Source organism: Variovorax paradoxus NBRC 15149 (assembly GCF_001591365.1).
GTDB lineage: Bacteria > Pseudomonadota > Gammaproteobacteria > Burkholderiales > Burkholderiaceae_C > Variovorax > Variovorax paradoxus.
In genome coordinates this window covers 333,843-782,287 of record NZ_BCUT01000001.1, presented here as the reverse complement: position 1 = coordinate 782,287, position 448,445 = coordinate 333,843, and the positions used below count along the sequence as shown (strand labels likewise).

Genomic DNA, 448,445 nt, shown 5'->3' with positions numbered 1-448,445 from the left:
GCCTGATCGGCGAGCACCTCGGACAGATCGTGACCGGCCAGAGTCTCACGGCCGATTGCGAGCCTGTCGGCCCCTCGGGCGTGCCGTATATGCGCATCCCTGCGGCCGGCTTCGGTTCGGGCGGCTGGCCCGCCGGCTCCGTCATCCGCTTCAACACCGTGGCGGCCACTTTCCCCTTTGTCGTCATTCGCACCGTGCAGATGGGCGCCGAGACCGTGCTCGATGACTCGTTCGAGCTGCTCGTGCGCATCGGTGTGGACCGTCCCTGAATCCAGCAAGGAAATTTCCCATGACTTCCGTCGTAGACACCTCTGTCAAACCGTTCACCAGCGCCATGGTCGGCGCGCCCCCCGTCAGCGGCGTGGCCGGCTCGGGCATCGCCTGGCTGGACGCGCTGTTGGTGACCGGCTTCGATACCAAGAACCTGACTTCGCTCGTCGTTGCCGGGGGCGTGGCGACCGGTTCTTTCACTGGCACGCACAGCGCGTTCGTTGACTCGGTGGTCACCATCGCAGGCAGCAGCATCGCGGCGCTCAATGGAGAGCAGAAGGTCACGGCGACCGCGGCGGGCGTGGTGAAGTTCGCCACAACTGCTGCAGATGGCGTGGCCTCGGGCGCCATCACCATGAAGATGGCACCGGCGGGTTGGAGCAAGGTTTTCGCCGGCACCAACAAGGCGGTCTACAAGAGCAACGACCCGGCCGGAAGCGGCATGTTCCTTCGCGTGGACGATACGGCTGCCCAGGTGATGCGGATGGTCGGCTACGAAGCGATGTCGGACATCGACACCGGCGTCGGGCCTTTTCCGACCAGCGCGCAGATGAACGGCGGCGGCTATTGGGCCAAGAGCGTCCTCGCATCCTCGGCTGCCGTGGCATGGGCTTTGGTGGCGGACAGCCGCACCCTCTATCACGCGATCCAGGCGGGCACCAGTCAGGGCGCCACGCAGACGATCTCACCGGTGCGAGGCTTCGGCGATCCGATTGCGCTGCGCCCCTCGGGAGACGCGTATTCCACCTTCCTAAGCTACAGCGCCAACTCGACACCAGCCGCCAGCGTTGACGGGTGCCTGGGCAACAACCTGTTTGTGCAGGCCGCGAGCCCGCGCTCTTACGGAGGCCTCGGCAGCGGGGTGATCCATGCCGCACAAAACTGGGGTGGGGGCGGCATCGTCAACTACTACAGCGGAATGACCGATATCCATGGCGCGTTCCCCAATCCGGTGGACGGTGCGTTGTACCTCTGCAAGAAGATTCTTGTCCAGAACGGCACCACGAATCCGCGATCTGAACTGCCGGGCTTCTACGCGCTGACGCAAAGCGGGACGTGGAACACGTTCAAGCTCGGCGACAGGACGCCGGGAACTGGCGTCCTCGCGGGTCGCACGCTCATGGCGATGACCAGTGTCGGCTCGACCGCCAGCATGAACACGGTGCCGAGTGCCTTGACGGCCGGCATCGTCATGGTCGACGTGACGGGTCCGTGGCGCTGACATGGCCGCACACCGGTACTGGCGCATTCGCGGCTTGGAGCCCTACGCGGCCGGGGCGCTCGCCCTTAGCGAGTTGCAGCTCTTCAGCGAGACCACGCGCGTAGATGGCGCGGCTGCGCTGAGCAGCAACATCGCGCCGTCGTCAGGGGCGCTGGCGGACTTGAAAGACAACAGCCTGGCGACCGAGGCCGCTTGGACCGATGCGCGAGCGTTGGTGTTGTCGTGGGACTTCGGCGCGGGAGGCGATGTGGATGTGACCAACATCCTCTTGGGTTCGGCTGACAGCAGTCTCGTCTTTCCGGCGGTGGCGCAATTGCAGTGGTCGGACGATGGTACGACGTGGTCCGACCGCTATCCCACCGCATTCATCGGCATCAGCTGGCCAGGGCCACGGGCCAAGACGGCCAGCACCACGCGCGCTGTCACGGGCAAGCTGCGGTTCGACAAGAGCTGGAGCGATCAGAGCATGGCGGGCGAAACGGTGTATTCGACCGGCGGCGGCGTCGTCCACGGCATCGCGAACGGATACCGGCTCCAACTGTCCACCAGCTCAGTCACCGACGTGAAGGTGCGTTTCGATTCGATGCCCAGCATGGCGGACGTGGACATCACCGCGGTTGTGAACTTGCTGGGCGAGCCCTCTGTCGTTTTTCGCACGTCGTATTGGGCGGCGGCGAACGACACGTTCGGCTACGTGGCCGGCGTGGGCGGGGGCAATGTTTACATCGGAAAGGGCACCAACAGTTCAACGCCCGGCTACACGGCCATCGCAACGGTGGCACATGGGTTGACCGGAAGCGGGGATGTGAAACTGAGGGTGACCATGGTGGGCTCGGCTTACAAGGTCTATGTGAACGACGTGCTGCGGCTCTCGGGCACGGACACTACACACGCCGCTGCAGGAGAGGTTGGCGTGCGTGTCTACAACGGCACGTCCTACTTCAACCAGTTGCAGGTCCGCGAGCCCGAAGAGACGCACCCTCTGATCGTGCTTGAGCCGGCCTTCGCGCGCCTGCAGAAGCCGGTGGCCATTGCGTCGCTCGGCATGACGCCCGCCTACCCGGGCGCCAGTCTGCGTACCTACCGTCAGCGCGCGCGGCCCGACTACGTCACGGGAATACTGGGTCAGGGCATCGGCCGTGTGCGAGGCTTCACGCTCGACTATGTGAGCCCGCTCAACAAGCCCTATTCATGCCGCGTACGCCTGATGCGGGATGTCGACGGTTTGGTGGTGCGCGAGCTGTGGAGCGGTGCCGATGGAAGCTATGACTTCCAGTACATCGATGAGCTGCAGAGCTACACCGTGCTGGCGTACTACCTGGCGCACGGAAAGCTCGCAGTTGTCACCGATGGCCTGACCCTTGCCAATGGCAAGGTGGAGCTGATGCCATGAACGTGCTCGCTATCAACGCGATGTTGGCCGGGCCGGGCCTCCTGGCCTACCTCGGCGAGGGCGCGCGTTTCCTCGTATTCGGCGGTGCGCAGCCGGCCGAAGGCGGCGCCGGCACCACCTTGCTGGCCGCGGCCGTGCTCGCATTGCCTGCGGGCGTCGTGGAGAACGGTCGGCTCTCGCTCGCGCAGGCCGACACGGCGGGCGACCTGGCCGTCGCGACGGGCATCGCAACATGGGGGCGGCTCGAAGTGGCCGGCGGCACATGGGTGGCCGACTTCAGCATGAGCGGGCCGAGCGGAGCGGGGCAGGTCAAGCTCGTGGTGCAGAACCCGCCGGAAGGCGATCCCGAGGCGAAGCTGTATCAGGGCGGAACGTTCTTCATCGGCGAGGTGGTCATCGGTGGCTAATGACCTCATCTTTCGCCGGCCGCCGCCCGGCGGCCCGCCGAACGTTCTCGTGTTCGGCGAGCCGGAGGCGGCAAGTAGCGCGGCCTATGCGCTCGGGCGCATTCCGCTGCCGGGCTTCTTCGTGTCCGGCGCGGCCATGGTCACCATGCCGCCCGTGGCGACAGCCACCGGCGGCATCCCATTGCCCCCGTTCATGCTGAGCGGCACCGTGCGTTATGACAGCGCCACGCAGCGGCCGCTCGTGGGCAAGGTCTCGTCCGGGTGGCAAGTCGCGGTGCCCACCAGTACCGCGATCATGACACGGCACCAGAACGCAGCGCGCGGGAATGCTGGCCGTGTTTCGCGGTGGCAGCGCGCCGAGATCCGGGCGGGCGTCGCGGCCTCGGTGTGGCAAGAGGCCGGCCGGGCGCGCAATGGGGTAGCGGTGCGGCACCAGGCGGCGGGCTCGATCTCGACCTCGGCCGCGCTGCGCTGGCAGGAAGCGGGTCGCGTCCGCAATGCCGCGCGCGTGCGGTGGCAGGCGGCGCAGCAGCTCACGCCGGCGGCGCTGGCTGTCCGGTATCAAGAGGCCGGCCGCCTGCGGCGCGCCGTGCGTTCCAGCTGGCAGGAAGCCGAAGGCCTTGTGCATCGGCATGGCGAGGGCTTCGGCGTGGCGCAGCTCATCGAGCGCGGATGGCTCGCGCGCTGGCAGGCCGCCATGGCGCCGCTGCCGGGCCGCTCGGTCGTCGTGCCGCCCGAGGTCGATCCCTGCCACGTGCCCGACACCACGCTCGTGTTTCGCGGGAAGCAAACGCACAGCACGACGCTCATTTTCTTTTGCGAGCGGCACGGGCCGCCGCCCGGCACCGGACAGACCGTCGTGGTGCCAGTCTTGGAGGTCTATTCCGTGGAAAACAGCATCGCGCTGACGCGCGTGGATGGCGGCGAAGCCATCGAGGCCCGAGGCTTCTCGATGTCGCTCGATGCCGACTCGTGGACTTGGCAATGGAGCGCCACGCTGCCGGGTTCGGCACTGCCGCTCGTGCAAGAGGACAGCAACGGCGACCCGGCCGAGCTGCTGGCAATGGTCAACGGCGTGCCTTATCGGCTCGTGGCGGACAACCCTGCGCGTGATCGACGCTTTGCGCGCGCGGAGGTGCGCGTGCGGGGCAAGGGGCGCGCCGCGCTGCTCGACCAGCCCTTTGTGTCGGAGCAAAACTTCGCGTCTGCCTCGGGGCGGACGGCGGCGCAGCTCATGGCGCTCGCCATGACGATCAACGGCGTTAACAACGGCTGGGCCATCGACTACCGCATCGGTGATTGGTTCGTGCCTGGCGGGACGTGGGCCTTTCAGGGCACGCCGATTGCGGCGGTGCTGGACATCGCGACGGCCGCCGGTGCCATCGTGCAGCCGCACAACACCGAGCCGACGCTGCGCATCCTTCCGCGCTACCCGGCCGCGCCGTGGACGTGGCACACGCTCACGCCCGACTACGTGCTGCCGGCCGATGTGGTCTCGGTCGAAGGCATCGAATGGGTTCGGCGGCCGGCCTACAACCGCGCCTTCATCTATGGCACCACGAGCGGCGGCGTGCGAGGCGACATCACCCGCAGCGGGACGGCCGGCGACTATGACGCGCCCATGGTCACCCATTCGCTGATGACGCACGCCGATGCGGTCATGCAGCGCGGCCTGGCCGAGCTGAGCAACACGGGGCGGCAGGCGCATGTGAGCCTGCGCATGCCGGTGCTGCAGGAAACGGGCTTGATCCTGCCTGGCTCGTTGGTCAGCTACGACGGCGGCGACGCCGTGCGCCTCGGCCTTGTGCGCAGCATCGCGCTCGATGAGGCATGGCCGACGTTGCGTCAGACGCTCACCGTCGAAACCCATGTGGAGGCCTGAGCATGGCACGCAACCTCTACAGCGCATTCCTTGAGCTGCTGCCGGCCAAGCCGCTGCAGATCGCGACCGTGACGGCCGTCGATGGCGACATCGCGCGGCTCGTGCTTCCTGGCGGCGGCGTGCTCACGGCGCGCGGCGCCGGCGGGCGCGCCATCGGTGCCGAGGTGTTCGTCCGCGATGGCGTGATCGAAGGCGACGCGCCCGCCGACATGCCGCTCGTGCAATTCCAAATCTGAAGAGAGAAGAGGTCATTCATGGACATGGGCGACATCGCCGGCAATCCGATTGCACAGCTTGCATTCCTCATTCTCTCGGCCGCCGGCGGCTATCAGGTGTGGCGCAAGCAGCAGCCGACCGACGCAAAGGAACGGGCCGACAGCGAGGGCCAGATTGCGGCCCTGGGGACGTGGAAGGAACTGCTCGAAGGCGAGCGCGCCGCGCGCGTGAAGGCCGAAGAGCGGGCCGACAAGTTCGCGGCCGAGCGCAACGAAGCATTGAAAGAGTTGTGGGAAATGAAGGGGCAGATCAAGGCCATGAACGACACGCTTGCCGCGCAGACGGCCGAGCTGAGTTCTTTGCGCGATCAGGTCCGCCAACTGAAGGAGCAACTGCATGCACAGTGATTCGCACATTGATTCGGATCGCGCGGCGCTCGAAGTCTTGCCGCGCGTGCGCCCGCCGCGCCAGTGGCGCCGGTTCTTCGAAACCGTGGGCGTCGTCGGAAGCCTGTTCCTCGGCGGCTTCGGCTCGGGCTACTTCTGGGCCGCCCGGACGGCCGAAGTGCAGATGACGCGCCAGCGGGAGGACCACCTCGCGGAGATTGCCCGGCTGCGCGAGGCCTTCGGCGACCGCCTCTCTTCGCTGACGGGCCGCGTCAACCGCGCCGCCGACACCGCGGCGAGCGCTGCGCAGACCGCGGGCGAGGCCGCGACCACGGCGCAGACCGCTGCACAAACCGCCAACCAGGCCGCGAAGACCGCGGCGAAGGAACTGAAGAAACCATGATCGACACGCAAACCCTCATCGACTGCACCGGCGCCGCGCGCGCCGACGCCGAGCGCTACACCCTGCACCTGGCGGACGGAATGAACCGATTCGGCATTCACTCCGTCAACGCAATGGCGGTTTTCTTCGGGCAGCTCGCCATCGAATCCGACGCGCTGCAGAAGGTCGAAGAGAACCTCAACTACACGACGCCGGCGCGGCTGCGCGAGATCTTCCCGAGCCTGTTCGTCAAGGGCGGCTACCGGGCTGAAGAGTACGTGCGCAACCCCCGAGGGCTGAGCATGCTTCGCTACAAGGGCTTCCATGGGCGCGGCCTCATCCAGCTCACCTGGGAAGATGCTTATATCGCCGCCGGCCATGCGCTCGGCGCTGACTTCCGCCGCAATCCCGAACTGCTGCTGCAGCCGCAATATGCGGCGCAGTCGGCGTGCTGGTTTTTCGCGGTGTTCAAGGACTGTTTGCCGGCGGCCGAGCGGGGCGATGTCTACGACGTGACCGGTCCCGTAAATGGTCCCGCACGTCTGAAGCTCGCAGAGCGCAAGGCGATCACCGCGCGTGCGTACAGGGTGCTGAGCCAATGAAGTTCCTCGACATCGTGCCTTCGTGGCTCTGGGCGCTGTTGCTCGCGCTTGCGCTCGGCGTGACAGGCATCGAGCGCACACAGGTGCTGAAGGCGAAGGCCGACGTGTCCAGGGTACAAAAAGCCGTCTCCGACGAAAAGCTCGACCGTCAGGCCGAGAACACCCGCCGCGCGCTTGCCGCGCTCGAAGACTTGCAGCGCGTGCTCGCGATGCAAGCCGCCCATGCCAAAGCTCAACAGGAAAACGTCGATGCCTACGAAAAGAATATGGCCGTGCTCGATGGCCACCGCCGCGCTGCTGCTGGCGATGCTGAGCGGATGCGCAAGCAATTCGCCGCCTACGCCTCCCGTGATCGGGACCAAGCCGCAAGCGACCCCGCTGCCTGCCAGCGTGTCGAGGATCGATCCGCGGTCCTCGGCGACCTGGCTGCGCGAGGTGCAGAGCTACTTCGAAACGGTCGACTCATTGTTGAACAGCGAGACGCCGAACTAGGGGTGCTGCTGGGCATCGTAGGCAACGATCGTGCACTCATAGCGCCGGCGCCGCGGTAAACTGCGGCGTGTTCGGGGCCTGAGAATCCCGACAGCGCCGATGCGATGTCGGCGCATCGCCAGTCGGTCGAGCCGCTGGCGCCCGAGCTGCGCCAAGCGTCAACGGGGGATCACTTCAACGTGGAACCCTATGACGGATTCAATCGCTCTTCGCACTTTCAGAAAGTGGGCCTTCAGCGCGCAAGGCCGCCTGTGCTTCTATTGCAAGCACCCCATGTGGCTGCGTAAGCCAGCAGCCTTCGGAAAGCGGCACGGAATTTCGGCGCACCACCTGGGCCTTTTCCAACTGACCGCCGAGCATCTCCATGCTCAGTGTGATGGTGGTCAGGACACCCCGGCTAATATCGTTGCGGCCTGCGCGTTCTGCAACAACCAGCGTCATGCCATGTTCCCCAAGGCCCCTGATGCGCAGACCTACGAGACCTTCGTGCTTTTGTGCGTGGCCGCTGGTCTATGGCACCAGCACGCTGGGAGCTAGGCGCTTGTCTGCGAGTTGCTAAAAGCCCCTCTGAGGCGGACGCTGCGAACATCATCCGAAGCGCGCCCAGCCTTCGAGTTCGGGATTTTCGTTTGTGGTTGCCTAGAAGTAGCCCGGGGAACGGCCCGATGCTGTTCGTGGGTCGTAAGGGACTCGGCGCATCGGCCGCCGGGTGATGATCTCCGCAATCTTCTGGGCCTCAAGCGATGTGGTCAACTCGCGCTCTCTGGCTTGGCGGCGCGACTCTGCAGGATCGGCATGGCCGATAGGATCGTCCTCGAAGACGCTGTGCGTGATCACGACGGGCCGGCACCACCAGGTCTGCGGATAGTTGTCGGACCGGATGTTCTTCATGCCGCGGCCGCGCGGCACCACCTCGATGCCGCTGATCAAGATGCCGCCGTTGATCTTGCGTAGGCGCGCCCGATCCAGTACCGGGATGATGTACGTCTCTTCGTCAGCGCGCAGCAGCATGGCCGTCCAGATGCCGGCGCCATGCCGAGGGGAGGGCACGCGCTCGATGTAGACCAAGTCGCCGACGGCGCGCGTGTGCCGCACCGCTTCCTTGGAGGGCAGAGTGTTGCCCTCGAAGCGCGTGCGGAACACCTCGTACAGTACTTTGGTTGACACTGTTTAAATATACAGTAGTATTCAACCCATGGAAAACGTGCCGGACAACTTGTGGATCGCTGCGTGCGCCCACCGGCTGCAGCGGCAGTGGCATACGGTGGACCCCGAGCAGCTCGAGGAAGTCGCGCGCGACCTGGCGCAGGTTCCGCGCCTGCGCGCGATGGATCCTGGGTCGGCGGCGCTCGATTGGCTACGCCCGATCAACGATCTCGAGTAGACCGAGCGACCTCGCTGTTTTTCAAGTTGCGTCGCAGAATCCGCTCCATGTGCACCCGTTACATCTCCCCGGAAGAGCGCGAGATCGAGGCCGTCTGGCGCATCGACCGAAGGTCCAACCAGCGCAAGGACTGGGAGCACCTGCTAACGGTATTTCCGCTGTCGCTGGCCAGCTTCATCCGCCGGGCCGATGAGGTGGAGTACGCGCGCGAGCTCGTCGTGGGGCAGTGGGGCATGATTCCGCCCTGGTCCAAAACCCATGTGCCGACCACGGCACGCGGCACGCGCTTGAGCACGGTCAACGCGCGCACTGAAGGCATGGAGAAGTCGCCGACCTACAAGGACGCCTGGGCCCGCGGCAAGCGCTGCATCATCCCGGCCGCGAGCTTCGATGAGCCGAATTGGGAAACCGGAAAGAACGTCTGGTGGAGGTTCCGCCGCGCCGATGGTGCGCCGTGGGGCCTGGCGGGCCTGTGGAACACCTGGATCGACAAGGAGACGGGAGAGGTCTGGGACAACTACACCATGCTCACGCTCAACGCTGACGGCCACCCGCTGATGGGCCGGATGCACAAGCCCGATCCGAAGCTGCCGGTTGATCAGCAGGACAAGCGAAGCCTGATCCCGCTCGAGGTGCACGACTTCGACCGCTGGCTGACCTGCACGGTCGAGGAGGCGAGGGCAATGCTGAAGGTGCCGCCGGTCGAACTGTTCGACGCGGGTCCGGTGCCGGCATCAGCCGCCGCCGAACTTGGGAAGCCCGAACCCGAAGCCGAAAGCAGCTGAGGCCTTCTTCTTCGGCTCGGGAGGCTCCTCGCGCGGCCCTTGGTCGAGATCATCGATCATCTCCTGCAGCGCGAGCAGGCCTTCGGCCATGGCTTCCCTGTACGTGGGCTGCCATTCATCGGCGGCATTCAGGTCGTGCCAGATCGAGAGGCCTTCGGCAGCTTCGGCAAGCACCCATTGAAACCAGCCTGCCTCTGGCTCTTCGACGTAGACCGAGATGCGGCGCAGCGGAGTGGTCGCCTTCGCGCGTTTCGTGGCCATGCCTATCCCTCGCCTGGCATCTCGAACGTCACTGCGAAGCTCGCCAGCTCGGCAACCTTGCGTGGGTCGATGCTCACGCCGATCGGCATCAGGCGTTCGGCAAGCGCATAGATGAACTCGTGATCCGCGCGTCCTTCGCACAGCTCGTAGTAGGCGCGGCTAAACTCATTGATCCACGCCACATCAAGGGGGAGACCGACGTCGAACTTCGTCGCTGGTTTGGGCTTCCACATGGGCCCTATCCTACTGGGCTGGTGTCTTCGTCGTCGCCCGGGGCGCGCGGACCGATGCGCTCGTCTGGCGCGTAGCGCACCAATGCCTGCACGCCATCGTTGAGTGCATCGAGCCACATTTCATAAGGTTCCTCTGCCGCGTCGAGCTCAAGCCAATGCGAGGCGTCGTCGCCTTCCTCCATGAGCACCCAGTAGTAGTGCCCCGGATCCGGTTCGTCTACGTGAACTGAGATCCGGCGAACGTGGGACATCACCTGTCCCCGGCTAGGTACTTTCGGACGGCCTCGGCGGAGTTGCCAACAGCTTTCACGGCGTCGCGCAGCTGAGTTTCGCTGCAGCCGAGCGACTCGGTCCATGAGCGCAATTCGTGCGGCTCCTCGAGCGAGATGAGCTTGCGGTCCAGCCCGGTCTTTTTGGTGTCATCGGTCATCTGATTCTCCGGTCAACGCGCGGAAGGCCCGTCGCAAAGCCACGATGACGCCGGCACCGGATGACGGCTATGCTCATTTGCCGTCTTTTGCTGACGGCGGCTCTCCTACGGAGGCTGGCTATGCAGCGGGTGCTTCTGCCTTCTGCAAAGCCTTATTGACAAGAGTTCGTTGTCCAGCTGAAAGCGCCTGCATCAGGTACTCTTGTACATTGACGTGCAAACCCAAAAATATCTCTTTTTCCGAAAAGATGCACAGAGCCAAACAGACTTTCTGAACCGCAAGAAGGTCCTTGAAAATCGCTGCCCCTTGGTCATTTAAAAGGCGGATGTCGTTGAGGGTTTCTCGTAAGACCAATGTTCTAGATGAAGTGCTATGTACGGCTGTTGACAGCTCAGCATACCGCTGCGGGAGACTGGTCATCAGAGATTTTAAATCTCCTTGAAAACACGTGAGCCAGCTACAGTGCTCTCGTAGGTTTTTCATTTCCTGATGGTACTTGTCTCGCGTGTGTAGCCATTCGTATTCGACCGGATGGTCTCGGAAGTAGTGATGTCTCCAGAAATTTTCTATGACACTGCGCAGGTAGAATCTTGCTCCGCGTGCGTCGCCGCCGACTAAGACGTGGACCAAATGAATGGCATCAGAAGAGAGCTCTTGAAAGAATATGCGCTGATGTGGCTCCAGGGCGCCCATTGCGCGCGCAAAATACAGAAAGCACATCGCGTATTTGTGGGCAGAGGCGATAACTGCTCGCTGTCGCGCGGGATCATGAAGGCGGCTTTTTTCTGCAGCATCCCAATAAGCTTTGAAGTCGCTTTTGATTTGCGTGCCGGTAGTTGACGGAGTCGGCGCAAGCCTGCTCACTACATTTCCTTAATGAGTTTTTTCCATTGGCCGATGAAGTTGTTTGGGCTTCCATTCAACTTTTCGGCGAGGCGGAGTTGAAACGCTTCAAGCTCCTTCTCCGGAAGAATCGTAGCAAGATCAACCACCCGGCCGATATATCGATCCCGCGATTCCTTGGGGCGTGGCTGCAATGCCGCAGGCGCAACCGAAGAAATGTCACTGATGCTCGGGAACATCGCCTTGTTGGCGAAGATCTCGTGAAGTGACCTTAGGAAGTTGCCGCGGTTTCTGAGCTGTGCCGTGGACAACTTGGGCCGATCAGGCTCGAGGTGTATGACCGGCTCTGCTGCGACCGCCTTGCCCGAGGCCTGACGGCGTCCTCCGTTCGACTGGTGCAGCTGCATCAACGCATCGATTGCCATTCGAATACCCCGCTCATTCGCTGACGAGAGGCCGTCTCTCATCGCTAATAGATCAGCGTCCGTGAACTCGGCTGCCAATTCATATAGTTTGGCAACGAGGTAGAGGTATTTCTGGCGAGGGCTTAAATTGTTCAAAGCTGTTCCTTGACGCGCTTTACAAACTCCGCGCAGATGTTAGTGAGAGCGAGCTTGACCTCTGGAAACTTCCCCCCCTTTTCAAAGTACTGCAAAGGCATATTGGCCTCCACTGCCTCTGCGACACCTGTAGTCTGGTGAATCGTATTTTGGAAAACTTCCCCCGGGTAACTATCTCGGACTTGCTGCATTGTTGCGGTCATGGACTCGGTCGGCCTAACCTGCGTAAACACAAGGCCTAAACGCGGAAGCTCTTGTCCTGATCGCTCTTCGTAGTCGAGCATTGCGCGCTCAAGAAGCGGGAGTCCCAGCACCGATAGCGGGTCGGGCTTGACGGGGACGAGATAAGCATCCGACGCTAAAAAGGCGCTGTAGCTAAAAAGGGATGCGGTCGGAGGGCAATCGATCAGTATGTAGTCGAAATTTCCTCGGACCTTTTCGAGAAAAACTCGCAGTCGATTTTCTGTGCCGCGCGGCGCAGCATCCAGTTTCATCAAATCCAGAATGGACGGGAGGATGTGTAGGGTCGTACCATTCTTTTTAACGGGAATGAGAGTGGTCTTGTCCGTTGGTTTGCTGGCTGCAGGTTGATTCCCTGTGCTGGCTCCTGATGCTGACATAGATGTCGGCATGAAAACATTCAGGATGGTATGTTTTTGCCTCACCCAAGTGAGATAGGTGGGCGCATCAACGATCCATTGAGTGGCGTTAAATTGCGGGTCAATGTCGACCAGTAAGACCCGATTTCTTTTTGCCAGCTCCCATGCGAGCCCTACCGCAAGAGTCGTCTTTCCGACGCCGCCCTTCATGTTGATCAACGAGACAATTTTGGCGGCGGACATCGGGAACTCCTTCTTAGCGGGCGATCCTAACGCAAGTAAAGCGGCGCCCTGACGATGTTGCGTGCGTGTCTGCGACGCCCAGTCCCCCGTTGCGGTCCCTTGCCAAGCGGCAGATAGGGGCAACGCGATCCGCAGCGGCGGTTCAGGTGTTTCATGAAGCGGGGCACATGCCCCGAGTAGAATCGCTCGTCGCTAAGCGCTACAGTTGGTAGCTAGCGGTTGGTGTAACTGCTATGTCGTTGATCCATAAGGGAAATAGATTCCCTTACAAGGCGTAGGTCGGGGGTTCGAGCCCCTCAGCACCCACCACCACCCGATGCAAAGGCGAACACAGGTTCGCCTTTTTTATTGCCGTCCCGACATCCGTCGCAAAAGAGTGTTCAAGCATGTTTGATTTCTTCCGCAAGTACAACAAGATCGTCATGATTTTCTTGTTCTTGCTGATCATTCCCTCGTTCGTCCTCTTTGGCGTGGAGCGCTATCAGGGCTCCGGCGGCGAAGTGAAGGTTGCGCGGGTCGATGGCCAGAACATCACCCGGCCCGAGTGGGATGCGCAGCATCGCCTCGAGACCGACCGCATCCGCCAGCAGTCGCCCAACGTCGATCCAACGCTGCTCGAATCCGACGTGATGCGCTATGCCACGCTGGAGCGCATGGTGCGCGACCGCGTGCTCGCCGCGGCAGCGGCCAAGTCGAACGTGACCATCTCCGAAGAGCGGCTGTCGCGCATCTTCGCGCAGGACACGGGCCTTGCGGCCTTCCGCACGCCGGACGGCAAGTTCGACCGCGAGAGCTTCCAGCGCGTCACCGGCCGCACGCCGGAGCAGTACGAGGCGTCGATGCGCGCCGAACTGGCCACGCAGCAGATGCTGCTGGGCATCACGGGCACGGCCTTCGCGCCGCCCGCGCTGGCTGCGGCAACCATCAACGCCTTCTACGACCGGCGCGAGATCCAGGTCGCGCGCTTCAGCCCCGAGAGCTTCGCGTCCAAGGTGACCGTGAGCGATGCCGACGTGGAGGCCTACTACAAGGCCCACACCGCGCAGTTCCAGGCGCCCGAGCAGGCCAGCATCGAGTACCTGGTGCTCGACCTCGAAGCCGCCAAGAAGAACATCTCGGTGAACGAGGCCGACCTCAAGACCTACTACGAGCAGAACACGGCGCGCTTCGGCACCAAGGAAGAGCGCCGCGCAAGCCACATCCTGATCACCGCGCCGGCCAGCGCACCGGCAGCCGACCGCGCCAAGGCCAAGGCCAAGGCGGAGCAATTGCTTGCCGAAGTGAAGAAGGCGCCCGCCACCTTCGCCGACGTCGCGCGCAAGAATTCGCAGGATCCCGGATCGGCGGAGAAGGGCGGCGACCTCGACTTCGTGACGCGCGGCGCAATGGTCAAGCCTTTCGAGGATGCGCTGTTCGCACTCAAGAAGGGCGACATCAGCGACGTGGTCGAAACCGAGTTCGGCTACCACATCATCCGCCTCGCCGACATCAAGCCGGCCGTGGTGCCGCCGTTCGAGCAGGTGCGCGCCACCATCGAGAACGAAGTCCGTTCGCAGCAGGCGACGCAGGAATTCGCGAAGGCCGCCGAAACCTTCACCGATGCGGTCTACCAGCAGCCCGACAGCCTCAAGCCCGCGGCGGAAAAGCTGAAGCTCACGATCCAGACGGCCAGCAACGTCTCGCGCACGCCGCCGCCGGGCGCCGCCGGCGTGCTCGCGAACCGCAATTTCCTGAACGCGCTGTTCGCGGCCGATTCGCTGGACCGCAAGCAGAACACCGAAGCCATCGAAGTCGGCTCCAACCAGCTCGCGGCGGGCCGCGTGACGCAGTACACGCCCGCGCATCCGATGCCGCTGGCCGAGGTCAAGGACAAGATCCGTGCGCAGCTCATCACCGAGCGCGCCGCGGTCATGGCCAAGGCCGAGGGCGAAGCCAAGCTCGCCGCCTGGACCGCCAAGGCCGACGGCGCCACCTTCGGCGCACCGGTCACGGTGTCGCGCCGCGAAGCGCAGGCCCAGCCCCTTGCCGTCATCGATGCCGCATTGCGCGCCGATGCGTCCAAGCTGCCCGCGCTGGTGGGCGTGGACCTGGGCACGCAAGGCTACGCAGTGGTCCGCGTGACCAAGGTGGTTCCGCGCACGCCGTCGGCGCCCGAACAAACGCAGCAGGAGAACGCGCAGGTCGGCCAGTCGGTGGCTGCGGCGGAAGAAGTTGCGTACTACAACCTGCTGAAGGAACGCTTCAAGGCCGAGATCCTCGTGCCGAAGCCGGCGGAGACGCTGCCGATGGCCCGCTGACCCGGGCTTGTTGCGCGCCGTGTCGCCTCCGGCTCAGTTGCCGGGACGCGACCACGTATTTCGTCGCACGTGGGACAAGCGCAAGGTGCGCTTGTCGCCAGAATCCCGTGCATGGGAACCCTCTATCTCGTGCGCCACGGCCAAGCCAGTTTCGGCGCCGCCGACTATGACAAGCTGAGCGAGCTCGGACACAGGCAGTCCGTGCGCCTTGGCGAATACTGGCGGGAGCGCGGCATGCATTTCGATGCCGTGATCACCGGCACCCTGAAGCGCCATCGCCAGACGTGGGAAGGCATTGCCGAGGGGCTCGGGCTGAAGCGCGACGATGTGCTGGCGTGGCCCGGGCTCAACGAGTACGACAGCGAGGCGGTCATCGCCACCATCCACGAAGGCAAGCTCGAGAAGCCCGACTCGCCCGAGATGTACCGCCACCACTTCCGCCTCTTGCGCGACGGCCTCGGCGCCTGGATGCAGGGCCGGACCCAGCCCGCCGGCATGCCGAGCTATGTCGACTTCCTGGCGGGCGTGACGACGGCGCTCGACCATGTGCGCGGCCGCCACCACGGCGCCAAGGTGCTGGTGGTGTCGAGCGGCGGACCGATCAGCACGGCCGTGGGCCATGTGCTGGGCACGAGCGCCGAGACGACGATCGAACTGAACCTGCGCATCCGGAACACCGCGGTGACGGAGTTTGCCTTCACGCCCAAGCGGCACATGCTCGTCACCTACAACACGCTGCCGCACCTGGACGCTCCGGCCTACGAAGGCTGGGTGACCTACGCCTGAGCGTCTGCAGCAGCGGCTGCATCAGGCCTGCCAGACGCCGTAGCCGCTCTTGCGCAGCGCGATGCCGAGCTCGACCTCCATCGAGCGCGCGTCCTCGTAGCTCATCGGGTTGTAGCGTTCGTAGAGCGCGGGCAGCAGCCTGAGGCCGAAGGCCTGGACGAAGCTGTTGGCCTGGATGCCGGCCTTGTGCTTGTCGAAGCGGATGTCGGGGTCGAGCCCCGTCATTCCGACGTAGACGAAGGGCTTGCCGAGCTGGTAGTCGGGATTGGCGCGCCTGAACCGGCCATGGTTCCAGACGCGGTCATCGAGTTCGACCACGTAGACGTGGTGCTTCGCCCGTGGTTTGCGCGGCATCGATCCGCACTGCCGGCCGGATCAGCTCTTGCGCTTGATCAGGCCGTACAGGATCAGCAGCACGATCGCGCCGAGCACCGAGGCAATGAAGCCCGCCCCCTGGCCCGCGGTGTACCAGCCGAGTGCCTGGCCGACATAGGTCACGATCAGGGAACCCGCCACGCCGATCAGCGTGGTCACGATGAAGCCCGCGGAATCGTCGCCCGGCTTGACGGCCCGCGCCACGAGACCCACGATGAACCCGATCAGGATGGTCCAGACGATGCTCATGAAGAAATTCCTTTGGCGGTGAATTGGAAAGTGGCGGTCACGGCGAAAAGCGCGAACCGTCGAAGCAAGCGGCGCTCATGATAGCGGAGCAGCGCGATCGCCGAAGCCGGCTCGATCACATCGGGCTCGAGTCCGAGAACTTTGGCGCAGACGGCCATGTCGTGGTTGCTGCTGCGTCCTACAGGGTGCTTCGCGGCGCAGCGCTATACCGGGACCATGCTGGAAAAACTGCCTGAAGTCATCGGCCACGCGCTGCAGGGAATGCGCGCGGGGCTGGACAAGATCGTCTTCAATACGCTCGGCATGCGGCAGGGGATGGCGTCGATCGCCTTGAGCAGCGTTGCTTTCGCGGACCACGCGCCCTTGCCGTCGCGCTATACGGCCGATGGCGAGGGCTTGTCGCCGCCGCTGCAGTGGACCGGGCTTCCGGCGGGCACCGAATCGCTGGTGCTGGTGGTCGAGGATGCCGATTCACCCACGCCGAATCCGCTCGTGCATGCGATCGTCGTCGGGCTGCAGCCGGCCGAGGGCAAGCTCGACGAGGCGGCCATTCCGAGCCGGGACAACGCCGGCGCCGCCGGTTTGCGCGTCGGGCGCAATTCCGGGCTGCAGGCCGCCTGGCTGCCTCCCGATCCGCCTCCGGGGCACGGCGCGCACCGCTACGCCTTTCAACTGTTTGCGCTCGACGACACGCCCGCGTTTTCCGCGGCGCCAGGGCGGGACGAGGTGTTCGACGCGCTGCGCGAGCACGCGCTCGCGAGCGGCCTGCTGATCGGCACCTGCGAAAGGCCGGACGGCTCGATCAAGATCAAGAAGACGGCCCCGGCCGGGCCCCTCGCCACGGGTTGAGAAGAATTTCGGGCCCGTTCGCATGCCCCCGTGGCGAAAACCGGGGTTTTTGCCGCTACAATTGAAGGCTCTGCGGTGGCTGTAGCTCAGCTGGTAGAGTCCCAGATTGTGATTCTGGTCGTCGTGGGTTCGAGTCCCATCAGCCACCCCAAAATACCTTTCCCGACTGCTATTGCGCAATAGCGTCCGCGGGAACACAGCGCCGGGCCAGCCCCGGCGTTGTCATTTCCGGCTCCTGCGGCCGGCGCAGCACTCTTCCTTTGGCTTGATAAAAAGCGTCCAAACCGGTGCGTGCTGCATTGTGCGCTGCCGCAGACCCGGCGCGGGGTCCTCAATTTTCACGCGACGGCCTGCTTGTAATAAATTGGAATTGAATTAAAATCCGCCCCGTTTCCAATTTTCAGGAGTCCAACAATGGCTTCGACCCTTGCCGATATCAATTCCCAGATCAAGAAGTACGACGAGCAGATTGCGCAATTGCGCAAGCAGGCCGAAGACCTTCGCAACCAAGAGCGCGCGGGCGTGATTGAAGATGTGCGCCGGAAGATCGCTGAATACGGCCTGACTGCGTCGGACCTGAAACTCAGTGCACGCGGCGGTTCGGTCAAGCGCAGCGCGGGGGTTCCCGCGGTCAAGGCAGCAGCCAAATACCGTGGTCCGACCGGAGAAACCTGGTCTGGCGGCCGCGGCCGCAAGCCGCGTTGGGTCACCGAGGCACTGGCCGCGGGCAAGTCGCTTTCCGAGTTCGAGATCAAGTAAGCGCCGAAGCAGGCCACCCGCCAATAAAAAAGCCCGCATCTGCGGGCTTTTTTATTGGGTGCGAATCCGGGCAAACCCGCAGCGCTCAGTTCACCATCACGAGTTTTCCTTTGACGCCGCGCGATCCCATGTGGGCATAGGCAGCTTTCAATTGTGACATCTGCATCGTGCTGTCGATCACGGGCTTGATCTTTCCCTGTCCGTACCAGTGCGCCAATTCGGCCATCATTTGTGCATTGGCCTTGGGCTCGCGCTTGGCGAAATCGCCCCAGAACACGCCGACCAGGGAAGCGCCTTTCAACAGCGTGAGGTTCAATGGCAGCGACGGAATCGGCCCGGAGGCAAAGCCGACCACCAAATAGCGTCCGCGCCATGCAATCGAGCGAAATGCAGGCTCGGCGAAATCACCGCCCACCGGGTCGTAAATGACGTCGGGGCCTTTGCCGTCGGTCGCGGCCTTGATGGCATCGCGAAAGCCGCCTGGAAGCGCATGCGTGGTGTAGTTGATGGTGGCGTCGGCGCCAATGGAGCGGCAGAGTTCGCATTTCTCGTCGGTAGAAGCCGCCGCAATCACTTTGGCGCCTGCCGCCTTTGCGATTTGAATGGCGGCGGTGCCCACGCCGCCTGCCGCGCCGAGCACGAGCACGGTTTCACCGGCCTTGAGCTGCGCGCGGTCCATCAGCGCATGCCACGAGGTGGCATAGATCATGATGAACGCCGCCGCGTCGACATGGCCGAAGCCTTCGGGCAGCGGCATGCACAGCGCCGCCGGTGCCAGCGTGTGGGTTGCGAACCCGCCCGTGCCCGAAAGGCAGGCCACGTTCTGGCCGACCTTCAGATGGGTGACGCCTTCGCCCACCGCCTGGACGACGCCGGCGTATTCCGAACCGGGCACGAAGGGCAGCGGCGGCTTGATCTGGTATTTGTTCTGCACGATCAGCAGATCGGGGAAGTTGAGGCTGGCGGCCCTGATCTCGATCAGCACCTGGCCCGGACCCGGCGCCGGCGTCGGCAGTTCCTTCCAGGTCAGCGCATCGACGCCGGTGGGGTTTTCGCAAAGCCATGCGTGCATGCTCGGGTCTCCTTTGAATCAGTCGTGTATGGGCAATGATGCGAGGCGATGATAGGGGGCGCGGCAGGGCGCCGTTGTCCCTGCTGCGACGCACGCGGCGCCTACAATCCGGGCACTGAAAAGCACCATGAAGATACTTATTTCCAACGACGATGGTTTTCAGGCGCCGGGCATCGGCGCATTGCACGACGCATTGAAAGACATCGCGGACGTCGAGGTGGTTGCACCCGAGCACAACAACAGCGCCAAGTCCAATGCCCTCACGCTGGCGGCGCCGCTCTACGTGCACAAGGCGCACAACGGTTTTCGCTACGTGACGGGCACGCCGGCCGATTGCGTTCACATCGCGCTCAAGGGGCTGCTCGGCTACCGGCCCGACCTGGTGGTCTCCGGCATCAACAACGGTGCCAACATGGGCGACGACACCATCTACTCCGGCACCGTGGGTGCGGCCATGGAGGCCTATCTGTTCGGCATCCCGGCCATCGCGTTCTCGCAGATCGAGAAGGGCTGGGCGCATGTCGACGCGGCTGCGCAGGTGGCCCGGCGCCTGGTGCAGCAGATCGAGCGCGAGCGCATGCTGGACGGCGGCGCCTTCTTGCTCAATGTGAACGTTCCGAACCGGCCGCTCGAGGAGCTCAAGCCGGTCCAGGTCTGCCGGCTGGGCCGGCGCCATTCCGCGGAGAAGGTCATCACGCAGGAAAGCCCGCGGGGCGAGACGATGTACTGGATTGCAGGTGCCGGAGGCGCCAAGGACAGCGGCGAGGGCACCGACTTCCATGCCACCGCCGCCGGCCACATCGCGCTGACGCCGCTGCAGATCGACCTGACCGACCATGCCAACCTGGGCCAATGGCGCGAGACGGTTGCCCGTCTCGGTAACTGAGCATGGCCACGCAACGGCCTGGATTCCCGGTTCGCCTGACACCCACCGCCTCGGCCGCCACGCGCGGGCGCCTGCCCGCCGTGCCTGCCAAGCCGATGGTGCCGTCCACGCCTTCGATGGCCTCCGACGCCGTGCGCGCGCGCATGGTGCAGAAGCTCGCCGCCCAGGGCATTGCCGATGCGCGCGTGCTGCGCGCGCTGAGCGCGGTCGAGCGGCATCGCTTCGTCGACAGCGCGCTGGTCAACCAGGCCTATGAAGACACGAGCCTGCCGATCGGGCTGGGCCAGACCATCTCCAAGCCGAGCGTGGTGGCCCGCATGATCGAGCTCCTGCTGGGCGCGCCCGCACTGGCCGGCAAGCCGCAGGACCGTCTCGGCCGCGTGCTGGAAATCGGCACTGGCTGCGGCTACCAGGCCGCAGTGCTGAACCACGTGGCCACGGAGGTCTACAGCATCGAGCGCCTGCGCGGACTGCACGAGCGCGCGCGCGCCAACCTGCGGCATTTCCGGCTGGCCACGGTTCACCTGATGCTGGGCGACGGCATGGTCGGCTATGCCAAGGGTGCGCCCTATGCCGGCATCATCGCCGCGGCAGGCGGCGAGGCGGTGCCGCAGGCCTGGATCGAACAACTCGCCGTCGGCGGACGCATCGTGGCGCCCACGCACTCGGCAGGCGGCGGGCAGGCGCTCGTCGTCATCGATAAAACCGCCCGTGGACTCGAGCGCCGCATTCTTGAGGCGGTTCACTTTGTCCCCCTAAAATCGGGCATCGCTTGAAGGAACAACAAATGCAGGGTTTTGGCAATCGGAGTTGGTGCGCTGGTATCACGTTGGCCGTTGTGCTCGTGATCGCGGGCTGCGCCGCACCGCGAGGGCCGGCACCGGTCGAAGACCGGGGCACGATGACGCGTGCGCCCAATGCGGCACCCGGTGGCCCGCTCATCACCACCGACGCGTCGGGCAAGCCGCTTCCAGGCATCGAGAACTATGGCAAGCCGGGCTATTACGCCGTGCGGCCCGGCGACACGATCCGCCGCATCGGCAACGAAACCGGCCAGAGCTGGCAGAACATCGTCCGCTGGAACAATCTTGAAAATCCCGACCTGATCGAAGTCGGACAGGTGCTGCGCGTGGTGCCGCCGGTGGGACCGGGCACCGCCGTTGCAACCGCGCCAGCGTCTTCCTCTTCCGAGGGCGTGGTGACCAAGCCCGTCGCGCCGCCGTCGGCGGTGGTGCCCGCGGCGCCCGCCAGCGCTGCGGTCGGCAAGCCGCCAGTGACGGCGTCGCCGTCGGCGCCCGCAGCAAGCTCGGGCGACGAAGACCTCGGCTGGATCTGGCCGGCGCACGGCACGCTGCTCGCGGGCTTCGACGACGCCAAGAACAAGGGCTTCGACATCGGCGGCAAGGCGGGCGACGCCGTCCTTGCAGCGGCCGATGGCCGCGTGGTCTATGCCGGCGCCGGTTTGCGCGGCTATGGCAACCTGATCATCCTGAAGCACAACAACACCTACCTCACGGCCTACGCGCACAACCAGACGCTGCTCGTGAAGGAAGACCAGTCGGTGCAAAAGGGCCAGAAGATCGCCGAGATGGGCAACAGCGACGCCGACCGCGTCAAGCTGCATTTCGAAATCCGCCGCCAGGGCAAGCCCGTCGACCCGGCGCGCTACTTGCCGAGCCGGTGATGCCATGGCCGCTTCCAGCCCCCGTCGCGCACTGCCCGTGCGTCGGCCGGTGGGCCGGGGCAGGGCCGTAGAGAGCGGCTCGCAGGGCTCGCCTGCGGCACCTGCTGCAGACCTGATTGCCGCAACAACCGATTTGCCCGGCGGCGAGGGCGCCGATGCCCTGACGATCTACCTGCGCCAGGTGCGGCGTACCGAACTGTTCACGCCCGAAGAGGAATACCAGGCCGCATGCGCCGCGCGCGCCGGCGACTTTGCCGCGCGGCAATCGATGATCGAGCACAACCTGAGGCTGGTTGTGAACATCGCCAAGGCCTATCTGGGCCGGGGCGTACCGCTTTCCGATCTCATCGAGGAAGGCAATCTCGGCCTGATGCACGCCATCACCAAGTTCGAACCCGAACGGGGCTTTCGCTTTTCCACCTATGCAACCTGGTGGATCCGCCAGTCGGTCGAGCGCGCCGTACTGACCCAGGCGCGTGCGATCCGCCTGCCGGTGCATGTGGTGCGCGAGCTGCAGCAGGTGCTGCGGGCCCGCCGCACGCTCGAAGGCGATGCCGAGTTCCTGGCGCATCGGCCCGACGGCGTGCGCGTGGAGGACGTCGCCGCATTTCTGGGCCTGGAGGTGCAGGCGGTCGCGGAACTGCTGGCGCTGGCCGAGGCGCCGCGCTCGCTCGATGCCGGCGACGCACACGGAGACGAAGGCTTCACCCTGGCCGACACCGTGGCATCGGAGGACGAGCAGGGCGACCCGACCGACGTCACGCACACCCACGAGGTCGCGCGCCTGCTCGATCAATGGGTCCACGCACTGGATGCGCGCGAGCGCGAGGTGCTGGAGGGCCGCTACGGCCTGCACGACCGCGAGCCCGAGACGCTCGAGGTGCTGAGCGTGCGCCTCGGGCTGACGCGCGAGCGCGTGAGGCAGATCCAGAACGAGGCGCTGGCCAAGATGCGGCGCCAGCTGATCCGCTCGGGCGTGGGGCGCGACGCCTTGTTCTAGCGGCGGCTTGCCGCGGCTGCGGAGGGGCAGGGCCGGCGCTGAGACAATCGGGGGATGACGGAATCCATCGAAGAAAAGAAAGTCCCCGCGAAAACCCCGGCCACCGCAGCGGGCGAATGGCTCAAGGTCGAGTCGCTCGACCTCGACGCCCAAGGCGTGGCGCACAACGCCGAAGGCATGGTCGTGTTCATCGAAGGGGCCCTGCCTTTCGAGGAAGTGCAGTTCAACGTTCATCGCCGCAAGAACAACTGGGAGCAGGGCACGGTCACGGCCATCCGGCGCGAATCGTCGCAGCGGGTGCGGCCCGGCTGCCCGCATTTCGGCTTGCACACCGGTGCCTGCGGCGGCTGCAAGATGCAGCACCTGGACGAGGCGGCGCAGGTTGCGGTGAAGCAGCGCGCCCTCGAGGACAACCTGTGGCACCTCGGCAAGGTGCGGCCCGACAACGTGCTGCGGCCGCTGGAAGGGCCGGCCTGGCACTACCGCTACCGCGCCCGGCTCTCGGTGCGCCATGTGGTCAAGAAGGGCACGGTGCTGATCGGCTTCCACGAGCGCAAGAGCCGGTACCTCGCCGACATGCAGGTATGCCCTGTGCTGCCCAAGCAGGTCAGCGACATGCTGATGCCGTTGCGCGCATTGATCGGCTCGCTGGACGCCCGCGAGACCTGCCCGCAGATCGAGCTCGCCTGCGGCGATGCGCCCGGCACCACCTCGCTCGGCACGATCGCCTTGGTGCTGAGGCACCTGGAGCCGCTCTCCAATGCGGACATCGGCCGCCTGAAGGCTTTTGCGGCGCAGAACGCCGGCGTCCAGTGGTGGCTGCAGGCCAAGGGGCCGGACACCGTGAAGCTGCTCGAAGAAGGCGGCATGCCGCTGTCCTACGAGCTGCCCCAGTTCGGTGTGACGATGCCGTTCAAGCCCACCGATTTCACGCAGGTCAATCCCCACATCAACCGCGCCCTCGTAGGAAAGGCGCTGCGCCTGCTCGACGTGCAGCCGCACGAGCGCGTGATCGACTGGTTCTGCGGCCTGGGCAACTTCACCCTGCCGCTGGCCAGCCGTGCGCGCGAGGTCCTGGGCATCGAGGGCAGCGACACCCTGGTCGCGCGCGCAAGCGACAACTTCAGCAAGAACCAGCCCGCCACCTCCGCCAGGCGGGCGCTGTCGGCGACGCGGTTCGTGGCCCGCAACCTCTTCGAAATGACCCCCGCCATGCTGGTGGCCGATGGCAGCGCCGACAAGTGGCTGGTCGACCCGCCGCGCGAAGGCGCCTTCGCGCTGGCCAAGGCCATGGCCGACCTGCACCTGCAGCCCGAGCTTCGAACCGATGGCTGGACACCGCCCAAGCGCATCGTCTACGTGAGCTGCAACCCGTCCACCCTGGCGCGGGACGCCGGCCTGCTGGTGCACCAGGCCGGCTACCGCTGCACGTTCGCGGGGGTGATCAACATGTTCCCGCACACGGCGCACGTCGAGTCGATTGCGGTGTTCGACCTGGCATGAAAAAAGGCCCCTCGGGGCCCTTTTTCATTGGCGCACACGGCGCCTTGTTCGCTGTTCGCTCAGTCGCGTTCGCCGCCGGCGATGCCCAGCAGGGCCAGCAGGCTCTGGAACACGTTGAACAGGTCAAGGTAGAGCGCGAGCGTGGCGCTGATGTAGTTGGTTTCGCCGCCATCCATGATCTGCTTCAGGTCATAGAGCATGAAGGCCGAGAAGATGCCAATGGCCGCCACCGAGATGGCCATCATGCCGGCGCTCGAGCCGACGAAGACGTTGATGATGGCACCCACCATCAGCACCATGGCGCCGACGAAGAGCCACTTGCCCATGCCGGACAGGTCGCGCTTGATCACCGTGGCCAGCGATGCCATCACGAAGAAAACGCCGGCGGTGCCGCCGAACGCCGTCATGATGAGCTCGGAACCGTTCTTGAAACCCAGCACCATCGCGATCAGCCGCGACAGCATCAGGCCCATGAAGAAGGTGAAGCCCAGCAGCACCGGCACGCCGGCGGCCGAGTTCTTGGTTTTCTCGATCGCGAACATGAAGCCGAAGGCGCCGCCGAGGAAAACCATGAGGCCCAGGCCGCCCGTGAGCGAGCTTGTGATGCCGGTGGCAACGCCGATCCAGGCGCCCAGCACGGTGGGCAGCATGCTCAGCGCCAGCAGCCAGTAGGTATTGCGCAGGACGCGTTGGCGCTCAGCCTGCGGCAGCGCCTGGCCGTAGCCGGCGGAAGTGTCGAGGGTGGTAACGCGGTCGTTCATGGCCGTAGCTCCTTTGGTTGCTGCAATCACGCAGTTGGGCGCATTCTAGGGGGCTGCAAGAGGGGGGCGGCACAAAGACCGTATGGACGATGGTCCTAAGCGCAAGGGTGCCCAGGGCACTGTTGGCCGTTATGCTGTCGGGTTTTACGCAACCTGATTCTCACCATGAAGACCAAGTCCTTCCTCGAACTCGCCGATGTCAAGGCCATTGCCGCCGCTGCCGAAGCCGAGGCCCTCAAGAACAACTGGGCCGTGACCATCGCCATCTCCGACGATGCCGGCAACCTGCTGTGGCTCCAGCGCCTGGATGGCGCAGCGGCACTGTCGTCCCACATCGCGCCCGCCAAGGCGCACACCGCAGCCATGGGCCGCCGCGAGAGCAAGGTCTACGAAGACATCATCAACGGCGGCCGCAGCGCGTTCCTCACGGCGCCCGCGGTTCAGGGCCTGCTCGAGGGCGGCGTGCCCATCGTGAAGGACGGCCAGGTGATCGGCGCCGTCGGCGTGAGCGGCGTGAAGTCGAACGAGGACGCCCAGATTGCCAAGGCAGGCATTGCAGCCCTCGGTCTTTGAGCTTTCGATAGCGCCAAAGCAAAACGCCGACTTCGAGTCGGCGTTTTTGTTGGATATCCAGCGTGAAAAAAAGCTTGGCTAGTCGGCGAACCGTTGGCTAGCAAAAAACGACCCTCGGAGATGAATCTCCTCAAGTCGCCCCACGATGAAACTTGCGCGAAGGGCGGGCTGAGGTCTTACTTGGTAAGAATCAGCTTGCCGAGTTTGGTGGCCTGTAGCCTGTAGAGGGAACCGTTGTGCATGATGCCCACGGTCTTGCTTCCTTTCAGAAGCTCCGTGCTTTCGACCATCGGCGCCGGGCGCGCTGCCTGGATGGACGCATGTCCGCCACCCGATTGGTCGAGCGAAGGATGGCTCAGAACAGAAAAGGCGTTCGGTTTGGCTTGCATCTGAAATTCCCTTATCGAAGCGATGAGTGAATGATAATGATTCGCAATAAAAAGTCAATCGCCGCGATCAACTTTTTTTAAAGCCGGTCAGTGACTTATTTCGCGTCGGGCTCGGTAACGAAGCCGATCTTGCGCACGCCGGCTTCCCGCGCCTTGGACATCGCCTTGGCCACGCGCTCGTAGCGCACTTCCTTGTCGCCGCGGATGTGCAGTTCGGGCTGCGGATCCTTGGCGGCCTCGGCGGCGAGGCGGGCGGGCAGTTCGGCGTCGTCGATCTTCTGCTCGTTCCAGTAGTAGCTGCCGTCGGCCGTGATGCTGAACAGGATGTTCTGCGGCTTGGGCTGCTCGGGTTCGCTGGTGGCGCGGGGCAGGTCGATGTTGACTGCGTGCTTCATCACCGGCACCGTGATGATGAAGATGATCAGCAGCACCAGCATGACGTCGACCAGCGGCGTCATGTTGATCTCGTTCATCACCTCATCGGGCTCGTCCTGGGTTCCGAAAGCCATGATCTCAGCCCTTCTTGAGCGGAACCACGATGGCGTCGCCGCCACCGCTTTGCACGCGCGCGCCCGTCACGAAGTAGGCGTGCAGGTCATGGGCGAAGCTGTTGAGCTTGGTGAGAACAAACTTGTTGCCGCGCACCAGCGCGTTGTAGCCCAGCACCGCCGGAATGGCCACCGCAAGGCCCAGCGCCGTCATGATCAGTGCTTCGCCGATCGGGCCCGCCACCTTGTCGATGGTGGCCTGGCCGGCCGTACTGATGCTCATGAGCGCGTGGTAGATGCCCCAGACGGTGCCGAACAGGCCGATGAACGGTGCCGTCGAACCGACCGACGCCAGGATGGCGAGGCCCGTCTGAAGGCGCGCGGTGAACGCATCGATGCCGTTGCGCAGCGCGCGCGTGATCCAGTCGCTGACATCCAGTGCATCGTGAAGGTGGGCCTTGGTGTTGCGATGGTGCGCGGCCGCTTCGCGGCCTTCGAGTGCCAGGGCGCGGAACGGGTTGCTGTCGTCCTTGCCGAGCTTGTTGAGCGCGGTGGCGAAGTCTTCGCTATGCCAGAAGTCCTGCGAATGCTTGGCAAGGCGCTTGTATTTGATGACGTCGAGCGCCTTGATGATGATCACGATCCACGACGCAAGCGACATGCCGATCAGCAGCAGCGCGACGGCCTTGGTGACGAAATCGCCCTGGTTCCAGACGTTCATCAAGCCGAATTGGGAATCCATACGAAGTTGCTCCAGAGAAAGATTAGTTCAGTTTGAATGAGAAGGGAGCCCGCAGCAGGTAGGTGGTCTGTGCGTTGCCTCCTGTTTGCCTGAAGGGCGTGACCTGGGCGGTGCGGGCGGCGCTGAGCGCCGCTTCGTCGAGCCGCTCGAATCCGCTGGACTTGAAGAGCTCGACGCGCTTGGCAAAGCCTTCGCTGTCGAAATAGATCGAGACCACAGTGGTGCCCGACTCGCCCAGGCGCCTGCTCATGCTGGGATACACGAGCTTGGGTTCGCGGACGTAGCGCGTCTGCCCTTCCGAGATTTCGATCGTCCGTGGTGCAGGCGGCGCCGGCGGCGGAGCGGGGGGCGCGGGCGGCGTGGGAGCGGGAGCTTCCGCAACGGGCGCGGGCGGCGGAGGCTCGGGCACGCCGACCGGCGCGCTGGGCGCGGGTGTGGGCTTCGGCTCGCGGATGGCCACCGGCCGCGGCGGCGGCTTGACCGCTTCGGGCTTGCGCTGCGGAGGCGGCGGCGGTGGAGGAGGAGGCGGCGGTTCGGCCGGCTTGGGCGGCTCGACGAACTGGCTCAGGATTTCAACGGGGATCACCACTTCGGCAGCGCGGCGCAGCAGGCCGCTTTGCAGCGCCCACAGCGCGGCTGCATGAAACAGGATCACGCCCCCGGCAATGAGTGCATTGCGCGAGAGGCCCAGTACGGAGGGGGGAGGGGCAAAGCGGTCAGACACGATCAACCAATTCGAATGCGGGCACCCACGGAGCGTGCCTCGATTGCAGCAAAACCGCTACGACTACTGTTTACTTACGAAAGATCCACCAGACCGAGCCTGCAACGAGGATCAGGCTGCCGCCGAGTGCCGAGAAGAGTTCCATGCCTTGCTTTCCGAGATGGAGGTGGCAAGCTGGATCGCACTCGTTCCCGATTCGCGGTTCAACGCGGCGACCGGGTGGGAGGCGCTGCACTGCGCGACGATATCGCGCGCACAGCCTTCACACTGGCCACACTGGGTGGCCACGCCAAGTTCGAATTGGACTTCGTCGAAAGTCATGCCCGCCCGCACGTGACGTGCGATTTCGCGGTCGGAGACTCGGCGGCAGACGCAAACGATCATGGTGGTGAAAGCGGCAGTGGCTGGCTGGTTAGGGTTCGGCCGATTATAAATACGAATCCCTCGCATTTTCAATAACTATCCCTCAAAGAAGTCTTCGGTATTCGTTGGGAAAAAGTAGCATTTTCGCAACACGAGAATCTAAGTGCGAATGATTCAGACTACCTTCGCCCTACACTCCAGCCAAATTTCGGCAAGCCACCACCGGTGAAGCACCGGCCCAGCCAGCCATTCAAACCAGCCGTTTGGCTTTTCGGGAGGTTCTCTTGTCCAATGCTGCCCGTCGGCGCGCTCGTGCGCCGCATCCCATGTCTTGCACGCCTGCGGCGACCGGCGTGCCGCGCGAAGCAGCGATGCTGCCTTTCGGCGCATTGATGCTGGCCGCCTCTGTCAGCAGTTGGGCGCAGACGCCTGAAGCCCCGGTGCAGGGCGGCACGCTTGGAACCGTGACGGTGACCGAGCAGGCCGAGGTCCAGGGCAAGGACCAGGTCCAGACCAGGAAAACCAACATCGGCAAGGGAACGCAGGACATCCGCGACATTCCGCAATCGATCAACGTCATCACCGAAAAGCTGATCGACGACGTCAAGCTCGACACGCTGAAGGACGCCTTGCACTATTCGGCGGGCATCACCTTTGCCGCGACCGAGAACGGCACCGACCAGGACATCCGGCTGCGCGGCTTCCCGATCGCCAGCACCGGCGACCTGATGATCGACGGCATGCGCGACCCCTCGCAGTACGACCGCGACACCTTCAACCTCGACCGCGTCGAAGTGATGCGCGGCTCGGCCTCCATGCTCTTCGGCCGCGGCTCCACGGGCGGCGTCGTGAACCAGGTGAGCAAGAGGCCGCTGCTGGCCGACCAGACCGACGTCGTGGGTACGCTGGGCAGTGGCGGCTACTTTCGCACCACCGCCGATTTCAACGTGCGCACCGGCGAGACCTCGGCACTGCGCATCAACGCGATGTACAACAAGGCCGGCAACGGCGGCGCGAAGATCGACAAGTACGGCATCGCACCCTCGTACAGCTGGGGCCTGGGGACCGCGGACGAATTCACCGTGGGCCTGTTCCACCTGAAGAACAACAACGTGCCGATGTCGGCCGTGCGCTACGTCAACGGCAGCCTGGCGCCGGTCAAGCCCGGCAACTTCTACGGCACCTCGGCGGACTTCGTCGACGGCGAGGCGAACTACGTGCACGGCGCATGGAAGCACAGGTTCGCCAACGGCGGCGAACTGCGCACGCAAGTGCGCAGCGGCGTGTTCGAGCGGGCGCAATGGAGCACGGCGGTGGGCGCCTGCGGCGCGCTTCCCACGGCGGCTGGAACCTGCCCGGCCGGCACCCGGGCGGTCATGGCGCTCGATCCGTCGACATTCCTCACGCGCAGCAGCCTCACGCCGCGCAAGGACCGCTACAAGGGCACCTATGCGCAGAGCGACTACAGCCTGGCCTTCGATGCGCTCGGCGTGAAGCATGAGCTGCTGGCCGGCATCGATGCCTCGAAGGAGGAGGCCGTTCGCTTCCAGAACAACGGCAGCACGCTCGGCATCCGTCCGCCCACGCGCGTCGGTACGCCCGACGACGGAGCCGGCCTGGTCGGCACCGGCCTGTCGCCGCAATGGCGCAATTCGAGCAACTACGACGCGAAGGCCTACGGCCTTTACGTGCAGGACCTGGTCCAGGTCGCGCCGCACTGGAAGGTGCTCGGCGGCATTCGCTACGACAGCTTCAAGGGCGACTTCGAGCAGCTGAACTACCGCACTGGCGCAGTGAGCAGCACGCCGCTGAGCGTCACCAGCACGCATTTGTCGAACTCGCCGTGGAGCTACCGCGGCGGCGTGATGTACCAGCCCTCCGATTCCCAGTCGTACTACGTGTCGTACGGCACCTCGTTCAACACCTCGGCCGACACCTACCAGTACGTCACGCCGCAGAACGCCAACACGCCGCCCGAGAAGAGCCGCAACCTCGAAGTGGGTGCCAAGCTCGACTGGCTGGACGGCGCGCTCTCCACGCGCGGCGCGATTTTCCGCACCGAGAAGTACAACGAGCGCACCACCGATGCCGACTTTGCCGGCTCGGCCTACACGCTCTCGGGCAAGCGGCATACCGCAGGCGTCGAGCTCGACGTGGTCGGCCGCCTGGGCCGGCAGTGGGAGGTCTACGCTTCGTACACCTGGATGCCGGTCGCCAAGATCGACCAGGCCGGCAGCGCGGCTGCGGCGCAGGCCTCGGTCGGCCAGCGCGTGGGTCTCACGCCCAAGCAGTCGGGTGCGGTCTGGGTCAGCTACCAGGCAACGCCGAAGCTGCGCGTCGCACTGGGCGCGCATGGCGCGACCGAGAACCGGCCGCTGACGGGCACCACCGGCGCCGCGTCGGCGACCGCCCGCGTGCCGGGCTATGTCGTGGCCGATGCAATGCTCGAATACAAGTTCACGCCGGACGTGTACGCGCAGATCAACATCAACAACCTCAGCAACAAGGCCTACGGCGATCAGCTGTATCCGGGCTTTGCCATCCTGGGCGCCAAGCGCCAGGTGCTCGGCACGGTCGGCGTGCGCTTCTGATCGGACTATCCTCGGGGCCATGCTGCTGCACATCAAACAGGTGCTCACCTCCGAGGAGCTGCGCGAGGCCCGCGGGATCCTCGCCGACGCCCCCTGGGGCGACGGCCGGATCACCGCCGGCAGCCAGTCGGCGCATGCGAAGAACAACGAACAGTTGAGGGAAGACTGCGAAGAAACCCGCGCGCTGCAGCAACTGCTGCTGCGCGGCCTGGAGCGGCACCAGCTTTTCTTCTCGGCCGCGCTGCCCAAGCAGATTTCGCCGCCGCTGTTCAACCGCTACGGCGGTGCGTCCAACAGCTTCGGCAACCATGTGGACAGTGCCGTCCGTTTCCTGCGCGACGGCTCGGGCCGGGTGCGCACCGACATCTCGTGCACCCTGTTCCTGGCCGGGCCCGACGAATACGACGGCGGCGAACTCGTGATCGAGGACACCTTCGGCGTGCAGCGCGTCAAGCTGCCGGCCGGAGACATGGTGCTGTATCCAGGCACCAGTGTTCACCGGGTGCTGCCGGTGACGCGGGGCTACCGCACCGCGAGCTATTTCTGGATCCAGAGCATGGTGCGCAGCGACGAGCAGCGCCGCCTGCTGTTCGAGATGGACAACCACCTGCGCCATCTTCGCAGCCAATATGGCGAGACCGATTCCGGCGTGATCGGCCTCACGAGCACGTACCACAACCTGCTGCGCATGTGGCTCGACGTCTGAGCCGCGGCGCGGCGCCTGCAACGCCAGGAGATCATTCATGAACAAGTCGCTTCTTTTCACCGTCGCCGCCGCCGCCGCGGTCCTCTGGGCTGCGCCGGCCTCCGCCCAGTTCGTCGATCACGACGCGGTCAAGTGTGCGCCGGTTCCCAAGGCGGAGATGCGCCCGCAGATGGAGCTGCAACGCAAGCTGACCAGCGAAGGCTGGAAGGTTCGCCAGGTCAAGGACTTCAATGGCTGCTACGAGGTCTACGGCTTCGACGAGAAGGGCCAGCGCACCGAGGCCTTCTTCGATCCCAAGACCTTCGAGAAGGTCGGGCAGGTGAAGCAGCCGTCCTGAGGAGGCGCGCGGTGCGTGCGGTTCCCGGACGTCCGCCGGTGCAGGTCTGGGGGCTTTGGCTGCGCGCAATGCACTGGGCCCTGGTCGCGGCCATTGCCGTGGCATGGTTCAGCGGCGAGGCATTGCTGCGGCTGCATGAACTGGCGGGCTACGCAGCGCTGGCCCTGATCGCCGGCCGCTGCATCGGGGGCTGGTGGGGCGGGCGCCATGCGAGGTTCCGGCAGTTCGTCCGGTCTCCCGCGCAGGTGCGGCGCTACGCGGCCGAGGTGCTGGCCCGGCGCGAAAGGCGCTATCTGGGCCACAACCCGCTGGGCGGCTGGATGGCCGTCGCCCTGCTTGCCACGGTGGCGGCGGTGGGCGTCACGGGCTGGATGTACTCGCTCGACATGTTCTGGGGATTGGCCTGGGTGGAATGGCTCCACCGCAGCCTGGCCTGGACGCTGGTGGCACTGATTGCCCTGCATCTGGCCGGTGTTGCCTTCACGAGCTGGCGGCACCGGGAAAACCTGGCGGCCGCCATGCTCAGCGGGCACAAGCGCCCGCCGGAGCCGGGCGACGTCGATTGAGAACTACGTCGCTCCGGCCTTGCCGGATCAGCTGATCTCGCCCATCTGCGATTGCAGATAGTTCTGCACGCCGACCTTGTCGATCAGGTCGATCTGGGTTTCGAGGAAGTCGATGTGTTCTTCCGTGTCGTCCAGGATCTCCTGCAGCAGGTCGCGCGAAACGTAGTCGCGCACCGTCTCGCAGTAGGCGATGCCGTCCTTGATGGTGGCTTGCGCACCGGTTTCGGCGCCCAGGTCGCAGCTCAGCAGTTCGGGCACGTCCTCGCCGATGTTCAGCTTGCCCAGGTCCTGCAGGTTCGGCAGGCCGTCGAGCATGAAGATGCGGTCCATCAGCTTGTCGGCGTGCTTCATTTCGCCGATCGATTCCTCGTATTCCTTCTTGGCCAGCTTGTCCAGGCCCCAGTGCTTGAGCATGCGGTAGTGCAGGAAGTACTGGTTGATGGCAGTGAGCTCGTTCTTGAGCTGCGCCTGCAGATGTTCGATGACCTTGGGGTCGCCCTTCATGTTCTTTTCCTTGTTCTGAAAGCACCGATTGTGAGAGGGGCTGGCGAGCCCTTGCAAGCAATCCCATGCTGCACCGGTCTGCATGCGTGTGATGGTGATACACGTTCGTATTGCGGCCTGCCGAACAACAGCGCGGAGCCGATCGCAAACATAGCAAGCTCCAATACTTTCAATAGCCCATAACTATTGAAAATATGAGATTGGTAGTTATACTCATGGCTCGCACTTATTTTTGTCCACCTGCAGCATCCAAGGAATCACCATGTCCCTGATCAACACCCAAGTCCAACCCTTCAAGACCCAGGCCTACCTCAACGGCAAGTTCATCGATGTGTCCGACGAGACGCTCAAGGGCAAATGGTCCGTGCTGATCTTCATGCCCGCAGCCTTCACCTTCAACTGCCCGACCGAAGTCGAAGACGCGGCCGACAACTACCCCGAGTTCCAGAAGCTGGGTGCCGAGGTCTACATCGTGACCACCGACACGCACTTCTCGCACAAGGTCTGGCACGACACGTCGCCGGCCGTCGGCAAGGCCAAGTTCCCCCTGGTGGGCGACCCCACCCACACGCTGACCAACGCTTTCGGTGTGCACATCCCTGAAGAAGGCCTGGCACTGCGCGGCACCTTCGTGATCAATCCGGAAGGCATCATCAAGACCGCCGAAGTTCACTCCAACGAGATCGCCCGCGACGTCAAGGAAACCCTGCGCAAGCTGAAGGCAGCGGTCTACACCGCCGCCCACCCGAACGAAGTCTGCCCGGCCAAGTGGAACGAAGGCGACAAGACCATCGCGCCGTCGTTCGACCTCGTCGGCAAGATCTAAGCGCCCCGCGCGAAAGCCCGGGCGCTCACGCGGCCCCGGGCTTTTTTGTCCCCAGTTGATAGTTTTCAGTTATCGAAAGAGAGTCCGTCATGCTCGACGCCAGCACCAAAGCCCAATTGAAGAGTTACCTCGAACGCGCCACGCAGCCGATCGAGATCGTCGCCTCGCTCGACGACAGCAAGGCCTCGGGCGAAATGCTGTCGCTGCTGAAGGACGTCGCCGAAGCGTCGCCGCTGGTCAAGCTGACCGAAAGCCGCGACGACAACCATCGCAAGCCCTCTTTCTCGGTCAACCGTCCGAGCGAGAACCACGGCCCGCGTTTTGCCGGCCTGCCGATGGGCCATGAATTCACCTCGCTGATCCTTGCACTGCTGCAGATCGGCGGCTATCCCCCGAAGGTCGAGCAGGCGGTGCTCGACCAGATCCGCGCGCTCGACGGCGACTTCGAGTTCGAGATCTACGTTTCGCTCACCTGCCACAACTGCCCCGATGTGGTCCAGGCCCTGAACCTGATGGCCATCCAGAACCCGCGCATCCGCACCACCATGATCGAGGGCGGCACCTTCCAGGAAGAGGTCAAGGAACGCCAGGTGATGGCCGTGCCCACCGTGTTCCTGAACGGCACCGAGTTCGGCCAGGGCCGCATGAGCCTGGAAGAGATCCTCGCGAAGATCGACACCAGCGGTGTCGAGCGCGAAGCGAAGAAGATCGCCGCCAAGGACCCGTTCGACGTGCTGATCGTCGGCGGCGGCCCGGCCGGCGCGGCGGCGGCCGTGTATGCGGCGCGCAAGGGCATCCGCACCGGCGTGGCCTCGGAGCGCTTTGGCGGCCAGGTGCTCGACACGCTGGGCATCGAGAACTTCATCTCGATCAAGGAAACCGAAGGACCGAAGTTCGCCCACGCCCTCGAAGAGCATGTGCGCGACTACGACGTCGACATCATGAACCTGCAGCGCGCCAAGGCGCTGGTTCCGGGCAAGGACCTGATCGAGGTGCAACTGGAGAGCGGCGCTTCGCTCAAGAGCAAATCGATCATCATCTCGACCGGCGCGCGCTGGCGCAACATCAACGTGCCGGGCGAGCACGAGTTCAAGAACAAGGGCGTGGCCTACTGCCCGCACTGCGACGGCCCGCTGTTCAAGGGCAAGCGCGTGGCGGTGATCGGTGGCGGCAATTCGGGCGTCGAAGCGGCCATCGACCTGGCCGGCATCGTCGGCCATGTCACGCTGATCGAGTTCGACACGCAGCTGCGCGCCGACGCCGTGCTGCAGCGCAAGCTCAAGAGCCTGAAGAACGTCGACGTGTTCACCAACGCGCAGACCACCGAGATCACCGGCGACCAGAAGGTCAACGGCCTGGTCTACAAGGACCGCGCGACGGGCGAGCTGAAGAAGGTCGAACTCGAAGGCGTGTTCATCCAGATCGGCCTGGTGCCCAACACCGACTGGCTCAAGGGCGTGGTCGAGCTGACAAAGCACGGCGAGATCGTGGTCGACGCCAGGGGCCAGACCTCGGTACCGGGCGTGTTTGCCGCGGGCGACGTGACGACCGTGCCGTTCAAGCAGATCATCATCGCGGCCGGCGACGGGGCGAAGGCGGCGCTCGGCGCCTTCGATCACCTGATCCGGACCTCGGCCCCGGCCGAGCAGGCGGCTCAGTAAACCAGCCGCTCCGGCTTCAGCTCCTGCAGGATGGTGGTGGCGATCTCCTCGATCGACTTGGTGGTCGTGGAGAGCCACCGGATGCCGGCGCGGCGCATCATGGCCTCGGCTTCGCTCACCTCGTTGCGGCAGTTCTCGAGGCTGGCGTAGCGCGAATCCGGCCGGCGCTCGTTGCGGATCTGGCTCAGGCGCTCGGGCTGGATCGTGAGGCCGAAGATCTTCTTGCGGTGCGGCATCAGCGCCGGCGGCAATTGCTTGCGCTCGAAGTCTTCCGGAATCAGCGGATAGTTGGCCGCCTTCAGGCCGTGCTGCATTGCCAGGTAGAGCGAAGTCGGCGTCTTGCCGCTGCGGCTCACGCCCACCAGGATCACGTCGGCGCCTTCGAGGTCCCGGTTGCTCTGGCCGTCGTCGTGGGCCAGGCTGAAATCGATGGCCGCAATGCGGGCGTCGTATTCCTTGCTCTTGCTGACGTCGCTGAAGCGGCCAATGCGGTGGTTCGACTTCACCGCCAGCTCGATCTCCAGCGGCCGCACGAAGGTGCCGAACATGTCGAGCAGCATGCCCTTGCAGCCGGTTTCGATCACCTCCAGCACTTCCATGTTTGCGAGCGTCGTGAAGACGATGGGGCGCACACCTTCCAGTTCGGCCGTGTGGTTGATCTGCCGCACCGCCTGGTGCGCCTTGTCGACCGTGTCGGTGAACGGCAGCCGCACATGGCGCGGCTTCATCTCGAATTGGGCCAGCACGGCGTTACCGAATGTTTCAGCGGTGATGCCGGTGCCGTCGGAAATGAAGAAAACGGTGCGTGTGTGCATGGTGTTGCTCTTGCGGCCTTGTCCTGCGGCGCGTGCAATCTCGCCACGCCTACAATCCGGGCCATTATCGGGAATCCGCCTTCCCACCCCCAATTCTTTCCATGCACACCGCGCCCGCACCCAAAGCAACGACAACGATCGTGCCGCGCCGTCTGCATGCAGCACCGGTTTCAACTTCTGGAGCTTTCCCATGTCTGCACTTTTCGACGCGACCGCCCTGGTCGTACCGTTTGAAAACCTGAGGATGACCGACGTCGAGTCGGTCGGCGGCAAGAACGCCAGCCTCGGCGAAATGATCTCGCAATTGCCGCAGGGCGTGCGGGTGCCCACGGGCTTCGCGACCACGGCGCATGCGTTCCGCCAGTTCCTGGCCCACGACGGCCTGGCCGACAAGATCAGCAAGCGGCTCGCCGCCCTGGACACCGAAGACGTGCGGGCGCTGGCCGTGGCCGGCGCCGAGATCCGCGCGATGGTCGAGGCCCAGCCCTTTCCGGCCGACCTGCAGAAAGCCATTGCCGAGGCGTTCGCGAAGCTGAGCGAAGGCAACCCCGCGGCCTCGTTCGCCGTGCGCTCCTCGGCCACGGCCGAAGACCTGCCCGACGCCTCCTTCGCGGGCCAGCAGGAAACCTTCCTGAACGTGGTCGGCATCGACGACGTGCTGCACAAGATGAAGGAAGTCTTTGCTTCCCTCTACAACGACCGCGCCATCAGCTACCGCGTGCACAAGGGCTTCGCGCACGACGTGGTGGCGCTCTCGGCGGGCGTGCAGCGCATGGTCCGCTCGGACCTTGGCGCGGCCGGCGTGATGTTCACCATCGACACCGAGTCGGGCTTCGAGGACGTGGTGTTCATCACCTCGAGCTACGGCCTCGGTGAAACGGTGGTGCAGGGCGCCGTGAACCCCGACGAGTTCTACGTTCACAAGCCCACGCTGCGCGCCGGCAAGAAGGCCGTGATCCGCCGCAACCTGGGCTCCAAGCTGATCCAGATGGAGTTCGCCACGCCCGAGGAGAAAAAGGCCACCGGCAAGCTGGTGAAGACCACCGACGTCAAGACCGAGCAGCGCAACCGCTATTCGCTGAGCGACGCGGACGTCGAGCAGCTCGCCAGGTACGCGCTCGTGATCGAAGAACACTATGGCCGCCCGATGGACATCGAGTGGGGCAAGGACGGCACCGACGGCCAGCTCTACATCCTGCAGGCGCGCCCTGAAACCGTGAAGAGCCAGCAGCAGGGCAAGGCCGAGCAGCGCTACAAGCTGCTGGGCAAGGGGGCGGTGCTCGCCGAAGGCCGTGCCATCGGGCAGAAGATCGGTACCGGCCCCGTGCGGCTCGTGCACAACATCAGCGAAATGGACAAGGTCCAGGCCGGCGACGTGCTCGTCACCGACATGACCGACCCCAACTGGGAACCGGTGATGAAGCGCGCCGCCGCCATCGTCACCAACCGCGGCGGGCGCACCTGCCACGCGGCCATCATTGCGCGCGAGCTCGGCATTCCAGCCGTGGTCGGCTGCGGCGACGCCACCGACCTGCTGAAGGACGGCACGCTCGTGACCGTGAGCTGCGCCGAGGGCGACACCGGCTTCATCTACGACGGCCTGCTCGAAACCGAGGTGACCGAAGTGCAGCGCGGCGTGATGCCCGAGATCGACATCCAGCTGATGATGAACGTCGGCAACCCGCAGCTGGCCTTCGACTTCGCGCAGCTGCCGAACCACGGCGTGGGCCTGGCCCGCCTCGAGTTCATCATCAACAACAACATCGGCGTGCATCCGAAGGCGATCCTCGACTATCCGAACGTCGACAACGACCTGAAGAAGGCCGTTGAATCCGTGGCCCGCGGCCATGCCTCGCCGCGCGCCTTCTATGTATGTCGACAAGGTGGCCGAAGGCATCGCGACCATCGCTGCGGCCTTCTGGCCCAAGAAGGTGATCGTCCGCCTGTCGGACTTCAAGTCGAACGAATACCGCAAGCTGATCGGCGGCAGCCGCTACGAGCCGGAAGAAGAAAACCCGATGCTCGGCTTCCGCGGCGCCGCGCGCTACCTGAGCAAGGATTTCGGCGAGGCCTTTGCCATGGAATGCGAGGCACTCAAGCGCGTGCGCAACGACATGGGCCTCGTCAACGTGCAGATCATGGTGCCCTTCGTGCGCACGCTGGGCCAGGCCGAACGCGTCACCACGCTGCTTGGCGAACATGGCCTCAAGCGCGGCGAGAACGAGCTCAAGCTGATCATGATGTGCGAGGTGCCGAGCAACGCCATCCTGCCGGAAGAGTTCCTGAAGTACTTCGACGGCTTCTCGATCGGCTCGAACGACCTGACCCAGCTCACGCTCGGCCTGGACCGCGATTCGGGGCTCGAACTGCTGGCCGCCGACTTCGACGAGCGCGACCCGGCCATCAAGGCGCTGCTGAGCCGCGTCATCAAGGCCTGCAAGGCCGAGGGCAAGTACGTCGGCATCTGCGGCCAGGGCCCCAGCGACCACCCGGACTTCGCGCTCTGGCTGGCGGAGCAGGGCATCGAGTCGATTTCGCTCAATCCGGACAGCGTCATCGACACCTGGCAGCAGCTCGCCAAGCGCTGACAGGGAGGAGGGCGGCGGACCTGCCCGCCGCACGGCAGGCCTGCGGGATTCCCATCGGGAAATTCCCGCTTTGCGGCCTGCCGGAATGAATCACAATGTGTTACTCGTGTCAGACTCGTGACATCCGGCGGCGAGTGGGTTCGCAAGGCGAACCGCTCGTTGCCGCACACGCCGGTATTTCGCGAAAGAAACCATCATGATTCTTGTCAAGACAGAAGCCGGACAGCAGGTTCTCAAGGATCGCTCGGTGCCGCTTTCGCCGCGCCAGCGCACCGCGTTCATCCTGTTCGACGGCAAGCGCTCGGTCGACGAGGTGCTTGCCTCCGGAACGGGCATCGGGCGAGAAGAAATCGACCAGATGGTCGAATTGGGGCTGCTCGGACCCGTGGCGGCAAGCAAGCCGGCTGCGCCGGCGCCAGCCAGGGCGCCCGTATCCGAGGCACCTGCGGCACCGGCAGCCGCAAGCAAGGCGCCGGCGGCGCCAAAACCGGCCGAACCCGCGCCGCCCTCCGGGCGCAGCAGGCAGCAGCGCTACAAGGATGCCTATCCCATTGCCACCCAATTGACCGGCTCGCTCGGCCTGATGGGCTTCAGGCTCAACCTGCAGGTCGAAGGCACCACCAGCTACGAAGACCTGGTCGCCCTGGCGCCCAAGATCCGCGCCGCAGTGGGCGCAGAGAAGGCCGCGGCGCTGGACAGGGCCCTGAAAGACTGACGCTGGACACGCGTGGCCGCAAGCAGTGCTACAATAGCCGGCTTTGCCTTGCCACACTGCGCCCGACGCTGCAGGTGGCTTTTCCTCTTCCACGGAAGAATCCACAAGGAGTGCCATGCGTCACTACGAAATCATTTTGCTGATCCACCCGGATCAGAGCGAACAAGTTCCGGCCATGCTGGAGCGCTACAAGGGCCTCATCACGGCCGGCGGCGGCAAGGTCCACCGCGTTGAGGACTGGGGCCGCCGCCAGCTGGCCTACCAGATCAACAAGCTCAGCAAGGCGCACTACCTGTGCGTCAACATCGAAGCCGAGCAAACCGTGATGGGCGAACTGGAACACGCGTTCAAGTTCAACGATGCCGTGCTGCGCCACCTCACCGTCCAGAAGAAGAAGGCCGAAACCGGTCCTTCGTCGATGATGAAGACGGTCGAGCGCGAAGAAGCCCGCAAGGCTCAGCAGGCCGAATACGCCGCCAACAACAGCTGATGGCGTGACCGCTGCCGCTGCTGCGGCAACCGGTGTCAATCAGCTGGTGCTGACCGCCTCGGTTGCCGAACTCGGAGCCTTGCGATACACGCCGGCCGGCCTTCCCGCCATCGATCTGAAGCTCGAACACGAGTCGACGCTCCAGGAGGCAGGAAAAGCCAGGCAGGTGAAAACGGCCCTCAGGGCCGTTGCCTTCGGCGCCATCGCCGAACGGCTCGCAACGCAGTCGATGGGAAGTCTCTGGCGTTTTCAGGGCTTCCTCGCGACACCGGGCAATGGCAAGCATCCGGTCCTGCACATCCAGGATTTTCAGCAAGATTAATTTTCGACAAGAGGTCCCCAAATGGCCACGTTCAAGAAATTCAACAAAGACAAGCGCCCGAAGCGCAACACCCAGTCGCTGCTGTTCAAGCGCAAGCGCTTCTGCCGCTTCACCGTCGCTGGCGTCGAGGAAATCGACTACAAGGACATCGACACGCTGCGTGACTTCATCAGCGAAAACGGCAAGATCATCCCCGCCCGCCTGACCGGTACGCGCGCGATCTACCAGCGCCAGCTGAACACCGCCATCAAGCGCGCGCGCTTCCTGGCCATGGTGCCGTACAGCGACCAGCACCGCGTCTAAGAAGGAGCACACACCATGCAAATCATTCTTCTGGACAAGGTTCTGAACGTCGGCGGCCTGGGCGACATCGTCAAGGTCAAGGACGGCTACGCACGCAACTTCCTGATCCCGACGGGCCGCGCCCGCCGCGCCACCGCTGCCAACAAGGCCGAATTCGAAGCCAAGCGCGTCGAACTCGAAAAGGCTGCGGCCGCCAAGCTGGCCGAGTCGCAAGCCCAGGGCGAGAAGCTCGGCGGCACCACTGTCAAGCTGACCCAAAAGGCCGGCGTCGACGGCCGCCTGTTCGGCTCGGTCACCAACGGCGACATCGCCGAAGAACTGGGCAAGCAAGGCTACAAGGTTGCCAAGTCGCAAGTGCGCCTGCCCAACGGCCCAATCAAGGTCGTCGGCGACAGCACCGTGAGCGTTGCGCTGCACACCGACGTGGTGGTCGACATCACCGTCACGGTCTACGGCGAAACCGCCTGATCGTCCACAGCGCCTTGTGCGCTGCCGCAAAAGCCGCCTCCGGGCGGCTTTTGTCTTTCTGCGCACCGGTTTTCCAGCGCGATGCACTGAAAGATCACTGTTTATTCACAACTTTGTCCACACACGCCAGCGCGTGCGCGGCTTAGCATGCAGGGTTGCAAGGGAAGTCCATGTCCGCCGTTTTTTCCTATGCCGACAATGACCCGTCGGCCGATCGTCAAGTTGCCCAGCTTCGCATTCCGCCTCATTCGATCGAGGCCGAGTCGAGCGTGCTCGGCGGCCTGCTGCTCGACAACGGTGCCTGGGACCGCATGGGCGACCTGCTGGTGGATGGCGACTTCTACCGCCACGAGCACAAGCTGATCTACGCCGCGATCGGCGGATTGATCAACGCCAGCAAGCCGGCTGACGTCATCACGGTCTACGAGCAGCTGCAGGGCCTGGGCAAGGCCGATGAAATCGGCGGCCTGGTCTACCTCAACTCGCTCGCGCAGTACGTGCCGAGCGCGAGCAACATCCGCCGCTACGCGGAGATCGTGCGCGAACGCTCGATCCTGCGGAAACTCGTCTCCGCAAGCGACGAGATCGCGACCAACGCGTTCAACACGCAGGGCAAGTCGGTCGACAAGATCCTGGACGAGGCCGAGCAGAAGATCTTCAACATCGGCGAAGAAGGCACGCGGATGAAGCAGGGCTTCCAGAGCATGGATGCCCTGGTGGTCGAACTGCTCGACCGCGTGACCGAGATGGCGGAGAACCCGAACGACATCACGGGCGTGCGCACCGGCTTCTACGAGTTCGACAAGATGACCTCGGGCCTGCAGCCGGGCGACATGATCGTGCTGGCCGCGCGTCCTTCCATGGGCAAGACCTCGCTGGCCATCAACATCGCCGAGCACGTGGCGCTCAACGAAGGGCTGCCGGTGGCGGTCTTCTCGATGGAAATGGGTGCGTCGCAGCTGGCGGTGCGCATCGTGGGTTCGATCGGGCGCATCGACCAGGGACACCTGCGCACCGGCAAGCTCAGCGACGAAGAATGGCCGCGCCTCACGGAAGCGATCGAGAAGCTGCGCAACGTGTCGCTGCACATCGACGAGACCCCTGGCCTGACCACCAGCGAGCTGCGTGCCAATGCGCGCCGCCTGGCGCGCCAGTACGGGCGCCTCGGCCTGATCGTGGTCGACTACCTCCAGCTCATGAGCGTGTCGACCAGCATGAACGACGAGAACCGCGCCACGGCCGTGGGCGAAATCTCGCGTGGCCTGAAGATGCTCGCCAAGGAGCTCAAGTGCCCGGTGATCGCGCTGTCGCAGTTGAGCCGCGGCGTCGAAAGCCGCACCGACAAGCGTCCCATGATGAGCGACCTGCGCGAATCCGGCGCCATCGAGCAGGACGCGGACATCATCATGTTCATCTACCGCGACGACTACTACGACAAGAACAGCAAGGAGCCGGGCGTGGCCGAGGTGATCATCAGCAAGCACCGCAACGGGCCCACGGGCACCGTCAAGCTGACCTTCCTCAAGCCGCTCACCAAGTTCGAGAACCTGGCCAGCTACGGCAGCAGCGACGACTACTGACCCTGCCTCATCTTCATTTCTGCGGCTGCGGCAGCTTCGCTTCGGCCGCCCGCGCCTTCACCTGGCGCAGCATGTCGGCCAGCGTCTTGCCTGCTTCGTCGCGAAAGCGTTCGGGCAGCACGTCGACCGCGTCCATGCGGTCGATGCGAAAACCGCGGAAGTCGTTGCGCAGCTCGCACCAGGTCGAGAGCGTCCAGACCTTGCCCCAGTAGAAGCAGCCGAGCGGACGCACGATGCGTTCACTGGCATCGCCCGATACGTCGCGATAGTGAAGGCGCAGTTTCTGGCGCGCCTGCACGGCTTCGCGCAGGGTCTGCAGCCGCGTGCGCAGCGCGTTGCCCAGGCCCAGTGCGGGCGCGTAGAGCGCCAGCGCCTCGGCCGAGACGCGCGCCGCCGGCGGCAGCACCGAGAGGATCTTGCCGAGCCCGGTCTCGATGTCGCGCGCGAGCGCCGGATCGACCCAGCTCTGCGCCAGGCGGGCCGCGGCCACGAGCGCCGAAGCTTCGTCCTGCGTGAACATCAGCGGCGGCAGCTCGAAGCCCGCACCCAGCCTGTAGCCCACGCCGGCCTCGCCTTCGATGGGGACGCCCTGGTGCTGCAGGTCGGCCACGTCGCGGTAGACCGTCCGCTCCGAGACCTCGAGGCGCTGCGCCAGGAAGGCCGCCGTGGTGAGCCGGCGCCCGCGGATGATCTGCACCAGCTGGAACAGGCGGTCGGCACGCCGCATCAGCAGGCTCCCCGGGATGGTCCGGCAGGCACCTCGCGCCGGCCCTGGCGTGTGTTCATGAAACTCCGATGTGGATCGCCACCTTGTCCGGCCCCTCGTAGGCTTCGAAATCGCTGCGGTAGCGGCGCACGATTTCCGGGTGTGTTTCGAAATACTGCCAGATGCGCTGCCAGGCGGCGATCACCATCTGCGGCATCTCGCCCTGGCCCGTGAAGACGAGATAGTTGCCGGCCTCGATGGCCACGCTGCCCGCTGTGTCCGCGACGGCCACGCCCACGGTCAGGTCGAAGGCGCCGTGCGCGTCGGATTCGTAGCCGGAGTAGACGCCGTAGATGCGGGCGTCGCCGGTGCGGCCGGGCGTCGACCGGTAGGTCTCCTCGCCGAAGAAGCGATTCCACAGCGCGCCGATGCGGGCGGTTGCGGGGTCGTTCTCTTCGCGGTTGGTGGTGCGGACCGTGAGGCCTGCGACCCGGAAGGCGCCGTGGTGCCGGCGGATGGGTTCCATCGGGGGATTCTTCTGCATGGATGATCGATCTCGGGATTGTGGCGCTCAGAGCGCGAGCGCCTTCAGGTCGGCTTCCATGGCGCGTGCGATCAGCACCATGTCGGCGTCGGAGACATCGAACAGGCCGAAGCGGAACTTGTAGCCCCACTGCTTCGGGTTCTCGATGAAGGCCAGCTGTTCCAGCAGGGGCGCGATCGGCGTTTCGCGGGAGGCCGCGTAGGCCACGTCGAGCCGGCACGGAACAAAGCCGTTGCCCATGTCCGCTTCGTACGGCGCGCCCGGCTGCACGATGCCGATCGAGACGAAGCTCTGCAGCTTGTCGGTACCGCCGAAGACGGTGGCCGGCGCGTAGTACGCGACGCGGTCGCCCGCCGCAACCCGCTTGAGCGGGCCGAGCTTGCCGTGGCCGACCTGCATGAAGCCGAGCGGCTGGTGGTCGCGGCCCCGCCGGGCGTGCTCGGCGCTGGCAACGGCGATCCAGTTGCGCTGTGCCATGGTGCGGCTCAGGCGAGCGCGTGGAGGCCGACTTCGTTGCCTTCGGTGTCGCGCAGGTGGGCGATGAAGCCCATGCCGGGCGGCAGCGCCGACTTGGGCGCGACGATCTGGCCGCCTGCCGTTTCGATGCGTGCCAGCACGGCATCGATGCTCGGCATGCAGTCCAGGTAGATGCGGATGCCGCTGCCCGCGCGTGCGCTGGCGTTCGCGCCGGCCTGCAGGGCGCCGCCGGTGGCGGGCTTGTCGTAGGGGAACACGGCGAGCGTCTGGTCGCCGAAGTCTTCGCGGCGCAGCTTGCGGCCGAGCACGGTTTCGTAGAAGGCCTGGGCGCGGTCGATGTCGGTGACGGGAATCTCGAACCAGCTGATGGCGTTTTGCATGGAGGACTCGCTTTCGTTGTGTTGTTGAAGGAGCCCTGATGGTGCGGGCCGCCTCCTGACAGCGTGTTGTCAGGAGCCTGTCATCGCGGACGAAAAAAGGCCCGCGATGCTCCGGGGAGCATGCACGGGCCTTTTTGAAAGCCGTGGACCGGCGGCTCTTAGAGCACGTCGCTCGCGAAGTCGGCCAGCCGGGAGCGCTCGCCGCGCGCCAGCGTGATGTGCCCGCCGTGCGGCCAGCCCTTGAACTTGTCGACCGCGAAGGTGAGGCCCGAGGAGCCTTCCGTCAGGTAGGGCGTATCGATCTGCGCAAGGTTGCCCATGCAGATGATCTTGGTGCCCGGACCGGCGCGGGTGATCAGCGTCTTCATCTGCTTGGGCGTCAGGTTCTGCGCCTCGTCGATGATCACGTACTTGTTCAGGAAGGTGCGCCCGCGCATGAAGTTCATGCTCTTGACCTTGATACGGCTTCGGATCAGCTCGTTGGTGGCCGCGCGGCCCCATTCGCCGGCGCCGCCGCCGTCGCCCTTGGCAAGGAACTCGAGGTTGTCGTCGAGCGCGCCCATCCACGGGCCCATTTTTTCTTCCTCGGTGCCGGGCAGGAAGCCGATGTCCTCGCCCACGCTCACCGTGGCGCGGGTCATGATGATCTCGGTGTAGCGACGGTCGTCGAGCACCTGCGTGAGGCCCGAGGCGAGCGCCATCAGCGTCTTGCCGGTGCCGGCAGTGCCGGTGAGCGTGACGAAGTCGACTTCCGGGTCCATGAGCAGGTTCATCGCGAAGTTCTGCTCGCGGTTGCGGGTGTTCACGCCCCAGACCGCGTTCTTGCCCGAGCTGTAGTCCTTGAGGGTCTTGAACACAGCGGTCTTGTCGCGGATCTCGGTGACGCGCGCGTACATGCTCGGCTCGCCCGGGGCCTCGAAGTAGACGAACTGGTTGATGTACAGGTTGGGCACCAGCGGTCCGCTGACCCGGTAGAAGGTGTTGCTGCCGCTTTGCCAGCTTTCGACCGTCTTGCTCTGGCGCGTCCAGAAGTCGGGCGGCAGCGCGAGCGAGCCCGCGTAGAGCAGGTCGCCGTCTTCCAGCGTCTTGTCGTTCTGGTAGTCGTCGGCAGCCAGGCCCAGGGCGCGCGCCTTGACGCGCATGTTGATGTCTTTGGACACCAGCACCACTTCCTGCTTCGGCCGGCCGGGCTGGTCGTTGGCGTAGAGGTCGCGCAAGGCCTGCACCACGCCGAGGATCTGGTTGTCGGCCTTGCCCTGGGGCAGGCTGATCGGCAGCGAGTAGTCGAGCGGCGCGGTCTGGAAGAACAGCTTGCCGCCGGCCTCGCGATGGCCGGTGGTGTCGAGCTTCAGGCCCTTGGCGATGTCGGCGTCCTGGGCGGCCGCCAGCGCATCGAGCGTGCGGCTGGTCTGGCGGCCGTTGCGGGCCACTTCCGTGGTGCCCTTCTTGTGGCCGTCCAGTTCCTCGAGCACGATCATCGGCAGGAAGATGTCGTGCTCCTCGAAGCGGAACAGGCACATCGGGTCGTGCAGCAGCACGTTGGTGTCGAGCACGAACAGCTTGGCCGGACCGTTGGATTTGCTGCGCTTGGGCCGCGCCGGGGCCTGCGTTGCCGCGATCTGCTGCTGCTGTGGCGCGGGTGCATGCACGGCGGGCGCCGGCGCCTCAGGCTCCCGTCGCGCGGTGGGCTGCTGCCGCTGGCCGCGGGAAGGCGCGGGTTTGGCTTTCGCGCGGATCGGCGGTGCAGCCTCGCTGCCGCCGCCTACCGCGTCGGCGGCGTGTCGGTCGAACAATTCCAGCGGCTGGGAAGAGCCGCTCGACGACGCCGAATCGGTACGCGATTCGCCCGAGCGGCGCGATCCCCTGTGCGAGGAACGGGCGGGTGCATCGTGCGCATCCGGCGAGAGCAATGCGGCGCGTTTCGTGGGGGCGGGAGGCAATGGCATGTGTCAGGTCGCTCGCAGGAAGTGGAAACCAGAAAACGAAAAAGCCGCCTGTAGACCAAGGCGGCTTTGTTCGGGGGATGCGGTCGTGGAGCTCAACGGCATGAGGCCATTATGCACACCGGCGGTGACGCGTCTCGCGCTCTTTGCAAAGTCCGTTGGGCATTTCCCACGGCCGGATGCAAAAGCGCACAGACGGCGCTTCTTGTAACGCTCAGGCGGCCTTCTTGAGGGCCTTGACGGCCTTGAGCACGTCGTCGACATGGCCCGGGACCTTGAGGCCGCGCCATTCGGCCTTGAGGATGCCGTCCGCGCCGATCAGGAAGGTGCTGCGCTCGATGCCCTTGACCTTCTTGCCGTACATGATCTTGTTCTTGACCACGCCGAACATGTGGCACATTTTTTCTTCGGTGTCGGCGATGAGTTCGAACGGGAGTTCGAGCTTGGCCTTGAACTCGTCGTGCGACTTCATGTTGTCGCGGGACACGCCGAACACCGTGGCGCCGGCCTTTTCGAAGTCCTTGTAGCGGTCGCGAAACTGCATGGCTTCGGTCGTGCAACCCGGAGTGTTATCTTTCGGGTAAAAATACATGACCAGCACGTGGCCGAGGTGAGAGGTATTCGAGACTTTCAGTCCGCCCGTGGCGTTGGCGTCGAATTCAGGAATGGGTTTGTTGACAACGATCGCCATGAAACTTGTTTTCTCCGTTGGTTTCCATTGATCGGGCGCTTTGCAGCACACTCGACGAATGGAGGATTGGTCGTTGCTAACTGGAGCAGCAGGCCTGTTCGCAACCCGGTATTTTACCCCGAAAAGCCTTCTCTCACCGCTCGGGCGGTTCCACGAGGAGGGCGGCGATCACGTGGCGGCCTTCGCCGGCCAGGATGTTGTAGGTGCGGCAGGCGGCGGGGGTGTCCATGGTCTCCACGCCGGTGCGCCTGGCCATCAGGGGCTGGAGCCAGGCAGGCTGCGGGAACCGGATGCGTGATCCGCTTCCGAAAATGACCAATTCCGCGCCCAGCGACGCAAGCTGGGCGAAATGCTCGGGGCCGAGCTGGTCGAAACGGGAGCAGTTCCATTCGAAGCGCTCGCCGCGGGAGCCCACCACCACGCTGCCCTCGACCTTTTCGTTGTTGATTGCGACCCACCCGGGGCCGTGCGCGGTAAGGGACTGGGCGTCGGATTTGTCGGGCTGGAGCTTCATCGGGGCACTGGGAACTGTGGTCAAATTATAGGTTTTCCCAGTGACACGAGGCCCTTCAGGGCCTTTCGACCTCGAGTAAGTAACCCGCGCCCGGGAGGGCCCTTTGAAGCAGTTCAAGAAATCGGCCAAGCTGGCCAACGTGCTCTACGACATCCGCGGCCCCATCATGGACGCCGCGAAGCAGATGGAGGAAGAGGGCCAGAAGATCATCAGGCTCAACATCGGCAACCTGGCCGTGTTCGGCTTCGATGCGCCGGAAGAGGTCCAGCAGGACATGATCCGCAACCTGCCGGGGTCGGCCGGCTATTCGGACAGCAAGGGCATCTTTGCGGCCCGCAAGGCCGTGATGCACGAAACCCAGAAGCAGGGTGTTGCGGGCGTCACGCTCGAGGACATCTACCTGGGCAACGGCGCGAGCGAGCTGATCGCCATGGCCACCAACGCGCTGCTGAACGACGGCGACGAAATGCTGCTTCCGGCCCCTGACTATCCGCTGTGGACGGCCGCTTCGAGCCTCTCGGGCGGCAAGCCGGTGCACTACCTCTGCGACGAAGCCAACGGCTGGATGCCCGACCTGGACGACATCCGCGCCAAGATCACGCCCCGCACCAAGGGCATCGTGGTCATCAACCCCAACAACCCGACCGGTGCGCTCTATTCCGACGAACTGCTCAAGAGCATCGTCGACATTGCGCGCGAGCACCACCTGGTGATCTTCGCCGACGAGGTCTACGACAAGGTGCTGTACGACGGCGTGCGGCACACCGCGATCGCGAGCCTGTCGACCGACGTGCTCACGCTGACCTTCAACTCGCTGTCCAAGAGCTACCGCTCGTGCGGCTACCGCGCGGGCTGGATGGTGGTTTCGGGCGACAAGGCGCGGGCGCAGGACTACATCGAGGGCCTGAACATGCTCTCGAACATGCGCCTGTGCGCCAACGTGCCGGGGCAATGGGCCATCCAGACCGCACTCGGCGGCTACCAGAGCATCAACGACCTGGTCGGCGACGGCGGCCGCCTGCGGCGCCAGCGCGACCTGGCCTACGAGCTCATCACGGCCATTCCGGGCGTGAGCTGCGTCAAGCCGAGCGCCGCGCTCTACATGTTCCCCAAGCTCGATCCCAAGGTCTACCCGATCACCGACGACCGCCAGTTCTTCCTCCAACTGCTGAGGGAGACCAAGGTGATGCTGGTGCAGGGCACGGGCTTCAACTGGGCCACGCCGGACCACTTCCGCATCGTGTTCCTGCCCCACGAGGACGACCTGCGCGAAGCGATCAACCGCATTGCCAGGTTCCTGGAGCTGTACCGCCTGCGCAGCAAGACGGATTGACGGCGCGTCCGCTCGCCGCGCGGTTGGCCGCGGCGGCCGGCGGTGTCTCCCTCACCACCCCTTACGAACCATCCACGCGAATCTCCCAATGAAACCCATCCAAGTAGGCCTGCTCGGCGCAGGCACGGTCGGCAGCGGCACCTTCAAGGTGCTGCTGCGCAATCAGGAAGAAATCAAGCGCCGCGCCGGCCGGGGCATCGAGATCACGATGGTGGCCGACCTGGACGCGGCGCGTGCGCGCGAAGTGGCTGGCGAAGGCGTGAAGGTGGTAGCCGATGCGCGCGAAGTCATCGCCAACCCGGACATCGACATCGTCATCGAGCTCATCGGTGGCTACGGCATTGCGAGGCAACTGGTGCTCGAGGCGATTGCGGCCGGCAAGCACGTGGTCACGGCCAACAAGGCGCTGCTTGCGGTGCATGGCACCGAGATCTTCGCGGCCGCGCATGCCAAGGGCGTGATGGTGGCCTTCGAGGCCGCGGTGGCCGGTGGCATCCCGATCATCAAGGCGCTGCGCGAGGGCCTCACGGCCAACAGCATCCAGTGGCTGGCCGGCATCATCAACGGCACCACCAACTTCATCCTCTCCGAGATGCGCGACAAGGGGCTCGACTTCGCCACCGTGCTCAAGGAGGCGCAGCGCCTGGGCTACGCCGAAGCCGACCCCACCTTCGACATCGAAGGCGTGGACGCCGGCCACAAGGTCACGCTGATGAGCGCCATTGCCTTCGGCATTCCGGTGCAGTTCGACAAGGCGCACATCGAGGGCATCACCAAGCTCGCGGCGCAGGACATCAAGTACGCCGAACAGCTCGGCTACCGCATCAAGCTGCTCGGCATCACCAAGCGCACCGCGCAGGGCATCGAGCTGCGCGTGCACCCCTCGCTCGTGCCGTCGAAGCGGCTGCTTGCGAACGTCGAAGGCGCGATGAACGCGGTGGTGGTGCATGGCGACGCCGTCGGCACCACGCTGTACTACGGCAAGGGCGCGGGCAGCGAGCCGACCGCCAGCGCGGTGATCGCCGACCTCGTCGACATCACGCGCCTGCACACGGCCGATGCCGCACACCGCGTGCCGCACCTGGCCTTCCACCCTGATGCCATGAGCGACCTGAAGGTGCTGCCGATGGCCGAGGTGGTTACCAGCTACTACCTGCGCCTGCGCGTGGCCGACCAGGCCGGCGTGCTTGCCAAGGTCACGGGCCTCCTGGCCACCGCGGGCATCAGCATCGACGCGGTGCTGCAGCGCGAAGCCGACGAAGTGGGCGGCGAGGGCTCGACCCAGACCGACCTGATCATCCTCACGCACGATGCGCGCGAAGGCACGGTGAACGACGTGCTCGCCGAACTGCAGGCCCTGCCCACCGTGCTGCAGCCGATCGTGCGCATCCGCAAGGAAGAGCTGTCCTGAGGACGGCGCAAGAGACCTACCGTGAACTACCTGAGCACCCGCGGCCACCCCGACCGCAAGCGTTTCTGCGAAATCCTGCTTGAAGGCCTCGCGCCCGATGGCGGCCTGTACCTGCCCGAGCACTACCCGCAGGTCGACACCGCCACGCTCGCCAAATGGCGCGAGCTGCCGTATGCGGAACTGGCGTTCGAGATCCTCTCGCTCTACATCGACGACATTCCGCCGGCCGACCTGAAGGCGATCTGCGCCAGGACCTACACGGCCGAAGTGTTCGGCAGCGACGAGATCGTGCCGCTGCGCGAGCTGGAAGACGGCGTGTACCTCGAGGCCCTGTCGAACGGCCCCACGCTGGCCTTCAAGGACATGGCGATGCAGCTGCTGGGCAACCTGTTCGAGTACGAACTGGCCCGCCGCGGCGCCGAGCTCAACATCCTGGGCGCCACCAGCGGCGACACCGGCAGCGCGGCCGAGTACGCCATGCGCGGCAAGAAGGGCGTGCGCGTCTTCATGACCTCGCCCGACGGCCGCATGAGCCCGTTCCAGCAGGCGCAGATGTTCAGCCTGCAGGACCAGAACATCCACAACATCGCCATCAGCGGCGTGTTCGACGACTGCCAGGACATCGTCAAGGCGGTGTCGAACGACCTGGGCTTCAAGCGCAAGTACCGCATCGGCACGGTCAACTCGATCAACTGGGCGCGGCTGCTCGCGCAGGTCGTCTACTACTTCGCAGGCTACTTCCAGGCCACGGCGAGCAACGACAAGCCCGTGAGCTTCACGGTGCCCTCGGGCAACTTCGGCAACGTCTGCGCGGGCCACGTGGCGCGCATGATGGGCCTGCCGATCCAGACGCTGGTGGTTGCCACCAACGAGAACGACGTGCTCGACGAGTTCTTCCGCACCGGCATCTACCGCGTTCGCGCGGCGGCCGACACGCACGAAACCTCGAGCCCCTCGATGGACATCAGCAAGGCCAGCAACTTCGAGCGCTTCGTGTTCGACCTCGTGGGTCGCGATGCCGGCAGGCTGCGCTCGCTGTTCGTGGACGATCTGGGCCGCCAGGGCCGTTTCGACCTGAGCGCCGATCCCGCGTTCAGGCAGGCCGCGGAGCGCTTCGGCTTCAAGAGCAGCCGCAGCACCCATGCCGACCGCCTGGCCACCATCCGCGAGACCGACAAGCGCTTTGCCACGCTGGTCGATCCGCACACGGCCGACGGCCTCAAGGCTGCGCGCGAACACCTCGCGCCCGGCGTGCCGATGGTGGTGCTGGAGACCGCGCTGCCGATCAAGTTTGCCGCCACGCTGGTGGAGGCGCTGGGCCACGAGCCCGCACGCCCGGCCAGGTTCGAAGGCATCGAGGCGCTGCCCAAGCGGGTCGTCAAGCTGCCGGCCGATGCCGAGGCCGTGAAGGCCTACATCGCGCAGAACTGTGACTGACCCTTGCCGCAAGCCGCGCCCTGCAGCGGCTGCCCCGCACATGCATTCGGCGGCCGCATAGACGGCCGCCACAGGAACTCGACATGAAGGTGATCGGCTTTTCCGGGTATTCGGGTTCGGGCAAGACCACGCTGGTCGAGCGCCTGATTCCCGTGCTCAAGCTCCATGGCCAGCGCGTGTCGGTGGTCAAGCATGCGCACCACAAGTTCGACATCGACCATCCCGGCAAGGACACCTACCGCCATCGCGAGGCGGGGGCCTTCGAGGTGGTGGTGGCGTCGGACAGGCGGCTCGCGCTGATCCGCGAATTCGAGCAGCCCGCGCAGCTGTCGGTGCACGACCTCATCGCCGAGCTCCATGACGGCGTCGACTGGGTGCTGGTCGAGGGCTTCAAGCACAGCGACCTGCTCAAGATCGAAGTCTGGCGCGCCCCCGAGGACGGCAAGCCGCCCCGGCCCTCGCAGTACATCGAGGACGCCTTCGTGACCGCCATTGCCACCGATGCGCCCGCGAGCCTGCCGGTGCCCACCAGCCTGCCGCTGTTCGACCTCGACGACATCGAGGGCATCGCGCAGTGGTTGATCGACAGCGCAAGCCGCTTCGAATACAACCCCGAACACCATGGCTGATTCCACCGCTCCCTCGCGCCCGCCGCTGATGGCGCTCGACGAAGCGCTTGCGAGCCTGCTCGCCAAGGCGCTGCCCAGGTTGCCCGCCGAAAGCGTGACCACCTTCGATGCGGACGGCCGCGTGCTCGCGCAGGACATCGTCTCGGCGCTCACCGTGCCGCCGCGCGACAACAGCTCGATGGACGGCTATGCGGTGCGCGTGGCCGACTGCGCCGCGCCGGGCGCCGTACTGCAGGTCGCGCAGCGCATTCCTGCCGGCACCGTGGGCACGCCGCTCGCGGCCGGCACCGCGGCGCGCATCTTCACCGGCGCCCAGATTCCCGAGGGCGCCGACGCCATCGTGATGCAGGAAGACACCCAGCACGTGCCGCAGGAGGGCACGCTCGGCGCGGTGCGCATCGACATCGTTCCCGCGGCCGGCCAGTGGATTCGCCGCGCCGGAGAAGACGTGGCCGCCGGCGACGTGGTGCTGCGCCAGGGCGAGCGCCTGACGCCCGCCGCGCTCGGGCTCGCCGCCAGCGTGGGTTTCGACCGGCTCCAGGTCGCCCGGCGGCCGCGCGTCGCGCTGCTGTCCACCGGCGACGAACTGGTGATGCCCGGCGAGGTCGCGCCCGAGGCCATGAAGCCCGGCGCGATCTACAACTCCAACCGCTTCTTCATGCGCGCCTTGCTGCGCCGGCTCGGCTGCGAGGTGAACGACCTGGGCATCGTGCCCGACAAGCGCGAGGCCACCATCGAGGCGCTGCGCGGTGCTGCGGAAAGCAGCGACCTGATCATCACCACCGGCGGCGTGTCGGTGGGCGAGGAAGACCACATCAAGGCCGCGGTGCAGGCGCTCGGCGAGCTGCAGCTGTGGTCGCTCTCGATGAAGCCCGGCAAGCCCTTCGCCTATGGCTCGATCGCAAGGGCCGGTGGCGAGGCGCAGGGGCGCTGCCACGTCACGGGGCTGCCCGGCAACCCCGTGTCCAGCTTCCTGACCTTCCTGCTGCTCGTGCGTCCGTTCCTGCTGACGCTGCAGGGCGCCACGCGCGTGGCGCCCGAGCCCGTGCAGATGCGCGCCGACTTCGACTGGCCGCGCGCCGATCGCCGCCGCGAGTTCCTGCGCGCCCGGCGCAATGCCACGGGCGGGCTCGACCTGTTCGCCAACCAGAGCTCGGGCGTGCTGACCTCGATGGTCTGGGGCGACGGCGTCGTCGACAACCCGCCCGGCCAGACCATCCGGGCCGGCGACACGGTGAATTTCATCCCCCTGGCCTCGCTGCTGGCCTGACCGAAGCTGTCCATGAAGGTCCAGATCCGTTACTTCGCCTCCGTGCGCGAGGCGCTCGACACCAGCGGCGAAACCGTCGACACCGGTGCCGCCACCCTGGCCGCGCTGCGCGACGAACTCATCGCGCGCGGCGGGGCGTACGCCGCGGCGCTGGCGCGCGGCAAGGCCGTGCGCATGGCGCTCGACCAGGCCATGAGCGACGAGGCGGCCGCGCTGCGCGAAGGCTGCGAGGTCGCCTTCTTCCCGCCCGTTACGGGCGGCTGAGCCGGGCGTCCAGCACCACCAGGCGCTCGCGCAAGGCATCGGAGGCGCGGGTCATCGGCGAGCGCAGCTCGTCGCGCATCGATCCGCCGTGCGCCAGCAGCGCCTTGAGCGGCGCGGGGTTCGGCTCCGCAAACAGCATTTCGATCAGCGGCTGCAGCGGCTGCCATTCGGCGCGCGCTTCTGCCAGCCGGTTCTCGGCCAGGAGGCGCAGCACCTGCACGAAGCGCCGCGTCTGCACATGCGCGCTCGCCGCAATGGCGCCCACGCCGCCTTCGGCCACGGTGCCGAAGATCTGGTGGTCTTCGCCCGACAGCACCTGGAGCCTGCCGTCGGCAATCAGGGCGCGCGTCTTGGCCATGTCGCCGCCGCAGTCCTTGATGCCGCGGATGCGCGGGTGTTCGGCCAGCGCCAGCAGCGTTTCGCGCGTGAGGGTCGCGCCGGTGCGGTAGGGAATGTCGTAGACCAGCAGCGGCACCGCGCTGGCGTCGGCGATGGCGCGGAACCATTCGAGCAGGCCGGCCTGCGAGGGCCGGATGTAGTGCGGCGCGGACACCTGCAGCCCCGCCAGCGGCCGTTCGGCGAGCCGCCGTACCCAGGCCGTGGTCTTGCCCAGGTGGTAGCCCGACAGGCCCATGATGATCGGCAGCCCGCCGGCGGCAGCCTGGACCGCGTCGAGCGCGGCGAGCTGTTCTGCTTCATCGAGCGCGGCGGCTTCACCCGTCGAGGCGCAGACCACGAAGCCGGTCACGCCGTCATCGGCGAGCCGGCGGGTCAGCGCCGACAGCGCGGCGTGGTCGACGGCGCCGTGCTGGAACGGCGTGACAAGGGGAATCCAGAGGCCCGAGAAATCAGGGCTGGAGGAGGGAATGGACGATGACGGCACGCGGGTTTCCTCGAGGGAATCGACCGATGGAAGGAACCGTCGTTCGATGCGCGCGCAACCCAATCGGGGCCAAGGCCTTGGCAGGTTCCGTCGCTCATCCGACGACGGAACCGCAGCTCCGGTCAGACGAGCTTTGGTTTTTTGGCTTTGCTGCCCTGGCGCGCACGGCTGCCTTCGGTGTGCGAGGGCACTGAAGAAAGCATGGCGAGGCGGGGCATTGCCGAAGTCTAGCGCGATGCCACAATCCCGGCATGAGTGGTGCACGCGTTTCGATCCAGACAGCCGATTTCGACCTGGGGCAGGAGGTCGCCGCGTTGCGCGCCGGCGACAAACGCGTGGGTGCGGTCTGCAGCTTTGTCGGCGCCGTGCGGGATCGCAACGACGGCAGCAGCGTGGCCTCGATGGAGCTCGAGCATTACCCGGGCATGACCGAAAAGGCCATTGAAGCCATGATCGATGAGGCGCACAAGCGCTTCGATATTTTGGGTGCGCGCGTGATCCACCGCGTGGGCCTGTTGCAGCCGCTCGACCAGATCATGATGGTGGCGGTGGTCTCGGCCCACCGCGGCCAGAGCTTCGAGGCCTGCGAGTTCCTGATGGACTACCTGAAGACCCAGGCCCCGTTCTGGAAAAAAGAACAGACGCCCGAAGGCGCCCGCTGGGTCGATGCGCGCGTCAGCGACGACGCCGCATTGGCGCGCTGGGGCATCACGGCCCCCAACGCTTAGTCAGAGAGGCTTGAAGCCGCTCGACTGGATGATGCGTTCCCAGGTCTGCGTGTAGCTGCGCACGCGGCCCGCGAACTGGCCCTGCGGCTCGTAGCCGACCGTGAGCCCCATGGTCGTGAGCTTCTGCTTCACGTCGGGCATGGCCAGCACCTTCTGCAGCGCGTCGCCGTATTTGTCGATGATCGGCTGCGGCGTGCCCACGGGCGCGAAGATGCCGTAGTAGGGCAGGTCTTCCAGGTTGGAGAAGCCCAGCTCGGTGAAGGTGGGCACGTTCGGCAGCACGGCCTGGCGCTTGGCGCCGATGGAGGCCACGATGCGCACCTTGCCGGCCTTGTGGTTCTCGATGAAGTCGGGCACCGAGGCGATGCCGGCCGTGATCTGGTTGCCCAGCATGTCCGCCGTCATCGGCGCGCTGCCGCGGTAGGGCGCGGGCTGCACGTCGATCTTGTATTTTTCCGAGATCATCTTCACCAGGAACTCGGGGATCGAGGCCGGTGCCGGAATGCCGATGGTTTCCTTGCCGCCGCGCTGGGTGCGAACCCACTTCACATATTCGTCGATGCTCTTGGCGGGCGTGCCGCCCGAGACGGCCAGCACATTGGCGAAGGTGGCGAATCCGGCCACCGGCACGAAGTCGGTCGCAGGGTTGAAGCCGGGGTTCTTCACCACCTGCGGCAGGATGGAGATCGAATGGTCGTGCGAGAGGAACAGCGTGTGGCCATCGGCCGGCGCTGCCTTGAGCGCCTGCGCCGCGATCTGTCCGCCGGCGCCGGCGCGGTTCTCGACCACCACCGGCACGCCCAGCACGTCCTTGAGTTTTTCGCCCAGCGTGCGTGCGATGGCGTCGGTGCCCGCGCCCGCGGGAAAGCCCACCAGGATGCGGATGGGCGTGCCTTGCGCCTGCGCAAGGCCGGCGAGGCCCATGGCCGCTAGAAAGAGACCGGCGCCGAGCGCCCGGCGAACCGGCTGGACGCGCTGCATTGAAAAAACCATGATCGACTCCATTCGAGAGAGAGAAATGCCTACGGCAGGAAGGTGCCCGGCACCGTGCAATAGCCGTGCCCATTCCGCCAGCGCGATTCAAAACTTGAATCCCGGCGGAACAGCCCTATTTTGGATGCAGGAATACCACCATGCGACAAGACAAACTCACCACCAAATTCCAGGAAGCGCTGAGCGATGCCCAGACGCTCGCGCTCGGCAACGACAACGCCTACATCGAACCGGCCCACCTGCTGGTCGCGATGCTGCGCCAGGAAGACGGCCCGCGCGCCCTGCTGGAGCGCGCCGGCGTCAACGTGCAGGGGCTCGCGAACGCTGCCGAGGCGGCCATCAAGAAGCTGCCGCAGGTGCAGGGCCACGACATCGTGCAGGTCGGCCCCGAGCTCGGCAAGCTGCTGCAGGCCACCGAGAAGGAAGCCATCAAGCGCAATGACCAGTTCATTGCGGGCGAGCTCTTCTTGCTGGCCGTGGCCGACAGCAAGTCCGACATCGGCCGCATCGCCAAGGAAAACGGCCTCGGCCGCAAGTCGCTCGAGTCCGCCATCGACGCTGTGCGCGGCGGCCAGGGCGTGAACAGCGCCGATGCCGAGGGCCAGCGCGAAGCCCTCAAGAAATACTGCCTCGACCTGACCGAGCGCGCGCGCCTGGGCAAGCTCGATCCGGTGATCGGCCGCGACGAGGAAATCCGCCGCGCCATCCAGGTGCTGCAGCGCCGCACCAAGAACAACCCCGTGCTCATCGGCGAGCCCGGCGTGGGCAAGACCGCCATCGTCGAAGGCCTGGCGCAACGCATCGTCGCGGGCGAGGTGCCCGAGTCGCTCAAGGGCAAGCGCGTGCTGTCGCTCGACATGGCCGCACTGCTGGCCGGTGCCAAGTTCCGCGGCGAGTTCGAGGAACGCCTGAAGACCGTGCTCAACGAGCTTGCCAAGGACGAAGGCCAGACCATCGTCTTCATCGACGAGCTTCACACCATGGTGGGCGCCGGCAAGGCCGAGGGCGCGATGGACGCGGGCAACATGCTCAAGCCCGCGCTCGCGCGCGGCGAGCTGCACTGCGTGGGCGCCACCACGCTCGACGAATACCGCAAGTACATCGAGAAGGACGCCGCGCTGGAGCGCCGCTTCCAGAAGATCATCGTGGGCGAGCCCAGCGTGGAGGCCACCATCGCCATCCTGCGCGGCCTGCAGGAAAAGTACGAAGTGCACCATGGCGTGCAGATCACCGACCCGGCCATCGTGGCCGCGGCCGAACTCTCCGACCGCTACATCACCGACCGCTTCCTGCCCGACAAGGCCATCGACCTGATCGACGAGGCCGCGGCCAAGATCAAGATCGAGATGGACTCCAAGCCCGAGGTCATGGACCGGCTCGACCGCCGACTGATCCAGCTGCAGATCGAGCGCGAGGCCGTGCGCCGCGAAAAGGACGAAGCCTCGCAGAAGCGCTTCGGCCTGATCGAGGACGAGATCGCGCGCCTGCAGAAGGAGATCGCCGACTACGACGAGATCTGGCAGGCCGAGAAGGCGCAGGCCCAGGGCAGCGCGAAGATCCGCGAGGACATCGACAAGATCAAGTTCGAGATCGAGGAGTGGAAGCGCAAGGGCGACTTCAACAAGCTCGCCGAGCTGCAATACGGCCAGCTGCCGGCGCTGGAGAAGCGCCTGCGCGAGGCCGAGGAAAGCGAGGCGAGCAAGGGCAAGTCCAGCGCGCCGACGCTGCTGCGCACGCAGGTGGGCTCCGAAGAAATCGCCGAGGTCGTGGCGCGCGCCACCGGCATTCCGGTCGCCAAGCTGATGCAGGGCGAACGCGACAAGCTGCTCGTGATGGAAGACAAGCTGCATGAGCGCGTGGTGGGGCAGGACGAGGCCATCGGCGCGGTCGCCAATGCGATCCGCCGCTCGCGCTCGGGCCTCTCCGATCCGAACCGCCCGACCGGCTCGTTCCTGTTCCTCGGCCCCACGGGCGTGGGCAAGACCGAGCTGTGCAAGGCGCTCGCGGGCTTCCTGTTCGACAGCGAAGACCACCTGATCCGCATCGACATGAGCGAGTTCATGGAGAAGCACTCGGTCGCCCGCCTGATCGGCGCGCCGCCGGGCTACGTGGGCTACGAGGAGGGCGGCTACCTGACCGAGGCCGTGCGCCGCAAGCCCTACAGCGTGGTGCTGCTCGACGAGGTCGAGAAGGCCCACCCCGACGTGTTCAACGTGCTGCTTCAGGTGCTCGACGATGGCCGCCTCACGGACGGCCAGGGCCGTACCGTGGACTTCAAGAACACCGTGATCGTGATGACCAGCAACATCGGCTCGCCGATCATCCAGTCGATGGTGGGCCAGCCCGCCGAGGAGATCAAGGAAGCGGTGTGGGACGAGCTCAAGAACTACTTCCGCCCCGAGTTCCTGAACCGCATCGACGAGACCGTGGTGTTCCATGCGCTCGACGCGAAGAACATCGAATCGATTGCCGCGATCCAGCTCAAGGTGCTGCAGGCGCGGCTCGCGAAGATGGACCTGGGCCTGGAGGTGTCGCCCGCGGCGCTGGCCGAGATTGCCAAGGTCGGCTTCGACCCGGTGTTCGGCGCGCGGCCGCTCAAGCGCGCGATCCAGCAGCGCATCGAGAATCCGCTCTCCAAGCTGCTGCTCGACGGCAGCTTCGGACCGAAGGACACGATCGAAGTGAATACCGACCCGATCCGCACCCCCGGCCAGTTCTCGTTCACGAAGGCCGGGGAACCATCGGAGGCCGTTGCGGCCTAAAGTCGGATGATGAACTTCATTTTTCGCGTCATTCTTCTGCTCCTGGGGCTGGTCTTTGCGGCCAGCCTGGCGGTCGCCGTCATGTTGCTGGCGGCCGTGTGGGGCGTCCGCTACGCCTGGGGACGGATCACGGGCAAACCCGTGACGCCCTGGATGGCTTCGATGGGCGGGCGCTTCAACCCGCGTTCAGGCTTCGAGCGTTTTCGCAATGCGGCACGGCCGGGCGAACCGAGCGCGGCCGACACCGCCAACGCACGCGCGCGCGGCGAATCCGTGGTGCGCCCGGAACGCATTCGCGGCAGCGCCCGCGACGTGACCGACGTTTCTCCGAAATCGGTTTCGCGCGGCTGATCCGCTGCCCGGGCGGCGAATATGCCGCCCGCGACAGCCGGTTGCGCGGTTCGCCGTCAAAATCGTCCTCCTGCGACCGCCGCCCAGGCGGATATTGCTTTCATCCAGGAGAGACATTCCCATGACAACACGCGACATCTTCGTGGTCGGCACCGCCCGCACTGCCATCGGCACCTTCGGCGGCGCGCTGAAGGATGTGCCCAACACGCAACTGGCCACCACCGCCGTCAAGGCCGCCATCGAACGCAGCGGCGTGGCGGCCGATGCCATCGGCCATGTGGTCATGGGCAACGTGATTCCCACCGACGTGAAGGACGCCTACCTGAGCCGCGTGGCCGCCATCGATGCGGGCTGCCCGATCGAGACGCCGGCCTTCAACGTCAACCGCCTCTGCGGCTCGGGCCTGCAGGCGATCGTGTCGGCCGCGCAGGCCATTGCGCTGGGCGACTGCGACATCGCCATCGGCGGCGGCTCGGAATCGATGAGCCGCGGGCCTTACTTCGACACATCCGCGCGCTACGGCGCACGCATGGGCGATGCGGTGCTGGTCGACTACATGCTGGGCATCCTGCACGACCCGTGGGAGAAGATCCACATGGGCATCACCGCCGAGAACGTGGCGGCGCGCTACGGCATCACGCGCGAGCAGATGGACGAGCTGGCCGCCACCAGCCAGCAGCGCGCGGCGGCGGCCATTGCGGCGGGCCGCTTCAAGGCGCAGATCGTTCCGGTCGAGGTGAAGACGCGCAAGGGCGTCGTGCTGTTCGACACCGACGAGCATGTGCGCGCCGACACCACCGCCGAGACGCTCTCGAAGATGAAGCCCGCGTTCAAGAAGGACGGCCTCGTGACGGCCGGCAATGCCTCGGGCATCAACGATGGTGCGGCCGCCGTGGTGCTGGCCAGCGGCGAGAGCGTCAAGGCGCGGGGCCTGAGGCCGCTGGCGCGCCTGGTCGGCTATGCGCACGCCGGCGTGGAGCCCGCGTACATGGGCATCGGCCCGGTGCCGGCCACGCGCAAGGTGCTGGAGCGCACCGGGCTGAAGGTCGCCGACTTCGACGTGATCGAGTCGAACGAGGCCTTTGCGGCGCAGGCCTGCGCGGTCATCAAGGAACTGGGCTTCGATCCGGCCAAGGTCAACCCGAACGGCTCGGGCATTTCGCTGGGCCACCCGGTGGGCGCGACCGGCGCGATCATCACCACGAAGGCGATTGCCGAGCTGCACCGCACCGGCGGGCGTTATGCGCTGGTCACGATGTGCATCGGCGGCGGGCAGGGCATCGCCGCCGTGTTCGAACGCGTTTGAAGGCACACTTGCGGGCATGCTCCGCCCACCCATCCTGATCGACCCCGACGAGGTCGAGTTCAGCGCCATCCGCGCGCAGGGCGCGGGCGGCCAGAACGTCAACAAGGTGTCGAGCGCGGTGCACCTGCGCTACGACATCCATGCGAGCTCGCTGCCCGCCGACGTGAAGGAGCGGATGCTCGCGCTGCGCGACAGCCGCATCACGCAGGAGGGCGTCTTCGTGCTGAAGGCGCAGCAGCACCGCACGCAGGAAATGAACCGCGCCGATGCGCTCGCGCGGCTGCAGGAGGTGGTCGACAGCGTGGCCACGCCGCCGCGCGTGCGGCGCGCCACCAAGCCCACCTACGGTTCGAAGCAGCGCCGGCTCGAAGGCAAGAGCCAGCGCTCGCAGATCAAGAACCTGCGCGGGCCGGTGCGGGACTGACCGGCTGGCTGGCCGGCGCTTAAGGCCCCGCTAAGGCGGCGGACACCGGCCGCAAGCACAATGGACAGCATGAGAGCCTTCTTCCGCCGCGCTTTGCCGGCCTTCCTGCTGGCGCTGGGGGCCGCTGCCCTGGCGGGCTGCGGGCCGGCCGCGGGCAGCGGCGCAGCGCCGGCGGGTGCCGTGCAGGAACTCAAGTGGGAAGCGCTCGTTCCCAAGGATTGGGACCCGACCAAGCGCTACCGCAACCTGAGCCTGGAGTCGCTGCGCGACAACGACCCGCGCGCGATCCAGATGCTGGACGAGATGCGCGCCGTCTGGGACAACGCGCCGGTCAACGTGGCGCTCGACGGCACGGCGGCGCGCCTGTCGGGTTTTGTCGTTCCGCTGGACAACACGCAGGGCGGCATCCGCGAGTTCCTGCTGGTGCCTTACTTCGGCGCCTGCATCCACACCCCGCCGCCGCCCGCCAACCAGATCGTGCACGTGGTCGCGGCCGATACCGTGAAGGGCCTGCATGCGATGGACACGGTGCACGTGAGCGGCCTGCTGAAGGCGGCGCGCTATTCCTCCGTGGACATGGGCGTGAGCGGCTACGAGATCAAGTCGGCCTCGGTGGAGCCTTTCGTCACGGCGCGCTGACGTGTTCAGCCGCCGTCGTCGCCCTCCGGCACCGGCAGCGGCGGAACTTCGGCCTGCTGCTGCGTCAGCGCCGCCAGCGCCTCGCCGTCGGTGCGGTAGCTGAACAGCATCGGCCCCGGCGCGAGCAGGCCAGCGCGCTCCAGCACCTGCATGGCCGGCAGCTTCAGGCCGCTCAGGTGCAGGCGTACGCCCTTGGCTTCCATCATCCGGCGGATCGAGCCGAACACTTCGGCGCCCGTGATGTCGATGCGGTTGATGGGCTGCGCAAAAAGGCACACGTCGGTGAGTTCGGGGCGCTCGGCCAGCGCGGTCGTGAGCGCGCGTTCGAGCGTGGAGGCCGAGGCGAAGTCGAGCTCGGCATCCATGCGCAGCGCATAGAGCTGTGGTGCCAGCGGCGGCAGCTTCCATAGCTTGCGGTCGCGCAGGCTGCCGTCGGGATGCAGGCCCACCTCGATGATGCGCGGATGCAGGTGGCGGTACATGTAATGCGCCAGGCTCGCGAGCAGGCCGCCCAGCACGCCCCAGTAGATGCTCGGCGCCGTGGCAATGGTCAGCACGAAGGTGCCGAACGAAATGCCCGCCTCGATGCGCGACACGCGCCAGAGCGCGACGAAGCTCGCCGGCTTGACCAGCCCCAGGATGGCCGTGACCACCACCGCCGCCAGCACCGCCTGCGGCACGTGATAGAGCAGCGGCATCAGCCACAGCAGCGCGCCGGCCACCACCACCACGCTGAACAATGTGGCCCACCCGGTCTGGGCGCCCGCATACAGCGTGATGGCCGAGCGCGAGAACGAGGAACTGGTGGGAAAGGCGCCCGTGAAGCCCGAGGCCAGCTTGGCCAGGCCCTGGCCGATCAGGTCCTGGTTTTCGTTCCAGAGCGTGCCGGCGCGGGCATTGTCGACCTTGGCGCTCGACGCGGTTTCGAGAAAGCTCACGAGCGTGATCATCAGCGCGGGCAGCACCAGCGCGCTGAATGTGCTCAGCGGCAGCAGGCCTGGCCAGTAGAAGGACGGCAGGCCCGAGGGCAGGCTGCCCACCACGGCCCCGCCGCGCAGTGCGTAGTCGATGCTCCAGCTGATGGCCGCGGCGCCCGCCACCAGCGCCATGGTGGTCGGGAAGCGCGGCGCGAGCCGCTTGCCGAGCCACAGCACGGCGATGCTGCCGAGCCCGAAGGCGATGGCGATCAGGTCCGGCGGCGGCCCGCCCTGCAGCACCTGGGGAAGGGTGCGCCCCGTGAAGCCGAGCAGCGCCGGCAGCTGCGAGATGGCGATCAGCACCGCCGCGCCCTGCGTGAAGCCGATCAGCACCGGCGAGTTGACCAGCCGCAGCAGCCAGCCGAAGCGCCCGATGCCCAGCACGATCTGGATCGCGCCCGACATCAGCGTGAGCCACACCGCCATTTCCACCCATTCGGCGCTGCCGGGCACCGCCAGCGGCGCGAGCGATGCGCCCACCAGCAGGCTGGTGAGCGCCGTGGGCCCGACCGACAGCCGCTGCGACGAGCTGAAGATCACCGCGATGAGCGCCGGGAACAGCGCCGCATACACGCCGGTGACCAGCGGCATGCCCGCCAGCGCGGCATAGGCCACGCCCTGCGGAAGCACCATCAGCGCCACCGTGATGCCCGCCATGGCCTCGTTGCGCAGCAGCGCCGCGGACGGACGGGGCCAGGCCAGGCAGGGAACCCAGCGCGCGATGCGCTGGCGCAGGGAGGAAGAAGCGGAGGAGGGGGTGGCTGCCGGATTCATGGATGGTGGGTGGCTTGCTGGCGATTGTCCTGCGCCACCGCAGAGGGAAACCTGCGCGGCCATTCGGGCCGCGCGCATGGGAGAACGGCTAGACCAGCGAGCTCGCGTTCTTGAGCACGTAGTCGCAGGCTTTTTCCTTCACCTTCGAGGAGAGCATCTTCAAGTTGAGCGTCTTGCCGTCGCCGCCCTTGAGCAGCCCCTTGGCGCCGCTCGCGAAGCCGGTTTCCTGCTGCTTCTGGCCGGTGATCCTGGCCAGCAGCTTGTCCTTCACCGAGGCCGCGTCGCCGCCCAGGTAGTTGTTCTTGACGCAGTACTGCAGCACGCCGGCCGCATTGCCCATGGTGCTGGAGCCGATCGCGGGCATCTTGAAGCCGAGGTTCTCGCCGAGGGCAGCGCCGCCGCCCGAGGAGCCCATCTGGTCCTTGAGCTTGCCGAGCAGGTCCGACTGGGCCGAGGCCGAGACACTGGCCGCAACCAGCGCGATGGAAATCAGTGCGGTGCGAAAACGCATGATGACGAACTCCCGTTTGTCGAGGTGATTGAATGAAGATTCCATCGTCAGCATACCCCCGACGGAACCCCGGTTTCACGCGCGGCGGAAGAGCAGCACGGAATTCGTGCCGCCGAATGCGAAGGAGTTGCTCATGGCCGCCTCGATGTTGGGCGCGCTGGTGTCGTGCTGCGTGACGAGGTTCAGGCTGCAGGCCGGATCGACCTCGCTGCAGTTCGCGTTCGGCGGCAGCTGGCGGCGGTGCAATGCCAGCACCGTGATGAGCGCCTCGATGGCACCCGCGGCGCCGAGCATGTGGCCGTGCAGCGCCTTGGTGGAGCTGACGCGCAGGCTGTCCAGGTCGTCGCCCCACACATCGGCCAATGCGTTGCGCTCGACCACGTCGCCGATGCGCGTGGCCGTGCCGTGCGCATTGCAGTAGCCCACGTCGCGCGGCTGGAGGCCGGCCTGGCGCAGCGCCTGGCGCAGCGCGCGCGCCTGGCCGGGTGCGTCGGGCTTGGTGAGATGGGTGGCGTCGCTGCCGAGGCCCCAGCCGGCCAGCGTGGCGTAGCTGCGGGCGCCACGGCTGCGTGCGCGTTCGGCGGATTCGAGCACCAGGAAGGCCGCGCCTTCGCCCAGCGCAAAGCCGCTGCGGTCGCTCGCAAAGGGCCGCACCGCGCCGGCCGCTTCGCCGGGCTGGAAGCTGGCCAGGGTTTGCATGGCCTGCCAGGCCAGCACCACGCCCGGCACGATCAGCGCTTCGCTGCCGCCGGCAATGGCCATGTCGACTTCACCGCGCTCGATGGCCTTGGCCGCTTCGGCAATGGCCACCGACGACGAGGCGCAGGCGACCGAGTAGGTCAGCACCGGCCCCTGCACGCCCTGGCGCATGGCGACGTGGGCGGCGGGCGCGTTGGGCATGAAGGCGGGAATGGTGAGCGGCGAGACCCGCCCGTTGCCGCGGTAGGCGGCTTCGAGCGCCGCGGCGCCGCCCATGCCGCAGCCGGCATAGATGCCGATGCGTTCAGGATCGGCGTCGTTGTGGGCGGCAAGGCCTGCATCGCGCAGCGCGAGGTCGGCGGCGGCCACCGCGAGCTGGCTCACGCGGTCGACGCCGGCGAGCTGCAGCTTGGTGAACCAGCGTGTTTCGTCGAAGTCCACCGTGGCGGCGGCGGCGGGCTTGGGCAGTTCGGGGAAGACCGGCCGGATGGCCGACTGGCCGTCGAGCAGGGCCTGGAACAGCGCGCCGGGCTCGTCGCCGTGCGGCGCCACGACGCCCAGGCCGGTGACGCAGACCTCGTGCTTCACGCTGTCTTCGCGGCCCTGACCTTGTCGACCAGCACCGCGAGTTCGTTCAGCGTGTCGATGTTGGCGTCTTCATCGGGCATGGTGATGCCGAAGTGGTCTTCGATGGCAAACAGGAACTCGGCCAATGCCAGCGAGTCGAGCCCGCCGGTTTCGCGCATCGATGCGTTGGGGTCGAGCTTGGACGGTTCGATACCGTACTTCTCGTGGATCAGGTCCTGCAATTCCTTCAGCGAACTCATCGTGCGATGCCTGTTGTCGTGTGCCGGCCGCTGATCGATCGCCGCCCTCGGGGCGCGCCATGGGATCGACCCCTTCCTCGCTCGGCTTGTGGGTCAGTGATGGCCAATGATATCCGCTCCCACCAGGGTATTGCTCCGGCGCATGCCCTCCGGCCGCCAGCGCAGCGAAGGAAGCGCGAAGGCCATTCCCAGCAGCGCGCCGGCCAGCGCGTCGAGCACCACGTGCTGCTTGACGGCCAATGTCGAATACGCAATGGCGGCAAACCACAGCCAGTTGGAAAGGCGCAGGAAGACCGGCGTGCGCGCCTCGCGCAGCACGTGGTCCAGCCGGATGGCCGTGAAGATGGCCACCGCCACGTGCATCGAGGGGCAGGCGTTGCCCGCTGCGTCCACGCCCTGCAGCATCGCAAAGCCGGGATAGCCCGACACGTCGATGGCCAGCGGCGGTATCTGCGTCGGCCAGAAGTAGAAGAAGCCCAGCCCCGTCAGGCACAGCGCGCCGATCCACAGCCCGTACACCACCAGCTCGCGGAAGTTGGGCTGCAGGCCGGGCGCGATGCCCACGTAGAACCACAGCGAGAGGTAGGCGCCCAGCGTGTAGGGCTGGAACGGAATCAGGTGGTCCAGCGCCGTGAGCGGCATCACCACGACCGGGTAGGCCGGGTTGCGCAGCATGTGGAAGTAGCCGATGAAGAAGAGCCAGGTGAAGATCGTGGTGCCGATCGCCTTGAGCCAGAAGAGGCGGCGAATGCGCGCGCCGATGTCTGCGGTCCAGGTCTGGGGGCTGTGCGTTCGCGGAAGGGGCGCCATGGGCAGGTGGGTCGGAGGTCCGTGGTTTTCGTCGGCCGGCCGATCTTGCCAGAGCGCCGTGACGGCGTGGCGGCATCGAGGCGAGCTTCAGGCGAGCGCGGCGGATCGCTTCTTGTGCTGGAAGGAAGTGGGCGAGCGTCCGGTGGCGGCCTTGAACATGGCGCAGAACGCGCTGTCGGTGGCATAGCCGCTGGCCGCCGCCACCTGGCTCACGGCCATGCCGCGCGCCAGCAGCGGCAGCGCATGCGCCATCACGGCCTGCTGCCGCCATTGCTGCCAGCTCATGCCGAGCTGGTCGCGGAACAGCCGCGCCACGGTGCGCTCGCTGGCGCCGATGGCAGCGGCACGCTCGGCCAGCGTGGCGCGGTCGGCCGGGTTGCGCAGCAGCGTCTCGCACAGCTGGCGCAGCCGCTTGTCGGAGGGCAGCGGCACGTCGATGCGGATCTGCGTGGCGCGCTCGAGCTCGTCCACCAGCAGCGGCGCGATCATGCGTTCGCGCTGCGGCGCGTGCGGGTCGGCCGGCGGCAGGCCGTCGGGCGTGGTGTCGAGTGCGAGCATCAGCGCGCGCAGCAGCGGGCTGATCTCGAGCACCTCGCACTTCTCCCACGGCGGGCCGAGCCAGGCATGCAGGTACACGGTGCGCAGCTCGGCGTCCTCGATCAGCATGATGCTGTGCGGCATGTTGGCCGGCACCCAGACCGCGCGCGAGGGCGGCACGATGTAGCTGCCGTCCTGCGTGCTGAGCCGGATCACGCCGCGGGTCGAGAAAGTGAGCTGCGGCCACGGGTGCTGGTGCAGCTCGACGAAGGTGTCGGCGCTCAGGAAATGTTCCTTGGCGCGCAACGGCCTGACCGCGTCGGGTGCGTAGAGATGCGGCGTGAGCGAGGCGACGCTGGTGACCGGGGAAGGGAGTGAAACGGCGCTTGGCATAGTTTCGACAAATGTTGTCGCTGTATCGCCATTCTGCCGCGGCCAGCGGGCATAGCATCGGTGCCTGCCCGGTTTTTTGTAGCAATCCATGTCTTCCACTTCCTCCCCGACAGCCACTCCCTCCACCAGCTTGCGCGGCGACGCACAGCTCATCGGCCTGGTCGGCCTGGCCCATGCCATCAGCCACTTCAGCCAGCTGATCCTGGCGCCGCTGTTCCCCTGGCTGAAAGACGCGTTCAACGTGAGCTACACCGAGCTGGGCGCGGTGCTGACGGTGTTCTTCGTGGTCTCGTGCATCGTGCAGGCGGCCTCGGGCTTCATCGTCGACAAGCTGGGTCCGCGGCCGGTGCTGTTCGTGGGGCTGGGCGCGCTGGCCCTGGCGGCCTTCGGCTATGCGCTGGCCCAGAGCTACTGGATGCTGCTGCTGTGCGCCGTCGTGGGCGGCATCGGCAATGGCGTGTTCCACCCGGTCGACTACACGCTCTTCAACCGCAAGGTGGCGCCGACCCGCCTGGGCCACGCCTACAGCGTGCACGGCATCACCGGCAGCCTGGGCTGGGCGCTGGCGCCGGCCTTCGTGGTGCCGATCGCCATCGCTTTTTCATGGCGCGTGGCGCTGGCTTCGGCCGGTGCGCTGGCCATCGTGGTGCTGCTGGTGCTCTGGGCCTACCGCGGCGTGCTGGCGCTGGACGTGAAGGCGGTGCACAAGGCCACCGGGCATGGCGAGCCGGCACCCGTCGGCGGCGAGTTCGACTTCCTGCGCATTCCGGCCGTGTGGATGTGCTTCGGCTTCTTTTTCTTCTACGCCGTCGTGATCAGCGTGGTGCAGACCTTCGCGCCGGCGGCGGCGGGCCACCTGCACGCGGTGCCGGTGGCGCTGGTGGCGGTGTGCCTCACGGTCTACATGGTGGCAAGCGCGGCCGGCATGGTGGCGGGCGGCTTCCTGGCCTCGGATCCGTCGCGCTGCGAACGCATCGTGGGCATCGGCTTCGGGGTGGCGGCCGCGCTGGCGCTGGTGCTGGCCTTTGCGCAGTTTCCGCCGGTGATGGTGCCGGTGCTGTTCGGCGCCATGGGCTTCGTCTCGGGCGTTGCCGGCCCTTCGCGCGACCTGCTGGTCAAGCGCTCGACGCCGCCCAATGCCACCGGCCGCGTCTACGGCGTGGTGTATGCGGGCCTGGACATCGGCCAGGCGCTCGCGCCGCTGGTGTTCGGCCGCTTGATGGACCATGGCCAGTACGCGAGCGTGATCGCCGGCCTGGCGCTGGTGCAGGCCGTGCTGATTGCCAGTGCCTTCAACGTGACGCGGGTGCGCCGCACGGCGCTGGTGCCGGCCTCGGCGTAACAGCCGCGGCTGTGCGCTGCATGCGGCCGATATCATCGACCGCATGCAGGCCCTGTATTTCGACCGGCATGTGCTGTGGCCGTTCGTGCTTGGTGGGCTGGTCGGCGTGCCCTTCGGCGTCTGGCTGCTGCCGCACCTCGACCTCGTGCTCTTCAAGGTCTGCCTCGGTGTGCCGCTGGTGCTGTGGTGCCCTGCGATGCTGATGTCGCAGCACCTGCCGAAGATCGCCTTCGGCGGACGCTTCGCGGATGGCATCGCCGGCACCATCGGCGGGGCCATGGCCGGCATCGGCGGCTTCTCCGGCACCATTCCCACGCTCTGGTGCACGCTGCGCGGCTTCCAGCGCGACACGCAGCGCGCGGTGATCCAGAACTTCAACCTCTCGATGCTGGCAGTGGCGTTCGCGCTGCACCTGGGCCTGCTGATCGCCTCGGGCGTGGCGATGCTGGCCTCGGGGGTGCCGGCGCTGCTGCAGCGCGGCTGAGCCGCGGCAGCTGCTGCGTTCAGGCCGTGGGCAGGATCTCGCGCACGCGCTCCCAGGGCCGGCACATCAGCGTGCCGCGCGGCGAGACGACGATCGGGCGCTGCAGCAGGATCGGGTTCGCGGCGATGAAGTCGAACAGCTGGTCGTCGCTCCACTTCGGATCGGCCAGCTTCAGTTCTTCGTAGGGCGCTTCCTTGGTGCGCAGCAGGTCGCGCGCGCCCAGGCCCATGGCCTTGGCCAGCTCGCGCAGCTTCTTCTTCGAGGGCGGCGTTTCCAGGTACAGGACGATCTCGGGTTCCACGCCGCTCTCGCGGATCAGGCCCAGCACGTTGCGCGAGGTGCTGCAGTTGGGCTTGTGGAAGATGGTCATCGGGTAGTCGGTGGTCGGGGTGCGTGCGGCCATGGTGTCGTCGTCAGTCTTTCTGTGTTTCCTGGTCCATCGTGAAGGGAAAGCGCGCCGCCCAGAAATCGGCCAGGCGCGGATCGGCATCCACGCGCCGCACCACCTGCGCCATGCGCGGCGCCACGCGGTAGAAACGCCTGCGCCGCGGCGTCCAGCGCGACAGCACGGTCACGTAGAGGTCGAGCATGCTGATCTTCTCGCCGAGCAGATAGGGCGAGGGCTCGTCGATCTGCGTGTCCATCAGGTGCCAGCAGTGCGCAATGCGCTCGGCCGTGCGTTCGAGCATCACGGCCTGCGCGGCCGGGTCGGGCGTGAGGCGCGTGGGTTCGTCGCGCACCCAGAACAGCGAGTAGATGGCCGCCGGCAGGTAGACCATCCAGCGCAGGTAGCGCGCACGCAGCGGATCGCCGGGCGCGGGGCAGAGCCCGGCTTCCGGATAGCGGTCGCCAAGCCAGATCAGCATGGCCGCGCTCTCGGTCATCAACTCGCCCGACGGCAGCACGAGCGCGGGCACCTGCTGCATCGGGTTGACGCCCGACATGCGCTCGCGCTCGGAGTCGCTCTCCCAGGGCGAGACATCGACGGTCTCGACCTGCGCGCCGATCAGCGTCAGCGCCGCATGGACCGGCGTCGCGCCCGAGCCGGGCGCGCCGTAGAGGGTGTAGCGGTCGTTCGAGGCGGATGAAGAAGTCATCCGCCCAGATTACTGCAGCAGCGTACCGCTTGTCACGCAGTGGCCAGCAAGGCGTCGACCTTCTTCAGGCCTTCGAGCGTCTTCACGCAGGCCTCGGCCACTTCGGTGCCCTTGACGGCGAAGTGGCGGTGGAAGTACTTGCGGTGCTCCACGTGCTCGTGGAAGTGGTGCGGCGTGAGCACGGCCGAAAAAATCGGCACGTCGGTCTCGAGCTGCAGCGACATCAGCGTGCTGACCACGGTGCCGGCCACGAACTCGTGGCGGTAGATGCCGCCGTCCACAACCAGCGCGCAGCCCACGATGGCCGCGTACTTGCCCGAGTTGGCAAGCCGCTTGGCATGCAGCGGAATCTCGAAGGCGCCGGGCACGTCGAAGATGTCGATCAGCTCGCGCGCCACGCCGAGCCGCTCCATCTCGGCAAGGAAGGCGTCGCGCGCCTGGTGGACGATGTCGGAATGCCATTGCGCCTCGACAAAGGCAATGCGCTCGCCGCGCGGCTGGCCCGGCGCGTTGACGGCGGAAAGGGGAAGGTCGTTGATCTGACTCATGGTGTGCCTCTTGAAAGCAGGTTTCCTGAATCAGGGCGCACGAAACCGCAGGGCAGCATGCGCGCCATTGCAAGGCGCGCGGGCCGGCCCGCATTTCGCGCTCTCTTTCATCCGGACTGTGACCGTCGGCTTCGGAATTGCACCGAAATCTGCTGACCCCGCAGCCCATTGCAGGCCTTGGGCGCTCGCGGGCTCGTGCGGCCCCTCTTTCGAAGAAGCCGCCATTACCGCCGGTGGGGAGTTTCGCCCCGCCCTGAGAACGCTTGCCGTCCGGCATGCCGGACGACGGTGCGATTCTAGGAGCGGACGGCGGCGCTGGTTGTCGCCCGCGCGCCAGACCTTCGGCGGCGCGGGGATTTTCGCCGTGCGCGGGTGCGTACGGCTCAGCGCTTCGCGAGGAACTGCGTCATACGATGGAGTTCGTCGTCGAGTGCCGCGCGGAACAGCGCATCGCGAGGTGGCTTGCCGGCGGCGTAGCCGAACGCGGGCTGCAGCCGGCCTTCGGGCGCCGTGACGTTGGCCCAGCCGATCACGCGCTCGTGCCAGAGCAGGGGCAGCGCGTAGTAGCCGAACTGTCGCTTCGGCGCCGGCATGTAGGCCTCGAACTTGTACGTCCAGCCCCACAGCAGCTCGAAGCGGCGGCGGTCCCACACCACGGGGTCGAAGGGCGCGAGCAGGCGCACTTCTTCATCGGGTGCATGGCGCCGCGAGGCGGGGTTCTCGTCGCCGGGCCAGTACCAGGTGGTGCCGTCGATGCGGCAGCTTGCGAGCCGTTCGTCGCGTGCGAGGCGCAGCGCGGCCTGCGTCTGCGCCGACAGATGCGGCGCGCCGTAGCCGAGCAGCCGCACGAGGTACGTCAGGCTCGCGGCCGGCAGCGGCGCGTACTTGCGCACCACCAGGTCGATCAGCGCGGCGGCGCGCTGCGCGCGGCCGGCGGGGCTGTCGTCGGCGGGCACATGTGTCACGGCCTCGTAGACGCGCGTGCCGCTGTCGCGCCGCACCACGCGCAGCATGCCGCGGTAGTGCAGGCCATCGAGCAGCCGCGTCGTCGCATTGCTCGAGCCGCCCCAGTAGTTCTTGACGCTGCCGTGTGCAAAGTGCTGTTCGACTTCACGCGGATGCACGGGCCCGCGCTCGCGCACGAAGGCCAGCACGTCGGCGGCCTTGCGGCGGGTGTCCGCGTCCCAGGGCTGCCTGGCTTCGCGCGGATGCATCAGCGCCAGGTGCTCGCGCGGCAGAAAGCCGTAGTTGACGAGGCAGTCTTCCTCAATGGCAAGTCGGGTGTAGCGGCTTTCGAGATCGCCCGCGCGGTAGTCCTTCACGCGGTGGCGCAAGGTCAGGTCTTGTGCGCGCGCAGGGGCGCGGATCGGGTCGGCCTGAACGAAGCCGAGCCGGCGGATCGCGCCCGGCAGCGTGGTCGGCTTGAAGAGGGTGCGCGCGATGGCGTAGCGGCGCAGGTCGTCGAGGGTCGGGGTGGCCATGGGGCGGATTGCAGCACAAGTGGGCGCTGCTGTTTTAGGGGCCTTGTTGTTCAGGGCGCGCTCCCGCCGACGGGGTACCTTGCTCCGCGAATGTCCTCCGGCCTTCGGCCTCCCCCTTGATTTATTTCGCTGCGCAAGGCACCCCATCGGCGGGAGCGTTATACGAAGCAGTTGTTGATCAGCTGTGCACCCAGAGCGTGCCTTGTGCCCAGGGCATCGGGTGCTCCCCGCAGCGAAATAAAGGAGGAGCCGAAGGCGGGGGACATTCGCGGAGGGGAGTACCCGGTGGCCTGGGCACGAGCCCCGAACAAAAGCTCCGAATACTTTTGCTAGACGGCTTGCCTGTGCCGTTCGATACACACGTCGAGCGTTTCGCTGCCGGCCCGCTGCCACCAGTCGAGATTCGAAAAGATCTCGACTTCGCTGAACCCCGCGAAGCCCGCGTCCTCGACCCAGCCGCGGATCTTCTTGAGCTCGACCACGCCGTCGCCCATCATCCCGCGGTCCGAGAGCAGGTCGCGCGTGGGCGTGAGCCAGTCGCAGACGTGGTACGCCAGCAGCCGCGCGCGGCCGGCGCGCGCGATCTGCTGCTGCAGCTTCGGATCCCACCACACGTGATAGATGTCCAGCGCCACACCCAGCATGCCGCTCTTGCCCGCATCGAGCTCGTCGCAGATGTCGAGCGCGTGTTCGAGCGTGTTGATGCAGGCGCGGTCGGCCGCCTGCATGGGATGCAGCGGCTCGATGGCCAGCGGCATGCCGACTTCGCGTGCGTATTCGAGCGATGCGGCAATGCCGTCGCGCACCTCGCCGCGCGCGCGGGCGATGTCCTTGTAGGCGGGCTTGCCTTCGAGCGCGCCGGGCAGGGCGCCGACCACCAGCACGAGGCAAGGCGCATCGAGCGTCTTGGCCTCGTCGATAGCGCGGCGGTTGTCGTCGAGCGCGGCCTGGAGGCCCGCCGCATTCGCCGCCGGAAAGAAGCCGCCGCGGCAGTAGCCCGAAAGGCCGATGCCATGCGCCTTCAGCTGCTTTGCGATCTTGTCGAGCCCGACGGCCGCCACCTGGTCGCGCCAGGGGCTGATCGCGCGGATGCCGCGTTCGGCGCACTGGTCGATGATGCGGTCGAGCGGCACCTCGGCGCCCAGTTGCTTGCGGATGGTGGCGGTGTTGATCGACAGCCAGTCGTGGTTCTGCGAGAAGTTGCGCATGGCTTCGATCAATTGTCCACGCCGTGCAGCGCAAGCAGCGTCTTCATGCGCCGCATCGCCAGCTCCGGTTGCTCCAGCAGGTTGGCCGCATCGGCCAGCCGGAACAGCTCGGCGAAGTGCTGCAGCGAACGCGTGCTCTGCTGGCCGCCCACCATCGTGAGGTGCTTCTGGTGGCCGTTGAGCCAGGCCATGAACACCACGCCGGTCTTGTAGAAGCGCGTGGGCGCCGCAAAGATGTGGCGCGACAGCGGCACCGTCGGGCCGAGGATCGCGTGGAATTTTTCCGTATTGCCTTGGGCCAGCGCACCCAGCGCCGCGCTCGCAGCCGGCGCGATGGCGTCGAAGATGCCCAGCAGCGCGTCGCTCTTGCCGTGCGTGGGCTCGCGGCCGAAGCCGTCGCCGGCGATCAGCTCGGCATAGTTGAAGTCGTCGCCCGTGTACATGCGCACGCCCTTTGGCAAGCGGCGGCGCATCGCGATTTCCTTGTCCTTGTCAAGCAGCGAGATCTTGATACCGTCGACCTTGTCGGGATGCGCCGCGATGATGCCGATCGCGGTGTCCATCGCGGCGTCGGTGTCCTTCGTGCCCCAGTAGCCGGCCAGCGCCGGATCGAACATCTCGCCCAGCCAGTGCAGCACCACCGGCTGCCTGGCCTGCGACAGGATGCGGTCGTACACGCGCTCGTAGTCGGCAGGGCTCCTGGCCACGCGCGCGAGCGCACGGCTCGCCATCACGATCAGCTTGCCGCCGAGCGCCTCGATCGCCGCCATCTGCTCTTCGTAGCCGCGGATCACGTCGTCCACGCTCTTGACCTCGTCGAGGTTCAGGTGGTCGGTGCCGCAGCCCGAGGCGACCAGCGCGCCGGGCACGTCCTTCGCGGCATCGAGCGAGCGGCGGATCAGCTCGAGCGAGGTCGGCCAGTCCAGGCCCATGCCGCGCTGCGCGGTGTCCATGGCTTCGGCCACGCCCAGGCCCAGCGAGAACAGGTGGCGACGGTAGGCGATGGTCGCGTCCCAGTCGACGGCGGCCTGCAGCCAGGGGTCGACCGCGGCCAGCGGGTCGGCCACCACGTGCGCGGCCGAGTAGGCGATGCGGTTGAACTTGATGCCCGCATCGGGCTTCACCGGCGCGATGCCGCGCAGGGCGTAGGGCGCGAGCGCGCCGCTCGCGGTGGGAAGGGTCAGCGTCAATGCCATGGCTTGTGCTTCTTCTTCAGACCTTCAGCGCAGGCACGTCGACCCAGCGGCGGTCCTTCCACGATTCGAGCGCAGCCTCGACCAATTGCACGCCCTTGGCGCCTTCGGGCAAGGTCCACTTGTAGGGCTCGTTCTCCACCACGTGGCGGATGAAGTGCTCCCACTGGATCTTGAAGCCGTTGTCGTAGACCTGCGAATCCGGAATCTCCTGCCACTGGTCGAAGAAATTCATCATCTGCTTCTCGTCCGGGTTCCACACCGGCCGCGGCGTGGCCACGCGCGACTGGGCGCGGCAACTCGACAGGCCCGCCACGGCCGAACCGTCGGTGCCGTCGACGTGGAAGGTCACGAGGTCGTCGCGGCGCACGCGCGTGGCCCAGCTCATGTTGATCTGCGCGATCACCGGCTCGCCGTTGTGGCCCGTGAGCTCGCAGGTGGCGTAGGCCGCGTCGTCGGCGGTGGCTTCATACGGCTTGCCGGCTTCGTCCCAGCGCCTGGGGATGTGCGTGGCGCCGATGCACGACACAGACTTCACTTCGCCGAACAGGTTGTCCAGCACGTAGCGCCAGTGGCACATCATGTCCAGGATCATGCCGCCGCCGTCTTCCTTGCGGTAGTTCCAGCTCGGACGCTGGATCGGCTGCAGGTCGCCCTCGAACACCCAGTAGCCGAACTCCAGGCGCACGCTGAGCATGCGGCCGAAGAAGCCCGCGCGGCGCAGCATGTCGAGCTTGCGCAGGCCCGGGAGGAACAGCTTGTCCTGCACCGCGCCGTGCTTCAGGCCCGAGCCTTCGGCCAGGCGCGCGATCTCGACGGCCTCATTGAGATTGGTGGCGATGGGCTTTTCGCAGTACACATGCTTGCCGGCGCGGATCGCCTTGGCCAGCAGCGTCGGGCGCATCTGCGTGGTGCCGGCGTCGAAGAAGATCGTGTCGTCGTTGTTGGCGAGCGCCGCGTCCAGGTCGGTGCCCCAGCGCGCGATGTTGTGGGCCTTGGCGAGCGCTTCCATCTTCTCGGCGTTGCGGCCGATGAGGATCGGGTCGGGCATCACCTTGTCGCCGTTCGACAGCGTGACGCCGCCTTGGGCGCGGATCGCGCAGATGGAGCGGATCAAATGCTGGTTCATGCCCATGCGGCCGGTGACGCCGTGCATGATGATTCCGAGTCGTTGGGTGGCCATCGTTTTCTTCCTTGGGATGCGAGAGAGGTGCTTCAATAGACGGAACGCATGGCGTCCCACGAGATGCCGGCGCCGGGCTTGCCGGTGGCAAAGCCGGGCGCGGTGGCGAGCGGCGACAGGGCTAGCTGTCCGCCGCAGATGGCGAGGCGCACGGCGCCGTCGCTCGGTTCGTAGAGGCCGGGATGCAGCTTCAGCAAGGCCTGCTGCTCCGCCTCGGGCACGGCCGCAAGGCCGTTGACGTAATGGTGTCCGTTGCGCTCGACATGCGAGAGGCCGAGCCAGCCGACCAGCGCGAGGTCCTGCTGCACGCCGATGCCGGCCTGCATGGTCAGGTCTTCGCCGGACAGGAAATAGCGGTCCGCTTTCTCAGAAGCATTCCAGTGCACGCAGCGCGCCGCATTGACCACCGACTTGTAGAAGCCCTTGCAGCTCTTGCTCGACACGCCGGTGTAGCCCAGCGCACGGGCCTGCACGAAGGCATCGAGCATGGCGTCGGATTCATCGATGAGCAGGGGAATGCGCTTGCCCAGCGCCGCCACGTCGCGCCGCAGGGCGGCGTCGCGGCGGATCGGCTGTTCGACGAAGGCCGTCTTCTGCGCGAGCCTCCACAGCACGGGCGTCGACAGCATGCGGTCGAGGAAGACGGCGAAGTCGCCGGCATCGGCGTACTGCTCGTTGCCGTCGAGCGTCACGAGCTGCGCGTGGCCGTCGATCACGCGGGCGATGCGTTCCAGGCGCGCGATGTCCTGCGCCGTGTGGCCGCAGAGCTTGAGCTTGAAATGCGTGAGCCCGTAGCGTTGCACCGCCGCGGCCAGCGTGGTGGGCAGGCCGTCGGCCGGCGCATCGGGCAGCGGGTCGCTGTCGTCGATGGCATCGGCCAGGCCGACCGTGTGGCGCGCCGCGATGCTCTTGCGCGGCGATCGGCCGGCCAGGAAGCCGGACATGCCGAAGCCCGCGAGATCGTCGGCCAGCCCGCTGCCGGCAACATCAATGCCGCACAGGTTGGCGCTCATCGCCGCGGCAAAGCTCTGGCCCGTGTGCAGGCACAGCGCATCCATCAGCGCGCGGTCGATCAGCGCGGGGCCGTAGCTCGCCACCAGCGCCTGCAGGCCCTTGGCTTTCGCGCGGGCCTGCAGCGCGGCGTAGTTCGATGCGAAGTGCGTCCAGGCGGTCTGCGCTTCGTCCTCGGCCAGATAGGCTTCGCGCGCATCGCGCAGCGCAAAGCGAAGCTGCTCGAAGTTCTGCTCGTTGGTGAGCGCCGGGTTCTTGTCGAACCACTTGGGCACCATCATCTCGGCTGCGCAACCCTCGGCCGTTCGGCCGTTCTCGAAGCGGATGCGCGCCCGCACGTAGACCTGCGGGCAGGCCGTGACGGTGGCGGCGCCAAAGCGGAACGGCAGCCTGAGCGCGACGTCGCGCTCGGCAAACCGGATCTCCTCGACGTGGAAACGGGGCGCGTCCATGGGTGCGGCTCAGTGGTCCAGGATGCCCTGCGAGAAAAAGTGCGCGCGCACCTCTTTGGTGTAGGCGCCGAACTCGGCCGAGGCCATGACGTCGAGCGTGCGCGGGCGCGGCAGGTCGATGTCGTAGACCGCGGCGATCGAGCCGGGGCGCTCGCTCATCACGATCACGCGGTCCGAGAGAAAGATCGCCTCGGGGATGCTGTGCGTGATCAGCATCACGGTTTTCCTGGAGGCCATCCAGATGCGCTGCAGCTCCAGGTTCATCTTCTCGCGCGTCATCGCGTCGAGCGCGCCGAAGGGTTCGTCCATCAGCAGCACCGAGGGGTCGTGCAGCAGCGCGCGGCAGATCGACGCGCGCTGCTGCATGCCGCCCGAAAGCTGCCAGGGGTACTTGCCCTCGAAGCCCTTGAGGCCCGCCATCTCCATCAGCTCGCGCGCCCGGGCCTCGGAGGCGGCCTTGGGCAGGTGGCGCATCTCGGCCTGCAGCAGGATGTTGTCCTGCACACTGCGCCAGGGCAGCAGCACCGCGCTCTGGAACACGATGCCCACGTCCTTCTGCGGCCCCTTGATCGGCTTGCCCGCCAGCGTGAGCTCGCCGCCGCTGATCGGCAGCAGGCCGGCCACCATCTTGAGCAGCGTGCTCTTGCCGCAGCCCGAAGGGCCGACGACCGAGACGAACTCGCCTTCACGGATGGCAAAGTCGAGCGGCTTCAGCGACTCGACCGGGCCGTCCTTGCTCTGGTAGGTTTTGGCGACGCCGCGCGCTTCGATCAGGTTGGCTTGGGACATGGAGTGCGTGAGGGGTGGCAACAGCGAGCGGGCGCGCGGACGAAAGATCAGTTCGGGAGAAAGTCGAGGGTGACGTAGTCTTCCGGCTTGCCGCGCGTCGAGGCGTCCATGCCGCCGTACTGCACCAGCAGGTCGAGCGAGTCGTTCACGTTCTTCATCGCCACGCGGAACGGGCGCTGGTTGGCCGTTTCCTTCGTGTGGTAGAGCGCCACGCTCTGCTTCATGCCCACGATCAGCGTGTCGCGCACGCCGGCCTTCGGGTTGGCCTTGAGCATGGCGTCGACCGCGGCTTCGGGGCTCTTCTCGGCGGCTTCGGCGGCCTTGGTCGATGCGCGCATGAAGCGCTTCACGAGGTCGGGGTTCTCGGCCAGCAGGTTCTTGTTGGCGATGATGCCGGAGCTGATCTGGTTCACGCCCGAGTCGGCAAAGCGGATCGGCGTCACGGGCTTGCCGGTGGCGTCCTGCAGCTTGATGGCCTGGTCCATCACGTAGCCCAGCAGCAGGTCGGCCTGGCCGTTGATCACCGCATTGAGCTTGGTCTGGCCATCGCCCGAGACGATCTTCACCTGCTCGGGCTTGATGTTGTTGACCTTGAGGAAAAGAGGCCACATCTGCGACATCGAGTCGCCCGGCGTGACGGCCACGGTCTTGCCGATGATGTCCTTGGGCGCCTTGATGTTCTTCTCGCTGAAGCCCATGACCGACATCGGGCTCACCTGGAACAGCACGCCGGTCGACTTCAGCGGCGCGCCCTTGGCGGCGGCCTTGATCATGGTCGTGACGTCGATGTAGCCGAAGGTCGCCGACTTCGCGGCCACCGCCTGCGCCGTGACGGCGGAGCCGCGGCCTTCCTGGATCTCCAGCTCGATGCCCTCGTCGGCGTAGAAGCCCTTTTCCCTGCCGAGGAAGAAGGGCGCATGCTCGCTGTACAGGTACCAGTTGAGCATCAGCGTGACCTTGTCCTTGGGCTTGTCGGCCTGCGCATGTGCGGGAGCGATGGCAAAGCTGGCGAGCGCGGCAAGGACCGAGATGGCGAGCAGCGAGGGAAGCAGTTTCTTCATGACGTTGTCTCCTGGAGTTTTCTGGGTATGACGAAGAAAGGAACTCAGTTCGCGTGGCGCTGCGAGGCATGCCACGGAATCATCACGCGCTCGACGATGTCGACCGCGACGAAAAGAATCACGCCGATGCTCGACAGCACCACGAGCGCGGCAAACATCAGGGGCAGGTCGAAGTTGCCGTTGGCCACCTGCAGCACGTAGCCGATGCCCGAGTTGGAGCCGACGAACTCGCCGACCACCGCACCCACCACGGCCAGCGTCACCGACACCTTCAGGCCGCTGAAGATCGCGGGCATGGCCTGCGGCAGGCTGATCTTGAAGAAGGTCTGCAGCCGGCTCGCGCCCATCGAGCGGGCCAGGTCGAGCATGTCGGGCTCGACCGACTTGAAGCCCATCACCGTCGACACCACCACCGGAAAGAAACCCAGCAGGAACGCACTGATCACCTTCGGAAAGATGCCGAAGCCGAACCACACCACGAAGAGAGGCGCAATCGCCACCTTGGGAATGCTCTGCGAGAACACCAGCAGCGGGTACACGTACGACTCGACCAGCCGCGAGTAGGCGATGACCATCGCAATCGGTATGCCGATCAAGATCGTCAGGCCGAAGCCGCCGAGCGTGGCGAGCGTGGTCTTCCAGCTCTCGGCCAACAGGCGCGGCCATTCGGCCACGAGCTGCTTCACCACTTCCCACGGCGGTGGAATCAGGTAGGCCGGAATCCTGAAGAGCCGGATCGCCACGTCCCACAGCACCAGCAGCAGCAGGATCAAGAGGAACGGGCGCAGGGCCGGAGAAAGCAGGAGCTTGCGGAGCATGAAGACGACCCGGGGCTTGTCGACGGAGGCTTGCTACTGCTGGACCGACAGGCCCGCGGCCTTCACGAGCTGGGCATTGCTCGCGATCTCGTCCTTGATGTAGGCGTCGAACTGCTCGGGCTTGAGCGTCCAGGCATCGGCGCCCAGCTTGAGAAAGCGCTCCTTCACCTCGGGCGTGGCCAGCGCCTTTGCCACTTCGTCGTGCAGGCGGTGGACGATGTCGCGCGGCGTCTTGGCCGGCGCCATCATCCCGATCCAGAAATTGAACTCCGAGCCGGGCACGCCGGCCTCGCTGGTGGTGGGCACGTCGGGCAGGGCGGCGGCGCGCTTGGGCGAGCCGACGGCGAGCGCGAGCAGCTGGCCCTCCTTGATCTGGCCGATCACCGGCGCGATGGGCGAGAAGTAGTAGTCGACGCGGCCCGAGAGCACCTCGGTGACGGCCTCGCCCGATCCCTTGAAGGGAATGTTGGTTGCGTCTATCTTCGCGGCCATCTTGAACTTCTCGGCGTTCAGGTGCGTGGCGCTGCCCTGGCCGGCCGATGCGAAGTTCATGCTCCCGGGCTTGGCGCGTGCGGCGGCCAGAAGCTGCGGCAGCGTCTTGATGTTCTTCGCCGGCGAGATCACCAGCGCGTTGGGCAGCGACGAGATCGGCGTGATGCCGGCGAAGTCGCCCACCGTGTCGAACGGCAGCTTGGCGAAGGTGGAGGGGCTCACCGTGTGCGACGACGAGTGGATCATGACCGTGTAGCCGTCCGGCGCGGCCGTGGCCACTGCCTGCTGGCCGATGGTGCCGCTCGCGCCGCCGCGGTTGTCGATGACCAGCGTCTGGCCCATGCTCTGGCTCATCTTGTCGGCAATGGCGCGGGCAATGATGTCGGTGGTGCTGCCGGCCGCAAACGGCACGATCACGCGGATCGGCTTGCTGGGATAGCCGTTCTGCGCGGATGCGAGGCCGGGCAGCAGTGCGCCCAGGCAGGTGAGCGCCGCAAGGGCGGTGGTGCGTGCGAGTTGCTTCATGGTCGGTTGTCTCCGCGCGGTGGGGCCGCTGTCTTGAATCGATCAATTCACCAATAAGTGAATTAGCGATTTTAGGAAGGGCTGCGCCGCAGCGTCAACCGCCGCTGCCTAGTGAATACCCGAAGGAGGTCTGGAGAGGCCGCAGGGGCCCGCGGGCTCAGTGCAGCACGTAGCCCAGCACGAGGTCGGTCATGTGCGACAGGCGCTGGGCCATGGCCTTGGGCGCGCGCAGGTCACGGCCGAAGATCGCCGAGAGCGTGTGGTTGTTCGAGAGATAGAAGTAGCACAGCGACGCGATCGAGATGTACAGCTGCACCGGGTCCACGCCGGCGCGGAACAGCTTGTCGCGCCGGCCGCGCTCGAGCACCGTGTCCAGCAGCTGCACCAGCGGCGAGTTCATCTCCTGGATGCGTTCGGAGCGCTTGAGGTGCGCCGCGCAATGCAGGTTCTCGCTGTTCAGCAGCGTGATGAACTCGGGGTGCTCCAGGTAGTAGTGCCAGGTGAAGGAGACCAGCTGGCGGATCGCCTCGACCGGGTCGATCTCGTCCAGGTGCAGCCGCTGCTCGGCCTCGCGGATGTCGGCGTAGGTGCGCTCGAGCACCGCCAGGAACAGGTCGTCCTTGCTGCCGAAGTAGTAGTAGATGAGGCGCTTGTTCAGGCCTGCGCGCTCGGCGATGCTGTCCATGCGTGCGCCGGCGAGTCCCCGCTGGGCAAACTCGTCGCGCGCCGACGCAAGGATGGCGAGTTGCGAGCGGTCGGCATCGCGCGAACGCGGCTCGGCCGTTTCGGGCGAGGAATCCTTGGGGGCCTTCATGGCGCGAATTTAACCAATTGGTGAATTAACGCAAGGCGTTGGAGGCGGGCGCACATAATTGCCGGAGACATTGCAGCTGAGGTTCGACTTCCCATGAGTACATCACAACCCGCCGGCCACCTGATCGTCGAATGCCTGGTCGAGCAGGACATGGAGATCGCGTTCGGCGTACCCGGCGAGAGCTTCCTGGCGGTGCTGGACGGCTTTCATGCCTACCGCGAGCGGGCCCGCTTCATCGTCAACCGGCAGGAGGGCGGCGCGGCCTTCATGGCCGAGGCGCACGGCAAGCTCACGGGGCGCCCGGGCGTGTGCTTCGTGACGCGCGGGCCGGGCGCCACCAACGCATCGATCGGCGTGCACACAGCGTTCCAGGATTCGACGCCGATGGTGCTGTTCGTCGGCGACGTCGGCAGCGACTTCCGCGACCGCGAGGCTTTCCAGGAGGTCGACTACGGCAGCTTCTTCGGACCCTGCACCAAGGGCTTTGCCAAGCGCGTGGAGCGCATCGACGACGCCGACCGCATTCCCGAATACGTGGCGCGCGCCTTCGCCACCGCGATGAACGGCCGTCCGGGGCCGGTGGTGCTGGTGCTGCCCGAGGACATGCTGCGCACACAGACCACCGCGCGGCCGCTCAGGCGCGTGGAGGCGGTGCAGCCCTGGAGCGACCCGGGCGCGCTGCGCACGCTGCGCGAGCTGCTGCTGAAGTCCGAGCGGCCGCTGGTGATTGCGGGCGGCGGCGGCTGGACGGCGCAGGCCGCGCAGGCGCTGCAGCGCTTTGCCGAGAACTGGCGGCTGCCGGTGGCCAATGCCTTCCGCTTCCAGGACACTTTCGACAACCACCATCCGCTGTATGCGGGCGACGTCGGCATCGCCATCAATCCGAAGCTCGCACAGCGCGTGAAGGACGCGGACCTGATCCTCGCCATCGGCCCGCGCCTTGGCGAGATGACCACCGGCGGCTACACGCTGCTCGAGGCGCCGAAGGCCCAACAAAAGCTGGTGCACATCCACGCCAGTGCCGAGGAACTCAACCGCGTCTACCAGGCCGACCTGGCCATCAACGCCGGCATGAGCGCCGCCGCGCGCAGCCTCGAGGTGCTGAGCGCACCGCCCACGCTGCCGTGGGAAGAATGGACGTTGCAGGCCCATGCGGACTACGAGGCGAACCTCGAGCCGCAGCCGCTCGCCGGCATGCCGGCCGAAACGCCGCGCGGCCCCATCGACATGGCCGCAGTGGTCGCGCTGTTGCAAAAGCACCTGCCGCCGGACGCGGCCATCACCAACGGCGCCGGCAACTTCGCGAGCTGGGTGCACCGCTACTTCCGCTACCACGGCCTCGCAAAGGGCCACAAGACGCAGCTGGCACCCACCAGCGGCGCGATGGGCTACGGCGTGCCGGCGGGCATTGCGGCCAACCTGACAACGGGGCGCGTGGCCTTCACGATCGCGGGCGACGGCGATTTCCTGATGACCGGGCAAGAGCTCGCGAGCGCTGCGCAGCACGGAGGCAAGAGCATCATCGTGCTGCTGAACAACGGCATGTTCGGCACCATCCGCATGCACCAGGAGCGCGAGTACCCCGAGCGCGAAAGCGGCACCGCGCTGCGCAACCCCGACTTCTGCGGCCTCGCGCGGGCCTACGGCTACGCGGCCGAGCGCGTGACCGAAACCGCGCAGTTCGAGGCCGCGCTGCTGCGCGCGCTGGCGGCCGATACGGGCACGCTGATCGAGATCCCGCTGGACCCGGAGGTGATCACCACGCGCGGCACGCTCGCGTCGATCACTCGGGCGGCGCAGGCGCGGGGCTGAAGAGAGCCGCGGCGCGCGCTTGCCACAGGCGAAAAAAAAGCCGGCATGAGCCGGCTTTCTGATGCGGGAGCGCGGGGCCCCCGGGTGCTTACTTGACGTGCTTGCCGATCAGCGCGGCCAGTTCGAACATCGACACTTGCGGCTTGCCGAAGATTTCCTTCAGCTTGGCGTCGGCGTTGATGTTGCGCTTGTTGGCCTTGTCCTGCAGGTTGTTCTTCTTGATGTAGTCCCACAGCTTGCTCACGACTGCGGTGCGTGGCAGAGGCGTCGAGCCCACAACGGCGGCGAGTGCCGGGCTGGGGGTCAGGGCCTTCATGAACGCAGCGTTGGGCGTGCGCTTCTTGGCGGGAGCGGCCTTCTTTGCAGGAGCCTTCTTCGCGGGTGCAGCCTTCTTCGCAGGAGCAGCAGCCTTCTTTGCGGGAGCCGCCTTCTTGGCCGGTGCGGCCTTCTTCGCAGGAGCCGCAGCCTTCTTTGCGGGAGCGGCCTTCTTTGCCGGAGCTTTCTTGGCCGGAGCCTTCTTTGCAGTTGCCATGGTTGATTTCCTTTTTTGGTTAAACAGTCACCAATGAAAAACTTGCGTCTCCAGTGGCATTGCGGATGCTAAAGGAGAAAAAACGCGTTTCCAAGGGAAAAAGCGGTTTTTTCATTGGGAGTTGTTGTTTTTTCAGAGGGGAGAACCCGTGGTTTTCAGCTTCGGCGCGCGGGCCAGGTCGCCAGCACCACGCCAACGAGTGCAAGAGCGAACGCAAGCAGCTGCGCCGCGGAGAGGCTTTCGCCGAGCACCAGCACGCCCACGAGGGCCGCGCTCACGGGCAGCATCACGGCAAACACGCCCGCTTGCGCAGCGGGCACATGGCGCAATCCGGTCATCCAGAGCCACACGGTCCAGATGCTCGCGGCCAGCGCATAGACCACGAGCAGTGCCCAGGTTCCGAGGCGCACCGCCGTGAAGTCGAACTGCAGCGCAAACCAGATGCCGAAGGGCATCGACAGCACGAAGCCCCAGAGGTTGATGAGCGAGGAGATCCGCTTGGGGCCGAGCCGGCCGGTGAGCGACTTGCCGATCACCGCATAGGCGGTTTCGCACAGCACCGCGCAGAACACGAGCAGATTGCCGAGCCAAGGCATCGAAGGCGCGGCGGCGCCGTTGTCGCCCGCTGCCGGTGCATGCGCGGGCGTCAGGGCCAGCAGGCCGATGCCGATCGCAGCGCAGCCTATGGCCAGGCCGATGCGCACCGTGATGCGCTCGCGCAGGAAGAGCCAGCTCGCCACCGCCACGGCCGCCGGGATCGAAGCCATGATCACGCCGGCGGACACCGCGCTGGTCAGGCTCACGCCGAACAGCATGCAGATCGAGAACAGGAAGTTGCCGAGGAACGATTCGAGAAAGACCAGCCCGCGCGTGCGTGCACTCATCGGCGGTTCGCCCGGAGCGCGCCGCAGCCAGTGCGGCATGGCGAGCGCCGCGATGCCGAAGCGCAGCCAGGCGAGCAACAGCACCGGGAAGGCCGCCACCAGCGGCTTGGAGAGGGCGACGTAGCCGCCGACGAGCGACATGCTCAGGGCCAGGCAACCATAGGCCAGCAGGCGGCTGGCGGGAGCAGCGGTGTTCAATAGACTGGACGGCTTGTTGTTGGAACGATGGATTCGATGATGCCCCAATCTCCCGGGCCCGATGTCGCGCCGGACGCAGGCGCGCAGCGCCACGTCTTCGTCTACGGCACCCTGCGCCGCGGCGGGCGCAACGACATCGCGCGCTATCGGCCCGTGCCGGTCCACGTGGCCGACGCAAGCATTGCCGCCACGCTGTACGACCTCGGCGCCTACCCCGGCGCGGTGCTCGGCGGGCAGCGGCGCGTCTTCGGCGAGATCTACCGCGTCGCGCCCCAGGTGGAGGCCGAGCTCGACCGGCTCGAGGGCGTCGCCGACGACGGCTCCGGCGAATACATCCGCCGCCACCTGATCGTGGCAGCAGGTGCGCAGCGTTTCGAATGCCTGGTCTACGAGATCCATCCATCGCGCATCGAGGGGCGCGCGGTGATCGACAGCGGCGACTGGATGGCCCATGCCGCTGCCAGCTGAGGCGTGCGCGGCGCTTCGTTTTCACGCCTGAAAGGTCGATTGCACATTGCGAAAAGAGCGGCTGCTGCGGCGCAATATTTTTTCTCAATATGAGAAAAATAATTTTGCATGGAGAAATGTCTTTGTAAGTGATTGATTTTGCTGGACTAAAAATATGTCTTCTATAAGACATAAGAGTCTGGCTTCGGTTTAGAGTAGCTCCACGGCCGCAGCGCCCGATCCTTTCAACCAACCTCACGGAGTGACCATGCCCCAGACCCTCACCGAACAATTGAGCCGCGAACAGCAAATTGCCGCCCTCGAGAAAGAATGGGCCACCAATCCCCGCTGGAAGGGCATCAAGCGCGGCTACAGCGCCGCCGACGTGGTTCGCCTTCGCGGCTCCTTCCCCATCGAGCACACGCTTGCGCGCCGCGGCGCCGAGAAGCTCTGGGAGCTGGTGAACAACGAGCCCTACGTCAATTGCCTCGGCGCGCTCACGGGCGGCCAGGCCATGCAGCAGGTGAAGGCCGGCGTGAAGGCCATCTACCTGTCGGGCTGGCAGGTTGCCGCGGACGCCAACACCTACTCGTCGATGTACCCCGACCAGTCGCTGTACCCGGTGGACTCGGTGCCGACCGTGGTGGAGCGCATCAACAACACCTTCCGCCGCGCGGACGAAATCCAGTGGTCCAAGAACGTGAACCCGGGCGACAAGGGCTATGTCGACTACTTCGCGCCCATCGTCGCTGACGCCGAAGCCGGCTTTGGCGGCGTGCTGAACGGCTTCGAGCTGATGAAGGCCATGATCAAGGCCGGCGCCGGCGGCGTGCACTTCGAAGACCAGCTCGCCTCGGTCAAGAAGTGCGGCCACATGGGCGGCAAGGTGCTCGTGCCCACCACCGAGGCCGTGCAGAAGCTCATCGCCGCGCGCATGGCCGCCGACGTCTGCGGCACGCCGACGCTCGTGATTGCCCGCACCGACGCCGAAGCCGCCGACCTCATCACCAGCGACTACGACGAGAACGACAAGCCCTTCCTCACCGGCGAACGCACCGCCGAAGGCTTCTACAAGACCAAGAAGGGCATTGACCAGGCCATCAGCCGCGCCATTGCCTACGCCCACTACGCTGACCTGGTGTGGTGCGAAACCGGCACGCCCGACCTCGAGTTTGCCAAGCGGTTTGCCGACGCGGTCCACAAGGTGCACCCCGGCAAGATGCTGGCCTACAACTGCTCGCCGTCCTTCAACTGGAAGAAGAACCTCGACGACGCCACCATTGCCAAGTTCCAGAAGGAGCTCGGCGCCATGGGCTACAAGTACCAGTTCATCACGCTGGCCGGCATCCACTCGATGTGGTTCAACATGTTCGATCTGGCGCAAGACTACGTGCAGCGCGGCATGTCGGCCTACGTCGAGAAGGTGCAGGAGCCCGAATTCGCGGCGCGCGATCGCGGTTACACCTTCGTGTCGCACCAGCAGGAAGTCGGCACCGGCTACTTCGACGAGGTGACCACGGTCATCCAGGGCGGCAAGTCCAGCGTCACGGCGCTGACCGGCTCGACCGAGGAAGAGCAGTTCCACTGATCCGCTGAATCCGCCAGCACAACGATTTCGCTGTCACCTTCGAGCCCGGCCGAGCGCCGGGCTTTTTTTTGGGCTCGGCGGCCAGCGGATAGAATTGCGCCCTCTGCACCCAACAAGAGCGAGAAAGGCACCTTGGTTATGACACCGCGAACTACTCCGCAAGGATTCAGCGGCTTTTTCTTCGTCTCCGAAGAAAAGGGCCGGTAGCCCGCGCTCGCTGGTTTCTGCCAGCTCTCATCCCAAGCAAAGCGCGGCCAGTCACCGCGCTTTTTGTTTTTTCGCCCGAGGTTTTCCATGATCCAGATCACGCTTCCCGACAACTCGCGCCGCGAGTTCCCCGGCCCGGTTTCAGTGGCCGAAGTTGCCCAGTCCATCGGACCCGGGCTCGCCAAGATGACGGTGGCCGGCAAGGTCGACGGCAAGCTCGTCGATGCCAGCGACGTCATCGACCATGACGCCAGGCTCCAGATCATCACGCCCAGGGACGACGAGGGCCTGGAGATCATCCGCCACTCGACGGCCCACCTGGTCGGCCACGCCGTGAAGCAGCTCTACCCGACGGCCAAGATGGTCATCGGCCCGGTGATCGAGGAGGGCTTCTACTACGACATCTCCTACGAGCGCCCCTTCACGCCCGAGGACATGGCCGCCATCGAGGCGCGCATGCGCGAGCTCATTGCGCAGGACTACGACGTGGTCAAGAAGATGACGCCGCGCGCCGAGGTCATCGAGGTCTTCAAGTCGCGCGGCGAGGACTACAAGCTGCGCCTGGTCGAGGACATGCCCGACGAGCAGGCCATGGGCCTGTACTACCACCAGGAATACGTCGACATGTGCCGCGGCCCGCACGTGCCGAACACGCGCTTCCTGAAGGTCTTCAAGCTCACGAAGCTCGCCGGCGCCTACTGGCGCGGCGACGCCAAGAACGAGCAGCTGCAGCGCATCTACGGCACGGCCTGGGCCGACAAGAAGCAGCTCGACCAGTACATCCAGCGCATCGAGGAAGCCGAGAAGCGCGACCACCGCAAGCTGGGCAAGGAGCTGGACCTGTTCCACATCGACGAAGTGGCGCCCGGCGTGGTGTTCTGGCACCCCAAGGGCTGGGCCCTGTGGCAGGCGGTGGAGCAGTACATGCGCGGCATCTACCGCGACACAGGCTACTGGGAAGTGAAGGGCCCGCAGATCCTCGACAAGAGCCTGTGGGAGAAAACGGGCCACTGGCAGAACTACCGCGACAACATGTTCACGACGGAGTCGGAAAAGCGCGAATACGCGCTCAAGCCGATGAACTGCCCGGGCCACGTGCTCATCTTCAAGAGCGACCTGCGCAGCTACCGCGACCTGCCGCTGCGCTACGGCGAGTTCGGCCAGTGCCACCGCAACGAGCCCAGCGGCGCGCTGCACGGCATCATGCGCGTGCGCGGCTTCACGCAGGACGACGGCCACATCTTCTGCACGGAGGACCAGATCCTCGAAGAATGCGTGGCCTACACGGCGCAGCTGCAGAAGGTCTACGCCGACTTCGGCTTCACGGAAATCCTCTACAAGGTGGCCACGCGCCCCGACAACCGCGTGGGCTCCGACGAGCTCTGGGACAAGGCCGAGCACGCGGTGATGGAGGCGCTGCGCCGTTCGGGCGTCGACTTCATCATCTCGCCCGGCGACGGTGCCTTCTACGGCCCCAAGATCGAATACACGCTGAAGGACGCGCTGGGCCGCCAGTGGCAGTGCGGCACGATGCAGGTCGACTTCAACACGGCCGAGCGCCTGGGCGGCGAGTACGTCACGGAAACGAGCGGCCGCGCGCACCCCGTCATGCTGCACCGCGCCATCGTCGGCAGCCTGGAGCGCTTCATCGGCATGCTGATCGAACACCATGCCGGCGCGCTGCCCGCATGGCTCGCTCCGGTGCAGGTGGCGGTGCTCAACATCAGCGAAGGCCAGGCCGACTACGCCGCTTCAGTGGCGAAAACGCTGCAGAATCAAGGGCTTAGGGTCCAGCTGGATCTGCACAACGAGAAGATTACGTATAAAATACGCAAGCATTCGTTGCAAAAGCTTCCCTACATCCTTGTCGTAGGCGACAAAGAGAGAGAAGCTGGTGCCGTCGCAGTGCGCGCCCGGGGCAATCAAGACCTCGGTGCAATGTCCCTCGAATCGTTCGTGCAACGGCTCGTCCAGGATGTTGCTGACAAGCGTTGATTTGTCCCGGAAGCACCCTCATATGTGCTTCTCGTCCAAATCATGCCGCTTGTCCGCGAGGACTGACCGGCGTCCGCTACAGATTTTGTAGCAATTTTTGAAGGATTCTGACCATCGCTACTGCATTTCGCGACCGCCGCCACCGCGAGGAACGCCAACACCGCCTGAACCGGGAAATCATGGCCCCGGAAGTCCGCCTTGTAGGCCCGGAAAACGAGCCATTGGGTGTTATGAGTCTCTCCGAGGCCTTGCGCCTCGCCGGTGAGGCTGACGTGGATCTGGTAGAGGTCGTTGCCGCGGCCAATCCGCCCGTGTGCCGTCTGATCGAGTACGGCAAGTTCAAGTACCACGAGCAGAAGAAGGCGGCCGAGGCCAAGTCGAAGCAGAAGGTCATCGAGGTCAAGGAAATCAAGTTCCGCCCCGGTACCGACGACGGCGACTACAACATCAAGATGCGCAACATCAAGCGCTTTCTTGAAGAGGGCGACAAATGCAAGATCACGCTGCGCTTCCGCGGCCGCGAGATCACGCACCAGGAACTCGGCCTGGCGCTGCTGCAGCGGATCCGCGATGAGCTGGGCGACCTGATCGTCGTGGAGCAGTTTCCGAAGCTCGAAGGCCGGCAGATGATCATGATGATCGCGCCGGGCCGCAAGAAGCCGGGCGGCGGCGGTGGTGCCGCAAAGCCGGCTTCTTCGGAGGCTTCGGCGCCCGCGGCGGCCTGAAAAGGCTGCCACGGCAGCGGGTAGAGATAGCAGGGTTTGATGAAGAATTTCGCCGCTGCCGGCGCTTCGCAAGAAGGGCAGGCAGTGGCGGGATAAAGAAGTGTCTCGGGGCCAACAAGTCCGTGGAGTATCCGCGGCGCCTCACGAGCACAAACTAAAGGAGCATTCACATGCCCAAAATGAAGACCAAGAGCAGCGCGAAAAAACGTTTCCGCGTTCGTCCCGGTGGCACCGTCAAGCGCGGTCAAGCCTTCAAGCGTCACATCTTGACGAAGAAGACCACCAAGAACAAGCGTCACCTGCGTGGTGCAGTCGCAGTGCATGAGACCAACATGGTTTCTGTCGCCGCCATGCTGCCCGGCCGTGGCATTTAACTCAGACGAACAAGGAGTACACACATGCCTCGCGTCAAACGTGGTGTAACGGCTCGCGCCCGCCACAAGAAAGTTCTCGCACTCGCCAAGGGTTTCCGCGGTCGCCGCGGCAATGTCTTCCGCATCGCCAAACAGGCGGTGATGAAGGCTGGGCAATACGCCTACCGTGACCGCCGCACCAAGAAGCGCGTTTTCCGTCAACTGTGGATCGCGCGTATCAACGCCGCCTCGCGCGAACTGGGCCTGACCTACAGCCAGTTCGCCAACGGCATCCGCAAGGCCGGGATCGAGATCGACCGCAAGATGCTTGCGGACATCGCAGTGCACGACAAGGCCGCTTTTGCCGGCATCGTGGAGCAGGTCAAGGCCAAGCTGGCTGCTTGATTCTGCACAGCAGGAGTGCCGCCTTCGGGCGGCTTCCTGCGCCCACGGCACAAGGGCTGGCGCTTGAAAAGGCTCCAGCTCTTTTTTTATTTCCCCGCCTAATTTTTGTTGCTATGAACGAGTTGGACTCCCTTGTCGCCACCGCCCGCGCCGCCTTCGCCGAAGCGAAAACGCCCGCCGAGCTCGAAAACGCCAAGGCCCAGTTCCTCGGCAAGTCGGGCCGCATCACCGAGCTCATGAAGGGCATGGCCGCGCTCAGCGTCGACGAGAAGAAGTCGCGCGGCGCCGCCATCAACGTGGCCAAGCAGGCCATCGAAGCCGCGCTGACTGATCGACGCCAGCAGCTCGCCGACGAAGAGCTTTCGCTGCAGCTGCGCGCCGAGGCGCTCGACGTGAGCCTGCCCGGCCGGCGCCGCATTCCGGGCGGCCTGCATCCCGTGAGCCGCACGCTGGAGCGCATCGAGGAGATCTTCTCGAGCATGGGCTTCGACGTGGCCGACGGCCCCGAGATCGAGAGCGACTGGCACAGCTTCACCTCGCTCAACAACCCGCCGAACCACCCGGCGCGCTCGATGCAGGACACCTTCTACGTCGACCTCAACGGCGACGACGGCATTCCCTACAACCTGCGTCCGCACACCAGCCCGATGCAGGTGCGCTATGCGCATCAGCACATCAAGAAGTACGCGGCCGAATTCGCGGCCGCCGCGGCCGACGCCACCGGCACCGTCAAGGCGCCCGAGATCCGCGTGATTGCGCCGGGCCGCACCTACCGCGTCGACAGCGACGCCACGCACTCGCCGATGTTCCACCAGTGCGAAGGCCTGTGGCTCGGCGAGAACGTGAGCTTCAAGGACCTGAAGGTGGTGTTCACCGACTTCTGCCGCACCTTCTTCGAGAGCGACGACCTCGTGCTGCGTTTCCGCCCGAGCTTCTTCCCGTTCACCGAGCCCAGTGCCGAGATCGACATCCAGTTTGCGAGCGGCCCGCTGGCCGGCCGCTGGCTCGAAGTGGCGGGCTCGGGCCAGGTGCATCCGAACGTGGTGCGCAACATGGGGCTGGACCCCGAGCGCTACATCGGCTTTGCCTTTGGCATGGGCCCCGACCGGCTCACCATGCTGCGCTACGGCGTGAACGACCTGCGGCTGTTCTTCGACGGCGACTTGCGCTTTCTCTCGCAGTTCCAGTAAGCACCCGTCCATAGAAATAAATACGAATACGAGATCGAAGAGATGCAATTCCCGGAATCCTGGCTGCGCGAGTTCTGCAATCCGCCCCTTGGCAGCGCCGAGCTGGCCGAAACGCTCACCATGGGCGGCTTCGAGGTCGAAGAGCGCCGCCCCGTGGCGCCGCCCTTCAGCCGCATCGTGGTCGGCGAAATCAAGGAAGCCGTGCAGCATCCCAATGCCGACCGCCTGCGTGTGTGCCAGGTCGACGCGGGGCAGGGCGCCTTGCTCAACATCGTGTGCGGTGCGCCCAATGCGCGCGTCGGCATCAAAGTGCCCTGCGCGCTGGTCGGCGCCGAACTGCCGCCCGGTGAAGACGGCAAGCCCTTTCTCATCAAGCTCGGCAAGCTGCGCGGCGTCGAAAGCCAGGGCATGCTGTGCTCGGCGCGCGAGCTCAAGCTCAGCGAAGACCACGGCGGCCTGCTCGAGCTCGATGCCGACGCACCCATTGGCGCCGATGTGCGCGACGTGCTCAAGCTCGACGACGCGCTGCTCACGCTCAAGCTCACGCCCAACCTCGCGCACGGCCTGAGCGTGTACGGCGTGGCGCGCGAGCTCGCGGCACTCACCGGTGCACCGCTCAAGACGCCCGCCATCGCGCCGGTGGCCGCATCGTTTGCCGACGTGCTGCCGGTCAAGGTGGAAGCGCCCGAGCTCTGCGGCCGTTTTTCGGGCCGCATCGTGCGCGGCGTGAACACCCAGGTGGCCACGCCGGCCTGGATGGTCGATCGGCTCGCGCGCTGCGGCCAGCGCAGCGTGACGCCGCTGGTCGACATCTCGAACTACGTCATGTTCGAGTACGGCCAGCCCAGCCACATCTTCGACCTCGACAAGATCCACGGCGGCCTCACGGTGCGCTGGGGCAAGGCGGGCGAGCAGCTCAAGCTGCTGAACGGCAACACCATCAGCGTGGACGAGAAGGTCGGCGTGATTGCCGACGACGAGGCCGTCGAATCGCTCGCCGGCATCATGGGCGGCGATGCCACCTCGGTGTCCGACGACACGCGCAACATCTACGTGGAGGCCGCGTTCTGGTGGCCCGAGGCCGTCCAGGGCCGCTCGCGCCGCTTCAACTTCTCGACCGATGCGGGCCACCGCTACGAGCGCGGTGTCGATCCGAGCCGCACGGTGGAAATCATCGAGCGCATCACGCAGCTCATCGTCGAGATCTGCGGCGGCCAGGCCGGCGCCATGGACGACAAGATCCTGAACGTGCCCGAGGCCATGCCCGTCACGCTGCGCGTGGCGCGTGCCGCGCGCGTCATCGGCATGCCGCTCACGCAGGCGCAATGCGCCGACGCGCTGCGCCGCCTCGGCTTTGCGCTGCGCGAAGGCGAGGGCACCTTGACCGTCACGCCGCCGCCGCACCGCTTCGACCTCTTGATCGAGGAAGACCTGATCGAAGAGGTGGCGCGCCTGATCGGCTTCAACAACCTGCCGACCAACGCACCGCTCGCGCCCATCACCGCGCGCGTGCGGCCCGAGGCCCGGCGCAGCCGCTTCGCGGTGCGCCGCAGCCTGGCAGCGCTCGGCTACCAGGAAACCATCAACTTCAGTTTTGTCGAGGCGCACTGGGAACAGGACCTGGCCGGCAATGCCAATCCGGTGAGGCTCCTCAACCCCATTGCCAGCCAGATGAGCGTGATGCGCTCGTCCCTGCTGGGCTCGCTGCTGCAGGTGCTCAAGTTCAACCTCGACCGCAAGGCGCCGCGCGTGCGCGTGTTCGAGGTGGGCCGCGTGTTCATGCGCGACGACAGCGTGGCGACCACCGACAGCACCGTGCGCGGCGTCGACCAGCCCATGCGCGTGGCCGGCCTCGCCTGGGGCGATGCGGAAGAAGCGCGCTGGGACGGCAAGCCGCAGCGCGTCGACTTCTACGATGCCAAGGGCGACGTCGAAGCGCTGCTCGCACCGCGGGTGGCCAGCTTCGAGCCGGCCGAGCATCCGGCCCTGCACCCCGGCCGCTCGGCGCGCGTGCTGGTCGACGGCAAGGCCATCGGCTTCGTCGGCGAGTTGCATCCGCGCTGGCGCCAGAAGTGGGACTTCGCGCTGGCGCCGGTGCTGTTCGAACTCGACCTCGACGCCGTCGCCGCGCGCCCCGTGCCCGTGGCCCGGCCAGTGCCCAAGCACCAGGCCGTGGAGCGCGACATTGCGGTGGTGGTGGCCGAAGCCGTCACGCACAATGCGTTGATGCAGGCCATCCAATCGGCGGCAGCGGGGCAGGGGCTGCTGCGCGACGCCACGCTGTTCGACATCTACCGTCCGCAACCCGCGCGCGACGGCGCGGCGCCGGCATCTGGCGGCCTGGCGCAAGGGGAGAAAAGCATGGCGGTCCGCCTGAGCTTCCAGGACGACAGCGCCACGCTGACCGACGAGCAGGTGGAACCCGCCGTGCGCGCCGTCGTCGAACAACTGAGCGCCAGACTCGGCGCACGCCTGAGAGGTTGATGAGAATGAACGCTGCGGAATTCACGCTCGAAGCCCTCGAAACGCCCGCACTCACCAAGGCGCACCTGGCCGACCTGCTGTTCGAGCAGATCGGCCTCAACAAGCGCGAATCCAAGGACATGGTCGAGGCGTTTTTCGACCTCATCGCCAACAGCCTGATCGAGGGCACCGACGTCAAGATCTCGGGTTTCGGCAACTTCCAGATCCGCGTGAAGGCGCCGCGGCCGGGCCGCAACCCGCGCACCGGCGAGGCCATTCCCATCGGCGAGCGCCGCGTCGCCACCTTCCATGCGAGCGCCAAGCTCAAGGAACAAATCCACGGAAGCATCGAGCAGAGCGGCACTTCCGAGGTCGAGTGGAGCCTGGGCGCCGAATAAGTGCTTGGTGCCCGGCGCGTGCGTAGAGTAATCTCTAAGGTTTCCCGCGCACGGTCTTGATTTCAATGGAGAAAACGCTCCCGCCCATTCCCGTCAAACGCTACTTCACCATCGGTGAGGTGGGCGAGCTTTGCGGCGTCAAGCCGCACGTGCTGCGCTATTGGGAGCAGGAGTTCACGCAGCTGCGGCCCATGAAGCGGCGCGGCAACCGGCGCTACTACCAGCACCACGAGGTGCTCATGATCCGCCGCATCCGCGACCTGCTCTACGACCAGGGCTTCACCATCAGCGGCGCGCGCAACAAACTGCAAGAACTCGTGCAGGGTGAACGCGACCGGCGCAAGGCCGGCGTGGTGCCGCTCGAAGGCATGGAGGCCGTCGAGATCGACCAGGAAGAATTCGACGCGGCCATCATCCACCAGGAAGAAGACAAGACCGGCCCCGAGGCCGAGCCCAAGACAGCCCCTCGCACGGTCGATCCGTCGCAGTTGCTGCACCTGCGGCGCGAGCTTTTTGAAATTCGTGAGCTGCTGACCGTCGGACGGTGATTTCAGCCGGCTATAATTGAGAGCTTCGGTGTGTGGCGCAGCCTGGTAGCGCACTTGCATGGGGTGCAAGGGGTCGAAGGTTCGAATCCTTTCACACCGACCAGTATTGACGGGGGTTAGCAGGTAAGTATCTGCTAACCCCTTTGTCATTTCTGCGTTCCCTTGTCCTAGATTTGTCCTAAAACGCTGCGTTTCGACGGCGCCTCAACATTTCGAACAACCCGGAGACGTTATGCGCGCCAGTGAAGTTTTCACGCCGAACAAGTTGCCAGAGGTGACGTTTATCGATGATCACCTGAAAGAGGCCACCAAGACCCTCCGACAGGCGCTGGAAACGGGCGCTGCGGTGGTTTCGCTGTCCGGGCCTTCGAAATCGGGCAAGACGGTCTTCATTGAAAAGACCCTCGGCAAAGAGAACCTCATTCAGGTGACAGGCGCTGGCGCCGACAGTCCCGCAAAACTATGGGACCGGGTGTTCGGAATCATCGGCACACCCACAAGGGGGTCGACTACGGGCGGGAGCGGGTTCACGGGGACGATCGGAGCCAAGGGGGCGACCGGGGTTCCGCTGGTGGTATCCGGGGAGGCCTCTGCATCCGGGGCGTGGACTAAGACCGAAGGGACTTCGACGGACTACGCACCGGACTACCTTCAATTGCTGATCAAGGAACTTGGCGGCACGGACTTCGTTGTGTTCATCGACGACTTCCACTACATCCCCGCCGCCGTGCAGCAGCAGGTCGCGAATGAGATCAAGGAGGCGATCCGTGGCGGCGTCCGGTTCATATGCGCGGCGGTGCCTTATCACTCCGATGACGTGCTGCGCGCGAACTCCGATTTGCGCGGACGGATATTCAAGCTCGATTTTGATTATTGGGCGGTGCCCAACCTCAAGAAGATCGCCACGTTGGGTTTTGAGGCGCTGAATGCAACGGCATCGGATGCGCTCAGTGAAGCCTTCGCGCGTGAGGCGGCGGGATCGCCTCAATTGATGCAGTCGCTGTGCCTCAGTGCGTGCTTCGAACTGGGCTTGGAAGAACGGACGACCGAGCCCGTCACCATTCAGGCGGACCTCGACCTAATCTCGCGAAGCTGCCGCCGAACGATGATGACCACGGACTACTCGTCCACAGTCGAGAAATTGAAAGAGGGGCCCAAGACACGCGGCACGATCCGCAATTCGTATCGAATGCTCGATGGCACCGTGAAGGATGTGTACCCGATCATCCTCGGCGCGGTAGCCGCCGACCCGCCCGAACTCACGATTCGATACCAAAATCTTCAAGGCCGCATCGCAAGCCTCTGCGAGGGTGACCCGCCCAGCGGATCGAGCGTGACCGGAGCCTGCGTTCATATCTCTGATATCGCCAACGACGCAGAAAACAGGCAGGTCATCGAGTGGGACGCGGCGAACGACGTGCTCGACATTCGCGATCCGTACCTTCTATTTTTTCTGCGCTGGGCCGACTGGAAATAATCCAAGCTGTATGCGTAGCGCTCGCCCGGAACGGGAGCGGTTGCGGGGGTGATCGTCTGTGTTTGCATCCAGCGAATCTGATACGATATGTGCAACGACTGAGCGCATTCGCATAGGGGTCGCCCGTCCATGCTGGAGGCGGCGCTGCCGGTAAAGCTCAGAAGTCGAGCCCTCTGAAAGGAGGGCTTCGTCAATGGAGGGGGTCGGTGCGCCTAGATTCGTTGCCTTAACCACTCCCGGATCGCACAAGCTGCTGAGCTTGTCGCCCCACACTCTTCTGCGCTTAATTTGCGGCGCTTCCATACACCTAGCCCTGCGATACAGCTTCTACACGGGCGGGTTGATCTGCCCTAGACGGCGGCGCTCATTGCCGAACAACTTGCCCGAGGTGTTGTTCAGCGCGCCTGCGCCATTGGCGTCCAGCGCGCCGACGGCAGAGACGGTGCCGTTGCTGTTGCCTACGGCGCCGCCGACGGAGAGATCCACCGAGCTATCACCCGCCAGCGTGCCGACATTCGCGGTGAAGGTGTTGCTCGTATCAAGCTTGCCACCTGCGTTGCTGAACGTGGTGCCACTCGGCCATGGAAGAGGGCGGCTGGTTCAACTGCGCTGAGCGCGCCGTCAGTCCCGCATCGTGAACACCACCGACAGGTAGCTCACGGGCCCATCTTCGATGGCCTCGATCCCATGCAGCGCCGTCGCGTCGAACTGCAGGGAATCTCCCGCGGCCAGCTTCACCACCCTGCCACCGTAGCGGTAGGACACCCGTCCCATCAACAGGTGCAGGAACTTGATGCCCGGATGCTGAAAGGTGACGTAGGGCTCCGCTTCCGGCAGCAAGGTGACCAGGTACGGCTCAACGAATAGGTTGCCCGACAGTTGATGGCCCAGCAGTTCGTAGCGATAGCCCGCGACGGCGCCTACGCGGTCGACCCGGATGCCCTTCCCAGCCGGAACGAATGAGAAGTCGGTACGGCTGGTCTGGTCGCTGAAGAAGCGGGAGACGGGCACGCCCAGGCCGTTGGCGATCCGGTCCAGGGTTTCGACAGAGGGAGAGACAAGCCCGCGCTCGATGCGGGAGAGCATGGAGCGGGAGACGCCCGAGCTGGCGGCCAGCTCTCCGCCAGAGGCGCCAGCAGCAATCCGCAAGGCGCGGACCTGATGACCGATGCGGTGGGCAGGGTCGCTGCGCAAGGTCACCACCGATGCGGGAATCCGAGGGCGCAGGACCGATGCCGGCAGCCGAATGGGCCGTGGGGTGGGGAATGGCGAAGCGACAGACGGACGGGACATTTGGATGGTAACTATATACCGGCATTTTATATCCCGTGGTGTTTTATGCGGGCGAGTTTGACCATTGCAACATGGTTAAAGAAAGCGGCTCCAGCAAGACGAAGGTGCCAGAGCTTGTTCGCTTCGGAGAGAACGTCCGGAGACTGCGCAAGGAGCGTGGATATTCACAAGAGGCATTCGGCGATGCCTGTGGAATCGATAGGAGCTACATGGGTGGGATTGAGCGCGGCGAGCACAATCTGGCCCTCGTCAACATCCTCAAGATCGTGGAGGCCCTCTCCCTGCAACCGTCCGAGTTCTTTAGGGGTATGGACGCGCCCCCAAAAAAGGCTCGGCAACCCAAGTGACTGTTTGGATTTGACCGCGCCCCAACTTCTTACTGGTCTCAGGTCACAGACGGTACTTGGGCATGGGCAGGCGGTTGCCGACTACATACGCTGCTGCGCCTGCGCTGACGATTTCACACCGACAAAAAGTCCCAGGGCGTCCGATTTCATCGCCGGACGCCCTTTTTCATTGGGGAAACTGGCGAATCGAGTCCGGGGCCATGCATCGAAATCCGGTGACTGCCGGCGCCAGGTGGGGGGACAAAGCCTCCTGTCCGCCTGACCGCAAGCAGGCAGGCAGGTTGCCAAGGCCAACGCCGGTGTTGTCAGCGCAGCGTGATGCCGGCCGTCTGGATGGTCTTCGCGTAGCGCAATCGTTCGGCGGACAGCGTGCGCACCATGTCGGAAGGTGTGCCGCCTGCGACCTTGAAGCCCATGTCCTCCAGCTTCGCCTGGGTTTCGGGCGCGGAGATCACGGCCTGGATGTCGCGGTTGATCTTTGCCACCACCGCGGCGGGCGTGCCGGCCGGCGCGAAGTAGCCCTGCCAGCTCTCCACGGCAAAGCCGGGCAGGCCGGCCTCGGCCATGGTCGGCACGTCCGGCAGGGCGCTCGACCGATAGCCGGTGGTCACGGCCAGTGCACGCAGCTTGCCGGCGCGCACATGGTCGGTCACCGCCGCCAGCGTGATCAGCGTGGCGTCCACATGGCCGGCGAGCACGTCGAGGGTGGCCGGTCCGCCGCCCGAATAGGGGATGTAGTTCACCTGTGCCCCGGTGTCCTGCGCAATCATCTCGTGTGCCACGTGGGCGATGCCGCCGTTGCCCGGCAGGCCGAGGCTGATCGACTGCGGCTGCGCCTTGGCGCGGGCCAGGTAGCCGCGGAAGTCGTTGATGCCGGTCTTCGGGTTGACCACGAGGATCTGCGGATTGACCACCGCCTTGATCACCGGCGTGAAGGCCTTCTGCCCGTCGTAGGGCAGGCGCTCGAAAAGAATGGCGTTGAGCGTCAGGCCCTCGCCCTGCTGCAGCAGCGTGTGGCCGTCGGCCGTGGCCTTGGCCACGCGCGCGGCGCCGATGGTGCCGCTGGCGCCCGCGACGTTCTCGACCACCACGTTCTGGCCCCAGCGTTCGGTCAGGCGTTCGGCGATGAGGCGCGTGAGCTTGTCGGCGCTGCCGCCTGCGGCCACGGGCACCACGATGTGCACCGGCTTCGATGGGAATCCGGCCGCTTCGTCGGCAGCGGCGGCGGTGAATGGGTGAAGGGCTGCAAGTGCCAGCGCGCTCAGCAGCATGGCGCGGCGTGGGACGTGGGGTAGGAGGAATGTTTGCATCAGGCGGCGCAATCTAGAGGCGCGCCCGGTTCCGGCCAACGAAGCAAACCGGATATGCGTAGAAGAAAAACTTCGTTGGGAGCGCGCGGCCTGCTGCGTAGGCTGTCCGCAGCCCTGTTGTCTTCTCTTGCCTGAAAGCCCCCCATGAGCCTGAGCGAACTGTCCGTCGAAACCGCGGGAAACGATGTTGCCAGTGAACGCGTGCGCGCCGTCGAAGCCTTCCTCGCGCAGGTCCGAAGCCTGCTGCTTCCCGGCGCAGCCGCCTCCCACGACACGCTGCAGCCGGTGGCCGATGCGCTGGTCCGGCTGGGGCAGCGCCGCGCACTGTTTCCGGCCGCTCACTTCCCGGTCGATGCCGAGCACCCCGCGCAAGTCTACCGGCTGGCCGAGGACGCCGACGGCGGCTTCGCGCTGTACCTGTCGGCCGGGCTGGCAGGCAAGGCCCAGCCGCCGCACGACCACACGACCTGGGCGGTGATCGCCGGCGTGGAGGGCAACGAACGCAACGAGCTCTACCGCCGCGAGAAGACGGGCGACCCCGCGCGCGATGCGCTGGTACACCAGCGCACCGTCGACGTCGCTGCCGGACGCGCCGTCGTGCTGCTGCCCGACGATGTGCACACCATCGAGCTGGTCGGCGGCCAGGACGGCCGCCACCTGCACTTCTACGGCCGCGCGCTCGAGCTGCTCGACAAGCGCGTGGTGTTCGAAGGCGCGGCGGGCGGCAGCTATCGCCAATTCGCGGCGCCGAAGAACATCCGCCATCCGGCGATCACGCCGCAGGCACTGAAGGCCGCGCTGGCCGATGGCGAGGAGATCGCGCTGCTCGACGTGCGCGAAGCCGGCGTCTTCGTGCGCAGCCACATCCTGCTTGCGGCCTCGGCGCCGCTGTGGCGGCTGGAAGTGCTGGTCGACCGCCTCGTGCCGCGCCGCAGCACCCGCATCGTGCTGGCCGATGCCGACGAATCGCTCGCGCACCAGGCGGCCGCCAAGCTCGTGCGCCTGGGCTGGCGCAACGTGTCGGTGCTGGCCGGCGGCACGCAAGGCTGGGCCGCCGCGGGCTACGAGCTCTTCAGCGGCAGCAACGTGCCGAGCAAGGCCTTCGGCGAAGTCATTGAGCACCGGAAGCACACGCCGTGGATCTCGGTCGACGAACTGCACGAGCGCGTGGAGCGCGGCGACGACATCGTGGTGGTCGACAGCCGCACGCCCGAGGAGTTTGCCGACTTCAGCCTGCCGTTCGCCCACAGCCTGCCGGGCGCCGAGCTGGTCTACCGCATCCAGGCGCTCGCGCCCCGGCCCGAGACGCTGGTGGTGGTCAACTGCGCCGGCCGCACGCGCAGCATCGTGGGTGCGCAGACGCTCATCGACGCGGGCATTCCCAACCCGGTGGTCTCGCTCAAGGACGGCACCATGGCCTGGCTGCTGGCGGGCCGCAAGCTCAGCCACGGCCGCGCGGCGCCGCTGCCCGAGCCGGACGCGCACGCGCGGCAGCAAGCCCGCGCCCGAGCCGAGAGCGTGGCGGCGCGCGCAGGCGTGCGCCGCATCGACACAGCCACCTTGGCGCGCTTCGAAGCCGAGGCCGGCGAGCGCTCGCTCTACCGCTTCGACGTGCGCATGCGCCAGGAATACGAGGCCGGCCATCTCGAAGGCTGGCGCTGGGCGCCCGGCGGCCAGCTGGTGCAGGCCACCGACGAATACGTGGGCACCCGCCGCGCACGCATCGTGCTGGCCGACTGGGACGGCGTGCGCGCGCTGACCACCGGTGCATGGCTCGCGCAACTGGGCGGGCACGAAGTGTTCGTGCTTTCACCGCCAGCCTTGCCGGTGCTGGTGCTCGGCCCCGAAGCCGTGCGCGTGCTGCAGCTGCGCGCGGGCGCACCGGAGATCGCGCCGCGCGAAGCTGCTGCTGCCCTCGAGGTCGGCACGGCGGTGGTCTTCGACGTGGAGCGCCGCTCGGCCTACGAGCGCCGGCATGTCGCGGGCGCACGCTTCTCGGTGCCCGACCGGCTGCAGGAGTTCATCGCCGACCTGCCCGCATCGCAGCGCATCGTGCTCACCTCGTCGGACGGCGTCCTCGCGCGCATCGTTGCGGCGGAGCTGAGCGCGCGCATCGGCCGCGAGGTCCACGCGCTGGCGGGCGGCACACAGGCCTGGGCCGCCGCGCGCCTGCCCACGGGCAGCGGGCCCGAGGGTGTGCTGACGGGCGACGACGACCATGGGTACAGCCCCTACGCACACGCCGACCTTGCCAGGCGCGACGCCGGCTTCAAGCAGTACCTGGACTGGGAGGTGGGCCTGGTGGCGCAGCTCGAGCGCGAGGGAGACGTGGGCATCCGCCTCGTCGAGCCGGCCTCGGCCTGAACGGGGCCGGGCAGCGCTTACTGGTTCCCGACGATGGCGAACAATTCGGCTCGGGTGGCCGGGTCGGTCATGTACTTGGTGTAGAGCGGCGACATCTTCCGGATGTAGGGAGAAAAGTCCTGCACGTTGGCAAACTGGACGCCGTCCTTGGCCACCGCGGCACGCGCCGCGATGCTTCGCTTCTCCCACAGCTCGCGCATCAGGACCGCCGATTTTTTTCCGGCCTTCTGGAACACGTCCCGCTCCTCGGCGCTGAGCCGGTTCCACAGCTTGCTGGAGACAACCAGCGCCTCGGGAGAAATCATGTGGCTGTCCAGCAGCATGTACTTGGCCACCTTGTAGTGTCCGGTGGCCTCGTACGAGGCCATGTTGCCTTCGGCGCAGTCGATCGTTCCCTTCTGGAATCCATCGAGCACTTCCTTGTAGGGCACGACCACCGGGGTGGCACCCAGCAGCTTGACCATCTCGATGTACACCTCCGATTGCTGCACCCGGATTCTTTGCCCCACCAGATCCTCGCGCTTCGTCACCGGCTTGTTGGCGCAGTAGAACGAACGCGCACCGCCGTCGTACCAGCCCAGCACCACGTAGCCCGAAGCCTTCAGCGTCTCCGCCAGGCGCGTGCCCATCTCGCCATCCAGATACCGGAACATGTGCGCAGAGTCGTGGAACAGGAACGGGAGATTGAATGCCTTGAGCCCCGGCGCGGCCTCGGACAGCGGCGCCGAATTGAACTCGGCCACATCGATCTCGCCGGCCTTGAGCATGGCGACGGCCTTGCCCTGGTCGCCCAGCACGGCATTGGAGAAAAGCTCGATCTTGTATTTGCCCTTGGTGGCCACGTCCACTTCCTGGATGAAGCTCTTCATGGCCTCCGTGACCGGGTAGCCGTCGGGGTGGGTGTTCCACGCGCGCAATGGTGTTTGAGCTTCGGCAGCAAGGCTTGCCAAGCAGAGGAGGGTCAATGCAAAACTCCAGGATCCAGCGCGCATGAATACTTTCGCTAACAAATATGTTGCGCAGAATAACAGCGGGTGGCCTGGAAAACCTGAACATCCGGTCAGGTTGAACACTACTTTTTGCCTGTGTTCCTGACTGGTGCATCGGGAGGCGGGGCTTCTTCGCGCGGCCCACGCAGGGAGGGGCTGCGCGGCGCAGCAGGCACCGTTCTCAGTGGCCAGCTGGGGCGCGCAGCCAGTTATCGAGCACGAGGCCCGGCACACGCGCAAAGTGTCGCGTGTTGTCAGTGACGACGACGGCACCGACCGCCAGCGCATGCGCCGCAATCATTTCGTCGAAATCGCCGATGGGTGTGCCGCTCGCCTTCAAGTGGGCGCGCAGATCGCCGTGCCTCGTTGCCGCCTGTGCGTCCCAAGGTAGGATGGGTGAGATGCGCAGGAACTCCTGCACGATCCGGTGCAGCCGCACGGCTTCGGGACGCCTGGCGATGCCGAACCGAAGTTCGGAGCAGGTCACTGCGGAAATGCACCATTGGCCCGGAGCCATGGCTTGCAAACGGCCGTCGAAGGCCGGATTGCCGCGGATCGCCTCGCTTGCCGCATTGGTGTCGAGCATGTACAGCGTCATTCCTTCCAGCCTTCGAAGGGGTCGCGCTGTTGTTCGCCTTGTTCGCGGTCGGACATGAAGTCGGCAGGAATGGCGCCCAGTTGCTTGTTGCGCAGCTGCATGAATACGTGCCAGTCCGCTGGCGCGCGGGTAGAGAGGATGACGTCGCCGGTGGCCTCATCGCGTCGGATATAGACCTCGGTGGTGTCGTCGAACCGAAATTCGGCCGGCAGGCGCACGGCTTGGCTGCCGCCGGTGGCAAAGAGTTTGGCGATGGATTGCGGCATGACCGGCTCCCCGGATCGTGAATGTAGATACTATTGTATATACATCGCCCCAAGCAATCAAGAAGCCATGCGGCAAGCACACGGCCCCGCACCCGAAAAGGTATTCGCCGGGGGGAATCAAAGTGCCCGTGCGCCGGCGGCGAAGGCTTGCGACAGATCGGCGATCAGGTCCTGCGGATCCTCGAGCCCGACATGCAGCCGCACCACGGGCGCATCGCCGGTCCACTGCCGGTGCTCGCGCAGCCTTTCGGGCTGGGCGGCCAGCGCCAGGCTTTCGTAGCCGCCCCACGAGGCGCCGATGCCGAACAGCCTGAGCGCATCGACGAAGGCATTGGCAGCGGCCGGCGTGGCATGGCGGAATTCGAAGGAGACCAGCCCGCTCGCACCGCTGAAATCGCGCTTCCACAGTGTATGGCCGGGGTCGGTGGGCAGCGCCGGGTAGAAGACGCGCGACACCTGCGGCTGCTGCTGCAGAAACTCGGCCACTGCCGTGGCATTGCGCTGGTGCTGCGCGAGGCGCACAGGCAGCGTGCGCAGGCCGCGCAGCGCGAGGTAGGCGTCGTCGGCGCCGATGGTCAGGCCCAGCGCCTCGTAGGCGGTCGAGAGTTTGGCGGCCAGTGCGGGGCTGTCGACCACCACGATGCCCTGCATCAGGTCGGAATGGCCAGAGATGTACTTGGTGGCCGCCTGGATCGAGATGTTGGCGCCCAGCGCCAGCGGCTGATGGAACCAGCCGCCGCTCCAGGTGTTGTCGGTGGCCACGGTCACGCCGCGGTCGCGTGCGACGGCGCTCAGCGCGGGCAGGTCCAGCACCTCATAGAGCAGCGAGCTCGGCGATTCGAGGTACAGCAGGCGCGTGTTCGGCCGCAGCCGGCTGGCGAGGTCGTCGTGCGTGGGCGAGAAATACTCGACCGTGATGCCCAGGCGCTGCAGCAGCGTGCTGTCGACCCGGCGCAGCGGCGCATACACGCCATCGGCCACCAGCGCGTGGTCGCCGGGCGAGAGCAGCGCGAGCAGCACCAGCGTGATCGCCGACAGGCCCGAGGGCGTGAGGAAGGCGCGGTGCCCGCCCTCGAGGCCGACCACCGCGTCTTCGAGTGCGCGGTGGGTGTCCAGGCCGTGGCGGCCGTAGGAGGCCACGCGTTCGCCCGCCGTGCGGCGGTGGTGATGGTCGGCCTGGGCGGCCGTGTTCTCGAAGCGCACGGTGCTTGTGCGCACCACCGGCACGTTCACCGGCCCCGCGCCTTCGCGCAGCGCGGGCGCGCCCGCATGCAGCAGCCGGGTGGCGGAGTGCAGGCGCTTTCCTGGAAATGACGTGGTCATGCCACCGCCTTGCTCGGCTTGAGCTGCGTGGCGTTGTAGTTGACGACCGCGCCAGTCTCCAGGTTCACGCCGATGCGCTGCGAGAGCGTTTCGAGCGGCCGGCCGTACAGGTGGAAGTGCAGCGTGGGCTCGTCGCCGATCACGTGGATGCTGTGCAGGTCGTCGGGCAGGAAGGCGATCGGCGTGCCGGGCTGCACCGTCACTTCGCGCTCGAGCTCCAGCCGGGCCACGGCCGGATCGCTGCCGTCGTCGGTGCGGCGGTAGATGCGGTTCTCCTCCTGCCCTTCGACGGCCACGATGGCGGCCCAGGTCGTGTGGTTGTGCGGAATCGAGGTCTTGCCCGGGTTGATGGAGTTCAGGTAGAGCGCCACGTCGTCGTCACCGTCCTCGGGGTTCAGGCGGTAGCGCGTGGAGGCGCCCACGCCTTCCGTGGCGGCCGGCGGCGGAAAGTCGGTGCGGGTGAAAAGCTCGGTCTGCTGCGCGAGCTTTTCGAGGCGCGCCGTGATGCGCGCAAGAACGGTGCGGTCGAAGGGCTGCGTGTTTGCGATGCCGCGGATGTCGGTCAGCGCCTGGTCGACCGCAACGCGGCGGCGAGCGGCCAGGGCGGTGCCCGGGATGCTGGGAGTGATGGTCATGGCTTGAAGGGGAGGCGGTGGGTTCAGAGCGCAAAGCGCAGCCGCTCGAAGGGCAGCGCTTCGGGAATGGGAGCGGGCCGTGCAGGCGCCGTGCGGGCGCCTTCGCCCAGCGCGCGGCGCAGGAAGGCGCGGGTGCGTTCGCTTTCGGGCTGCCCGAAGATGCGCGGCGCAGGACCGTGCTCGACGATGACCCCGGCCTCCGTGAAATACACCTGGTCGCTGATCTCCTCGGCAAAGCGCATCTCGTGCGTCACCAGCACGCAGGTCAGCCCTTCCTGCACCAGGTCGCGGATCACGGTCAGCACCTCGCCGACGGTCTCGGGGTCGAGGGCCGAGGTCACTTCGTCGAACAGCATCAGTTCGGGCCGCATCGCCAGCGCCCGCGCAATGGCGACGCGCTGCTGCTGCCCGCCGGAAAGCTCGCCGGGATAGGCTGCCTCCTTGTGCGACAGCCTCACCTTGTCGAGCAGCGCACGCGCTTCGCGCTGCGCCGCGGCGCGGTCGCGGCCCGCCACGCGCGTGGGTGCGATCACCAGGTTTTCCAGCACGGTGAGATGCGGGAACAGGTTGTACTGCTGGAACACGAAGCCCACGCGCTTGCGCAGCGCGATCAGTTCGGCCTCGGAGCGCAGCGCGTCCACCTGCGTGTCGCCCACGCGGATCGCGCCGCGCTGCGGCCGCAGCAAGCCCGTGATGCAGCGCAGGATGGTCGACTTGCCCGAGCCCGAGGGTCCGATGATGGACACGGCCTCGCCGCGCCGCACCACCAGGTCGATGCCCTTGAGCACCTCGTTGGCGCCGAAGCGCAGGTGCACATCGCGCAGCGCCACCAGCGGCGCTTCGTGTGCGGCAGCCGTGGTGGCGGAGGATCTATCAGCGGCGGTCATGGCGACGTTCCAGCGCGCGGGTGGCGCGCGCGATCGGATAGCAGCAGGCGAAGAACAGGCCCAGCAGCGTGAAATAGACGAGGATGGTGAAGTCGGTGCGCGCCACCGTGTTGCTCGCGATCTGCGCCGTGTCGACCACGTCGTGCACGCCCACCAGCGAGGCCAGCGCGGTGCTCATGGTGATGCTGGCATAGAGGTTCATCCATGGCGGCAGCATGCGGCGCAGGCACTGCGGCAGCACGATCAGGCGGAAGATCTCGCTGCGCCTGAAGGCCAGCGATTGCGCGGCCTCCCACTGCGCGCTCGGGATCGACTGGATCGCGCCGCGGAAGATCTCCGCCACGTTCGCGCTGGCCGGCAGTGCCAGGCCCAGCACCACCTTGATCCAGTCGGGGAACGGGAAGGTCCACGACACCAGGTGCAGCTCGAACGGAAACACATAGGTCGTGAAATAGACCAGCACCAGCACGGGCGCATTGCGAAAGACCTGCACATACCAGCGCGCGGCGACGCGCAGCACCCGCAGCGGCGAGAGCGACAGCGCCCCGATCAAGAGCCCGGCCAGCGTGCCCAGCGCCATCGCGAGCACGCTGATCTCGATGTTGGCCAGGAGGCCGCGCAGCAGTGCGGGCAGCCATGTCCAGAGATGGACGAAGGCCGTGGGCGTGGTGCCGGTGGCGGCCCAGAAGGCGACGAGCGCCAAGGCGGCCCACGCGGCCAGGGCCCACGGCCTGCGCCACGCGGGCGTGCCGGCGTCCGCGGCGATGGCCGGGGCGCTGCCTTGAGGAAGCGCGATCTCACTGGCCATAGCCGGGCATCCTCAGTCGTTCCTCGAGCCAGCGGCCCGCCAGGCTCACGAGCCAGGTCAAGAGGCCGAAGAAGACCAGGATCAGCAACAGCAGTTCGAGCACGTTGTCGCGCTGCGTCCAGATCATGATGGATTCGTAGGTCACGTCGCCCACCGCGATGGCCGAGGCCACGGCGGTCATCTTGACCAGGTCGACCAGGTTGTTCACCAGCGAGGGCAGCGCGAAGCGCAGCGCCAGCGGCAGCTCCACGCGCCACAGCAGCTGGCGCTGCGAGAAGCCGAGCGAGCGCGCGGCCTCCAGCGTGACGCGCGGCACGGCCCCGATGCCCGCGCGCAGCGCCTCGGCATGGAACACGCCCTTGTGCAGCGACACCACGATCACCACCCACACGAAGGGCGTGAGCGGATTGCCGCCAGGCATCTTCACGTGCTGCGTGATCAGCATGTTGAGCACGAGGAACGCGCAATACAGCTGCACCAGCGTGGGCGTGTTGCGCGTGACCTCGACGAAGGCGCGCGCCGGCTGCACCAGCCAGGCACGGCCCGACGTCAGCGCCGCTGCGATCAGCACGCCGGCCGCGAGGCTTGCGGGAATGGTCAGCAGGCACAGCTGCAGCGTGACGCCGAGTCCGCGCAGGAAGGCAGTGCGCTCCCCCAGGTCGAGCACGAAGGCGTAGTTCAGCCCCACCGTCTTGAGGGCGGTGACGGCCTGCGCGAGCAGTGCTTCGCTCATCCGACGCTCAGGGCGCTTTGAACCTGGCCTGCAGTTCGGTCAGCAGCGGTTGCGGCGGCTCGATGCCGTTGCGCTTTTCGGTGGCAATCAGCCAGCCGCTGCGGTGCCATTGCTGCACCGCCTTGTCGACGGCGGCAATGGTGTCGGCCTCGCCCTTGCGGGTCCACACCACCGAGGGCGCGGGCAGGATCTCGTCGCGGATCGGCGCCGCATAGGCGGCCCATTCGGCGTTGCTGCGAAGAAGCGGCTGGATCAGCGTGGCATCGTGCACGGCGGCCACGCAGTTGCCGCCGCGCAGCGCGAGCAGCGATTCCGAAGAGGTCTTGAAGCCGCGCACCTGCGCGCCGTACTGCTCCTGCAGCGGCTTCACGTAGCTGCTGCCCTGGGAGGCGCAGACGACCTTGCCGCGCAGGTCTTCCCACTTGGCGATGCCGCTGCTCTTGAGCACCGCAGCGGTGCCGCCCACGCGGTAGAAGGGCGTGGGCGCGTGGCCGAGGATCTCGCCGCGATCGGCGTTGTATTCCATCGAGGCAATCAGCAGGTCGACCTTGCCCGATTGCAGGAACTGCACGCGGTTCGAAGGCTGCACCTGCACCAGCTCGGCCTCGGCGCCGAGCTGCTTTGCAAGATCGCGCGCCAGGTCGGGGTTCCAGCCCACCGGCTGCTGCGTGGCCGGATCGATCGAGCCGAAGGGGCCGCCGCCCACCACGACACCGATGGCCACCTTGCCGCGCTGCTTGATGCGATCGAGCGTGGCGTCGGCGTGCGCCGCAGCTGCGCCCAGGCCCAGAACCGCCAGTGCCATGGCCGTGCGGGAAGAGAAGAGGGAGGTGGGTCGGAGGCGGGAGGTCATCGACTGGGAAGAGCGAAGGAATCGGGCAGGAAGAGAGAGCCGGCGATCTTGCGAGGCCGCGTCCGCCGCCGCAACGAATGCCTTCGACTATCGATATGCGTTTTTTCGTGCGAAGACGGATCGTGTCGTTAGACCATTTGGTTGTTTGGAATCGACTTTTCGGTTGTTTGAACTTCATTGCCCCGCTCCTAGAGTGATGGCCATCGCCACCAAGCCGGGTGGCGATGAAGAAGCAACGCACAGGAGCTCAAGCGCATGTCAGTGGAAGTTGAAGAAGATCTCGCCCTCTTGCCACCCGCCCTGGAGGAAGCGCGCATTCGTGCGGCCGATGCGGGATGGCCCTATGCCGGCGGCGTGACGCCGCCCGTCGCGTGGGCGCTGGTGCAGGGCGGCCAGGCCGTGCTGGTGGATGTGCGCTCGGGCGAAGAGCGCAAGTTCGTGGGCCATGTGCCCGAAAGCCTGCACGTGGCCTGGGCGACCGGCACGGCGCTCACGCGCAATCCGCGCTTCGTGCGCGAGCTGGAGGCCAGGCTGGCGAAGCACGGCGGCAAGGACGCGGTGGCGCTGCTGCTGTGCCGCAGCGGCAAGCGCTCGGCGCTCGCGGCGGAAGCGGCCGCCAAGGCCGGCTTCACGCACGTGTTCAACGTGCTCGAAGGCTTCGAGGGCGAGATCGACGCGCGCCAGCACCGCGGTGCCTCCGACGGCTGGCGCTTCCACGGCCTGCCGTGGGTGCAGGACTGACGGCAGCGTTCCAGCGTTCCTTTCCAGGGAGAACAACCACATGGCTCATTTCGAGGTGGGCGGCATCGTGCGCGCGCTGCATGGCGTGCGCGACGAATGGCGCGATTCACAGCGGCGCTCGCGCGAGCCCGGCGCACGCGAGTTTCCATCGCGCGATGCGCTCGCGCAGATCGTCGAATCGCTCAAGGGCGCGCTGTTTCCGATGCGGCTCGGCCCGCCCGACCTGCGCCACGAGAGCGAAGATTTCTACGTTGGCCACTCGCTCGATTCCGCTTTGCAGGCCCTGCTGGTGCAGGCCCGCCTCGAGCTCGAATTCAACGCCCGCCACGAGCCGCGTTCCCCGGGCGAGATCGACGATGCCGCAACCGATGCGGTGCGCCGTTTCGCGGGTGCACTGCCGCAGCTGCGCCGCCTGCTCGACACCGACGTGCTCGCGGCCTACCAGGGCGACCCGGCGGCGCGCAGCGTGGACGAGGTGCTGCTGTGCTATCCGGGCGTGCTCGCGATGATCCACCACCGGCTGGCGCACGAGCTCTACACACTCGGGCTGCCGCTGCTGGCGCGCATCGTGGCCGAGCTCGCGCATGCGCAGACCGGCATCGACATCCACCCCGGCGCGCAGATCGATGCGGGCTTCTTCATCGATCACGGCACGGGCGTGGTGATCGGCGAGACGGCGGTCATCGGCAAGCGCGTGCGCCTGTACCAGGCCGTCACGCTCGGTGCCAAGCGCTTTCCGACCGATGCCGAAGGCAACCTGCAGAAGGGCCTGCCGCGCCACCCGGTGGTGGAGGACGACGTCGTGATCTATGCCGGCGCCACCATCCTCGGGCGCGTGACGCTCGGCAAGGGTGCGGTCATTGGCGGCAATGTGTGGATCACCGACGACGTGCCCGCGGGCGCGAGCGTGACGCAGGCCAGCCTGCAGAACGCGCCGCAGGGAGCGGGCGCATGAAGGATTTCGTCGAAGACTTCGGCGTGACCATCCGCCAGCTGCGCGAGGGCAAGGGCTGGTCGCAGGAGGCGCTGGCCGAGCGCGCCGACCTGAACCGCTCCTATGTCGGCGAGGTGGAGCGCGGACGCGTCATTCCGTCGATCGTCACGGCGCACAAGCTGGCGGTGGCGCTGGACATCAACATGGTCGGCCTGCTGCTGCGCTGCGAGCAGCTGGAGCAATCGCGCCTGGTGCGCAGGATCAACTTGGCGGCTATAGCCTGTTGAGGGAAAACCCCAGGCCGCCTGACACTTGCGGCCACCTTCCCAATACGGAGCCTTGATTCATGAGCGCAACAGTCGGTGGTATCACCGCCCTTGGCGACAACGCCGCCCGCCAGCTGGCCAACGCCACCAAGACAGTCCCCCAGCTGGAGACCATCAGCCCGCGCTGGCTGACGCACCTCCTGCAATGGGTGCCGGTGGAGGCGGGCATCTACCGCGTCAACAAGGTCAGGAACCCCGAATCGATCAAGGTCACCTGCACCTCGCGCGAAGAAGAGAACCAGCTGCCGCGCACCTTCGTCGACTACGAAGAGAACCCGCGCGAGCACTACCTCAATGCCGTGAGCACCGTGCTCGACGTGCACACGCGCATCTCCGACCTCTACAGCAGCCCGCACGACCAGATCAAGGAGCAGCTGCGCCTCACGATCGAGACGATCAAGGAGAACCAGGAAAGCGAGCTCATCAACAACCCCGACTACGGCCTGCTGGCCCAGGTGAGCGAAGAGCAGCGCATCTTCCCGCTGACCGGCGCGCCCACGCCCGACGATCTCGACGAGCTGCTGACCAAGGTGTGGAAGGAGCCCGCCTTCTTCCTCACCCATCCCCTGGCCATTGCCGCCTTCGGCCGCGAGGCCACGCGGCGCGGCACGCCGCCGCCGACGGTGAGCCTGTTCGGTTCGCAGTTCATCACCTGGCGCGGCATTCCGCTGATTCCGTCGAACAAGGTGCCCGTGGCCGACGGCAAGAGCAAGATCCTGCTGCTGCGCGTGGGCGACAAGCGCCAGGGCGTGGTGGGCCTGTTCCAGCCGGGGCTGTCGGGCGAGCAGGGCCCGGGCCTGTCGGTGCGGTTCATGGGCATCAACAACCGTGCGATCGCGTCGTACCTGATCTCGCTGTACTGCTCGCTCGCGGTGCTGACCACCGACGCGCTGGCCGTGCTCGACGACGTCGAGATCGGCAAGTACCACGACTATCCCGACACCTACAAGTAAGCCGCGGTGAGCAGCACCCCCTCGATTCCAGGCGAGGCGCCATTCGATCCGGCCGTTCTCGCACGCATGGCGAGCGCCATGTTCTCTGCCCCGCCGGGCGCGCAGTTTCCCGCCAACATCGCGCCCCCGGGGTCGCCGCTGGCGAGCCCTGCGGGCTTCGGGCCCAGCGTGCCCGGCACGCTGATCCCGCAGGGGCAGATTCCCGGCGCCAACCTGCTGCCGGCATCGCCCACGCAGCTGCCTTCGCTCGCAAACCGCGCGCCGGCCCTGGCGCCGCACGCGGTGGCGGGCAATGGCGTGCCCGACAGCGTGCTGTCGGTGGCGCCGGCTTTCGAGCCGCGTTCGGGCGGCGTGGTACAGGGCGTGCCGCAGCAAATCGGCGCACCCGTGGCGCCGCAGGCCGCGACCTCGCCGTTCTACTTCTTGAGCGACGGTTATGGCCATCCATCGGCTGGCACGACCCCCGCCATCTCACCCCCTGGGCAGGTCTTGCCCCCTCTCCCGCTTGCGGGAGAGGGCTGGGGTGAGGGCGGGAGCGTTCAATCATATGCTGGCGTTCCATCGCCGCAGCCCCTCACCCCAACCCTCTCCCCGGAGGGGCGAGGGAGCCAGCCGCAGTTCTACTTCGTCGATGCGGTGCCTCTCGCCGGCGGCGGCCAGCATCCGCCGTTCGACGTCCACGCCGTGCGCCGCGACTTCCCGATCCTGCAGGAGCGCGTGAATGGCCGGCAGCTCGTGTGGTTCGACAACGCCGCCACCACGCACAAGCCGCAATCGGTCATCGACCGCATCGCGTACTTCTACGAACACGAGAACTCCAACATCCACCGCGCGGCGCATGAACTGGCCGCACGCGCCACCGATGCCTACGAAGGCGCGCGTGAGCGCGTGCGAAAGTTCATCAACGCACCCGAGGTCGAAGAAGTGATCTTCGTGCGCGGCACCACCGAGGCCATCAACCTCGTGGCCAAGAGCTGGGGCGGGCAGCACGTGGGCGAGGGCGACGAGATCATCGTCTCCAATCTCGAGCACCACGCCAACATCGTGCCGTGGCAGCAGCTCGCCGCCGCCAAGGGCGCGAAGCTGCGCGTCATCCCGGTGGACGATTCGGGCCAGGTGCTGCTCGATGAATACCGCAAGCTGCTGAACGACCGCACGAAGATCGTCGCCGTCACGCAGGTCTCGAACGCGCTGGGCACCGTGGCGCCGGTGAAGGAGATCGTCGAGCTGGCGCACCGCGCGGGCGCCAAGGCGCTGGTCGACGGTGCGCAGTCGGTCTCGCACATGCGCGTGGACGTGCAGGACATCGGTGCCGACTTCTTCGTGTTCTCCGGCCACAAGGTCTTCGGCCCGACCGGCATCGGCGTGGTGTGGGGCAAGCGCGAAGTGCTCGAGGACATGCCGCCCTGGCAGGGCGGCGGCAACATGATTGCCGACGTGACCTTCGAGAAGACCGTGTTCCAGCCGATCCCGAACAAGTTCGAGGCCGGCACCGGCAACATCGCCGATGCCGTGGGGCTGGGCGCGGCCATCGACTACGTGAACAAGGTAGGCATCGAGAACATCGCGCGCTACGAGCACGACCTGCTCGTGTACGGCATGGCGCAGCTCGGCGCGATTCCGGGCGTGCGGCTGATCGGCACGGCGGCCGACAAGGCGAGCGTGATGTCCTTCGTGCTCGACGGCTACACCACCGAAGAGGTGGGCCACGCGCTCAACGACGAAGGCATTGCCGTGCGCACGGGCCACCATTGCGCGCAGCCGATCCTGCGCCGCTTCGGCGTCGAGACCACCGTGCGGCCGTCGCTGGCCTTCTACAACACCTTCGACGAGATCGACCGGCTGGTGTCGGTGGTGCGGCGGTTGGCAGGGCGGCGGCGCGGCTGAACGCCGGGGTGCCGGGCCGGCGCGGCGGCTTCGTGCACCGGGCGCATATCGATCCCTGCTTTTCTTCGTTGTGCACGCAGGCGGCCGTTGATACGGTCGCCTTCTTTGCATTGCGAGGCAACCAACCATGGGCGCGAGAGATTTCGAGCGGCAGCTTCTTTCGGGGAGCGACGGCTCCGGCAGGCATCAGGCCGATGTCCTGGTGATCGGCGGCGGCCCGGCGGGCGCATGGGCCGCGGTGAGCGCGGCCGCGCAGGGCGCGCGCGTGCTGCTGGCCGACAAGGGCTTCTGCGGTACCTCGGGCGCCACCGCGCCCTCGGGCACCGGCCTGTGGCATGTGCCGCCGGACGGCTCGGCGCGCGAAGAGGCCAAGGCCAGCCGGCTTGCCATGGGCGGCCATCTCGCCGAGCATGCCTGGATGGACCGGGTGCTCGAGCAGACCTGGGCCAACGTCGAGCGGCTCAAGGACTGGGGCTATCCGTTCCCCGCCGACGACCAGGGCGCGCTGCGCTGCACTTCGCTGCAAGGGCCCGAATACATGCGGCTGATGCGCAAGCGGGTGAAGGAAGCGGGCGCGCGCATCCTCGACCACAGCCCGGCGCTGGAATTGCTGGTGGACGAGCACGGCACTGTCTGCGGCGCCACCGGCGTGAACCGCCAAAGCGGCAGCACCTGGGTGGTGCGTGCCGGCGCGGTCGTCATCGCCACCGGCGGTTGTGCCTTCCTGAGCCGGGCGCTCGGCTGCAATGTGCTCACCGGCGACGGCCAGCTGATGGCGGCCGAGGTCGGCGCGGCGCTGTCGGGCATGGAGTTCTCGAACGCCTACGGACTGGGGCCGGCCTTCTCGTCGGTCACCAAGTCGCTGTTCTACAACTGGGCGACTTTCTACACGGCCGACGGCACGGCCATCGAAGGTGCGGGCTCCTCCAAAGGGCGCGGCGTCATCGCGCAGACGCTGCAATCGCAACCGGTGTTCGCCTGCCTCGACCGCGCCGACGCGCAGATCCGCGCATGGATGCGCACGGCGCAGCCCAACTTCTTCGTCTCCTTCGACCGCCAGGGCATCGATCCGTTCACGCAGCACTTTCCGGTGACGCTGCGGCTCGAAGGCACGGTGCGCGGCACGGGCGGCCTGCACCTGGTGGACGACAGCTGCGCCACCTCCGTGCCCGGCCTCTACGCCGCGGGGGATGCGGCAACGCGCGAACTGATCTGCGGTGGCTTCACGGGCGGCGGCAGCCACAACGCGGCCTGGGCCCTGTCCTCCGGCTTCTGGGCCGGCGCAGGCGCGGCGGCCTTCGGACGCGACGCGCGCGCCGTGGGTTCCAACCGCACGGCCTTGCGCGCCGGCGGCGTGGCGCTTTCCTCGCGCGGCGCCGTGGCCTTCGACAGCCAGGAAGTGATTCGTGCCGTCCAGGCGGAAGTCTTCCCCTACGAGCGCAACTGGTTCCGCGAAGGCGATGCGCTGCGCGATTCACTCGCACGGCTCGATGCCCTCTGGACCCGCCTGCGCACCAGCGCGCCGGCTGCCACGGCGACAGAGGCTGTTCGCGCACGCGAAGCCGCCGCCATGCTGGCCACCTCGCGCTGGATGTATCGCAGCGCCTTGCAGCGCACCGAAACGCGCGGCATGCACCGCCGGCGCGAACACGGTGCGGTCGACCCGGCGCAGCGCCACCGGCTGCTCAGCGGCGGGCTCGACGAGGTCTGGGTGCAGCGCCATGCCGTGCAGGACGAGGTGGCCGCATGATCGAAGTCATCAGCGCCGAGCGCTGCACCGGCTGCAACATCTGCGTGAACGCCTGCCCGACCAACGTGTTCGAGGCGGTGCCGGGCGGCCCGCCGCGCATCGGCCGGCAGGACGACTGCCAGACCTGCTTCATGTGCGAGCTGTACTGCCCCGAGGACGCGCTCTACGTCGCGCCCATTGCCGATCGCAGTGCCACCGCCGAGGAGCGCGATGCCGCGGCCTCGGCCCTGATGGGCAGCTATCGCAGCGCCATCGGCTGGGGCCGAGGCCGGCAGTCGACCGCTTCGGCCGATGCGAGCTTCGAGCTCCTGCGGCGGGCGCACTGAGCCCGTTTTTTTCTTCCTTCCTGCTGCGAGTCCTCCCGATGTCCGATCTCTCCAGCCGCCGCCGGTTGCTGCGCGGCGCCGTTGCCGCAACCGCCGCGAGCGCATTGCCCCGTTTCTCCGTTGCGCAGGGCAGCGGCCAGGTGCTGCGTCTCGGCTACATCGGCCCCGGCAAGAAGCCCGCGGCCGCCACCGGCTGGGCGCTGCGCCAGGGTCACCTGCTGCGCGAGCTGGCCCCGCTCGGGTTCAAGGAAGTGACGACGCGCAATTTTCCGAACGGGCCCGATCTCAACGAGGCTTTTCTTTCGGGCGTGCTCGATGTCGGCATCTACGGCGACACGCCCGCCGTGGTGGCCCGCTCGCGCGGACTCGAAGGCCAGCTCATCGGTTTCGACGCGGTGGGCATGAACGTCTGGCTGCTCACGCCGCGCAACGGCGTGCGCAGCGTGAAGGCGCTCGAAGGCCAGTCCATCGGCGTGGCGCGCGGCTCCTACATGCACCGCTACGTGCTGGGCCTGCTCAAGGAAAACGGATTGCAGAAATCCGTCAAGGTGATCCACATGTTCCCGCGCGACGGCGAGGCGGCGCTCGACCAGGGCTCGATCGCGGCCTTCGCAGCGCAGGTCGACGTGGGACCGCTGCTCGCTTCGCGCGGCTATCCGGTCATCGACGAGGCCGAGAAGCACCCGACGCTGCGCGGCACCTCGGTGATCGTTGCGTCGAGCAAGCTGCTGGCGGCCGCGCCCGGACTGCCTGCGGCCTGGACCCGCGCACGCCGCACGGCGCTGCAGGAGATCCGGCGCAACAGCGCGGACTACTACGCCTTTCACTCGGAGGTGAGCGGCTTTCCGCTCGAGATCGTGAAGATCTCGCACCCGCTCTCCCACTTCCCCGAGGCCGCGTATCCGCCCGAAGGCCTGGCGCTGCTGGACGAGGTCAAGAAGTTCCTGCTCGCCGAGAACCTCGTGAGCCGCGATTTCGCGCTCGCGCAATGGCGCGCCCAGGAAGACTGACGCGCATCGTGCTCAGGAATGGCAGACGAAGCCGTCCTTGAGCAGCGTGATCTCGAACTGCAAGTTGCCCGCACGCGCGCCGCGCGCCTTGTCCAGCGTACCGTCGGCACGCCATTGGCGCAGTGCGGCGGCCAGGTAATCGCGCGACATGGCGTCGCCTTCGGGCAGGCGGATGGCGGCATCCGAGGGTGGACGCAGGTCGCCGGCCAGGGGTTTGTAGAAGCGCCATTCCTCGCTCCGCATGAGCCGTTCCAGCACCTGGGCGTCCTCGGCGAGCGCCGCGCATTCGCCGGCCATGAAGGCCGATGCCGCATGCACCGAAGAGGGATAGCTGCGCGGCTGCGCGCCATAGCGCTGCGACACCGCGGCGGCGTAGCCCGAACCTTCGCCTACGCAGACCGATGCGCCGCGCAGCGCAGATGGCTCCTGAACCTTGCCGCGCCTGAGCGAGACCAGCAGGCCGCGGCCGATGTCGTAGCTGCCGGGGGCGGCGGCGATACCGTGTGTCGATCGGGCGGGCACACCCGCCACCAGCAGGTCGACGCGGCCTTCGCGCAGCGCGGCCTCTTGCGCCGCAGGGTCGAGGCCGACCAGCTCCAGCGGCACGCCGAGCGAAGCCGCCAGTTGCCGTGCGAGCGTGGCGTCGAAACCGTCGGGTTCCGGCGGCGTTGGCGCCTCGGGCGGGGCAGGGCGCGGATAGCGGCGCACGCCGACGACCAGCTTGCCGCGCTCGATCGCATGGGCGAGCACCGGTCCCTTGGGCAGGCCCGACAGCGGGGGCGTCGTGAAAGCCCGGGCGCCGCCAAGGCCCGCGACCGCCATGGCCAGCACGAGCGCCGTGCCCGCCAGCACCAGCCCGCGCTTGGGCAACCTGTGCTCAGCCATCGAGGCTCAGCCCCTTGCGCCAGCGCAGCAGCCGACGCTCCAGCAGGGCCAGCAGGTAGTTGAGCAGCAGGCCGAGCACGGCCAGCAGCAGGATGCCGGCGTACATCGTCGGGATCTGGAAGGTCTCCTGCGAATTGAGCGTGAGAAAGCCCAGGCCCGAATGCGCGCCAATCATCTCGGCCGCCACCAGCGCCGTGATGCTGTAGGCGCCCGCCAGCCGCACGCCGGTGAAGATCGACGGCAGCGACGCCGGCAGTACCACCTTGAAGAAGACGAAGCGCTGCGAGGCGCCCATCGACAGCGCCGAGTTGACGAGCAGCCGGTCGACCTGCTTCACGCCGCTCACCGTGCTCAGCAGCACGGGCCAGAACGAGGCCCAGAAGATGATCGCCACCTTCGACAGCTCGCCGATGCCCAGGAACAGGATGAACACCGGGAACAGCGCGAAGGCCGAGGTCTGGCGAAACAGCTGCAGTACCGGATCGACAATGGCCGCCAGCCGCTTCGAGCTGCCGATCAGGAGGCCCAGCACCACGCCCGAGAAACTCGCGAGCAGCAGGCCCCACAGCGAGCGCTGCAGGCTCGCCGCCACATGCTTCCAGAGCTGGCCGGTGTCGACGAGCTGGGCGATGCTCGCGAGCACCGCGGACGGTGGGCTCAGGTAGGCATCGCTCACGACGCCCAGGCGCGGCAGCGCCTCCCACAGCGCCAGGAAGATCACGATGCCGATGCCGCGTTCGGCCACGCGGCCAAGGCTGCGCGCGAATCTGAACAAGCGTCCGGGAGCGCGCACCGCCGGCGCATCGAGCACTGCGCTCATGACACCACTCCCTCGAGCGATCGCGGCTTCAGCCCGAGCTGCACTTCATCCTTCAGCACCTCCCACGCGCGCTGGCGCAGCGCCGCGAACTCGGCCGTATGGCGCACCTGCGCCAAGCGCGGGCGCGCGAGCGGAATGTCGATGATGTCCTTGACGCGCCCGGGCCGCTGCGTCATCACCGCCACGCGGTCGGAGAGGTACACCGCTTCCTCCAGGCTGTGCGTGATGAAGACGATGGTCTTGCAGTACTGCTCCCAGATGCGCAGCAGCTCGCCCTGCAGCACCTCGCGCGTCTGCGCATCGAGCGCCGCAAAGGGCTCGTCCATCAGCAGCACGTCGGGCCTGTAGGCCAGCGAGCGCGCAATGGCCACGCGCTGCTTCATGCCGCCCGAGATCTCGTGCGGATAGCGGTCTGCAAAGCCATGCAGGCCCACCAGTTCGAGGTATTCATGCGCGGTGCGGCGGCGCTCGGATTTGCCGATGCCGCGAATCTCCAGCCCCACGGCGATGTTGTCGAGCACCGAGAGCCACGGAAACAGCGCATAGCCCTGGAACACCACGCCCTGGTTGCGGTTGATGCCCGCAAGCGGTTGGCCGTTGATGGCAATGCGCCCGCCGGTGCGCTCCGTCAGCCCGGCCAGGATGCCGAGGAAGGTCGACTTGCCGCAGCCCGACGGACCGAGCACCGAGAGGAATTCGCCGTCGCGCACGTCCAGGTCGAAGCCCTCGAGCACGCGCACGCGCTCGCTCGCACCGCGCGCCGCATAGTCCATCCGCAGGTCGCGGGCCGAGATCTTGAAGCTCATGGCAGGCATTGGGTCAGGACTTCGCGGCCTGCTGCTGCGCGAAGGGATTGAACTCGTTCGTGTAGACGTCCTTCACCGCCACCTTGCCGGCGGCGAGCTTGCCCTCGGACTGCAGGATGTCGATGTAGTACTGGATCGGCGGCTCGGTCACCACCAGGTCGTCGACATAGGCGTAGCGGTCGACGTTCTTCAGGTCCATGTTGATGCGCTTGGCCACCAGCTTGCGCGCTTCCTCGGTGTTGGCGTTGACCCAGTTGCCGGCCTTGGCGAGCGCCGCCACCACATCGCGCACCGCCTCGGGGTGCTGGCGGATGAACTGGCCATGCGCGCTGTACGGCGCCATGCCGCCCAGGCCGCCGTCCAGGTCGTAGTCGCTCCACAGCCGCACCAGGGGCTCGGCGTTGTCGGCCCGGCCCGAGAAGGGCGCGTGGATGATCGCGAGGTCGGTGTTGCCGGTCACCAGCGTCTGCTCGGCCTGCTCGTCGGGCACCACGACGAAGTTGATCTTCGCCACGTCCACGCCGTGCTGGCGCAGGTACTTCTTGGTCACGAACTCGGCGCAGGCGCCGAAGCTGTTGAAGCCGATGGTCTTGCCCTCCAGGTCCTTCGGATTGCGGATGCCCGAGTCCTTGCGGACGAAGTACTTCATGTGCGGCGCCTCCTGCAGCGTCTTGCCGCCCGCGGCCACCACCTTGAGGTCCGCGCCCGACGCAATGGCCGAGATCACCAGCGGCACCATGCGGCTGCCGAAGTCGATCTCGCCCGTGCCCACCAGCGGAATGATCTGCGGCGCGGCGATCTTGCCGACGTACTCGGGGCGGGTGTTGGTGCCTTCGAAGTAGCCGAGCTCGTCGGCCAGGTAGATCAGGTCGAACGACGGGTTGTTCGGGTACTTGAAGGCCACCTTGTCGCCGGTCTTCTTCACCACGGCCGGGCCGCCGGCCTCGCGCGAGCAGCCCGAAAGCCCGAGGCTGCCGATGGCCGCCACGGAGGCGAGCGAAGCGAAGGTCTTGAGCGCCAGGCGCCTCGAAGGCGGGGCGCTGGCATGGGAAGAGGAGGGCGTCTCGATGGGCATGGCGGCGCGCTCCGGCGCGGGAGCGGTCTGGCTGGTTGCGAAGCGCCGATCCTAGGAAGCCACGCCTGCTTCCTCAACGAAGAAAACCGCGCATCCATAGCTGAAATGCTTCTAGCAGCCATGCGCCAAAAGCGCCGCGCGGCCGGCACATTCATGGCCTGGCCTTTTTCTTCTTCTGCTCTTCCACCATGACTCACAAATTCAAGATCGTCGCTGTCTCCGGCGGCCTGCAACGCCCTTCGCGCACGCTCGCGCTGGTCGAGGAACTGCTGGAGGGCCTGACCGACGCCTGGCCCGCCGAGACGCGCCTCGTCGAACTGGGCCAGTTGGTGCCGAAGTTCGGCGGCGTGCTGCAGCGCGGCCAGCTTCCAGCCGAGGTCGAGCAGTCGCTCAAGGACGTGGAATCCGCCGACCTGCTGCTGGTGGCGAGCCCGATCTATCGCGGTTCGTACACCGGGCTTTTCAAGCACTTCTTCGACTTCGTTCATCACGAAGCGTTGATCGACGTGCCGGTGCTGCTTGCGGCCACCGGCGGCAGCGACCGCCACGCACTGGCCATCGACCACCAGCTGCGCCCGCTGTTCAGCTTCTTCCAGGCCCACACGCTGCCAGTCGGCGTCTATGCGACCGACAAGGAATTCGACAACTACCGCGTGAGCGGCGATGCACTGCGCGCACGCATCGCATTGGCCGTCGAGCGCGCATTGCCCGTGCTGCGCCAGCGCGCGGGCAGGCCGCTCGAAGTGCCTTCGCTGGCGCTGGCCTGAGCGATTCGCCGATGTCCTCCCCGCTTGAACTTCTTCCCGACGGATTCGCCGTGCCGCGCAAACCGCGCAAACCGCGCAAACCGCGCGACCCCGATCCCGCGCGCGTGCGGCGCATCCGCAGCGACGGCGAAGCGCTGGAGGCCGCCCACCGCCTTGCCGCGCTGTTCGCCCCCGGTGCTTCTGCGCGCGACCGCGAGCGGCGCTTGCCGTGGGATGAGCTCGACCTTTGGTCCGAGAGCGGGCTCGGCGGCATCACCGTGCCGCGCGCGCATGGCGGTGCCGACGTGTCCTACGCCACGCTGGCCGAGGTCTTCGTGATCCTGTCGGCCGCCGACGCCTCGCTCGGCCAGATCCCGCAGAACCACTTCGGCGTGCTGGGCGTGCTCCGCGAGATCGGCACCGAGCCGCAGAAGACCCGCTTCTACGCCGAGGTGCTCGCGGGCCAGCGCCTGGGCAATGCGGGGCCGGAGCGGCGATCGAAGACCATCGCGGAGGGCGCGACACGGCTGCGCCGCACGCCCCAGGGACTGCGCCTGGACGGCGAGCGCTTCTATTCGACCGGTGCGCTGTTCGCCCACCGCGTGCCGGCACGCGCGCTCGACGACCAGGGCCGCGCCGTGCAGGTGTGGTTGCCGCGCGATGCGCCCGGGCTCACGGTGGTCGACGACTGGTCCTCCTTCGGCCAGCGCACCACGGCCAGCGGCACGGTGCGCTTCGAGGCCGTGCCGGTCGACGAGGCGGACGTGCTGCCGCTGTGGCAGCTGGCCGACCGGCCCGGCCTGTTCGGCCCCGGCTCGCAGCTCCTGCAGGCGGCCATCGACCAGGGCATTGCGCAGGCCGCGCTCGCCGAGGCAATCGCCTTCGTGCGCGAGTATGCGCGGCCCTGGACCGATGCCGGCGTGGCCCGCGCGGCGGACGACCCTTACATCATCCAGGACGTGGGCCGCCTCGAGGTGGACTTGCATGCCGCGCACGAGGTGCTGCTGGAAAGTGGCCGCACGCTCGATGCCATGGCGGCCCGGCCCGTCACCGCCGAATCCAGCGCGCGCGCCTCGGTTGCCGTGGCCGAGGCCAAGGTGCTGACGACGCGCATCGCGCTCGATGCCAGCGAGAAGCTGTTCGAGCTCGCCGGCTCCTCGGCCACGCGCGAAGCCCACAACCTCGGCCGCCACTGGCGCAACGCCCGCACCCACACCCTGCACGACCCGGTGCGCTGGAAGGCGCACCTGATCGGCAACTACCTGCTCAACCACGTGCCACCGCCGCGGCATTCCTGGAACTGATCGATGACGCTCACCGCTCTTCTTCCCGATCGCACATCCGAGGCGCCCGCGATGCGAGCTCCCGCCCGCGCCGATGCACAGCCCGCACCCGTCCCTGCGCAGAGGCCGCTGCGCATCCGCGACGATGCCCAGGCGCTGCAGATCGCGCGCGAGCTCGCCGCCGACTTCGCGCGCGATGCCGCGGTGCGCGACCGCGAGCGGCGCCTGCCCTGGGACGAGCTGGAGCGCTTCACCGCCAGCGGGCTCTGGGCCATCACGGTGCCGCGCGAGCATGGCGGCGCCGGCGTGTCGGCACGCACGCTGGCGGAGGTGATCGCCATCATCTCGGCCGCCGACGGCTCGCTCGGGCAGATTCCGCAGAACCACTACTACGCGCTGGAGGTGCTGCGCGTCGGCGGCACCGAGGCCCAGAAAAGCTTTTTCTACCGCCGCGTGCTCGAAGGCGAGCGCTTCGGCAATGCGCTCGCGGAGATCGGCCACAAGGACTTCAAGCGCCGAACGCGCCTGCACGAGGAGGGCGGCAGCCTGCAGGTCGACGGGCAGAAGTTCTACTGCACCGGCGCACTGTTCGCGCACTGGATTCCCACGCTGGTCGTGGCACAGGAGGGCGAACGCGAAGTGACCAAGCTCGCCTTCGTGCCGCGCCGCGCCGAGGGCGTGAGCATCGTGGACGACTGGGACGGCTTCGGCCAGCGCGTGACGGGCAGCGGCTCGGTGCGCTTCGAGGGGGTGCAGATCGACCCGGCCTGGGTCGTTCCCTTCCTGGCCTCCTTCGAACGGCCCACCACCATCGGCCCGTTCGCGCAGCTGCTGCATGCCGCCATCGACCTTGGCATCGGGCGCGGCGCCTTCGAGGCCACGCTGCCCTTCGTGCGCGAGCGAGCGCGGCCGTGGATCGATGCCGGCGTGGAACGCGCCAGCGAAGACCCGCTCGCGATCCAGCTGACCGGCGAGGTGGCGGTGCGCCTGCGCGCGGCCGAGGCCCTGCTGCGCCGCGCCGCGCGCTTCGTCGAAGCGGCCCAGCGCGCGCCCGGCGAGCACAGCGTGGCCGCGGCATCGATCGCAGTGGCCGAGGCCCGCGTGCTGAGCACCACCGCCTCGCTCGACGCCGGCAACCGCCTGTTCGAGCTGGCCGGCACCGGCGCCACGCTCGACGGCCTGGGGCTGGACCGCTTCTGGCGCAACGCGCGCACCCACACGCTGCACGACCCGGTGCGCTGGAAGTACCACCACATCGGCAACTACCACCTCAACGACCGGTTCCCGCCGCGGCACGGCGCGCTGTGAGCACCGATTCTTTTTCTTCTTTTCCCGTTCTTCTTCGGAGTCTTGCTTGAGCCGCTTCCCATCGCTTTCCGCCGCGCTGTCGCGCCGCCGCCTGCTGCAATTCGCCTCGGCCGCCGCCACCGCCGCCGGCGCGGGCCTGCCCGCCTTCGCGGCCCTCAAGGAGCCGCCCGGCACCACCAAGGTCCTGAAGGTAGGCGTCACGACCGGGCCGCACGAGCAGACCTTCGAGGTCGCCAAGCGCGTGGCCGAGCGCGACTACGGCCTGAAGATCCAGATCGTGCCCTTCACCGACTACAGCCGGCCCAACGCCGCGCTCGATGCCGGCGACCTGGACGCCAACAGCTTCCAGCACCGGCCCTTCCTCGCGGCGCAGGTGCGTTCGCGCGGCTACAGGATCGTCGGCTTCGGCCGCACCTGGATCGGCCCCATCGCGATCTATTCGCGCAAGTTCAAATCGTTCAAGGACCTGCCCGAGGGCGCCAGCATCGCCATTCCCAACGACCCGTCGAACGAAAGCCGGGTGCTGTTGCTGCTGCAGAAGGCCGGCGCCATCAAGCTCAAGAGCGGCATCGACCCGATCGCGGGCATCAACGCCACGCCGCGCGACATCACCGAGAACCCGCGGAAGTTCCGCTTCGTCGAGATCGAGGCCGCGCAGCTGCCGCGCACGCTCGACGACACCGATGCCTCGGCCGTCAACGCCGACTATGCCAACAAGGCCGGCCTCAATCCGGCGCGCGACGGCATCCTGGTCGAGGACAAGGAAGGCCCCTATGCCTGCCTGATCGCGGTGCGCGAACAGGACAAGGAACAGCCCTGGGTGCAGCAGCTGGTCAAGGCCTACCAGACCGACGAGGTGCGCGACTTCATCGTCAAGACCTTCGCGGGCGGCGTGCTGCCGGCGTTCTGACATGGCGCAGAAGAAGAAAGAGATCCTGCTCAACGCGTTCAACATGAACTGCGTGGGCCACATCAACCATGGCCTGTGGACCCATCCGCGCGACCACTCGCTCGAATACAACACGCTCGAACACTGGACCGGCATCGCGCGCACGCTGGAGCGCGGCCTGTTCGACGGCCTGTTCATTGCCGACATCGTGGGCGTCTACGACGTCTACCAGCACAACGTAGACGTGACGCTGCGCGAGTCGATCCAGTTGCCGGTGAACGACCCGCTGATGCTGGTATCGGCCATGGCGGCGGCGACCCGGCACCTGGGCTTCGGCGTGACGGTCAATCTGACCTACGAGCAGCCCTACCTGCTGGCGCGGCGCTTCTCGACGCTGGACCATCTCACGCGCGGACGCATCGGCTGGAACATCGTCACCGGCTATCTCGACAGCGCCGCGCGCGCGATGGGCCTGGCCGAGCAGATCGCGCACGACGAGCGCTACGAACGGGCCGACGAGTACCTGGAAGTGCTCTACAAGCTGTGGGAAGGGAGCTGGGAAGACGCGGCGGTGCGGCGCGACAAGGCCGCGCGCGTCTTCGCGGACCCGGCCAGGGTGCACAAGGTGCGGCACGACGGCCGCTACCACCAGGTCGAGGGCTACCACCTGGCCGAGCCCTCGCCGCAGCGCACGCCGGTGTTGTTCCAGGCCGGCAGCTCCGGCCGCGGCCAGCGCTTTGCCGCGCGGCACGCGGAGTGCGTCTTCATCTCGCCGCCCAGCAAGGAAGCAGCGCGCCAGACCGTGCAGGCACTGCGCGAACAGCTGGTGCAGGCCGGCCGGCGTCCCGACGACGTCAAGGTGTTCGTCGGCGCGGCGGTGGTGCCGGGCGCGAGCGCGAAGGAGGCGCAGGAAAAGTACGCGGACTACCGGGACTACGCGAGCCGCGAGGCGGGCCTGGCGCACTTCTCGGCCAGCACGGGCATCGACTACGCGCGCTACGGCCTGGACGAGCCGATCGACTACGGAAAGACCAACGCCATCGAATCGGCCACCCGCACCGCCGAGCAGCAGGGCTGGACGCGCCGCAAGCTGCTGGACCTGTTCGAGCTCGGCGGGCGCTACCCGGCCATCGTCGGAGATGCGGCGCAGGTGGCGGACGAACTGCAGTCGTGGATCGACGAGACCGGCGCGGACGGCTTCAACCTGAGCCGCACCGTGGTGCCCGAGAGCTACGAGGATTTCGTCGACCTGGTCGTGCCCGAGCTGCAGGACCGCGGCGTCTACAAGACCGCCTATGCCGAGGGCAGCCTGCGCCGCAAACTGTTCGATGCCGGCGACCGGCTGCCTGCGCGCCATGCGGCGGCGCAGTTCCGCCATCGCGCCGGCGAGGCCTGATCAACTTTCGGCCCGGCTTCCCACTGCCCAATAGAAGGTCGGCCGGGTTCCGTTGATCGCGTGGTCGCCGACCGCGCGCGCCTTGTAGATCACCGGGTTGTGCGAGGCCAGCGTGCGCGCGTTGCGCCAGTGGCGATCCAGCCGCCGGTCTTCCTGCAGCGCCGAGGCGCCGCCGACATCGAACAGGCGCGTCGCGGCGTTCAGCACGGTGTCGACGATGCCGACCTGCGCCTTGGCGGTGCGCAGCTCCACGTCGACGAGCAGGCTTTCGGGAACGGGCTCGCCGCGCTGGTGCATGCGGTCGATGTCGCCCAGCCCGCGGGCCACTGCAGCCACCGTTGCGGCGGCCGTGAAGGCCGCGCTGGAAAGCTGCCCCACCACCTGCTGGACCAACGGATCTTCCCGCGGCGTGGTGCCGCTGCCGTGGCTGTATACGCGCTTGCGCGGCTGCACGAAGGCGACCGCGTCGCGCTCGATCGCGCGCGCGATGCCGGCCAGCGTGGCCAGGTGGGTGAGCTGGAAATGGGCCGTGAGCGGCGTCGGCCGGTCGCGGTCGTAGGTCAGCACATTGCCGGCCTCGACAGCGACACGGCGAAAGCGCGTGGTACCCGACCCGGTCAGGCGTTGGCCGAAGCCGCGCCAGTCGTCGATGCGTTCCACGCCGCTCGCTTCCGCGGGCACAAGCACCAGCACCCGGCCTTGCTTGCTCGGATCGTCCGCGCGCTGGGCGGTCACGGGAATCCAGTCGGCATAGAGCGTGCCTGTGCTGTAGTACTTGTCGCCATCGAGCAGCCAGCCCTTGCCGTCGCGCGTGAGCGTGGTTTGCAGCGTGCCCAGCTCGGCCTCGCCCAACTCGGTGGTGGCATTGCCGAAGATCGCGCCGTCGGCCGCGCGCCGCAGCCAGGGTGCATGCAGCTCGGGATCGATCTCGGCATAGAGCCGTTCGATGAAGCCGAAGTGCGCGCGCAGGATCTGCGGCAGGTTCGAATCGGCGGCGCCAAGCTCGATGAGCAGGTCGAACAACTGCTCGACCGAAGCGCCAAGGCCACCGTGGACCCGCGGCACGCGCAGCGCGCCGAAGTTCGCTTCGCGCAGCCAGGTGACGGCGTCGTAGGCCAGTGCGCGCTCGTTCTCGCGTTGGGCGGCATGTTCGGCGATGCGGGCGAAGACGGGGCGGAAGCGCTCGGCGAGCTGTTCGTAGGCAGGGGGTGGTGGGGGCATGAACGATGAGGTACCAGGAAAGGTGGAGAAGGCGGTCACGCGATGGCGGCCGGATGCGCCTCGCGCGCCGAATGCGCCGGATGCGCCGGATGCGCGGGTCGCCGCAGCCCGAGGTGCTCGCGCAGCGTGCGGCCTTCGTACTCGGTGCGGAACAGGCCGCGCCGCCGCAGCTCGGGCAGCACCAGTTCGATGAAATCGTCCAGGCCGCCCGGGAACCACGGCGCCATGATGTTGAAGCCGTCCGCGCCGCGTTCCTCGAACCACTGCTGCAGCTGGTCGGCAACGCGGGCGGGCGTACCCACCACCTGCTGGTGGCCGCGCGCGCCGGCAATGCGCAGGTAGAGATCGCGGATGCTGAGGTTTTCGCGCCGCGCCAGGTCCAGCAGCAGCCGCTGGCGGCTCTTGGGGCCGTTGGTTTCCGGCAGTTCGGGCAGCGGGCCGTCGACCGGCAGCCTGGAGAAATCGAAGCCTCCGATCACGTTCGACAGCAGCGACACGCCGACCACCGGGTGCACCAGTTGCTGCAGCTGCTCGAACTTCTCCTCGGCCTCTGCCTGCGTGCGGCCGACCACGGGGAAGATGCCGGGCATGATCTTCACGTCATCGGGGTGGCGGCCATGGCGCGGCAGCCGGCCCTTGATGTCGGCGTAGAAGGCCTTCGCCTCGTCGAAGGTCTGGTGCGCGACGAAGATCACTTCGGCCGTCCGCGCGGCCAGGTCGCGGCCCGCTTCGGAGGCGCCGGCCTGCACCACCACCGGCCGCCCCTGCGGCGAGCGCGCCACGTTGAGCGGGCCGCGCACCGAGAAGTGCGTGCCCTTGTGGCCCAGCACGTGCAGCTTGTGCTCGTCGAAGTAGCGGCCGCTTGGCTTGTCGCGCACGAAGCTGTCGTCCTCCCAGCTGTCCCACAGGCCCGTGACCACGTCGTGGAACTCGGCCGCGCGCTCGTAGCGCAGCGCGTGCTCGAAATGTTCGTCGCGGTTGAAGTTCTGCGCCTCGCCGGTGCCGCTGGAGGTCACGAGGTTCCAGCCCGAGCGCCCGCCGCTGATCTGGTCGAGCGAGGCAAACTTGCGCGCCACGTTGAAGGGCTCGTTGAAGCTCGTCGACACCGTGGCGATGAGCCCGATGCGCTCGGTCAGCGCCGCAATGGCGGCAAGCAGCGTGAGCGGCTCGAAGTGGTCGGCGCGCGCCGTGCGCGAGAGCGACGCCAGGTCGCTGTTGCGAACGCCGACCGAATCGGCCAGGAAGATGGCGTCGAACTTGGCCGCTTCCGCCTTCTGCGCCAGTTCGACGTAGTGGCGGAAGTTGCTCCCGGCATCGGCCTGCGCGCCCGGATGGCGCCAGGCCGCGATATGGTGGCCGGTCTGCATGAGGAAGGCGCCGAGCTTGAACTGGCGCGTGGATGAAGCCATGGGTCGAATGCCTTGGAAAAAGAGAGAAGGAGCGCGATCACCACGCCAGCTGCAGCCGCTGCGGCAGGCCGGTGCCGACAGTTTCGGGTGGCGGTGCGGCGGCCGGCGTGCGATCGGTATCGGCATCGAGGAAGTCGCTGAGCACGTCGTCGCGCAAGGCAATGAATGCCGGGTCGCTGCGGTTGCGCGGGTGCGGCAGATCGACCTCGACGGTGCGCCGGATGCGGCCGGGCGAGGGCTGCATCACCACCACACGATCGCCCAGGAAGACGGCTTCCTCGACATCGTGGGTCACCAGCAGCATGGTGATGCGCTCTTTCTGCCAGATGCGCTGAAGCTCGTTCTGCAGCCGCGAGCGTGTGAGTGCATCGAGCGCGCCGAAGGGCTCGTCGAGCAGCAGCACGCGCGGCCGGTTCACCAGGCCGCGCGCAATCGCCACGCGCTGCGCCATGCCGCCGGAGATCTGGTGCGGCCACGATTTTTCGAAGCCCTCGAGCCCGACCAGCGCGACATGCTCGGCCACCAGGTCGCGCTTTTCCTTGGCGCTGAAGGGTGCGTTGCGCAGGCCCACCGCGATGTTCTGCTCCACCGTGAGCCAGGGAAAGAGGCGGTGGTCCTGGAACACGATGCCGCGCTCGCGGCCGGGGCCCGAGATCGGTTCACCGTCGAGCAGGATCCGGCCCTCGTACTGCGCGTCCAAGCCGAGGATGAGCCGCAGCAGCGTGGACTTGCCGCAGCCGCTGGTGCCGACGATGCTCACGAAGCGGCCGGCCGGAATGTGCAGGTCGATGCCTTCGAGCACCTGCAGTTCGCCGCCGCTGGCCTGCGTGCTGGCATAGCGCTTGCCGAGGCCGCGGATGTCGAGTTCGTTGGAGGGGTTCGCAAGGAGGGAGGTCATGGAAGGTGAGTTCTTTCTGCGTGCGTGGTTCATGCGCGCCCGGTCCAGCGCGCCAGCCGGCGCTCCAGCGTGCGGGCCGAGGCGTTCATGAGCCAGCCGACGAGGCCGATCACGAACATGCCGAAGATGACCAGGTCCATCTGGAAATGCTCGCTGCCCTCGATCAACGTGTTGCCGATGCCGCGGCCGGCCACCAGCAGGTACTCGGCGCCGATGGTCGCAAGCCAGGAATAGATGAGCGCCAGGTAGACGCCCGTGAAGATCGAGGGCAGGGCGGCCGGCAGCACCACCTGCGTGACGGTCTGCCAGCGCGTGTAGCCATAGACGCGCGCCACCTCGAGCAGGCCGGCCGGCGCGGTGCGGATGCCGTCGCAGGTGTTGACCACCACCGGCACCAGCGCGGCCAGCGAGAGGAACACCACCTTGGCAACGTCGCCAAGGCCGAACCACACCGAGATCAGCGGAATCCACGCGAACAGCGAGATCTGCTTGAAGGTGTTGAAGCTCGGACCGGCGATGCGGTTGAAGAGCGCCGACAGCCCCAGCAGCGCGCCGAGCACGAGGCCCGACGCGGTGCCGATCGCAAAGCCCGTCGCTTCGCGCGCCAGGCTCGCGCCGAGCGCACGCCAGAGGCGTCCGCTTGCCACCTGGTCGATCGCGGTATCGAGCACCTTGGCCGGCGAGACCAGCAGCGCCGAGTTCACGACGTCGAGCGACGACAGCAGCCACCACAGCAAGACAGCCGCCACGGGCAGCACGAAGCCGCGCCAGCGGCTGCGCTGCTCAGGCTGCAGCGGTTGCACGGCAGCCAGTTCGGCGGCTTCCCGCGTGACGGTGTTCATGGCGCGGCTCCGCCCGGCTGGCGCCGGTGCATCGAGGTTTCGAGCCGATCGAGCAGGCGGTCGATGGCATAGCCGATCGCACCCACCACGATCACGGCCGCCATCACCAGGTCGAGCTGGAACAGCTGCCGGCCATAGACGATGAGGTAGCCCAGCCCTTCGCTCGACGCCACCAGTTCCACCACCACCAGCGAGAGCCAGGCCTTGGTGAAGCCCAGCCGCACGCCGGTGAAGAGCGTGGGCACGGCGTGCGGCAGCACGATTTCCAGCACCTGCTGGCGCCGCGTATAGCCATAGACCTGGCCGACTTCGCGCAGCGCGGACGGGGTCTGGCGGAAGCCCTGCAGCGTGTTGAGCGCCACCGGCACCAGTGCCGCCTTGGCGATGAGGATGTACTTCAGCGGCTCGCCAATGCCCACGATCAGCAGCACGAAAGGCAGCCAGGCCAGCACCGGGATCTGCACCAGCGCATTGAAGCTGGGCAGCACATAGGTCTCGAAGCTGCGCGACAGGCCCATGGCCGAGCCCAGCGCGAGGCCGAGCAGGGTGCCCACTGCAAAGCCGACACCCACGCGCGTGAAACTGGTGCTCACGTGTAGCCAGAGATCACCGCTCATGGCCAGGTCGCGCAATGTTTCCCACACGAACTGCGGCGGCGGCAGCACCTGCGGCGAGATCCAGCCCTGCTCGGCGCCCGTGAACCACAGCGCGAGCAGGGCGATGGGCAGCAGCCAGGGGAGCGTGCTGTCGCCGATGCGCCGCCAGGGCATCCGCGCCAGCAACGGCGCGATCGTTCGCGCCGCGGACGCGGGCGCGTCGTCGCGAGGCCGCAGGACGGCTGCCAATTCGACTTCGGCGCTCATCGGTTTTTCCCCCTCTCCCTCTGGGAGAGGGCTGGGGTGAGGGCCAGCGGCGCTTGCAGATGCGGTGCTCGTGCGAAGGCCGATGCCCTCACCCTAGCCCTCTCCCGCCAGCGGGAGAGGGGATAAGACAACGCCCTCATCGCGAAGCGACCGATGGACTCGCCTTCGGCTGTCCCTTGGCGTCGTAGGCCGTCCAGTAGTTCTCCAGCCCCTGCTTCTTCAGCGCGTTCTTCAGGTAGCGCGTGTCGAACCAATCGTCGACCGACACCTCGCGGCGGATCAGCTTGAGCTTGAGCGCGTCGGCCACCACGGCCTTGTAGCGCCCGATGATGAAGTCGTCGGCCAGCGGCGAGTTGCGCACCGCGAGCTGCTGCTGGTCGAACTCCGCCGCCCACGAAGCCACCGGTGTGCCGCTGCGCGCCCAGATGCGGAAGAGCTCATCGCGGTTCTTCTCGTCCGACGACCAGCGCGCCGCCCGCACGAACACGTCGACCACGCGCTGCACCTCGGCCGGGTTGGCCTGCTCGAAGTCCGCGCGCACCAGCAGCGAGGCCTGGCGCGTGAAGGCCGGGTCCTGCCCCTGCGTGGAATACACCACCTTGGCAAGGCCCTGGTCGCGCACCTTGAACCACTCGTAGCCGCCGAAGGCCGCATCCACGCCGCTCGACACCAGCGCGGCCTGCGCACTGCCGGTGTCGAGGTTCACGCCCTTGATGTCGCGCTCGGCCAGGCCGTTGGCTGCCAGCACGTTGATGGCCACGAGGTGGCCGTTGGTACCGCGGAAGATCGAGACCGTGCGGTCCTTCAGGTCCTTGATCGAGCGGATGTCCGACTTGGGCGGCGCCACCAGGTACAGGTTGTTGCGCGCGCCGCTCGCCAGCAGCAGCTTGGTCTTCAGGCCGTTGGAGCGCCCGACGATCGACGGCAGGTCGCCCTGGTAGGCGAAATCGATCTGCCTGTTCGACAGCGCCTCGTTCACCGCCGGTCCGGCACCCTTGAAGAACAGCCATTCGACCTTGATGCCCGTGGCCTTGAACTCCTCCTCCAGCCAGTTGTTGACGCGCGCAACGCCGCCGGGCGAACCGCCCCAGGTAACGGGATCGCCGCCGCCCGCGGTGGCCACGCCGATGCGGATGGTGTCGGGCGCCGCCTGCGCGGGCAGCGCGGCCACGGCCACCAGCGCAAGCGTGCCCAGTGGCGCGGCCCAACGGCGCAGGCGGGTGAACAGGGAGCGTGCCGCGCCGTTCACTTCGCGCCTTTCAGGCCGAGCTTGCGCCCGACCTCGGTGCCTTCGAAGAAGCGCGGATTGGCCTCGGTGTAGAAGCGGTGCGGGTTGTCGAAGACAAAGGCCTTGAAGTCCGCGGCCGAGATCACGCCTTGCTGCACCAGGTCCCAGGTTTCGGCCAGCGGCTCGGTGAACTCGGGCACGTCCCAGTGGCCCACGTCGGACGACCAGATCGCGTTGATCCTGGTGCCCAGCGGATTGACCTTGGTGTTGAACGCCGCGGCCACCGTGCGGTCGTCGGCCTCGGAGCCGAAGTAGAAGTTGTTCACCCAGCGGTCGCGGATGTCCTCCACCTTCTCGATGCCGGCGAGCGCGAAATCGTCGATCTCCGATTCGTTCGGCTCTCGGCTGTGCGGCAGCGCCGAGAGGCCGAGGCTGTCGCGCAGCAGCGTCGACTTGTCGATCGTACGGCCCTTGAGCAGGTCGCCGCCGTAGCGCTCGAACAGCGAGGCAAGCAGTTCGACGTCGGCCTCTGCGGGGTCGTAGTTGCGCACGGCGTTCCTGTTGCGCTTTTCCCAGCGGTCCACCAGGTGCGTGTAGACATGCGAGCCCCAGTCGGCACCGCCTTCGAGCAAGCCCACGCGCAGGCCGGGAAAGCGCCGCGTCACGCCGCCGAAGAACAGTGCCTTGGCAAAGGCTTGCGAGCCATCGGCAAAGTGGCCGATGTGGTTGTTCATGTAGTTGCTGATCGACTGCCGGCCGGTCCAACCCTGGCTGCCGTAGTGCGTGGTGACGGGCACGCCCAGTTCCACCACCTTGGCCCAGAAGGGGTCGTAGTCGTGCTCGCTGTCGATGCCGTAGAAGTCGATGTACCCGGTCTGCTTCGCAATCTCCGGGTGTTCCTTCGCCGGATATTTTTCGGCGATGGCGCGGATCGGCCGGCGCACCCCGCCTGCGATGTTGATCACCTTCAGGCCGAGCGTCTTGACCGCGAACTCCAGCTCTTCGATGCCTTCCTGCGGCGTGTGCAGCGGAATGCCCGCCACCGGCGTCAGGCGGTCGGCATACGGCCGGTACTGGTCGGCGTGGAAGTGGTTGATGGCGCGATGCAGCGGCTGGCGGTATTCGCTGCCGGCCGCGGCGGGCGAGAGCACGTCGTTGGGGAACAGGATCGAATAGTCCGAGCCCTGCTCGCCCAGGCGCTCGTAGAGCAGCGCGGGCAGCGTGTAGGTGGCCAGGTCGTAGGTGTTGCGCGTCACGCGGGCCCACCAGGGCGCGCGCAGCGTGCGGTGGAACTGGCGCTCCTCGGCCGTCTGCTGGTACCAGTCCTTGCCGCCGCCATTGCGCGTGACGAAGCGTCCGCCCAGCGCCTTGCGCAGCGCGTCGACCAGCTTGCTGCCGCCGTACTGCGCCACGTAATCCTCGAGTACGGGCGCGTAGTCGTTGACGTGGACATCCGTGTCGATCACGGGATGGTCGAGGCCGGCCTTCACGGCGGCGGAGCGCGAGGCATGCACGCGGTTCAAACGATCGTTCATCTGCGGGTTCCTTGGAAGGGAAAGGAACGCCGCAGGCTACGCGCGGCTCACGCGCTTGCCAAAGAAGGCTTTCGGTATTGCTTAGCCGGTGCGTGCATAAGGAGCACAGCTCGGCGCGGATGTTGCGGGGCGGTACTTCGGTTTCGGGCGGCGCATCGAGGTACTCATGTTTCCACCGGAAGCTCCAGCGTGAACGCCGCGCCGGTGCCCGGCCCGTCGCTGTGGGCCGTGAGGGTTCCGCCCATTTCATGCGCGGCGATCACGGCGCTGTGCAGGCCGAATCCATGGCCGGTCTTTTTCGTGGTGAACCCGTGCACGAACACCTGGGACAGGGCCTGCGTCGCAATGCCCACGCCGTTGTCCGCCACGCAGATGCGCAGCCGCTGGCCCGCCACCAGCTCCACGCGCACCGTGAGCCGGGGCTCGCGGTCGGTCACGCCGTCCATGGCCTGCTCGGCGTTGCTGATCAGGTTCACCAGGATCTGCAAGATCCGCCCCTGGTCCAGCAGCAGTTCGGGAAGAGGCGCAATCTCTTTTTCCACCACCATCCGGCGCTGCGCCAGCGCCTCGGCGTTGATGCGCAATGCATCGTCCACCAGTTCGCGGACCTGCACCTTTTCCAGCAGCCTCGATGCGCCGGCGTAGGCCTGCTGCGCGGCAATGATCTCCTTGATGTGTTCCACGTTCTTGCCCAGTGCCGCCAGCTCCTTGATGGCGTCGTTCTGCTCTGCCACCAGCGCCGAGGCCAGCTGGCGCAGATAGCCCGGAAGCACCTTGCCCTTGGGGTCCGAAGCGAGGAACGCGCCCAGGTCGTCCGCGTGCTCTTCCATCAGCTGGACGGCCCGCGCAAGCCCCGGGGCCTTGGAGGCGCGAACGCGCGAAAGAATGAGCGCCGCGGACACGTTCACGCTGTTGAGCACATTGCCGACGTTGTGCAGCACGTTGGTGGCGATGCGGGCCATGCCGGCCAGGTGCGAGGCCTCGACCAGCTGCTTGTTCACCTCGGCAACCTGGCGCTCCGCCTCCTTCAGGTCGGAGATGTTCTTGGTGATGCCGAAGGTTCCGACGATCCGGCCCGCACGGTTTCGCAGGGGCATCTTCGTCGTCAAGGCCCAGGTGTCGGGCCGCCCGTCGATCCAGGTTTCCTTTTCGATCTTGCCGATCATCGGCACACCCGTGCGGATGATCTCCTGCTCGTCCTCGAACGCCGGACGCGCATGCTCTTCGGAAAAGACATCGAAGTCCGACTTTCCCACCAGCCCTTCGGGTGTGGCCATTCCAAACTCCAGCGCCTGCGCCGTGCTGGTCTTGATGAAGCGGGACTGCGCGTCCTTGAAGTAGATGTGGTCCGGAGAGTTGTCCAGCAGCGCGCGAAGCAGCTCGCGCTCGTTGGCCAGCATGGCGTCGTCCTCTTCCTGGTTGCGCGGGGCCGCGTCGAGCAAGACTCCCTGGCTGCCGATGGCCGTGCCGTCAGGCCCCCGCACCGCAGACTCGATCACCTGCCAGGAAGCCGCCTCGTCGGAGTCGATCTCCGCAGGCGTGCGGCCCAGGATGCGTTCTGCAGGCATGCCCTTGAGTTCGCAGAACCTGGCATTGACGAAGGTGAAGCGCCCCTCGGTGTCCTTGCGAAAAATGCCGACCGGCAACTGCTCGACGATCGGTGCCGTGCTGTCCTCCAGGAGGGTTGCGCTTGCAGGGGAGGCGGGTTGGCTTTGCATGGCGATGTGCTGCAGGTTCCCAAAAGTGCTTTATAGCTCCCTGCCGAGGGCAAGCACTGTTCGGCCAACGCACCCCATCAAACCGCGGCGGCTCCCACAGGATGCGCAGGCCGGTCGCAATACTCGATCAGCAGTTCGGTGAGGACGCGAATCTTCCGTGCGGGATGCTGGCCGGGCGGCCGGACGACATAGGCACCTGCCGGCGGTGGCGGATGGCGCGTCATGACCGGCACCAGCGCCCCGGAGGCCACGTGTTCATGGGTGAGCCAATCGGGCAGGTAGGCGATGCCCAGTCCTGCCGTGGCAGCGGCGACCAGCGCCGTGCCGTTGTCGGCCTTGAAGCGCCCTTGCGGGCGAACCGTGATGGTCTTGTCGCCATCCGTGAGGTGCCAGGCTTCGGTTCCCTGCATGAGGGCCTCGTGGGCGAGGAGCTCCTCCGGTGTCTCGGGCGATCCATGCGCCTTGACATAGGCCGGACTCGCAACGAGCTTTCCATGCACCGGGCCGATGCGTCTTGCAATCAGGTTGGAGTCCGGGAGATAGCCGACCCGTATCGCACAGTCGTAGCCCTCCGCGATGAGATCGACGAAGCGGTCGCTGTAGCAGGTCTGGATGTGAAGCCCGGGGTGGCGTCGTGCCATCTCCGCAAGGATGGGCGCGAAGTGGGTCGGGCCCAGTGAAAACGGCGCAGCAATGCGCAAGCGCCCACGAAGGTCGCCGGCGGGCAGGATCGCTTCCCTGGCCACGTCGATCTCGGCGCAGACCCTGGCTGCATGGTCCCGGAACGTGGCCCCGGCTTCGGTGAGCGCGGCCCCGCGGGTGGACCGCGCAAGCAGCTGCACGCCAAGCTCCTCTTCAAGCCTGAAGAGGCGGCGGCTGACGATCGACTTGGACACCCCAAGCCGCAGCGCCGCGGACGAAACCCCGCCGGCATCGGCAACTTCCACGAAGGTCCGCAGCTCTTCGATGTCCAATTTGGTGTTCCTCATTGCGCGACACAGCTCGCCGCGAAATGGTACTACCGCATCAAAAAGAGGAACAACAGAATCCTGCTTCGGGGCAAGCAATGTCCCGCTCACAACCGAAACAAAGGATTCATCAATGACTTTTCGCAACGGCCTGGCTTCGCTTCTTCGCCCCGAAGACTCGGTACTCGTTCTCATCGACCACCAGCCCTACCAGCTCTCCAACCTGAACAGCCATGACCCGCAGGCCGTGGTGAACAACACGACCGCGCTGGCGAAGCTGGCAAAAGCCTTCAACGTTCCGACCATTCTCACCAGCGTGATCGCGGCGCGCGGTGGACTTCTCTTCAAGCAGATCACCGACGTATTTCCAGACCAGGAAGTCATCGATCGCACCTGGGTGAACACCTGGCAGGACGAGAACGTGGTGAGCGTCGTCAAGGCGACTGGCCGCAAGCAGCTGATCATCGCCGGCCTGTGGACCGAGGTCTGCGTCGCAATGCCTGTCATCCAGGCCGCCGGCGAAGGCTGGGATGTGACCGTGATCACCGACGCATCGGGCGGGATTTCGAAGGAGTCCCATGAAGTTGCCATCCAGCGAATGATCGCGGCCGGCGCGAACGTGATGACCGTGATGGCGCTCTGTGGCGAATGGCAACGCGATTGGGCGCGCACCGAGCACGTCGAGGAACTGACCGAGATTCTCATCCAGCACTTCGCCGGCAGCGGCATCGCGTATCTTTGGGAGCAGCAGTTGCTCAACACGCCTGTGCCTGCCAAGGCAGGATGATCTGAGGGGGGACCGCTCATCCCGCTTCATGCCTCATTCGCCTTCTCTTGAATGGCTTGGCATTGTTGGAGGAGGGCGTCGAAGGATTCGATCTCCTCGAGAAACAGGCCGTCGTCGACCATGTGCTGGTAGTCGGCGGCCAACTTGGCCAAGGCGCCGTCGTCGGGAACCAGGCGAAGACCACCCGAGACGGCGGCGTGATAGTCGATCGGTTCGCCATTGGGGCTCCTCTCCGTGAAGAAGATGCTCTTGTGATCGGCCACTGCCTTCGCCAGCGCCTTATCCCTCAGCGCTGAATCGGCGAAGCCGGCGGCATCCAGCCGAGTGACATCGTGCCAGTGACGAGCGAACCGGTCGCCACCGCGGAAGGCGCCCTGCGCGCAGAAGACATGGATTGCGGTGGCCTTCTCCCAGAAGGTCCGCTCGGCGCGCATGACTTGCGGCATTGCTTCGGGGAACTCCACTACTCCCGACAGATGCGCGGCGGCATCGCACTGAACGGAGCGCAACTCCGCAGGTTCGCCGGTAGACCGAGCTCCGAATTCGAGCATGACCACCGACGGGACAAGGCGCTCGTCGGCAGAGAGCTCGAAGAATTCAGCCATGCGGCACCAGCGCACTGACTTCCTGGGCCATCCAGGTGGGCAGGCGCGCGCGTGCCGAAGCCACTTCCTTCAACTCGGCCGGCGGCAGTTTGGCGCGCAGCGCACGCAACGCCTTGCCGGCCTTCTCCGGCCCGAGCCATGCCAGCGCCCGCACCACATCGCCCGCGGCGCGGCCTGGAAGGATCAACTGCCACACCGGCGCATGCCGCAACTCCACCGTTTGTGCTCCCAGCTTCAAGCGACGGCTTGGGCCCGACGTCAGATAAACCGCCCGCATAGGTACCTGCGTGGTGAGACCCAGCGCGTTGGCGGCAGACGCACCATGCGGCACGATGGTTTCTCCGCGCTGGCTCGCCAATGCCTCGACCATCCTGGCAGCCGAAGGCGCCCGGGAGCCGAAGCGGCTTTCAACTGGCAGCACATAGATGCCGCGGCCCGCGCGCAGCAGCGCGCCGCGCTGCACGAGGCGGGACAGAACCTGGTCCACGGCGGCGCGATTCCCCAGGTGCAGCAGTTCTTTCGCGATCAAGGGCGTGCCTTCCGGCAACCCGGCGGCGTGCTCCATAACTTGTTTGGCGAGGGTCTGCATGGCGGTGAATCCTGAGTGTCAGAAGTATGATGGAATTTCTGACAGTTTTCAAGACGGCGTCGCGAATGCGCGGGGCGCCAGGTCGACTACGTCATTGCTTCACACGTGGCGGGGGGCGGCAAACGCCCGGCCAGCGGAGTTTTGAACGCGCCCTGAATGCCGCCCGCGGCGAACTGAAGATGCACCAAGCATCGAAATCGTGGCGCCTCACCGCGCCGCTGCGTGCGTTGCGGCGAACGCTTGAATAAGCGCTCAGTAGATCACCGTCACCCGCATCGAATTGCTCCCGTCGCCCTCCGCAGCAGCACCGGCCGTTCGCGGCGCGGCGCGGGCCGTGATGGCAGCCATGGCGCCGATGGCGCTGCGCCAGGTGGGGTCGAGGGTGTCGAGGCCGTCGGCGGTGGTGCCGGCGACCGTGAAGGTCGTCTCGCCGATCTTGTCGAACTGGTATTCGCGGCCCTTGATGAGCACCGACTTCATGTTGGTCCAGACGCGGTATTCGTGCCCGCCATTGACCGGCGTGACCTGGAGCACCTTGAAGGTCGGGAGCACGATCATCGTCACGTTGAACCGCGCCGCAGCGCTGTGCGGGCCGTGCGTCGGCTCCGCGGAGCCGAGCCGCAGCGGCAACAGCAGCATCATGCCGACGGCGGCCGCCGTGCGGGCCGCACGCGGTGGAAGCGGCGGGCCGGCAGAACCCGCACGGGACAACATGTTTCCGGACATGGGACCTCCTCTCCTCGCAACCTCGGTGGAGGGCATCGCATCGATGCCCCAACTTGGGTTATCGGCAGAGTAGCCGGAAAATTAAGGCCGCCCGTGCTTTTTTTGGAAGGGCTTTCCCGCTGGCCTTGGCCGTTCAGTAGGTCACGGTGACCGTCACGGTGTCCAGGTAGCTGTCCGGCCGCACGTTCACGTTGCTGCCAAGGACGCGGCCGTACACGGTCAGTGACTGGGCTGCACCCGTGCCCGTGCCTGCGACGGTGTTGGTGCCTATGACGCTGCCCCATGAGACCGAGCGGCCCGCATTGCTGTAGAGACGGTAGGGCACCGCGTCTGTGTTGCCGGGCACACCGCCTGTCGGCGTCATCGACCCCGCGCCGGTCGTCGAATTGTTGGAGGGCGTCAGCGCCACCGTGTAGCTGGTGGGCGTGGTGCAGGTGACGTTGATCGTGCTGAACCGGTCCCGGTCGGCCATGCCCGGCAGGCCGTCGATGGTGCCGAAATTCAGTGGGTCGGCCGTGACCAGGCAGCTTTTGGCGACGTTGGCGGTCACCACGAACGGAAAGTTGTCTGCCGCCGTGCCGCCGCACGCTGCCGGCGTGGCGCCCGTGCTCGACGAGAACGTGATCGAGGTGTGAACGGTACCGAAGTTGTCCTGGTAGGCGCCCGGAGGTACGGCGCCCTGGAGGGCGATCAGATCCCCTCGCATGGTCGTGCTTCCCGAGAAGACCCCCGGAATGGTGCCCGAAGTCCGGCGAGGAACGGTGAACGTGGTGACGAAGGGGTTCGGCACCGTCCCGTTGCCGCTCGAACCCCAGATGACGTTGCTCGTTCCCTGGTAGAGCTGGAACTTCAAGCTGTTCGTACCGCTCTTCATGACGCGCGGGTTGAAGTTGGTCAGGCCTTCGTCGCCGTCGCCAATGTTGAAGCAGATCCTGACCTGTTCGGCGGTGGTGCTGTTGTTGGTGCAGTTGTAGCTCAGCGTGGCGGTGGGAGAGGAGGGGGTGCTCCCGTCGACCAGGTCGACCGAACCGAAGGCCAGGTTCGTCATGTCTGCCGTGCAAGTGATCGTGGCCTGCGCACTCCCCGCACCCACCCACCAAAGCAACGCACAAAACAGCGGCAAACGCAGCGCCCGCAAGGTGCGGCTCAAAGAAAAGCTCATGGCGTCTTCCCCTCCCTGATGCAGCGCAGCGGCCCGATCTGCGGAATGCCTGCGCCTTCCTTGCGATAGTCGAAGCTCACGCGGCAGCGGCCGCCGCCCGGCGTCTGCACCTCGAGCGTGTTGCGCGCCTGCAGCGACTCTAGGTACACCGCGCCGTCAAAGCCCACCAGCGCGGGCTCGCCGGTGCCGCCATTCACGCGCACCCGGCTGCCCAGCGGCAGCGGCTTGCCCGCCTCGTCCGCCAGCAGCAGCGCCGCCGCATTCACGGGCGTGATGCCAAAGCGCACCAAGGTGCCGGCGCGGTCGCTTGGCGTGGCCACCGTCTTCACGCGCTCGATGCGCACGTCGGCCGGCAGCTGCATCGGGTCGATCGACAGCTGGTTGTTCTGATAGGCGCGCAGCGGTGCCACCAGCAACATGCCGTGGCTGTCCGTGGTGCCGATGTCGCGGTTCTCCAGCCTCACCGGCACGCCTGCGATGCCGTCGGTGGAAACCACCGCAAAGGCGTCGTCGATGCGCCGCGCCGCAAAGGGCTGGCCGCCCATGAAAGCGATCGAGCCGGTGGCACCCGCGTAGGCATAGCGGCTGTCGCCCAGCACGCTGATGCCGGCCATTGCGCGGCCGTAGCGGCCCAGGTAGTCGACTTCGGCCTGGCCGCCGTTCTGGCCGCCGCCCTGGCGCAGGCCCGCGCGCCAGCCGATGCCGCCTTCGCCCGGAATCGAGCTTTGCGCGTCGGCCGAGAAGGTGGTGCGGTCGCCATCGCGCTGCACGCCCGTGCTGGCCGTGATCTTGCCGTCCAGCGCCCAGGTAAAGCCCACGTACAGGCTGCGCTCGCGCCGGTTGTCCAGGTTCTGGTTGAGGCTCACGTTCACCGAGGCGCTGCGGCCAATCGCGCTGAACCAGTAGACGCTGGCCAGCCGCGTTGCCGCCTGTGCGGGATAGCGCAGGTACAGGTAGCTCAGGCCAAAGCTGCCAAAGCTCCCCGTGGTGTAGCCGACCGATGCGCGGCCCGATCCGCGCGGCGGCGCGCTGCCGTACAGCGACGCCACGTCGCGGTACTCGCCGTAGGTGCGCGTGCCCTCGACCGCAAAGTTGAAGTGGTTGTCGCGCCAGCTGTAGCCCAGGTTGACCAGCGAGCCTTGCTCCGAGCGGTAGCTGCTGTGCGCCACTGCGCCCGCCAGCACGCCGCTCTGGCCGAGCAGCCAGGCGCCGCCCACGCCGGCCTTCACCAGCCCCTTGGTGGCTTCGCCGTGCGCTTCCATCGTGAAGCTGTTGTTCACGCCATAGCGCCAGGTGCCGCTGGCCGCCGGATCGCTGCCGTATTGGAACGAGCGCAGGCCGTAGTCCTTGCGCACCATGCCCAGGTCCACCGACCAGTCCGACAGGCCCGCTTCCAGCAGCCGCTGCGTGTCGTACAAGGAAAAGTCGAGCGTCGTCGCGCGCCCGAAGGCATCGGTCAACACCACCTGCGCATTGCCCGCGCCGTTGATGCTCGGCACCGTCTTCAGCTGGAACGGCCCCGCGGGCACCTGGCCCGTGTACTGCCGCATCCCGTTGATGTACAGCTCCACCTGCGAAGGCAGCGCAGCCGCTCCCAGGAAGGCTGGCAGCGGCGTGGTCGTGCGATAGGGCTGCAGCGCAAAGTTGCGCGACAGCTGGACGCCGCCGATGCGGGTGGAGCGCGACCATGGCAGCGAGGCCGTGGTCGTGTCGCCCACGCGCAGCGTCAGCATGTCTTCAGGGAACGAGGTGCTCAGCGTGGTGTCCAGCCGCACCGAATCGTGCGTCCAGCCTTCGCTCGGGAGGCGGGTCGAGCGCGACATCATCGTGTTGCTGAGCACCGTGCTTCCGGTGAACGCGCGCAGCTCGGTCAGCGCGTTCAGGCTCGACGTGTTGCCGCGCCCCTGCGTGCCGTACAGGTCGTAGTTGAGCAGCAGGCCGGGCGAAGCACTGGCCTTGGGCACGATGGTGGTCGATGTGTCCACCACCGTGGTGGGCAGGCGCAGCACCTCGGCCGAGGCATTGATTTCAACGCTCTGGGTTGCAGCGTCGTACTTGATCTGCAACCCCGGAAGGCTCTTGAGCCGCACCGGGTCTGACACGCCCGCCGGCAGCACAAAGCCCAGCTGCCGCAGCGTGGCGGCACTGGCCCACAGTTCCTGCCCGCGCAGGCCAAAGTGCACCAGCCCCTGCGGGTTGCCGTTGAGGCTCAGGTCCAGATAAAGATCGCTGCCGGTGGGACCGGCCAGCTCGCCCTCCGCGGGCGCGACCAAAGATGCGCTCGAGCCGGCTGCGGCATTCTCAGCCTGGGCGGCAAAAGACATCAGGCCGGAAAGAAGCAGCAGTGGCAGCAGGCGCTCAGCGGGCGCGTGGGAGCGGCGGGATTTTTTCCTGCGTCGCGTTGCCATTGATCTTCGTTTCCAGGATGCCGCCGAGGGCAAAAGCCTCAGCGGAAGTCTTCAGTGGCCAGCGCATGCGCGCACCCGGCAAAACGTAGCCCAGCAGGCCGGCATGCACCGGCGTGCGGCGGCCCACCGTGTCGAGAAATTCCACATCGGCAAGCTGCGCATGCATGCCGCCGGTGTTGGCCACTTCGAGCACGGCCTGGCCTTCTTCGCGGCGCAGCGACCATGCGAGCTGCGGCTCGGACGACTGCGCGCCCGCCGCTGCAATGAAGATCGGAACCGAGTAGCGCAGCACCAGCTGCAGGCCCTTCTTTTCCTTCATCTCCACCGGCAGCTCGTCGATCACCACCCGGTAAGAGCCTTCGACCGTGCCGGCCGGAACGCCCGTGCGAATCACGCGGATCAGCTGCCTGTCCGACGCGGCCAGTTGCACCATCGGCGGACTGACCAGCAGTTCGCGCGAGGGCGTCAGCTTTTCTGCGCCGTTCTCCTGCGCCCAGTGGTAGACGCGCACCTGCGCATGCACCACCGTGTCGCCCGTGTTGCTGAGCCAAAGGCCTTCCGCGTTTTGCGTGGCCTGCAGCGTCAGCGTGACCGGCGACACCTGCAGCCCGCTCGCCGATGCAACCGCCTGCACCAGGGCAAGCGCGAGAACGGCGGTATGGCGGAGCAGGCGGCGCATGGGCGGCAATCGATCGATCAATCGATCAGTAGTTGACCTGGACCGTCACCGTGTCCGAGTAGGCGCCAGGCGTCACGTTGGCGCTGGCGACCGTGGCATACACGGGAATCGTCTGTGCCGCGCCGGTGCCGGTGCCGGCCACGCCGTTGCCCACGGCAACGGAGGTTGCTGTGCTGCCCCAGACCGAGCCCGTAGCGCTCACCGAACGGAGCTGGTAGGCCACCGTGTCCGAACCGCTTGCGGGGCTCATCACGCCGGCGCCGGTGGTGTTGTTGTTCGAAGGCAGCAGGCCAATGTTGTAAGGCGTGGTCTTGGAGCAGGTCACGCTGATGTTGCTGTTGCCGCTCAGGTTGGTGGCCGACGAATCGACCGTGCCGAAGTCGATCTTCGAGCCGGCGCCCGCCACGACCGAGCAGGCCTTGGCGACAGTGATCAGGACCTGGAACGTGGCCGTGGCCGGGCTCGTGGCTGCCAAGACAGCGCTGGTGGTGACTGCAAGGGTGGCTGCAACGATGAGGGAGAGTTTTTTCATGGTGAACGCCGACTGGTTAAAAAAAGAGTTGTGAAGACGGGGTTGAGGACCACGGGGCTTGCTGTAGCAAAGTAACCTTATAGTTCTCAATGTGAGATTATTGGAACTTTAGTTTCAAAAAGTCAACAGACGCGCTCCAAGTCGTCGCGCGGTGGTGACACGCTCTGAGGTTTCCCGTGGGTACCCAATCTGCCGGGGCAGGGGGTACCCCGCCGCCTGGCAAATGGATGTTTTTGGCTCGAAGGCGCCCCTGTACGGGGGCAAGAGCTCCGGTACGTGCCGGATTCCTTCTGGCTGTACAAACCCGCCAAAAGGCGGGGTGTGCAGAAGCAATCGGCACGGCAAGCGCGGCAGTCGTTTTTCGAGTGCCGATGCCCGTTTTGCTGCGACCTAAGTCACTTCTGACTTACAAAATGTAGCTTGAAGTACCAGTTGTCACAGGAGCGCGCTCACATTTTAAAAGTGATTTTGCCAACTCCATCACGGATTTCCGTGGCGGGCAGGGGTGTGTAGGGCGCCTGAACCGGCCTCGCCAGGGCTTCAGCCGGTGATGCGTGGCAACAACAGTTAACTGACCCCGGCCCGATCCGGAGCCGGAGTGGTTTCAGTCGTCCGACCGCGAGGCGAAGAGCAGGCACATGAGCACCACGCCCAGAAAGGCGCCAGCTACAAAGATTCCGGTGTCGATTGCGAAGGTGTGCATGGTGTTTGGCGGCAAATTCCCTCCCAAAGGCTTCTTTTTGAAGCATTGGACCGAGCGCACCTGACCATCTCCTGAGTGCAATAGGAATGCAGCGGCGGCGCTGAATAAAAGCGCCGGCCTCCCCAATACGTGGGATGACAAGTTGTTCGTTTCTCCCTACTACCTCGTGCATCCCACGGTTAACGGTTATCAACTTTGCCCAGCAAGGGCATCCATCACATTTTGATAGACTAATGGGTAGCAAAACGTAAAAGCCGTTAGCTTTTCGTGGAAAAGTGATCCGCATCACTTTCTTAATACAAACGTTTAGCTACAAAAGATAAAATATAGGTACAGGGAGGAGCATTCAGCAACAGCTGACCCCTGTTTGGGCCGTGGTCGGCCTCGCTGCAACAACCAGGGGACTGTTTTGAGACGAGAAGTGAACGCGGCGGCATGGATTGCCGCTGCAATGTTGGGTGCGGCCGTGCTTCAGGGCTGCGCCGTGGCTCCGGGCATGGGTACCGTCGAGCCGTACCAGGTTGCCGAAGAACTGCCCCCCAAGTTCCAGTACCTGCCCGACGCCGCACCGGAAGACCGGATCACCCCCATCACGCCAGCCCTTGTGCGCACGCTGGCCAAAACCTCGCCCAAGAACGTGCCGCCCGAAGTGCAGGCCCTGTTCGGCAAGCCGCAGCGCTACACCATCGGCCCCGGGGACGTGGTTGGCGTCATCGTGTATGACCACCCCGAACTGCTGCCCAATGCTGGCGCCGTCATCTCCCAGCAGGCCGACCCCACGGGCGTGAGCGTGGCGCCCGGCTTCATCGTCGATTCGTCCGGGGAAATCGCCTTTCCGTACGTTGGCCGCGTCAGGGTTGCGGGCCTCACCGAGGCCGAGGCTGGCGACCTGATCTCCAAGCTCATCGTCACCCAGGTGCGCGAGCCCGAAGTGACCGTGCGCATCCAGTCGTTCCGCAGCCGCCGCGCCTATATAGAAGGCGAAGTGCGCGTACCGGGCTCGCAGATCTTCACCGACGTGCCCATGACGCTGAGCGAGGCCATTAACCGCGCCGGCGGCATCACCGTCAACGGCAATCGCGCGGATGTCACCCTGGTGCGCGACGGCAAGTCCGTCGACATCGACCTTACGCGCCTGCGCCAGGCTGGCCGCGACGGCAATGACATTCCCCTGAGAAACGGCGACACCATCCGCGTGGGCGCCCGCGAAGACGCCAAGGTGTACGTGATGGGCGAAGTCCTCGTTCCGTCTGCACTCACGATGCGCAGCAACGGCCGCCTCAACTTGAATGAAGCGCTGGGCGAAGCGGGCGGCCCGGTGCTCACCACCGCCAACCCCGGCCAGATCTACGTGATCCGCCAAGGTGCCACCGGCTTGCCCGCAATCTTCCACCTGGACGCCAAGAACCCCGCCGCCATGGTGCTGGCCAGGCAGTTCAGCCTGGAGCCGCAAGACGTGGTCTACATCGACCCCGTACCGCTCGTGAAGTGGAACCGCGTGGTCAGTTTGATTCTTCCGTCTGCGCAGGTGGTGAACAGCGCCAGCGAGACCTACGTCAGGCACCGCTAGTCGAAGCCTGAAAGTCCCGCGCCGCCTTTAGCGGTTAGCGGCGCAGGGACTTGCCTCAAGAAAAAGAACAACCGCAAGCGCGGCGTGGCGGCAGGGGCCGTGCCGTCTTTTTTTGTGCCGGTAGTCAATATGCAAGCCATTCATTCAAATCAACCGATTGCCATCATTGGCTTGGGCTACGTGGGCCTGCCCCTTGCCGTGGAGTTTGGCAAGAAGCGCCAGGTGATCGGCTTCGACATCAATGCCAAGCGCATTGCTGAATTGCAGAGCGGACGTGACCACACCCTGGAAACCACACCGGAAGAACTGAAGGCTGCCGCTCAACTGGCGTTTACGTCGCACCCCGATGACTTGCGAGATTGCGCTGTTTTCATCGTGACGGTTCCCACGCCCATCGACAACGCCAATCGGCCTGACCTGACGCCTCTCATCAAGGCCAGCGAAACCGTCGGTAAGGTGATGCCGGCTGGCGCGATCGTGATCTTCGAATCGACGGTGTATCCCGGAGCAACCGAAGAGGTCTGCGTGCCCGTGCTGGAAAAATTCAGCGACAAGAAGTTCAACGTCGACTTCTTTTGCGGCTACAGCCCGGAGCGGATCAACCCCGGCGACAAAGAACACCGCCTGCCAACCATCAAGAAAGTGACCAGCGGCAGCACGCCCGAAGTCGCCGAAGCCGTTGACCAGCTGTACAGCCAGATCATCACCGCCGGCACTCACAAGGCCAGCAGCATCAAAGTGGCGGAAGCCGCAAAGGTGATTGAAAACACCCAGCGCGACGTGAACATTGCGCTCATGAACGAACTGAGCCTGATCTTCCACAGGCTCGGTATCGACACAGGGGAGGTCTTGCAGGCTGCAGGCACAAAGTGGAACTTTCTGCCTTTTCGTCCGGGACTGGTGGGCGGTCACTGCATCGGCGTGGACCCGTACTACCTGACCCATAAGGCGGTTGAAGTCGGCTACCACCCAGAAGTGATCCTGGCGGGCCGCCGCATCAACGACAACATGGCCATCCACGTAGCCGACGAAGTCATCAAGTTGATGCTGCGAAAGAGCTTGCCGGTGCTGGGCAGCAAGGTCTTGGTGCTGGGTTTGACCTTCAAGGAAAACTGCCCCGACGTGCGCAACACCAAGGTGGTGGACATCGTGCGTACTCTCCAGAGCTACAACGTTCAAGTGGACGTGTTCGACCCGTGGATCAACGTGGCCGATGCCGAGCATGAATACGGCTTGCAATGCCTGGTCGAAGTGCCCCCACCCGGTCAATACGCTGCCGTGGTGTTGGCAGTGGGGCACCACCAGTTTGTTGCCTTGGGCGAATCCGGCATCAAGGCCTTGGGCCAAGCAGGCGCCGTGCTTTTTGACGTCAAGGGCATCTTGCCGCTGGGCGCCGCGGACGGAAGGCTATGACGGCTTCCATCCCAAATTCGACTGCTTACGAGCAGTTGCTCGAACGTTTGGCCAGAGAACGCCATACCTGGCTGGTCACGGGGGTGGCCGGCTTCATCGGCAGCAACCTTCTCGAGACGCTTCTCAAGCTCGACCAGCAAGTCGTGGGCTTGGATAACTTTGCCACTGGCCACCAGCGCAACCTTGACGAGGTGCGAACTTTGGTCACCACAGATCAATGGGCGCAGTTCACTTTCATCGAAGGCGATATCCGCAAACTGGAGGATTGTCGCCGTGCATGCGAGGGCGTGGAGTATGTCTTGCATGAAGCCGCATTGGGTTCGGTGCCGCGCAGCCTTGCGGACCCGATCACCACCAACTCCACCAATATCGATGGCTTTCTCAACATGTTGGTGGCGGCGCGCGACGCTGAAGTGAAGAGTTTCACCTATGCCGCGAGCAGTTCGACATATGGCGACCACCCGGCGCTGCCAAAGGTCGAAGACGTGATCGGCAAACCCTTGTCGCCCTATGCGGTAACCAAGTTCGTCAATGAACTCTATGCAGATGTCTTTGCGCGGAGCTATGGATTTAAGTCGATCGGGCTTCGCTACTTTAATGTCTTTGGTTCCCGTCAAGCTCCCGCAGGCCCCTATGCGGCCGTAATTCCGAAGTGGACGGCTGCAATGATCGCCGGTGAAGAAATATTCATCAACGGCGATGGAGAGACGAGTAGAGATTTTTGTTTTATCGCGAATGCGATACAAGCGAACCTGCTGGCGGCCACTACAACAAGGGTCGAGGCAAAAAATCAAATATATAACGTTGCTGTCGGTGATCGTACGACTCTTAATGAGCTCTTTCAAGCACTTGTAGTCGAGCTCGCGAATAACGGAATTTCCTATGGCAAGAGACCGCTGTATCGTGAATTCCGTGACGGAGATGTTCGACATTCACTCGCAAATATTAATAAAGCCAGTTCTCTGCTTGGATATGAGCCCCTATTTAAAATCCGAGAAGGAATTAATGCGGCCATGCCCTGGTATGTTCTTCTGGGCAATAGAAAATGACGCAAACGCGCCATCTTCTTGAATCGAGGCGCGAACTCGTCCACGGTTCTAAATGGGTGGAAAGCTCGGATGCCCTCCGGTCAAGTTATGTCTAGCGATGTAGCTGTAGCACCTCGCGTGCGAAATCATCGCGTCGTCTCTGGCATGCTGAGCGGACTGCTTGGGCGAGGAGTGGCATTAATCGCGCCATTTATAGTTATGCCAGCCATGCTTCGCTACCTCGGTGATATCGAGTTCGGCGTATGGATGACCACCGTCTCCATTACCAGTATGGCCCTTTTCCTAGATTTTGGAATTGGAAATGGCCTTCTAACCCATTTGTCTCAAGCGCACGCAAATGGTGACATTTCAAGAATGCGCTCCTACATCACGAGCGCTTATGCTGCCTTGGCGACGATAGCTTTGTTCGTCGTAGTAATCATATTAATTGGCTCCCTCATAACCGCTACTTGGATCCCACTGCGAGCTACGCAAAATAATGAGAACTCGAGATATATCGTAATCGTGACTCTGATGGCGTTCGCGGGCGGGGTGCCATTATCAATCATTCAGCGGGTGTTGTATGCCTGCCAAAAGAGTGCACTTGGCAACATGTGGCAATTGCTAGGTAGCATCGCATCGGTAGCCTTTTGTTTTTTGGCGATTCATCTCCGCTCCCCGACTTGGGTGGCAGTCTCTGTTTATGCTGGTGCCCCTTTAGCTGTTCTTATTGTTGCAACACTGCTCTTCTTTCGGACTCATCCTCAACTGGTCCCGAGCGTTCTCTTTCTATCAAAGGCACGAGTTTTCGAGCTGATGAGACTGGGTTCGGAGTTTTTCGTATTGTCAATAATCACCTCTATTGCTCTAAATCTGGATAACTTAGTCATCACATCACGCCTGGGCGCTATGGCCGTCGCGGAGTACGTTGTCGCTGCCAAGCTCGCTTCGATTCTTGCGCTAATCGTTACCACGGCGTTTGTACCGCTCTGGGCGGCAAATGCCGAGGCATTTGCGAAGAAGGATTTTTATTGGATCAAAAAAACCTCTTTGCAAATGAGCTTGATTGGAGGAGGTGGGGTGGCCCTTCTTGGCTTGCTTCTCGTCATCTCTTGCGATTTCATAATCTTTCACTGGATGGGTCGAAGATTTGAAGACCTTCAAAAATTGATGACGGTTTGGGCGATCTTCTATACGCTTCTTGGGGTTACCTCTCCATTTAACATGGTTCTTAATAGCATTGGATTGGTGCGGGTGCAGATCAAAGCTTGGATATTTTTTCTTGTTGCCACGTTAATCGCCAAATATTTGATACTGGAATCATTTCCGAGTTTGTGGATTGTTCCGCTGGTGAGTGCAATTGGATATTTGACTTTTATTGCTCCAATGGCAATCGCAGCCGCGAGCAACGTCTATAGCAAAAAGCTAGCGAGCGAAGATTTTTCCAATCGCCTAAGTGATTAAAGATGAGAATCGCTTACGTCGGCCCTTTTTCCTTTCCTGCGTCTCAAGCAAACTCATTGCGAGTTCGCGGCATGGTGGAGGCAATAACTCTTGCAGGACACGAAGTCGTTGTTTGTCCGGGTATAGTTTCCTCGGAAAGAGAGGCGAAATTGCCGAACGCCACTCGTGTCGAAGGTGTGAACGAATATGCGCGCCGATCCGGCTTATCAAAAATTCGCGGAGCGAGAGGAATTTTCATCGGCGACGCAACCATCGAATGGTTGTACTCGCAAGAGAAAAAACCAGACATCGTTATTTTGTATGGGACTCACTTGAGTTATTTGCTGCGGCTCCAAAAATACGCTGCACGCACCAAAGTACGTTTATTTCTGGATGTTGTGGAGTGGTATGACCCCCGCCACTTGCCCGGCGGGTTATTTGGTCCATTCTCTGCAATGAACGAGTGGTCGATGCGATATGCGGCCAAGAATGTGGATGGCCTTTTCGTCATCAGCACGTACCTAGATTCCCATTTTTCTAAAGCAGGCTGCCGAACGTTGAGAGTTCCTCCTCTGTTTTTGCCAAATGAAATCAATCATTCCAAACCCTTTCGGGATGAGAATTTTTCATTAAATGTCTGCTACGTCGGAACTCCTGGAAGAAAAGAGGAGTTTTCCATATTGTTCTCCGGTTTAAAAATGGCCCGAGATCGTGGCGTCAAGATCTATACGCACATGGTTGGATTGACAGAAGCCGACTTCTGCAGAAATTATCCAGCTGCAGTCGGCCGAATGCAAATTTCTGAATCGACCAAATTTTACGGTCAGATTCCTAATCAGGCAGCGAAAGAGATCATCTCTTCGTGCGACTTCATGGTAGTTGCTCGTCAAATATCGCGCGTTACGCAAGCAGGGTTTCCATCGAAAGTGCCAGAAAGCCTATCTCTTGGGACACCGGTCATTGTTAACAAATTCAGTGATTTGGGAAATTACGTTCGCGAAGGAAATGCGGGATTGACGATCGACACCTTGTCGGCTGAAGGCGTTTGCGCCGCGATATCGGCGGCGGCAGCTATGAGTAAGAATGAGCTGGAGCGGCTTAAAGCCAGCGCTCGAGATATTGCAGAGAAAGAATTCTCCCCGCTGAGTCATGCAAAAAGAATTGATCAATTTTTGCGGGAGCCTTCTTAAATGAATCCGGTTGCAAGCAAAGCTACGCAATATATGCCGATTCGCGTATCTATGTGCTATCTGCTGGGAACATTTATTCTTTTCTTGACTAGCAACATCTTCGCGGACACTCCGAACCCCGTTTATCTCACGGCGTTTGTTCTTTTGGCTTTTGCGGCGCTCTGGGGCGGCTATGTTTTAGGCGTGCGAACATGCGCAAAAAGATGGATCTGTGTCAAAGATATGACGCCAAGAGAGAGGCGTCGAATAAATTTGTTTGTGTTGATTGGCTCGTGCTATGCAATAGTTTGGGGCGTAAATCAAATTATTGACTATGGCGGCACCGATCCAATTCAGGTTCTCGACGCCATTATTAATCCGGGGACTGCTTACAGTGCAAAGTTTGAAGTTTTTGAGCGAAGAGAATTAAATCAAGAGGTTAACAGAATCACGCAAATTCTTATCTTGCTGAGCGTCATTTATGCAATGTTTTTTCCTGGGATTGTTTTGCATTGGAGGAGACTGGGGAGAAGGGTGAAGGTCTTTTCTTTGATTGCTACCGCTGTGTACATTTTGAGCTACCTATTTATCGGAACTCAAAAAGGGCTCGGTGACGTGTTGATTTTTGCGTTAGCGGGTTGGAGTGTAAAACGCGCACTCAGCCAAGGAACTTCGCCGCAACGTCTCAACGGAAGGAATATTCTCGCCATCGCACTGGTCGGCTCAATTGCCTTTATCTACATGGCTGCGAATCAAGCATCGCGTGCTGCAGAGTTTGGCTTGACTACGACGTTACTAGCTGGGGACGTGTCGAAAACTTATCTCGCTGAAATATTTGGCTCGTCATTCGCGCTTGGGATTTATAGCCTAATCGGATACCCTAGCCATGGCTATTTCGGCCTTTCACAAAGTCTGACCGCAGATTTCGTTTTTTCCTACGGTGCGGGCCTCTCGCAGGCGTTCGAATCATATAGATATCAGTATTTTGGCGGACCCCAGAATCTTTTATTGACATATCCTTTTCGAGCGGAATTGCTAACGGGATGGCCCGCTGGAATGTATTGGTCAACTGCATTCCCATGGTTCGCCTCTGATTTGACATTCCCCGGCGTGTTGGTGCTGATGCTCCTTCTCGGGTTCGTATTTGCACGTGTTTGGCTAAGCTCTTTGCGACATATGGACTTGGCTTCCTTGGCAGCTTTGGGACAATTTTTTCTATTTATTGCGTTTTTGCCTGCGAATAACCAGGTGTTGATGCAGCGGCAAGGATTTTGGGTGGTGCTGACTCTTTTGGCGTTGTTTATGCTGAGAAGAGTGCGTCCGAGATAGATATGAAGGCCGAAATCGTACAGCACTCATTCGGGCTTCCGGGTTCTGGTGGGCCGGTGGTCGCTCTAGAGCGCCTGCTCGCTAATTCAACCACAGAATTTGGAGTTATTCGGCAACTCGAGCCAGCCCGCGGCATCAATCTCGGATTGATAAAAAGATTTATCGCCGAACTGAAAGCGTATCAGCCGTCGCTAGTGCATGTGCGCGGCCTTGGCAACGAGGGATTTCATGCGGCCCTTGCGGCTAGATTAGCTAAAGTTCCTAATATCCTCGTCTCGGTCCATGGCACATATCAAGATTTAAAATTTTCGCCGAATCAATGGAAAACGGAGATCGTTAGATCACTTCTGGAGCCCGCGACGCTGAGGTTTGCGACCCATATCGCCACTGTATGTGAATTCGCTGCCGAGCGCGCCTTCTTGCTGCCATTTAGAAGCAAACTCGTGGGAGTTGTTCCAAATGGAGTCGAATCTCCGTCGATCATGAATTGTCGAGAAGCTGTTAGAGAGCGGTTGAAAGTTCCTCAGGATTTGCTATTGGCCGTGTGCGTGTCGCGTATCACTGTTGAGAAAGGGTATGCGACTTTGGCTGAAGGGCTCCATTTGTTGGACAAAGGAGGTTCCAGATTTGCGATTGTGATTGTTGGAGGAGGAGACGAATCGGGTGCAATTCGCGCGATGTTTAAAGGGTTGCAAAATATCGCGGTGACCTTTTTGGGGCATCAATCCAATGTCAGCCAATTTCTAGAAGCGAGCGACCTCTTTATTTTTCCGTCCTTGCATGAAAATCTTTCAAATGCATTGATCGAAGCGCTTTCTTTTGGCCTGCCCGTTGTCGCAACTGACGTGGGTGGTAATTCCGAGGTCGTTCAGAAAGGTGGTGGCCTTCTTGTGCCTCCATCAGATCCCTCAAAGCTCGCTGCGGCGATCGAGCAGCTAATCACGGATTTTGTACTTCGAACTGAGCTTTCAAGGCGAGGCCGAGAAAATGTCGCGCGAAACTATACGGTTCAAAAAATGGTTTCGGGATGGCACGACGTGTATAAAAAAATCCTCGGGAGCGCGCAGTGAATAGCAAGGCGCGTGTGTTGCTTTTGGGTTTCACAATTCCCGATGAATTGGCGGAACAACTCTTCGAGTTGGATCCACTACCAGCAGTGCAAACTCACAAATTTGCGCGAAGTCTTGCGCGTGCACTAAAGCTAGGATTTGGTACGTTAGCGCTTGCGTCAACCTGTCCTGTACAAAGTTATCCGTTGGTGTCAAAAGTTTTCTTTGGCGGTCGGAAATTCCGGGTAGAAGGTTGCGAGGGTATTTATCTTGGATTTGTAAATATTATTGCTATAAAGCACTTCACCCGGTTTGCAAGTTGCCTGATTCGAATATTGCCGTTGATCTGGCGCAGGAGAAATTCCTGGATTTTCGTCCACGGTGTTCATTCCCCATTTCTTTTGTTCGGAAATATTGCACGGATTTTTGGGTGTAAGTTTGCTGTGGTATTGACTGATCCTCCAGGTGTAATCCTTGGGACTGATGGGTTGGTCGCGCGCTACTTGAAGCATTTGGATGCTTGGTTATTGAGGCGACTGCTGCAAGGCGTCGATGCCGTTCTCGCGCTTGCTCCGGATTTGGCAAATGCTCTGGCTCCTGGCAAGCCGTCGCTGGTTTTTCCGGGAATTTTTAATTCTGACTTGCATAAGAGCAACGCCTTTCCGCAAAATGAGGAGGTGCGTTTGTCTGATGCTGACTCAAGGCCATTCACCATCCTTTACGCTGGGGGACTTTCGGCCGCCTATGGAGTTGATCGATTAATTGACGCGGTGGAAGGAATTCATGATCACTCGTTTGAGATTCGTTTTTTTGGTCGCGGAGACCAAGAGGAGCGTATCCGCAAATTGGCATGCCGTGATCCTCGTTTCTTTTACGGAGGGTTTGTAGGAGGCGAAAGACTGATGCCAGAGTTCGCGGGAGCCGATTTACTCGTTAATCCCAGGCCAAGCACTGAGGATTTTTCTCGGCTGTCGTTTCCATCTAAGCTTATCGAGTATCTTGCGACCGGTAGGCCTGTACTTACGACGCGAATAAAGAGTATTCCGCAAGAACTGAATAGCTGCTTCTTTTTCATTGAAGATGAGTCGCCGGAAGGTATACGATCGGCAATTTTTCATCTTATGCGTACGACAGTGTCTGAGCGTGAAAGGATCTCCCTCTGTGGGAAAAAAATTGTCGAGCGGGAGCTTTCCGAGGGAGCAATCGGAAAGAAGATTTTTGATCTGGTGCAGCGAATTGATTCTTCCTTCTAATTATGAATCCATATATTTTTTCCAATAAGATTCTTTTAATCACCGGTGGCACCGGCTCGTTTGGAAATGCGGTACTCAAGCGCTTTCTGTCGACTGATATTAAGGAGATCCGAATCTTCAGCCGAGACGAGAAGAAGCAAGATGACATGCGTAAGCACTACAACAGCACTAAATTGAAGTTCTACATTGGTGACGTGCGAAATGTTCGTAGTGTTGAGCAGGCAATGCGAGGGGTGGACTATGTCTTCCATGCGGCCGCGTTGAAGCAAGTGCCGTCATGTGAATTTCATCCGATGCAGGCGGTACATACGAACGTACTTGGGACGGAGAACGTGCTAGAGGCGGCGATTGCTGCAAATGTGAAGCGTGTCGTGTGTCTCAGCACCGACAAGGCTGTCTATCCCATCAATGCCATGGGCATAAGCAAAGCCATGATGGAAAAGGTGATGGTCGCTGCCAGTCGAAATCTGGAGAGCACGAGCACTGTCATTTGCGGTACCCGCTATGGCAACGTGATGGCTTCCCGCGGCTCCGTGATTCCCCTGTTTGTGGAGCAAGTGCTGGCGGGCAAGCCCATCACCGTGACCGATCCGTCCATGACCCGCTTCATGATGACGCTGGAAGATGCAGTCGAACTCGTGCTGCATGCCTTCGAGCACGGAAGTAACGGCGACATCTTTGTGCAGAAGGCCCCTGCGGCCACCGTGCGAGTGTTGACGCAAGCCATCTTGGAACTGATGCGCAAGCCCGATCACGAGGTGCGAGAGATTGGCACCCGCCACGGAGAAAAGCTCTACGAAGCCCTGCTGAGCCGAGAAGAAATGGCCTGCGCTGAAGACCAGGGCGATTACTACCGTGTGCCACCCGATGGGCGCGACCTGAACTACGCCAAGTATGTGGAAGAGGGCGAAGAACGCATCACCCGCAGCACGCATGGTGAGGACTACAACTCGCACAACACCACTCGGCTCGATGTGGAAGGCATGAAGAAGCTTTTGCTCAAGCTCGACTTCATGCAGCGCATTGCCCGCGGTGAACCCGCCTTGGTGCAGGAGTAAGCACATGAAGGTGTTGATCACAGGCTCGGGCGGCTTTGTCGGCAAGAACCTGCAGTTGCATTTGGCCGAGCGCAAGGATGTGCAGGTGGTCTGCTTTACCCGTGACGACGGGGTGGAACAGTTGCCTGCACTTCTGCAGGGGGTGGACTTCGTATTCCATCTTGCGGGGGTCAATCGTCCTCAAGATCCCAAGGAGTTCGCTAGCGGCAACGCAGGGCTCACGCAAAGCCTGTGCAGCGCCATCTGCGCCGTGGCTGAAGCCACGGGCAAGAAGGTGCCCGTCGTCTACACCTCGTCCGCACAGGCCGGTTTCGACAACCCCTACGGCCGCAGCAAACGCAGTGCGGAAGAAGCGCTGGAGGCCGCCGCCCGGAGCCACGGCATTCCGGTACACATCTTCCGGCTGCCCAATGTGTTCGGCAAATGGTGCCGACCCAACTACAACTCGGCCGTGGCCACCTTCTGCCACAACATTTCGCGCAGCCTCCCTATCCAGGTCAATGATCCATCGGCGCCCGTCACCCTGGTGTACGTGGATGACGTCATCGAACGTTTTATTCAGTTGATGGATGGCGCAGATGCCGCGGTAAACGCGGATGGTTTTGCTGCGGTGGCGCCGCAGTACACCACCACGGTGGGCGAACTGGCTAGGCAGATTCAGTCGTTCAGGGACAGCCGCAACACGCTCATGACCGATCGCGTGGGAACCGGGCTGGTGCGGGCGCTCTATTCAACCTATGTGAGCTACCTTCCGCCCGAGTCATTTGCATACCCAGTGCCGCAGTACGGGGACGCGCGCGGCGTGTTCGTCGAGATGCTGAAGACGCCGGACGCCGGCCAGTTTTCTTTCTTTACCGCTCACCCCGGCATCACGCGAGGCGGCCACTATCACCACAGCAAGACCGAGAAGTTCCTGGTCATCAAGGGGCAGGCGCGCTTCAAGTTTCGGCACATGCAAACCGGTGAGGCGCATGAGCTGGTCACTGCTGGCGACAAGCCTGAAATCGTCGAAACCGTGCCCGGCTGGACGCATGACATCACCAACATCGGCACCGATGAAATGGTGGTGATGCTCTGGGCCAACGAGGTGTTCGACCGCGCGCGACCGGACACCTTCGCTTGCCCGCTGTAAGCCTCTTCGACCTTTGATCTTTCCCATGAAAAAACTCAAAGTCTTGACCGTGGTCGGCACCCGGCCCGAAATCATCCGCCTTTCAAGAGTGCTGGCCCGGCTGGACGAGCATTGCGACCACGTGCTGGTGCATACCGGCCAGAACTACGACTACGAACTCAATCAGGTTTTCTTCGACGACCTGGGCGTTCGCAAGCCCGATCATTTCTTGAACAGTGCGGCAGATTCGACGGGTGCGGCGCACACCATCGGCAACCTCATCATTGCGGTGGACAAGGTGCTTGGACAGGAGCAGCCAGAGGCGATGCTGGTGCTGGGCGACACCAACAGCTGCCTGTCGGTCATTCCTGCCAAACGCCGCAAGATTCCGATCTTTCACATGGAGGCCGGCAACCGCTGCTTCGACCAGCGCGTGCCTGAAGAGACCAACCGGCGCATCGTCGACCACACGGCCGATGTGAATCTGACCTACAGCACCATTGCCCGCGACTACCTGCTGCGCGAAGGCCTGCCGCCAGACCTGGTCATCAAGACTGGCAGTCCGATGTTCGAAGTGCTTTCTCATTACCGCCCGAACATCGATGCGTCCGATGTGCTCACGCGGCTGAACCTTGGGGCAAGCCAGTACTTTGTGGTGAGCGCCCATCGCGAGGAAAACATCGAGTCTTCCCAGTCTTTCGCAAAGCTGGTCGACGTGCTCAATGCCGTTGCTGAAGATCATGGATTGCCGGTAATCGTCTCGACGCACCCGCGTACCCAAAAGCGCATTGATGCCACCGGCGCGCGCTTTCATGCCAACGTTCGCTTGCTCAAGCCTTTGGGCTTTCACGACTACGTCAAGCTGCAGATGTCTGCCCGTGCGGTTCTCTCCGACAGCGGCACCATCAACGAAGAGTCGTCGATCCTGAACTTTCCAGCGCTCAACCTGCGCGAGGCCCACGAGCGGCCTGAAGGAATGGAAGAGGGCGCGGTAATGATGGTGGGCCTTGAGGTTGCTCGTGTGCGTCAAGGGTTGGCCATTCTCCAGACCCAGCCCCGCGGTGATCAGCGCGGCTTGCGCCAGGTTGCGGACTACAGCATGCCGAATGTCTCGGACAAGGTGCTGCGCATCATCCACAGCTACACGGACTACGTGAATCGCGTCGTCTGGAAGAAGTATTGACTCCGTCATGGCCGTTCGTGTACTTCTGCTGACCCAATGGTTCGATCCCGAACCAACCTTCAAGGGCATCGTGTTCGCGCGCGAGCTCGTTCGCCAGGGGTTCGAGGTGGAGGTGGTCACGGGCTTTCCGAACTACCCGGGTGGAAAGGTGTATCCGGGCTATCGCATCAAGTGGCTGCAGCGTGAGCTGATAGATGGCGTGCAGGTCACTCGTTTGCCGCTGTACCCCGACCATGGCCAGTCCGCCATCAAGCGGGTGTTGAACTACGCAAGCTTCGCGGCATCTGCGTCCATCTACGGCTTGTTCTTTGCCAAGCGGCCTGCGGTGATGTACGCCTACCATCCTCCGCTGACCGTGGGCGTGGCGGCCGGATTGATCCGCCTTCTTCGCCGCATTCCTGTTGTCTATGACATCCAGGACATGTGGCCGGACACCCTGCGGGCAACCGGCATGCTCAACAACGAGCGGGCGTTGGGCGTTGTGGCCGCGGTCTGTAAATGGGTCTACAGGCGCGTGGATCACATTGCCGTGCTTTCGCCGGGCTTCAAGAAACTGCTGGTGCAGCGCGGTGTCGCTGAGGCAAAGATAGACGTGATCTACAACTGGGCCGATGAGGCCTCGCTGACCGCGCCTCAGGGACAACTGCCAGCCGCGTTCCCTAGCGCCGAAAAATTCCGGATCTTGTTTGCCGGAAATATAGGCAAGGCGCAGGCTTTGGATGCCGTGCTGGACGCGGCGCTGCTGCTGCAACGACGCGAATCTCGAGTTTGCTTTGTGTTGCTCGGCGGCGGGGTTGAGGTGAGTCGCCTCGTTGAGCGGGCTGAAGAACTGCGTCTTGGCAACGTCGTATTCCTGCCGCCCGTTCCCATGGCCGAAGTGGGCACTTTGCTGAAAGCGGCCGACGCATTGCTCGTGCATCTGCGCAAAGATCCGCTGTTCGAAATCACCATTCCATCCAAGACGCAGGCCTATATGGCCGCGGGCAAGCCTTTATTGATGGCGGTGGATGGCGATGCCGCCGATCTGGTGAGGGAGTCTGGCGGCGGAGTCGTTGCCGCATCCGAAGATCCGCAGGCGTTGGTGGCCTCCACCGAAGCATTGGCTGCTATGGCCCCTGAAGCCTTGGCGGAGATGGGCGCGAAGGCGCAGCGCCACTATCGAGAGCAACTGTCGCTGCGAATTGGCGTGGAACGCTTCGGCGCGATCTTCAAGAGGCTGGGCCCCAGAAAGGCATTCGACTTGAAGCGCGTATTCGATGTCTTCTTGGCTGCGACGGCGTTGCTGCTGTTTGCTGTTCCTCTTGCGCTCCTGGCCTGGCAAGTGAGCCGCAAGCTTGGCAAGCCCGCGTTCTTTCGGCAGGTCCGGCCAGGGCGGGAAGGGCGCCCCTTCGAACTGATCAAGTTCCGCACCATGACCAATGCGCGCGACGCCAGCGGGCAGCTGCTGCCGGATGCCGAGCGGCTCACGCCTTTTGGCCGGTTTCTACGTTCGAGCAGCCTCGATGAACTGCCCGAACTCTGGAATGTGCTCAAGGGCGACATGAGCCTGGTGGGGCCACGCCCTCTATTGATGGAGTACCTGCCGTTGTACTCAGCCGAGCAGGCGCGCCGCCATGAAGTGCGCCCCGGCATCACCGGCTGGGCGCAGGTCAATGGCCGCAACACACTGAGCTGGGAAGAAAAATTCAAGCTCGACGTCTGGTACGTCGACAACCGCACGCTGTGGCTCGACATCAAGATCTTGTGGCTCACGGTGCGCAAGGTGCTGGTGCGCGACGGGATCTCTGCGGCGGGCGAGGCGACCATGCCGCGTTTCACTGGCTCTTCTGTCGCTGCTTCGCGCGGAGGCGAGTCATGACGCAGCCCTTGTTCGCGGTCTACGGCGCCAGCGGCTGCGGCCGGGGCGTGATGCCGCTGGCGCGTGCGCAGCTGGCAGGGCAATGTATTGCGGGTACGCGGCTTGTTTTCATAGATGACCAGTCCGCTGAACCCGTGGTCAATGGTCAGCGGGTGCTGCGCTATGCGGAATTCCTGCAGCAAGAGGCGAGCGAGCGCCATGTAGTTCTGGCCATTGCCAACAGCAAAGTGCGCGAGCAGTTGGCTGCGCGCTGCAAGGCGGACGGCGTGCGCGCCTGGACGGTGAGCGCGAGCAATGTGGTGCGCATGGACGATGTTGAGCTTGGGGAGGGGGCGGCCTTGAGCCCTTTCGTCACCCTCACCTCCAACATCCGTATCGGCCGGCATTTCCACGCCAACCTTTACAGCTACGTCGAGCACGACTGCGTGATCGGCGATTTCGTCACCTTTGCGCCGGCCGCCAAGTGCAACGGCAATGTGGTCATCGAAGACCACGCTTATATCGGCTCGGGTGCGGTCATCAAGCAGGGCCGGCCCGGAAAGCCGCTTGTCATTGGACGCGGCGCAGTGGTCGGAATGGGCGCTGTGGTCACGCGAGATGTGCCGGCTGGCACGACGGTGGTGGGCAACCCTGCCCATCTCTTTTCTCCCAAAGGCTGATTGTGCTGAATACCCCCTTCTCCCCCTGGCCCAGCTTCACCACCGAAGAGGCCGAAGCCGTACAGCGCGTGCTGCTCTCCAACAAGGTCAACTATTGGACCGGGCAGGAATGCCGCGAGTTCGAGAAGGAATTCGCTTCGTGGACCGGCACCAAGCATGCGGTGGCGCTGGCCAATGGCACGCTGGCGCTCGATGTTGCGCTGAAGGCGTTGGATATCGGCCCGGGCGACGAGGTGGTGGTTACACCGCGCACCTTCATGGCAAGCGTTTCTTGCGTGGTCAACGCAGGTGCCAAGCCGGTATTCGCGGAAGTCGAGGCCGACAGCGGCAACCTTTCGGCGGCCACCATTGCGCGGGTGCTCACGCCGCGCACCCGCGCAGTGATCTGCGTGCACCTGGGCGGTTGGCCTTGCGACATGGATCCGATCATGGCGCTGGCCGAGCAGCATGGCTTCAAGGTCATTGAAGATTGCGCCCAGGCGCACGGCTCGCATTACAAGGGGCGGGCGGTCGGCTCCATCGGACATGTGGGCGCCTGGTCTTTCTGCCAGGACAAGATCATGACCACGGGCGGCGAGGGTGGCATGGTCACCACCAATGACGAATCGCTCTGGCGCGCCATGTGGGAATTCAAGGACCACGGCAAGAGCCACGATGCGGTGTTCAAGCGCGAGCATCCGCCCGGCTTCCGCTGGGTGCATGAAAGCTTCGGTACCAATTGGCGCATGTTGGAGATGCAGGCCGTGATCGGCCGCATCCAGTTGCGCCACATGGCCGACTGGACCGCGCTGCGCACGCGGCATGCAGAAGCGCTGTGGGCGGCCTGCCGCCCGCACGCGGCAGTGCGTGTGCCAGTCTTGCCCGAAGGCAGCGTGCATGCGCACTACAAGTGCTATGCCTACGTTCAGCCCGAGCGGCTGGCCCCCGGCTGGAACCGTGACCGTATCGTGAATGCCATCCAGGCGCTGGGCGTGCCCTGCTACCAAGGTTCCTGCTCCGAGGTGTACTTGGAGAAGGCTTTCGATGGCACCGGGTGGCGGCCGGCGGAGCGCTTGCCCGTGGCGCGCGGGCTGGGTGAAACCAGCGTCATGTTCCTGGTGCATCCCACGCTCACAGCGGCAGAAATGGACGCCAGCTGCGTGGCCATTGGGCAAGTGCTGCAAGAAGCGAGCGCCACATGAACTTCCATGCAGCGCCCAGTTGGTGGCCCCGGCCCGGTGCCGCGGTGTGGAGCTGGCTGCTGGCTCTGGCAATGCTCGCGCTGCTGGTCTTGAGCCTGGCCCCGTCCTCGGTGGCCTCTGCCTTGCCTTCGACCGGCTGGGACAAAAGCAATCACGCCTTGGGTTTTGCGGTGCTGGGGCTGCTGGGCCAGTTGGCTTGGCCGGGGCGCACGGCCATCGTCTTGACCACATTGCTGGCCTATGGCGGGCTCATCGAGCTGCTGCAATCGTTGACGCCTGATCGTGTTGCCGAGGCTACCGACCTGCTGGCAGATTGGGTGGGGCTGCTGCTGGGCGCGGGCCTGGCGTTCTTGCTGGAGCGTCGGCGCAGCGATAAGAATTTGTCGAGGGAGTCCACATGATCGATCGTCTGGCCCAGCCTGTGTTGGCAATGCCACGGCCCTTGAAGCGGGTGTTGGCCCTGTCAGTGGACGCTGGCCTGTGTGTGCTGTGCGTGTGGATGGCACTCAGCCTGCGCTACGACAGGTGGGTAGAGCTGGCGGGCGTGCACTGGTTGGCGGTAGCGGGCGCGATCATGTTGGCGCTGCCGCTATTCGTGATCACGGGCCTTTACCGAGCAATTTTCCGGTACGCCGGCAGTGCGGCGTTGATGGCGATCGGCCGCGCCTGCTCCTTGTTCAGCGTGGGCTACGTCATGATGTTCACCTTGGTCGGCGTGGAGGGTATTCCGCGCACTGTGGGCCTGTTGGTGCCTGCGCTGCTGTTGTTCACCGTGGGCGCTTCGCGCCTGGCTGCACGCTACTGGCTGGGCGGCCTGTATTCGCAGCTGTTGCGCAGCAAGACGCTGCCGCAGGTGGTGATCTACGGTGCCGGCAAGGCCGGGCGCCAGTTGGCTGCGGCGCTGGCGCACAGCCCTGAGATGGTGGTGCATAGCTTTGTCGACGATTCGCCCCATCTGCAGGGCCGTACCCTGAACGGGCTGCCGATCTACGCGCCATCGTGGCTCAAGGCCAACGCCGTCGCGCAGGGCATTACAGATGTGCTGCTGGCGTTGCCGTCGGTCTCACAAGGGCGGCGGGCGCAAATTCTGAACGAGCTCTTGTCGCTGCACCTGCACGTGCGCACGCTCCCGGGCATGGCCGATCTGGCGCAGGGCCGAGTACAGATCAAGGACCTGATGGAGGTCGACATCGAAGACCTGCTGGGCCGCGACCCGGTCGCGCCGGTCGACGATCTGCTGCATCGCCATGTGCGCGGCAAGGTGGTGCTGGTGACGGGTGCGGGCGGCTCCATCGGTAGCGAGCTGTGCCGCCAGATTGCACAGTTGAAGCCGTCGGTGCTGCTGCTGGTCGAATGGAGCGAATACGCGCTCTATGCCATCCACCGTGAGCTGGAGCAAAAGGCGCCTGCGCTGAATGTGGTGCCGCTGCTGGCCTCTGTGTGCGACGGAGCGCGCATGCGCCAGATCATGGGCGTGTGGCGGCCCAATACCGTTTACCACGCAGCAGCCTACAAGCATGTGCCGCTTGTGGAGCACAACCCTGTGGAAGGCTTGATCAACAACACGCTGGGCACGCTCACCGCAGCCTTGGCGGCGCGTGACCATGGCGTGGGCCAGTTTGTGCTGGTGAGCACCGACAAGGCCGTGCGGCCGACCAACATCATGGGCGCGAGCAAGCGCCTGGCGGAAATGACGCTGCAGGGCCTGGCCCAGCAGAAGCCGAGCACCTGCTTTTCGATGGTGCGCTTTGGCAATGTGCTGGGCTCCAGCGGCTCGGTGGTGCCGCTGTTCCGCCAGCAGATCGAAGCGGGTGGGCCGATCACGCTCACGCACGAAGACATCACGCGCTACTTCATGACCATTCCTGAAGCGGCACAACTGGTGATTCAGGCCGGCGCCATGGCTGAGGGCGGGGACGTGTTTGTGCTGGAGATGGGCGAGCCCGTGCGCATCATCGACCTGGCGCGCCGTCTGGTGGAGCTGTCGGGCCGCACGGTGTGCGATGCGCAAAACCCTGAAGGCGATATCGAGCTGCTGATCACCGGGCTGCGGCCCGGTGAAAAGCTTTATGAAGAACTGCTGATTGGCGACAACGCCATGCCTACCTCCCATCCGCGCGTGATGAAGGCGCACGAGGCATGCCCGCCTTGGCAAGAGCTGACCCAGCAGATCGATGAACTGGGTGCGCTGCTGGAGCGCAACGACGTGCCTGCAATCAAGTGCAAGCTGCAGCAGCTTCTGGGTGGCTACCGCCCGCATGCGGAGGTGGTGGACTGGGTGTATATGGAGCTTGAACGCCAGAATGACCTGCTGCCCGCCCCGGTATCGGTTGCACCTGATTCCGTCGCCTCCGGCGTTGCGGTGCCCCCGCCGGTGCTCGCTTCCGTCTGATCTCTTGTTGCGGCGCCGGGGCATGCCCCAGCGCCGCGCCCGCCCGAAGCGCAGGCCTATTCGTTGTACTTGTACGTGGTGTACCTGTAGCCACCGTAGCGGTAGCCATGGCTGCCGTAGTGACGCCGCGTCAGGTCGATGCCATTGAAGATCACGCCGCTCACAGCCCTACCTGCATGTGCAAGGCGCTTGGCGCTTTCATTGAGTTCACCAAGTTGAGTTTGATCGGCGCGGGCCACCAGCAGTACCGCGCCCATATATGGCGCGACAGCAGCGGTGTCAGCGGCAACCAGCACTGGCGGCGTATCAATGATGACAAGTTCATATTGCGCGGACAACATATCGAGCATTCGAACGAAGCTCTCTGACATCAGCATGTCGGCCGGATTAACCGGCAGTTTGCCGGTGGTCAGTACGTCGAGGTTGGGTAGCACTTGTGCGCGGATCGCTTGCGCGGGCGAAAGCTCACCAGCCAGCAGCTCCGACAGGCCGCCGTCGCGTGCCAGCCCGAATTGCTTGTTCAGGTGGCCTTTGCGCATGTCGGCATCAATCAGCAGCACGCGCTTGCCGGCATGGGCCATGATGGCCGCGAAGTTGCCCGAAACAAAGCTCTTGCCAATGCCTGGCGTCGCGCCCGTGATCAGCACGCGGTTGTTGCCAGCTTCGAGCGTCGCGAACTGCAGCGCGATACGCAGGCTGCGCAGCGCCTCGATCGGTGGGCTGTCCGGATGGGTCACTGCCAGTAGCTGGATGCCCTTGGCGCCGGAAGCCACGCTTTGGTCGAGCGTCGTCTGGTCGGGCGTATAGGGCACCACCGAATAGACCGACAGGCCTGTGTGGGCCTCGATCTCCTGCGGATCCCGGATGCCTGCCAAAAAGCTGCTGCGCATGATGGCCAGCGCCGCGCCGGCCAGCAAACCCACTAGCAACGCGATGACGAGGATCTGCGTCTTCTGTGGCTTGATTGGCTCCTTAGTCTTCACTGCCTTGTCAAGCAAGCGCACGTTGCCGGTCTTACCTTCCTTTACCAAGCGAAGTTGGAGCGCGTTGTTCTGGAGTGATTGGTAAAGGCCGCTGTTCACCCGCACGTCGCGCTCAAGGCGAAGCGCGTCTTGCTGCAGGGTGGGCATGCGGCTCACGCGCGTGTTCAGACCACCAATCTCCTTTTCAATGGCGGCAATCTGCCCATCAATGATCTTTACTCGCGAGTTTGCGTCGGTGAAGCGAGCTGCCACCTCGCGGCGCTTTTGCTGAGTTTCGAGCAGTTTGGTTTGCAGCTCGATGGTTTGGCCCAGCACGCCCTTGGCTTCTTCATCGAAGGCCACGGTACCGTTCTTGTTTCGAAAGCGTGTGTAGGCATCCTCAGAGGTCTCGAGTTGGCGCTTGAACTCAGGCAGTTGCTCATCGAGGAATTGCAGCGTTTTCTGTGCCTCGGCCGCTTTGCGTTCGACGTTCTGTTGCACATATTGTTCGCCCACCGCATTCAGAATGCGGGAGAGCCGGTCACGGTCGCTATCTTCCAGCGTCACGCTTATAACGTTCGATTGCTTGCCCTGTTCACCGAGCTGAAGGCGCTTCTGCAAATCCTCGATGGTGCGCAGCTGTGAGGCCCGCGAAACTATAAATTCGGCACCGGGCTTTCCATCTAGCTTGTCGATCAGCAGATCGATAGTTCCATCCTCGAGCACGTGATGCAGCGGCTGGCCAACGGTGCCGCTCAGCGGCCGGTTCAGCTCCGCGTGGTTCAGTGTGTACTTGCCTTCGCCCTGAGCGGTCACTAGGAAAGGCGCTTCGTCCTCGAGCTCTGCCGGGACATCGAAGCGTGCGATACCGATGCGTTCTTTGCCGTTGACATAGCCACCAATGCCGAGAAAACCGGGGTCAGAAAGACCTTCGGCCCGCCGCGCCAGCCAAGGGCCTAATACGGGCAGGTAGCGGGGTTTCGCGTGGATATAGAAGCGAGTTCGGTCTACCGCCGCGCCTAGCACCATCCGGGAGCGGATGACCTGAATCTCGCCGGTGGCAGGCGTCTTCACATCGAAGAGGTTAGAGGCATCACCGAGGAAGCCTTTGGCGTCTGGGGCTGCATCCTCAACCTGGATCAGGAGATTGGACTGGTAGATGGGCGTAGACAGTAACGCGTAGGCAACGCCGAGCACCAGCGATAGCACAGTGACGGCCGCAACCAGCCATTTACGGTCGATCAGAATGTCGATCCATTCCGAAAGGTTGATCACATCATCATCTTCTTGCCTCGCGACCGAGGGCGCAGCAGTCTGCCCGACACGCGCAGCATTGGAAGTAGTCACAGCAGGAGTGTTCATTTGAATTGCCGAATCCGTTCGGCCCATGTCTTGACGCCGGCGTCGATGAGTTGAAGTGCGTGCTCGAAGGCTTCCTGGCCCATGCGGTAGGGGTCGGGGATATTTAGCTTGGCGGTTTCGGCAAGGCGAAAGACCCTGCCGCGCGTGAGCGGGTAGTTGTTTTCGATGTGGCGGCGCTGCCCGTCGTCCATGGTGAGGATCAGGTCGGCCTGAACGCACATCGGCTGGGTGATCTGGCGCGCGCGGTGGGCGCTCAGGTCAAGGCCGCGCGCGGCCATCAATTCTTGGGCAATGGGATCCGCGGGGTGGCCTATCAACGCACCCGTGCCGGCCGACGACACGGTGATTTCTGGCAGCGCATCGGCCAGCAGGACATGCGCCATCGGGCTTCGGCAGATGTTGCCGATGCAAACGACAAGAACGGATTTCAACGGGTCCGCCTTTCTTTGAAGGAAAAAGCGCTCATGGGCTGCGATCGAAATTCAAGAGGTTGTCTCCGGCGCGCGGCTTGTTGTCTGGCGGGGCCGCAAAGTTGAATGCGCCCCGGTCGCGCACGGAGGTCAGTTCATAAAGGGTGTTGCTGCGGGCCAGGCGCGCGCCGCCGTCGCGCGTGAGCGGCGACCACGCAAAGCCCAGCGCAAACTTGCTGGACCGCGGCAGCAGCGCATCGAGCGGAATCGAAAGGTAGATGCCCTTGTCGAAGTCGCCTTCGCCAAACTGCTTTGACGAGACATTGGTCTTGGTGGCGTAGGCTCCCAGCACAAAGCCGTTGTCGAAGCGGCGGATGACTTCGAGCGTCACGCCGCGGTCGCCCGCAAGGTACTGGCCCGCGCTGATCTTGGCCATGACGCCGTTCCAGCCGGTGTCCCAGTAAAGGGTGGCGTGGCCGGTGGTCACTTTGTAGTCGCGCAGGCCAAAGTCCTGCTTGAAGTCGCGCTGGCGCACGCGGTTGATGTCCACGCCAAAGGCCACCGGCGAGCGCGCGGGCCGGTACAGCCATTCGGCGCCCACGCCCGCAAACATGGATTCGAGCAGGCCGCCGTACACGCTGTAGTAGTGGTTGCTCGACAGTTGCCCCACATGCGTGAGCTGCAGCGACGGAATGGTGAAGCGGCTGGAGGTGACGTACTCGCGCTGGTAGGTGCGCACGCGCGGCAGCTCGCTGGGCGCGGTGTAGGTGAACTTGTCGTAGTTGTCGGCCAGCCGCAGGTTGACTGCGCCGCTGAGCCAGGTGCGCTGGGTAAAGCGGTATTCGGCGGTGGCCTGGATGCCAAGCTGGTAGAGCAGGAAGGCGTCGGGCCCGCCGACGATCTGGCCATAGCTGGGCGCAATGCCAAAGGTGAACTTGTCGCGCGGGCGCACCCAGGGGGCGTTCGTTTCAGGGGCGGCGGCTTCGGTGGCGGCGGTGTTCTGGGCGGGACTGCTGCGCGTGTCGTCGGGGCGTGCCAGCTCGGGTTCGTAGTCGCGCTTGGACACGGCCCGCGCGGCGTGCGGCGGCAAGGCCTCGATGCGCGCGGCCACCCATTCGGCACGGTCGATGGCCTGTGCATGCACCGCGAGCCCGCGCTCCGAGTAGTGAAAGACAAAGCTCTTGATGGCGTCGGGCGCATCGTGGTGAAGCACCGCAATGGCTTTTTCGACGCGCGCGGTGCGGTAGACGGTGTTGCTGTCGGTCACCCACACATGCAGCACATCGTCCTTGGGCGCAATGCGCTCGACGATCCATTCGGTCTGCGCCTCGATCTCGGCCGCGGTGGTTGCCCAGCCGGGGGAGCGCGCCGCCGCCTCGGGCCTGAATTCCGGCAACGGGCGGTCGGCGGGCTTGGGCGACTGCGACGCGGCCAGGTTGCTCGACAGCGTGAGGCCAATCATGAACTTGTCGCCGCGCTCGAAGCCGGCAGACAGCGTGACCTTGGGTGACACGCGGTAAGCCAGGCCGATGTTGATGGGCGAGCGCTGGCGCTGGTTGTTGTTCTGCGGCTCGCTCTGGTAGTCGTTGCCTTCGTATTCGAGCTTGAGCGTGAGCGGGTCCCACGGCGTGCGCCACTGCACGCCGCCAAAGAGGGCGGCCGGGCCACGAAAGTAGGAGCCGAACCTGCCTGGGCTGGTGCTCGAGTTGCCGCGGGTGTCGAAGCGGCTGCCCAGCAGCTTGAAGGGGTTGCTGATGTTGCCGCTCGCGCCCAGGTAGCCCCAGCCGATGCCAAGGCTGAAGTCGAGGTCGTACCAGCGCTTGCTTGCCACCAGGTACTCGCCGGAGAACAGGCCGGTACCGCCCAGGTCGCGAAAGCCCAGCGCAAGCTCGGGCACGAAGGTGGTTTCCTTGAGCAGCCGCAGCTTGATGTCGATGCTCTTGTCCTTGTTCGACTGGCCGGTGGTGCTGGCTTCGTACGCGCGGTTGGAAATGGAGGTGTAGCGAAAGCCCGCCTCCATCCAGTCAAGGGGCTGGAACATGACGTTCAGCCGCGTGTAGGGCCAGATCGACGTGAGCGATGCGCGCGTGTCGCCGGCCACGCCCATGCGGGCCGATGGCGTTTGCAGCAGGCCGGTTTCACCCCAGTCGTTGCCGCTGATCTCGAGCGGGCGCGGCTGCGAGGCCACGGCCTCAGGGAGCGTGGCGGCGACGGTGGGCGCGGCGAACACGGGCGCGTTGGCGGCCGGGGGAGCGGTGGTGGTGGGTTCCTGCGGCGACGGGCCTTGCACGGCAAGGAACTTGATGAGGCCTTCCGACAGGTCCGCCAGGGCGGCCATGCGGCGCGGCGGGGCCCAGATCCAGGCGCCGGGTGCGGGCTCGTCGGCGGGCTCGGCATTCCAGGCGCCGATGCCTGCGCGCGCGGTGCGGCCGTCGGGCTGCGCGATCCAGGCCCAGTCGGCGCCGCTGCCCAGGCCGCAGGCGCTCAGGTAGTCGAGCACCGAGCGGCCGCCCTCGTGCGCCACCTGGCAAAAGCTGCCGTCGGGCTGCACCACGGTGACCGAGCGCAGCGGGGCGGGCGGCACCGCGAGCCGCTGCCCTTCGCGCAGCACCGGGTCTTGCCCGGGATTCGCCTGCAGCCAGCGCGGATCGACAATGCCCAGCGCCACGCGGCCGGTGGCCGGCAGGCTCTGCAGCACGGACAAGAGCTGCTCGCGCGCAGCCCGCTCTTCGGGCGAGGCCGATCGAACGGCCGCTTCCACCCGCACCAGCAGCGACTCCTTCAGGTACTGCTGTGCGAGCAGCTCCTGCGGCACCTGCCATGCAAGGCCGGGGCCGGCCGCATCTTCGGGTTGGCGCAAGAGCCAGTCGCTGAGCCGCTCGCCCGGGCGCACTTGTGCAGCGCCGCCAACAGGGCGGTCGGTGGCTGCGGCATGGGCGGAGGGAGTCATCAACACGATCGCGGCGGCCAGCAGGCTGAGGCGGAAGGGGTTGGTGATGGGGCCGGGCGGGGGCGGGGGGCTCATGAACCAGCTGTGCTTGTCGAGGCAACGTTGGCTGGCACAGAGGGATTCCACCGCTCGAAGCTCAAGCACAGATCACGGGAAAGGCACTGCTCGGAATACACCGCCTCGAGCTTGTCGCCCACCTGGGCGAGGCCGAAGCGGGCCGGCGGCAAAGAGGCTGAGGCCGGGCGCGTGCTGCTGCGCTCCTCAATCCAGCGCAGCGAGCTTGCGGGCCGGCCGGCGAGCATGCTGTCGGTGGGCGGCGCGATTTGCCGCTGCTCGATGTCGTCGCGGATGCCGGAGCGGTAGCCGGGCATCAGGTCGCGCTCGCGCTGGAAGCGTGTTGTTGCAGTCGTCGTGCTTTCGGCGGCGGTGGCGGAGGGCCAGGCGGGCGCGTTGACAAGGCGCACGGCGCGCCAGTCGGTCGTGAGGCCGGCGGTGGCCACCAGGCGCCCGTGGCGCAGGCGCACCGTTTCACCCGAGGCGCTGTACCAGACCTCTGTAGGACCTTCGGGATGGGGGTCGACGTATCCGAGCACAAGAAACACGGTGCGGCCTTCGAAGGTGGCACGCAAATAGCTGAATTCCGGACGGAATGTGTGGGAGTCCGACGGCGAGGCGTTGTTGTTATAGAGGTGCCGGGCCGTGGCAAGCATTGCCGAGGAGCCCGAGGAGCATCCGCCCAAAAAAAAGGATGATGCGAGTACGCAACATCCTAGTTTTTGCACCGCGCTGGCGGTGCTTTGGAATCTCGCTGGGAACCCCCCCTTGCGGAGGGCTCCGATCATTACCTGGTGCCGGTGGTACCGGTGGTGCCAGTGCCGCCAGGGCCACCGGGGATGATGAAACCGCCACCACCGCCGCCGCCGCCACCGCCGAGAGCCGCTGCCAACAGCACGCCGCCGCCAGCTGCCGCACCGATTTGCTGGGTGGTCAGGCCGCCACCGCCGGCTGCGCGAACGGCATCAGCCGCGGTTGTCGGGGGCACAGGCAGTTGTTGTGCAAGGGCCGGCGCAGAGGCCAGGGCTGCAAGAGCCATGGCTGCGATCAGGTGACTATGTTTCATTGAGTTTTTCCCCGTTCGGATGAAGCTTGGAAGTGAGCGACAGCGTCGACAACCGATAGTAACCGGCGATTGCGCATTGTTACCCTAGTCAACGGGCCGATCTTACCACTGCACAGAGGGAAACAGGTACCTAAAACAGGGGAGGCGGGGCAGGCGGCGGGCAGCTGTACCGAGGCTGTTTTGGCGTTACAGGCAGAAACTTAGCCCGGAATTAGAACTTTTGCTCTGCAATTTCAAAATGTTTGACAATTGCAACTTGGTTGCTGTAAATCGGTTATTACCATTGAATTGTTTTGTTTCAACAATTGCGTGACGAGACGGCGCTGCCCGCATCGCCATGCACCAGTCGCTCGAACACGTCATCGGAGCCCATCTGGCCCCCCTTGAGCATGATCTCCATGCCATCCAGCGCGGCATCGTCGCTGTGCACGCGGCACAGCGACGCGCCGGCGCCCATGTCGGCCACATAGGAAAGCCCCCAGGCATCGAGCGCCTGCACGGCGTGGCTCGAGGTGTCGCCGCCGGCAATGCCGACGCGCTGGAGCGGCGCCATGGCCAGCACCCTTGCGAGCAGGTCGCCGCCGGCGCGTGAGAGGGCCTGGGCATCGACCTTGTTCTCGCCCCCGGTGGGCGCCTCTTCGGCGGGCCGGGTGCAGGCCAGCATGTTGCGGCCGCGGGCGAGGCCCTGCGCGATCTCGCGCGCATGCCGCTCCAGCGTGGCCGCGTCGCGCTGCGCAAGGCGCGGCGCGTCGAGCCACACGGTGTCGAATGAGTGCGCCGCCGCCACCTGGCGCGCGGTGACGGGCGAGAGGCTGCCGGCAAGCACCAGCACGGGGCCGCGCGCTGGGCCCGTACGGCGTGGGTCCGCTTGCGCATCGGCTCGCGTGCCGAGTGTGCCGGCCAGTGCATCGACCACGCTGCTCGGGCCCACGGCCAGCAGCGTGGCGCGCCGGGCTTCGGCCCACAGCACCTGGCCGATGGCGGCGAGCTGCGGGGTATCGGCCACATCGAACAGCACGGCTTCGGCGGTGTTGCCGGCGTCCGTGCGCAGCGCGCGTTGGAGTGCCTCGCCGAGCGCCACCGGTCCCTGCGACGCGGCCGTGAAAGGAATGGAGCGCACGCCGGCCAGGCCCTGCTTGGCCAGGTGCAGCCTCAGGTCCGCCTCATGCATCGGCGTGACCGGATGCCGGCTCATCGTCGGGTGGCGGTCGATGCGGAACACCTCGCCGCCCGCGCCGGCCGCGGCGAACAGGTTGCCGAACAGGCAGTGCCGGCCGATGTTGGGCTGGCCGCCGACGATCGCGGTCCAGGGCTGTTCGACGGCGCCGCGCAGCGTGCGCACGGCCCCGCCGATGGAGCCGATGTGCGGTGCGCTGTCGAAGGTGGAGCAGGTCTTGTAGTGCAGCACGCGTGCGCCCAGCGAGCGGAACAGCGCGGCGACCGGGGCCAGTTCGGCCTGCATGGCTTCGGGCGCCATGGCGCGCGCGGCGCCTGCGATGCCCAGTACGTCGAGCGGCCCGGCCTGCGCGAGCCGCGCGGCGTCGGGCGTTTTCAGGAACAGCAGGGCACGCAGGCCGGCGCGCGCGGCGGTGCCGAGGGTGTCGGTGGCGCCGGTGAAGTCGTCGCCGTAGTAGACGATGGCCGGCGCTTGCGTGGCCGGCATCACGGCTTGCCGAAGAAGGCCAGCGCGCGAGCCAGCTCGGGCGCGCTGCGGGCGGCTTCTTGCAGCGCGGTGCCGGCGCGCGCGGCCGACCAGGCCTGGCGGATGCTGGTGACGCCGGCCGCCGCGCCATCGGGATGCGCGAGGATGCCGCCGCCGGCCATGAAGAGCAGATCGTCGCTGCCGATGGCGGCCCAGGTGGCGGGCACGGTGCCGGCCCACTGGCCTGACGAAAAGGCCGGCATCACGCGGTCGTCAGTGGCATCGGTCAGGGGCGTGAAGCAGTCGCGCGCCGATTCGATGACTTCGCTGTCGGGCTGCGAGAACTTGCCCTGCAGGCCGTGCACGTGCATGTGGTCGACGCCTGCCAACCGCCAGAGCGTCTGGTAGGCCTGGAACGAGATGCCCAGGAGCGGATGGCGCGACAGCGCGCCGTAGCCGTTGCGGTGGCCGTGCAGCGCCAGGCCGGTGTGGCGGCGCAGCGTCTGCATGCCCGAATGGCCGCACCAGTTGAGGCTGGCCATCACGCACGATCCGCCTTCGCGCTCGACGAGGTCGGCATGCCGCTTCATCGCATCGGTTTCGTCGGTGATGTTGAAGGCCACCATCACGTGCTTGCCGGTGCGCTCCTGGTGCGCGCGCACCACGGCCATCACGGCGGGCACGCGCTCGGCGAGCGGGGCGTGCGCGGGGTTGGCGCAGACCTCGTCGTCCTTGATGAAGTCGACGCCCGCGGCGCAGAGCCTGGCGACCAGCTCGGCGGTCTCGCCGGCGGACAGTCCCACGTTGGGCTTGATGATGGTGCCGACCAGCGCGCCGCTTGCCACGCCGGTGATGCGCCGCGTGCCCGCGATGCCGGCACGGGGCATTTCGAACTGCGCGCGGTAGGCGGCAGGCAGCTGCAGCGATTCGAGCCGCAGGCCCGTGACTTCGCCCAGGTCGTAGAGGTTGCCCGACACGGTGGCCGCGAGCGTCGGCAGGTTGGCGCCGATGTTCGCCACGGGAAACGAGATGTCGATGTGCGCACGGCGCCACGGGCCGTGCGTGCCTTTGCGCTCCAGCAGTGCATTGGGCAGGCTCGGCGCCTCGGCCGGCGCGAGCTCGGTGATCGCTTCGACCGTGGCACGCGCACGTTCGCGCAGCGCGTCGGTCTCGCCCTCGACGCGCGTGAAGGTGCCGCACGATTGTTCGCCGGCCATCACCTCGGCCACCGCGGCCGGGTCGAGCGGCGTTTCGATGAGGTAGCGCGCGCGGATGCGTTCGGCCACGGTCACAGCTTGCTCAGGTCAGGAAAGGGCCGCACCGGCTCGCTGCCGTCCCAGCCTTCGGAGGCGCTGCGGATCAGGTCGAACATCTTGCCCTTGGGCCCCGCCACTTCGGACAGCTCGATCACCGTGCCCGGGTGGTACTCGGTGTCGAAGTAGATGAAGCGGCCGCGCTCGCCCACTTCGCCGCTCATCACGGGCTTGAAGCCCTGCGCGGTGAGGCGCGCCAGGTCGGCGTCGTAGTCGGCCGTCCAGTAGGCGACGTGCTGCAGCCCGGTGCGGCCGGCCTGGAGGAAGTCGCGGTACATCGAGGGCACGTCGTTGCGCGTCTGGATCAGCTCGACCTGCACGTAGCCCGAATTGGCCAGCGCCACCGAGTTGTGGGGCTCGTGCGCCTGGCCGTGGTAGCGGTAGTTCTTGATCGGCACCTTGGGGTTGTAGAACCACGGGCCCACGCCCAGCGTGGTGCTCCAGTAGTCCATGGCGGCCTCGATGTCGTGCACGACATAGCCCAGCTGGCGAATCTCGCCGAGGAATCGACTCATTGCGGTTGGCTCCGTTGATGTGAGTGTGTTGTTGTGGTCAGAACTTGAGAAAACCGGTCGAGAACCACGGGAACGCGGCCACGATCACCAGGCCCGCCAGCATCGCGGCGATGTAGCCCCAGATGTGCTTGATGCCTTCGTCGGGGCTGACCTTGCTGACGGCGCAGGCGCCGTAGTAGCCCACGCCGAAGGGCGGCGCGAAGAGGCCGATGCCCATCGCAAAGATCACCACCATGGCGTAGTGCACTTCATGCACGCCCGCGGCCTTGGCAATGGGAAAGAGCAGCGGCCCGAACAGCACGATGGCCGGAATGCCTTCGAGCACGCTGCCCAGCACGATGAAGGCGACGATCGACACCGCCAGGAAGCCGTAGGCGCCGCCCGGCAGCGCGCCCATGACGCGTGCCAGGTCCTGCGAGAAGCCCGACTGCGTGAGGCCCCAGGCCATGGCCGTGGCGCATCCGACAATGAAGATGATCGCGCCCGAGAGCGAGGCCGTGTCGACCAGCATCGGCTTGAGCCGCTTCCAGTCGAACTGCCGGTACACGAAGAGGCCGACGATGGCCGAATAGACGATGCCGATGGTCGACACCTCCGTGGCCGTGGCCACGCCCTCGACCACCGCGGCGCGGATCACGAAGGGCAGCAGCACCGCGGGCAGCGCGACCAGCAGCAGCTTGCCGATCTCGCGCTTGCTGTGGCGCTGCACACCGCTCAGGTCTTCGCGCCGGTAGCGCCACCACACCACCACGCACAGCGCGGCGCCCAGCACCACGGCCGGCAGCAGGCCGCCCGTGAACAGCGCCGCGATGGAGATGCCGGTGACCGAGCCGATGGTGATGAGCACGATCGATGGCGGAATGGTCTCGGTCTGCGCGCCCGTGGCCGACAGCAGCGCCACCAGGTCGCCGGGCTTGGCGCCGCGCTTGACCATCTCGGGGAACAGCACGGGCGCAATGGCCGCCATGTCGGCGATCTTGGAGCCCGAGATGCCCGACACCAGGTACATCGCGCCAATCAGCACATACGAGAGGCCGCCGCGCACGTGGCCCAGCAGGCTCGCAAGAAACTGGATCATGGCGCGCGCCATGCCCGTCATCTCGATCAGCGCGCCCAGGAAGATGAAGAGCGGCACCGCAAGCAGGATCAGGTGCGACATGCCTTCGTCCAGCCGCCCCACCATCACCAGCAGCGGCGTGCGCGTGGTGAGCGCCAGGTAGCCAAAAGTGGCCAGCGCAAAAGAGAACGCGATGGGCACGCCCGAGAGCACGGTGGCCGCCACCACCACCACGAAGAAGATCACGAGGTTGAACTTGCCGAGCGTGGCAAAGAGCGGCGCCGCCAGCCAGAAGGCCGCCACCAGCGCCGCCATGCCGAGCACCGCGACGGCAATCTGCCGCCCGGTGCACACGCGCACGAGCCGCAGCAGCGCCATCGCCAGCATGATGGCGATGCCGGCCGGAATGGCCGCGGCGCGCCAGGCGTTGCTGATCTCCAGCGCGGGCGTGACGATGAAAGACTCTTCGTGCGCATAGTCGACCGAGGGCCAGACGATCAGCACCAGGAACGCGATCGACGCCGCGATGGCAAAGGCGTCGAGCATCGCGCGGGTTGAGGGCTGCACCTTCTGCAGCAGCGCCGTCATGCGCATGTGCTCGCCGCGGCGCAGCGCCACCACCGCACCCAGCATCGAGAGCCATAGAAAGAGGATGGACGCGAGCTCGTCCGACCACACCAGCGGCGCGTGGAACACATAGCGCGACACCACGCCCGCGAACAGCACGCAGATCTCGGCCAGCACCAGCAGCGCGGCCACGGCCTCGACCAGGCCGCCCAGCACGCGGTCGGCGCGCCCGGCCATGCCGCTCAGCGCGTTGGCGGACGGCCCGGCGCCCACGTCCCCGTGCAGGAGGGGCGCCGCCTCGAAAGTGGATTCATGCACCATGGCCGCTCAGGCCAGCTTGCCGACGGCGCCTTCGAGCAGCGCCCACGCCTCGGGGCCGAAGCGGCCCTTCCACTCGCCATAGAAGCCCGATTCGCGCAGCTTGGCGCGAAAGCTCTCGGCCACCGGACGGTTGATGCTGAGGCCCTTGGCCTGCAGGTCGCCCACCACCGATTCGTTGAGCTTCTTGATGTCTTCACGCTGCTGCATGCCGGCGTCGTTGATGGCGCGCGCCACGATGGTCTTGAGGTCGTCGGGCAGGGCGTCCCATGCGCGGCCGTTGGCAATGAACCAGTAGCCGTCCCAGATGTGGTTGGTGAGCGAGCAGAACTTCTGCACCTCGAACAGCTTGGCCACCTGGATGATGGGGAGCGGGTTTTCCTGCGCATCGACGATCTTGGTCTGCAGGGCCGAGTACACCTCGCTGAACTGCAGGCTCGCGGGCGCGGCGCCCAGGCCCTTGAACATCGAGATCGACAGCGGGCTCACGGGCACGCGGATCTTCAGGCCGTCCATGTCCTTGGCGCTGGTGACCGGCGCCTTGCTGCTGGTGGTCTGGCGAAAGCCGTTGTCCCACATCTTCTCGAAGGCGTAGAGGCGCGACTTGGCAATGGCGCCGCGCACATGGGCGCCGAGCTTGCCGTCCATGGCGCCCCACACCTGGCCGTAGTCGTTGAACGCAAAGCCCACCGCGTTGATGGCGGCCACCGGCACCAGCGTGGCAATCACCAGCGCGGAGGGCGTGAAGAAGTCGATGCCGCCCGAGCGCACCTGCGCCAGCATGTCGGTGTCGCCGCCGAGCTGGTTGTTGGGAAAGATCTTGATCTCGACCCGGCCCTTGCTTTCCTTGGCGATGCGGTCGGCCGCCTCTTGCGCGCGGATGTTCAGCGGATGGCTAAGCGGCAGGTTGTTGCCGTACTTGTACGAGAACTCCGCGGCGCGCGCGATGCGCGGCACGGCCGACACGATGCCGGCGGCGGGGAGGGCGGAAAGCGTGCGCAAGGCACCGCGGCGGTTCAGGCGAGTGAGCGAGGTCATGTCTTTTGTCTCCAGGATCTTCGGAATGCGGTTGATGCAATCTGATGCACCATGGGATTCGAGCCACAGCGAAGATAAAAGCATGCATGATCCGGGTCAAACTCGATCTTGATGGTTTTTGATGTATGCGGGATAACCCTTCACCTCCTGCCGATGCGCGGCGTGCCCGCGTGGTCGACATCGCGCGGGCCGCGCAGGTGTCGACCGCCACAGTCGACCGCGTGCTCAACCGCCGCCCCGGCGTGCGCGACGCCACGGTGCAGCGCGTGCTCAAGGCCGCGGGCGAGCTCGACTACCTGCCGGGCCCCGAGCTCTATGCCGCGCTCACGCCGCCGCCGCTCAGGCTGGTGTTCCTGCTGCCGGCCGGCACCAACCGCTTCATCCGCATGCTGGGCGACATGGTGGGCTATTCGCAGGAGCACTGGGCGCCGTTCAACGTGCAGTGCCGCACGGTGTTCATCGAGAGCTTCAATCCGCACGAGCTGGCGGACGCGCTGCGGCGCCATGGCCAGCGCTGCGACGGCATCGCGATGATGGCGCTGGAGCATCCCGCGGTGCGCGAGGCGGTGGCGGCGCTGGCGGCGCGCGGGCTGCCGGTGGTCACGCTGATCTCGGACCTGTCGAACTCCGAGCGCGCCGCCTTCGTGGGGCTGGACAACCGCGCGGCCGGCCGCACCGCGGGCTACCTCATCGGCCGCTTCATCGGCGCGCGTGCGGCAAAGGTCGCGCTCATCGCGGGCAGCCTGAGCTACAAGGCGCATGAAGAGCGCGAGGCCGGCTTCCTGCACGTGATCGACGAGATGTTCCCGCGGCTCGAGGTGGTGGGCCTGCGCGAAGGGCAGGACGATGCCGGCAAGAACTACCGGCAGACACGCGCGCTGCTGGAGCAATACCCCGACATGGGCGGCATCTACAACATCGGCGGCGCGTCCGACGGCGTGGCGCGCGCGCTGAAGGAGGCGGGGCGCGAGCAGAAGGTGGTGTTCATCGGGCACGGGCTCACGCCCGACACGCGCACGCTGCTGATCGACGGCAGCATGGACGCGGTGATCACGCAGAGCCCGCACACCACGCTGATGAGCTGCGTGCGCATCTTTGCCAACCTGCGCGACGGGCGCGAGGCGCTCAGCGGCGTGGAAACCACGCGCAGCCAGGTGATCTTCCGCGAGAACCTGCCCTAGCTTTTTCTCGCGCCGAGGCCTTCGATCAGTAGGCCGCGCGCGGCGCGGGCTCTTCGGCCGGCGGCGCGCCGCTGAAGTCGGCCGCGAGCTTGCGGGCGGCGCCCGCGAACAGCAGCACGTCGACACCCACCGCAACAAAGCTGCAGCCCAGCTCCAGGTAGCGCCGGGCCAGCTTCGGATCGGAGGTCAGCGTGCCCGCGGCCTTGCCTGAGGCCACGATGGTGCGCATGGCGGCCTCGATGGCAGCCTGCACCTCCGGATGCCCGGGCCGGCCCCGGTGGCCCATCGACGCCGCCAGGTCGGCCGGGCCGATGAAGACGCCGTCGATGCCGTCCACCGCGCAGATCTGCGGCAGGTTGGAGAGCGCCGCCACGGTTTCGGCCTGCACCAGCAGGCAGACCTCCGCATCGGCGATGTCGAGGTAGTCGGTGCGTGCGCTCCACTGCGAGGCGCGGCCCACCGCGCTGCCGACGCCGCGGATGCCCAGCGGCGGATAGCGCGTGGCCGACACCAGCGCGCGCGCCTGTTCAGCCGTGTCGACCATGGGCACCAGCAGGTTCTTGGCGCCGATGTCGAGCAGCTGCTTGATGAGCGCCGTGTCGCCCTGCACCGCGCGCACCACCGGCTGGGCGCGGTGGGGCGCGACGGCCTGCAATGCGGCCAGCGTGGAGCGCAGGTCGTTGGGCGCGTGCTCGCCGTCGATCAGCAGCCAGTCGAAGCCGGCGGTGGCGCTCACCTCGGCCATGTAGGAGTCGGCCATCGAGAGCCAGAGGCCGATCTGCGGCTGTCTGGCGGCCAGTGCTGTCTTGAAGGCGTTGAGGGCGGGCATGTTTTTTTCCGTTGGATGTGTGGGGTGTGCGCGCGGCGTCAGTCCAGCTGGCCCTGGCAGACATATTTGGTATGCAGGTAGTCGTCCAGGCCGTGGACCGAGCCTTCGCGGCCGTAGCCTGAATCCTTCACGCCGCCGAAGGGCGCGGCCTCTGCCGCCAGCGCGCCTTCGTTGATGCCGACGATGCCGGCCTCGAGCGCATCCGCCACGCGCCAGATGCGGCGCACGTCGCGCGAGTAGAAATACGCGGCCAGTCCGAAGGGCGTGTCGTTGGCCTGGGCCACCACCTCGGCTTCGTTTGCGAAGCGCGTCAGCGGAACGACGGGGCCGAAGGTTTCTTCGCAGGCGCAGGCCATGGTGGCGTCGGCGTTGACCAGCACGGTAGGCGCGAAGTAGTTCGGCCCGAGCGCGGGCAGCCGCGCGCCGCCCGCAAGCACGCGTGCGCCGCGCGAAACGGCGTCCTGCACATGGCGCTCGATCTTCTCGATGGCGCGTGCATTGATCATCGGGCCGATCTGCGAAGCCGGGTCGCTGGCCGGACCGACGCGCAGCGATCCGACACGTGCCGCGAGCAGCCCCGCAAACTCGTCATGCACGGCCTCGTGCACGAACACGCGGTTCGGGCAGACACAGGTCTGGCCGCCGTTGCGGAACTTGGCGGCCATGAGGCCGTCGACCGCGGCGTGCAGGTCGGCATCCTCGAACACGATGAAGGGCGCATTGCCGCCCAGTTCGAGCGACAGCTTCTTGAGCGTGTCGGCCGAGCGGCGCGCCAGGTGCTTGCCGACCGGCGTCGATCCGGTGAAGGTGATCTTGCGCACCCGCGCATCGTCGAGCCACACGTCGACCACCTCGGGCGTGCGCTCGCGCGAGGCCGTCACGATGTTGAGCACGCCCGCGGGCACGCCGGCCTGCGCGGCCAATGCCACCAGCGCGAGCGAGGTGAGCGGCGTGTCCTCGGCCGGCTTGCAGACCACGGTGCAGCCCGCAGCCAGCGCCGGCGCGATCTTGCGCGCGATCATCGCGGCCGGAAAATTCCACGGCGTGATCGCGGCGACCACACCGACCGGCTCCTTGATGGCGAACATGCGCCGGCCCGGAACGGGCGCGGGAATCACGTCGCCATTGGCGCGCGTGGCCTCTTCGGCAAACCACTCGATGTAGCTCGCGGCGTAGGCGACCTCGCCGATGCCTTCGGCCAGCGGCTTGCCCTGTTCGCGCGAGATCAGGCGGCCGAGGTCTTCCTGATGCGCGAGCACCAGGTCGTTCCAGCGCTTGAGGATCTGCGCACGCTGCTTGGCCGGCGTGCGGCGCCACGCGGGGAAGGCGGCGTGCGCGGCATCGGCGGCGGCGCGGGCGGCATCGGCGCCGGAGTCGGGCACCTGCGCGATGAGCGCGCCGGTGGCGGGGTCGGTCACGTCGAGCGTGCGGCCGGCGGCGGCGCACCATTCGCCGCCGATGAAGTTGGCGGTGCGCTGCAGGTCGGGGCGGGTGAGGGTCAGGGGCATGTTCGTCGGTATCAAAAGAAAGTCAGCTGACGATGCCCAGGTGCCACGGCACGAATTCATGGTCGCCCAGGCCCAGCGCTTCGCTGCGTGTCCGCTCGCCGGAGGCATGGCGCAATATCTGCTCGAAGATCTGCTGGCCGAGTTCGGGCACCGAGAGTTCGCCGTCCATCACCACGCCGCAGTTGATGTCCATGTCCTCCTCGAGGCGCTTGAACATCGGCGTGTTGCTGGCCAGCTTGATGGTCGGCGCGGGCTTGCTGCCGAACATCGAGCCGCGCCCGGTGGTGAAGCAGATCAGCTGCGCGCCGCTCGCGATCTGCCCGGTCACGGCCACCGGGTCGTAGCCCGGCGAATCCATGAAGACGAAGCCGGCCTGGTCGATCGGCTCCGCGTATTCGTACACGGCCTGCAGCGGCGTGGTGCCGCCCTTCATGGCCGAGCCCAGCGATTTCTCGAAGATGTTGGCCAGCCCGCCGGCCTGGTTGCCGTGCCCCACCACGCCGTTGAACTGCGCGTTCTGGCCGGCCGCATAGCGCTCCCACCAGGCCAGCCGGTCGAGCAGCTTCTGGCCGACCTCGGGCGTGGCGGCGCGCCGCGTGAGCATGAATTCGACGCCGTGGATCTCGGGCGTTTCCGAAAGAATGGCGGTGCCGCCGTGGCGCACCAGCACGTCCATGGCGGCACCCAGTGCGGGGTTGGCCGTGATGCCCGAGAAGCCGTCGGAGCCGCCGCACTCCAGGCCGATCTTCAGGTGGTTGGCGCCCACGCGGGTGCGCTCGGCCGCGTTGGCCTCGGGCAGCATTTCTTCCACGGCGCGGATGCCGGCCTCGATGGTCTGGCGCGTGCCGCCCACCTCCTGCATGACCATCGTGCGCATCAGGCGGCCCTGCTTCAGGCCCTGAGAGTCGACCAGCGCATCGACCTGGTTGCGCTCGCAGCCCAGGCCCACGATCAGCACGCCGGCCAGGTTGGGATGGCGCGCATAGCCGGCCAAGGTGCGCCGCAGCACGTCGAAGTGCTCGCTCGGCGACGACATGCCGCAGCCGCTGGTCTGCGCAAACGCGGCCACGCCGTCCACGTTGGGAAAGGCCGCCAGGCGCTCGGGCGTGAAGTGCGCGGCAATGCGCTTGATGACGGTGGCCGAGCAGTTGACCGACGACAAAATGCCGATGAAGTTGCGCGTGCCCACGCGGCCGTCGGCCCGCACAAAGCCCATGAAGGTGGCGCGCTCGGCCTCGGGCACATAGGCCACCGGTCGCAGGTCCTGGCAGAAGGCCGGGTCGCGGTAGGAGTCGACCAGCGTGAGGTTGTGGCTGTGCACGTAGTCGCCCGCCTCCAGGTCGCGCGAGGCCACGCCAATGACGGTGTCGTACTTCTTCACCTGCTCGCCGGCCGCAATGGCGCGCGACGCAATCTTGTGCCCCGCGGGAATCTGCGCGCGCGCCCGCACGCCAAACTCGGCAATCGTTTCGCCGAGGGCGATGGGCGTCTTGGCAACCAGCACGTTGTCGTGCGGGTGCAGGCGAAGCAGGGGGCTGTCGGCCATCAACCTTTCTCCATCAGTTCCTTGAGATTGAGCTTGCGGATCAGCTCGGTCTCCTGGCGGTAGACGGCTTCGACGTACTTGCGGTACTCGGGGCCGTCCTGGTACATGACCGGCGCATCGATGCTGTCGGCCACCTTCTTGAATTCCTCGCTGGCAACGGCCACGCGGAACGCATCGCGCAGCTTCTTTTCCACCGCGGGCGGCAGGCCGCGCGGCGCGCCGATGCCGTTGGGTGCTTCCACCACCACGTCGTAGCCCAGCTCCTTGAGCGTGGGCGTGTCCTTGAAGCGCGGCGTGCGCGCCTCGCCCCAGGTCGCGAGCAGCCGCAGCTTGCCGCTTTCGACGTGCGGCGCCCAGGAGCTGCTGTCGGCCAGCATGTCGACCTGTTCGCCCAGCACATCCTGCAGCGCGGCCGAGCCGCCCTTGTAGGCAATGGCGTTGAACTTGACGCCGGCCGCCTGCGCGAACTGCTCCATGCCCACGTGGGTGGCGCCGCCCACGCCCGCATGCGCGTAGCTGACGACGCCCGGCTTGGCCTTGGCCTGCGCCACCATGTCGCGCAGCGACTTGAAGGGCGAACTGGCCGGCACCGCGATGCCGAAGGTCTGGCCCGAGGTGCGCGCGAGGTAGCTCAGGTCCTTGAGCGGATCGATCTGCACGGTGCCGATCTGCGCGAAGCGCGTCACCGAGATGGGGATCTGCCCGATGGTGTAGCCGTCCGGCCGGGCCGAGGCCAGTGCCTTGGTGCCGATCATTCCCGAGGCGCCGGCGCGGTTCTCCAGCGCAATGGGCTGGCCGAGCTCGCGCGCTGCAATCTGGCAGATGGCGCGCATCGAGCGGTCGGCCGTGCCGCCGGCGGGCCACGGGCAGATGAAGGTAATGGGGCGCTCCGGGTAGTCGGCCGCGAAGGCGCGGCCGGTGGCGGTGGCGAGCGCGGCGGCGCCAAGGCCGCCCAGCACCAGTTGGCGCCGCTGCAGGGTGCGATGCAAGGTCATGCGTGTGTCTCCGACGATTGTTGTTCGAGAAAGCTGGGCGCATTCTTCAGTAGACAATCATTGCAATCCAATGAAATAGCGGACTCTCTTCATAGCCCGGAGGTTATGAAGAGGAAACAGCCGCACACACCACGATGAGCCAGATCGACCGCGTCCTGCGTTCCAACCTCAAGTTGCGCCACCTGCAGATGCTGGTGGCGCTCGACCAGTTCCGCCACCTGGGCCGCGCGGCCGAGTTCCTGTCGGTCACGCAGCCGGCGGTGTCCAAGTCGCTGGTGGAAATCGAGCGCATGTTCGGCCTGGCGCTGTTCGAGCGCTCCACGCGCGGCACCGAGCCCACGCCCTATGGCGAGAGCGTGGTGCGCTTCGCGCGCTCGGTGCTGGCCGACTACGACCGCACGCGCGACGAGATCGCCGCCGTGGCCAGCGGCGCCGCGGGCCGCACCAGCGTGGGCGCCATGGTGGTGGCCATGCCGGTGCTGCTGGCGCGCGCGGTCGAGATGCTCAAGGCCAACTCCTCGCAGACCACGGTGCTGGTGGAAGAGGGCGACCTCACGCGCCTGTTGCCCAAGCTGCGCCTGGGCGAGCTCGACCTGTTCGTCGGGCGGCTGGAACCCGGCTACGCCGCGCCCGACCTCGAGACCGAGGCGCTGCTTGCCGAGCCCATGCAGGCGGTGGTGCGCCCGGGGCACCCGCTGGCCGCAAAGCGCCGCCTGGGCTGGGCCGACCTGGCCAGGGAGCACTGCGTGATGCCGCCGCCCTGGGCCTCGCTGCGCGTGAAGCTCGACCAGATGTTCTTTCGCGACGGCGTGCATCCGCCGGCGGACATCATCGAATCGGCCTCGTTCCTCGCGCAGATCAGCTTTTTGCAGCAGCGCGATGCGGTGGCCTTCATGGCGCGCTCGGTGGCGCGGCATTTCCAGCAGCAGGGCATGCTCAAGGTGCTGGCGCTCAAGGTGCCGATCGAGCTGCCGCCGGTGGGCCTCATCACCATGCGCGGGCGCCGGCGCACGCCCAGCACGCAGCAGCTGATCGAATGCCTGCGGCGCGCGGCCAGGGTGAAGTCCGCGGCTTGAGGCGGCGCCGTGGCTTTCCTGCACCGGATACCCAATTCATGGGAATGCACTCTGCAGTGGCTTCGGCGACCATTCGGTCATGTACTTGCATACCCTGGTCGCCGATCTGCCGCATGCGGACCGCACGGCATTGGACGAGGCCAGCGAACTGCGCGCCTACCAGTGCGATGAAACCGTTCTTGCCTCTGGCGAGTGGACCGACCGGGTCTATTGCGTGGCGAGCGGGCTGCTCCAGGTGGTGAGCCACGGACGCGCGAGCGGCGCCGACGTCGTCACCGACCTGATCTGCCAGCACGACTTCTTCCTTGGCCCTTCGCTCGGCGAAAACCGCTACCAGGCAAAGCACACGCTGGTGGCGGCCGAGGCTTCGTCGGTCTACCTGATTCCCGTGGCGGCCATGCGCGGGCTTTGCGAGCAGCACCCGCAGGTGGCGCTGAAGCTGCTGGGCATGGCCATCGAGCGCACGAGGGCCATGCGCGGGCAGCTCGGGCTGGGGTAGGCACCGGGCCGGCCGCGGCCGATGCGCTATTTGCCCGGCGGTGGGTTAGCCGGCGCCGTCTGCGGCGCGCTCTGGGTCTGCGTCGGCGTCGACGGCTTGACCGGCCCTTCCTCGCGCGTCTGCGTCAGGAAGTTGTAGGCCAGCGCCAGGATGAAAACGAAGATGGCCGCGCCGATGCCCCAGCGGAACACGCGCGCGTTGTCGCGTTCGTCGGACTTGACTTGTCTGGAGGGCTTCATGCCGGCAACGCTGCGCCGGTGCGGCGGCGCGAACTGTCGGACGGCGGCTCGGCTTCCTGTCGCGAAAAGACAGGCGCGGGCGAGCGGTGCTCAGGCCTCGGCCTTGGCCCGCTCGATGATGCCGCGCACCATGGCCGACAGCGTGCAGAGGTAGCGCGCGTCGGCCGAGAGCGAACGGCTCATGGCGCGGGTGAGCTCGCCGAAGTCCTCGTCCGCCGGGAGGCTGCCGGCAGCGAGCCGATGGCGCGACATCGCGTCGCGGATGCGGCTCTGCACGTGCATGTAGTCGGCGCGCAGCAGCACGCTGCGCGCGAGCAGTACATCCAGGTTCAACAGGTCCAATGCGGTCATGGATGTTCCTTCACTTTTTCGCGGAACGACCTCGGCCCAATGTGGTGTCGAAGAAGATTCGGACGGAGGCCGGGCGCGCCGCGTAGGAAGCTTTCTCGTGTGCTGCGACAGCACAGACTACATGGGCGGACGGGTGCCCTTGCGGGGATGCCGGGCAATGCCAGAAAGCCTGCGTCAGAGCTGACCCTGGCCATCGCCGGTGCGGTCGTGCACCCAGCGCATCGCCTGCTGCTCCGCATGCCGCAGCGCCTCCGCCTCGGTGGCATAGGCGATCTCGTCGGTGTCGTTGGGCAGCGTTTCTTTTTGCTCCGCGCCGTGTCTCCGGCCGAGGCACACGACCACGGGGCGGTATACGCCCGGGCCGGTGCGCTGCGCACCGTACTTGAAGTGCCAGCCCCTGTAGTTCAAGTCGATGCCCGGTTCCTCGGTGCCGCTCCCGGCGGCTGCGTCCTGCGTGTTCATTGCGAATGCTCCTTGGGCGTGAAGGCGTAGAGTGCTCGAGTTGAATCGCGCCAAAGCTAGGCGGCGGGCGCGATGCAAGGCGTCGGACGACGTGCCGTCGGGCAGTCCGCCGGCCCCGGCAAGATGCGCCGCTGCCATTTGTAGGAGCAGTGGCAAAATTTGAGGATCGAACGCCGCGCACCGCAGGACCGGAGGCTCCGGTCCGCAAAGATTCCAATGCCCCAATCGAATCCGCCACCGTCTTCTGCCACCGACAAAGGCGAGCTTGCGCCAAGTGCGCTGGGATTCCCGGTCGTTGGCATCGGCGCGTCCGCGGGCGGGCTGGAAGCGCTGATCCGCTTTTTCGAGAACATGCCCTCCGATGCGGGCATGGCCTTTGTCGTCATCCTGCATCTCTCGCCCGAACACGAGAGCAGCGCCGCCGACATCCTGCAGCGCGCCACCCGGATGCCGGTCGCGCAGGTCGACCAGCCGACGCCGGTCGAGGCCAACCACGTCTACGTGATTCCGCCGGGTGTGGCGCTGACGATGAACGACGGCCACCTGCAGGTGGCCGCCAGCCGCCGCGTCGCGGGGCCGCACATGGAGATCGACCTGTTCTTTCGCACCATGGCCGAGGTCCACAGGGAGCGGGCCGTCTGCATCGTGATGTCGGGCATGGGCAGCGATGGGGCGGTCGGCCTCACCCGCGTAAAGGAGCACGGCGGCATTGCCTTGGCGCAGGCGCCCGGCGATGCGGCGCACGACGCCATGCCGCACGCAGCCATCGCCACCGGCATGGTCGACATCGTGCTGCCGGTGGCCGACATGGGGCGATGGCTGGTCGAACTGTGGCGCAATGCGCAGCACATCCGCCTGCCTTACGACGAGCCGGCGGGCCGGGCTGCGCCGGCACCCGACAGCGGCACGGAAGCCAGCCTGGCAGAGCAGGCGCTGCAGGAGGTCATGGGCCTCCTGCGCACCTACACGCGGCACGATTTCCGCCATTACAAGCGGGCCACGGTGCTGCGCCGGCTGGAGCGCCGGCTGCAGGTGAACCGGCTGGCCGACCTGCCGGCCTATCGCGACTTCCTGCGCAATCACCCCGAGGAAGCGGCGCCGCTGCTGCAGGACATGCTCATCAGCGTGACCAACTTCTTTCGCGATCCCGACGCCTTCGAAGCCCTCGAGCGCGAGGCGCTTCCCGCGCTGATCGAGAGCAAGCAGCCCGGCGAGCAGGTGCGCGCCTGGGTGGCGGGCTGCGCCACCGGCGAGGAGGCCTATTCGCTGAGCATGCTGCTGCGCGAACAGGTCGACCGGCAGTCCAAGCCGCTGGACATCCAGGTCTTTGCCACCGACATCGACGAGCGTGCGATTGCCGTGGCGCGCCGGGGCCTCTACGCCCGCGGCATCGCGGAGGACATCTCGCCTTCGCGGCTGCGGCAGTTCTTCGTGGCCGACCAGGACCAGTACCGCGTGGCCACTTCGGTGCGCGAGCCGGTGCTGTTTGCAGTGCACAACCTGCTGCGCGATCCGCCGTTCTCTCGGCTGGACGTCATCTGCTGCCGCAATCTCCTGATCTATCTCGACCGCGCGGCCCAGGGGCATGTGCTGGAGATGTTCCGCATTGCGCTCAGGCCCGGCGGCTACCTGTTCCTGGGCACTTCGGAATCGATCGACGTGGCGGGCAGCCTGTTCACTTCCGTCGACAAGAAGAACCGCATCTACCGCGTCAATCCCGAACTCTCGCCGGGGCGCCACGTGCCCCTCATCAGCGATGCGCCGGCCAAGCCCGGGGCCACGGGCTCGATGCAGGCGCTGCGTGCGCAAAAGCGCAGCGAGCGCCTGAGCTTTGCCGAGCTGCACCAGCGCGCGCTGGAGCAGTTCTCGCCGCCCAGCGTGCTCATCAACGCCGACCACGACGTGCTGCACCTGTCCACCGGCGTGGGCCGCTTCCTCGAGCGGCCCGGCGGCGAACCGTCGAACAACCTGCTGAACAACGTGCGGCCCGACCTGCGGCTGGAGCTGCGGACCGCGCTCTTCAAGGCCGCGCAGACCAACCGCAGCGTGGAGACGCGGCTCATGCAGAAGCGCGGCGACGGCCGGCAGGTGTTTCTCAACATCACCGTGCGGCCGCTGCAGCAGACCGACGACGAGAAGAAGGCAGGCGCCCAGCAGCTCACGCTGGTGGTGTTCGACGAGATCGAGGAGAGCATGCGCCCCGAAGGCGGCGAGCCGGCCCATGCGGCGCGCGAGCAGCTCATCGGCAAGATGGAAGACGAGATCCGCCAGCTCAAGCTGCATCTGCAGGACACCATCGAGACCTCCGAAACCTCGACCGAGGAGCTCAAGGCCTCCAACGAGGAACTGCAGGCCATCAACGAGGAACTGCGCTCGGCCACGGAAGAACTGGAAACCAGCAAGGAAGAGCTGCAGTCGATGAACGAGGAGCTCGTGACCGTCAACTTCGAGCTCAAGCTGAAGGTGGAAGAGCGCGGCCACATCAACGACGACCTGCAGAACCTGATTGCCTCGTCCGAGATCGCCACGGTTTTCGTGGACCGCGGCATGCACGTCAAGCGCTTCACGCCGCATGCGAGCAGCCTGTTCAACCTGATCTCGTCGGACCTCGGGCGTTCGCTGTTCGACATCACGAGCCGGCTCGACTATCCCCAACTGGCGGACGACACGGCGGCTGCCTTCAAGGAGCTGCGCGCCAGCGAACGGCACGTGACCAGCGTGGACGGGCGGCACTTCCTGGCCCGGATACTTCCGTACCGCACGGCGGAAGACAGGATCGAAGGCGCGATCCTCAACTTCTTCGACATCACCGACCTGCGCGCCGCCGAGGAGCGGGTGCGCGCGGGGGAAGAGCGGCTGCGGCTGGTGGCGGCCACCACGCGCGACTTCGCCATCATCACGGCCGACGAGCAGGGCCTGATCACCAGCTGGAACGCGGGCGCGCAGCGCATCTTCGGCTACGCGGAAGACGAAATGCTGCGCAAGCCGCTCGCGATCATCTTCACCGCCGAGGACCGCGCAAACGGCGTGCCCGAGGGCGAGATGCGCCGCGCGCTCGAACTGGGCCGCGCCGAGGACGAGCGCTGGCACCAGCGCAAGGACGGCAGCCGCTTCTTCTGCAGCGGCGTCACCACTTCGCTGGAGGCGGCCGCGGGCGGCGGCTTTGCCAAGATCGCGCGCGACATGACGGGCACCAAGCAGCATGAACTCGCGCAGGAGCACCGCCTGTTCAAGGAAAAGAAGGCCAGCCTCAGCGCGCAGATGGCCAACGAGCTCAAGGACAGGTTCCTGGCCGTGATGTCGCACGAACTGAAGCAGCCGCTCAACCTGATCCAGATGAATGCCGAGCTGCTGATGCACGCGCCGGGCACCGCCGAGAACCCGGCCGTGCGGCGCGTGGGCGAGACCATCAAGCGCGCCGTGGCGAGCCAGACGCGCATCATCAACGACCTGCTCGATCTCTCGCGCATCCGCACCGGCAAGCTGCGGCTCAATCGCGTGGCGGTCGAGCTGGGCGAACTGGTGCAGGCGGTGGCGCAAGCCGCCGTGAGCGGCGCGGCGGGCAAGAACCTGGCGCTCGATCTGGACTGCGAGGCTGGCGTGGTCTGCGACGGCGATCGCGTGCGCATCGAGCAGATCGCCTGGAACCTGCTGAGCAATGCGGTCAAGTTCACGCCCGAGGGCGGGCGCATCGCGGTGCGTGTTGCCGCGGCCGGCGAGGGCTTCGGCCGGCTCACGGTCAGCGACACGGGCTGCGGCATTGCACCGGAATTCCTGCCGCACGTGTTCGGCATGTTCAACCAGGCCGACACCGAGGTGACGCCGCCCAACGGCGGCCTGGGCATTGGCCTGGCGCTGGTCCAGGAGCTGTCGCGGGCGCACGGCGGCCGCGTCGAGGTGCATTCGGCGGGGCTGGGGCAGGGCGCCGAGTTCAGCGTGTGGCTGCCGCGCGTGGGAACGGTGGCCGAGCCGCTGGCGGACCAGAAGGCCCAGGCCGAAGTCAGCCTCAGCGGCTGGCGCGTGCTCGCCGTGGACGACTACGCCGATGCGCTGGCCCCGTTCGCCGAGGTGCTGCGGCTCGAAGGCGCCATCGTCGACGTCGCCCAGAGCGCGAAGAAGGGGCTGGAGCTGCTCGAGGCGAACAGCTACGACCTGCTGGTGTCGGACCTCGGCATGCCCGAGATGGACGGCTACCAGTTCATTGCCGAGGTGCGGCGGCGTCCGGCCACGCGCGAGCTGCCTTCGATCGCGATGTCCGGCTTCGGCCGCCGCGCCGATGCACGCCGGGCGCTGGAGGCGGGCTTCAACGCGCACCTGCCCAAGCCCGCTTCGCTCGAGGAACTCAAGGCCGCCATCGGCCGGCTGTGAGAGCTTGCGCTAGCGCGGCACGCGGAAGATGAAGCCGCTGGCCGGCGCGATCCATTCGGCGTCGCCGGTGGCGTGCGCGGCGGACACCGCGGCGCGGCCGGTGAACAGCATGCGGTCCTCGGCCAGCAGGAACTGGCGCGCGGGCTCGCCCTGACCGGCCGCTTGACTGACGTGCAGCGTGGCGCCCGCAAGGCGCAGCGTGTCCCCGGGCTGCGGCCGCAGCACGGCGGCATCGGGCCAGGCCGATCGAAGCGCATCGAGCGCCGCGGCCGAGGGCTGCATGCCCGCCGCGGTCCAGAGCAGCCACTTCACCTGCCCCGGCGCCGCGTCCCGCGCCAGGCCGTGCGGCGGAGGATCGATCCATGCCCAGTGGCCGCCTTCGCCGCCGACGAAATAGCCGTGCTGCGAATCGGCCGCGCCCGCCACGCGCACCACGCGCGCCGACAGCCGCGTGACCAGGCCGGGCTCGAGCGCGTAGTGCGCATGGCCCTTGCCTTCAGGGTCGAGGTGGCCGATCTCGTCGTAGGCGGCTTCGTCGATGTTCACCGCGCGGCGGCCCGCGGGCCCGTCGGCCAGGCGCGGCATGTTCAGCACGATCCGCGTCAGCGCCCGCGCATGGGCCATGCAGTCGGCGGCGCTGCCGAAGCCTGCGAGCTCTTCGAGCGTGCGCCGCGTCACGTTCATCAGCTTGAGGCCGCTGCGCGGGTGCGCCGCCTCCGCGGGCTTGAGCCACATGTGCGCCACGGTCTCGCGGCCATCGGGCTTCACGGACTGGGCCGGCGGCATCTGCGCAATGAAGAAGCGGGTGTCGAAGCGGCGCGGCATGCCGGGCGGCGTGAGCCAATGGCTGAAATAGGCGAGCCGGTCCATCGCAAGGCGCCAGCCCTGTGCCTCGCACATGGCAAGCAGCGCATCGGTGCCTTGCTCGGCGGCATGGCGCATGGCTTCGAGCCGGCTCGGCGGCAGCCCGTCGAGTTCGACCAGGCGGCCTTCGGCATCGCTTGCGAACAGGACGCCCGCTTCCTCGAAGCATTCGCGCACCGCGGCGGCGTAGTAGTCGAGGCCGCCTTCAGGCAGGCCCAGGCGCGCGCTGGCCGCGGCGTCGTCCAGGCCCCTGCACATCAGGTGCAGGCGGCGGTCGTGCGCATCGACCACGCCGCCCGGAAACACGCTGGCGCCGCTGTTCTGGTCGTCGGCCTTCTCGGCGCGGCGCAGCAGCAGCACTTCCATGCCGCCCGCGCCGTCGCGCAGGAGGATCAGGGAGGCCGCGACACGGATGGGGCGCGGCAGGGACGGCGCTGGACCGGGCGGGGTCGCTGCCGTCGTCGAAGGCTTGGCATTCATGGGCGCCGATTGTCGGGCCAAGCAGGACCCGGCCGCGGCGCCTCAGTCCTTGGGCGTCAATTGCCCCGCGGCGCCGCCGGCGCTGGAGTTGGCGGACTTGCCAAGCGATGCGCCCTCGTTGACCTTGGGCGTGGCCACGGGGCCTTCGGATTTTTGGGTTGCCGGTACGCGCCGGCTCGATGCGGGCCGCACCAGCCGCGGGGCGCGATCCTCTTTCGACTTCGATGGGCTCATGCAAACCTCCTTGCGTGAACCCAGGTTAGCGCGGCCGCGGCGCGGCGGTGTCGGACGGCCTGCATGCGGGCGTAGGACGCCGCGCGGCAAGGCTTCAGATCGCGCGCTGGTTCACGCGCCTGGAAAGCTGCTCGGCGCTTTCCCTGCGCTCGCTGTAGCGGTCGACAAGGTAGGCGGCCGCATCGCGCGTGAGCAGGGTGAACTTCATCAGTTCCTCCATCACGTCGACCACCCGCTCGTAGTAGGCGGAGGGCTTCATCCGCCCGGCCTCGTCGAACTCCAGGAAGGCCTTGGCGACCGACGACTGGTTGGGGATGGTCAGCATGCGCATCCAGCGCCCGAGCACGCGCAGCTGGTTCACCGCGTTGAACGACTGCGATCCGCCCGACACCTGCATGACGGCCAGCGTCTTGCCCTGCGTGGGCCGCACGGCGCCCATGCTCAGCGGAATCCAGTCGATCTGCGCCTTCATGATGCCGGTCATGGCGCCGTGTCGCTCGGGCGAGCACCACACCATGCCTTCGGCCCATTGCGCGAGCTCGCGCAGCTCCTGCACCTTGGGATGGTCGTCGGGCGCGCTGTCGGGCAGCGGCAGGCCGGCCGGATCGAAGATGCGCGTTTCGCCGCCCATGGCCCGCAGCAGCCGCGCGGCCTCTTCGGTCAGCAGCCGGCTGTAGGAGCGCTCGCGCAGCGAGCCGTACAGCAGCAGGAAGCGCGGTGCGTGGCGTGCCGGTGCCGCATGGGAGAAGCGTTCGGGCGAAGGCCGGTCGAACAGCCCGGCGTCGATGTTCGGAAGCTCAGGCAGCGCGTTCGACACGGCGGCCCTCCGCATCGATGACCAGCTCGCCGTCTTCCTTGGTGAACGGGCCTTTTTGCGGCGAGGGCAGGATGTCGAGCACCGCTTCCGAAGGCCGGCACAGGCGCGTGCCGATCGGCGTGACCACGATGGGGCGGTTGATGAGGATCGGATGCGCGAGCATGAAGTCGAGCAGTTGTTCGTCCGACCATTTGGGATCGTCGAGCCCGAGTTCGTCGTACGGCGTGCCCTTGCGGCGCAGCAGCGCGCGCGGGGCCATGGCCATGGCGGCGAGCAGTTCGCGCAGCGTTTCCCGGGTGGGCGGGGTCTTCAGGTATTCGATGACGCGGGGCTCTTCGCCGCTGTTGCGGATCATCGCCAGCGTGTTGCGCGAAGTGCCGCACGCAGGGTTGTGAAAGATGGTGATGGAGGGGCGGGTCGATTGCATTCTTGCAATTATGCAACTATTATTGAAATATGGAAGAACAAGACATCGTGAGATCCCTGGCCGCGCTGGCCCAGCCGGTGCGCCTGCAGGTGTTCCGCGCGCTGGTGGTGGCGGGCCCTGCGGGGCTCACGCCCGGCGCGCTGGTCGAGGCGCTCGACGTGCCGGCCACCAGCCTCTCGTTCCACCTGAAGGAGCTGGCCCATTCGGGGCTGGTGACGCAGGAGCGCAGCGGCCGCAACCTGATCTACCGCGCGGCCTTCGGGCAGATGAACGCACTCATCGGCTACCTCACCGAAAACTGCTGCCAGGGCGAGGCTTGCCTGCCGCAGGCTTGCGCGTCGTGCTGAATCCCGCCGCCACTCCCGCCGCTGCTGCACCGCCCGCAGCGCCGCCCGCCGTCGGCTTCTTCGAGCGCTACCTCACGGTGTGGGTCGCGCTGTGCATCGTGGCGGGCATTGCGCTGGGCCAGTGGCTGCCGGGCGTGTTCCGCGGCATTGCGTCGCTCGAGGTGGCCAAGGTCAACGTGCCGGTGGGCGTGCTGATCTGGGTGATGATCATCCCGATGCTGCTGAAGATCGACTTCGCGGCGCTCGGGCAGGTGAAGGCGCATTGGCGCGGCATCGGCGTCACGCTCTTCATCAACTGGGCCGTGAAGCCGTTCTCGATGGCGCTGCTGGGCTGGATCTTCATCCGCCACGTGTTCGCGCCGCTGCTTCCGCCCACGCAGCTCGACAGCTACATCGCGGGCCTGATCCTGCTGGCGGCGGCGCCCTGCACGGCGATGGTGTTCGTGTGGAGCCAGCTGTGCAGGGGCGACCCGTACTTCACGCTGTCGCAGGTGGCGCTCAACGACGCGATCATGGTGGTGGCCTTCGCGCCGGTGGTTGCGCTCTTGCTCGGGTTGTCGTCGATCACGGTGCCCTGGGACACGCTCTTGACCTCGGTGGGCCTGTACATCGTGGTGCCGGTGGTCATTGCGCAGCTGCTGCGCAAGCACTTGCTCAAGAAGGGCACGGCCCGCTTCCAGGCGGTGGCGGCGCGGCTCGGGCCGTGGTCGATCTCGGCGCTGCTGCTCACGCTGGTGCTGCTGTTCGCCTTCCAGGGCGAAGCCATCCTCCGGCAGCCGCTGGTGATTGCGCTGCTCGCGGTGCCGATTCTGATCCAGGTGTTCCTGAACTCGGGGCTGGCCTACGTGCTCAACCGCAGGCTGGGCGTGGCGCACTGCGTGGCCGGCCCGTCGGCGCTGATCGGCGCGAGCAATTTCTTCGAGCTCGCGGTGGCCACGGCGATCAGCCTGTTCGGCTTCCAGTCGGGCGCTGCGCTGGCCACGGTGGTGGGCGTGCTGATCGAGGTGCCGGTGATGCTGCTGGTGGTTTCGGTGGTCAACCGGTCGCAGGGCTGGTACGAAAAAGGCGTGCGGGCCGCCTGAGGGTCCGCAGGGCGTGTTCTCCGACATGGGCCGGTGGGCTTTGGGGCCATGATCGGCCACGCATGAAGATCGCGACCTTCAACGTCAATGGCATCAACAGCCGGCTTGCGCTTGTGCTGTCCTGGCTGGCCGAAGCCCGCCCGGACGTGGCCTGCCTGCAGGAGCTGAAATCCCCGGACGAGAATTTTCCGGCTGCGGCCATCCGCGAAGCGGGCTATGGCGTGCTGTTCCATGGCCAGCGCGCATGGAACGGCGTGGCCATTCTTGCGCGAGGCAGGGAGCCGATCGAAACCGGCCGCGGACTCGACGGCAACTCCGAGGACAGCCAGAGCCGCTATCTCGAAGCGGTGGTGAACGGCGTGATCGTCGGCTGCCTGTACCTGCCCAACGGCAATCCGCAGCCCGGCCCCAAGTTCGACTACAAGCTCGAATGGTTCGAGCGGCTCAACGCCCATGCGCGCCTTCTCTACGGCTGCGGCATGCCGGCGGTGCTGGCCGGCGACTTCAACGTGGTGCCCACCGATGCGGACATCTACAACCCGGCTTCATGGCAGGACGATGCGCTGCTGCAGCCGGAAAGCCGCGCGGCCTTCGCCCGCCTGCTGAAGCAGGGATGGACCGACGCGATCCGCACGCGCCACCCCCGCGAGGCGATCTACACCTACTGGGACTACTGGCGCAACCGCTGGCCGCGCAATGCGGGCCTGCGCATCGACCACCTGCTGCTCAACCGCGAGCTCGCACCCTTTCTGGCCGATGCGAACGTGGACCGCGAGGTGCGCGGGCGCCCTGGAGCGAGCGACCACGCGCCGGCCTGGGCCCTGCTCGACCTGCCCGCCGGTTGATCAAAGGAGGCGGTTGTGAACAAAGGGGTTACATTTACGTACTTATCAAGCCGCCTGAACGACGCGTCCCCTTTCCCGCGAGATCCACTCCAGTGACCATCGGAACAACGGCGGATGCCTGCTTTCCCGGCTTCGACAGCGGGTTCGTCATGGCTTTCCAGCCGATCGTGGATTTCCAGCGGCGCGAAGTGTTCGCGCACGAAGCCCTGGTGCGCGGCACCTCGGGAGAGGGCGCCTTCGAGGTGCTCTCGCGCGTGAACCCGCGGCTGCGCTTCGCCTTCCACGAGGCCTGCCGCGTGAAGGCCATCGAAACCGCTTCGGCGCTGGGCATGGAGTCGCGGCTGAGCCTCAACATCCTGCCCAACGACGTGGCGGGGCATCAGGACGAGTGCTTCCACACCGCCATGCTGGCCGCGCAGCGCTGCAACTTTCCGGTGGACCACCTGATGTTCGAGATCACCGAAGGCGAACGCGTGGCGGACCTGCCCGCGCTGGCGTCGGTGTTCCGCACCTACAAGGACTACGGCTTCACCTCCGCCATCGACGACTTCGGCGCCGCCTATGCGGGCTTCGAGCTGCTGGCGGGCTTCCAGCCCGACGTGGTGAAGATCGACATGGGCCTGGTGCGCAACATCCACAACGACGCGGTCCGGCTCAGCATCGTGAAGGGCTTCGTGGGCACCTGCGGCGAACTCGGCATCCGCGTGGTGGCCGAAGGCGTCGAGGCCTCGGAAGAGGTCCATGCGCTCCGGGCGCTGGGCGTGGACCTGTTCCAGGGCTTCCTGTTTGCCAGGCCCGGCATCGCCATGCTGCCGGCCGTGGCGTGGGACGCGGCCTGAGACTGCAGCAGCTCAGGCGTTGCTGGTTGCGCGGACTTCCTCGATGGTGGTCTGCCCCGACAGGACCTTGCCGATGCCGTCCTGGCGCAGCGTGCGCATGCCCTCGCGCAGGGCGGCTTCCTGCAGTTCCTCGGCGCGCGCGCCGCTTTGCACCAGGCGCCGCAGCGTCCTGGAGATCACCATCAGCTCGTGGATGCCGACGCGGCCGCTGAAGCCGGTGTTGTCGCAATGCGTGCATCCGGGGCTCGAAAAGGCCTGCAGCCGGCCGTCGCGGCCGTGCTGGCCGAGCCAGCCGCTGCGCACGGCCTCGCGTTCGGCCGGCGTCTCCTGACCCGCGAACGCGTGCATGTAGTCGGCCAGCAGCTCCTCGACTTCCTCGGGGCGCATGGGGCGGCTCTGCAGGCAGTGGCTGCACAGGCGCCGCACCAGGCGCTGCGCCAGCACCGCGAGCAGCGAGTCCGCGAAGTTGAAGGGGTCCATGCCCATGTCCAGCAGCCGCGTCACGGTTTCGGGCGCGCTGTTGGTGTGCAGCGTGGAAAGCACCAGGTGGCCCGTGAGCGAGGCCTCGATCGCCGTCTTGGCCGTTTCCTCGTCGCGGATCTCGCCGACCATGATCACGTCGGGATCGGCGCGCACGAAGGCCCGCAGCGCCTTGGCAAAGGTCCAGTCGATGCGCGGATTCACCTGCACCTGGCGCAGGCCGGGCTGGGTGATCTCGATCGGGTCTTCGGCGGTCCAGATCTTCCGCTCCGGCGTGTTGATGTGCATCAGGGCCGAATGCAGCGTGGTGGTCTTGCCCGAGCCCGTGGGCCCGACGCACAGCACCATGCCGTAGGGGCGCTCCACCGCCTTGGTGAGCTCCGAGAGATTGCGCGGCGAGAGCCCGAGCTTGTCCAGCGCAATCGGCTTGGCCGAGGCCAGGATGCGCATCACCACGTCTTCCAGCCCGTTGGCCGTGGGGATGGTGGCCACGCGCAGCTCGATGCGGTGCTGCGGCGAGTACTTGGCGAAGTTGATCTTGCCGTCCTGGGGCTTGCGCTTTTCGCTGATGTCCAGGTCGCACATGATCTTCACGCGCGCGACCACCGCGTTGCGGTAGCTGGCCGGCAGCTCCAGGTGGGTGTGCAGCCGCCCGTCGCGGCGAAACCGGATGCGGGTCTTTTCCTTGCCCGGATAGCTCTCGATGTGGATGTCCGACACGCCTTCGCGGTGCGCATCCACGATCATGCTGTTGATCATCCGCACCAGCGAGTTGTCCGACTGCTCGATGGCCGTCTCCTCGATGGCCGGTGCAGGGCGCTCTTTCTCGAGCGTGACCAGCAGGTCGCTGGTGCCCAGGCTGGTGCCCGGGCCGGGGCTGCTGCCGAGGCCCGCGCCGCCCAAGTCGAAGTCCAGCGGCCGCGAGGGATCGTGCACGACGGTCGGGTCGGCCGATTCGGTGCCGATCTTGCCGTAGGCCTTGTAGAGCACGGTGTCCAGCACCAGGCATTCGCCGATCACCGGCACCACCTTCCTCTGGGAGATGAACTCCACTTCGTCGATGGCCGCGTGGCGGCTGGCCGGATCGTCGAGCGCAAGGATGAGGCGCCCGTCGTGGATCATGAGCGGCATCACCTGCAGGCGGCGGGCCACGGCATGGCTGATGGTGCGCAGCGCGTCCACGGCCACCGGGAACTCGTGCAGGTTCACGAGCGGGTAGCCCATCTTGCGCACCAGTGCCGCCTGCAACTGGGCCCGAGTCACCACGCCCATGCGCACCAGCGTCTCGCCCAGCGGCACGCTGCGGTCCAGCTGCTGCTGCTCGAGGCCGGCGCGCAGCTGCTCTTCCGTGAGCATGCCCAGCGCCATCAGGGCCTGGCCGATGCGCAGGATGGGCATGCGGCTCTGGACTTCCAGTGCGTGCAGCAATTGCTCGGGCGTGACGACTTCGGTGGGGGACATGAAATGGTTTCTCCTGTGAAGGGGATTCTGAGGCCGCCAGGGCGCGCTTGTCAGCAGGAATGCGTGCCTCGCCACCTGCATTGGCGATGGGCAACCACTACCAAAGTTCTCAATCGGAGAAGCCGAAGGTGTTGCGCCCCGCGGCCTTGGCGCGATAGAGCGCGGCATCGGCGCGTGCCAGCAGGTCGGCGGCGCCGGCCGAGGCGTCCGCGGCCTGGTGGAAGGCAATGCCGATGCTGGTCGTCACGTTCAGGCTGCGGCCGTCCAGCTCGAAGGGGACGGTGCCCACCCGTTCCACGATCTTCCGCGCGACGGCCACGGCGGCTTCCCGCGTGTGCACGTTCTCCAGCACGACCACGAACTCGTCGCCCGCCAGCCGCGCCACGGTGTCGGTGCTTCGCACGCTGGCCAGCAGGCGCTGCGCATATTCCACCAGCACGCCGTCGCCTGTGGCATGGCCGAGCGTGTCGTTGATGGTCTTGAAGTAGTCGATGTCGAGGAACAGCACCGCCAGCGCATTGCCCGAACGCTGCGCGCGGGCGATGGCGCCAGGCAGGAACTCGTTGAAGGCGAGCCGGTTCGCGAGGCCGGTGAGGGTGTCGATGCGCGCCAGGTCGATCAGCTTGCGCTCCACCGCCTTCAGGGCGCTGATGTCCAGGCTCAGCGAGAAGATGCCGCGCGTGCTGCCGTCGGGGCCGATGTCGGGCACGTAGCTCACGCGGGTGGTGCGGTCGGCGCCCTTGGTCCTGGTCTGCGCCTCGAACTCCACGCGCTCGCCGGCCAGTGCGCGCGCGATCATGGCCTTGCGCGAGAGATACAGCTCGGGGCCCGCGACGTCGCCGACGTGGCGGCCCAGGATCTCGGCCGGCTCCACGCCGAGCCATTCGCGGTAGGTGGCATTGGCGAAGGTGATGTTCTCGTCGCGGTCGATGTAGGTGATGAGTGCCGGCAGGTTGTCGGTGATGGTGCGCAGGCGCCTTTCGCTTTCGGCCTGCCGCAGCTCCGCGCGCTTGAGCGCGGTGATGTTGAAGGTCATGAGATAGAAACCCACGAGCCCGCCCTGCGGGTCCATGTCGGCCACCAGGTTGACCTGGAAGAAGCCATCCTTTCCATGCAGCGGTGCATGCACCGGAAAGCGCACCGACTTGCCCTCGCGCACCAGCGGAAGATAGGGCCGGATCTGACGGTGCACTGCCTTGCCCAGCGCCGAGCGCAGCGTGACGTTCTCGAGCGGGCCGCTGCCCAGCCCCGCCATCTGCCGCGCGCGGCTGTTGGCGAAGAGGCAGTTCTCTTTGCTGTCGAAATAGCCCACCAGCGCGGGGATGCTGTCGGTCACGTCGCGCAGCCGCTTCTCCTGCTCGGTCAGGGCCTTGCGTATGTTCACCTCGTCGGTGATGTCGAAGGTCATGGCGAACACGCCCTGCACCACGCCGTTGGCGTCGCGGTCGGGAATGTAGTGGGCCTTGAAGGTGCGCTCGCCGATGCCCAGCGCCGGATCGCCGGATTTCTCGACCACCACCGTCTCGCCGGCCAGCGCGCGCGCGTAGGCCTGCGCCACGATGGCAAAGTCCGACGGGCCGCGAACCTCCGGCATCAATTGCCCCACCATGGCCCGGTCCTTGTGCAGTGCCTTCACCTGGGCATTGACGAAGGTGTATCTCAGCGAGGAATCGACGTGCGAGACCAGCGCCGGGATGTTGTCTGCAATGACGCGAACCTGCGCTTCGCTGTGGGCCAGGCTGAATTCGATGCGCTTGCGCTCGGTCACGTCGGAGGTCATTGCGTAGTAGCCGCGGACCTGCCCGGCCTGGTCGCGGTCGGGGATGAGTTCGGTCTGGAAGTAGCGGTCTTCCTCGCCGCGCCTGGCTTCGCCGCGGCTCTCGAAGCTCACGGCCTCGCCGGCCAGCACGCGCCGCACGGCGGCGTCCACCGTCTCGTCCTCGCCGATGTCCTGCACCGTGCGCCCGATCAGCTGGGCTGCGCCGCGGTCGAGCTTCCTGCACAGCGGGGCGTTCACGAAGGTGTAGCGGCCCTGCGCATCGACGTGCGACACCAGCGCGGGCAGGTTGTCGGTGATGTCGCGCAGGAACTTCTCGCTCGACTTGCGCTGCTGCATCAGCGTGTCGAAGGTGCGCGCGAGATCGCCGATCTCGTCGTGCCGGTAGGTGCGCGGCACGGCCGTCTGCAGGGCCGGGTTGTCCACGTCCAGCATGTGCCGGTGCAGGTGCCGAAGCGGCGTGAGCTGCTGGCGCACGAAGCCCAGCACCGCGGCCCCCGCGAGCATGGCGAGCACCACCGTGCCGATCCATGCCGAGCGCTCGATCGCGTCGACCCGGGCGAAGGCTTCCGTGCTCGGGTACATGGACCCCAGCACCCAGTTGGTCTGCGGGATGCGCTTGAAGGCGTACAGGCCGTGCACGCCCGCATGGTTGAAGCCTTCGGTCGCGCCTTCGTAGCCTTCGATCGGGCGTTCGATCTCGGGATTGCCGACCCCCTTCAGGCCCGTCTGGTTGATGATGCGCTCGGTGCGCGGATGGTCGATCACCACGCCTTCCGTGCTGGTGATGAACAGGTAGCCCGTCTCGCCGAATTTCAGGTCGGCGAGCTCGCCCAGGATGTTCCGGTCCTTCAGGTTGATGGCGCCCGAGATCACGTACCGCACGTTGCCGGCGGCGTCCAGCACCGGCTCGGTCATGGCGATCTGCGCCAGGCCGGTGAGCCGGTTGAGGTAGGGCTCGGAGATCACGCCGGCGCGGGCCGCGAGCGTTTGCTGGAAGTACGCACGGTCCTTGATGTTGACCTTGCCGGGCTGCTGCGCGCCGCTCAGGCTCGCGACCAGGTCGCCCTCGGCCGTGAAGAAGGCGACGTTGCTGAAAGCCTTGCGCAGCGATGGGTGCTTTTCGAGAAAGGCCTGCAGCGCCGGCGTGTCGGGAAACTCGTTGAGCGCCGTGCTGTCGGCGAAGGTCTCCAGCAGCGTGCGGCGGCTGACGAACTTCTGGTCGATGGTGTTCGCAATGGCCGACAGGCGGGCGAAGGCCTCGCTTCCGATGGAGGCCTTCATGCTGGTCTTGACCAGCTGCAGGGCGACCGTCGCAATGGCCAGGGTGGCCGCCAGGACGACCGCGGCGATGCCCAGGCCGAGGCGTGTGTTCAGGCTGATGCGGATGTTCCGAAGACCGGGCAATTTCATTGGCATGGACGTGCACCGCGACGAGATCCGCGCTGCGCCTGCACGTAGTGTGTCACGTAGTGTGTCAGAAGCGGGGAACGGGCCGCTTCGCGCAATCCCGCATGCGCCGCCGGCCCATGGCGCACCCTCACATCTCCTCGCGCTTGAGAAGATAGTCGAGCGGGCCGACGCGGAACCACCGGTAGCCGTAGGGCTCCAGCAGCATGCAGTGCTTTCCCTTCGAGTTGGCGCGGCTGTGCGCGTTGGAGAGCAGGTTGATCAGCTGCCCGCCGTGCCTGCCGAGCGCCTTGGCGCCGAGCTTTATTTCCAGCGGGCTGTCGCCCAGGTTGTGCACGAAGACCGCCGCGTTGCCGCGCCATTCGTAGCGCATGACGAGCGCCGCGCGCTCCTCGTTGGGAACCACCTCGAAGTCGCCCCAGCCGATCTCCGGCACTTCCTTTCGCATGCGGAACACGCGTTCCATCCAGTTGAGCAGCGACTCGGGGTCGCGCCGCTGCGCCGCCACGTTCACATGCTCGAAGCCGTAGGCACCGCCCGTGATCACCGGCAGCACCGGCTTGGAAGAGGTGGTGAACCCGCCCTGGCGCTCGGTGGACCACTGCATCGGCGTGCGCGCGCAGTTGCGCTCCGGCAGGCTCAGGTCGTCGCCCATGCCGATCTCGTCGCCGTAGCGGACCACCGGCGTGCCGGGCAGGGTGAGCATCAGGCTGTAGGCCAGCTCGAGGCGCCGCCGGTTGCCGCCGAGCATCGGTGCCAGCCTGCGGCGTATGCCGCGGTCGTACAGCTGCATGTCCTTTTCGGGGCCGAAGGCGGCGAACACGCGCTGGCGCTGCGCGGGCCGCAGGCGGCCCAGGTCGAGCTCGTCGTGGTTGCGCAGGAAGATGCCCCACTGCGAGGTCGCGGGGCGCGCCCGGGTCGCCTCCAGCGCCTTGGCCAGCGGCCGCGCGTCGGCCACGGCCATCGCATAGAAGAGGTGCTGGTTGACCTGGAAGTTGAACATCATGTGCAGCCGCTCGCCCTCGTCGCCGAAGTAGGCCATGTTGGTGCTGGGCAGCACGTTGGCCTCGGCAAGGATGATCGCGTCGCCCCGGCGCCACTGGAGCAGTTCGCGGAACTGCCGCAGCATGTCGAACTTCTCGGTCGGGCGCACCACCCTCGGGCCCTTGGCGCCGATCACGAAGGGCACGGCGTCCATGCGGAAACCCGAGACGCCCATCTGGGTCCAGAAGCCCATGATCTTCAGGATCTCCGCCTGCACGTCGGGGTTGGCGGTGTTCAGGTCGGGCTGGAATTCGTAGAAGCGGTGGAAGTACCAGCGCCTTGCGAGCTTGTCGAAGGTCCAGGTCGATTTCTGCACGCCCGGGAAGACCACACCATCGGTGTAGCGGGCCGGCTTCCTGTCGGACCACACATACCAGTTGTGATACTTTGACTTGCGGTCCCTGCGTGCCTGCTGGAACCACGGGTGCTGGTCCGAGGTGTGGTTCACCACCAGGTCCATCAGCACGCGCATGCCAAGGCGCGAAGCCGAGTGCGTGAATTCGACGAAATCGCCGAGCGTGCCGAAGCGGGGATCGACGTTGTAAAAGTCCGAAACATCGTAGCCGTCGTCCTGCCTCGGCGATGGATGGAAGGGCATCAGCCACAGGGTCGTGACACCCAGGCCGTGAAGGTACTCCAGCCGCCGTGTCAGCCCCTCGAAGTCGCCGCAGCCATCGCCGTTGGAGTCCATGAAGGTTCCCACGGAGAGGCAATACACCACGGCGTTTTTGTACCAAAGGTCGTTGATCATGCCGGGGAACCTCCTGAAGATCGGAGCCTCGCAAACACGGAACACACGAAAGGAAACCCGATGTCGGCCGATGCTTGGTGGAAGAACGGAATCGTCTATCAGATCTATCCGCGTTCATTCCAGGACAGCGACGGAGACGGCATCGGCGACCTGCGTGGCATCCGCAAGCGGCTCGATTATCTGGTCGAGCTTGGCGTGGATGCCGTCTGGATATCGCCGATCTACCCCTCACCAATGGCCGACTTCGGGTACGACATATCCGACTACTGCAACATCGATCCGCGCTTCGGCACGCTCGAGGACTTCGACGCGCTCGCGGCGGAGTGCAAGGCGCGCGGCCTGAAGCTGGTGCTGGACTTCGTGCCCAACCACACCTCCGACCAGCACCCGTGGTTCGTGCAGAGCCGCGCCTCGCGTGCGAGCCCCAAGCGCGACTGGTACCTGTGGCGCGACCCGGCGCCCGGCGGCGGCCCGCCCAACAACTGGCTCAGCAATTTCGGCGGTCCCGCGTGGACCTTCGACGAAGCCAGCGGCCAGTACTACTGCCACTCCTTCCTGAAGGAGCAGCCCGACCTCAACTGGCGCAACCGCGAGGTGCGCGAGGCGATGTACGAGGTGCTGCGCTTCTGGCTGCGGCGCGGCGTGGACGGTTTCCGCATCGACGTGCTCTACCACCTCATCAAGGACGACCAGTTCCGCGACAACCCGCCCAACCCGTCGTTCCAGCCGGGGCAGGATCCTTCGCACCGGCTGCTGGCGCTCTACACGACGGACCGGCCGGAGATGCAGGACATCGTGTTCGAGATGCGCCGCGTGGTCGATGCGTTCAGCAGCGAGGCTTCGGCGCGCGTGCTGATCGGCGAGCTTTATCTTCCGCTCGAGCGGCTCATGGCCTACTACGGGCTCACGTCGGAAGGCCTGCTGCAGGGCGTGCAGCTGCCGTTCAATTTTCAGCTCATTGCGGCGCCGTGGCATGCGGCCGAGATCGACCGCATCGTGCGCAGCTACGAAGCGGCGCTGCCTCACGGCGCGGCGCCCAACTGGGTGCTCGGCAACCACGACAAGCCGCGCATCGCGAGCCGTGTCGGGCAGGAGCGGGCGCGGCTCGCGGCCATGCTGCTGCTCACGCTGCGCGGCACGCCCACGCTCTACTACGGCGACGAGATCGGCCTGACCGACGTTCCCATTCCGCCCGACGAGGTGCAGGACCCGTTCGAGAAGAACGAGCCGGGCAAGGGCCTGGGGCGCGATCCGCAGCGCACGCCCATGCAATGGAGCCGGGCCCACATGGCCGGCTTCACCGACGGCACGCCGTGGCTGCGCCTGGGCGGCGACTGGGGCATGCGCAACGTCGAAGCGCAGCTGGCCGATCCGGCCTCGATGCTGCAGCTCTACAGGAAGCTCATCGCGCTGCGCCGCAAGGAACCCGCGCTGCACGAAGGAACCCACGAACAGCTCCACGCCGGCGACGACGTGCTGGCCTATGCAAGAGCATCGGGAACGCGGCGGCTGATCGTGCTGCTGAACTTCTCGACCTCCGACACCCGGATCGCGGCCGAGCTGCTGCCGCGCGAAGTGGTCGTGCTGGCCTCGACGCATCCTGAGCGCACCGGAACGGTGGCGGGCGAACTGGTGCTGCAGCCGCTGGAGGGCGTGATCGTCGCGCAGTGATCGGTGCGTGAAAGCGGCGCGTGAACGCGACGCGGCTACTGGCCCGAGGGATAGGTCTCGGGCACCTCCGCGTCCGTTGCGGCCGCATCGCGCTCCAGCGGCTCGACCGCGCGGCTCTGGTCGAAGTGCAGCAGCGCATCGAACTGCACCGGCAGCCGCGCGAAGAAATAGTGGCTCTGCCGTTCGGTCTCGGGCCGGTAGATGACGCCAATGGCGCGTTCGAGCCGCGGCTCCCGCAGCGCGAAGAAATGGCTTCCCTCGCCACGCAGCGGCAGCATGAAGCGCTCGAGCCCGGTCTCGTGCATGAGGCCCTCGTAGCTGTCCTCGCGCGAGGGGACCACCTGCTTGCGTTCGGCGGCCGCGCCCCAGTCGGAGGCCGCCATCACGCTGCCGGTATGCGTGGTGAAGCCCACCAGCACCGCATCGCGGCCCTGGCGTTCGCGCACCAGCTGGCCCACGTTGAGTTCCCCGCGGCGCTCGCCCATCTCGGTGGCGCGCGCATCGCCCAGGTGCGAGTTGTGCGCCCACACCACGATCTTCGGTCGATCGCTCGCGCGCCACAGGTGGCGCTCGATCTCGCCCAGCGTCTCCACCATGTGCCGGTCGCGCTGGTTCCAGGAGGACACGTCGCTCAGGTACATCGAGCGGTAGTAGGCCTCGGCGTTCTTGACGAGGCGCGCGTTCTGCTCGGCGTTGAAGGCGTCTTCCTCATTGGCCGCGCCGCCGCTGCGCCATGCATCGCCGGCGGCGCGGCGCATCTCGACCAGCATCTCGACCACTTCGCGCTGGCAGGAGGGCGTGTTGCCGAGCCCGGCCATCAGGCCGTACACCTGGCCGCCGTCGCCGAAGCGGTCGAAGCATGCGTAGCGTTCGCGGGCGCTGCGCGCTGCCACGGGATCGGTGCGGTCGAAATAGTCGAGCACGGCTTCGATGGAGGCGTGCAGGCTGTAGAGGTCCAGGCCGTAGAAGCCGGTCTTGCCCTGCGGCGGGCCCGCGTCGTTGAAGGCGCGCTGCCATTCGATGAAGCTCGCGACGTCCTCGTTGCGCCACATCCAGGTCGGAAAGCGCCGGAAGCCCGCGAGCGCTTCGCGCGCATTGGCGTCGCCGCCGGCGCCCCGCACATAGCGGTTCGCGCGATAGGCGTCGGGCCAGTCGCCTTCGATGGCCACCGCGTGGAAGCCTTTCTCGGCCAAGAGGCGCCGCGTGATGTCCGCGCGCGCCGCATAGAACTCGTGCGTGCCGTGCGAAGCCTCGCCGAGCAGCACATAGTGCGCATCGCCGATCCGCTCGAGCAGCGCGTCATGGTCGCTGGAAGACCCGTCCATCGGATGCGCCACGGCACGCAGCGCCTCCGCTTCGTTCGAAATGCGTGAGGGATTCATCGTCCACGGTCCTCAGGCAGGAAGCGCGCCATGAGGGTTGGCGTCTTCGATCAGGTGGCAGACCTCCTCGTCGCTGGTCTGCGAGAAGTCCAGGTACCAGCGCCCGACGCCGAGGAAGGGCTCCGGCGTCTCGGCGCAGACCACGTCGTCGGCCTCGCCGAGCAGCAGCGCGCAGGCTTCGCGCGATGCCACGGGCACTGCAACCACCACGCGGGCCGGCGCCTGCCGGCGCACCGCGCGCACGGCCACGCGCATGGTCGCGCCGGTGGCCAGGCCGTCGTCCACCAGGATGGCGGTGCGGCCATGCAGGTCGGGCGCGGGCCGGTCGCCGCGGTAGGCGCGTTCGCGCCGCTCGAGTTCGTCCTGCTCGTTGCGCACGACCTCGTCGACCTCCTTCGCGCCGATGCCGAGTTCGCGCACGAGGTCTTCATCCAGCACCCGCTCGCCGCCGCCCGCGATGGCACCCATCGCGTATTCCTCGTGTCCCGGCACGCCGAGCTTGCGCACCACGAGCACGTCGAGCGGCGCATGCAGTGCCTTGGCCACTTCGTACGCCACCGGCGTCCCGCCGCGCGGCAGGGCCAGCACGACGACGTCCGGCTTGTGCGCATAGGCGGTGAGCCTGTGAGCGAGCACGCGGCCCGCCTGCTGCCGGTTCCTGAAAAACTCGAATGCCATTTCTCGGGTGTCCTTGCGGCCACCTTATTTTTCTCGGCACAGGGGTGCTGTAGGGGGATGCGCACGTTGGCGTAGGCGTGCACTGCCATGGGGCGGCGCGCCGTGCCCCCGTCTCGCAGCGGCAGCTAAGGGTGCTGCTGGATCAGGCGCCAGCCTGCCGCAGCCCACCCCGCCCGCGCCGCGCCCCCTCCCGCCACGCATTCACGATCAGCTCGCGCGCCTTCGGGTGCTCGGGGTCGCTGACCACCCATTCGGGATACGCGTGCGGAAGGCTGGCCGCGGTGGCGCGGATTGCGTCGAACTCGATGGGGGAGAGCGGCGCGGCCGCGCCGGCGCGGTGGGCCAGGGTCTTGCGCAGGCCCGCCTTCCATGCGTCCGGCAGGTGATCGACGGCAGGCAGGAGCGCCAGCGCGATGTGCGCGGCGCGCGGGCTCAAGGCCGCGGCGTCGGCGCGCAGCCGCGCCAGGCACTCGGTGCCGCTCATCTTCTTTCTTCCATCGCCTTGGTCGCAGGGCATGCTGCGCGCCTCGCTCAAGCCGCCTGGATCTCGATGCGCCGCGGCTGCGCGTGCTGGGCCTTGGGAATGCGCAGCTTCAGCACGCCCTGCGAAAGCTCGGCCGAGATGGCGTTGGTGTCGAGCTCCTTGCTGAGCGTGAAGACACGGCGGAAGCGGCCCAGGCCGACCTCCGTGTGGCTCGACTCGAGCCCCTCGGGTATCGAGAGCCCCGACTCGGCCTCGATGGTCAGCGTGTCGGACGCGACCTGCAGGCTGAGCTTGTCGCGCGAGACGCCCGGCAGGTCGGCAAAGAGCGTGATGCCGCCGCTGTCCTCGACCACGTCGACCGGCGGCGTCAGCGCCGCGTCGCTGTAGCGCGTGCTGTCGTCCTTGCGTGCGAGCTCCTTCGATCCGGCCGCGCGGGGCGAAGTGGTAGGGGTGTTGCTGCTGTCCATGATCGTCTCTCCTTTCTTCATTTCAGGGTTGCGTCGTCGTCATCACTGCACCGTGATGCGCCGCGGCTGCGACGAAGCCTGGCGCTGCACGCTGATGTGCAGCACGCCGTCGCGGTACCTGGCGGTCACGGCGTCGGGGTCGGCATCGTCGGGCAGGGTGAGCACGCGGCGGAACGAGCCCTCGAAGCGCTCGTTGATGTGCACGGCTGCCTTGGCGTCGGACTCGGGCAGCTTGTTGGCGCGCTGGCCGGCAATGGTGAGCAGGCCGCGCTCCAGGTTCACCTCGAGGCTGGACGGGTCGACACCGGGCGCGAACGCGTAGATCTCCACGGTCTGCGGCGTGCCGCCGATGTTCAGGGCCGGAAAGCCGTTGCGGCCGAAGCCCCGGATGGTCGGAGACAGATCGAAGGCCTGCTGCATCTCGCGCTGCAGGCGATCCATCTCTGCAAACATGTCGCGCGGAAACAGGGATCGGTACATGGCGAAAACCTCCATTCAAAGAAAGAACAACAGGTTGAACGGTGCGCTCGAGGCGTGCGCCTCCAGCGCTTCCGATCAGCGAAATAGGCGCTGGCGGCAGGTTTTCAAGAGGGGATGTCCGGGGGGCGGTAGCCCCGATTGCGCGAGTGCTATGAAGGCCGATGCCGCAATTAAAAAAACTTGACGCCGAGCCTCTTGAAGGGGCGCGGCGCGGACCTAAATCGATCCTCGTCGAAATCGTCAATCGTCATTCCAAACCTGAAGGAGATTTGCCATGCCGATGGACCTGCTCAAGCAGATAGCCGCATCCCGCCTGCCCGTGTCTTTCCGCACGCCCAAGGAGATCGACGAGGTCAGGATCCTGCGCCAGGCGGGGCTCGTGATCGCACTGATTCCGGCGCCAGCCGACCCCCTGAAGCTCGCGGGCAGCGAGCCCGCGGCGCAGGTGCTGGCCATCACCGAGAAAGGACGCGAGGAGCTCGCGCGGATCCGCTATCCGGGTGAGTTGCCGCAGCAGTCGAAACGCCGCCATGCGGGCCTGAAAGGCTGGCTTGGCGAGAAGCGCTTCGGACATGCATTGCAGCAAGTCTTACCCGCCCGAAGCCGCGATTCGCGCCCCTCGCAGGGTTTGTAGGCCGCATCCTTCCTGAACATGCGCGCAAATCCATGCCGCCGGATGCGTGCTTCCGCGCTGAATCCGATTCGCTCATGCAAGCGAAAAATTCATCAGGAGACAGACATGGACTTCGAAGGCATCTATTGCTTTGACACGGCGGCCGTCCGCTTTGCGATCTACCCGGACGGCCACGATGGCGCGCGGATCATCGGGCAGATTTCGGAGGAGACCCTGCACGACGTGTTCGGCACCAGGGACCTGGGCGACCGCCTGCTGGAAACCTGCAAGGCGCACTTCGATGCCATTGGCGCCGCGGCGCTCAAGCGCTACCGCAACGACCCGAACCGGCCGATCGTGCTGACCGTGGACGATTTTTCCCAGCGCCTTTCCCCCCGTTCCGGCGGCTCGCAAACCGCACCGCAGGCCACGCCGCTGGCTGCCTGAAAACGCCGCGCCCGCTGCGCGGCCGGTTTTCGCCCCTGGTCGCGTGATGGGCAACTCTCCGACACGGCAAGGAGGTTTCAGCCTTACCCGCTGCGCCCGGATTCTTTGCAAATTGTGTGCTCAGGCCTTGTAGATGCCGAAAGCGTGTCCGTTGGACACCCGGTCGCTGGCCTTCATGCGAGCAAGGAACACCGGTGCCAGTGACCCAACTGCTTTCAGAGCCTGAGGCGCAAGACGCCTACCTGTTCCGCGAAGGAACGCATTCCCGCCTGTACGACCTACTGGGTTGCCATCTTCTGAAGGAGGGCGGCGCGCGCTTCGCGGTGTGGGCGCCCAACGCGGAATCGGTGGCGGTGGTCGGCGACTGGAACCACTGGTCCGGCGATGCCGATCCGCTCGCGCCGTCCGCGGACGGCACCGGCATCTGGCTGGGCCGCGCGCCCCATGCCGCGCCGGGGCAGGCCTACAAGTACCGCATCCGCTCGCGCTTTGGCGGCTACACGGTCGACAAGGCCGACCCTTTCGCGTTCTGCGCCGAGCTGGCGCCCGCCACGGCCTCGCGCATCTGCGAACTTTCTTATGAATGGAACGACGCCGAATGGATGGCCACGCGGGGCGCGCGCAATGCGCTCGATGCGCCGATGTCGGTCTACGAGGTGCACCTGGGGTCGTGGCGCCGCCGCGAGGGCCGGTTCATGGGCTACCGCGAGATCGCGCATGAACTCGCGGCCTACGTGAAGGAGATGGGCTTCACGCACGTGGAGCTCATGCCCGTGACAGAGCACCCCTTCTACGGCTCCTGGGGCTACCAGACCACCGGCTACTTCGCGCCCACCGCGCGCTACGGCTCGCCGCAGGACTTCATGTACCTGGTCGATCACCTGCACCAGAACGGCATCGGCGTGCTGCTGGACTGGGTGCCTTCGCACTTTCCGACCGACGAGCACGGCCTGGCGTTCTTCGACGGCACGCACCTCTACGAGCATGCCGATCCGCGCCAAGGCTTCCACCCGGAGTGGAACTCCAGCATCTTCAACTACGGCCGTGCGGAGGTGCGCAGCTTCCTGGTGTCGTCGGGCCTGTTCTGGCTCGACAGGTACCACATCGATGGGCTGCGGGTCGATGCGGTCGCCTCCATGCTCTACCTGGACTACGCGCGCAAGCACGGCGAATGGATTCCCAACCGCCACGGCGGCCGCGAGAACCTGGAGGCGATCGACTTCCTGCGCACCCTGAACCGCGCCGTCTACCGCGAGCACCCCGACGCGATCACCGTGGCCGAGGAATCCACGGCCTGGCCGCGCGTCTCGCGGCCGACCGACATGGACGGGCTGGGCTTTGGCGAGAAATGGAACATGGGCTGGATGCACGACGTGCTCGCCTACATGAAGGAAGAGCCGATCCACCGCAAGTACCACCACCACAAGATGACCTTCTCGCTGGTGTATGCGTTCCATGAGAACTTCGTGCTGCCGCTGTCGCACGACGAGGTGGTGCACGGCAAGGGCTCGCTGCTCGGCAAGATGCCGGGCGACCACTGGCAGCAGTTCGCCAACCTGCGCGCGCTGTTCGGCTTCATGTGGGCGCACCCGGGCAAGAAGCTGCTCTTCATGGGGGGCGAGTTCGGCCAGCGGCGCGAGTGGACGCACGACGGCGAGCTCGAATGGTGGGTCTGCGAGCTCGAAGGGCATGGCGGCCTGCAGCGGCTGGTGGCGCAGCTCAACCGCGTGTACCGCGATGCGCCCGCGCTCTACCAGCAGGATTTCTCGGCCTCGGGCTTCGAATGGGTCGCGGCCGACGATACCGACGCCAGCGTGTTCGCCTTCCTGCGCAAGCCGCGCGACGGCCATGCGCCGCTGCTGGTGGTCAGCAACATGACGCCGGTGCCGCGCACCAATTACCTGCTGGGCGTGCCGCTGCCGGGCTTCTGGAGCGAGCTCATCAACACCGACGCCGTCGAGTTCGGCGGCTCCGGGTGGGGCAATCTTGGCGGCGTCGAGGCCGCACCCGTGCGTTCGCATGGCCGCATGCACTCGGTGTGCATGACCCTGCCGCCGCTGTCCACGCTGATTCTCGAGCACCGGCCATCATGAAAAAACTGTTCGCAAATCCGCAGGCCCCCGCGGCTTCCTCCGTGGCGCCCGAGGTGCAGGACGGCAACCGGCGCGCGGTCGTCGATGCCGTGCTGCCATCGGTGGACAACGGCCGCTTCGCCGTGAAATGCATCGTCGGCGAAAGGGTGCAGGTGAAGGCGCACTGCTTCACCGACGGCCACGACGTGCTGCGCGTGCTGCTGTGCTGGCGTCCGCAGGGCAAGGCCGAGTTCCGCGAAGTGCCGATGAAGCCGCTCGTCAACGACGTGTGGGAGGCATCCTTTGCGCCGCCCGCGCTCGGGCGCTACTTCTACACCGTGGTGGCCTGGGTCGACCCGTTCGAATCGTGGCGCCATGAAATGACGCGCCGCGTGGACCCCGACGACGTGCGCATCGCCTCGCAGGTGGGCGCACTGGAGGTGGCCGGCGCGGCCGAGCGGGCCGAGGGCGCGGACCGGCAGGCGCTGGCCAACTGGGCCACCGAGCTCGATGCCGTGGCGGCCGACCCCGGCGCGGACGTGTCGGCGCTCAAGGCGCTGGCGCTCGACGAAGAGCTCGCCATGCTGGCGCGCCGCCACCCCGACCGCCGGCACGAGGTGCGCTTTGCTCTCGAGCTGCCGCTGGAGGCCGAGCGCGAGCGTGCGCGCTTCAGCACCTGGTATGAGCTGTTCCCGCGTTCGGCCGGCACCACGCCCGGCGTGCACGGCACCTTCAAGGACGTGGAGGCGCGGCTGCCCGCCATTGCCGCCATGGGCTTCGACGTGCTGTACTTTCCGCCGATCCACCCGATCGGCCGGCTGCAGCGCAAGGGCCCCAACAACGCGCTGGCCAGTGGCGCGGACGACGTCGGCAGCCCTTGGGCCATTGGCGCGGCCGAGGGCGGCCACAAGGCCATTCTTCCGGCGCTGGGCACGGCGGAAGACTTTCGCCACCTCTGCGCAGAGGCCGCCTCGCACGGGCTGGAGATCGCGCTGGACATCGCCTTCCAGTGCGCGCCCGACCATCCCTACGTGAAGGCGCATCCCGACTGGTTCCGCTGGCGTCCCGACGGCAGCGTGCAGTACGCGGAGAACCCGCCCAAGAAGTACCAGGACATCTACCCCTTCAACTTCGAGAGCGAGGACTGGCGCGGCCTGTGGGCCGAACTGCGCAGCGTGATCGAGCACTGGATAGGCGAGGGCGTGCGCATTTTCCGCGTCGACAACCCGCACACCAAGGCCTTCGCGTTCTGGGAATGGGTGATCGGCGAGATCCGGCGCGAGCACCCCGAGGTGATCTTCCTGGCCGAGGCCTTCACGCGGCCCAAGGTGATGCACCGGCTCGCGAAGCTGGGCTTCTCGCAGTCCTACACCTACTTCACCTGGCGCAACACCAAGCAGGAACTGGTCGAGTACTTCACCGAGCTTTCCACGCCGCCGGGCGTGGACTACTTCAGGCCCAACGTGTGGCCCAACACGCCCGACATCCTGCACGAGCAGCTGCAGGGCGGCGAAGCCTCGGTCTACATGGCGCGGCTGGTGCTGGCCGCCACGCTCGCGGCCAACTACGGCATCTACGGGCCGGCCTACGAGCTGCGCGAACACCGGCCGCGCTCGTCCGGCAGCGAGGAATACCTCGACTCCGAAAAATACCAGCTGCGCCACTGGAACCACGACGATCCGGGCAGCCTGGCGCCGTTCATCACGCGCGTGAACCGCATCCGCCGCGAGAACCCGGCGCTGCACCGGGACCGCGGCCTGCGCTTCCTGCGCATCGACAACGACCAACTGCTGGCCTATGCCAAGGTGTCGGAGGGCGGCGACAACGTGGTCGTGACCGTGGTCAACCTCGATCCGCACAACGTGCAATCGGGCTGGCTCGAGCTCGACCCCGAAAGCGTGAACGTCGAGCGTTCGCGCCCGTTCCAGATGCACGACCTGCTGAGCGGGCAGCGCTTCATCTGGCAGGGCGGCTGGCACTACGTCAAGCTCGATCCGCACAGCGTGCCCGCGCACATCTTCGTGGTGCGGCGGCGCCATGGCGACGAGCGCGACTTCGACTACTTCCTGTGAGGCCGCAACGATGAACGCCCCTGTCTCCCACATTGCGCTCGAAACGGTAGAGATCGACATCAGCGACGACCCGCTGTGGTACCGCGATGCGGTGATCTACCAGCTCAACGTCAAGGCGTTCTTCGACTCCAACAACGACGGCATCGGCGACTTCAAGGGCGTCACGGCCAAGCTCGACTACGTGAAGGAACTGGGCGTCAACACCATCTGGCTGATGCCCTTCTATCCATCGCCGCTGCGCGACGACGGCTACGACATTTCGGCCTACGAAGACGTGAACCCGCAGTACGGCACGCTGGACGACTTCCGCGAGATGCTCGATGCCGCCCACGAGCGCGGGCTGCGGGTGATCACCGAGCTGGTCATCAACCACACCTCGAGCGACCACCCGTGGTTCCAGGCCGCGCGGCGCGCACCGGCCGGCTCGCCCGAGCGCGACTTCTACGTGTGGAGCGACACCGACCAGATCTACCAGGGCACGCGCATCATCTTCACCGACACCGAGACCTCCAACTGGGCCTGGGACCCGGTGGCCAAGGCCTACTACTGGCACCGCTTCTTCAGCCACCAGCCGGACCTCAACTTCGACAACCCCGCGGTGCTCGAAGCCATCTTCAAGGTGATGCGCTTCTGGCTCGACATGGGCGTGGACGGCTTCCGGCTCGACGCCATTCCCTACCTGGTGGAGCGCGACGGCACCAGCAACGAGAACCTGCCCGAGACCCATGCGGTGATCAAGCAGGTGCGCGCCGCCATCGACGCGCAGTACAAGAACCGCTTCCTGCTGGCCGAGGCCAACATGTGGCCGGAAGACGTGCGCGAGTATTTCGGCGATGGCGACGAGTGCCACATGGCGTATCACTTTCCGCTGATGCCGCGCATGTACATGGCCATCGCGCAGGAAGACCGGCATCCCATCGTCGAGATCATGCAGCAGACGCCCGACATTCCCGAGGGCTGCCAGTGGGCCATCTTCCTGCGCAACCACGACGAGCTCACGCTCGAGATGGTCACCAGCAAGGAGCGCGACTACATGTACACCATGTACGCGGCCGACCTGCGCGCGCGCATCAACCTGGGCATCCGCCGGCGCCTGGCGCCGCTGATGGAAAACGACATCGACCGCGTGAAGCTCATGAACGGCATGCTGCTGTCGATGCCCGGCTCGCCGATCATCTACTACGGCGACGAGATCGGCATGGGCGACAACGTGTTCGTGGGCGACCGCAACGGCGTGCGCACGCCCATGCAGTGGAGCCCCGACCGCAACGCCGGCTTCTCGCGCGCCGATCCGCAGCGGCTGTACCTGCAGCCCATCATGGACCCGATGTTCGGCTACGAGGCGCTCAACGTGGAGGCACAGGCGCGCGACAGCAGCTCGCTGCTCAACTGGACCAAGCGCATGCTGGCCGTGCGCAAGACCAGCCACGCCTTCGGCCGCGGCAAGCGGCGCTTCCTGAAGCCGGGCAACCGCAAGATCCTGGCCTACCTGAGCGAGTACGACGAGGACATCATCCTCACGGTGTTCAACCTGTCTCGCGCCGCGCAGCCGGTGGAGCTGGATCTCTCGGCCTTCAAGGGCCGCGTGCCCATCGAGATGCTGGGCCGCGCGCCGTTTCCGCCCATCGGCGAGCTGCCCTACCTGCTCACGCTGGCCTCGTACGGCTTCTACTGGTTCAGGCTCACTTCCGATGCCGAGATGCCGAGCTGGCACCAGGAAGGCGTGGCGCTGCAGGAGTGGCCCACGCTGGTGCTGTTCGACGGCTGGACCAGCTTCTTCCGCGACCGCGTGATGCCCTGGCGCATCGGCATGTCGGAGCGCATGCGCAACCAGTTCGAGCTGGAGACGCTGCCGCGCCACATCGAGATCCAGCGCTGGTATGCATCCAAGGGCACCGCCATCGAGCGCGCGCGCCTGGCCGACCACGTCATCTGGGAGGCAGGCCCGCTCAGCTGGATGCTCCCCTTGCTCGAACTCGACGGCTCGCCCGGCGGCGCCACCTACTTCATGCCGCTGGCACTGGCCTGGGAAGAGCGCGACGAGGAGCGCATGGCCGGCGTCGCGCAGGCCGCGCTCGCCAAGGTGCGGCAGCAGGCGCAGGTGGGGCTGATGGGCGATGCGTTCTATGACGAAGCCTTCTGCCGCGAATTGGTGCTGGCGATCCGCAGCGGCATGGAACTGGAAACCGCGCAGGGTCGGCTGCGCTTTCGCGCGACGGCGGCCTTTGCCGAGGTGGAGGCCGACATTGCCAGCCTGCCGATCGGGCGGCCCAGCGGCGTGAGCAGCAACACCGTGGTCACGCTCGACGAGACCCTCTTCCTCAAGGGCTACCGCCACCTGCGCGAAGGCCTGAACCCCGAACTGGAGATGGGCCGCTTCCTGACCGAGGTGGCCAAATATCCGCACTGCGTCCCGGTGCTGGGCGCGCTCGAATACACCGGCAACGACGGGCGCACCATGACCCTGGCCATGGTGCAGTCCTATGTGTCGAACCAGGGCGATGGCTGGGACCACACGCTGGGCTACCTGGAGCGCTTCCTGCGCGACTTCGCCACCACCAACGGCGCGCTGCCGGACCCGGTGGCGGTGCACGGCGGCTTTCTCGCGCTCATGGCCACGCTGGGCCGGCGCACCGCCGAGCTGCACCAGGCGCTTGCGCTGCGCACCGGCGCGGCGGCCTTCGACCCCGAGCCGCTGCTGGACAGCGACATCGCCCGCTATGCGGAGCAGGCCCGCGCCGACGCCACCGCCACGCTGGCGCTGCTGCGCGAAAGGCTGGCCCAGCTGCCGGCGCCGGCACAGCCCGATGCCCAGGCGCTGCTCGCCATGGAAGACGCGCTGCTGGGCTCCATCGCGGCGCGCAGGCCGCAGGCGCAAGGCGGCATCAAGAGCCGCTACCACGGCGACTTGCACCTGGGGCAGGTGCTGCTGCGGGACAACGACTTCGTGATCATCGACTTCGAAGGCGAGCCCGCGCGCAGCTTCGACGAGCGCCGCGCCAAGGGCTCGCCGCTGCGCGACGTGGCCGGCATGCTGCGCTCGTTCAACTATGCGCGCTGGTCCGCGCTGCGCCGCGTGGCGCAGAGCGTGGAGGAGGCCGCCTACCTGGGGCCGCCGGCCGCGGCCTGGGAGCAGTCGGCGCGCCAGGCCTTCCTGGACGGCTACATGGAGGCCGGCGCGGGCGAGGAGGCCATCCGCATCGACGCCGACCTGCTCGCGCTGTTCGAGACCGAGAAGGCGCTGTACGAGCTGCGCTACGAGCTCAACAACCGCATCGACTGGGCGCAGGTGCCGCTGAACGGCGTGCTCGCGCTGCTGCAGGTGGAGCGGCCCGGTTGATGCTTGCACCGCATCCGCCGCCTTCGTCCGCAACCGCAACCACGCACCGGAGAGAAACATGGACCGATTTGGCATTCACCTGGAGCCGCTGAACGCAATGCTCTACCAGGTCGGGGCCTTCGTGCCCCGCCTGGCGATTGCATTGGTGGTGGTGCTTGCCGGCTGGCTCATTGCCAAGGCCGCGCGCTTTGCGGTGACCAAGGCGCTGCGCGCGATCAACTTCAACGTGCTGACCGAGCGCGCGGGCCTGGACAACTTCCTGCGCCAGGGCGGCTGGCCGGGCGACACCTGCAGCCTGTTCGGCGTGCTGGCCTATTGGCTGGTGATCTTTGCGGCACTGCTGCTGGCCTTCAACGGCATGGGCCTGAGCTACATCGCCGACCTGCTCGGGCGCGTGGTGTGGTTCGTGCCCAATCTCTTCGTGGCCCTTTTGGTGCTGGCCTTCGGTTCCTACTTTGCCCGCTTCGTGGGAGAGGCGGTGTCGAGCTACTTCCGGGGCGCGCAGCTGCGCGACGCCATGCTGCTGGGCCAGATCGCGCGCTATGCGGTCATGGCCTTCGTCATCCTGATTGCGCTGGACCAGGTCAAGGTGGGCGGCGACATCGTGCGCGAAAGCTTCCTGGTGATCCTGGCGGGCGTGGTGTTCGCGCTGGCGCTGGCCTTCGGCCTGGCGGGCAAGGACTGGGCGGCCGAGCAGATCGAACGCTGGTGGCCGCGCCTGCCAAAGGACGGCAGCGACAGCAGCAGCGGCACGGCCAGGCCCAAGCCGAACCCGTTCGACGAGCGCCCGCCGCGCTGAAATTTCTTTCTCCCACATCCAACTTGATGACACGCAGCAGCCAACGCAATCCGATCTCGGCCGTCTGGCCGGGGCGCCCCTATCCGCGGGGCGCCAACTGGGACGGGGAGGGCGTGAACTTCGCGCTTTTTTCCCAGCACGCACAAGGGGTGGACCTGTGCCTCTTCGACGACAAGGGCCGCCACGAAATCCAGCGCATCCCGATCCGGGAGCGCACCGACGGCGTATGGCACTGCTACCTGCCCGAAGCCCGCCCGGGCCAGGCCTACGGCTACCGCGTGCACGGCCCCTACAAGCCCGAGGAGGGCCACCGCTTCAACCCGCACAAGCTGCTGGTCGATCCCTACGCAAAAGACCTGGTGGGCGAACTGCGCTGGGGCGATGCGCTCTACGGCTACACGGTCGGCAGCAAGCGCGAAGACCTCTCGTTCGACCGCCGCGACAGCGCGCCGCTGGTGCCCAAGGGCCGCGTGCTGGAGCCGGCCTTCACCTGGGGCGACGACCGCCGGCCCTCGGTGCCCTGGCAGGACATGGTGATCTACGAGCTGCACGTGCGCGGCTTCACCATGCGCCACCCCGACGTGCCGCCCGAGCTGCGCGGCACCTACGGCGGCCTGTGCTGCGCGCCCGTGGTCGACTACCTCAAGCGCCTGGGCGTGACCACCATCGAGCTGCTGCCGGTGCACAGCTTCCTCAACGACCGGCACCTGGCGGAGAAGGGCCTGCAGAACTACTGGGGCTACAACTCGCTGGCCTACTTCGCCCCCGAGACGCGCTACAGCGCCTCGGGCAAGGTGAAGGAGTTCAAGACCATGGTGAAGACGCTGCACTCGGCCGGCATCGAGGTGATCCTGGACGTGGTCTACAACCACACCTGCGAAGGCAACCAGCTCGGGCCCACCCTCTCGATGCGCGGCGTGGACAACGCCTCCTACTACATCGTCAACGCCGACAACCGGCGCTACTACGACGACTTCACCGGCTGCGGCAACACCGTCAACCTGGAGCATCCGCATGCGCTGCAGCTGGTGATGGATTCGCTGCGCTACTGGGCCGAGGAAATGCACGTGGACGGCTTCCGCTTCGACCTGGCCTCGGCGCTCGCGCGCGAGGCCGGCAAGGTCGAGAACCTGGGCGGCTTCTTCGACGCCATCCGCCAGGACCCGACGCTCAACCGCGTCAAGCTCATCGCCGAGCCCTGGGACCTGGGCCACGGCGGCTACCAGGTGGGCAACTTCCCGCTCGGCTGGGCCGAATGGAACGACCGCTACCGCGACGGCATGCGCGGTTTCTGGAAGGGCGACCCGGGCGTGATCGGCGAGGTCGGCAAGCGGCTCACCGGCTCGGAAGACCTGTACGGCTGGTCGGGCAAGCGGCCCAACGCGAGCATCAACTTCATCACCGCGCACGACGGCTTCACGCTCGACGACCTGGTCTCCTACAACGACAAGCACAACGAGGCCAACGGCGAGGACAACCGCGACGGCAGCAACCACAACATCTCCTGGAACTGCGGCGCCGAAGGGCCGACGGAGGACCCCGAGATCGCCGCGCTGCGCGAGCGCCAGAAGCGCAACCTGCTGGCCACGCTGCTGCTGTCGCAAGGCGTGCCGATGCTGCTGGCCGGCGACGAGCGCGGCCACACGCAGAACGGCAACAACAACGCCTACTGCCAGGACAACGACATCAGCTGGCTCGACTGGACGCCCACGCCCGAGCGGCAGGCGCTGATCACCTTCGTGGAGCGCACCATCGCGCTCAGGCGCGCCCACCCCTCGTTCCGGCGCCGCAGCTTCTTTGCCGGCAAGCCCTCGGAGGCCGAGAGCGTGACCGACGTGGTCTGGCTGCGGCCCGACGGCGCCGAGATGCGCCCCGAGGACTGGAGCGACGCCAACGCGCGCTGCCTGGCGATGTACATGTCCGGCGGCGGCATTGCCGACCGCGGGCCGCGCGGCGAGGCGCTGCACGACGATGATTTTCTGGTGCTGTTCAACGCGCACCACGACGAGATCCCGTTCACCCTGCCGCCCGCTCCCTATGGCGCGTGGCGGCTGCTGCTCGACACCGCCAGCGGCACCCCGCCGCCCGCCACCGAGGACGTGGCCGCGCTCGCGCCCGCCTGGTCCGAGCCCGCCTATCCGCTGCAGTGCCGCTCGCTGGTGGTGCTGAGCCGGCCGGACGTGCGGCCATGAAGCGTTTCCACCGCATGCCGTTCGGCGCCACGGTGCGCGGCGATGGCGGCGTGGACTTTGCACTCTGGGCGCCGTCCATGCACGGCGTCACGCTCGTGCACACACCGGCGGGCGGGAAGGAGGCCTCGCACGCCATGGCGCAGGACACGGACGGCTGGCACCGCCTCACGCTCGCCGATGCGCGCGCTGGCGACCTCTATGCCTACCGGCTCGCCGACGGCACCACCATGCCCGACCCGGCCTCGCGCTTCAATCCGCAGGACGTGCACGGTCCGAGCCAGGTGGTCGATCCGGCCCTCTACGAATGGGCCGACACCGCCTGGCGCGGCAGGCCCTGGCACGAGGCCGTGGTCTACGAACTGCACGTTGGCACCTTCACCGCGGAAGGCACCTTCCGGGCCGCGCGCGAGCGGCTCGGCGAGCTGGCGGAACTGGGCATTACCGCGGTCGAGCTCATGCCGCTCGCGGATTTTCCCGGTGCGCGCAACTGGGGCTACGACGGCGTGCTGCAGTTCGCGCCCGACGCCAGCTACGGCACGCCCGACGAGCTCAAGGCCCTCGTCGACAGCGCGCATGCGCTGGGGCTGATGGTGCTGCTCGACGTGGTCTACAACCACTTCGGGCCGGAGGGCAACTACCTGCACGCCTGCTGCCCCGAATTCTTCGACGCGGCCCAGCACACGCCATGGGGCGCGGCCATCAACTTCGACGGGCCGGGCTCGCGCACCGTGCGCGACTTCTTCGTCCACAACGCGCTGTACTGGGTGAAAGAATTCCACTTCGACGGCCTGCGCATGGATGCGATCCATGCCATTCGCGATGCCTCGCCCAGGCACATCGTGCAGGAGATCCGCGAGGCGCTGAACGCCGGGCCGGCGCGCGAGCGGCAGGTGCACCTGGTGCTGGAGAACGACGCCAACCAGGCCTCGCTGCTGGCGCGCGACGGCAACGGCCTGCCGGTGGCGGGCACCGCGCAATGGAACGACGACCTGCACCACGCCGCCCATGTGCTGGCCACCGGCGAGCGCGACGGCTACTACGCCGACTATGCCGACGACGCCGCGGCCCGCTTTGCGCGTGCGCTGGCCGAAGGCTTCATCTACCAGGGGCAGCCCTCGGCCTTTCGCGGCGGGGAGCCGCGCGGCGAACCCAGCACGCAGCTGCCGCCGACCGCTTTCGTGTCCTACCTGCAGACCCACGACCAGGTCGGCAACCGCGCGTTCGGCGAGCGCATCCATGCGCTCGGCGATCCGGTGCTGGTGCGCGCCGCGCTGGCCTGCGTGCTGCTGTCGCCACACGTGCCCATGTTCTTCATGGGCGACGAGTTCGCGGCTTCCTCGCCGTTCCTGTACTTCTGCGACTTCGGCCCCGAACTGGCCTCGGCCGTGGCCGAAGGGCGCCGCGCAGAGTTCGGCCGCTTCGCCGCCTTTGCCGACGAAGCCGCGCGTGCGCGCATTCCCGATCCCAATGCGGACCAGACCTTCCAAGCCTCGAAGCTGCGCTGGCGCGAGCGCGGCACGCGGGCGCATTTCGCGCAGCTGTGCGAGGTGCAGCAATTGCTCGACGCGCGCCATCGGCTGCTGGTGCCGCACCTGGCCGGCGTGCGCGGCGCGGGAAGCCATGGCTGCGAAGACGGGATGATCCGGGTTCAGTGGAAGCTCTCGGACAAGCGCCTTCATCTGCTTGCGAATCTTGGTGCGCAGCCTGCGGTGGAAGCAGCCGCGCCTGCGGGCACGGTGCTCTACAGCAGGGGCGCCGTGGCCGCGGCGGCGGGCCTGCAGCTCGAGCGGGGCGCCGTGCATGCGACGCTGGAGGACATCGCCGGTGGCTGATCCGGGTCATTGGAGCGACGATGTGCTGGAGCGCCTGTGCCGGCACTACGGCATCTCGCCGGCCTACCACGACGCCTTCGGAACGCTGCGCCATGCATCGCCCGAGAACCTGGCCGCGCTGCTGGCCGAGTTCGGCGTGCAGGCGGGTGCCGCAACTGGCGCAGAGGCCGATGCGCCCGCCATGCCACCGGTGCAGGTGGTGCAGGCGCATGCACCGCACTGGTCGCTGCAGCTGCCGCAGCGCTCAGGCAGCCTGCGCTGGCGGCTGCGCGACGAGCAGGGGCTCGTGCGCGAGGGCGAAGCCGACGCGCAGCCCTGGCCGCATGGCAGCTGCACGCTGCAGCTGGCCGAGCCGCTCGCGCCCGGCTATCACTGGCTGCAGATCGACGGCCTGGCCGGCGAGACCCTGCTCGTCGCTTCGCCCGGCCGCTGCTACCGCCCGCCCGCCGTGCAGGACGGTGGCCGCGTCTGGGGGCCGGCGCTGCAGCTGTATGCGCTGCGTTCGGCGCGCAACTGGGGCATCGGCGATTTCGGCGACCTCGAAGCGCTCGTCGACCGCATGGCCGGGCAGGGCACCGACCTGATCGGCCTGAACCCGCTGCATGCGCTGTTCCCGACCGATCCGCCGCGCGCCAGCCCCTACAGCCCGTCGTCGCGGCAATGGATCAACGTGCTGTACATCGACGTCGAGGCGGTCGACGACTTCGCCGCCTGCGAGGCCGCGCGCCGGCACGTCGAATCGCCGGGGTTCCAGGGCCGGCTCGCGGCGCTGCGGGCCGCGCCGCTGGTCGACCATGCCGGCGTGGCCACCGCCAAGTTCGAAGTGCTGGAGCTGCTGTTCGAGCACTTTCGCGCGCGGCATCTTTCGCCGGCCGGCGCTCCCGATGCACGCGGCGAGGCCTTCCTGGCCTTTGTCTCGGCGCAGGGCGAGCCGCTGCGCCAGCACGCCTTGTTCGAGGCGCTGCAGGCCCACTTTGCCGCGGCCGATCCGCAGTGCTGGGGCTGGCTCGCCTGGCCCGAAGCCTATCGGGAGGCGGATTCGCCCGAGGTGCAGGCCTTTGCGGCCGAGCATGCCGAGCGGCTGCAATACCACCAGTACCTGCAATGGGTGGCCGAGCACCAGCTTGCGCGCGCGGGCGAACGCTGCAAGGCGCTGGGCATGGGCATCGGGCTCTACCTGGACCTGGCCGTGTCGGTGGACCGCGGCGGCTCCGACGCCTGGGCCGCGCGCCACTGCTTCGCGGTCGGCGCGAGCATCGGTGCGCCGCCCGACGAGTTCAACCCGGCCGGGCAGAACTGGGGCCTGCCGCCGCTGCGCCCCGACCACCTGCGCACGCACCACTACCAGCCCTTCGTGCAGATGCTGCGCGCCAACATGCGGCATGCCGGCGCGCTGCGCATCGACCATGTGATGGGGCTGATGCGTCTGTTCTGGATTCCGCCGGGCCGCTCGCCGCACGACGGCGCCTACGTGCGCTACGCGGTCGAGGAGATGCTGGCCATCGTGGCGGTCGAAAGCCATCGGCATGGCTGCATGGTGGTGGGCGAAGACCTGGGCACGGTGGAAGACGCGATGCGCGAAGCGCTCGCGCGCGCCGATGTGCTCTCCTACCGGCTGCTCTACTTCGAGAAGCAGCAGGGCGGCGGCTTCACGCTGCCTGCGGCCTACCCGGCAGCCGCGCTGGTGGCCATCAGCACGCACGACCTCGCCACGCTCGCGGGTTGGTGGTCGGGCCACGACCTGCGGCTGCGGTTGGCGCTCGGGCTTTTTCCCGATCCGCGGCTGTTCGATGCGCAGCTGCTGGACCGCGCGCAGGAACGCATCCGGCTGACGCTGGCCGTGCGCGAGGCGGGCCTGCTGTCCGCCGACGAGGCGGCGCAGGCGCTGTCGCTCGCAGTGCCTTCGCCGCGCATCATGCAGGCGGTCCACGCGTTCCTGGCCGCGGCGCCGTCGGCGCTGATGGTGTTCCAGCTCGAGGACGTGGCCGGCGAGGTGGAGCAGGCCAACATGCCCGGCACCACCGACACCCATCCCAACTGGCGGCGCAAGCTGCTGCCCAGCGTGCAGGAGCTGGCGGCGGGCGATGCGATGCAGGGGCTCACGGAACACCTGCGCGCGATTCGCCCGCGCCGCAGCCTGCGCGCGGAAGCGGCGCCGTCCACGCTGCTGCAGGCGCGCGTGCCGAGGGCCACCTACCGCCTGCAGTTCCACCAGGGCTTCGGCTTCGACGATGCGATCCGCGTGCTGCCCTATCTCGCGCAGCTCGGCGTGAGCCATGTGTATTGCTCGCCCATCCAGCGCGCCCGCGCGGGCAGCACGCACGGCTACGACGTGGTGGCCCATGCCGAGGTCAATCCCGAGCTCGGCGGCGCCGAGGGCTTTGCGCGCTTCGTCGCGGCGCTGCAGGCGCACGGCCTCGGGCAGCTGCTCGACATGGTGCCCAACCACATGGGCGTGCTCGGCGCCGACAACGCCTGGTGGATGGACGTGCTGGAGAACGGCCCGGCCTCGCTCTTCGCGCATCACTTCGACATCGACTGGCAGCCGCTCAACAAGGAGCTGGCCGGCAAGGTGCTGCTGCCGGTGCTTGGCGGGCACTATGGCGAGGTGCTCGCGAGCGGGGAGCTGGCGCTGCACTTCGAAGCGGCGCACGGCAGCTTCGCGCTGCGCTACTTCGACCACCGGTTTCCGCTGGCGCCCGAAAGCTATCCCGTGGTTCTTGCATGCGCATTGCCGCACCTGAAGGACCCGATGCTCGCAGCGCAGCTCGCCAGCCTCTCGGCCGCCTTCGGCCACCTGCCCAGCCGCCGTGCGCAGACGCCCGCCGAATGCACCGAGCGCGTGCGCGACAAGGAACTGTTCAAGGCCCGCCTCGCGCATCTGGCAGAGGCGCATCCGTCGCTCGCGCGCGCCGTGCTGGCCGCGGTGGCGGAGTTCAACCTGGCGTCGGAAGAGGCGCGCGACCAGCTGCACCGGCTCATCGACCTGCAGGCCTTCCGGCTCGCCTACTGGCGCGTGGCGGCCGACGAAATCAACTACCGGCGCTTCTTCGACATCAACGACCTGGCGGCGGTGCGCATGGAACGCGACGAGGTGTTCGAGGCCACCCAGTCCTTCGCGCTCGACCTTGCCGCGGCCGGCGTGGTGGACGGCCTGCGCATCGACCATCCCGATGGCCTGTACGACCCTGCGCGCTACTTCCGGCAGCTGCAGGAAGGCTATGCGCGCCGCGCGGGCATCGTGCTGCCGGCTACCGGCCCCGATGGACGGCCGGCGCGCCCGCTGTACGTGGTGGCCGAGAAGATCGCCGCCTCGGAAGAAGAGGTGCCCGCCGAATGGCATGTGCACGGCACCACCGGCTACCGCTTTGCCAACGTGGCCAACGGCGTGCTCGTGGACACCGCCGCGGCCGACGCCCTGCGGCAGGCCTGGCATGGCTTCACGGGCGAGGCGCAGGACTTCGGCTCGGTCGCAAGGGCCGGCAAGCGCGAGGTCATGCGCAGCGCGCTGTCGTCGGAGCTCAACGTGCTCTCCTCCGAACTGCTCAGGATTGCGCGGGCCGACCGCGGCACACGCGACTACACGCTCAACGCGCTGCGCCGCGCGCTCGCCGAAGTGGCGGCCTGCATGCCGGTCTACCGCACCTACATCGTCGACGCACCCTCCGCGCAGGACGCGCATTTCATCGACGCCGCCACCGAGGCGGCCGAGCGCCAGAGTGTCGATGCCGACCGCTCCGTCTTCGCCTTCGTGCGCCGCTCGCTGCGCGGCGAGGCCGCGGCCGCGCATGCGCCACCGGCGCTGGCCGGGCGCGTGCGCCGGTTCGCGATGCGCTTCCAGCAGTTCAGCGCGCCGGTCGCGGCCAAGGGCGTGGAGGACACCTCGTTCTACCGCTACTTTCCGCTCAGTTCGCTCAATGAGGTCGGCGGCGAGCCGGACCAGTTCGGTTTCGACGTGCCCGAGTTCCATGCATTGAGCGCCGACCGCGCGCGGCACTGGCCGCACACCATGCTCGCGACCTCCACGCACGACAACAAGCGATCGGAAGAGGTGCGCAACCGCATCGACGTGCTCTCCGAAATGCCCAGCGAGTGGCGCGACGCGCTCGCGCGCTGGCACGCGCTGTGCCGCGGCGGCGAGCAGGCGGAGGCAGCGCCTTCGCGCGCCGACGAATACCTGCTCTACCAGACCCTGCTCGGCACCTTGCCCTTCGGCGGCCTCGATGCTGCCGACGTGCCGGCCTATGCCGCGCGTGTGTGGCAGTACATGCAGAAGGCCGCGCGCGAAGCCAAGCTCCACACGCGCTGGACCCAGCCCGATGCACCGTACGAAGCGGCGCTCGAAGGCCTGGTGCAGCGGATCCTCTCGGACCTGTCGAAGGACGGCTGCCTTGCGGACATCCAGCGCCTGGCCGATCGCTTGTCATGGTTCGGTGCGTGGAACGGCTTGACGCTCACGCTGCTGAAGTACGGCTCGCCGGGCGTGCCGGATCTCTATCAAGGAAGCGAGCTGATCGACCTGAGCCTGGTCGATCCCGACAACCGGCGGCCGGTGGACTATGAACTGCGCAGCCGTCGGCTCGATGAGCTCCAGGCGATGGCAGGCGGGCACGACCTTGCTGCGCGCGTGCAGGCGCTGGCCGGGTCGCCGCACGATGGCCGCGCGAAGCTCTGGTTCATCTGGCGGCTGCTGTCGATGCGGCGCTCGCATGCGGAACTATTCCGCGAAGGCAGCTACGAAGGGCTCGCGGTCGAAGGGCCGCTGGCGCGGCATGTGGTGGCCTTTGCGCGCAGGCACGAAGGGCGGACGCTGGTGGTGATGGCGGGGCGGTTGTTTGCGGGGATTGCGTGCGCCGGGGCGGATGGTGTGCCGGTGCTTCCCGATGCGGAGGCGTGGAGGGGGACGAGGGTGGTGTTGCCTGAGGATCTCGGAGGCGCAACGCTGGTGAACGTGCTCACCGGCGAATCGCTGGCTGCCGAGGATCGCGTCGTCTCGCTGAAAGATGCGTTCTGCCGCATGCCTTGGGCTATCTTCCAAAAATAGGAGCTTGATTCATCGAATCGTTTGCAGAGTAGCGGAGTGCGGCCGACTGGACGTAGTTCAGAGATCCGCCGCTGTCGGAGACTTGGCTGAGCGAGGTCGAGAACTACTTGAGCGAAGTCGACTCATGGTTGAGCAGCGGGACGCCGAAGCAGAGGTGTGTTGGACGTCGTCGGAAATGATCGGCACTCATGATGTTGGCGCCGCAATAAACTTCAAACTGTTCGGGACCTGAGAATCTCGACAGCGCCGACGCAACGTCGGTGCACCGCCAGCCGGCCAAGCCGCCGGCGCCCGAGTTGCGCCAAGCGCCACGGGGGATCACTTCAACGTGAAATCTTATGACGCACAGAACCAACCTCTGCGCGCTCCGCGAGAGCGCTTTCTGGGCTCAAGGCCACCTTTGTTTTTGCTGTCTGCACCCGATGTAGCGCGCAGACGCGAAAGCGTTCGCAGTGGCGCATGGCATCTCGCCCGACCGGGCGCGAATGGTTCGGCTGACGGCCGAGCACCTGACCCGCGAAGATCGATGGCGGGCGCACCATTGCTTCCAACATCGTGGCCGCTTGCTGTGACTGGAACCGCTGCCGCCATGCGCTGTTCCGGGCGCCGCCCCCCACCCCGAAGCTTATTCATTCTTTGTGCTGCTGAGTGTTGCCGCCGGAGTTTGGCTTGCGAAGGCGCCGACGATTGAGGATCCGTGTCGCCCCGCAGCGCGGCAGTGCCGCCAGAACAGCCTACTCTCGCAGCGTGAACACTACGGACAGGTAAGAGACCGGCTGAGTGTGAATGGCCTCGATCCCATGCAGTGCGGTCGCTTCGAACAGCAGCGAGTCCCCAGCCCTCACCCCGACTGACTTGCCGCCATAGCGGTAGGTGACCCCCCCGGAGAGGAAGTACAGGAACTTCAAGCCGGGGTGCTGGAAGGTCACGTAGGGATCGGCGCCGGGCAGCAATGTGACCAGGTAGGGCTCGACGAACAGGTTACCCGACAGCAGGTGGCCCAGCAGCTCGTAGCGGTAGTCCGCCACCGCGCCGATGCGATCGACCAAGACACCATGTCCTGCACGCACATGGCAAAAGTCAGTGCGCCGCGCCTGGTCACTGAAGAAGCGTGAGGTCGGCACGTGCAGCCCCTGCGCCAGGCGCTCCAGTGTCTCCACCGAAGGCGAGACCAGCCCGCGCTCGATGCGAGAAAGCATCGACGCAGAAATCCCCGAGGTCTTGGCCAGTTCGCCGCCAGACACCTCGGCCGCCATGCGCAGCGCCCGCACCTGCGCGCCGATGCGGGCTGCGGAGAGGCTGCGCACAACAGGTGCGGGTTGCCGTGGCCGGACACGCGTCACCGACGCTGGCAAGCGCAACGGGTGAGCCGTTGGCAGAGGCGAAGCGAGCTGTCGACGCGCCATTTGAATCTCACTCCGCTCCAGATAGTTGAGTTGTCGAAGGAAGAAACTTGATCGAAACAAAACACACTTTGCGTTTTATTTTCAGCTAGTTTGCCAGAATCCGCCTCCTAACCAAACTGATAGTTTGTGTACTCTTAGTGTTGGAGATTGAAAACTTGGGCGCATGCCCCGAGTAGTTGCAAACAAGCCCCAGCCACTGGACTCTGTGTCCAGCAAAGAGCTGGAGCGTCTGCAACAAGCATTTGGCGAGCATCTGCGCGCCTTACGGCACGACCGCCTCATCACGATCGAGCAACTTGCGGAGTTGGCCGGCTTGCACCCCAATTACGTTGGTTCTGTTGAACGAGGCGAGCGCAACTTGTCGCTCTTCAACATTTGGAGGCTGGCCGGCGGCCTGGAGGTCTCGGTCTCGCAACTTGTGGAAACGCTGCCCGCGCGGGTGGTCAAGCGTGGCCGCCGAGCCAGCTAACAGCCCCCGTCACACTCAGGCAAAGTACGTCGCCGAGCCGAGTAATCCTCCGACGATCGACAGGCAGTGCAGGCATCTATTCGACAAGGTGCCCCGCAGGGAGCCCGTCGCCGGCGTGGGCGGGAGTTCGTCGGACTATGCCCGCCGACCTCCCGCCCATGCCATCCTTCTCATCTTGTTTGACGCGCTCTTCTCATCCTGATTGTTGCGCCGCAACCAAACGCACGCGGTCTACAACTGGGGGCGCAAGATCCGGCACCAGCTTCCGAAGCTGCGCACAATCAAGGGGCGGCGCGAAGAGAACGGGCCCTCCCTAAACGAAAAGGCCTCCAGCTCCGACCGCTCGGTCGCATGGCTCTGCCACAAGGAAAAAGGCCGAAACCCGCATGGATGCTAGGTTTCGACCGTTCTTGGTGTTGGTGGTGGCCCTGAGTAACTCGACCACTCGACCCACGGACTAAGCGTCCGTTGCTTGCGACTGCTGCCCGGCATTTTGCTGCTCGGTCAAAACGGACTCGGTTTCGAGCAGCAGTTCGCCAGCAGTACGACCGAGAGCGTTCGCGATGCGCAGGATCATGGCGAGTGTTGGCATGTGTTCACCGCGCTCGATTTTTCCCATGTGCGACCGTTCGATGCCTGCTTGGTGGGCCAATGCTTCCTGTCCGACACCATCCGCCGTTCGCAGCGCTCTCACGACGGCGCCAAATGCAAGGGCCGGCTCGACCTCAAATGTGGTTGCCCCAAGTGGCCTTCCTCTCCGCGTGACTTGCTTCTGCATGGACAGAAGGCTCGGATTTGGAGACAATTAAAACCACGTTATCTTTAACTCATAACTTCTTCTCTGGTGCAGATCTCTTAGTTTGCAATCCGCATCGCGGCTTGCCAGCGAATTCCAATGACGCGTCGACAGCTTGCCTCGCCTCTTCCAACGGCACGACCGTTGCGGCTTCCGCGCTCGGTGACGCATTTTCTGCCGCGGCAGTCAACGCCGGTCGTGCGCAGCATGTCTGCGGCGCGCATCGGCGCGCAGGTGAGGGCGCTTCGCATGGCGGCTGAGATGTCGGCTGGTTCGCTGGCAAAGGCCTCGGGGGTCTCTGCTTCGATGCTTTCGCGCATCGAGCGTGGTCTGGTGTCACCGTCGGTGGAGACCTTGGAGCGCGTTGCGCAGGGGTTGCATGTGCCGGTGTCGCGCTTCTTCGGAGATCAGGCGCGCCGCACGGACTTCTCTCATGTGCGTGCGGGGAAGGGCGTTGTTGTCGATCGGGTCGGCGCGGTCGCGGACTACCGCTACGAACTGCTGGGGCACCTCCTTTCGGGCAACCTGTTTGTTGAGCCCTATCTGGTCACGCTGTTGCCCGGTGCCGATCCCTACGTGACCTTCCAACACCCGGGCCTCAAGTTCCTGTACTTCCTGTCCGGGGAAGTGACCTACCGCTACGGTGCCAAGACAGCTGCGGTGAGGGCGGGGGACTCGCTGCTGTTCGATGCGACCGCGCTGCACGGCATCGAGGTGATAGAGGTCCAGCCGGTGTCCTACCTGTCAGTGGTGTTCACACTGCGCGAGTGAGGAGGGAGCAGGCGAGTCTTCCCGAGGGCGATCTTCGGTGTGTCTTGTGTGCAAGAGCCCGAGGAGCTCTCGCGCGGAATAAGTGAAGATGTGTTCGGGATGTCCGGCCGTAGGTCGTATGCACTTCCCGCTCGCGATGACTCGTGGCCGGGCGGCCTTGGCATCTTCCGACGACAGTTACCGAGACCTCGACGGCCAGCACTTGGTCGATTTGAACATGCATCCGGCTCGGCGGTTCTCGAGGGTCGAGGGGCTTTTTGGGGCCGTTCCTTTCGTCAGGGATTCCGCGTGTTGGCTCGCGCTCGCTGCCGTTGCCTCTGCGTCCGTTCGCCCGGTGCTATCGCGCCCGAGCGAGGATGGATTGTTCGCAGACTCGATTCGCGTGGTATCGCTCTTCTCCTTCACTCCTCGATGTTCGGCATGCCGAACATCGAGGAGTCGCGCGTGGAAAGGCGTGCTTGCCTGCTTACGTGATGGTGGCCTTGGCTGTTGAATTCCGCCGACTTTGACTGGGTCACTTCGATGGCAATCAAGGGGCTGTCCGCGCGGCGTGTTGATCCCTGCTTTGAACTATCGCCCTAATTGACGAATGTCAACCAAGCGATCGACACTCCCGGAAAGGGCCAAACCCGCGAGGAGACCAAGATGCTGTCGAACTTGAGCCAACTGTGCCGCCGCGGCCTGTTGCGGCAGAAGGATACGCTCCTCCTGATGACCACCTTGACGGCGCTGTCGTCCTGGCTCGTGTTCTGGTTCGGCGACTGACCGCCGCCCGGCGGCGATGGCAGCAGCCGCCGTATCCGGTGAGGCTACGGACGGCCGTGGGCTTTCAAAGCCCGTAGTACTTGTCCACCGTCCCGCTGTACGTATCGTCGTACTCGGGCACGCGGTCGCTCGCATACTTGGGCGCACCTTCGATCTGCGCCTTGGTCAACGGCACCACATAGCCGTCCTGCGAGGTGTCGTACTTCAGCATGGACCAGGGGAGCGGATAGCGGTCCGTGCCCATGCCCAGGAAGCCGCCGAACTCCAACACGGCATAGCGGACCTGGCCCGAGATCTTGTCGATCATGAGTTCATCGATGCTGCCGAGCTTGTCTCCCGACGTGTTGTAGACGGATGTCCCCTCGACACGATCCGACGAAATAACTGGATTGGCGCTCACCATGGAAAAGTCTCCGGCCGGCATTTCTGGGGGATGACGGCATAGATTGCAGTGCCCAGGGTTGCAACTTTCGATCCAGAAAATCCGCGCCGCATCGGCCAAGAGACCGTCGTGTTGTAGGAGGCTGTCTGGCAGCCGGGTGCAGCACGAGGCAGCACCTAATTCGGCAACTTCGGCGCCTTCTTTTTTTCGCGTGCGCCAATGGCGCCGGAGGCCGCGGCGCGGACGATGCGCCTGAAGGTCGGGCACTCCATGTGGCTGGGCGCGGGGCAGGCCGCCGCGTGCCGCAGGCCGTCGCGCATGGCGCTCAGTTTGCGGATGGTGCGGTCGAGCTCTTCGGCCTTGGCGGCGAGCATTTGCCGGTCGATGCGCGGTGCGCCCTCGGGCGCGAACATGCGCGCGATCTCGTCGAGCGAGAAGCCCGCGGCGCGTCCCACCGCGATGAGCGCGAGGCGTTCCAGCACGCCGGCACCGAACAGGCGGCGCAGGCCGTGCCGGCCGGTGGAGGCGATGAGCCCCTTTTCCTCGTAGAAGCGCAGCGTCGATGCGGGGACGCCGGATTGCTGTGCCACTTGGGCGATGTCCAGATGTTGTGCCGCCACCTCTTGACCTCAAGTCGACTTGAAGTTGCACAGTCTAGCTTTCGCCCAAACAGACACGCCAAGGACAAACCATCATGGACATCACGGACCAGCAACACAACGAACAAGCCGCCCTCTGGAACGGCCGCGGCGGCCGCGCCTGGGTCGATGCGCAGGAGTCGCTCGACCAGCTGTTCGCGCCGTTCGAGAACTTGCTGGTGGACGAGGCGCGCGCCGCCTCCGCGCAGCGGGTGCTCGACGTGGGCTGCGGCACCGGTGCCACCACGCTGGCCATCGCAGGGGTGCTCGGCGCGGCGGGGCATTGCGTCGGCGCCGACATCTCCGAGCCGATGATTGCCGCCGCCCGCGTGCGCGCCGAACGGGCGGGAATACCGGCAAGCTTCATCTGCGGCGACGTGCAGCGGCACGCCTTCGAGCCCGCGAGCTTCGACCTGGTCGTTTCGCGCTTCGGCGTGATGTTCTTCGACAGCCCGGTGCAGGCCTTTGCGAACCTGCGGCATGCCGCGAAGGATGGCGCCGCGCTTCGGGCCATCGCATGGCGCAGCGCCGCAGAGAACCCATTCATGACGACGGCCGAGCGCGCCGCCGCGCCGCTGCTGCCGAACCTGCCGGCGCGCAGGCCGGGTGCGCCGGGACAGTTCTCCTTCGCGGACCGCGATCGGGTGGTGTCCATCCTGGAAGAGAGCGGCTGGGCCGGCATCGACATCCGGCCGATCGATGTGGAATGCACATTGCCCGAGAAGGCGCTGCATGGCTATCTCACGCGGCTCGGCCCCGTCGGGCTCGTTCTCCAGGATGCGGACGAGCGAACGCGCACACGGGTCACCGAGGGCATGCGCGCGGCGTTCGAGCCCTATGTGCACGGCAGCGAAGTCCGCTTCACCGCCGCCTGCTGGACGATCGGCGCGCGGGCGCCGGCCGCGTAGCGGCGCTCAGCCCAGGAGCCGCGGCACGCCCTGCACCGCAAGCGCTCCGATGATTCCCTGCGCTGTCACGCAGTGCCACATCAGCGCGGTGTTGTCGATGGTCGCGCGGGCCGCGGGCTGCAGCCTGCCCGACCACGAACGCACGAGCACATAGCCACCCATCAGCATCAGCACTGCGATGTGGAAGGCCTGGTAGCCCAGCAGCATGCCAACCGATGCGCTCCAGCCTTGGGCGCGCGGATCGAGCCCGGCGAGCTGGTGGCCGCCGATGTCGAGCGCCGCCGCACCGGCCGCGCAGGCCATGGCCAGTGCCGCAAGCATGCGCAGCCTGCGCTGGCGGCGCGGATCTGCTGCATGCAGCCTGCGCGCGGCCAGCGCCATCGCGGCCGAGCCGGCCGCGAGCAGCAGCGCCGCGCCCAGCGGCCAGCGCAGGGGCGGCAGCGCGGCACCGGGCGGCGGGCACACGTCGCTGGCCATCGACAGGTGCACATGGGTGTACAGCAGCGACACGAAGATCGTCATGTCCACCGCAATCAGCACGACCATGGCCCACCACGAGTGCGATGCCCGCCCCCGCGCGCCGACCGGCAGCTGCACGCCATGGCCGACGTCGACCGTGGCCACCGGCGGCGGACGGTCGGAGTCCCACAGCCAGCGCAGGATGCATGCCACCGCGATCACGCCGCAGGCCAGCGCAGGCAGCGTCTGCGACACCGTGAGAAGCAGGAAGAAACCCGCGGTGCCGGCGGCTGCCGCCAGCGGCCACCAGCTGTCGGTCGGCAGGCGCAGCAGGTGCATCGGCCGCGCATCGCGCGGGCTGGTCACCAGCGTTTCGCGGCCGCCGAAGACGGTGCCCGGCAGCCAGTGCCGACCGGCCTCCACCTCCTGCGGCAGCGCGAGCCGCCGCCACAGCGGATAGCGCGAATCCACCTGCGGAATGCTGCGCACGCCGTATTCGCGCGGCGGCAGCCATTCGAGCGTGCCGGCGCGCCAGGGATTGCCATGGTCCTGCCCGGGCCGGCGCAGCGTGCGCGCCGCGTCCACCGTGAAGAGCAGCACACCGGCCGCCAGCGTGTAGGCGCCAAGGGTGGACAGCATGTTGAGCGCGTTCCAGCCCAGGTCGGCGCTGTAGGTGTACACGCGCCGCGGCATGCCGAGCATGCCCGCGATGTGCATCGGAAAGAAGGCGAGGTTGAAGCCGCCGAACATGAGCCCGAACACCCAGCGGCCCCAGCGCTCGGAAAGCCGGTGGCCGTTGAAGACCGGCGCCCAGTAGTAGAAGCCCGCGAACACCGGAAACACCATGCCGCCGATGAGCACGTAGTGCAGGTGCGCGACGATGAAGTAGCTGTCGTGCGCCTGCCAGTCGAAGGGCAGCACTGCCACCATCACGCCCGTGAGGCCGCCCAGCACGAAGATGAAGTGAAAGCCCAGGAGGAACAGCGTGGGCGCATCGAGCGCGACGCGGCCGCGCCAGAAGGTGGCGATCCACGCGAACACCTGCACGCCGCTCGGTATGGCGACGATGAAGCTCGCGGCCGACACCACCAGCAGCGAGAGATTGCCCAGGCCCGCGGTGAACATGTGGTGCACCCACAGCGCAAAGCTCACCACGCCCACGCCGATGAGCGCCAGCACCACCGCCCGGTGGCCCACCAGCGGCGTGCCCGCGAGCGTGGCGACCATCATCGACACCATGCCGGCCGCGGGCAGGAAGATGATGTAGACCTCCGGGTGGCCGAAGAACCAGAACAGGTGCTGCCACAGCAGCGGATCGCCGCCGCGCGCGGGAATGAAGAAGGGCCAGTCGAGCGCGCGCTCCAGCTCCAGCAGCATGGTCGCCGCGATCACCGCGGGAAACGCGAAGACGATCATCAGCGCGGTGACCAGCATGGCCCAGGCGAAGATCGGCATGCGCATCAGCGTCATGCCGGGCGCGCGCGTGAACAGCACGCCCACGATCAGCTCGATGGCGCCCGCAATGGCCGAGATCTCGATGAACCCGATGCCCAGCAGCCACCAGTCGGCGCCGCGCCCGGGCGAGAACTCCTTGCCGGTGAGCGGCGGATACATGAACCAGCCGCCATCGGGTGACACGCCGAAGAACAGCGTGCAGAAGAAGGCGATGCCGCCGATGGCATAGGCCCAGAACGCATAGGCCGAGAGCAGCGGAAAGGGCAGGTCGCGCGCGCCCAGCATGCCCGGCAGCAGGTAGATGGCCACGGCCTCGACGATGGGCACCGCAAACAGGAACATCATCACGGTGCCGTGCATCGTGAAGAGCTGGTTGTAGGTGCCCGCGTCGATCAGGTGGTTGTCCGGCACCGCGAGCTGCGTGCGCATCATCAGCGCCAGGATGCCGGCCAGCACGAAGAAGAGCATGGCGGTGGCGATGTAGAACACGCCGATGCGCGTGTTGTTCACCGCCGAGAAGAGCCGCCAGCCGGTGGGCGGGCGCCACGCGCGCTCGAGGGCCTCGCGCTCGCCTGCGGGGCGCGGCGGCAGATTCGAAGGATCTTCCTTGGGAGCCTGCGTCGTCATTTCAGTTGCGCGAGCCAGGCCGCGATGGATTGCAGGTCGGCCTCGCCGATGCGCTCGCCGGAGGAGGGCATGCGCGCGCCCGGCTTCAGCTGCTGCGTGTGGGCCACCCAGGCGGCGAGCTGCGCGGCATCGTTGGGCGCGGTGCCGGCGCCCAGGTGCAGCCGGCTGCCCACGTGCGTGAGGTCGGGCCCGAGGCGGCTCTGCTCGCTGACGCCGCGCACGGTGTGGCAGGCGTTGCAGCGGTGCGCGAGGAAGGCCTCGCGGCCGCGTTCGAGCTCGCGCGAAGCCGCGGCCGCCGGCCGTGCCTGCCCCGCAAGCCATGCATCGAAAGCCGCGGGCTCTTCGGCCACCACGTGCAGCGCCATGCGCGCATGCTGCTCGCCGCAGTATTCGGCGCACTGCCCGCGCCAGGTGCCGGGCCGGCCGGCCTGCAGCAGCAGGTGCTGCACGCGGCCGGGCAGCATGTCCATCTTGCCGCCGAGCGAGGGCACCCAGAAACTGTGGATCACGTCGGCGCTGCCAAGGCCGAAATAGACCGGCCGGCCGACCGGAATGCGGATCTCGTTCGCCGTGACCACCTCGGCGCCGCTGGCGGGGTCGCGGTAGCGCACCTCCCACCACCACATGTGGCCCGTGACGCCGACGATCAGCGCGCCGGGCGGTGGAATGGGCCGCCACGGCGGCCGGTGGAATTCGCTGTGGGCGAAGAGCGCCGAGAGCACCACCGTCGGAAAAGCAAGGCCGCCGCCGAGCAGCCACCAGCGCGTGTTCACCCGGCCGCCACCGCGGTGGCGAACGGCCAGTGCGAGCAGCAGCATCACGCCGGCGAAGATCACCGCGCCGCCCACCGCCAGCACGCCGCTCACTTCGAGCAGCGATTGCGCGACGGGGCCGGCGGCCCGCAGGGCGGATTGGGGTGCGCCCTCGCTCGCCGCGTTCATTTCTCGAGCGCGAGCAGGTAGGCCGCCATGTCGCGCGCGTCCTGGGGCGACACACCCATTGCAGGCATGGTGGTGCCCGGCACCACGGCGGCCGGCGCCACGATCCAGCGCACCAGGGCGTCGGGGCCGTTCGGCACCTGGCCGGCAATGTAGCTGCGCTTGCCGAAGGCGGCGAGCGTGGGGCCGGTGCGGCCGCGCGCGGCCTGCACGTCGGGGATGGTGTGGCAGCTTCCGCACTGGTATTGCGCCAGCAGCTGCCTTCCGCGCTCGCGCTGCGCGGGCGGCGCGCGCTCGAAGATGGGGCTGCTCTCTCCCGGCGTGCATCCGGCCGCGAGCGCCACCAGCACCAGCAGGGCGAGCGGGCACACGGCAGGGCATGACGGGGCGGCCACCATGCCGCGATTCTGCGGATTGGAATGCGGCTTGCGCCGACATGGCGGCGCCGGTGCGCGTCGGACAATGCCGCCAATTGAATGCTGCCGATGGGTGCACCCAAGACCGCTCTACTCACCGTCGCCGCGCTGGGCATCGCGGGCGTGGCGGCGGGCGCGCTGGTGGTGTATGGCGGCCTCTACGACGTGGCGGCCACGCAGCAGCATTTCCAGCCGGTCTATTCGATGCTGGAAACCGCCATGCGCCAGTCGGTGAAGATGCGCGCGCGCAACATCGAGCCGCCGCGGCTCGACGACGAGCGGCTGGTGATGCGCGGCGCGGCCTGCTTTCGCGACAAGTGCGTGCAATGCCATGGTGCGCCGGGCGTCGCGCAGGGCGACATCGGAAAGAGCATGCAGCCGCTGCCGGGGCCGCTGGTGGATGCGCGGCACCACTGGAAGCCGCGCGAACTGTACTGGCTGACCAAGCACGGCATCCGCATGAGCGGCATGCCGGCCTGGGAGTTCAGGTTGTCCGAGGAAGACCTGTGGTCGGTGGTGGCGTTCATGGCGCGCCTGCCCGAGCTCACGCCGCAGCAGTATGCCGAAGCCACGCGCGTGGAGCCCACCGGCGCACAGGGCGCACAGGGCGCACCGGCGCGGCCGGCATGCGGGCCGGCAGATGGCGCCGCGCCGCTGCGGGCGGCCGATGCGCAGCGCGGCGCGCGGGCGCTGCCCCAGTACGCATGCAGCGCCTGCCACACGATCCCCGGCATCACGAGCTCGTCGCCCAACGTGGGGCCGCCGCTTGCGGGCATGGGCGGCCGTTCGCTGATTGCGGGAAAGCTCGCCAACACGCCGGACAACATGGTGCGCTGGCTGCGCCACACGCACGAGGTCGATCCGCTCACGGCCATGCCGCAGATGAGCGTGTCCGAGCAGGACGCGCGGGATATCGCCGCCTATCTGGCGGCGCTGCGCTGACCAGCCTTTCTAGAATTTGGCCGCGTTGCGTTCGTCGTCGACCGTGGCAATGCGCAGCCGGGCCCGCTCGTGCTTGATGACGAGCTGCGCGCACCGCTCCCGCATGGAAGGGTCCGTGGGCTGCTGCTCGCTGCAATCCACGAGAAGCTGCGACTCGTCGAAGTCGAGCCCGTGAAGAACCTCCTGGCCATGCGAATTGATGGCCAGGAGGTTGTCGGCCGACAACTGGGCGCGCAGGGCCTCGGAGATGGCGAGCGTCTGCAAGGGCTTCACCGCTTCTCGGGTCCTGTGGCGGGGGCTGTGCGCCACTGCCTACTTCTTCATCGCCTTGATGTCGGCCTTGCCCTTGGCCTCGGTGGCCTTGGCTTCCTTCACGCAAGCGCTCTTGGCGTCGCCCTTCTGGTCGTCGCACTTTTCCTTGGCGATCGCATAGGCCGCTTCCACCTTGGCTTCGGCCACCTTGCGTGCGTTGCTGTCGCTGGGCTTCTGCTTCTGCTCGAGTTCGGCCTTGGCAATCTTTTCCTTGCCCTTGGCTTCTTCGATGCAGACGTCCTTGGCGTTGTCCTTCATGGCATCGCAAGCCGCCTTGTCGGCCTTGTAGTCGGCCGAGATCTTGTCGCGCGCAGCCTTGTATTCGGCCATGGCCGGATCGGTGGCCGCCGCGGGAGGCGTGTTCACTTGCGCATGCACCTGGCCCACTGCCATGCAGGAGGCTGCGGCACACATCAATAACAGTTTCTTCATGGTTGAGCTCCTTGACGCCGGTGGTTTTTCTTGCAGGGGAGGATCCGGCGTCCGAAATCAATATAGAAGTCGGCAGCGCCGGGGCGGTAGGACGCCTTGCGAAGCGGCCGTAAGCACATGCTGACGCTTCCTGCGCAAGGGGCATGAATGGGCGGCGGGGCGTCGGCGGTGCCCCCCGGCCGGCTTGGGCGCACGTCCTACCGGCGCGGACGATGCGGCGCCCACACTGCGGCAAGAGCGACTGACAGGAGATCGCCATGCAAAAGCTACACGCGTTGTTCGCCGCCGCGCTGCTATGGGCGGGGGCGATCGTTCCGGCGGGTGCGCAAACCTCGCCGCCGCATCCGGCGGAGATCGACCCGGCCATCGTCGAATACGGCGCGGCGCGGGAACGGATCGGCGCCAACCTGAAGGCCGCGCTGGAACAGTGCGAAAAGCAGGTCGAGCCCGCCAGGGCAGTCTGCGTCAAGGAAGCGCAGGGCCGCCAGAAGATTGCACTGGCCGAGCTCGACCACCAGCGTAGCCCCAGCGACGCCAATGCCCGCAGGCTCGCTGAAACGCGGGTGGCGGTGAACTACGAGGTGGCCAGGGAGAAGTGCAACGAGCGGCAGGGCGGCGACAGGGCCGCGTGCCTGTCGCGCGCGAGCGAGGAAGAATCAAAAGCCAGGGCGGACATCAAGACCGGGCAGTAGCGGGAGAGACAAGGCTCATCACGCCGTCGCGCTGGCCCAGTATTCCCGCATGGTGGCCTTGATGGTCCGCATGGCTTCGGGGTCGCCCTGCCAGAGGGCCAGCAGGTAGGCCTTGGCCTGGGCGAGCGAAACATCGGGCGGCAGCGGCGGCACGGCGGAGTCGGTGACCATTTCCAGCAGCATCGGGCGGTCGGCCGCAAAGGCGGCGTCCCATGCCGGGCCGATGGCTTCTGGCGTATCGACGCGCAGGGCCGCAAGGCCGAGCATCTGCGCGAAGCGCGCGTAGGGAAAGTCGGGCAGCTCCTGCGAAGCGTTGAACTTCGGATCTCCGCCGAGCACGCGCTGCTCCCAGCTCACGAGGTTGAGGTCGCGGTTGTTGAGCACCATGACGACCAGGCGCGGATCGGCCCAGTCGCGCCACATGCGCGCCAGGGTGATGAGCGCATTGAGGCCGTTCATCTGCATGGCGCCGTCGCCCAGCATCGCGACCACGGGCCGGTCGGGATGCACCAGCTTGGCCGCAATCGCGTAGGGGAGGGCCGGGCCCATGGTGGCGAGGCCGCCGGACAGGCTGGCCTTCATGCCGCGGCGCAGCTTGACGTCGCGCGCGTACCAGTTGGCGGCGGTGCCGCTGTCGCAGGTGAGCACCGTTTCTTCGGGCAGGCGCGGCGACAGCTCCCAGAACACGCGCTGCGGATTGACCGGCGAGGCCTCCACATGCGCGCGCGCCTCGAGCACGCGCCACCAGCGCGCCACGTCGGCCTCGATGCCTTGGCGCCAGGCACCGTGTTCCTTGTGGTCGAGCAGCGGCAGCAGCGCCGCGAGCGTGGCGCGGCTGTCGCCGACCAGGCCCAGCTCCGTGGGGTAGCGCAGCCCGATGGCGCGCGGGTCGGTGTCGATCTGCACGCAGCGGGCCTGCCCTTCGGGCGGCAGGAATTCCGCGTACGGGAACGACGAGCCCACCATCAGCAAGGTGTCGCAGTCTTCCATCATGCGCGAGCTGGGCCGCGTGCCGAGCACGCCGATGGCGCCGGTCACGAAGGGCAGATCGTCGGGCACCGCCGCCTTGCCGAGCAGCGCCTTGGCAATGCCGGCGCCGAGCCGCTCGGCCGCATGGATCAGCTCATCGGTGGCATGCAGGGCGCCCGCGCCCGCCAGGATGGCCACCTTGCTGCCCGCGTTGATGATGTCCGCCGCCTGCCCCAGCGCCGCGGCGTTCGGCACCGCGGCGCTGGCCGTGCTGCCGATGCCGCTGTGCACGGTGCCGTGCTTGCGCGGCGGCACCGGCACCGCCGGCAGCTCCTGCACGTCGTTGGGGACGATCACGCAGGTGACGGCGCGGCGGTCGCGCGCGATGCGCATCGCGCGGTCGACCAGGTGGCGAACCTGCTCCGCGCTGGTGGCCATCTGCACGAACTCGTGCGCCACGTCCTTGAACAGCGAAACCAGATCCACCTCCTGCTGGTAGTCGCCGCCGAGCGCGCTGCGCTGCTGCTGGCCGACGATGGCGACCACCGGCTGGCGGTCGAGCTTCGCGTCGTACAGGCCGTTCAGCAGGTGGATCGCGCCCGGTCCCGAGGTGGCCAGGCAGACGCCCACCTCGCCCGAGAACTTGGCATGCGCACAGGCCATGAAGGCGGCCAGTTCCTCATGGCGGCTCTGGATGAACTCGATGGCGCCGTCCGCCCGGTCGAGTGCGCCCATGAGGCCGTTGATGCCGTCGCCGGGGTAGCCGTAGACGCGCCGCACGCCCCAGTCGTGCAGGCGCTGGACCACGAAATCGCTGACTGTCTTTTTCATCGCACGGATACTCCGCGCCTCGCGCGCGGCGGGCTGTCGTGCAATCGGCCCCAGGCACCGTCGGTGCAATCCCACAAGGGCCGCGTGCACTGCGCCGCCGACAGACTGCTCCCACGCGCAAGGCCTGCGTCTTCCGACCCGCAATGAAGACCAGGGGCGCAGCATGAAGGCTTCTTCATCCTCCAGGAGAGTTCAATGCCAAGAGGTGACAAGTCGTCCTATACGGACAAGCAGAAACGCAAGGCCGAGCACATCGAGGAAGGCTACGAGCATCGCGGCGTGGGCAAGGGCGAAGCCGAAAGGCGTGCCTGGGCCACCGTCAATGCCGAGACCGGCGGCGGCAAGAAGAGCGGCAGCGGCCGCGGCAAGGCGGAGAACCACGCGCCCTCGCGCACCGGCGGCCACAAGGGCGGCGCCGCGGCGGCGTCCCGTACGGCCGCCGAACGCTCGGCCTCGGCCAAGAAGGCTGCGGCCACGCGCAAGCGCAACGCCGAGCGGCGCAGCGGCTGACCCCCGAACGAAGGCAGGCAATGACACGCGTATCCGAACTGATGACCCGCGGCGTGCGGACCCTGTCGCCGTCCGACACGGTGGCGCTGGCCGCCCAGGCCATGGACGAGCTGGACATCGGCGCCATTCCCGTGTGCGACGGCCAGCGGCTGCTGGGCATGGTGACCGACCGCGACATCGTGCTTCGCGTGGTCGCGCAGACGCGCCCGCTGGACACCGCGCTGTCCGAGGTGATGTCGAAGGACGTCAAGTGGTGCAGCGAGAACGACAACGTCGAAACCGTGATGGACGAGATGGCCGGCTACCAGGTGCGGCGCATGCCGGTGGTGGACCGCGGCCGCAGGCTGGTGGGCATGCTGTCGCTGGGCGACACCGCCGCCAAGGGCGACATCGGCAAGGCCGGCGACACGCTCAACATCATCTCCCAGCCGGCCGAGCCCGACCGCTCGGGGCAGTCCGCGGCCAGCGGACCCACCGGCGGGGGCTCCTCGTAGGTCCGGCGCGGCGCGGGTTCTCTGTTTGTCTGCCAACGGCGTGTGCACGCATCAGCGCTTCGCAGGCAGGCGGATGCGCGCCCCGGGCGTGGTGGAGACGCGCAGCGCCTCTTGCGCCTGGCGCAGGAAGCGCTCATTGCGTGCGCTCGTCTGCGAGGCGACGCAATCGCGCGGAACGACGGCCTCGAGGTCGCGCATGCCCGCGTCGGCCACGGTGGCCCAGATGCACTGGTCGCTGGCCACGCCGGTCACGATCAGCCGCGTGGCCTTGAGATAGGCGAGCAGCAGCTCGAGCGGCGTCGCGAAGAAAGCGGACTGCTTGGGCTTGAGCACGAAGTAGTCCGTTTCCTCGGGCAGCAGCGTCGAGGTGATCTCGGCACCGGCGCCTCCAGAGGCCAGCGACAGTTCCACCAGCTTGGGAAAGTCCGAGCGCCAGCGCCCGCGGTTGTCGTTGACGTAGATGGCGGGCACCCCGGCGCGCGTGCAGCGCGCCTTCAGCGCTGCGATGCGCCCCGCAATGAAATGCGCGCCGGGCAACAGCTTTTCGGCATCGGGAAAGTCCCAGCAACTGATCATGTCGATGATCAGGAGGGCCGTGTGGCCCGCGGCGGGAGCCGGTGCGAGGGCGGGGGGCTGCGAGTGCGAGCGGGGAGGCGCCATGGCGCCCCACCATTCCAAATGGGCGGCGCCGCAGCCGTAGGAAAGGCCCGCATGGCTGCGAAAGTCGCCACCACGCGCGCCGGTCAGGGCCGGCCGGGGTCGCCGCCGCTCAACGGCCTTGCGGCACGCCGAACGCCGCGCGCACTTCGTCGAGCCGTGCTTGCGCGACCTCGAAGCACTCGGCCAATTGCTCCGGCGTGGCCGGCGGATAGCCGGCCGGCGGCTGCAGCGCATTGCCCAGCCGTTCCCAGGCGGCCTCCCAGGCCAGCTTGGCAAGCGCACGGGACTCCGGGTTGGAAGGAGCGGGCATGTTCGTCCTCGGTTGTGGCGAATGGGAGTATGCGCCCGAGGAAAGAAGGGCGGTTTGGCAGAGGCCGCGTAGGAGGCCTCTTTCACAACGACGCGCGTTATCCCGCCCCGCCGGGCCGAAACCTGTCCGACCATCGGCGCGAGGACGACGCCCGCCCTGGGCCTGCTGCAAAGAAGCCACAAGCTAGGCCCGTGCAGGAGAGCCTTCTGTAGGAACCGGCCTCATCGAGATGCACGGATTGCCCCCATGCACCCAGCCAACCGTTCACAAGGAGTTTTCCCGATGAACAGATCCGCTTTCACCCGGCCTCTTGCCCTTGTTGCCCTTGTCACCGGCGCTTCCTCCGGCATCTGCCCGGAGGCGCACCGCTAAGCCCGGGCCCATGCCATGGACACCCTTTTCAGCTCCGGAGTCGCCCTCGTGGACACGGTCCTCAAGAGCACCGGCGGCAGCGTCGTGGTCTGGAGCGCGGACCCGCAGGCCTACGGCAGCGATCACGAACGGGCCACGCGCAGCAATTTCGCGCAGCGGCTCGCAGCGCTGAAGCAGTTCCGCTACGCGGGCGAATACGACGCCTCGCGCGCCCACGAGAGCACGCCGCTGTACTTCGTGCCGAGCGACACCATCGCCAGCACGCAGCTTGCGCGCTCGCTCGGCATCTCGACGCTGCACGACCTGTTCGGCGGCGTGGTTCCGCACCCCTTCGTTGCCACCAAGGCGATCACGCACCCGCTGGTGGGCAGGGCGGCGGCCTGTCCCGAGGGATGGGAGCCGGCCTTCGCCCCCGCCGTGTCGCAGGCGGTGCTCGGCGGCTTTTCGGCGTTCTCGGTCGAGGACGCGCGATGGGCCGGGCGCCACCTGCTGGAAAGCGGCGCGGTGCGCATCAAGCCGGTGTGCGCCACCGGCGGGCGCGGCCAGGCGATGGCCGCCGATGCCGAAGCCCTGGACCGCTGCCTCGCGGCCATGGACGAGAGCGAGATCGCGCTGCACGGCGTGGTGCTCGAAGAGAACCTCGCCAAGCCGGAAACCTACAGCGTCGGGCAGGTGCTGGTCGACCAGATGATCGTGAGCTACTTCGGCCGCCAGCGGATGACGCTCGACAACACCGGCCAGAACGTCTACGGCGGCTCCGACCTGACGCTCGTGCGCGGCAACTTCGATGCGCTGCTGGCCATCACCAGCCCGCCGCCGGCGCTTTGCCTGGCGATCGAGCAGGCGCGGCGCTACCACCATGCGGTGATCGAGTGCTACCCGGGCTTCTTTGCGTCGCGCGTGAACTACGACGTGGCGCAGGGCCTGGGCGCGGACGGCGCCTGGCGCTCGGGCGTGCTCGAGCAGTCGTGGCGCGTGGGCGGCGCCACCGGGGCCGAAATGGTCGCGCTCGAATGCTTCTGGCGCGACCCGGCGCTCGAGCGCGTGCGCATCTCCTGCTTCGAGGCGTATGGTGAGGCGCCGGCGATCCCGGCGGGCGCAACGGTGCACTACCGCGGCGTCGACTCGCAGATCGGGCCGCTCGCCAAATACGCATTGTTCCAGCCATATGACAGCGACACGACATAACTTCATAGACATATCCGTAGACGGCCAGCACATTGCCGGAACGCTGGTTGCCGCCTCCACGATGGTGCCCGGCGTTCTCCTGGTCCATGGCTGGGATGGCAGCCAGGAGCAGTACATCGCGCGCGCGCACGAGATTGCCGCGCTCGGCTGCGTCTGCCTCACCTTCGACCTGCGCGGCCATGCGCGCCATGCCTCGCTGCGCCAGGAGGTCACGCGCGAGGACAACCTGCGCGACGTGCTCGCGGCCTACGACACGCTCATCAGCCACCCCACCGTCGACCCGCAGGCCATTGCCATCGTCGGCAGCAGCTACGGCGGCTACCTGGCGGCGCTGGTCAGCACCATGCGGCCGGTGCGCTGGCTCGCGCTGCGGGCGCCGGCGCTCTACCGCGACCGCGAGTGGCTCGCGCCCAAGGGCCAGCTGAGCCGGCCCGACCTCGTGGCCTACCGCCGCACCCTGGTGGGCCCGCGCGACAACCGGGCGCTCGCGGCCTGCGAGGCCTTCACGGGCGACGTGCTGATCGTGGAATCGGAGCACGACCAGATCGTGCCGCACCCGGTCATCGAGAACTACCTGGGTGCCTTCAAGCGCGTGCGCTCCGCGACCTACCGCGTCATTTCGGGGGCCGACCATGCGCTGTCGAAGCAGGCGCACCGCCAAGCCTATGGACAACTCCTCGTCTCCTGGATGACGGAGATGACGCTGGGCGCCCGGGCGACCGGCACCATGACGCGGCCCGTCTCCGCGAGTCCCGCATAGAAAGACAGGTTTCCTATGCAAACCCCCGCCCTGACCCTGAGCGAAAGGCAACGCTCGACGCTGCGGACCGGCCTCGTCGCGGGAACCCTTGCAAGCTTCGCCTCCACCGCCGCGCTGATGCTGTGCGGCCGCCGCGAGGCCGGCAGCCTGGTGGCGCCGACCAATGCCACCAGCCACTGGCTCTGGGGCGACCGGGCCTTCGATGTGCGCGGCCCCACGCTGAAGCACACCGCGCTCGGCTATGCCACGCACCATGCGAGCGCCATCTTCTGGGCGCTGATCTATGGCTGGCTGCATGCCAGCCGGCATCCCGCGCAGTCGGCTCCCGCGGCGCTCGCGAGCGCCGGCGCCGCCACCGCGCTGGCCTGCGCGGTGGACTACACGATCACGCCGCACCGGCTCAGGCCGGGCTTCGAGCACCACCTTTCGAAGCGCTCCCTGGGGGCGGTCTACGGCCTCTTTGCCCTGGGGCTGGCGGCCGGCTGCCTGCTGGCCCAGCGCGGCAACGCGCACGAGTAGTGCGCCTTGCTACGCGCAGCACGAGTAGTGCGCCTTGCTACGCGCACTCAGGGAGCTTTCCTACGCCGCGGCGCCGGCAGCCCTTTCATCGTTCGGCTTCCATCAACCCAACCGGAGCCCACGATGCCCAACTCCACCAAGCGCGCAGCACCCGATGCATGCAGCCTTCTCGATACCGACCACCGCAACGTCAAGAAGATGTTCAAGGCGTACGAGGAACTGACCCATTCGCGCGCCGCCGACGTGCAGCAGAAGAAGCGCGAACTCGCCAACCAGATCTGCACCGAGCTGACCGTCCATGCCCAGATCGAGGAAGAGATCTTCTACCCGGCCGTGCGCGAGGCGATCAGCGAAACCGATCTTCTGGACGAAGCCGAGGTCGAGCACACCAGCGCCAAGGAGCTGATCGCGCAGATCGAAGCCGCGACCGAGGTGGACGACAAGTTCGATGCCAAGGTCATCGTGCTCGGCGAATACATCGACCACCACGTGAAGGAAGAGCGCAACGAGATCTTCGTCAAGGCACGCGCCGCCAGGGGGCTCGACCTGGTGGCCATGCGCGAGCAGCTCGCCGCGCGCAAGGAAGAGCTCATGGAAGAGCTCACCGCCGCCGCCTGACCGGGCGCCGCACACAACACCCGACGACCCAGTCCAGCGCACCCGTGGAACCGGCTCCGCCGGGCCACCGGGTGCGTCCCCCAGTGGGGGGAGGCGCCGCAGGCGCTTCGGGGGGCGTCCTACCCTGGAGTTCCACATGACCAACATCGTCTCCCGGCTCTTTCCCACGGCGACCAACATGATTCGCCTGGACCACACGCACGTGCTCTCCACCTTCCACCAGTACAAGGCCGGCGCGCCGGAACGGGTGAAGAAAGGGCTGGTCAACACCATCTGCACCGCGCTCGAGATCCATGCGCAGCTCGAGGAAGAAATCTTCTATCCCGAGATGCGCAAGGTCTGCGAGGACGACGAACGCATCACCAAGGCGCTCGAGGAGCATTCCGAGATGCGCCGCCTCATCGGCCTGCTTCGCGCCATGGAGCCCGAAGCGCGCGACTATGACGAAACCCTCTCGGCGCTGATGCGCGACGTGATGCACCACGTGGCCGACGAGGAAACCATCCTGCTGCCGACCGCCGAGAAGCTGCTGCCCGACCGGCTCGGCGAGCTGGGCGCGCAGATGACCAAGCGCCGGCTGCAGCTTGCCGGGCCGCGCACCGGCGAGATCGCGCTCGACATGGGCCGTGCGGCATCCGGCAACACGGCCGCCATTGCGATGGTCGGGCTGGCTGCGGCCGGGCTGCTGCTCGCGCGGCGTTCCGGCCATCTGCGCTGGCCCCACGCGCACCACGCGCGCACCTGAGGCACCAGCAGAGGCCGTCCCATGCCCGAAGACAGCAACATTCCCGTGCCTGCCGCGCCCGAGTCACCGCGCGCCGCATTCCAGGCCCTGGCCGAGCGCGTGGGCGTTCTCGCGCCGGGCGCGCCGCTCTCGGACGAACTCATGAAGTTTGCCGAGGGCGTGCTGCAGCTCGCGGCCGAGGGCAAGGTGCCGCGCGAGCGCGCGCCCCGCTGAACCCTGCCCCGCCATCCCATCGAACGGAGTTTCAATGCCGCCTTCCAGAACACCTTCTCCTCCCGAATCCGGCAGCGCCGCCACCAGCGCAGCGGCGGCCGCCCGCAACACCGACAGCGGCGCCGCGCACCTGCCGGGGGGGCCGCCGCCCGATCCGCCCTCGCAAAAAGCCGCGCATGCGCAGGCGCTGGCCGCAGGCATGCCTTTCAATGCGAACAAGCCGTTGGAGCACGGCATGGACAACGCGCTGCGCCCGCCCGCCGGCCAGACCGTGCAGCCGCTGTCGTCCGCGGCAACGGCCAGCACCTTGTCCGAAGAGATCAACTCGGAGAAGGCCGGCGGCATGGCCATGCCGGGCCTGAATGCCACCATCGAATCGCTGGACCGGGTGCGCGTCGACTCTGGCGGCCAGCGGCTCACCACCAACCAGGGCGTGCCCATCGCGGACAACCAGAATTCGCTCAAGGCCGGCCTGCGCGGCCCCGCGCTGCTCGAAGACTTCATCCTGCGCGAGAAGATCACCCACTTCGACCACGAGCGCATTCCCGAGCGCATCGTGCATGCGCGCGGTTCGGGCGCCCACGGCTACTTCGAATGCTACGAAGGCATCCCGCAGTTCACCAAGGCGGCGCCGCTGCGCGAAGGCGGAAAGATCACGCCGGTGTTCGTGCGCTTTTCCACCGTGGCCGGCGAGCGCGGCTCCAAGGACACGGCGCGCGACGTGCGCGGCTTTGCCGTCAAGTTCTACACGGACGAAGGCAACTGGGACCTGGTGGGCAACAACATGCCCGTGTTCTTCATCCAGGACGCCATGAAGTTTCCCGACCTGGTCCACGCCGTGAAGCCGGAGCCGCATCACCAGATGCCGCAGGCCGCGAGCGCGCACGACACCTTCTGGGACTTCGTCTCGCTCATGCCCGAGTCGACCCACATGCTGATGTGGCACATGTCCGATCGCGCCATTCCGCGCAGCTACCGCATGATGCAGGGCTTTGGCGTGCACACCTTCCGGCTCGTGAACGAGGCCGGCGATTCGGTGTTCTGCAAGTTCCACTGGTCGCCGGTGCTCGGAACGCATTCACTGATGTGGGACGAGGCCGTGAAGATCTCGGGCGCCGACCCCGACTTCCACCGCCGCGACCTGTGGGAAGCCATCGAGGCCGGGGAGTTTCCGGAATGGGAACTCGGCCTGCAGATCTTCACCGAGGAAGAGGCCGAGGCCTTCAGCTTCGACGTGCTCGACGCCACCAAGATCGTGCCCGAGGAACTGGTGCCGCTCACGCCCGTGGGGCGCCTGGTGCTCAACCGCAATCCCGACAATTTTTTTGCCGAGACCGAGCAGGTGGCCTTCTGCGCCGCGCACGTGGTGCCGGGCATCGACTTCACCAACGACCCGCTGCTGGCCGGGCGCATCCACTCCTACGTCGACACGCAGATCACGCGCCTGGGCGGGCCGAACTTCCATGAGCTGCCGATCAACGCGCCGATGGCGCAGGTGCACAACAACCAGCGCGACGGCATGCACCGCCAGGCCATCCACCGCGGCCGTGCGGCCTACGAGCCCAACTCGCTGGGCGGCGGCTGTCCGTTCCAGGCCGGGGCTTCGGCCGGCTTCATGACTTTTCCGCAGCGCGCGGAGCAGGACAAGGTGCGCGGCAAGCCCGAGAAGTTTGCCGACCACTACACGCAGGCCACGCTCTTCTTCGAAAGCCAGACGCCCACCGAGCAGGCCCACATCGCGGCGGCGTTCCGCTTCGAGCTCTCCAAGTGCACCGTGCCTGCCGTGCGCGAGCGCATGGTGGCGAGCCTCGTCAATGCATCGCCGCTGCTCGCGCAGCAGGTGGCCGACGGGCTCGGCATTCCGGTGCCGCCTGCGCTGCCTCGCGCACTTGCGCAGCCTGTAAATCCGGAGGTCACGCATTCGCACGCACTGTCGCTCACGGCGCGGCCCGGCGATGGGTCCGTGCGCACGCGCAAGGTGGCGCTGCTGGTGGCGGACGGCGTGCAGGGCGAGCAGATCGCCGCCATCCAGGCGGCGCTGCTGGCCGAAGGCGCCGTCGGCCGCCTGGTGGGACCGCGTATCGGACCGTTCCGCACGGCCGAGGGCGAGACGATGGAAGCCGACGCTTCGATGGAAAACGAACCCGGCTTCCTGTTCGATGCGCTGGTGCTGCCCGATGGCGCCGAAGGCGTGGAGCTTCTCTCCGCCCATGCCTATACCGAGCAGTTCATCAAGGACCAGTACCAGCACGGCAAGACCATTCTCGCGCTCGGAGCCTCGGCCACGCTGCTGGCCGAGGCGAAGATTCCGGAGACCCTGCCGTCGGGCGACGCGGACCCGGGCGTGCTGCGCGGCACGGCGGAGAATTTCGAATCCACCATCGAGGCCTTCGTCGCGGCTCTCGCCAGGCACCGGCATCCGGCGCGCGAGATCGGGGCGCTGGTGGTGGACGCCGGCTAGAGAAAGTCCCGCAGCCGGTAGTACATCATCCCCAGCACCAGCGCTGGCGTGCGCAGCAGGGTGCCGCCCGGAAAGGCGTGGTGCCCGATGCGCGCGAACAGGTCGAAGCGCTCCGCCTGGCCCGCGATGGCCTCGGCCGCCAGCTTGCCCGCCATGCCCGTGAGCGCCAGGCCGTGGCCCGAGAAGCCCTGCAGGTAGTAGATGTTGGTGCCGATGCGCCCGAAGTCGGGCGCCTTGTTCATCGTGATGTCGACGAAGCCGCCCCATGCGTGGTCGATGCCCAGGTCCGCCAGCTGCGGAAACACCGCGAGCATGCTCTTGCGGATCTTCTCGATGAGGTTGCGCGGCGTCCGCGCACTGTAGCTGTCGCCCGAGCCGAACAGCAGGCGATGGTCGGCGCTCAGCCGGAAGTAGTCGAGCACGAAGTTGGTGTCCGACGCGGCCGGCCTGCCGCGCATGAGCGCATCGGCGCGCGCCGGCTCCATCGGCTCGGTCGCGATCATGTAGGTGCCCACCGGCATGATGCGCGACGAGACCTCGGGCGCCACGTCGTCGCCGTACTCGGCCAGGTAGACGTTGCCCGCCAGCACCACGAAGCTGCAGCGCACCTCGCCCTGCGCGGTCTTGACGACGGGCCGCGCGCCGCGCTCGATCACCTGCGCGGCCGAGTTCTCGTGCAGCTGCGCGCCGGCCGCGCGCGCCGCGGACGCCAGGCCCAGCGAATACTTCAGCGGATGCAGATGGCCCGAGCGCACATCGAAGGTGCCGCCGTCGAAGCGCTTGCTGTCCACGCACTGCGCGACCTCGCCGGGCCCGAGCCATTGGAGCGGATAGCCGTGGACGCGGCCCACGTGGTCCATCCATTCACGCAGCGCGCGCGACTTCGCGGGCTTGACCGACAGGTTCAGGTAGCCGGCCTGCCAGTCGCAGTCGATCGCATGGCTCGCGATGCGGTCCTGCAGCAGATCCAGGCCCTCGACCGATATGTCCCAGGCGCGCCGCGCATCCTCGGGCGTGAACTGCTTTTCGATGGCCTCTTCGCCGTCGGCGCCGAAGCCCACGATCACCTGGCCGCCGTTGCGGCCCGAGGCACCCCAGCCCACGCGCTGCGCCTCCAGCAGCACCACCGCGTAGCCGCGCATGGCAAGCTCGAGCGCGGCCGACAGCCCCGCGAGCCCGCCGCCCACCACGCAGACGTCGGCGGTGGCAATGCCTTCGAGCGGGCGCGCGGGTTCGAAGCGCGCCGCCCGTTGCACGCTGGCTTCGTAGTAGGAGTTCTCGACGACGCCGAGTTCTTTGCGCAGCAGCAATCAGGCCACCCGGAAGTTGATGAACTGCCAGGGGTCGTCTTCGTCCTTCTCCTCGTCGAAGAGCGGGCTGCGTTCCTTCAGCGGCGTCCAGTCGCCATACACGCCCGCCACTTCTCCGAGGTAGGGCATGGCGGCTTCCAGCACCACGCGGTGGTCCAGGTCGTCCGGCTCCACAAGGCCCGCGTCGGGATGGCGCAGCGCCCACGACATGCCGCCCAGGATGCCGGCCACCACCTGCAGGCTGGTGGCGCTGTTGGCGGGCGCCAGTTCGCGCGCCTGCTCGATGGTGAGCCGCGAGCCGTACCAGTAGGCCCCCTTGGGGTTGCCCATCAGCAGCACGCCTAGCTCGTCCATGCCTTCGGCGATCTCGTCGCGCACGATCCGCTGGCGGTGCTGCAGCTGCCAGTTCTTTCCCGCCATCTCGTGCAGCGAGAGCACGGCGTCGTCGCACGGGTGATAGGCGTAGTGCACCGTGGGGCGGTACACCACCTGGCCGTCCTTGCGCAGCGTCAGGTGGTCGGCAATGGAAATCGATTCGGCATGCGTCACCAGGAAGCCGTGGTAGGGGCCTTCCAGCGGCGTCCAGCTGCGCACCCGCGTGCCGATGCCGGGGCGTTTCAGGTAGATGGCCGCATCGCTGCCGAAGCCGTGCCGCGCGGCATCGGCCGGCCAGTGCCGCTCGTGCGTTCCCCAGCCCAGCTCGGCGGGCTGCAGGCCCTCGTCGGCGAAGCCCTGCACCGACCAGGTGTTGACGAACTCGCCGCGCTGCTTGCGCTCCTTCGCAACCTGGGTGTCGCGCTCGGCGATGTGCACCACCTTGATGCCCAGCTGCTGCGCGAGCGCTGCCCAGTCCTCGTAGCTCGACGGCATGGCTTCGAGCTCGGCATGCGTGTCGGCCGCGATGTTCAGCAGTGCCTGCTTGAGCAGCGCCGAGACCAGCCCCGGGTTCGCGCCCTGCGTGATCACTGCCGTGGGCCCGCTGCGCTTGTCCAGGCGCCAGGCCAGCACCTCTTCGCGCAGGCTGTAGTTCGAGCGGCGCGAAGGCGGAAGCGCGGGATCGTCGTAGCGGCCGCCCCAGGGCTCGTTGCAGGTGTCCAGGTAGAGCGCGCCGCGTTCGCGGCAGAGCTTGATGAGCGCCAGGCTCGACACGTCGACCGAGAGGTTGACCAGGAAGTCGCCCTTGTCCACCAGCGGCTCCAGCACGGCGGCAAAGTTGCCTTCCTCGAGCCGCACCGGAATGACCTCCACGCCCAGCTGCTTTGCCAGGCCGCTGCGGTCTTCGCCCGGCTTCACGATCCTGATGTCCGCCGCCTTGAGTCCGAAATGGCGCAACAGCAAAGGCAGCAGCGCCTGGCCGATGGAGCCGAAGCCGATCATCGTGAGCTTGCCGTCCAGGCGAGCCAGCGCTTCGTTCTTCTTCGTCATCCCATCACCTCGCTGAGTGGCGCCGGACCGGCCGGCCTTGTCCTTCGTTTCCTCGAACGAATGTGGAACGCGCCGGCCGGCGAATGCGTCAGCTTGCCTTTGCCGATGGTGTAGGAGGACTCCATGAGCGCATGCTCCGCCCGCGGCCATGGTAGAAACCGGCCACCATGCGCACGTTGCGCATGGCACCCCACCGATGGCCGAAGACTTCCCCTTCAATCCACGACGTTCCGCCCCGCCAACCGGCTGGCTTGGCCTGCGCCTGGCGCGCGCGCCCTGGCTGTTGCTGCTCGGCTTGGCCCTGCTGCTCCTGGGCGGCTGCGCGGGGCTGCCGGCTGGGGTGGAGCGCAAGCCTTCGGTGGCCATCACCGATGGCGCCGACACCATGCTGGGGCGCCTGGTGGCAGCGGCCTCGCCGCCGGGGCAGGGGCTGAGCGGCTTCCGGCTGCTGCCGATGCCGCAGTATTCGCTGCATGCGCGCATCGAGCTCGCGCGCCGCGCCCAGCGCTCGATCGACGTGCAGTACTACCTGGTGCAGAACGACGAAACCGGCCGCTACCTGCTGCGCACGCTGCGCGACGCGGCCGACCGCGGCGTGCGCGTGCGCCTGCTGGTGGACGATCTCTACACCGCGGGCGCCGATCCGCTGTTCGCGGGCTTCGCGGCGCATCCGAACGTGGAGGTGCGCTTCTTCAATCCCTTCCCGGCCGGCCGCGGCCTGCTGGGCACGCGCTGGGCGGCGTCGCTGCTCGACTTCGACCGGGTGCACCGGCGCATGCACAACAAGCTGTTCGTGGTGGACAACACGATGGCGGTCATGGGCGGGCGCAACATCGCCAACGAATACTTCCTGCGCGATGGCGGCTCCAACTTCATCGACATCGACACGCTGGTGGCCGGCACGGTCGTGCCGCGGCTGTCGTCGCTGTTCGACATGTACTGGAACAGCCCGTACGTCTACCCGATCGAGTCGCTGGTCTCCAATGGCGGGGCCACGCCGCAGCAGCTGCGCGAACGCTTCGAGCAGATGACTGCCGGGCCGGACACGCTGCATCCCGAGCCGCTGACTTCCACCGACCTGCTGGGCAACAACGCGCTCGCCAAGGACCTGGGCGAGGGTGCGCTGTCGCTGGTCTGGGCGCGCGCCGAAGCCTATGCCGATGCGCCCGCCAAGGCACTCGGGCCGCCCGAAGCCCGCGGACTGCCGGCCGACGAATCGACCGACAGCGTGCTCTACAACGTGCGGCGCTACCTGCGCGGAGCCCAGCAGGAGATCCTGCAGACCACGCCCTACCTGATTCCGGGGCGCGGCGGCATGGAGACGATCCGCCTCGTGCGGCAGCGCGGCGTGAGCTACACCATCGTGACCAATTCGCTGGCCGCCACGGACGAATCGCTGGTGCACATCGGCTATCGCCACTACCGGCCCGAAATGCTCGCCCTGGGCGTGGAGCTCTACGAGCTGAGCCCCAAGCGCGTGGAGCAGACCAAGCGCTTCGGCATCTACGGTTCGGCCAGTGGCCGGCTGCACGGCAAGTCGGCCGTGGTCGACCGCAGCATGGTGTTCATCGGCTCGATGAACTTCGATCCGCGCTCGATGCTGCACAACACCGAGATCGGCCTGTTCATCTTCAGCCCGCAGATTGCCCAGCAGCTCACCAGCCTGATCGGTTTCATCCGGCTGGACGGCGCCTACCAGCTGCAGCTGGGGCCGCGCGGCGGCATCGAGTGGGTGAGCCCGGCCTCGGGCGATGGCGCCGACACCATCCTGCACGTGGAGCCGGAAACGGATTTCTGGGCGCGCTGGAAGCTGGAGCTGTTCGCCCCGCTGGTGCCCGAGAGCCTGCTGTAGCGCGGGCCGGCAGGTGCTACTGCTGCAGGCGGCCGTTCAGGTAGGGCTCGGGATCGACGGCGGTGCCGTTCTTGCGGATCTCGAAATGCAGCTTCACGCGGTCGGTTTCGCTCTTGCCCATTTCGGCGATCTTCTGGCCTTGCCGCACCACCGCGTTTTCCTTCACGAGGATGGTCTGCGCATGGGCGTAGGCGGTGAGAAAGGTCTCGTTGTGCTTGATGATGACCATGTTGCCGTAGCTGCGCAGCTCGCCGCCCACGTACACCACGCGGCCATCGGCCGAGGCCACGATGGGATCGCCCAGGTTGCCTGCAATGTCGAGCCCCTTGTTGCGCACGCCGTCGAAGCGGGCAATGGTGGTGCCGGCGGCGGGCCGGATGAACATGGCCAGGGGCTGCTGCACGGGCGGCGGAATGACGACGCCGGGCCGCGCGGGCGGCTGCGGCGTGGTGCAGGCGGCCAGGCCGGCAGCCACCAGGAGCGCGGCGCCGGTACGAAGGGCAAAAGTCTGAAGGTGCATGGCTCTGTTGGAACGAATTCGTTGCTGAGGGTTCCCGCGGTCGGCGCGCCGGGCGAGCCACCTCGTCCATGCTAGCAAACTCCGCCGGGGCCGGGTCTACTTGAGCGGAATGGGCGTGCCGCGGTCGATCGGCACCGCCGTCACGCTGTTCTTCGGCGAGCCTTCGATCAGCAGGTCGGAGTAGGTGAGATAGACCAGCGTGTTGCGCCTGGCGTCGACCATGCGCACCACGCGCAGCCGCTTGAACAGGATCGACAGCCGCTCGCTGTAGACCTCTTCGCGCTTTGGAAGCGGCTGCACGATGCTGACCGGCCCGACCTGGCGGCAGGCAATGGAGGCTTCCGACTTGTCCTCCGCCACGCCGAAGGCGCCCGCCAGCCCGCCGGTCTTGGCGCGCGAGACATAGCAGGTCACGCCGTTCACCTTGGGGTCGTCGTAGGCCTCCACCACGATCTTGTGATCGGGGCCGATGAGCTTGAAGGCGGTGTCCACGTCGCCCACCGTTTCCGCATGCGCGGCGAAGGCCAGCGCCAGGCCCGCCAGCGCCAGGCCGCATGCGAAGGCGCCGCGAAGGAGGAGGGGAGCGCGGGAGGCCTGGGTCATGGGGTGGTGTTTCAAACGATGCTGAGTTCGTGCACGCGGTCGAAGCTGCCGCGCCGCCGGTCTTCGAAGAAGTGTTCGAGCGCCTCGCGCACGGTGCGAAAGGCGATCTCTTCCCAGGGAATTTCTTCCTCGGTGAAGAGCCGGGCCTCGATGGTCTCGTGGCCCGGGTCGAAGCGGTCGTCGAGCAGGCGGGCGCGGTAGAACAGGTGCACCTGGCCCACGCGCACCACGCTGATCACCGCGAACAGGCCCTGCATCTCGTAATGGGCGCCGGCCTCTTCGTCGGTCTCGCGGGCCGCGCCCTGGGCCGCGGTTTCGCCCAGCTCCATGAAGCCCGCCGGCAGCGTCCACTTGCCCCAGCGCGGCTCGATGTTGCGCTTGCACAGCAGCACCTTGTCGCCGAGCACGGGAATGGTGCCCACCACGTTCAGCGGGTTCTCGTAGTGGACGGTGCTGCAGGCCGGGCAGACCGCGCGCTCCTTGGTGTCGCCGTCGTCGGGGACGCGGTAGACCACGGCGGTGCCGCAGTTCTTGCAGTGCTTGATGGGTACGCGCAGGATCATGGAGCGGGGAGCCGCGGCGTCAGACGATCTTGACCGCCAACTTGGGCAAGCCGGCTACTTCGCCCACCAGCGTGTCGCCCGCCACCACCGCCGCCACGCCTTCGGGCGTGCCGCTGTAGATCAGGTCGCCGGGCTGCAGCTCCCACGCGGCCGACAGGTGCTCGATGGTTTCGGCCACGTTCCAGATCAGCTTGCTCACGGTGCTGCGCTGGCGGTCGGTGCCGTTGACCTGCAGCGAGATCTCGGCGTTCTCGGCATCGCCGGCCTCGGCCACCGGCACGATCGGGCCGATGGGCGCGCTCTGCTCGAAGCCCTTGCCGATGTCCCAGGGGCGGCCCTGCTTCTTCATGTCGTTCTGCAGGTCGCGCCGCGTCATGTCCAGGCCCACGGCATAGCCGTAGATGTGCTTGTGCGCATCGGCCGCCGCAATGTTCTTGCCGCCGGTGCCGATCGCCACCACGAGCTCGATCTCGTGGTGCAGGTTCTTCGTGAGCGTGGGGTAGGCCATGGTGCCGGTCTGGCCCGCATCGACCACCACCAGCGCGTCGGCCGGCTTCATGAAGAAGAAGGGCGGCTCGCGCCCGGTGAAACCCATTTCCTTGGCGTGGTCCTCGTAGTTGCGGCCCACGCAGTAGATGCGGTGCACCGGAAAACGGGCCGGCTGGCCGACCACGGGGATCGAAACGGTCGCGGGCGGGGCGAAAACAAACTCGGAAGCCATTGCGTCTGTCCTTTTCAGCGGAACGGAGAAAAAACGGCAGTGTGCCAGAGGCAGGCACGGGCTGCCGGTGCGGCGCTATGCTTGCGGGATGATGAAGCTGCACAACTACTTCCGATCGTCCTCGTCGTTCCGCGTGCGCATCGCGCTCCACCTGAAGGGCCTGGAGTTCGACTACATCCCGGTGCACATCGCCCGCGGCGAGCACCGCACGGGGCCGTTCTCGGCCATTTCGGCCGACATGCTGGTGCCGCTGCTCGAGGACGAGGGCGAGCGCTTTTCGCAATCGATGGCCATCATCGAATACCTGGACGAAACCCACCCCGAGCCGGCGCTGCTGCCGCACGATCCGGTGGGCCGCGCCCATGTGCGCGCGCTGGCGGAATCCATCGCCTGCGAGATCCATCCGCTCAACAACCTGCGCGTGCTCAAGTACCTGGTGAAGGAGCTCAAGCTCGACGACGAGGCCAAGAACGCCTGGTACCGCCATTGGGTGCGCGACGGCATGCTGGCCTTCGAGCGCCAGCTCGCGCAGCATCCGGGCGGCCGGTTCTGCTATGGCGACACGCCCACGCTGGCCGACTGCTGCCTGGTGCCGCAGATCTTCAACGGCCGCCGCTTCGACTGCGACTTCAGCGGATTGCCGCGCACCATGGCCGCCTTCGAGGCCTGCATGGAGCTCGACGCCTTCCAGCGCGCCCAGCCTTCGCAGTGCCCCGACGCGGAAGCCTGAACGCGCCCGCCGCCATGGACGACGCGCACTGGCTCGTGCCCGACTGGCCGGCGCCGCCCAACGTGCGGGCCGTGTGCACCACGCGCGAGGGCGGTGTCTCGCAGGGCCGCTACCAGAGCCTCAACCTGGGCGACCACGTGGGCGACCTGGCCGCCCACGTCGCCGAAAACCGCCATCGCCTGGCGCAGGCCATCGGCGGCGCGCGGCCGGTCTTTCTTCAGCAGGTGCACGGCACCGGCTTGGTGGCGCTCGATGCCGAGGCGGGCGGGGCGGGCGACGGCACGCCGGCCGATGCCTGCACCGCCACGGCCACCGGCGTGGCCTGCACCATCATGGTGGCCGACTGCCTGCCCGTGCTCTTCACCGACGAATCGGGCCAGCGGGTGGCGGCCGCGCATGCCGGCTGGCGCGGCCTGGCCGGCGGCGTGCTCGAGGCGGCGGCCCGGTGCTTCGAGCCCGCGCAGGGCGGCGGCAGGGTCATGGCCTGGCTCGGCCCGTGCATCGGGCCCCGTGCCTTTGAGGTCGGGCCCGAGGTCAAGGCTGCGTTCGAGGCGCATGCGCCCGAGGCTGCGCGCTGCTTCCTGCCCGCGGCGGCGCCCGGCAAGTGGCTGGCCGACCTGCCCGCGCTCGCGCGCCAGCGCCTCTGTGCAGCCGGCGTGGAATCGGTGCATGGCAACGACGGCAGCGACGCGTGGTGCACCGTCGCCAACCCGTCACGGTTCTTTTCGCACCGGCGGGACGGCGTCAGCGGGCGTTTCGCCGCGCTGGTCTGGAAGGCCTGAGTCCGCGCCTGCCGCTGCGGCCGCCTCGCTCGCGGCGCGGCGCGCTTCTTCCTGTGCCTTTTCCTCGCGCTCCCTGATCGCGCGGCGCCGCCCCGGCGTCCCCATCAGGTAAACCACCAGTGCGACAGGCGCCAATCCGTACAAAAGAAATGTGAAGATGGCACCCAGCACGGTGCCGGTGGTGTTGGTGGCTTCGGCCACGGCCATCATCAGGGCGACGTAGAGCCAGCCAATCACGATCAGGTGGATGAACACAAGAAGTTTCAGTCGGTAAGTGAGCGGGGAGCGTTGTGGGCGCCTTGCGAAATGCAGGATACTCAAAATACGCAAGCCATCCGTATCGATTCAGGTGAGGACCAGGAGACATGATGAAGCAACAAGCAACGGGGGCCGACGCGTTCGCGCCCTTCCAGCAGGCTCTTTCGGAGGGATGGACCAAGGCGCTGGAATCGCTCCAGCAGTCCGCCGTACAGGGGGCCTCGGCCTTCAACGGCGGCGGCACGCCGCTGTGGCAATTGCCTCCGGGGGCAACGCTGCCTGAATTGCCGAAAGTCTCCATCGCGCCCGAGAAGCTGCAATCGATCCAGCAGCAATACATGGCCGAGGCCACCGAACTCTGGCGCCGCGGCTTCGACGCCAGGCCCGAGGGCGACAGGCGCTTTGCCGGCGAAGCCTGGGGCAGCAACCCGCTCGCGGCCTTCTCGGCGGCGGTCTACCTGCTCAATGGCCGCACCCTGCTCAGCATGGCCGAGGCCATCGACGCCGACGAAAAGACCAAGGCGCGCATGCGCTTTGCGGTCGAGCAATGGATGGCGGCCGCATCGCCCAGCAACTCGCTCGCCTTCAACGCAGAGGCGCAGAAGAAAGCCATCGACACGCAGGGCGAGAGCATTGCCAAGGGCATCCAGAACCTGCTGCACGACGTGAAGCAGGGCCACCTCAGCATGACCGACGAAAGCGCCTTCGAAGTGGGGCGCAACGTGGCCACCACCGAGGGCGCCGTGGTGTTCGAGAACGAGTATTTCCAACTGCTCGAATACAAACCGCTCACGGCCAAGGTCTATGAGCGGCCGTTCCTGCTGGTGCCGCCGTGCATCAACAAGTTCTACATCCTCGACCTGCAGCCCGAGAACTCCCTGATCCGCTATGCCAACGAGCAGGGCCACCGCGTGTTCGTGGTGAGCTGGCGCAACCCCGACGAGTCGCTGGCCCACGCCACCTGGGACGACTACATCGAGAATGCCGCCATCAAGGCGATCCACCTCGTGCAGGAGATCGGCGGGAGCAAGCAGATCAACGCGCTGGGCTTCTGCGTGGGCGGCACCATCCTGAGCACAGCGCTGGCCGTGCTCGCGGCGCGCGGCGAAAAGCCGGCCGCCTCGGTCACGCTGCTCACCACCTTTCTCGACTTCAGCGACACCGGCATCCTCGACATCTTCGTGGACGAGGCGATGGTGGCGTACCGCGAAATGCAGCTGGGCAAGGGCGGCCTGCTGCCGGGCATGGACCTGGCCTCGACCTTCAGCTTCCTGCGGCCCAACGACCTGGTCTGGAACTACGTGGTCGGCAACTACCTGAAGGGCGAGACCCCGCCGCCCTTCGACCTGCTCTACTGGAACAGCGACGCCACCAACCTGCCGGGCCCGTTCTACACCTGGTACCTGCGCAACACGTACCACGAGAACAAGCTCGCCAAGCCCAATGCGCTCACGGTCTGCGGCGAGAAGATCGACCTCGGCAGGATCGACATCCCGGCCTATATCTACGGCTCGCGCGAAGACCACATCGTGCCGATCGGCGGCGCCTATGCGTCCACGCAGCTGCTGCCCGGCAAGAAGCGCTTCGTCATGGGCGCCTCGGGCCACATCGCGGGCGTGATCAATCCGCCCGCCAAGAAAAAGCGCAGCCACTGGACGCGCGAGGACGGCAAGTTCCCCAAGACCCAGGCCGAATGGCTGGCCGGCGCCACCGAGCATCCCGGCAGCTGGTGGACCGACTGGGCCCAATGGCTCAAGGACCATGCGGGCAAGCAGGTCCCGGCACCCAAGGCCTACGGCAACGGCAAGGCCTACAAGGCCATCGAGCCGGCGCCGGGACGCTACGTCAAGGCCAGGGCCTGATCCCGGACACACACGCACGAGTTACCCGCACCGCTTCAATTCAAATCACTTCAACGGAGAACCTCATGGAAGACATCGTCATCGTTTCGGCCGCACGCACGGCGGTCGGCAAGTTCGGCGGCTCGCTTGCCGGCATTGCAGCCACCGAGCTGGGCGCCCTCGTGATCAAGGAAGTGATCGCGCGCGCCAATCTCACGGCCGACCAGGTCGGCGAAGCCATCATGGGCCAGGTGCTGGCCGCCGGTGCGGGCCAGAACCCCGCGCGCCAGGCATGGCTCAAGAGCGGCGGCGCCAAGGAAACGCCGGCGCTCACCATCAACGCCGTGTGCGGTTCGGGCCTGAAGGCCGTGATGCTCGCGGCGCAGGCCGTGGCCACGGGCGACAGCGAGATCGTGATTGCCGGCGGCCAGGAGAACATGAGCGCCGCGCCGCACGTGCTGCCCAATTCGCGCAACGGCCAGCGCATGGGCGACTGGAAGCTGGTCGACACCATGATCGTGGACGGCCTGTGGGACGTCTACAACCAGTACCACATGGGCATCACGGCCGAGAACGTGGCCAAGAAGTACGGCATCGACCGCTCCGCGCAGGACGAGCTCGCGCTCGGCAGCCAGACCAAGGCCGCGGCCGCGCAGGACGCCGGCAAGTTCAAGGACGAGATCGTGCCCGTGAGCATTGCGCAGAAGAAGGGCGATCCGATCGTCTTCGACAAGGACGAGTTCATCAACCGCAAGACCAGCGCCGAAGGCCTGGCGGGCCTGCGCCCCGCGTTCGACAAGGCTGGCGGCGTGACCGCGGGCAATGCCTCGGGCCTGAACGACGGCGCTGCCGCCGTGATGGTGATGACGGCCAAGAAGGCGGCCGCGCTCGGCCTCAAGCCGCTGGGCCGCATCGCAAGCTACGCCACGGCCGGCCTCGACCCGGCGATCATGGGCATGGGCCCGGTGCCCGCGTCGACCAAGGCGCTGCAGCGCGCCGGCTGGAAGGCTGCCGACCTTGATCTGCTCGAGATCAACGAGGCTTTCGCGGCGCAGGCCTGCGCGGTGAACAGGGAAATGGGCTGGGACGTGAACAAGGTCAACGTGAACGGCGGCGCCATTGCCATCGGCCACCCGATCGGCGCGTCGGGCTGCCGCATCCTGGTGACGCTGCTGCACGAGATGCAGCGCCAGAACGCGAAGAAGGGCATTGCGTCGCTGTGCATCGGCGGCGGCATGGGCGTGGCGCTGACGATCGAGCGATAGGTCTTTGCGCTCCCGGGTCGCGCACCTCTCTTTCGGGGGCGCGGCCATTCAGGGCGCGCTCCCGCCGACGGGGTACCTTGCTCCGCGAATGTCCTCCGGCCTTCGGCCTCCCCCTTGATTTCGCTGCGCAAGGCACCCCATCAGCGGGAGCGTTGGACAGAGCGGCCGTTGATCGGCTGTGTTCGCAGAGCGTGCCCAGGTGCACAGGGCATCGGGTGCTCCCCGCAGCGAAATCAAGGAGGAGGGGGCGCAGCCCCCGGGGGACATTCGCGGAGGGGAGTACCCGGTGGCCTGTGCACGCGCCCCGAACACGACAACAGCAACAGCTCACTGCCGGACCCGGCAGGCCGCAGATCACTTTGTTCACCGCCCAATTTTTGAGCAAACTGATTATTCCCCTTGTAAAACAACAAGTTAGATCGCCTTTACAAGGAAGAACATCAGTTATCCCCAAAGTTGTCCACGGAAAATGGGGATGGCATCGGCTTCTTCAGAATTCGCCCGCAAGTCCTTGATTTGTGGCACTCAGCCGGCAGCGGCCTGCTCCACGGCGTAGTGCTGGCACAGCGTCTCGACCAGCGCCTGCGCATAGATCGGCAGTGCCGCCCGGTCGCGCACCAGCAGGTAGCGCTCCCGCACGCACCATGCGTCGCTGAGATCGATCAGCGCGAGCTGCATGCTTTCCTGATTGCGCCGCGCCGCCGACTCCGGCACCACGCCAATGCCCACGCCGCTGCCGATCATCCGGCACATGGCGTCGAAGCTGCCGAGCTGGATGCGCAGCTTCTGCCGCTTGCCGAGGTTGTCGGTGATCTGCGCCAGAAAGGTCTGCAAGGTGCTGCCTTGCTGCATGCCGATTGCGTCTTCATCCAGCGTTTCCGCGAATGAAATCCTGCGGCGCTTCGCGAAGCGGTGCTTGCGCGAGGTGGCGAGCACCAGCCGATCGGTGCTGAAGTGGATCGCTTCGAGGCCCAGCGTGTCGACGCGGCCCGCCACGATGCCGATGTCGGCGCGGCCGTCGAGCACGCCGCGCGGGATCTGAGCATTCGGTTTTTCCTGAAGGTCGACGTTGATGCGCGGATTGCGCGCAAGAAAGCCCGGCAAGATTTCAGGCAGGAAATCGGTCACCGCCGTGGTGTTGGCGAACACGCGCAGGTGGCCGCGCAGGCCGCCGCCGTATTCGAGCAGGTCGGCGCGCAGCTGCTCGGTCTGGTGCAGCACGAGGCGCGCGTGGTGCAGGAAGGCTTCCCCCGGCGGCAGCAGGCGCACGCCGCGCGCTTCGCGCTGCAGCAGCTGCAGCCCGGCCTGGTTTTCGAGCGCCTTGATGCGCGCGCTGGCCGCCGCAAGCGACAGGTGCTGCCGCTCGGCCGCGCGCGTGAGATTGCCGAGCTCGGCCGTGGCAACGAAGAGGCGCAGGTCGGTCAGGTCGAAAAGCATGGCGCCATCGTAAAGCCCGAGCCTTCGGTATTTCAGAAGCCTGGGTTTCGAAATCGCAGATTGCGCACGCTGCCACGGCAGAACACCATGCGGCCATGGAGACAAAGACAATGACATTCCGCGCACTGGCGCTTCTTTCCCTTGCCGCGGCAGCGCTCTGCACTGCGGTTCCGGCTGCCGCGCAGCCCTACCCCTCGCGCCCCGTCACGCTCGTCGTGCCGCAGGCTGCGGGCGGCACCAACGACATCGTGGGCCGCCTCGTGGGCCAGAAGATCGGCGAGCTGATGAACGCGAGCGTGGTGGTCGACAACCGGCCGGGCGCGGGCGGCAACATCGGCACGCAACTGGTCGCCAAGGGCCCGAAGGACGGCTACATGCTGCTCATGACCATCAGCAGCAGCCAGGCCATCAACCCGGCGCTCTACAGGAACCCGGGCTTCGATCCGGTGAAGGATTTCAAGCCCGTGGGCCTGATCGGCGCGGTGCCCAACGTGCTGCTGGTCAACCCCTCGTTTCCCGCGAAGGATTTCAACGAGTTCCTGAAGCTCGCGCGGCAGAAGGGCGCCAACTACCAGTACGCCTCGGCCGGCAACGGCACGCTCAACCACCTGCTGGGCGAAATGCTCAACAGCATGGCCGGCATCTCGCTGCAGCACGTGCCGTACAAGGGCGTGGCGCCCGCGCTCAACGACGTGCTCGGCGGGCAGCTGCCGATCGTGTTCGCGAGCCTGCCTTCGGCGCTCTCGCACATCAAGGCCGGCAAGCTGCGCGCGCTGGCCGTGAGCGGCGACAAGCGCTCGCCGGTGCTGCCCCATGTGCCCGCCATCGCCGAGGCCGTGCCGGGCTACAACGGCACGCTCTGGATCGGCCTGTTCGCGCCAGCGGGCGTGCCGCCCGAGGTGCTCGCCACGCTGCAGGACGCGACGCGCAAGGCGCTGGCCGCGAAGGACCTGCGCGACAAGCTCGAACAGCAGGGCGTGGAGATCGCGCCGCCCACCACGCCCGATCAATTCTCGAAACTGCTGCAGGACGACCTCGCCAAGTGGGCACGCATCGTCAAGGCCTCCGGCGCAGCGGTCGACTGAAGGAACCCATGATCAATTCCGTCCAAGAAAAGTCCCCCGGCGCGATCGACGCCGGCACGCTCGCGAAGCTCCAGGCCTGGCAAGGCCGCAGCGAAACGCTGGCCGACGACATCACCGCCGCTCCCGTGCGTGCGCTCTCGGCCACGCTCGACCGCGACGACGCACCGCCCGCCGCCGGCACGCGCCTGCCCGAACTCTGGCATTGGCTCTACTTCCTGCCGCACCATCGCCAGTCCGAGATCGGCGAGGACGGCCATGCGAAGCGCGGCGGCTTCCTGCCGCCCGTGCCGCTGCCGCGCCGCATGTGGGCCGGCGGGCGGCTGGCGTGGGAGCCGGGCAACCCGCTGCAGGTGGGTGACAGGGCCGAGCGCACCTCGACCATCGCCTCGGTCACCCACAAGGTCGGCCGCACGGGCGAGCTGATGTTCGTGCTGGTGCGCCATGAAGTGCGCAACGAACGCGGCCTTGCGCTGACCGAGGAGCACGACATCGTCTACCGCGCCGCGGCCGCGCCCGGCGAGAAGGCGCCGCCGCCCACGCCGGCGCCGAAGGACGCCGCCTTCAGCCGCGAGATCGTGCCCGACGACGTGCTGCTGTTCCGCTATTCGGCGCTCACCTTCAACGGCCACCGCATCCACTACGACCGCCGCTACGTGACGCAGGTCGAGGGTTATCCGGGCCTGATCGTGCACGGCCCGCTGATCGCGACGCTGCTGGTGGACCTGCTGCGCCGCCATGTGCCGGGCGCGCAGCTCGCGCGCTTCGAGTTCCGCGCCGTGCGGCCGACCTTCGACATTGCGCCGTTCCGCGTGCACGGCAGGCCGGCCGAAGGCAGCACGGACGGCAAGACCTTCAGCCTCTGGGGCGAAGACGCCGATGGCTGGCTCACGATGCAGGCCACGGCCGTGCTCGCATGAAAAAAATGGAAAACACGTCCATGACAAGACCTCTCGACGGCATCACCGTGGTTTCGCTCGAGCACGCGATCGCCGCGCCTTTCTGCACCCGGCAGCTGGCCGACCTCGGCGCCCGCGTCATCAAGGTGGAGCGCCCCGGCGCCGGCGACTTCGCGCGCGCCTACGACGCACGCGTGGGCGGCGAGGCCTCGCACTTCGTGTGGGTGAACCGCTCCAAGGAAAGCCTCACGCTCGACCTCAAGCAGCCTGCCGCGCTCGCGGTGCTGCAGGCGCTGGTGGCCGAGGCCGACGTGCTGGTGCAGAACCTCGCGCCCGGCGCGGCCGCGCGCATGGGCCTGGGCGCCGAGGCGCTGCAGGCCCTGCATCCGCGGCTCATCGTCTGCGACATCTCGGGCTATGGCGACGACGGCCCGTACCGCGACAAGAAGGCCTACGACCTGCTGATCCAGAGCGAGGCGGGTTTTCTCTCGGTCACCGGCACGCCGGACGATCCCTGCAAGTCGGGCAATTCCATCGCCGACATCGCGGCGGGCATGTATGCCTACACCGGCATCCTCGCGGCGCTGCTGCAGCGCGGCAAGACCGGCAAGGGCTCGCACATCGACGTGTCGATGCTCGAATCGCTCGCCGAGTGGATGGGCTACCCGATGTACTACGCCTACGAAGGCGCGCCGCCGCCGCCGCGCAGCGCGGCCTCGCACGCCACCATCTATCCCTACGGTCCCTTTCCCGCGGGCGACGGCGGCACGGTGATGCTGGGCCTGCAGAACGAGCGCGAATGGCGTGTGTTCTGCGAGAAGGTGCTGCTGCAGGCGGGGCTTGCCACCGACGCGCGCTTCGACAGCAATGCGCGGCGCAACGAGAACCGCGACGCGCTGCGCGCGATCATCGTCGAGACCTTCGCCGCGCTCGGCACCGCGCAGGTGGTCGAGCGCCTCGATGCGGCGCAGATCGCCAATGCGCGCATGAACGACATGGCCGGGCTGTGGGCGCATCCGCAATTGCAGGCGCGCGAGCGCTGGCGGCAGGTGGGCTCGCCGGCCGGCGACATTCCGGCGCTGCTGCCGGCCGGCCGCCAGAGCGCCTTCGACTACCGCATGGACGCGATACCGGCCGTGGGCCAGCACACCGACGCCATCCTGCGCAGCCTGGGCCGCAGCGAGGCGGACATCGCGGCGCTGCGCGAGGCGGGGGCGGTGTGAGCACGGCAGCGCTCGCGCTGGCGCGCGCCTTTCTCTTCGTGCCGGCCGACCGGCCCGAGCGCCACGCGCGCGCGCTGGCCACCGGCGCGGGCGCGGTGATCGTCGACCTGGAGGATGCGGTGGCACCCGAGCGCAAGGCCGCGGCGCGCGAAGGCCTCGCGGCGTCGTTCGCCGCGCTGCCCGCGGCCGGCCGGCAGCGCCTGCTGGTGCGCATCAATGCCGCAGGCACGCCCTGGCACGAGGACGACTGCGTGGCCGTGGCCGGGCTGGTCTTGCAGGGGCTGATTGCGGGCGTGGTGCTGCCCAAGGCGGAGCGGGCCGGCGACCTGCGGCTGCTGGCCGAAGCCATCGGTCCTCGAGGGGTGCTCGTGCCGCTCGTCGAATCGGCGGCCGGCCTCGCGGCGGTCGACGAGCTCGCGGCGGCGCCACAGGTGCTGCGGCTCGCCTTCGGCAACCTCGATTTCCAGGCCGATGTCGGGCTGGCCTGCGATGCGGACGAAGCCGAGCTGGTGCCGGTGCGCCTGGCGCTGCTGCTGGCCTCGCGCCGCACCGGGCTGCCCGCGCCGATCGACGGCGTGACGGCCGACTGGCGCGATGCGCAGCGCCTGGCCGCCGACACCGCACGCGCGCGGCGCGGCGGCTTCGGCGCCAAGCTGTGCATCCACCCCGACCAGGTCGCGCCGGTGCAGGCCGCGCTCGGCCCGAGCGACGGCGAGCTCGCATGGGCGCGCCGCGTGATCGAGGCCGTGCGGTCGGCTGGCGGCGGCGTCGCCAGCCTCGACGGCCGCATGGTCGACGCGCCGGTGGTTCGCCTGGCCGAACGGCTGCAGGCGCTCGCTGCGGAACAAGACAGGCATCCAACAACCAAGGAGACAAGCAAGTGAATCTGAAGAAGAACTGGAAGGGCCGCACCCTGCTGGCCGCGGCATGGGGCGCAGGCCTGCTGGCCGCGCAAGCGCCGGCCGCCGCGCAGGCGCCCTGGCCCGAGAAGCCCATCACCATGGTCGTGCCGTACTCGGCCGGCGGCCCCACCGACGTGGTCGCGCGCATGCTCGCGATTCCCATGGGCAAGTCGCTCGGGCAGACCGTGATCGTCGAGAACACCGTGGGCGCGGGCGGCACCATCGCGCCCGCGCGCGTGGCCAAGGCGGCGCCCAACGGCTACACCATCCTGATCCACCACATGGGCATGGCCACCGCGCCCGCGCTCTACAAGAAGCTCAACTACGACCCGCTGAAGGATTTCGAATACGTGGGCCAGGTGATGGACGTGCCCATGACCCTGCTCTCGCGCAAGGACTTTCCGGCCAGCAACTTCCAGGAACTGCTGGCCTACGTGAAGACCCACAAGGACAAGGTCACGCTTGCCAACGCCGGCATCGGCGCGGTCTCGCAGCTGTGCGGCATGCTGCTGGCGCACCAGATCGGGGTGCAGCTCACCACCGTGCCCTACAAGGGCGCCGGCCCGGCGCTCAACGACCTGATGGGCGGACAGGTCGACCTGCTGTGCGACCAGACCACGCAGACCGCGCCGGTCATCAAGGACGGCAACCGCGTCAAGGTGTTCGGCGTGACCACGCCGAAGCGCCTGTCCAGCATGCCCAGCATTCCCACGCTCGACGAGCAGGGCCTCAAGGGTTTCGACGTGAAGGTGTGGCACGGCATCTACGCGCCCAAGGGCACGCCGCCGGCCGTGATGGAAAAGCTCAACACGGCCCTGCGCGCCGCGCTGCAGGACGACATGGTCAAGCACCGCTTCGCCGAGCTGAGCACCGAGGCCGTGCCGATGGACAAGGTGACGCCCGAAGCACTGCGCACCCACCTGGCGGCCGAGACCGAGAAGTGGGGGAAGGTGATCAAGGCGGCGGGGGTGCAGGCGGACTAGGAGCCTGGCGCTCGGCGATCCTGCGCCAGCAGCGTCTGGTGGAACAGCAGGAGCAGTTGCCGCGCAAAGACATCCATGTTCGACGCGCGGTCCGCATCGGCGGTTTCGATCGTCCGGCTGGCCGCAGCCTCTCCGGCGACGGCCACGCACACATGCCCCGGCGCGTCGCCATACGGACTGCCGGACGGGCCGGCCGCGCCGCTTTCGGCAATGCCCCAGGTGGCGCGGTGGCTGCCCCGGATCCTGCCTGCAATGAAGCTGGCATAGGGTTCGGTTTCCGCGCGCATGCCGGCCATGTCTTCGGCCGTCAGCCCTAGCAGCGCTTTTCCGGCCCGGCGCGAGTAGACGACCGCGCCGCCGAGGAAGAAAGCCGAGGCACCCGGAATGGCGAGCAGGGCGGCTGACACCAGGCCGCCGGCCGAGGATTCGGCCACCGCCACGGTCTGGCGCCGCTCGCGCAGGATGGCGCCGACACGGCCGGCGAGGATGGAAAGCGGCTCGAGGCCGGCGATGTCAGGCATGGGGGCGTTGCCCGGCGTTTTCGAAATTCATACTTTCGAACTCCTTGGAAGCAAAGGGGTGTGCGGGACGGCGGCGGACTTATGCAATATGGTTGCACATGCGGCCGCGCCGTGACAGCTGGTTGCAAGCTCGGCTCAGTGTTTTCCTCAGAGTTCGACGGCTTGAAACTCGCTAGAGTGAAGGCGGCCGTTCAGGCTTTTCGCACACATCAAGGAAAAAATCATGAGCAAGAAAGTTGCATATGTCACCGGGGGCATGGGTGGCATCGGAACAGCCATCTGCCAACGCCTTCACAAGGACGGCTTCACTGTCGTCGCAGGCTGCGGCCCCACGCGCGATCATGCCAAATGGCTGGCCGAGCAGAAGGCCTTGGGCTTCGAGTTCCATGCGTCGGTCGGCAATGTCGGCGACTGGCAGTCCACCGTCGAGGCCTTTTCGGCCGCCAAGGCAGCGCACGGTCCCATCGACGTGCTGGTCAACAACGCCGGCATCACGCGGGACCGCATGTTCCTGAAAATGACGCCCGAGGACTGGAGCGCGGTCATCGAGACCAACCTCAACAGCATGTTCAACGTCACCAAGCAGGTGGTGGGCGACATGGTCGAGAAGGGCTGGGGCCGCATCATCAACATCAGCTCGGTCAATGGCGCCAAGGGCCAGGCGGGGCAGACCAACTATTCGGCGGCCAAGGCCGGCATGCACGGCTTCACGATGGCGCTGGCGCAGGAGCTGGCGAGCAAGGGCGTCACGGTCAACACCGTGAGCCCGGGCTACATCGGCACCGACATGGTCAAGGCCATCCGCCAGGAAGTGCTCGACAAGATCGTGGCCACCATTCCGGTCAAGCGCCTGGGCGAGCCGAGCGAAATTGCTTCCATCATCGCGTGGCTTGCCACCGACGAGGGCGGCTACAGCACGGGCGCCGACTTCTCGGTCAACGGCGGCCTGCACATGCACTGATCATGCTGACGAGAAGCTGATCGAAAAGACCCGCCGAGGCGGGTTTTTTCATTTCTGCGATGTGGCTTCTACGTATCAGAGAAGCGGTCGATTCGGTTCTACAGTTTCCAACCCCTCCGGAGGCAACATGGCAGACACAACAATCACACCCACCAGAAAGCTCCCGCTCTATCGTTCGCTCTACGTGCAGGTGATCACGGCGGTGATCATCGGCGTGCTGCTCGGCCACTTCCAGCCGGCGCTGGGCGAGGCCATGAAGCCGCTGGGCGATGGCTTCATCAAGCTCATCAAGATGATCATCGCGCCGATCATCTTCTGCACCGTGGTGGTGGGCATCGCGGGCATGGAAGACATGAAGAAGGTCGGCAAGACCGGCGGGCTGGCGCTCCTGTACTTCGAAATCGTGAGCTCCATCGCACTGGTGGTGGGCCTCGTGCTGGTCAACCTGCTCAAGCCCGGCGCGGGCATGAACATCGACCCGTCCACGCTCGACACCAAGGCGCTCGCGTCCTATACCGGCCCGGGCAAGATGACGGGCACGGTCGACTTCCTGCTCAACGTCATTCCCAGCACGCTGGTCGACGCCTTCGCCAAGGGCGAGATCCTGCAGGTGCTGCTGATCGCGGTGCTGTTCGGCTTTGCGCTGCACCGCTTCGGCGGGCGCGGCACGCTGGTGTTCGACGTGATCGAGAAGGGCTCGCACGTGCTCTTCGTGATCGTGGGCTACATCATGAAGCTGGCGCCCATCGGCGCCTTCGGCGCGATGGCCTTCACCATCGGCAAGTACGGCCTGGGCAGCCTGTTCTCGCTCGGCAAGCTGATGGGCACCTTCTACCTGACCTGCCTCTTGTTCATCTTCGTGGTGCTCGGGCTCATTGCGCGCTTCCACGGCTTCAGCATCTGGAAGTTCATCAAGTACATCAAGGAAGAGCTGCTGATCGTGCTGGGCACCTCGTCCTCCGAGTCGGTGCTGCCGCGCATGATGGAGAAGATGGAAAACCTGGGCGCCAACAAGACCTGCGTGGGCCTGGTGATTCCCACTGGCTACTCCTTCAACCTCGACGGCACCTCCATCTACCTCACGATGGCGGCCGTGTTCATTGCGCAGGCCACCAACACGCCGATGACGCTGATGCAGGAGATCACGCTGCTGGCCGTGCTGCTGCTCACCTCCAAGGGCGCGGCGGGCGTCACGGGCAGCGGCTTCATCGTGCTGGCGGCCACGCTGTCGGCCGTGGGCCATGTGCCGGTGGCGGGCCTGGCGCTGATCCTGGGCATCGACCGCTTCATGTCGGAGGCGCGTGCGCTGACCAACCTGATCGGCAACGGCGTGGCCACCATCGTGGTGGCCAAGTGGACCAACGAGCTCGACACCGAGCGGCTGCACGCCGGGCTCAACAACGAGAGCTGGGTCGAGTCGCAGGAGCCCGAAGTGCTCGAAGGCGCACGCATCGCAAAGATGGCCGATTGATGCCCGTGTGAAGCCAGAGGGGCGCATCGTTCCTGCAAAATGGAGCAATGCCCCACAGCGTTTCCCTGATCAACACGATTGCCGCCGGCCTGGGGCTGGCGCTCGTGCTGGGTTTCCTGGCGCTGCGGCTGCGGCTGCCGGCGCTGGTGGGCTACCTGCTCGCGGGCGTGATCATCGGGCCGTTCACGCCGGGCTTCGTGGCCGATGCGGGCATTGCGGCGCAGCTGGCCGAGATCGGCGTGATGCTGCTGATGTTCGGCGTGGGCCTGCATTTTTCGCTCGACGACCTGCTGGCGGTGCGCAAGATCGCGCTGCCGGGCGCACTCGCGCAGATCGCGGTGGCCACGGTGCTGGGCGGTGCACTGGCGCTCTGCTGGGACTGGTCGTGGGGCGAGGCGCTGGTCTTCGGCCTGGCGCTGTCGGTGGCAAGCACGGTCGTGCTGCTGCGCGCGCTCGAGAGCCTGGGCATTCTCGATTCGTTCACCGGGCGCATCGCGGTCGGCTGGCTGGTGGTCGAGGACCTCGCCATGGTGCTGGTCCTGGTGCTGATGCCGCCGCTCGCGGGGGCGCTGGGCGGCCAGGCGGGCGATTCGGCCAACGCCGATCCGCTGTGGCAGACGCTCGGCGTCACGCTGCTGCAGGTGGGCGGGTTCGTGGCGCTGATGCTGGTGGTGGGGCGGCGCGCGTTTCCTTGGATTCTCTGGCAGGTCACGCGCACCGGCTCGCGCGAGCTGTTCACGCTGTGCGTGATCGCGGCGGCGGTCAGCATCGCCTTTGCGTCGGCGGCGCTGTTCGGCGTGTCGTTTGCGCTGGGCGCTTTCTTCGCGGGCATGGTGATGCGCGAATCCGAATTCAGCCACCGCGCGGCGCAGGAGTCGCTGCCGCTGCGCGATGCCTTCGCGGTGCTGTTCTTCGTGTCGGTGGGCATGCTCTTCGATCCCTCGGTGCTCGTCGAGCGGCCGCTGCAGGTGCTGGCGGTGGTGGGCGTGATCGTGCTGGGCAAGTCGCTGGCCGCCTGCGCGCTGGTGCTGGCGTTCCGCTATCCGCTGGGCACGGCGCTCACCGTGAGCGCGAGCCTTGCGCAGATCGGGGAGTTCTCGTTCATTCTTGCGGGGCTCGGCGTCTCGCTCGGCCTGCTGCCGGTGGAGGGGCAGAGCCTGATCCTGGCCGGCGCACTGATTTCCATTGCCACCAATCCGCTGTGGTTCAGCCTGGTCGCACCGATCGAGAAATGGCTGCACGGCCGCTTCCCGGCGGCGCGCAGCCTCGAATCGCACGACCATCCGCTGGCCGAACTGCCGACCACCACCGAAGCCCGTTACCTGTCCAGGCAGGTGGTGCTGGTGGGCTATGGCCGCGTCGGGCGCCGCATCGCGTCCGAACTGGAGGCGCACGACATTCCCTACGTGGTGGCGGAGCAGAACCGCGAGCTGGTGGAGAAGCTGCGCGAGGCCGGCGTGGCGGCCGTCTGGGGCGACGCGGCCGATCCGGCCGTGCTGATCCAGGCGCACATCGCGCGTGCCCGCGTGCTGGTGGTGGCCATCCCGGACGCCATGAACGTGCGGCAGATGATGGAAACCGCCCGCACCCTCAATCCGGCCATCGAAACCGTGATCCGCAGCCACAACGAGGAAGAAGCCGGGCTGCTGACGCGCGAGATGGCCGCCACGGTCTTCCTGGGCGAACAGGAACTCGCGCAGGCCATGGCGCGCGACGTGGTGCGGCGCGCAGCGGCGGCCGCCTGAGCCGCCGGCGGATCGATCGAGCAGAGGGTTTGGGTCAAAGGTCTTCGATGACCAGCGTGCGATAGCGCTGCGCGATCGAATAGGGCACGGTGCGCACCAGTTCCATCAGGCGGTTGGCGTCCTCTTCGTGCTTCGTTCTGACCAGGAGGCCGGCATGGCCTTCGCGCGCCAGCTTGGTGTAGGCACGCACGGTGGCCGCGTCGGTGCCGGCCGACGGCAGCGGCTCGTCGGCTTCCCTCACGGTGGGCGAGATCTCCTCCAGGATCGTGGCCGCGGGAAGCAGGTAGATCTCGTCGCCGCTCACGCCGTTCTCGATCAGCTTGTGGCCGATGCGGTTGGCGTCCTCCGTGCTCGGGAACATCACCATCGAGTAGCCTGTGGGGTAGAAAGCGCCGCCGATGCTCGAGCGCATGCGGGGCTCCAGAACGAAATTCTTCATGATGCTGCCTCCTGGATGATGCAGTTCTTTGCCCAGCACACTAGGCCTGCGGCCGCACGCCTGCTGTAGGCCTGCTCCCCGAAATTCCGCAGGCTGGGCGCGCCAGCCGTCGAAGCGGGTCCGGCCCGCTCCTGTACACTGGCGGCTTCATGCCGTGCCAATCCTTCCCCTCCACCGTCTGCGCAGCCTCCATGGCCCGCATGATGCCGCCTGCCTTCGCGCGGGCGGAGGGGTCATTGGTTGCACGAATGATTACCACCATTACCACCGCGGCCACCTGAGCACGCGCAGGTGGCCGTTTCGGCAGCCACCTGGTGTATCGCTCTTCTTCCCCGAATGAATGAAACCCAGCTCTGGCAGCTGGGTTTCTTGTTTTTCATCCGGAGATGTCCATGTACCGCGATCCAGTCCAGTCCCTCGAACCCCTGCCCAGCCGCCCCGCGGCCATCCGTGCGCTGCGCGTGGGGATGATCGGCATCGGCACCGTCGGCTCGGGCACATTCCGGGTGCTGGCGCGCAACCAGGCCGAGATCGCGGGCCGGGCGGGCCGGCCCATCGAGCTGGTGATGGTGGCCGCGCGCAACCTGGTGCGCGCCGCCGCCATCGTGGGCGCGGATGTTCCGCTCACGGACGACCCGCTGCGCGTGGCCACCCATCCCGATGTCGACGTGGTGGTGGAAGTGGCCGGCGGCACCGGCCCGGCGCGCGAATGGGTGCTGGCCGCCATCGCGCACGGCAAGCACGTGGTCACGGCCAACAAGGCCCTGCTGGCGGTGCATGGCGCCGAGATCTTTGCCGCGGCCCGGCGGCATGGGGTGGCCGTGGCCTACGAGGGCGCGGTGGCGGTGAGCATTCCCATTGTCAAGGCGCTGCGCGAGGGCCTCGCGGCCAACCGCATCGAGTGGGTGGCGGGCATCATCAACGGCACCACCAACTTCATCCTGAGCAAGATGAGGGATGAAGGCCTGGACTTCGCAGCCGCGCTCGCGCAGGCCCAGGCGCTCGGCTATGCGGAGGCCGATCCGGCCTTCGACATCGAAGGCATCGACGCCGCGCACAAGCTCACGCTGCTGGCCGCCAATGCCTTCGGCACCACCGTGCGGCTTGCCGATGTGCAGGTGCAAGGCATCACGGCACTCGAGCGGGTGGACGTGGCCTCTGCCGAGCAGCTGGGCTACCGCATCAAGCTGCTGGGTGTGGCGCGGCGCCGGGAGGAGGGCGTGGAGCTGCGCGTGCAGCCCGCGCTGGTGCCCGCATCGCACCTGATGGCGCATGTGAGCGGGTCGATGAATGCCGTGATGGTCAAGGGCGATGCGTCCGGCGTGACGATGTACTACGGCGCGGGCGCCGGCTCCGAACAGACCGCATCGGCGGTGATTGCCGACCTGGTCGATGTGGCGCGGCTGGACGGCACCCATGCCGCACAGCGCGTGCCGCACCTGGGCTTTCATGCGCACGCGATGAGCGCGTTGCCGGCGCTGCCCCGCGCCGAGGCATGCGGCGCGCACTACCTGCGCATCCCCGTGCAAGCCGCCAGCCAGATCGAGGCGGTGTCGGGCTGGCTGGCGGGGCAGCAGGTGCCGGTGCAGCAGGTGGCGCTGGCGGCTGCGCAGCCCGGCATGGGCGCACAGCTGCTGGTGCTCACGCAGCCGGTGCGGCAGGGCACGATGGACCTGGCGCTGCATGCGCTTCAGGCGCATCCCTCGGTCGCAGGAAAGGTCACGGCGCTGTGCGTGGAGGCGCTGGCCTGAGACAGAATGCGCCACGGCATGCATTGGCAGGCCGATGGAACGGAGTGGGTGCAATGGATTTCGCCTGGCATGGTGGCCTTCTTCGATGGATGCGGCGCGAACTGCGCATGGAGCGCTGGTTCCTGGGCATGGCGCTGGCGCTGGCCGCACCCGCATTCGCCCAGGCCGCGGAGCCGGCGGAGGGCGCCGCTTCATCCTGCGAAGCGGAAGAGGCCGCGCTGGAGCACGACATGGACCTGGCCCGCTCCAGGGGCCAGATGCTGCGCCGCCGGCAGCTCGCCGAGAACCTGGACGCGCTGCGGGCGCGCTGCCGGGCATCGGAGCCGCCGCAAAGCCGCGCGGCGCGCATCGACAAGCTGGAGCACGACGTCCGCGCGCTGCGGGCCGAGCTCGAACATGCCGAGGCGCAGCTGCGCGAGCTCAAGAACGAACGGCCCTGACGGCCGCGCCGGTCCGCGTCAGAGCCTGGGCAGCTGCATGCGCAGGCGCCGCGCCGCTTCTTCCTGGCGCGCGTCGTCCACCTCGCGCAGCACGTTGCCCAGGTCGACGGGGCCGGTGTCGCGCGCATGCGTGCCGCTCAGCACCGACTCGACGCGCAGCAGGCCGCGCTCGTACAGGTGCCAGATCTCGTCGCCGTAGTGCGTGCCCAGGAGCTCCGGCGCGAACTGGCCGAAGAAGTTGCGCAGGTTCTCCACGTCGCGCAGCAGCATGCGCTTCGCGTGGTTGTTGCCCGCCGCATCCACCGCCTGCGGCAGGTCGATCACCACCGGGCCGTCGGCCGCGAGCAGCACGTTGAATTCCGACAGGTCGCCGTGCACCACGCCCGCGCACAGCATGCGCACCACCTCCTTCAGCAGGCTGGCGTGGTGCTGCACGGCTTCCTCGCGCGTGAAGGCCACGTCGTTCAGGCGCGGGGCCGCATCGCCGTTGGCATCGGTCACCAGCTCCATCAGCAGCACGCCTTCCAGGAAGTTGTAGGGAACGGGCACGCGCACGCCGGCCGCCGCCAGGCGGTAGAGCGCATCGACCTCGGCGCTTTGCCAGATGGCCTCGGTCACCTGGCGGCCGAAGCGCGTGCCCTTGGCCATGGCGCGCGTTTCGCGCGAATTGCGCACGCGGCGGTTCTCGGTGTAGTCGACGGCCTGGCGGAAGCTGCGCTTGTCGGCTTCCTTGTAGACCTTGGCGCAGCGCGTCTCCTCGCCGCAGCGCACCACGTAGACCATGGCTTCCTTGCCGCTCATCAGCTGGCGGACCACCGTGTCGATCAGGCCTTCGTCGACCAGCGACTGCAGTCGTGGTGGTGCTTTCATTGGTACCGCTCCATCGGATCCAGCGGGCGGGTCGAGAGGAAGGCCCTCAGGCTTTCCGGGCCGATCTGGTAGACCGCATCATGCCTGTGCGGCGCGAAGCCCAACCGGTGGTTGATGGAGAGCATCGGCGCGTTGACCTCGGCGTTGCTGGTGATGACGGTGGCGACCTCCGGGTGGCGCTCGCGTACCAGCGCCAGCATGGAGGCCTTCACGCCCTTGGCCAGGCCCTTGCCGCGCCAGCGCGGCGCCACGGCCGTCAGCTGCTGGTACATGCGGTCCGGAAAGCGCTGGTCCCAGCTGGCGTCGCACATGGCGGCCACCTCGTCGCCGTCGAGCAGCAGCACCAGAAAGTGCTCTCCGCCGCGCTGCGACATGTCGGCATACCAGGTGCGGTAGTTCTCGAGCTCGTAGCGCATGCGCGGCATGTCCAGCGCATTGGTGGGCGCGTCGTTGATGAGCGCCGAGAAGGGCGCGATCAGGCTGGCCAGGCGCTCGAAGGGCACGCGGCCGGCGTGGATTTCGGCGCGCAAGCCCCCGCCGGCGGCGAATGCCTGCGATTGCCAGCGGGCGAGTTCGTCCCACGGCAGTGCATCGAAGGCGGCCCGGTTCTCGACGGCGCGGTGCTTCTCGATCGCGCCGATGGCTGCGAGAAACGCATGCCCTTCGGGCAAGTGGGCCTTGATGCTGGCCGTGGTCTTGCCTTGCGCTTCCATGAAGCCGAGCAGCACGCGCAGCAGTGCGCTGGCCACGCCGCGCCGCCGGTGCGGCCGCAGTACACCGCCCCAGGCATCGAGATAGGGCGCGAAGGCGGCATGGTCCGGCGAGCCTTCGCGGCGAAAGCTCAGCGTGAGGCTGCCGATGAACTCGCCTTCGCAACTCGCGAGGACCCGGTGGAAGGCCAGCAGCGGCAGGTGCTCACGCAGCGCGCGCTCGGTGTCGGCGCTGGGGATGCGGCGCTCGCCGGGGTGGTCTTCCTCGGTGCGAAGCTGCCAATAGCGATGGAACTTCTCCCAGCTTTCGGTGGACGCCTGATGGGGATCGAAAACGGATATCGAAAACGGCCGCGGATGCGCGGCGCGGGTTTCAAGCATGGTGAGCCTTGAGGATTCTGGAAACGGACAGATCGCGGCCGGCAACTGCTTGCCGGCGGCGGCGTTTGAATCTCGGGCGGTTTGCGGTTGCGGCCAGGAAGCGCCGCAAGGGTCGAATTGGCTGTATCAGCAACTCTTCGAAGAACCGACAAACCGGCCGATCGTGGAGCAATGAATAGCTGTGTCTTCCATCGCGCACCTCCGATCCGGGTTGTTTGTCGAGGCGTCGAATGTAGCGGCCTTGCCGCGGCCTGTGAAGTGCCGCGTGGCATGGGCGCCTCTGCGCGACCCGATCGCTATCAGCTTTCGCGCATCGCTTCAAAGGGCGGCCGGCTGTTTCCACGTCGCGATTGCCGGGATTGCGTGCGCCATGAGGTTGTACCTGGATGCCATCGCAAAATCGATTTCACGGACCAGCCCAAAAAGCAAGAACGGTTCGCAGCCTCCCTCCATCCAATCATTGAATCGAAGGAAATCCGAATGACCATCTCCAACGCCAAGCGTCTTTCTGCCATCGCACTGGCCCTCGCTGCCGCCGCCGGCGCCGCCCATGCCGAAACCTATGAAGGCGTCCATCCCCTGACCACCGCCGAGAGCCGCGCCAACGTGGCTGCCGGGGCCGTGGTGGCCGCACGCATTGGCAATCCCTATGCCACGGGTGTCGATGCCGGCCCGATGCATCCGCCGGTCGCCATGAACAACCGCGACACCGTGCGTGCCGAAGCGGTGGCCGCCGCACGCGCACCGGACCCGTACGCCGAAGCGGCCTCCTCGGGCACCACGCCGATCGTCGCCGGTGCGGTGGACCGCGCAACGGTGCGGGCCGAAGCCTATGCCGCCGCACGCGGCAATGCGCTGCCGCTGTAGTTGCAGAAAGGCAAGAAGGCCGGGCCTGCGAAAGCGGGCCCGGCTTTTTTGCGTGGAGCGCCGGCCGGCGCCGCACCTGGCCGATGTAAGGTGGCGGGCCCAAGCAGAGATTCGAAATGAACAAGAGCAAGCTCGCCGCATTCCTCCTTGCCTGCGCATCGGCAATGGCCGCCTCCGCCCAGGAGTGGCCGACCAAGCCCGTACGCCTGATCGTTCCCGCGCCCGCCGGCAGTTCGCTCGACCTGATCGCGCGCACGCTGGCCGACCGGCTACGCCCCCTGTGGAAGCAGCCCATCGTGATCGAGACCAAGGCCGGTGCGGGCGGCCTGATCGGCATGGACGCCGTGGCCAAGGCGCCGGGCGATGGCCATACGCTGGGCATCGGCTTCAACGGGCCGATCGCCTTCGGCCCCTACATGTACAGCCGCATGCCGTATGCGCCCGCACGCGACCTGGTGCCGATCGTGCTCACCACCTCGCAGCCCAACGTGCTGGCGGTGCAGGCCGGCAACCCTGCCAACACGCTGCCGGAATTCGTCGCGTGGGCGAAGAAGCAGGGCCACCCGTTCAGCTATGCGTCGGTGGGCGCGGGGAGTTCATCGCACCTGACGATGGAGCTGTTTCGCAGCGTGGCCGGCATCGAGGCGGTGCACGTGCCCTATGCCGGATCGCCGCCGGCGGGCCTTTCGGTGGCGGCCGGCGACACGCAGGCGCTGTTCACCGTGGCACCGGCGCTGCTGCCGCTCGTGCAGGGCAAGCGCATCAAGCTGCTCGCGGTCACGAGCGCGAAGCGCTCCGAGCTCATGAAGGACCTGCCCACCGTGGCGGAGTCGGGCTATCCGGGCTTCGAGTCGCTGGCGTGGAACGGCCTCTTCACCGCGAGCGGCACGCCGCCCGAGGTGGTTCGCCGCATCAATGCCGATGTGAACACGGTGCTGCAGGAGCCCGCCGTGCGTGAACTGCTGGCCAACCAGGGCCTGGTGGCGGGCGGCGGCTCCGCCGAGGAGTTCGGCTCGTTCATCGACAGCGAGGGCCGCAAATGGGGCGCGATCATCGCCAGGCGTGGCATCCGGCTCGACCAGTGAGATTTTTCGGGCGATCTGGAATTCAGATCAATTGATCCGAATTTTCGATTTTACGGATGACGGCGGGCTGCCTAAAGTCCGCCTCGATGAATGCCAATGCACCGCCCCCACTGCTGATCGGCTGCGCGGCCGGCTTTTCCGGCGACCGCACCGATGCGGCGGGGCAGGTGGTCGACACGCTGATCGCGCGGCTCGCCGGCGGCCCGGCCGGCCAGCGTGCCTTCCTGATCTTCGAGACGCTGGCCGAACGCACGCTCGCGCTCGCCCAACTGCGCCGCCGCGACAACCCCGACGCCGGCTACGAGCCCTTGCTCGACGCCATGCTGCGGCCCGTGCTGGCGCGCAGCCTCGCGCACGGCATCCGCATCGTGAGCAACTTCGGCGCGGCCAACCCCCGCGCCGCGGCCCGCCACATCGCCCGCATGGCGCGCGAACTGGGCGCCGATGCGCCGCGCATCGCGGTGGTGGAAGGCGACGATCTTTCGGGCCCTTCGCACCGCGCGCTCTTGCATGAAACGCTGGGCGCGCAGATGGAGGGCCTGCGCATCGTCAGCGCCAATGCCTACATCGGCGCCGAGCCGATTGCCGCCGCGCTCGACGCCGGCGCGCAGATCGTGGTGTGCGGCCGCGTGGCCGACCCTTCGCTTGCGGTTGGCCCCGCCATGTCGCACTTCGGCTGGCGCGCCGACGACTGGCACCGGCTGGGCCGCGCCACCATGGCAGGCCACCTGCTCGAATGCGGCGCGCAGGTGTGCGGCGGCTATTTCGCCGACCCGGGCTACAAGGACGTGCCGGGGCTCGACAACGTGGGTTTCCCGATTGCGGAGATCGATGCCGACGGCCAATGCACCATCGGCAAGGCTGACGGCACCGGCGGCCTCGTGAGCGAAGCCACCGTGAAGGAACAGCTGCTCTACGAAGTGCACGACCCGAGCGCCTACCTCACGCCCGACGTGGTGGCCGACATCGCAGAAGCCGAAGTGCGCGCGCTGCCCGGCGAGGACCGCGTCGAACTCTCCGGCGTGCGCGGCCACGCGCGGCCGAGCCATTACAAGGTCAATGTCTGCCATGAAGGCGGCTGGCTCGCCGAGGGCGAAATTTCCTACGCGGGGCCGCGTGCCGAGGCGCGCGCCCGGCTCGCGGCCGAGGTGCTGCGCAAGCGGCTCGACGGGCTGGCGCTGCGCGTGGACCTGATCGGCGCGCTGAGCATCCTGGGCGACGACGCCGGCCGCATGCTCGCGGACACGCCCGACACGGGCCTGCGCGACGTGCGCCTGCGCGTGGCGGCCACGCATGCGGAGCGCGCGCAGGCCGAGCGCCTGGCGCGCGAGGTCATGGCGCTCTACACCTGCGGACCCGCGGGCGGCGGCGGCGTGCGCACCGCGCTCACGCCGCGGCTCAACACCCTGTCGTGCCTGCTGCCGCGCGAAGCGGTGCCGGTGCGCTTCGAACTGCTCGGCGCGGAGGCCCTGGCATGAACACACCGACCGACGAGATGATCGAAGTGCCGCTCTACCGCGCGGCCCACGGCCGCACCGGCGACAAGGGCGACCGCTCCAACATCAGCGTGATCGCCTGGCATCCCGATCTGTATGCCTTGCTGGCCGAGCAGCTCACGCCCGAGCGCGTGTCGATGCAGTTCCGCCACCGCGCACCGGCGCGGGTGCAGCGCTTCCTGCTGCCCCGGCTGCATGCGATGAACTTCGTGCTCGACGCGGTGCTCGACGGCGGCGTCAACGATGCGCTGAACCTCGATGCGCACGGCAAGGCGCTGTCTTTCCTGCTGCTCGACATGCCCATCCGCGTGCCGCGCGCGCTCGTGCCGCTGCTGGCGGGGCCGTAGCGGCAGCCATCCATTTTTTTACCAGCCATCCATCCGGAGACAAAACAATGAAACGACGTTCCCTCACCCTTTCGGCCGCCGCGCTGGCCCTGGTGCCGCTGCTGGGCCACGCACAGCAGCAGGCCTTCCCGGAAAAGCCCATCACCTTCGTCGTGCCCTTTGCGGCCGGCACCGCCACCGACCAGATCGCGCGTGCGCTGGGCAACAGCATCACGGCCGAAACGAAGCAGCCCGTGGTGATCGACAACAAGGCCGGCGCCAGCGGCTTCATCGCCTCGCAGCAGGTGGCCAAGGCCGCGGCCGATGGCTACACCGTGCTGATCACCACCAACACCACGCATGCCGCCAACGAGCACCTGTTCAAGAAGCTGCCGTACGACCCGGTGAAAGACTTCGCGCCCGTCACCGCGCTCGGCAAGGGCGGGCAGATCATGGTGGTGAACCCATCGTTCCCTGCCAAGAGCGTGGCCGAGTTCGTGGCGCTCGCGAAGAAGGAGCCGGGCAAGTACAGCTTCGGCAGCGGCAGTTCGTCCAGCCGCATGGCGGGCGAGCTGCTGCAGCAGATGGCCGACATCAAGCTGCTGCACGTGCCCTACAAGAGCAACACGCTCGCCGTCACCGACCTGCTGGGCGGCCAGATCCACATGATGATCACCGACGCGGCCACCGGCCTGCCGCAGGTCAAGGCCGGCAAGCTGCGCGCATTGGGCGTTTCGAGCGCCGCGCGTTCGCTGCTTGCACCCGACGTGCCCACCATCTCGGAAGCCGGCGTGAAGGGCTACGAGATGGGCTACTGGTTCGCGGCCTACGCGCCCGCGAAGACGCCGCCGGCCGTGGTCAAGCGGCTCAACGAACTGCTGGTGAAGGCCGCGAAGAGCGCGTCCGCGAAGACGGCTTTCTACGAGCCCACCGGCACCGAGGTGTTCACCACCTCGCCCGAAGAGCTCGCCAGGTTCCAGACGGCCGAGTCGCAGAAGTGGGGCCGCATCGTGAAGGCCGCCGGCATCGAAGCCGAGTAGGGCGCGCACCGGCCGCAGCGGAGATCGGCACCGCGCAGACACCCCAACGAAGGAGACAAACCATGAAACGCTGGAGCCTGTTGGCTGCCACGGTGGCTTCGGCCGCCCTTTTCCTGAGCGCATGCGGCGGAAGCGGCGGTGGAGGGGGCGGTGGCTTCGTGCTGCCGCCGCCGGCCGCAACCACGCCGCCGCCGGCAACTGCCGAAGCGCCCAAGTTCAAGCTCGCGATCTCGAAGACCGAGGACGTGGCCGGCACCTTCGGCAGCGTCGGCGCCTACGAGAAGATCACCGGCACCTTCACGGGCGAGGTCGATCCGAAGGATGCGCGCAACGCCATCATCCAGGACCTGTCGCTCGCGCCGCTCAATGCCAACGGCAAGGTCGAGTACAGCTCCGACTTCGTGCTCTTCAAGCCCAAGGACATGGGCAAGGCCAGCGGCGTGCTGCGCTACGACGCGCCGAACCGCGGCAACATCGTCAACCTCGATCCGTACTTTGCATCGCGCGGCTACGTGTTCCTCACGGCGGCCTGGCAGGGCGATGTGCCGGCCGCGGCGGGCAAGCTCACGCTCAAGGTGCCCGTGGCCCGCAATGCAGACGGCAGCAGCATCACCGGCACCTACCGCGCCGAGCTGCTGCCCACGGCGGCAAGCAACGATTCGCTGCCGCTGCCCGGCGGGCCGTTCAACGCGGCCATGCAGGCCTATGCGACCGCGAGCCTGGACAACACGCAACCCGGCTACGTGCTCACGCGGCGCATCAACGAAGCCGATGCGCGCCAGCTCATTCCCGCGAGCGACTGGAAGTTTGCCAAGTGCAGCGCCGCCGCACCGTTCCCCGGCACGCCCGACGAGACGAACGTGTGCCTGCGCGACAAATGGGATCCGGCCTACATGTACGAGCTGGTCTACGTCGCGAAGGACCCGAAGGTCATGGGCCTGGGCCTTGCCGCGGTGCGCGACATGATCGCCTTCTTCCACCGCGAGGCGAGCGATGCCGCGGGCACCGCCAACCCGGTGGCGGCCGCCATCAGGAACACCATTGCCTCGGGCGTGTCGCAGTGCGGCAACTTCATGAAGACCTTCGTGCACCTGGGCTTCAACCAGGACCTCGCGGGGCGCAAGGTGTTCGACGGCGTGTTCGCGCAGATCGCGGCGCGGCAGACCAACATCAACATGCGCTTCGCGATCCCGGGCGGCGGCGGAGGCGTGCGCACCGACCACACGGCCTTCGGCCAGGCCGGCACGCGCGGCCTCTCGAAGGACTACGTGGACGACGTGGCGCAGCGCCGCGGCGGCATCCTGTCGCGCTGCGAGGCGAGCGGCACCTGCCCCAAGCTCTTCATCGGCATCAGCGGCACGGAGTTCTATGTGCTGCAGGGCTCGCCGCTTTTGACCGACGCCTGGGGCACGGCCGACCTCGTGCAGCCGGACAACGCGCGCATCTACTACTACGCGAGCACGCACCACCTGCTGGGCCTGCCCTCGCTGCCGGGCGCGAGCGCCGGGGCGCTCTATACCACCAATGCGAACGCCGGCGTGGTGCCGGTGGTGCGCGCGCTCTACCAGAACCTGGAAGACTGGGTCGTCAAGGGCGCCACGCCGCCCGACAGCCAGGTGCCCAAGCTGGCCGACGCCACGCTGGTGCGCCCGCAGCAGCTGAAGTTTCCGGCCATTCCGGGCGCGAACTACACGGGCCTGGTCAACACCTATTCGCTGCTCGACTGGGGGCCGAACTACCGGCCGCAAGACGAGAGCGGCATTGCCACGCAGGTGCCGCCTGCATACCTCGGCCGCGACTACGCCATCCTCGTGCCGCAGGTGGATGCCGACGGCAACGACATCGCGGGCATCCGCAGCCTCGACGTGGCGGTGCCGGTGGGCACCAACACCGGCTGGAACTACACCAGCAAGCCGGGCACCATCGACCTGGCAGGCTTGTTCGGCGCGTACTTTCCGTTTGCGAAGACGGCGGTCGAGCGTTCGGGCAGCGGCGATCCGCGGCCCTCGCTGCAGGAGCGCTACACCGACCAGGCCGGCTACCTCGCGGCCCTGACTGCCGCCGCCAACGACCTCGTCGCCAGGCGCTTCATGCTGCGCGCCGATGCGGATGCGGCCATTGCCAACGCGGCGGCGAATCCGGTGCTGCCTTAGCCCGAGTTCCTGCCGGCCGGCGCGGCGTGCACCGCGAAGCCCGCCTCGCCCGGTGCGATGTCGCCCCGCAGTGTGAGCGCGGGAATCTCGTAGTCGCCGGCGTTCTGCGGGCGGAACGGGATCGGCTCGGTGGTTGCGAGCGTATCGAGCCGGCGGCCCAGTTCTTCGGTGATGCGCGCGTAGGCCGCGGCATCGACCTTGCCGGTGCGGTACACCACGTAGGGCGGCAGCACCTCGAAGCCGGGGTAGTAGAGAATGCCGTGGTGGATCGGGAACAGCAGGTCGTCCATCGGCCCGTTGATGCCGCGCGCGCTGTAGTGCGAGGCCCAGCCGCCGGTCGTGACCACCAGCATCGCGCGCTTGCCGGCCATCACGCCCTGGCCGAAGCGGTCGCCCCAGTGCCTGTCGGAATGCTCGCCCACGCCGTAGGCAAAGCCGTAGGCGTAGACGCGGTCGACCCAGCCCTTGAGGATGGCCGGCATCGTGTACCACCACAGCGGAAACTGGAAGATCACGGTGTCAGCCCAGAGCAGCTTGGCCTGCTCGGCGGCGACTTCCTCGCGCTGGGTGCCGGCCTCGAAGGCGCGCTGGGAATCGGCGATGGGGTCGAAGGGTGCGCCGGGCTCGAGATGCGCGAAGTCGTCGGCGGCCAAGGTCGCCTTCCATTGCATGGCGTACAGGTCGGACACCTGCACCTCGTGCCCGGCCTGCACGAGACGTTCGCGCATGAACTGTTTGAGCGAGCCGTTGAGTGAACGGGCTTCGGGATGGGCATGGACAAGAAGGATTTTCATGGCTGCATGGTTCGTCGGATGAAGATGCAGGCAGGTTAGGCCTCGTCGAGCTATATTGGAAATGAATATTCAGAATTCCAGGAATAGCGATGGACAATTTCAAGCGGCTCGACCTCAACCTGCTGCTCACGCTCGACGTGCTGCTGGCCGAACGCAGCGTGACCCGTGCCGCCGAGCGCCTGAACCTCTCGCAGCCCTCGGTGAGTGTGCAGCTCGCCCGGCTGCGCGAGGTGTTCAGCGATCCGCTTCTGGTGCCCGCGCAGCGCGGCATGCGGCCCACCGCGCGCGCCGACGAATTGCGCGAGCCGCTGCGCGAAGCGCTCGAATCATTGGGCCGCGCGGTGGCGCCCACCAAACCCTTCGACCCCGCCGAGGCGACCACCACCTGGCGCGTGGCCGCGGCCGACTATGCCGAGTCGGCGATCCTGCTGCCGGCGCTCGCCGGTCTGCGCGCGGCCGCGCCCCACACGCGGCTGGCCGTGGTGGAGGCGGTGCCCTCGCGCATGGCGCGGCAGCTGGAGCAGGGCGAGATCGACCTGTTCTTCCACACCAGCGTGGGCGCGCCGTCCGGGCTGCACCGGCGCGTGCTGTTCAACGAGCGCTATGTGCTCGCCGGGCGCACCGGCCATCCGCGCCTGAAGCGCCGGCCCACGCTTGCGCAGTTCTGCGCGCTGGAGCATGTGGTGGTGTCGCTCGGCGGCGGCGGCTTTGCCGGGCCCACGGACGATGCGCTGGCGCAGCAGGGGCTCGCGCGGCGCGTGGCGCTCTCGGTGCCGCATTTCCTTTTCATGATGTCGGTGCTGGCGAGCACCGACATGGTTGCGATGCTGCCAGAGCGGCTGGCGCGCGGCGCGCCGGGGCTGCGCGTGGTGGAGGCGCCGCTGGAAGTGCCGGGCTACGAGATGGCGATGCTGTGGCACGAGCGGCGCCATCGCGACCCGGGGCATCGCTGGCTGCGGGAGCGGATTGCGGCGAGCCTGTAGGCGCCGGGCTACTTGGCCTGAGCCCTGAGGACATCGGACTGCCCGGCAGGGCAGGCAAGGGGCGAAGCGCCTGCGCCCTCGAGGCGATAGGCAATCCGAGCCAACTGGCCAGGCCTGTCGGCCGGGTATGGCGGGGCTGCCGGTTCGCGCTGCGGGATGAACCTCTCCAGAACCGGCTCGGCGAGCCCGGGCCGGGCGAGATGCCAGCGGCGGCTGTGCTGGCCCTGCTTCGCGAACACATGGGCGAGGTGCTTCTTGACCGTGTTGACGCTGATCCCGAGTTGCTCGGCGATTTGCTTGTTGGACAAGTCCCGGTGCATCAGCGACAGCACCTCGTCCTCCCGCGCTGTCAGCCGGATTGCAGGCGGCGTCGAACCCGATGCCGGACGCCCGCCCGCCACAGTCCATCGCAGCACGGAAAGATAGAGTGCCTGCAATACCGGCCCCGGAAAGCCCAGGATCCCTGCCAGCACGGCATCGAGCGATTGCGCGAACTGCTCCGCGCTCGCTTCCCATTCGACGCAGCCGCGCGCCTGGATCCGGATCGCCGCATCCAGGCCCTTCGCCGAGGGCTGCTCCCAGCCAAGAAGCCAGTCGGTGGCTGGGAAGTGGCGGCGCAGATCGCCCAGCTTGCCGATCCCTTCCGGGGAAAGAAGCGCGATGTCCACCAGCAGCAGGCGAGGCGCCTGCTGGCGGCAACAGGCTTCCAGGTCGCAGATGCTGTTCATCTGCGCATGTTCGACGCTGTACATCCGCTCGGGACGGTGCCTCGACGCCAACAGGTCCAGTCCCAGCAGCGTTGATGCGCAGCTCGGACAACATGCAATCAGAACCGGAACGCGGGTTGCGAACGCATGCGGCGAAAGAGATGGGCTCTCCACGCGAACGGGATGAAAGCATTTCGATGTCCGCGGTGCGCTCGGCGCGAATGGCGGCAGCGGGCGAGGGTCTGGCGTCGAGGGCCGCGGATCCGCGTTCCAGGCGGAGCCAAGCCCCGCAGACGAGCGTGGGACATGTTCCATGTTTTCCCCCGGGATGCCTGTTCGTTGCACCCTTAAATTAATGATAAAGGGTTACACGATTGTTCGGAATGATTCCTGGGCGTTGCAAGGTATCGAGATGTATGCGGCGGTCCAGGCCGCGATGGCGGCGCGGCGCGTCACCCTATGGGTGACAACTTTCGAACTATGGACAGTGCGCGGGCCCGCGGTTCAGCATCGTCTCCCCTTTGCTGATAAGTGAACCTGCTCCATTGCCAGCAAGCGCGGCCCGTTTCGAGTTGCGCGGTTCTCCGTCGGCCGTATTTTTCCTAACTCGAGGAGCGTTTATGTCTGTGCTGATCACGACGGCCATCTCGACCGTCACCCTGGATGAATCCGCCGGGCTGCAGAACTCTGTCGCTACCCCCGCACCTGCGCAAGACGCTAACGACAATGACATCCTCGCAAGCTCGCTGCCGACCGCTTTCAGCAGCCGCCTGAGCACCCTGGGTGCGGCGGCTCCAACCAAAGCCGCCTTGAGCGGCTATGCGGGGGGGAGCAGCACCGGCGCCAACGCATTCACGTTCACCGCAACCGGCACGGTCACCGATCTTTCGTTCACCGGCTCGACGGGCGCTCCGCTCAATGGCCTGGACAGCGGTCTCAACACCGCCGATGGCGAAGACATCTTCCTGTTCACCGATACGGCCAACAACAACATCGTCCTGGGAAAGACCAGCGCCGGTGTCATCGTGTTTGCCGCCTACCTGGAGGAAACGGGAACCCCGGTGTCGGGCGCCAAGATCTGGATGGTCCAGTATGAAGCGATATCGAACCCCGATCCGGCCAACGCCGACGATTCAGTCAACCTGCTGAACAAGGTCTTCGTGAGCGTCAGCCAGGATGCGGAGTTCAATCTCGAAGGTGCGCCATCCGGCCAGAACCTGTTCCTGATGTTCACGAAGGAGAACCCGACCATCGTCAACGGCCGCATTTCCGACGTGACGATCATCGCGACCGGAAAGGACCCGGCCAATCAGTCCGGGGCCGATGCAGCCGACACCCATGACGACATCAACATCAGCACCGGAGACACGATCAACACCAGCAAGGCCGGCGGACCGACCACGTTCGGCACCAACAGCCAGATGATCACCGAGCAGGAAGGCATCCGCTTCACGTTCGTGACCGGCGCCAAGGCCGATGTCACCATCCCGAACCTGGACCAGAACGAAGCCGATCTGGAGTCGAACATCGACTTCACCGGCATGTTCGGTGCGAGGACCGCCGACTTTGACGTTGTGCAGTTGCAAAGCGGAAAGAGTGCCCAGGTCAAGATCAGCGCGTACAGCACGGCGGTCGAGTCCGGCACCAGCTTCGTCGATGGCTATGCGGGCGACACGGTGATCTCGATCACGAGCGTGCGCGTACTCGACTCCGTGACCGGGGCGGTCTACGAAACCTTCGCGAACGGCGCCGAGGGCGGAGTGAGTTCGGCCATCGGCATCAGCATTACCGGCGGCGTTGCGACGATCACCGGCGTCAAGGCCGGCCAATCCATCGAGTACACGACGTCGGCCGACCACAACCGCGTACTCATCGAAAACGGGGCGGCCCTCAATGCATCGGGCAACACCCACGCCGACTTCGACATCGGGGGGTTCAGGCTGCTGCAGGTCTCCTCCGCAACGGCAGAGGTCGGCTCGACGATGAATTTCGAGGACGACGGGCCGTCCATCGTGCTGGCGACGCCCACCGACACCGCGCTGGTCAACACGCAGGACGCCGACACCATCGGAGCCAACACCGACTCCGCCAACACGAACTTCGCGACCGCCTTCGGCACGGCGTCGAGCAGCTATGGCGCCGATGGAGCGGGCTCCACCGACGCGGCCTTCGCGCTCGGCGTGAAAACGCAAGGTGGGGACTCAGGCCTCAAGAGCGATGGCGCGACCATCTACCTGTATCTGGTGAGCGGCAAGGTCATTGGCTCGACCTCCGGCACCGAAGCCGGCATTCTTGCGACCAACACTATTTTCGACCTGGCCGTGAGCGCAAGCGGTTCGGTGACGCTGCAGCAGTTCTCGGAAATCGACCACGCGCTTCCGGGGTCCTCGTCGAACTACGCGGCCCAGCAGGCCACGATGGCCGACGACCTTGTCACGCTCAGCGATACGGTGACGATCACCGACCAGGACGGCGATACCGCGAGCGATTCCAAGGCGCTCAACATCGGCGGCAACATCAAGTTCGATGACCACGGCCCCTCGGTCGTGCTGGCAACGCCCACCGACACCATCCTGCTCAACACGCAGGACGCCCAGACCATCGGCGCAGCCACCGACTCCGACACGCAGAACTTCGCGACGGCCTTCGGCGTCACATCGAGCAGCTACGGCGCCGACGGGCCGGGCACCACCGGTTCGGCCTTTGCGCTCGGCCTGTCCGCGCCGGGCGGAGCATCCGGACTCACGAGCGACGCCGTCTCCATCAAGCTGTACCTGGTGGGCGGGAATGTCATCGGTTCGACGGCCGCCGCCGCGGGCGCCATCACGGCGGACAACACCATCTTCGACCTGGCGGTGAGCGCGACTGGTTCGGTGACCTTGCGGCAGTTTGCGGAAATCGACCACGCGCTGCCGGGCGCGGGTTCCAACTACGCGGCCCAGCAGGCCACGCTGGCCGACACGCTGGTCACCTTGACCAACACGGTGACGGTCACCGACGGGGACGGCGACACCGCCAGCGATTCGAAGGTGCTCAACATCGGCGCCAACATCAAGTTCGACGACCACGGCCCGACGGTGACCGCCATCTCGGACCTCACCGGAGCGAACGACGCCCAGCCCATTGCCGGCACCTACAACTTCTCCGTGGGCGCGGACGACGTGGACAACGCGTCGATCGACGGCATCGTGCTCAACAGCCTCACGGGAACGACCGCCGGCGGGCGCCCCATCACCGATGCGGCCGTCGCGCACTTTGCCGAAGACGCCACGACGGTCACCTACAACTTCAGCTTCAACTACTACCCCGGGCCGACGTCGACGACGACGCAGGCGGCAACCGGCACGGTCATCTTCAACAAGACGGACGGCACTTTCACCTTCGACCTGGACCAGGTCTTCGGTGGACAGACGACGTTCTCCACGAGTGCGCCGCTGACCTCCTTCAACTACGACACGGAAGGCAACAACTCGCCGGAGATCGTGGTCCAGCAGTACAGCAGCGACTTCTTCGGCGTGCTGTCCGCCAGGGCTGCCACGCCTCCAAGCGACACCAGCGACCTGGTGTCAGGCACCGATCACGCATATACGGCGGGCGAAACCTTCAACAGCGTGAGCGCCGGCTTTGTCAATGTCGCGACCAACACGCTTGGTGTGAACTCCGACACCGTCCAGGCCGGCGAGTTGCTGAACTTCGACTTCTACAGGTCGAATCCGGTGAGCGATCCCAACCTGACGAGTCCGCCGCAGCGGCCCAACGCCACCGTCGTCGGCACGGACAAGGCCTACGCAGACGGATTGAACATCACGATCGATCAGATCACGGACGGCGAAGACGTGGCCGTCATGCTGAAGCTGGTCAGCAAGACGGACAGCAGCGTCTCGATGACCACGCTGCTCGTTGCCAACGCTGCGACGGACTACCAGTCCGCCGCAGGAGGCATGAAGATCGTCAGCATCGGCACGGACGACTACGACAGCGCCCACTACAAGATCGCGGGCGTGCAGGTCATGAGCAGCACCGAAGACATCACCGGCACGGGCATCAGCCTGAGTACCCACGGCTCGGTGAACCTGACGGCGACCGGGATGAACTATGCAGATACGTCGGACAACGACGTGTTCAAGATCATCAAGATCGACGTGATCACATCGGCGACCATCAATTCGGACGTGGACCTGAACTTTACCGGCCAGGTGATCGACGGCGATGCCGACTACGCGAACTTCGACTTTGGTGTCCACCTGGAGATCGATGGCGTGGCCAACCTGATCGGCACACCCACCCAGCAGACGGAGGCCGTCTAGGGTATCGATTGTCGAATCTGCGAGGTGCCATGAAACCTCAGGAAAAGTCTGGCGAACTGCGCGGGGCGGTGACAGCGCTCAACGCCTGCTTCGTGCGGGCGGCCTGGTTCAGCGTGTGCTCGGGCCTTCTCCTGCTGGCGCCTAGCGCGTACATGCTCGAGGTGTACGGGCGGGTCGTGAACAGCCGCAGCACGCTCACGCTGGCCATGCTGACGCTGCTGGTCCTGGCCGCCTACGGCCTGATGGAAGTGCTCGACTGGGCGCGCGCCGAGGTGATGTACCGGGCTGGGCAGAAGCTCGATCAGAGGCTGCGCAATCGCGTCTTCGCCGCCATCTTCGAAGCCGGCCTCAAGCGCTTGCCGGGCGGCACCGTGCAGCCGCTCAACGACCTTCGCACCTTGCGCGAATTCCTGTATTCACCGCCGCTGCTGGCGCTGATGGAAGCGCCGGTGGCTCTGGTCTTCATGGGGCTGATGTTCGCCATCAGCCCCGTGCTGGGCTGGTCGGCCGTGGTGGGCTCGCTGCTGCAGGTGTTCGTCGGCTGGCTCAACGACCGGAACACGCGTCCGCCGCTGGTGGCGGCCAATCGATGCGCGATCGAGGCGCAGCAGTATGCGGATGCGGCGCTGCGAAATTCGCAGGTGATCGAGTCGATGGGCATGCTGCGGGACGTGCATCGCCGCTGGATGGGCAAGCGGCGCGATTTCCTGCAGCGCGAAGCCCTGGCCTCGGACAACGCCGGGGCCTGCCAGGCCGTCGGCAAGTTCATGCAGGTCGCCATGGGTTCCCTGTTGCTCGGCCTCGGGGCCTGGCTGCTGCTGAAGAACCAGCTCAACGGCGATGCCGGGATGATCATTGTCGGCTCGATCCTGGGCGGCCGGGCCCTGGCACCGCTGGTGCAGCTGGTGGCGCAATGGCGCATGGTGGTCCACGCGGGCGATGCATGGCTGCGCCTGGGCAGCCTGTTGAGCGCCATCGCGCCGCGGCCGCAGACGATGGCCCTGCCGCCGCCCAGAGGCGCGCTGCAGGTCGAAAGCCTTGTCGCGGGCGCTCCGGGCGGCGGCCCGGCCATCTTGAAGAACGTGGCTTTCAGCCTGCTGCCTGGCGAGGTGCTTGCAGTTGTCGGCCCCTCCGCCGCGGGGAAGACGACCCTGGCGCGCCTCATCGTGGGCCTTTGGCCGGCCGCGAGCGGCAAGGTGCGGCTGGACGGCGCGGACGTGTTCGCGTGGGACAAGGCCGAACTCGGCCCGCACATCGGCTATCTGCCCCAGGACGTGGAGTTGCTCGAAGGCACCTTGGCCGAGAACATTGCGCGCTTTGGAGAGGTGCGGCCTTCGAAGGTCAAGGAGGCTGCGCTGGCCGTCGACCTGCATGCCGGCATCACGAGCCTTCCGCTGGGCTATGACAGCCCGGTCGGGCGCGAAGGCACGGCACTGTCGGGCGGCCAGCGGCAGCGGGTTGCACTGGCGCGCGCTCTTTACGGCGAGCCCGCGCTGGTGGTGCTCGACGAACCGAACTCGAGCCTCGACGATGCCGGTGACGCCGCATTGACGGCCGCCATCCTGAAACTCAAGGCGCGCGGCACCACGTTCGTCGTCATGACGCACCGCACCAGCGTGCTGGCCGTGGCCGACAAGATGCTGGTGCTGAGCGACGGCGCGATGCAGGGGTTCGGCCCACGCGACGAAGTGCTGGCCGCGCTGCGGCGAGCCGGCGAGCAGGCGATGGAGCGCGTGCGCAAGGCGGCCAACGCCGCGAGCGTCGCGCCAGAAGCGGGCGCGCAGCCATGAACAAGCCTTCGTTCTTCAGCCGCAGCGAACTGGCACGCGCGCTCTGGGGGTTCCGCAGGGAGTTCCTGCTGGTCGGGTCGCTGAGCTTTCTGGCCAACCTGCTCATGCTCGCGCCGACCCTCTACATGCTGCAGGTATTCGACCGCGTGCTGTCCAGTCAAAGCGAGCTGACATTGCTCGCGGTGTCCTTGATCACGCTGCTCCTGTTCATGGCGCTGGCCTTGTCGGAATGGCTGCGATCGCGCCTGCTGGTCCGGGCCAGCCTGCGCTTCGACCGGCAACTGAGCACGCGGGTGTTCAACGGAAGCTTCCTGGCTTATCTGGCCCAGTCGGCGTCCAGCCAGTCCAGGCCGTTCGCAGACCTCAACCAGATCCGCCAGTTTCTCACCGGCTCCGGCGTCTTTGCGCTCTTCGATGCGCCCTGGACGCCGATCTACATTGCGGTGATCTCCTTTCTTCATCCCTGGCTCGGCATCCTGGCGCTGGGGTTCGCGCTGGTCCAGGCCGCACTGGCCTGGTTCGGACAGCGGCAGACCGTCGCGCCGTCGGAAGAGGTCCTGAAAGCCGCGGGAGAGACGGCGGGCGACTTGCAGGACAAGCTCCGGAACATCGAGGTGCTCGAATCGATGGGCATGGTCGCCAATCTGCAAAGGCGCTGGAATCGCCAGCATGCGGCCACCATGGACAAGGGTGCGCTCGCGCAGGGCCTCATCAACCGCGTTGCCGGCTGGAGCAAGTTCATACGCTACAGCCAGCAGTCGCTCGCATTGGGGGCCGGCGCGCTGCTGGTGATCGATGGCCAGTTGTCGCCAAGCGCCATGATTGCGGCGAACGTGCTGATGAGCCGTGCGCTCGTGCCGATCGACCAGTTGGTCGGCACATGGCGCGGCTTCTTCTCCTGCCGCAGCGCGTTCCAGCGTCTCGAAAGGCTGCTGGACGAATTTCCCGAACGCGGCCACCCCCCTTCCCGGGGCCGGCCGACCGGCACCATCAGCCTGGAGGCTGTCTCTGCAGGGGCCGCCGGCCGCGCGGCGCCGATCCTCCAGGGTATTTCTTTTGCGGTTCCCGCAGGAACCGTGGTTGCGGTGCTGGGCCCTTCGGGCTCGGGCAAGTCGACGCTCGCGAAGGTGGTGGTGGGCATCTGGAGCCCGTCTTCCGGCGCGGTGCTGCTCGACGGGGAGCCGATCGGCGGCTGGAACCGCCTGGAACTGGGGCCGCATATCGGCTATTTGCCGCAGGACGTGGAGTTGTTCGGCGGCACCATCGCCGAAAACATCGCGCGGCTCGGGGAGATCGACTCGCGCAAGGTCATCGAGGCCGCAAGCAGCGCGGGCATGCACGAGACGATCCTGCGTTTTCCCAAAGGCTACGACACCCCCATCGGCGATGCAGGCAGTCTGCTGTCTGGCGGGCAGAGGCAGCGCATCGGACTCGCGCGTGCGATCTATGGCGACCCGTCGCTCATCGTCCTGGATGAGCCGAATGCCAACCTCGACGACGCCGGGGAGGCCGCATTGGTGTGCGCCATACGGCAGTTGAAGGCCAAGGGAAAGACGGTGTTCCTGGTGACGCACCGCCAAGGCGCGGTTTCGATTGCCGACCGCCTCATGGTCTTGCGGGACGGCGTGCTGGCCGCGGACGGGCCGCGCGATGCCATGCTCGCATCCCTTCGTCGCCCGCAGCCGCCGGTGCGAACGGCGGTCCTGGTGCAGTCGGCTTGAGCCGGCGCTTTCCTCCTGTCATCGATTCATCTCCGGGAGCTTCAAATGGCCAGACCGAATCTGCGGGACGTCGCTTCCAACCCCCTGCCGGCCGAGGACAACGGTCTGTCGCAGGACGATGCCAACGGCCTCGGAAACGAGTTCGGCCGTGCAGGGCGCATCGGTGCGTGGGCGCTGGCTGCCGGATTCGGCGGCTTTCTGCTGTGGGCTGCCTTTGCTCCGCTGGACGAGGGCGTGCCGAGCCAGGGGCAGGTGGCCATCGACACCAAGCGCAAGGCTGTCCAGCACCAGATCGGCGGCATTCTCAAGGAGGTGCGGGTGGGCGAGGGCGACCAGGTCCAGGAAGGCCAGTTGCTGTTCAAGCTCGACGACGCCGCGGCCAGGGCGAGCTTCGAAACCGTGCGGCAGCGCTATCTGGGCTTTCGTGCCATACAGAGCCGGCTGCTGGCCGAACAGGCGGGCCAGGACACCATCGACTTTCATCCGGACCTGCAGGCGGCGGCCTCGGACCCGCTGATCCGCCAGCAGATGTTCAACCAGGAGCACCTGCTCAGGTCGCGCCGCGCCGCCTTGCGCGCCGACCTGCAATCGATCGAAGAGAACATCCAGGGCCAGCAGGAGCTGTCCCAAGCCTATTCAAGCATGTTGGGCAGCCGCCGGACCCAGCTGTCGCTCCTCGACGAAGAACTGGGCCAGATGCGCAAGATGGTCGGCGAAGGCTTTGCCCCGCGCAATCGCCAGCTGGAGATGGAGCGGCAAGTGGCGGAATCGAACACCTCCATCGCAGAACTCATCGGCAACATGGGCCGGGCGCGGCGATCGGTCGCGGAGCTTCGCCAGCGCGCCATCGTTCGGCAGCAGGAGTACCACAAGGAGGTGGAAACCCAGCAGGCCGAAGTCAGCCGCGAGGTGCTTGGAGATTTCGAGAAGTTCGTTGCCTTGCGCGATGAACTGGGCCGCACCGAAATCCGCTCGCCCGCTTCGGGCCAGGTGGTGGCGCTGGTGGCGCAGACCGTTGGCGGCGTGGTCGCGCCAGGGCAGAAACTGATGGACGTGGTTCCTGCCAACGAGCCCTTGCTGCTCGAGACCAGGGTGCCGCCCCACCTGATCGACCGCGTCCGCGCCGGCATACCGGTGGATGTGCGCTTCTCGAATTTTGCCCATTCTCCGCAGCTCGTGGTGCAGGGCAGGCTGGTCTCGGTCTCCGGCGACCTGCTGGTCGATTCGCAGACCAACGCGAGCTACTACCTTGCGCGGGTGGCCGTGACGCAAGAGGGCCTGAAGAAGCTCGGAAAGCGCTCGCTGCAGCCGGGCATGCCGGTCGAGGTGGTCTTCAAGACGGGAGAGCGCTCGCTGCTCGTCTACCTCTTGCATCCGCTCACCAAGCGCATCGCCGCCTCGATGACGGAAGAATGAAGGTGAAGCAAGACCTGCTGCCGCGGATACGGCTGCAGGCGCTTGCGGGCGGTCCCAAGGCCGATGCGATCGACGAGATCGACGGCTGGCTCGTGTGCCGGCCCAGCCCCCTCAGATCACCGGCACGCTGGTTTCCTTGAGCACGCGCAGCACGAAATGCGACTTGCTGTGGCGGATGCCCGGGATCTTGTAGAGCTTTTCGCGCAGCAGCCGTTCGTAGTCGCGCGTGTCGCGCACCGCAATGCGGATGTAGTAGTCGTAGTCGCCCGACACAAGATAGGCCTCCTGGATCTCCGGAATGGTCGCGAGCACGCGGCCGAAGTCGTAGAGCGTTTCGTCGGTGTGGCTTTCGAGCGTGACCTGCACGATCACGGAATCGTGGTAGCCGAGCTTGGCCGGATCCACGTCGATGGTGTAGCGCTTGATGACGCCATGGGCTTCGAGCTTCTTGATGCGCGTCCAGCAGCTGGTGGGCGACAGGCCGACCTCGTTGCCGATCTCCTGCAGGGTCTTGCGCGAATCGAGCAGCAGCACCCGCAGGATCGCCATGTCGATCTTGTCGAAAGATCCTTCTTCAATGGAGGCTGTTTTCCGAAGAGTTTTCATGAATTGGACCGAAAGAGCCAAAAGAAAGAAGCAAATTCTGCATCAGAAGCGGAAAAATAGACGGCATGCGACTGCTCGACCTTCCCCTCACGCCTTCCCCGTCCCTCCACCCCGAAGTCCCCGGCGCCGCCTTCCGCGTGCGCAACGGCGCCGAGGCCCTGCTCGACACGCTGGTCGAGTGCGGCGTCGACACCATCTTCGGCTACCCGGGCGGCGCCGCGCTGCCGCTGTACGACGCGCTGCATGGCGAGCCGCGGCTGCGCCACGTGCTGGTGCGCCATGAGCAGGCCGCGGTGCATGCGGCCGAGGGCTATGCGCGCAGCACGGGGCGCGTGGGCGTGGTGCTGGTCACCTCGGGGCCGGGCGTGGGCAACACCATCACGGGGCTGCTCGATGCCATGAGCGATTCAGTGCCGGTGCTCTGCATCAGCGGGCAGGTCGCGACCGCGGTGATCGGCACGCAGGCCTTCCAGGAGAGCGATGCGCTGGGCATGTCGCGCCCCGTCACCAAGTGGAACCAGCAGGTGCGCACGGCGGACGATGTGCCTTCGCTGGTGCGCCGCGCGCTGGAGATCGCCGCCTCGGGCCGGCCGGGGCCGGTGCTGCTCGACGTGCCGAAGGATGTCCAGCTCGCGCGCCTCGCGCATGGCACTGCGCCAAAGCCGCTGCGCGCGCTCCGCACGGGCAGGGCGGCGCTGCCGCCGAAGGCCATGCTGCAGCGCGCGGCCGACCTGCTCTCGACCGCGCGCCGGCCCGTGCTCTACGGCGGCGGCGGGCTGATCAACTCGGGGCTGGCCGCCTGCGAGGCCTTCGCGCAGCTGGTGCAGCGCCTGCATGCGCCGTGCACGCTCACGCTGATGGGGCTCGGCGCCTTCCCCGCGTCCGACCCCAAATTCATCGGCATGCTGGGCATGCACGGCATGCTCGAAGCCAACCTTGCGATGCACGAGGCCGACCTGGTGGTGTGCGTCGGTGCGCGCTTCGACGACCGCGTGACCGGCAAGCTCGACGAGTTCTGTCCGCATGGGCGCAAGATCCACATCGACATTGATCCGGGCAGCATCAACAAGGTGGTGAAGGTCGATGTGCCCATGGTGGGCGACTGCGCCGCGATCCTCGACGCCGTGCTTGCGCTGCTGCCGGCCGAAGGCCTTGCGCCCGAACGGCTCGCGCCTTGGTGGGAGCGCATCGAGCGCTGGCGTGCCGAGGCGTGCCTGCGCTTCGCGCAGCGTGGCGACGCCATCCTGCCGCAGCAGCTGATGTCGTCGCTGCAGCGCGCCATCGCGGGCCGCGACGCGATCGTCTCCACCGACGTGGGCCAGCACCAGATGTGGGCCGCGCAATACCTGCGCTTCGACCGCCCGCGCCGCTGGCTCACCTCGGGCGGCGCCGGCACCATGGGCTACGGGCTGCCCGCGGCCATCGGCGCGCAGATCGGCCACCCCGATGCGCTGACGGTCTGCGTGAGCGGCGACGCCTCGGTGCTCATGAACATCCAGGAGCTGTCGACGGCGGTGCAGCACCGCGCGCCTGTGAAGCTGGTGCTGTGCAACAACGGCTACATGGGCATGGTGCGGCAGTGGCAGGAGCTCAACCACGGCAACCGGCTGAGCCACAGCTGGAACGAGGCGCTGCCCGATTTCGTGGCGCTGGCCAAGGCCTTCGGCTGGGGCGCACGCCGCGTGTCGGACCCGGCCGAACTCGAAGCCGCGCTGGCCGAATGCCTGGCCAGCGAAGGCCCGTTCTTCCTCGACGTGCAGGTCGCCGCGCAGGAAAACTGCTTTCCGATGATGCCGGCCGGGCAGGGGCACCACCGCGTGATGCTGGCGAAGGACCGCTGGTACGAAGAAGCCTAGACGCTCTGCAGGCGCACGTCGGCGGCCGGGATCGCATTGAGCTCGGCCCAGTCCATCTCCTCCTCGAGCCGGTGGTAGGTGTCGTCCTCGATCCGGCCACTCGCGCGCAGGCCGTCGAGCGCCTGCCGCTGCGCGCGGATGGCCGTGGCGCGCAGGCGGTCGTGCGCCGTCTTCGCCTGCGGCTCGGCCGTGTCCGACGCCAGCACGCGCGCTGCGCGGTACTCGTCGCGCACGGCCTCGGCCTCGGTGCCGTTCTCGGCTTCGAGCGCAGACAGCGCCGCATCCATCATGGCGGTGCGCGCGAGCGAGATCTCTTCTTCGAGCGATGCATCGGGCGCGATCCTCAAGGCCCTGATCAGCGGCCCGATCGTGAAGCCCTGGATCACCAGCGTGCCGAGCACGACCGCGAACGCGCTCAGCACGATCAGGTCGCGTCCCGGAAAGTCGGGCGGCAGCGCGAAGGCCGTGGCCATGGTGACCAGCCCACGCATGCCCGACCATCCCACCAGCAGCCCGATGCGCTTCGACGGAATCGCGATGCGCCGGGGCTTGAAGCCCAGCCGGTGCTTGGCCGCGCGCATCACCGCACCGTAGAACAGCACCCAGCCCACACGCACGGCGATGACCAGCGCCAGCACGATGCCCGCGAATTGCAGCGCGTGCGCAAGCGCGGGCTCCGAAAGCCGGTCGACGATGCCGCGTGCCTGCAGGCCCATCAGGAAGAACGCGAGCACGTTGAGCGTGAACACCACCGCGCCCCACACCGCGTAGGAATGCACGCGGTCGCGCGGTGCGTTGCGGCCCGGCGCGTATTGGCCCAGCGTCATGCCGAACGCGACCACCGAGATGATCGGCGACAGGTGCAGCCGCTCGGCCACGATCCATGCGCCGAAGGTCATGACAAACTGGAAGATGATGGCCGAGCGCGTGCCGGCAAAGAGCGGTGCGCCCACGTGCAGGTTGAGCTTGGCAAACGCGATGCCGACCAGCGCGCCGCCCGGCACTGCAACCAGCAGCATCGGCAGCGAGCTGGTGATCGGCAGGTGCGCCGAGCCTGCGGCCGACACCGCCACGCCGAACACCAGCAGTGCGACGGCGTCATTGAGCAGGCTTTCGCCGTTGATGACCGACAGCGTGCGCCGCGGAATGCGGAACTGCTGCATCACCGCCGCGGCGGCCACCGCATCGGGCGGTGCGACGATGGCGCCGAGCGTGATGGCCGCGGCCAGCGGCAGGCCGGCGAATGCCCAGCCGGCCCATGCCACCGCAGCGGTGGTCAGCAGCACGGCCACCAGCACCAGCGAAACCAGCGGCAGCCAGTTGCGGCGCAGCTCGCGCGGCGCGGTGTCGAAGGCCGAGTCGAGCAGTGCAGGCGCGATGAAAAGCGCGAGCGCCAGGTGCGGATCGAGGCTGATGTGCGGCACCCAGGGCATCGCGCCCAGCGCCACGCCGGCCAGCGCCAGCATCGACGGGTAGGGCAGCGCAAGGCGCCGCGAAAGCTGCAGCAGCAGGCAGGCCGCGACCAGCATGAGCAGCACGTTTTCGAAGATGTCCACCGGGGCCCCTCAGTTCTTCATGTCGTTCCCAGAATACTAGGAGAGGCTCGGCCGTTTTTTGCGGGATGCCGTCGGTGCGCGCCGCTCAGGCGAAGATTTCTTCGGGAAGGGACTGTGCTTCGGGCGATGCGAGCGAGGCCAGCGGCCGCGGCGTGGCCTCCAGCAATGCCCGCGTTTAGCCATGGCGCGGCGCATCGAACACCGCGCCGCCGCTTGCAGCTTCCCACGAGGCGATGCGCTTTTTTCCTACGCGAGCACAGCTTTACAAAAAAGGAGCATCGGGTTTCGTTTGTTGCGCAGGGTACGGCAACGGGCCCATGCTCGTCTTTGCAGAGAGAGAGAACACGATGGAACCTCACGAACATGCCCCGCAGCACCAAGGCGGGCACCCCTACGGGATGTTTGCAGTGAACATGCTGCTCAGCCTCGCCGTCATGTACCTGGTCATGTTTTCGATGATCGACGGCTGGGGCGACTTCCGGAACAACCTCAACATGTTCTACATGGCGCTCACCATGGTCGCGCCGATGGGAATCATCATGCTCGCCACCATGCGAGGCATGTACCGCAGCAAGGCGCTCAATGCGGCGCTCCATGCGGGGCTCGCGATCCTGTTTGTCGCCGCCCTGGCCGGGACTCGGCAGCAGGGCCTGATCGGCGACAGGCAGTTCATCGCCTCGATGGTGCCGCACCACTCGGGCGCCATCCTCATGTGCCGCGAGGCCGAGCTCAAGGACCCGGAACTGGTCAGGCTGTGCGGGCAGATCTCGAGCTCGCAGCGCAAGGAGATCGATGAGATGAACGCAATCCAGAAGCGACTGGGTGCGAGGTAGCCCGAGCCGCGGTCCCGGCAGCCCGTCAGCGGATCACCAGCCGCGGCGCGCTCCCTTGCGCGCTGGCAGTGCCAATCACCGCGGCGTCGTCGAAGCCATGCCGGCGGAAGATGGCCAGCACCTCGTCGAGCGCCTCGGGCGCGCACGAAACCAGCAGTCCGCCGCTGGTCTGCGGGTCGGTGAGCAGGGCGCGCTCTTCCTCGGCAAAGTTCTGCGGCAGCGCCACATCGGAGCCGTAGCCGGCCCAGTTGCGGCCGGATGCGCCGGTGACGTGTCCCGACTGCACCAGGCCGCGCACGCCTTCCAGCACGGGCACCTGCTGCCAGTCGATCTCCAGCGACAGCTTTGCGCCGCGTGCCAGTTCCAGCGCATGGCCGGCCAAGCCGAAGCCCGTCACGTCGGTCAGCGCATGCACGCCGTCGAGCGCCGCGAGCTCGGGGCCGGACGTGTTCAGCCGCGTCGTGGTGGCGATCATGCGTTGGTAGCCGGCCGCGTCGAGTGCCTCCTTCTTGAGCGCCGCCGACAGGATGCCCACGCCCAGCGGCTTGCCCAGCACCAGCAGGTCGCCGGCCTTGGCGCCGGCATTGCGCTTGACGCGCTTCGGGTGGACCAGGCCGAGCGCGACCAGCCCGTAGATGGCCTCGACCGAATCGATGGTGTGGCCGCCCGCGATCGGAATGCCCGCCGCCCGGCACACCGATTCGCCGCCTTCGAGGATGCGCCCGATGGTCGCCGTGCTGAGCACGTTGATCGGCATGCCGACCAGCGCGAGCGCCAGGATCGGCTTGCCGCCCATCGCATACACGTCGGAGATCGCGTTGGTGGCCGCGATGCGGCCGAAGTCGAACGGATCGTCGACGATCGGCATGAAGAAGTCGGTGGTGGCGATCAGCGCCTGCTCGTCGTTGAGCTGGTAGACGGCCGCGTCGTCGGCCGTCTCGATGCCGACCAGCAGCTCGGGCGGCATCGGCATGCGCGCCGTGCCCTTGAGGATTTCCGACAGCACGCCGGGCGCGATCTTGCAGCCGCAGCCGCCGCCGTGCGACAGCGAGGTGAGGCGGGGCTCGGCGGCGGGGGCTTGCGGGAGGGCAGCGTTCATGGTGGTGGTGGCTGGAGTTCGTTCAGGAGTTGGAACAGTGCGGCCTGCTCGGCCCTGGGGTCGAACAGCGGCGCGCGCAACGCGCATTGTGTGCGCAAGCTGTCGAGCAGACCGGCCGCGCGGTCTTTGGAGCCCTGGCCCGCGCGGCAGGCCTCGAGCAGCGCCGCCAGTGCGGCGGCATCCCCGTGCGGAAAGTAGCCCGCGTAGTCGTTGCCGAGCATGCCGACATTGCCCGGCACGCGCGACGCCAGCACCGGCGTGCCGCTGCGCACCGCTTCCATGATCACGTGGGCCCCGCCTTCCAGCGCGCTGGTGTGCACCAGCACGTGGGCGCGCTGGATGCGCTGGCGGGTCTGCGCATGGGGCAGGGCGCCGAGCCAGCGGTAGCCCGGGCAGTCGCTTGCCAATGCGCGCGCAAGCTCGCCCAGCCCGGCATCGCCCGCGTCGCCGATGTGGTCGATGCGGATGTCCTCGCGCCCGCACAGCAGGCGCGCCGCGTCGAACAGCGTCTGCGGCGACTTGACCTGCCGCAGGTGGCCGACCATCACCGCGCGCAGTTGGCGTGCGGACTTGGGCAGCTCGGCGCGCGCGGATGTCGACTGGTACACCACGCGCGCCTTGGCCCGGCACTCCGGCGGCAGGGCCTCGGCGCCCAGCGCCTGCAGCACGACCAGGCGCTGCGCCAGCTGCAGCGAGCGCTGCGCCTGCGGGTCGCTGCCGATGTCCTGGTACAGGTCGGTGCCGGTCAGCACCACGCCCAGGCCGCGGCCGGGGTGGGCGTGGGCCCAGTGCGCGATCGATTCCGCGGAGCGCCGCGCGTGCAGCGCCAGCATCACGGTGTCGGCCGATGCGTCTGCATCGGGCCATTGCTGCACCACGCGCGCGCTGCAGACGGGCGACAGCAGGGCCTTCCAGCGCTGGGCGGTGCGCCAGTTGCCATTGTTGGCGCCGGGCAAGGCCGGGCTTACGATGACAAGCGATGGATTCGACATTGCCTGTTTATAGCGTGGCCGGTGCGCCCGAGGCACTCGCGCTGCGCGCGGGGCCGCCGGCATCGGTGCGCGCGGCGCTGCTGGCTGCACGGCGGCGCACGCTCGACCTCGCGGACGATTTCCGGGCCGCGCTGGGGGATGCCTATCCCGGCATCGGCTACGCGCCCGAACTCAATCCGCCGCTCTGGGAGCTGGGCCACGTGGCCTGGTTCCAGGAATGGTGGATCGGCCGCAACCGGCAGCGCGCACGCGGCGTGGCCTGCGAGCCGGACCACGCGCGCGAGCCTTCGCTGCTGCCGCAGGCCGATGCCTGGTACGACTCCGGCCGCGTGGCGCACCGCACCCGCTGGGCGCTCCCGCTGCCCGATGCCGAGGCCACGCGCGACTACCTCGAACGCACGCTCGCGCAAACGCTGGCCCTGCTGGACGAGCTCCCGCCCGATGCGCACGACGATGCGCTCTACTTCTTCCGCCTGGTCGCCCTGCACGAGGCCATGCATGCGGAAGCGGCGGCCTACATGGCCGAGGGCCTGGGCATCGCGCTGCGCGAGGGCGGGGTTGCGCCGCAGCTTGCAGAGGATGCCGAACTGGAACTGCCGGCGCAGCGCTTGCGCATGGGTTCCGATGCAGGCACCGGCTTTGCGTTCGACAACGAGCTCCTGTCCCACGACGTGAGCATCGAGCCGCTGCGCATCGATGCGCAGGCCGTGAGCTGGGCGCGCTTCCTGCCGTTCGTGGAAGCCGGCGGCTACGAGCACCCGGCGTGGTGGTCCGACGCGGGCCGCGACTGGCTCGCGCGCCAGCTGCTGCGCCACCCTGCCCATCTGCGTGCGGCGGGCACCGGCTGGCAGCAGCGGCGCGGCGGCCGCTGGCTGCCGCTCGACCCGCAGGGCGCAGCGGTCCACCTGAACGCGCACGAAGCCGAGGCCTGGTGCCGCTGGGCCGGGCGGCGGCTGCCGACCGAAGCCGAATGGGAGTGCGCGGCGCTCACGCTGCCGGGCTTCGCCTGGGGCCGGGTCTGGGAATGGACCTCGAGCCCGTTCGAGCCTTACCCAGGCTTCGCGCCCCATCCCTACCGCGACTACTCGGCGCCGTGGTTCGGCACCCGGCGGGTGCTGCGCGGCGCCTGCCACGCCACGTCGGCGGCGCTCGCGCATGCGCGCTACCGCAACTTCTTCGAGCCGCACCGCCGCGACATCTTCGCCGGCTTCCGCAGCTGCCGGGCCCCCGGCGGGTGATTGGGGTCTTGCGGTCTAATCCCCGCCTTGTTCTTCGCTTTTCGGGAGTCTCATGAAATTTGCTGTCTTGCCGCGCTTCGTGCTGGCGCTGGCCCTGCTGGCCGGTGCCATGGCCGCGCAGGCCCAACAAACCTTCCGCATCACCGCGATCCCCGACGAATCGCCCACCGAGCTCGCGCGCAAGTCGGCGCCGCTGGCCGCCTACCTGGAGCGCAAGCTGGGCGTGAAGGTCGAATTCACGCCGGTCACCGACTACGCCGCCGCCGTCGAGGCCCTGGCCAACAAGCAGGTCGACCTGGCCTGGCTCGGCGGCTTCACCTTCGTGCAGGCCAGCCATCGTTCGGGCGGCAAGGTGGTGCCGCTGGTGCAGCGCGAGGAAGACGAGAAATTCCGCTCGGTGTTCATCACGACGAATCCGGACATCCGCTCGCTCGCCGACCTCAAGGGCCGCAACCTGAGCTTCGGCTCGCAGTCCAGCACCTCGGGCCACCTGATGCCGCGCAGCTTCCTGCTGGCGGCCGGCATCGACCCCGACCGCGACCTCAAGCGCGTGGCCTATTCCGGCGCGCACGATGCCACGGTGGCCGCAGTGGCATCGGGCAAGGTGGACGCCGGGGCGCTCAACATCTCGGTGTGGGACAAGCTCGTGGCCGACAAGAAGGTCGATCCGGCGAAGGTGCGGGTGTTCTACACCACGCCCGCCTACTACGACTACAACTGGACCGTGCATGCCGACATGCCGGCCGCCCGGCGCGAGCAGCTGGTGCGCGCGTTCATCGAGCTGAGCCCGGCCACGCCTGAGGGCAAGGACATCCTCGCGCTGCAGCGTGCCACGCGCTTCGTGCCGACGCGCGCCGAGAACTACAAGGGCATCGAGGCCGCGGCGCGCAACGCCGGGCTGCTGAACTGACCGGCGCAATGCAGGAGCGAAGCCGGTGAACATCGAGCTGCGGTCGGCCTCCGGCCGGCACCCGGCGGCCCTCGCTGCGGCGCCGGCGGCGCTGCGGGCGCTGGACCTGCACGTGGCGGCGGGCGAGCAGGCCGCGGTGATCGGGCCCTCGGGCGCCGGCAAGACGACGCTGCTGCACCTGATGGCCTGTGCGCTCGCGCCCGCGGCCGGCAGCATCGAGCTCGACGGCCGCGATCCGTGGCGGCTGCCCCGGCGCGAACTGCAGCGCCTGCGCGGCCGGCTGTTCCTGGCGCCCCAGGTGCCGCCGCTGCCGCCGCGCCAGCGCGTGGTGACCGCGGTGCTGGCCGGCCGGCTGCCGCGCATCGGGCTGTGGCAGGCGCTGCGCAGCCTGTTCTATCCGACCGGCATCGCGCAGGCCGACGCCGCGCTCGCGCGCTTCGACATGGCGGACAAGCTCTTCGCGCGCGTGGACCGGCTGTCCGGCGGCGAGCGGCAGCGCGTGGGGCTGGCGCGCGGCCTGCTGTCCGAAGCGCAGCTGGTGCTGGTCGACGAGCCCTTGTCGGCGCTCGACCCGGCCCGCGCCGGGCAGGCGCTGGACACCCTCACGCAATGGGCGCGCGACAGCGGGGCCACACTGGTGGCCACCCTGCACGACGTGCCGCTCGCGCTGCAGCACTTTCCGCGCATCATCGGCCTGCGCGACGGATTGCTGGCTTTCGACTTGCCGACCGCGCAGGTGACGCCGGCCCTCTTGCGCGAGCTGTATGCGCAGGAGCCGGCGCAGGCCGGTGTCCTCGACGAGGGTCCGGCCGAAGCGGCTCCTGTCGTGATGCACTGCCGCTGAGCATGGCCGCCGTCCCGTCACGCACAACACCGGCCGAGCGCGACCCCGCCTGGGCGCACCGCGTGTTCTGGCTGCTGGCCGCGGCCGTGGTGCTGTGGCCCATGCTCGTGCTGACCGAATTCAAGCCCTGGCTGCTGCTGGCGCCCGGCGGCATGGAGCCGGCACTGCAATTTCTGGCCGGCTTCGTGCCGCCGCGCATGGACGCGGAGTTCCTGGCGCTGGTGGCGCGGGAAACCTGGCGCACGGTGGCCATTGCCACGGCCGGGCTCACGCTGGCCATGGTGCTGGCGGTTCCGCTCACGCTGCTGTCGGTGCGCTCGCTCTCCATCTCCGGCTTGGCCGGCCGCATGGCGGCGCTGCCGGCGGTGCTGCGCTTTTCGGTGCGCGGCCTGCTCATCGTGCTGCGCAGCGTGCCGGAACTCATCTGGGCGCTGGTGTTCGTGCGCGTGGTCGGGCTGGGCGTCACGGCCGGCGTGCTGGCCATCGCGCTGACCTATGCCGGCATGCTGGGCAAGGTCTACGGCGAGATACTGGAGAGCGGCGATGCCCATCCGACCGAGACGCTGCTGCGCAACGGCGCCGGCCGCATCCAGGCCTTTTTCTACGGCCTGCTGCCGCAGAACGCGGCCGAGCTCACCAGCTACACCGTCTATCGTTGGGAGTGCGCCATCCGCTCGTCCGCGGTGCTCGGCTTCGTGGGCGCGGGCGGGCTCGGCCAGCAGATGGATGCGTCGATGAAGATGTTCAACGGCGCCGAGGTCAGCACCATGCTGCTGGTGTTCGTGCTGCTGGTCGCGGCCACCGACCGGCTGAGCGCCTGGCTGCGGCGCGCCCTGGCCTGAGAGCCTCCTCGCCATGCCCAAGACCGAACCGCAATCATCCGCCGCCAACGAGGTCTACCGGCTGCCGCCGCCGCTGTTCGATGCGCGCTGCCGCGCCTGCTGGATGGTCGCTGCGATGGTGGCGCTGGTGGTCGCGAGCTTCTGGTCGCTCGACCTGCAGTGGGCGCGCTTCTTCTCGATCGATTCGCTGGCCCGCATGGGCCGCTTCGCCGGCGAGCTCGCCAAGCCGGCCCTTGGTGCGGCCTTCCTGCAGAAGCTGCTGCCGGCCGCGCTCGAGACGCTGGCGATGTCGGTGGTCGGCACCTTGCTGGCCGTGGTGGCCGGCCTGCTGCTCGCGCTGCCCGCGAGCAAGCTGCACGCCGGCGACCCGGCGCGCTGGCGCGGCCCCACGCGGCTGCTGCTCAATGCCCTGCGCAGCGTGCCGGAACTCATGTGGGCCGCGCTGCTGCTGATAGCGGCCGGCCTCGGGCCTTTCGCGGGCACGCTGGCGCTGGCGGTGCACACCTCCGGCGTGCTGGGCCGCCTGTTCGCCGAAAGCATCGAGAACGCGGCCCAGGGCCCCGCCTTTGCGCTGCGCGTGCGCGGCGTGCCGGAAGGGCGGGTGTTCCTCTATGCGACGCTGCCGCAGGTGCTGCCGCAACTGATGAGCTATGCGCTCTACCGGTGGGAGAACAACATCCGCGCCGCGGCCGTGCTGGGCGTGGTCGGCGCCGGCGGACTGGGCCAGATGCTGGCCTTCCACCTGGGCCTGTTCCAGATGCGCGAGACCAGCGCGGTGCTGCTCGCGATGATCGTGCTGGTCGCGCTGGTGGATGCTGCGAGCTACATCGCGCGGCGCCTGATGGGGCGGTGAACCTCGCCCGGGCGGCCGCTGCATGAGAAACTACAGCTGAAGGCCATCTGTATGAACGAAAGCGCCAAGCTGTTGAATTTGAAAGAAAAAGTCGTTTCCGTCGCGCCCATGATGGATAAATCGGAAACCTGAAATAAATCAACTACTTAGGGGCGTCTGTGTGCAGGGCGTGTGCACCAGTATTGCCAAGTTGGAAGCGTATCGGAAGACCTAGGTCAGCGATCACCTGTCCGCTACTCCCGTGAGTTCCAAGGAATACACCCTGCTTGCCAACTACCGCTAGGCCAAAGGCGCCTCGCACATCTGGGCTTCTGGATTGACCGCGACGACAAGCTGCTGCGCGCACGTCGCTGGCTTGAAAGGACTCTGGTCGATCTAGCGAGTCTTTGGGCTTCAATTCGCGACCTACGAAGCCGCGGCCGAGCGGCTCGGTCTGATGCTGAGCAAAGAACAAGATTGGATCAGGGGCGCCGCTACCCGCAGCGGCCCGTCGACCGCCCGCACCTCTACGGGCATTCCTACGGACGGCAGATAAACCAGTGCGGAGCAGTTGGCGCTTCAAGTCAACGCGCTTTGCCATGCCACGAACGACTTGAGGGGACCGCCGCCGGCCGTGAATACCTGCAAGAGGCAACTTGGATTCCTGCCGCAACTCTACGGCCTCTATCGAGTGGTGGACAGATGGTCAGCAAGTGGCGAGCACGATTTGTCGAATATCGACTCGTTGGCCTGCCGGACGCAACGCGCCCCGGCGCGCCAAGAACCATCGACGATGCTCGTGTCGATGCGGTGATCGACAAGACATCGGGTCCTGCGATTGTTCCGCCTTCCAGGGCAGGCACCAAGCTGCGCCCCGGAAGGCCTTCGGTCAGCAAGTCGGGGGAGCCGCCGGCCAGGTTGGCAGGAAATCGTGGATGAATGGTCGGCACGATCGATCGAGCCCGACATGCCCCTTCGCTCGTATTCAGAGCGACAGGATGGCGCCAGCTCAGACTTGCACTTCTGGCAACTCGACAACGATCCCATCGAGCGCGGCCTGCATCTTGATCTGGCAGCACAGCCGACTGTTCTCGCGCGGCTCAGGCACGCCCTCGAGCATGAAGGTCTCCGTCTCCGAGAGCGTGGGCAGTTTGTCTGCCCAGCGCGTATCGATGTATGCGTGGCAGGTGGCGCAACTGCAAGACCCACCGCAGTCCCCCAGGATGCCTGGCACTCCGTTGTCCACGGCAATCTGCATCAGCGTCCGTTCGGGAGGCGCGGGAACAAGGTGTGTGGTGCCATCGTGCTCGATGAATGTCACTTGGAGCATGGTTTTTTCTGCATCTCATAGAGGTTGATCGGGTCCGCAAGGGCAAGTCTGTGACGGTCGACATGGTCGCTTCGTCTTGTTGACATAGACCGTCCCGTCGGACTATTATCGATGCAACGACAACGCATCGCAATGCTTTTGCGACTTGCAGAAACACTCTTCTGAAGGTGACAACATGAGTACCTGTGCCCCGGTGATCCCCATCGCCCGCGCCAATTCCGAGCCCCGTGCGTGGGGCGATCTGGTCCGAGACAACGAGGTGCACGGCTCGCTCTACACCGACCCGGCAATCTTCGAGGAAGAGCTGCGCAAGATCTGGTTTCGCACCTGGGTCTACGTCGGCCATGAGAGCGAACTGCCCCAGCCCAACGACTACGTGATGAAGTCGATCGGACCCGAGCCGATCCTCATGACGCGTGACCGCGAAGGCCGGATCCATCTTCTGCACAACCGCTGTCCGCACCGCGGCAACCGGGTGTGCATGACCGAGAAAGGGTCGGCGCGTTCGTTCACGTGCCCGTACCACGGCTGGACGTTCACCAACGACGGCGCGCTGCGCGGCTATCCGTTTCCCTCGGGCTACGAGGGCGTCGATCGCTCGGAGCTCGGGCTCGGCAAGGTGGCGCGCGTCGCTTCCTACAAGGGCTTCGTCTTCGGCTCGATGGCGCAAGAGGGGCCTTCGTTGGAGGAGCACCTCGGCGCGGCCATGGCGGCCATCGATGCGCTGTGCCTGACCTCGCCCGAGGGCGAGGTGGAGGTCACGGCCGGCTTCCTGAAGCACAAGGTCAAGTCCAACTGGAAATTCCTGGTCGAGAACGAGACCGACGGCTATCACCCGTCGTTCGTGCACGCGTCGATCTTCGAAGTCGCGAAGAGCGGGATCGGCTCGCTCTACAGCAGCGACTCGACGGCGGTCTCGCGCTACTTCGGCCAAGGCCATTCGGAGAACGATCTGCGGCCCGAGTTCCGCAAGCGCGACATCCCGATGAGCTGGTTCAATACCACGGCCGACCGGCTGCCCGAGTACACCCGGCGTATGGAAGCCGCCTACGGCGTGGAGCAGGCCCGCAAGATCATGATCGACGGCACGCCGCACGTCATGATCTACCCGAATCTCTTCATCGCGGAGATCCAGATCTTCGTGATCCAGCCGCTGGCGTTCAATGAATCGGTGCAGCACGTCACGGCGCTGCAGTTCAAGGGCGCGCCCGATCTGAACCGTCGCCTGCGTCAGCAGACCATGGGATCGGTCGGCCCGGCCGGCTTCCTGTTGGCGGACGACGCCGAGATGTACGAGCGAACCCAGCTCGGTGTCCAGGCGAAGCGCCCTGAGTGGTTGTATCTGGGGCGTGGCAAGCACCGCGAGCGTACGGACGAAAACGGCTATCTGATCGGCGACGCCACGGACGAGACGCCAACGCGCGGCATCTGGCGCCACTACCGATCGCTAATGGAGGCGGCGTGAACATGAATGTCGAAGACCTGCTGCTTCACCACGAGGTGTCGCAGTTCATCTACCGCGAAGGGCGGCTTCAGGACAACCACGAGTACGACGCCTGGGAGGCCTTGTGGACCGACGACGGGGTCTACTGGATTCCCGCCAACGGCGAGGCCGGCGATCCGGAGCAGGAGATGTCCATCATCTATGACAACCGCTCGCGCATTGCGCTGCGGGTGCGCCAGTTCCATACCGGCAAGCGATACAGCCAGTCGCCGCGCTCGCCGCTGCGTCGAGTGATTTCCAACGTGGAGGTGCTCGAAAACGACGGAACCGATCTGGTGGTCACCGCCAACGCGATCGTGTTCGAAGCGCATGCGCGCGGCGACACGCTCTGGGGTTCGCGCAACGAATACAAGCTGCGCCGCGAAGGCGGCGTGCTGCGCATGGCCGGCAAGAAGGTGGTGCTGACCAACAACGAACGAGCCCTCTATTCGATGGCCTTCCTGATCTAGATCCCCGATCCCCACGCCGCGAGGCAGGAGAAAAAGAATGACTGTGGACAAGCGAAGCGACGACACCGCGATCGAGGTGCTGGTGGGCAAAGGACCGGTGCGGCTGGAACTGCATGCCGATGGCGTGGCCCACGTGCGGCTGAACCGGCCCGAGGCCTCGAACGGTTTGGACATGGAGGTGCTCAAGGCGCTGCACGAGGTGCTGATGCAGGTGCACGGCGATGGTCGTGTCCGCGTTGTGCTGATCACGGGCGAGGGGAAGAACTTCTGCGCCGGGGGTGACGTCCACACCTTCCTATCAAAGGGCGAGGCGTTGCCCGACTACATCCGCATGGCGACTTCCTACTTGCAACTGGTGGTGTCACTGCTGATGCGGCTCAACGCGCCGGTCATCTGCGCCGTGCAGGGCTTTGCAGCCGGCGGCGGTGGCATGGGGCTGGTGTGTTCGTCCGACGTGGTCGTGGCAGGCGAATCGAGCCGCTTCATGGCGGGCGCCATCCGCGTGGCGATGGTGCCCGACGCCGGGGTGACCGTGACGCTCACGCACCTGGTGGGCTTTCGCAAGGCAATGGACATTGTGCTGTTCAATCCGGTCATCGAGGCCGCGGAGGCGTTGCGCATAGGGCTGATCTCGCGCGTGGTACCCGATGCGTCACTGGCAGACGACGCGCTGTCGCTCGCGCGCCAACTTGCGAGCGGCCCACCGGCCGCGCTTGCGGCAACCAAGCGCTTGCTGTGGAATGGGCTTGGACTCAGCGCCGAGGCCGCGATGCCCGAGGAGAACCGCACGCAGGCGCAACTGGCGGGCATGAAGGACGCGCTCGAAGGCCTTGCCGCGGTGATAGAGAAGCGCGCGCCGCACTTCACCGGGCAATGAGCACGATGCACAGCGTGTTCCTCACCGGCGGCGCCAAGGGCATCGGCGCTGCTATTGCGCGGCGGCTGGCGGCCGACGGCGCGCGTGTGATCATTGCCGACCTGGACATCGCGAGCGCGCAGGCTCTGGCTGCTGAGATCGGGGCCATCGCAGTCCAACTTGACGTGGCGGACCTTGAGCGTGTGCAGCGCACGGTGCTCGACACCGGGCCGCATCAGGTCCTGGTGAACAACGCGGGCATCGACCAGCATGCCTACTTCACCAAGACCGAAATCGCCGACTGGCGCCGGCTGCTGGCCGTCAATCTCGAATCGGTGTTCGCCACCACGCACGCGGCCTTGCCCGCAATGCAGGCGGCGGGCTTCGGCCGCATCATCAATATCGCCTCCGAGGCCGGCCGCATGGGTTCGCGCGGCGCGGCGGTGTATGCCGCGGCCAAAGGCGGCGTGATCGCCTTCACGCGTTCCATCGCGCGCGAGAACGGCCGCAAGGGCATCACGGCCAACGTGATCGCGCCCGGGCCGATCGACACGCCGCTGCTGCGCGAAGCCGTGGCCGCTGGCGGCGACAAGCTGCTGGACGCCATGAAGGGCGCCACGCTGGCGGGTCGGCTTGGCACGCCCGAGGAAGTGGCTGCCGCGGTCGCCTTCCTGGCTTCCGACGCTGCGGCGTTCATCACCGGCGAGACCTTGGGTGTTTCAGGCGGCATGGGGTGCGGCCAATGAGCGAGCGCAGGATCACCGCTTCCGACGAACAGCTCGATGGCGTTATCCGCCGCGTGCTGTCGGTCTACCGAAGCTGGGGCCGGAACACCACGGTGGCACAGATGCGCGCCGATTGGGACGCGCTCTTCGGCGGCCAGCCCTTGGAGGCTGCGGTGCAGGCTGTGACCATCGGCGGCCTGAAGGCCGAGTGGATCGCCGCGGCAAAGGCGAATCCGCAGCGCGTGGTGCTCTACTTTCATGGCGGCGGCTTCCAGGTCGGGTCAGTGCATTCGCACCGCGAGCTGATGGCGGGGATTTCCGAAGCCACAGGCTGCCGCGTGCTGGGCCTGGACTATCGACTTGCCCCCGAGCATCGTCATCCGGCCGCGCTCGACGATGCCTGCGCCGCTTACGACTGGCTGATCGCACAGGGCACGCAGCCCGTCGACATCGTCTTCGCGGGCGACTCGGCGGGTGGCAGCCTCGTGCTGGCCGCCCTGATCAAGTTGCGCGACGCGGGCCGCGCACTGCCCACGGGCGCGGTGCTGATGTCCGCCTGGACTGACATGACGGCCGCGGGCGAGAGCTATGTCTCGCGCGCCGAGAGCGACCCGATTCACCAACGTCCAATGATCCTCGCCATGGCGCGCAACGCCCTCGGCGCCGACGGCGATCCCCGGCATCCGTGGGTGTCGCCTCTGTTCGCTGAACTGCACGGCCTGCCGCCGCTGCTGATCCAGGTCGGCGACCGCGAGACGGTGCTCAGCGATTCGGTCGACTTCGCCGCGAAGGCGAAGGCGGCCGGTGTCGATGTGCACCTGGAGGTGTGGGACCGAATGATCCACGTCTTCCAGCAATTCCCTGACGACCTGCCCGAAGCGCGCGACGCCCGGCGCGCCATTGGTGCCTTCGTTCGAAGCCTTTTTTCAACCCCTTCCATCACGAGAAAGTCCTGACCATGTTCGGAATCGTCGGATACGGCGGCTACGTGCCCCGCTTGCGGCTTGTTCGCCGCGCGGCGGCCGAGGCCAATGCCTGGTACGCCCCCCAGTTCGTCAACGCTGCCAAGGGCACGCGCGCTTTTGCCAACTGGGACGAAGACAGCATCACGATGGCGGTGGCCGCAGCGCGCGACTGCCTCGGCGCGGCGGACGATCGCTCGCGCATCGCCAGCGTGCTGTTGGCATCGGGCACGTTGCCCTTCGCCGAGCGACTGAATGCCGGCGTGGTGTGCGAAGCGCTCACCTTGCGCGACGACGTGCAGGCCGCTGATGTCACCGGCTCGCAGCGCGCCGGCCTCTCAGCGCTCGCGCAGGCCGTGGCGCAGGTGCGCGGCGGCGGCGGCGATGTGCTGGTGCTGGCATCCGACAACCGCAAGACACGTGCGGCCAGTTCGCAGGAACTGGACTTCGGTGACGGCGCCGCCGCGCTCCAGGTGGGTCGCGACAAGGTGCTGGCCGAGTACCTGGGCGCCGGAACGGTCACGGTCGATTTTGTCGATCACTTCCGCGCCACAGGCGAGGACATCGACTACGCCTGGGAAGAGCGTTGGGTGCGCGACGAGGGCATCACCAAGCTCGTGCCACGGGCCGTGAAGGCTGCACTGGCCGAGGCGAAGGTCGAAGCCACGCAGATCGACCACTTCATCTTTCCGACCACCTTCCAGAAGATGGACCGGCAACTGGCCAAGACCTGCGGCGTGCGCGAAGAGGCGGTGGTCGACTCGCTGGCCTCGCGCGTGGGCGACACCGGCCTGTCGCACGGCATGCTGCTGCTGGCCCATGTGCTCGAGCGCGCCGTGCCCGGCCAGCACATCCTGTTGGCCCAGTTCGGCAGCGGGGCGCAGGCGATGATGTTCCGCGTCACCGACGAGGTCCGTAACTTCCGTCCGGCCAAGGGAGTGAGCGAATGGATCCGCCGCGGCCTCGAAGAAACGGCGTACACGCGCTTCCTGTCTTTCAAGGAACAGTTGGACCTCGAGCGCGGCATGCGCGGCGAGCAGGACCGCAAGACCGCACTGTCCACCGCCTACCGCCATCGCAGCGCGATCCTGGGCCTGGTCGCCGGCCGCTGTGAGGTGACCGGCAGCGTGCACTTCCCGCCGTCGCGCATCTCGTACGACCAAGGCAAGCCGCTGCAGGACACGCAGAAGCCCTACAAGCTGGCCGAGCGCCGCGGCACCGTGCTGAGCTGGTCGGCCGAGTTCCTGTCGTTCCACCGTTCGCCGCCGCATCGCTACGGGCAGGTCGACTTCGACGGCGGCGGTCGCGTGCTCATGGAGTTCACCGATACCGGCGAGGGCGAGATCGACGCCGGCAGTTCGGTCGAGATGACGTTCCGCATCAAGGACATCGACGACCGCCGCGGCTACACCCGCTATTTCTGGAAAGCCACCCCGGTGCGCGCTGCCGCAACGGAAAAAGGATCGGAGTAAATCATGGCCGCAGGTATCAAAGACAAGGTCGCCATCCTCGGGATGGGCTGCAGCAAGTTCGGCGAGCGCTGGGACGCAAGCCCGGAGGACCTCATGGTCGAGGCCTACAACGAGGCCATGGCGGACGCCGGCATTGCGCCCGGGCAGCTCGACGCCGCATGGTTCTCGACCCACATGGACGACGTCGGCACCGGCCGCGGCGGCACACCGATGGGCATCGCGCTGCGCCTGCCCAACATCGGGGTGACGCGCGTGGAGAACTTCTGCGCCGGCGGCTCCGAGGCCATCCGCGCAGCGGTGTACGCCGTGGCCGCCGGTGCGTGCGACATCGCGATAGCGCTGGGGGTGGAAAAGCTCAAGGACACCGGCTACGGCGGCCTGCCGGTGGCCACGGTCGGCACCTACATTCCGCAGTGGTATCCCAATGCGGTGGCGCCGGCCAACTTCGCGCAGCTGGCTTCGGCCTACAGCAGCAAGCATGGCGTCGATGCGGCGCTGCTCAAGCGGGCGATTGCGCACGTCTCGGTCAAGAGCCATGCTAACGGCGCGAAGAACCCGAAGGCGCACTTCCAGAAGGCCGTGAGCGAAGAGACGGTGCTGAAGGCCCCGATCATCGCCGAGCCGCTGGGCCTGTTCGACTGCGCGGGCGTGTCCGACGGCGCGGCCGCCGTGATCGTCACGCGGCCCGACATCGCACGCAGCCTGGGCAAGCGCGACCTCGTGACCTTCAAGGCGCTGCAGATCGTGACCTCCAACGGCTGGGAGCTGCAGTCCAACGAATGGGACGGAAGCTACGTCCACACCGCGCGCATCGCGGCCCAGCGCGCCTATGCCGAGGCCGGCATCACCAGGCCGCGCGAGCAGATCAGCATGACCGAGGTGCACGACTGCTTCTCGATCACTGAGCTGGTGACGATGGAAGACCTGGGCCTGTCCGATGTGGGCGGCGGCGTGAAGGACGTGCTCGACGGCATGTTCGATGCCGACGGAAAGATCCCGTGCCAGATCGACGGCGGCCTCAAGTGCTTCGGCCACCCGATCGGCGCCAGCGGCATTCGCATGCTCTACGAGATGTACCTGCAGCTGCAGGGCAGGGCGGGCCCCCGCCAGCTGAGCAATCCCTCCGTCGGTCTGACGCACAACCTCGGCGGCCAGCCTTCGCAGAACGTCTGTTCGGTTTCCATCGTCGGCCTCGAAGGCGCCTGAGCGCGCCCCCCGTTCGCCCCACTTTCGTCCACGCGCAAATCATGACCGTCAGCCTAACCCAATCCATCCACCGCGCTTTGCAGCAGAACCCGCATCGAATCGCAACGGTCGCCGATGGGCGCCGCCAGACCTATGCCGAGTTTGTCGGCCGCGTCCAGCACCTGGCCGGCGGCCTGCGCAGCCTCGGTGTCAAGAAGGGCGACCGGGTCGGCATCGTGTCTCTCAACTCGGACCGCTACCTTGAAGTCTTCATGGCAGTGTTCTGGCTCGGCGCGGCGATCAATCCGGCCAACACGCGATGGAGCGCGAAGGAGCTCGCCTTCTCGTTCAACGATTGCGAGACCACGCAGCTCTTCGTGGACGACGCCCATCTGCCGCTGATGGACGAGGTGCGGGCCGAATCGCGCACGCTGCGCGAGATCATCTATCTCGGCAATGGAGCATGTCCCGCAGGCATGGTCGAGTACGAGCAGTTGATCGCGCAGTCCGACCCCGTGGACGACGTGGGCGCAGGCGGCTCGGACCTGGCCGCGGTGTTCTATACCGGCGGCACCACGGGTTTCCCCAAGGGCGTGATGACGTCCCATGACAGCCTCATGGGTGCGGCCCTCAATCGGCTGGCCATGGGCTACCCCGTGGGCCCGGTGTACCTGCACGCCGCGCCGGTCTTTCACCTCGCGGGCGCCATGGGCGTCTGGTGGCAGTTCATTGCCGGCGGTACGCACGTTCTGCTGCCGACCTTCAACGCGCTGCAGTTCATGGAGACGGTGCAGAACGAGCGAGTGACCGACACGCTGCTGGTGCCGACCATGATCCAGATGGTGCTGGACCACCCCGAGTTCAACACGTTCGATCTGGGCAGCCTGAAGTTCATGGTGTACGGCGCATCGCCCATCGCCGAAACGCTGCTCGACCGCCTGACCGCGGCTTTCCCGCAGTTGGCCCTGATGCAGGGCTACGGCATGACCGAACTCTCGGGTTGCGTGAGCTACCTGCCGCCGTACTACCACACGGCCGAGGGGCGCGCGCTGGGCAAGCTGCGTTCGGCCGGGCGTGCGGCGGCGCTGGCCGAGATCAGGATCGTCGGCGCCGACGGCAAGGAACTGCCACGCGGCACGGTGGGCGAGATCGCCGCACGCGGCATGTCCGCCATGACGGGCTACTGGAATCGCCCGGAAGACGACGCCACCACCCTGCGAAACGGTTGGGTGCACTCAGGCGACGGTGCCTACATGGACGAAGAAGGCTTCATCTTCATCGTGGACCGCATGAAGGACATGGTGGTCAGCGGCGGCGAGAACGTCTATTCGGCCGAGGTCGAGAACGCCGTCCTCAAGCACGCGGCCATTGCGGCGTGCGCGGTGATCGGCGTCCCGAGCGAGAAGTGGGGCGAGAGCGTGCATGCGGTGGTGGTGCTCAAGCCGGGCCAGAGCGTGTCGGAAGCGGAGCTGATCGCCCATTGCAAGACGCACATCGCGGGCTACAAGTGCCCGCGCAGCGTCGAAGTGCGCATGGAGCTTCCGTTGTCCGGCGCAGGAAAGATCCAGAAGAACAAGCTGCGCGAGTCGCACTGGGCTGGCCGCGGCCGCCAGGTCGCCTGAGCGGGCGCACCGACCCCTTCCTTTGAATGAAACGCCAAGGCATATGACTGTCCCTGCGAATCCGAACCCGGTGGTGTTGCTGGACCGGCCCGCCCCCCACGTGGCGCGCCTTCTGATCAACCGCCCCGACAAGCGCAATGCGATCGACCACGATGTGCGGCAAGCGCTCACCGCCGCGATCGCCGGCATCCGTGACGACGGCAGCGTGCGCGCGCTGGTGTTCGGTGGAACGGCGGGCGTGTTCTCGGCCGGCGGCGATGTGCCGAGCATGCTGGGGCTGGACGAGGCCGGCGCGCGGGCACGGATGCAGCACGTCGCGGCGCTGTGCCGCATGGTCGCGGCCTTGCGCATGCCGGTGGTCAGTGCCGTCGAAGGCATCGGCGCCGGCGCGGCAGTCGGCCTCGCGCTGCTCGGCGATCACATCGTTGTGGGGGCGGGGACCCGCATCCTGTTTCCCTTTCTCCAGCTCGGGCTGGTGCCGGACTGGGGGCAGATGCTCACGCTGCCGCGCCGTGTGGGCGTGCGCGAGGCCCGACGCATCCTCACGGCGGGCGTGCCTGTGCGCGGCGAGGAAGCGCAGCGCATCGGTCTGGCCGACGTGCTGGTGGCCGACGACCAGGTGATGGCCTGCGCCATCGAGAAGGCGAGCGAGCTCGCGCGGCTCCCGATGGGGGCTTTTGCGCGGATGAAGGACCGGCTCACGCGTGTTTCTTCCTCGCTCGACTTCGAGCTGCAGCGCGAGGAAGACGACCAGGCGGTGAGCCTGACCGGCGACGAGTTCCGCGAGGGCTACGACGCCTTCAAGAACAAGCGGCCCGCCGATTTCATCGGGATGCCGGGAGTGAAGGCATGACGGGCGCCGCCAACGGGCCGACACCGGAGGGCGTGCGGATCGAGCGCGACGGCGCCGTCGGCATCGTCGTGCTGAACCGGCCGGAGAAGCGCAATGCGCTCGACATCGCCATGCGCCGCGCGATTGCCGAGGCGGTCATGACGCTGGACCACGATGACGCGATCCGCGCCATCGTCATCACCGGCGGCACCGTGTTCGCGGCCGGCGCCGACCTGAACCTGCTGGTCGACAAGGGGGCGCAGGAGGTGGCCGGCATCGACCTGGGCCAGTACTGGGCGCCGGTGGCGCAATGCAGCAAGCCGACCATCGCAGCGGTCGCCGGTTTCGCACTCGGTGCGGGCTGCGAGTTGGCGATGATGTGCGACTTCATCGTGGCCGATTCGACCGCGCGCTTCGGCCAGCCGGAGTTGGCGGTCGGCATCATGCCCGGCGCCGGCGGCACACAGCGACTGCTGCGCGCCGTGGGCCGGCCGGTGGCCGCGATGCTTTTGCTGACCGGCGAGCAACTGACGGCCGACCGCGCCTTCCAGCTCGGCCTGGTGGCCGAGCTGGCTGAAGAGGGCCAGGCACTGGCGCGCGCAACGGCGCTGGCGCGCAAGGCCGCGCGCATGCCGCCCAAGGCGGTTGCCGCCACGCGCCGCATGCTTCGCCAGGGCCCCGACCTGCCGCTCGACGCGGCCCTCGCGCTGGAGAACCGGGAGTTCCTGCTGCTCTTCGACACCCCCGACAAGACCGAGGGCATGCGTGCCTTCCTCGACAAGCGACGCCCGGAATTCACCGGCAAATGACCATGACAGACAAACTCAAGATCGCCGTCATCGGCGCCGGGACCATGGGTCGCGGCATCGTGCAGCTCTTCGCCCAGGCCGGGCACCGGGTGCATTGCTTCGACAGCTTCGAAGGCGCCGCAGGCAAGGCGGTGGAATTCGTCGTCGGCATGATCGGTCGGGGTGTCGAGAAGGGCCGCCTCGACGCCGATGAATTCGAGCGCATCCGCGGTCAGATCCATGCCGCCGAGACGATGCAGGACCTCGCGGATTGCAACGTCCTGATCGAAGCCATCGTGGAAGACCTGGAGGCCAAGCGCGCGCTGTTCCGCAGCCTCGAAGCAGTCGTCTCGCCCGAGGCGATCCTCGCGAGCAACACTTCGTCGCTCGTGGTCGCCGAGATCGCAGCCGCGTGCGCACATCCGCAGCGGGTGGCGGGCCTGCATTTTTTCAATCCGGTGCCGCTCATGAAGGTGGCCGAGGTGATCGCCGCGGTGCGTACCGCGCCGGCGGTGGTCACCGCATTGCGCGACCTGGTCGCGGGTGCGGGCCATCGCGCGGTGGTGGCGGCGGATCAACCGGGGTTCCTCGTGAACCATGCGGGACGCGGCCTTTACACGGAAGGGCTTCGCCTGCTCGAGGAACAGTCGGCCAGCGTCGACCAGATCGACCTTGTGCTGCGCGAGGCGGCCGGCTTCCGGATGGGGCCTTTCGAGCTGCTCGATCTCACAGGACTGGACGTCTCGAGCAAGGTGATGAGTTCGATCTACGAGCAGTTCCAGCAGGAGCCGCGCTTCCGTCCCTCGTCTTTGGTGCCGCCGCGGGTGGCGGCAGGTCTGTTCGGTCGCAAGACAGGGCAGGGCTGGTATGCCTATGAAGGCGATGCGCGACAGGTTCCGCCGACGGCCCCGGTGCCGGCGCTGCCGACCGGCCTGGAGGTCTGGGTGGCGCCGGAGGCCGCGGAGCGCGACGCGTTGAAGACGCTGGTGGAGGCCGCCGGTGCGCAATGGGTCGAACGTCCGACGCCCGAGGCACTTCTGATCGTCCAGCCCTGGGGCGGCGACGCCACCGGTGAGGCGGTCGCGCTCGGGCTCGATGCTGCGCGTTGCGTCGCGATCGACCCGCTGCCCGGCCTGGGGCGCCATCGCACCCTCATGCTCACGGTGGCCACCGCGCCGGCCATGCGCGACGCCGCGCACGCGCTGTGCGCACACGACGGCGTGGGCGTCACGGTGATCAACGACAGCCCCGGCTTCATCGTGCAACGCGTGCTGGCGACCGTCGTCAACATCGCGGCCCAGATCGCACAGCGCGGCATTGCATCGGTGGAGGACATCGAAGATGCGGTCAAGCTGGGGCTTGGCTATCCGCAAGGTCCGCTGTCCTGGGGAGACCGCATCGGCGGGGCGCGGGTGCTCGCGATCCTGCGACGCATGCAGGCGGTGACGGGCGATCCGCGCTACCGGCCAAGTCCCTGGCTCGAACGGCGTGTGGCGCTGGGCCTGTCCCTGCGCACGGCCGAGGCCGCACGCCGATGACCGCTGTGCCGCAGGCCGGCACCGCTCACCCGCGCGCATCGCGCCGCGCCACTGTCATGCCTAACCGAACGAATCCATCCACAGGAGAACAATCATCATGAGCGAGACCGTGATTCACCCCATCAGCTACGACGCCGTCGTGATCGGCGCCGGCGCTGGAGGCCTCAGTGTGGCCGCGCGCCTCGTGGCCGCAGGCAAGAAGGTGCTGGTGGCCGAGAGCCTGGCCCGCGTCGGCGGCCGCGCCTCGAGCGAGCAGATCGACGGCTTCACAGTCAACATCGGCGCCATCGCGATCGAGAAGGGGTCCACCTTCGAAGAGACCTTCGCCTTGCTCGATGTCGAGCTCGACCTGCGCGAGCCCAACCCCGCGACCGTCTTCCTGATCGACGGCAAGATCATCAATGTCGCCAAGGGCGGCTGGGGCATGCTGCTGGGCGGATTCACCAAGCAGGCGGCGAAGATCGGCGCCAAGTTCGCGGATGCGCGCGGCGGCGACCTGCCCGAGGCCAAGCTGACCACCAAGGAGTGGTTGTCGCAATACACCAAGAACGAGACCGTGCATGCAATCTTCCGCAACCTGTGCGCGGCCATCTTCGCGGCCAACTCGGATGAACTGCCCGCGCGGGCCTTCCTGACCTACTTTGCAGTCAAGGGCGCGTTCAAGCGCTTCGGCTTCTGCCCGCGCGGCACAGTCGGGCTGTGGAACGACCTGACCGATGCGATCCGCCGCCGCGGCGGTGAGGTCTGGCTCGATGCGCCGGTGGCGGCGCTGAACATCGAGAACGGCCGCGCGACGGGCGTCGACCTGGTCAAGGACGGCGTGACGCTGCGCGTCAATGCGCGCGCCGTGATCAGCAACATCGGCCCGCACGCCACGGCCCTGCTGCCGGGCGCAGAAGCTTTCGGCGGCGAATACATCGCGCTGGCGACCACCGGGCCGAAGCCGGCCGCCAACATCGTCATCAACTTCGCGACGCGCGAGCGCCTCTACGATGCGCCGGGCCTGGTCACCTTCGGGCGCACGCGCCGCCTGTGCAACATCGGCGAGCTGACCGCCACCTGCCCCGAACTGGCGCCCGCAGGCTGGCACCAGTACGTGGCCTATGCCGTGCCGCACCCCGCGCTGGGCGACTTCGACAACGACGCCGAGGTCGAGGCCTCGCTGCAGGACCTTCGCGATCTTTTCCCCGGCTTCGCGAACGCGAAGATGCTGTCGGTGCGCGTCATGCGCGACGGCTGGCCCGCCCAGCGGTCTTGCGGCGGCTACGACCTGCCGCAGACCACGCCGCTGCCGAACGTCTGGCATGTGGGCGATGCGGTCAAGCCCTACGGCGATGGCGGCACGCAGGCCTGCGCGGACACGGGCCGTTCCGTGGCCAAGCTGGCGCTCGATGCGCTGGCCGCGGCTTGAGGCGTCGCACCATGGCCGCGAACCCAGACATCCAGACCTGCGCGTTGCTGCTGGCGCGTTTGCGCCCGCTCTTCGAGCAGGCCACGCAGGCGCTGGCGCAATGCTGCGCCGAAGAAGGCGTCTTCAGTGCGCGTCGCTTCGACGCGCAGCAGGTCGCCAGCTATGAACTGGCCTGGGCCAGCGCCGATCTGCTCGCCGCGGAGACGGCCATCCAGGGCCCCGGCAGTGATGCGAACTCGCTCGAAACCGGCCTGGCGCTGGTCTTCGGCATCGATGCCATCGGTTCGGTGCTGGCGCGCACGGAAATGCTCTTCCTCGAGCTCGGATTGGACATCGCGCCCCTCCAGGCCTTCGCATCGGATGCCGCATGGGCGGCCTTGCGCCGTTCAGCCGGCAGTGCGGCCGCGCTGCAGGCGGTAGGATGGGCGTTGGCCAATGCCGACGGCGAGGTCGGGGGCGTGGTGCTCGACGAGGCCCATGCGATGGCGCAGGATGCCTTTCGCCGCTTTGCCGCCGATGTGGTGGCGCCGCAGGCCGAAGCACTGCACCGCCATGACCTCACGGTGCCCGAGAGCCTGCTGCAGCCGCTGCGGGAGATGGGCGTGTTTGGCCTTTCCGTGCCCGAGCGCTTCGGCGGTCACGCGCCGAACGACCGTGACGACACGCTGCTGATGGTGCTGGTCACCGAGGCTCTCTCCGAAGCGTCGCTGGCGGGCGCCGGCAGCCTGATCACGCGGCCCGAGATCCTGAGCCGCGCGCTGATGGCCGGCGGCACCGAGGAACAGAAATCCCATTGGCTGCCGCGCATCGCCGCAGGTGATCCGCTGTGCGCGATCGCGATCACCGAGCCGGACTACGGTTCGGACGTCGCCAGCCTGATGCTGCGCGGCACGCGTGTCGAAGGTGGATGGCGCCTGGATGGAGCCAAGACCTGGTGCACCTTTGCCGGCAAGGCAGGGCTGGTGATGGTGGTGGTGCGCACCGACCCCGATCGCTCGGCCGGCCATCGCGGGCTGAGTCTGATGCTGGTGGAAAAACCTTCGGACGACGGCCATGCCTTCGCCTATCGCCAGAGTGAAGCGCAGGGTGGCGGGGCGCTGACCGGCAAGGCCATCGCGACCATCGGCTATCGCGGGATGCATTCGTTCGAGCTGTCGTTCGACAACCTGTTTGTGCCCGAGAGCCACGTGATCGGCGGCGCAGCGGGTCTGGGCAAGGGTTTCTATTTCACGATGGCCGGCATGATGGGCGGCCGCATGCAGACTGCGGGGCGTGCGTCGGGTGTGATGCGCGCAGCCATCCGCGCAGCCCTGCGCTATGCCGCCGACCGCAAGGTCTTCGGTTCGCCCCTGCTCGACTGCCCGCTGACGCTCGCCAAGCTGGCACGCATGGGCGCGCGCTATGCGGCCTGCCAGCGCCTGGCTTACGCGGTGGCCCGGACGCTCGACGAAGGCGGCGGCCGCATGGAAGCCAGCCTGGTCAAGCTGCTGGCCTGCCGCTCGGCCGAATGGGTCACGCGCGAGGCGCTGCAACTGCATGGGGGCAATGGCTACGCGGAGGAGTCTCCGGTGAGCCGCTACTTCGTCGACGCCCGAGTGCTGTCGATCTTCGAGGGCGCGGAGGAGACGCTGGCGCTCAAGGTCATCGCACGCAGCCTGCTCGAGCAGGCGTTGGCCGACGCCACGCCCGCCCGGTCGGTCGCCCCCGTGCGTTGAGGAGCGGCGCGATGGAAAACGCGAACCTGCTGGAGGGCATGCGCGTGGTCGAGGCCGCCGCGTTCGTGGCGGCGCCGCTCGGCGGCATGACGCTGGCCCAGATGGGGGCGGAGGTGATCCGCATCGATGCGCTGGGCGGTGGCCTGGACTACCGGCGCTGGCCGGTCACCCGGGACGGCACCAGCTTGTTCTGGGCCGGGCTCAACAAGGGCAAGAAATCTGTCACCCTCGACCTCGGCTCGCCCGAGGGCCGGGAGTTCGCGATGGCACTCATCGCTGCCCCCGGCGAGGATGCGGGCATGTTGCTCACGAACTTCCCGCCGCGCGGCTGGCTCGATCATGAGAAGCTGCGGGAGCGGCGCAGCGACCTGATCCAGCTGACCGTGCAGGGGGACCGCCATGGCGGTTCGGCCGTAGACTACACGATCAACCCCCGCATGGGCCTGCCTTACCTCACTGGCAGTGAAGCGGTCGAAACGGCTGTCAACCATGTACTGCCGGCCTGGGATCTTGTGACGGGACAGATGGCAGCCGCAGGGTTGCTGGCGGCGGAGCGGCATCGGCGGCGCCGGGGCGCGGGACAGCACGTGAAGCTGGCGCTCGAAGACGTGGCGCTTGCGGCCGTAGGCAGCCTGGGCTTTCTGGCGGAGGCTCAACTGGGGCAGGCGAGGGGTCGTCACGGCAACCATCTTTTCGGTGCGTTCGGCCACGACTTCGCCACCTCGGACGGCGTGCGCGTGATGGTGGTCGGCCTCACAGGAAAGCAATGGCGTTCGCTCTGCGATGCGCTGGCGATGGGAGACGAGATCGCCGTGATTGCGCAGCGCACCGGGCTCGATCTTGCGCGCGAGGGCAACCGTTTCATCGCGCGCGAAGAGATCGCGGCCGTGGTCGCACGGTGGATGGGTGCCAGGCCGTTCGCGGACGTGGCCACGCAACTCGATCGGCATGGCGTCTGCTGGGGCAAATACCAGACGGTCGGCCAGCTCGTGAGAGAAGACGCCTCCTGTTCACTGGCCAATCCGATGTTCGGCGAGGTCGATCAGCCCGGCGTGGGCCACTTGGTCGCGCCAGGCCTGCCGCTGGATTTCTCTGCCGTGGCGCGACGTCCCGTGCAGCCGGCCCCGCGGTTGGGTGCAGACACGGAGCAGGTGCTGTGTTCGGTGCTCGGCGTGGACAGCGCCGAGTTCGGTCGTCTGCATGACAGAGGCGTGGTCGGCGGGTGATTTCCGGCGTCCTTGCAAGTTCCAAAACCCAATGAAGAACATCATGGAAATGAAGTTTGCACTGCGTGTGCACGAGAGGTTCGCGCATGGCTGAAGCCTCCCTTGCATTTGACACGCTACGTTCGCTGCTGAGCGAACGCTACAGCTGCCGGGCGTTCCTGCCCGCCCCGCTCGCACGCGAGCAGATCGAGCACGTGCTCGATGCGGCCCAGCGCACCGCCTCCTGGTGCAACGCGCAGCCGTGGCAGGTCTATATTGCCAGTGGTCCGCGTCTGGAGCGGCTGCGCACGGCGCTGGTGGCCGTCGCGTCCGACGTGCCAGCGCCCGACCTGTCATGGCCGCGTGCGTACAACGGCATCTACCGCGAGCGTCGGCGCAAGTGCGCCATGGGTCTCTATGCGGCGGTCGGCATCGCAGAGGGCGACCGCGTCGCATCGGCGCGGCAGGCGAGCGAAAACTTCAGGTTGTTCGGGGCGCCGCATCTGGCCATCGTGACGGCAGACGAGGCGCTCGGCACCTATGGTGCGATCGACTGCGGCGCGTACGTCGCCAACTTTCTGACAGCTGCGCAGGCGGTGGGCGTTGCGGCGATCCCGCAGGCGGCGGTGACTGCGCATCCCGCCGTGCTTCGTGCGCACCTCGACATTCCACACGAGCGCCGCATCGTGTGCGGCATTTCTTTCGGAATGGCCGATGCATCGCATCCGGCGAACAGCTTTCGCACCGCGCGCGCACCGGCCAGCGACTGCGTGGTGTGGGTCGGCGAGGGCGACGAAGAGGGCGGTTGATACCACCACTCAGCGCTTGGGCGGAGCGGGCGGCACGAAGCGCTGCCCCTCCCATGCGCGACGTCCCGTGCAGCCGGCTCGGCGGTTGGGTACAGAAACGGAGCAGGTACTCTGTTCGGTGCTCGGCCTCGGCAGCGCCGAGTTTAGACGACTGCAGGACAAGGGCGTGGTCGGCGGTTGATGCTCGGCAGTCAACGACGCGCCGCTTGGCGCCGACCTGAAAATTCATTACTGTTTTAATAAACCGACAAGACGGTCTATATACTGATGCCCATCGGACCTCGATGGCCGGTCGATTTTTGGAGTGAACACATGCAACAACACATGGACGAAGCCGCCCGCATTGAACGCGCACGCCAGTTGTACCAAGCCTTGGCCAAGGGTGACCGCGAAGCTCTGGATGCGCTCTTGCATCCCGAATTCACGGGCCGGACCACCGAGGGGCTGCCGTTCGGCCTTGGTGGAACCTATCAAGGCGCGAATGCGATGCGCCGGGAATTCTGGGGTCAGATCGCGAAGAATTTCATTGCGCAGGCCCAACCGACGAGCTTTCATGGGCTCGACGATGGGCGCCTCCTGGTGCAGGGCAGGTACACCGGCGAGGCCCGCAATGGAGGCGGAAGGCTCGACGCCGAGTTCATCCACATCCTGAGCTTCGCCGACCGGAAGATCAATGGACTGAGCCAACTCACGGACAGCGAACGATGGGTCCAGGCTTCGGTGAGCGGCGCACCGCCGTTGCCGCAGGCCTTGCGTACCTTGACGTTCGACGTGCAGGATGGGCTCGCGACGATCTGCTTGAACAGGGCGGATGCCCACAACGCGATCAATGCACACATGGCGGACGAACTGTGCATCGTGGCCGGGCGATGCGCCAACGACCTGTCGATCCGGGCCGTGCTGCTGCTTGGCAACGGAAAATCATTCACAGTGGGAGGCGACCTCGCCTTTCTGTCGAAAGCCAAGGACGGCGAACTGCCGGGCCTGCTGCGTGCAATGACCGGCCCGTACCACGAGGCCTTGCGCACCTTCAGCCGCCTGCATGTGCCCATCGTGGCTGCCGTGCATGGCGCGACCGCCGGAGGCGGCCTGGGGCTGATGTACTGCGCCGACATCGTGGTGGCCGCGGAGAACACGAAGATTGCGCTGGGCTTCGGCGCACTCGGGCTGTCCATGGATGGCTCGAATTCCTGGTTTCTCCCGCGTCTGGTGGGCATGCGAAGGGCTGCGGAGCTGTACCTGGAAGGGCGCGTCCTCAACGCGGACGAAGCGCTGGACTGGGGCCTGGTCAATCGTGTGGTGCCGCTGGCCGATCTGCTGCGCAACGCACGCGCCAGCGCGGAGCGCCTCGCAGAAGGACCGACCCAAGCCTATGGGGAAGTGCGGCGCCTGTACCGGGAGTCCCTGGGGGCCACCTTGTCCGAACAACTCGGCGCTGAAACGGAGGCCTTGCACCGGACTGCTGCCACCACGGACGCAACCGACGCCATTGCGAGCTTCATCGGCAAGCGCAAGCCGGTGTTCCATGGCCGATAGCCTCCAGCCCTGGAACGAGGCCGACCTGCCGGCGCTGCTGACATTGACGCAAGCGCGCGAGGGGCACGGGCACTATCGCAACCGCCATGGGGATGTGAACCTGAACGGCCGGTCCTTCGGCGGGCAGAGTCTGGGGCAGGCGTTGATGGCTGCATCGATGAGCGCCCCGCCCGACCGCGAGGCGACCGCGATGCAGTTCATGTTTCTGCAGGGCAGCGTGCCGGACCAGCCCATTGACTTCGAGGTCACGCCCTTGCAGGACGGCAAGCGCTTCACATCGCGACACGTCCGTGGCACGCAGGGCAGTCGCTCGCTGTTCGATGCGCAGGTCACCTTCGCATTGCCACTGGACGCGCCTGAGCACCAGGTGGCGATCCAGGCGCTGGAATCGAATCCTGACGACGTGCCACCGCTTCCGGATGCGTCGCTGCCCTGGGAGTCTCGCCTCAAGCGACTCGGCGGCTATTCCCTGCGCGAGAAGGCGTGCATTGACTTCCGCGTGCCCGATATGGAGTCGCAGGTGGCGCCCGATACGGCAACCCTGCGTCTGAGGTACTGGCTCAAGGCGCGTCATCCACTGCCAGCGACCCAAGGCATGCACGCTGCGGCATTCGCCTATATGTCGGACTGGTGGCTCAATTTCAGCAGCCTCGGCTCGCATGTGAGAGACCTCGACAGCGACCGGCGGCTGTACGTCGCGAGCCTCAATCATTGCATCTGGTTCCACCGTCCATTCGCAGCAGACGACTGGCTGCACTTCGACAGCCACAGCCCCTGCGCCGTGGCGGGGCGCGGACTGTCGATCGGCAGCGTGCATGACCGCCATGGCGTGCTGGTGGCATCAGTCACCCAGGACTGTCTCATGGGCTACGCCTGAACCCGGGCCGCGCGACCTGCTCAGGGCACCTGGTTCATTCCTCCCGGCCGGGCCTCCGCCACGTCATTAGCGTCCGCCGTTATTCAGGCAGCCGTCGGCAAAACCGCTGTCCTTGAAACCATGCACGAACAGGTGCGAGATGCGCGCGGCGAGTTCGGCCGGAGCGATTGCGCCACTCTTTTGGTACCAGGTGAAGGTCCAGATGATCATGCCGAACAGCAGCATGGCGTAAGGAGTCTGCACTTTGTCCGGCAGCATCAGCGCAGGGTTGATTTCCTTGAGAAGGCCGGTCATCAGGTCGACCAACTGCGTCTCGAGCTTTCGCACCAGCTTGCGATGCGCCGCGGGCAGGAACTTGAGGTCGTTCATCAACACGAGGTGCTCGTCGCGCGAGTGTGCGGCCCGCCTGACAAACGCATCCACGTAGCGCTGGAAACGTTCTTCCGCTGAGATCGGCATGGCCACGATGTCGGTGAGTTCGCTGGCCTGGCCGGCGATGTGCTCGCGCACGATCTCGAACAGCAGGTTTTCCTTGCCGGGGAAGTAGTGATAAAGGCGCGACTTGGACGTGCCACACGCAGCGGCCACGTCCACCATGGTCGTCAGTTCGAAGCCCTTGCGCGCGAACAGCACAGCCGCGCGGTCGAGGATGGATTGCTTCTTGTCGCCGTAATCGTCTGCGCGTACTCGTGTCATGCCATGGCCAGTTGGTTGCGGATGCGCCTCGGGTTCTGAAGCCGATCTTGTCGATGGCAAGCAGGCGCATCCCCTGCTTGCATCGAAGCCTCCGATTCCCTATTATTAGACCGACTAGTCGGACTATAACGTCCTCACGCACCGAAAGCCTAGGGAAAATCATGCAATCAACCGATACCCTGTTGATCGTCGGGGCCGGCAGCGCCGGCTCGGAACTCGCCATAGGCGTTCGCCAGCTCGGCTGGCCCGGGCCGATCGTGCTGCTCGGCGAGGAGCCCTGTCTGCCTTACCACCGGCCGCCTTTGTCCAAGGCCTTCCTCCAAGGAACGGCGACGCCCGAGTCGCTGACGATGCGGCCGCAGGAAACGTACGAGAAATCGCACATCGAAGTGCGGCTGGGCATCCGCACCGCGTCGATCGACCCAACCGCGAAGACCGTGACACTGCAGGGCGGCTCGACGCTGGCCTACGCCAAGCTCGCGTTGTGCACCGGCGGCCGTCCGCGTCAGCTGGCGGTCGAAGGACTCGTGGCGGATGCGACGCCCGCCAACCTGCACGTCCTGCGCACGCAGGCGGACGCGAAGGCGATCCGCGAGGCATTGGCCGAAGGCACCCGCCTGGTCGTGATCGGCGGCGGGTACGTGGGCCTGGAGGTCGCCGCCTCGGCGCGCAAGCTGGGCGCCCACGTCACGGTGCTGGAAGCCCAGCCGCGCGTGCTGGCCCGCGTGACGGGCGAAGCGCTGTCGGCCTTCTACACAGAGGTGCACCGCGATGCGGGTGTCGACCTCCGGGTCGGTGTCGCCGTGCAGCGCGTCGAATGCGACCAGTGTGGCCGCGTGCGGGCCGTGATCTGCAGCGACGGCCAGCGGCTGGAGGCGGATTGCGTCGTGGTGGGGGTGGGCATGCTGCCCAATGCAGAGCTGGCAGCGGCCGCCGGGCTCGCCGTCGACGGTGGCATCGTGGTGGATGCGCTCGGCGTCACCTCGGACCCTGACATCGTGGCGGCCGGCGACTGCACGGTGCACGACCATGCGCTCTACGGGCGGCGTGTGCGGCTGGAGTCGGTGCCCAATGCGCTCGAGCAGGCGCGTGCGGCGGCCTCGGGCCTTTGCGGCAAGCCCAAGCCCAACCATGCCGTGCCGTGGTTCTGGTCCGATCAATACGATCTGAAACTCCAGATGGTCGGCCTGTCGGCTGGCTTCGAACAATGCGTGCTGCGCGGCAAGCCGCAGGAGCGCAGCTTCATCGCCTTCTACCTGCGCGACGGCTGCGTGATCGCCGCCGATGCAGTCAATCGGCCGGCCGACTTCATGGTGGCCAAGAGGCTGGTGGCGGCGGCATCTCGCATCGATGCGGCCCAGCTGGCGGATGCGTCGCTGGCGCTCAAGCAACACCTGGCGCCACTGGCTTGCGCATAGCGATTCCATTCCGACCCGGGTAAGCACTAGTGCCGGCCGGTCTGCAGCACGACACAATCGAGCCATTAAAAGACCGACCCGACGGTCTAATAAAGAGGCAAAGTCCTTCGCTGAACGCCACATTGCCAATGGATTCAATGCCCATGACAAGTCATCCCGCAACGCCGGGCCCGGTTTCATTGCAGCCCCCGAACACTGCATCGCATGCGATGGCAACACCGATGCTGGCCATCCGCAACATCCAGGTTGTGTACGGCGGTGCCATCGAGGCCGTGCGCGACGTGTCTCTCGAGGTGCCCGCCGGCCGGATCGTGGCCTTGCTCGGTTCGAATGGCGCTGGCAAGTCCACCGTGCTCAAGGCCGTCTCGGCCGTACTCGATGCCGAGGACGGGAAGGTCGAGAAGGGCTCGATCCACCTGCTGGACCAGTCGATCCAACAGGCAACGGCGCACGGCATCGTCGGCCTCGGCCTGGTGCAGGTGCCCGAAGGCCGGCGGCTGTTTGCGACGCTCACGGTTGAGGAAAACCTGATCGTCGGCGCGCACCTGCAGGACCGACGCGTCCTCGCCCAAGCGCGCGACTACGTGTTCGACCTGTTCCCGCGATTGGTCGAGAAGCGCCACCAGATCGCCGGTTACCTGTCGGGCGGCGAGCAGCAGATGGTTGCCATCGGCCGTGCGCTCATGAGCCGCCCAAGGATGCTGGCGCTCGACGAGCCTTCGCTCGGCCTGGCACCGCTGGTGGTGTCGGAGATCTTCGAGGCGATCCGGACCCTGCGCGACCGCAACGGGCTGACCATTCTGCTGGTGGAGCAAAACGCCAGCCGTGCGCTGGCCATCGCCGACTACGCCTACATCATGGAGAACGGCCGCGTGGTGCTGGACGGCACGCCCGAGGCGTTGGGCCGCAATGCCGACGTGCGCGAGTTCTACCTCGGCCTGAGCACGCAGCAGGGCCGCACCAGCATGCGCGACGTGAAGCACTACAAGCGCCGCAAGAGGTGGTTGTCATGAGCGCACCAATCCTGGACGTGCGCGGCGTGTCTCGCTCCTTCGGTGGCGTGAAAGCGGTCAACGACGTCAGCCTGCACGTCATGCCCGGCGAGATCGTGAGCCTGATCGGCCCCAACGGCGCGGGCAAGACCACCACCTTCAACCTGATCAGCGGCGTGCTGCAGCTGTCGGCCGGGCAGATCCTTTTCAAGGGCGAAGACACGGCGTCGCTGAAGTCGTCGGACTATGCGGCCGCGGGCATCGGCCGCACCTTCCAGAACCTGGCCTTGTTCCGCCACGGCACGGTGGTCGAGAACCTGCTGATCGGGCGTCACGTGCACTTCGACTACAGCGTGCTGGAGTCGCTGCTGTATTGGGGCCGCCCGCGCAACGCCGAGATCGCTGCGCGCCGCAAGGTCGAGCACATCATCGAGTTTTTGGAGATCGAGGAGCTGCGCGACAAGCCGGTCTCACAGCTGGCCTACGGCCAGCAGAAGCGGGTGGAACTCGGCCGCGCGCTGGCCTGCGAGCCTGCGCTGCTGCTGCTCGACGAGATCGTCGCAGGCATGAACCGCGAGGAGAAGGAGGACATCGCCCGATTCACGCTCGACATCCGCGACGAGTTCGGCGTGTCGGTGCTGATGATCGAACATGACATGCAGGTGGTGATGGACCTGTCGGACCGCATCTACGTGCTCGATTTCGGCAGCCTGATCGCGGAAGGAACGCCGCAGCAAGTGGCGGCCAATCCCCGTGTGCTGGCGGCCTACCTGGGGGGAGAAGCGAACCATGTCTGATTCGATGATTCCGCACGAGAGGCTCGCGCGCGGCGAGGCCACGCTGCCCGAACTGCTGCGGGCTCATGCTCGCACGCGAGGCGACCAGGTGGCCCTGCGCGAGAAGAACCACGGCATCTGGCAGGGCACGACGTGGGCCGGCTACGAAGCCGCGGCCCGGCACGTGGCGCTGGGTTTGATGAAGCTGGGGCTCGTGCGCGGCGACCGCATCATCATTGCGGCCGAGGACGTGCCGGCCTGGTTCTTCGCCGACCTTGGGGCACAGATGCTCGGCGTGCAGGTGGTCGGCATCTACCCGACCAATCCCTGGCCCGAAGTGCAGTACATCGCGCGCCATTGCCAGGCGAAGGTCGCCATCACCGGCGATCAGGAGCAGACCGACAAGGTGCTCGATGCGATGAAGGAGGGCGATGGCCTGCCTTTCCTCGAACACGTGTTCTGCGTCGACATGAAAGGCTTGCGCCGCTACGAGCCTGACCGGCCGCGAAGCTTCGATGCGCTGATCGAGCTCGGCCAGCTGCTGGAGGCGGAAGACCCGCTGGCCGCACAGCGGCTGGACGCGTCGATCGAGTCGCTGCTGCCCGACGACGTCAACATCCTGGTCTACACCTCAGGCACCACCGGGCCGCCGAAGGGCGCGATGCTGACGCACCGCAACTTCATCTACGGTGCCCACGCCTATGCAGCCGCGCGCGGCATGCTGGGCAAGCGTTTCGAGTCGGTCTGCTACCTGCCGCTGTGCCATGTGGCCGAGCGCAGCTATTCGACGGTGATGCATCTGCTGACGGGCGGCTGCGTGAACTTCGCGGAGTCGGTCGATACGGTGTCGGCGAACATCCGCGAGATCGCGCCCTCGTTCTTTCTCGGCGTGCCGCGGATCTGGGAAAAGCTGCAGCAGAACTTCGAGTTCCGCATGAAGGACAGCGGGTCCATTCCACACGCGATCTTCCGGAAGGGCATGCAGCGCGGACGTGTGCTATCGGACCGCCGTGCCGCCGCCGGTGGGCGTGTCGGGCTGGCCGATCGACTGGAGTTCGGCTTCTGGTATGCGCTGCTCTTTCGCAACATGCAGCGCCACATGGGCCTGAACCGCAGTCACACCCGCATGTGCGGTGGCGCCTCGGTGTCTCCGGAGACGCTGCGCTTCTTCGACATCATCGGCCTGCCGGTGGGGCAAGGCTACGGTCTGACCGAGTGCGGCGGCCTCGCTTTCGTGCAACTGCCCGATCGGCCCAATGTCGCGGGCAGCTGCGGTGTGCCGCTGCCCGGAACGGAGTGGAAGCTTGGCCCCGACAACGAGGTCTTCGTGCGCTCGGCGGGCGTGTTCAGGGGCTACCTGTTCGACGACAAGGGAACGCGGGATGTGCTGGACGCGGACGGCTGGCTCGCCACGGGCGACATCGTCGAGGTGCGGCCCGATGGCGAGATCGCTGTCGTCGACCGCAAGAAGGCCATCATCATCACCAGCGGCGGCAAGAACATCGCGCCCTCCGAGATCGAGAACGCGCTGAAGGACAGCCCGTTCGTGCGCGAGGCCATCGTCGTCGGCGAGGGCAAGAAGTTCCTCGGCGGCCTGATCCAGATCGACTTCGACAGCGTGGGCCGCTGGGCCGGCGAACGCGATCTGCAATACACGACCTACAAGTCGCTCGCCAGCCTGCCGGAGGTGCGAGAACTCGTGCAGAGCGTGGTCGACGCGGTGAACGCGCGATTCGCGCGGGTCGAGAACGTTCGCCGCTTCGTGATCTTCGACAAAGAGCTGGATCACGACGACGGCGAACTCACGGCCACGCAGAAGGTCCGGCGCGGGCTCATCAACCAGAAGTTCGCGCGCGAACTCGATCAGATCTATGGAGGGGCTACCTGATGGGCTATTTGTCCGAACTGGTGATCTCGGGGCTGGTGATCGGTGCCATCTACGGCCTGATCGCGATGGCCTTCTCGGTCATCTACAAGGCCACCGGCCTGGTCAACTTTGCGCAAGGCGAAGTGGGCATGCTGATCGCCTACCTGTCGTGGTCCTTCAGCACCACCTTCGGCACCGGAGCGCTCGGCGTGGTCGCCATGGCCGTGGTCGGCGGCATCGCGGTCGGGCTGCTGATCGAGCGCATCGTGATGCGGCCGATGCTGGGCGAGCCGGTGTTTTCGGCGGTGCTGGTGACGATCGGCCTGGCGGTGGTGCTGCGTTCGCTGGTGATCCTTGTCTGGGGCGCCTCGCCGCAGAAGCTGGACGTTGGCGCGGCCGATGCGGTGGTGCGCCTTGGCGACATCGGGTTGCGCAGCAGCCAGATCGGCGTGGTGGTCGTGTTGCTGCTGTGCGTGGCGGGCGTCTGGTTCTTCTTCCAGCGCAGTCGCTTCGGCATCGCGATGCGGGCGGTGGCGTCCGACGAGAAGACGGCACGGCTGATGGGCGTGTCGACAGCACAGGTGCAGGCGGTGGCCTGGGCGGCCTCGTCGGTCTTTGCTGGCTTGGCAGGCGTTTTCTTCGCCGTCATCTACAACCTGTCGCCCGAGCTGTTCGCGCTTGGCCTCAAGGCCTTCCCGGCCACGGTGCTCGGCGGGCTCGACGCCGTGATCGGCTCCGGCATCAGTGGCCTGGTGATCGGCGTGGCCGAGAACCTGGTGGGCGGCTACGTGTCTTCGACGCTGAAGGAAGTCGCGGGCTTCCTGCTGATTCTGGTCGTGCTGATGGTCAGGCCCTTCGGCCTGTTCGGCGAACGTGAGATTGAGAGGGTCTGATGCGCAGTGGTTTCTTCAAACAGGACTTCAGCGAGCTGGTCGCGCTGACGGATTCCCGCCTGGTCAAGACCTGGCTGGCCATCTTGGTCGCCGCACTGGTGGTGCTGCCGTGGGTGGCGAACGCCTACCTGCTGTCGCACATGACGGTGATCCTCTTCACGCTGGTAGCGGTGCTGGGGCTGAATGTGCTGACCGGCTTCACCGGCCTGATCTCGTTGGGCCACGTCGCCTTCCTGATGCTGGGCGCCTACGGCTATGCGATCGCGGTGAGCCGGTTCGGCTGGCATCCGCTATTGGCCTTCGGCATGGCGGGCGTTGTGCCGGCCGTGGCCGGGCTCGTGGTGGGCGTGCCGTCGCTGCGGCTCAAGGGACTGTACCTGGCGATCACCACATTGGCCTTCTCCTTCATCGTGAGCGCAGTGATCCTGGCGGGCGGAAAGTTCACCGGCGCGGCGCGTGGCATCCAGGTGCCGAGGCCGACGCTCTTCGGTATCAGCCTGGCCGACGACAAGTCGCTGTACGGCCTGTGCCTGGCCATTGCCGTGCTCACCGTGCTCGTCGTGCTGAACATCCGCCGCACGCGGCTCGGCCGAGCCTTCGTCGCGATCCGCGACAACGACATCGCCGCACGTGCGATGGGCATCAACCTGTGGCGCTACAAGCTGGTTGCATTCGTCATCAGCGCCTTCATCACCGGCATCGGCGGCGCGCTGATGGCGATCTACATCAACTTCGTGACGGTGGAGGGCTTTCCATTCCTGCTGAGCATCGAGGCACTCGCGATCATCGTGGTGGGCGGGGTCGGCTCGGTGCTGGGGGCCGTGCTGGGCACCGTTTTCATCGTCACGCTGCCCGAAGTGGTCGCCGCGTTGTTCGGCCTACTCGGCGGGCGCTATGCCGAGGTGCTGACCACCAGCGCGCACGAGGTCAAGAGCATGTTGTACGGCATCGCCATCATCGCGTTCCTGCGCTTCGACTCGCGCGGCTTGCTCGGTATGTGGCACGACTTGCGCCATCGCTGGATCCACTGGCCGCTGCGCTACTGAAGGCGCTGCTTCTTTCTATCGACAACGGAGACTCCCATGACATTCAAGAAGACCGCCATCGCCGCCCTCTGCGTGGCCTGCACAGTTTGGGCGTTGCCCGCACTCGCGCAGCAGCAGGGCGTGTCCGACACCGAGATCGTTGTCGGCGACATCCTGCCGCTGACCGGGCCGCCCGCGCTGCTGGGCGTGGCGCACAACATCGGCGTGAAGCTGGCCGTGGCCGAGGCCAATGCGGCCGGGGGCATCCATGGCCGCAAGGTGCGGCTGATTTCCGAGGACGATGGCTACGTGGTCTCGCGCACCATCCAGGGTGTGCGCAAGCTGGTCACGGTCGACAAGGTGTTCGCTCTGACCTCGCTGTCGGGCAGCGGCCAGGGCCAGGCGGCGTTGCCGCTGGTCAAGCAGCTGGGCGTGCCGGCGATCAGCACCATCAGCTTCTCCGACGACCTGCATACGCCTGTGGTCAAGAACGTCTTCGTGTTCGGCACAAAGCACCCGCTGGTGGCGGAACAGCTGACCGATGCGCTGGCTTCGCGCTACCCTGGCAAGAAGTGGGCGGCGGTGACTCAGGACGACGAGTACGGCGACCTGTCGCGCCAGGGCTTCGAGGCTGTGCAGAAGGCGAAGAAGCTCAACGTCGTTTCGACTGCGGTCTACAAGAAGGGCCAGGTCGACTTCTCGTCCGAGATGCTGCGCGCGAAGGAGGCCGGCGCTGAGGTGCTGTACGCGGGCGGGGTGGTAGGCGAGAACGTCGCCATGGCCAAGGAGCTGGAACGGCTGGGCCTGAGGATCCCGGTGGGCATCTCCTACGTGTCGCGCGTGCCGGTCGCGCTCAAGCTGATGGGCACCGCGGGCGACAACGTCTACGTGCTCGACTACGTGGTGGCCGAGGAAAGCGACAAGGGCAAGGCCTTCCTGGCCAAGGCCAAGGCGCTGCTCAGCGCGGACGACTTCGCCAAGATCAACCGCTTCACCTTCACCGGGTACGCGGGTGCCAAGACAATGTTCGAGGCCTTCGGCCGCTGCGGCAAGGCGCTGACCTGGTCCTGCACCGTGACGCAGCTCGAGGGAATCAAGGACTACGACACGGGTGTGATGTCGTCACCGGTGTCCTTCAGCCCCACCAACCACCTTTCGCTGCAGAAGCTGGTGCTCCTCAAGGCCAACCCCGCCACGCTGTCTTTCAAAGCCGTCGACTGAGCTGCGGCCGTGCCACGTGCACGGCCAGCGAGCCAAGCGCCGAACGCAGTCCGCAGCCGAAAGGCGGCGGGCTGTTTTCACTTGCGGCCGGGCTACGGGAATACACGCAGTCATGCCCGCGATGGATCGTCGGATCGGACGATTCCCAGGGCCTCGCGGGTCTTTAACTTAGCGAGGTCTGCAGGCATTGATGCTGCAGCCACCCCAACGACCGCCGGTTCTTGAAGGAGACAACTTTTTGCTGCTGCAAACCATCGTTGCAGGACTCGCGCAGGGATGCGTCTACGGGCTCATCGCGCTCGGGTTCGTGCTGATCTACAAAGCCACCGAGACAGTCAACTTTGCGCAGGGCGAGTTGATGATGCTGGGTGCGTTCGCCGGCTTCGCGGGCATGAGCGTCTTGCACCTGCCGTTCTGGGGCGCCGCCGTGCTCGCGGTGCTTGCGATGGGCGTCTTCGGCGTGCTCGTCGAGCGCCTGGTGATCCGGCCTGTGCTGGGCCAGCCGGCCTTCTCCATCGTGATGCTGACCTTCGGCATCGGCTACGTTGCGCGTGGCGCCATCACCATGCTGCCGGGCGTCGGCACCGACACGCATGCATTGGCGGCACCCTACAAGGGGGCGGCCTTCAACGCGGCCGGCCTGGCCCTTGTCGGTGAACAGCTGGCGGTGATCGCGGCCACCGCGCTGCTGTGCAGTGCACTCTGGTTGCTGTTTCGCTTTACCCGCATGGGCGTCGCGATGCAGGCGTCTTCGCAGAACCAGCTCGCTGCCTACTACATGGGCATTCCGGTGCAGCGCCTGAACGGCCTCGTCTGGGGCCTCGCTGCGGCGGTGGCCGCTGTGGCCGGCTTGTTGCTGGCGCCCATCACGTTCGTGCACGTGAACATGGGCTTCATCGGTCTCAAGGCCTTTCCGGCAGCCATCGTCGGCGGCTTCGGCAGCCTGCCCGGCGCGATCGTCGGCGGCTTGGTCATCGGGCTGGTCGAGTCGCTCTCCGGCTTCTATCTCCCCGAAGGCTTCAAGGACGTGATGCCGTATGCAGTGGTGCTGCTGATGCTGGCGGTCAAGCCGACCGGCCTGTTCGGCGGCAACGTTCGGAAAAAGGTCTGACATGCGCTTCATCTTCAAGACGGGCTATGACCAGGACATCGACCTGGCACGGCATGGCGGCCAGCGCTTCTGGTACGGGTTGCTCATGCTCGCGCTGCTCGCCGCGCCGTGGGTACTGCCCGACTATTGGCTGGCGCAGCTCGTGTTCATCTTCATCTATGCGATCGTCGCCGTCGGCCTGATGCTGCTGGCGGGCTTTACCGGCCAGTTCTCGATCGGCCATGCAGCCTTCATGGGCGTGGGTGCGTACGCCGAGGCCTACCTGATGGCAAGGGGCTGGCCGTTTCCGCTGTCGCTCGCCTGCGCCATGGGCCTGTCGGCTGCGGCGGGCGTGGTCGTCGGACTGCCGGCGCTGCGTGTCAAGGGCATGTACCTCGGCATCGCCACCCTGTCGTTTGGCTTCATCGTCGAAGAGGTGATGGCCCGCTGGGAAAGCGTGACGGGAGGCAGTGCCGGGCGCACGGTGCCGAGCCCTTCGATGTTCGGCTGGACCCTGGACGACTCGACCTCCTTCTACTTCCTGTGCCTGGCCTGCATGGTGGGCAGCACGCTGGCGGTGTTGAACCTGCTGCGCTCGCCGACCGGGCGCGCCTTCGTGGCGATTCGCGACTCGGAGGTTTCGGCGCAGAGCATGGGCATTCAGCTGGCGCGCTACAAGTCGTTGTCCTTTGCCATTTCGGCGGCGCTGGCCGGCCTCGGCGGTGCGTTGTACGCGCACAAGATCCAGTTCATCTCGCCCGAGCAGTTCAGCCTCGTGCAGTCGATCGATCTGTTGCTGATCGTGGTGATCGGCGGGCTGGGCTCGATGCACGGTGCGTTCCTGGGCGCGATCTTCCTGATCGTGATGCCGCAGCTCATCGGGCTTGCGAAGGGGGTGTTGCCTTCCGGGATCGGCGAGGCCGCCGGATTGCAGGGTTTCGTCTACGGCGTGGTGCTGATCGCCTTCGTGATGCTGGAGCCGATGGGCCTGTATGGCCGTTGGCTCAAGGTGCGCACCTGGCTGGAGTTGTACCCCTTCTACCGGCGCGGCATGTTCAAGCGCCAGAAATCCTTCCAGAAATCGGAGCGGCTGAAATGAGCGAGGTCATGCTTTCGGCCCGCGACCTCACGGTGCGCTTCGGCGGTGTGCTGGCGGTCAACAAGGTCAGCTTCGACGTGAAGCGCGGCGAAGTGTTTACGCTGATCGGGCCGAACGGTGCGGGCAAGACCACGGTGTTCAACCTGATCAGCCGCATCTACTCGCCGAGCGCCGGCAGCATCGATTTCGAGGGCCGCGCGCTGGCGGACGTGCCGCCGCACGGCGTCGCATCGCTGGGCATCGCGCGCACCTTCCAGAACATCGAGCTGTTCGAGCATGCGACGGTGCTGCAGAACCTGCTGATCGGCCGGCACATCCGCCGTTCGACCACGGTCTGGAGCGAGCTGCTCTTCACGCGCAAGGTGCGCGATGCCGAGCGCGAGACGCGGCGCAAGGTGGAGGAGGTGATCGAATTTCTCGAGCTCCAGCACCACCGCGATGCGCTGGTTGCCGGTCTGCCCTACGGCGTGCGCAAGGTGGTCGAACTGGCCCGGGCGCTGTCGACCGGCCCGAAGCTTCTGCTGCTGGACGAACCCTCGTCCGGCCTCAATGTCGAGGAGACCGGGGACATGGCGTTCTGGATCCAGGACATCCGGCGCGAACTGGGGGTGACCGTATTGATGGTGGAGCACGACATGGGGCTGGTGTCCAAGGTGTCGGACCGGGTGCTGGCAATGAACCAGGGCCAGGTGCTGGCGCTGGGAGGCCCGGCCGAGGTGCAGGCCGATCCGGCGGTCATCGAGGCCTACCTGGGCACGGTGGACGACGTGGCGTCGCTGCGCAGGGAGGTGGCGGCATGACCGAAGCCATCCTCACACTGGCGAACGTCGAGAGCGCCTATGGCCCCATCAAAGCCATCCGCGGCGTGAGCCTGGTCGTGACTGAAGGCCAGATCGTCACGGTGCTCGGCTCCAACGGCGCCGGCAAGACGACCATCCTCAAGACCATTTCCGGCATCATCGATCCGCGCAAGGGGAGCATCAGCTTCCGCGGCGAGGACATCACGGCGCGGGAGCCGAGCGAGGTGGTGCGCCTTGGGCTCAGCCACGTGCCCGAGGGCCGCGAGGTGTTTCCGCTGCTCTCGGTGCACGACAACCTGCTGATGGGCGCATACACCCGCAAGGACCGCGACGGTGTCGCGCGCGACATGGAGACGGTGTTCGGCTACTTCCCCATCCTGCGCGAGCGCGCACGGATCGACGCGGGGCTTCTGTCCGGCGGGCAGCAGCAGATGCTGGCGATTGCCCGTGCGATCCTCGCCGGGCCGGCGCTGATCCTGCTGGACGAACCCAGCCTGGGCCTGAGCCCCAAGCTGACCAAGGAGATCTTCGAGATCGTGGTGCGCATCAACCGCGAGCGCGGCACCACCATCTTGCTGGTCGAGCAGAACGCCAACATGGCGCTCAACGTGGCCGACCACGGCTACGTGTTGGAGAACGGCCGCATCGTGATGGAAGACCGTTGCAGCGTCTTGCGCGAGAAGGACGACATCAAGGAGTTCTACCTCGGCATGAAGGAAGCCGGAGCGCGCGGCGAGCGACGCTGGAAGAAGAAAAAGAACTGGCGATAAAAATGGCGAACCTCTGGAATCTCGATCACTTCAAACCACGGCACGACATCGTGGTGCCCGGCGATACGCTGCCCGCCATGTTCTGGAACGCGGTGGCCAAGCGAGGCGACACCATCCTCATGCGCCAGAAGGACTTCGGCTTCTGGCGCGGCTGGAGCTGGAACCAGGTCGCCACGGAAGTCCGCGAACTGACCATGGGCCTGGCTGCGCAGGGTCTGCAGCCGGGCGACTGCGTGTCGATCCTGGCGAACACGCGCATCGAGTGGGTCTGGTGCGACCTGGCGGTGCTGTCGGCGGGGGGCGTGGCCAACGGCATCTACCCGACCGATGCGGTCGAGCAGGTGCGCTTTCTCTGCGAGGATTCGTCGACCGTCCTGATTGTGGTCGAGGACGAGGAGCAGCTCGACAAGGTGCTCGAGGCGCGAGCGGGCCTGCCTTTGCTGCGCAGAATCGTTGTCATCGACTCGAAGGGCCTCGGCGAGTTCGATGACCCCATGGTGATCACACTCGATCGGCTGCAAGCCGAGGGCCGGGCCTTCGACAGCGCACATCCGGGTGAGTTCGAGCGCCGCTGCCAGTCTCGCAGCGCAGGCGACCTGGCGATACTGATCTACACCTCGGGCACCACCGGCAAGCCCAAGGGCGCGATGCACTCGCACCGCAGCCTTTTGACGGCGGTACACGGGCAGAATGCCACGCTGCCGCAAGACGAGCACGACGAGCGCATGTGCTTCCTGCCGCTGTGCCACGTGGCGGAGCGGGTCACGGGGCTGTATGCGTCGATCTACACCGGCACGCGCATGAACTTCGTGGAGAACCCCGATACCGTGCCCGAGAACGTGCGTGAGATCGCGCCCACGGTGTTCGGCGGCGTGCCCCGGCTGTGGGAGAAGTTCTATTCGGCCGTGACCATTTCCGTGAAGGAGGCGGGCCCGGTGCAGCAGGCCCTGTACGCATGGTCGCTGTCGGTCGGCCATGCGGTGACCGAGAAGGTGCTCAAGGGAGAGACCGTCGGCCCGTGGCTGCGGTTCAAGTACCGGGTTGCCGGCGTCGCGGCGCTGAACAACGTGCGGCGCTTCATCGGCATTCACCGCTGCCGCATCCTGGCGACCGGAGCGGCGCCCATCGCACCGGACCTCATCCGCTGGTATCTGGCCCTCGGCATCCCGATGCTCGAGGCCTGGGGCCAGACCGAGTCCTGCGGCATCTCCACGTCGATGCCGCCGCGCGGCATGCGCCTGGGCAGCATCGGCACCGCGAGTGTGTACAACGAGGTCCGGGTCGACGAGAGCACCGGCGAGCTGCTGGTGCGCGGTCCCAATGTCTTCATGGGCTACCTGAACCAGCCCGAGAAGACGGCCGAGACCATCGACGCCGACGGCTGGTTGCACACGGGCGACGTCGGCGTGGCGGATGCGGACGGCTACTTCCGCATCACCGACCGCATGAAGGACATCATCATCACCGCCGGCGGCAAGAACATCACGCCCAGCGAGTGGGAGAACGAACTGAAATTCTCCCCCTACGTGACGGATGCAGTGGTCATCGGCGATCGGCGTGCGTACCTCACCGCGATCGTGATGATCGAGCAGGAAAACGTCGAGAAGTACGCGCAGGATCACGATATTCCCTTCTCCAGCTATGCAAGCCTGACGCGAGCGCCCGAAGTGCTGGCGCTGATCCAGGCCGAGGTCGACCAGGTCAACAAGAAGTTCGCGCGCGTCGAGCAGATCAAGAAGTTTTTCCTGCTGCAGACGCAGCTCGGCGCCGAGGACGAAGAGCTCACGCCGACCATGAAGCTCAAGCGCAAGCTGGTGCAGACCAAGTACGCCGAGCGTATCGAGGCGATGTATTCCTGAAGCCAGACCCCCATCAATCAAGGAGACAAAGCATGAATTTCAATCACCTATTGACAATTCTCGCAGCGCTGCTCGCAGTGGCCGGACAGGCCGCGACGGCGCAGCAACAGGGTGTGACCAAGGAAGAGATTCTGATCGGTACCATCCAGGACCTTTCAGGTCCGCTGGCGGGCTACGGCAAGGACCTGCGCAACGGCATGAACCTGCGCGTTGCCGAGGTGAACGAGCAGGGTGGAGTCAACGGCCGCAAGATCAAGCTGCTGGTCGAGGACAGCGGCTACGACCCGAAGCGCGCGGTGCTGGCCGTCCAGAAGCTGGTGACGCAGGACAAGGTCTTTGTCATTGCGGGCCTGCTCGGCACGTCCAGCAACAACGCCGCGCTGCCGGTGCTGATGCAGCGCGGCGTCATCAACTTCTTTCCGATGGCGCTGGCCCGCGAAATGTACGAGCCGGTCAACAGGCTCAAGTTCGCCTTCGTCTCGTCCTATGTCGAGCAGATGGTGAAGGCCGTGCCCAAGCTCTATCGCGAGAAGAAGGCGACCAGGGCCTGCACGATCTACCAGGACGACGAGTTCGGGCTGGAGGTGATGCGCGGCGCCGAGCTGGGTCTGAAGACGATCAACGTGGAGTTTGCCGAGCGCACCACCTACAAGCGCGGTGCCACCGACTTCTCGTCGCAGGTGGCGCGCATGAAGGCCGCGAACTGCGACTTCATCGTGATGGGGACGCTGATCCGCGAATCGGTCGGCACCATCGCCGAGGCTCGCAAGCTGGGCTACAGCCCGACCATGATCGCTTCGGTGTCGGCGTACACCGACCTGATCCCCAAGCTCGGCGGCAAGGCGATGGACGGCTTCTACGCCACCATGAGCGCCCAGCATCCCTATGAAGACGACGCATCGGCACCGCTGCGCTTCTGGGCCAACAAGTACAAGACCAGCTTCACCGATTCGCCCACGGTGTTCTCGGTCTACGGCTACGTGATCCTCGACAGGCTCATCAGCGCCATGCAGAAGACCGGACCGAACCTCACGACCGATGGCCTGTCGAAGACCATGGAATCGATGCGCGTGCCCTCGGACATCTTCGGCATGCCGGAGATGAGCTGGTCGCCGGCCAATCACCTGGCGTCCAGCGAGTCGCGCCTGTCGCAGCTGCAGGATGGCCGGTGGAAGGTGGTGCTCGACTACGCGCAGATGAGCGCCAAATGAGCCGGGCCGTGCACGTGGCCGGGGTCGGCATGATCCCCTTCGCCAAGCCGGGTGCCAGCGACCCGTATCCGCTGCTCGGCGCACGCGCGGCCAAGGCAGCGCTGGCCGATGCAGGCGTCGACTACCAACGCATCGATCAGGTCTACGCCGGCTATGTGTACGGCGACTCCTGCAGCGGCCAGGCTGCGGTCTATCACCTGGGCCTGACCAGCGTCCCGGTGATCAACGTCAACAACAACTGCGCCACCGGCTCGACCGCGCTCTACCTGGCGCGCCAGGCGATTGCCAGCGGGGCGGCCGAATGCGTGCTGGCGCTCGGCTTCGAGCAGATGCAGCGCGGCGCCCTCGGCACGCACTTTGCCGATCGGCCGGACCCGTCGCAGCGGCTGCTCGACGCGATGCAGGCCACGCAGGGCACCGGTCCGCCGGCGCCGATTGCGGCACAGCTCTTTGGCGGCGCTGGTCGCATGCACATGCAGCTCTACGGGACGCTGCCCGAAACCTTCGCACGCATCGCCGTGAAGGCACGCCGGCATGCCCAGCACAATCCGAATGCCATCTTTCGCGCGCCGCTTACGCTCGACGAGGTGATGGCGTCGCCGATGGTGTTCGATCCGCTCACGCGCCTGCAGTGCTGCCCGCCGACCTGCGGCGGCGCGGCGGCGGTGCTGTGCTCCGAGGATTTCGCCAAGCGCTACGGGCTGGACCGCAGCGTGGTCATCCGGGCACAGGCCATGACGACCGACGGCAACAGCAGCTTCGACGAGAACGACATGCGCAAGCTGGTCGGCTACGACATGGCGCGCAAGGCCGCGCGGCAGGTGTACGAAGCGGCCGGCATCGGGCCGGAAGACATTCCGGTGGCGGAACTGCACGACTGCTTCACCGCCAACGAACTGATCACCTACGAGGCGTTGGGCTTCGCACCCGAGGGCGGCGCGGAGCAGTTCATCGCGGACGGCGACAACACCTATGGCGGCAAGGTCGTGACCAATCCGTCGGGCGGCTTGCTCTCGAAGGGGCATCCGCTGGGAGCGACCGGGCTCGCGCAATGCGCCGAACTGGTGTGGCAACTGCGCGGGCAGGCGGCCGCACGGCAAGTCGAAGGCGCGCGTTGGGCATTGCAGCACAACCTGGGGCTCGGCGGCGCCTGCGTGGTGACGCTCTACGCGCGGACTTAGGGATGGCCCAGTGCCAATTCGCGCAGGGCGCCGGTAAGCTCGTGCCATGGTCGAACCCGTGCCCCTTCCCGTCCTTGAATCGCTGATGTCGCGGCGTGAGACCCGGTCGGCGTCACCGCTCGCATCCAAGCTCAACGCACCGCAGCCGACACCCTTCGAGGTGGCCCGCACCGAGATCTGCGAGGCCATCTTCAATGCGGGCGCGGCCAAGCTGGTGTTGCTGCGCGCACCCGCCGGCTTCGGCAAGACCACGGTCATGCTGCAGGTGCGGCGCCGCTTCGACGAGGCGGGCGTGCCCACCGCATGGCTCACGCTCGATCGCGCTGACAACGACGTGGGCCGCTTTCTCGCCGTGCTGGCCTCGGCACTCGATCCGCTGGTGCCCGGGCTCGCCCAAGCCGCTTCCGCCACAGCGGGCGCGGGGCCGGACGGCATGGCCTTTGCGCTGATCGACCGCGTGGCCGCGCATCCGACGCCTTTCGTGCTGTTCCTCGACGACTTCGAGGTACTGCAGAGCCCGGCGGTTGTCGGGCTCGTCAACGAACTGATCGACCAGCTGCCGCGCGGCGTGCAGGTGGCGGTAGGCTCGCGCGGCGTCCCCGAACTCAGCCTCGGCCGCCTGCGCGCGCGCGGCCGGCTGCTGGAAGTGCAGCCGAAGCAGCTGCGTTTCTCGGTGGCCGAAACCGATGGCTTCCTGCGCCAACGCCGCGGCCTGGTGCTGGCGCAGGAAGACGTGGTGCGTCTGCACCGCAGCACCGATGGCTGGGCAGCGGCGCTGTGGCTCGCGTCGGTATCGCTCGAGCATCGCGAGCATCCCGGTCGCTTCATCGCCGGCTTCTCTGGCTCGAACGCCGCCGTGGTGGACTACCTGGTGGAAGACGTGCTGTCGCGCCAGACAGAGGACGTGCGCGGCTTCCTGCTGCGCACCAGCATCCTGGGCGACCTGAATGCGGCGCTTTGCAACGTAATCTGCGCGCGCGATGACAGTGCCGCCATGCTGCATGCGCTCGAGCAGGCCAACCTTTTCCTCATCCCGCTGCAGGTCGATGGCGGTGGCTACCGGTACCACGCGATGTTCGCGGAGTTCCTTCGCACCCAGCTGTTGCGCCAGCATCCGCAGGAGATTGCGGTGCTGCACCGCGCGGCTTCGCACTGGTTCCTCGACCAGGGGCGCCCGGTGCCCGCCATCGAACATGCGTTGGCCGCGCAGGACCTGCCGCTTGCGATGGAACTGCTCGGGACGCATGCGCAGGGCCTGCTCGACCAGGGACGCGTGCGGCTGCTGTCGCGCTGGCTCGACCCGCTGCTCGAACGCGGGCAGCTCGATGCGCATCCGATGCTGCAAGTGGTGCATGCCTGGGCTGTGTGCTTCGCGCGCGGACCGCGCGCTGCCGCGACGCTGCTCGACCGGCTCGAAGCACGCGCCGATCCGTCAATCCAAGTGCTCGCGCACCGCGATGCCATGCGTCCGCTCTTCATGGTGCTGACCGACCGTACCGACGAGGCGATGCCGCTGGCCACTGCGCTGCTCGACGGCCTGCCGCAGAGCGTCGCTTTCGTGCGTGGTTTCCTCCAGGTTGTGTTGGCCAATCTGGCGATGATCGCCGGACGCTATCACGAGGCGCTGCGCTTCGCCGACGCCGTGCGCAGCCACCGGCCCGAGCACAGCAGCAGCTTCAATTTCACGCTTTCCGATGCCGTCGAAGGCGCGGTGGACCTCACGCAGGGCCGACTGCGCAAGGCGATCCCGAGGCTGCGGCTGGCGGTGAGCGCTGGCACGATCGATGCGTCGCGCGCCACCAACGGCAACGCGATGGCGGGCGTGTTGCTGGCCGAAGCGTTGTACGAAGCCGACCAGTGCGCGCAGGCCGAGCGCCTGCTGGCCGTGTACATCCCGCTGATCCGGCGCGTCGGCATCCCGGACCAGCTGATCATTGCGCACGTCGTGATGGCCCGCATCGCCTACGGGCGCGGCGATGGCGAGCGGGCGCAGCAACTGCTGACCGAGCTCGAACACATCGGCCATCGCGACAGCCTGCCGCGGGTGCTGGCATCGGCGCGGCTCGAGCGTGTGCGCTTGCTGGTCGTGGAAGACCGCCTGGCGCGCGCGCGTGCCGAACTCGACCGCTGCGGCGACAAACTTTTGTGGGCGCGCGTGTCGCAGCTGTCCCTGCGCGCCAACGAGGTCGAGACGCACGAGCTTGCGGTGGCGCGCTGGTCGGTGCAGAGCGGCCATCCACACGAGGTGCTGCACAGCCTGCGCAGCGAACTCGACTTGGCCGAGCGGGCCCAGCGCGAGCGCCGTGCGCTGACCCTGCGCCTGCTGCTGGCGCAGGCGCTCTACCGCGACGAACAGCGCAACAAGGCAATGCGGGTGCTGGCCAAGGCGGTGCGCTTCGCGGCGGCGGAAGGCTATGTGCGTGCTTTTCTGGACGAAGGACGCCTGCTGCTCGCAATGCTGCGCGAACTGCGCGCCGTATCGACGGTGCTGCTGGAGGAGGGCGGCGAGGCGGTGACCGCCTTTGTCGACCAGTTGCTGCGAAATGCCGCGCCCGACGGGGCGCAGCCTGCCTCCGATACGCCGGTGCGGCAGCCTGCGAGCGCGGCCGGTGCCAGCGAGTTGCTGACCCGCAAGGAAGTGCAGGTGCTCGGGCTGGTGGCCGAGGGCCTGTCTAACGACCAGATGGCCGAACGCCTTTTCGTCGCCGAGACCACGGTGCGCACCCATCTGCGCAACATCAACGTGAAGCTCGACGTGCGCAACCGCATGGAAGCGATTGCGGTCGCGCGCCGCCGTGGCGTACTGGTCTGAAGCGTCGCCAACTCAGCTGGCCGCCTTCGCGATTCCGAGTTGGCGCGTCAGCGTGAGCAGGTCGTAGTAGTCGCGGTGGTACGTGATCTCGCCTTGCGCGTTCGCTCGGCAGATTGCCGCACCGGGGATTTCGTAGCGTTTGTGGGCCGCCGGATAGACCACGCCGTCGATGCGGATCGGGCCGTCGGCCAGTCCAGTCCAGACCCATTCGAGCGCGAAGCCGTCAGCGGTGCCGCATTCGCTCACATATTCGATCTTCACGCCGCTTGAGAATGCATGCATGAACTTCGAGAAGCGCATGATTTCCCGGCGCCCGTTGTAGCTGTGCTGATAACTCGATTCCACGTAGCAGCCGTCTTCGCTGAAATAGTTGCCGAGCAGCGCGGCATCGCCGCTGCTCCACACGTCGCCATAGGCAGCCAGGAAGCCGGGCTGACCGTAGGGGATCATCTTAAGGGGTTGCATGGACTCGTCTCCAATCTCGGGTTGAGGGGTGTCGGTTCGACACGTTGATTCTTGCAAGCCCGGTGCACCGCAATGTCGTCGGATGCGACGATATGGCGAGCCGGTTTGACGTAGAAACTCTGTTCTCGCACAGACCGAGAGACATCCCCATGCATCTGACACAAGCCCTGCACAAGGCACGCCGTGAGCACCCCGACCGCACCGCCCTGGTGTGCGCGCAGCGTCGCACCGGCTATGCCGAATTCGGCGACCGCGTCGAGCGAGTCGCCGGCGCGCTGCAATCGCTTGGTTTGCAGCCGGGCGACCGGGTCGCCTTTCTTGGTTACAACAGCGATTTCGCTGTGGAAGCCTTTTACGCGAGCTGGTGGGCCGGTGCCGTGCTGGCGCCCGTCAACTGCCGATGGAGCATCGAGGAGATGGCGTTCTCGCTGGTCGACTGCGGCGCGCGCGTGTTGGTCGTTGACGAACAGTTCGCGCCCCTGGTGGAGCCTCTGCGGGCCCGCGTGCCGACGCTGGAGACCGTGATCGGCGTAGGCGCCACGCAGGCGTTCAACGGCACCGTGTCTTATGAGGCGCTGATCGCTGGCGCCACGCCCGTGGCCGATGCGCGGCGCCATGGCGACGATGCTGCGGTGCTGTTCTACACGGGCGGCACCACCGGCCGCTCCAAGGGCGTGCTGCTCTCGCATGCCGGGCTCTACACGACCACGCTGGCGTCGATTGCCATCGGGCAGCGCGCGCCCGGCGTCGCATGCCTGCATGCCTTGCCGATGTTCCACGTGGCTGGCTTGGCGATGATGCTGCAGGCCATGGTCGCGCAGGACACGCAGATCCTACTGCCGGCCTTCGACCCGGCCGCCTTTATCGAGTTGATGGAACGCGAACACGTGGTGGAAGCCGCCCTGGTGCCCACCATGATCCGTCGCCTGATCGACCATCCGGCACTTGTCGGCCGTACGCTTGACAGCCTGGAACGGCTCTACTACGGCGGCTCGTCGATCGACGGCACGCTGCTGGAGCAGACCATCGAGAGGCTGCCGCACCTTAGCCTAACGCAGTTCTACGGAATGACCGAGACCTCCGGCATCGCGGTCGCGCTGCCGGCCTGGTGCCATGGCGAGGAAAGCCGCGCCCAGGGTCGGCACCTGGCGGCTGGGCTGCCGACCGCCTGCATGGAGGTCCGCATCGCCACGCCGAATGGCGAGGAATGCGCGCGCGGCGAAGTTGGGGAAGTCTGGCTACGCGGTCCGGGTGTGATGCTGCGTTACTGGGGGCTGCCCGAGGCCACTGCACAGGCGCTGCAGAACGGCTGGATGCGTACCGGTGACGGCGGCCGCATCGATGGCGATGGCTTGCTCTACATCGTCGACCGCCTCAAGGACATGATCGTCACGGGCGGCGAGAATGTCTACTCTACGGAGGTGGAGAACGCCGTGCTGTCGTTGCCCGGCGTGGCGCAGTGCGCAGTGCTGGGCGTGCCCGACAAGGACTGGGGGGAGAGGGTGCATGCCGTGCTGGTGTTGCAGCCGGGCGCGACGGTCGATGCGGCGGCCGTCGTCGCGCACTGCAAGCAACTGATCGCTGGATACAAGTGCCCGCGCAGCATCGAGTTCCGCGCGGAACTCCCGGTTTCGGGCGCTGGAAAGCTGCTCAAGTACAAGCTGCGCGAGGCCTATTGGACCGGTCGCGAGCGCCAAGTCGCATGAAAGAGCTGATGGGGCGCGACCTGTGGGCGGCCCCTTCGGACGGTCAGCCCGTCAACTCTTCTCGGCGAGAAAGCCGGTCAGGAACAGCCTGGAGATTCGGTCGCACAGTTCCTGCGGCTTCATGGTGCCGGCAGGCTTGTACCAGGTGTCTGTCCAGTTGAGCATGCCAAGCAGCAGCATGGTGTAGGGCTTGTAGGCGTCTTCGGAAAGCTTGGGATTGAGCTCCCGAAGCAGGCTGGCCGCCAGTTCCGTGACCCGGGTTTCCAGCGCGAGCAGGGGGTTCTGCAGGTTTTTCGGCAGGAACTTGACGTCGTTCATTGCGCTCAGGTGGCGGCGGCGCGACTGCGCTGACTTCTGGACATAGACCTCCACGAAGGCGGCGAATCGCTGCTGGGCAGTTCCAGCCTGCGCCGTGATCTCCTCGATGCTGGCAATCAGATTCTCCAGATGCTCTTCCAGCATGGCGAAGAGCAGGTCGTCCTTGGCCGGGAAGTAGTGGTAGAGCATCGACTTCGTGGCACCGCAGGCCTTGGCGATGTCCTGCATCTTGGCGTTCGGATATCCCACCTTCGCGAACAGGCTGGCAGCGCTGTCCAGGATCGACTGGGTCTTCGCATCGTAATCATCGGCGCGAATGCGTGGCATGTGCTTTTCTCATGGAAGTCTTCGAGGTGCGGGCGGGTGCAAGGCGACAGATGGTAACTGCTGGTTCTGCCATTCGCACGAGCCACCGATCAGCAATATAAAATATAACCCGACGCGTCGGACTATAATAAAATATTGAACCTCAGGATGCTCCATGAACGATTTCGAATTCAACGAACCCGATCTCCTCGACGAAGACATGCGCATGGTGCGCGCCCAGGTGCGCCGCTATGTGGAAGAAGTGATCGTGCCGCAGGCTGACGCCTGGGAGCAGGCCGGCGAGATTCCCCGCAAGGCTTTCCGCGACTTCGGCGAGCTCGGCTTCCTGGGCATGCGTCACCCGGTCGAGTACGGCGGCGGTGGGCTGGGGGCGATGAGCTCGGTGATCCTTGGCGAAGAGCTTTCCCGTTGCACCTTCGGCGGGGTGGCAAGCGCCTTCACCGTTCACAGCGACATGTCGATCGGCCACATCGCGCACCGCGGCACGCACGAGCAGAAGCAGCGCTACCTGCCGGCCGCCTGTGCGGGCGAGAAGATCGGCGCGGTTTGCGTGACCGAGGCGCATGCGGGGAGCGATGTGGCGGGCATCAAGACGCGAGCCGTACGCACCGCTGACGGATGGACGATCAACGGCTCCAAGACTTACATCACAAACGGCGTGTACGGCGACATCTATATCGTCGCCGCGCGCACCGAGCCGGCCGCCAAGGGCAGCCGCGGCATTTCGCTGTTCATCGTCGAGAAGGGCAATCCGGGCCTGAAGGTCACGCGCAAGTTCGACAAGCATGGCTGGCGCGCGTCCGACACGGCGGAGCTGTTCCTCGACGACCTAAAGCTGCCCGAGGACGCGCTGCTGGGAGAGGAGGGCAAGGGCTTCTACTACATCATGAGCACCTTCCAGAACGAGCGGCTGGTGGCAGGTGCGATGAGCGTGGGCCAGATGGTCAAGGGTATCGAGCTGACGCTCGACTACGTCAGGCAGCGGCAGGCTTTCGGCAAGTCGCTGTGGGAACAACCGGTGGTGCGGAACAAGCTGGCCTCGATGGCATCGAAGACCTTTGCCTGTCGCAGCATGGTCTATTCCTGCGCGCAGATGATCGACGAGGGCAAGGACGTCGTCCGTGAGGTCTCGATGGTCAAGGCGTTCGTGTGCGAGAGCCTGCAGGAGGTACTGTACGGCTGCCTGCAGTTGCATGGCGGCACGGGTTACATCACAGGCACGCCGATCGAGCGAATGGCGCGGGACGCACGCATCCTGACCATCGGCGGCGGCGCCACCGAGGTCATGCTCGAGGAAGTGGCCAAGCGCATGTGAACCCGGTCGGCTTGCCCGACTGCGGCTCACGAAGGACAAGCACAAAGGAGTTGATCCATGGCCCGCTATCCGCTGCAGGGCGACAGCCTGCGCGTCGAAGTCGCTGAAGGCATCGCCACCATCACGCTCAATCGGCCGAGCCAGCACAACGCGCTCTCGCGCGAGTTGCGCGCCAACCTGCTGACGGCACTTCGCGCCTTGCAGGACGACGACGAGGTCGGCGTCGTCATCCTCACCGGCGCGGGTGACAAGTCCTTCTCGGTTGGCGCGGACCTGAAGGAAATGCAGGTCGCCCAGCTCGGTGCTGACGAGCTGGGGCCAGCCGCGCCCATGATGCAGGCTTTCGCTGCGTTGACGAAGCCGACGATTGCGGCGATCAACGGCTTTGCGATCACCGGTGGCTTCGAACTGGCCATTCACTGCGACATCCTTGTGGCTTCCACGCGGGCGCAGTTTGCCGACACGCATGCCCGCGTCGGGCTGGTATCAGCCTGGGGCCTGTCGCAGTATCTGCGCGAACTCATCGGGCCGGTTCGTGCGCGCTACCTGAGCTTCACCGGCAACTACCTGGATGCCGCCACCGCCAAGGCGTGGGGCCTTGTGCTCGACGTGGTCCCGCCCGAGGAGCTGATGCCGTTCTGCCACCGCATTGCGCAAGACATCCTGGAATGCGACTCGGCAACCGTTCGCGACCTGAAACGCGCCATCGACGGCGGGCTGCACGGTACGCTGGACGAAGGTCTTGCGCTGGAAGGCGAGCTGGCGCGGGCCTGCCTTTCGCGGTTCGACGCGGGCGGCTTCGGCGAGCGCCGTGCCATGGTGATGCGCCGCGGCCAGCGTCAGGCCACTTGAAGGATTCGTCGGATGCGACGATACCTCCCGCAGCCGCCGCAGCGACAGTCATGGCCATGACAGAAACATCGCATCAAGCCAGCGCAGCCGTCGCCAAAGCCGGCATCGAGCTGCATCGGGACGGCGACGTCGCCACCCTGCTGCTGGACCTGGCGCAACCCAAGAACAGCTTTCGCGCACCCGACGTCGAGCGTCTCGACGCGATGATCGACGAGGCGGTGAAATCCGGGGCGCGCTGTCTGGTGATCCGCGGCGCGGGCGGCGTCTTTTCCGCCGGGTGGGACATTGGCTCGATCGATCCGGCCGCCGACGACCCGATGGCGGTGATCGCCAACGTCGTCGGTCCCTTCTGCCGCAAGCTGCGCGAGCTGCCGGTGCCCACCATCGCCGCGGTGGCCGGCCCGGCGCTCGGCTTCGGGCTTGGCCTGGCGCTTTGTTGCGACGTTTGCCTGGCCGACGGCGATGCGCTCTTCGGCAGTCCGTTCCGTCACATCGGCATGGTGCCGGACACCGGGGCCCATTACTTCCTGCTGAGCCGCCTCGGCTATCCGATGGCTGCGGAGCTGATCTACACCGGCCGCATGGTCGGCGGGGAGGAGGCGGCCCGGCTGGGGCTGATCAACCGCGCCGTCGCCAATGGCGGGGTCGCCGCAGAGGCGCATGCGCTGGCACAGAACATCGCCAGCGGGCCGACCGAGGCGTTCCGATTGTCCAAGGAGATCCTCCTGCAGGGGAGTGACTTCGAGGAAATGGTTGCCCACGAGGGGCGCCAACTTCGCAAGGTGTTCGCGACCGCTGACCTGCATGAAGGCATCGCCGCCTTCCAGCAGCGTCGCAAACCCCGTTTCACTGGCGCCTGATGGCGCCGCACCGCATTTCCAACCCAAAGGCAAATTCCAGATGACAGAAGCCTACATTCTCGACGCCGTGCGCACGCCACGCGGGCGTGGCCGCGCCAGCGGCAGCCTGCACGAAGTGGCGCCCGTGCGTCTGGCGGCTGGCGTGCTTCAGGCGCTGCGCGAGCGCAACGGACTCGACACGTCCAAAGTGAACGACGTGATCCTCGGCTGCGCCGGGCCGGTGATGGAGCAGGCGGCCGACATCGGCAAGGCCGCGGTGTTCGCTGCCGGCTACGACGAGGCCGTGCCGGGAATCCAGATCAACCGCTTTTGCGGCTCGGGCCTGGAAGCCTGCAACTTCGCGTCGGCGCTGGTCAAGGCGGGGCAGGCCGAGCTCGCCATCGGCGGTGGCGTCGAGAGCATGTCGCGCGTGCCTATGGCGGCCGCCGGTGGTCCATGGATCACCGACCCGCAGATCACCATCGCGAACCGCATCGTCCCGCAGGGCGTGTCGGCCGACCTGATCGCCACGCTCTACGGCTACAGCCGCGAGGACGTCGACCGCTATGCGGTCGAGAGCCAGCGCCGCGCCGCCGCCGCCTGGGCCGAAGGCTACTTCGCGAAGTCGGTCGCGCCGGTGCGGGACATCAACGGGCTGCTGATCCTGGGCCATGACGAGCACGTTCGGGGCGACACCACGTTGGCATCGCTCGCCCAGCTCGAACCGTCTTTTGGCACCCTGGGCGAGAAGATGGGCTTCGATGCCATGGCGCTGCATCGCTATCCTCAGCTCGGCGGCATCGCGCACGTCCACCATGCCGGCAATTCATCCGGCGTTGTGGATGGCGCCTCCGCAGTGCTGATCGGCACGAAGGAAGGTGCCGCGCAGCAGGGCCTGCGGCCGCGCGCGCGGGTGCTGTCCTTCGGTACGGTCGGCTCCGAACCGACCATCATGCTGACCGGCCCGGCACCTGCGGCCGAAGCGGCGCTCAAGCGCGCCGGCATGTCGGCCAACGACATCGACCTGTTCGAGTGCAACGAAGCCTTTGCGGCCGTGGTTCTGCGCTTCATGGAAGCACTCGACGTGCCGCACGACAAGGTCAACGTGAACGGCGGCGCCATTGCCATGGGCCACCCGTTGGGCGCGAGCGGCGGCATGCTGCTGGCCACCCTGCTCGACGAACTCGAGCGGCGCGACCTGTCGACCGGCCTGGTCACCATGTGCGTTGGCGGCGGCATGGGTTCGGTGATGGTCATCGAGCGCGTCTGATTGGTGACAGTGCACCTCATCTGCAGGAAAGAAATTCAATGATCGATTACCAGACTGACGACGACGGCATCGCCACGCTCACGTGGAACGTGGCCGATCGTCCCATGAACGTGTTGAACCTGGCGTCCATCGCCGCCTTCGACGAGGCGGTGCGCAAAGCCATTGCCGACCCGCGGGTGAAGGGCGTGATCGTCACTTCGTCACGTCCCGAATTCGTGGCTGGCGGCGACCTCGGGTTGATCCGCGAAATCCGCACGGCGGAAGAGTCGATGGCGAGTTCCGGCCCCTTCAGCCGCACGCTGCGCCTGCTGGAGACCTCCGGCAAGCCCTTCGTGGCCGCCATCAACGGCACCGCGCTGGGTGGCGGCCTGGAGGTCTGCCTGGCCTGCCATCGCCGCATTGCGGTGGACGATCCGAAGGCCCAGCTCGGCGTGCCCGAAGTGACGCTGGGGCTGCTGCCCGCGGCCGGTGGCACGCAGCGCCTGCCGCGCATGATCGGTATCAAGGCCGCGTTGCCCTACCTGCTCGAAGGCCGCAAGGTCGCACCGGCCCAGGCACTGGCCGCGGGCATCGTCGACGAGGTAGTGCCTGCGGCGCAACTGCTCTCGCGTGCAAAGGCGTGGCTGTTGGACGACGGCCCGTCGGCCGTCGTCAAGCCCTGGGATGCCAAGAACTTCAGGTTTCCGGGCGGCACGCCGCAGGAGCCCGGCGCTTCGCAGGTCTTCTTCGGCGTCTCCGCCCATCTGCTGGGCAAGACCCAGGCGCTGTATCCGGCGCCAGAGGCGATCCTGGCCTGCGTGTACGACGGTTGCCAGGTCGATATCGACAACGGCCTGAAGATCGAGCAGCGCCAGTTCGCGCGGCTGGCGACTTCTGCGCAGACCAAGAACATGATCCGCACGCTGTTCTATTCGATGGGCGATGCGAACCGGCTGGCCGACCGGCCCAAGGACGCGCCGACCCGCAAGTTCACGAAGGTGGCCGTGCTCGGCGCCGGCATGATGGGCGCGGGGCTGGCCTACGTGAGCGCGCAGGCCGGGCTGCAGGTCGTGCTGCTCGACACCACGCTCGAAGCGGCCGAGAAGGGCAAGGCCTACGGCGCGAAGCTGCTCGACGCGCAGGTGGCGAAAGGCCGCCTGTCGGCCGAGCGCCGCGACCAGGCGCTGGCACTGGTCACGCCGAGCACCGACTATGCGGCGCTGGCCGGTTGCGAGATCGTCATCGAGGCGGTCTTCGAGAGCCGCGAAGTGAAGGCCGAAGTCACCCGTCGCGCCGAGGCGGCGATGGACCCGGACGCGATCTTCGCGACGAACACCTCCACCTTGCCGATCACCGGCTTGGCCGAAGTGTCGGTGCGGCCGGGGCTGTTCGTCGGGCTGCATTTTTTCTCGCCGGTCGAGAAGATGCCGCTGGTCGAGGTGATTCGCGGCAAGAAGACATCCAACGCCACCATCGGCCAGGCAATGGACTTCGTCAAGCGCATCCGCAAGACGCCGATCGTGGTGAACGACTGCCCTTCGTTCTATGCCAACCGCGCGTTCGCGATGCTGCCGTACGAGGCGATGACCATGCTGCGCGAAGGCGTCGAGCCGAACCTGATCGAGAATGCCGCCCGCCTGGCCGGCATGCCGATGCCGCCGCTGGCGCTGATCGACGAGGTCACCGTCGAGCTGCTCTACAAGGCGCTCAAGCAGGCAAAGCTGGACATGGGCGATACCTACCGCGAGCAGCCGCAGGATGCCGTCATGAAGGCCATGGTCGAGGATTTCGAACGCATCGGGCGCAAGACAGGCAAGGGCTTCTACGACTATCCGACCGACGGCAAAAAGCGCCTGTGGCCCGGCCTGGCCGAGCACTATCCGCCGGCCAGGGAGCAGCCCACGCTCGACACGGTGCGCAACCGCCTGATGTATTCGCAGTCGCTCGAAGCCGCGCGCTGCGTGGCCGAGGGCATCGTGAGCGTCAAGGACGCAGACGTCGGCTCGCTGCTCGGCTGGGGCTTCCCGGCGGTGCTCGGCGGCGCGATCAGCTACATCGACATGATCGGCGCGGCCCGCTTCGTCGAGGAATGCGATGCGCTGGCCAAATCCCACGGCGAACGCTTCGCGGTGCCGGCCTCGCTGCGCGAGATGGCCGAATCCCACCAGCGCTACCACGCGGTCTGACGTGGCAGGCCCTCTTCAAGGCGTCACCGTCATCGAACTCGCCAGCATCGGCCCCGGGCCTTTCGCCGGGATGATGCTGGCCGACATGGGCGCACGGGTGATCCGCATCGACCGCATTCCGTCGCCATGCGGTGGCAGTGCGCTCGAAGGCCTGATGCGCAACGACAGCATCGTGGACCGTGGCCGCGAGTCGATTGCGGTCAACATGAAGGACCCGCGCGGCATCGAGACTGTGCTCGCGCTGATCGAGCGCGCGGACATCCTAATCGAAGGCTTCCGGCCCGGTGTGACCGAGAAGTTGGGCCTCGGCCCCGATGTCTGCCACGCCCGCAACCCCAGGCTGGTGTACGGCCGCATGACCGGCTGGGGCCAGACCGGACCGCTGGCGCACGCGGCCGGGCACGACCTGAACTACATTGCGCTGTCTGGCGCGGTGCATGCGATGGGGCCGCAGGACCGGCCGCCCGCGCCGCCGCTCAACCTGGTCGGCGACTACGGCGGCGGCGGCATGCTGCTGGCGCTCGGCGTGGTCGCGGCGCTGGTGGACGCGCGCAGCTCGGGGCAGGGCCAGGTAGTCGATGCGGCCATGACCGATGGCGCCGCCGTGCTGATGGCGGCTCAGTACGGCCTCATGGCCAAGGGCCACTGGGGTGATGCGCGCGAAAGCAACTTCCTGGACGGCGCGGCGCACTTCTACGGCAACTACGAATGCGCGGACGGCCGTTTCGTCTCCATCGGCTCGATCGAGCCGCAGTTCTACCGGCAGTTGCTCGACAAGTGCGAGATCACCGACCCGCACTTCCTCCAGCAGTGGGAGCGTGGCGAATGGCCGGCGCTGAAGGCCAAGCTGTCTGCGCTGTTCCTTACGCGCAGCCGTGATGCATGGTGTGACCTGCTCGAGGGCAGCGACGTCTGCTTCGCGCCGGTGCTGGCCATGAGCGAGGCGCCGCGGCATCCGCACAACCTCGCCCGCGGCACCTTCGTGGCGCCCGACGGTGTGGTGCAGCCGGCGCCTGCGCCACGCTTTGGCCGCACGCCGAGCGAATTGCCGGCGCCCGCACCGGTGATCGGGCGCGACAGCACGGCGCTGCTGCGCTCGCTGGGCCTGGCCGATGGCGACATCGCGGCGCTGTGCGAGTCCGGCACCGTGTACCGACCTCCTGGTGCGGCTGACATGCCGGTTCCACTGCCGCAGCGATGCCTATGAACGACGCTGCGCGTGCCATACCCGCGGTGGGCCGGCGCCCCGTGCACACGCGCCGGGTGGTCTGCGAGGGCTTTGCGCGCGACGACGGGCTGTTCGACATCGAAGGCACGCTGACCGACACCAAGCCGTTCGTGCTCGCCTTGCCCGAGCGCGCTGTCGAAGCCGGACAGCCGATCCACCAGATGACTGTGCGACTGGCCATCGACCGCGACTTTGTCATCCATGAAGCCGAGGCACGGACGCTGCGTGCGCCGTACGCGGTCTGCGGCGACATCACCGACAGCTACCGGAAACTCGTCGGCCTGCGCATACAGCCAGGATTCACGCAGGCTGTGAAGCGCCGCTTTCGTGGCGTGCTCGGTTGCTCGCACATGACCGAACTGCTGCCTCCGATGGCGACCACGGCCTTCCAGATCCTGTGGTCGAAGCCCGACGGCTTCGGCGGCGCCGATGCGCAGGACAGTCCGCTGCGCAGTTCGCCGCTGGGCGGATGCCACGCGCTGCGTCTCGACGGCCGGGTGGTGCGGCAGCACTTCCCGCATCTTCTCTGCGCAGCCCGTCCTGTCCTGCGTTCCAATCCCGATGAAGGGCCATTCGGCCATGAAAATGAATGAGTCAGCCGTCCTGTTCGAGGTGAGCAGCGGCATCGCGACCCTGACCCTCAACCAAGGCACCCGCATGAACCCGCTGACCGCGGCGCTCCAGCAGGGATTGCTCGATGGCCTTCAGCGCGTCGTTGCCGATGCATCGATCCGGGCCCTTGTCCTGACCGCGGTCGGAAAGGGATTCTGCACAGGTGCGGATCTGGCGATGCTGGCGCAGAACGGCAGCATCGAGCCCGGCGCGCCCAGCCTCGGCGAGCAGATTCACGACCTGATGGAGAAGACCGGGAACCCCATCATCGAATGCTTGAGAAATCTGCCGGTGCCGGTCGTCTGTGCCGTCAACGGTGCGGCAGTCGGCGCTGGCGTGGGCCTGGCGCTGGCGGCCGATGTCGTCATCGCTGCGCGGTCCGCCTACTTCTACTTGCCATTCGTGCCGGCACTGGGATTGGTGCCCGACCTGGGCATCAGCTGGTTCTTGCCGCGGCTGGTCGGGCGGGCGCGCGCGTCCGGCCTCACGCTGCTGGGAGAACGGGTGAGCGCGGAACGGGCAGCGGGAATGGGGCTGGTCTGGGCGTGCGTCGACGACGAAAACCTCATGGCCGAGGGCCTTGGGATCGCCGCTCGACTCGCGGCCCTGCCAGCGGGCGCCGCACAGGAGATTCGCACCTTGTTCCAGGCCTCCGAACAGCAAAGCCTGCCGAACCAATTGGCCTATGAGCGCACCAGGCAGCGCGAGCTGATCGACAGCGAATCGTTCGCCGAAGGCCTGCGAGCGCTCGCGGCCAAGAGGCCGCCGGTATTTCCGGGTCGCTAGTGCGGTCGCATTCTTCTACAAATCCAGGAGTTGATTCATGAAGGTTCTAGTGCCGGTCAAACGGGTCGTCGATTACAACGTCAAGGTGCGCGTGAAGAGCGACGGCACCGGAGTGGACATTGCCAACGTCAAGATGAGCATGAACCCCTTCGACGAGATCGCCGTGGAAGAAGCCGTGCGCCTGAAGGAAAAGGGCGTGGTCACCGAAGTCATCGCCGTCTCCTGCGGCGACGCCAAGTGCCAGGAGACCCTGCGCACGGCCATGGCCATCGGTGCCGACCGCGGCATCCTGGTCGAGACCACCGAAGAGCTGCAGCCGCTGGCCGTCGCCAAGCTGCTCAAGGCCCTGGTCGACAAGGAACAGCCCCAGCTGATCATCCTGGGCAAGCAGGCCATCGACGACGACGCCAACCAGACCGGCCAGATGCTCGCCGCGCTGGCCGACCTGCCGCAAGCCACCTTCGCCTCCAAGGTCGAAGTGGCCGACGGCAAGGCCACCGTCACGCGCGAAGTGGACGGCGGCCTGGAAACCATCACGCTCAGCCTGCCGGCCGTCATCACGACCGACCTGCGCCTGAACGAGCCGCGCTATGTGACGCTGCCCAACATCATGAAGGCCAAGAAGAAGCAGCTCGACACCTTCAAGCCCGAAGACCTGGGCGTGGACGTGAAGCCGCGCCTGAAGACCCTCAAGGTCAGCGAGCCGCCCAAGCGCGGCGCCGGCATCAAGGTGCCCGACGTCGCCACCCTGGTGGACAAGCTCAAGAACGAAGCCAAAGTGATCTGAGGAAGACAACGACATGACCGCACTAGTTATTGCCGAACACGACCACGCGACCGTCAAGCCCGCGACCCTCAACACCGTGACCGCGGCGCTCGCCTGCGGCGGCGACGTGCACGTGCTCGTCGCCGGTGCCAATGCCGCCGAAGCCAGCAAGGCCGCCGCCCAGATCGCAGGCGTCGCCAAGGTCATCGTGGCCGACGGCCCTTCGCTCGCAGAGAACCTCGCGGAGAACGTGGCCGCCCAGGTGCTGGCCATCGCGGCCAACTACAGCCACATCCTGTTCCCCTCGACTGCCAACGGCAAGAACGTCGCGCCGCGCGTGGCCGCCAAGCTCGACGTGGCGCAGATCTCCGACATCACCAAGGTCGAAAGCCCCGACACCTTCGAGCGCCCGATCTACGCCGGCAACGCCATCGCCACCGTGCAGAGCAGCGACGCCACCAAGGTGATCACCGTGCGCACCACCGGCTTCGACGCCGCAGCCGCCACCGGTGGCAGCGCGAGCGTTGAAACGGCCGAAGGCGTGGCCGATTCGGGCAAGTCCAGCTTCGTGGGCCGCGAAGTCACCAAGAGCGACCGCCCCGAACTCACCGCCGCCAAGATCATCGTCTCGGGCGGCCGGGCCTTGGGCAGCGCCGAGAAGTTCACCGAAGTGATGACGCCGCTGGCCGACAAGCTCAACGCCGGCTTGGGCGCCAGCCGCGCTGCAGTCGACGCAGGCTACGCCCCGAACGATTGGCAAGTGGGCCAGACCGGCAAGATCGTCGCGCCGCAGTTGTACATCGCCTGCGGCATCTCGGGCGCGATCCAGCATCTGGCCGGCATGAAGGACTCCAAGGTGATCGTGGCGATCAACAAGGACGAAGAGGCGCCGATCTTCTCGGTAGCCGACTACGGCCTGGTGGCCGACCTGTTCACGGCGGTGCCGGAGTTGACCCAGGCACTGTCGAACCATTCCTGATGCCTCCCGAGTGTTCTGTCCAGCCGGAAGGTGGTGGCAGGCCCTTTCATTTCGCGAATGACAAAGCCTAGCCATGTCCCTGCCTGCCCCCATCCGCGCTGCCCTCAAACTGCCGGCCGTGTGCGCGCCGATGTTTCTCGTCAGCGGCCCGGCGCTCGTGCGCGAGGCCTGTCTGGCTGGCCTGGTCGGTGGTCTTCCGCGGCAGAACGCGCGCACGTTCAGCGAGTTCGAGTCATGGCTGGCCGAGATCAGTTCGGCGACGGAGCGCTTCGAAGGCGAGACCGGCACGGCAGCGGGGCCACTGGCGGTGAACCTGGCGACGCGCGTGCGCGATGACGAACTGAGCCAGAACTTCGATCTGTGCGCCCGATACGGCGTAAAGATCGTAATCACCGTTGGCGGAGACCCGACCGACCTGATCCGCCGCGCGCACGATGTCGGACTGCTCGTTTTCCATGACGTGACCAGCCTGCGCTTTGCAGAGAAGGCCATCGCGGCGGGCGCCGACGGACTCAACTGCATCGGCGCGGGCGGAGGAGGGCACTCGGGAACGCTCAGTCACCTTGCCATGATCCCCAAGATACGCTCGATGTTCGATGGCGTGATCGTCATGGGTGGCGCCGTGTCAAACGGCGCGACCATTCGCGCCGCCGAAGTGCTGGGCGCCGACCTTGCCTACCTCGGCACCCGGTTCATCGCCACCCGGGAGTCGATGGCGCCGCAGGCCTACAAGGACATGCTGGTGTCGCAGGGCTCGAGCGATCTGGCCTACACGGACCGCATCGCCGGTGTCGCTGCCAATTGGCTCGTGGAATCGATGCGCATGGTGGGCCTGGATCCGGCTGACCTGCCCGTGCCGACAGGTCGTGGCATGCGACACGACCACCTGCCGGCGCAGGCAGAACCCTGGAAAAACATATGGAGCGCCGGGCAAGGCATCGACCTGATCGACGATGTACCCACAGTGCGTGATCTGGTGCTGCGGCTGCGCGCCGAATACGTGGCCGCATGCCGTGTGCCCGACATGCTTGAACAAGCCAGTCCGCCGGCGTGAATGCCCGGACTTTTCATGATCGACCCGCAACTGAAGAGTCCTGGCCATGACGTTTGATGAAGTCGTACAGCAACGCCGCAGCATCCGGAGCTATCTCAAGAAGCCTTTGTCGAAGCAGTTGAACGAAGAGATTCTGGCGCTTGCCATGCGTTAGCGCGAACTCGTCGGATGCGACGAGTTCGTGCCCGCTTTCGACCCCTACGATTGCACGATCAACTTCGAGAGTTCAATGATGATCATCGACACCTACAAGCCGCGCTGGTACACCGAGGAAGTCGAGGCGTTGGGAGATCTGGTCCGGCGCTTCACCGCCGAGGAGATCACGCCGAACCAGGAGCGCTACTTTGCCGAAGGTGCCACCGACCGCGCGTTGTGGCGCAAGGCTGGCGATCTGGGCATCATCCTGCCCGACATCGACGAGGCGTACGGCGGGAGCGGCGGCACCTTTGCGCATGAAGCCGTCGTCGCCCACGAACTGTGCCTGGCCGGCGACACGAGCTGGCGCCCGGGCAAGCAGATCCACGTGATTGCCGCGCACTACATCTCGCGCTATGGAACTCCCGACCAGAAACGCAAGTACCTTCCCAAGCTGGCCAGCGGCGAAATGATTGCGGGCATGGGAATGACCGAGCCCGGCGGGGGAACAGACCTGCAGAACTTGCGCACGCGCGCCATACGCCAGGGCGACAGCTATGTAGTCAACGGCTCCAAGACATTCATTACAAACGGATCGACAGCCGACCTCCTGGTGCTGGCGGTGAAAACCGATCCGTCCCAAAAGGCCCGGGGCGTTTCGCTGATCCTGTTCGAGACGGCAACACCGGGCTTTCGCGTCGGGCGCCGCCTGAACAAGGTGGGCCTGCACGGCTCCGACACCTGCGAACTGTTCTTCGACGACTGCGAGGTTCCGGCCGAGAGCGTTCTGGGCGGCACCGAGGGCCAGGGCTTCTTCCAGATGATGAAAGACCTGACCTACGAGCGAACGCTGGTGGGGATCAACTGCGCGGCCGTGATGGAGCACGCTTATCGCGTGACCCTCGCGCATGCGAAGGAAAGACCGATGTTTGACAAGCGGTTGATCGACCTTCAGCACACCCGGTTCGAGCTGGCCGAGGTCAAGACCGTCGCCACGGTGACCCGGGTTCTTGCCGACTTCACGGTCGATCGGATGCTTGATGGAACGATGAACACCGAGCTGGCATCGATGAGCAAGTGGTGGACCAGCGACCGCCAGTGTGAACTCGTCAGCCGATGCCTGCAAGTCTTCGGCGGACACGGGTACATGCTGGAGTACCCGATTGCACGCATGTTCGTCGACGCGCGCATCGAGCCGATCTACGGCGGTGCGAACGAGTTGATGAAGGATCTGATCGGTCGAGGGCTTTGAGGCTGCGGGCTAGGAGGATCTGACCATTGCAACTCGCGTCGACTTGCCGGTGCAGTGCCATGGGGAAGGTCTGAGAAGGGGACCGTGCGACTGAAAGAGAAGGGCGCGGTCACCGAAGTCATCGCCGTCTCCTGCGGCGATGTCAAGTGCCAGGAAACCCTGCGCGCACTGTCGTGGCCATCGGCGCCGGCCGCGGCATCCTGGTCGAGAAGGAACAGCCCCAGCTTGTCCTGGGTAAGCAGGCCTTCAACGACGACGCCAACCAGACCAGCAGAGCCTGTCATAAATTTTGTGTTCGAGGCATAGCATGACGAGCAGGAGCATGTATGCCAGCAAGCAAGACGAAGATGAAGAACGCGGCGATCGCCGCCAAGATGGCGGCGCTGCCGTCGATTCCGAAGGAGTTGATTGACCAGTTCGTCACCGGCCCCCATGACCGGTGACGCAGTCAATGAGGCGACGGCCGCGTTCAAGAAGGCGCTCATCGAGCGCGCCCTGGGTGCCGAGATGTCGCACCACCTGGGCTACCCGAGCGGCGCGAGCAAGCCCGAGGCCAGCGGTGGCAATCAGCGCAATGGCAGGAGTGCCAAGACGGTTTTGGCCGGTGACGGGCCACTTCGCATCGAGGTGCCGCGCGACCGCGAGGGCTCCTTCGAGCCGGTGCTCATCCCAAAGCACGAACGCCGGTTCACCGGCTTCGACGACAAGATCGTGGCCATGTACGCGCGCGGCATGACCATGCGCGAGATCCAGGGGCTTCTTGATGGAGAGCTACGCGGTGGAGGTGTCGCCCGAGTTCATCAGCTCGGTCACCGACGCCGTCATGGCCGAGGTCGGAGCCTGGCAGGCCCGGCCGCTGGAGCCGATGTACCCGGTGGTCTTTTTCGACGCCTTGCGCGTGAAGATCAAAGAAGATGCGGTGGTGCGCAACAAGGCCATCTACCTGGCCTTGGGGGTGCTGCCCGATGGCACGCGCGACATCCTCGGCCTGTGGATCGAAGGCACCGAGGGCGCCAAGTTCTGGATGAAGGTATTCAACGACCTGAAGACCCGCGGCGTGGGTGACATCCTCATCGCCGTCACCGATGGCTTGAAGGGCATGCCCGAGGCGCTGGCGGCGGTGTATCCGGCTACCACGTTGCAGACCTGCATCGTGCACCTGATACGCAACTCGCTGGACTACGCGAGCTGGAAGGACCGCAAGCTGCTGGCCGCGGCGATCAAGCCAATCTACACGGCCGCGAGCGCCGAAGCGGCCGAGGCCGAACTCGATGCCTTTGCTCAAGGCCCCTGGGGTATCAAGTTCCCGACTGTGGTCGCAGCTTGGCGCCGTGCGTGGGATCGGGTGATTCCGTTCTTCGCGTTTCCGCCGTCCATCCGCCGGGTGATCTACACGACCAACGCCATCGAGAGCATCAACGCGCAGTTGCGCAAGATCATCAAGTCGCGCGGCCACTTCCCCAGTGATGACGCGGCCTCCAAGCTGAGCTGGCTGGCGTTGCGCAACATCACGACCGACTGGGGGCGCGCGGCGCACAATTGGAAGGAGGGCGATGAATCAATTCGCGATCCTCTACGAAGAGCGCTTCACGCACGCGGCCCAAGGCAACTCAACCGGGGCGCCTCCGGCGGCCTGGCAGGGGCCTGAAGACATAAGAAATCGAGAGCAAATCAATCAACCGGCCTCGAACACAAAAATCCTGACAACTCCGACCAGCAGATTCTGGAGGAGGAAGATCCGCCGCTCACTTGGGCGCTGTTGACAGGCATGTGTGCGGCCCCGTGATGCGCTTTACGCCGGCGAGCCAGGACGTGACAGAGATCTGAGGCGTGGCCCGTGCCGCTGCATGCGCATGGCCCAGTTGATCTCGCTCCGATGCCGAAGAATGCCTATCCTAGCGCTTCATAGTGTCAATTCCTAAGCAGATCCACTTGCGGCCCCCATGTATCCGAAAGCGCAAACCCTTTCGACATCGGGTCATCGTCATCGAATCGCATCAATTCCATCCCGTAGATCCACGCTTGACCGGTGATACGGGGCAGGATCGCCGGCCGCCCGCCCACACTGGTTTGCGCCAGCACTTGGGCGGTGAACTCTCCGCCGATGATCGAGCGGGATGTTCTCTGGTCTCCAACCCTTACTTCCCCGCGTGAGAACAGTACCGCCAGATTGGCCGAACTGCCCGTCCCGCAAGGGGACCGGTCCACGCGGCCTGGCTGCAAGGTCGTACAGGTCTGGATGACTCCGTCCGATTCGAAGTGGCGGAACATGACATAGGCGATCTCGTCGAGCCCCTCGATCTCCGGATGCTGAACGCTCACTTGCTGCTGCAGCAGCCGCTTGATCTTGATGCCGGCCACCGCTAGCTCTCGCGCGTGACTGGGCTCGATTCTCAGGCCTACTTGCTGTACATCGACGATCGCGTAGTACACCCCGCCAAATGCGATATCGAGGCGAATCTCTCCCCACTCGGGCGTTGACAGCGGTTGATCAAGCACTTCGACGAAAGCGGCCACGTTGTCGAGGCTCACCGACAAACAGCGCCCATCCTGGCAACGCGCCGTCGCGGTCACGAGACCCGCGGGCGTGTCAAGTTTCACGACGGTCTCGGGCTCCGTCATGGCGATGCGCCCCGTTTCCAGCAAAGCCGTCACTACGCAGATGCAGTTGCTTCCGGACATCGCGTGCGCCCGATCAGCCTGCAGCACGATGAATCCCGCATCGGCGTCGGCCCTGGTGGGCGGGACCAGCAGGTTGACAGACATGTTGACGCTGGCGCGCGGCTCCAAGGTCACGAAACGGCGCAGGCGATCGTCGACCTGATTGATGTGGTTCATCTTCTCGGCCATCGTGCGCCCGGGGATCTTTGGTGCCCCCGCCACGATCACCTTGCCGATCTCGCCTTGGCAATGCACTTCGACAAGTTGCAGCGCCTGCGTCCAACACTTGGGTTGCTCCAGCATGCTCGCCCTCACTTGATGTACCAGCCCCATGGCTTGTCGTCGACGAGCCGGGTGATCTGTTTGGTTTCGAGATAGTTGTCCAGGCCCCAGCGGCCCAACTCGCGGCCGATCCCTGATTGCTTGTAACCACCCCATGGTGCCTCCGTGAACGTCGGCTGCGAGCAATTGATCCAGACAATGCCCGCGCGCAACCGGGATGCGACACGCTCGGTCCGCTCATCGTCGCTCGACATGACGGCGGCGGCCAGGCCGAAGCGGCTGTCGTTGGCCAGTGCCACGGCTTGCGCCTCGGTGTCGAAGCGCCGGACGCAGACCACAGGGCCGAAGATTTCCTCGCGCCAGGCCTGGCTGTCGAGCGGCACGTCGACGAGCACTGCGGGTTCCATGAAATAGCCCTGCTCCAGACCTAGTGGCCGGACGCCTCCGCACAGAAGTTTTGCGCCTTCGGTGCAGGCCGTATCGATCGCGGCGCGCACCTTGAGGAATTGGCCATGAGAGATCAGTGGCCCCAGCAAGGCGCCTTCCGTCATGCCAGGAGCAATCTTGATCTTGCGCGCTTCTTCGACCAACCTCGCCACAAGGCGGTCGTGCAGGGCGTCTTGAACCAGCACGCGCGAGGTGGCCGAGCACACTTGGCCCTGGTTCCAGAAGATGCCGAAAAGAATCCACTCGACGGCTTTCTCGATGTCCGAATCCTCGAAGATCAGGAACGGCGACTTGCCGCCCAGTTCGAGGCTGATGTTCTTGATGTCGCGTGCAGCACTGGCCATGATCTTCGCGCCCGTAGGCACCGACCCGGTGAATGCCAGCTTGTCCACGCCGGGGTGCTCGCTCAGCGGCTGACCGGCATCGGGACCGAGGCCGGTGACGATATTCAGCACGCCTGCCGGCAGGTCGGCTTCCTGTGCGATTGCGCCGAGCTCAAGGGCCGTCAGCGGGGTCAGCTCGGAAGGCTTCAGCACCATTGTGCAGCCAGCGGCGAGTGCGGGAGCGACTTTCCATGCGGCCATCAAGAGCGGGAAGTTCCATGGAATGATCGCGCCGGCAACACCGAGAGGCTCACGCACCGCCTTTGATACAAACCTGGGATCCGGCAGGGCGATGGGCTCGATGTCATGATTGTCGAGCTCTTCGGCCAGCGTTGCGTAGTACTCGAAGCAGCCCGCGACATCGCCGATGTCCCAGCGCGCTTCCGGCAAGGGCTTGCCGTTGTCAAGCACCTCCAGCGTCGCGAGTTCTTCCAGCCGGCGGCGAACTGACGCCGCCATGGCACGCAGATATCGGGCGCGCTGCGCGCCTTTCATGCGCGGCCACGGGCCCTCGTCGAACGCGCGGCGCGCGGCCCGGACGGCGGCGTCGACGTCCACGGCTGTTGCGGCTGGCGCTCTGTGAATCACCTTGCCAGTGGCTGGGTCCAGGACGTCGAAGCTGCCGCCCTCCAGGGGCGTTGTCCATCGGCCGTCGATAAATAATTGTGTTCTCATCGGGATGTTCTTCCAAAGCGACTGACTCGATACGGCGACATATCCACCGGTGGCGTCATGCCGCACACCAGGTCTGCGATCAATCGGGCGGTCGTGGCGGAAAGGGTCAGTCCAAGGTGGCCGTGACCTGCCGCGTAGTACACCCCTCGGACCCGGGCGGACGGGCCTATCACCGGGACCGTGTCGGGGAGCGCCGGGCGATGTCCCATCCACTCGGAGGTATCGCGCACTTGCAGCCCGGGCAATGCCTGCTTAGCACGTTCCACCAGAACGCGGGCACGCCGGTAATCCGGTGGCGCTTCCAGCCCCGCCATCTCGACGGTTCCCCCGACACGAATGCCCCCAGCGGTCGGCGTGACCATGAACGCCTTGGCGGGCCAGATGATCGAGTGGCGCATCGAAATGCCGGGCGACATGATTTGTGTGTGGTAGCCGCGCTCTGTCTCCATCGGAATGAAGTCGCCTACGAGCTTTGACAGCCGGGCGGTGTATGCGCCGCAACAGAGAATGACGGTTCCGGATTCGATATGGCGTCCATCTGCGATGCGCACTGAACTGACGGCGCCCTCGCATTGTCCGAATGCGATCACTTCTCCGCGTTCGACACGCCCCCCAAGTGACTGGAATCGTTTGATCAGCGTCTGTGTCAGCAGCAGGGGATCGCTGATCGAGCGATTGTGCGGTAGCAAGACGGCGCGTCGGATGTTGCTGCCAATGGCAGGCTCGAGCGCTTGGATCGCTTCGCCCTGAAGCAGTCTGTGCGGCAAGCCGAAGCGTTCGATGACCTGAAGGTGTTCGCGGTCCGCCGCGAACTGCGCATCATCGGCATACAGGCTGAGACAACCCTCTTCGCCCAGCAGGCCGGCGGCACCGGCTTCGTCCAGCAACGGCTCGAGATCTTCATAGACCCGTTGGCACAAAGCCGCGCCGGCTGCCTCGAGCTCGCGCACGCGTGAAGGCCGGCTGGCAGCGACGAACCTCATGAACCAAGGTGCGAGCTTTGGAAGATAGGTCGGGCGCAGGCGGACCGGCCCCTGTGGGTCGAGGAGCCAGCCTGGCAACTGCGCCCACATCGACGGGCGGGACGCCGGCATGAATTCGGTGACAGCGATGCTTGCCATGTTGCCGTAGGACGCGCCGCGTCCGGGCTCGTCGCGGTCGATCAGTGTCACAGGCCGACCGCGACGCTGAAGGGTCAGCGCAACCGCGACGCCCACGATGCCGGCACCGACAACCGCGATGCGCCGATGCTCGGTGCCTGAAGTCATTGCCGATCAGCCCAGCACGGGTTCCATGGCCTTGCGGAATGCCGCCTTCTCTCCGGTTGTCAGCGGCAGCAGCGGCTCGCGGCCAACGCCAACCGGCGTGCCGGCGAGTTCGCATCCGTACTTGACCTTTTGCACGAATTTGCCGCTCTCGAGGCTGGCCATGGCGCCGTAGATGACCTGCATCTTGTCGCGCGCAGCGAGCCAGTTGCCGGATTCAATCGTGTTGACCAGATCGACGCAGGCCCTTGCCATGCAGTTGGCAGGGCCGCAAATCCAGGAAGTCGCCCCCCAGAGGAAGAAGTCCAGCGTCTGATCGTCTGAGCCATTGGTGAGCTGGTAGCGATCACCGAAGCGGCTGCGAATGTCGATGGCCCGCAGCAGATTGCCGCTGGACTCCTTGATGCCGATCACGCGCTTGTCGTCCTTGAAGGCTTCCAGCACCTCGAGGCCGACTTCCACGCCGACCTTGGGCGGGTAGTTGTAGAGAACGAGCTCCACGTCGACAGCATCGAGCACCGAGCGGTAATGCGCAATCAGCTCATCGGGAGCCGGGGTGGCGTAGAAGGGCGCGGACAGCAGCACCGCCGTGTAGCCGAGTTCGCGAGCGCGCCTGGTGTGTTCGATGACCTCCCACGTCGACCCGGCATTCGTTCCTGCAATGAGCAATTCGTCCTTGTTCGCGAAGTTGGCGACGAACTTGAGCACCGATGCCCGTTCGTCCATCGTGAGCGCGTTGTATTCGCCCGTCGATCCGCAGGGCACCCAACCCTTGACGCCGTCATCGCGCAGCTTGTGCAAGAGCTTTTCGAACCTGTTGAAATCAATTTTTCCCTTGTCGTCGAAAGGTGTGACCAGTGCGGGCATGACGCCAGTGAGTTTCATGGAGGGCTCCTGAGGTAAAAGTAGAAGGAATGGGTAGTTCTTTTGGGCAAAGCTGCGCCACCGGCCGGGGCAAACGACCTGGAAGATCAGCGGGGCAGGGTGGAGCGCGTCTAGTCGGCGCTTTCCGGATACCGCACGTAGCCGGCTTGTTCGACAGTGGGAAATGAGTCGCCCCGGCGCACATACCGCGCGTGTGCGTCCGCACCGGGTTGGTATTCCCAGGTCTGAAAGCGTCCCTTGTTCAACGCCGCGTGCACGAGGCGATGACGCTGTTGGCTGGCCCGGACATCCTTCTCCAGCTGGTCAAGATTCCAGCGGCTGTCGCAGATTTCTTGCAGCTGCGCCTGGAGCGTCGACACTTCGGGAATGTCCGCGAGGTTCCGCAATTCCAGCGGATCGTCTTCGAGATTGAAAAGCTGCGTGGGAAATGCGCGACTGATGATGTACTTCCACTTTCCCATGCGCACCATGACGCGCGGCTTCGGCGTGCCGCCATCGGTGTGCTCCGCATAGATCACATCGGGTCCTTCGATCGCGCCGCCCTCCAGGGCAGGCACCAGGCTGCGCCCCGGGAGGCCTTCGGTCAGCAAGCCGGGGGAACCCCCGGCCAGGTCGACAATGGTCGGCAGAAGGTCCACCAGCGAGACATTGCTCTTCACTCGCGCGGGCGCAAACCGGCTGGGCGCGTGGATGAGCAGGGGGACGCGCATGGCCCAGTCATAGAAGGTTTTCTTGAACCAGAGGCCGTGTTCGCCCATCATGTCTCCATGATCGGCCGTGAAAATCACGACGGTGTTCTTGTCATAGCCTGCATCTTGCAGCGCCTGCATCAGGATGCCGAGGTTGCGATCGACATAGCTGATGGCACCGTAGTAGCCTCTGCGGGCGTTCTTCACCTGCTGTGGTGAAATTTGGGTTTCCGCCATTCGGAAATGCGCGAAAAGGTACTGGCTATGTTGATCCCACCGATCCAGCGGGAGTTCGGGCGTGCTCGGCAGGTCGATCTCTTCGTCCGAATACTGATCCCAGAACTCCTTCGTGATCACGTAAGGGTCGTGCGGATGGGTGAATGAAACCTTGAGAAGAAAAGGGCGCTTGTCCGAACTGCGCTTGAGGTCGAAGATCTTGCGCACCGCGCGCTCGAGCACTTCCTCGTCGTAGTCGAGCTGCAAGCTGCGCGCGCATGGACCGGCATCGGCCACGGTCTCGGTCGTGCTGACCCCGCCGTGAGCGTCAAAGTCGTAGCGGGGGGCATCCTTGTCCCAATTTGCTGTCCATTCGAAACTGGCGGGGTAGATGTCGGTGGTCAGGCGCTCCTCGAATCCATGCAATTGGTCGGGCCCGATGTAATGCAGCTTGCCGCTGACGGAAGTCTGGTAGCCCAGCAGCCGAGCGTAGTGCGCAAAGGTCGGCACCGACGCAGGCAGCTCGGCTCCGTTGTCGTACCCGCCAATGGTGCTCGGAAGTTCGCCTGTTGCAAGCGACACGCGCGCGGGCGTGCACAGCGGGAAAGTGGTGTAGGCATTCTCAAACAGCACGCCTTGCTCGGCGAGCGCGGCCAGGTGCGGCGTCTTGGTCACCTTGTGGCCGTAGAGCGATAGCGCGAGCGCAGACATCTGGTCGCACATCACGAAGAGGATGTTAGGGCGTTCCATTTCAGCTAGTTCCCAGGTGAGTTTGATGATTCGCGCGCGACTCAGCGGCGATTGTTCAGGTAGCTCAGGACGGACTTCAGTCCTGCGGCGATATGGATGTCGATCTCGGCGCGCATCGCGTCGAGGTCGTCGCCCAGCGCGCAGCGCACGTAGGCGTCGTGTGCATCACGGCCGGCCAAGGGCTCCCCGATCGACTTCTGGTAGAGCGTGAAACCCAGCCGGATTTTTTGGGACAGCAACTCCCACATGTCCAGGAGCAGGGCGTTGCTGGAAAACTCGTACGGAAAGCGGTGGAAGCTCATCTCCGCACTGATCTCGCTGCCAAGGTCGCCACCGTCGACGGCATTCAACAAATTTGCGTGGCGCGAAAGCAGTTCGCGCCGGAATGCTGCGTCGCGACGCGGCCAGATGGTTTCGAAAGCGTTGCGTTCCAGAACGCCTCGCAGTTCATAGGCCTCAGTCAGGGTCTTCGCGCTGACTTCGACGACATAGGTGCCTACATAGGGTTTGTTGAGAAGCAAGCCCTCTTCGCTGAGCTCGCGGATCGCTTCGCGCAGAGGGCCTCGGCTCACCCCGAACTGTTGGGCGAGTTTGGTCTCCACGAGTGGAGAGCCTGGCTGCAGCTGGCCCGAGAAGATGGCTTCCCGCAGGAAGGAGGCAATCTGCGAGCGCCGAGTCAAAGCCGGCAGGCTCGCCATGGACACGGAAGGAGACTTTTCCCAGGCGAGATCGTTGTCTTGTGTATCGTTCATGCTGCAACTCCCTGTGGCTGTTGGTTTTCGTGGATTTCGGGGAGGCGGAACTGGACGTGCCCTGCCATGAAATCGCGCAGCCTGGCGGCTTTGGGTTGCAGCAGGACGGCGTGCGGTGATCCCTGCTCCAGGATGCGGCCTTGGTCGAGAAAGATCACGCGGCTCGCGACGTGGTATGCGAAACCCAGCTCGTGAGTGACGACGACCATCGTCATGCCTTCCTCAGCGAGCGCTCGCATGGTCTGGAGTACCTCCCCGACCAGCTCGGGGTCCAGCGCCGATGTCGCTTCGTCGAATAGCATGAGTTCCGGGTCCATGGCGAGCGCGCGCGCAATGGCCACGCGTTGTTGCTGTCCGCCGGACAGCCGCGCCGGATAGCTGTCGCCCTTGGCGGCAAGCCCGACCTTGTCGAGCAGGGTGCGCGCGCGTTTTTCGGCATCCGCGCGCGTACGGCCCAATACGGTGACCTGCGCTTCGACCACGTTTTGCATGGCGGTCATGTGCGGGAACAAGTTGAACTGCTGAAACACCATGCCGATGCGCTTGCGGGTGGCCACCATTTCGCGCTCCGAGTAGTGGACGGCGCCCTTGCTGTCGGATGCTCCCAGAATGGTCCCTGAGAAGGTGATCCGGCCACCTGTCGGGATCTCAAGGAAGTTCAAGCAACGAAGCAGCGTGCTCTTTCCGGAGCCACTGGCGCCGAGCAGCACAACCGTCTCTCCCTTTTCGATGCGAAGGTCCACGCCCTTGAGGACTTCATTGCTTCCGAAGCTCTTCCTCAGGCCCTCGACGCGGAGAATCTCGTTAGGAATTTTCACTTAGTCGCCTCTTTTAAGGTTGCGCTCGATCGCATAGAGAAACTGCACCATCGGGTAGACGAGTCCGAAGAAGATGAAAGCTACTGTGGTGTAGGCTTCTATCGAATTGAAGTGGGTCGCCGCGATGGTCTTGGCGCCGTAGAGCACCTCGTGGAACGCGATGGCGGATGCGAGCGTGGTCATCTTGAAGAGCTCGATCGCGCGGTTGGTGAAGGCCGGCAGCATGCGCTTGATGGCCTGCGGCAGAATCACGCGACGCATGCATTGCATGTAGGTCATACCGACAGCGCGCGCCGCTTCCCATTGGCCACGGTGGATGGAGCGGATGCCGCCACGAAATATCTCGGCCATGAACGCACCGGTGTTGAGCGATAGCGCCAGCGTCGCAGCAACATAAGGACTGAGATCGACCTGGATCAGGATCGGCAGGGCGAAGAAGAACCAGATGATCTGGACCAGCACAGGTGTGTTGCGGAAAAACTCGACGTAAGCCGTCGCGGGCCAGTGCAGCAGCGGCCGAGCCGAGTAGCGTGCGGCCCCCACGACCAGGCCGATGGCCGTGCCGCACAGCAAGCTGGCCAGTGCAAGTTCAAAAGTGCCGATCAGGCCGGATGCAAGGATCTGCCAGTTATCGAGGACGGCGGCAAAGTCCCAGTGATGTGGCTTCATGGAATTCATTTCAGTGGGCGGAGACGTGACCCGCATCCATGCGGCGTTCTATCCAAGCGACGGTCAGGCTCGCCGCGAAGATGAGGACAAAATACATCAAGGCCGCCACGGTGTAGACCTCCAGGGGGCGGAAGGTCCGCTCCGCCAGTTCGCTGGCCTTGAAGAGCAGGTCCGAGTAGGAAACCGTTGAAACGAGCGTGGTTGTTTTCACCAGTTCGACGACGCGCTCAAGAAACACCGGCAGCATGCGGCGCACTGCCTGGGGCAGCACGATGCGGCGCAACGTCTGGTCGTGCCGCATGCCAACCGCTCGCGCCGCTTCCCATTGGCCTCGCTCGATCGAGACGATGCCCGCACGGAAGCACTCTGCAAAGAAAGCCGAGGATTGCAACGCGAAGGTGATGACGGAAGCTTCAAAAGGATCGATCTTCAGGCCTGTGAGGATGGGCAGTGCAAAGAAGACCCAGAACAGCTGCGCCAGTGGTGGGGTGCTACGCAAGAACTCGATGACGACCCCGATCGGAAACGACACCCAGCGGTAGCGCGACAGTCGCCCCAATGCAAGGACCAACCCCAGCGGTATGCCGAAGGCGAGCGCCACGCCGGTGACCTTCAGTGTTCCGAGCAGGCCCGCCATCAGCACGCCGGAGCTGCCGAGAACTAACGTGAAGTCCCAGTTGTAAGTCATCTCTCAAGGCTCCAGGAATGCATCCGGCGCGGGCTCATGCTTACCCTTCCTTGCGCACCGACGGCACCTTGGACGGGTCGATACCACGCGTCTTGAGGAACTGCTCGTACCAGAGCTGCGTTTGGTTCGACTCGTAGTTCTTCTTGATCTCCGCGTCCATGAGATCGAGGAGCTGCTTGTCGGCGCCCTTACGCAAGGCAATGCTTGTGGTGCCGTACTCCACCGGCTTAGGTACGACGATGCGTCCCTGGCCGATTTTTTGCTGCAGCATGATCAGCGGCGGATGGAACATCGAGCAGGCGTCCACGCGGCCGGACTGGAAAGCAGCCACGGTCTCGGCATTCGAAGGGAAGGTCAAAACCGTCGCCTTCGGCGCCATGCGTTTCACGGCGGCCTCGGGGGTGGTCCCGCGGGTGACGGCAATCGTCACCTTGGGGTTGTTCAGGTCTTCCCAGGTGGCAACATCCAAGCCGTCGCGTACGAGCACGGCCTGCGCGAAATAGAGTACGGGCACTGAGGGAAAGTCGGCTGCCTGCCGCCGCTCGGCAGTCGCGTCGAGCATGGGCATCATGTCGATCTTGTTCGCTTGAAGTGCCGCGATTGCAGTGCCCCAGTTGACCTCCACAAGGTCCAGCTTCACGCCCATCGAGTCCGCCATGGCCCGTCCCAAAGAAACACCGACGCCGCTCCATTGGGAAGTGCTCGGATCCTTGTAGAACCATGGTTCCGCCTGGGCGGCGCCGACTCGGAGCACGCCGCGCTGCTTGATGTCCTTGAGGGATTCCTGGGCAGAGGCGGCCTGGGCCACCATCACCATGCAGAACGCTATGGCGAGCCAGGACGAGACCTTGGCCATGAGGGGTTTGAGTGCGGTTGGCATTGGAGGACTCCAGTGGAGATAGATAACAGGAACGACATTTCTCAGTCGTCCTATTGTCAACAATCCTACGCCCCACGCGGACCCGCATAAACCCTAAGACAGGGTCGCGCAGCCACGATCCATAGCTTCACTTCGTGAGCTTGAATTCAGGATCTTGCCCGGTCTTCCTTGTTAAGCAGGTTCTGCATGCAAAGAACAGCTTCTCGCACCGCGGCATCTTGCCGCTGCGGACGGGGTGCGTTGCTCGCATACAGTTTCAGCACTCGATTCAGTAAGTCCGCGGCACCGGCTGAGGATGCCGGACTGCCCTGATCCATTCCGGCATCCATAGACAACGCAGCGAGGGCAGCGTGCTCCGCATCGAACTCCGCTGCCTTGATCTTTTGTCGGGTTTGCTCCACGGCCGTTGCCGGGATGCAGGCGAACCCGGGCTTGAGGGTAGCGCGCAGCGCACGCAGTGGGGCAGTGACTTCACGCCGCCACGCTCCCACACGCGCCTCAGCGCTTGCAAGCGCCTGCTCGTCAAGGGCAATGCGGTTGGCCGTGAAGAGATACATCGCATGCAACAGCACTGTCACGTCGACGCCCGCACGGTCCTGCAGCAGGAGGCAAGCCTCGGCGACGCCCGGCTGTGCATAGATACGCAGGGCGTAATCCCATTCGCGGGAAAAGGCGTCGGGTGTGATTTCAGTCATGGGCGAAGGCTGGAGCCGGCAGAAGAGGAAGCTACTTTCGCAACATGGACACGGTCAGTTTCGGGGACAGTGCCTCCGGGCTTACGTGCAGTTCGATCAGCGCCGGCGTGCCGGCTACGCGGGCGCGTTCGAGCGCCGCGGGAAACTCGCTCGTGTGCCTGACAGTCTCGCCATGCGCACCATAGGAGCGCGCCAGCATGGCGAAGTCGGGATTGCCCAGCGCCGTGCCCCATACATTGCCAGGGTAGTGCCTCTCCTGATGCATGCGGATGCTCCCGTACATGCCGTTATTGACGACGATGACGATCACGTTCAATCGATACTGCACGGCCGTCGCGAGTTCCTGCCCGTTCATCAGGAAGCAGCCGTCGCCTGCGAAGCACAGGGCCGTGCGCTCCGGGTGCACCAGCTTTGCCGCGATGGCCGCGGGCAGGCCATAGCCCATGGTGCCGCTGGTGGGTGCGAGCTGCGTGCGCATCCCGCGGTAGCGCCAGAAGCGCTGCACCCACAGCGTGTAGTTGCCCGCACCGTTGCTGACGATGGTGTCGGGCGGCAGCGTCTCGCGCAAGTGGACCATGACCTGGCCCAGATCGACGTCGCCGGGCATCGTTGCGGGCGGCTGGATGTGGTCGAGCTGGTCGGCGCGTGCGGCGCGGGTCCAGGCATTCCAACGCGCTGAAGCCATCGGCTTCAGCGCCCGCGCGGCACGCGCGAACGCCGGCATCGAGGCATTCACCGGCACCTCGGCATGGTAGACATGCCCGAGTTCCTCCGGGTCGGGATGCACATGCACCAGCCGCTGCGCCGGAAGCGGCACGTCGAGCAACGAGTAACCCTGTGTCGTGGTTTCGCCCAGGCGTGCACCGACCGCGATGACCAGATCGGCGTCGCGCATGCGCTGAGCGATGCGTGGGTCCATGCCCAGGCCGGCCTCGCCGATGTAATGGTCGTCATGGTTGTCGATCAGGTCCTGACGGCGGAAGGCGCAGGCGACCGGCAGGTCGAAGTTCGCTGCGAAGGCAGTGATGTCGGCACTGGCCTCGCGCGTCCACCCGCCGCCGCCCAGCACCAGCAGCGGCCGTTCGGCGCGCTGCAGCTCAGCGGCCAGATCGTCCATGGCCTCCCTGGTCGGGGCCGAAGCGCTGCGGCGGTAGCGCGGCGCGTCGGGCACGGACACGAGATCGGTCAGCATGTCCTCGGGCAGCGCCAGGACCACCGGCCCGGGCCGGCCCGACGTTGCGACGTGGAACGCGCGGCTGATGAATTCGGGCAGGCGCCGTGCATCGTCGACCTGTTCGACCCATTTGGCGATGTGGCCGAACATGTGGCGGTAGTCGATCTCCTGCCAGGCTTCTCGGCCCATTGCATCGCGGCCGACCTGGCCGATGAAGAGGATCAGCGGCGTCGAATCCTGCCGCGCCGTGTGAACGGCAATGCTCGCATTGGTCGAGCCTGGCCCGCGCGTGACGAAGCAGATGCCCGGCTCGCCGGTGAGCTTGCCATGTGCTTCGGCCATGTGGGCCGCGCCACCTTCCTGTCGGCAGACGATGAGGCGAATGGCGTCGCGTGCGTGGTACAGCGCATCGATCACGGCCAGGAAGCTTTCGCCCGGCACGCAGTAGGCGGTATCGATGCCGTGGATGCGCAGCGCATCGACCAGGACCTGGCCGCCGGTGCGTTCAGCAAGTAAGGGTGTTGTCATGATGCCTTCAGGGATGGGGCAGGGTGGATGAAAGCCGTGCGCTCGCCATCCTGCAGCGGAAGCCGGTCGTCGCGCACCAGCCAGTCGGGGCCGAGCTGCCGCACGTCGGCACAGCCGAGCAGGGCCAGGTCGGTGTCGATCTCGCGCCGCAGCAGCGCCAGCGCATGCGTAGCGCCGGCCTCGCCGCCGGCCGCGAGGCCGTACATCGCGGGCCGGCCGACGAAGACGGCGCGGGCGCCCAGCGCCAGCGCCTTGAGCACGTCGGTGCCGCGGCGCACACCGCCGTCGAGCAGCACCGTCAGCTGCGGCGCTGCGGCAACCATGGCCGGAAGCACGTCGAGCGGTGCGACCGCGCCGTCGAGCTGGCGGCCTCCGTGATTCGACACGAAGATGCCGTCGGCTCCGATGCGCTGCGCGGCGCGCGCGTCCTCGGGCCGCAGCAGGCCCTTGACCAGCAGCCGGCCCGGCCACCGCTCGCGGATGCGCGCGAGCTCGTCCCAGGTCATGGCGGCGCGGCCCGCGCGATGGTCGCCCTTGGCGGCGGTGATGATCCGGCCGCCCCGCGTCGCGGTGAAGTTCTCGAAGCGCGGAATGCCTTGCTTCCACAGCGTGCGCGCGAAGGTCTCGACCATCCATCGCGGACGCATCAGGCCGCCGGCCATCAGCCTTGGCGTGAAGCGCAACGGAATGCTGAAGCCGTTGCGCAGCTCGTTCTCGCGCACCGACGCGATCTGCACATCGACGGTGATCACCAGCACGCCCACGCCTGCGGCCTTCAATCGCTCGAGCAGCGGATCGATCACCGCGTGCTGCGCGGGCAGATAAGCCTGATACCAGGTGCCCGGTGCCTCGCGCATCACGAGCTCCAGCGGCACGGTCGACGCAGCGCTGAGCACCGACGGCACGCCGGCCTTCGCCGCGGCGCGCGCCAGCGCCACGTCGCCATCGAAGCAGCACAGGCCCGAGACGCCCATTGGCGCGATGCCGACGGGCGAAGCGTACGCCGCGCCGAACAGATCGATGGCCTGCGAGCGTTTCGAGACGTCGACCAGCGGCCGCGTGAGAAAGCGCCAGCGCCGGAAGGCGGCGCGGTTGGCCTCGAGCGAGACGTGGTCCTCGGAGCCGCCGCTGACATAGCCATGGATGCTCGGCGGCAGGCGGCGCCGAGCGGCCTCGGCCAGGTCGTCGATCGAGAGGACGCGTTCGGTCCGCATCCGCTGCTCAGCGGCCCGTGAAGCTCGGGCTGCGCTTCGCGTGGAAGGCTTCGACGCCTTCGCGGAAATCGTCGGAGCTGCGCAAGCGGCTGTAGCAATGGCCCTCCAGCTCGATGGCCACCGCAAGGGTCGAATCCTCCGTGTCGTTGAGCAGTTTCTTGGCGGTGCGCTGCGCGATCGGCGAGAAGGCGCGCAGCTCGTCGACCAGGCGGTCGGTCGCGGCTTCGAGCTCCGCGTCGGGCACGCACTCGGTGGCCACGCCCCATTCGCAGGCCTGCTTGCCGGGAATGCGGCGCGAGCGCATCACGATGTCCTTGGTGCGGGTGATGCCGACCATCTTCTGCAGCCGGGCGGAGCCGCCCGAGCCGGGAATCTGGCCCAGTTTCTGCTCGGGCAGGGCGTAGAGGCTGGTTTCGGTGGCGATGCGGAAGTCGCACGCCAGCGAAATCTCAAAGCCCACGCCGAAGCAATAGCCGCGGTTGGCGGCGACCACCGGCTTGCTGCAGCGCGCCGGCGCCGCAATGTTCCAGGCGAGCTTCGACACGTGCTCGGGTGAAGCTTCGAGAAAGCCCTTGATGTCGCCGCCGCTGGAGAAGTGCTCCCCCTCCGCGCGCAGCACGACCACGCGCACATCGGGGTTCTCGTCGAGCGATTCGAACACCAGGCGCAGCTGGTCGCGCTGGGCCATCGAGATGATGTTGTAGGGCGGGCGCTGCAGCACGATGTCGGCGCGTTCGCGGTTCGGATCGATCTCGACGCGAAAGCCATCGAGCTTCTCGAGCAGGGTCTGGGCGGAGTGGGCGAGTTGAGGCATGGTTGTCCTTGGTTAAAGAAATGGAAACGGATGGTTCAGGCGCCGAAGCTCGGGCGTTGCAGCCCTTCCCAGCGGCGCACGAGATCGTGGTGCTCGATGTCGAACAGGTCGAGCACGCGGCCGACCGTGTGGTCGACCATGGCTTCGAGGGAACTCGGCCGCGCATAGAAGGCGGGCACCGGCGGAAACACGATGCCGCCCATCTCGGTGACGGCCGTCATGTTGCGCAGGTGCGCGAGGTTGAAGGGCGTCTCGCGCGCCATCAGAACCAGCCGACGACGCTCCTTCAGGATCACATCGGCGGCGCGGCTGATCAGGTTGTCGGCCAGCCCGTGCGCCACGCTGGCCAGCGTCTTCATCGAACAGGGCGCGATCACCATGCCGGCCGTGCGGAATGAACCGCTGGAGACGGCCGCACCGATATCCTTGACGTTGTGCACGACATCGGCCAGAGCCTCGATGTCGGCGCGCTTCATGTCGATCTCCTGCGAGGCGGTGAGCGCCCCGGAGGCCGACATCACCAGGTGCGTCTCCCAATCGGGCATGGCGCGCAGCAGCTGCAGCAGGCGCACGCCGTAGATGGTGCCGCTCGCGCCGGTGATGGCGACGATGAGGCGCTTCTTCGTGCTCATCGCATGGCTCCGACGGCGAAGTCCACGCGCGCGGCCGTGTCGATCACCGCCGCGAGGTCGATCTCGTCCTCGCCCGGCACGCGCACCTTGGTGAAGACATGCTCGTGGTAAGCCACCGGCCTGGTGGCGTCCAGGCCCATCTTGGCGCTCAGGCCCTGCAGGTGCGGCGGCGGTGCGACGCCGTCGCCGAATTCCTGGCCGATGGTGGTCGAGGGGTCGAGCACCGAGCCCTGCGCGCCCTGGATCACGACCAGATCGCGGTCGGCCTGGAAGCGCGTGGCCACCGCCCACTCGACCTGCTGCGGCTCGTGCACCTGCACGTCGTCGTCGACCACGATCACCTGCTTGATGTCGTAGTGGGCGCCGAAGGCGGCGCAGATCACGTTCTTCGGCTGGCCTTCGTGCGTCTTCTTGATCTTGACGTAGAGGTGGTAGCGGCCGACGCCGCCGATGGCCAGGTGCACGTCCAGCACGTTCGGAAAGCTGCGCTGCAGGTGCGCCAGCAGCGTGGCCTCGCGCGGGATCGATCCGAGCAGCAGGTGCTCCATCTCGGCCGGCACGATGGTGTGGTAGATCGGCTCGCGCCGGTGCGTGATGGCATCGACCTGGATCACCTCGCGGTGCTCGCGCGCGCTGTAGTACTTGGGGAATTCGCCGAACGGGCCTTCGGGCTCCTTCACGCCCGGCAGGATGCGGCCCTCGATCACGATCTCGCTGTCGGCCGGCATCCGCACCTCGTTCGTCAGGCACTTCGTCACGCGCAGCGGCGCGCCGTGCAGTGCGCCCGCAATCTCCAGTTCGTCGCAGTCGATCGGCGCAATGGCTTGCGAGGCCAGCAACGTGAGCGGGTCGATGCCGATCACGACCGCGACTTCCAACGCCTCGTTGCGCGCTTCGGCCGTCTTGTAGAAGGCCCACAGGTGGCGCGGCAGCATCAGGATGGCCATGCGATCCGGGGCGTGCACCTGGATGCGGTTGATCGAAACGTTCTGCACGCCAGTCGCTGGGTTGCGGGCGATCACGAGGCCGGCCGTGATGTAGGGGCCATTGTCGTGCTCGCTGTGCGTGGGCACCGGCAGCACCTCGCGCACGTCGCGGTCGCGGTGCACCACCTGCTGGCAGGCGGCCTCGCCCTTGGCCACTTCCTGCCAGCGCAGCGGACGCTCTGCCGCATCGCGGAAGCGCTGCAGCAGCTCCGACTCCGGCACGCCCATGGCCTCGGCGATCCAGGCGCGGCGCGACATGAAGCCGGACACCACCGGCACCGCGTGTCCGCCCGGCTTGGGGAAGTAGGCGGCCTGCCGGCCGTCGAGGCGCTTGGCGATCGCGGCCAGCGTGTGCTGCAGCGGCGTGTCCTCGCGCATGACCGCGACGCGGCCGCTGTTGCTCAGGTGGGCGAGCCAGCGGCGCAGATCGGTGAAGGGCGCGCCCGGGGAGGTCGACGTCGTGGAGGTGGTCATGGATATTCTCCGGCCTGGGGAAAGGTGTGGCGAGGCGGCGGCTCTCAGGCCGCCGGGGTATCGGGATGGCTGCCGAGCGCTTCGTATTCGCCGGCGACGAGCTTGCGCCGCAGGATCTTTCCGACCGGCGACTTCGGGATCTCCGCAACGAAGACGTATTCGCGCGGCCGCTTGAAGTTGGGCAGGTCGGAGTTGCGGCAGTGGGCGTCGAGCGTCTGCGCATCGAGCCCGGGCTCTTCGCCGCTGCGGGTCACGAAGGCCACCACGCGTTGGCCCCAGCGCTCGTCCGAGAGGCCGGCCACCGCGACTTCGCCGACGCCGGGGCACAGCGAGATGACCGATTCGATGTCGACCGGCGAGATGTTCTCGCCGCCGCTGATGATCATGTCGTCGACGCGGCCGGTGACGTAGAGGTCGCCGTCGTCGTCGAAGTAGCCGATGTCTCCGGTGTGATACCAGCCGTTGCGCAGCGCGCGGGCGTTGGCATCGGGCCGGTTCCAGTAGCCTTCGAAGGCCTCGTCGCCGCGCAGGTCCGCGATGATCTCGCCTTCCTGGTTGGGGCCGACGCGGTCGTCCGCGCCGGTCGCGTCGAGCCGCACGATACGCAGCCGCGTATTGAGCCCGGCGCGGCCGGCGCTGCCGGGCTTTTTCACCGCGTCCTGGTCGATCGAGACGGTGTAGATCTCCGACGAGCCGTAGTGGTTGACGAAGAGCTCGGGCCGGAAGGCACGCGTCAGGCGCTGCAGCAGCGCGTCATGCATGGGCGCACCGGCGAAGCCCAGCTTGGTGACCGACGCGATGTCCTCACCCGGTCCGTCGCCGGCGCCGGCGCGCTGGCGTTGCGTCAGCATGTCGTGGTAAAGCGTTGGCACGAGGTACAGGCAGGTGATGCGCTCGCGCGCGATCAGCGCCAGCGCGGCATGCGTGTCGAAGCGCGGCAGGCAGACGAAGGTGCCATCGACCAGCGCCATCGCCAGCAGGGAGCGCACGCCCATCGTGTGGTAGAGCGGCATCACGCCGAGCGTGCGTTCGCCGCGGCGGTAGAGGTTCTGTGCCACGTGCGCCAGCGCGGCGGCGCGCTCCTGGCGATGGCGCCTCGGCACGCCCTTGGGCTTGCCGGTGGTGCCGGAGGTGTAGAGCATCAGCGAGACGTCGTCGGCCTCGGCGGCGAATTCCAGCATGGCGGCCTCGCCTTGGAGCAGTTCGGCCCAGCTGAGCGTCGCGTCGCCGCCTTCCAGCGCGCCCACGCCGATGCGCGGCACGGCGCGCGCGCCGGTGCTGTACTGCGTGGCCGCTTCGCTCGCGGCCTCGAAGACGAGGGCCTTGGCGCCTGCGTCGGACAGGCAGTAGTCGATCTCCTCCGGCTTGGCGCGCCAGTTGAGCGGCACGATCACCACGCCGGCGAACTGGCAGGCCCAATGCAGCGTGGCCGCCTCGTGCCGGTTCTGCAGCACCGAGAGCAGCCGGTCGCCGCGCGCCAGGCCGAGCCTGCGCAGGCCGGCGGCGGCGCGCGCCACCTGGTCTTGCCATTGCGCATAGGTCAAGCGCACGCCGTCGTCCACCAGCGCGAGCGCGTGGGGACTGCGCTCGACGCTTTGAAGGAATGTGGTTGCGAGGTCGAGCATGTCAGTTGTCCATTGGGAGGGGTTGGGAGGCGACGGCGATGCGGCGCAGGGCGGCGGTATCGAGCACCGCCTGGACGATGGGCGTGTAGCCGGTGCAGCGGCAGAGGTGGCCGGAGAGCATGTCGCGCACCTCGGCCTCACTGGGGTCGGGGCGGCGGCGCAGGTAGTCGTCGCAGGACATCAGGATGCCGGCGGTGCAGAAGCCGCACTGCAGCGCGTGGTGGCGCTTGAAGGCCTCCTGCAGGTCCGACAGCGGACCGTCGGCATCGCACAAGCCTTCGACGGTGGCAATGTGGCGGCCTTCGGCCTGCACCGCGAGCGTCATGCACGCGCGGCTGGCGACGCCATCGATCTGAACCGTGCAGGCGCCGCACACGCCGTGCTCGCAGCCCACATGCGTCCCGGTGGCGCCCAGGCCCTCGCGCAGGAAGTCCGACAGCAGCATGCGCGGCGTGCAGGGCGCGCTGCGCGCGGTGCCGTTGAGTTGCAGCCGCACCGTGTGCAGGCTGTCGCGGCCGATCTGTTTCACGAGTGGTTCTCCATGACACGGGCGAGCACCTGCGCGCCGAGCCGGCGCACCAGGTGACGCCGGAAGGTGGCGCTGGCATGCGCGTCGTCCTGCGCCTCCAGTTCCCAGGCGAAGTCGTTGAGGGCGCTGTCGAGGTCGGCGCCGCGCAGGCCGGCGGGCCACTGCGCGAGGCGCGGCCGGTCGGCCACGCCGCCCACGGCCAGGCGCAGCCCGCGCGCATCGGCCGTGGCCGCGGCCGACACGATGGCGAAATCACCGTGCCGCGCCGAGAACTCGGTGAACGCGCTGCGCTGGCCGGCAGCGGCCAGCGGAAAGCGCACCTCGGCCAGCAGCTCGTCCGGTGCGCGCGCCGTCATCAGCATGCCCTGGAAGAAATCCGCGGCCGGCAACGTGCGGCGCTTCGAGGCGCTGCGCAGCACGACTTCACCGCCGAGCGCCAGCAGCACCAGCGGAATCTCCGCGCTCGGGTCGGCATGCGCGACCGAGCCGCAGACCGTGCCGCGGTTGCGGATCTGGAAGTGCGAGATGAAGGGGAAGGCCTGCGCCAGCAGCGGGACTTCGTGCACGAGCGACTTGCGCCACTCGACGCTGCCCTGCGTGGCCGCCGCGCCGATGGCGAGCATGCCGCCGTCCGCTCGCACGTAGTCGAGGTCGGCGGTGCGCGAGATGTCGATCAGCGCGCTGGGCTGAGCCAGGCGCATGTTGAGCACGGCCATCAGCGACTGGCCGCCGGCGAGGATGCGCGCATCGGCACCCAGCGCACGCAACTGCTGCACGGCCTCGTCGGCCGATTCGGCGCGCACGTAGTCGAAGGCCGCGGGCTTCACTTTGCGCCTCCGAGCATGCGCAGCAGGCGACGCCACCAGGGATCGGCCACCGGCGCTGCCCCCTGGCCGCCGGCCTGCCGGCCGAGCTGCTCGAACAGCTGCTTGAGCACGATCTTGGCCGCGCCTTCGAGCATGCGCCCGCCGACCGCCGCGACCTTGCCCGAGACCTCGGCCTCGTAGTCGTAGCGCAGCAGGGTGCCGCCGTCTTTCGGTTCCAGCGTTACCAGGCCGCTGCCCTTGGCCGCGCCCACACTCGACAGGCCCGAGCCGGCGAGCCGCAGGCGCCGAGGCGCCTCGATTTCGCTGAGCGCGATCTCTGCCGCGTAGCGTGCCTTGATCATGCCGACACCGACCGTCACGTCGGCGCGATGGCGGTTGGGCCCGACCGACTCCAGCGCATTGCAGCCGGGGATGACGCGGGCCAGCGCGACCGGGTCGAGCAGCACTGCGAACACCGCCTCGGGTGTGGCGGGCAGCAGGATCTCGCCCCGCGCCGACAGGGCCTTGCCCTTGCCTCCTTTCGGGTTCGCAGGGGGTTCCGAGGCCGGCATGGCTGCGGCGGCGCTGCCTGCGGAGGGCGGCGGGTCATCCATGCCCAGCAGGTGCATCACGCGCGAGGGCGTGAGCGGTAGCACGATATCGGCGCGCCCCAGCGCGTCGGCCACCGCGTTGGCGATGCACGGCGGCGTGCTCATGTTGTTGCCTTCGCCGAGGCCCTTGGCGCCCAGCGGCGTGAAGGGGCTGGGCGTTTCCAGGTGCAGGATCACGGGGTCGGGCACCTCGCAGGTGGTCGGCACCAGGTAGTCGGCGAAGGTGCCCGACTGGAAGCTGCCGTCGGCGCCGTAGCGGAACTCCTCCATCAGCGCCGCGCCCAGCCCCTGCGCGAAGGCGCCGCGGATCTGGCCATCGGCCAGCGCCGGATTGAGCAGGGTGCCGGCGTCGTGGGTGGTGACGTAGCGGTCGATGCGCACGCGGCCGGTGTCGCGGTCGACTTCCACTGCGCAGATGTCGAAGGCGAAGCCATAGGCGGCCGAGGTGTTGACGCGGTCCTGGTCGTCGGGCGCCGTGAGTTGCGGCGGCGTCCAGAACGCGGTCTCGCGCAGGCCGGGATCGGTGCCCGCTGGCAGCAGGCCCGGCGCCCAATGCGGGCTGGCGGCGAACCGGGCGAAGGGCAGGCTGCGCTCGGGTGCGTGCCTGGCGTACACCTTGCCATAGGCGAACACGACGTCCGCTGCCGCGCAATCGAGAGAGGCCGCGGCAATGCCGGCCAGCTTGTCGCGCAGCCGCGTGCACGCGAGGTGCAAGGTGCCGGCCACGGCGCCGGCGAACCGGCTCGAGTAATTGCCCGCTGCGACCGACCAGGCATCCTTCTGCGTGTCGAACTCGACGTTCACCGATACCTCGGACGGCTCGACGCCGAACACGTCGGCCACGATCTGCGCGCATACCGTGCGATGGCCCTGGCCGGCCGGCGACGAGGCGATCACCACGCTGAGTCCGCCCAGCGGATCGATGCCCACGGTCGCGGCAGCGATGGCGCCGTTCTTCGGCCCGGCCTTGGTGCGCTGCTCGCGCGGCATCACGGTCGTGATGTAGCCCATGTTCGACACCGAAGGCTCGACGATGGCCGCGAAGCCGATGCCGTAGAGACGGCCCTCGGCGCGGGCCGTTTCCTGCCGCTGGCGCAGTTCGGCCAGGCCGCCGTCGCGCACTGCCATGGCCAGTGCCGCCTGGTAGTCGCCGGAGTCGATCAGCGCGCCGGCTGCTGCGCGGTACGGGAAGGCATCGCTCGCGATGAAGTTGCGGCGGTACACGTCGAGCGGATCGAGGCTCAGCTCGACCGCGATGCGCTGCACCAGTCGTTCGAGCGCGAAGTACACCTGCGGCCCGCCGAAGCCGCGCACCAGGCCGCTCGGCGTCTTGTTGGTCAGCACCACGCGGTTGCGCACGCGCAGGTGCTCGATGGCGTAGGCGCCGGTGAGGCAGCCGTGCATGCGGTAGAAGGTGGCCGGCTCGGGCGCGCGCAGGTAGCCGCCGCAATCGTCGAATTGGTCGAGCGACAGTGCGGTGATGCGGCCGTCGGCTTCGACCGCGGCCTCGGCATGGCACAGCCGGCCGGTGGCCGAGGTGGCGGCGGTCAGGTGCTCGAGCCGGTCCTCGACCCATTTCACCGGCGAGCCGGCCTTGCGCGCAGCCAGGCACATCAGCACGGCCGGCGCCATCACCGCCTGCTTGACGCCGAAGCTGCCGCCGGAGTCGGCGAAGGTGCGATGCCGCAGCCGGTTGCCGGGCACCTTGAGGGCCATCGCCATCACCGTGTGCAGCGAGAACGGGCCCATGAAGTTGGACTGGATGTCGTAGCCGTCCTGCTCCGAGAGGAACTCGGCGATGACCACCGCCGTTTCGATCGGCGTGCAGGAGTTGCGCGGGTAATGCACGCTGAGCGCCACGCGGTGCGGCGCGGCGGCAAAGGCCGCGTCCGGGTCGCCGTAGCAGAAGGAACGGTCGCTCACCACGTTGCTGCCTACGCGCTCGTGCAGCACGGGTGCGCCTTCGGCGGCGGCCGACTCGATGTCGACGACGGCGGGCAGCTGTTCGTAGTCGGCCTCCAGCAACTCAAGCGCGTCCTCGGCGAGGTAGCGGCTCTCGGCCACCACCACTGCGATCGGCTCGCCGGCATAGCGCACCTTGTCCACCGCCAGGGCCCACAGCTCCATCGGCTGCTTGACGCCGACGATGAAAGGCTTGGACCAGCGCTGGACGTCGGCGCCCGTGAGCACTGCGCGCACGCCGGACATAGCTTCGGCCCGCGCGGTGCGCACCGCCAGCACCCGGGCGTGCGCATGCGGCGAGCGCAGCACTGCGGCATGCAAGGTGTCGCTGCGCACGGGGGCATCGTCGCCATAGCGGCCGCGCCCGGTGAGCAGCGCGCGGTCTTCGACGCGCTGGGCCGGCCGGCCGACATGGGGCCGCGCGGGTGCGTCGACGAAGGGAGGAGCGCTCATCAGCATCAAGTTCACTCGGCCTTGATGCCGGCCTTCCGGATCACGGGCGCCCACTTGGCATCCTGCGCGGCGAAGAACTTCTCGAAGTCCGCCACCGAGCCGCCCAGCACCTCGACGCCCTGCGCCGCGAAGATGGCTTTCACGTCGTCGGACTTGAGGGCCTTTTGCAGTTCTGCGTTGAGCTTGTCGAGGATCGGCTTGGGCGTGCCCTTGGGCGCGGCCAGGCCATACCACACGGCGACCTCGAAGCCCGGGTAGCCCTGCTCCGCGACGGTGGGCACGTCGGGTATGGCCGCCAGGCGCTTCGGCGTGGTCACGGCCAGCGCGCGCATCTTGCCGGCCTTCACGTGGGGCAGGGCGTTGGGCAGGTTGTCGAACATCACGTCGACCTGTCCGCCCAGCAGGTCGGTCACCATCGGCGCACTGCCCTTGTACGGAATCTGGTTCATGTCCGTGCCGGTCACGCTCTTGAAGTACTCCATCGCAAGGTGCAGCGAAGTTCCGTTGCCGGCCGAGGCGTAGTTGAGCTTGCCGGGATTCGCCTTCGCATTGGCAATCAAGTCGGCCATCGACTTGATGGGCGATTCGGCGCGCACCAACAGCAGGTTGGGTGTCTGTCCACCGAGGATGACCGGCGCGAAGTCCTTCTTCGTGTCGTAGGGCAGCTTGGGATAGATGTACTGGTTCACCACAAGCGGGAAGCCGGCCACCACCAGGGTGTAGCCGTCGGGTGCCGCCTTGGCGCCGGCATCGGTGCCAAGCACGGTGCCGGCGCCGGGCCGGTTGTCGACCACCGTGGGTTGGCCCCAGGCGTCCTGCAGCTTGCGCGCGAACACGCGCGCCATCGTGTCGTTGAAGCCACCCGGGGTGTACGGCACGATGATCCGGATCGGCTTGTCGGGGTAGCTGCCGGGCTGGGCCTGCACCGCGGGCAGCGTGAGTGCCAGCGCGGTTGCGGCAAGGCAGTGGAGGAAGGTCTTCTTGTCCATGATGTCTCCGTTCTTTGATGTCGATTCGGTCGCAGGTGTCGCGGCGCTCAGATCGCGCCGACCTGCTGATAGATGTGCTTGATCTCCTGGAAGTCGATCAGCGCGTCGTAGCCGTGCAGGCGGCCGAGGCCGCTGCGGCGGTAGCCGCCGGTCTCCGCCTCGGCGAAAAGCTTGTTGTGGTCATTGATCCAGACCGTGCCGTTGCGCAGCGCGCGGGCCACGCGCAAGGCGCGCGCGCCGTCGCGCGTCCACACGCTGGCCGAGAGGCCGAACTCCGAGTGGTTGGCACGCGCCACGGCCTCGGCTTCGTCTTCGAAGCGCTCGACGACAAGGAGGGGCCCGAAGATCTCTTCCTGTACGAAAAAGGCGCTGGTGTCGCGATGCGCGACCAGGGTGGGCGTGAGGAAGGCGCCGCGCGCGAGCGCACCGGCACCGCGGCTGCCGCGCAGCAGCACCTCGTCGGCTGCAGCCATCGCCTCGTCGATGCGCTGGCCGACGCTGCGCGCGGAATCTTCGTCGATCATCGGACCGATGTGCGCGCCCTCGGCTAGGCCGGGCGCGACGCTCAGCGCCCGTAGCGAGGCGGTCAGCGCCAGCTTCATCGCGTCATAGTGCTTCGCGTGCACCAGCACCCGGCGCGCGGCGGTGCACTGCTGGCCGCTGATGATGGTGGCTGCCGCCGCGAGCGCAGGCGCCACCGCCTGCACGTCGGCGTCGTCGAAGACCAGGCAGGCGGACTTGCCGCCGAGCTCGAGCGACAGCTTCTTCATCGTCGGCGCCGCTGCGGCCATGATGCGTTGGCCCGTCGCGTTGGAGCCGGTGAAGCTGATGACGTCGACGTCGGCCGACTCGACCAGGCGCGCGGCGACCTCGTGACCGTCTTCGCTCACCAGGTTCACCACACCGGACGGAAGGCCCGGGGCGGCGTGCAGTTCGGCGATGAGCGCGGCGGTGATCAGCGCGGTCTGCGGCGCCGGCTTGACGACCGTGGCGCAGCCGGCCGCCAGCGCAGGCGCGAGCGAGCGGATCAGCAGCACCGCCGGCGCATTCCACGGCACGATGATGCCGACCACCCCGGCGGGCTCCTTCAGCAGCGTGGAGAAGGCGCCTGGCTCCACCTCGAAAACATGGCCCGGCATATAGCGCGCGAGGCCGGCGTAGTAGCGGATCTCGGAAACGGCGGCACCGATTTCGCCGCGCGACTGCGCAATGACCTTGCCGTTCTCCAACGTAAGCAGGCGAGCGAGCTCTTCCGCGCGGGCTTCGATGCGGTCGGCCCAGCGCAGCATGACCATCTGGCGCAGGCGTGGATTCTGTGCCCAGCCGGGCTGGTCGAAGGCGCGGCGTGCGGATGCGATGGCGGCATCGCCGTCGACGCGGCTGGAGGCGGCATAGCGGCCCAGCGCGGTGCCGTCGGCCGGGTTGTGGCGGGTGCCCCAGGCGCCGGATTGCGCGGGCCGCCACTCGCCGTGGATCAGGTTCTTGGCTTGGAGGTCGTTCATGGGTGTGGCTGAGGTAGGCGCGTCATTCGGCTGTGATGCGGCCGTCTTGCACGACCTTCTTCCACAGTGCCATTTGCGAGTCGATGAAGCGCTGGAACTGCGCGGGCGTTCCGCCGTCGGGCACCACGCCTTGCTGCGCGAACACCTTCTTGACATCGTCCATCGCGAAGATCGCGTTCATCTCGCGGTTGAGCTTGTCGATCACCGGCTGTGGGGTGCCGGCCGGCACCACGAACCCGTGCCAGGAGCTCACTTCATAGCCCGGCACGCCCGCTTCGGCTGCCGTGGGCAGCTCGGGCATCAGCGGCGAGCGCTTGGTGCTCGCGATCGCCAGCGCACGCACCTTGCCGGATTGGATGAAGGGAAGCGCGTGCGGCAGGAGGTCGACGGCCAGGTCGACCTGCCCGCCCGCCAGATCGGTCAGCAGCGGCGTACTGCCCTTGTAGGGCACCTGCGTCATACGGGTGCCTGACACACTCTCGAACAGCGCCATCGCCAGATGGTTGGAAGAACCCGAGCCGGACGACCCGTAATTGAGGGCGCCGGGCTTCGCCTTGGCCGCCGCGAGCACGTCGCCGAGCGTTCGCAGAGGACCGGCCGCGTGCGACACGATGAGCATCGGCGAACGGCCCGCCAGCACTACCGGCGCGAAGGCCTTGGCGCTGTCGTAGGGCAGCGACTTGTAGAGCCACGGGTTGGCCGCGAACGGGAACTGCACCACCAGCAGCGTGTAGCCGTCGGCCGGTGCGGTGGCGGCGGCCTGCGTGCCGATCACTGTGCCGCCACCCGGCTTGTTGTCGACGATCACGGGCTGCTTCCATGCGGCCGAGAGCTTGTTCGCGACGAGCCGGCCGAGCGTGTCGTTGAAGCCGCCCGCAGGGTACGGCACGACGATGCGGATCGGCTTGGCGGGGTAACTGTCCTGCGCCCGTGCCGGACCGGCAACGAAGGCGAGCGCGAGAGCGGCGCCCACGGCGGCCGCCAGGAGCGCACGGCGGCGCTGGAATGTCTGCATGGGTTTGTCTCCGGAAGTTGTTGTGCGGCGAAGCGGATGCAAGACGTCAGGCGTAGGCCGGACCTTCGATGGCGGGGTGCGCAGCGAGGAAGGCTTCATCGACCTCCACGCCGATGCCGGGCGCATCGGAGGGACGCACGCAGCCGTCGGCGCCGATCGCGAAGGGCGTGGCGACCAGCTCGTCACGGAACAAGTTGCCGCGCGACACGTCGGCCTCGAAGTAGCCATGGCCCTCGATGGCAGCGAGCACGTGCAGCGTCGCGGCCATGTTGATGCCTGTCATCGACGAGTGCGGATGGATCGGCAGCTTGTGCGCCGAGGCCAAGGCCGCGATGCGCATCGTCTCGGTGATGCCGCCGGTCTTCGACAGGTCGGGCTGCAGGATCGACACCACGCGGTCGTCCACCAGCCGGTTGAACTCGAAGCGTGTGTAGTGGTTCTCGCCGGCGGCGAAGGGCACACGGCCGTAGGCGCGCGCCAGCTCGTAGCTGCGGTAGTCATGTGCGGGGAAGGGTTCTTCGAGCCAGCCCACGTTCAGCGCGTCCAGCTGAGGCATGGCGCGCCGCGCATCGGCCAGGGAGTAGGCGGCGTTCACGTCCGTCAGGATCTCGATGCCTTCGCCAAAAGCCTTGCGCACCGCGGCCACGCGCGCCACGTCGCGCTCCACCGTGTCGCCCAACCGCAGCTTCACCGCCTTGTAGCCGGCCTGCACGTGGGCGGAGGCTTCGTCGACCAGCGCCGACGGATCCTGCCAGCCCAGCGCCACGCCGCCGGCGTAGGCAGCGATCGGCTTCGACGCGCCGCCCAGCAGCTTGTACAGCGGCCACCCCGTCGCCTTGCCGCGGATGTCCCACAGCGCCATGTCGATCCCGCTCATGGCAATGGCGCAACCCGCGCCGATGCCGTGGCTCGCCAGCTGGCGCGAATAGATGCGCTGCCACACGCCGTTGACGTCGGTCGCGTCCATGCCGAGCACCATCGGCCGGAGCGCATGGGTGACGAAGTGCGCGATGCTCGAATGCGCGCGGCCGTGGTGCGATTCGCCCCAGCCGACCAGGCCGTTCTCGGTCGTCACCTTGACGATCACGGCGTCGCGCTTGAGCGTGCGGCCGACGCCCAGTCGCACGCTGTGCGCGGCGGGAACGGGGAACGACGTGGCCCAGGCCTGGATGTCGGCGATGGCGGACCCGGACGTGGCGGACGGCGCGTCCGACGCGAGCGAAGAGGGCATGTGAACTTGTCTCCATGAGCGGCACGAGGGTGGCCGTCTGGGAGAAAGTCTAAAAATCGCCTTGCATCAGGTCAATTAATATTAAATGATACGAGCGATCATTTGCAGTGATGCCACTCACGCTGGGAGAAGGTTCATGGAGTTCCGTCAGATCCAATATTTCGTCTGCCTCTACGAAGAAGGCTCGGTGACCCGCGCGGCACGGCGCCTCAACATCGTCCAGCCGGCGCTCAGCATGCAGATCGCCAAGCTGGAGGAAGAGGTCGGGCAGCAGCTGTTCGTGCGAAGGCCGCAGGGCATGCAGCCGACCAGTGACGGACGGCGCATGTACCGCCTGTTTCTGCCCGTGCTGGGTGATTTCTCGCGAGCGCGCGAACAGGTCATGCAGACCAGCGCGGAACTGACGGGGCAGGTGCGCGTGGGAATGATCGCGACCATCGCCCAAGGAGTGTTGGTCGACGCCCTGCTGGAGTTCTCGAGCCTGCATCCGAAAGTGGAGCTTTCATTGACCGATGGCTTCAGCGGCACGTTGACCGATGCGGTGTCGGTCGGTCAGTTGGACGCAGCGATCATCAACAAGCCGCGGCGATCGCTGGCCCTCAACTCCGAACCCATCGCCGAAGAAGAACTGCTGCTGGTCACCGGCCCTCTGCATACTGCATTGGACGAAACCGTTCCGTTCCGTGAGCTTGCGCATCTGAAGCTCGTGCTGCCCACGCGCCAACATGGTCTGCGCGGCATCATCGAGAGCTTTGGCGAAGCCGAAGACGTGTCGCTGGCTCCTGGCGTCGAGATCGATTCGATCAGCGCGATTCTGAAGCTGGTTCTCGAGAGTGAGTTCTGTACGGTGCTGCCGCGCATCGCCGTTCGAAAACAGCTTGAGCATGCTTCGCTGCGCGGTCACACAGTGATAGCGCCTCGCCTGACGCGGCAGCTCGTGTGCGTGACACACCCGAGGCGGCCGCCAACCCCTGCCGCCGCGGCGTTTGTTGCGACTGTGGTGCGGCATGTGCGAGGGCTCGGGGGAAATTCGGTTTGATCTTGTTGGGCACAGCTGGATCCCCCTCCGTTCACCCCATCAGTCGCCAGCGTGGCGTGTGAGCGAAGTCGCGCACCCTCTCCATCGACAGCGAATCGCCAGACAGGCGACGCCTAGCTAGCGAGCGCCGGATAGTCCGTATAGCCCTTTGCATCGGGCGTGTAGAACGGTACCGGGGCAGGGGCGTTCAGCGGCCTTCGTGGCGCCTGCGGTCGACCAGGTCGGGTTGGTGATGAAAGTCTTGCACATCGCCGCGAGGTCTGCGCGGCCTTCGCTGAGGGCCTGCTGCGCGCTGGCTTGTCGGGTCCGCCGGCAAGAATGCAAGGACCGTCGAAGGCAGCCCATAGGTCGGTCTTAAGCTTCGGCGGAACAGGCGGAGTGCCCGGGGCGAGCGGTCGAGCACGTGAACGTACATGAGCCCGAGTGCGGAGGTGTTGATTGCCACCGAAGGTCGGCAGGGCTCGAGCGGCGATTTCCATTGAGACGCCCATTGCCCTCAGCGCTCCTTGCGCAGCATGGCTTCCAGTGCTTGCATGGCTTGCGATGCCGCAGGGCTGAGATAGCCGGAGGCGCGCCGCACAATGCCCACCCGCCTGGCTGATCGCCACCCGCCGACGGGGCTCATCGTCCGATGCCTCTATCGTCTGCTCAGGACTTGGACAACTCCAGCGACAACTCTCCAGCCCGGAGGTAGGCCGACTTCACCGCCTCCGCAAGCGCTGCAGGAGTCGCCCTCGCATCGAGCACCGACAGCGCCGCTTCCGTGGTGCCCTTCCGGGAAGTCACCCGAGCGCGCAGCGCGCCGAAAGCCTCTCCCCATTTCGCCTGCTCTAGAGCGCCCAGGGCAGTTAGCAGCACCAGTTCACGCGCGGTGTCAGGGCTGAATCCGAGGGCTTCAGTGGCCGATTGAAAGGCTTCCAAGAAATGGAACACATAGGCAGGGCCGCTCCCGCTTACCGCGGTCACTGCATCCAGGCGTTCGTCGTTATCGACCCAAAAGCTGTGTCCAGTCGCGGACAGCAACGCTTCGACCCGCGCGCGGTCGGCATGCGACAGTTCTTTGGAAGCGGTCATCCCGGAGACGCCGGCACCGACCAAAGCCGAGGTATTAGGCATGACACGCACCACGCGGTGGGTTTGCAACAATACGCAGAGGGCTTCGACAGAAATGCCTGCAGCAATGCTGATGTGCAAGGCGCTGCCCAGGTGCTCCAGGGCGGCCGCAGCTGCTTCCCGGAACATCTGCGGTTTGATCGCCCAGACTACTATTTCGGCCTGCCCAATCCGTTCGTTGGCCTCGGCCGAAGTGTGTACGCCATAGCGCGACGACAGAAGCTCGCGCTGCGTTTCGATCGGCTCGACGACCAGAATGTGGCTGCCGCCGTTCGACGTCCCGACGAGGCCGGCGATGATGGCGCTGGCCATCTGGCCTCCGCCGATGAACACGATGGATGGTGTGATGATGTCGTTGGTGTGCATGAAGTGTTCTGCTTGGTTGTGCCCTGCCACGCCGTGCAGCAGGGCCTGTTCGGCTCACGCAATCGTCATGAGACTGGCGTTGCCCCCGGCGGCGGTGGTGTTGGTGCTGATGGCTCGCTCCACCATCAACGCTTCGAGCGGCATGCTTGCCTGCTCCGCGGAGAAGCGGCGTAGGCTCACGATAGGGCCGTCGCGTCGGGCAAGGAGGGCAGACACCCGCTTCAGCTCCGATTCGCTGCCCTGATGCAAGGCCACATCGAAGGCGACATTTGAAGACAGCCAGTCCTTTGCCAGCACGATCCGCTTCTGGACATCAGGCGGCAGGTTGGCCCTTAGTGCCTCTGTGGTTGAGCTTGCCTCCCAAATGACTTGCGTTCCGACTGCCAGCGCCGCCGCCAGGGCATGGAGATACCCATCGGTCGAATCCGCCATGCAGAACACGGCTTCCCGCGGATGCAGCGAATACACATTGCGTTCGCCGGTGGGGCCGGCCAGGACGCGCTCACTGCAGTCACCCACGAGGTCGGCGAACTTACGGCATTGCGCGGCCGTGCGGTGGGCCTGGTGTTCCGCAAGCCACGCCAGCAACGAACCAAACACTTCGGGCGTTCGTCGGTTCATCTGCACTGGCTGCGATCCAGGCAGGCCGACAGCCAGCGCCCGGCTTAGGACGTCTTGCGGCGTGGCCGCAATCAGCCGGTACATATAGAGCGGGCCGCCCGCCTTGGGACCGGTGCCCGACAGGCCTTCTCCACCGAACGGCTGCACGCCCACCACCGCACCCACCATGTTCCGGTTGATGTAGAGGTTGCCGGCACGGGCACGCGCCACCACGCGCTCGATCGTTTCGTCGATTCGGGTGTGCAGACCCATGGTCAGGCCATATCCGGTGGCATTGACTTGATCGAGCATTGCCAGCAGGTTCTGGCGCGAGAAGCGCACCACGTGCAGAACCGGACCAAAAACTTCCTTCGTCAGTTCGGAAATGCTCTCCAGCTCGATGAGGGTGGGCAGAACATAAGTGCCCCCCTCGATCACCGCGCGCGCATGGCGACCGAGCCGATGCACCTTGCGGCCCTTCGCGCGCATCGCTTCGATGTGGTCTTCGATGCCGCGGCGGGCACCGGCGTCGATGACCGGCCCGACATCGGTGCGAAGCATCGCCGGATTTCCGACATCCGACTCGGCCATCTCGCCGCGCACCATGGCAATGAGGCTATCGGCGATCTCGTCCTGTACGCACAGCACCCGCAGGGCGGAGCATCGCTGGCCAGCGCTATCGAAGGCAGATCCCACGATGTCGGCTGCGACCTGCTCCAGGAGTGCGGAGGAGTCCACCAGCATGGCATTCTGTCCACCGGTTTCCGCGATCAATGGAATCGGGTCGCCCGTGGGGCCGACGCGCCCTGCGAGCGTTTGCTGCAGGTGGCGGGCGACTTCGGTGGAACCGGTAAACATCACCCCTTGCGTCCGCGCATCCGCGATCATCCGAGCGCCGACGACAGAACCGCGGCCGGTGACTAGCTGCACGGCCGCGGGCGGCACTCCGCCTTCGCGCAGAAGCCCAATACCCGCTGCAGCGATCAGCGAGGTCTGCTCCGCAGGCTTGGCCAGCACGGTGTTGCCTGCCGCCGCCGCCGCTGCGATTTGGCCGACGAAGATAGCCAGCGGGAAATTCCACGGGCTGATGCAGACCACGGGGCCCAGGGCTCGATGGGCATGGTTGTCGAAGTCATTTCGGGCTTGGGCGGCATAGAAACGCAGGAAGTCGATGGCTTCCCGAACTTCGGCAATTCCATTGGAATAGGTCTTGCCCGCTTCTCGGGCGAGGAGGCCGAGCAAAAGGGGCATGCGCGCCTGCATGAGGTCCGCTGCCCGCTCCAGGCAGTCGGCGCGCCCTGCCGGCGAAGTCGCCGCCCAGGAGGGAGCGAATTCGGTGGCGGACTTCAGGGCGGACTCAATCTCGTCTTCGGTCGCGGCGCGGCACCGGCCCACGATGTCTAGGTGGTTCGCCGGGTTGCGAACAGGCTTCCAGCCGGCGTCGACCATCGGTGCGGCTTGGCTCAGCATGGGTTGGGCTGTCCACCGGACCCCGGCTGATTCTGTGAGTGCCAGCTCGAGTGACTGCAGCGTCTGCTCGTTCGACAGATCCAGGCCTTGCGAATTGCGACGGCCGGCACCGTATAGGCTCGACGGTTCCGCAATCAGCGGATGGGACAGGCCAAGCGAGCCCTCCGCCTCGGCCATGCGCTCCACCGCCTCGACCGGGTCCTCGACCAAGGCTTCGATCGGAATGCTGGGGTCTGCGACACGGTTCACGAACGAGGTGTTGGCGCCATTCGCGATCGAAAGAAGAGCTGCTGTGGTACGCAAGGTGCTCGGAACGCAGGTCGATGCGGCCGATCAGTTGTACCCACCAGTCGGTCAGCATGTCAAAGCTGTCCGTTGAACGACTGACAAGCTGCGAGATCCCAGAAATTTTCAGACCTATACTGAAGTGAGCATACGGGGCTCAGCTTGCAGGTGAGCCGATGAACCGCTTCTGCCGTTTTTTCAGGATGGCTTACGCGACTTGGTCCAGTAGGTCCTTCAACGCCGGTCCACGCGCTCGGCGAGCCTTTAAATTTAGGTGCCGCTATCGAGTGACTAGAAGGGACTGAGGCCCTCGCACGGAATCAAGAGTCCGTGATCAACTCAGGAAATTTACGCCGCCTGCTGCTTGTCGACCTCGCAGCCGCTTCGATCTTCGCCTTGACTTGGGTGGTCACGCGCGGGATGCCCTTGCTTGAAACGGTGAAAACGCGGCCGGGCGCTGCCTTGGCTGCCTTTGCGGGCTTCTTGATGGCTGTGGGGCTAGTCATGGGGACCTCCGACAGAGAATTTCTCACTCGTGTAGGTTAGCAGTTTGCGCCAGGACCTGCTGCCAGGCCGTAAATCGAAGGTCATCAGGCGCTGTGATCCTTCCGCCTCCCACCATGCCGGATCGGCCTCCAGAATATCCTGGACGGTTTGACAGCCCTGTAGATGCGGCGTGCTGCGCTGCTCATCGGGTAAGAACTCGGCGTCAAAACCAAGCTTCGGCCATACCTTGAACCCGACATGGCGCTCCTGGAATCCCTTGCCGCCCGCGGCGATCAGTGAGATTTCGTCCAGCCCGGCCAAAAGCGAACTCAAAACTGTTTGTTGGCCCCAGCTCAACGCCATCAAACCTGACGCGCGTGCCAGTCAGGTAAGTTCGCGTGATTTCATGGGCAAGCAGGACTTGGTGCAAGTCAGCGAGGTGTGATCGATAGAAGGGCGTCTGTTGAAGTGGCACGGTCCGAAGTCAAAACTAGATTGAAGCGCTCAGGCCGAGGGCTTCATGTTCATGATGATGTGGCTTTGCAATTTGCGAGGAATGGGCCGAGTTGGGCTGTGGGGCACGGCGCTCCGGGTTGCTCCAGGCACCCAACGCGATGTCTGCCGGCGTCGGGCCGGGGGGTATATCGAGCGACGTCGGGATGTTCTTTGGCTTGATGCTGCGCAGATGCTCAGGCCTCAGGTGGGTGTATCGCTTGAGCATCTTCCAGTCCTTGTGCCCAGTCACAAGCGCAGCCTGCTCGATGGTGAACCCCGCCTCGAAGAGGCGACTGGCTGCTTCGTGCCGTAGATCATGGAACTTGAGGTCCTTGATCTTCAATTCCTTGCATGCCCGACGGAAAGCGGTCCCGACCGAGCGACCGTTATACGGAAAGATCAAGCTGCTGTTCCCGGAGAACGGTTTCTGCTCCTCGAGAATGGCCCAGGCATCGAATCCGGTGACATCGAGCAGCGGCACCTTCTGGTCATTGCCATTCTTGTCCCGCGGATCTTTCCGGTCACGCACGATCACGGTACGAGCCTTGGCATCGATGTCCTCCCATCGGATGCGGCAGATCTCGTCCTGGCGCATCGCGGTGGCGATCGCGAATCGCATGATTCGTCCCAGCGGGATGATCTGCCGTGAATTGCTGGCGAAGTAGTCGGCAAGCGCCTGCAGTTCATCGAGGGTAGGGCGGCGGTCCCGTTCCCGCCCCTTGCCGACCAGGCCCAGGCGCTTGAGCGCCATGCGGGCCAGATCAATGGGCTCTACCTGAACGCGAATCCCGTGAACGGCCGCCGCGTGAGAAACTACCAGCTTGATGTAGCCGATGTCCATGCTGATGGTGACGGGGCCGGCGCTTTCCCTGGCGCGGTCCTTGCCGAACTGGATGAGCCGCTCGCGCGTGAGGTCCTTCAGCTTCAGCTTGCCCAGCTTCGTATTCAGTGCATCGAGGGTGAAGGCTTTGGAGCGTCGGGGCGCTCGCAGCACCTCCTTCATGTCCGTGATATGCAGATCGATCAGGTCGCCGAAGGTGGTCGGGTCCTTGACCTTTGAGCGGCTGGCGGGCTCGCCCAGATCGATGCGGCGCTCGGTCGCGAGAGCCCACTCCTGGGCATCCTTGTGCCGCCGAAAGGTTTCGCTCGCGTAGACACCCTTGCGGCGGACTTGCGCGCGCCAGTTGCCGGACGGAAGCTGCTTGAAGGTGGGCATTTCGTGTGCGCTACGTGTGCACTGACAGGGCGAAATGGGGCGTATTCGGGCGTTTTGGAGTGCACACGAGCGTGCACACGAGGGGTTCTAAGTGTATGAATGATAACGCTAAGTTGTTGAATTTAAAAGAGAAAATCGTCTCCGTCGCTCCGATGATGGATTGGACGGACCGCCATTGCCGTTACTTCCATCGCCTGATGTCGCGCCATGCGCTGCTCTATACCGAGATGGTGACCACCGGCGCGCTGGTGCACGGCGATGTTCCGCGGCACCTGCGCTTCAACGAGGAAGAGCATCCCGTGGCCCTGCAACTGGGCGGCAGCGAACCGGCCGATCTCGCGCATTGCGCCAGGCTCGGCGAGGAGTGGGGCTACGACGAGATCAACCTCAACTGCGGCTGTCCCAGCGAGCGGGTGCAGCGCGGCGCCTTCGGTGCCTGCCTGATGGCCGAGCCGGCGCTGGTGGCCGATTGCGTGAAGGCCATGGTCGACGCCACCCGCCTGCCGGTCACGGTCAAGCACCGCATCGGCATCGACAAGATCGAGAGCTACGAGTTCGTGCGCGACTTTGTCGGTGCGGTGAGCGAGGCCGGCTGCCGGGGCTTCATCGTGCATGCGCGCAACGCGTGGCTGCAGGGCCTGAGCCCGAAGCAGAACCGCGAGATTCCGCCGCTGCGCTACGAGCTCGTGCATCGCCTGAAGCACGAATTTCCGGAGCTGGATTTCTCGATCAATGGCGGCATCTCGGCCAACGCGCAGGTGCATGAGCACCTGCGGCTGCTCGACGGCGTGATGGTCGGCCGGGAGGCCTACCACAATCCCTGGTGGCTGGCCGAGTGGGACGCGGAGTTCTACGGCGCCGCGCCGCAGCCGCTGACGCGCGAGGAGGTCGAATCGCTGATGTGCGACTACATGGTCCGCGAGGCGGCGGAACACGGCACGCAGTGGTCGTCGATCGCGCGCCACATGCTGGGCCTGCGCAACGGACTGCCCGGCGCGCGCCGCTGGCGACAGGTCTGGAGCGACCATCGGCTCAAGACGCGCCCGCCGCACGAGGTGATGGCACTGGCGCACGAACCCGCCACGCAAGAGGCCTGAAGCCGCGCGGCCTCAAGCTGCCATCAGCGTGGCCTCGGGCACGTCCTCGATGGTGGTGCGGCGCAGTTCGCGGCGCTCGCCGATGTCGTAGCGCCGGCCGCGGTGCAGGGTGCTGCGGTTGTCCCACATCACGAGGTCGCCCACCTGCCATTCGTGCGTGTAGACGAACTCGCGGCGCGTTGCATGCTCGAGCAGGTCCGATAGGAACATGCGCCCCTCGGCCACCGGCCAGCCGATGATCTCGCGTGCATGCACGCCCACGAACAGCAGCTTGCGCCCCGAGCCCGGGTGCGTCTGCGCCAGCGGCCACACGGCGGGTGGAATGGCTTTCTTCTGGTCGTCGGTGTAGGCCTCGTCGCCCAGCAGGATGCGGGTGTGCAGTGCGTAGTGCTCGGCGCACAGGCCCTCGATCTCCGAGCGGGTGCGCTCGGGCAGGGCGTCGTAGGCGGCGCGAAGATCCGCGAACTCGGTGTTGCCGCCCCAGCTCGGCAGCACCAGCGCGTGCAGCATCGAATAGGCGGCGCGCGGGTTCTGGAAGGAGCTGTCGCTGTGCCAGAGCTGGTTGGCAAAGTTCGACAGGTTCTTGGGCGAATCGCGGCGCGCCACCTTGCCTTCTGCATCGACGTTGGAGATGTCGATCAGCCGTTCGTCCTCCAGCCGCTCGGGGCGCTTGAAGACCTTCTTCAGGCCCAGGTCGAGCGGGCCGAACGACTTCGCGAAATCGATCTGCTGCTGGCCCGTGAGCGGCTGTCCGCGCCACACCAGCACGGCGTATCGGTTCATGGCCGCGTTGATCTGCTTCACCTCGGAAGGCGAGAGCGGCTGCCTGATGTCGATGCCCCGCGCCTCGGCGGCGAAGAGCGGGTGCAGGGGGGTGAGTTCGAGGGAGGACATGGATCTTGCCAATGAAAGAATGGGAAATGGCGATGCCTATTCGGCCTGGATGCCGGCTTCGGCGATCACGCGCGACCAGCGCTTCATCTCGCTCTGGACGAAGGCGTCGAACTGCGCGGGCGTGGAAGCCACCACGTCCATGCCTTGTTCCTCGACGCGGCGGCGCATCTCGGGGTCGTGCAGCACTCTTGCGGTGTCGGCCTGGATCTTCGCGACCACCGCCGGCGGCGTGGCGCGCGGCGCAACGAAGCCGAGCAGCGCGCTCACGTGGAATCCCGGCAGGGTCTCGGCCACGGTCGGATAGCCGTAGCCCGGAATCCGCTTCTCGCCGAGCGTGGCGATCATCTTCATCCGGCCCGCCTTGACGTACGGCAGCACCGAAAGAAAAGGGTCGAACACGAGGTCGAGCCGCCCACCCAGCAGTTCGGTGTGCGCCGGCGCGCTGCCCTTGAAGGGCGCGTGCAGCATGTCGAAGCCCGCTTCGCGCTTGAGCAGCTCGGCGCCCAGGTGCGTGGTGCTGCCGGCGCCGGGCGTGCCGTAGCTGAGCTTGCCCGGGTTCTTCTTCGCGTAGGCGATGAGTTCGGCCAGCGTGCCGAAGGGCGCATCGGGCCGCGCCACGATCGCGAGCTGCAGGTTGGCGATCTGCGTGATGCCCGCCAGGTCCTTCACCGTGTCGTAGGGAAGGCTCTTGCGCAGCGACGGATTGACCGCAAAGGACGAATTCACCATGCCGAAGGTCAGCCCGTCGGCCGGCGCCTTGGCGACGAAGTCGACGCCAATGGCCGTGCCGGCCCCCGGCTTGTAGTCGACAAGCACCGGCTGGCCCCACATCTCCTGCAGCTTGAGCGAGATCAGGCGCGCCACTGTGTCGGTCGGCCCGCCGGGCGCGAAGGGAACGATGAGCTTGACGGGCCCCTTGGGGTAGCCGCCCGCGTCGCCCGCGGTGGCCGCCGGCGCGGCGGCCGCAAAGCCGGAGAGCGCCAGGCCGCTTCCCGCCAACAGCAGCAGGCGCCGGTCTCGCGAGGGAAGAAGGGCGGTTGAGCCGCCAGCGGAATGTCTCGAATTTCTGTATAAATGGAACATTGTTTCGAAATAATGATTCCCGAGCGCCGTCACGTCAACCGTTTTTTGCTGAAGAATGAACGAACATCTAAAAAAAAGGGTTTGGATACATGAATGACGCGATTGGCGGCAAAGAAGAAGTCAGCGCGCTTGCCAGGGGGCTGGCCTTGCTCAAGGTCATCGGAATGGCAGCCGCACCCATCAGCAATCGCGACCTGGCCGAAACCACCGGCATCCCCAAGGCCACCGTGTCCCGCCTCACGGCCACGCTGGTGGCCGCGGGCTACCTGAAGCAGTCGCAGGACAGCGACCGCTTCAGCCTCGGGCCCGCGCTGCTCGACATGAGCAGCCGCTACCTGCGCCACTTCGACCTGCGCACGGTGGCCCGGCCGCATCTCTCGGAGCTGTCCGAATTTGCCGGCGCCAGCGTCCACATGGGCGTGCGCGACGAGCTGGACATGCTCATCATCGATTCGCTGCGCCCCCGCTCCGCGCTGATCAGTTCGCGCATCGAAGTGGGCTCGCGCATGACCATTGCCACCTCGGCCGCGGGCCGCGCCTACCTCGGCGCGCTACCCGCCGCCGAGCAGGCCGAGGTGCTCGAGCAGATCCGCCTGGAAAGCGGCGAGAACTGGCCTTCGATCGAGCCGCGCCTGATGGCCGGGCTCGACGAATACGCGCGCCTGGGCTATTGCAGCTCGTTCGGCGAGTGGCATCCGCACATCCACGCCCTGGGCTTTGCGCTCAAGGGCCCGCGCGGCGAGCGCTACGGCGTGAGCTGCGGCGGCCCCGCCTACCTGCTGCCCAAGGACGTGATGCTCGGCCGCGTCGCCCCCAGGCTCCTCGAAACCGCCCAGCGGATCTCCCAGGAAGCCGGCACCGTCAGCACCGACTGATCCCCGCCGCTGCCACGGCTCTCTTCGTGAAACACCGGGGATCCGGCTTTGCCGGTCCCCTGGTGTTGCTCCCGGAAGGGGGTGGGCGAAGCGACACGAAGTGCGCGAAGACTGGGGGAGAACTCAGTTCGCGGCTTCCAGGCCGTTCGTGAAATGCTCGCGCATCCGCGCCATCGCCGCCGCGGCATCCCGCGCCTCGATGGCCGCCATCACCGACCGGTGCTCCGCGAGCGATTCCGCGATGCGCCCCGCCTTCAGCAGCGAGTTGTGCCGGTTGAGCTTCATCACCTTGCGCAGGTCGGCCACCATCTGGTCGCGCCACTTGTTGTTCGCAATGGCCAGAAGGCACATGTGGAAGCGCTCGTTGACCGCAAAGAAATGCTCGCGGTCTTCCTTGCCCGGTGCGCCTGCCGCTTCGAGTTCGGCATGCAGCGCCTTGAGCTCCGCGCGCTGGGCCTCGCTCGCGCGCTCGGCCACCACGCCGGCCGCATCGCTTTCCAGCAGCGAGAGCAGGTGGTAGACGTCCGCCAGGTCCTGCTCGGACACCTCGGTGACGTAGGCGCCGCGCCGTACCTTCATGGTCACCAGGCCTTCGGCGGCCAGCACCTTCAGGGCTTCGCGCAGCGGCGTGCGGCTGATGCCGTATTCCTCGGCCAGCTTGAGTTCGTCGATCCAGCTGCCCGGCTCGAGCTCGCGGCGGAAGATCCGCTGGCGCAGCAGTTCGGCCACCTCTTCATAGAGGGCGCGCGGGGTGAGGGTGAGGGCGGACATGGGGCGGACTGTACCGCAAAAACGGGTTTGAATTAATAATTACGGATCGGTTAGACTCGCGGCCGGCTTGCAAATCCCTTGCAGGCGAATTTGCGACTACCCTGCAAGACACTGCGAAAAGCCCCCTCATGAGCAGCAAACCCGAACCCACCTTCAAGCCGGCCAACCTCGACGACTGGGCCAAGGCCGCCGCCAAGTCGGCACCGGGCGGCGACCTGGGCGCGCTCAACTGGCTCACGCCGGACGGCATCACCGTGAAGCCGCTCTACACCGCGGCCGACCTGCAGGGCCTCAAGTACACCGACACGCTGCCCGGCTTCGAGCCCTACCTGCGCGGCCCACAGGCCACCATGTACGCGGTGCGTCCCTGGACCATCCGCCAGTACGCGGGCTTCTCGACCGCCGAGGAATCGAACGCCTTCTACCGCAAGGCGCTGGCTGCCGGCGGGCAGGGCGTGAGCGTGGCTTTCGACCTGGCCACCCACCGCGGCTACGACAGCGACCATCCGCGCGTGACCGGCGACGTCGGCAAGGCCGGCGTGGCCATCGATTCGGTCGAGGACATGAAGATCCTGTTCGACCAGATCCCGCTCGACAAGGTGAGCGTGTCCATGACGATGAACGGCGCCGTGCTGCCGGTGCTCGCGGGCTACGTGGTCGCGGCGGAAGAGCAGGGCGTGAGCCAGGACCAGTTGAGCGGAACCATCCAGAACGACATCCTCAAGGAGTTCATGGTCCGCAACACCTACATCTTCCCGCCCGCGCCGAGCATGCGGATCATCGGCGACATCATCGAGTACACGGCGCAGAAGATGCCCAAGTTCAACTCGATCTCGATCAGCGGCTACCACATGCAGGAGGCCGGCGCCAACCAGGCGCTGGAGCTGGCCTTCACGCTGGCCGACGGCAAGGAATACGTGAAGACCGCGCTGGCCAAGGGCCTGGACGTCGACGGCTTTGCCGGGCGCCTGTCCTTCTTCTGGGCCATCGGTATGAACTTCTATCTCGAAGTGGCCAAGATGCGCGCCGCGCGCCTCTTGTGGTGCCGCATCATGAAGGAGTTCAACCCCAAGAACCCCAAGAGCCTGATGCTGCGCACGCACTGCCAGACATCGGGCTGGAGCCTGACCGAGCAGGACCCCTACAACAACATCGTGCGCACCACCATCGAGGCCATGGCTGCGGTGTTCGGCGGCACGCAGAGCCTGCACACCAACGCGCTCGACGAAGCGATTGCGCTGCCTACCGAGTTCAGCGCCCGCATCGCGCGCAACACGCAGCTCATCATCCAGGAAGAAACGCATATCACGAACGTGGTCGACCCCTGGGCCGGCAGCTACATGATGGAGAAGCTCACGCAGGACATGGCCGACGCGGCCTGGGCCATCATCGAGGAAGTCGAGGCCATGGGCGGCATGACCAAGGCGGTGGACAGCGGCTGGGCCAAGCTCAAGATCGAAGCCGCCGCCGCCGAGAAGCAGGCGCGCATCGACTCGGACAAGGACGTGATCGTGGGCGTCAACAAGTACAAGCTCAAGACCGAGGACGCGATCGACAGCCTCTCCATCGACAACGTGATGGTGCGCGAGCAGCAGGTGGCGCGCCTGCAGAAGATCCGCGCCTCGCGCGACGGCGCCAAGGTGCAGGCCGCGCTCGACGCGCTGACCGAAGCCGCCGAAAGCAACACCGGCAACCTGCTGGCGCTGAGCATCGATGCGGTGCGCGCGCGCGCCACGGTCGGCGAGATTTCCGACGCGCTCGAAAAATCATTCGGCCGCCATCGGGCCGACACGCAAAAGGTGACCGGTGTGTACGCAGCTGCCTACGACTCGGCCGAAGGCTGGGAAACCCTCAAGACCGAAATCAACGCCTTCGCCGAGGAACAGGGCCGGCGCCCACGCGTGATGATCTCCAAGCTGGGCCAGGACGGGCACGACCGTGGCGCCAAGGTGGTGGCCACCGCGTTCGCCGACCTGGGCTTCGACGTGGACATGGGGCCGCTGTTCCAGACGCCCGAGGAGTGCGCGCGGCAGGCCATCGAGAACGACGTGCATGCCGTCGGCGTGAGCACGCTCGCGGCCGGCCACAAGACGCTTGTGCCCGCCATCATCAACGAGCTCAAGAAGCAGGGCGCGGACGACATCATCGTGTTCGTCGGCGGCGTGATTCCGCGGCAGGACTACGACTTTCTCTACGAGGCCGGCGTCAAGGGCATCTACGGTCCGGGCACGCCCATTCCGGCCAGCGCCAAGGACGTGCTGGAGCAGATCCGCGCGGCGGTTTCGGCCTGAGAAGCAGAGCGTGGGCGATCTCTTGTCGCGGCTGTCGCTGCAGCCGGTTGAATCCAGCGATTTCGAGGCCATGCTGGCCCTGCGCGTCGATGCGATGCGCCCCAGCCTGGAGCGCGTGGGGCGCTTCGACCCCGCGCGCTCACGCGAGCGGCTGCAAGCCGGTTTCGTCGTGCCCTTCATGCACCACATCGTGCTCGACGGCGAGCTGCGCATCGGCTTCGTCACGCTCAAGCCCGAAGGCGCGGATGCGCTGCGGCTCGACCACCTCTACCTGCGCACCGGCTTCCAGGGCCTGGGCATCGGCGAGTGGGTGCTCGAGTGGGCCAAGTCGCAGGCGCGAGAACAGCGGATGGACATCAAGCTCACCGCGCTCGTGCAGAGCGATGCCAACCGCTTCTACCTGCGGCATGGCTTCGTGCTCGAAGGCGAAGAGGGCGTCGACCTGCACTACCGCTGGCGCGTGTCGTCCCCGGAGGACGCGTGCTGAACAAGCCGGCGGCTGCACTGGAGCGCGCGATTGCCGAATCAGGCGGCATGGCGCAGCGCCGCGCCATCGCCAAGGCCATCACGCTGCTCGAATCGACCCGCGCCGACCACCGCGCACAGGCCGATGAACTGCTCACCGCGCTGCTGCCGCGCACCGGCCAGTCGTTTCGGCTCGGCATCTCCGGCGTGCCGGGCGTCGGCAAGTCGACCTTCATCGAGACGCTGGGCCTGCTGCTGATCGGCAAGGGCCACCGCGTGGCGGTGCTCACCATCGATCCTTCCTCCACTGTCTCGGGCGGCTCCATCCTCGGCGACAAGACGCGCATGGAGCGGCTCTCGGTGCACGAGCGCGCCTACATCCGGCCCAGTCCCTCGAGCGGCACGCTCGGCGGCGTGGCCGAGAAGACGCGAGAGGCCATGCTGGTGTGCGAGGCCGCAGGCTACGACATCGTGATCGTCGAGACCGTGGGCGTGGGCCAGAGCGAAACCGCCGTGGCCGGCATGACCGACATGTTCGTGCTGATGCAGCTGCCCAATGCGGGCGACGACCTGCAGGCCATCAAGAAGGGCGTGATGGAACTGGCCGACCTCGTCGTCATCAACAAGGCCGACATCGACAAGGACGCCGCGACGCGCGCGCAGGCCCAGATCACCTCGGCGCTGCGCCTCTTCGGCCACCAGGGCAACCCGGACCATGCGCATGCGGCGCACGACGCGCACAGCGGCGCACAGGTGCGCTTCTGGCTGCCCCAGGTGCTGCAGCTGAGCGCATTGGCCGGCACGGGCGTCGACGCCTTCTGGGATGCCGTCACGCAATTCAGGCAGCTGCAGAGCGCCAACGGCAAGCTCGCCAGGCGCCGCGAGAAGCAGGCCACCGCGTGGATGTGGGAACGCATCGACGCCGGCCTCAAGCAGGCCTTCAGGCAGCACGCGCAGGTGCGCGAATTGCTGCCGCAGCTCACGCAGCAAGTGGCGGAGGGCGCGCTGCCCGCATCGACGGCGGCGCGCCAGCTGCTTGCGGCGGCCGCCATCACCGCCAGGCCATGACCCCACACCAAATTCAGGACCACAGCTTCGGAAGCACACCATGCAAGAACTGATCGAACAACTCGAAAAGCGCCGCGCCCAGGCGCGCCTGGGCGGCGGGCAGAAGCGCATCGACGCGCAGCACGCCAAGGGCAAGCTCACGGCGCGCGAGCGCATCGAGCTGCTGCTCGACGACGGCACTTTTGAAGAATGGGACATGTTCGTCGAGCACCGCTCGGTCGATTTCGGCATGGCCGAGCAGAAGATTCCGGGCGACGGCGTGGTCACGGGCTACGGGATGATCAACGGCCGCCTCGTGTTCGTGTTCAGCCAGGACTTCACGGTCTTTGGCGGTGCGCTCAGCGAAGCGCATGCCGAAAAAATCTGCAAGGTGATGGACCAGGCCATGAAGGTCGGCGCGCCGGTCATCGGCCTCAACGATTCGGGCGGCGCGCGCATCCAGGAAGGCGTGGCGTCGCTCGGCGGCTATGCCGACGTGTTCCAGCGCAACGTGATGGCCTCCGGCGTGGTGCCGCAGATCAGCATGATCATGGGCCCGTGCGCGGGCGGCGCGGTGTACTCGCCCGCCATGACCGACTTCATCTTCATGGTGAAGGACTCCAGCTACATGTTCGTCACCGGCCCCGAGGTGGTGAAGACCGTGACGCACGAGAGCGTCACGGCCGAAGAGCTGGGCGGCGCCGTCACCCACACCACGCGCAGCGGCGTGGCCGACATGGCGTTCGAGAACGACGTCGAGGCGCTCATGATGCTGCGCCGCCTCTACAACTACCTGCCGCTCAACAACCGCGAGAAGCCGCCGGTGCGCCTGGGCAACAACGGCCAGGGCGATCCGGCCGACCGGCCCGACTACTCGCTCGACACGCTGGTGCCCGACAACCCCAACAAGCCCTACGACATCAAGGAGCTGATCCTCAAGGTGGTGGACGACGGCGACTTCTTCGAGCTGCAGCCCGACTACGCGAAGAACATCGTGATCGGCTTCGCGCGCATGGAAGGCCAGACCATCGGCATCGTGGCCAACCAGCCGCTGGTGCTCGCGGGCTGCCTGGACATCAAGAGCAGCATCAAGGCCGCGCGCTTCGTGCGCTTTTGCGATGCCTTCAACATCCCGGTGGTCACTTTTGTCGACGTGCCCGGCTTCATGCCCGGCACGGGGCAGGAGTACGGCGGCATCATCAAGCACGGCGCCAAGCTGCTCTACGCCTATGCGGAGTGCACGGTGCCCAAGATCACCGTCATCACGCGCAAGGCCTACGGCGGCGCCTACGACGTGATGGCCTCCAAGCACCTGCGCGGCGACGTCAACCTGGCCTGGCCGCGTGCCGAGATCGCGGTGATGGGCGCCAAGGGCGCGGTGGAAATCATCTTCCGAGAGGACAAGAACGACCCCGAGAAACTCGCCGCCCGCGAAGCGGAATACAAGGCGCGGTTCGCCAACCCATACGTGGCGGGCGCGCGCGGCTACATCGACGACGTGATCCTGCCGCACGAGACGCGCAAGCGCATCTGCCGTTCGCTCGTGATGCTGCGCGAGAAGAAGCTCGAGAACCCGTGGCGCAAGCACGGAAACATCCCACTGTGAGCGGCACGGAGAAGAAGAACATGTTCAAGAAGATACTGATCGCCAATCGCGGCGAAATCGCCTGCCGCGTGATCCAGACCGCGAAGAAGATGGGCATCCTCACCGTCGCGGTCTACTCCGACGCCGACAAGGAGGCCCGCCACGTCGAGCTGGCCGACGAGGCCGTGCACATCGGTGCCGCGCCCAGCCGTGAGAGTTATCTGCAGGCCGACCGCATCATCGAAGCCTGCAAGAAGACCGGCGCCGAGGCCGTGCATCCGGGCTACGGCTTCCTGTCGGAGAACGAGGCCTTCGCGCGCAAGGTCGAGGAAGAGGGCATTGCCTTCATCGGACCCAAGCACTATTCGATCGCGGCCATGGGCGACAAGATCGCCTCCAAGAAGCTCGCGAACGAGGCCGAGGTCAACACCATCCCGGGCTGGAACGACGCCATCGAGACGGCCGAGCGCGCGGTCGAGATCGCCAAGGACATCGGCTACCCGGTGATGATCAAGGCCTCGGCCGGCGGCGGCGGCAAGGGCCTGCGCGTGGCCTACAACGACAAGGAGGCCTTCGAGGGCTTCACCTCGTGCCGCAACGAGGCACTGAGCAGCTTCGGCGACGACCGCGTGTTCATCGAGAAGTTCGTCGAGGAGCCGCGCCACATCGAGATCCAGGTGCTGGGCGATTCCCACGGCAACGTCATCTACCTGAACGAGCGCGAATGCTCGATCCAGCGCCGCCACCAGAAGGTGATCGAGGAGGCGCCTTCGCCGTTCATCAGCGACGCCACGCGCCGTGCGATGGGCGAGCAGGCGGTGCAGTTGGCCAAGGCCGTGAAGTACCAGAGCGCGGGCACGGTGGAGTTCGTGGTCGGCAAGGACCAGAGCTTCTACTTTCTGGAGATGAACACGCGGCTGCAGGTGGAGCACCCGGTGACCGAATGCATCACAGGGCTCGATCTTGTCGAACTGATGATCCGCGTGGCGGCCGGCGAGGAACTGCCGCTCACGCAGGAACAGGTCAAGCGCAACGGCTGGGCCATCGAGTGCCGCATCAATGCCGAGGACCCGTTCCGCAATTTCCTGCCTTCGACCGGCCGCCTCGTGAAGTTCCAGCCGCCGGCCGAGACCATGTTCGCAGCCGACACCGAGCGCCTGAACGGCGTGCGCGTGGACACCGGCGTGTACGACGGCGGCGAGATCCCGATGTACTACGACTCGATGATCGCCAAGCTCATCGTGCACGGCAAGGATCGCCAGCATGCGATTGCCCGCATGCGCGAGGCGCTCAACGGCTTCGTGATCCGCGGCATCAGCAGCAACATCCCGTTCCAGGCCGCGCTGCTCGCGCATCCGAAGTTCGTGGCGGGCGATTTCAACACCGGCTTCATCGCCGAGCACTACGGCAAGGGCTTCCATGCGGAAGACGTGCCGCACGCCGATCCGGCTTTCCTGATTGCGCTTGCGGCCTATGTGCACCGCCGCTATCGCGCGCGGGCCTCCGGCATCAGCGGACAGCTCGAAGGCCACGGCGTGAAGGTGGGCGAGCAGTTCGTGGTGGTGGAGCTGGGGCCGGAGGGCAAGCATGTGCACCATCCGGTGTCGGTCACCGACTTCCATGGCAAGACCGGCGCCAGCGCCGTGGCCGTGGGCGGCAAGAGCTACAAGATCGACAGCGGCTTTGCGCTCGGCGCCATTCGCGTGCAGGGCATGGTCAACGACCGGCCCTTCACCGCGCAGGTCGAGCGCGGTGCCGGCAAGAACCCGCTGGCGCTGCGCGTGTCCCACGACGGCACGCAGATCGAGGCGATGGTGCTGTCGCCCCTGGGTGCGCGCCTGCTCGAACTGATGCCCTACAAGGCGCCGCCGGACCTGAGCAGGTTCCTGATGTCGCCAATGCCGGGCCTCCTGGTCGAGGTGTCGGTGCAGCCGGGGCAGCAGGTGCGGGCCGGCGAGAAGCTGGCCGTGATCGAGGCCATGAAGATGGAAAACGTATTGTTCGCCACGCAGGACGGCGTGGTGGGCAAGATTTCGGCCAACAAGGGCGAGTCGCTCGCGGTCGATCAAATTATTCTGGAGTTTGAATAAAGCTCACCCCCAGGCTACGCGCACTTCGTGTCGCTTCTCCAACCCCCTTCCGGGGGCAACACCTGCGGCCCGGCGAAGCCGGTTCCGCGGTGTTTCCCGAACAGACAACGCTTCGGGCAGCTATGAAAGATTTTTTTTGATATGACGACCTCCGATCTTTTTTTCGAAGCGCCCATCACGGCGCCTGTCACGCTGCACCGGCCGGCCAAGGCCGCTGCGCCGCAAGGCCCGTGGACGGTCGAAGCGATTCAGGCGCTGCTCGACAAGCCGCTGATGGACCTGCTGTTCGAGGCGCAGACGGTGCACCGCCAGCATTTCCCGGAAGGCGACATCGAGCTGGCGACGCTGCTGTCGGTCAAGACCGGTGGCTGTCCCGAGAACTGCGGCTACTGCCCGCAGTCGGCCGAGTTCGACACCGGCGTGAAGGCGCAGAAGCTCATGGAAGTCGACGAGGTGGTGCGCGCCGCGCAGGCCGCCAAGGACGCCGGCGCCACGCGCTTCTGCATGGGCGCCGCATGGCGCGCGCCGAAGGACCGTGACGTCGAGAAGGTGGCCGTGCTGGTCGAGGCCGTGAAGGGGCTGGGCCTGCAGACCTGCGCCACGCTCGGCATGCTGGAGCCGCACCACGCGCACCAGCTCAAGGCCGCGGGCCTGGACTACTACAACCACAACCTCGACACCGCGCCCGAGTACTACACCGACGTGGTCGACACGCGCACCTACCAGGACCGGCTCGACACGCTGGCCCATGTGCGCAGCGCCGGCATCAGCGTGTGCTGCGGCGGCATCGTCGGCATGGGCGAGCAGCCGGTGCACCGCGCGGGACTGATCGCGCAGCTGGCCAACCTGAATCCGTACCCGGAGTCGGTGCCGATCAACAGCCTGGTGCGCGTGCCGGGCACGCCGCTGGCCGATTCGGAGCCGGTCGATCCCTTCGACTTCGTGCGCATGATCGCGGTCGCGCGCATCACGATGCCGACCGCACGCGTGCGGCTCTCGGCGGGCCGCCAGCAGATGGGCGATGCGGTGCAGGCGCTGTGCTTCATGGCTGGCGCCAACTCCATCTTCTATGGCGACAAGCTGCTCGTCACCGGCAATCCCGACGTCGAGGCCGACACGGTGCTGCTGCGCAAGCTCGGCCTCAATGCGCGGCAGGTGCAGGAGCAGCCGGAAGGTTGCGCCGCATGACCACCGCCGCCGCACGCCCCTTCAAGGTGCTGGGCATCCAGCAGATCGCCATCGGCGGGCCCGACAAGCTGCGCCTGCAGAAGCTCTGGGTCGATATGCTGGGGCTCGAGGTCACGGGCACCTTCAAGAGCGAGCGCGAGAACGTCGACGAGGACATCTGCTCGATGGGCAGCGGGCCGTTCAAGGTCGAGGTCGACCTGATGCAGCCGCTCGACCCCGAGAAGAAGCCGGCCGTGCACACCACGCCGCTCAACCACGTGGGCCTGTGGATCGACGACCTGCCCAGGGCCGTCGAGTGGCTCACCGCGCAGGGCGTGCGCTTTGCGCCCGGCGGCATCCGCAAGGGCGCGGCGGGTTTCGACATCTGCTTTCTGCACCCGAAGGCGAACGACGAATTCCCGATTGCGGGCGAGGGCGTGCTGATCGAGATGGTGCAGGCGCCGCCCGAGGTGGTGAGCGCCTTCAGCGCGCTGGCCGCTACGCGTTGAGCACCTTCCTGATAGGCGGCTTCACGTCCGAACGCTGAGGCGGCAGCATTGGCTGGTGCTCGCGCGCCGGGTTCAGGATGATCGAGGTGGCCGTCTCGGTGAGGATGCAGAACTTGGTGACCACCGCATCGAGGTGGCTCACGTCGATGACGGCGATCTCCAGGATCCAGCTGTCGTCGCCGGTCACGTTGTAGGCATTGACGCATTCGGGCGTCTGCTGCACCAGTTCCACCACGCGCGCATAGTCGGCGCGGCCCACGCGGATGATCGCGCGGATGCCGTAGCCGAGCTTGCCGAGGTTCACGGTCGCGCGGTAGCCGCTGATCACGCCTGCGGCCTCGAGCTTCTTCACGCGCTCCGTCACGGCCGGCTGGCTCAGGTGCACGCGGCGGCCGAGCTCGGCCATGGTGAGCCGCGCATCGGCCTGCAGTTCGGCCAGGATGCGGGTGTCGTGCGCATCCAGCGCGGGGTTCAAGCTGAAGTCCATGCAACTCCTTCAAATCGACGGTGTGAAACGCAAAGAACCATGAAATGTGCATGGTTGCGAGAAGATTGCTTTCATACCATGGACGGCGTTTCCATACCAACAAGACAACACCGACATGCCCACTCTCGCATCCCCCGCCCAAGCCGCATCCGGTCCCGCGCGCACCGCACTGCCGCCGCTGCTGTGGCTCTGCCTGGCTGCCACCTGGGTGGTCTGGGGCTCGACCTATCTTGCGATCAAGTACGCGCTGATCAGCTTTGCGCCGTTCCTGCAAATGGGCTCGCGTTTCCTGTTCGCAGGCGTGCTGCTCGCCGCCTGGATGCGCTGGCGCGGCGCGGCCTGGCCTTCGCGCCTGCAGTGGCGCAATGCCCTCGTGGTCGGCACGCTGATGCTGGGTGGTGGCATGGGCGGCACGGCCCATGCCGAGGTGTCGATCGGCTCCGGGCTGGTGGTGGCCTTCATCGCGGTTGTGCCGCTGCTGATTGCGCTGCTCAACCTGATCTGGGGCGTGAAGCCGACGCGGCTGGAGGCGGCGGGCATTGCGCTCGGGCTCATCGGCGTGCTGATGCTGACGCAGGGCAGCGGCTTCCAGTCGTCGCCAGCAGGCCTGGCGGCAATTTCCATTGCCTGCATCTGCTGGTCGATGGGCAGCGTGCTGAGCCAGCGCAGCCTGCCGCTCGCGCCCGGCGCGATGGGTTTCGCGAGCGAAATGATCTGCGGCGGCGTGGTGCTGCTGGTGCTCTCGGTGCTGTCGGGTGAACAGCTTGTGTGGCCACCGCAGCCCGAGGCGGCAGCTGCCTGGCTGTACCTCGTGGTGTTCGGCTCGCTGATCGCGTTCAACGCCTACATGGTGCTGCTCGCGAGGGCGCCCGCCGCCCTGGCCGCGAGCTACACCTTCGTCAATCCGGTGATTGCGATGCTGCTGGGCGTGTGGATTGCCAACGAGACCGTGACGCGCTTCGAGTGGTATGCGGTGGCCGTGGTGCTGGCCGGTGTTCTGCTGCTGCTCTTCAAGCGCCCGCAGAAGGCGAAAGAGAGCTGAAGCTCGTGCCGTTCAGGTGCCCGGGCGGCGCCAGAAGGCCAGCGTGGCGGCCAGCAGCCACATGCCAGCCGCGCAGCTGCGGTTCAGCGCCTTGAGGCCGCGGCGCGAGAGCCAGCGCACGGCCTGCGTTCCGGCGGCCGCATAGGCCAGCATCACGCAGGTGTCGAGCGCCACGAAGATCGCGCCGAGCAGCAGGTACTGCGTGCCTTGCGGCCTTGTGATGTCGATGAACTGCGGCAAAAAGGCCGCGAAGAACAGCACGGTCTTGGGATTCGACAGCGCCACGAGCAGGCTGCGCATGAGCGCGACGCGGCCATGCGGGCGAACTTCGATGGCGGATTTGGCCAGCGCGGCGCCAAGGTCGGCCCCTTCGCTGCGCCACAGCTTGACGCCGAGCCAGACCAGGTAGGCGACACCCGCCAAGCGGATCGCGTTGAAGAGCAGTTCGGATGCAGCGAGCAACGAACCGAGCCCGAGCGCAACCACCGCGATCAGCGTGATGCTCCCGAGCGACGCGCCGGCAATGCCCCAGCTCGCGCGGCGCATGCCGCCGTCGATGCCGTTGGAGAGCGCCAGCAGCATCGTCGGGCCGGGAATGACGGCCAGCGCGAGCGAAGCGACGAGGTAGATCAGCAGCGTGTCGAGGGTCATGGCTTGGCGGCCGGTGGGCGTTGTTGCTGTTGCGAGGCGGCGCGCGCGCGCGCCAGTGCGGCTTCGACGATGGAGCGCTTGCGCGTGTCGGCGGCCTGCGGCTCTGCGACCGCGGGCGCTTCTTGCCCGCTCTTGCGCTTGTCGTTTGCGCGGCGGTGCTCTGCGTGCAGCTTGTAGCGCCGCAATGCGGCCTCGGCCTGCGCCTGCGACCAGGCCTGCCAGCCGCTGCGGCCCGGCGTCTCGACCTCGAGCGAGATGCAATCGACAGGGCACACCGGAATGCAGAGCTCGCAGCCCGTGCAGTGCGCTTCGATCACGGTGTGCATGCGCTTGTTGATGCCCACAATGGCATCGGTGGGGCAGGCATCGAGGCAGAGCGTGCAGCCGATGCACCAGGCTTCGTCGATGACCGCCATGGCGCGCGGGCCTTCGGTGCCGAACTGCGGATCGAGCGGGAGCGGCTCGCGGCCGGTGAGCCGCGCCAGCCTGGCCACGCCTTCGGCACCGCCGGGCGGGCACTGGTTGATGCCGGCCTGGCCGTCGGCCAGGGCTTGCGCGTAGCCGGCGCAATCGGGGTAGCCGCAACGTGTGCACTGCGTCTGCGGCAGTGCATCGTGGATGCGTGCGGCCAGCCCGTTCACTTCCTGCGTGCCGCGGGCTTCTTGGCGGGGGCGGCCGCCACTGCTTTCCTGGCCGCGGTGCTCTTGGTGGCTGCAACGGCCGCCGTGCTCCGGCCCGGCTTGATGCGGTCTTCGGCCGGCAGGCTTTCGCGTGCGCCGGCGCGGCGCTGGGGCTGGTCATGGGCCGCGATGAACTTTTGCACCTTGGGGTAGACCAGTTCGCGCCAGCGGCGGCCGCTGAAGATGCCGTAGTGGCCCGCGCCCTTGACTTCGTAGTGCTCGCGGTGCGAATCGGCAATGCCGGTGCACAGGCTGTGCGCGGCCTCGGTCTGGCCCGAGCCCGAGATGTCGTCGAGCTCGCCCTCGACGGTCAGCAGCGCGGTCGAATGGATGTCCTGCGGACGCACGCGCTCGATCTGGCCCTTGGGGTTCTTGACGTCCCAGGTGCCGTTCACGAGTTCGAATTCCTGGAACACGGTGCGGATGGTGTCCAGGTAGTAGTCGGCGTCCATGTCGAGCACGGCGTTGTACTCGTCGTAGAACTTGCGGTGGGCCTCGGCGCTTGCGTCGTCGCCCTTGATGAGGTCCTTGAAGTAGTCGTAGTGGCTCGACGCGTGGCGGTCGGGATTCATGGCCACGAAGCCCGTGTGCTGCAGGAAGCCCGGGTACACGCGGCGGCCTTCACCCGGGAAGCCCTGCGGCACGCGGTAGATCACGTTGTTCTCGAACCACTCGAAGCTCTTGTTCATCGCGAGGTTGTTCACCGCGGTGGGCGACTTGCGCGCGTCGATGGGCCCGCCCATCATCGTCATCGTGAGGGGCAGCGGCTCGCCGCGGCTGGCCATCAGCGACACGGCCGCCAGCACCGGCACGGTCGGCTGGCACACGCTCACCACGTGGCAGTTGCCGTACTCGGCCTGCAGGCGGCGGATGAATTCCTGCACGTAGTTGATGTAGTCGTCGAGGTGGAACTCGCCCTCCGACATGGGCACGAGGCGCGCGTTCTTCCAGTCGGTGATGTAGACCTTGTGGTCCTGCAGCATGGTGCGCACGGTGTCGCGCAGCAGCGTGGCGTAGTGGCCCGACAGCGGCGCCACGATCAGCACCACGGGCTGGCTCTTGAGCGTCTTGAGGATGTGCGGTTCGTCGGTGAAGCGCTTGAAGCGGCGCAGCTCGCAGAAGGGCTTGTCGAGCTCGACGGCCTCCTGGATGACCACGTCCTCGCCCTCGACCTTGACGGACTTGATGTTGAACTCGGGCTTCTCGTAGTCCTTGCCGAGGCGGTAGAGCAAGTCGTAGCCCGCCGCCATGCGCTGGGCCATGGGCAACTGGCCCCACACCGCGCCTTGGCCATAAAGCTTGGACGCCGCTTGCGCGAAGTCCGAAAACGGCTCCATGAGGGAACGCTGGGCTTCGTAGAGTTGATAGAGCATCGCTGGTCTTGGAGTGGAATGTTGCAATGCAATATATCAGCGCATTCGCTGACTTGCAGGGGGCCTAACCCCTACATCGGCCCTGCCGAAAGGGCCGTTTTTAAGCCACGAATGTGAAGGAATCGCAAAACGCGGATTCCCTCACATCCTGCTGACGGCTAGATGACCTTGGCGATCGACGCGCAGACGTAGTCGATGTTCTTGCTGTTGAGCGCGGCCACGCACATGCGGCCGGTGTCGGTGCCGTACACGCCGAACTCGTTGCGCAGGCGCACCATCTGGTCCTTGCTGAGGCCCGAGTAGCTGAACATGCCGATCTGCGTGGTGATGAAGCTCATGTCTTCCTTCACGCCGGCGGCCTTGAGGCCGTCGACCAGCTTCTGGCGCATGGCCTTGATGCGCACGCGCATTTCGCCGAGTTCCTTTTCCCACAGGGCGCGCAGCTCGGGGTTGCCGAGCACTGCGGCCACCACGGCGCCGCCGTGGATCGGCGGGTTGCTGTAGTTGGTGCGGATCGCGATCTTGAGCTGCGACAGCACGCGGCCGGCTTCTTCCTTGTTCTCGCACAGCACCGACAGGGCGCCCACGCGCTCGCCGTAGAGGCTGAAGCTCTTCGAGAACGAGGTCGAGACGAAGAAGGTCAGGCCCGCGTCGACGAACTTGGCGACCGCCGCGCCGTCTTCCTTCAGGCCGTAGCCGAAGCCCTGGTAGGCCATGTCGAGGAAGGGCACCAGGCCCTTGGCCTTGACCGCGGCCACGACCTGGTCCCACTGCTCGGGCGTGATGTCGTAGCCGGTCGGGTTGTGGCAGCAGGCGTGCAGCACCACGACGGTGCCGGCGGGCGCAGCGTTCAGGGCGGCCAGCATGCCGTCGAAGTTGACGCCGCGCCTGGCGGCGTCGTAGTAGGGGTAGCTTTCGACCTCGAAGCCCGCGTTGGTGAACAGGGCGCGGTGGTTTTCCCAGCTCGGGTCGCTGATCAGCACCTTGGCCTTGGGATTGAGCTTCTTGAGGAAGTCGGCGCCGACCTTCAGGCCGCCGGTGCCGCCGATGGCCTGGATGGTGGCCACGCGGCCCGATTGCACCGGCTCGCTGTCGGCGCCGAAGACCAGGCCCTTGACCGCGTTGTCATACGCCACGATGCCGTCGATCGGCAGGTAGCCGCGCGCCGTGGGCGCCTTCATCATGTTCTGTTCGGCGGCCTGCACGCACTGCAAAAGCGGCAGCTTGCCGTTGTCGTCGTAGTAGACGCCGACGCCGAGGTTGACCTTGTTGGGGTTGGTGTCGGCTGCAAACTGCTCGTTGAGGCCGAGGATCGGGTCGCGCGGTGCCATTTCGACCGCGGTGAACATAGACATGGAGAAAGTCCTTTGGGATGAAAGCTTCGCTGGCAACCGGACTTGCGCTACGCTTTCCGGTTGCCTTGAATTTTACCGGCGCCATCGCCACCTGTCGGGAACAGCCATGCCAGAGAACAACGAAGCCATAGCAGACCTGAAGAAACTGGACCCGATCGGGCCGGCGAAGCAGGGCGAATTCATCAAATACCCCGGTTCGCCTTTCGAACTTTTCCAGCCCTACCCGCCGGCCGGGGACCAGCCGAAGGCCATCGACGGCCTGATCGAGGGCGTGCTCGACGGCGAGGTGTTCCAGACGCTGCTGGGCGTCACGGGCTCGGGCAAGACCTTCACCATGGCCAACGTGATCGCGCGGCTGGGCCGCCCGGCCATCGTGTTCGCGCCCAACAAGACGCTGGCGGCGCAGCTCTACAGCGAATTCCGCGAGTTCTTCCCCAAGAACGCCGTCGAGTACTTCGTGAGCTATTACGACTACTACCAGCCCGAGGCCTACGTGCCGCAGCGCGACCTGTTCATCGAGAAGGACTCGTCGATCAACGAGCACATCGAGCAGATGCGGCTGTCGGCCACCAAGAGCGTGCTGGAGCGGCGCGACACGGTCATCGTGGCCACGGTGAGCGCCATTTACGGCATCGGCACGCCCGAGGACTACACGCAGATGCGTTTCATCATGCGCGTGGGCGACCAGATCGGCCAGCGCGACGTGATCGGGCGGCTGATCCGCATGCAGTACACCCGCAACGAGCAGGACTTTTCGCGCGGCACCTTCCGCGTGCGCGGCGACACCATCGACGTGTTTCCGGCCGAGCACAGCGAGCTGGCCATCCGCATCGAGCTGTTCGACGACGAGATCGAGACGCTGCAGCTGTTCGATCCGCTCACGGGCCGCATCCGCCAGAAGATCCCGCGCTTCACCGTATACCCGTCCAGCCACTACGTGACGCCGCGCGACAAGGTGCTGAGCGCGGTCGAGACCATCAAGATCGAGCTGGCCGAGCGGCTCAAGGAATTCGTCTCGCAGGGCAAGCTGGTGGAGGCGCAGCGCCTGGAGCAGCGCACCCGCTTCGACCTGGAGATGCTGGCCGAGATCGGCCACTGCAAGGGCATCGAGAACTACACGCGCCACCTCTCGGGCGCCGCCCCGGGCGAGCCGCCCGCCACCTTGACCGACTACCTGCCGAAGGACGCGCTGATGTTCCTCGACGAGAGCCACCAGATGGTCGGCCAGCTCAGCGCCATGTACAACGGCGACCGGGCCCGCAAGACCACGCTGGTCGAATACGGCTTCCGGCTGCCAAGCGCGCTGGACAACCGCCCGCTCAAGCTGGAGGAGTTCGAGACGCGCATGCGCCAGTGCATCTTCGTCTCGGCCACGCCGGCGCAGTACGAGAAGGACCATGCCGGCAACGTGGTCGAGCAGCTGGTGCGGCCGACCGGCCTGATCGACCCCGAGGTCGAGGTGCGCCCCGCAACCCACCAGGTGGACGACGTGCTGGGCGAAATCCGCATCCGCGTCGACAAGAACGAGCGCGTGCTCATCACCACGCTGACCAAGCGCATGGCCGAGCAGCTGACCGACTACCTGGGCGACAACGGCGTGAAGGTGCGCTACCTGCACAGCGACGTCGACACCGTGGAGCGGGTCGAAATCTTGCGCGACCTGCGCCTGGGCAGCTTCGACGTGCTGGTGGGCATCAACCTGCTGCGCGAGGGCCTGGACATTCCCGAGGTGTCGCTGGTGGCCATCCTGGACGCCGACAAGGAGGGCTTCCTGCGCGCCGAGCGCTCGCTGATCCAGACCATCGGCCGCGCGGCGCGCAACCTGAACGGCAAGGCCATCCTCTATGCCGACCGGATGACCGACTCCATGAAAAAGGCCATCGGCGAAACCGAGCGCCGCCGCGCCCGGCAGATTGCCTACAACGAGGCCAACGGCATCACCCCGCGCAGCATCGTCAAGCAGGTGCGCGACCTGATCGACGGCGTCTACAGCGAAAAGACCGGCAAGGAAATGGCCAAGCTCGACCTGGAGCGCGCCAAGGTCGAGGACATGAGCGAAAAGGACATCGCCCGCGAGATCAAGCGGCTCGAAAAGCTCATGATGGAGCACGCCCGCAACCTCGAATTCGAGAAGGCGGCCCGGGTGCGCGACCAGCTGGCGCTGCTGCGGGAGCAGGCTTTTGGCGCCTCCGGCGGGGACAATATCGCCGTCCTGCCGTCCTAGGAGGGGGTTCCGGTTTCTTCAAGCGATTCCCGCTGGGGTTTACCCGAGCAGACCTGAAGGTCTTCTGCTATACTTGAGCGAAATACTCAACAACAACAAAAAAGAACTTCGCAATGAAGAACCGATCCCACTGGCTGGTTCACCAGCGCCAGGGGTCGGGCAGGGCGGAGACGAAGTCACCGCGGCCTTGGGGCACGGTGTCATTTCAACGGTAAGCACTTGAAGGAGCTTGCGATGCGTCTCACTACCAAAGGCCGTTTTGCGGTCACAGCAATGATCGATCTGGCGCTGCGTCAGAACACCGGTCCGGTCACGCTGGCTGCGATCAGCCAGCGGCAGCAGATTTCGTTGTCGTATCTCGAACAGCTGTTCGGCAAACTGCGCCGCCATGAGCTGGTCGAGTCGACCCGCGGCCCCGGCGGCGGCTACAGCCTCGGCCGCAAGGCTGCGGATATCACCGTCGCAGACATCATTGTTTCCGTCGATGAGCCCATCGATGCCACGCAATGCGGCGGCAAGGAAAACTGCCTGGGCGAAGCCGGCCGCTGCATGACGCACGAGCTCTGGGCCTCGCTGAACCAGCGCATGGTCGAGTTCCTCGATTCCGTCACGCTGCAGAAGCTGGTCGACGACCAGATCGCCAAGGGCGTGCAGATCGAGAACAAGCCAGTCGTCAAGCGCGCGATTTCCGCGCAGCCGGTGGTCAAGCCGATTCGCGTGAACGCGCCGAATTCGGTGTTTGCCCTCGGCAACGCCTTCGCGAAGTCCTGAAGAAGCCGCGGAGCGCCTTCGGGCGCTGCCGCGAGAAGCCCAGATCAAAGAAACAACCCCACGCCAGCCCGAGCCAGCCATGGACGTCACTCCTCATTTCCCGATCTATCTCGATTACGGCGCCACCACGCCGGTTGACCCGCGTGTGGTCGACGCCATGATCCCCTGGTTGCGCGAGCATTTCGGCAACCCGGCGTCGCGCAGCCATGCCTGGGGCTGGGAGGCTGAAGAGGCGGTCGAGAAGGCGCGCGGCTACGTGGCCGAGCTGATCGGAGCCGACCCGCGCGAGATCGTCTGGACCTCCGGCGCCACCGAGTCGAACAACCTCGCGCTCAAGGGCGCGGCCCATTTCTACAAGGGCAAGGGCAAGCACCTCATCACGGTGAAGACCGAGCACAAGGCCGTGCTCGACACCATGCGCGAGCTCGAGCGCCAGGGCTTCGAAGTCACCTACATGGACGTCGAGGAAAACGGCCTGCTCGACCTGGACAAGTTCAAGGCGGCGATCCGCCCCGACACCATCCTTGCGAGCGTGATGTACGTCAACAACGAGATCGGCGTCATCCAGGACGTGGTCGCGCTCGGCAATGCCTGCCGCGAAAAGGGCGTGATCTTCCATGTCGACGCGGCCCAGGCCACCGGCAAGGTCGAGATCGACATTGCCAAGCTGCCCATCGACCTGATGAGCCTGGCTTCGCACAAGACCTACGGCCCCAAGGGCATCGGCGCGCTGTACGTGCGCCGCAAGCCCCGCGTGCGGCTCGAGGCACAGATGCACGGCGGCGGCCACGAGCGCGGCATGCGCTCGGGCACGCTGCCCACGCACCAGATCGTGGGCATGGGCGAGGCCTTCCGCATCGCCAAGCTCGAAATGAAGGAAGACATCGCCAAGGCGGCGCGCCTGCAGAAGCGCCTGCTCGACGGCCTGAAGGACGTGGACCAGGTGTTCATCAACGGCGACCTCGAGCAGCGTGTGCCGCACAACCTGAACATGAGCTTCAACTACGTGGAAGGCGAGTCGCTGATCATGGGCATCAAGGGCCTGGCGGTGTCGTCGGGTTCGGCCTGCACCTCGGCCAGCCTCGAACCCAGCTACGTGCTGCGCGCCCTCGGCCGCAGCGACGAGCTGGCCCACAGCAGCCTGCGCATGACCATCGGCCGTTTCACGACCGAGGAAGAAATCGACTACGCCATCTCGACCATCAAGCACAACGTCGCCAAGCTGCGCGAGCTGAGCCCCCTGTGGGAGATGTTCCAGGACGGCGTCGACATCAGCACGATCCAGTGGTCGGCCCACTGACGCATTGAACAAAGTTTGAGAGGTACACCATGGCATATTCATCCAAGGTCATCGACCACTACGAAAACCCCCGCAACGTCGGCTCCTTCGAAAAGGGCGACGACTCGGTCGGCACCGGCATGGTCGGCGCGCCGGCCTGCGGCGACGTCATGAAGCTGCAGATCAAGGTCAACCCCGAAACCGGCGTGATCGAAGACGCGCGCTTCAAGACCTACGGCTGCGGCTCGGCCATCGCGTCGTCCTCGCTCGTGACCGAGTGGGTCAAGGGCAAGACGCTCGACGAAGCCGCGGCGCTCAAGAACGCGCAGATCGCCGAGGAACTGGCGCTGCCGCCCGTCAAGATCCACTGCTCGATCCTGGCCGAAGACGCCATCAAGGCCGCCGTGAGCGACTACAAGGCCAAGCACGGCGCCAAGACGGCAGAAGCCGAACCATCGGCAGTCCACTGACATGGCCGTTACGCTGACCGAAGCCGCCGCGCGCCACGTCACCCGCTACCTCGGCAAACGCGGCAAGGGCGTGGGCGTGCGGCTGGGCGTGAAGACCACCGGCTGCTCGGGCCTGGCCTACAAGCTCGAGTACGTGGACGAGTTCGCGCCTGAAGACGTGGTGTTCGAAGACCACGGCGTGAAGGTGCTGGTCGACCCCAAGAGCCTGGCCTACATCGACGGCACGCAGCTCGACTTCGTGCGCGAAGGCCTGAACGAGGGCTTCAAGTTCATTAATCCGAACGAGCGGGACCGCTGCGGTTGCGGAGAGAGTTTCCGCATCTGATGCGCCGTCGCTGACAGCGACCACAGCCGCCACCATGTCATGTGCTGGCGGTTTTTTCTTGCCATGAACCTCAACGACACCGACTTTCAACTGTTCGCAGTCCCCGCAACCTTCGCGCAGGACCGCGCCGTGCTCGACGCCCGGTGGAAGGAACTGCAGCGCGAGGCCCATCCCGACCGCTTTGCCGCGCAGGGCGCCGCGGCGCAGCGCGTGGCGATGCAATGGTCGGTGCGCATCAACGAGGCTTACCAGCGCCTCAAGGACCCGATCCGGCGGGCCAGCTACATCTGCGAGCTCCACGGTGCGCCGCTGAACGCCGAGAACAACACCGCCATGCCGCCCGATTTCCTGATGCAGCAGATGGAATGGCGCGAGGCGCTCGACGACGCCGGCGACACCGCCGCGGTCGAGCAGCTGCAGGCCGAAGTCGAGGCCGGCCGCGCCCGCGCGCTGTCGTCGCTCGACTGGCTGATCGACGAGAAGGGCGACTACCCGGCCGCCGCGCAGCAGGTGAGAGCCCTCATGTTCATTGAGCGCTTCGGACAGGACGTCGAAGCCAAATTCGATCAGTTGGGACAATAGCCGGTATGGCTCTTCTTCAAATTTCCGAACCCGGCCAGGCGCCCGATCCGCATCAGCGCCGCATTGCCGTGGGCATCGACCTGGGCACCACGCATTCGCTGGTGGCCGCGGTGCGCAATGGCGTGGCCGAATGCCTGCCTGACGACCAGGGCCGCGTGATCCTGCCTTCCGCCGTGCGCTATCTCGACCGCGAGCGGCGCCAGATCGGCTTCGACGCGCTCGCCGCGCGCGCGCAGGACGCCGCGAACACCATCACCTCGGTCAAGCGCCTCATGGGCCGCGGGCTGGCCGACATCGCCAACCGCGAGTCGATGTCGTACCGGCTGGTGGACGAGGGCGGCATGGTCAAGGTGGAGACGGCTGCCGGCATCAAGTCGCCGGTGGAGATCAGCGCCGAGATCCTGGCCACCTTGCGCTACCGCGCCGAAGACACCTTCGACGGCGAGCTCTACGGCGCCGTCATCACCGTGCCGGCCTACTTCGACGAAGGCCAGCGCCAGGCCACCAAGGACGCCGCGCAGCTTGCCGGCCTCAACGTGCTGCGCCTGATCAGCGAGCCCACGGCCGCGGCCATCGCCTACGGCCTGGACAACGCGAGCGAAGGCGTCTACGCGGTCTACGACCTGGGCGGCGGCACCTTCGACATCTCGATCCTGCGGCTCACGCAGGGCGTGTTCGAGGTCATTGCCACGGGTGGCGACTCGGCCCTGGGCGGCGACGACTACGACCACGCGCTTGCCGACTTCGTGCTCGCGCAAACCGGCCTGCAGGTGGGCAGCGACGCCGACAAGGCCGCCGTGCTGGTGGCTGCCCGTGCGGCCAAGGAGGCGCTGACCGATGCCGATTCCGTGGCGTTCCACGCCGAGCTTGCCGGCGGCGCCGCCCGCGTCGACCTGGCGCGCGCACAGTTCGACGCCGCCACCAAGCCGCTCACCGACCGCACGATCGCGGCGGTTCGCAAGGCGCTGCGCGACGCGAAGCTCAAGCCCGACGACCTGCAAGGGATCGTGCTGGTCGGCGGCTCCACCCGCATGCCGCAGATCCGCCGCGCCGTCGCCGAATTCTTCGGCCGCGAGCCGCTCATCAACCTGAACCCCGACGAGGTCGTGGCGCTCGGCGCCGCCATCCAGGCCAACCAGCTGGCCGGCAACAACGGCGCGGGCGATCTGCTGCTGCTCGACGTGATCCCGCTGTCGCTGGGCATCGAGACCATGGGCGGGCTGGTCGAGCGCATCGTGCCGCGCAACCAGACCATTCCCACGGCAATGGCGCAGGACTTCACCACCTACCAGGACGGCCAGACGGCCCTCGCACTGCACGTGGTGCAGGGCGAACGCGACCTGGTCGCCGACTGCCGCAGCCTGGCGCGCTTCACGCTGCGCGGCATCCCACCCATGGCGGCAGGCGCGGCGCGCATCCGCGTGACCTTCACCGTCGATGCCGATGGCTTGCTGAGCGTCAGCGCCAAGGAGCAGGGCAGCGGCGTGGAGGCCAGCGTGGCGGTCAAGCCTTCGTACGGACTCTCGGACGACCAGATCGCGACCATGCTGCAGGAGAGCTTTTCCACCGCGCAGCAGGACATGCAGGCGCGTGCGCTGGTGGAGGCGCGCGTCGATGCCGAGCGCATGCTGCTTGCCACCCAGAGCGCGCTCGATGCCGACGGCGATCTGCTGGGCGAAGAAGAGCGCGCTGTCATCGATGCGTCGATGGCGAAGCTGCGCGAAGCCGCCAAGGGCAATGACGCCGCGGCCATCGAAGGCGCCACCAAGGCGCTGGCCAACGACACCGAAGCCTTTGCCGCCCAGCGCATGAACGCGGGCATTGCGCGCGCGTTGTCGGGCCGCAAGCTCGAATCCCTCTGAGAACCACATGCCCACCATCAAGATATTTCCGCATCCCGAGTACTGCCCCGAGGGTGCAGAAATCACGGCGCCGGCCGGCACCTCGATCTGCGAGGCGCTGCTCGACAATCACATCAACATCGAGCACGCCTGCGAGATGAGCTGCGCCTGCACCACCTGCCACGTGGTCGTGCGCCAGGGCTTCAATTCGCTGAACGAGGCCGAGGAGGGCGAGGAAGACCTGCTCGACCGCGCCTGGGGCCTGGAGCCACAATCGCGCCTGAGCTGCCAGGCGATCCTGGCGCAGGAAGATGTGACGATCGAGATTCCCAAGTACTCGATCAACCACGCCAAAGAAAACCACTGAAAGAGCCACTGCATGTCGCGCCAGATCGTCCTCGACACTGAAACCACCGGCCTGTCCGCGGAGAACGGCGACCGCATCATCGAGCTCGGCTGCGTGGAGCTGTTCGCCCGCAAGCTCACCGGCAACGACCTGCACATCTACTTCAATCCCGAGCGCGAGAGCCACGAGGACGCGCTCAAGGTGCACGGCCTCACGACCGACTTCCTGCGCGACAAGCCGAAGTTCGCCACGCTGGCCAACGACATCGTCGAGTACCTGCGCGGCGCGGAGCTGATCATCCACAACGCGGCCTTCGACGTCGGCTTCCTCAACAAGGAACTCGAGCTGGCCGGCCTGCCGCCGCTGCGCAGCTTCGTCGGCGAGGTGACCGACACGCTGGCCATGGCCAAGCAGGTCTACCCGGGCAAGCGCAATTCGCTCGACGCGCTGTGCGACCGCTTCGGCGTCGACCGCTCCAACCGCACCTTCCACGGCGCCAAGCTCGACGCGCAGCTGCTGGCCGACGTGTACATCAATCTCACGCGCGGCCAGGACGCCCTGCTGATCGACGTGGCCTCGAACGAGCCGGCGCAGGGCACCACGGTGGTGGCCATCGACCTGAGCCAGTTCGACCTGCCGGTGATCATGGCCGCCGAGCAGGAGGTTGCGGCGCACGAAGCCGTGTTGTCGCAGCTCGACAAATCCAGCAACGGGCGCACGCTGTTTCGGCAAAACAGCTGAAATCCTGTGGCATAATCGAAGGCTTCGCGCAACGCGATTAATTCCAAGGCACTGCAGCAGCGGCGCCAAGGGGTGAAAGGGCGGTTAGCTCAGGGGTAGAGCACAGCATTCACACTGCTGGGGTCGGAGGTTCGAAGCCTCCACCGCCCACCAATTTTCTGAATAAAGCGACCTGGATTGTCCAAGTCGCTTTTTTTGCGTCTACCTACTTCATGCCGAACAGGTCATTGCAGGTATCGCAGGCGAAGTACAGCCGCTGTTCCCCGCACTGAACCGCGCCCGTGGCGCCCGCGCGAATCTGCCAGTCGCATGATTTGCCGCGCTGCTTCAGCGTACCTTCGACAAAGCAGGGCGCCTGCTCATAGTTGTCGTGCAGTGTCTTGTAGTCAACCTGTTTGGCCCGCGAGAAGAACTCGCGCGCCTTGGCGTGGTTTTGCGGCACATCCGTCGGGCGGCAGGTGGCGGGTTGGTCGGATCGGAAGTCGGCGACAAAGACGTCCGTGAACCCTGTGCTGCCGGTTGCACACGCTGCAACGAGCAACGCCGCGGCTGCCGTGGCGGTGATCCGAGACTTCATTTCCATATCGCCGAGCTCGCTTCGCCCGGATTTTTGTATGAAACCGTCGGGTGTCTGTAGACATCGGCGGGCTTCAGGTTGAACTGGGCATACAGCTCGTCGATGAGCCATTGCAGCGCCGTGTTCTGCGCAGCCGTCACCGCTTCATAGGTCTTCTCGTCGATGTGCAGTCCCACGAGCTCGATGCCGATGGCCTCGCTGTTGACCGGGTACCGGTCCGGATACGACTTGGCGCGTTCATGCGCATCCAGTGCGTTGATCTGCTGAATCCACGACATTGCCAGCATCTTGGCCATGGCTGCCGTGTCGCACGTGTTCTTGTTGACGGTCAGGCACTTCGACTTGATCAATTTGCCGACGTGGTAGCAGCGCGAGTGCAGACTGGCCGTTTGATAGATCTGGCCATTCTTGTCGATGAGGAAATGGGCGCCATTGCCACCATCTCCGTAGCTGTTGAGACTGGACTCGGCGGTCGATGAGTCTGTTTGATGGACGACGATGGCCAGCACCTTGGGCAGGGCGCCGTGTTCGATGCCGGATGAGCGTCTGGAGATCACTCTGGGATCGATGAGCATCCCGTTCGCGTCGATGGTCGACATATCTCTCTCCCTGTGGAACGACGCGTCAAAGTACATCACATCTGTCTTCGATCCGGAAGCGTACCGTTTCGTCGTACATCGCTGGTCAAGCCCTCGTTGGGGTGGCCTGGTTCAAGAAACTGTCGGCTCGCGCTGACGCCGATTGCCGCCCTGTGCTGGCTGAAGGTGCGCTGCAGCAGCTTAGAAAAAAGGCAAAGGAGAGTTCCGCCATGGCCACCCATCCCGACCTTCCGCCCCCCATCACGCCGGATCTGCCCGTGGAGCCCGACGAAGGGCCGAGCACGCCGCCCGACGAGCCGACGGATCCCGAGCCGCCCCCCACCACGTCCTGAAGAAATCCGCCCGCGAGCCGCGATAAGCTCGCACGATGGATGAACTCGATTGCGCCGTCATCGGCGGTGGTGTGGTGGGACTGGCAGTGGCGCGCGCCTTGGCGCTCGCGGGCCGGGAGGTGGTGGTGCTGGAAGCCGAAGGTGCCATAGGCACCGGCACCAGTTCACGCAACAGCGAGGTGATTCATGCGGGCATCTACTACCCGCAGGGCTCGCTCAAGGCCAGGCTTTGTGTCGAGGGCAAGGAGGCGCTCTACGCCTACGCAGCAGAGCGCGGCGTGCCCCACCGGCGCTGCGGCAAGTTGATCGTCGCGACTTCGGCCGAGCAGGTGGCCCAGCTGGAAGTCATCCGTGCCAAGGCGGCCGCCAACGGTGTTGGCGACCTCGTGCTGCTGACTGCGCAGCAGGCCATGGCCATGGAGCCGCAGCTCCACTGCGTGGCGGCATTGCATTCGCCGAGCACCGGCATCGTCGACAGCCATGCCTTGATGCTGAGCCTGCTCGGTGACCTGGAGAACGCGGGCGGCATGCTGGCGCTGAAATCGCCCATCGCCCGTGCGGAATGCGGCCGGGACGCTATCGTCCTGGTAGCTGAAGACGGAACGGCGCTGCGCTGCAACACCGTGGTCAATGCAGCCGGCCTGCTCGCGCCCGAGCTGGCCCGCCGCTTCGAAGGCCTGCCGCCGGCGGCCATGCCCACCGCCTACTTTGCCAAGGGCAGCTATTTCACGCTGTCGGGCCGCGCACCTTTCAGCCGCCTCGTCTATCCGGTGCCCGAACCCGGCGGACTGGGTGTGCACCTGACGATCGACCTGGGCGGGCAAGCCAAGTTCGGGCCCGACGTGCAATGGGTGCAATCGGCCGACGATCTGGTGGTGGACCCGGCGCGCGGCCATGGCTTCTACGCCGAGGTGCGCAAGTACTGGCCTGCCTTGCCCGACGGGGCGCTGATTCCGGGCTACGCGGGCATGCGGCCCAAGATCTCGGGCCCGGACGAGCCGGCGCGCGACTTCATGATCGACGGACCCGAATCGCACGGCGTGCGCGGGCTGGTCAATCTCTTCGGCATCGAGTCGCCCGGGCTCACGAGCAGCCTGGCGATCGGGCGGCACGTCGAGCGCATGCTCGCGGCGGGGTGACAGCGGACGCAATGCAAGGGCCATCGCGTGCAGAAGTCTGCATAACTGCTGTGCATGAGGGGCTTTTGTGCCTGTAACATGACACCACGCCATTTGCTGGCGTGAAGCCGCCGGCGCGGTGCCGGTGTCATCACGGAGGAAAGTTTCCAATGAGTGCATCCAACAATATCGAAGCGGCAGCCGAAGACATCGCGAGCGACGTGCGCGGCGTGCTGGCCAGCAAGGACCTGGATTCGGTTCCCCACATCAAGGCGCTGCGCCAGCGCATCGACACCAAGCTCGCCATTGCGCGCGAACTTGCCGCGGAAAAGAGCAAGCTGGCCGCCAAGAAGGCCCGCGAAGCGGCCAACTCCGCCAACGCCTACGCCCACGACGAACCGTGGCAGATCGCCGGCGCCGCGCTGGCTGTCGGCGTGCTGGTGGGCCTGCTGCTTGGCCGCCGCTGACCTGAACGCAAGCCGCCGCCGCGCCGTTCCTCGCCGAGCCGGAGTCGGCGCATGAGATTGCTGTCCCTGTTCGGGCTCGATGCCCGTTTGCGGCGGCTGCGGATCGCTGCGGCCGAAGGTGCGCTGGCGGCCGAAGACCGCGTGCAGCTCCTGCGCATGGCGTGGGAGGACGAGAAGCAGCGCCTCAAGCTGATGCTGGTGCTGGTGGTGGCCGTGCTCGGCCTGACCACGGTGGCGGTGGCCTTGCTGTCGATGGCGGTGGTGGTGCATTTCTGGGAAACGCCGCACCGCATCGCGGCGGCGTGGTCGGTGGCCGGCGTGTGGGTCCTGCTCTGGCTGGGCGCGGCGCTGGGGCTGTTCCTGACCCTTCGCAATGCCTCCAGCAGCTTCATGCCGGCACGCCGCGAATTCGAACGCGACTGGGCCTGGGTGCAGGACAGCTTCGGCCTCGGCAAGGATCCCGACCAGGACGAAGAGGCGCCGCGCCCCCGGCGGCCCGCCACGCGCGAGGAACTGCTCGCCCGCATGGATCGCCAGCGCGAACGCATTGCCACCATGCAGGGCGCAGGCCCGGCGCGGCCCGCCGGCGCAACGGCTGCTTCCTCCGAGGCACCGCCGGCCGACGAATCGGCGGCAGCGGCGGCATTGCGCATTGCGCGGGAGCACCCCGTGGCCACCGGCGTCGCCGCTGCGGTGGCCGTGGTGGTGATCCGTCCCAAGCGACTGCTGCGCTGGGCTGCGTTCATTGCGCCAGTGCTCTGGCGCATGCGCTGAGAAAGAGAAAAGCGCGGAGGCTCAGGCGGCGCTGCGGCCTTGCAGCAATGCCTGCGCCGCTTCGCGCACCAGCGCCGGGCCGCGGTAGATGAGGCCGGTGTAGATCTGCACCACGTCCGCGCCCGCGGCAATCTTGGCCCTGGCATCGGCCGCGCTCAGGATGCCTCCCACCCCGATGATCGGAAAAGCCGGCCCCAGCGCCGCGCGCAGTTGCGAGACCACGCGGTTGCTCGCCTCGCGCACGGGGGCGCCCGAGAGCCCGCCTGCTTCGTTGGCATGCGGCAGGCCGGCAACCGCATCGCGCGCCAGCGTGGTGTTGGTGGCGATCACGCCGTCCATGCCATGGCGCTGCAACGTGGCGGCGATCACGGCGACCTGGCCCTCGTCCAGGTCGGGGGCGATCTTCACGAACAGCGGCACGCGCCGATGGCTGCGCTCGGCCAGCGCATGGCGGCGCTCGGCGATGGCGCCCAGCAGCGCATCGAGTGCCTCGTCGCTCTGCAGCGTCCGCAGGTTGGCGGTGTTGGGACTCGAGATGTTGATGGTCACGTAGTCGGCATGCGGGTACACGCCGTCCAGGCAGGCCAGGTAGTCGTCCACCGCCTTCTCGATGGGCGTGGCGGCGTTCTTTCCGATGTTGAGCCCGAGCAGCATCGGCTTCCTGCCGCCGCTGCCGCTCCTGCGGAAGCGCGCCTTCTGCACGTTGGCAAGAAAGGCATCGAGCCCTTCGTTGTTGAACCCGAGCCGGTTGATGAGCGCGTCGCGCTGGGGCAGGCGGAACATGCGCGGCTTGGGGTTGCCCGGCTGCGCCTTGGGCGTGACCGTGCCGACTTCGACGAAGCCGAAACCCATGGCGGCAAAGGCGTCGATGCAGCGGGCGTTCTTGTCGAGGCCGGCGGCCAGGCCCACGCGGTTGGGAAATTCCAGCCCCGCCAGCGTGACCGGATCATCGACGCGCGGCGCGGCGTAGGCGCAGGCCAGCGGCGTGTTCTGCGTGCGGGCCAGCCCGTCGAGCGTGAGTTCGTGGGCATGCTCCGGGTCGAAGCCGAACAGAAAGGGCCGGGCCAGGCCGTAGAGCGAAGAGGGGAGCAGGGGCATCGGATAATTCTCGACTTCAATGAGCCAAGGATTCTCCGCGATGACTGCACCCGTTTCCCCATCTTCCGCCGACGGCGCCGCGAACGGCGCGGGCGCCATCACCCAGGACGAACTCAAGGCGCAGGTCGGCCGCGCCGCGCTGGCCTACGTGGCCAAGGGTGAAATCGTCGGCGTGGGCACGGGCTCCACGGTGAACAAGTTCATCGACGCGCTGGCCACCATCAAGGACCAGATCAAGGGCGCGGTGTCCAGCTCGGTGGCCTCGACCGAGCGCCTGCGCGCCCTGGGCATCCCGGTGTTCGACAGCAACGAGGTCGACGAACTCGGCGTCTACATCGACGGCGCCGACGAGATCGACCCCCGCGGTTTCATGGTGAAGGGCGGCGGCGCAGCGCTCACGCGCGAGAAGATCGTGGCGGCGCAGTCGCGGCGCTTCGTCTGCATCGCCGATGCGTCCAAGCTGGTCGATACACTCGGCGCCTTTCCGCTGCCGGTGGAGGTGATTCCGATGGCGGCGCGCCGCGTGATGCGGCAGTTCGAGGCCATGGGCGGCATCGCACAGGTGCGCGAGAAGGACGGATTGCCGCTCGTGACCGACAACGGCCAGCACATCGTCGACGTGACGGGGCTGCGGATCAGCGATCCGCTCGCCTTCGAATCCGAGGTGAGCCAGTGGCCCGGCGTGGTCACGGTCGGCGTGTTTGCCCATCAGAAGGCCGACGTGTGCCTGCTGGGCACGCCCGCGGGCGTGCGAACGATGCAGTTCGACTGAGGACCAACGGCCGCCAGCCCTGACCGGCGGCCGGCCGGGTCAGAACTTGATGCCGGCGGGGTTGCTCGGGCTCGGACCGCTCGGTGCGGGCGCGGCCGGCGCCGGTTGGGCAACGGGCGCGGGCTCGCGCGCAGCGGGCGCCGGCTGCGCCGCCACCAGCGGCCGGGCCGGCGGATTGCGGTAGCCGGCAGGCAGGCTGTTGCTCTTCGGATAGCCCGCGGCGTCGAGGTATTGCGACCATTCGGCGTCCGAGTAGCCCTTGAGCTGCTGTGAGCCGATCGTCAGCAGCGGCAGCGAGGACTGGTTGCTCAGGCGCTGCAGCGCCTCGACGTCCTGGTTGCTCTTGACGGTGCGCTCCTCGAAGGGGATGCCGCGCGTGACGAGCAGCGAACGGGCCGTGCCGCAGGGCGCGCATTCCTCGCTGCTGTAGAGCGTCACGGGGTAGCGCTGCGCCACTTGCCGCAGCTCGTAGGGCAGCCCGGCATTGGCGGGAGCCGTGATGCCGGCCTGCGGCGCCGCGGCCGGTTCCGTGCTCGCGGTGGGCGCACGGTCCGAGAAGGTGACCTTGCCGTTCTTGTCGACGTTGCGGTAGATCGGCTGGGCCATCGCGCCTGCGGCGACGAGCAGCAGGGCGGCGCCGGACAGGCGATGCAAGGAGGATTTCTTGTGGGTCGGATGCATCGCCCGAGTATCGCAAGCTTCAGGCCCGCATCAAGCGGGCTGGGTCTGCGCCATGCCCTGGTGTCGCAGCAGCGCATCAAGCTGGGGCTCGCGGCCGCGGAAGGCCTTGAACGAATCCATGGCGCTGCGGCTCCCGCCGGCTTCGAGGATGGCCTGGCGGTACCTGCGGCCGGTCTCGATGTTCGGCTGGCCGTCGGCGCCCACGGTTTCCTCGAAGGCCGCATAGGCGTCGGCGCTCAGCACCTCGGCCCACTTGTAGCTGTAGTAGCCGGCCGCGTAGCCGCCCGAGAAGATGTGGCTGAAGGTGTTGGGCGTGCGGCTGAAAGGAGGCGAGGGCATCACGGCCACTTCGGCGCGCACCTTGCCCAGCAGCGCGAGCACGCCGCCCGGCTGCGCGGCGGCGGCCTGGTATTCGGTGTGCAGCAGCATGTCGAACAGCGAGAACTCGATCTGGCGCAGCGTCTGCAGGCCGCTCTGGAAGTTCTTGGCGGCGGTCATCTTGTCGAACAGCGCGCGCGGCAGCGGCTCGCCGGTGTCGACGTGGGCCGTCATGTGCCTGAGCACGTCCCACTCCCAGCAGAAGTTCTCCATGAACTGGCTCGGCAGCTCGACCGCGTCCCATTCGACGCCGCTGATGCCCGAGACGTCGCGCTCGTTCACCTGCGTGAGCATGTGGTGCAGTCCGTGGCCGAATTCATGGAACAGCGTGGTCACGTCGTCGTGCGTGAGCAGCGGCGGCTTGCCATCGACACCGCTCGCAAAGTTGCACACGAGCTGCGCGACGGGCGTTTGCAGCACGCCGTCGTCCGGGCGCAGCCAGCGCGCGCGCACGTCGTCCATCCAGGCGCCGCCGCGCTTGGCGGCACGGGCGGAAGGATCGAGGTAGAACTGGCCGACCTTCTGCCCGGCCCGCTCGATGCGGTAGACCTCGACGCTCGGGTGCCAGGTGGGCGCGCTGTCGCGGCGGATCGAAACCTCGAACAGCGTCTCGACGATCTTGAACAGGCCGGCCATCACCTTGGGCGCCGGGAAGTACTGCTTGACCTCCTGCTCGCTGAAGGCGTAGCGCGCTTCCTTGAGCTTCTCGCCGATGTAGCTCCAGTCCCAGGCCTGCGGATCGGTGATGCCCAACTGCTCCGCGGCAAAGGCGCGCAGGTCGGCCAGGTCGCGTTCGCCGTAGGGCTTGGCCTTGGCCGCGAGATCGCGCAGGAACTTGATCACCTGCTCGGGCGACTCGGCCATCTTGGGCACGACCGAGAGCTCGCCGAAATTCCGGTAGCCGAGCAGCTTTGCTTCTTCTTCGCGCAGCGCGAGGATCTCGTTGATCAAGGCCGTGTTGTCGAAGGCCGGATCGCCGAGCTCGCTGGCGCGGGTGACGTAGGCGCGGTAGAGCGTTTCGCGCAGCGCGCTGCTCCTGGCGAACTGCATCACGGGCAGGTAGCAGGGCATCTTGAGCGTGAGCTTGTAGCCCTGCTTGCCTTCGGCTTCGGCTGCTGCGCGGGCCGCGCTCACCACGTCTTCGGGCACGCCCCCGAGCTCGCCCAGCGCCGCGTAGTACGAGAAGGCGTCGGTGGCATCGAGCGCGTTCTCGCTGAACTTCTGGCTCAGCTCGGCCTGGCGCTCCTGGATGTCGGCAAAGCGCTTTTTCGCCTCGCCCTGCAGTTCCGCACCGCCCAGCACGAAGTTGCGCACGGCATTCTTGTGCGCCTGGCGCTGCTCGGGGTTGAGGGTGGCCACGTCGATGGCCTTGTACTTGGCATAGAGGCGCTCGTCGGAACCCAGGCGGGTCCAGAAGGCGGTCACGCGCGGCATGGCCTCGTTGTAGGCGGCGCGCAGCTCCGGCGTGTCGGCCACGGCGTTGAGATGGCCGACGGCGCCCCAGGCGCGGCTGAAGCGCTCGGAGGCCACGTCGAGCACCTTGGAGATCGCATTCCAGTCGGCGGGGAAGTCGGCCGCCGTCACGGCCTGCAGCGCCGCCTCGGCTTCGGCCAGCAGGATGTCGACCGCGGGCGCAACGTGTTCGGGCTTGATGCGGTCGAACAGCGGGAGATCGGTGAAGTCGAGGAGGGGGTTGTTCGTCATGGCCATGTGGATCACTTGGCGGCGCGTTCGGCCGCTTCAAGGGTGTTGACCAGAAGCATGGCGCGCGTCATGGGGCCGACGCCGCCGGGCACGGGGGTGATCCAGCCGGCCACTTCCTTGACGCCGTCGAAGTCGACGTCGCCCGCGAGCTTGCCGTCTTCCTTGCGGTTCATGCCCACGTCGATCACGACCGCGCCGGGCTTCACCATGCCGGCCGTCAGGATGTTGCGCTTGCCCACCGCGGCAACGATCACGTCGGCCTGGCGCGTGAAGGCGGCCAGGTCTTGCGTGGCGCTGTGGCAGATGGTCACGGTCGCGCTCCTGGCGAGCAGCATCATGGCCATCGGCTTGCCGACGATGTTGCTGCGGCCGATGACCACCGCGTGCTTGCCGCGCAGGTCGTAGCCGATGGATTCGAGCATCTTCATGCAGCCGTAGGGCGTGCAGGGCCAGAAGCCCGGCGCGCCGGTCATGAGCGCACCGGCGCTGGCCACGTGGAAGCCGTCCACGTCCTTGGCGGGCGAGATCGTCTCGATGACCTTCTGGCTGTCCATGTGCCTGGGCAGCGGCAGCTGGACCAGGATGCCGTGCACCTTGGGATCGTCGTTGAGGGCGCGGATGCGGTCGAGCAGCGCGGCCTCGCTCATGTCGGCGGGGTAGGTTTCGAGCGTGGCCGCAAGGCCGGTTTCGGTGCTGTCGTTGACCTTGTGCTTCGTGTAGACCTGGCTGGCCGGGTCGCTGCCCACGAGGATGATGGAAAGGGCCGGCTCCACGCCCTTGGCCTTCAGTGCGGCGGTGCGGCCGGCAACCTCGGCGCGAATGGTTTTGGCGAGGGCGTTGCCGTCGATCAGTTGGGCGGTCATCGGTTTCGATTTTCCAAGTAAAAACGCCCGCTTGCGCAGGCGTGGGAGTCATTCATTGCTATCGGCCGGATAGCTTCTAGGCCTTGGCGGCCGGTGCCGCCTGCCCGAGTGCGATCTTGAGCAGATCGGCCACGGTGTTGGCGTTGAGCTTTTCCATGATGTTGGCGCGGTGCGCCTCGACCGTCTTGATGCTGATGCCCAGGTCGTCGGCAATCTGCTTGTTCAGGCGGCCGGCGACGATGCGCTCGAGCACCTGGGCCTCGCGGCCGGTGAGCTTGGACAGCAGCGCATCGCGGCTGGCCGACTGCTGGTGCTGCGTGAAGGCGCCGCGCGCGTGCTCGAGCATGCGCTCGACCAGCGTGACGAGTTCCTCGTCGTTGAACGGCTTCTGGATGAAATCCATCGCGCCCTTCTTCATGCTGTCGACCGCCATCGGCACGTCGCCGTGGCCGGTGATCACCACGATGGGCAGCGGGGAGCGCCGTTCGATCAGCCGGTCCTGCAGTTCGAGGCCGGTCATGCCGGCCATGCGGATGTCGACGATCAGACAGGCGACTTCGCGCGGGTCGTATCGGGAGAGGAAGGACTCGGCCGAATCGAAGCAGCGAACCCGGTAGTCCTTGCCTTCGAGCAGCCATTGCAGCGAATCTCGCACGGCTTCGTCGTCGTCGACGACATAGACAGTGCCCTTCTTCGGAATCAAACTCATGCAGGTACCTTTGCCTCGTCGCTTGCTACGGAACTGGGAGCGTCCAACACCGGAATCCAGAAGGAAAAACGGCATCCGATCACATCCGGACCATTGTAGATGTTCTCCGCCTGCATCCGGCCGCGGTGGGACTCCACGATGGTGCGGCAGAGGTTCAGCCCGATGCCCATGCCTTCGGGCTTGGTGGAGAAGAAGGCTTCGTACAGGCGGTCCATCACCTCGGGGGCCAGGCCCTTGCCGGTGTCCTGCACCGAGAACTCGATGGCGTTGTGGCCCTCGATCACCTTGGGCAGCACGCGCAGTTCGACGCTGCGGCGCGCGAGCGGCCGCTCGGCAATGTCGATCGATTCGGCCGCGTTCTTCAGCAGGTTGACCATCACCTGCTCGATCAGGATCGGGTCCACCTGCACCACCGGCAGCCGCGCGGCCACGTAGTGGTTGAGCCGCACGTTGCGCCGCCGCAGCTCGATGCCTGCGAGCTCGACCGCCTCGCTGACCATGGTCGACACGTCGGCGGCGGTGCGGTTGGGCTCGCTGCGCTTCACGAACGAGCGGATGCGCTGGATGATCTGCCCCGCGCGCTGCGCCTGCTTGGAGGTTTTCTCCAGTGCCGCGAGCAGCGCCTCGGTGTCGATGGCCTGCCCCTTGATGCGCGACATCATGCCGTTGCAGTAGTTGGTGATGGCCGTCAGCGGCTGGTTGAGCTCGTGCGCCACGCTGGAGGCCATCTCGCCCATCGTGATCAGGCGGCTCGCGGCCTGCGCGCGGTCGGCCTGCGCGGCGGCCTGCTCCTCGGCGTCGCGCCGCGGCGTGATGTCGGTGGCGATCACCAGCTGGGCCAGCCGGCCGTCGACCCAGGTGAGGTAGCGCGAGCGCACTTCGAGCCACTTGCCCAGGTGCGGCACGAAGATCTCGTTGTTGGCAGCCTGGGCGGCGGTCAGGGTGTCGATCGGCAGGCCGGCGTAGGGGTCGACGTCGTCCAGGCCCTCGTCGTGCGCATTGGAGGTGGGCACGCCGGCCTGCGCCACCATGCCCAGGTGGCCCACGGTGTCGGAGCCGAACCAGAGCCGGTACAGCTTGTTTGCGAACAGCAGTTCCTCGCTGCCGATGGGCGCAACCGACACGGCGGCGTCGAGCGCCTCCAGCACCGTGGTGAAGCGCTCGTAGGAAGCCGACAGCTGCTCGCGGATGCGCGTGGGTTCGGTGATGTCGGTCATCGACGTCATCCAGCCGGTCTGGTGGCCGCGCGCGTCGATCAGCGGCGACACATAGAGCCGGGCGTTGAACACGCTGCCGTTCTTGCGCTTCACGCGCACCTGGAAGCCGCCGGGCAGGGCGCGCCCGTGCAGTTCTTCCTCGAGCCGCTCGTTCATCACTTCGCGGTCCGACTCCAGCCAATAGGGGAAGGGCGGCGACTGGCCCACCAGCTCGGCTTCGCTCCAGCCCGTCATTGCGCAGAAGGCGGCGTTCACGTAGGTGATGCGGCCCTGCAGGTCGAGCACGCGCATGCCGGTGAGCATGGAGTTTTCCATCGCGCGGCGGAAGTTGGTCTCGGCAACCAGCCGCTGCTGGGCCTGCTGGCGCCGCCGGGTGTGGCGCCAGGTGCCGATCAGCATCCAGCTGGTCAGCACGCTGAGCGCGCAGACCAGCCAGAACAGTCCGTTGCCGACCACCCCCTGCGAGGTGCGGTAGGCCTGTGCGCGCAACACCAGTGCATTGCCGACGGGCGACACCGGCACTTCGTACTCATTGGTTCTTTCGGGCCAGGGGAGGAGCCGCGTGCCGCCTTCCCTCAGGTTGGCCGTATTGCCCGCGAGCACGTTGCCCTTGGCGTCGAGCAGCGAGACCGCGTAGCGCGCCTGCACTTCCGAGGGCATGCCGTAGCGCAGCAGGCCGTCGACCGAAAACTCGCCCAGCACCACGCCCGCGAACAGGCCCTGGTCGAAGAGCGGAATGTGCAGCTGCAGCATTGCCGCGGGATCGCTGCCCGCCACCGGCTGGGAGAAAACCGGCTGGCGCAGCTCGCGGGCCAGGGCGTAGTTGCTCTCCACGTCGCCCGGGCGCAGCACGTCGCCGATCAGGTGCTGCTGCGCGGGATGCACGCTCGGCGCCGAATAGCCGGCCTTGAAGCGGCGCCGGTCGTCGATCCAGGTGACGGTCTGCAGCTCGGGGAACTGGCTCACGAGCGATTCCGCGCGGCTCGCGAATTCGATCGGGTCGATCTCGCGGTTGGAGGCGTCGCGCGCGATGCGCATCAGCTGTTCCTGGCGCTCGAGCAGGCGCAGGCGCATGCGCTGCTGCGCGTATTCGACATCGCGCCGCACGGATTCCTGCTCGCGCTCGACTTCCTCGGTGCGCAGGTACCAGAACGCCGACACGATGGCCGCCAGGAACAGCAGCACCGCCGCAATCGGCGCCAGCATGGCGACCGCGTCTTGCAGCACCGGCGTTTGCTGGCGCCACCAGCGGCGCCACCACGAGAGCGGAGACGCATTCACGGCGCTGCGGGCAACCGCCAGCGGAGAGGAAAAAGGCATCCTGCGAGTTTAGGTGATGGCCTCTGCGCCAAGGAGAGCAGGGCCGCAGTGCCATTGATTCCGACGCGGACGACTTTGTTTCCAAAATATCACATTAAGAAATCAGCATGCACTATTTGAAATGGAAGCATTTCTATGAGAAACTTCCGCGCGGTGATCGAAGAGCGCACTAAATTACAGCCACAGCCCTAAAGGAGAGACAAGCATGTCGGCAAATCCCGAGAACCTGTTCGGCTCGGCCGCGAACGACGCGGACGCCCAGGAAACCCGTGAATGGATGGATGCACTGTCCTCCGTCATCCAAAGCGAGGGACCTGAACGGGCCCACTTCCTTCTCGAGCAGCTGCTCGAACATGCGCGGCAGCACAGCATCGACAAGCCGTTCTCCGCCAACACGGCCTACGTCAACACCATCGAGCCCGACCAGGAAGAGCGCTGCCCCGGCAACCTCGAGATCGAGGAGCGCCTGCGCGCCTACATGCGCTGGAACGCCATGGCGATGGTGGTCAAGGCCAACCGCCACCACCCGGCCGAAGGCGGCGACCTCGGCGGCCACATCGGCTCCTTCGCCTCGCTGGCGAACATGTTCGGCGCCGGCTTCAACCACTTCTGGCACGCCGAGAGCGAAAACCACGGCGGCGACTGCCTCTACATCCAGGGCCACGTCTCGCCCGGCATCTATGCCCGCGCCTACCTCGAAGGCCGACTGAGCGAAGAGCAGCTGCTCAATTTCCGCCAGGAAGTCGACGGCAAGGGCCTTTCCAGCTATCCGCATCCCAAGCTGATGCCCGAGTTCTGGCAATTCCCGACCGTCTCGATGGGCCTCGGCCCGCTGATGGCCATCTACCAGGCCCGCTTCCTCAAGTACCTGCACGCCCGCGGCATTGCCAACACCGAGAACCGCAAGGTCTGGGTGTTCTGCGGCGACGGCGAAATGGACGAAGTCGAATCGCTGGGCGCCATCGGCCTGGCCGCACGCGAAGGCCTGGACAACCTGATCTTCGTCATCAACTGCAACCTGCAGCGCCTGGACGGCCCGGTGCGCGGCAACGGCAAGATCATCCAGGAGCTCGAAGGCGAATTCCGCGGTTCGGGCTGGAACGTCATCAAGCTGATCTGGGGCAGCAGCTGGGACCCGCTGCTGGCGCGCGACAAGGAAGGTGCGCTGCGCAAGATCATGATGGAGACCAACGACGGCGACTACCAGGCCTTCAAGGCCAACGACGGCGCCTACGTCCGCAAGCACTTCTTCGGCCGCGATCCGCGCACGCTCGAGATGGTCTCCAAGATGAGCGACGACGACATCTGGCAGCTGCGCCGCGGCGGCCACGACTCGCAGAAGGTCTACGCGGCCTTCGACGCGGCCGTGAAGCACAAGGGCCAGCCCACGGTGCTCCTGATCAAGACGGTCAAGGGCTTCGGCATGGGCAAGATCGGCGAGGGCAAGAACAACGTCCACCAGACCAAGAAGCTCAGCGATGAGGACATCATGGCCTTCCGCGACCGCTTCAACATCCCGATCCCGGACAGCAAGATCGCCGACCTGCCGTTCTACAAGCCGGCCGACGACACGCCGGAAATGAAGTACCTGCACGAGCGCCGCAAGGCCCTGGGCGGCTACCTGCCGCACCGCCGCACCAAGGCCGACGAGAGCTTCACGGTTCCCTCGCTGGACACCTTCAAGTCGGTGATGGAACCCACGGCCGAGGGCCGCGAGATCTCCACCACGCAGGCCTACGTGCGCTTCCTCACGCAGCTCCTGCGCGACAAGGCGCTGGGTCCGCGCGTGGTGCCCATCCTGGTGGACGAGGCGCGCACCTTCGGCATGGAAGGGTTGTTCCGCCAGATCGGCATCTACAACCCCGCTGGCCAGCAGTACACCCCGGTCGACAAGGACCAGGTCATGTACTACAAGGAAGACAAGGCCGGCCAGATCCTGCAGGAAGGCATCAACGAAGCCGGCGGCATGTCGAGCTGGATCGCGGCGGCCACGTCGTACAGCACGAACAACCGCATCATGGTGCCGTTCTACGTGTACTACTCGATGTTCGGCTTCCAGCGCATCGGCGACCTGGCCTGGGCGGCCGGCGACATGCAGGCGCGCGGCTTCCTGCTGGGCGGCACCTCGGGGCGCACCACGCTCAACGGCGAAGGCCTGCAGCACGAAGACGGCCACAGCCACATCCTGGCCAACACCATCCCCAACTGCGTGAGCTACGACCCGACCTTCGCGCACGAAGTGGGCGTGATCCTGCACCATGGCTTGAAGCGCATGGTCGAGAAGCAGGACAACGTCTACTACTACCTCACGCTGCTGAACGAGAACTACCCGATGCCCGGCCTGCAGCCCGGCACCGAGGAGCAGATCATCAAGGGCATGTACCTGTCCAGGCAGGGCCCGGCGCTGAAGGCCAAGTCGCCCACCGTGCAGTTGCTGGGCAGCGGCACGATCCTGCGCGAAAGCTTCGCGGCGCAGGAGCTGCTCGAAAAGGACTGGGGCGTTTCGGCCTCGGTGTGGAGCTGCCCGAGCTTCAACGAGCTGACGCGCGACGGCCAGGACGCCGACCGCTGGAACCTGCTGCACCCGGACCAGGCGCCGCGCGTGCCCTTCGTGGCCGAGCAACTGGCACCCACGACCGGACCGGTGGTGGCATCGACCGACTACATGAAGGCCTACGCCGAGCAGATCCGCCCCTTCATCCCGAAGGGCCGCAACTACAAGGTGCTGGGCACCGACGGCTTCGGCCGCAGCGACTTCCGCAACAAGCTGCGCGAGCACTTCGAGATCAACCGCCACTACATCGTGGTGGCCGCGCTCAAGGCTTTGAGCGAAGATGGCACGGTGCCGGTAGCCAAGGTGGTCGAGGCGATCAAGAAGTACGGCATCAATGTCGACAAGGTCAACCCGCTTTACGCCTGAACATCAATAAGCAACAACCAACGAACGAACGGCGCCTCACGGCGGGAGACGAACAATATGGCAGCAGTGGAAGTCAAGGTGCCGGACATCGGCGATTTCGATGAAGTCGCGGTGATCGAGGTGCTCGTGAAGGTGGGCGACACGGTCAAGGCCGAGCAGTCGCTCATCACCGTGGAATCGGACAAGGCGTCGATGGAGATCCCGTCGTCGACTGCCGGTGTGGTCAAGGAACTGAAGGTCGAGGTCGGCAGCAAGGTGAAGGAGGGCTCGGTGGTGCTCGTGCTGGAGGCCGAAGGCGCGGCCGCTGCGCCGGCGCCCGCAGCGGCCCCGGCCCCTGCGGCGGCCGCCCCGGCACCCGCAGCCGCGGCGCCAGCACCGGCTGCCGCGCCTGCGGCCTCGGGCCCGGTCGAAGTCAAGGTGCCCGACATCGGCGACTTCAAGGACGTCGCGGTCATCGAGCTGCTGGTGAAGCCCGGCGACACGATCACGGCTGACCAGTCGCTGATCACGGTGGAGTCGGACAAGGCCTCGATGGAGATTCCATCGTCGGCAGCCGGCGTGCTCAAGGAGCTCAAGGTCAAGGTGGGCGACACGGTCAACATCGGCGACCTGATCGCGATATTGGAAGGCTCGGCAGGTGCCGCGGCACCGGCGCCTGCGCAGGCTGCCGCAGCCGCGCCTGCTGCGGCAACCGCCAGTGCACCCGCGCCGGCCGCCGCATCGCCGGCGCCCGCGGCAAGCCCGGCTGCCGCAGCCGCGCCGCACGAGCCGACGGTCGCGCCCACCGGCAATCTGCCGCATGCCTCGCCCTCGGTGCGCAAGTTCGCACGCGAGCTCGGCGTGCCGCTCGAGGAGGTCAAGGGCTCCGGTCCCAAGGGCCGCATCACGCAGGAAGACGTCCAGGGCTTCACCAAGGCCGTGATGAGCGGCCAGGCCAGCACCAAGGCATCGGCCGCCAAGGCGCCGGCCGGCGGCGGCGCGGATGGCGCTGCACTGGGCCTCATTCCCTGGCCCAAGGTCGACTTCACGAAGTTCGGCGCGGTCGAGCGCAAGGACCTGTCGCGCATCAAGAAGCTCAGCGGCGCCAACCTGCACCGCAACTGGGTGATGATTCCGCACGTCACCAACAACGACGAGGCCGACATCACCGAGCTGGAGGCCTTCCGCGTCTCCACCAACAAGGAGAACGAGAAGTCGGGCATCAAGGTCACGATGCTGGCCTTCGTGATCAAGGCGGTGGTGGCGGCACTGAAGAAATTCCCCGATTTCAACGCCAGCCTCGACGGCGACCAGCTGGTCTACAAGCAGTACTTCCACATCGGCTTCGCGGCCGACACGCCCAACGGGCTCGTGGTGCCGGTGCTCAAGGATGCCGACAAGAAGGGCATCCTGCAGATCAGCCAGGAAATGGGCGAACTCGCCAAGAAGGCGCGCGACGGCAAGCTCGGCTCGGCCGACATGCAGGGCGGCTGCATGTCGATCAGCTCGCTCGGCGGCATCGGCGGCACGCACTTCACGCCCATCATCAACGCCCCCGAAGTGGCCATCCTCGGTCTCTCCAAGGGCCAGATGAAGCCGGTGTGGGACGGCAAGCAGTTCGTGCCGCGCCTGACGCTGCCGCTGTCGCTGTCTTACGACCACCGCGTGATCGATGGTGCCCTGGCCGCGCGCTTCAACGCCTACCTGGGGCAAGTGCTCGCGGACTATCGCCGAATCCTGCTATGACCACGGTAGTGGCCGTCCGCAAAGGCGGCCAGGTCACGATGGCGGCGGATTCGCTGGTGACCTTCGGCGACACGCGGCTTTCGCATCGCGCCGAGGCCAACCAGAAGATCTTCACCGTCGAGGACGCGGCGGGGCAGAGCCTGTTTGCCGTGGCCGGCGCCGCCGCGCACTTCCTGGTGCTGCAGCATGCGCTGGCCGCGCAGTCGCGCGAGGCGCTGCTGTTCGGCAGCAAGCACGAGATCTTCCGCACCTTCACGCTGCTGCATCCGGTGCTGAAGGACGCGTTCTTCATGCAGACCAAGGAAGACGAGCACGAGCCCTACGAGTCGAGCCAGTTCACGATGCTGATGGCCAACCAGAGCGGCATCTACGGCATCTACAGCTACCGCGAGGTGTTCGAGTTCAAGCAGTTCTGGAGCATCGGCTCGGGACGCAGCTTTGCGCTCGGCGCCATGCACGCGGCCTATGACATCAAGTCGCGCACTTCGCGCGACGTGGCGGAGGCGGGTATCGCCGCTGCCTGCGAATTCGATCGCAATTCGGCCCCACCGGTCGACGTTCTCACACTCAAACTGAAAGTGTCCAAATGAGCGAACAACAAATCAAGGTGCCCGACATCGGCGACTTCGACGAAGTCGCGGTGATCGAGGTGCTGGTCAACGTCGGCGACACGGTCAAGGCCGAGCAGTCGCTGATCACGGTCGAATCGGACAAGGCCTCGATGGAGATTCCGTCGTCGGCGGCCGGCGTGGTGAAGTCGCTCGCCGTCAAGGTGGGCGACAAGGTCAAGGAAGGCTCCGTGGT

General features: G+C 66.5%; 424 protein-coding genes, 3 tRNA genes, 5 pseudogenes and 1 riboswitch (2 of these 433 cut by a window edge). Of the genes and pseudogenes, 241 read left to right on the top strand and 191 right to left on the bottom strand.

Annotated features, from left to right (window positions below; all coding sequences use genetic code 11):
* The 10 genes in view from VPA02S_RS03635 to VPA02S_RS03590 are tightly spaced (at most 20 nt apart) and all read left to right on the top strand, a layout consistent with a single transcriptional unit that may run on beyond the window.
* On the top strand, positions 1-269 hold the 3' end of the coding sequence (locus tag VPA02S_RS03635; RefSeq protein ID WP_062362212.1) for a hypothetical protein. The gene continues 3,316 nt to the left of window position 1, outside the view; 269 of the gene's 3,585 nt are visible here — the last part of the coding sequence; its start codon lies off the left edge, out of view; its stop codon occupies positions 267-269.
* Positions 270-289: 20 nt separating this feature from the next.
* Positions 290-1,492, top strand: a complete 1,203-nt coding sequence (locus VPA02S_RS03630; protein WP_062362209.1) for a hypothetical protein — start codon at positions 290-292, stop codon at positions 1,490-1,492.
* 1 nt (position 1,493) lies between these two features.
* Positions 1,494-2,885: a hypothetical protein gene (locus tag VPA02S_RS03625; protein WP_062362206.1), complete on the top strand. Its 1,392-nt coding sequence runs from the start codon at positions 1,494-1,496 to the stop codon at positions 2,883-2,885.
* A complete protein-coding gene (locus tag VPA02S_RS03620) occupies positions 2,882-3,292 on the top strand; it encodes a hypothetical protein (protein WP_062362203.1) in 411 nt (136 codons plus the stop codon). The genes VPA02S_RS03625 and VPA02S_RS03620 overlap by 4 nt, the downstream gene beginning before the upstream one ends.
* Positions 3,285-5,174, top strand: a complete 1,890-nt coding sequence (locus VPA02S_RS03615) for a hypothetical protein (RefSeq protein ID WP_062362201.1) — start codon at positions 3,285-3,287, stop codon at positions 5,172-5,174. The genes VPA02S_RS03620 and VPA02S_RS03615 overlap by 8 nt, the downstream gene beginning before the upstream one ends.
* Before the next feature lie 2 nt (positions 5,175-5,176).
* Positions 5,177-5,410 carry a hypothetical protein gene (locus VPA02S_RS03610; RefSeq protein ID WP_062362199.1) on the top strand — a complete coding sequence of 78 codons (234 nt, stop codon included), beginning with the start codon at positions 5,177-5,179 and terminating at the stop codon, positions 5,408-5,410.
* A gap of 18 nt (positions 5,411-5,428) precedes the next feature.
* Positions 5,429-5,797, top strand: a complete 369-nt coding sequence (locus VPA02S_RS03605) for a hypothetical protein (protein WP_062362196.1) — start codon at positions 5,429-5,431, stop codon at positions 5,795-5,797.
* Positions 5,787-6,179 carry a hypothetical protein gene (locus VPA02S_RS03600; RefSeq protein WP_062362194.1) on the top strand — a complete coding sequence of 131 codons (393 nt, stop codon included), beginning with the start codon at positions 5,787-5,789 and terminating at the stop codon, positions 6,177-6,179. Before VPA02S_RS03605 ends, VPA02S_RS03600 begins: the two co-directional genes overlap by 11 nt.
* Complete coding sequence (locus tag VPA02S_RS03595) at positions 6,176-6,760, top strand: glycoside hydrolase family 19 protein (protein WP_062362191.1); 585 nt, start codon at positions 6,176-6,178, stop codon at positions 6,758-6,760. The genes VPA02S_RS03600 and VPA02S_RS03595 overlap by 4 nt, the downstream gene beginning before the upstream one ends.
* Positions 6,757-7,311: a hypothetical protein gene (locus VPA02S_RS03590; protein ID WP_062362188.1), complete on the top strand. Its 555-nt coding sequence runs from the start codon at positions 6,757-6,759 to the stop codon at positions 7,309-7,311. The genes VPA02S_RS03595 and VPA02S_RS03590 overlap by 4 nt, the downstream gene beginning before the upstream one ends.
* A 139-nt stretch (positions 7,312-7,450) precedes the next feature.
* Here VPA02S_RS03590 and VPA02S_RS32160 read toward each other — a convergent pair whose 3' ends face one another.
* Positions 7,451-7,693, bottom strand: coding sequence for a hypothetical protein (locus VPA02S_RS32160; RefSeq protein WP_244883497.1), 243 nt, complete (start codon positions 7,691-7,693; stop codon positions 7,451-7,453).
* Here VPA02S_RS32160 and VPA02S_RS03585 point away from each other — a divergent pair.
* Positions 7,598-7,789 carry an HNH endonuclease gene (locus VPA02S_RS03585; protein WP_244883481.1) on the top strand — a complete coding sequence of 64 codons (192 nt, stop codon included), beginning with the start codon at positions 7,598-7,600 and terminating at the stop codon, positions 7,787-7,789. The two genes, VPA02S_RS32160 and VPA02S_RS03585, sit on opposite strands and share 96 nt — an antisense overlap.
* A 102-nt stretch (positions 7,790-7,891) precedes the next feature.
* On the opposite strand, the gene VPA02S_RS03580 is transcribed toward VPA02S_RS03585, so the two are convergent.
* Positions 7,892-8,419 carry a hypothetical protein gene (locus VPA02S_RS03580; protein ID WP_155736552.1) on the bottom strand — a complete coding sequence of 176 codons (528 nt, stop codon included), beginning with the start codon at positions 8,417-8,419 and terminating at the stop codon, positions 7,892-7,894.
* 28 nt (positions 8,420-8,447) lie between these two features.
* Here VPA02S_RS03580 and VPA02S_RS03575 point away from each other — a divergent pair, with 28 nt between their 5' ends.
* Together VPA02S_RS03575 and VPA02S_RS03570 are read left to right on the top strand one after the other, a co-directional pair.
* Complete coding sequence (locus VPA02S_RS03575; RefSeq protein ID WP_062362183.1) at positions 8,448-8,636, top strand: hypothetical protein; 189 nt, start codon at positions 8,448-8,450, stop codon at positions 8,634-8,636.
* 47 nt (positions 8,637-8,683) lie between these two features.
* Positions 8,684-9,421, top strand: a complete 738-nt coding sequence (locus VPA02S_RS03570) for an SOS response-associated peptidase (RefSeq protein WP_062362181.1) — start codon at positions 8,684-8,686, stop codon at positions 9,419-9,421.
* On the opposite strand, the gene VPA02S_RS03565 is transcribed toward VPA02S_RS03570, so the two are convergent.
* From VPA02S_RS03565 to VPA02S_RS31250, 7 genes are all read right to left on the bottom strand, one after another.
* Entirely contained in the window at positions 9,371-9,682 is a 312-nt protein-coding gene (locus VPA02S_RS03565) for a hypothetical protein (RefSeq protein WP_062362179.1), read from the bottom strand. The two genes, VPA02S_RS03570 and VPA02S_RS03565, sit on opposite strands and share 51 nt — an antisense overlap.
* 2 nt (positions 9,683-9,684) lie before the next feature.
* Positions 9,685-9,915 carry a hypothetical protein gene (locus VPA02S_RS03560; protein ID WP_155736551.1) on the bottom strand — a complete coding sequence of 77 codons (231 nt, stop codon included), beginning with the start codon at positions 9,913-9,915 and terminating at the stop codon, positions 9,685-9,687.
* Between the two features lie 5 nt (positions 9,916-9,920).
* On the bottom strand, positions 9,921-10,166 hold the full coding sequence (locus tag VPA02S_RS31255; protein WP_081247489.1) for a hypothetical protein: 246 nt from the start codon (positions 10,164-10,166) through the stop codon (positions 9,921-9,923).
* Positions 10,166-10,345 carry a DUF3606 domain-containing protein gene (locus tag VPA02S_RS03555; protein ID WP_062362165.1) on the bottom strand — a complete coding sequence of 60 codons (180 nt, stop codon included), beginning with the start codon at positions 10,343-10,345 and terminating at the stop codon, positions 10,166-10,168. Before VPA02S_RS03555 ends, VPA02S_RS31255 begins: the two co-directional genes overlap by 1 nt.
* Positions 10,346-10,463: 118 nt before the next feature.
* Positions 10,464-11,210: a hypothetical protein gene (locus VPA02S_RS31670; RefSeq protein ID WP_155736550.1), complete on the bottom strand. Its 747-nt coding sequence runs from the start codon at positions 11,208-11,210 to the stop codon at positions 10,464-10,466.
* Complete coding sequence (locus VPA02S_RS03550) at positions 11,210-11,749, bottom strand: hypothetical protein (protein ID WP_155736549.1); 540 nt, start codon at positions 11,747-11,749, stop codon at positions 11,210-11,212. Before VPA02S_RS03550 ends, VPA02S_RS31670 begins: the two co-directional genes overlap by 1 nt.
* Positions 11,746-12,591: a ParA family protein gene (locus tag VPA02S_RS31250; RefSeq protein WP_081247488.1), complete on the bottom strand. Its 846-nt coding sequence runs from the start codon at positions 12,589-12,591 to the stop codon at positions 11,746-11,748. Before VPA02S_RS31250 ends, VPA02S_RS03550 begins: the two co-directional genes overlap by 4 nt.
* 386 nt (positions 12,592-12,977) lie before the next feature.
* On the opposite strand from VPA02S_RS31250, the gene VPA02S_RS03540 reads away from it, so the two are divergent.
* A complete protein-coding gene (locus VPA02S_RS03540) occupies positions 12,978-14,888 on the top strand; it encodes a SurA N-terminal domain-containing protein (RefSeq protein ID WP_028256153.1) in 1,911 nt (636 codons plus the stop codon).
* 111 nt (positions 14,889-14,999) lie between these two features.
* Positions 15,000-15,674: a histidine phosphatase family protein gene (locus VPA02S_RS03535; RefSeq protein WP_028256152.1), complete on the top strand. Its 675-nt coding sequence runs from the start codon at positions 15,000-15,002 to the stop codon at positions 15,672-15,674.
* Between the two features lie 21 nt (positions 15,675-15,695).
* Here VPA02S_RS03535 and VPA02S_RS03530 read toward each other — a convergent pair whose 3' ends face one another.
* Genes VPA02S_RS03530 through VPA02S_RS31665 form a run of 3 tightly spaced genes read right to left on the bottom strand, consistent with a single transcriptional unit; the run spans position 15,696 to position 16,456 of the window.
* Positions 15,696-16,028 (bottom strand): hypothetical protein, encoded by a 333-nt coding sequence (locus tag VPA02S_RS03530; protein WP_012746933.1) that lies wholly within the window; start codon positions 16,026-16,028, stop codon positions 15,696-15,698.
* Between the two features lie 21 nt (positions 16,029-16,049).
* A complete protein-coding gene (locus tag VPA02S_RS03525; RefSeq protein ID WP_012746934.1) occupies positions 16,050-16,298 on the bottom strand; it encodes a GlsB/YeaQ/YmgE family stress response membrane protein in 249 nt (82 codons plus the stop codon).
* Positions 16,295-16,456, bottom strand: a complete 162-nt coding sequence (locus VPA02S_RS31665) for a hypothetical protein (protein ID WP_155247783.1) — start codon at positions 16,454-16,456, stop codon at positions 16,295-16,297. Before VPA02S_RS31665 ends, VPA02S_RS03525 begins: the two co-directional genes overlap by 4 nt.
* Here VPA02S_RS31665 and VPA02S_RS03520 point away from each other — a divergent pair.
* The 3 genes from VPA02S_RS03520 to VPA02S_RS03510 all read left to right on the top strand — a co-directional run bounded on the left by VPA02S_RS03520 (position 16,455) and on the right by VPA02S_RS03510 (position 17,906).
* Entirely contained in the window at positions 16,455-17,147 is a 693-nt protein-coding gene (locus VPA02S_RS03520; RefSeq protein ID WP_244883364.1) for a YbhB/YbcL family Raf kinase inhibitor-like protein, read from the top strand. The two genes, VPA02S_RS31665 and VPA02S_RS03520, sit on opposite strands and share 2 nt — an antisense overlap.
* Before the next feature lie 75 nt (positions 17,148-17,222).
* Positions 17,223-17,298, top strand: a tRNA-His gene (locus VPA02S_RS03515).
* Between the two features lie 263 nt (positions 17,299-17,561).
* Positions 17,562-17,906, top strand: coding sequence for an H-NS histone family protein (locus tag VPA02S_RS03510; protein WP_012746936.1), 345 nt, complete (start codon positions 17,562-17,564; stop codon positions 17,904-17,906).
* A gap of 85 nt (positions 17,907-17,991) precedes the next feature.
* Here VPA02S_RS03510 and VPA02S_RS03505 read toward each other — a convergent pair whose 3' ends face one another.
* Positions 17,992-18,978: an NADPH:quinone oxidoreductase family protein gene (locus tag VPA02S_RS03505; RefSeq protein WP_018903014.1), complete on the bottom strand. Its 987-nt coding sequence runs from the start codon at positions 18,976-18,978 to the stop codon at positions 17,992-17,994.
* Between the two features lie 127 nt (positions 18,979-19,105).
* Between VPA02S_RS03505 and surE the strand changes: the two genes are divergently transcribed.
* The 5 genes from surE to rlmD are packed head-to-tail and all read left to right on the top strand — an operon-like array spanning position 19,106 to position 24,051.
* Entirely contained in the window at positions 19,106-19,864 is a 759-nt protein-coding gene (gene surE, locus VPA02S_RS03500; protein ID WP_062362156.1) for a 5'/3'-nucleotidase SurE, read from the top strand.
* 2 nt (positions 19,865-19,866) lie between these two features.
* Complete coding sequence (locus tag VPA02S_RS03495; protein ID WP_062362153.1) at positions 19,867-20,640, top strand: protein-L-isoaspartate(D-aspartate) O-methyltransferase; 774 nt, start codon at positions 19,867-19,869, stop codon at positions 20,638-20,640.
* A gap of 11 nt (positions 20,641-20,651) precedes the next feature.
* The gene (locus VPA02S_RS03490) at positions 20,652-21,548 is read left to right on the top strand and encodes a peptidoglycan DD-metalloendopeptidase family protein (RefSeq protein WP_012746940.1); all 897 of its coding nucleotides are present in this window, start codon (positions 20,652-20,654) and stop codon (positions 21,546-21,548) included.
* Between the two features lie 4 nt (positions 21,549-21,552).
* On the top strand, positions 21,553-22,548 hold the full coding sequence (locus tag VPA02S_RS03485) for a sigma-70 family RNA polymerase sigma factor (RefSeq protein ID WP_012746941.1): 996 nt from the start codon (positions 21,553-21,555) through the stop codon (positions 22,546-22,548).
* 54 nt (positions 22,549-22,602) lie between these two features.
* The gene (gene rlmD, locus VPA02S_RS03480; RefSeq protein ID WP_018903011.1) at positions 22,603-24,051 is read left to right on the top strand and encodes a 23S rRNA (uracil(1939)-C(5))-methyltransferase RlmD; all 1,449 of its coding nucleotides are present in this window, start codon (positions 22,603-22,605) and stop codon (positions 24,049-24,051) included.
* A 59-nt stretch (positions 24,052-24,110) separates the two neighbouring features.
* On the opposite strand, the gene VPA02S_RS03475 is transcribed toward rlmD, so the two are convergent.
* The gene (locus VPA02S_RS03475) at positions 24,111-24,812 is read right to left on the bottom strand and encodes a Bax inhibitor-1/YccA family protein (protein WP_012746943.1); all 702 of its coding nucleotides are present in this window, start codon (positions 24,810-24,812) and stop codon (positions 24,111-24,113) included.
* A gap of 165 nt (positions 24,813-24,977) precedes the next feature.
* Between VPA02S_RS03475 and VPA02S_RS03470 the strand changes: the two genes are divergently transcribed.
* Positions 24,978-25,385 (top strand): GlcG/HbpS family heme-binding protein, encoded by a 408-nt coding sequence (locus tag VPA02S_RS03470; protein WP_012746944.1) that lies wholly within the window; start codon positions 24,978-24,980, stop codon positions 25,383-25,385.
* A 176-nt stretch (positions 25,386-25,561) separates the two neighbouring features.
* Here the strand turns inward: VPA02S_RS03470 and hemP are convergent, their stop codons facing one another.
* The 5 genes from hemP to VPA02S_RS31245 form a co-directional block, all read right to left on the bottom strand.
* A complete protein-coding gene (hemP, locus tag VPA02S_RS03465) occupies positions 25,562-25,774 on the bottom strand; it encodes a hemin uptake protein HemP (RefSeq protein WP_012746945.1) in 213 nt (70 codons plus the stop codon).
* 95 nt (positions 25,775-25,869) lie between these two features.
* Positions 25,870-26,283, bottom strand: a complete 414-nt coding sequence (locus VPA02S_RS03460; protein WP_012746946.1) for an ExbD/TolR family protein — start codon at positions 26,281-26,283, stop codon at positions 25,870-25,872.
* Between the two features lie 4 nt (positions 26,284-26,287).
* Entirely contained in the window at positions 26,288-27,004 is a 717-nt protein-coding gene (locus tag VPA02S_RS03455) for a MotA/TolQ/ExbB proton channel family protein (RefSeq protein ID WP_012746947.1), read from the bottom strand.
* 22 nt (positions 27,005-27,026) lie between these two features.
* Positions 27,027-27,731 carry an energy transducer TonB gene (locus VPA02S_RS03450; RefSeq protein WP_027730042.1) on the bottom strand — a complete coding sequence of 235 codons (705 nt, stop codon included), beginning with the start codon at positions 27,729-27,731 and terminating at the stop codon, positions 27,027-27,029.
* A 108-nt stretch (positions 27,732-27,839) separates the two neighbouring features.
* On the bottom strand, positions 27,840-28,112 hold the full coding sequence (locus tag VPA02S_RS31245; protein WP_018903007.1) for a (2Fe-2S)-binding protein: 273 nt from the start codon (positions 28,110-28,112) through the stop codon (positions 27,840-27,842).
* 305 nt (positions 28,113-28,417) lie between these two features.
* On the opposite strand from VPA02S_RS31245, the gene VPA02S_RS03445 reads away from it, so the two are divergent.
* The 4 genes from VPA02S_RS03445 to VPA02S_RS03430 are packed head-to-tail and all read left to right on the top strand — an operon-like array spanning position 28,418 to position 32,291.
* Positions 28,418-30,682, top strand: a complete 2,265-nt coding sequence (locus VPA02S_RS03445; RefSeq protein ID WP_244883362.1) for a TonB-dependent receptor — start codon at positions 28,418-28,420, stop codon at positions 30,680-30,682.
* Between the two features lie 19 nt (positions 30,683-30,701).
* Positions 30,702-31,388: a Fe2+-dependent dioxygenase gene (locus VPA02S_RS03440; protein ID WP_012746950.1), complete on the top strand. Its 687-nt coding sequence runs from the start codon at positions 30,702-30,704 to the stop codon at positions 31,386-31,388.
* 37 nt (positions 31,389-31,425) lie between these two features.
* The gene (locus VPA02S_RS03435) at positions 31,426-31,725 is read left to right on the top strand and encodes a PepSY domain-containing protein (RefSeq protein WP_012746951.1); all 300 of its coding nucleotides are present in this window, start codon (positions 31,426-31,428) and stop codon (positions 31,723-31,725) included.
* Positions 31,726-31,736: 11 nt separating this feature from the next.
* Positions 31,737-32,291 (top strand): cytochrome b/b6 domain-containing protein, encoded by a 555-nt coding sequence (locus VPA02S_RS03430; RefSeq protein ID WP_012746952.1) that lies wholly within the window; start codon positions 31,737-31,739, stop codon positions 32,289-32,291.
* A 27-nt stretch (positions 32,292-32,318) separates the two neighbouring features.
* Here the strand turns inward: VPA02S_RS03430 and bfr are convergent, their stop codons facing one another.
* Complete coding sequence (gene bfr / locus VPA02S_RS03425; RefSeq protein ID WP_012746953.1) at positions 32,319-32,795, bottom strand: bacterioferritin; 477 nt, start codon at positions 32,793-32,795, stop codon at positions 32,319-32,321.
* A gap of 262 nt (positions 32,796-33,057) precedes the next feature.
* Here bfr and ahpC point away from each other — a divergent pair, with 262 nt between their 5' ends.
* Both ahpC and ahpF read left to right on the top strand, forming a co-directional pair.
* Positions 33,058-33,621 (top strand): alkyl hydroperoxide reductase subunit C, encoded by a 564-nt coding sequence (gene ahpC / locus VPA02S_RS03420; RefSeq protein WP_007830764.1) that lies wholly within the window; start codon positions 33,058-33,060, stop codon positions 33,619-33,621.
* Positions 33,622-33,710: 89 nt separating this feature from the next.
* A complete protein-coding gene (gene ahpF, locus VPA02S_RS03415; protein WP_012746954.1) occupies positions 33,711-35,282 on the top strand; it encodes an alkyl hydroperoxide reductase subunit F in 1,572 nt (523 codons plus the stop codon).
* Here the strand turns inward: ahpF and ppsR are convergent.
* Entirely contained in the window at positions 35,276-36,097 is an 822-nt protein-coding gene (ppsR, locus tag VPA02S_RS03410; RefSeq protein ID WP_012746955.1) for a posphoenolpyruvate synthetase regulatory kinase/phosphorylase PpsR, read from the bottom strand. The two genes, ahpF and ppsR, sit on opposite strands and share 7 nt — an antisense overlap.
* A 190-nt stretch (positions 36,098-36,287) precedes the next feature.
* Between ppsR and ppsA the strand changes: the two are divergent.
* The 7 genes and pseudogenes from ppsA to dnaB all read left to right on the top strand — a co-directional run bounded on the left by ppsA (position 36,288) and on the right by dnaB (position 42,563).
* Positions 36,288-38,685, top strand: a pseudogene (gene ppsA, locus VPA02S_RS03405) (phosphoenolpyruvate synthase).
* A gap of 196 nt (positions 38,686-38,881) precedes the next feature.
* Positions 38,882-39,400: a hypothetical protein gene (locus tag VPA02S_RS03400; RefSeq protein ID WP_012746957.1), complete on the top strand. Its 519-nt coding sequence runs from the start codon at positions 38,882-38,884 to the stop codon at positions 39,398-39,400.
* Between the two features lie 115 nt (positions 39,401-39,515).
* Positions 39,516-39,890 (top strand): 30S ribosomal protein S6, encoded by a 375-nt coding sequence (rpsF, locus tag VPA02S_RS03395; RefSeq protein WP_012746958.1) that lies wholly within the window; start codon positions 39,516-39,518, stop codon positions 39,888-39,890.
* Positions 39,891-39,894: 4 nt separating this feature from the next.
* Complete coding sequence (gene priB, locus VPA02S_RS03390) at positions 39,895-40,212, top strand: primosomal replication protein N (protein ID WP_230537706.1); 318 nt, start codon at positions 39,895-39,897, stop codon at positions 40,210-40,212.
* A gap of 21 nt (positions 40,213-40,233) precedes the next feature.
* The gene (gene rpsR, locus VPA02S_RS03385; protein WP_007830781.1) at positions 40,234-40,515 is read left to right on the top strand and encodes a 30S ribosomal protein S18; all 282 of its coding nucleotides are present in this window, start codon (positions 40,234-40,236) and stop codon (positions 40,513-40,515) included.
* Positions 40,516-40,530: 15 nt separating this feature from the next.
* A complete protein-coding gene (gene rplI / locus VPA02S_RS03380) occupies positions 40,531-40,983 on the top strand; it encodes a 50S ribosomal protein L9 (RefSeq protein ID WP_007830783.1) in 453 nt (150 codons plus the stop codon).
* A 170-nt stretch (positions 40,984-41,153) separates the two neighbouring features.
* Positions 41,154-42,563: a replicative DNA helicase gene (gene dnaB, locus VPA02S_RS03375; protein ID WP_018903000.1), complete on the top strand. Its 1,410-nt coding sequence runs from the start codon at positions 41,154-41,156 to the stop codon at positions 42,561-42,563.
* A gap of 13 nt (positions 42,564-42,576) precedes the next feature.
* On the opposite strand, the gene VPA02S_RS03370 is transcribed toward dnaB, so the two are convergent.
* The 7 genes from VPA02S_RS03370 to VPA02S_RS03340 form a co-directional block, all read right to left on the bottom strand.
* On the bottom strand, positions 42,577-43,290 hold the full coding sequence (locus VPA02S_RS03370) for a helix-turn-helix transcriptional regulator (protein ID WP_062362150.1): 714 nt from the start codon (positions 43,288-43,290) through the stop codon (positions 42,577-42,579).
* 55 nt (positions 43,291-43,345) lie between these two features.
* Positions 43,346-43,813 (bottom strand): GyrI-like domain-containing protein, encoded by a 468-nt coding sequence (locus VPA02S_RS03365; RefSeq protein WP_062362147.1) that lies wholly within the window; start codon positions 43,811-43,813, stop codon positions 43,346-43,348.
* A gap of 27 nt (positions 43,814-43,840) precedes the next feature.
* Positions 43,841-44,290 carry an EVE domain-containing protein gene (locus VPA02S_RS03360; protein ID WP_012746963.1) on the bottom strand — a complete coding sequence of 150 codons (450 nt, stop codon included), beginning with the start codon at positions 44,288-44,290 and terminating at the stop codon, positions 43,841-43,843.
* Between the two features lie 8 nt (positions 44,291-44,298).
* Positions 44,299-44,670, bottom strand: a complete 372-nt coding sequence (locus VPA02S_RS03355; RefSeq protein ID WP_062362144.1) for a VOC family protein — start codon at positions 44,668-44,670, stop codon at positions 44,299-44,301.
* 158 nt (positions 44,671-44,828) lie between these two features.
* Entirely contained in the window at positions 44,829-46,616 is a 1,788-nt protein-coding gene (locus VPA02S_RS03350; RefSeq protein ID WP_012746965.1) for a PhoH family protein, read from the bottom strand.
* A 211-nt stretch (positions 46,617-46,827) separates the two neighbouring features.
* On the bottom strand, positions 46,828-47,304 hold the full coding sequence (locus tag VPA02S_RS03345) for a peroxiredoxin (RefSeq protein WP_007830801.1): 477 nt from the start codon (positions 47,302-47,304) through the stop codon (positions 46,828-46,830).
* Between the two features lie 133 nt (positions 47,305-47,437).
* Entirely contained in the window at positions 47,438-47,818 is a 381-nt protein-coding gene (locus tag VPA02S_RS03340; RefSeq protein WP_012746966.1) for an Mth938-like domain-containing protein, read from the bottom strand.
* A 103-nt stretch (positions 47,819-47,921) separates the two neighbouring features.
* On the opposite strand from VPA02S_RS03340, the gene VPA02S_RS03335 reads away from it, so the two are divergent.
* From VPA02S_RS03335 to moaD, 6 genes are all read left to right on the top strand, one after another.
* Positions 47,922-49,151 carry a pyridoxal phosphate-dependent aminotransferase gene (locus tag VPA02S_RS03335; RefSeq protein WP_012746967.1) on the top strand — a complete coding sequence of 410 codons (1,230 nt, stop codon included), beginning with the start codon at positions 47,922-47,924 and terminating at the stop codon, positions 49,149-49,151.
* 88 nt (positions 49,152-49,239) lie between these two features.
* Positions 49,240-50,562 carry a homoserine dehydrogenase gene (locus VPA02S_RS03330; protein WP_012746968.1) on the top strand — a complete coding sequence of 441 codons (1,323 nt, stop codon included), beginning with the start codon at positions 49,240-49,242 and terminating at the stop codon, positions 50,560-50,562.
* Between the two features lie 21 nt (positions 50,563-50,583).
* Complete coding sequence (gene thrC, locus VPA02S_RS03325; RefSeq protein WP_062362141.1) at positions 50,584-51,999, top strand: threonine synthase; 1,416 nt, start codon at positions 50,584-50,586, stop codon at positions 51,997-51,999.
* Between the two features lie 83 nt (positions 52,000-52,082).
* Entirely contained in the window at positions 52,083-52,628 is a 546-nt protein-coding gene (gene mobB / locus VPA02S_RS03320; RefSeq protein WP_012746970.1) for a molybdopterin-guanine dinucleotide biosynthesis protein B, read from the top strand.
* Positions 52,621-53,898: a molybdopterin molybdotransferase MoeA gene (locus tag VPA02S_RS03315; RefSeq protein ID WP_062362139.1), complete on the top strand. Its 1,278-nt coding sequence runs from the start codon at positions 52,621-52,623 to the stop codon at positions 53,896-53,898. Before mobB ends, VPA02S_RS03315 begins: the two co-directional genes overlap by 8 nt.
* 12 nt (positions 53,899-53,910) lie before the next feature.
* A complete protein-coding gene (gene moaD / locus VPA02S_RS03310) occupies positions 53,911-54,162 on the top strand; it encodes a molybdopterin converting factor subunit 1 (RefSeq protein WP_062362136.1) in 252 nt (83 codons plus the stop codon).
* Here the strand turns inward: moaD and VPA02S_RS03305 are convergent.
* Positions 54,149-55,045, bottom strand: a complete 897-nt coding sequence (locus tag VPA02S_RS03305; RefSeq protein WP_081247487.1) for a 4-hydroxy-tetrahydrodipicolinate synthase family protein — start codon at positions 55,043-55,045, stop codon at positions 54,149-54,151. The two genes, moaD and VPA02S_RS03305, sit on opposite strands and share 14 nt — an antisense overlap.
* Before the next feature lie 251 nt (positions 55,046-55,296).
* Here VPA02S_RS03305 and VPA02S_RS03300 point away from each other — a divergent pair, with 251 nt between their 5' ends.
* The gene (locus tag VPA02S_RS03300; protein ID WP_062362134.1) at positions 55,297-55,773 is read left to right on the top strand and encodes a molybdenum cofactor biosynthesis protein MoaE; all 477 of its coding nucleotides are present in this window, start codon (positions 55,297-55,299) and stop codon (positions 55,771-55,773) included.
* On the opposite strand, the gene VPA02S_RS03295 is transcribed toward VPA02S_RS03300, so the two are convergent.
* Positions 55,774-56,766, bottom strand: a complete 993-nt coding sequence (locus tag VPA02S_RS03295; protein WP_012746975.1) for a Bug family tripartite tricarboxylate transporter substrate binding protein — start codon at positions 56,764-56,766, stop codon at positions 55,774-55,776.
* Positions 56,767-56,906: 140 nt separating this feature from the next.
* On the opposite strand from VPA02S_RS03295, the gene clpB reads away from it, so the two are divergent.
* The 5 genes from clpB (at position 56,907) to VPA02S_RS03270 (ending at position 62,248) form a co-directional block, all read left to right on the top strand.
* Entirely contained in the window at positions 56,907-59,528 is a 2,622-nt protein-coding gene (gene clpB / locus VPA02S_RS03290; RefSeq protein WP_062362130.1) for an ATP-dependent chaperone ClpB, read from the top strand.
* Between the two features lie 9 nt (positions 59,529-59,537).
* Complete coding sequence (locus VPA02S_RS03285; protein ID WP_230537705.1) at positions 59,538-59,879, top strand: hypothetical protein; 342 nt, start codon at positions 59,538-59,540, stop codon at positions 59,877-59,879.
* A 121-nt stretch (positions 59,880-60,000) separates the two neighbouring features.
* On the top strand, positions 60,001-61,185 hold the full coding sequence (locus VPA02S_RS03280) for an acetyl-CoA C-acyltransferase family protein (RefSeq protein WP_012746978.1): 1,185 nt from the start codon (positions 60,001-60,003) through the stop codon (positions 61,183-61,185).
* Between the two features lie 16 nt (positions 61,186-61,201).
* A complete protein-coding gene (gene arfB / locus VPA02S_RS03275) occupies positions 61,202-61,609 on the top strand; it encodes an alternative ribosome rescue aminoacyl-tRNA hydrolase ArfB (protein WP_012746979.1) in 408 nt (135 codons plus the stop codon).
* A 60-nt stretch (positions 61,610-61,669) separates the two neighbouring features.
* On the top strand, positions 61,670-62,248 hold the full coding sequence (locus VPA02S_RS03270; protein ID WP_012746980.1) for a DUF3299 domain-containing protein: 579 nt from the start codon (positions 61,670-61,672) through the stop codon (positions 62,246-62,248).
* A 5-nt stretch (positions 62,249-62,253) separates the two neighbouring features.
* Here the strand turns inward: VPA02S_RS03270 and VPA02S_RS03265 are convergent, their stop codons facing one another.
* The 6 genes from VPA02S_RS03265 to VPA02S_RS03240 all read right to left on the bottom strand — a co-directional run bounded on the left by VPA02S_RS03265 (position 62,254) and on the right by VPA02S_RS03240 (position 67,776).
* Positions 62,254-63,999 (bottom strand): SulP family inorganic anion transporter, encoded by a 1,746-nt coding sequence (locus tag VPA02S_RS03265; RefSeq protein ID WP_062362128.1) that lies wholly within the window; start codon positions 63,997-63,999, stop codon positions 62,254-62,256.
* A gap of 88 nt (positions 64,000-64,087) precedes the next feature.
* Positions 64,088-64,510: a DUF2501 domain-containing protein gene (locus VPA02S_RS03260; RefSeq protein ID WP_026283808.1), complete on the bottom strand. Its 423-nt coding sequence runs from the start codon at positions 64,508-64,510 to the stop codon at positions 64,088-64,090.
* A gap of 75 nt (positions 64,511-64,585) precedes the next feature.
* The gene (locus tag VPA02S_RS03255; protein WP_012746983.1) at positions 64,586-65,797 is read right to left on the bottom strand and encodes a beta-ketoacyl-[acyl-carrier-protein] synthase family protein; all 1,212 of its coding nucleotides are present in this window, start codon (positions 65,795-65,797) and stop codon (positions 64,586-64,588) included.
* Entirely contained in the window at positions 65,794-66,036 is a 243-nt protein-coding gene (locus tag VPA02S_RS03250; RefSeq protein ID WP_012746984.1) for an acyl carrier protein, read from the bottom strand. Before VPA02S_RS03250 ends, VPA02S_RS03255 begins: the two co-directional genes overlap by 4 nt.
* A gap of 93 nt (positions 66,037-66,129) precedes the next feature.
* Positions 66,130-66,846 carry a phosphatase PAP2 family protein gene (locus tag VPA02S_RS03245; protein WP_062362125.1) on the bottom strand — a complete coding sequence of 239 codons (717 nt, stop codon included), beginning with the start codon at positions 66,844-66,846 and terminating at the stop codon, positions 66,130-66,132.
* Positions 66,847-66,933: 87 nt separating this feature from the next.
* Positions 66,934-67,776 carry an AraC family transcriptional regulator gene (locus VPA02S_RS03240; protein WP_012746986.1) on the bottom strand — a complete coding sequence of 281 codons (843 nt, stop codon included), beginning with the start codon at positions 67,774-67,776 and terminating at the stop codon, positions 66,934-66,936.
* An 88-nt stretch (positions 67,777-67,864) separates the two neighbouring features.
* Here VPA02S_RS03240 and VPA02S_RS03235 point away from each other — a divergent pair, with 88 nt between their 5' ends.
* On the top strand, positions 67,865-69,118 hold the full coding sequence (locus VPA02S_RS03235; protein WP_012746987.1) for an MFS transporter: 1,254 nt from the start codon (positions 67,865-67,867) through the stop codon (positions 69,116-69,118).
* A gap of 58 nt (positions 69,119-69,176) precedes the next feature.
* Positions 69,177-69,602 (top strand): annotated as a pseudogene (locus VPA02S_RS03230) (TSUP family transporter); the annotation flags it as partial.
* A 19-nt stretch (positions 69,603-69,621) separates the two neighbouring features.
* Here VPA02S_RS03230 and arsC (VPA02S_RS03225) read toward each other — a convergent pair.
* From arsC (VPA02S_RS03225) to VPA02S_RS03165, 13 genes are all read right to left on the bottom strand, one after another.
* A complete protein-coding gene (gene arsC / locus VPA02S_RS03225; protein WP_018902987.1) occupies positions 69,622-70,005 on the bottom strand; it encodes an arsenate reductase (glutaredoxin) in 384 nt (127 codons plus the stop codon).
* Between the two features lie 10 nt (positions 70,006-70,015).
* Positions 70,016-70,699: a glutathione S-transferase family protein gene (locus VPA02S_RS03220; RefSeq protein WP_012746990.1), complete on the bottom strand. Its 684-nt coding sequence runs from the start codon at positions 70,697-70,699 to the stop codon at positions 70,016-70,018.
* Between the two features lie 32 nt (positions 70,700-70,731).
* Complete coding sequence (locus tag VPA02S_RS03215) at positions 70,732-71,247, bottom strand: 6,7-dimethyl-8-ribityllumazine synthase (protein ID WP_012746991.1); 516 nt, start codon at positions 71,245-71,247, stop codon at positions 70,732-70,734.
* A gap of 95 nt (positions 71,248-71,342) precedes the next feature.
* A riboswitch (FMN riboswitch) is annotated at positions 71,343-71,512 on the bottom strand.
* Positions 71,513-71,630: 118 nt separating this feature from the next.
* Complete coding sequence (locus tag VPA02S_RS03210; protein ID WP_012746992.1) at positions 71,631-72,728, bottom strand: DNA glycosylase AlkZ-like family protein; 1,098 nt, start codon at positions 72,726-72,728, stop codon at positions 71,631-71,633.
* Positions 72,729-73,057: 329 nt separating this feature from the next.
* Entirely contained in the window at positions 73,058-73,936 is an 879-nt protein-coding gene (locus VPA02S_RS03205) for a sugar phosphate isomerase/epimerase family protein (RefSeq protein ID WP_012746993.1), read from the bottom strand.
* A gap of 8 nt (positions 73,937-73,944) precedes the next feature.
* Positions 73,945-75,132: a dihydrodipicolinate synthase family protein gene (locus VPA02S_RS03200; RefSeq protein ID WP_012746994.1), complete on the bottom strand. Its 1,188-nt coding sequence runs from the start codon at positions 75,130-75,132 to the stop codon at positions 73,945-73,947.
* Positions 75,133-75,148: 16 nt separating this feature from the next.
* The gene (locus VPA02S_RS03195) at positions 75,149-76,312 is read right to left on the bottom strand and encodes a Gfo/Idh/MocA family protein (protein ID WP_012746995.1); all 1,164 of its coding nucleotides are present in this window, start codon (positions 76,310-76,312) and stop codon (positions 75,149-75,151) included.
* A 32-nt stretch (positions 76,313-76,344) separates the two neighbouring features.
* Positions 76,345-77,775 (bottom strand): enolase C-terminal domain-like protein, encoded by a 1,431-nt coding sequence (locus VPA02S_RS03190; RefSeq protein ID WP_012746996.1) that lies wholly within the window; start codon positions 77,773-77,775, stop codon positions 76,345-76,347.
* Positions 77,776-77,784: 9 nt separating this feature from the next.
* Positions 77,785-78,564, bottom strand: a complete 780-nt coding sequence (locus tag VPA02S_RS03185) for an ABC transporter ATP-binding protein (protein WP_012746997.1) — start codon at positions 78,562-78,564, stop codon at positions 77,785-77,787.
* A 47-nt stretch (positions 78,565-78,611) separates the two neighbouring features.
* Entirely contained in the window at positions 78,612-79,625 is a 1,014-nt protein-coding gene (locus tag VPA02S_RS03180; protein WP_062362122.1) for an ABC transporter substrate-binding protein, read from the bottom strand.
* 44 nt (positions 79,626-79,669) lie between these two features.
* Complete coding sequence (locus VPA02S_RS03175; protein WP_012746999.1) at positions 79,670-80,443, bottom strand: ABC transporter permease; 774 nt, start codon at positions 80,441-80,443, stop codon at positions 79,670-79,672.
* Positions 80,444-80,476: 33 nt separating this feature from the next.
* Positions 80,477-81,460 carry a tripartite tricarboxylate transporter substrate binding protein gene (locus VPA02S_RS03170; protein ID WP_012747000.1) on the bottom strand — a complete coding sequence of 328 codons (984 nt, stop codon included), beginning with the start codon at positions 81,458-81,460 and terminating at the stop codon, positions 80,477-80,479.
* 157 nt (positions 81,461-81,617) lie between these two features.
* Positions 81,618-82,274, bottom strand: coding sequence for a TetR/AcrR family transcriptional regulator (locus VPA02S_RS03165; RefSeq protein ID WP_012747001.1), 657 nt, complete (start codon positions 82,272-82,274; stop codon positions 81,618-81,620).
* 93 nt (positions 82,275-82,367) lie between these two features.
* Between VPA02S_RS03165 and VPA02S_RS03160 the strand changes: the two genes are divergently transcribed.
* A complete protein-coding gene (locus tag VPA02S_RS03160) occupies positions 82,368-84,086 on the top strand; it encodes a thiamine pyrophosphate-binding protein (RefSeq protein ID WP_012747002.1) in 1,719 nt (572 codons plus the stop codon).
* A gap of 88 nt (positions 84,087-84,174) precedes the next feature.
* Here the strand turns inward: VPA02S_RS03160 and VPA02S_RS03155 are convergent, their stop codons facing one another.
* Both VPA02S_RS03155 and VPA02S_RS03150 read right to left on the bottom strand, forming a co-directional pair.
* Complete coding sequence (locus VPA02S_RS03155) at positions 84,175-84,618, bottom strand: SWIB/MDM2 domain-containing protein (protein ID WP_012747003.1); 444 nt, start codon at positions 84,616-84,618, stop codon at positions 84,175-84,177.
* A 155-nt stretch (positions 84,619-84,773) separates the two neighbouring features.
* On the bottom strand, positions 84,774-85,700 hold the full coding sequence (locus VPA02S_RS03150; protein WP_012747004.1) for a DMT family transporter: 927 nt from the start codon (positions 85,698-85,700) through the stop codon (positions 84,774-84,776).
* A gap of 39 nt (positions 85,701-85,739) precedes the next feature.
* On the opposite strand from VPA02S_RS03150, the gene VPA02S_RS03145 reads away from it, so the two are divergent.
* From VPA02S_RS03145 to VPA02S_RS03090, 12 genes are all read left to right on the top strand, one after another.
* Positions 85,740-86,168 carry a gamma-glutamylcyclotransferase family protein gene (locus tag VPA02S_RS03145; RefSeq protein ID WP_012747005.1) on the top strand — a complete coding sequence of 143 codons (429 nt, stop codon included), beginning with the start codon at positions 85,740-85,742 and terminating at the stop codon, positions 86,166-86,168.
* 247 nt (positions 86,169-86,415) lie between these two features.
* Positions 86,416-87,735: an isocitrate lyase gene (gene aceA / locus VPA02S_RS03140; RefSeq protein WP_012747006.1), complete on the top strand. Its 1,320-nt coding sequence runs from the start codon at positions 86,416-86,418 to the stop codon at positions 87,733-87,735.
* Between the two features lie 294 nt (positions 87,736-88,029).
* Complete coding sequence (gene thrS, locus VPA02S_RS03135; RefSeq protein WP_012747007.1) at positions 88,030-89,937, top strand: threonine--tRNA ligase; 1,908 nt, start codon at positions 88,030-88,032, stop codon at positions 89,935-89,937.
* A gap of 104 nt (positions 89,938-90,041) precedes the next feature.
* Positions 90,042-90,662: a translation initiation factor IF-3 gene (infC, locus tag VPA02S_RS03130; RefSeq protein WP_080515731.1), complete on the top strand. Its 621-nt coding sequence runs from the start codon at positions 90,042-90,044 to the stop codon at positions 90,660-90,662.
* Between the two features lie 170 nt (positions 90,663-90,832).
* Positions 90,833-91,036 (top strand): 50S ribosomal protein L35, encoded by a 204-nt coding sequence (gene rpmI, locus VPA02S_RS03125; RefSeq protein ID WP_007832497.1) that lies wholly within the window; start codon positions 90,833-90,835, stop codon positions 91,034-91,036.
* Positions 91,037-91,060: 24 nt separating this feature from the next.
* Complete coding sequence (gene rplT, locus VPA02S_RS03120) at positions 91,061-91,420, top strand: 50S ribosomal protein L20 (RefSeq protein WP_012747009.1); 360 nt, start codon at positions 91,061-91,063, stop codon at positions 91,418-91,420.
* 113 nt (positions 91,421-91,533) lie between these two features.
* The gene (pheS, locus tag VPA02S_RS03115) at positions 91,534-92,610 is read left to right on the top strand and encodes a phenylalanine--tRNA ligase subunit alpha (protein ID WP_062362120.1); all 1,077 of its coding nucleotides are present in this window, start codon (positions 91,534-91,536) and stop codon (positions 92,608-92,610) included.
* A gap of 42 nt (positions 92,611-92,652) precedes the next feature.
* Positions 92,653-95,094 carry a phenylalanine--tRNA ligase subunit beta gene (pheT, locus tag VPA02S_RS03110; RefSeq protein WP_062362116.1) on the top strand — a complete coding sequence of 814 codons (2,442 nt, stop codon included), beginning with the start codon at positions 92,653-92,655 and terminating at the stop codon, positions 95,092-95,094.
* Between the two features lie 5 nt (positions 95,095-95,099).
* Positions 95,100-95,471, top strand: coding sequence for an integration host factor subunit alpha (locus VPA02S_RS03105; RefSeq protein ID WP_012747012.1), 372 nt, complete (start codon positions 95,100-95,102; stop codon positions 95,469-95,471).
* Between the two features lie 65 nt (positions 95,472-95,536).
* A complete protein-coding gene (locus VPA02S_RS03100) occupies positions 95,537-96,019 on the top strand; it encodes a MerR family transcriptional regulator (RefSeq protein ID WP_062362114.1) in 483 nt (160 codons plus the stop codon).
* 26 nt (positions 96,020-96,045) lie between these two features.
* A tRNA-Pro gene (locus VPA02S_RS03095) sits at positions 96,046-96,122 on the top strand.
* 129 nt (positions 96,123-96,251) lie between these two features.
* On the top strand, positions 96,252-97,496 hold the full coding sequence (locus VPA02S_RS03090) for a class I SAM-dependent methyltransferase (protein ID WP_062362112.1): 1,245 nt from the start codon (positions 96,252-96,254) through the stop codon (positions 97,494-97,496).
* Positions 97,497-97,823: 327 nt separating this feature from the next.
* Here VPA02S_RS03090 and VPA02S_RS31660 read toward each other — a convergent pair whose 3' ends face one another.
* Together VPA02S_RS31660 and VPA02S_RS03085 are read right to left on the bottom strand one after the other, a co-directional pair.
* Positions 97,824-98,000, bottom strand: coding sequence for a hypothetical protein (locus tag VPA02S_RS31660; RefSeq protein WP_155736548.1), 177 nt, complete (start codon positions 97,998-98,000; stop codon positions 97,824-97,826).
* A 117-nt stretch (positions 98,001-98,117) separates the two neighbouring features.
* Positions 98,118-98,690 carry a helix-turn-helix domain-containing protein gene (locus VPA02S_RS03085; protein WP_062364403.1) on the bottom strand — a complete coding sequence of 191 codons (573 nt, stop codon included), beginning with the start codon at positions 98,688-98,690 and terminating at the stop codon, positions 98,118-98,120.
* A gap of 134 nt (positions 98,691-98,824) precedes the next feature.
* Here VPA02S_RS03085 and VPA02S_RS03080 point away from each other — a divergent pair, with 134 nt between their 5' ends.
* Complete coding sequence (locus VPA02S_RS03080) at positions 98,825-99,136, top strand: helix-turn-helix domain-containing protein (RefSeq protein WP_244883360.1); 312 nt, start codon at positions 98,825-98,827, stop codon at positions 99,134-99,136.
* A 305-nt stretch (positions 99,137-99,441) separates the two neighbouring features.
* On the opposite strand, the gene VPA02S_RS03075 is transcribed toward VPA02S_RS03080, so the two are convergent.
* Positions 99,442-100,407, bottom strand: a complete 966-nt coding sequence (locus VPA02S_RS03075; RefSeq protein ID WP_062362108.1) for a tripartite tricarboxylate transporter substrate binding protein — start codon at positions 100,405-100,407, stop codon at positions 99,442-99,444.
* Between the two features lie 183 nt (positions 100,408-100,590).
* Here VPA02S_RS03075 and VPA02S_RS03070 point away from each other — a divergent pair, with 183 nt between their 5' ends.
* Positions 100,591-102,810, top strand: coding sequence for a rhodanese-like domain-containing protein (locus VPA02S_RS03070; protein WP_062362105.1), 2,220 nt, complete (start codon positions 100,591-100,593; stop codon positions 102,808-102,810).
* Positions 102,811-102,827: 17 nt separating this feature from the next.
* On the opposite strand, the gene VPA02S_RS03065 is transcribed toward VPA02S_RS03070, so the two are convergent.
* From VPA02S_RS03065 to VPA02S_RS03025, 9 genes are all read right to left on the bottom strand, one after another.
* Complete coding sequence (locus tag VPA02S_RS03065) at positions 102,828-103,775, bottom strand: TRAP transporter substrate-binding protein (protein ID WP_062362102.1); 948 nt, start codon at positions 103,773-103,775, stop codon at positions 102,828-102,830.
* Between the two features lie 205 nt (positions 103,776-103,980).
* Positions 103,981-104,385, bottom strand: a complete 405-nt coding sequence (locus VPA02S_RS03060; RefSeq protein ID WP_244883358.1) for a type II toxin-antitoxin system VapC family toxin — start codon at positions 104,383-104,385, stop codon at positions 103,981-103,983.
* 8 nt (positions 104,386-104,393) lie between these two features.
* Positions 104,394-104,663: an antitoxin gene (locus VPA02S_RS03055; RefSeq protein ID WP_062362097.1), complete on the bottom strand. Its 270-nt coding sequence runs from the start codon at positions 104,661-104,663 to the stop codon at positions 104,394-104,396.
* Between the two features lie 117 nt (positions 104,664-104,780).
* The gene (metC, locus tag VPA02S_RS03050; RefSeq protein WP_062362094.1) at positions 104,781-105,986 is read right to left on the bottom strand and encodes a cystathionine beta-lyase; all 1,206 of its coding nucleotides are present in this window, start codon (positions 105,984-105,986) and stop codon (positions 104,781-104,783) included.
* Positions 105,983-106,621, bottom strand: coding sequence for a cysteine dioxygenase family protein (locus tag VPA02S_RS03045; protein ID WP_062362091.1), 639 nt, complete (start codon positions 106,619-106,621; stop codon positions 105,983-105,985). Before VPA02S_RS03045 ends, metC begins: the two co-directional genes overlap by 4 nt.
* A 23-nt stretch (positions 106,622-106,644) precedes the next feature.
* Positions 106,645-107,508, bottom strand: a complete 864-nt coding sequence (locus tag VPA02S_RS03040; RefSeq protein ID WP_062362089.1) for an amino acid ABC transporter ATP-binding protein — start codon at positions 107,506-107,508, stop codon at positions 106,645-106,647.
* The gene (locus tag VPA02S_RS03035; protein WP_062362085.1) at positions 107,495-108,316 is read right to left on the bottom strand and encodes an amino acid ABC transporter permease; all 822 of its coding nucleotides are present in this window, start codon (positions 108,314-108,316) and stop codon (positions 107,495-107,497) included. The genes VPA02S_RS03040 and VPA02S_RS03035 overlap by 14 nt, the downstream gene beginning before the upstream one ends.
* On the bottom strand, positions 108,306-109,049 hold the full coding sequence (locus VPA02S_RS03030) for an amino acid ABC transporter permease (protein WP_062362083.1): 744 nt from the start codon (positions 109,047-109,049) through the stop codon (positions 108,306-108,308). The genes VPA02S_RS03035 and VPA02S_RS03030 overlap by 11 nt, the downstream gene beginning before the upstream one ends.
* 7 nt (positions 109,050-109,056) lie before the next feature.
* Positions 109,057-109,854, bottom strand: a complete 798-nt coding sequence (locus VPA02S_RS03025) for a transporter substrate-binding domain-containing protein (RefSeq protein ID WP_062362080.1) — start codon at positions 109,852-109,854, stop codon at positions 109,057-109,059.
* Between the two features lie 303 nt (positions 109,855-110,157).
* On the opposite strand from VPA02S_RS03025, the gene VPA02S_RS03020 reads away from it, so the two are divergent.
* The 8 genes from VPA02S_RS03020 to VPA02S_RS02985 all read left to right on the top strand — a co-directional run bounded on the left by VPA02S_RS03020 (position 110,158) and on the right by VPA02S_RS02985 (position 117,829).
* The gene (locus VPA02S_RS03020; protein WP_062362077.1) at positions 110,158-110,643 is read left to right on the top strand and encodes a rhodanese-like domain-containing protein; all 486 of its coding nucleotides are present in this window, start codon (positions 110,158-110,160) and stop codon (positions 110,641-110,643) included.
* A 40-nt stretch (positions 110,644-110,683) separates the two neighbouring features.
* On the top strand, positions 110,684-111,598 hold the full coding sequence (gene epsC, locus VPA02S_RS03015; protein WP_062362074.1) for a serine O-acetyltransferase EpsC: 915 nt from the start codon (positions 110,684-110,686) through the stop codon (positions 111,596-111,598).
* A complete protein-coding gene (locus tag VPA02S_RS03010; RefSeq protein WP_062362071.1) occupies positions 111,595-111,864 on the top strand; it encodes a helix-turn-helix domain-containing protein in 270 nt (89 codons plus the stop codon). Before epsC ends, VPA02S_RS03010 begins: the two co-directional genes overlap by 4 nt.
* 59 nt (positions 111,865-111,923) lie before the next feature.
* Positions 111,924-112,856: a family 2A encapsulin nanocompartment shell protein gene (locus VPA02S_RS03005; RefSeq protein ID WP_062362069.1), complete on the top strand. Its 933-nt coding sequence runs from the start codon at positions 111,924-111,926 to the stop codon at positions 112,854-112,856.
* Between the two features lie 66 nt (positions 112,857-112,922).
* Positions 112,923-114,743: a family 2A encapsulin nanocompartment cargo protein cysteine desulfurase gene (locus VPA02S_RS03000; protein WP_062362066.1), complete on the top strand. Its 1,821-nt coding sequence runs from the start codon at positions 112,923-112,925 to the stop codon at positions 114,741-114,743.
* Between the two features lie 127 nt (positions 114,744-114,870).
* Complete coding sequence (locus VPA02S_RS02995) at positions 114,871-116,493, top strand: FAD-dependent oxidoreductase (RefSeq protein WP_062362062.1); 1,623 nt, start codon at positions 114,871-114,873, stop codon at positions 116,491-116,493.
* The gene (locus tag VPA02S_RS02990; protein ID WP_062362057.1) at positions 116,490-116,819 is read left to right on the top strand and encodes a 4Fe-4S dicluster domain-containing protein; all 330 of its coding nucleotides are present in this window, start codon (positions 116,490-116,492) and stop codon (positions 116,817-116,819) included. The genes VPA02S_RS02995 and VPA02S_RS02990 overlap by 4 nt, the downstream gene beginning before the upstream one ends.
* Before the next feature lie 38 nt (positions 116,820-116,857).
* Positions 116,858-117,829, top strand: coding sequence for an ABC transporter substrate-binding protein (locus tag VPA02S_RS02985; RefSeq protein WP_062362052.1), 972 nt, complete (start codon positions 116,858-116,860; stop codon positions 117,827-117,829).
* A gap of 12 nt (positions 117,830-117,841) precedes the next feature.
* On the opposite strand, the gene VPA02S_RS02980 is transcribed toward VPA02S_RS02985, so the two are convergent.
* From VPA02S_RS02980 to VPA02S_RS02965, 4 genes are read right to left on the bottom strand one after another with little or no spacing between them, the layout of a single operon-like run.
* Positions 117,842-118,714, bottom strand: coding sequence for a substrate-binding periplasmic protein (locus tag VPA02S_RS02980; protein ID WP_062362050.1), 873 nt, complete (start codon positions 118,712-118,714; stop codon positions 117,842-117,844).
* Positions 118,707-119,534: an ABC transporter permease gene (locus tag VPA02S_RS02975; RefSeq protein WP_062362045.1), complete on the bottom strand. Its 828-nt coding sequence runs from the start codon at positions 119,532-119,534 to the stop codon at positions 118,707-118,709. The genes VPA02S_RS02980 and VPA02S_RS02975 overlap by 8 nt, the downstream gene beginning before the upstream one ends.
* Complete coding sequence (locus VPA02S_RS02970; protein ID WP_062362042.1) at positions 119,531-120,340, bottom strand: ABC transporter ATP-binding protein; 810 nt, start codon at positions 120,338-120,340, stop codon at positions 119,531-119,533. The genes VPA02S_RS02975 and VPA02S_RS02970 overlap by 4 nt, the downstream gene beginning before the upstream one ends.
* Positions 120,341-120,353: 13 nt before the next feature.
* Positions 120,354-121,415: an ABC transporter substrate-binding protein gene (locus VPA02S_RS02965; RefSeq protein WP_062362039.1), complete on the bottom strand. Its 1,062-nt coding sequence runs from the start codon at positions 121,413-121,415 to the stop codon at positions 120,354-120,356.
* 188 nt (positions 121,416-121,603) lie between these two features.
* On the opposite strand from VPA02S_RS02965, the gene msuE reads away from it, so the two are divergent.
* The 5 genes from msuE to VPA02S_RS02940 are packed head-to-tail and all read left to right on the top strand — an operon-like array spanning position 121,604 to position 127,037.
* Positions 121,604-122,182, top strand: a complete 579-nt coding sequence (gene msuE, locus VPA02S_RS02960) for an FMN reductase (protein WP_027729414.1) — start codon at positions 121,604-121,606, stop codon at positions 122,180-122,182.
* Positions 122,183-122,193: 11 nt separating this feature from the next.
* On the top strand, positions 122,194-123,465 hold the full coding sequence (locus tag VPA02S_RS02955) for an SfnB family sulfur acquisition oxidoreductase (RefSeq protein WP_062362036.1): 1,272 nt from the start codon (positions 122,194-122,196) through the stop codon (positions 123,463-123,465).
* A gap of 51 nt (positions 123,466-123,516) precedes the next feature.
* Entirely contained in the window at positions 123,517-124,752 is a 1,236-nt protein-coding gene (locus tag VPA02S_RS02950; RefSeq protein WP_049805733.1) for an SfnB family sulfur acquisition oxidoreductase, read from the top strand.
* Between the two features lie 46 nt (positions 124,753-124,798).
* Entirely contained in the window at positions 124,799-125,662 is an 864-nt protein-coding gene (locus VPA02S_RS02945; protein ID WP_027729411.1) for a MetQ/NlpA family ABC transporter substrate-binding protein, read from the top strand.
* A 1-nt stretch (position 125,663) separates the two neighbouring features.
* Entirely contained in the window at positions 125,664-127,037 is a 1,374-nt protein-coding gene (locus VPA02S_RS02940; protein WP_027729410.1) for an LLM class flavin-dependent oxidoreductase, read from the top strand.
* Here VPA02S_RS02940 and VPA02S_RS02935 read toward each other — a convergent pair whose 3' ends face one another.
* The 9 genes from VPA02S_RS02935 to VPA02S_RS02895 form a co-directional block, all read right to left on the bottom strand.
* Complete coding sequence (locus tag VPA02S_RS02935) at positions 127,038-128,258, bottom strand: acyl-CoA dehydrogenase family protein (protein ID WP_049805738.1); 1,221 nt, start codon at positions 128,256-128,258, stop codon at positions 127,038-127,040. It abuts the gene before it with no gap.
* Between the two features lie 35 nt (positions 128,259-128,293).
* Positions 128,294-129,667 carry an LLM class flavin-dependent oxidoreductase gene (locus VPA02S_RS02930; protein ID WP_027729408.1) on the bottom strand — a complete coding sequence of 458 codons (1,374 nt, stop codon included), beginning with the start codon at positions 129,665-129,667 and terminating at the stop codon, positions 128,294-128,296.
* A 37-nt stretch (positions 129,668-129,704) separates the two neighbouring features.
* Positions 129,705-130,565 (bottom strand): ABC transporter ATP-binding protein, encoded by an 861-nt coding sequence (locus tag VPA02S_RS02925; protein WP_027729407.1) that lies wholly within the window; start codon positions 130,563-130,565, stop codon positions 129,705-129,707.
* A gap of 29 nt (positions 130,566-130,594) precedes the next feature.
* Entirely contained in the window at positions 130,595-131,407 is an 813-nt protein-coding gene (locus VPA02S_RS02920; protein ID WP_027729406.1) for an ABC transporter permease, read from the bottom strand.
* Complete coding sequence (locus VPA02S_RS02915) at positions 131,404-132,270, bottom strand: ABC transporter permease (RefSeq protein WP_062362034.1); 867 nt, start codon at positions 132,268-132,270, stop codon at positions 131,404-131,406. Before VPA02S_RS02915 ends, VPA02S_RS02920 begins: the two co-directional genes overlap by 4 nt.
* Positions 132,271-132,406: 136 nt before the next feature.
* Entirely contained in the window at positions 132,407-133,465 is a 1,059-nt protein-coding gene (locus tag VPA02S_RS02910; protein ID WP_244883480.1) for an ABC transporter substrate-binding protein, read from the bottom strand.
* A gap of 50 nt (positions 133,466-133,515) precedes the next feature.
* Entirely contained in the window at positions 133,516-135,033 is a 1,518-nt protein-coding gene (locus tag VPA02S_RS02905) for an amidohydrolase family protein (protein WP_062362031.1), read from the bottom strand.
* A 164-nt stretch (positions 135,034-135,197) separates the two neighbouring features.
* On the bottom strand, positions 135,198-136,751 hold the full coding sequence (locus VPA02S_RS02900; RefSeq protein WP_027729922.1) for a sensor histidine kinase: 1,554 nt from the start codon (positions 136,749-136,751) through the stop codon (positions 135,198-135,200).
* Between the two features lie 77 nt (positions 136,752-136,828).
* Positions 136,829-137,725, bottom strand: a complete 897-nt coding sequence (locus VPA02S_RS02895) for a LysR family transcriptional regulator (protein ID WP_062362028.1) — start codon at positions 137,723-137,725, stop codon at positions 136,829-136,831.
* A 127-nt stretch (positions 137,726-137,852) separates the two neighbouring features.
* Between VPA02S_RS02895 and VPA02S_RS02890 the strand changes: the two genes are divergently transcribed.
* Complete coding sequence (locus VPA02S_RS02890) at positions 137,853-138,506, top strand: hydrolase (RefSeq protein ID WP_012747050.1); 654 nt, start codon at positions 137,853-137,855, stop codon at positions 138,504-138,506.
* Positions 138,507-138,532: 26 nt separating this feature from the next.
* On the opposite strand, the gene VPA02S_RS02885 is transcribed toward VPA02S_RS02890, so the two are convergent.
* The 7 genes from VPA02S_RS02885 to VPA02S_RS02855 form a co-directional block, all read right to left on the bottom strand.
* Positions 138,533-139,111, bottom strand: coding sequence for a nucleotidyl transferase AbiEii/AbiGii toxin family protein (locus tag VPA02S_RS02885; protein WP_244883356.1), 579 nt, complete (start codon positions 139,109-139,111; stop codon positions 138,533-138,535).
* Complete coding sequence (locus VPA02S_RS02880) at positions 139,104-139,700, bottom strand: DUF6088 family protein (protein WP_012747051.1); 597 nt, start codon at positions 139,698-139,700, stop codon at positions 139,104-139,106. Before VPA02S_RS02880 ends, VPA02S_RS02885 begins: the two co-directional genes overlap by 8 nt.
* A gap of 252 nt (positions 139,701-139,952) precedes the next feature.
* On the bottom strand, positions 139,953-140,426 hold the full coding sequence (locus tag VPA02S_RS02875; protein ID WP_062362026.1) for a hypothetical protein: 474 nt from the start codon (positions 140,424-140,426) through the stop codon (positions 139,953-139,955).
* Between the two features lie 133 nt (positions 140,427-140,559).
* Entirely contained in the window at positions 140,560-141,588 is a 1,029-nt protein-coding gene (locus tag VPA02S_RS02870) for a Csu type fimbrial protein (RefSeq protein WP_062362023.1), read from the bottom strand.
* Positions 141,585-143,861: a fimbria/pilus outer membrane usher protein gene (locus VPA02S_RS02865; protein ID WP_244883355.1), complete on the bottom strand. Its 2,277-nt coding sequence runs from the start codon at positions 143,859-143,861 to the stop codon at positions 141,585-141,587. The genes VPA02S_RS02870 and VPA02S_RS02865 overlap by 4 nt, the downstream gene beginning before the upstream one ends.
* 85 nt (positions 143,862-143,946) lie before the next feature.
* On the bottom strand, positions 143,947-144,675 hold the full coding sequence (locus VPA02S_RS02860; protein WP_062362017.1) for a fimbrial biogenesis chaperone: 729 nt from the start codon (positions 144,673-144,675) through the stop codon (positions 143,947-143,949).
* 25 nt (positions 144,676-144,700) lie between these two features.
* On the bottom strand, positions 144,701-145,207 hold the full coding sequence (locus VPA02S_RS02855) for a Csu type fimbrial protein (protein WP_062362014.1): 507 nt from the start codon (positions 145,205-145,207) through the stop codon (positions 144,701-144,703).
* 638 nt (positions 145,208-145,845) lie between these two features.
* Here VPA02S_RS02855 and VPA02S_RS32280 point away from each other — a divergent pair.
* From VPA02S_RS32280 to VPA02S_RS02795, 18 genes and pseudogenes are all read left to right on the top strand, one after another.
* Positions 145,846-145,974 (top strand): hypothetical protein, encoded by a 129-nt coding sequence (locus tag VPA02S_RS32280; RefSeq protein ID WP_259347633.1) that lies wholly within the window; start codon positions 145,846-145,848, stop codon positions 145,972-145,974.
* Between the two features lie 432 nt (positions 145,975-146,406).
* Entirely contained in the window at positions 146,407-147,480 is a 1,074-nt protein-coding gene (locus VPA02S_RS02850) for a polysaccharide biosynthesis/export family protein (RefSeq protein WP_244883350.1), read from the top strand.
* Between the two features lie 129 nt (positions 147,481-147,609).
* On the top strand, positions 147,610-148,893 hold the full coding sequence (gene tviB, locus VPA02S_RS02845) for a Vi polysaccharide biosynthesis UDP-N-acetylglucosamine C-6 dehydrogenase TviB (protein ID WP_062362008.1): 1,284 nt from the start codon (positions 147,610-147,612) through the stop codon (positions 148,891-148,893).
* Complete coding sequence (locus tag VPA02S_RS02840; protein WP_062362005.1) at positions 148,890-149,942, top strand: NAD-dependent epimerase/dehydratase family protein; 1,053 nt, start codon at positions 148,890-148,892, stop codon at positions 149,940-149,942. Before tviB ends, VPA02S_RS02840 begins: the two co-directional genes overlap by 4 nt.
* Positions 149,943-150,086: 144 nt before the next feature.
* Positions 150,087-151,385 (top strand): oligosaccharide flippase family protein, encoded by a 1,299-nt coding sequence (locus VPA02S_RS31235; RefSeq protein WP_162269809.1) that lies wholly within the window; start codon positions 150,087-150,089, stop codon positions 151,383-151,385.
* A gap of 2 nt (positions 151,386-151,387) precedes the next feature.
* Entirely contained in the window at positions 151,388-152,554 is a 1,167-nt protein-coding gene (locus VPA02S_RS31230) for a glycosyltransferase (RefSeq protein WP_081247484.1), read from the top strand.
* Positions 152,555-153,862, top strand: a complete 1,308-nt coding sequence (locus VPA02S_RS31655; RefSeq protein WP_155736547.1) for a hypothetical protein — start codon at positions 152,555-152,557, stop codon at positions 153,860-153,862.
* 2 nt (positions 153,863-153,864) lie between these two features.
* Positions 153,865-154,932 (top strand): glycosyltransferase family 4 protein, encoded by a 1,068-nt coding sequence (locus VPA02S_RS02835; RefSeq protein WP_062362002.1) that lies wholly within the window; start codon positions 153,865-153,867, stop codon positions 154,930-154,932.
* Positions 154,929-156,164, top strand: coding sequence for a glycosyltransferase (locus VPA02S_RS31225; protein WP_081247483.1), 1,236 nt, complete (start codon positions 154,929-154,931; stop codon positions 156,162-156,164). The genes VPA02S_RS02835 and VPA02S_RS31225 overlap by 4 nt, the downstream gene beginning before the upstream one ends.
* A gap of 14 nt (positions 156,165-156,178) precedes the next feature.
* Complete coding sequence (locus VPA02S_RS02830; RefSeq protein ID WP_062364401.1) at positions 156,179-157,222, top strand: polysaccharide biosynthesis protein; 1,044 nt, start codon at positions 156,179-156,181, stop codon at positions 157,220-157,222.
* A gap of 4 nt (positions 157,223-157,226) precedes the next feature.
* Entirely contained in the window at positions 157,227-158,354 is a 1,128-nt protein-coding gene (gene wbjC, locus VPA02S_RS02825) for a UDP-2-acetamido-2,6-beta-L-arabino-hexul-4-ose reductase (RefSeq protein WP_062361999.1), read from the top strand.
* A gap of 25 nt (positions 158,355-158,379) precedes the next feature.
* Positions 158,380-159,516, top strand: a complete 1,137-nt coding sequence (gene wecB, locus VPA02S_RS02820) for a non-hydrolyzing UDP-N-acetylglucosamine 2-epimerase (protein ID WP_062364399.1) — start codon at positions 158,380-158,382, stop codon at positions 159,514-159,516.
* A gap of 7 nt (positions 159,517-159,523) precedes the next feature.
* A pseudogene (locus VPA02S_RS32155) lies at positions 159,524-160,654 on the top strand (glycosyltransferase family 4 protein); the annotation flags it as partial.
* Between the two features lie 102 nt (positions 160,655-160,756).
* Positions 160,757-161,374, top strand: coding sequence for a sugar transferase (locus VPA02S_RS32150; protein WP_244883479.1), 618 nt, complete (start codon positions 160,757-160,759; stop codon positions 161,372-161,374).
* Entirely contained in the window at positions 161,371-162,033 is a 663-nt protein-coding gene (locus VPA02S_RS02810) for an acetyltransferase (protein ID WP_062361995.1), read from the top strand. The genes VPA02S_RS32150 and VPA02S_RS02810 overlap by 4 nt, the downstream gene beginning before the upstream one ends.
* A 2-nt stretch (positions 162,034-162,035) precedes the next feature.
* The gene (locus tag VPA02S_RS02805) at positions 162,036-163,214 is read left to right on the top strand and encodes a DegT/DnrJ/EryC1/StrS family aminotransferase (RefSeq protein ID WP_062361993.1); all 1,179 of its coding nucleotides are present in this window, start codon (positions 162,036-162,038) and stop codon (positions 163,212-163,214) included.
* Positions 163,211-163,615: a VanZ family protein gene (locus VPA02S_RS02800; protein ID WP_244883347.1), complete on the top strand. Its 405-nt coding sequence runs from the start codon at positions 163,211-163,213 to the stop codon at positions 163,613-163,615. The genes VPA02S_RS02805 and VPA02S_RS02800 overlap by 4 nt, the downstream gene beginning before the upstream one ends.
* Complete coding sequence (locus VPA02S_RS02795) at positions 163,612-165,606, top strand: polysaccharide biosynthesis protein (RefSeq protein ID WP_062361990.1); 1,995 nt, start codon at positions 163,612-163,614, stop codon at positions 165,604-165,606. The genes VPA02S_RS02800 and VPA02S_RS02795 overlap by 4 nt, the downstream gene beginning before the upstream one ends.
* Positions 165,607-165,662: 56 nt before the next feature.
* Here VPA02S_RS02795 and VPA02S_RS02790 read toward each other — a convergent pair whose 3' ends face one another.
* From VPA02S_RS02790 to VPA02S_RS02750, 9 genes are all read right to left on the bottom strand, one after another.
* The gene (locus VPA02S_RS02790) at positions 165,663-167,930 is read right to left on the bottom strand and encodes a polysaccharide biosynthesis tyrosine autokinase (protein WP_062361987.1); all 2,268 of its coding nucleotides are present in this window, start codon (positions 167,928-167,930) and stop codon (positions 165,663-165,665) included.
* Positions 167,927-168,361 carry a low molecular weight protein-tyrosine-phosphatase gene (locus VPA02S_RS02785; protein ID WP_062361985.1) on the bottom strand — a complete coding sequence of 145 codons (435 nt, stop codon included), beginning with the start codon at positions 168,359-168,361 and terminating at the stop codon, positions 167,927-167,929. Before VPA02S_RS02785 ends, VPA02S_RS02790 begins: the two co-directional genes overlap by 4 nt.
* A gap of 31 nt (positions 168,362-168,392) precedes the next feature.
* The gene (locus VPA02S_RS02780) at positions 168,393-171,365 is read right to left on the bottom strand and encodes a YjbH domain-containing protein (protein WP_062361982.1); all 2,973 of its coding nucleotides are present in this window, start codon (positions 171,363-171,365) and stop codon (positions 168,393-168,395) included.
* Positions 171,362-172,000 carry a YjbF family lipoprotein gene (locus VPA02S_RS02775; RefSeq protein ID WP_012747076.1) on the bottom strand — a complete coding sequence of 213 codons (639 nt, stop codon included), beginning with the start codon at positions 171,998-172,000 and terminating at the stop codon, positions 171,362-171,364. Before VPA02S_RS02775 ends, VPA02S_RS02780 begins: the two co-directional genes overlap by 4 nt.
* A gap of 708 nt (positions 172,001-172,708) precedes the next feature.
* The gene (locus VPA02S_RS02770) at positions 172,709-174,073 is read right to left on the bottom strand and encodes a four-carbon acid sugar kinase family protein (protein WP_062361979.1); all 1,365 of its coding nucleotides are present in this window, start codon (positions 174,071-174,073) and stop codon (positions 172,709-172,711) included.
* Positions 174,073-175,344, bottom strand: coding sequence for a ribulose-bisphosphate carboxylase large subunit family protein (locus VPA02S_RS02765; RefSeq protein WP_062361976.1), 1,272 nt, complete (start codon positions 175,342-175,344; stop codon positions 174,073-174,075). Before VPA02S_RS02765 ends, VPA02S_RS02770 begins: the two co-directional genes overlap by 1 nt.
* Positions 175,341-175,880 (bottom strand): VOC family protein, encoded by a 540-nt coding sequence (locus VPA02S_RS02760; RefSeq protein ID WP_062361973.1) that lies wholly within the window; start codon positions 175,878-175,880, stop codon positions 175,341-175,343. Before VPA02S_RS02760 ends, VPA02S_RS02765 begins: the two co-directional genes overlap by 4 nt.
* A gap of 37 nt (positions 175,881-175,917) precedes the next feature.
* Entirely contained in the window at positions 175,918-177,825 is a 1,908-nt protein-coding gene (locus tag VPA02S_RS02755) for a TRAP transporter large permease (RefSeq protein ID WP_081247481.1), read from the bottom strand.
* Between the two features lie 6 nt (positions 177,826-177,831).
* Positions 177,832-178,860, bottom strand: a complete 1,029-nt coding sequence (locus tag VPA02S_RS02750; RefSeq protein WP_062361968.1) for a TRAP transporter substrate-binding protein — start codon at positions 178,858-178,860, stop codon at positions 177,832-177,834.
* A gap of 125 nt (positions 178,861-178,985) precedes the next feature.
* On the opposite strand from VPA02S_RS02750, the gene VPA02S_RS02745 reads away from it, so the two are divergent.
* On the top strand, positions 178,986-180,041 hold the full coding sequence (locus VPA02S_RS02745; protein ID WP_062361966.1) for a LacI family DNA-binding transcriptional regulator: 1,056 nt from the start codon (positions 178,986-178,988) through the stop codon (positions 180,039-180,041).
* 25 nt (positions 180,042-180,066) lie between these two features.
* On the opposite strand, the gene hpaI is transcribed toward VPA02S_RS02745, so the two are convergent.
* Genes hpaI through VPA02S_RS02725 form a run of 4 tightly spaced genes read right to left on the bottom strand, consistent with a single transcriptional unit; the run spans position 180,067 to position 184,919 of the window.
* Entirely contained in the window at positions 180,067-180,870 is an 804-nt protein-coding gene (gene hpaI / locus VPA02S_RS02740; RefSeq protein ID WP_062361963.1) for a 4-hydroxy-2-oxoheptanedioate aldolase, read from the bottom strand.
* Positions 180,871-180,908: 38 nt separating this feature from the next.
* On the bottom strand, positions 180,909-182,378 hold the full coding sequence (locus VPA02S_RS02735) for an NAD-dependent succinate-semialdehyde dehydrogenase (RefSeq protein WP_062361960.1): 1,470 nt from the start codon (positions 182,376-182,378) through the stop codon (positions 180,909-180,911).
* A 22-nt stretch (positions 182,379-182,400) separates the two neighbouring features.
* A complete protein-coding gene (locus VPA02S_RS02730; RefSeq protein ID WP_062361958.1) occupies positions 182,401-183,924 on the bottom strand; it encodes a UxaA family hydrolase in 1,524 nt (507 codons plus the stop codon).
* The gene (locus VPA02S_RS02725) at positions 183,924-184,919 is read right to left on the bottom strand and encodes a tripartite tricarboxylate transporter substrate binding protein (RefSeq protein ID WP_012747086.1); all 996 of its coding nucleotides are present in this window, start codon (positions 184,917-184,919) and stop codon (positions 183,924-183,926) included. Before VPA02S_RS02725 ends, VPA02S_RS02730 begins: the two co-directional genes overlap by 1 nt.
* Positions 184,920-185,053: 134 nt before the next feature.
* On the opposite strand from VPA02S_RS02725, the gene VPA02S_RS02720 reads away from it, so the two are divergent.
* Positions 185,054-185,995, top strand: a complete 942-nt coding sequence (locus tag VPA02S_RS02720; RefSeq protein WP_062361954.1) for a LysR substrate-binding domain-containing protein — start codon at positions 185,054-185,056, stop codon at positions 185,993-185,995.
* A gap of 79 nt (positions 185,996-186,074) precedes the next feature.
* Complete coding sequence (locus tag VPA02S_RS02715) at positions 186,075-186,494, top strand: Crp/Fnr family transcriptional regulator (RefSeq protein WP_062361951.1); 420 nt, start codon at positions 186,075-186,077, stop codon at positions 186,492-186,494.
* A gap of 26 nt (positions 186,495-186,520) precedes the next feature.
* Here the strand turns inward: VPA02S_RS02715 and VPA02S_RS02710 are convergent, their stop codons facing one another.
* From VPA02S_RS02710 to VPA02S_RS02700, 3 genes are all read right to left on the bottom strand, one after another.
* On the bottom strand, positions 186,521-186,733 hold the full coding sequence (locus VPA02S_RS02710; protein ID WP_062361949.1) for a hypothetical protein: 213 nt from the start codon (positions 186,731-186,733) through the stop codon (positions 186,521-186,523).
* Between the two features lie 90 nt (positions 186,734-186,823).
* Positions 186,824-187,084 carry a hypothetical protein gene (locus VPA02S_RS02705; RefSeq protein WP_062361947.1) on the bottom strand — a complete coding sequence of 87 codons (261 nt, stop codon included), beginning with the start codon at positions 187,082-187,084 and terminating at the stop codon, positions 186,824-186,826.
* A 174-nt stretch (positions 187,085-187,258) separates the two neighbouring features.
* Positions 187,259-187,546: an NUDIX hydrolase gene (locus tag VPA02S_RS02700; RefSeq protein WP_062361944.1), complete on the bottom strand. Its 288-nt coding sequence runs from the start codon at positions 187,544-187,546 to the stop codon at positions 187,259-187,261.
* 216 nt (positions 187,547-187,762) lie between these two features.
* On the opposite strand from VPA02S_RS02700, the gene VPA02S_RS02695 reads away from it, so the two are divergent.
* The gene (locus tag VPA02S_RS02695) at positions 187,763-191,914 is read left to right on the top strand and encodes a CheR family methyltransferase (RefSeq protein ID WP_062361941.1); all 4,152 of its coding nucleotides are present in this window, start codon (positions 187,763-187,765) and stop codon (positions 191,912-191,914) included.
* Positions 191,915-191,923: 9 nt separating this feature from the next.
* Here the strand turns inward: VPA02S_RS02695 and VPA02S_RS02690 are convergent, their stop codons facing one another.
* From VPA02S_RS02690 to arsC (VPA02S_RS02680), 4 genes are all read right to left on the bottom strand, one after another.
* Positions 191,924-193,258: an NUDIX hydrolase gene (locus tag VPA02S_RS02690; RefSeq protein WP_244883345.1), complete on the bottom strand. Its 1,335-nt coding sequence runs from the start codon at positions 193,256-193,258 to the stop codon at positions 191,924-191,926.
* A gap of 42 nt (positions 193,259-193,300) precedes the next feature.
* On the bottom strand, positions 193,301-193,492 hold the full coding sequence (locus VPA02S_RS31650) for a hypothetical protein (protein WP_155736546.1): 192 nt from the start codon (positions 193,490-193,492) through the stop codon (positions 193,301-193,303).
* A gap of 94 nt (positions 193,493-193,586) precedes the next feature.
* Positions 193,587-194,324, bottom strand: a complete 738-nt coding sequence (gene arsH, locus VPA02S_RS02685; protein WP_062361938.1) for an arsenical resistance protein ArsH — start codon at positions 194,322-194,324, stop codon at positions 193,587-193,589.
* Positions 194,290-194,736, bottom strand: coding sequence for an arsenate reductase (glutaredoxin) (arsC, locus tag VPA02S_RS02680; RefSeq protein ID WP_062361935.1), 447 nt, complete (start codon positions 194,734-194,736; stop codon positions 194,290-194,292). Before arsC (VPA02S_RS02680) ends, arsH begins: the two co-directional genes overlap by 35 nt.
* Positions 194,737-194,765: 29 nt before the next feature.
* Between arsC (VPA02S_RS02680) and VPA02S_RS02675 the strand changes: the two genes are divergently transcribed.
* The 4 genes from VPA02S_RS02675 to VPA02S_RS02660 all read left to right on the top strand — a co-directional run bounded on the left by VPA02S_RS02675 (position 194,766) and on the right by VPA02S_RS02660 (position 197,849).
* On the top strand, positions 194,766-195,083 hold the full coding sequence (locus VPA02S_RS02675; RefSeq protein WP_062361932.1) for an ArsR/SmtB family transcription factor: 318 nt from the start codon (positions 194,766-194,768) through the stop codon (positions 195,081-195,083).
* Positions 195,077-196,165 (top strand): ACR3 family arsenite efflux transporter, encoded by a 1,089-nt coding sequence (arsB, locus tag VPA02S_RS02670; RefSeq protein ID WP_155736545.1) that lies wholly within the window; start codon positions 195,077-195,079, stop codon positions 196,163-196,165. The genes VPA02S_RS02675 and arsB overlap by 7 nt, the downstream gene beginning before the upstream one ends.
* Positions 196,166-196,227: 62 nt before the next feature.
* Positions 196,228-197,010 (top strand): exodeoxyribonuclease III, encoded by a 783-nt coding sequence (locus VPA02S_RS02665; RefSeq protein WP_012747096.1) that lies wholly within the window; start codon positions 196,228-196,230, stop codon positions 197,008-197,010.
* Positions 197,011-197,102: 92 nt separating this feature from the next.
* On the top strand, positions 197,103-197,849 hold the full coding sequence (locus VPA02S_RS02660; protein ID WP_012747097.1) for an EAL domain-containing protein: 747 nt from the start codon (positions 197,103-197,105) through the stop codon (positions 197,847-197,849).
* A 12-nt stretch (positions 197,850-197,861) separates the two neighbouring features.
* Here the strand turns inward: VPA02S_RS02660 and VPA02S_RS02655 are convergent, their stop codons facing one another.
* From VPA02S_RS02655 to VPA02S_RS02645, 3 genes are all read right to left on the bottom strand, one after another.
* Positions 197,862-199,790, bottom strand: a complete 1,929-nt coding sequence (locus VPA02S_RS02655; RefSeq protein ID WP_062361930.1) for a GspE/PulE family protein — start codon at positions 199,788-199,790, stop codon at positions 197,862-197,864.
* A 109-nt stretch (positions 199,791-199,899) separates the two neighbouring features.
* Positions 199,900-202,986 (bottom strand): sensor domain-containing diguanylate cyclase, encoded by a 3,087-nt coding sequence (locus tag VPA02S_RS02650; RefSeq protein ID WP_244883344.1) that lies wholly within the window; start codon positions 202,984-202,986, stop codon positions 199,900-199,902.
* 121 nt (positions 202,987-203,107) lie between these two features.
* Entirely contained in the window at positions 203,108-204,772 is a 1,665-nt protein-coding gene (locus VPA02S_RS02645; protein ID WP_062361924.1) for an alpha-amylase family protein, read from the bottom strand.
* A gap of 60 nt (positions 204,773-204,832) precedes the next feature.
* Here VPA02S_RS02645 and VPA02S_RS02640 point away from each other — a divergent pair, with 60 nt between their 5' ends.
* Complete coding sequence (locus tag VPA02S_RS02640; protein ID WP_062361922.1) at positions 204,833-206,443, top strand: alpha-amylase family glycosyl hydrolase; 1,611 nt, start codon at positions 204,833-204,835, stop codon at positions 206,441-206,443.
* Positions 206,444-206,478: 35 nt separating this feature from the next.
* Here VPA02S_RS02640 and VPA02S_RS02635 read toward each other — a convergent pair whose 3' ends face one another.
* The 5 genes from VPA02S_RS02635 to VPA02S_RS02615 form a co-directional block, all read right to left on the bottom strand.
* Complete coding sequence (locus VPA02S_RS02635) at positions 206,479-207,825, bottom strand: erythromycin esterase family protein (RefSeq protein WP_062361919.1); 1,347 nt, start codon at positions 207,823-207,825, stop codon at positions 206,479-206,481.
* Between the two features lie 12 nt (positions 207,826-207,837).
* On the bottom strand, positions 207,838-208,503 hold the full coding sequence (locus VPA02S_RS02630) for a phosphoribosyltransferase (protein ID WP_062361916.1): 666 nt from the start codon (positions 208,501-208,503) through the stop codon (positions 207,838-207,840).
* Between the two features lie 142 nt (positions 208,504-208,645).
* Complete coding sequence (locus VPA02S_RS02625) at positions 208,646-209,020, bottom strand: hypothetical protein (RefSeq protein WP_244883342.1); 375 nt, start codon at positions 209,018-209,020, stop codon at positions 208,646-208,648.
* A gap of 14 nt (positions 209,021-209,034) precedes the next feature.
* Positions 209,035-209,454: an Hsp20/alpha crystallin family protein gene (locus VPA02S_RS02620; RefSeq protein WP_018902898.1), complete on the bottom strand. Its 420-nt coding sequence runs from the start codon at positions 209,452-209,454 to the stop codon at positions 209,035-209,037.
* 42 nt (positions 209,455-209,496) lie between these two features.
* The gene (locus tag VPA02S_RS02615) at positions 209,497-209,934 is read right to left on the bottom strand and encodes an Hsp20/alpha crystallin family protein (RefSeq protein WP_062361912.1); all 438 of its coding nucleotides are present in this window, start codon (positions 209,932-209,934) and stop codon (positions 209,497-209,499) included.
* Between the two features lie 274 nt (positions 209,935-210,208).
* Between VPA02S_RS02615 and VPA02S_RS02610 the strand changes: the two genes are divergently transcribed.
* From VPA02S_RS02610 to VPA02S_RS02570, 9 genes are all read left to right on the top strand, one after another.
* Entirely contained in the window at positions 210,209-210,568 is a 360-nt protein-coding gene (locus tag VPA02S_RS02610; RefSeq protein ID WP_012747108.1) for a hypothetical protein, read from the top strand.
* 105 nt (positions 210,569-210,673) lie between these two features.
* Positions 210,674-210,994: a hypothetical protein gene (locus tag VPA02S_RS02605; RefSeq protein ID WP_062361908.1), complete on the top strand. Its 321-nt coding sequence runs from the start codon at positions 210,674-210,676 to the stop codon at positions 210,992-210,994.
* A gap of 194 nt (positions 210,995-211,188) precedes the next feature.
* Positions 211,189-213,087 carry a 1,4-alpha-glucan branching protein GlgB gene (gene glgB, locus VPA02S_RS02600; protein WP_018902896.1) on the top strand — a complete coding sequence of 633 codons (1,899 nt, stop codon included), beginning with the start codon at positions 211,189-211,191 and terminating at the stop codon, positions 213,085-213,087.
* On the top strand, positions 213,084-215,138 hold the full coding sequence (locus VPA02S_RS02595) for an alpha-1,4-glucan--maltose-1-phosphate maltosyltransferase (RefSeq protein WP_062361906.1): 2,055 nt from the start codon (positions 213,084-213,086) through the stop codon (positions 215,136-215,138). The genes glgB and VPA02S_RS02595 overlap by 4 nt, the downstream gene beginning before the upstream one ends.
* Before the next feature lie 10 nt (positions 215,139-215,148).
* Complete coding sequence (treS, locus tag VPA02S_RS02590; RefSeq protein ID WP_062361903.1) at positions 215,149-218,478, top strand: maltose alpha-D-glucosyltransferase; 3,330 nt, start codon at positions 215,149-215,151, stop codon at positions 218,476-218,478.
* A 58-nt stretch (positions 218,479-218,536) separates the two neighbouring features.
* Entirely contained in the window at positions 218,537-219,277 is a 741-nt protein-coding gene (locus VPA02S_RS02585) for a mechanosensitive ion channel family protein (protein ID WP_012747113.1), read from the top strand.
* A 26-nt stretch (positions 219,278-219,303) separates the two neighbouring features.
* Entirely contained in the window at positions 219,304-221,469 is a 2,166-nt protein-coding gene (glgX, locus tag VPA02S_RS02580; protein WP_012747114.1) for a glycogen debranching protein GlgX, read from the top strand.
* Entirely contained in the window at positions 221,466-223,301 is a 1,836-nt protein-coding gene (treZ, locus tag VPA02S_RS02575; RefSeq protein ID WP_012747115.1) for a malto-oligosyltrehalose trehalohydrolase, read from the top strand. Before glgX ends, treZ begins: the two co-directional genes overlap by 4 nt.
* Before the next feature lie 22 nt (positions 223,302-223,323).
* Positions 223,324-228,345 carry a malto-oligosyltrehalose synthase gene (locus VPA02S_RS02570; RefSeq protein ID WP_062361900.1) on the top strand — a complete coding sequence of 1,674 codons (5,022 nt, stop codon included), beginning with the start codon at positions 223,324-223,326 and terminating at the stop codon, positions 228,343-228,345.
* A gap of 734 nt (positions 228,346-229,079) precedes the next feature.
* Here VPA02S_RS02570 and VPA02S_RS02565 read toward each other — a convergent pair.
* Positions 229,080-229,652 (bottom strand): helix-turn-helix domain-containing protein, encoded by a 573-nt coding sequence (locus tag VPA02S_RS02565; RefSeq protein ID WP_012747117.1) that lies wholly within the window; start codon positions 229,650-229,652, stop codon positions 229,080-229,082.
* Positions 229,653-229,956: 304 nt separating this feature from the next.
* On the opposite strand from VPA02S_RS02565, the gene VPA02S_RS02560 reads away from it, so the two are divergent.
* On the top strand, positions 229,957-230,220 hold the full coding sequence (locus VPA02S_RS02560) for a helix-turn-helix domain-containing protein (protein ID WP_307597013.1): 264 nt from the start codon (positions 229,957-229,959) through the stop codon (positions 230,218-230,220).
* 457 nt (positions 230,221-230,677) lie between these two features.
* On the opposite strand, the gene VPA02S_RS02555 is transcribed toward VPA02S_RS02560, so the two are convergent.
* Positions 230,678-230,998 carry a helix-turn-helix domain-containing protein gene (locus VPA02S_RS02555; RefSeq protein WP_018902889.1) on the bottom strand — a complete coding sequence of 107 codons (321 nt, stop codon included), beginning with the start codon at positions 230,996-230,998 and terminating at the stop codon, positions 230,678-230,680.
* A 225-nt stretch (positions 230,999-231,223) separates the two neighbouring features.
* Between VPA02S_RS02555 and VPA02S_RS02550 the strand changes: the two genes are divergently transcribed.
* The gene (locus VPA02S_RS02550; protein WP_174545069.1) at positions 231,224-231,787 is read left to right on the top strand and encodes a helix-turn-helix domain-containing protein; all 564 of its coding nucleotides are present in this window, start codon (positions 231,224-231,226) and stop codon (positions 231,785-231,787) included.
* Between the two features lie 401 nt (positions 231,788-232,188).
* Here the strand turns inward: VPA02S_RS02550 and VPA02S_RS32275 are convergent, their stop codons facing one another.
* The 3 genes from VPA02S_RS32275 to VPA02S_RS02540 all read right to left on the bottom strand — a co-directional run bounded on the left by VPA02S_RS32275 (position 232,189) and on the right by VPA02S_RS02540 (position 233,554).
* Positions 232,189-232,320: a hypothetical protein gene (locus VPA02S_RS32275; protein ID WP_018902887.1), complete on the bottom strand. Its 132-nt coding sequence runs from the start codon at positions 232,318-232,320 to the stop codon at positions 232,189-232,191.
* Between the two features lie 296 nt (positions 232,321-232,616).
* Positions 232,617-232,955 carry a PRC-barrel domain-containing protein gene (locus tag VPA02S_RS02545; protein ID WP_012747121.1) on the bottom strand — a complete coding sequence of 113 codons (339 nt, stop codon included), beginning with the start codon at positions 232,953-232,955 and terminating at the stop codon, positions 232,617-232,619.
* A 155-nt stretch (positions 232,956-233,110) separates the two neighbouring features.
* The gene (locus tag VPA02S_RS02540; protein ID WP_012747122.1) at positions 233,111-233,554 is read right to left on the bottom strand and encodes a helix-turn-helix domain-containing protein; all 444 of its coding nucleotides are present in this window, start codon (positions 233,552-233,554) and stop codon (positions 233,111-233,113) included.
* A gap of 74 nt (positions 233,555-233,628) precedes the next feature.
* Here VPA02S_RS02540 and VPA02S_RS02535 point away from each other — a divergent pair, with 74 nt between their 5' ends.
* A complete protein-coding gene (locus VPA02S_RS02535; RefSeq protein WP_012747123.1) occupies positions 233,629-234,480 on the top strand; it encodes a class I SAM-dependent methyltransferase in 852 nt (283 codons plus the stop codon).
* Positions 234,481-234,486: 6 nt separating this feature from the next.
* Here the strand turns inward: VPA02S_RS02535 and VPA02S_RS02530 are convergent, their stop codons facing one another.
* From VPA02S_RS02530 to VPA02S_RS02520, 3 genes are read right to left on the bottom strand one after another with little or no spacing between them, the layout of a single operon-like run.
* Positions 234,487-237,021, bottom strand: a complete 2,535-nt coding sequence (locus tag VPA02S_RS02530) for a cytochrome c oxidase subunit I (protein WP_012747124.1) — start codon at positions 237,019-237,021, stop codon at positions 234,487-234,489.
* The gene (locus VPA02S_RS02525) at positions 237,018-237,962 is read right to left on the bottom strand and encodes a cytochrome c oxidase subunit II (RefSeq protein WP_012747125.1); all 945 of its coding nucleotides are present in this window, start codon (positions 237,960-237,962) and stop codon (positions 237,018-237,020) included. Before VPA02S_RS02525 ends, VPA02S_RS02530 begins: the two co-directional genes overlap by 4 nt.
* Complete coding sequence (locus tag VPA02S_RS02520; RefSeq protein ID WP_012747126.1) at positions 237,959-238,357, bottom strand: c-type cytochrome; 399 nt, start codon at positions 238,355-238,357, stop codon at positions 237,959-237,961. Before VPA02S_RS02520 ends, VPA02S_RS02525 begins: the two co-directional genes overlap by 4 nt.
* Before the next feature lie 87 nt (positions 238,358-238,444).
* Here VPA02S_RS02520 and VPA02S_RS02515 point away from each other — a divergent pair, with 87 nt between their 5' ends.
* On the top strand, positions 238,445-239,317 hold the full coding sequence (locus tag VPA02S_RS02515) for a c-type cytochrome (protein ID WP_244883339.1): 873 nt from the start codon (positions 238,445-238,447) through the stop codon (positions 239,315-239,317).
* A 9-nt stretch (positions 239,318-239,326) separates the two neighbouring features.
* Here VPA02S_RS02515 and VPA02S_RS02510 read toward each other — a convergent pair whose 3' ends face one another.
* Together VPA02S_RS02510 and VPA02S_RS02505 are read right to left on the bottom strand one after the other, a co-directional pair.
* Positions 239,327-239,590, bottom strand: a complete 264-nt coding sequence (locus VPA02S_RS02510) for a hypothetical protein (RefSeq protein WP_012747128.1) — start codon at positions 239,588-239,590, stop codon at positions 239,327-239,329.
* A gap of 39 nt (positions 239,591-239,629) precedes the next feature.
* Positions 239,630-240,061: a hypothetical protein gene (locus VPA02S_RS02505; protein ID WP_012747129.1), complete on the bottom strand. Its 432-nt coding sequence runs from the start codon at positions 240,059-240,061 to the stop codon at positions 239,630-239,632.
* Positions 240,062-240,318: 257 nt separating this feature from the next.
* Between VPA02S_RS02505 and VPA02S_RS02500 the strand changes: the two genes are divergently transcribed.
* Complete coding sequence (locus tag VPA02S_RS02500; protein ID WP_012747130.1) at positions 240,319-240,753, top strand: hypothetical protein; 435 nt, start codon at positions 240,319-240,321, stop codon at positions 240,751-240,753.
* Positions 240,754-240,771: 18 nt separating this feature from the next.
* Here VPA02S_RS02500 and VPA02S_RS02495 read toward each other — a convergent pair whose 3' ends face one another.
* The gene (locus VPA02S_RS02495; protein WP_012747131.1) at positions 240,772-242,553 is read right to left on the bottom strand and encodes a thiamine pyrophosphate-requiring protein; all 1,782 of its coding nucleotides are present in this window, start codon (positions 242,551-242,553) and stop codon (positions 240,772-240,774) included.
* A 195-nt stretch (positions 242,554-242,748) separates the two neighbouring features.
* On the opposite strand from VPA02S_RS02495, the gene VPA02S_RS02490 reads away from it, so the two are divergent.
* Both VPA02S_RS02490 and VPA02S_RS02485 read left to right on the top strand, forming a co-directional pair.
* Positions 242,749-243,063, top strand: coding sequence for a hypothetical protein (locus tag VPA02S_RS02490; RefSeq protein ID WP_012747132.1), 315 nt, complete (start codon positions 242,749-242,751; stop codon positions 243,061-243,063).
* A 20-nt stretch (positions 243,064-243,083) separates the two neighbouring features.
* A complete protein-coding gene (locus VPA02S_RS02485) occupies positions 243,084-243,557 on the top strand; it encodes a CBS domain-containing protein (protein WP_012747133.1) in 474 nt (157 codons plus the stop codon).
* Between the two features lie 51 nt (positions 243,558-243,608).
* On the opposite strand, the gene VPA02S_RS02480 is transcribed toward VPA02S_RS02485, so the two are convergent.
* The gene (locus VPA02S_RS02480; RefSeq protein WP_012747134.1) at positions 243,609-244,217 is read right to left on the bottom strand and encodes a cysteine hydrolase family protein; all 609 of its coding nucleotides are present in this window, start codon (positions 244,215-244,217) and stop codon (positions 243,609-243,611) included.
* A 109-nt stretch (positions 244,218-244,326) separates the two neighbouring features.
* Positions 244,327-244,527 (bottom strand): hypothetical protein, encoded by a 201-nt coding sequence (locus VPA02S_RS02475; RefSeq protein ID WP_012747135.1) that lies wholly within the window; start codon positions 244,525-244,527, stop codon positions 244,327-244,329.
* A 420-nt stretch (positions 244,528-244,947) separates the two neighbouring features.
* Here VPA02S_RS02475 and VPA02S_RS02470 point away from each other — a divergent pair, with 420 nt between their 5' ends.
* The 7 genes from VPA02S_RS02470 (at position 244,948) to VPA02S_RS02440 (ending at position 251,403) form a co-directional block, all read left to right on the top strand.
* Positions 244,948-246,087 (top strand): DUF3182 family protein, encoded by a 1,140-nt coding sequence (locus VPA02S_RS02470; RefSeq protein WP_230537698.1) that lies wholly within the window; start codon positions 244,948-244,950, stop codon positions 246,085-246,087.
* Positions 246,068-246,847: an alpha/beta hydrolase family protein gene (locus VPA02S_RS02465; RefSeq protein WP_012747137.1), complete on the top strand. Its 780-nt coding sequence runs from the start codon at positions 246,068-246,070 to the stop codon at positions 246,845-246,847. Before VPA02S_RS02470 ends, VPA02S_RS02465 begins: the two co-directional genes overlap by 20 nt.
* Positions 246,848-246,862: 15 nt before the next feature.
* On the top strand, positions 246,863-247,366 hold the full coding sequence (locus VPA02S_RS02460; RefSeq protein WP_012747138.1) for a hypothetical protein: 504 nt from the start codon (positions 246,863-246,865) through the stop codon (positions 247,364-247,366).
* Between the two features lie 123 nt (positions 247,367-247,489).
* Positions 247,490-247,984, top strand: coding sequence for a hemerythrin domain-containing protein (locus tag VPA02S_RS02455; RefSeq protein WP_012747139.1), 495 nt, complete (start codon positions 247,490-247,492; stop codon positions 247,982-247,984).
* A gap of 136 nt (positions 247,985-248,120) precedes the next feature.
* Entirely contained in the window at positions 248,121-248,729 is a 609-nt protein-coding gene (locus VPA02S_RS02450; protein ID WP_012747140.1) for a hemerythrin domain-containing protein, read from the top strand.
* Positions 248,730-248,750: 21 nt separating this feature from the next.
* A complete protein-coding gene (locus VPA02S_RS02445) occupies positions 248,751-248,942 on the top strand; it encodes a hypothetical protein (RefSeq protein ID WP_018902877.1) in 192 nt (63 codons plus the stop codon).
* A gap of 34 nt (positions 248,943-248,976) precedes the next feature.
* The gene (locus VPA02S_RS02440) at positions 248,977-251,403 is read left to right on the top strand and encodes a catalase (protein ID WP_012747141.1); all 2,427 of its coding nucleotides are present in this window, start codon (positions 248,977-248,979) and stop codon (positions 251,401-251,403) included.
* On the opposite strand, the gene VPA02S_RS02435 is transcribed toward VPA02S_RS02440, so the two are convergent.
* Positions 251,400-252,713, bottom strand: coding sequence for an NAD(P)/FAD-dependent oxidoreductase (locus VPA02S_RS02435; RefSeq protein WP_012747142.1), 1,314 nt, complete (start codon positions 252,711-252,713; stop codon positions 251,400-251,402). The two genes, VPA02S_RS02440 and VPA02S_RS02435, sit on opposite strands and share 4 nt — an antisense overlap.
* Positions 252,714-254,138, bottom strand: a complete 1,425-nt coding sequence (locus VPA02S_RS02430; protein ID WP_018902875.1) for a homospermidine synthase — start codon at positions 254,136-254,138, stop codon at positions 252,714-252,716. It lies immediately after the preceding gene.
* Positions 254,139-254,334: 196 nt separating this feature from the next.
* On the opposite strand from VPA02S_RS02430, the gene VPA02S_RS02425 reads away from it, so the two are divergent.
* Entirely contained in the window at positions 254,335-255,990 is a 1,656-nt protein-coding gene (locus VPA02S_RS02425) for a phospholipase D family protein (RefSeq protein WP_018902874.1), read from the top strand.
* A 16-nt stretch (positions 255,991-256,006) separates the two neighbouring features.
* Here VPA02S_RS02425 and VPA02S_RS02420 read toward each other — a convergent pair whose 3' ends face one another.
* The 4 genes from VPA02S_RS02420 to VPA02S_RS02405 all read right to left on the bottom strand — a co-directional run bounded on the left by VPA02S_RS02420 (position 256,007) and on the right by VPA02S_RS02405 (position 258,397).
* Positions 256,007-256,510 carry a murein hydrolase activator EnvC family protein gene (locus tag VPA02S_RS02420; protein WP_012747146.1) on the bottom strand — a complete coding sequence of 168 codons (504 nt, stop codon included), beginning with the start codon at positions 256,508-256,510 and terminating at the stop codon, positions 256,007-256,009.
* A gap of 96 nt (positions 256,511-256,606) precedes the next feature.
* Positions 256,607-257,113, bottom strand: a complete 507-nt coding sequence (locus VPA02S_RS02415; RefSeq protein ID WP_012747147.1) for a CreA family protein — start codon at positions 257,111-257,113, stop codon at positions 256,607-256,609.
* Between the two features lie 11 nt (positions 257,114-257,124).
* Positions 257,125-257,676, bottom strand: coding sequence for an NUDIX hydrolase (locus VPA02S_RS02410; RefSeq protein WP_018902873.1), 552 nt, complete (start codon positions 257,674-257,676; stop codon positions 257,125-257,127).
* Positions 257,677-257,695: 19 nt separating this feature from the next.
* Entirely contained in the window at positions 257,696-258,397 is a 702-nt protein-coding gene (locus VPA02S_RS02405; RefSeq protein ID WP_018902872.1) for a fumarylacetoacetate hydrolase family protein, read from the bottom strand.
* 91 nt (positions 258,398-258,488) lie between these two features.
* On the opposite strand from VPA02S_RS02405, the gene maiA reads away from it, so the two are divergent.
* Together maiA and pgeF are read left to right on the top strand one after the other, a co-directional pair.
* The gene (maiA, locus tag VPA02S_RS02400; RefSeq protein ID WP_026283796.1) at positions 258,489-259,127 is read left to right on the top strand and encodes a maleylacetoacetate isomerase; all 639 of its coding nucleotides are present in this window, start codon (positions 258,489-258,491) and stop codon (positions 259,125-259,127) included.
* 14 nt (positions 259,128-259,141) lie between these two features.
* Complete coding sequence (gene pgeF, locus VPA02S_RS02395; protein ID WP_062361899.1) at positions 259,142-259,909, top strand: peptidoglycan editing factor PgeF; 768 nt, start codon at positions 259,142-259,144, stop codon at positions 259,907-259,909.
* Here the strand turns inward: pgeF and VPA02S_RS02390 are convergent.
* Entirely contained in the window at positions 259,841-260,164 is a 324-nt protein-coding gene (locus VPA02S_RS02390; protein WP_018902871.1) for a hypothetical protein, read from the bottom strand. The genes pgeF and VPA02S_RS02390 overlap by 69 nt on opposite strands.
* 113 nt (positions 260,165-260,277) lie before the next feature.
* Between VPA02S_RS02390 and phaC the strand changes: the two genes are divergently transcribed.
* Together phaC and VPA02S_RS02380 are read left to right on the top strand one after the other, a co-directional pair.
* Positions 260,278-262,029 carry a class I poly(R)-hydroxyalkanoic acid synthase gene (phaC, locus tag VPA02S_RS02385; protein ID WP_062361897.1) on the top strand — a complete coding sequence of 584 codons (1,752 nt, stop codon included), beginning with the start codon at positions 260,278-260,280 and terminating at the stop codon, positions 262,027-262,029.
* A 65-nt stretch (positions 262,030-262,094) separates the two neighbouring features.
* Positions 262,095-263,273 (top strand): acetyl-CoA C-acetyltransferase, encoded by a 1,179-nt coding sequence (locus VPA02S_RS02380; RefSeq protein WP_018902869.1) that lies wholly within the window; start codon positions 262,095-262,097, stop codon positions 263,271-263,273.
* Between the two features lie 525 nt (positions 263,274-263,798).
* On the opposite strand, the gene VPA02S_RS02375 is transcribed toward VPA02S_RS02380, so the two are convergent.
* The gene (locus tag VPA02S_RS02375) at positions 263,799-264,710 is read right to left on the bottom strand and encodes a LysR family transcriptional regulator (RefSeq protein WP_018902868.1); all 912 of its coding nucleotides are present in this window, start codon (positions 264,708-264,710) and stop codon (positions 263,799-263,801) included.
* Positions 264,711-264,820: 110 nt separating this feature from the next.
* Here VPA02S_RS02375 and VPA02S_RS02370 point away from each other — a divergent pair, with 110 nt between their 5' ends.
* The 5 genes from VPA02S_RS02370 to VPA02S_RS02350 are packed head-to-tail and all read left to right on the top strand — an operon-like array spanning position 264,821 to position 269,799.
* Positions 264,821-265,795 (top strand): tripartite tricarboxylate transporter substrate binding protein, encoded by a 975-nt coding sequence (locus VPA02S_RS02370; RefSeq protein WP_062361896.1) that lies wholly within the window; start codon positions 264,821-264,823, stop codon positions 265,793-265,795.
* An 8-nt stretch (positions 265,796-265,803) separates the two neighbouring features.
* The gene (locus VPA02S_RS02365; protein WP_155736544.1) at positions 265,804-266,712 is read left to right on the top strand and encodes an HTD2 family dehydratase; all 909 of its coding nucleotides are present in this window, start codon (positions 265,804-265,806) and stop codon (positions 266,710-266,712) included.
* Between the two features lie 20 nt (positions 266,713-266,732).
* Complete coding sequence (locus tag VPA02S_RS02360) at positions 266,733-267,914, top strand: CaiB/BaiF CoA transferase family protein (protein ID WP_062364387.1); 1,182 nt, start codon at positions 266,733-266,735, stop codon at positions 267,912-267,914.
* Positions 267,911-268,798: an HpcH/HpaI aldolase/citrate lyase family protein gene (locus VPA02S_RS02355; protein ID WP_062361894.1), complete on the top strand. Its 888-nt coding sequence runs from the start codon at positions 267,911-267,913 to the stop codon at positions 268,796-268,798. Before VPA02S_RS02360 ends, VPA02S_RS02355 begins: the two co-directional genes overlap by 4 nt.
* Positions 268,795-269,799: a tripartite tricarboxylate transporter substrate binding protein BugD gene (locus tag VPA02S_RS02350; protein ID WP_062361892.1), complete on the top strand. Its 1,005-nt coding sequence runs from the start codon at positions 268,795-268,797 to the stop codon at positions 269,797-269,799. The genes VPA02S_RS02355 and VPA02S_RS02350 overlap by 4 nt, the downstream gene beginning before the upstream one ends.
* Here VPA02S_RS02350 and VPA02S_RS02345 read toward each other — a convergent pair.
* The gene (locus VPA02S_RS02345; protein WP_062361889.1) at positions 269,796-270,320 is read right to left on the bottom strand and encodes a CinA family protein; all 525 of its coding nucleotides are present in this window, start codon (positions 270,318-270,320) and stop codon (positions 269,796-269,798) included. The genes VPA02S_RS02350 and VPA02S_RS02345 overlap by 4 nt on opposite strands.
* Positions 270,321-270,543: 223 nt before the next feature.
* Between VPA02S_RS02345 and phbB the strand changes: the two genes are divergently transcribed.
* From phbB to VPA02S_RS02330, 3 genes are all read left to right on the top strand, one after another.
* A complete protein-coding gene (gene phbB / locus VPA02S_RS02340; RefSeq protein ID WP_012747162.1) occupies positions 270,544-271,281 on the top strand; it encodes an acetoacetyl-CoA reductase in 738 nt (245 codons plus the stop codon).
* Positions 271,282-271,408: 127 nt separating this feature from the next.
* Positions 271,409-272,752, top strand: a complete 1,344-nt coding sequence (locus tag VPA02S_RS02335) for a dicarboxylate/amino acid:cation symporter (RefSeq protein ID WP_012747163.1) — start codon at positions 271,409-271,411, stop codon at positions 272,750-272,752.
* Positions 272,753-272,799: 47 nt separating this feature from the next.
* Complete coding sequence (locus VPA02S_RS02330) at positions 272,800-274,497, top strand: cation:proton antiporter domain-containing protein (RefSeq protein WP_018902860.1); 1,698 nt, start codon at positions 272,800-272,802, stop codon at positions 274,495-274,497.
* 34 nt (positions 274,498-274,531) lie between these two features.
* On the opposite strand, the gene VPA02S_RS02325 is transcribed toward VPA02S_RS02330, so the two are convergent.
* Positions 274,532-274,936 (bottom strand): hypothetical protein, encoded by a 405-nt coding sequence (locus VPA02S_RS02325; RefSeq protein WP_018902859.1) that lies wholly within the window; start codon positions 274,934-274,936, stop codon positions 274,532-274,534.
* Between the two features lie 392 nt (positions 274,937-275,328).
* On the opposite strand from VPA02S_RS02325, the gene VPA02S_RS02320 reads away from it, so the two are divergent.
* Together VPA02S_RS02320 and VPA02S_RS02315 are read left to right on the top strand one after the other, a co-directional pair.
* Entirely contained in the window at positions 275,329-276,687 is a 1,359-nt protein-coding gene (locus VPA02S_RS02320; protein WP_018902858.1) for a homoserine dehydrogenase, read from the top strand.
* 53 nt (positions 276,688-276,740) lie between these two features.
* Positions 276,741-277,127 (top strand): DUF1090 family protein, encoded by a 387-nt coding sequence (locus VPA02S_RS02315; protein WP_018902857.1) that lies wholly within the window; start codon positions 276,741-276,743, stop codon positions 277,125-277,127.
* Positions 277,128-277,145: 18 nt separating this feature from the next.
* Here the strand turns inward: VPA02S_RS02315 and VPA02S_RS02310 are convergent, their stop codons facing one another.
* Together VPA02S_RS02310 and VPA02S_RS02305 are read right to left on the bottom strand one after the other, a co-directional pair.
* Positions 277,146-277,997, bottom strand: coding sequence for a PA4780 family RIO1-like protein kinase (locus VPA02S_RS02310; RefSeq protein ID WP_018902856.1), 852 nt, complete (start codon positions 277,995-277,997; stop codon positions 277,146-277,148).
* Positions 277,994-279,088, bottom strand: a complete 1,095-nt coding sequence (locus VPA02S_RS02305; protein WP_018902855.1) for a GNAT family N-acetyltransferase — start codon at positions 279,086-279,088, stop codon at positions 277,994-277,996. Before VPA02S_RS02305 ends, VPA02S_RS02310 begins: the two co-directional genes overlap by 4 nt.
* 480 nt (positions 279,089-279,568) lie before the next feature.
* Between VPA02S_RS02305 and VPA02S_RS02300 the strand changes: the two genes are divergently transcribed.
* The 6 genes from VPA02S_RS02300 to VPA02S_RS02275 all read left to right on the top strand — a co-directional run bounded on the left by VPA02S_RS02300 (position 279,569) and on the right by VPA02S_RS02275 (position 286,055).
* Complete coding sequence (locus VPA02S_RS02300; RefSeq protein WP_018902853.1) at positions 279,569-279,955, top strand: hypothetical protein; 387 nt, start codon at positions 279,569-279,571, stop codon at positions 279,953-279,955.
* A gap of 116 nt (positions 279,956-280,071) precedes the next feature.
* Positions 280,072-281,040: a Bug family tripartite tricarboxylate transporter substrate binding protein gene (locus tag VPA02S_RS02295; RefSeq protein WP_018902852.1), complete on the top strand. Its 969-nt coding sequence runs from the start codon at positions 280,072-280,074 to the stop codon at positions 281,038-281,040.
* A gap of 86 nt (positions 281,041-281,126) precedes the next feature.
* Entirely contained in the window at positions 281,127-282,518 is a 1,392-nt protein-coding gene (locus VPA02S_RS02290) for an acyclic terpene utilization AtuA family protein (RefSeq protein ID WP_026283792.1), read from the top strand.
* Complete coding sequence (locus VPA02S_RS02285) at positions 282,515-282,883, top strand: AtuA-related protein (RefSeq protein ID WP_018902850.1); 369 nt, start codon at positions 282,515-282,517, stop codon at positions 282,881-282,883. Before VPA02S_RS02290 ends, VPA02S_RS02285 begins: the two co-directional genes overlap by 4 nt.
* 47 nt (positions 282,884-282,930) lie before the next feature.
* A complete protein-coding gene (locus VPA02S_RS02280) occupies positions 282,931-283,902 on the top strand; it encodes a Bug family tripartite tricarboxylate transporter substrate binding protein (RefSeq protein WP_018902849.1) in 972 nt (323 codons plus the stop codon).
* 62 nt (positions 283,903-283,964) lie between these two features.
* The gene (locus tag VPA02S_RS02275) at positions 283,965-286,055 is read left to right on the top strand and encodes an alpha/beta hydrolase domain-containing protein (protein WP_018902848.1); all 2,091 of its coding nucleotides are present in this window, start codon (positions 283,965-283,967) and stop codon (positions 286,053-286,055) included.
* Here VPA02S_RS02275 and VPA02S_RS02270 read toward each other — a convergent pair.
* Positions 286,052-286,849: an NAD(P)H-dependent oxidoreductase gene (locus VPA02S_RS02270; protein ID WP_018902847.1), complete on the bottom strand. Its 798-nt coding sequence runs from the start codon at positions 286,847-286,849 to the stop codon at positions 286,052-286,054. The genes VPA02S_RS02275 and VPA02S_RS02270 overlap by 4 nt on opposite strands.
* An 89-nt stretch (positions 286,850-286,938) precedes the next feature.
* On the opposite strand from VPA02S_RS02270, the gene VPA02S_RS02265 reads away from it, so the two are divergent.
* Positions 286,939-287,832: a LysR family transcriptional regulator gene (locus tag VPA02S_RS02265; protein ID WP_018902846.1), complete on the top strand. Its 894-nt coding sequence runs from the start codon at positions 286,939-286,941 to the stop codon at positions 287,830-287,832.
* An 8-nt stretch (positions 287,833-287,840) separates the two neighbouring features.
* On the opposite strand, the gene VPA02S_RS02260 is transcribed toward VPA02S_RS02265, so the two are convergent.
* Entirely contained in the window at positions 287,841-288,584 is a 744-nt protein-coding gene (locus tag VPA02S_RS02260) for a helix-turn-helix transcriptional regulator (RefSeq protein WP_018902845.1), read from the bottom strand.
* Between the two features lie 575 nt (positions 288,585-289,159).
* On the opposite strand from VPA02S_RS02260, the gene VPA02S_RS02255 reads away from it, so the two are divergent.
* The 5 genes from VPA02S_RS02255 to VPA02S_RS31640 are packed head-to-tail and all read left to right on the top strand — an operon-like array spanning position 289,160 to position 297,913.
* A complete protein-coding gene (locus VPA02S_RS02255) occupies positions 289,160-292,846 on the top strand; it encodes a DUF5801 repeats-in-toxin domain-containing protein (RefSeq protein WP_018902844.1) in 3,687 nt (1,228 codons plus the stop codon).
* Positions 292,847-292,875: 29 nt separating this feature from the next.
* On the top strand, positions 292,876-294,636 hold the full coding sequence (locus VPA02S_RS02250) for a type I secretion system permease/ATPase (RefSeq protein ID WP_038106472.1): 1,761 nt from the start codon (positions 292,876-292,878) through the stop codon (positions 294,634-294,636).
* Positions 294,633-296,357, top strand: coding sequence for a type I secretion system permease/ATPase (locus VPA02S_RS02245; protein ID WP_018902842.1), 1,725 nt, complete (start codon positions 294,633-294,635; stop codon positions 296,355-296,357). Before VPA02S_RS02250 ends, VPA02S_RS02245 begins: the two co-directional genes overlap by 4 nt.
* 45 nt (positions 296,358-296,402) lie before the next feature.
* Entirely contained in the window at positions 296,403-297,773 is a 1,371-nt protein-coding gene (locus VPA02S_RS02240) for an HlyD family type I secretion periplasmic adaptor subunit (protein ID WP_018902841.1), read from the top strand.
* Entirely contained in the window at positions 297,770-297,913 is a 144-nt protein-coding gene (locus VPA02S_RS31640) for a hypothetical protein (RefSeq protein WP_018902840.1), read from the top strand. The genes VPA02S_RS02240 and VPA02S_RS31640 overlap by 4 nt, the downstream gene beginning before the upstream one ends.
* Here the strand turns inward: VPA02S_RS31640 and VPA02S_RS02235 are convergent.
* The gene (locus tag VPA02S_RS02235) at positions 297,885-298,379 is read right to left on the bottom strand and encodes an Lrp/AsnC family transcriptional regulator (protein ID WP_196230422.1); all 495 of its coding nucleotides are present in this window, start codon (positions 298,377-298,379) and stop codon (positions 297,885-297,887) included. The two genes, VPA02S_RS31640 and VPA02S_RS02235, sit on opposite strands and share 29 nt — an antisense overlap.
* A gap of 65 nt (positions 298,380-298,444) precedes the next feature.
* On the opposite strand from VPA02S_RS02235, the gene ilvB reads away from it, so the two are divergent.
* The gene (ilvB, locus tag VPA02S_RS02230) at positions 298,445-300,235 is read left to right on the top strand and encodes a biosynthetic-type acetolactate synthase large subunit (RefSeq protein ID WP_062361886.1); all 1,791 of its coding nucleotides are present in this window, start codon (positions 298,445-298,447) and stop codon (positions 300,233-300,235) included.
* On the opposite strand, the gene VPA02S_RS02225 is transcribed toward ilvB, so the two are convergent.
* Positions 300,232-301,791 carry a cation:proton antiporter gene (locus VPA02S_RS02225; RefSeq protein ID WP_062361884.1) on the bottom strand — a complete coding sequence of 520 codons (1,560 nt, stop codon included), beginning with the start codon at positions 301,789-301,791 and terminating at the stop codon, positions 300,232-300,234. The two genes, ilvB and VPA02S_RS02225, sit on opposite strands and share 4 nt — an antisense overlap.
* Before the next feature lie 347 nt (positions 301,792-302,138).
* Here VPA02S_RS02225 and VPA02S_RS02220 point away from each other — a divergent pair, with 347 nt between their 5' ends.
* Positions 302,139-302,624 carry a DUF305 domain-containing protein gene (locus VPA02S_RS02220; protein WP_230537695.1) on the top strand — a complete coding sequence of 162 codons (486 nt, stop codon included), beginning with the start codon at positions 302,139-302,141 and terminating at the stop codon, positions 302,622-302,624.
* A gap of 25 nt (positions 302,625-302,649) precedes the next feature.
* Here the strand turns inward: VPA02S_RS02220 and senC are convergent, their stop codons facing one another.
* Together senC and senB are read right to left on the bottom strand one after the other, a co-directional pair.
* Positions 302,650-303,723 carry a selenophosphate synthetase SenC gene (senC, locus tag VPA02S_RS02215; RefSeq protein ID WP_062361881.1) on the bottom strand — a complete coding sequence of 358 codons (1,074 nt, stop codon included), beginning with the start codon at positions 303,721-303,723 and terminating at the stop codon, positions 302,650-302,652.
* A complete protein-coding gene (senB, locus tag VPA02S_RS02210; RefSeq protein WP_080642484.1) occupies positions 303,720-304,715 on the bottom strand; it encodes a selenosugar synthase SenB in 996 nt (331 codons plus the stop codon). The genes senC and senB overlap by 4 nt, the downstream gene beginning before the upstream one ends.
* Here senB and senA point away from each other — a divergent pair.
* Genes senA through phnE form a run of 5 tightly spaced genes read left to right on the top strand, consistent with a single transcriptional unit; the run spans position 304,703 to position 309,402 of the window.
* On the top strand, positions 304,703-305,953 hold the full coding sequence (gene senA, locus VPA02S_RS02205) for a selenoneine synthase SenA (RefSeq protein ID WP_062361878.1): 1,251 nt from the start codon (positions 304,703-304,705) through the stop codon (positions 305,951-305,953). The genes senB and senA overlap by 13 nt on opposite strands.
* A gap of 52 nt (positions 305,954-306,005) precedes the next feature.
* The gene (locus VPA02S_RS02200; protein WP_062361876.1) at positions 306,006-306,863 is read left to right on the top strand and encodes a putative selenate ABC transporter substrate-binding protein; all 858 of its coding nucleotides are present in this window, start codon (positions 306,006-306,008) and stop codon (positions 306,861-306,863) included.
* A gap of 25 nt (positions 306,864-306,888) precedes the next feature.
* Complete coding sequence (locus tag VPA02S_RS02195) at positions 306,889-307,707, top strand: phosphonate ABC transporter ATP-binding protein (RefSeq protein ID WP_062361874.1); 819 nt, start codon at positions 306,889-306,891, stop codon at positions 307,705-307,707.
* Between the two features lie 2 nt (positions 307,708-307,709).
* Positions 307,710-308,549, top strand: coding sequence for a PhnE/PtxC family ABC transporter permease (locus tag VPA02S_RS02190; protein WP_012747187.1), 840 nt, complete (start codon positions 307,710-307,712; stop codon positions 308,547-308,549).
* Between the two features lie 13 nt (positions 308,550-308,562).
* Complete coding sequence (gene phnE / locus VPA02S_RS02185; RefSeq protein ID WP_062361872.1) at positions 308,563-309,402, top strand: phosphonate ABC transporter, permease protein PhnE; 840 nt, start codon at positions 308,563-308,565, stop codon at positions 309,400-309,402.
* A 988-nt stretch (positions 309,403-310,390) separates the two neighbouring features.
* On the opposite strand, the gene VPA02S_RS02180 is transcribed toward phnE, so the two are convergent.
* The gene (locus VPA02S_RS02180) at positions 310,391-310,711 is read right to left on the bottom strand and encodes a 2Fe-2S iron-sulfur cluster-binding protein (RefSeq protein WP_062361869.1); all 321 of its coding nucleotides are present in this window, start codon (positions 310,709-310,711) and stop codon (positions 310,391-310,393) included.
* 175 nt (positions 310,712-310,886) lie between these two features.
* Between VPA02S_RS02180 and VPA02S_RS02175 the strand changes: the two genes are divergently transcribed.
* The 17 genes from VPA02S_RS02175 to VPA02S_RS02095 all read left to right on the top strand — a co-directional run bounded on the left by VPA02S_RS02175 (position 310,887) and on the right by VPA02S_RS02095 (position 330,197).
* On the top strand, positions 310,887-312,176 hold the full coding sequence (locus VPA02S_RS02175; protein WP_081247479.1) for an aromatic ring-hydroxylating oxygenase subunit alpha: 1,290 nt from the start codon (positions 310,887-310,889) through the stop codon (positions 312,174-312,176).
* A gap of 2 nt (positions 312,177-312,178) precedes the next feature.
* Positions 312,179-312,664, top strand: coding sequence for an aromatic-ring-hydroxylating dioxygenase subunit beta (locus VPA02S_RS02170; RefSeq protein ID WP_062361866.1), 486 nt, complete (start codon positions 312,179-312,181; stop codon positions 312,662-312,664).
* A 43-nt stretch (positions 312,665-312,707) separates the two neighbouring features.
* Positions 312,708-313,541 (top strand): enoyl-CoA hydratase/isomerase family protein, encoded by an 834-nt coding sequence (locus tag VPA02S_RS02165; RefSeq protein ID WP_439951152.1) that lies wholly within the window; start codon positions 312,708-312,710, stop codon positions 313,539-313,541.
* Positions 313,538-314,266 carry an SDR family NAD(P)-dependent oxidoreductase gene (locus tag VPA02S_RS02160; protein WP_062361863.1) on the top strand — a complete coding sequence of 243 codons (729 nt, stop codon included), beginning with the start codon at positions 313,538-313,540 and terminating at the stop codon, positions 314,264-314,266. Before VPA02S_RS02165 ends, VPA02S_RS02160 begins: the two co-directional genes overlap by 4 nt.
* Positions 314,263-315,201 carry an alpha/beta hydrolase gene (locus VPA02S_RS02155; RefSeq protein WP_155736542.1) on the top strand — a complete coding sequence of 313 codons (939 nt, stop codon included), beginning with the start codon at positions 314,263-314,265 and terminating at the stop codon, positions 315,199-315,201. The genes VPA02S_RS02160 and VPA02S_RS02155 overlap by 4 nt, the downstream gene beginning before the upstream one ends.
* 2 nt (positions 315,202-315,203) lie before the next feature.
* Positions 315,204-316,679 (top strand): hydroxymethylglutaryl-CoA synthase family protein, encoded by a 1,476-nt coding sequence (locus VPA02S_RS02150; protein WP_062361861.1) that lies wholly within the window; start codon positions 315,204-315,206, stop codon positions 316,677-316,679.
* A 3-nt stretch (positions 316,680-316,682) separates the two neighbouring features.
* A complete protein-coding gene (locus tag VPA02S_RS02145; RefSeq protein ID WP_062361859.1) occupies positions 316,683-317,885 on the top strand; it encodes an acetyl-CoA acetyltransferase in 1,203 nt (400 codons plus the stop codon).
* Positions 317,886-317,926: 41 nt separating this feature from the next.
* The gene (locus tag VPA02S_RS02140) at positions 317,927-319,486 is read left to right on the top strand and encodes an acyl-CoA synthetase (RefSeq protein WP_062361857.1); all 1,560 of its coding nucleotides are present in this window, start codon (positions 317,927-317,929) and stop codon (positions 319,484-319,486) included.
* Between the two features lie 43 nt (positions 319,487-319,529).
* Complete coding sequence (locus VPA02S_RS02135) at positions 319,530-320,339, top strand: enoyl-CoA hydratase/isomerase family protein (RefSeq protein WP_062361854.1); 810 nt, start codon at positions 319,530-319,532, stop codon at positions 320,337-320,339.
* Complete coding sequence (locus VPA02S_RS02130; protein ID WP_062361851.1) at positions 320,336-321,127, top strand: enoyl-CoA hydratase-related protein; 792 nt, start codon at positions 320,336-320,338, stop codon at positions 321,125-321,127. Before VPA02S_RS02135 ends, VPA02S_RS02130 begins: the two co-directional genes overlap by 4 nt.
* Positions 321,128-321,129: 2 nt before the next feature.
* Positions 321,130-322,644: a 3-hydroxyacyl-CoA dehydrogenase gene (locus VPA02S_RS02125; RefSeq protein ID WP_062364374.1), complete on the top strand. Its 1,515-nt coding sequence runs from the start codon at positions 321,130-321,132 to the stop codon at positions 322,642-322,644.
* A gap of 97 nt (positions 322,645-322,741) precedes the next feature.
* Positions 322,742-324,055, top strand: coding sequence for a phytoene desaturase family protein (locus tag VPA02S_RS02120; protein ID WP_062361849.1), 1,314 nt, complete (start codon positions 322,742-322,744; stop codon positions 324,053-324,055).
* Positions 324,056-324,066: 11 nt separating this feature from the next.
* On the top strand, positions 324,067-325,770 hold the full coding sequence (locus VPA02S_RS02115) for an acyl-CoA dehydrogenase family protein (protein ID WP_062361846.1): 1,704 nt from the start codon (positions 324,067-324,069) through the stop codon (positions 325,768-325,770).
* 11 nt (positions 325,771-325,781) lie between these two features.
* The gene (locus VPA02S_RS02110; protein ID WP_062361844.1) at positions 325,782-326,996 is read left to right on the top strand and encodes a CoA transferase; all 1,215 of its coding nucleotides are present in this window, start codon (positions 325,782-325,784) and stop codon (positions 326,994-326,996) included.
* An 86-nt stretch (positions 326,997-327,082) separates the two neighbouring features.
* The gene (locus VPA02S_RS02105) at positions 327,083-327,784 is read left to right on the top strand and encodes a nitroreductase (protein WP_062361841.1); all 702 of its coding nucleotides are present in this window, start codon (positions 327,083-327,085) and stop codon (positions 327,782-327,784) included.
* A 324-nt stretch (positions 327,785-328,108) separates the two neighbouring features.
* Positions 328,109-329,320, top strand: a complete 1,212-nt coding sequence (locus VPA02S_RS02100) for an enoyl-CoA hydratase-related protein (protein ID WP_218002171.1) — start codon at positions 328,109-328,111, stop codon at positions 329,318-329,320.
* Positions 329,310-330,197, top strand: a complete 888-nt coding sequence (locus VPA02S_RS02095; RefSeq protein ID WP_062361832.1) for an acyl-CoA thioesterase — start codon at positions 329,310-329,312, stop codon at positions 330,195-330,197. The genes VPA02S_RS02100 and VPA02S_RS02095 overlap by 11 nt, the downstream gene beginning before the upstream one ends.
* A 66-nt stretch (positions 330,198-330,263) precedes the next feature.
* Here the strand turns inward: VPA02S_RS02095 and VPA02S_RS02090 are convergent, their stop codons facing one another.
* Complete coding sequence (locus VPA02S_RS02090) at positions 330,264-330,893, bottom strand: TetR/AcrR family transcriptional regulator (RefSeq protein WP_081247478.1); 630 nt, start codon at positions 330,891-330,893, stop codon at positions 330,264-330,266.
* A gap of 161 nt (positions 330,894-331,054) precedes the next feature.
* Between VPA02S_RS02090 and VPA02S_RS02085 the strand changes: the two genes are divergently transcribed.
* The 15 genes from VPA02S_RS02085 (at position 331,055) to VPA02S_RS02015 (ending at position 349,907) form a co-directional block, all read left to right on the top strand.
* Complete coding sequence (locus VPA02S_RS02085; RefSeq protein WP_062361826.1) at positions 331,055-332,311, top strand: NAD(P)/FAD-dependent oxidoreductase; 1,257 nt, start codon at positions 331,055-331,057, stop codon at positions 332,309-332,311.
* Positions 332,312-332,520: 209 nt separating this feature from the next.
* Positions 332,521-333,324 carry an ABC transporter ATP-binding protein gene (locus VPA02S_RS02080; protein ID WP_244883335.1) on the top strand — a complete coding sequence of 268 codons (804 nt, stop codon included), beginning with the start codon at positions 332,521-332,523 and terminating at the stop codon, positions 333,322-333,324.
* The gene (locus tag VPA02S_RS02075) at positions 333,321-334,100 is read left to right on the top strand and encodes an ABC transporter ATP-binding protein (protein WP_062361821.1); all 780 of its coding nucleotides are present in this window, start codon (positions 333,321-333,323) and stop codon (positions 334,098-334,100) included. Before VPA02S_RS02080 ends, VPA02S_RS02075 begins: the two co-directional genes overlap by 4 nt.
* Positions 334,093-335,967 carry an AMP-dependent synthetase/ligase gene (locus VPA02S_RS02070; RefSeq protein WP_244883333.1) on the top strand — a complete coding sequence of 625 codons (1,875 nt, stop codon included), beginning with the start codon at positions 334,093-334,095 and terminating at the stop codon, positions 335,965-335,967. The genes VPA02S_RS02075 and VPA02S_RS02070 overlap by 8 nt, the downstream gene beginning before the upstream one ends.
* The gene (locus tag VPA02S_RS02065) at positions 335,967-336,839 is read left to right on the top strand and encodes a branched-chain amino acid ABC transporter permease (RefSeq protein WP_062361817.1); all 873 of its coding nucleotides are present in this window, start codon (positions 335,967-335,969) and stop codon (positions 336,837-336,839) included. Before VPA02S_RS02070 ends, VPA02S_RS02065 begins: the two co-directional genes overlap by 1 nt.
* The gene (locus tag VPA02S_RS02060) at positions 336,839-337,885 is read left to right on the top strand and encodes a branched-chain amino acid ABC transporter permease (protein WP_062361816.1); all 1,047 of its coding nucleotides are present in this window, start codon (positions 336,839-336,841) and stop codon (positions 337,883-337,885) included. Before VPA02S_RS02065 ends, VPA02S_RS02060 begins: the two co-directional genes overlap by 1 nt.
* 36 nt (positions 337,886-337,921) lie before the next feature.
* Positions 337,922-339,085 carry an ABC transporter substrate-binding protein gene (locus VPA02S_RS02055; RefSeq protein ID WP_062361813.1) on the top strand — a complete coding sequence of 388 codons (1,164 nt, stop codon included), beginning with the start codon at positions 337,922-337,924 and terminating at the stop codon, positions 339,083-339,085.
* Between the two features lie 238 nt (positions 339,086-339,323).
* Positions 339,324-340,196, top strand: coding sequence for a branched-chain amino acid ABC transporter permease (locus tag VPA02S_RS02050; RefSeq protein WP_244883331.1), 873 nt, complete (start codon positions 339,324-339,326; stop codon positions 340,194-340,196).
* A 1-nt stretch (position 340,197) separates the two neighbouring features.
* Positions 340,198-341,274 (top strand): branched-chain amino acid ABC transporter permease, encoded by a 1,077-nt coding sequence (locus VPA02S_RS02045; RefSeq protein ID WP_062361808.1) that lies wholly within the window; start codon positions 340,198-340,200, stop codon positions 341,272-341,274.
* Positions 341,271-342,074 (top strand): ABC transporter ATP-binding protein, encoded by an 804-nt coding sequence (locus VPA02S_RS02040; RefSeq protein ID WP_062361805.1) that lies wholly within the window; start codon positions 341,271-341,273, stop codon positions 342,072-342,074. The genes VPA02S_RS02045 and VPA02S_RS02040 overlap by 4 nt, the downstream gene beginning before the upstream one ends.
* A complete protein-coding gene (locus VPA02S_RS02035; protein ID WP_062361803.1) occupies positions 342,071-342,844 on the top strand; it encodes an ABC transporter ATP-binding protein in 774 nt (257 codons plus the stop codon). Before VPA02S_RS02040 ends, VPA02S_RS02035 begins: the two co-directional genes overlap by 4 nt.
* A gap of 2 nt (positions 342,845-342,846) precedes the next feature.
* Positions 342,847-344,703: an AMP-dependent synthetase/ligase gene (locus VPA02S_RS02030; protein ID WP_062361801.1), complete on the top strand. Its 1,857-nt coding sequence runs from the start codon at positions 342,847-342,849 to the stop codon at positions 344,701-344,703.
* A 32-nt stretch (positions 344,704-344,735) separates the two neighbouring features.
* Positions 344,736-345,914 (top strand): ABC transporter substrate-binding protein, encoded by a 1,179-nt coding sequence (locus VPA02S_RS02025; RefSeq protein ID WP_062361798.1) that lies wholly within the window; start codon positions 344,736-344,738, stop codon positions 345,912-345,914.
* On the top strand, positions 345,911-347,095 hold the full coding sequence (locus VPA02S_RS02020) for a lipid-transfer protein (protein ID WP_062361795.1): 1,185 nt from the start codon (positions 345,911-345,913) through the stop codon (positions 347,093-347,095). Before VPA02S_RS02025 ends, VPA02S_RS02020 begins: the two co-directional genes overlap by 4 nt.
* A gap of 58 nt (positions 347,096-347,153) precedes the next feature.
* Positions 347,154-349,907 carry a winged helix-turn-helix domain-containing protein gene (locus VPA02S_RS02015; protein WP_155736541.1) on the top strand — a complete coding sequence of 918 codons (2,754 nt, stop codon included), beginning with the start codon at positions 347,154-347,156 and terminating at the stop codon, positions 349,905-349,907.
* 12 nt (positions 349,908-349,919) lie between these two features.
* Here the strand turns inward: VPA02S_RS02015 and VPA02S_RS02010 are convergent, their stop codons facing one another.
* Positions 349,920-350,372 carry a nuclear transport factor 2 family protein gene (locus VPA02S_RS02010; RefSeq protein ID WP_081247477.1) on the bottom strand — a complete coding sequence of 151 codons (453 nt, stop codon included), beginning with the start codon at positions 350,370-350,372 and terminating at the stop codon, positions 349,920-349,922.
* A 149-nt stretch (positions 350,373-350,521) separates the two neighbouring features.
* Here VPA02S_RS02010 and VPA02S_RS02005 point away from each other — a divergent pair, with 149 nt between their 5' ends.
* Positions 350,522-352,078, top strand: a complete 1,557-nt coding sequence (locus VPA02S_RS02005) for a long-chain-fatty-acid--CoA ligase (RefSeq protein WP_174545046.1) — start codon at positions 350,522-350,524, stop codon at positions 352,076-352,078.
* Positions 352,079-352,129: 51 nt separating this feature from the next.
* On the opposite strand, the gene VPA02S_RS02000 is transcribed toward VPA02S_RS02005, so the two are convergent.
* The gene (locus tag VPA02S_RS02000; RefSeq protein WP_062361790.1) at positions 352,130-352,723 is read right to left on the bottom strand and encodes a TetR/AcrR family transcriptional regulator; all 594 of its coding nucleotides are present in this window, start codon (positions 352,721-352,723) and stop codon (positions 352,130-352,132) included.
* A gap of 154 nt (positions 352,724-352,877) precedes the next feature.
* On the opposite strand from VPA02S_RS02000, the gene VPA02S_RS01995 reads away from it, so the two are divergent.
* From VPA02S_RS01995 to VPA02S_RS01935, 14 genes and pseudogenes are all read left to right on the top strand, one after another.
* Positions 352,878-354,038: an acyl-CoA dehydrogenase family protein gene (locus VPA02S_RS01995; protein WP_062361787.1), complete on the top strand. Its 1,161-nt coding sequence runs from the start codon at positions 352,878-352,880 to the stop codon at positions 354,036-354,038.
* Positions 354,039-354,095: 57 nt separating this feature from the next.
* The gene (locus tag VPA02S_RS01990; RefSeq protein WP_062361784.1) at positions 354,096-354,890 is read left to right on the top strand and encodes an enoyl-CoA hydratase; all 795 of its coding nucleotides are present in this window, start codon (positions 354,096-354,098) and stop codon (positions 354,888-354,890) included.
* A 50-nt stretch (positions 354,891-354,940) separates the two neighbouring features.
* A complete protein-coding gene (locus tag VPA02S_RS01985; protein WP_244883329.1) occupies positions 354,941-355,750 on the top strand; it encodes an enoyl-CoA hydratase/isomerase family protein in 810 nt (269 codons plus the stop codon).
* Positions 355,751-355,790: 40 nt separating this feature from the next.
* Positions 355,791-356,999 (top strand): acetyl-CoA C-acetyltransferase, encoded by a 1,209-nt coding sequence (locus VPA02S_RS01980; protein WP_062361782.1) that lies wholly within the window; start codon positions 355,791-355,793, stop codon positions 356,997-356,999.
* 38 nt (positions 357,000-357,037) lie between these two features.
* Positions 357,038-359,164: a 3-hydroxyacyl-CoA dehydrogenase NAD-binding domain-containing protein gene (locus VPA02S_RS01975; protein WP_062361779.1), complete on the top strand. Its 2,127-nt coding sequence runs from the start codon at positions 357,038-357,040 to the stop codon at positions 359,162-359,164.
* A gap of 1 nt (position 359,165) precedes the next feature.
* Positions 359,166-360,371: a CaiB/BaiF CoA transferase family protein gene (locus tag VPA02S_RS01970; protein ID WP_062361776.1), complete on the top strand. Its 1,206-nt coding sequence runs from the start codon at positions 359,166-359,168 to the stop codon at positions 360,369-360,371.
* Positions 360,368-360,985, top strand: coding sequence for a DUF2889 domain-containing protein (locus VPA02S_RS01965; RefSeq protein WP_062361774.1), 618 nt, complete (start codon positions 360,368-360,370; stop codon positions 360,983-360,985). Before VPA02S_RS01970 ends, VPA02S_RS01965 begins: the two co-directional genes overlap by 4 nt.
* Entirely contained in the window at positions 360,972-361,790 is an 819-nt protein-coding gene (locus VPA02S_RS01960) for an enoyl-CoA hydratase-related protein (RefSeq protein WP_062361772.1), read from the top strand. Before VPA02S_RS01965 ends, VPA02S_RS01960 begins: the two co-directional genes overlap by 14 nt.
* Positions 361,791-361,827: 37 nt before the next feature.
* Positions 361,828-362,577 carry an electron transfer flavoprotein subunit beta/FixA family protein gene (locus VPA02S_RS01955; RefSeq protein WP_062361769.1) on the top strand — a complete coding sequence of 250 codons (750 nt, stop codon included), beginning with the start codon at positions 361,828-361,830 and terminating at the stop codon, positions 362,575-362,577.
* 13 nt (positions 362,578-362,590) lie between these two features.
* The gene (locus VPA02S_RS01950) at positions 362,591-363,535 is read left to right on the top strand and encodes an electron transfer flavoprotein subunit alpha/FixB family protein (RefSeq protein WP_062361766.1); all 945 of its coding nucleotides are present in this window, start codon (positions 362,591-362,593) and stop codon (positions 363,533-363,535) included.
* Between the two features lie 73 nt (positions 363,536-363,608).
* On the top strand, positions 363,609-364,589 hold the full coding sequence (locus VPA02S_RS01945) for an NAD(P)H-dependent flavin oxidoreductase (RefSeq protein WP_062361763.1): 981 nt from the start codon (positions 363,609-363,611) through the stop codon (positions 364,587-364,589).
* 232 nt (positions 364,590-364,821) lie between these two features.
* A complete protein-coding gene (locus VPA02S_RS01940; RefSeq protein WP_062364370.1) occupies positions 364,822-365,976 on the top strand; it encodes an acyl-CoA dehydrogenase family protein in 1,155 nt (384 codons plus the stop codon).
* Positions 365,977-366,060: 84 nt separating this feature from the next.
* Positions 366,061-366,251, top strand: a pseudogene (locus VPA02S_RS31210) (electron transfer flavoprotein subunit beta/FixA family protein); the annotation flags it as partial.
* A 72-nt stretch (positions 366,252-366,323) separates the two neighbouring features.
* Positions 366,324-367,571, top strand: a pseudogene (locus tag VPA02S_RS01935) (IS256 family transposase); the annotation flags it as partial.
* 316 nt (positions 367,572-367,887) lie between these two features.
* Here VPA02S_RS01935 and VPA02S_RS01930 read toward each other — a convergent pair.
* The 24 genes from VPA02S_RS01930 to VPA02S_RS01815 all read right to left on the bottom strand — a co-directional run bounded on the left by VPA02S_RS01930 (position 367,888) and on the right by VPA02S_RS01815 (position 395,276).
* Positions 367,888-368,940, bottom strand: a complete 1,053-nt coding sequence (locus VPA02S_RS01930; protein WP_062361760.1) for a proline racemase family protein — start codon at positions 368,938-368,940, stop codon at positions 367,888-367,890.
* Between the two features lie 8 nt (positions 368,941-368,948).
* Positions 368,949-370,424 carry an aldehyde dehydrogenase family protein gene (locus VPA02S_RS01925; protein WP_062361758.1) on the bottom strand — a complete coding sequence of 492 codons (1,476 nt, stop codon included), beginning with the start codon at positions 370,422-370,424 and terminating at the stop codon, positions 368,949-368,951.
* On the bottom strand, positions 370,421-371,692 hold the full coding sequence (locus tag VPA02S_RS01920) for an NAD(P)/FAD-dependent oxidoreductase (protein WP_062361757.1): 1,272 nt from the start codon (positions 371,690-371,692) through the stop codon (positions 370,421-370,423). The genes VPA02S_RS01925 and VPA02S_RS01920 overlap by 4 nt, the downstream gene beginning before the upstream one ends.
* 6 nt (positions 371,693-371,698) lie before the next feature.
* A complete protein-coding gene (locus VPA02S_RS01915; RefSeq protein WP_062361755.1) occupies positions 371,699-372,574 on the bottom strand; it encodes a dihydrodipicolinate synthase family protein in 876 nt (291 codons plus the stop codon).
* 110 nt (positions 372,575-372,684) lie between these two features.
* On the bottom strand, positions 372,685-374,229 hold the full coding sequence (betC, locus tag VPA02S_RS01910; protein WP_081247474.1) for a choline-sulfatase: 1,545 nt from the start codon (positions 374,227-374,229) through the stop codon (positions 372,685-372,687).
* Between the two features lie 41 nt (positions 374,230-374,270).
* Complete coding sequence (locus tag VPA02S_RS01905) at positions 374,271-374,981, bottom strand: GntR family transcriptional regulator (RefSeq protein WP_081247473.1); 711 nt, start codon at positions 374,979-374,981, stop codon at positions 374,271-374,273.
* Entirely contained in the window at positions 374,978-375,799 is an 822-nt protein-coding gene (locus tag VPA02S_RS01900; RefSeq protein WP_062361753.1) for an amino acid ABC transporter ATP-binding protein, read from the bottom strand. The genes VPA02S_RS01905 and VPA02S_RS01900 overlap by 4 nt, the downstream gene beginning before the upstream one ends.
* A complete protein-coding gene (locus tag VPA02S_RS01895) occupies positions 375,800-376,468 on the bottom strand; it encodes an amino acid ABC transporter permease (protein ID WP_062364366.1) in 669 nt (222 codons plus the stop codon). It lies immediately after the preceding gene.
* A gap of 10 nt (positions 376,469-376,478) precedes the next feature.
* Positions 376,479-377,156 (bottom strand): amino acid ABC transporter permease, encoded by a 678-nt coding sequence (locus VPA02S_RS01890; protein WP_062361752.1) that lies wholly within the window; start codon positions 377,154-377,156, stop codon positions 376,479-376,481.
* A gap of 40 nt (positions 377,157-377,196) precedes the next feature.
* Positions 377,197-378,036 carry a transporter substrate-binding domain-containing protein gene (locus tag VPA02S_RS01885; protein WP_218002169.1) on the bottom strand — a complete coding sequence of 280 codons (840 nt, stop codon included), beginning with the start codon at positions 378,034-378,036 and terminating at the stop codon, positions 377,197-377,199.
* Between the two features lie 146 nt (positions 378,037-378,182).
* Positions 378,183-378,731: a TIGR02444 family protein gene (locus VPA02S_RS01880; protein WP_062361750.1), complete on the bottom strand. Its 549-nt coding sequence runs from the start codon at positions 378,729-378,731 to the stop codon at positions 378,183-378,185.
* A 31-nt stretch (positions 378,732-378,762) separates the two neighbouring features.
* Positions 378,763-380,433, bottom strand: coding sequence for a thiamine pyrophosphate-binding protein (locus tag VPA02S_RS01875; protein WP_062361749.1), 1,671 nt, complete (start codon positions 380,431-380,433; stop codon positions 378,763-378,765).
* The gene (locus tag VPA02S_RS01870) at positions 380,430-381,647 is read right to left on the bottom strand and encodes an alpha-hydroxy acid oxidase (protein WP_081247471.1); all 1,218 of its coding nucleotides are present in this window, start codon (positions 381,645-381,647) and stop codon (positions 380,430-380,432) included. Before VPA02S_RS01870 ends, VPA02S_RS01875 begins: the two co-directional genes overlap by 4 nt.
* 7 nt (positions 381,648-381,654) lie before the next feature.
* Positions 381,655-382,461: an enoyl-CoA hydratase/isomerase family protein gene (locus VPA02S_RS01865; protein ID WP_062361746.1), complete on the bottom strand. Its 807-nt coding sequence runs from the start codon at positions 382,459-382,461 to the stop codon at positions 381,655-381,657.
* A 35-nt stretch (positions 382,462-382,496) separates the two neighbouring features.
* On the bottom strand, positions 382,497-383,093 hold the full coding sequence (locus tag VPA02S_RS01860) for a UbiX family flavin prenyltransferase (RefSeq protein WP_062361743.1): 597 nt from the start codon (positions 383,091-383,093) through the stop codon (positions 382,497-382,499).
* Positions 383,090-384,553: a UbiD family decarboxylase gene (locus tag VPA02S_RS01855; RefSeq protein WP_062361740.1), complete on the bottom strand. Its 1,464-nt coding sequence runs from the start codon at positions 384,551-384,553 to the stop codon at positions 383,090-383,092. Before VPA02S_RS01855 ends, VPA02S_RS01860 begins: the two co-directional genes overlap by 4 nt.
* A gap of 44 nt (positions 384,554-384,597) precedes the next feature.
* The gene (locus VPA02S_RS01850) at positions 384,598-386,178 is read right to left on the bottom strand and encodes an AMP-binding protein (RefSeq protein ID WP_062361738.1); all 1,581 of its coding nucleotides are present in this window, start codon (positions 386,176-386,178) and stop codon (positions 384,598-384,600) included.
* A gap of 1 nt (position 386,179) precedes the next feature.
* Positions 386,180-386,707: a (2Fe-2S)-binding protein gene (locus VPA02S_RS01845; protein WP_062361735.1), complete on the bottom strand. Its 528-nt coding sequence runs from the start codon at positions 386,705-386,707 to the stop codon at positions 386,180-386,182.
* Positions 386,704-387,534: an FAD binding domain-containing protein gene (locus tag VPA02S_RS01840; protein WP_062361732.1), complete on the bottom strand. Its 831-nt coding sequence runs from the start codon at positions 387,532-387,534 to the stop codon at positions 386,704-386,706. The genes VPA02S_RS01845 and VPA02S_RS01840 overlap by 4 nt, the downstream gene beginning before the upstream one ends.
* Complete coding sequence (locus VPA02S_RS01835; protein ID WP_062364363.1) at positions 387,531-390,539, bottom strand: xanthine dehydrogenase family protein molybdopterin-binding subunit; 3,009 nt, start codon at positions 390,537-390,539, stop codon at positions 387,531-387,533. Before VPA02S_RS01835 ends, VPA02S_RS01840 begins: the two co-directional genes overlap by 4 nt.
* 11 nt (positions 390,540-390,550) lie before the next feature.
* On the bottom strand, positions 390,551-391,528 hold the full coding sequence (locus tag VPA02S_RS01830; protein ID WP_062361730.1) for a Bug family tripartite tricarboxylate transporter substrate binding protein: 978 nt from the start codon (positions 391,526-391,528) through the stop codon (positions 390,551-390,553).
* 47 nt (positions 391,529-391,575) lie between these two features.
* A complete protein-coding gene (locus VPA02S_RS01825) occupies positions 391,576-393,030 on the bottom strand; it encodes an aldehyde dehydrogenase family protein (RefSeq protein WP_062361727.1) in 1,455 nt (484 codons plus the stop codon).
* Positions 393,031-393,052: 22 nt separating this feature from the next.
* Positions 393,053-394,045, bottom strand: a complete 993-nt coding sequence (locus tag VPA02S_RS01820) for a tripartite tricarboxylate transporter substrate binding protein (protein ID WP_062361725.1) — start codon at positions 394,043-394,045, stop codon at positions 393,053-393,055.
* Between the two features lie 46 nt (positions 394,046-394,091).
* Positions 394,092-395,276, bottom strand: a complete 1,185-nt coding sequence (locus VPA02S_RS01815) for a mandelate racemase/muconate lactonizing enzyme family protein (RefSeq protein WP_062361722.1) — start codon at positions 395,274-395,276, stop codon at positions 394,092-394,094.
* A 136-nt stretch (positions 395,277-395,412) separates the two neighbouring features.
* Between VPA02S_RS01815 and VPA02S_RS01810 the strand changes: the two genes are divergently transcribed.
* Positions 395,413-396,315: a LysR family transcriptional regulator gene (locus tag VPA02S_RS01810; protein WP_062364361.1), complete on the top strand. Its 903-nt coding sequence runs from the start codon at positions 395,413-395,415 to the stop codon at positions 396,313-396,315.
* Positions 396,316-396,963: 648 nt separating this feature from the next.
* On the opposite strand, the gene proC is transcribed toward VPA02S_RS01810, so the two are convergent.
* The 5 genes from proC to VPA02S_RS01790 all read right to left on the bottom strand — a co-directional run bounded on the left by proC (position 396,964) and on the right by VPA02S_RS01790 (position 402,346).
* Positions 396,964-397,794, bottom strand: a complete 831-nt coding sequence (proC, locus tag VPA02S_RS01805; RefSeq protein WP_062361719.1) for a pyrroline-5-carboxylate reductase — start codon at positions 397,792-397,794, stop codon at positions 396,964-396,966.
* Positions 397,795-397,848: 54 nt separating this feature from the next.
* Complete coding sequence (locus tag VPA02S_RS01800) at positions 397,849-400,167, bottom strand: L-glutamate gamma-semialdehyde dehydrogenase (protein ID WP_081247470.1); 2,319 nt, start codon at positions 400,165-400,167, stop codon at positions 397,849-397,851.
* A 302-nt stretch (positions 400,168-400,469) separates the two neighbouring features.
* Positions 400,470-400,655, bottom strand: coding sequence for a hypothetical protein (locus VPA02S_RS31635; RefSeq protein ID WP_155736540.1), 186 nt, complete (start codon positions 400,653-400,655; stop codon positions 400,470-400,472).
* Entirely contained in the window at positions 400,648-400,998 is a 351-nt protein-coding gene (locus VPA02S_RS01795) for a hypothetical protein (RefSeq protein WP_062361713.1), read from the bottom strand. The genes VPA02S_RS31635 and VPA02S_RS01795 overlap by 8 nt, the downstream gene beginning before the upstream one ends.
* A gap of 127 nt (positions 400,999-401,125) precedes the next feature.
* Positions 401,126-402,346 (bottom strand): site-specific integrase, encoded by a 1,221-nt coding sequence (locus VPA02S_RS01790; RefSeq protein WP_062361711.1) that lies wholly within the window; start codon positions 402,344-402,346, stop codon positions 401,126-401,128.
* A 95-nt stretch (positions 402,347-402,441) separates the two neighbouring features.
* Between VPA02S_RS01790 and dusA the strand changes: the two genes are divergently transcribed.
* Complete coding sequence (dusA, locus tag VPA02S_RS01785; protein WP_062361708.1) at positions 402,442-403,443, top strand: tRNA dihydrouridine(20/20a) synthase DusA; 1,002 nt, start codon at positions 402,442-402,444, stop codon at positions 403,441-403,443.
* A gap of 12 nt (positions 403,444-403,455) precedes the next feature.
* Here the strand turns inward: dusA and VPA02S_RS01780 are convergent, their stop codons facing one another.
* Both VPA02S_RS01780 and VPA02S_RS01775 read right to left on the bottom strand, forming a co-directional pair.
* Entirely contained in the window at positions 403,456-404,337 is an 882-nt protein-coding gene (locus VPA02S_RS01780) for a TauD/TfdA dioxygenase family protein (RefSeq protein ID WP_062361705.1), read from the bottom strand.
* A gap of 36 nt (positions 404,338-404,373) precedes the next feature.
* Positions 404,374-405,336: a tripartite tricarboxylate transporter substrate binding protein gene (locus VPA02S_RS01775; RefSeq protein ID WP_244883327.1), complete on the bottom strand. Its 963-nt coding sequence runs from the start codon at positions 405,334-405,336 to the stop codon at positions 404,374-404,376.
* Between the two features lie 173 nt (positions 405,337-405,509).
* Here VPA02S_RS01775 and VPA02S_RS01770 point away from each other — a divergent pair, with 173 nt between their 5' ends.
* Entirely contained in the window at positions 405,510-406,295 is a 786-nt protein-coding gene (locus VPA02S_RS01770; RefSeq protein ID WP_012747246.1) for an IclR family transcriptional regulator, read from the top strand.
* A 123-nt stretch (positions 406,296-406,418) separates the two neighbouring features.
* Here the strand turns inward: VPA02S_RS01770 and VPA02S_RS01765 are convergent, their stop codons facing one another.
* On the bottom strand, positions 406,419-407,066 hold the full coding sequence (locus tag VPA02S_RS01765; RefSeq protein ID WP_012747247.1) for a GntR family transcriptional regulator: 648 nt from the start codon (positions 407,064-407,066) through the stop codon (positions 406,419-406,421).
* Positions 407,067-407,194: 128 nt separating this feature from the next.
* On the opposite strand from VPA02S_RS01765, the gene scpA reads away from it, so the two are divergent.
* The 7 genes from scpA (at position 407,195) to VPA02S_RS01730 (ending at position 416,220) form a co-directional block, all read left to right on the top strand.
* The gene (gene scpA, locus VPA02S_RS01760; RefSeq protein WP_062361702.1) at positions 407,195-409,357 is read left to right on the top strand and encodes a methylmalonyl-CoA mutase; all 2,163 of its coding nucleotides are present in this window, start codon (positions 407,195-407,197) and stop codon (positions 409,355-409,357) included.
* 10 nt (positions 409,358-409,367) lie between these two features.
* Complete coding sequence (locus tag VPA02S_RS01755; protein WP_012747249.1) at positions 409,368-409,844, top strand: GNAT family N-acetyltransferase; 477 nt, start codon at positions 409,368-409,370, stop codon at positions 409,842-409,844.
* On the top strand, positions 409,838-410,890 hold the full coding sequence (gene meaB / locus VPA02S_RS01750) for a methylmalonyl Co-A mutase-associated GTPase MeaB (protein WP_062361700.1): 1,053 nt from the start codon (positions 409,838-409,840) through the stop codon (positions 410,888-410,890). Before VPA02S_RS01755 ends, meaB begins: the two co-directional genes overlap by 7 nt.
* 40 nt (positions 410,891-410,930) lie before the next feature.
* Positions 410,931-412,475, top strand: coding sequence for an acyl-CoA carboxylase subunit beta (locus tag VPA02S_RS01745; protein WP_007828159.1), 1,545 nt, complete (start codon positions 410,931-410,933; stop codon positions 412,473-412,475).
* Between the two features lie 20 nt (positions 412,476-412,495).
* Positions 412,496-414,544 (top strand): acetyl-CoA carboxylase biotin carboxylase subunit, encoded by a 2,049-nt coding sequence (accC, locus tag VPA02S_RS01740; protein WP_062364357.1) that lies wholly within the window; start codon positions 412,496-412,498, stop codon positions 414,542-414,544.
* A gap of 141 nt (positions 414,545-414,685) precedes the next feature.
* On the top strand, positions 414,686-415,732 hold the full coding sequence (gene bioB / locus VPA02S_RS01735) for a biotin synthase BioB (protein WP_062361697.1): 1,047 nt from the start codon (positions 414,686-414,688) through the stop codon (positions 415,730-415,732).
* Complete coding sequence (locus VPA02S_RS01730; RefSeq protein ID WP_062361694.1) at positions 415,729-416,220, top strand: VOC family protein; 492 nt, start codon at positions 415,729-415,731, stop codon at positions 416,218-416,220. Before bioB ends, VPA02S_RS01730 begins: the two co-directional genes overlap by 4 nt.
* Here VPA02S_RS01730 and VPA02S_RS01725 read toward each other — a convergent pair.
* Positions 416,210-416,707, bottom strand: a complete 498-nt coding sequence (locus VPA02S_RS01725) for an Lrp/AsnC family transcriptional regulator (protein ID WP_012747254.1) — start codon at positions 416,705-416,707, stop codon at positions 416,210-416,212. The two genes, VPA02S_RS01730 and VPA02S_RS01725, sit on opposite strands and share 11 nt — an antisense overlap.
* Positions 416,708-416,822: 115 nt before the next feature.
* On the opposite strand from VPA02S_RS01725, the gene yedA reads away from it, so the two are divergent.
* Positions 416,823-417,749: a drug/metabolite exporter YedA gene (gene yedA / locus VPA02S_RS01720; protein ID WP_062361692.1), complete on the top strand. Its 927-nt coding sequence runs from the start codon at positions 416,823-416,825 to the stop codon at positions 417,747-417,749.
* Between the two features lie 12 nt (positions 417,750-417,761).
* Here the strand turns inward: yedA and VPA02S_RS01715 are convergent, their stop codons facing one another.
* From VPA02S_RS01715 to VPA02S_RS01700, 4 genes are all read right to left on the bottom strand, one after another.
* Positions 417,762-418,400, bottom strand: coding sequence for a LysE family translocator (locus VPA02S_RS01715; protein WP_062361690.1), 639 nt, complete (start codon positions 418,398-418,400; stop codon positions 417,762-417,764).
* Positions 418,397-419,041 carry an RnfABCDGE type electron transport complex subunit B gene (locus VPA02S_RS01710; protein ID WP_062361688.1) on the bottom strand — a complete coding sequence of 215 codons (645 nt, stop codon included), beginning with the start codon at positions 419,039-419,041 and terminating at the stop codon, positions 418,397-418,399. Before VPA02S_RS01710 ends, VPA02S_RS01715 begins: the two co-directional genes overlap by 4 nt.
* Positions 419,038-420,453, bottom strand: coding sequence for a polyhydroxyalkanoate depolymerase (locus VPA02S_RS01705; protein ID WP_062361685.1), 1,416 nt, complete (start codon positions 420,451-420,453; stop codon positions 419,038-419,040). Before VPA02S_RS01705 ends, VPA02S_RS01710 begins: the two co-directional genes overlap by 4 nt.
* A 158-nt stretch (positions 420,454-420,611) precedes the next feature.
* A complete protein-coding gene (locus VPA02S_RS01700; protein ID WP_062361682.1) occupies positions 420,612-421,808 on the bottom strand; it encodes an amino acid aminotransferase in 1,197 nt (398 codons plus the stop codon).
* Positions 421,809-421,914: 106 nt separating this feature from the next.
* Between VPA02S_RS01700 and uvrB the strand changes: the two genes are divergently transcribed.
* From uvrB to VPA02S_RS01650, 10 genes are all read left to right on the top strand, one after another.
* Positions 421,915-424,032 (top strand): excinuclease ABC subunit UvrB, encoded by a 2,118-nt coding sequence (gene uvrB / locus VPA02S_RS01695; protein WP_062361679.1) that lies wholly within the window; start codon positions 421,915-421,917, stop codon positions 424,030-424,032.
* Between the two features lie 234 nt (positions 424,033-424,266).
* The gene (gene iscR, locus VPA02S_RS01690) at positions 424,267-424,803 is read left to right on the top strand and encodes a Fe-S cluster assembly transcriptional regulator IscR (protein ID WP_007828186.1); all 537 of its coding nucleotides are present in this window, start codon (positions 424,267-424,269) and stop codon (positions 424,801-424,803) included.
* 79 nt (positions 424,804-424,882) lie between these two features.
* Positions 424,883-426,103, top strand: coding sequence for an IscS subfamily cysteine desulfurase (locus VPA02S_RS01685; protein ID WP_012747261.1), 1,221 nt, complete (start codon positions 424,883-424,885; stop codon positions 426,101-426,103).
* Positions 426,104-426,132: 29 nt separating this feature from the next.
* Positions 426,133-426,552 (top strand): Fe-S cluster assembly scaffold IscU, encoded by a 420-nt coding sequence (gene iscU / locus VPA02S_RS01680; protein WP_012747262.1) that lies wholly within the window; start codon positions 426,133-426,135, stop codon positions 426,550-426,552.
* Between the two features lies 1 nt (position 426,553).
* Positions 426,554-426,877 (top strand): iron-sulfur cluster assembly protein IscA, encoded by a 324-nt coding sequence (gene iscA / locus VPA02S_RS01675; protein WP_012747263.1) that lies wholly within the window; start codon positions 426,554-426,556, stop codon positions 426,875-426,877.
* A 63-nt stretch (positions 426,878-426,940) separates the two neighbouring features.
* Entirely contained in the window at positions 426,941-427,459 is a 519-nt protein-coding gene (gene hscB / locus VPA02S_RS01670; protein ID WP_062361677.1) for a Fe-S protein assembly co-chaperone HscB, read from the top strand.
* Between the two features lie 5 nt (positions 427,460-427,464).
* Positions 427,465-429,321: a Fe-S protein assembly chaperone HscA gene (gene hscA, locus VPA02S_RS01665; protein ID WP_062361674.1), complete on the top strand. Its 1,857-nt coding sequence runs from the start codon at positions 427,465-427,467 to the stop codon at positions 429,319-429,321.
* A gap of 7 nt (positions 429,322-429,328) precedes the next feature.
* A complete protein-coding gene (fdx, locus tag VPA02S_RS01660) occupies positions 429,329-429,667 on the top strand; it encodes an ISC system 2Fe-2S type ferredoxin (RefSeq protein ID WP_012747266.1) in 339 nt (112 codons plus the stop codon).
* Positions 429,668-429,679: 12 nt separating this feature from the next.
* Complete coding sequence (gene dnaQ, locus VPA02S_RS01655) at positions 429,680-430,387, top strand: DNA polymerase III subunit epsilon (RefSeq protein WP_062361671.1); 708 nt, start codon at positions 429,680-429,682, stop codon at positions 430,385-430,387.
* 78 nt (positions 430,388-430,465) lie between these two features.
* Positions 430,466-430,540, top strand: a tRNA-Val gene (locus VPA02S_RS01650).
* A gap of 52 nt (positions 430,541-430,592) precedes the next feature.
* On the opposite strand, the gene VPA02S_RS01645 is transcribed toward VPA02S_RS01650, so the two are convergent.
* Both VPA02S_RS01645 and VPA02S_RS01640 read right to left on the bottom strand, forming a co-directional pair.
* Positions 430,593-430,970, bottom strand: coding sequence for a hypothetical protein (locus tag VPA02S_RS01645; RefSeq protein ID WP_062361668.1), 378 nt, complete (start codon positions 430,968-430,970; stop codon positions 430,593-430,595).
* Positions 430,961-431,563, bottom strand: a complete 603-nt coding sequence (locus VPA02S_RS01640; protein WP_062361665.1) for a peptidoglycan recognition protein family protein — start codon at positions 431,561-431,563, stop codon at positions 430,961-430,963. Before VPA02S_RS01640 ends, VPA02S_RS01645 begins: the two co-directional genes overlap by 10 nt.
* A 209-nt stretch (positions 431,564-431,772) precedes the next feature.
* Here VPA02S_RS01640 and VPA02S_RS01635 point away from each other — a divergent pair, with 209 nt between their 5' ends.
* The 4 genes from VPA02S_RS01635 to VPA02S_RS01620 all read left to right on the top strand — a co-directional run bounded on the left by VPA02S_RS01635 (position 431,773) and on the right by VPA02S_RS01620 (position 434,254).
* Positions 431,773-431,895, top strand: a complete 123-nt coding sequence (locus tag VPA02S_RS01635) for a hypothetical protein (protein WP_012747270.1) — start codon at positions 431,773-431,775, stop codon at positions 431,893-431,895.
* A 35-nt stretch (positions 431,896-431,930) separates the two neighbouring features.
* Positions 431,931-433,034, top strand: coding sequence for an NAD(P)/FAD-dependent oxidoreductase (locus tag VPA02S_RS01630; protein ID WP_062361662.1), 1,104 nt, complete (start codon positions 431,931-431,933; stop codon positions 433,032-433,034).
* Between the two features lie 149 nt (positions 433,035-433,183).
* Positions 433,184-433,480 carry a glycine zipper domain-containing protein gene (locus VPA02S_RS01625; RefSeq protein ID WP_012747272.1) on the top strand — a complete coding sequence of 99 codons (297 nt, stop codon included), beginning with the start codon at positions 433,184-433,186 and terminating at the stop codon, positions 433,478-433,480.
* Positions 433,481-433,531: 51 nt separating this feature from the next.
* A complete protein-coding gene (locus VPA02S_RS01620; protein WP_012747273.1) occupies positions 433,532-434,254 on the top strand; it encodes a phage holin family protein in 723 nt (240 codons plus the stop codon).
* Between the two features lie 21 nt (positions 434,255-434,275).
* Here VPA02S_RS01620 and VPA02S_RS01615 read toward each other — a convergent pair whose 3' ends face one another.
* Positions 434,276-435,352, bottom strand: a complete 1,077-nt coding sequence (locus VPA02S_RS01615; RefSeq protein ID WP_012747274.1) for a quinone-dependent dihydroorotate dehydrogenase — start codon at positions 435,350-435,352, stop codon at positions 434,276-434,278.
* Positions 435,353-435,392: 40 nt separating this feature from the next.
* On the opposite strand from VPA02S_RS01615, the gene rpiA reads away from it, so the two are divergent.
* Complete coding sequence (rpiA, locus tag VPA02S_RS01610; RefSeq protein ID WP_012747275.1) at positions 435,393-436,124, top strand: ribose-5-phosphate isomerase RpiA; 732 nt, start codon at positions 435,393-435,395, stop codon at positions 436,122-436,124.
* A 39-nt stretch (positions 436,125-436,163) separates the two neighbouring features.
* On the opposite strand, the gene VPA02S_RS01605 is transcribed toward rpiA, so the two are convergent.
* The 5 genes from VPA02S_RS01605 to VPA02S_RS01585 all read right to left on the bottom strand — a co-directional run bounded on the left by VPA02S_RS01605 (position 436,164) and on the right by VPA02S_RS01585 (position 442,996).
* Entirely contained in the window at positions 436,164-436,805 is a 642-nt protein-coding gene (locus tag VPA02S_RS01605; protein WP_012747276.1) for a glutaredoxin family protein, read from the bottom strand.
* Between the two features lie 30 nt (positions 436,806-436,835).
* Entirely contained in the window at positions 436,836-438,893 is a 2,058-nt protein-coding gene (locus VPA02S_RS01600) for a M3 family metallopeptidase (RefSeq protein ID WP_012747277.1), read from the bottom strand.
* A gap of 5 nt (positions 438,894-438,898) precedes the next feature.
* Entirely contained in the window at positions 438,899-439,750 is an 852-nt protein-coding gene (gene folD / locus VPA02S_RS01595) for a bifunctional methylenetetrahydrofolate dehydrogenase/methenyltetrahydrofolate cyclohydrolase FolD (protein WP_012747278.1), read from the bottom strand.
* 76 nt (positions 439,751-439,826) lie between these two features.
* Complete coding sequence (locus VPA02S_RS01590) at positions 439,827-440,459, bottom strand: response regulator transcription factor (protein ID WP_012747279.1); 633 nt, start codon at positions 440,457-440,459, stop codon at positions 439,827-439,829.
* Positions 440,456-442,996 carry a PAS domain-containing sensor histidine kinase gene (locus VPA02S_RS01585; protein ID WP_012747280.1) on the bottom strand — a complete coding sequence of 847 codons (2,541 nt, stop codon included), beginning with the start codon at positions 442,994-442,996 and terminating at the stop codon, positions 440,456-440,458. The genes VPA02S_RS01590 and VPA02S_RS01585 overlap by 4 nt, the downstream gene beginning before the upstream one ends.
* Positions 442,997-443,201: 205 nt before the next feature.
* On the opposite strand from VPA02S_RS01585, the gene aceE reads away from it, so the two are divergent.
* The 4 genes in view from aceE to lpdA are tightly spaced (at most 57 nt apart) and all read left to right on the top strand, a layout consistent with a single transcriptional unit that may run on beyond the window.
* The gene (aceE, locus tag VPA02S_RS01580; protein ID WP_012747281.1) at positions 443,202-445,916 is read left to right on the top strand and encodes a pyruvate dehydrogenase (acetyl-transferring), homodimeric type; all 2,715 of its coding nucleotides are present in this window, start codon (positions 443,202-443,204) and stop codon (positions 445,914-445,916) included.
* 57 nt (positions 445,917-445,973) lie between these two features.
* Entirely contained in the window at positions 445,974-447,641 is a 1,668-nt protein-coding gene (aceF, locus tag VPA02S_RS01575) for a dihydrolipoyllysine-residue acetyltransferase (RefSeq protein ID WP_062361659.1), read from the top strand.
* A complete protein-coding gene (locus VPA02S_RS01570) occupies positions 447,638-448,231 on the top strand; it encodes an Ntn hydrolase family protein (RefSeq protein WP_062361655.1) in 594 nt (197 codons plus the stop codon). Before aceF ends, VPA02S_RS01570 begins: the two co-directional genes overlap by 4 nt.
* Positions 448,228-448,445: the beginning of a dihydrolipoyl dehydrogenase gene (gene lpdA / locus VPA02S_RS01565; RefSeq protein WP_062361652.1), read on the top strand. 1,609 nt of this gene lie beyond the right edge of the window; the window shows 218 of its 1,827 coding nt (coding positions 1-218); it begins with the start codon at positions 448,228-448,230; its stop codon lies off the right edge, out of view. Before VPA02S_RS01570 ends, lpdA begins: the two co-directional genes overlap by 4 nt.

Excerpts from the sequence above, each read along its gene's own strand:
- VPA02S_RS03045 (WP_062362091.1), bottom strand. The coding sequence starts at position 106,621 with ATGACCATCACTCCCAGCATCCCGGGCACCGCCCTGGCCGCTCGCCGC.
- rpsF (WP_012746958.1), top strand. The coding sequence starts at position 39,516 with ATGCGTCACTACGAAATCATTTTGCTGATCCACCCGGATCAGAGCGAA.
- VPA02S_RS01875 (WP_062361749.1), bottom strand. The coding sequence starts at position 380,433 with ATGACAACACCCTTACTTGCTGAACGCACCGGCGGCCAGGTCCTGGTC.
- VPA02S_RS02265 (WP_018902846.1), top strand. The coding sequence starts at position 286,939 with ATGGACAATTTCAAGCGGCTCGACCTCAACCTGCTGCTCACGCTCGAC.
- VPA02S_RS02730 (WP_062361958.1), bottom strand. The coding sequence starts at position 183,924 with ATGGCCGACAGCCCCCTGCTTCGCCTGCACCCGCACGACAACGTGCTG.
- VPA02S_RS02780 (WP_062361982.1), bottom strand. The coding sequence starts at position 171,365 with ATGAGCCCCCCGCCCCCGCCCGGCCCCATCACCAACCCCTTCCGCCTC.
- ilvB (WP_062361886.1), top strand. The coding sequence starts at position 298,445 with ATGCGACTGCTCGACCTTCCCCTCACGCCTTCCCCGTCCCTCCACCCC.
- VPA02S_RS02480 (WP_012747134.1), bottom strand. The coding sequence starts at position 244,217 with ATGGCGCCTCCCCGCTCGCACTCGCAGCCCCCCGCCCTCGCACCGGCT.
- VPA02S_RS01815 (WP_062361722.1), bottom strand. The coding sequence starts at position 395,276 with ATGCCCTCTTCGCTCGCGTCGGACGCGCCGTCCGCCACGTCCGGGTCC.
- VPA02S_RS02650 (WP_244883344.1), bottom strand. The coding sequence starts at position 202,986 with ATGCCAATGAAATTGCCCGGTCTTCGGAACATCCGCATCAGCCTGAAC.
- VPA02S_RS02335 (WP_012747163.1), top strand. The coding sequence starts at position 271,409 with ATGGCAGACACAACAATCACACCCACCAGAAAGCTCCCGCTCTATCGT.
- VPA02S_RS03490 (WP_012746940.1), top strand. The coding sequence starts at position 20,652 with ATGCAGGGTTTTGGCAATCGGAGTTGGTGCGCTGGTATCACGTTGGCC.
- VPA02S_RS03620 (WP_062362203.1), top strand. The coding sequence starts at position 2,882 with ATGAACGTGCTCGCTATCAACGCGATGTTGGCCGGGCCGGGCCTCCTG.
- VPA02S_RS31635 (WP_155736540.1), bottom strand. The coding sequence starts at position 400,655 with ATGACTAGCCCCACAGCCATCAAGAAGCCCGCAAAGGCAGCCAAGGCA.
- VPA02S_RS01645 (WP_062361668.1), bottom strand. The coding sequence starts at position 430,970 with ATGGAAATGAAGTCTCGGATCACCGCCACGGCAGCCGCGGCGTTGCTC.
- VPA02S_RS02105 (WP_062361841.1), top strand. The coding sequence starts at position 327,083 with ATGGCTGAAGCCTCCCTTGCATTTGACACGCTACGTTCGCTGCTGAGC.
- senA (WP_062361878.1), top strand. The coding sequence starts at position 304,703 with ATGGATTCGACATTGCCTGTTTATAGCGTGGCCGGTGCGCCCGAGGCA.
- arsC (WP_018902987.1), bottom strand. The coding sequence starts at position 70,005 with ATGGCCGCACGCACCCCGACCACCGACTACCCGATGACCATCTTCCAC.
- VPA02S_RS02545 (WP_012747121.1), bottom strand. The coding sequence starts at position 232,955 with ATGGTGAGCGCCAATCCAGTTATTTCGTCGGATCGTGTCGAGGGGACA.
- VPA02S_RS03400 (WP_012746957.1), top strand. The coding sequence starts at position 38,882 with ATGATTCTTGTCAAGACAGAAGCCGGACAGCAGGTTCTCAAGGATCGC.
- VPA02S_RS02130 (WP_062361851.1), top strand. The coding sequence starts at position 320,336 with ATGACGGGCGCCGCCAACGGGCCGACACCGGAGGGCGTGCGGATCGAG.
- proC (WP_062361719.1), bottom strand. The coding sequence starts at position 397,794 with ATGCACACCAACGACATCATCACACCATCCATCGTGTTCATCGGCGGA.
- pheT (WP_062362116.1), top strand. The coding sequence starts at position 92,653 with ATGCAATTCCCGGAATCCTGGCTGCGCGAGTTCTGCAATCCGCCCCTT.
- VPA02S_RS03435 (WP_012746951.1), top strand. The coding sequence starts at position 31,426 with ATGAACAAGTCGCTTCTTTTCACCGTCGCCGCCGCCGCCGCGGTCCTC.
- VPA02S_RS02240 (WP_018902841.1), top strand. The coding sequence starts at position 296,403 with ATGGCCAGACCGAATCTGCGGGACGTCGCTTCCAACCCCCTGCCGGCC.
- VPA02S_RS02875 (WP_062362026.1), bottom strand. The coding sequence starts at position 140,426 with ATGTCCGGAAACATGTTGTCCCGTGCGGGTTCTGCCGGCCCGCCGCTT.
- VPA02S_RS02025 (WP_062361798.1), top strand. The coding sequence starts at position 344,736 with ATGAATTTCAATCACCTATTGACAATTCTCGCAGCGCTGCTCGCAGTG.
- VPA02S_RS03365 (WP_062362147.1), bottom strand. The coding sequence starts at position 43,813 with ATGCAGAAGAATCCCCCGATGGAACCCATCCGCCGGCACCACGGCGCC.
- VPA02S_RS02290 (WP_026283792.1), top strand. The coding sequence starts at position 281,127 with ATGAATGCCAATGCACCGCCCCCACTGCTGATCGGCTGCGCGGCCGGC.
- VPA02S_RS02450 (WP_012747140.1), top strand. The coding sequence starts at position 248,121 with ATGACCAACATCGTCTCCCGGCTCTTTCCCACGGCGACCAACATGATT.
- VPA02S_RS02705 (WP_062361947.1), bottom strand. The coding sequence starts at position 187,084 with ATGACCGCATTGGACCTGTTGAACCTGGATGTACTGCTCGCGCGCAGC.
- surE (WP_062362156.1), top strand. The coding sequence starts at position 19,106 with ATGAAGATACTTATTTCCAACGACGATGGTTTTCAGGCGCCGGGCATC.
- VPA02S_RS02990 (WP_062362057.1), top strand. The coding sequence starts at position 116,490 with ATGATCGAAGTCATCAGCGCCGAGCGCTGCACCGGCTGCAACATCTGC.
- VPA02S_RS03300 (WP_062362134.1), top strand. The coding sequence starts at position 55,297 with ATGAGTGGTGCACGCGTTTCGATCCAGACAGCCGATTTCGACCTGGGG.
- bfr (WP_012746953.1), bottom strand. The coding sequence starts at position 32,795 with ATGAAGGGCGACCCCAAGGTCATCGAACATCTGCAGGCGCAGCTCAAG.
- VPA02S_RS03355 (WP_062362144.1), bottom strand. The coding sequence starts at position 44,670 with ATGCAAAACGCCATCAGCTGGTTCGAGATTCCCGTCACCGACATCGAC.
- VPA02S_RS03220 (WP_012746990.1), bottom strand. The coding sequence starts at position 70,699 with ATGACTTCTTCATCCGCCTCGAACGACCGCTACACCCTCTACGGCGCG.
- VPA02S_RS02645 (WP_062361924.1), bottom strand. The coding sequence starts at position 204,772 with ATGATCAACGACCTTTGGTACAAAAACGCCGTGGTGTATTGCCTCTCC.
- VPA02S_RS31255 (WP_081247489.1), bottom strand. The coding sequence starts at position 10,166 with ATGTCCCACGTTCGCCGGATCTCAGTTCACGTAGACGAACCGGATCCG.
- VPA02S_RS02455 (WP_012747139.1), top strand. The coding sequence starts at position 247,490 with ATGCCCAACTCCACCAAGCGCGCAGCACCCGATGCATGCAGCCTTCTC.
- phnE (WP_062361872.1), top strand. The coding sequence starts at position 308,563 with ATGCCCAAGACCGAACCGCAATCATCCGCCGCCAACGAGGTCTACCGG.
- VPA02S_RS03030 (WP_062362083.1), bottom strand. The coding sequence starts at position 109,049 with ATGAGCGAAGCACTGCTCGCGCAGGCCGTCACCGCCCTCAAGACGGTG.
- VPA02S_RS02900 (WP_027729922.1), bottom strand. The coding sequence starts at position 136,751 with ATGCAAAGCCAACCCGCCTCCCCTGCAAGCGCAACCCTCCTGGAGGAC.
- VPA02S_RS02295 (WP_018902852.1), top strand. The coding sequence starts at position 280,072 with ATGAACAAGAGCAAGCTCGCCGCATTCCTCCTTGCCTGCGCATCGGCA.
- VPA02S_RS02885 (WP_244883356.1), bottom strand. The coding sequence starts at position 139,111 with ATGGCTGAATTCTTCGAGCTCTCTGCCGACGAGCGCCTTGTCCCGTCG.
- VPA02S_RS03610 (WP_062362199.1), top strand. The coding sequence starts at position 5,177 with ATGGCACGCAACCTCTACAGCGCATTCCTTGAGCTGCTGCCGGCCAAG.
- epsC (WP_062362074.1), top strand. The coding sequence starts at position 110,684 with ATGGCTCATTTCGAGGTGGGCGGCATCGTGCGCGCGCTGCATGGCGTG.
- VPA02S_RS01685 (WP_012747261.1), top strand. The coding sequence starts at position 424,883 with ATGGACGTCACTCCTCATTTCCCGATCTATCTCGATTACGGCGCCACC.
- VPA02S_RS01630 (WP_062361662.1), top strand. The coding sequence starts at position 431,931 with ATGGATGAACTCGATTGCGCCGTCATCGGCGGTGGTGTGGTGGGACTG.
- VPA02S_RS02615 (WP_062361912.1), bottom strand. The coding sequence starts at position 209,934 with ATGTACCGATCCCTGTTTCCGCGCGACATGTTTGCAGAGATGGATCGC.
- VPA02S_RS02005 (WP_174545046.1), top strand. The coding sequence starts at position 350,522 with ATGCATCTGACACAAGCCCTGCACAAGGCACGCCGTGAGCACCCCGAC.
- VPA02S_RS02020 (WP_062361795.1), top strand. The coding sequence starts at position 345,911 with ATGAGCCGGGCCGTGCACGTGGCCGGGGTCGGCATGATCCCCTTCGCC.
- VPA02S_RS02630 (WP_062361916.1), bottom strand. The coding sequence starts at position 208,503 with ATGGCATTCGAGTTTTTCAGGAACCGGCAGCAGGCGGGCCGCGTGCTC.
- thrS (WP_012747007.1), top strand. The coding sequence starts at position 88,030 with ATGATCCAGATCACGCTTCCCGACAACTCGCGCCGCGAGTTCCCCGGC.
- VPA02S_RS03185 (WP_012746997.1), bottom strand. The coding sequence starts at position 78,564 with ATGTCCCAAGCCAACCTGATCGAAGCGCGCGGCGTCGCCAAAACCTAC.
- rplI (WP_007830783.1), top strand. The coding sequence starts at position 40,531 with ATGCAAATCATTCTTCTGGACAAGGTTCTGAACGTCGGCGGCCTGGGC.
- VPA02S_RS02360 (WP_062364387.1), top strand. The coding sequence starts at position 266,733 with ATGACAAGACCTCTCGACGGCATCACCGTGGTTTCGCTCGAGCACGCG.
- VPA02S_RS01965 (WP_062361774.1), top strand. The coding sequence starts at position 360,368 with ATGAACGACGCTGCGCGTGCCATACCCGCGGTGGGCCGGCGCCCCGTG.
- tviB (WP_062362008.1), top strand. The coding sequence starts at position 147,610 with ATGCAAGCCATTCATTCAAATCAACCGATTGCCATCATTGGCTTGGGC.
- aceF (WP_062361659.1), top strand. The coding sequence starts at position 445,974 with ATGGCAGCAGTGGAAGTCAAGGTGCCGGACATCGGCGATTTCGATGAA.
- VPA02S_RS03525 (WP_012746934.1), bottom strand. The coding sequence starts at position 16,298 with ATGAGCATCGTCTGGACCATCCTGATCGGGTTCATCGTGGGTCTCGTG.
- VPA02S_RS02175 (WP_081247479.1), top strand. The coding sequence starts at position 310,887 with ATGAGTACCTGTGCCCCGGTGATCCCCATCGCCCGCGCCAATTCCGAG.
- VPA02S_RS01945 (WP_062361763.1), top strand. The coding sequence starts at position 363,609 with ATGTCCCTGCCTGCCCCCATCCGCGCTGCCCTCAAACTGCCGGCCGTG.
- VPA02S_RS02970 (WP_062362042.1), bottom strand. The coding sequence starts at position 120,340 with ATGAGCTTCAAGATCTCGGCCCGCGACCTGCGGATGGACTATGCGGCG.
- VPA02S_RS02075 (WP_062361821.1), top strand. The coding sequence starts at position 333,321 with ATGAGCGCACCAATCCTGGACGTGCGCGGCGTGTCTCGCTCCTTCGGT.
- VPA02S_RS03510 (WP_012746936.1), top strand. The coding sequence starts at position 17,562 with ATGGCTTCGACCCTTGCCGATATCAATTCCCAGATCAAGAAGTACGAC.
- VPA02S_RS03205 (WP_012746993.1), bottom strand. The coding sequence starts at position 73,936 with ATGCGCAACTTCTCGCAGAACCACGACTGGCTGTCGATCAACACCGCC.
- VPA02S_RS01865 (WP_062361746.1), bottom strand. The coding sequence starts at position 382,461 with ATGCCTCAACTCGCCCACTCCGCCCAGACCCTGCTCGAGAAGCTCGAT.
- VPA02S_RS03535 (WP_028256152.1), top strand. The coding sequence starts at position 15,000 with ATGGGAACCCTCTATCTCGTGCGCCACGGCCAAGCCAGTTTCGGCGCC.
- VPA02S_RS02305 (WP_018902855.1), bottom strand. The coding sequence starts at position 279,088 with ATGCTTGAAACCCGCGCCGCGCATCCGCGGCCGTTTTCGATATCCGTT.
- VPA02S_RS02940 (WP_027729410.1), top strand. The coding sequence starts at position 125,664 with ATGGCGCAGAAGAAGAAAGAGATCCTGCTCAACGCGTTCAACATGAAC.
- VPA02S_RS01985 (WP_244883329.1), top strand. The coding sequence starts at position 354,941 with ATGGCCATGACAGAAACATCGCATCAAGCCAGCGCAGCCGTCGCCAAA.
- rpiA (WP_012747275.1), top strand. The coding sequence starts at position 435,393 with ATGACTGCACCCGTTTCCCCATCTTCCGCCGACGGCGCCGCGAACGGC.
- VPA02S_RS01715 (WP_062361690.1), bottom strand. The coding sequence starts at position 418,400 with ATGACCCTCGACACGCTGCTGATCTACCTCGTCGCTTCGCTCGCGCTG.
- VPA02S_RS02190 (WP_012747187.1), top strand. The coding sequence starts at position 307,710 with ATGGCCGCCGTCCCGTCACGCACAACACCGGCCGAGCGCGACCCCGCC.
- scpA (WP_062361702.1), top strand. The coding sequence starts at position 407,195 with ATGAGCAGCAAACCCGAACCCACCTTCAAGCCGGCCAACCTCGACGAC.
- VPA02S_RS03460 (WP_012746946.1), bottom strand. The coding sequence starts at position 26,283 with ATGGCTTTCGGAACCCAGGACGAGCCCGATGAGGTGATGAACGAGATC.
- fdx (WP_012747266.1), top strand. The coding sequence starts at position 429,329 with ATGCCCACCATCAAGATATTTCCGCATCCCGAGTACTGCCCCGAGGGT.
- VPA02S_RS03605 (WP_062362196.1), top strand. The coding sequence starts at position 5,429 with ATGGACATGGGCGACATCGCCGGCAATCCGATTGCACAGCTTGCATTC.
- VPA02S_RS02260 (WP_018902845.1), bottom strand. The coding sequence starts at position 288,584 with ATGTACAGCGTCGAACATGCGCAGATGAACAGCATCTGCGACCTGGAA.
- VPA02S_RS03035 (WP_062362085.1), bottom strand. The coding sequence starts at position 108,316 with ATGGCCAGTGAGATCGCGCTTCCTCAAGGCAGCGCCCCGGCCATCGCC.
- VPA02S_RS31640 (WP_018902840.1), top strand. The coding sequence starts at position 297,770 with ATGAAGGTGAAGCAAGACCTGCTGCCGCGGATACGGCTGCAGGCGCTT.
- VPA02S_RS02525 (WP_012747125.1), bottom strand. The coding sequence starts at position 237,962 with ATGAACGCGGCGAGCGAGGGCGCACCCCAATCCGCCCTGCGGGCCGCC.
- clpB (WP_062362130.1), top strand. The coding sequence starts at position 56,907 with ATGCGACAAGACAAACTCACCACCAAATTCCAGGAAGCGCTGAGCGAT.
- VPA02S_RS02555 (WP_018902889.1), bottom strand. The coding sequence starts at position 230,998 with ATGCAGAAGCAAGTCACGCGGAGAGGAAGGCCACTTGGGGCAACCACA.
- VPA02S_RS02520 (WP_012747126.1), bottom strand. The coding sequence starts at position 238,357 with ATGGTGGCCGCCCCGTCATGCCCTGCCGTGTGCCCGCTCGCCCTGCTG.
- VPA02S_RS02905 (WP_062362031.1), bottom strand. The coding sequence starts at position 135,033 with ATGAACGATCGTTTGAACCGCGTGCATGCCTCGCGCTCCGCCGCCGTG.
- treZ (WP_012747115.1), top strand. The coding sequence starts at position 221,466 with ATGAAGCGTTTCCACCGCATGCCGTTCGGCGCCACGGTGCGCGGCGAT.
- VPA02S_RS02605 (WP_062361908.1), top strand. The coding sequence starts at position 210,674 with ATGGACTTCGAAGGCATCTATTGCTTTGACACGGCGGCCGTCCGCTTT.
- VPA02S_RS03445 (WP_244883362.1), top strand. The coding sequence starts at position 28,418 with ATGTCTTGCACGCCTGCGGCGACCGGCGTGCCGCGCGAAGCAGCGATG.
- VPA02S_RS02160 (WP_062361863.1), top strand. The coding sequence starts at position 313,538 with ATGAGCACGATGCACAGCGTGTTCCTCACCGGCGGCGCCAAGGGCATC.
- VPA02S_RS02010 (WP_081247477.1), bottom strand. The coding sequence starts at position 350,372 with ATGCAACCCCTTAAGATGATCCCCTACGGTCAGCCCGGCTTCCTGGCT.
- VPA02S_RS02150 (WP_062361861.1), top strand. The coding sequence starts at position 315,204 with ATGTTCGGAATCGTCGGATACGGCGGCTACGTGCCCCGCTTGCGGCTT.
- VPA02S_RS03540 (WP_028256153.1), top strand. The coding sequence starts at position 12,978 with ATGTTTGATTTCTTCCGCAAGTACAACAAGATCGTCATGATTTTCTTG.
- VPA02S_RS03005 (WP_062362069.1), top strand. The coding sequence starts at position 111,924 with ATGAGCGCAACAGTCGGTGGTATCACCGCCCTTGGCGACAACGCCGCC.
- VPA02S_RS03455 (WP_012746947.1), bottom strand. The coding sequence starts at position 27,004 with ATGGATTCCCAATTCGGCTTGATGAACGTCTGGAACCAGGGCGATTTC.
- VPA02S_RS02715 (WP_062361951.1), top strand. The coding sequence starts at position 186,075 with ATGTACTTGCATACCCTGGTCGCCGATCTGCCGCATGCGGACCGCACG.
- VPA02S_RS02915 (WP_062362034.1), bottom strand. The coding sequence starts at position 132,270 with ATGAGCGCCGAAGTCGAATTGGCAGCCGTCCTGCGGCCTCGCGACGAC.
- VPA02S_RS02800 (WP_244883347.1), top strand. The coding sequence starts at position 163,211 with ATGAACTTCCATGCAGCGCCCAGTTGGTGGCCCCGGCCCGGTGCCGCG.
- VPA02S_RS03555 (WP_062362165.1), bottom strand. The coding sequence starts at position 10,345 with ATGACCGATGACACCAAAAAGACCGGGCTGGACCGCAAGCTCATCTCG.
- VPA02S_RS02100 (WP_218002171.1), top strand. The coding sequence starts at position 328,109 with ATGGACGAAGCCGCCCGCATTGAACGCGCACGCCAGTTGTACCAAGCC.
- VPA02S_RS01810 (WP_062364361.1), top strand. The coding sequence starts at position 395,413 with ATGGAGTTCCGTCAGATCCAATATTTCGTCTGCCTCTACGAAGAAGGC.
- VPA02S_RS03155 (WP_012747003.1), bottom strand. The coding sequence starts at position 84,618 with ATGGCAACTGCAAAGAAGGCTCCGGCCAAGAAAGCTCCGGCAAAGAAG.
- VPA02S_RS02180 (WP_062361869.1), bottom strand. The coding sequence starts at position 310,711 with ATGCTCCAAGTGACATTCATCGAGCACGATGGCACCACACACCTTGTT.
- VPA02S_RS01960 (WP_062361772.1), top strand. The coding sequence starts at position 360,972 with ATGAAAATGAATGAGTCAGCCGTCCTGTTCGAGGTGAGCAGCGGCATC.
- VPA02S_RS03175 (WP_012746999.1), bottom strand. The coding sequence starts at position 80,443 with ATGCTCCGCAAGCTCCTGCTTTCTCCGGCCCTGCGCCCGTTCCTCTTG.
- VPA02S_RS03195 (WP_012746995.1), bottom strand. The coding sequence starts at position 76,312 with ATGGCCACCCAACGACTCGGAATCATCATGCACGGCGTCACCGGCCGC.
- hpaI (WP_062361963.1), bottom strand. The coding sequence starts at position 180,870 with ATGCCCGCCCTCAACGCCTTCAAGACAGCACTGGCCGCCAGACAGCCG.
- rlmD (WP_018903011.1), top strand. The coding sequence starts at position 22,603 with ATGACGGAATCCATCGAAGAAAAGAAAGTCCCCGCGAAAACCCCGGCC.
- VPA02S_RS01990 (WP_062361784.1), top strand. The coding sequence starts at position 354,096 with ATGGCCCGCTATCCGCTGCAGGGCGACAGCCTGCGCGTCGAAGTCGCT.
- VPA02S_RS03060 (WP_244883358.1), bottom strand. The coding sequence starts at position 104,385 with ATGCTCGACACCAATGCGGCAAGCGAGGCGATCCGCGGCAATCCGGCC.
- VPA02S_RS31230 (WP_081247484.1), top strand. The coding sequence starts at position 151,388 with ATGAGAATCGCTTACGTCGGCCCTTTTTCCTTTCCTGCGTCTCAAGCA.
- VPA02S_RS02775 (WP_012747076.1), bottom strand. The coding sequence starts at position 172,000 with ATGCTTGCCACGGCCCGGCACCTCTATAACAACAACGCCTCGCCGTCG.
- VPA02S_RS01915 (WP_062361755.1), bottom strand. The coding sequence starts at position 372,574 with ATGAAACTCACTGGCGTCATGCCCGCACTGGTCACACCTTTCGACGAC.
- VPA02S_RS01835 (WP_062364363.1), bottom strand. The coding sequence starts at position 390,539 with ATGAGCGCTCCTCCCTTCGTCGACGCACCCGCGCGGCCCCATGTCGGC.
- VPA02S_RS01795 (WP_062361713.1), bottom strand. The coding sequence starts at position 400,998 with ATGGCGTTGAGCTGGGGCCAACAAACAGTTTTGAGTTCGCTTTTGGCC.
- VPA02S_RS02760 (WP_062361973.1), bottom strand. The coding sequence starts at position 175,880 with ATGAGTCGATTCCTCGGCGAGATTCGCCAGCTGGGCTATGTCGTGCAC.
- hemP (WP_012746945.1), bottom strand. The coding sequence starts at position 25,774 with ATGCAAGCCAAACCGAACGCCTTTTCTGTTCTGAGCCATCCTTCGCTC.
- VPA02S_RS03625 (WP_062362206.1), top strand. The coding sequence starts at position 1,494 with ATGGCCGCACACCGGTACTGGCGCATTCGCGGCTTGGAGCCCTACGCG.
- VPA02S_RS03260 (WP_026283808.1), bottom strand. The coding sequence starts at position 64,510 with ATGCGTTTTCGCACCGCACTGATTTCCATCGCGCTGGTTGCGGCCAGT.
- VPA02S_RS31245 (WP_018903007.1), bottom strand. The coding sequence starts at position 28,112 with ATGATCGTTTGCGTCTGCCGCCGAGTCTCCGACCGCGAAATCGCACGT.
- VPA02S_RS02665 (WP_012747096.1), top strand. The coding sequence starts at position 196,228 with ATGAAGATCGCGACCTTCAACGTCAATGGCATCAACAGCCGGCTTGCG.
- VPA02S_RS01730 (WP_062361694.1), top strand. The coding sequence starts at position 415,729 with ATGACCACCGCCGCCGCACGCCCCTTCAAGGTGCTGGGCATCCAGCAG.
- rpmI (WP_007832497.1), top strand. The coding sequence starts at position 90,833 with ATGCCCAAAATGAAGACCAAGAGCAGCGCGAAAAAACGTTTCCGCGTT.
- yedA (WP_062361692.1), top strand. The coding sequence starts at position 416,823 with ATGCCCACTCTCGCATCCCCCGCCCAAGCCGCATCCGGTCCCGCGCGC.
- VPA02S_RS02405 (WP_018902872.1), bottom strand. The coding sequence starts at position 258,397 with ATGGCTTCCGAGTTTGTTTTCGCCCCGCCCGCGACCGTTTCGATCCCC.
- VPA02S_RS02245 (WP_018902842.1), top strand. The coding sequence starts at position 294,633 with ATGAACAAGCCTTCGTTCTTCAGCCGCAGCGAACTGGCACGCGCGCTC.
- VPA02S_RS03170 (WP_012747000.1), bottom strand. The coding sequence starts at position 81,460 with ATGAAGCAACTCGCACGCACCACCGCCCTTGCGGCGCTCACCTGCCTG.
- VPA02S_RS03075 (WP_062362108.1), bottom strand. The coding sequence starts at position 100,407 with ATGCTGCTGAGCGCGCTGGCACTTGCAGCCCTTCACCCATTCACCGCC.
- VPA02S_RS03295 (WP_012746975.1), bottom strand. The coding sequence starts at position 56,766 with ATGGTTTTTTCAATGCAGCGCGTCCAGCCGGTTCGCCGGGCGCTCGGC.
- ahpF (WP_012746954.1), top strand. The coding sequence starts at position 33,711 with ATGCTCGACGCCAGCACCAAAGCCCAATTGAAGAGTTACCTCGAACGC.
- VPA02S_RS01585 (WP_012747280.1), bottom strand. The coding sequence starts at position 442,996 with ATGCCTTTTTCCTCTCCGCTGGCGGTTGCCCGCAGCGCCGTGAATGCG.
- VPA02S_RS01895 (WP_062364366.1), bottom strand. The coding sequence starts at position 376,468 with ATGAAGCCACATCACTGGGACTTTGCCGCCGTCCTCGATAACTGGCAG.
- VPA02S_RS02995 (WP_062362062.1), top strand. The coding sequence starts at position 114,871 with ATGGGCGCGAGAGATTTCGAGCGGCAGCTTCTTTCGGGGAGCGACGGC.
- VPA02S_RS01850 (WP_062361738.1), bottom strand. The coding sequence starts at position 386,178 with ATGCTCGACCTCGCAACCACATTCCTTCAAAGCGTCGAGCGCAGTCCC.
- VPA02S_RS02095 (WP_062361832.1), top strand. The coding sequence starts at position 329,310 with ATGGCCGATAGCCTCCAGCCCTGGAACGAGGCCGACCTGCCGGCGCTG.
- VPA02S_RS02710 (WP_062361949.1), bottom strand. The coding sequence starts at position 186,733 with ATGAAGCCCTCCAGACAAGTCAAGTCCGACGAACGCGACAACGCGCGC.
- VPA02S_RS01940 (WP_062364370.1), top strand. The coding sequence starts at position 364,822 with ATGATCATCGACACCTACAAGCCGCGCTGGTACACCGAGGAAGTCGAG.
- VPA02S_RS32280 (WP_259347633.1), top strand. The coding sequence starts at position 145,846 with ATGAGCACCACGCCCAGAAAGGCGCCAGCTACAAAGATTCCGGTGTCG.
- VPA02S_RS02300 (WP_018902853.1), top strand. The coding sequence starts at position 279,569 with ATGACCATCTCCAACGCCAAGCGTCTTTCTGCCATCGCACTGGCCCTC.
- VPA02S_RS03000 (WP_062362066.1), top strand. The coding sequence starts at position 112,923 with ATGGCGAGCGCCATGTTCTCTGCCCCGCCGGGCGCGCAGTTTCCCGCC.
- VPA02S_RS02535 (WP_012747123.1), top strand. The coding sequence starts at position 233,629 with ATGGACATCACGGACCAGCAACACAACGAACAAGCCGCCCTCTGGAAC.
- senC (WP_062361881.1), bottom strand. The coding sequence starts at position 303,723 with ATGAACGCTGCCCTCCCGCAAGCCCCCGCCGCCGAGCCCCGCCTCACC.
- rplT (WP_012747009.1), top strand. The coding sequence starts at position 91,061 with ATGCCTCGCGTCAAACGTGGTGTAACGGCTCGCGCCCGCCACAAGAAA.
- VPA02S_RS02745 (WP_062361966.1), top strand. The coding sequence starts at position 178,986 with ATGCGGGATAACCCTTCACCTCCTGCCGATGCGCGGCGTGCCCGCGTG.
- VPA02S_RS01955 (WP_062361769.1), top strand. The coding sequence starts at position 361,828 with ATGAAGGTTCTAGTGCCGGTCAAACGGGTCGTCGATTACAACGTCAAG.
- VPA02S_RS02270 (WP_018902847.1), bottom strand. The coding sequence starts at position 286,849 with ATGAAAATCCTTCTTGTCCATGCCCATCCCGAAGCCCGTTCACTCAAC.
- VPA02S_RS02840 (WP_062362005.1), top strand. The coding sequence starts at position 148,890 with ATGACGGCTTCCATCCCAAATTCGACTGCTTACGAGCAGTTGCTCGAA.
- VPA02S_RS01860 (WP_062361743.1), bottom strand. The coding sequence starts at position 383,093 with ATGAGCACGAAGAAGCGCCTCATCGTCGCCATCACCGGCGCGAGCGGC.
- VPA02S_RS02725 (WP_012747086.1), bottom strand. The coding sequence starts at position 184,919 with ATGACCTTGCATCGCACCCTGCAGCGGCGCCAACTGGTGCTGGGCGGC.
- VPA02S_RS02985 (WP_062362052.1), top strand. The coding sequence starts at position 116,858 with ATGTCCGATCTCTCCAGCCGCCGCCGGTTGCTGCGCGGCGCCGTTGCC.
- VPA02S_RS02110 (WP_062361844.1), top strand. The coding sequence starts at position 325,782 with ATGGAAAACGCGAACCTGCTGGAGGGCATGCGCGTGGTCGAGGCCGCC.
- VPA02S_RS01930 (WP_062361760.1), bottom strand. The coding sequence starts at position 368,940 with ATGCTGGAGCAACCCAAGTGTTGGACGCAGGCGCTGCAACTTGTCGAA.
- VPA02S_RS02720 (WP_062361954.1), top strand. The coding sequence starts at position 185,054 with ATGAGCCAGATCGACCGCGTCCTGCGTTCCAACCTCAAGTTGCGCCAC.
- msuE (WP_027729414.1), top strand. The coding sequence starts at position 121,604 with ATGACTCACAAATTCAAGATCGTCGCTGTCTCCGGCGGCCTGCAACGC.
- VPA02S_RS02420 (WP_012747146.1), bottom strand. The coding sequence starts at position 256,510 with ATGCACCTTCAGACTTTTGCCCTTCGTACCGGCGCCGCGCTCCTGGTG.
- VPA02S_RS03505 (WP_018903014.1), bottom strand. The coding sequence starts at position 18,978 with ATGCACGCATGGCTTTGCGAAAACCCCACCGGCGTCGATGCGCTGACC.
- VPA02S_RS01830 (WP_062361730.1), bottom strand. The coding sequence starts at position 391,528 with ATGGACAAGAAGACCTTCCTCCACTGCCTTGCCGCAACCGCGCTGGCA.
- VPA02S_RS02060 (WP_062361816.1), top strand. The coding sequence starts at position 336,839 with ATGCGCAGTGGTTTCTTCAAACAGGACTTCAGCGAGCTGGTCGCGCTG.
- VPA02S_RS01975 (WP_062361779.1), top strand. The coding sequence starts at position 357,038 with ATGATCGATTACCAGACTGACGACGACGGCATCGCCACGCTCACGTGG.
- VPA02S_RS02935 (WP_049805738.1), bottom strand. The coding sequence starts at position 128,258 with ATGCCCCCACCACCCCCTGCCTACGAACAGCTCGCCGAGCGCTTCCGC.
- VPA02S_RS03145 (WP_012747005.1), top strand. The coding sequence starts at position 85,740 with ATGCCCCAATCTCCCGGGCCCGATGTCGCGCCGGACGCAGGCGCGCAG.
- VPA02S_RS02065 (WP_062361817.1), top strand. The coding sequence starts at position 335,967 with ATGGGCTATTTGTCCGAACTGGTGATCTCGGGGCTGGTGATCGGTGCC.
- VPA02S_RS01870 (WP_081247471.1), bottom strand. The coding sequence starts at position 381,647 with ATGCGGACCGAACGCGTCCTCTCGATCGACGACCTGGCCGAGGCCGCT.
- VPA02S_RS03595 (WP_062362191.1), top strand. The coding sequence starts at position 6,176 with ATGATCGACACGCAAACCCTCATCGACTGCACCGGCGCCGCGCGCGCC.
- VPA02S_RS02795 (WP_062361990.1), top strand. The coding sequence starts at position 163,612 with ATGATCGATCGTCTGGCCCAGCCTGTGTTGGCAATGCCACGGCCCTTG.
- VPA02S_RS31250 (WP_081247488.1), bottom strand. The coding sequence starts at position 12,591 with ATGTCCGCCGCCAAAATTGTCTCGTTGATCAACATGAAGGGCGGCGTC.
- folD (WP_012747278.1), bottom strand. The coding sequence starts at position 439,750 with ATGACCGCCCAACTGATCGACGGCAACGCCCTCGCCAAAACCATTCGC.
- VPA02S_RS02735 (WP_062361960.1), bottom strand. The coding sequence starts at position 182,378 with ATGCCCCTGACCCTCACCCGCCCCGACCTGCAGCGCACCGCCAACTTC.
- phaC (WP_062361897.1), top strand. The coding sequence starts at position 260,278 with ATGAAGCAACAAGCAACGGGGGCCGACGCGTTCGCGCCCTTCCAGCAG.
- VPA02S_RS03265 (WP_062362128.1), bottom strand. The coding sequence starts at position 63,999 with ATGAATCCGGCAGCCACCCCCTCCTCCGCTTCTTCCTCCCTGCGCCAG.
- VPA02S_RS01820 (WP_062361725.1), bottom strand. The coding sequence starts at position 394,045 with ATGCAGACATTCCAGCGCCGCCGTGCGCTCCTGGCGGCCGCCGTGGGC.
- VPA02S_RS02235 (WP_196230422.1), bottom strand. The coding sequence starts at position 298,379 with ATGAAAACTCTTCGGAAAACAGCCTCCATTGAAGAAGGATCTTTCGAC.
- VPA02S_RS03485 (WP_012746941.1), top strand. The coding sequence starts at position 21,553 with ATGGCCGCTTCCAGCCCCCGTCGCGCACTGCCCGTGCGTCGGCCGGTG.
- VPA02S_RS31650 (WP_155736546.1), bottom strand. The coding sequence starts at position 193,492 with ATGAGCCCATCGAAGTCGAAAGAGGATCGCGCCCCGCGGCTGGTGCGG.
- VPA02S_RS03070 (WP_062362105.1), top strand. The coding sequence starts at position 100,591 with ATGAGCCTGAGCGAACTGTCCGTCGAAACCGCGGGAAACGATGTTGCC.
- VPA02S_RS02770 (WP_062361979.1), bottom strand. The coding sequence starts at position 174,073 with ATGCCGGCCACGCAAGCGCCGGCCATCGTCTACTACGGCGACGACTTC.
- VPA02S_RS01980 (WP_062361782.1), top strand. The coding sequence starts at position 355,791 with ATGACAGAAGCCTACATTCTCGACGCCGTGCGCACGCCACGCGGGCGT.
- VPA02S_RS02035 (WP_062361803.1), top strand. The coding sequence starts at position 342,071 with ATGACCGAAGCCATCCTCACACTGGCGAACGTCGAGAGCGCCTATGGC.
- VPA02S_RS03010 (WP_062362071.1), top strand. The coding sequence starts at position 111,595 with ATGAAGGATTTCGTCGAAGACTTCGGCGTGACCATCCGCCAGCTGCGC.
- VPA02S_RS01725 (WP_012747254.1), bottom strand. The coding sequence starts at position 416,707 with ATGGACTTCAGCTTGAACCCCGCGCTGGATGCGCACGACACCCGCATC.
- VPA02S_RS03440 (WP_012746950.1), top strand. The coding sequence starts at position 30,702 with ATGCTGCTGCACATCAAACAGGTGCTCACCTCCGAGGAGCTGCGCGAG.
- VPA02S_RS31235 (WP_162269809.1), top strand. The coding sequence starts at position 150,087 with ATGCTGAGCGGACTGCTTGGGCGAGGAGTGGCATTAATCGCGCCATTT.
- VPA02S_RS02370 (WP_062361896.1), top strand. The coding sequence starts at position 264,821 with ATGACATTCCGCGCACTGGCGCTTCTTTCCCTTGCCGCGGCAGCGCTC.
- VPA02S_RS01640 (WP_062361665.1), bottom strand. The coding sequence starts at position 431,563 with ATGTCGACCATCGACGCGAACGGGATGCTCATCGATCCCAGAGTGATC.
- VPA02S_RS02330 (WP_018902860.1), top strand. The coding sequence starts at position 272,800 with ATGCCCCACAGCGTTTCCCTGATCAACACGATTGCCGCCGGCCTGGGG.
- arsH (WP_062361938.1), bottom strand. The coding sequence starts at position 194,324 with ATGCGGAGGGCCGCCGTGTCGAACGCGCTGCCTGAGCTTCCGAACATC.
- dnaB (WP_018903000.1), top strand. The coding sequence starts at position 41,154 with ATGTCCGCCGTTTTTTCCTATGCCGACAATGACCCGTCGGCCGATCGT.
- VPA02S_RS03165 (WP_012747001.1), bottom strand. The coding sequence starts at position 82,274 with ATGAAGGCCCCCAAGGATTCCTCGCCCGAAACGGCCGAGCCGCGTTCG.
- VPA02S_RS02550 (WP_174545069.1), top strand. The coding sequence starts at position 231,224 with ATGTCTGCGGCGCGCATCGGCGCGCAGGTGAGGGCGCTTCGCATGGCG.
- mobB (WP_012746970.1), top strand. The coding sequence starts at position 52,083 with ATGAAGGTGATCGGCTTTTCCGGGTATTCGGGTTCGGGCAAGACCACG.
- VPA02S_RS02120 (WP_062361849.1), top strand. The coding sequence starts at position 322,742 with ATGAGCGAGACCGTGATTCACCCCATCAGCTACGACGCCGTCGTGATC.
- VPA02S_RS03280 (WP_012746978.1), top strand. The coding sequence starts at position 60,001 with ATGACAACACGCGACATCTTCGTGGTCGGCACCGCCCGCACTGCCATC.
- VPA02S_RS02755 (WP_081247481.1), bottom strand. The coding sequence starts at position 177,825 with ATGGTGCATGAATCCACTTTCGAGGCGGCGCCCCTCCTGCACGGGGAC.
- VPA02S_RS03475 (WP_012746943.1), bottom strand. The coding sequence starts at position 24,812 with ATGAACGACCGCGTTACCACCCTCGACACTTCCGCCGGCTACGGCCAG.
- VPA02S_RS01600 (WP_012747277.1), bottom strand. The coding sequence starts at position 438,893 with ATGGCCATGACGAACAACCCCCTCCTCGACTTCACCGATCTCCCGCTG.
- VPA02S_RS01925 (WP_062361758.1), bottom strand. The coding sequence starts at position 370,424 with ATGAGAACACAATTATTTATCGACGGCCGATGGACAACGCCCCTGGAG.
- VPA02S_RS02410 (WP_018902873.1), bottom strand. The coding sequence starts at position 257,676 with ATGATCCTGCGCGTACCCATCAAGCACTGCAAGAACTGCGGCACCGCC.
- pgeF (WP_062361899.1), top strand. The coding sequence starts at position 259,142 with ATGGACGACGCGCACTGGCTCGTGCCCGACTGGCCGGCGCCGCCCAAC.
- VPA02S_RS02495 (WP_012747131.1), bottom strand. The coding sequence starts at position 242,553 with ATGAAAAAGACAGTCAGCGATTTCGTGGTCCAGCGCCTGCACGACTGG.
- VPA02S_RS03470 (WP_012746944.1), top strand. The coding sequence starts at position 24,978 with ATGAAGACCAAGTCCTTCCTCGAACTCGCCGATGTCAAGGCCATTGCC.
- VPA02S_RS02930 (WP_027729408.1), bottom strand. The coding sequence starts at position 129,667 with ATGGCTTCATCCACGCGCCAGTTCAAGCTCGGCGCCTTCCTCATGCAG.
- VPA02S_RS02325 (WP_018902859.1), bottom strand. The coding sequence starts at position 274,936 with ATGAAGAATTTCGTTCTGGAGCCCCGCATGCGCTCGAGCATCGGCGGC.
- VPA02S_RS02055 (WP_062361813.1), top strand. The coding sequence starts at position 337,922 with ATGACATTCAAGAAGACCGCCATCGCCGCCCTCTGCGTGGCCTGCACA.
- VPA02S_RS03215 (WP_012746991.1), bottom strand. The coding sequence starts at position 71,247 with ATGAGTCAGATCAACGACCTTCCCCTTTCCGCCGTCAACGCGCCGGGC.
- VPA02S_RS02145 (WP_062361859.1), top strand. The coding sequence starts at position 316,683 with ATGGCCGCAGGTATCAAAGACAAGGTCGCCATCCTCGGGATGGGCTGC.
- VPA02S_RS01880 (WP_062361750.1), bottom strand. The coding sequence starts at position 378,731 with ATGACTGAAATCACACCCGACGCCTTTTCCCGCGAATGGGATTACGCC.
- VPA02S_RS02690 (WP_244883345.1), bottom strand. The coding sequence starts at position 193,258 with ATGAATGCCAAGCCTTCGACGACGGCAGCGACCCCGCCCGGTCCAGCG.
- rpsR (WP_007830781.1), top strand. The coding sequence starts at position 40,234 with ATGGCCACGTTCAAGAAATTCAACAAAGACAAGCGCCCGAAGCGCAAC.
- VPA02S_RS02090 (WP_081247478.1), bottom strand. The coding sequence starts at position 330,893 with ATGACACGAGTACGCGCAGACGATTACGGCGACAAGAAGCAATCCATC.
- VPA02S_RS03345 (WP_007830801.1), bottom strand. The coding sequence starts at position 47,304 with ATGGCGATCGTTGTCAACAAACCCATTCCTGAATTCGACGCCAACGCC.
- VPA02S_RS02275 (WP_018902848.1), top strand. The coding sequence starts at position 283,965 with ATGAAACGCTGGAGCCTGTTGGCTGCCACGGTGGCTTCGGCCGCCCTT.
- pheS (WP_062362120.1), top strand. The coding sequence starts at position 91,534 with ATGAACGAGTTGGACTCCCTTGTCGCCACCGCCCGCGCCGCCTTCGCC.
- betC (WP_081247474.1), bottom strand. The coding sequence starts at position 374,229 with ATGGAACGCCCTAACATCCTCTTCGTGATGTGCGACCAGATGTCTGCG.
- VPA02S_RS02425 (WP_018902874.1), top strand. The coding sequence starts at position 254,335 with ATGGCCGAAGACTTCCCCTTCAATCCACGACGTTCCGCCCCGCCAACC.
- VPA02S_RS03040 (WP_062362089.1), bottom strand. The coding sequence starts at position 107,508 with ATGACCGCCGCTGATAGATCCTCCGCCACCACGGCTGCCGCACACGAA.
- VPA02S_RS02030 (WP_062361801.1), top strand. The coding sequence starts at position 342,847 with ATGGCGAACCTCTGGAATCTCGATCACTTCAAACCACGGCACGACATC.
- VPA02S_RS02115 (WP_062361846.1), top strand. The coding sequence starts at position 324,067 with ATGGCCGCGAACCCAGACATCCAGACCTGCGCGTTGCTGCTGGCGCGT.
- VPA02S_RS03315 (WP_062362139.1), top strand. The coding sequence starts at position 52,621 with ATGGCTGATTCCACCGCTCCCTCGCGCCCGCCGCTGATGGCGCTCGAC.
- hscB (WP_062361677.1), top strand. The coding sequence starts at position 426,941 with ATGAACCTCAACGACACCGACTTTCAACTGTTCGCAGTCCCCGCAACC.
- VPA02S_RS02445 (WP_018902877.1), top strand. The coding sequence starts at position 248,751 with ATGCCCGAAGACAGCAACATTCCCGTGCCTGCCGCGCCCGAGTCACCG.
- VPA02S_RS32160 (WP_244883497.1), bottom strand. The coding sequence starts at position 7,693 with ATGACGCTGGTTGTTGCAGAACGCGCAGGCCGCAACGATATTAGCCGG.
- VPA02S_RS03245 (WP_062362125.1), bottom strand. The coding sequence starts at position 66,846 with ATGGCGCCCCTTCCGCGAACGCACAGCCCCCAGACCTGGACCGCAGAC.
- VPA02S_RS01950 (WP_062361766.1), top strand. The coding sequence starts at position 362,591 with ATGACCGCACTAGTTATTGCCGAACACGACCACGCGACCGTCAAGCCC.
- VPA02S_RS02485 (WP_012747133.1), top strand. The coding sequence starts at position 243,084 with ATGACACGCGTATCCGAACTGATGACCCGCGGCGTGCGGACCCTGTCG.
- VPA02S_RS02515 (WP_244883339.1), top strand. The coding sequence starts at position 238,445 with ATGGGTGCACCCAAGACCGCTCTACTCACCGTCGCCGCGCTGGGCATC.
- VPA02S_RS03530 (WP_012746933.1), bottom strand. The coding sequence starts at position 16,028 with ATGCCGCGCAAACCACGGGCGAAGCACCACGTCTACGTGGTCGAACTC.
- VPA02S_RS02000 (WP_062361790.1), bottom strand. The coding sequence starts at position 352,723 with ATGCCACGCATTCGCGCCGATGATTACGATGCGAAGACCCAGTCGATC.
- accC (WP_062364357.1), top strand. The coding sequence starts at position 412,496 with ATGTTCAAGAAGATACTGATCGCCAATCGCGGCGAAATCGCCTGCCGC.
- VPA02S_RS02790 (WP_062361987.1), bottom strand. The coding sequence starts at position 167,930 with ATGAACACTCCTGCTGTGACTACTTCCAATGCTGCGCGTGTCGGGCAG.
- VPA02S_RS01905 (WP_081247473.1), bottom strand. The coding sequence starts at position 374,981 with ATGAACGATACACAAGACAACGATCTCGCCTGGGAAAAGTCTCCTTCC.
- VPA02S_RS02375 (WP_018902868.1), bottom strand. The coding sequence starts at position 264,710 with ATGCTTTTCGACCTGACCGACCTGCGCCTCTTCGTTGCCACGGCCGAG.
- VPA02S_RS02750 (WP_062361968.1), bottom strand. The coding sequence starts at position 178,860 with ATGACCTCGCTCACTCGCCTGAACCGCCGCGGTGCCTTGCGCACGCTT.
- phbB (WP_012747162.1), top strand. The coding sequence starts at position 270,544 with ATGAGCAAGAAAGTTGCATATGTCACCGGGGGCATGGGTGGCATCGGA.
- VPA02S_RS02620 (WP_018902898.1), bottom strand. The coding sequence starts at position 209,454 with ATGGACAGCAGCAACACCCCTACCACTTCGCCCCGCGCGGCCGGATCG.
- VPA02S_RS02675 (WP_062361932.1), top strand. The coding sequence starts at position 194,766 with ATGGAAGAACAAGACATCGTGAGATCCCTGGCCGCGCTGGCCCAGCCG.
- VPA02S_RS02415 (WP_012747147.1), bottom strand. The coding sequence starts at position 257,113 with ATGACCCAGGCCTCCCGCGCTCCCCTCCTCCTTCGCGGCGCCTTCGCA.
- VPA02S_RS03210 (WP_012746992.1), bottom strand. The coding sequence starts at position 72,728 with ATGGCCACCCCGACCCTCGACGACCTGCGCCGCTACGCCATCGCGCGC.
- VPA02S_RS02500 (WP_012747130.1), top strand. The coding sequence starts at position 240,319 with ATGCAAAAGCTACACGCGTTGTTCGCCGCCGCGCTGCTATGGGCGGGG.
- VPA02S_RS03250 (WP_012746984.1), bottom strand. The coding sequence starts at position 66,036 with ATGAGTTCGCTGAAGGAATTGCAGGACCTGATCCACGAGAAGTACGGT.
- VPA02S_RS03560 (WP_155736551.1), bottom strand. The coding sequence starts at position 9,915 with ATGTGGAAGCCCAAACCAGCGACGAAGTTCGACGTCGGTCTCCCCCTT.
- VPA02S_RS03180 (WP_062362122.1), bottom strand. The coding sequence starts at position 79,625 with ATGAAGAAACTGCTTCCCTCGCTGCTCGCCATCTCGGTCCTTGCCGCG.
- VPA02S_RS03575 (WP_062362183.1), top strand. The coding sequence starts at position 8,448 with ATGGAAAACGTGCCGGACAACTTGTGGATCGCTGCGTGCGCCCACCGG.
- VPA02S_RS03285 (WP_230537705.1), top strand. The coding sequence starts at position 59,538 with ATGAACTTCATTTTTCGCGTCATTCTTCTGCTCCTGGGGCTGGTCTTT.
- maiA (WP_026283796.1), top strand. The coding sequence starts at position 258,489 with ATGAAGCTGCACAACTACTTCCGATCGTCCTCGTCGTTCCGCGTGCGC.
- VPA02S_RS02610 (WP_012747108.1), top strand. The coding sequence starts at position 210,209 with ATGCCGATGGACCTGCTCAAGCAGATAGCCGCATCCCGCCTGCCCGTG.
- VPA02S_RS03330 (WP_012746968.1), top strand. The coding sequence starts at position 49,240 with ATGAAACCCATCCAAGTAGGCCTGCTCGGCGCAGGCACGGTCGGCAGC.
- VPA02S_RS02440 (WP_012747141.1), top strand. The coding sequence starts at position 248,977 with ATGCCGCCTTCCAGAACACCTTCTCCTCCCGAATCCGGCAGCGCCGCC.
- VPA02S_RS03590 (WP_062362188.1), top strand. The coding sequence starts at position 6,757 with ATGAAGTTCCTCGACATCGTGCCTTCGTGGCTCTGGGCGCTGTTGCTC.
- VPA02S_RS02135 (WP_062361854.1), top strand. The coding sequence starts at position 319,530 with ATGACTGTCCCTGCGAATCCGAACCCGGTGGTGTTGCTGGACCGGCCC.
- hscA (WP_062361674.1), top strand. The coding sequence starts at position 427,465 with ATGGCTCTTCTTCAAATTTCCGAACCCGGCCAGGCGCCCGATCCGCAT.
- VPA02S_RS02920 (WP_027729406.1), bottom strand. The coding sequence starts at position 131,407 with ATGAACACCGTCACGCGGGAAGCCGCCGAACTGGCTGCCGTGCAACCG.
- VPA02S_RS02955 (WP_062362036.1), top strand. The coding sequence starts at position 122,194 with ATGTCCTCCCCGCTTGAACTTCTTCCCGACGGATTCGCCGTGCCGCGC.
- VPA02S_RS02950 (WP_049805733.1), top strand. The coding sequence starts at position 123,517 with ATGCGAGCTCCCGCCCGCGCCGATGCACAGCCCGCACCCGTCCCTGCG.
- wbjC (WP_062361999.1), top strand. The coding sequence starts at position 157,227 with ATGAAGGTGTTGATCACAGGCTCGGGCGGCTTTGTCGGCAAGAACCTG.
- uvrB (WP_062361679.1), top strand. The coding sequence starts at position 421,915 with ATGCCAGAGAACAACGAAGCCATAGCAGACCTGAAGAAACTGGACCCG.
- VPA02S_RS03235 (WP_012746987.1), top strand. The coding sequence starts at position 67,865 with ATGTCTTCCACTTCCTCCCCGACAGCCACTCCCTCCACCAGCTTGCGC.
- VPA02S_RS03100 (WP_062362114.1), top strand. The coding sequence starts at position 95,537 with ATGGAGAAAACGCTCCCGCCCATTCCCGTCAAACGCTACTTCACCATC.
- VPA02S_RS03105 (WP_012747012.1), top strand. The coding sequence starts at position 95,100 with ATGAACGCTGCGGAATTCACGCTCGAAGCCCTCGAAACGCCCGCACTC.
- VPA02S_RS02200 (WP_062361876.1), top strand. The coding sequence starts at position 306,006 with ATGAAATTTGCTGTCTTGCCGCGCTTCGTGCTGGCGCTGGCCCTGCTG.
- VPA02S_RS02595 (WP_062361906.1), top strand. The coding sequence starts at position 213,084 with ATGAAAAAACTGTTCGCAAATCCGCAGGCCCCCGCGGCTTCCTCCGTG.
- VPA02S_RS03340 (WP_012746966.1), bottom strand. The coding sequence starts at position 47,818 with ATGAAGCTCCAGCCCGACAAATCCGACGCCCAGTCCCTTACCGCGCAC.
- VPA02S_RS02125 (WP_062364374.1), top strand. The coding sequence starts at position 321,130 with ATGACAGACAAACTCAAGATCGCCGTCATCGGCGCCGGGACCATGGGT.
- VPA02S_RS02585 (WP_012747113.1), top strand. The coding sequence starts at position 218,537 with ATGGACCGATTTGGCATTCACCTGGAGCCGCTGAACGCAATGCTCTAC.
- VPA02S_RS02505 (WP_012747129.1), bottom strand. The coding sequence starts at position 240,061 with ATGAAGAAACTGTTATTGATGTGTGCCGCAGCCTCCTGCATGGCAGTG.
- VPA02S_RS02040 (WP_062361805.1), top strand. The coding sequence starts at position 341,271 with ATGAGCGAGGTCATGCTTTCGGCCCGCGACCTCACGGTGCGCTTCGGC.
- VPA02S_RS02655 (WP_062361930.1), bottom strand. The coding sequence starts at position 199,790 with ATGTCCCCCACCGAAGTCGTCACGCCCGAGCAATTGCTGCACGCACTG.
- VPA02S_RS01615 (WP_012747274.1), bottom strand. The coding sequence starts at position 435,352 with ATGCCCCTGCTCCCCTCTTCGCTCTACGGCCTGGCCCGGCCCTTTCTG.
- VPA02S_RS02255 (WP_018902844.1), top strand. The coding sequence starts at position 289,160 with ATGTCTGTGCTGATCACGACGGCCATCTCGACCGTCACCCTGGATGAA.
- VPA02S_RS02835 (WP_062362002.1), top strand. The coding sequence starts at position 153,865 with ATGAAGGCCGAAATCGTACAGCACTCATTCGGGCTTCCGGGTTCTGGT.
- VPA02S_RS02980 (WP_062362050.1), bottom strand. The coding sequence starts at position 118,714 with ATGGCTGAGCACAGGTTGCCCAAGCGCGGGCTGGTGCTGGCGGGCACG.
- VPA02S_RS01625 (WP_012747272.1), top strand. The coding sequence starts at position 433,184 with ATGAGTGCATCCAACAATATCGAAGCGGCAGCCGAAGACATCGCGAGC.
- VPA02S_RS02345 (WP_062361889.1), bottom strand. The coding sequence starts at position 270,320 with ATGCCTGACATCGCCGGCCTCGAGCCGCTTTCCATCCTCGCCGGCCGT.
- arfB (WP_012746979.1), top strand. The coding sequence starts at position 61,202 with ATGCTCCGCCCACCCATCCTGATCGACCCCGACGAGGTCGAGTTCAGC.
- VPA02S_RS01790 (WP_062361711.1), bottom strand. The coding sequence starts at position 402,346 with ATGCCCACCTTCAAGCAGCTTCCGTCCGGCAACTGGCGCGCGCAAGTC.
- VPA02S_RS02170 (WP_062361866.1), top strand. The coding sequence starts at position 312,179 with ATGAATGTCGAAGACCTGCTGCTTCACCACGAGGTGTCGCAGTTCATC.
- VPA02S_RS03570 (WP_062362181.1), top strand. The coding sequence starts at position 8,684 with ATGTGCACCCGTTACATCTCCCCGGAAGAGCGCGAGATCGAGGCCGTC.
- ppsR (WP_012746955.1), bottom strand. The coding sequence starts at position 36,097 with ATGCACACACGCACCGTTTTCTTCATTTCCGACGGCACCGGCATCACC.
- VPA02S_RS02870 (WP_062362023.1), bottom strand. The coding sequence starts at position 141,588 with ATGAGCTTTTCTTTGAGCCGCACCTTGCGGGCGCTGCGTTTGCCGCTG.
- VPA02S_RS03025 (WP_062362080.1), bottom strand. The coding sequence starts at position 109,854 with ATGGCACTGGCGGTTCTGGGCCTGGGCGCAGCTGCGGCGCACGCCGAC.
- VPA02S_RS03200 (WP_012746994.1), bottom strand. The coding sequence starts at position 75,132 with ATGGCATTGACGCTGACCCTTCCCACCGCGAGCGGCGCGCTCGCGCCC.
- VPA02S_RS03270 (WP_012746980.1), top strand. The coding sequence starts at position 61,670 with ATGGACAGCATGAGAGCCTTCTTCCGCCGCGCTTTGCCGGCCTTCCTG.
- VPA02S_RS01855 (WP_062361740.1), bottom strand. The coding sequence starts at position 384,553 with ATGACCACCTCCACGACGTCGACCTCCCCGGGCGCGCCCTTCACCGAT.
- VPA02S_RS31665 (WP_155247783.1), bottom strand. The coding sequence starts at position 16,456 with ATGGCCGTCTGCGCCAAAGTTCTCGGACTCGAGCCCGATGTGATCGAG.
- VPA02S_RS02320 (WP_018902858.1), top strand. The coding sequence starts at position 275,329 with ATGTACCGCGATCCAGTCCAGTCCCTCGAACCCCTGCCCAGCCGCCCC.
- VPA02S_RS01780 (WP_062361705.1), bottom strand. The coding sequence starts at position 404,337 with ATGTCCTCCCTCGAACTCACCCCCCTGCACCCGCTCTTCGCCGCCGAG.
- iscU (WP_012747262.1), top strand. The coding sequence starts at position 426,133 with ATGGCATATTCATCCAAGGTCATCGACCACTACGAAAACCCCCGCAAC.
- VPA02S_RS02700 (WP_062361944.1), bottom strand. The coding sequence starts at position 187,546 with ATGAACACGCAGGACGCAGCCGCCGGGAGCGGCACCGAGGAACCGGGC.
- treS (WP_062361903.1), top strand. The coding sequence starts at position 215,149 with ATGAACGCCCCTGTCTCCCACATTGCGCTCGAAACGGTAGAGATCGAC.
- VPA02S_RS02475 (WP_012747135.1), bottom strand. The coding sequence starts at position 244,527 with ATGCCCGCTCCTTCCAACCCGGAGTCCCGTGCGCTTGCCAAGCTGGCC.
- VPA02S_RS01890 (WP_062361752.1), bottom strand. The coding sequence starts at position 377,156 with ATGACTTACAACTGGGACTTCACGTTAGTTCTCGGCAGCTCCGGCGTG.
- VPA02S_RS02310 (WP_018902856.1), bottom strand. The coding sequence starts at position 277,997 with ATGAAAGCACCACCACGACTGCAGTCGCTGGTCGACGAAGGCCTGATC.
- VPA02S_RS02045 (WP_062361808.1), top strand. The coding sequence starts at position 340,198 with ATGCGCTTCATCTTCAAGACGGGCTATGACCAGGACATCGACCTGGCA.
- dusA (WP_062361708.1), top strand. The coding sequence starts at position 402,442 with ATGAATGATAACGCTAAGTTGTTGAATTTAAAAGAGAAAATCGTCTCC.
- glgX (WP_012747114.1), top strand. The coding sequence starts at position 219,304 with ATGACACGCAGCAGCCAACGCAATCCGATCTCGGCCGTCTGGCCGGGG.
- wecB (WP_062364399.1), top strand. The coding sequence starts at position 158,380 with ATGAAAAAACTCAAAGTCTTGACCGTGGTCGGCACCCGGCCCGAAATC.
- VPA02S_RS03090 (WP_062362112.1), top strand. The coding sequence starts at position 96,252 with ATGCGCGCCAGTGAAGTTTTCACGCCGAACAAGTTGCCAGAGGTGACG.
- VPA02S_RS02925 (WP_027729407.1), bottom strand. The coding sequence starts at position 130,565 with ATGACCTCCCTCCTTGCGAACCCCTCCAACGAACTCGACATCCGCGGC.
- metC (WP_062362094.1), bottom strand. The coding sequence starts at position 105,986 with ATGACCACGTCATTTCCAGGAAAGCGCCTGCACTCCGCCACCCGGCTG.
- aceE (WP_012747281.1), top strand. The coding sequence starts at position 443,202 with ATGTCGGCAAATCCCGAGAACCTGTTCGGCTCGGCCGCGAACGACGCG.
- VPA02S_RS01635 (WP_012747270.1), top strand. The coding sequence starts at position 431,773 with ATGGCCACCCATCCCGACCTTCCGCCCCCCATCACGCCGGATCTGCCC.
- iscR (WP_007828186.1), top strand. The coding sequence starts at position 424,267 with ATGCGTCTCACTACCAAAGGCCGTTTTGCGGTCACAGCAATGATCGAT.
- VPA02S_RS03565 (WP_062362179.1), bottom strand. The coding sequence starts at position 9,682 with ATGGCCACGAAACGCGCGAAGGCGACCACTCCGCTGCGCCGCATCTCG.
- VPA02S_RS01765 (WP_012747247.1), bottom strand. The coding sequence starts at position 407,066 with ATGTCCGCCCTCACCCTCACCCCGCGCGCCCTCTATGAAGAGGTGGCC.
- VPA02S_RS03520 (WP_244883364.1), top strand. The coding sequence starts at position 16,455 with ATGTCGTGGTTGCTGCTGCGTCCTACAGGGTGCTTCGCGGCGCAGCGC.
- VPA02S_RS02490 (WP_012747132.1), top strand. The coding sequence starts at position 242,749 with ATGCCAAGAGGTGACAAGTCGTCCTATACGGACAAGCAGAAACGCAAG.
- VPA02S_RS03630 (WP_062362209.1), top strand. The coding sequence starts at position 290 with ATGACTTCCGTCGTAGACACCTCTGTCAAACCGTTCACCAGCGCCATG.
- VPA02S_RS02640 (WP_062361922.1), top strand. The coding sequence starts at position 204,833 with ATGTCGGCCGATGCTTGGTGGAAGAACGGAATCGTCTATCAGATCTAT.
- VPA02S_RS02890 (WP_012747050.1), top strand. The coding sequence starts at position 137,853 with ATGACTTTTCGCAACGGCCTGGCTTCGCTTCTTCGCCCCGAAGACTCG.
- VPA02S_RS02365 (WP_155736544.1), top strand. The coding sequence starts at position 265,804 with ATGATCAATTCCGTCCAAGAAAAGTCCCCCGGCGCGATCGACGCCGGC.
- VPA02S_RS02070 (WP_244883333.1), top strand. The coding sequence starts at position 334,093 with ATGTCTGATTCGATGATTCCGCACGAGAGGCTCGCGCGCGGCGAGGCC.
- VPA02S_RS02085 (WP_062361826.1), top strand. The coding sequence starts at position 331,055 with ATGCAATCAACCGATACCCTGTTGATCGTCGGGGCCGGCAGCGCCGGC.
- VPA02S_RS01920 (WP_062361757.1), bottom strand. The coding sequence starts at position 371,692 with ATGACTTCAGGCACCGAGCATCGGCGCATCGCGGTTGTCGGTGCCGGC.
- VPA02S_RS01770 (WP_012747246.1), top strand. The coding sequence starts at position 405,510 with ATGAATGACGCGATTGGCGGCAAAGAAGAAGTCAGCGCGCTTGCCAGG.
- VPA02S_RS02880 (WP_012747051.1), bottom strand. The coding sequence starts at position 139,700 with ATGCAGACCCTCGCCAAACAAGTTATGGAGCACGCCGCCGGGTTGCCG.
- ahpC (WP_007830764.1), top strand. The coding sequence starts at position 33,058 with ATGTCCCTGATCAACACCCAAGTCCAACCCTTCAAGACCCAGGCCTAC.
- VPA02S_RS01590 (WP_012747279.1), bottom strand. The coding sequence starts at position 440,459 with ATGAGTTTGATTCCGAAGAAGGGCACTGTCTATGTCGTCGACGACGAC.
- VPA02S_RS02965 (WP_062362039.1), bottom strand. The coding sequence starts at position 121,415 with ATGCCCATCGAGACGCCCTCCTCTTCCCATGCCAGCGCCCCGCCTTCG.
- VPA02S_RS01705 (WP_062361685.1), bottom strand. The coding sequence starts at position 420,453 with ATGCTCTATCAACTCTACGAAGCCCAGCGTTCCCTCATGGAGCCGTTT.
- VPA02S_RS01570 (WP_062361655.1), top strand. The coding sequence starts at position 447,638 with ATGACCACGGTAGTGGCCGTCCGCAAAGGCGGCCAGGTCACGATGGCG.
- VPA02S_RS02250 (WP_038106472.1), top strand. The coding sequence starts at position 292,876 with ATGAAACCTCAGGAAAAGTCTGGCGAACTGCGCGGGGCGGTGACAGCG.
- VPA02S_RS03190 (WP_012746996.1), bottom strand. The coding sequence starts at position 77,775 with ATGGACGCGCCCCGTTTCCACGTCGAGGAGATCCGGTTTGCCGAGCGC.
- VPA02S_RS02635 (WP_062361919.1), bottom strand. The coding sequence starts at position 207,825 with ATGAATCCCTCACGCATTTCGAACGAAGCGGAGGCGCTGCGTGCCGTG.
- VPA02S_RS03020 (WP_062362077.1), top strand. The coding sequence starts at position 110,158 with ATGTCAGTGGAAGTTGAAGAAGATCTCGCCCTCTTGCCACCCGCCCTG.
- VPA02S_RS02975 (WP_062362045.1), bottom strand. The coding sequence starts at position 119,534 with ATGAGCGCAGTGCTCGATGCGCCGGCGGTGCGCGCTCCCGGACGCTTG.
- VPA02S_RS01620 (WP_012747273.1), top strand. The coding sequence starts at position 433,532 with ATGAGATTGCTGTCCCTGTTCGGGCTCGATGCCCGTTTGCGGCGGCTG.
- VPA02S_RS02080 (WP_244883335.1), top strand. The coding sequence starts at position 332,521 with ATGGCAACACCGATGCTGGCCATCCGCAACATCCAGGTTGTGTACGGC.
- VPA02S_RS03055 (WP_062362097.1), bottom strand. The coding sequence starts at position 104,663 with ATGCCGCAATCCATCGCCAAACTCTTTGCCACCGGCGGCAGCCAAGCC.
- VPA02S_RS03350 (WP_012746965.1), bottom strand. The coding sequence starts at position 46,616 with ATGCCATTGCCTCCCGCCCCCACGAAACGCGCCGCATTGCTCTCGCCG.
- iscA (WP_012747263.1), top strand. The coding sequence starts at position 426,554 with ATGGCCGTTACGCTGACCGAAGCCGCCGCGCGCCACGTCACCCGCTAC.
- VPA02S_RS03600 (WP_062362194.1), top strand. The coding sequence starts at position 5,787 with ATGCACAGTGATTCGCACATTGATTCGGATCGCGCGGCGCTCGAAGTC.
- dnaQ (WP_062361671.1), top strand. The coding sequence starts at position 429,680 with ATGTCGCGCCAGATCGTCCTCGACACTGAAACCACCGGCCTGTCCGCG.
- VPA02S_RS02430 (WP_018902875.1), bottom strand. The coding sequence starts at position 254,138 with ATGACGAAGAAGAACGAAGCGCTGGCTCGCCTGGACGGCAAGCTCACG.
- VPA02S_RS03240 (WP_012746986.1), bottom strand. The coding sequence starts at position 67,776 with ATGCCAAGCGCCGTTTCACTCCCTTCCCCGGTCACCAGCGTCGCCTCG.
- VPA02S_RS03360 (WP_012746963.1), bottom strand. The coding sequence starts at position 44,290 with ATGGCACAGCGCAACTGGATCGCCGTTGCCAGCGCCGAGCACGCCCGG.
- VPA02S_RS01995 (WP_062361787.1), top strand. The coding sequence starts at position 352,878 with ATGAACGATTTCGAATTCAACGAACCCGATCTCCTCGACGAAGACATG.
- VPA02S_RS03370 (WP_062362150.1), bottom strand. The coding sequence starts at position 43,290 with ATGCGGCGTGCCGACCGCCTGTTCCAGCTGGTGCAGATCATCCGCGGG.
- VPA02S_RS01745 (WP_007828159.1), top strand. The coding sequence starts at position 410,931 with ATGCAAGAACTGATCGAACAACTCGAAAAGCGCCGCGCCCAGGCGCGC.
- VPA02S_RS03160 (WP_012747002.1), top strand. The coding sequence starts at position 82,368 with ATGAGTACATCACAACCCGCCGGCCACCTGATCGTCGAATGCCTGGTC.
- arsC (WP_062361935.1), bottom strand. The coding sequence starts at position 194,736 with ATGCAATCGACCCGCCCCTCCATCACCATCTTTCACAACCCTGCGTGC.
- VPA02S_RS31655 (WP_155736547.1), top strand. The coding sequence starts at position 152,555 with ATGAATCCGGTTGCAAGCAAAGCTACGCAATATATGCCGATTCGCGTA.
- VPA02S_RS02315 (WP_018902857.1), top strand. The coding sequence starts at position 276,741 with ATGGATTTCGCCTGGCATGGTGGCCTTCTTCGATGGATGCGGCGCGAA.
- senB (WP_080642484.1), bottom strand. The coding sequence starts at position 304,715 with ATGTCGAATCCATCGCTTGTCATCGTAAGCCCGGCCTTGCCCGGCGCC.
- VPA02S_RS01605 (WP_012747276.1), bottom strand. The coding sequence starts at position 436,805 with ATGCATCCGACCCACAAGAAATCCTCCTTGCATCGCCTGTCCGGCGCC.
- VPA02S_RS02465 (WP_012747137.1), top strand. The coding sequence starts at position 246,068 with ATGACAGCGACACGACATAACTTCATAGACATATCCGTAGACGGCCAG.
- VPA02S_RS03495 (WP_062362153.1), top strand. The coding sequence starts at position 19,867 with ATGGCCACGCAACGGCCTGGATTCCCGGTTCGCCTGACACCCACCGCC.
- VPA02S_RS02460 (WP_012747138.1), top strand. The coding sequence starts at position 246,863 with ATGCAAACCCCCGCCCTGACCCTGAGCGAAAGGCAACGCTCGACGCTG.
- VPA02S_RS01825 (WP_062361727.1), bottom strand. The coding sequence starts at position 393,030 with ATGAACGACCTCCAAGCCAAGAACCTGATCCACGGCGAGTGGCGGCCC.
- VPA02S_RS02285 (WP_018902850.1), top strand. The coding sequence starts at position 282,515 with ATGAACACACCGACCGACGAGATGATCGAAGTGCCGCTCTACCGCGCG.
- VPA02S_RS02810 (WP_062361995.1), top strand. The coding sequence starts at position 161,371 with ATGACGCAGCCCTTGTTCGCGGTCTACGGCGCCAGCGGCTGCGGCCGG.
- VPA02S_RS02220 (WP_230537695.1), top strand. The coding sequence starts at position 302,139 with ATGGAACCTCACGAACATGCCCCGCAGCACCAAGGCGGGCACCCCTAC.
- VPA02S_RS02280 (WP_018902849.1), top strand. The coding sequence starts at position 282,931 with ATGAAACGACGTTCCCTCACCCTTTCGGCCGCCGCGCTGGCCCTGGTG.
- bioB (WP_062361697.1), top strand. The coding sequence starts at position 414,686 with ATGACGACCTCCGATCTTTTTTTCGAAGCGCCCATCACGGCGCCTGTC.
- aceA (WP_012747006.1), top strand. The coding sequence starts at position 86,416 with ATGCCCCAGACCCTCACCGAACAATTGAGCCGCGAACAGCAAATTGCC.
- VPA02S_RS01700 (WP_062361682.1), bottom strand. The coding sequence starts at position 421,808 with ATGTCTATGTTCACCGCGGTCGAAATGGCACCGCGCGACCCGATCCTC.
- VPA02S_RS01885 (WP_218002169.1), bottom strand. The coding sequence starts at position 378,036 with ATGCCAACCGCACTCAAACCCCTCATGGCCAAGGTCTCGTCCTGGCTC.
- VPA02S_RS02695 (WP_062361941.1), top strand. The coding sequence starts at position 187,763 with ATGCCCCAATCGAATCCGCCACCGTCTTCTGCCACCGACAAAGGCGAG.
- VPA02S_RS02855 (WP_062362014.1), bottom strand. The coding sequence starts at position 145,207 with ATGAAAAAACTCTCCCTCATCGTTGCAGCCACCCTTGCAGTCACCACC.
- VPA02S_RS02530 (WP_012747124.1), bottom strand. The coding sequence starts at position 237,021 with ATGACGACGCAGGCTCCCAAGGAAGATCCTTCGAATCTGCCGCCGCGC.
- moaD (WP_062362136.1), top strand. The coding sequence starts at position 53,911 with ATGAAGGTCCAGATCCGTTACTTCGCCTCCGTGCGCGAGGCGCTCGAC.
- VPA02S_RS02380 (WP_018902869.1), top strand. The coding sequence starts at position 262,095 with ATGGAAGACATCGTCATCGTTTCGGCCGCACGCACGGCGGTCGGCAAG.
- VPA02S_RS02140 (WP_062361857.1), top strand. The coding sequence starts at position 317,927 with ATGACCGTCAGCCTAACCCAATCCATCCACCGCGCTTTGCAGCAGAAC.
- VPA02S_RS02860 (WP_062362017.1), bottom strand. The coding sequence starts at position 144,675 with ATGCGCCGCCTGCTCCGCCATACCGCCGTTCTCGCGCTTGCCCTGGTG.
- VPA02S_RS02155 (WP_155736542.1), top strand. The coding sequence starts at position 314,263 with ATGAGCGAGCGCAGGATCACCGCTTCCGACGAACAGCTCGATGGCGTT.
- VPA02S_RS02625 (WP_244883342.1), bottom strand. The coding sequence starts at position 209,020 with ATGCCCTGCGACCAAGGCGATGGAAGAAAGAAGATGAGCGGCACCGAG.
- VPA02S_RS02850 (WP_244883350.1), top strand. The coding sequence starts at position 146,407 with ATGGGTACCGTCGAGCCGTACCAGGTTGCCGAAGAACTGCCCCCCAAG.